The sequence below is a fragment of the Rothia sp. ZJ1223 genome, assembly GCF_016900985.1.
In the GTDB taxonomy this organism is placed as follows: domain Bacteria; phylum Actinomycetota; class Actinomycetes; order Actinomycetales; family Micrococcaceae; genus Rothia.
The window spans coordinates 115,343-524,495 of record NZ_JAFEUT010000001.1 but is presented as its reverse complement, the minus strand read 5'-3'; the positions used below and the strand labels follow the sequence as shown (position 1 = coordinate 524,495).

Annotated in this window: 351 protein-coding genes, 12 tRNA genes, 1 rRNA gene, 4 pseudogenes and 1 riboswitch; of the genes and pseudogenes, 236 read left to right on the top strand and 132 right to left on the bottom strand. The window is 54.2% G+C overall.

Features of this window, described 5'->3' with window-relative positions:
* Position 1 precedes the first annotated feature (1 nt).
* A 5S ribosomal RNA gene (rrf, locus tag JTP09_RS02355) occupies positions 2-118 on the top strand.
* Positions 119-391: 273 nt separating this feature from the next.
* A complete protein-coding gene (gene udk / locus JTP09_RS02350) occupies positions 392-1,021 on the top strand; it encodes a uridine kinase (protein WP_204876573.1) in 630 nt (209 codons plus the stop codon).
* Between the two features lie 127 nt (positions 1,022-1,148).
* Here udk and JTP09_RS02345 read toward each other — a convergent pair whose 3' ends face one another.
* Both JTP09_RS02345 and JTP09_RS02340 read right to left on the bottom strand, forming a co-directional pair.
* Positions 1,149-1,865, bottom strand: a complete 717-nt coding sequence (locus tag JTP09_RS02345; protein ID WP_204876571.1) for a PspA/IM30 family protein — start codon at positions 1,863-1,865, stop codon at positions 1,149-1,151.
* A 149-nt stretch (positions 1,866-2,014) separates the two neighbouring features.
* Positions 2,015-4,048, bottom strand: a complete 2,034-nt coding sequence (locus JTP09_RS02340) for a TPM domain-containing protein (RefSeq protein ID WP_204876570.1) — start codon at positions 4,046-4,048, stop codon at positions 2,015-2,017.
* Between the two features lie 214 nt (positions 4,049-4,262).
* Between JTP09_RS02340 and JTP09_RS02335 the strand changes: the two genes are divergently transcribed.
* The 3 genes from JTP09_RS02335 to JTP09_RS02325 all read left to right on the top strand — a co-directional run bounded on the left by JTP09_RS02335 (position 4,263) and on the right by JTP09_RS02325 (position 7,490).
* The gene (locus tag JTP09_RS02335; RefSeq protein WP_204876563.1) at positions 4,263-5,573 is read left to right on the top strand and encodes a S1C family serine protease; all 1,311 of its coding nucleotides are present in this window, start codon (positions 4,263-4,265) and stop codon (positions 5,571-5,573) included.
* 136 nt (positions 5,574-5,709) lie between these two features.
* On the top strand, positions 5,710-6,534 hold the full coding sequence (locus tag JTP09_RS02330) for an electron transfer flavoprotein subunit beta/FixA family protein (protein WP_239478554.1): 825 nt from the start codon (positions 5,710-5,712) through the stop codon (positions 6,532-6,534).
* Between the two features lie 14 nt (positions 6,535-6,548).
* Positions 6,549-7,490 (top strand): electron transfer flavoprotein subunit alpha/FixB family protein, encoded by a 942-nt coding sequence (locus tag JTP09_RS02325; RefSeq protein ID WP_204876562.1) that lies wholly within the window; start codon positions 6,549-6,551, stop codon positions 7,488-7,490.
* Positions 7,491-7,569: 79 nt separating this feature from the next.
* Here the strand turns inward: JTP09_RS02325 and JTP09_RS02320 are convergent, their stop codons facing one another.
* The gene (locus tag JTP09_RS02320) at positions 7,570-8,037 is read right to left on the bottom strand and encodes a tRNA (cytidine(34)-2'-O)-methyltransferase (protein ID WP_204876561.1); all 468 of its coding nucleotides are present in this window, start codon (positions 8,035-8,037) and stop codon (positions 7,570-7,572) included.
* Between the two features lie 173 nt (positions 8,038-8,210).
* Here JTP09_RS02320 and JTP09_RS02315 point away from each other — a divergent pair, with 173 nt between their 5' ends.
* The 10 genes from JTP09_RS02315 to secA all read left to right on the top strand — a co-directional run bounded on the left by JTP09_RS02315 (position 8,211) and on the right by secA (position 21,018).
* Entirely contained in the window at positions 8,211-9,443 is a 1,233-nt protein-coding gene (locus JTP09_RS02315; RefSeq protein WP_204876560.1) for a cysteine desulfurase family protein, read from the top strand.
* A gap of 99 nt (positions 9,444-9,542) precedes the next feature.
* Entirely contained in the window at positions 9,543-10,727 is a 1,185-nt protein-coding gene (gene mnmA, locus JTP09_RS02310; protein WP_204876559.1) for a tRNA 2-thiouridine(34) synthase MnmA, read from the top strand.
* A 47-nt stretch (positions 10,728-10,774) separates the two neighbouring features.
* The gene (locus JTP09_RS02305; RefSeq protein ID WP_204876557.1) at positions 10,775-11,146 is read left to right on the top strand and encodes a chorismate mutase; all 372 of its coding nucleotides are present in this window, start codon (positions 10,775-10,777) and stop codon (positions 11,144-11,146) included.
* Positions 11,143-12,261, top strand: a complete 1,119-nt coding sequence (locus JTP09_RS02300; protein WP_204876555.1) for a hypothetical protein — start codon at positions 11,143-11,145, stop codon at positions 12,259-12,261. The genes JTP09_RS02305 and JTP09_RS02300 overlap by 4 nt, the downstream gene beginning before the upstream one ends.
* Before the next feature lie 69 nt (positions 12,262-12,330).
* The gene (gene mtrA, locus JTP09_RS02295; protein WP_204876553.1) at positions 12,331-13,017 is read left to right on the top strand and encodes an MtrAB system response regulator MtrA; all 687 of its coding nucleotides are present in this window, start codon (positions 12,331-12,333) and stop codon (positions 13,015-13,017) included.
* Positions 13,018-13,022: 5 nt separating this feature from the next.
* Entirely contained in the window at positions 13,023-14,744 is a 1,722-nt protein-coding gene (mtrB, locus tag JTP09_RS02290; protein ID WP_204876552.1) for an MtrAB system histidine kinase MtrB, read from the top strand.
* Positions 14,726-16,405 carry an LpqB family beta-propeller domain-containing protein gene (locus JTP09_RS02285; RefSeq protein WP_204876551.1) on the top strand — a complete coding sequence of 560 codons (1,680 nt, stop codon included), beginning with the start codon at positions 14,726-14,728 and terminating at the stop codon, positions 16,403-16,405. The genes mtrB and JTP09_RS02285 overlap by 19 nt, the downstream gene beginning before the upstream one ends.
* A gap of 7 nt (positions 16,406-16,412) precedes the next feature.
* Positions 16,413-17,180, top strand: coding sequence for a phosphoribosyltransferase family protein (locus tag JTP09_RS10275; RefSeq protein WP_204876550.1), 768 nt, complete (start codon positions 16,413-16,415; stop codon positions 17,178-17,180).
* A gap of 406 nt (positions 17,181-17,586) precedes the next feature.
* Positions 17,587-18,225, top strand: coding sequence for a ribosome hibernation-promoting factor, HPF/YfiA family (gene hpf, locus JTP09_RS02275; protein WP_204876549.1), 639 nt, complete (start codon positions 17,587-17,589; stop codon positions 18,223-18,225).
* A 192-nt stretch (positions 18,226-18,417) separates the two neighbouring features.
* A complete protein-coding gene (gene secA / locus JTP09_RS02270) occupies positions 18,418-21,018 on the top strand; it encodes a preprotein translocase subunit SecA (protein WP_204876548.1) in 2,601 nt (866 codons plus the stop codon).
* 124 nt (positions 21,019-21,142) lie between these two features.
* On the opposite strand, the gene JTP09_RS02265 is transcribed toward secA, so the two are convergent.
* Both JTP09_RS02265 and JTP09_RS02260 read right to left on the bottom strand, forming a co-directional pair.
* Positions 21,143-21,646, bottom strand: coding sequence for an Rv3235 family protein (locus JTP09_RS02265; protein ID WP_204876543.1), 504 nt, complete (start codon positions 21,644-21,646; stop codon positions 21,143-21,145).
* A gap of 29 nt (positions 21,647-21,675) precedes the next feature.
* A complete protein-coding gene (locus tag JTP09_RS02260; protein WP_204876537.1) occupies positions 21,676-22,545 on the bottom strand; it encodes a LysM peptidoglycan-binding domain-containing protein in 870 nt (289 codons plus the stop codon).
* Between the two features lie 153 nt (positions 22,546-22,698).
* Here JTP09_RS02260 and JTP09_RS02255 point away from each other — a divergent pair, with 153 nt between their 5' ends.
* Positions 22,699-23,226, top strand: a complete 528-nt coding sequence (locus JTP09_RS02255; RefSeq protein WP_204876535.1) for a histidine kinase — start codon at positions 22,699-22,701, stop codon at positions 23,224-23,226.
* Between the two features lie 5 nt (positions 23,227-23,231).
* Here JTP09_RS02255 and JTP09_RS02250 read toward each other — a convergent pair whose 3' ends face one another.
* Positions 23,232-23,465 (bottom strand): helix-turn-helix domain-containing protein, encoded by a 234-nt coding sequence (locus JTP09_RS02250; RefSeq protein WP_204876533.1) that lies wholly within the window; start codon positions 23,463-23,465, stop codon positions 23,232-23,234.
* Positions 23,466-23,751: 286 nt separating this feature from the next.
* On the opposite strand from JTP09_RS02250, the gene JTP09_RS02245 reads away from it, so the two are divergent.
* The 3 genes from JTP09_RS02245 to JTP09_RS02235 all read left to right on the top strand — a co-directional run bounded on the left by JTP09_RS02245 (position 23,752) and on the right by JTP09_RS02235 (position 27,392).
* A complete protein-coding gene (locus tag JTP09_RS02245; protein WP_204876531.1) occupies positions 23,752-24,414 on the top strand; it encodes an SAF domain-containing protein in 663 nt (220 codons plus the stop codon).
* A gap of 3 nt (positions 24,415-24,417) precedes the next feature.
* Positions 24,418-25,779: a P-loop NTPase gene (locus JTP09_RS02240; protein WP_204876529.1), complete on the top strand. Its 1,362-nt coding sequence runs from the start codon at positions 24,418-24,420 to the stop codon at positions 25,777-25,779.
* A 71-nt stretch (positions 25,780-25,850) separates the two neighbouring features.
* Entirely contained in the window at positions 25,851-27,392 is a 1,542-nt protein-coding gene (locus JTP09_RS02235) for a sensor histidine kinase (RefSeq protein ID WP_239478552.1), read from the top strand.
* 117 nt (positions 27,393-27,509) lie between these two features.
* On the opposite strand, the gene JTP09_RS02230 is transcribed toward JTP09_RS02235, so the two are convergent.
* A complete protein-coding gene (locus tag JTP09_RS02230) occupies positions 27,510-27,758 on the bottom strand; it encodes a WhiB family transcriptional regulator (protein WP_204876526.1) in 249 nt (82 codons plus the stop codon).
* Between the two features lie 347 nt (positions 27,759-28,105).
* Between JTP09_RS02230 and JTP09_RS02225 the strand changes: the two genes are divergently transcribed.
* The gene (locus JTP09_RS02225) at positions 28,106-28,501 is read left to right on the top strand and encodes a hypothetical protein (RefSeq protein ID WP_204876524.1); all 396 of its coding nucleotides are present in this window, start codon (positions 28,106-28,108) and stop codon (positions 28,499-28,501) included.
* Here the strand turns inward: JTP09_RS02225 and JTP09_RS10270 are convergent.
* Positions 28,474-32,217 (bottom strand): FtsK/SpoIIIE domain-containing protein, encoded by a 3,744-nt coding sequence (locus tag JTP09_RS10270; protein ID WP_204876522.1) that lies wholly within the window; start codon positions 32,215-32,217, stop codon positions 28,474-28,476. The genes JTP09_RS02225 and JTP09_RS10270 overlap by 28 nt on opposite strands.
* Positions 32,218-32,560: 343 nt before the next feature.
* On the opposite strand from JTP09_RS10270, the gene glf reads away from it, so the two are divergent.
* The 13 genes and pseudogenes from glf (at position 32,561) to xerD (ending at position 47,229) form a co-directional block, all read left to right on the top strand.
* Complete coding sequence (gene glf, locus JTP09_RS02215) at positions 32,561-33,751, top strand: UDP-galactopyranose mutase (protein ID WP_204876520.1); 1,191 nt, start codon at positions 32,561-32,563, stop codon at positions 33,749-33,751.
* A gap of 21 nt (positions 33,752-33,772) precedes the next feature.
* The gene (locus JTP09_RS02210; RefSeq protein WP_204876515.1) at positions 33,773-35,791 is read left to right on the top strand and encodes a glycosyltransferase; all 2,019 of its coding nucleotides are present in this window, start codon (positions 33,773-33,775) and stop codon (positions 35,789-35,791) included.
* Positions 35,788-36,684, top strand: coding sequence for an ABC transporter permease (locus JTP09_RS02205; protein WP_204876506.1), 897 nt, complete (start codon positions 35,788-35,790; stop codon positions 36,682-36,684). Before JTP09_RS02210 ends, JTP09_RS02205 begins: the two co-directional genes overlap by 4 nt.
* Positions 36,685-36,687: 3 nt before the next feature.
* Positions 36,688-37,449: pseudogene (locus tag JTP09_RS02200) on the top strand (ABC transporter ATP-binding protein); the annotation flags it as partial.
* Positions 37,450-37,964: 515 nt separating this feature from the next.
* Positions 37,965-39,242, top strand: a complete 1,278-nt coding sequence (locus JTP09_RS02195; protein ID WP_239478551.1) for a hypothetical protein — start codon at positions 37,965-37,967, stop codon at positions 39,240-39,242.
* 14 nt (positions 39,243-39,256) lie between these two features.
* Positions 39,257-40,240, top strand: coding sequence for an HAD-IIA family hydrolase (locus JTP09_RS02190; RefSeq protein WP_204876502.1), 984 nt, complete (start codon positions 39,257-39,259; stop codon positions 40,238-40,240).
* Positions 40,233-40,424 carry a hypothetical protein gene (locus tag JTP09_RS02185; protein WP_204876495.1) on the top strand — a complete coding sequence of 64 codons (192 nt, stop codon included), beginning with the start codon at positions 40,233-40,235 and terminating at the stop codon, positions 40,422-40,424. The genes JTP09_RS02190 and JTP09_RS02185 overlap by 8 nt, the downstream gene beginning before the upstream one ends.
* Positions 40,425-40,427: 3 nt before the next feature.
* Positions 40,428-41,162, top strand: a complete 735-nt coding sequence (locus JTP09_RS02180; RefSeq protein WP_204876491.1) for a TlyA family RNA methyltransferase — start codon at positions 40,428-40,430, stop codon at positions 41,160-41,162.
* 89 nt (positions 41,163-41,251) lie between these two features.
* A complete protein-coding gene (locus JTP09_RS02175; RefSeq protein ID WP_204876490.1) occupies positions 41,252-42,190 on the top strand; it encodes an NAD kinase in 939 nt (312 codons plus the stop codon).
* Entirely contained in the window at positions 42,187-43,890 is a 1,704-nt protein-coding gene (gene recN / locus JTP09_RS02170; protein WP_204876484.1) for a DNA repair protein RecN, read from the top strand. The genes JTP09_RS02175 and recN overlap by 4 nt, the downstream gene beginning before the upstream one ends.
* Before the next feature lie 25 nt (positions 43,891-43,915).
* Positions 43,916-45,367, top strand: coding sequence for an amidase (locus tag JTP09_RS02165; protein ID WP_204876483.1), 1,452 nt, complete (start codon positions 43,916-43,918; stop codon positions 45,365-45,367).
* A 103-nt stretch (positions 45,368-45,470) separates the two neighbouring features.
* Positions 45,471-46,199, top strand: coding sequence for an NUDIX hydrolase (locus JTP09_RS02160; RefSeq protein ID WP_204876482.1), 729 nt, complete (start codon positions 45,471-45,473; stop codon positions 46,197-46,199).
* Positions 46,200-46,203: 4 nt separating this feature from the next.
* The gene (gene xerD, locus JTP09_RS02155) at positions 46,204-47,229 is read left to right on the top strand and encodes a site-specific tyrosine recombinase XerD (RefSeq protein ID WP_204876481.1); all 1,026 of its coding nucleotides are present in this window, start codon (positions 46,204-46,206) and stop codon (positions 47,227-47,229) included.
* A 99-nt stretch (positions 47,230-47,328) separates the two neighbouring features.
* On the opposite strand, the gene JTP09_RS02150 is transcribed toward xerD, so the two are convergent.
* From JTP09_RS02150 to JTP09_RS02135, 4 genes are all read right to left on the bottom strand, one after another.
* On the bottom strand, positions 47,329-48,471 hold the full coding sequence (locus JTP09_RS02150) for a bifunctional 2-methylcitrate synthase/citrate synthase (RefSeq protein WP_204876480.1): 1,143 nt from the start codon (positions 48,469-48,471) through the stop codon (positions 47,329-47,331).
* 153 nt (positions 48,472-48,624) lie between these two features.
* A complete protein-coding gene (prpB, locus tag JTP09_RS02145) occupies positions 48,625-49,539 on the bottom strand; it encodes a methylisocitrate lyase (protein WP_204876478.1) in 915 nt (304 codons plus the stop codon).
* Complete coding sequence (locus JTP09_RS02140) at positions 49,539-51,056, bottom strand: MmgE/PrpD family protein (protein WP_204876477.1); 1,518 nt, start codon at positions 51,054-51,056, stop codon at positions 49,539-49,541. Before JTP09_RS02140 ends, prpB begins: the two co-directional genes overlap by 1 nt.
* Positions 51,057-51,092: 36 nt before the next feature.
* Positions 51,093-51,737: a GntR family transcriptional regulator gene (locus tag JTP09_RS02135; RefSeq protein ID WP_204876475.1), complete on the bottom strand. Its 645-nt coding sequence runs from the start codon at positions 51,735-51,737 to the stop codon at positions 51,093-51,095.
* A gap of 181 nt (positions 51,738-51,918) precedes the next feature.
* On the opposite strand from JTP09_RS02135, the gene JTP09_RS02130 reads away from it, so the two are divergent.
* Together JTP09_RS02130 and JTP09_RS02125 are read left to right on the top strand one after the other, a co-directional pair.
* On the top strand, positions 51,919-53,865 hold the full coding sequence (locus JTP09_RS02130; protein WP_255521007.1) for a propionyl-CoA synthetase: 1,947 nt from the start codon (positions 51,919-51,921) through the stop codon (positions 53,863-53,865).
* A gap of 136 nt (positions 53,866-54,001) precedes the next feature.
* On the top strand, positions 54,002-54,880 hold the full coding sequence (locus JTP09_RS02125; protein WP_204876471.1) for a ParA family protein: 879 nt from the start codon (positions 54,002-54,004) through the stop codon (positions 54,878-54,880).
* A 100-nt stretch (positions 54,881-54,980) separates the two neighbouring features.
* On the opposite strand, the gene JTP09_RS02120 is transcribed toward JTP09_RS02125, so the two are convergent.
* Positions 54,981-55,316 (bottom strand): Gp19/Gp15/Gp42 family protein, encoded by a 336-nt coding sequence (locus JTP09_RS02120; protein ID WP_204876470.1) that lies wholly within the window; start codon positions 55,314-55,316, stop codon positions 54,981-54,983.
* Positions 55,317-55,894: 578 nt separating this feature from the next.
* Between JTP09_RS02120 and JTP09_RS02115 the strand changes: the two genes are divergently transcribed.
* From JTP09_RS02115 to JTP09_RS02085, 7 genes are all read left to right on the top strand, one after another.
* Entirely contained in the window at positions 55,895-56,746 is an 852-nt protein-coding gene (locus JTP09_RS02115; protein ID WP_204876469.1) for a ScpA family protein, read from the top strand.
* A complete protein-coding gene (locus JTP09_RS02110; RefSeq protein ID WP_204876468.1) occupies positions 56,743-57,597 on the top strand; it encodes an SMC-Scp complex subunit ScpB in 855 nt (284 codons plus the stop codon). The genes JTP09_RS02115 and JTP09_RS02110 overlap by 4 nt, the downstream gene beginning before the upstream one ends.
* An 85-nt stretch (positions 57,598-57,682) precedes the next feature.
* On the top strand, positions 57,683-58,858 hold the full coding sequence (locus JTP09_RS02105; RefSeq protein ID WP_204876467.1) for a pseudouridine synthase: 1,176 nt from the start codon (positions 57,683-57,685) through the stop codon (positions 58,856-58,858).
* The gene (locus JTP09_RS02100) at positions 58,858-59,970 is read left to right on the top strand and encodes a prephenate dehydrogenase (RefSeq protein WP_204876466.1); all 1,113 of its coding nucleotides are present in this window, start codon (positions 58,858-58,860) and stop codon (positions 59,968-59,970) included. Before JTP09_RS02105 ends, JTP09_RS02100 begins: the two co-directional genes overlap by 1 nt.
* 113 nt (positions 59,971-60,083) lie before the next feature.
* Positions 60,084-60,764, top strand: coding sequence for a (d)CMP kinase (gene cmk, locus JTP09_RS02095; RefSeq protein WP_204876465.1), 681 nt, complete (start codon positions 60,084-60,086; stop codon positions 60,762-60,764).
* Positions 60,765-60,850: 86 nt separating this feature from the next.
* Positions 60,851-62,416 carry a ribosome biogenesis GTPase Der gene (gene der, locus JTP09_RS02090; protein WP_204876455.1) on the top strand — a complete coding sequence of 522 codons (1,566 nt, stop codon included), beginning with the start codon at positions 60,851-60,853 and terminating at the stop codon, positions 62,414-62,416.
* Positions 62,417-62,674: 258 nt separating this feature from the next.
* Positions 62,675-62,748: transfer RNA gene (locus JTP09_RS02085), tRNA-Pro, on the top strand.
* A gap of 104 nt (positions 62,749-62,852) precedes the next feature.
* Here JTP09_RS02085 and JTP09_RS02080 read toward each other — a convergent pair.
* Together JTP09_RS02080 and JTP09_RS02070 are read right to left on the bottom strand one after the other, a co-directional pair.
* On the bottom strand, positions 62,853-63,026 hold the full coding sequence (locus tag JTP09_RS02080) for a hypothetical protein (protein ID WP_204876454.1): 174 nt from the start codon (positions 63,024-63,026) through the stop codon (positions 62,853-62,855).
* A gap of 344 nt (positions 63,027-63,370) precedes the next feature.
* Entirely contained in the window at positions 63,371-65,842 is a 2,472-nt protein-coding gene (locus JTP09_RS02070) for an ExeM/NucH family extracellular endonuclease (protein ID WP_239478550.1), read from the bottom strand.
* Between the two features lie 485 nt (positions 65,843-66,327).
* Between JTP09_RS02070 and JTP09_RS02065 the strand changes: the two genes are divergently transcribed.
* A complete protein-coding gene (locus tag JTP09_RS02065; RefSeq protein WP_204876453.1) occupies positions 66,328-66,975 on the top strand; it encodes a cyclopropane-fatty-acyl-phospholipid synthase family protein in 648 nt (215 codons plus the stop codon).
* Between the two features lie 84 nt (positions 66,976-67,059).
* Here the strand turns inward: JTP09_RS02065 and JTP09_RS02060 are convergent, their stop codons facing one another.
* The gene (locus JTP09_RS02060; protein ID WP_204876451.1) at positions 67,060-67,812 is read right to left on the bottom strand and encodes a hypothetical protein; all 753 of its coding nucleotides are present in this window, start codon (positions 67,810-67,812) and stop codon (positions 67,060-67,062) included.
* A complete protein-coding gene (locus JTP09_RS02055; RefSeq protein WP_204876449.1) occupies positions 67,793-68,059 on the bottom strand; it encodes a hypothetical protein in 267 nt (88 codons plus the stop codon). The genes JTP09_RS02060 and JTP09_RS02055 overlap by 20 nt, the downstream gene beginning before the upstream one ends.
* A 770-nt stretch (positions 68,060-68,829) precedes the next feature.
* On the opposite strand from JTP09_RS02055, the gene JTP09_RS02050 reads away from it, so the two are divergent.
* The 3 genes from JTP09_RS02050 to JTP09_RS02040 all read left to right on the top strand — a co-directional run bounded on the left by JTP09_RS02050 (position 68,830) and on the right by JTP09_RS02040 (position 70,683).
* A complete protein-coding gene (locus JTP09_RS02050) occupies positions 68,830-69,264 on the top strand; it encodes a hypothetical protein (protein ID WP_204876448.1) in 435 nt (144 codons plus the stop codon).
* A gap of 19 nt (positions 69,265-69,283) precedes the next feature.
* The gene (locus JTP09_RS02045) at positions 69,284-69,691 is read left to right on the top strand and encodes a hypothetical protein (RefSeq protein ID WP_204876447.1); all 408 of its coding nucleotides are present in this window, start codon (positions 69,284-69,286) and stop codon (positions 69,689-69,691) included.
* A 248-nt stretch (positions 69,692-69,939) separates the two neighbouring features.
* Positions 69,940-70,683 carry a hypothetical protein gene (locus tag JTP09_RS02040; RefSeq protein ID WP_204876446.1) on the top strand — a complete coding sequence of 248 codons (744 nt, stop codon included), beginning with the start codon at positions 69,940-69,942 and terminating at the stop codon, positions 70,681-70,683.
* Between the two features lie 276 nt (positions 70,684-70,959).
* Here JTP09_RS02040 and JTP09_RS10265 read toward each other — a convergent pair whose 3' ends face one another.
* The 3 genes from JTP09_RS10265 to JTP09_RS02025 are packed head-to-tail and all read right to left on the bottom strand — an operon-like array spanning position 70,960 to position 71,957.
* Entirely contained in the window at positions 70,960-71,214 is a 255-nt protein-coding gene (locus JTP09_RS10265) for a helix-turn-helix domain-containing protein (RefSeq protein WP_204876445.1), read from the bottom strand.
* On the bottom strand, positions 71,201-71,539 hold the full coding sequence (locus JTP09_RS02030) for a primase C-terminal domain-containing protein (protein ID WP_204876444.1): 339 nt from the start codon (positions 71,537-71,539) through the stop codon (positions 71,201-71,203). The genes JTP09_RS10265 and JTP09_RS02030 overlap by 14 nt, the downstream gene beginning before the upstream one ends.
* Positions 71,529-71,957, bottom strand: a complete 429-nt coding sequence (locus JTP09_RS02025; protein ID WP_204876439.1) for a replication initiation protein — start codon at positions 71,955-71,957, stop codon at positions 71,529-71,531. The genes JTP09_RS02030 and JTP09_RS02025 overlap by 11 nt, the downstream gene beginning before the upstream one ends.
* Positions 71,958-72,174: 217 nt before the next feature.
* On the opposite strand from JTP09_RS02025, the gene JTP09_RS02020 reads away from it, so the two are divergent.
* A complete protein-coding gene (locus JTP09_RS02020; protein ID WP_204876436.1) occupies positions 72,175-72,459 on the top strand; it encodes a hypothetical protein in 285 nt (94 codons plus the stop codon).
* Positions 72,460-72,468: 9 nt separating this feature from the next.
* Here JTP09_RS02020 and JTP09_RS02015 read toward each other — a convergent pair whose 3' ends face one another.
* Genes JTP09_RS02015 through JTP09_RS02005 form a run of 4 tightly spaced genes read right to left on the bottom strand, consistent with a single transcriptional unit; the run spans position 72,469 to position 74,471 of the window.
* Positions 72,469-73,113: a DNA-3-methyladenine glycosylase I gene (locus tag JTP09_RS02015; RefSeq protein ID WP_204876435.1), complete on the bottom strand. Its 645-nt coding sequence runs from the start codon at positions 73,111-73,113 to the stop codon at positions 72,469-72,471.
* Positions 73,114-73,172: 59 nt separating this feature from the next.
* Positions 73,173-73,634, bottom strand: coding sequence for an alpha-ketoglutarate-dependent dioxygenase AlkB (locus JTP09_RS02010; RefSeq protein WP_370592471.1), 462 nt, complete (start codon positions 73,632-73,634; stop codon positions 73,173-73,175).
* A gap of 8 nt (positions 73,635-73,642) precedes the next feature.
* Entirely contained in the window at positions 73,643-73,894 is a 252-nt protein-coding gene (locus JTP09_RS10260; RefSeq protein WP_370592470.1) for a hypothetical protein, read from the bottom strand.
* Between the two features lie 4 nt (positions 73,895-73,898).
* On the bottom strand, positions 73,899-74,471 hold the full coding sequence (locus JTP09_RS02005; RefSeq protein WP_204876433.1) for a methylated-DNA--[protein]-cysteine S-methyltransferase: 573 nt from the start codon (positions 74,469-74,471) through the stop codon (positions 73,899-73,901).
* Positions 74,472-74,622: 151 nt separating this feature from the next.
* Here JTP09_RS02005 and JTP09_RS02000 point away from each other — a divergent pair, with 151 nt between their 5' ends.
* Positions 74,623-74,901 carry a hypothetical protein gene (locus JTP09_RS02000; protein ID WP_204876432.1) on the top strand — a complete coding sequence of 93 codons (279 nt, stop codon included), beginning with the start codon at positions 74,623-74,625 and terminating at the stop codon, positions 74,899-74,901.
* A gap of 50 nt (positions 74,902-74,951) precedes the next feature.
* Here JTP09_RS02000 and JTP09_RS01995 read toward each other — a convergent pair whose 3' ends face one another.
* The 4 genes from JTP09_RS01995 to JTP09_RS01980 all read right to left on the bottom strand — a co-directional run bounded on the left by JTP09_RS01995 (position 74,952) and on the right by JTP09_RS01980 (position 81,156).
* On the bottom strand, positions 74,952-76,613 hold the full coding sequence (locus tag JTP09_RS01995) for an ABC-ATPase domain-containing protein (protein WP_204876430.1): 1,662 nt from the start codon (positions 76,611-76,613) through the stop codon (positions 74,952-74,954).
* Between the two features lie 175 nt (positions 76,614-76,788).
* A complete protein-coding gene (gene glpK, locus JTP09_RS01990) occupies positions 76,789-78,333 on the bottom strand; it encodes a glycerol kinase GlpK (protein ID WP_204876428.1) in 1,545 nt (514 codons plus the stop codon).
* Positions 78,334-78,408: 75 nt separating this feature from the next.
* Complete coding sequence (locus tag JTP09_RS01985) at positions 78,409-79,203, bottom strand: MIP/aquaporin family protein (RefSeq protein WP_204876424.1); 795 nt, start codon at positions 79,201-79,203, stop codon at positions 78,409-78,411.
* 210 nt (positions 79,204-79,413) lie between these two features.
* Entirely contained in the window at positions 79,414-81,156 is a 1,743-nt protein-coding gene (locus JTP09_RS01980; protein WP_370592469.1) for an FAD-dependent oxidoreductase, read from the bottom strand.
* 107 nt (positions 81,157-81,263) lie between these two features.
* On the opposite strand from JTP09_RS01980, the gene JTP09_RS01975 reads away from it, so the two are divergent.
* The 3 genes from JTP09_RS01975 (at position 81,264) to JTP09_RS01965 (ending at position 84,625) form a co-directional block, all read left to right on the top strand.
* Positions 81,264-82,211, top strand: coding sequence for a sugar-binding transcriptional regulator (locus JTP09_RS01975; protein ID WP_204876422.1), 948 nt, complete (start codon positions 81,264-81,266; stop codon positions 82,209-82,211).
* Positions 82,212-82,567: 356 nt separating this feature from the next.
* Positions 82,568-83,941: a 6-pyruvoyl tetrahydrobiopterin synthase gene (locus JTP09_RS01970; protein WP_240333899.1), complete on the top strand. Its 1,374-nt coding sequence runs from the start codon at positions 82,568-82,570 to the stop codon at positions 83,939-83,941.
* A gap of 12 nt (positions 83,942-83,953) precedes the next feature.
* Positions 83,954-84,625 carry a hypothetical protein gene (locus tag JTP09_RS01965; RefSeq protein WP_204876420.1) on the top strand — a complete coding sequence of 224 codons (672 nt, stop codon included), beginning with the start codon at positions 83,954-83,956 and terminating at the stop codon, positions 84,623-84,625.
* Positions 84,626-84,750: 125 nt separating this feature from the next.
* Here JTP09_RS01965 and JTP09_RS01960 read toward each other — a convergent pair whose 3' ends face one another.
* The gene (locus JTP09_RS01960; RefSeq protein WP_204876418.1) at positions 84,751-85,635 is read right to left on the bottom strand and encodes a LysR family transcriptional regulator; all 885 of its coding nucleotides are present in this window, start codon (positions 85,633-85,635) and stop codon (positions 84,751-84,753) included.
* Between the two features lie 137 nt (positions 85,636-85,772).
* Here JTP09_RS01960 and JTP09_RS01955 point away from each other — a divergent pair, with 137 nt between their 5' ends.
* The 5 genes from JTP09_RS01955 to JTP09_RS01935 all read left to right on the top strand — a co-directional run bounded on the left by JTP09_RS01955 (position 85,773) and on the right by JTP09_RS01935 (position 92,429).
* Positions 85,773-89,258, top strand: a complete 3,486-nt coding sequence (locus JTP09_RS01955; RefSeq protein WP_204876416.1) for a bifunctional proline dehydrogenase/L-glutamate gamma-semialdehyde dehydrogenase — start codon at positions 85,773-85,775, stop codon at positions 89,256-89,258.
* Between the two features lie 295 nt (positions 89,259-89,553).
* Positions 89,554-89,943, top strand: a complete 390-nt coding sequence (gene gcvH, locus JTP09_RS01950) for a glycine cleavage system protein GcvH (protein WP_204876413.1) — start codon at positions 89,554-89,556, stop codon at positions 89,941-89,943.
* Between the two features lie 287 nt (positions 89,944-90,230).
* Entirely contained in the window at positions 90,231-90,689 is a 459-nt protein-coding gene (locus JTP09_RS01945) for an FHA domain-containing protein (RefSeq protein WP_204876410.1), read from the top strand.
* The gene (locus JTP09_RS01940; protein WP_204876409.1) at positions 90,689-91,447 is read left to right on the top strand and encodes a MerR family transcriptional regulator; all 759 of its coding nucleotides are present in this window, start codon (positions 90,689-90,691) and stop codon (positions 91,445-91,447) included. Before JTP09_RS01945 ends, JTP09_RS01940 begins: the two co-directional genes overlap by 1 nt.
* A gap of 391 nt (positions 91,448-91,838) precedes the next feature.
* A complete protein-coding gene (locus tag JTP09_RS01935) occupies positions 91,839-92,429 on the top strand; it encodes a MerR family transcriptional regulator (RefSeq protein WP_204876633.1) in 591 nt (196 codons plus the stop codon).
* A gap of 67 nt (positions 92,430-92,496) precedes the next feature.
* Here the strand turns inward: JTP09_RS01935 and JTP09_RS01930 are convergent, their stop codons facing one another.
* On the bottom strand, positions 92,497-92,661 hold the full coding sequence (locus JTP09_RS01930) for a hypothetical protein (protein ID WP_204876408.1): 165 nt from the start codon (positions 92,659-92,661) through the stop codon (positions 92,497-92,499).
* A 496-nt stretch (positions 92,662-93,157) separates the two neighbouring features.
* On the opposite strand from JTP09_RS01930, the gene JTP09_RS01925 reads away from it, so the two are divergent.
* Positions 93,158-96,607 (top strand): pyruvate carboxylase, encoded by a 3,450-nt coding sequence (locus JTP09_RS01925; protein ID WP_204876407.1) that lies wholly within the window; start codon positions 93,158-93,160, stop codon positions 96,605-96,607.
* Positions 96,608-96,996: 389 nt separating this feature from the next.
* A complete protein-coding gene (locus JTP09_RS01920; protein ID WP_204876405.1) occupies positions 96,997-98,406 on the top strand; it encodes a mycothione reductase in 1,410 nt (469 codons plus the stop codon).
* 89 nt (positions 98,407-98,495) lie between these two features.
* Here the strand turns inward: JTP09_RS01920 and JTP09_RS01915 are convergent, their stop codons facing one another.
* The 3 genes from JTP09_RS01915 to JTP09_RS01905 all read right to left on the bottom strand — a co-directional run bounded on the left by JTP09_RS01915 (position 98,496) and on the right by JTP09_RS01905 (position 102,758).
* The gene (locus tag JTP09_RS01915; RefSeq protein ID WP_204876389.1) at positions 98,496-99,101 is read right to left on the bottom strand and encodes a hypothetical protein; all 606 of its coding nucleotides are present in this window, start codon (positions 99,099-99,101) and stop codon (positions 98,496-98,498) included.
* A gap of 398 nt (positions 99,102-99,499) precedes the next feature.
* The gene (locus JTP09_RS01910) at positions 99,500-102,007 is read right to left on the bottom strand and encodes a long-chain fatty acid--CoA ligase (RefSeq protein WP_204876388.1); all 2,508 of its coding nucleotides are present in this window, start codon (positions 102,005-102,007) and stop codon (positions 99,500-99,502) included.
* Entirely contained in the window at positions 101,994-102,758 is a 765-nt protein-coding gene (locus tag JTP09_RS01905) for a carboxylesterase (protein ID WP_204876382.1), read from the bottom strand. Before JTP09_RS01905 ends, JTP09_RS01910 begins: the two co-directional genes overlap by 14 nt.
* A 181-nt stretch (positions 102,759-102,939) precedes the next feature.
* Between JTP09_RS01905 and JTP09_RS01900 the strand changes: the two genes are divergently transcribed.
* Positions 102,940-103,674 carry a lysophospholipid acyltransferase family protein gene (locus JTP09_RS01900; protein WP_370592468.1) on the top strand — a complete coding sequence of 245 codons (735 nt, stop codon included), beginning with the start codon at positions 102,940-102,942 and terminating at the stop codon, positions 103,672-103,674.
* A 116-nt stretch (positions 103,675-103,790) separates the two neighbouring features.
* Positions 103,791-105,143, top strand: coding sequence for a class II 3-deoxy-7-phosphoheptulonate synthase (locus JTP09_RS01895; RefSeq protein WP_204876379.1), 1,353 nt, complete (start codon positions 103,791-103,793; stop codon positions 105,141-105,143).
* Between the two features lie 85 nt (positions 105,144-105,228).
* Here JTP09_RS01895 and JTP09_RS01890 read toward each other — a convergent pair whose 3' ends face one another.
* Entirely contained in the window at positions 105,229-106,626 is a 1,398-nt protein-coding gene (locus JTP09_RS01890; RefSeq protein ID WP_204876377.1) for a serine/threonine-protein kinase, read from the bottom strand.
* Between the two features lie 129 nt (positions 106,627-106,755).
* Between JTP09_RS01890 and JTP09_RS01885 the strand changes: the two genes are divergently transcribed.
* A complete protein-coding gene (locus tag JTP09_RS01885) occupies positions 106,756-107,121 on the top strand; it encodes an Rv2175c family DNA-binding protein (RefSeq protein ID WP_204876374.1) in 366 nt (121 codons plus the stop codon).
* A 98-nt stretch (positions 107,122-107,219) separates the two neighbouring features.
* Here the strand turns inward: JTP09_RS01885 and JTP09_RS01880 are convergent, their stop codons facing one another.
* Complete coding sequence (locus JTP09_RS01880; RefSeq protein ID WP_204876372.1) at positions 107,220-108,350, bottom strand: polyprenyl synthetase family protein; 1,131 nt, start codon at positions 108,348-108,350, stop codon at positions 107,220-107,222.
* A gap of 188 nt (positions 108,351-108,538) precedes the next feature.
* Between JTP09_RS01880 and dinB the strand changes: the two genes are divergently transcribed.
* From dinB to nrdR, 25 genes are all read left to right on the top strand, one after another.
* Positions 108,539-109,774, top strand: coding sequence for a DNA polymerase IV (gene dinB / locus JTP09_RS01875; protein WP_204876371.1), 1,236 nt, complete (start codon positions 108,539-108,541; stop codon positions 109,772-109,774).
* An 80-nt stretch (positions 109,775-109,854) separates the two neighbouring features.
* Positions 109,855-110,244, top strand: a complete 390-nt coding sequence (locus JTP09_RS01870) for a DUF3040 domain-containing protein (protein WP_204876365.1) — start codon at positions 109,855-109,857, stop codon at positions 110,242-110,244.
* A gap of 237 nt (positions 110,245-110,481) precedes the next feature.
* A complete protein-coding gene (mraZ, locus tag JTP09_RS01865) occupies positions 110,482-110,910 on the top strand; it encodes a division/cell wall cluster transcriptional repressor MraZ (RefSeq protein ID WP_204876363.1) in 429 nt (142 codons plus the stop codon).
* Positions 110,911-110,967: 57 nt separating this feature from the next.
* Positions 110,968-111,942 (top strand): 16S rRNA (cytosine(1402)-N(4))-methyltransferase RsmH, encoded by a 975-nt coding sequence (rsmH, locus tag JTP09_RS01860; protein WP_204876631.1) that lies wholly within the window; start codon positions 110,968-110,970, stop codon positions 111,940-111,942.
* 34 nt (positions 111,943-111,976) lie between these two features.
* Positions 111,977-112,678 carry a hypothetical protein gene (locus JTP09_RS01855; protein WP_204876362.1) on the top strand — a complete coding sequence of 234 codons (702 nt, stop codon included), beginning with the start codon at positions 111,977-111,979 and terminating at the stop codon, positions 112,676-112,678.
* 44 nt (positions 112,679-112,722) lie between these two features.
* Entirely contained in the window at positions 112,723-114,555 is a 1,833-nt protein-coding gene (locus tag JTP09_RS01850; protein WP_239478548.1) for a penicillin-binding protein 2, read from the top strand.
* Positions 114,556-114,630: 75 nt separating this feature from the next.
* On the top strand, positions 114,631-116,298 hold the full coding sequence (locus tag JTP09_RS01845) for a UDP-N-acetylmuramoyl-L-alanyl-D-glutamate--2,6-diaminopimelate ligase (RefSeq protein ID WP_204876361.1): 1,668 nt from the start codon (positions 114,631-114,633) through the stop codon (positions 116,296-116,298).
* Between the two features lie 3 nt (positions 116,299-116,301).
* Positions 116,302-117,831, top strand: a complete 1,530-nt coding sequence (gene murF / locus JTP09_RS01840; RefSeq protein WP_204876360.1) for a UDP-N-acetylmuramoyl-tripeptide--D-alanyl-D-alanine ligase — start codon at positions 116,302-116,304, stop codon at positions 117,829-117,831.
* 53 nt (positions 117,832-117,884) lie between these two features.
* The gene (mraY, locus tag JTP09_RS01835) at positions 117,885-119,006 is read left to right on the top strand and encodes a phospho-N-acetylmuramoyl-pentapeptide-transferase (protein ID WP_204876359.1); all 1,122 of its coding nucleotides are present in this window, start codon (positions 117,885-117,887) and stop codon (positions 119,004-119,006) included.
* Positions 119,003-120,547: a UDP-N-acetylmuramoyl-L-alanine--D-glutamate ligase gene (gene murD / locus JTP09_RS01830; RefSeq protein WP_204876358.1), complete on the top strand. Its 1,545-nt coding sequence runs from the start codon at positions 119,003-119,005 to the stop codon at positions 120,545-120,547. Before mraY ends, murD begins: the two co-directional genes overlap by 4 nt.
* Before the next feature lie 108 nt (positions 120,548-120,655).
* Entirely contained in the window at positions 120,656-122,443 is a 1,788-nt protein-coding gene (locus JTP09_RS01825) for an FtsW/RodA/SpoVE family cell cycle protein (RefSeq protein ID WP_204876356.1), read from the top strand.
* Between the two features lie 90 nt (positions 122,444-122,533).
* On the top strand, positions 122,534-123,631 hold the full coding sequence (gene murG, locus JTP09_RS01820) for an undecaprenyldiphospho-muramoylpentapeptide beta-N-acetylglucosaminyltransferase (RefSeq protein WP_204876351.1): 1,098 nt from the start codon (positions 122,534-122,536) through the stop codon (positions 123,629-123,631).
* Positions 123,628-125,109, top strand: a complete 1,482-nt coding sequence (gene murC / locus JTP09_RS01815) for a UDP-N-acetylmuramate--L-alanine ligase (RefSeq protein WP_239478547.1) — start codon at positions 123,628-123,630, stop codon at positions 125,107-125,109. The genes murG and murC overlap by 4 nt, the downstream gene beginning before the upstream one ends.
* Before the next feature lie 60 nt (positions 125,110-125,169).
* Positions 125,170-126,021, top strand: coding sequence for a cell division protein FtsQ/DivIB (locus JTP09_RS01810; RefSeq protein WP_204876350.1), 852 nt, complete (start codon positions 125,170-125,172; stop codon positions 126,019-126,021).
* A gap of 200 nt (positions 126,022-126,221) precedes the next feature.
* Positions 126,222-127,442 carry a cell division protein FtsZ gene (ftsZ, locus tag JTP09_RS01805; RefSeq protein ID WP_204876345.1) on the top strand — a complete coding sequence of 407 codons (1,221 nt, stop codon included), beginning with the start codon at positions 126,222-126,224 and terminating at the stop codon, positions 127,440-127,442.
* Between the two features lie 159 nt (positions 127,443-127,601).
* On the top strand, positions 127,602-128,357 hold the full coding sequence (locus tag JTP09_RS01800; RefSeq protein ID WP_240333896.1) for a polyphenol oxidase family protein: 756 nt from the start codon (positions 127,602-127,604) through the stop codon (positions 128,355-128,357).
* Entirely contained in the window at positions 128,354-129,157 is an 804-nt protein-coding gene (locus JTP09_RS01795) for a YggS family pyridoxal phosphate-dependent enzyme (protein WP_204876344.1), read from the top strand. Before JTP09_RS01800 ends, JTP09_RS01795 begins: the two co-directional genes overlap by 4 nt.
* Positions 129,158-129,226: 69 nt before the next feature.
* Positions 129,227-129,847, top strand: a complete 621-nt coding sequence (locus JTP09_RS01790; RefSeq protein ID WP_204876339.1) for a cell division protein SepF — start codon at positions 129,227-129,229, stop codon at positions 129,845-129,847.
* Positions 129,848-129,851: 4 nt separating this feature from the next.
* Positions 129,852-130,151: a YggT family protein gene (locus tag JTP09_RS01785; RefSeq protein WP_204876330.1), complete on the top strand. Its 300-nt coding sequence runs from the start codon at positions 129,852-129,854 to the stop codon at positions 130,149-130,151.
* A gap of 431 nt (positions 130,152-130,582) precedes the next feature.
* Positions 130,583-131,230: a DivIVA domain-containing protein gene (locus tag JTP09_RS01780; RefSeq protein ID WP_204876327.1), complete on the top strand. Its 648-nt coding sequence runs from the start codon at positions 130,583-130,585 to the stop codon at positions 131,228-131,230.
* Positions 131,231-131,442: 212 nt separating this feature from the next.
* Positions 131,443-131,973, top strand: a complete 531-nt coding sequence (lspA, locus tag JTP09_RS01775; protein ID WP_370592467.1) for a signal peptidase II — start codon at positions 131,443-131,445, stop codon at positions 131,971-131,973.
* Positions 131,970-132,920 (top strand): RluA family pseudouridine synthase, encoded by a 951-nt coding sequence (locus JTP09_RS01770; protein ID WP_204876322.1) that lies wholly within the window; start codon positions 131,970-131,972, stop codon positions 132,918-132,920. The genes lspA and JTP09_RS01770 overlap by 4 nt, the downstream gene beginning before the upstream one ends.
* Before the next feature lie 48 nt (positions 132,921-132,968).
* Positions 132,969-136,508 carry a DNA polymerase III subunit alpha gene (gene dnaE / locus JTP09_RS01765; RefSeq protein WP_204876319.1) on the top strand — a complete coding sequence of 1,180 codons (3,540 nt, stop codon included), beginning with the start codon at positions 132,969-132,971 and terminating at the stop codon, positions 136,506-136,508.
* A gap of 440 nt (positions 136,509-136,948) precedes the next feature.
* Positions 136,949-138,289, top strand: coding sequence for a histidinol dehydrogenase (hisD, locus tag JTP09_RS01760; protein WP_204876317.1), 1,341 nt, complete (start codon positions 136,949-136,951; stop codon positions 138,287-138,289).
* Between the two features lie 57 nt (positions 138,290-138,346).
* On the top strand, positions 138,347-138,823 hold the full coding sequence (gene nrdR / locus JTP09_RS01755) for a transcriptional regulator NrdR (protein WP_204876315.1): 477 nt from the start codon (positions 138,347-138,349) through the stop codon (positions 138,821-138,823).
* A 125-nt stretch (positions 138,824-138,948) separates the two neighbouring features.
* Here nrdR and glgX read toward each other — a convergent pair whose 3' ends face one another.
* The 7 genes from glgX to map form a co-directional block, all read right to left on the bottom strand.
* Positions 138,949-140,910, bottom strand: coding sequence for a glycogen debranching protein GlgX (gene glgX / locus JTP09_RS01750; RefSeq protein ID WP_204876313.1), 1,962 nt, complete (start codon positions 140,908-140,910; stop codon positions 138,949-138,951).
* Complete coding sequence (gene glgA, locus JTP09_RS01745) at positions 140,814-142,280, bottom strand: glycogen synthase GlgA (RefSeq protein ID WP_204876310.1); 1,467 nt, start codon at positions 142,278-142,280, stop codon at positions 140,814-140,816. Before glgA ends, glgX begins: the two co-directional genes overlap by 97 nt.
* Positions 142,281-142,285: 5 nt before the next feature.
* Complete coding sequence (gene glgC / locus JTP09_RS01740; RefSeq protein WP_204876308.1) at positions 142,286-143,581, bottom strand: glucose-1-phosphate adenylyltransferase; 1,296 nt, start codon at positions 143,579-143,581, stop codon at positions 142,286-142,288.
* Entirely contained in the window at positions 143,578-145,704 is a 2,127-nt protein-coding gene (gene glgB / locus JTP09_RS01735) for a 1,4-alpha-glucan branching protein GlgB (protein WP_204876307.1), read from the bottom strand. The genes glgC and glgB overlap by 4 nt, the downstream gene beginning before the upstream one ends.
* Before the next feature lie 36 nt (positions 145,705-145,740).
* Positions 145,741-148,146 carry a glycogen/starch/alpha-glucan phosphorylase gene (locus JTP09_RS01730; RefSeq protein WP_204876306.1) on the bottom strand — a complete coding sequence of 802 codons (2,406 nt, stop codon included), beginning with the start codon at positions 148,144-148,146 and terminating at the stop codon, positions 145,741-145,743.
* 178 nt (positions 148,147-148,324) lie between these two features.
* A complete protein-coding gene (gene ppgK / locus JTP09_RS01725; protein WP_204876305.1) occupies positions 148,325-149,170 on the bottom strand; it encodes a polyphosphate--glucose phosphotransferase in 846 nt (281 codons plus the stop codon).
* 54 nt (positions 149,171-149,224) lie between these two features.
* Positions 149,225-150,124 (bottom strand): type I methionyl aminopeptidase, encoded by a 900-nt coding sequence (gene map, locus JTP09_RS01720; RefSeq protein ID WP_204876304.1) that lies wholly within the window; start codon positions 150,122-150,124, stop codon positions 149,225-149,227.
* A gap of 234 nt (positions 150,125-150,358) precedes the next feature.
* Between map and JTP09_RS01715 the strand changes: the two genes are divergently transcribed.
* Positions 150,359-150,571 carry an SPOR domain-containing protein gene (locus JTP09_RS01715; protein WP_204876301.1) on the top strand — a complete coding sequence of 71 codons (213 nt, stop codon included), beginning with the start codon at positions 150,359-150,361 and terminating at the stop codon, positions 150,569-150,571.
* 246 nt (positions 150,572-150,817) lie between these two features.
* Here the strand turns inward: JTP09_RS01715 and panB are convergent, their stop codons facing one another.
* Positions 150,818-151,729, bottom strand: a complete 912-nt coding sequence (panB, locus tag JTP09_RS01710) for a 3-methyl-2-oxobutanoate hydroxymethyltransferase (protein ID WP_370592466.1) — start codon at positions 151,727-151,729, stop codon at positions 150,818-150,820.
* Between the two features lie 173 nt (positions 151,730-151,902).
* On the opposite strand from panB, the gene JTP09_RS01705 reads away from it, so the two are divergent.
* Positions 151,903-153,243, top strand: a complete 1,341-nt coding sequence (locus JTP09_RS01705) for a glutamine synthetase family protein (RefSeq protein ID WP_204876297.1) — start codon at positions 151,903-151,905, stop codon at positions 153,241-153,243.
* A gap of 105 nt (positions 153,244-153,348) precedes the next feature.
* Entirely contained in the window at positions 153,349-156,534 is a 3,186-nt protein-coding gene (locus JTP09_RS01700; RefSeq protein ID WP_370592465.1) for a bifunctional [glutamine synthetase] adenylyltransferase/[glutamine synthetase]-adenylyl-L-tyrosine phosphorylase, read from the top strand.
* A gap of 17 nt (positions 156,535-156,551) precedes the next feature.
* Here JTP09_RS01700 and JTP09_RS01695 read toward each other — a convergent pair whose 3' ends face one another.
* Genes JTP09_RS01695 through budA form a run of 3 tightly spaced genes read right to left on the bottom strand, consistent with a single transcriptional unit; the run spans position 156,552 to position 158,252 of the window.
* Positions 156,552-157,055: an EamA family transporter gene (locus JTP09_RS01695; protein ID WP_204876296.1), complete on the bottom strand. Its 504-nt coding sequence runs from the start codon at positions 157,053-157,055 to the stop codon at positions 156,552-156,554.
* Between the two features lie 24 nt (positions 157,056-157,079).
* The gene (locus tag JTP09_RS01690) at positions 157,080-157,463 is read right to left on the bottom strand and encodes a DMT family transporter (RefSeq protein WP_204876293.1); all 384 of its coding nucleotides are present in this window, start codon (positions 157,461-157,463) and stop codon (positions 157,080-157,082) included.
* A 36-nt stretch (positions 157,464-157,499) separates the two neighbouring features.
* A complete protein-coding gene (gene budA / locus JTP09_RS01685; protein ID WP_204876292.1) occupies positions 157,500-158,252 on the bottom strand; it encodes an acetolactate decarboxylase in 753 nt (250 codons plus the stop codon).
* A gap of 406 nt (positions 158,253-158,658) precedes the next feature.
* On the opposite strand from budA, the gene JTP09_RS01680 reads away from it, so the two are divergent.
* Positions 158,659-158,871 (top strand): hypothetical protein, encoded by a 213-nt coding sequence (locus JTP09_RS01680; protein ID WP_204876291.1) that lies wholly within the window; start codon positions 158,659-158,661, stop codon positions 158,869-158,871.
* Positions 158,872-159,153: 282 nt separating this feature from the next.
* Here JTP09_RS01680 and glnA read toward each other — a convergent pair whose 3' ends face one another.
* Complete coding sequence (glnA, locus tag JTP09_RS01675) at positions 159,154-160,578, bottom strand: type I glutamate--ammonia ligase (RefSeq protein WP_204876290.1); 1,425 nt, start codon at positions 160,576-160,578, stop codon at positions 159,154-159,156.
* Between the two features lie 240 nt (positions 160,579-160,818).
* Between glnA and JTP09_RS01670 the strand changes: the two genes are divergently transcribed.
* Positions 160,819-161,232, top strand: coding sequence for an RDD family protein (locus tag JTP09_RS01670; RefSeq protein ID WP_239478545.1), 414 nt, complete (start codon positions 160,819-160,821; stop codon positions 161,230-161,232).
* A 123-nt stretch (positions 161,233-161,355) separates the two neighbouring features.
* On the opposite strand, the gene JTP09_RS01665 is transcribed toward JTP09_RS01670, so the two are convergent.
* The 3 genes from JTP09_RS01665 to lipB all read right to left on the bottom strand — a co-directional run bounded on the left by JTP09_RS01665 (position 161,356) and on the right by lipB (position 163,978).
* Positions 161,356-162,093 (bottom strand): DUF4191 domain-containing protein, encoded by a 738-nt coding sequence (locus tag JTP09_RS01665; RefSeq protein WP_255521860.1) that lies wholly within the window; start codon positions 162,091-162,093, stop codon positions 161,356-161,358.
* A gap of 130 nt (positions 162,094-162,223) precedes the next feature.
* On the bottom strand, positions 162,224-163,240 hold the full coding sequence (gene lipA, locus JTP09_RS01660) for a lipoyl synthase (protein ID WP_204876288.1): 1,017 nt from the start codon (positions 163,238-163,240) through the stop codon (positions 162,224-162,226).
* 42 nt (positions 163,241-163,282) lie between these two features.
* Entirely contained in the window at positions 163,283-163,978 is a 696-nt protein-coding gene (gene lipB / locus JTP09_RS01655; protein ID WP_204876287.1) for a lipoyl(octanoyl) transferase LipB, read from the bottom strand.
* 193 nt (positions 163,979-164,171) lie between these two features.
* Between lipB and JTP09_RS01650 the strand changes: the two genes are divergently transcribed.
* Positions 164,172-165,785, top strand: a complete 1,614-nt coding sequence (locus tag JTP09_RS01650; protein WP_204876286.1) for a hypothetical protein — start codon at positions 164,172-164,174, stop codon at positions 165,783-165,785.
* A gap of 85 nt (positions 165,786-165,870) precedes the next feature.
* Here JTP09_RS01650 and JTP09_RS01645 read toward each other — a convergent pair whose 3' ends face one another.
* The 4 genes from JTP09_RS01645 to JTP09_RS01630 form a co-directional block, all read right to left on the bottom strand.
* Entirely contained in the window at positions 165,871-166,239 is a 369-nt protein-coding gene (locus tag JTP09_RS01645) for a hypothetical protein (RefSeq protein WP_204876284.1), read from the bottom strand.
* A 197-nt stretch (positions 166,240-166,436) separates the two neighbouring features.
* The gene (gene sucB, locus JTP09_RS01640; protein ID WP_204876283.1) at positions 166,437-168,116 is read right to left on the bottom strand and encodes a 2-oxoglutarate dehydrogenase, E2 component, dihydrolipoamide succinyltransferase; all 1,680 of its coding nucleotides are present in this window, start codon (positions 168,114-168,116) and stop codon (positions 166,437-166,439) included.
* A gap of 109 nt (positions 168,117-168,225) precedes the next feature.
* Positions 168,226-169,605: a dihydrolipoyl dehydrogenase gene (gene lpdA / locus JTP09_RS01635; RefSeq protein ID WP_204876282.1), complete on the bottom strand. Its 1,380-nt coding sequence runs from the start codon at positions 169,603-169,605 to the stop codon at positions 168,226-168,228.
* 371 nt (positions 169,606-169,976) lie between these two features.
* Entirely contained in the window at positions 169,977-171,488 is a 1,512-nt protein-coding gene (locus JTP09_RS01630) for a leucyl aminopeptidase (RefSeq protein ID WP_204876281.1), read from the bottom strand.
* 299 nt (positions 171,489-171,787) lie between these two features.
* On the opposite strand from JTP09_RS01630, the gene JTP09_RS01625 reads away from it, so the two are divergent.
* The 3 genes from JTP09_RS01625 (at position 171,788) to JTP09_RS01615 (ending at position 176,037) form a co-directional block, all read left to right on the top strand.
* Entirely contained in the window at positions 171,788-172,720 is a 933-nt protein-coding gene (locus JTP09_RS01625; RefSeq protein WP_204876280.1) for a proteasome assembly chaperone family protein, read from the top strand.
* 265 nt (positions 172,721-172,985) lie between these two features.
* Complete coding sequence (locus JTP09_RS01620) at positions 172,986-174,437, top strand: DUF4192 family protein (protein ID WP_204876279.1); 1,452 nt, start codon at positions 172,986-172,988, stop codon at positions 174,435-174,437.
* A gap of 262 nt (positions 174,438-174,699) precedes the next feature.
* The gene (locus tag JTP09_RS01615) at positions 174,700-176,037 is read left to right on the top strand and encodes an RNA polymerase sigma factor (protein WP_204876278.1); all 1,338 of its coding nucleotides are present in this window, start codon (positions 174,700-174,702) and stop codon (positions 176,035-176,037) included.
* A 180-nt stretch (positions 176,038-176,217) separates the two neighbouring features.
* On the opposite strand, the gene JTP09_RS01610 is transcribed toward JTP09_RS01615, so the two are convergent.
* Positions 176,218-176,412, bottom strand: a complete 195-nt coding sequence (locus JTP09_RS01610) for a hypothetical protein (RefSeq protein ID WP_204876276.1) — start codon at positions 176,410-176,412, stop codon at positions 176,218-176,220.
* Between the two features lie 220 nt (positions 176,413-176,632).
* On the opposite strand from JTP09_RS01610, the gene JTP09_RS01605 reads away from it, so the two are divergent.
* From JTP09_RS01605 to JTP09_RS01595, 3 genes and pseudogenes are all read left to right on the top strand, one after another.
* Positions 176,633-178,735, top strand: coding sequence for a DNA topoisomerase IV subunit B (locus JTP09_RS01605; protein ID WP_204876275.1), 2,103 nt, complete (start codon positions 176,633-176,635; stop codon positions 178,733-178,735).
* Positions 178,736-178,787: 52 nt separating this feature from the next.
* Positions 178,788-179,823, top strand: a pseudogene (locus JTP09_RS01600) (malate dehydrogenase).
* 283 nt (positions 179,824-180,106) lie between these two features.
* Positions 180,107-180,190, top strand: a pseudogene (locus JTP09_RS01595) (cytochrome ubiquinol oxidase subunit I); the annotation flags it as partial.
* 1 nt (position 180,191) lies between these two features.
* Here the strand turns inward: JTP09_RS01595 and JTP09_RS09960 are convergent.
* Together JTP09_RS09960 and JTP09_RS09955 are read right to left on the bottom strand one after the other, a co-directional pair.
* Entirely contained in the window at positions 180,192-180,470 is a 279-nt protein-coding gene (locus JTP09_RS09960) for a type I restriction endonuclease (protein WP_239478612.1), read from the bottom strand.
* Complete coding sequence (locus tag JTP09_RS09955) at positions 180,457-180,660, bottom strand: hypothetical protein (RefSeq protein ID WP_239478544.1); 204 nt, start codon at positions 180,658-180,660, stop codon at positions 180,457-180,459. Before JTP09_RS09955 ends, JTP09_RS09960 begins: the two co-directional genes overlap by 14 nt.
* A gap of 175 nt (positions 180,661-180,835) precedes the next feature.
* On the opposite strand from JTP09_RS09955, the gene JTP09_RS01585 reads away from it, so the two are divergent.
* Together JTP09_RS01585 and JTP09_RS01580 are read left to right on the top strand one after the other, a co-directional pair.
* Entirely contained in the window at positions 180,836-181,291 is a 456-nt protein-coding gene (locus JTP09_RS01585) for a hypothetical protein (RefSeq protein ID WP_204876274.1), read from the top strand.
* 33 nt (positions 181,292-181,324) lie between these two features.
* Positions 181,325-181,750 carry a GNAT family N-acetyltransferase gene (locus tag JTP09_RS01580; protein WP_240333892.1) on the top strand — a complete coding sequence of 142 codons (426 nt, stop codon included), beginning with the start codon at positions 181,325-181,327 and terminating at the stop codon, positions 181,748-181,750.
* A 70-nt stretch (positions 181,751-181,820) separates the two neighbouring features.
* On the opposite strand, the gene JTP09_RS01575 is transcribed toward JTP09_RS01580, so the two are convergent.
* The 4 genes from JTP09_RS01575 to JTP09_RS01560 all read right to left on the bottom strand — a co-directional run bounded on the left by JTP09_RS01575 (position 181,821) and on the right by JTP09_RS01560 (position 186,944).
* A complete protein-coding gene (locus tag JTP09_RS01575) occupies positions 181,821-182,609 on the bottom strand; it encodes a mechanosensitive ion channel family protein (RefSeq protein ID WP_204876273.1) in 789 nt (262 codons plus the stop codon).
* A 124-nt stretch (positions 182,610-182,733) separates the two neighbouring features.
* Positions 182,734-185,358, bottom strand: coding sequence for a DNA topoisomerase (ATP-hydrolyzing) subunit A (locus JTP09_RS01570; protein WP_204876270.1), 2,625 nt, complete (start codon positions 185,356-185,358; stop codon positions 182,734-182,736).
* A gap of 126 nt (positions 185,359-185,484) precedes the next feature.
* A complete protein-coding gene (locus JTP09_RS01565) occupies positions 185,485-186,630 on the bottom strand; it encodes a hypothetical protein (protein WP_204876268.1) in 1,146 nt (381 codons plus the stop codon).
* Positions 186,627-186,944, bottom strand: a complete 318-nt coding sequence (locus JTP09_RS01560) for a PadR family transcriptional regulator (RefSeq protein ID WP_204876266.1) — start codon at positions 186,942-186,944, stop codon at positions 186,627-186,629. The genes JTP09_RS01565 and JTP09_RS01560 overlap by 4 nt, the downstream gene beginning before the upstream one ends.
* Positions 186,945-187,092: 148 nt before the next feature.
* On the opposite strand from JTP09_RS01560, the gene JTP09_RS01555 reads away from it, so the two are divergent.
* The 3 genes from JTP09_RS01555 to JTP09_RS01545 all read left to right on the top strand — a co-directional run bounded on the left by JTP09_RS01555 (position 187,093) and on the right by JTP09_RS01545 (position 191,813).
* The gene (locus JTP09_RS01555) at positions 187,093-189,849 is read left to right on the top strand and encodes a bifunctional GNAT family N-acetyltransferase/acetate--CoA ligase family protein (protein ID WP_204876264.1); all 2,757 of its coding nucleotides are present in this window, start codon (positions 187,093-187,095) and stop codon (positions 189,847-189,849) included.
* Positions 189,850-189,997: 148 nt separating this feature from the next.
* A complete protein-coding gene (locus JTP09_RS01550; RefSeq protein ID WP_204876262.1) occupies positions 189,998-190,582 on the top strand; it encodes a DUF5998 family protein in 585 nt (194 codons plus the stop codon).
* A 1-nt stretch (position 190,583) separates the two neighbouring features.
* Positions 190,584-191,813 (top strand): alkaline phosphatase family protein, encoded by a 1,230-nt coding sequence (locus JTP09_RS01545; protein WP_204876260.1) that lies wholly within the window; start codon positions 190,584-190,586, stop codon positions 191,811-191,813.
* An 87-nt stretch (positions 191,814-191,900) separates the two neighbouring features.
* Here JTP09_RS01545 and JTP09_RS01540 read toward each other — a convergent pair whose 3' ends face one another.
* Complete coding sequence (locus JTP09_RS01540) at positions 191,901-192,911, bottom strand: hypothetical protein (RefSeq protein ID WP_204876257.1); 1,011 nt, start codon at positions 192,909-192,911, stop codon at positions 191,901-191,903.
* A gap of 51 nt (positions 192,912-192,962) precedes the next feature.
* On the bottom strand, positions 192,963-194,480 hold the full coding sequence (gene sepH / locus JTP09_RS01535) for a septation protein SepH (RefSeq protein WP_204876255.1): 1,518 nt from the start codon (positions 194,478-194,480) through the stop codon (positions 192,963-192,965).
* Between the two features lie 397 nt (positions 194,481-194,877).
* Between sepH and JTP09_RS01530 the strand changes: the two genes are divergently transcribed.
* On the top strand, positions 194,878-195,177 hold the full coding sequence (locus JTP09_RS01530) for a DUF4193 domain-containing protein (protein WP_204876253.1): 300 nt from the start codon (positions 194,878-194,880) through the stop codon (positions 195,175-195,177).
* Positions 195,178-195,271: 94 nt separating this feature from the next.
* Here the strand turns inward: JTP09_RS01530 and JTP09_RS01525 are convergent, their stop codons facing one another.
* Positions 195,272-195,832 (bottom strand): DUF3093 domain-containing protein, encoded by a 561-nt coding sequence (locus JTP09_RS01525; protein WP_204876250.1) that lies wholly within the window; start codon positions 195,830-195,832, stop codon positions 195,272-195,274.
* A 162-nt stretch (positions 195,833-195,994) separates the two neighbouring features.
* On the opposite strand from JTP09_RS01525, the gene dut reads away from it, so the two are divergent.
* The 4 genes from dut to JTP09_RS01505 are packed head-to-tail and all read left to right on the top strand — an operon-like array spanning position 195,995 to position 198,507.
* The gene (dut, locus tag JTP09_RS01520) at positions 195,995-196,441 is read left to right on the top strand and encodes a dUTP diphosphatase (RefSeq protein WP_204876247.1); all 447 of its coding nucleotides are present in this window, start codon (positions 195,995-195,997) and stop codon (positions 196,439-196,441) included.
* A gap of 50 nt (positions 196,442-196,491) precedes the next feature.
* The gene (locus JTP09_RS01515) at positions 196,492-197,250 is read left to right on the top strand and encodes a DUF3710 domain-containing protein (RefSeq protein WP_204876245.1); all 759 of its coding nucleotides are present in this window, start codon (positions 196,492-196,494) and stop codon (positions 197,248-197,250) included.
* Between the two features lie 10 nt (positions 197,251-197,260).
* Positions 197,261-197,755 (top strand): asparaginase, encoded by a 495-nt coding sequence (locus tag JTP09_RS01510; protein ID WP_204876243.1) that lies wholly within the window; start codon positions 197,261-197,263, stop codon positions 197,753-197,755.
* 44 nt (positions 197,756-197,799) lie between these two features.
* Positions 197,800-198,507: a DUF3159 domain-containing protein gene (locus JTP09_RS01505; RefSeq protein WP_204876241.1), complete on the top strand. Its 708-nt coding sequence runs from the start codon at positions 197,800-197,802 to the stop codon at positions 198,505-198,507.
* A 9-nt stretch (positions 198,508-198,516) separates the two neighbouring features.
* On the opposite strand, the gene JTP09_RS01500 is transcribed toward JTP09_RS01505, so the two are convergent.
* A complete protein-coding gene (locus tag JTP09_RS01500) occupies positions 198,517-199,173 on the bottom strand; it encodes a TrkA family potassium uptake protein (RefSeq protein ID WP_204876238.1) in 657 nt (218 codons plus the stop codon).
* A gap of 20 nt (positions 199,174-199,193) precedes the next feature.
* Complete coding sequence (locus JTP09_RS01495) at positions 199,194-199,868, bottom strand: TrkA family potassium uptake protein (protein WP_204876235.1); 675 nt, start codon at positions 199,866-199,868, stop codon at positions 199,194-199,196.
* Positions 199,869-200,011: 143 nt separating this feature from the next.
* Between JTP09_RS01495 and JTP09_RS01490 the strand changes: the two genes are divergently transcribed.
* The 3 genes from JTP09_RS01490 to acnA all read left to right on the top strand — a co-directional run bounded on the left by JTP09_RS01490 (position 200,012) and on the right by acnA (position 206,437).
* Positions 200,012-201,970, top strand: a complete 1,959-nt coding sequence (locus JTP09_RS01490) for an APC family permease (protein ID WP_204876233.1) — start codon at positions 200,012-200,014, stop codon at positions 201,968-201,970.
* 31 nt (positions 201,971-202,001) lie between these two features.
* On the top strand, positions 202,002-203,477 hold the full coding sequence (locus JTP09_RS01485; RefSeq protein ID WP_204876230.1) for a class I SAM-dependent RNA methyltransferase: 1,476 nt from the start codon (positions 202,002-202,004) through the stop codon (positions 203,475-203,477).
* A 275-nt stretch (positions 203,478-203,752) separates the two neighbouring features.
* A complete protein-coding gene (gene acnA, locus JTP09_RS01480; protein ID WP_204876228.1) occupies positions 203,753-206,437 on the top strand; it encodes an aconitate hydratase AcnA in 2,685 nt (894 codons plus the stop codon).
* Between the two features lie 119 nt (positions 206,438-206,556).
* On the opposite strand, the gene JTP09_RS01475 is transcribed toward acnA, so the two are convergent.
* Positions 206,557-207,174 (bottom strand): mismatch-specific DNA-glycosylase, encoded by a 618-nt coding sequence (locus tag JTP09_RS01475; RefSeq protein WP_204876226.1) that lies wholly within the window; start codon positions 207,172-207,174, stop codon positions 206,557-206,559.
* A 199-nt stretch (positions 207,175-207,373) separates the two neighbouring features.
* Between JTP09_RS01475 and dxs the strand changes: the two genes are divergently transcribed.
* Positions 207,374-209,374 carry a 1-deoxy-D-xylulose-5-phosphate synthase gene (dxs, locus tag JTP09_RS01470; protein ID WP_204876224.1) on the top strand — a complete coding sequence of 667 codons (2,001 nt, stop codon included), beginning with the start codon at positions 207,374-207,376 and terminating at the stop codon, positions 209,372-209,374.
* Between the two features lie 514 nt (positions 209,375-209,888).
* Here dxs and JTP09_RS01465 read toward each other — a convergent pair.
* From JTP09_RS01465 to msrB, 3 genes are all read right to left on the bottom strand, one after another.
* Complete coding sequence (locus JTP09_RS01465; RefSeq protein ID WP_204876222.1) at positions 209,889-210,320, bottom strand: Rieske (2Fe-2S) protein; 432 nt, start codon at positions 210,318-210,320, stop codon at positions 209,889-209,891.
* A 75-nt stretch (positions 210,321-210,395) separates the two neighbouring features.
* Positions 210,396-211,664, bottom strand: a complete 1,269-nt coding sequence (locus JTP09_RS01460; RefSeq protein WP_204876220.1) for an HRDC domain-containing protein — start codon at positions 211,662-211,664, stop codon at positions 210,396-210,398.
* Between the two features lie 172 nt (positions 211,665-211,836).
* Positions 211,837-212,253: a peptide-methionine (R)-S-oxide reductase MsrB gene (gene msrB, locus JTP09_RS01455; RefSeq protein WP_204876218.1), complete on the bottom strand. Its 417-nt coding sequence runs from the start codon at positions 212,251-212,253 to the stop codon at positions 211,837-211,839.
* A 199-nt stretch (positions 212,254-212,452) separates the two neighbouring features.
* Between msrB and JTP09_RS01450 the strand changes: the two genes are divergently transcribed.
* Complete coding sequence (locus JTP09_RS01450) at positions 212,453-213,715, top strand: S9 family peptidase (protein ID WP_204876215.1); 1,263 nt, start codon at positions 212,453-212,455, stop codon at positions 213,713-213,715.
* A 48-nt stretch (positions 213,716-213,763) separates the two neighbouring features.
* Here JTP09_RS01450 and ybaK read toward each other — a convergent pair whose 3' ends face one another.
* Positions 213,764-214,261, bottom strand: coding sequence for a Cys-tRNA(Pro) deacylase (ybaK, locus tag JTP09_RS01445; RefSeq protein WP_204876214.1), 498 nt, complete (start codon positions 214,259-214,261; stop codon positions 213,764-213,766).
* A gap of 245 nt (positions 214,262-214,506) precedes the next feature.
* Between ybaK and zapE the strand changes: the two genes are divergently transcribed.
* From zapE to JTP09_RS01370, 15 genes are all read left to right on the top strand, one after another.
* Positions 214,507-215,565 (top strand): cell division protein ZapE, encoded by a 1,059-nt coding sequence (gene zapE, locus JTP09_RS01440; protein WP_370592464.1) that lies wholly within the window; start codon positions 214,507-214,509, stop codon positions 215,563-215,565.
* Between the two features lie 205 nt (positions 215,566-215,770).
* Positions 215,771-215,843: transfer RNA gene (locus JTP09_RS01435), tRNA-Gly, on the top strand.
* A 27-nt stretch (positions 215,844-215,870) separates the two neighbouring features.
* A tRNA-Val gene (locus JTP09_RS01430) sits at positions 215,871-215,942 on the top strand.
* A 137-nt stretch (positions 215,943-216,079) separates the two neighbouring features.
* A tRNA-Gly gene (locus JTP09_RS01425) sits at positions 216,080-216,155 on the top strand.
* Between the two features lie 422 nt (positions 216,156-216,577).
* Positions 216,578-216,650 (top strand) — tRNA-Gly (locus JTP09_RS01420).
* A 41-nt stretch (positions 216,651-216,691) separates the two neighbouring features.
* Positions 216,692-216,765, top strand: a tRNA-Cys gene (locus JTP09_RS01415).
* A gap of 1 nt (position 216,766) precedes the next feature.
* A tRNA-Val gene (locus JTP09_RS01410) sits at positions 216,767-216,838 on the top strand.
* A 256-nt stretch (positions 216,839-217,094) separates the two neighbouring features.
* Positions 217,095-218,291 (top strand): CapA family protein, encoded by a 1,197-nt coding sequence (locus JTP09_RS01405; RefSeq protein ID WP_204876204.1) that lies wholly within the window; start codon positions 217,095-217,097, stop codon positions 218,289-218,291.
* A gap of 123 nt (positions 218,292-218,414) precedes the next feature.
* The gene (locus JTP09_RS01400) at positions 218,415-219,386 is read left to right on the top strand and encodes a PD-(D/E)XK nuclease family protein (protein ID WP_240333890.1); all 972 of its coding nucleotides are present in this window, start codon (positions 218,415-218,417) and stop codon (positions 219,384-219,386) included.
* A gap of 54 nt (positions 219,387-219,440) precedes the next feature.
* The gene (gene def, locus JTP09_RS01395) at positions 219,441-220,046 is read left to right on the top strand and encodes a peptide deformylase (protein ID WP_204876202.1); all 606 of its coding nucleotides are present in this window, start codon (positions 219,441-219,443) and stop codon (positions 220,044-220,046) included.
* Positions 220,046-220,981, top strand: a complete 936-nt coding sequence (gene fmt, locus JTP09_RS01390) for a methionyl-tRNA formyltransferase (protein ID WP_204876200.1) — start codon at positions 220,046-220,048, stop codon at positions 220,979-220,981. The genes def and fmt overlap by 1 nt, the downstream gene beginning before the upstream one ends.
* Positions 220,978-222,705 (top strand): RsmB/NOP family class I SAM-dependent RNA methyltransferase, encoded by a 1,728-nt coding sequence (locus JTP09_RS01385; protein WP_204876199.1) that lies wholly within the window; start codon positions 220,978-220,980, stop codon positions 222,703-222,705. The genes fmt and JTP09_RS01385 overlap by 4 nt, the downstream gene beginning before the upstream one ends.
* Positions 222,706-222,850: 145 nt before the next feature.
* The gene (gene rpe, locus JTP09_RS01380; protein WP_204876198.1) at positions 222,851-223,516 is read left to right on the top strand and encodes a ribulose-phosphate 3-epimerase; all 666 of its coding nucleotides are present in this window, start codon (positions 222,851-222,853) and stop codon (positions 223,514-223,516) included.
* A gap of 11 nt (positions 223,517-223,527) precedes the next feature.
* Positions 223,528-224,388 (top strand): hypothetical protein, encoded by an 861-nt coding sequence (locus JTP09_RS01375; RefSeq protein WP_204876197.1) that lies wholly within the window; start codon positions 223,528-223,530, stop codon positions 224,386-224,388.
* A 15-nt stretch (positions 224,389-224,403) separates the two neighbouring features.
* The gene (locus JTP09_RS01370; RefSeq protein WP_204876196.1) at positions 224,404-225,192 is read left to right on the top strand and encodes a hypothetical protein; all 789 of its coding nucleotides are present in this window, start codon (positions 224,404-224,406) and stop codon (positions 225,190-225,192) included.
* Between the two features lie 52 nt (positions 225,193-225,244).
* Here the strand turns inward: JTP09_RS01370 and JTP09_RS01365 are convergent, their stop codons facing one another.
* Positions 225,245-225,661, bottom strand: a complete 417-nt coding sequence (locus JTP09_RS01365; RefSeq protein ID WP_204876194.1) for a hypothetical protein — start codon at positions 225,659-225,661, stop codon at positions 225,245-225,247.
* Positions 225,662-225,915: 254 nt separating this feature from the next.
* A riboswitch (FMN riboswitch) is annotated at positions 225,916-226,068 on the top strand.
* Between the two features lie 98 nt (positions 226,069-226,166).
* On the opposite strand from JTP09_RS01365, the gene pnuC reads away from it, so the two are divergent.
* From pnuC to hisF, 8 genes are all read left to right on the top strand, one after another.
* A complete protein-coding gene (pnuC, locus tag JTP09_RS01360) occupies positions 226,167-226,871 on the top strand; it encodes a nicotinamide riboside transporter PnuC (protein WP_204876192.1) in 705 nt (234 codons plus the stop codon).
* Positions 226,872-226,880: 9 nt separating this feature from the next.
* A complete protein-coding gene (gene ribD, locus JTP09_RS01355; RefSeq protein ID WP_204876190.1) occupies positions 226,881-227,954 on the top strand; it encodes a bifunctional diaminohydroxyphosphoribosylaminopyrimidine deaminase/5-amino-6-(5-phosphoribosylamino)uracil reductase RibD in 1,074 nt (357 codons plus the stop codon).
* Between the two features lie 37 nt (positions 227,955-227,991).
* Positions 227,992-229,314 carry a 3,4-dihydroxy-2-butanone-4-phosphate synthase gene (ribB, locus tag JTP09_RS01350; RefSeq protein ID WP_204876188.1) on the top strand — a complete coding sequence of 441 codons (1,323 nt, stop codon included), beginning with the start codon at positions 227,992-227,994 and terminating at the stop codon, positions 229,312-229,314.
* Complete coding sequence (locus JTP09_RS01345; RefSeq protein WP_370592463.1) at positions 229,311-229,979, top strand: GTP cyclohydrolase II; 669 nt, start codon at positions 229,311-229,313, stop codon at positions 229,977-229,979. The genes ribB and JTP09_RS01345 overlap by 4 nt, the downstream gene beginning before the upstream one ends.
* 60 nt (positions 229,980-230,039) lie before the next feature.
* Entirely contained in the window at positions 230,040-230,513 is a 474-nt protein-coding gene (gene ribH / locus JTP09_RS01340) for a 6,7-dimethyl-8-ribityllumazine synthase (protein ID WP_204876186.1), read from the top strand.
* A gap of 156 nt (positions 230,514-230,669) precedes the next feature.
* Positions 230,670-230,933: a phosphoribosyl-ATP diphosphatase gene (locus JTP09_RS01335; RefSeq protein WP_204876184.1), complete on the top strand. Its 264-nt coding sequence runs from the start codon at positions 230,670-230,672 to the stop codon at positions 230,931-230,933.
* 18 nt (positions 230,934-230,951) lie between these two features.
* Positions 230,952-231,797, top strand: coding sequence for an ATP phosphoribosyltransferase (gene hisG, locus JTP09_RS01330; protein ID WP_204876182.1), 846 nt, complete (start codon positions 230,952-230,954; stop codon positions 231,795-231,797).
* Between the two features lie 105 nt (positions 231,798-231,902).
* Positions 231,903-232,664: an imidazole glycerol phosphate synthase subunit HisF gene (gene hisF, locus JTP09_RS01325; protein ID WP_204876180.1), complete on the top strand. Its 762-nt coding sequence runs from the start codon at positions 231,903-231,905 to the stop codon at positions 232,662-232,664.
* A gap of 78 nt (positions 232,665-232,742) precedes the next feature.
* Here the strand turns inward: hisF and JTP09_RS01320 are convergent, their stop codons facing one another.
* Positions 232,743-233,402 (bottom strand): TIGR03085 family metal-binding protein, encoded by a 660-nt coding sequence (locus JTP09_RS01320; RefSeq protein ID WP_204876178.1) that lies wholly within the window; start codon positions 233,400-233,402, stop codon positions 232,743-232,745.
* A gap of 138 nt (positions 233,403-233,540) precedes the next feature.
* Between JTP09_RS01320 and hisI the strand changes: the two genes are divergently transcribed.
* The 20 genes from hisI to JTP09_RS01225 all read left to right on the top strand — a co-directional run bounded on the left by hisI (position 233,541) and on the right by JTP09_RS01225 (position 251,462).
* Positions 233,541-233,933, top strand: coding sequence for a phosphoribosyl-AMP cyclohydrolase (gene hisI, locus JTP09_RS01315; RefSeq protein ID WP_204876177.1), 393 nt, complete (start codon positions 233,541-233,543; stop codon positions 233,931-233,933).
* A 111-nt stretch (positions 233,934-234,044) separates the two neighbouring features.
* On the top strand, positions 234,045-235,607 hold the full coding sequence (locus JTP09_RS01310) for an anthranilate synthase component I (RefSeq protein WP_204876176.1): 1,563 nt from the start codon (positions 234,045-234,047) through the stop codon (positions 235,605-235,607).
* Positions 235,608-235,610: 3 nt separating this feature from the next.
* Entirely contained in the window at positions 235,611-236,222 is a 612-nt protein-coding gene (locus JTP09_RS01305; RefSeq protein ID WP_204876175.1) for a Trp biosynthesis-associated membrane protein, read from the top strand.
* 120 nt (positions 236,223-236,342) lie between these two features.
* The gene (locus JTP09_RS01300; protein WP_204876174.1) at positions 236,343-236,609 is read left to right on the top strand and encodes an HGxxPAAW family protein; all 267 of its coding nucleotides are present in this window, start codon (positions 236,343-236,345) and stop codon (positions 236,607-236,609) included.
* 130 nt (positions 236,610-236,739) lie between these two features.
* On the top strand, positions 236,740-237,564 hold the full coding sequence (gene trpC / locus JTP09_RS09950) for an indole-3-glycerol phosphate synthase TrpC (RefSeq protein ID WP_240333888.1): 825 nt from the start codon (positions 236,740-236,742) through the stop codon (positions 237,562-237,564).
* A 51-nt stretch (positions 237,565-237,615) separates the two neighbouring features.
* A complete protein-coding gene (trpB, locus tag JTP09_RS09945; RefSeq protein WP_239478543.1) occupies positions 237,616-238,941 on the top strand; it encodes a tryptophan synthase subunit beta in 1,326 nt (441 codons plus the stop codon).
* A complete protein-coding gene (gene trpA, locus JTP09_RS01290) occupies positions 238,941-239,792 on the top strand; it encodes a tryptophan synthase subunit alpha (RefSeq protein WP_204876173.1) in 852 nt (283 codons plus the stop codon). The genes trpB and trpA overlap by 1 nt, the downstream gene beginning before the upstream one ends.
* A complete protein-coding gene (gene lgt, locus JTP09_RS01285) occupies positions 239,789-240,670 on the top strand; it encodes a prolipoprotein diacylglyceryl transferase (RefSeq protein WP_204876171.1) in 882 nt (293 codons plus the stop codon). Before trpA ends, lgt begins: the two co-directional genes overlap by 4 nt.
* A 775-nt stretch (positions 240,671-241,445) precedes the next feature.
* Positions 241,446-241,516 (top strand) — tRNA-Gly (locus JTP09_RS01280).
* Positions 241,517-241,548: 32 nt separating this feature from the next.
* Positions 241,549-241,634 (top strand) — tRNA-Leu (locus tag JTP09_RS01275).
* A 261-nt stretch (positions 241,635-241,895) separates the two neighbouring features.
* Positions 241,896-241,970: transfer RNA gene (locus JTP09_RS01270), tRNA-Pro, on the top strand.
* Positions 241,971-242,093: 123 nt separating this feature from the next.
* Positions 242,094-243,401 carry a trigger factor gene (tig, locus tag JTP09_RS01265; protein WP_204876169.1) on the top strand — a complete coding sequence of 436 codons (1,308 nt, stop codon included), beginning with the start codon at positions 242,094-242,096 and terminating at the stop codon, positions 243,399-243,401.
* Positions 243,402-243,754: 353 nt separating this feature from the next.
* Entirely contained in the window at positions 243,755-244,768 is a 1,014-nt protein-coding gene (locus JTP09_RS01260) for a siderophore ABC transporter substrate-binding protein (protein ID WP_240333886.1), read from the top strand.
* A 91-nt stretch (positions 244,769-244,859) separates the two neighbouring features.
* On the top strand, positions 244,860-245,846 hold the full coding sequence (locus JTP09_RS01255; protein ID WP_204876167.1) for an ABC transporter permease: 987 nt from the start codon (positions 244,860-244,862) through the stop codon (positions 245,844-245,846).
* Positions 245,836-246,903 (top strand): iron chelate uptake ABC transporter family permease subunit, encoded by a 1,068-nt coding sequence (locus tag JTP09_RS01250; protein WP_204876159.1) that lies wholly within the window; start codon positions 245,836-245,838, stop codon positions 246,901-246,903. The genes JTP09_RS01255 and JTP09_RS01250 overlap by 11 nt, the downstream gene beginning before the upstream one ends.
* On the top strand, positions 246,900-247,655 hold the full coding sequence (locus JTP09_RS01245; RefSeq protein ID WP_204876158.1) for an ATP-binding cassette domain-containing protein: 756 nt from the start codon (positions 246,900-246,902) through the stop codon (positions 247,653-247,655). The genes JTP09_RS01250 and JTP09_RS01245 overlap by 4 nt, the downstream gene beginning before the upstream one ends.
* Before the next feature lie 227 nt (positions 247,656-247,882).
* The gene (locus tag JTP09_RS01240; protein ID WP_204876156.1) at positions 247,883-248,506 is read left to right on the top strand and encodes an ATP-dependent Clp protease proteolytic subunit; all 624 of its coding nucleotides are present in this window, start codon (positions 247,883-247,885) and stop codon (positions 248,504-248,506) included.
* 32 nt (positions 248,507-248,538) lie between these two features.
* The gene (locus JTP09_RS01235; RefSeq protein WP_239478542.1) at positions 248,539-249,216 is read left to right on the top strand and encodes an ATP-dependent Clp protease proteolytic subunit; all 678 of its coding nucleotides are present in this window, start codon (positions 248,539-248,541) and stop codon (positions 249,214-249,216) included.
* Positions 249,217-249,429: 213 nt separating this feature from the next.
* Positions 249,430-250,716, top strand: a complete 1,287-nt coding sequence (gene clpX / locus JTP09_RS01230; protein ID WP_204876155.1) for an ATP-dependent Clp protease ATP-binding subunit ClpX — start codon at positions 249,430-249,432, stop codon at positions 250,714-250,716.
* A 128-nt stretch (positions 250,717-250,844) separates the two neighbouring features.
* A complete protein-coding gene (locus tag JTP09_RS01225) occupies positions 250,845-251,462 on the top strand; it encodes a DsbA family protein (protein WP_204876154.1) in 618 nt (205 codons plus the stop codon).
* A gap of 104 nt (positions 251,463-251,566) precedes the next feature.
* Here JTP09_RS01225 and JTP09_RS01220 read toward each other — a convergent pair whose 3' ends face one another.
* Entirely contained in the window at positions 251,567-252,307 is a 741-nt protein-coding gene (locus JTP09_RS01220; RefSeq protein WP_204876150.1) for a hypothetical protein, read from the bottom strand.
* Positions 252,308-252,844: 537 nt separating this feature from the next.
* Here JTP09_RS01220 and JTP09_RS01215 point away from each other — a divergent pair.
* Positions 252,845-253,096 (top strand): annotated as a pseudogene (locus JTP09_RS01215) (hypothetical protein); the annotation flags it as partial.
* An 11-nt stretch (positions 253,097-253,107) separates the two neighbouring features.
* On the opposite strand, the gene JTP09_RS01210 reads toward JTP09_RS01215, so the two are convergent.
* Positions 253,108-253,692 (bottom strand): flavodoxin domain-containing protein, encoded by a 585-nt coding sequence (locus JTP09_RS01210; protein ID WP_204876147.1) that lies wholly within the window; start codon positions 253,690-253,692, stop codon positions 253,108-253,110.
* 324 nt (positions 253,693-254,016) lie between these two features.
* Here JTP09_RS01210 and pyk point away from each other — a divergent pair, with 324 nt between their 5' ends.
* The 3 genes from pyk to JTP09_RS01195 all read left to right on the top strand — a co-directional run bounded on the left by pyk (position 254,017) and on the right by JTP09_RS01195 (position 257,233).
* Positions 254,017-255,486 carry a pyruvate kinase gene (gene pyk / locus JTP09_RS01205; RefSeq protein WP_204876146.1) on the top strand — a complete coding sequence of 490 codons (1,470 nt, stop codon included), beginning with the start codon at positions 254,017-254,019 and terminating at the stop codon, positions 255,484-255,486.
* A 129-nt stretch (positions 255,487-255,615) separates the two neighbouring features.
* Positions 255,616-255,697, top strand: a tRNA-Leu gene (locus JTP09_RS01200).
* A 930-nt stretch (positions 255,698-256,627) separates the two neighbouring features.
* On the top strand, positions 256,628-257,233 hold the full coding sequence (locus JTP09_RS01195) for an ANTAR domain-containing response regulator (protein WP_204876142.1): 606 nt from the start codon (positions 256,628-256,630) through the stop codon (positions 257,231-257,233).
* A gap of 138 nt (positions 257,234-257,371) precedes the next feature.
* Here JTP09_RS01195 and JTP09_RS01190 read toward each other — a convergent pair whose 3' ends face one another.
* The 3 genes from JTP09_RS01190 to JTP09_RS01180 all read right to left on the bottom strand — a co-directional run bounded on the left by JTP09_RS01190 (position 257,372) and on the right by JTP09_RS01180 (position 259,549).
* Positions 257,372-257,524: a hypothetical protein gene (locus JTP09_RS01190; protein ID WP_204876141.1), complete on the bottom strand. Its 153-nt coding sequence runs from the start codon at positions 257,522-257,524 to the stop codon at positions 257,372-257,374.
* 122 nt (positions 257,525-257,646) lie between these two features.
* Positions 257,647-258,912 (bottom strand): dicarboxylate/amino acid:cation symporter, encoded by a 1,266-nt coding sequence (locus JTP09_RS01185; RefSeq protein ID WP_204876140.1) that lies wholly within the window; start codon positions 258,910-258,912, stop codon positions 257,647-257,649.
* A 148-nt stretch (positions 258,913-259,060) separates the two neighbouring features.
* Complete coding sequence (locus JTP09_RS01180; protein ID WP_204876139.1) at positions 259,061-259,549, bottom strand: PaaI family thioesterase; 489 nt, start codon at positions 259,547-259,549, stop codon at positions 259,061-259,063.
* Positions 259,550-259,681: 132 nt separating this feature from the next.
* On the opposite strand from JTP09_RS01180, the gene polA reads away from it, so the two are divergent.
* The 3 genes from polA to rpsA all read left to right on the top strand — a co-directional run bounded on the left by polA (position 259,682) and on the right by rpsA (position 264,923).
* Complete coding sequence (gene polA / locus JTP09_RS01175; protein WP_204876138.1) at positions 259,682-262,504, top strand: DNA polymerase I; 2,823 nt, start codon at positions 259,682-259,684, stop codon at positions 262,502-262,504.
* On the top strand, positions 262,505-263,137 hold the full coding sequence (locus tag JTP09_RS01170) for a GNAT family N-acetyltransferase (RefSeq protein WP_204876136.1): 633 nt from the start codon (positions 262,505-262,507) through the stop codon (positions 263,135-263,137).
* A 310-nt stretch (positions 263,138-263,447) separates the two neighbouring features.
* Positions 263,448-264,923, top strand: coding sequence for a 30S ribosomal protein S1 (gene rpsA / locus JTP09_RS01165; protein ID WP_204876134.1), 1,476 nt, complete (start codon positions 263,448-263,450; stop codon positions 264,921-264,923).
* Between the two features lie 129 nt (positions 264,924-265,052).
* On the opposite strand, the gene JTP09_RS01160 is transcribed toward rpsA, so the two are convergent.
* The gene (locus JTP09_RS01160; RefSeq protein ID WP_204876132.1) at positions 265,053-265,736 is read right to left on the bottom strand and encodes a YigZ family protein; all 684 of its coding nucleotides are present in this window, start codon (positions 265,734-265,736) and stop codon (positions 265,053-265,055) included.
* A gap of 90 nt (positions 265,737-265,826) precedes the next feature.
* Between JTP09_RS01160 and coaE the strand changes: the two genes are divergently transcribed.
* The 6 genes from coaE (at position 265,827) to JTP09_RS01130 (ending at position 274,279) form a co-directional block, all read left to right on the top strand.
* Positions 265,827-266,441, top strand: coding sequence for a dephospho-CoA kinase (coaE, locus tag JTP09_RS01155; protein ID WP_370592460.1), 615 nt, complete (start codon positions 265,827-265,829; stop codon positions 266,439-266,441).
* 142 nt (positions 266,442-266,583) lie between these two features.
* A complete protein-coding gene (locus JTP09_RS01150) occupies positions 266,584-268,446 on the top strand; it encodes a BCCT family transporter (protein WP_204876130.1) in 1,863 nt (620 codons plus the stop codon).
* A gap of 632 nt (positions 268,447-269,078) precedes the next feature.
* The gene (gene uvrB, locus JTP09_RS01145; RefSeq protein WP_204876128.1) at positions 269,079-271,232 is read left to right on the top strand and encodes an excinuclease ABC subunit UvrB; all 2,154 of its coding nucleotides are present in this window, start codon (positions 269,079-269,081) and stop codon (positions 271,230-271,232) included.
* 158 nt (positions 271,233-271,390) lie between these two features.
* Entirely contained in the window at positions 271,391-271,513 is a 123-nt protein-coding gene (locus JTP09_RS10255) for a TM2 domain-containing protein (RefSeq protein WP_204876126.1), read from the top strand.
* A gap of 475 nt (positions 271,514-271,988) precedes the next feature.
* Complete coding sequence (locus JTP09_RS01135; RefSeq protein WP_204876124.1) at positions 271,989-272,771, top strand: hypothetical protein; 783 nt, start codon at positions 271,989-271,991, stop codon at positions 272,769-272,771.
* A gap of 305 nt (positions 272,772-273,076) precedes the next feature.
* Positions 273,077-274,279, top strand: a complete 1,203-nt coding sequence (locus JTP09_RS01130) for a TerC family protein (protein WP_204876122.1) — start codon at positions 273,077-273,079, stop codon at positions 274,277-274,279.
* 82 nt (positions 274,280-274,361) lie between these two features.
* On the opposite strand, the gene JTP09_RS01125 is transcribed toward JTP09_RS01130, so the two are convergent.
* Positions 274,362-275,723 (bottom strand): MFS transporter, encoded by a 1,362-nt coding sequence (locus tag JTP09_RS01125; RefSeq protein WP_204876120.1) that lies wholly within the window; start codon positions 275,721-275,723, stop codon positions 274,362-274,364.
* Positions 275,724-275,785: 62 nt separating this feature from the next.
* On the opposite strand from JTP09_RS01125, the gene JTP09_RS01120 reads away from it, so the two are divergent.
* The 4 genes from JTP09_RS01120 (at position 275,786) to JTP09_RS01105 (ending at position 280,606) form a co-directional block, all read left to right on the top strand.
* On the top strand, positions 275,786-276,463 hold the full coding sequence (locus JTP09_RS01120) for an ATP-binding cassette domain-containing protein (RefSeq protein WP_204876118.1): 678 nt from the start codon (positions 275,786-275,788) through the stop codon (positions 276,461-276,463).
* A complete protein-coding gene (locus JTP09_RS01115; protein WP_240333884.1) occupies positions 276,460-277,134 on the top strand; it encodes an ATP-binding cassette domain-containing protein in 675 nt (224 codons plus the stop codon). Before JTP09_RS01120 ends, JTP09_RS01115 begins: the two co-directional genes overlap by 4 nt.
* A gap of 39 nt (positions 277,135-277,173) precedes the next feature.
* Positions 277,174-278,700, top strand: coding sequence for an ABC transporter substrate-binding protein (locus tag JTP09_RS01110; RefSeq protein WP_204876115.1), 1,527 nt, complete (start codon positions 277,174-277,176; stop codon positions 278,698-278,700).
* 118 nt (positions 278,701-278,818) lie between these two features.
* Positions 278,819-280,606, top strand: a complete 1,788-nt coding sequence (locus tag JTP09_RS01105; RefSeq protein WP_239478541.1) for an ABC transporter permease subunit — start codon at positions 278,819-278,821, stop codon at positions 280,604-280,606.
* A 54-nt stretch (positions 280,607-280,660) separates the two neighbouring features.
* Here JTP09_RS01105 and JTP09_RS01100 read toward each other — a convergent pair whose 3' ends face one another.
* A complete protein-coding gene (locus JTP09_RS01100; protein WP_204876114.1) occupies positions 280,661-281,935 on the bottom strand; it encodes a hypothetical protein in 1,275 nt (424 codons plus the stop codon).
* A gap of 92 nt (positions 281,936-282,027) precedes the next feature.
* Positions 282,028-283,434: an alpha/beta fold hydrolase gene (locus tag JTP09_RS01095; protein ID WP_204876113.1), complete on the bottom strand. Its 1,407-nt coding sequence runs from the start codon at positions 283,432-283,434 to the stop codon at positions 282,028-282,030.
* Positions 283,435-283,541: 107 nt separating this feature from the next.
* Here JTP09_RS01095 and JTP09_RS01090 point away from each other — a divergent pair, with 107 nt between their 5' ends.
* A complete protein-coding gene (locus JTP09_RS01090; protein WP_204876108.1) occupies positions 283,542-284,120 on the top strand; it encodes a hypothetical protein in 579 nt (192 codons plus the stop codon).
* Between the two features lie 282 nt (positions 284,121-284,402).
* Positions 284,403-284,699, top strand: coding sequence for a hypothetical protein (locus JTP09_RS01085; RefSeq protein ID WP_204876105.1), 297 nt, complete (start codon positions 284,403-284,405; stop codon positions 284,697-284,699).
* Between the two features lie 90 nt (positions 284,700-284,789).
* On the opposite strand, the gene JTP09_RS01080 is transcribed toward JTP09_RS01085, so the two are convergent.
* A complete protein-coding gene (locus tag JTP09_RS01080) occupies positions 284,790-287,387 on the bottom strand; it encodes an RNA helicase (RefSeq protein WP_204876608.1) in 2,598 nt (865 codons plus the stop codon).
* Positions 287,388-287,511: 124 nt separating this feature from the next.
* Between JTP09_RS01080 and JTP09_RS01075 the strand changes: the two genes are divergently transcribed.
* The 4 genes from JTP09_RS01075 (at position 287,512) to JTP09_RS01060 (ending at position 293,453) form a co-directional block, all read left to right on the top strand.
* On the top strand, positions 287,512-288,048 hold the full coding sequence (locus tag JTP09_RS01075) for a hypothetical protein (RefSeq protein WP_204876103.1): 537 nt from the start codon (positions 287,512-287,514) through the stop codon (positions 288,046-288,048).
* Between the two features lie 89 nt (positions 288,049-288,137).
* A complete protein-coding gene (locus JTP09_RS01070) occupies positions 288,138-289,820 on the top strand; it encodes an ABC transporter ATP-binding protein (RefSeq protein WP_204876102.1) in 1,683 nt (560 codons plus the stop codon).
* Positions 289,821-289,832: 12 nt separating this feature from the next.
* Complete coding sequence (locus tag JTP09_RS01065) at positions 289,833-291,578, top strand: ABC transporter ATP-binding protein (protein WP_204876101.1); 1,746 nt, start codon at positions 289,833-289,835, stop codon at positions 291,576-291,578.
* Positions 291,579-291,743: 165 nt separating this feature from the next.
* Positions 291,744-293,453: a formate--tetrahydrofolate ligase gene (locus JTP09_RS01060; protein WP_240333882.1), complete on the top strand. Its 1,710-nt coding sequence runs from the start codon at positions 291,744-291,746 to the stop codon at positions 293,451-293,453.
* Positions 293,454-293,567: 114 nt separating this feature from the next.
* Here JTP09_RS01060 and JTP09_RS01055 read toward each other — a convergent pair whose 3' ends face one another.
* A complete protein-coding gene (locus JTP09_RS01055) occupies positions 293,568-294,248 on the bottom strand; it encodes an MBL fold metallo-hydrolase (RefSeq protein WP_239478540.1) in 681 nt (226 codons plus the stop codon).
* A 132-nt stretch (positions 294,249-294,380) separates the two neighbouring features.
* On the opposite strand from JTP09_RS01055, the gene uvrA reads away from it, so the two are divergent.
* The 11 genes from uvrA (at position 294,381) to secG (ending at position 308,214) form a co-directional block, all read left to right on the top strand.
* A complete protein-coding gene (uvrA, locus tag JTP09_RS01050) occupies positions 294,381-297,251 on the top strand; it encodes an excinuclease ABC subunit UvrA (RefSeq protein WP_204876095.1) in 2,871 nt (956 codons plus the stop codon).
* A gap of 3 nt (positions 297,252-297,254) precedes the next feature.
* Complete coding sequence (locus JTP09_RS01045) at positions 297,255-297,950, top strand: HAD hydrolase-like protein (protein WP_204876092.1); 696 nt, start codon at positions 297,255-297,257, stop codon at positions 297,948-297,950.
* Positions 297,951-298,104: 154 nt separating this feature from the next.
* On the top strand, positions 298,105-298,776 hold the full coding sequence (locus JTP09_RS01040; protein WP_204876603.1) for a 1-acyl-sn-glycerol-3-phosphate acyltransferase: 672 nt from the start codon (positions 298,105-298,107) through the stop codon (positions 298,774-298,776).
* Positions 298,777-298,898: 122 nt separating this feature from the next.
* The gene (uvrC, locus tag JTP09_RS01035) at positions 298,899-300,962 is read left to right on the top strand and encodes an excinuclease ABC subunit UvrC (protein ID WP_204876090.1); all 2,064 of its coding nucleotides are present in this window, start codon (positions 298,899-298,901) and stop codon (positions 300,960-300,962) included.
* Positions 300,963-301,060: 98 nt separating this feature from the next.
* Entirely contained in the window at positions 301,061-301,942 is an 882-nt protein-coding gene (rapZ, locus tag JTP09_RS01030; RefSeq protein ID WP_204876086.1) for an RNase adapter RapZ, read from the top strand.
* On the top strand, positions 301,942-302,955 hold the full coding sequence (yvcK, locus tag JTP09_RS01025) for a uridine diphosphate-N-acetylglucosamine-binding protein YvcK (protein WP_204876084.1): 1,014 nt from the start codon (positions 301,942-301,944) through the stop codon (positions 302,953-302,955). Before rapZ ends, yvcK begins: the two co-directional genes overlap by 1 nt.
* A 116-nt stretch (positions 302,956-303,071) precedes the next feature.
* The gene (gene whiA / locus JTP09_RS01020; protein ID WP_204876081.1) at positions 303,072-304,043 is read left to right on the top strand and encodes a DNA-binding protein WhiA; all 972 of its coding nucleotides are present in this window, start codon (positions 303,072-303,074) and stop codon (positions 304,041-304,043) included.
* A 488-nt stretch (positions 304,044-304,531) separates the two neighbouring features.
* Positions 304,532-305,536, top strand: a complete 1,005-nt coding sequence (gene gap, locus JTP09_RS01015; RefSeq protein WP_204876069.1) for a type I glyceraldehyde-3-phosphate dehydrogenase — start codon at positions 304,532-304,534, stop codon at positions 305,534-305,536.
* 96 nt (positions 305,537-305,632) lie between these two features.
* Positions 305,633-306,856, top strand: coding sequence for a phosphoglycerate kinase (gene pgk / locus JTP09_RS01010; protein ID WP_204876063.1), 1,224 nt, complete (start codon positions 305,633-305,635; stop codon positions 306,854-306,856).
* 152 nt (positions 306,857-307,008) lie between these two features.
* Entirely contained in the window at positions 307,009-307,788 is a 780-nt protein-coding gene (gene tpiA / locus JTP09_RS01005) for a triose-phosphate isomerase (RefSeq protein WP_204876061.1), read from the top strand.
* A 174-nt stretch (positions 307,789-307,962) separates the two neighbouring features.
* Positions 307,963-308,214, top strand: coding sequence for a preprotein translocase subunit SecG (gene secG / locus JTP09_RS01000; protein WP_204876059.1), 252 nt, complete (start codon positions 307,963-307,965; stop codon positions 308,212-308,214).
* A 157-nt stretch (positions 308,215-308,371) separates the two neighbouring features.
* On the opposite strand, the gene pgl is transcribed toward secG, so the two are convergent.
* The 5 genes from pgl to tkt all read right to left on the bottom strand — a co-directional run bounded on the left by pgl (position 308,372) and on the right by tkt (position 315,098).
* On the bottom strand, positions 308,372-309,133 hold the full coding sequence (pgl, locus tag JTP09_RS00995; protein WP_204876057.1) for a 6-phosphogluconolactonase: 762 nt from the start codon (positions 309,131-309,133) through the stop codon (positions 308,372-308,374).
* Positions 309,126-310,109 carry a glucose-6-phosphate dehydrogenase assembly protein OpcA gene (locus JTP09_RS00990; RefSeq protein WP_204876051.1) on the bottom strand — a complete coding sequence of 328 codons (984 nt, stop codon included), beginning with the start codon at positions 310,107-310,109 and terminating at the stop codon, positions 309,126-309,128. Before JTP09_RS00990 ends, pgl begins: the two co-directional genes overlap by 8 nt.
* A complete protein-coding gene (gene zwf, locus JTP09_RS00985) occupies positions 310,106-311,641 on the bottom strand; it encodes a glucose-6-phosphate dehydrogenase (protein ID WP_240333880.1) in 1,536 nt (511 codons plus the stop codon). Before zwf ends, JTP09_RS00990 begins: the two co-directional genes overlap by 4 nt.
* 113 nt (positions 311,642-311,754) lie before the next feature.
* Positions 311,755-312,855, bottom strand: coding sequence for a transaldolase (gene tal / locus JTP09_RS00980; RefSeq protein WP_204876049.1), 1,101 nt, complete (start codon positions 312,853-312,855; stop codon positions 311,755-311,757).
* Between the two features lie 131 nt (positions 312,856-312,986).
* Positions 312,987-315,098 (bottom strand): transketolase, encoded by a 2,112-nt coding sequence (gene tkt, locus JTP09_RS00975; RefSeq protein ID WP_204876037.1) that lies wholly within the window; start codon positions 315,096-315,098, stop codon positions 312,987-312,989.
* A gap of 499 nt (positions 315,099-315,597) precedes the next feature.
* On the opposite strand from tkt, the gene JTP09_RS00970 reads away from it, so the two are divergent.
* Together JTP09_RS00970 and JTP09_RS00965 are read left to right on the top strand one after the other, a co-directional pair.
* Positions 315,598-316,551, top strand: a complete 954-nt coding sequence (locus JTP09_RS00970; protein WP_204876601.1) for a heme o synthase — start codon at positions 315,598-315,600, stop codon at positions 316,549-316,551.
* 367 nt (positions 316,552-316,918) lie between these two features.
* Entirely contained in the window at positions 316,919-317,422 is a 504-nt protein-coding gene (locus tag JTP09_RS00965) for an MmpS family transport accessory protein (RefSeq protein ID WP_204876036.1), read from the top strand.
* A 105-nt stretch (positions 317,423-317,527) separates the two neighbouring features.
* On the opposite strand, the gene JTP09_RS00960 is transcribed toward JTP09_RS00965, so the two are convergent.
* From JTP09_RS00960 to JTP09_RS00950, 3 genes are all read right to left on the bottom strand, one after another.
* Positions 317,528-318,610 (bottom strand): heme A synthase, encoded by a 1,083-nt coding sequence (locus JTP09_RS00960; protein ID WP_204876035.1) that lies wholly within the window; start codon positions 318,608-318,610, stop codon positions 317,528-317,530.
* A gap of 62 nt (positions 318,611-318,672) precedes the next feature.
* Positions 318,673-319,437 (bottom strand): ABC transporter permease, encoded by a 765-nt coding sequence (locus JTP09_RS00955; RefSeq protein WP_239478539.1) that lies wholly within the window; start codon positions 319,435-319,437, stop codon positions 318,673-318,675.
* A 4-nt stretch (positions 319,438-319,441) separates the two neighbouring features.
* A complete protein-coding gene (locus JTP09_RS00950; protein WP_370592459.1) occupies positions 319,442-320,458 on the bottom strand; it encodes an ABC transporter ATP-binding protein in 1,017 nt (338 codons plus the stop codon).
* 117 nt (positions 320,459-320,575) lie between these two features.
* Here JTP09_RS00950 and JTP09_RS00945 point away from each other — a divergent pair, with 117 nt between their 5' ends.
* The 5 genes from JTP09_RS00945 (at position 320,576) to JTP09_RS00925 (ending at position 325,319) form a co-directional block, all read left to right on the top strand.
* Positions 320,576-321,319 carry a metalloregulator ArsR/SmtB family transcription factor gene (locus JTP09_RS00945; protein WP_204876032.1) on the top strand — a complete coding sequence of 248 codons (744 nt, stop codon included), beginning with the start codon at positions 320,576-320,578 and terminating at the stop codon, positions 321,317-321,319.
* Positions 321,320-321,398: 79 nt separating this feature from the next.
* Complete coding sequence (sufB, locus tag JTP09_RS00940; RefSeq protein WP_204876030.1) at positions 321,399-322,856, top strand: Fe-S cluster assembly protein SufB; 1,458 nt, start codon at positions 321,399-321,401, stop codon at positions 322,854-322,856.
* Positions 322,857-324,104, top strand: a complete 1,248-nt coding sequence (gene sufD, locus JTP09_RS00935) for a Fe-S cluster assembly protein SufD (protein WP_204876028.1) — start codon at positions 322,857-322,859, stop codon at positions 324,102-324,104. It abuts the gene before it with no gap.
* A gap of 108 nt (positions 324,105-324,212) precedes the next feature.
* Positions 324,213-324,968, top strand: coding sequence for a Fe-S cluster assembly ATPase SufC (gene sufC, locus JTP09_RS00930; protein WP_204876027.1), 756 nt, complete (start codon positions 324,213-324,215; stop codon positions 324,966-324,968).
* A 9-nt stretch (positions 324,969-324,977) separates the two neighbouring features.
* The gene (locus JTP09_RS00925) at positions 324,978-325,319 is read left to right on the top strand and encodes a metal-sulfur cluster assembly factor (RefSeq protein WP_204876024.1); all 342 of its coding nucleotides are present in this window, start codon (positions 324,978-324,980) and stop codon (positions 325,317-325,319) included.
* 97 nt (positions 325,320-325,416) lie between these two features.
* Here JTP09_RS00925 and JTP09_RS00920 read toward each other — a convergent pair whose 3' ends face one another.
* Positions 325,417-326,544: an SGNH/GDSL hydrolase family protein gene (locus JTP09_RS00920; protein WP_204876022.1), complete on the bottom strand. Its 1,128-nt coding sequence runs from the start codon at positions 326,542-326,544 to the stop codon at positions 325,417-325,419.
* A 247-nt stretch (positions 326,545-326,791) separates the two neighbouring features.
* On the opposite strand from JTP09_RS00920, the gene JTP09_RS10145 reads away from it, so the two are divergent.
* Positions 326,792-327,295 (top strand): nitroreductase family protein, encoded by a 504-nt coding sequence (locus tag JTP09_RS10145; protein WP_204876020.1) that lies wholly within the window; start codon positions 326,792-326,794, stop codon positions 327,293-327,295.
* 51 nt (positions 327,296-327,346) lie between these two features.
* Here the strand turns inward: JTP09_RS10145 and JTP09_RS00910 are convergent, their stop codons facing one another.
* Both JTP09_RS00910 and JTP09_RS00905 read right to left on the bottom strand, forming a co-directional pair.
* Positions 327,347-328,675, bottom strand: coding sequence for an NtaA/DmoA family FMN-dependent monooxygenase (locus tag JTP09_RS00910; protein WP_204876018.1), 1,329 nt, complete (start codon positions 328,673-328,675; stop codon positions 327,347-327,349).
* Positions 328,676-328,730: 55 nt separating this feature from the next.
* Positions 328,731-329,216, bottom strand: a complete 486-nt coding sequence (locus JTP09_RS00905; protein WP_204876009.1) for a flavin reductase family protein — start codon at positions 329,214-329,216, stop codon at positions 328,731-328,733.
* Positions 329,217-329,304: 88 nt separating this feature from the next.
* Between JTP09_RS00905 and JTP09_RS00900 the strand changes: the two genes are divergently transcribed.
* The gene (locus tag JTP09_RS00900; protein WP_204876007.1) at positions 329,305-329,883 is read left to right on the top strand and encodes a TetR/AcrR family transcriptional regulator; all 579 of its coding nucleotides are present in this window, start codon (positions 329,305-329,307) and stop codon (positions 329,881-329,883) included.
* A gap of 143 nt (positions 329,884-330,026) precedes the next feature.
* Here JTP09_RS00900 and JTP09_RS00895 read toward each other — a convergent pair whose 3' ends face one another.
* The 3 genes from JTP09_RS00895 to JTP09_RS00885 are packed head-to-tail and all read right to left on the bottom strand — an operon-like array spanning position 330,027 to position 332,017.
* Positions 330,027-330,641 (bottom strand): energy-coupling factor transporter transmembrane protein EcfT, encoded by a 615-nt coding sequence (locus JTP09_RS00895; RefSeq protein ID WP_204876006.1) that lies wholly within the window; start codon positions 330,639-330,641, stop codon positions 330,027-330,029.
* Positions 330,638-331,411 (bottom strand): energy-coupling factor ABC transporter ATP-binding protein, encoded by a 774-nt coding sequence (locus JTP09_RS00890; protein ID WP_204876004.1) that lies wholly within the window; start codon positions 331,409-331,411, stop codon positions 330,638-330,640. The genes JTP09_RS00895 and JTP09_RS00890 overlap by 4 nt, the downstream gene beginning before the upstream one ends.
* 15 nt (positions 331,412-331,426) lie before the next feature.
* Positions 331,427-332,017, bottom strand: a complete 591-nt coding sequence (locus JTP09_RS00885) for a biotin transporter BioY (protein ID WP_204876002.1) — start codon at positions 332,015-332,017, stop codon at positions 331,427-331,429.
* A gap of 187 nt (positions 332,018-332,204) precedes the next feature.
* Between JTP09_RS00885 and abc-f the strand changes: the two genes are divergently transcribed.
* Positions 332,205-333,803 (top strand): ribosomal protection-like ABC-F family protein, encoded by a 1,599-nt coding sequence (abc-f, locus tag JTP09_RS00880; RefSeq protein ID WP_204876000.1) that lies wholly within the window; start codon positions 332,205-332,207, stop codon positions 333,801-333,803.
* 623 nt (positions 333,804-334,426) lie between these two features.
* Here the strand turns inward: abc-f and JTP09_RS00875 are convergent.
* The 4 genes from JTP09_RS00875 to JTP09_RS00860 form a co-directional block, all read right to left on the bottom strand.
* A complete protein-coding gene (locus JTP09_RS00875) occupies positions 334,427-335,155 on the bottom strand; it encodes a metal-dependent hydrolase (RefSeq protein WP_204875996.1) in 729 nt (242 codons plus the stop codon).
* A gap of 122 nt (positions 335,156-335,277) precedes the next feature.
* Positions 335,278-336,243 carry an SURF1 family protein gene (locus JTP09_RS00870; protein ID WP_204875995.1) on the bottom strand — a complete coding sequence of 322 codons (966 nt, stop codon included), beginning with the start codon at positions 336,241-336,243 and terminating at the stop codon, positions 335,278-335,280.
* A 22-nt stretch (positions 336,244-336,265) separates the two neighbouring features.
* Positions 336,266-336,508 carry a hypothetical protein gene (locus JTP09_RS00865; protein WP_204875994.1) on the bottom strand — a complete coding sequence of 81 codons (243 nt, stop codon included), beginning with the start codon at positions 336,506-336,508 and terminating at the stop codon, positions 336,266-336,268.
* A 2-nt stretch (positions 336,509-336,510) separates the two neighbouring features.
* Entirely contained in the window at positions 336,511-336,990 is a 480-nt protein-coding gene (locus tag JTP09_RS00860) for a DUF3099 domain-containing protein (RefSeq protein ID WP_204875993.1), read from the bottom strand.
* 326 nt (positions 336,991-337,316) lie between these two features.
* Here JTP09_RS00860 and JTP09_RS00855 point away from each other — a divergent pair, with 326 nt between their 5' ends.
* Together JTP09_RS00855 and JTP09_RS00850 are read left to right on the top strand one after the other, a co-directional pair.
* Positions 337,317-338,027: a beta-ketoacyl-ACP reductase gene (locus JTP09_RS00855; RefSeq protein ID WP_204875992.1), complete on the top strand. Its 711-nt coding sequence runs from the start codon at positions 337,317-337,319 to the stop codon at positions 338,025-338,027.
* Between the two features lie 49 nt (positions 338,028-338,076).
* On the top strand, positions 338,077-338,817 hold the full coding sequence (locus JTP09_RS00850; protein WP_204875990.1) for an SDR family oxidoreductase: 741 nt from the start codon (positions 338,077-338,079) through the stop codon (positions 338,815-338,817).
* Positions 338,818-339,019: 202 nt separating this feature from the next.
* Here the strand turns inward: JTP09_RS00850 and serB are convergent, their stop codons facing one another.
* Positions 339,020-339,949: a phosphoserine phosphatase SerB gene (gene serB / locus JTP09_RS00845; RefSeq protein WP_204875988.1), complete on the bottom strand. Its 930-nt coding sequence runs from the start codon at positions 339,947-339,949 to the stop codon at positions 339,020-339,022.
* An 88-nt stretch (positions 339,950-340,037) separates the two neighbouring features.
* Between serB and JTP09_RS00840 the strand changes: the two genes are divergently transcribed.
* The 4 genes from JTP09_RS00840 to JTP09_RS00825 all read left to right on the top strand — a co-directional run bounded on the left by JTP09_RS00840 (position 340,038) and on the right by JTP09_RS00825 (position 343,596).
* Positions 340,038-340,823, top strand: coding sequence for an ABC transporter ATP-binding protein (locus tag JTP09_RS00840; protein ID WP_204875986.1), 786 nt, complete (start codon positions 340,038-340,040; stop codon positions 340,821-340,823).
* Between the two features lie 82 nt (positions 340,824-340,905).
* A complete protein-coding gene (locus tag JTP09_RS00835) occupies positions 340,906-341,775 on the top strand; it encodes an RNA methyltransferase (protein ID WP_204875984.1) in 870 nt (289 codons plus the stop codon).
* 204 nt (positions 341,776-341,979) lie between these two features.
* Complete coding sequence (locus JTP09_RS00830) at positions 341,980-342,237, top strand: type B 50S ribosomal protein L31 (protein ID WP_204875981.1); 258 nt, start codon at positions 341,980-341,982, stop codon at positions 342,235-342,237.
* 150 nt (positions 342,238-342,387) lie between these two features.
* Positions 342,388-343,596: an LCP family protein gene (locus JTP09_RS00825; protein WP_204875972.1), complete on the top strand. Its 1,209-nt coding sequence runs from the start codon at positions 342,388-342,390 to the stop codon at positions 343,594-343,596.
* A gap of 96 nt (positions 343,597-343,692) precedes the next feature.
* On the opposite strand, the gene JTP09_RS00820 is transcribed toward JTP09_RS00825, so the two are convergent.
* Entirely contained in the window at positions 343,693-344,856 is a 1,164-nt protein-coding gene (locus JTP09_RS00820) for a hypothetical protein (protein WP_204875970.1), read from the bottom strand.
* Between the two features lie 141 nt (positions 344,857-344,997).
* On the bottom strand, positions 344,998-347,652 hold the full coding sequence (gene pepN, locus JTP09_RS00815) for an aminopeptidase N (RefSeq protein WP_204875968.1): 2,655 nt from the start codon (positions 347,650-347,652) through the stop codon (positions 344,998-345,000).
* Between the two features lie 304 nt (positions 347,653-347,956).
* On the opposite strand from pepN, the gene JTP09_RS00810 reads away from it, so the two are divergent.
* Together JTP09_RS00810 and JTP09_RS00805 are read left to right on the top strand one after the other, a co-directional pair.
* Positions 347,957-348,042, top strand: a tRNA-Leu gene (locus JTP09_RS00810).
* 434 nt (positions 348,043-348,476) lie between these two features.
* The gene (locus tag JTP09_RS00805) at positions 348,477-349,442 is read left to right on the top strand and encodes an L-lactate dehydrogenase (protein ID WP_204875962.1); all 966 of its coding nucleotides are present in this window, start codon (positions 348,477-348,479) and stop codon (positions 349,440-349,442) included.
* 109 nt (positions 349,443-349,551) lie between these two features.
* Here the strand turns inward: JTP09_RS00805 and JTP09_RS00800 are convergent, their stop codons facing one another.
* Complete coding sequence (locus JTP09_RS00800) at positions 349,552-349,794, bottom strand: DUF5703 family protein (RefSeq protein WP_204875960.1); 243 nt, start codon at positions 349,792-349,794, stop codon at positions 349,552-349,554.
* A gap of 53 nt (positions 349,795-349,847) precedes the next feature.
* Here JTP09_RS00800 and JTP09_RS00795 point away from each other — a divergent pair, with 53 nt between their 5' ends.
* The 3 genes from JTP09_RS00795 to mshC all read left to right on the top strand — a co-directional run bounded on the left by JTP09_RS00795 (position 349,848) and on the right by mshC (position 352,455).
* Complete coding sequence (locus JTP09_RS00795; protein WP_204875959.1) at positions 349,848-350,156, top strand: hypothetical protein; 309 nt, start codon at positions 349,848-349,850, stop codon at positions 350,154-350,156.
* Between the two features lie 87 nt (positions 350,157-350,243).
* Positions 350,244-351,074, top strand: coding sequence for an undecaprenyl-diphosphate phosphatase (locus JTP09_RS00790; RefSeq protein ID WP_204875957.1), 831 nt, complete (start codon positions 350,244-350,246; stop codon positions 351,072-351,074).
* Positions 351,075-351,165: 91 nt separating this feature from the next.
* Entirely contained in the window at positions 351,166-352,455 is a 1,290-nt protein-coding gene (gene mshC, locus JTP09_RS00785) for a cysteine--1-D-myo-inosityl 2-amino-2-deoxy-alpha-D-glucopyranoside ligase (protein WP_204875955.1), read from the top strand.
* Between the two features lie 56 nt (positions 352,456-352,511).
* On the opposite strand, the gene JTP09_RS00780 is transcribed toward mshC, so the two are convergent.
* The gene (locus tag JTP09_RS00780) at positions 352,512-353,369 is read right to left on the bottom strand and encodes a PAC2 family protein (protein WP_204875953.1); all 858 of its coding nucleotides are present in this window, start codon (positions 353,367-353,369) and stop codon (positions 352,512-352,514) included.
* Positions 353,370-353,530: 161 nt separating this feature from the next.
* Here JTP09_RS00780 and JTP09_RS00775 point away from each other — a divergent pair, with 161 nt between their 5' ends.
* From JTP09_RS00775 to JTP09_RS00705, 15 genes are all read left to right on the top strand, one after another.
* Entirely contained in the window at positions 353,531-354,673 is a 1,143-nt protein-coding gene (locus tag JTP09_RS00775; RefSeq protein WP_204875951.1) for a hypothetical protein, read from the top strand.
* 107 nt (positions 354,674-354,780) lie between these two features.
* Positions 354,781-355,800, top strand: a complete 1,020-nt coding sequence (locus JTP09_RS00770; protein ID WP_204875948.1) for a tRNA (adenine-N1)-methyltransferase — start codon at positions 354,781-354,783, stop codon at positions 355,798-355,800.
* Between the two features lie 54 nt (positions 355,801-355,854).
* Complete coding sequence (gene arc / locus JTP09_RS00765) at positions 355,855-357,531, top strand: proteasome ATPase (RefSeq protein WP_204875947.1); 1,677 nt, start codon at positions 355,855-355,857, stop codon at positions 357,529-357,531.
* A gap of 4 nt (positions 357,532-357,535) precedes the next feature.
* On the top strand, positions 357,536-359,125 hold the full coding sequence (dop, locus tag JTP09_RS00760) for a depupylase/deamidase Dop (RefSeq protein ID WP_204875946.1): 1,590 nt from the start codon (positions 357,536-357,538) through the stop codon (positions 359,123-359,125).
* A 40-nt stretch (positions 359,126-359,165) separates the two neighbouring features.
* Positions 359,166-359,366, top strand: coding sequence for a ubiquitin-like protein Pup (locus tag JTP09_RS00755; protein WP_370592458.1), 201 nt, complete (start codon positions 359,166-359,168; stop codon positions 359,364-359,366).
* Between the two features lie 54 nt (positions 359,367-359,420).
* Positions 359,421-360,857: a Pup--protein ligase gene (gene pafA, locus JTP09_RS00750; RefSeq protein WP_204875936.1), complete on the top strand. Its 1,437-nt coding sequence runs from the start codon at positions 359,421-359,423 to the stop codon at positions 360,855-360,857.
* Between the two features lie 89 nt (positions 360,858-360,946).
* Positions 360,947-362,029 (top strand): FKBP-type peptidyl-prolyl cis-trans isomerase, encoded by a 1,083-nt coding sequence (locus JTP09_RS10250; protein WP_204875934.1) that lies wholly within the window; start codon positions 360,947-360,949, stop codon positions 362,027-362,029.
* Positions 362,030-362,066: 37 nt separating this feature from the next.
* Positions 362,067-362,465, top strand: a complete 399-nt coding sequence (locus JTP09_RS00740; RefSeq protein ID WP_204875933.1) for an FKBP-type peptidyl-prolyl cis-trans isomerase — start codon at positions 362,067-362,069, stop codon at positions 362,463-362,465.
* 52 nt (positions 362,466-362,517) lie between these two features.
* On the top strand, positions 362,518-364,374 hold the full coding sequence (locus tag JTP09_RS00735; protein ID WP_204875931.1) for a WYL domain-containing protein: 1,857 nt from the start codon (positions 362,518-362,520) through the stop codon (positions 364,372-364,374).
* 191 nt (positions 364,375-364,565) lie between these two features.
* Positions 364,566-364,823, top strand: coding sequence for a hypothetical protein (locus JTP09_RS00730; protein ID WP_204875930.1), 258 nt, complete (start codon positions 364,566-364,568; stop codon positions 364,821-364,823).
* Positions 364,823-365,092, top strand: a complete 270-nt coding sequence (tatA, locus tag JTP09_RS00725) for a Sec-independent protein translocase subunit TatA (RefSeq protein ID WP_204875928.1) — start codon at positions 364,823-364,825, stop codon at positions 365,090-365,092. The genes JTP09_RS00730 and tatA overlap by 1 nt, the downstream gene beginning before the upstream one ends.
* Positions 365,093-365,199: 107 nt before the next feature.
* Positions 365,200-366,048, top strand: a complete 849-nt coding sequence (gene tatC, locus JTP09_RS00720; RefSeq protein WP_240333876.1) for a twin-arginine translocase subunit TatC — start codon at positions 365,200-365,202, stop codon at positions 366,046-366,048.
* 116 nt (positions 366,049-366,164) lie between these two features.
* The gene (locus JTP09_RS00715; protein WP_204875922.1) at positions 366,165-369,008 is read left to right on the top strand and encodes an RNA helicase; all 2,844 of its coding nucleotides are present in this window, start codon (positions 366,165-366,167) and stop codon (positions 369,006-369,008) included.
* A gap of 18 nt (positions 369,009-369,026) precedes the next feature.
* Positions 369,027-370,097, top strand: a complete 1,071-nt coding sequence (locus tag JTP09_RS00710; protein WP_204875917.1) for an amidohydrolase family protein — start codon at positions 369,027-369,029, stop codon at positions 370,095-370,097.
* Positions 370,098-370,235: 138 nt separating this feature from the next.
* Positions 370,236-370,973 carry a polyprenol monophosphomannose synthase gene (locus tag JTP09_RS00705; RefSeq protein WP_204875915.1) on the top strand — a complete coding sequence of 246 codons (738 nt, stop codon included), beginning with the start codon at positions 370,236-370,238 and terminating at the stop codon, positions 370,971-370,973.
* Positions 370,974-371,059: 86 nt separating this feature from the next.
* Here the strand turns inward: JTP09_RS00705 and JTP09_RS00700 are convergent, their stop codons facing one another.
* Complete coding sequence (locus JTP09_RS00700) at positions 371,060-371,398, bottom strand: RNA polymerase-binding protein RbpA (protein ID WP_204875912.1); 339 nt, start codon at positions 371,396-371,398, stop codon at positions 371,060-371,062.
* A gap of 277 nt (positions 371,399-371,675) precedes the next feature.
* Between JTP09_RS00700 and JTP09_RS00695 the strand changes: the two genes are divergently transcribed.
* Positions 371,676-372,026: a DUF3054 domain-containing protein gene (locus JTP09_RS00695; RefSeq protein ID WP_204875910.1), complete on the top strand. Its 351-nt coding sequence runs from the start codon at positions 371,676-371,678 to the stop codon at positions 372,024-372,026.
* A gap of 59 nt (positions 372,027-372,085) precedes the next feature.
* On the opposite strand, the gene trpD is transcribed toward JTP09_RS00695, so the two are convergent.
* On the bottom strand, positions 372,086-373,132 hold the full coding sequence (trpD, locus tag JTP09_RS00690; protein WP_204875908.1) for an anthranilate phosphoribosyltransferase: 1,047 nt from the start codon (positions 373,130-373,132) through the stop codon (positions 372,086-372,088).
* A gap of 196 nt (positions 373,133-373,328) precedes the next feature.
* On the opposite strand from trpD, the gene JTP09_RS00685 reads away from it, so the two are divergent.
* The 4 genes from JTP09_RS00685 to JTP09_RS00670 are packed head-to-tail and all read left to right on the top strand — an operon-like array spanning position 373,329 to position 377,655.
* Complete coding sequence (locus JTP09_RS00685; protein WP_204875904.1) at positions 373,329-373,967, top strand: heme-copper oxidase subunit III; 639 nt, start codon at positions 373,329-373,331, stop codon at positions 373,965-373,967.
* Positions 373,968-374,023: 56 nt separating this feature from the next.
* Positions 374,024-374,818, top strand: coding sequence for a c-type cytochrome (locus tag JTP09_RS00680; RefSeq protein ID WP_204875903.1), 795 nt, complete (start codon positions 374,024-374,026; stop codon positions 374,816-374,818).
* Between the two features lie 51 nt (positions 374,819-374,869).
* Complete coding sequence (locus tag JTP09_RS00675) at positions 374,870-375,961, top strand: ubiquinol-cytochrome c reductase iron-sulfur subunit (protein ID WP_204875902.1); 1,092 nt, start codon at positions 374,870-374,872, stop codon at positions 375,959-375,961.
* Between the two features lie 2 nt (positions 375,962-375,963).
* Complete coding sequence (locus JTP09_RS00670; protein WP_204875899.1) at positions 375,964-377,655, top strand: cytochrome bc complex cytochrome b subunit; 1,692 nt, start codon at positions 375,964-375,966, stop codon at positions 377,653-377,655.
* A 1,080-nt stretch (positions 377,656-378,735) separates the two neighbouring features.
* On the opposite strand, the gene JTP09_RS00665 is transcribed toward JTP09_RS00670, so the two are convergent.
* The 5 genes from JTP09_RS00665 to JTP09_RS00645 all read right to left on the bottom strand — a co-directional run bounded on the left by JTP09_RS00665 (position 378,736) and on the right by JTP09_RS00645 (position 383,990).
* Positions 378,736-379,137 (bottom strand): cytochrome c oxidase subunit 4, encoded by a 402-nt coding sequence (locus tag JTP09_RS00665; protein ID WP_204875898.1) that lies wholly within the window; start codon positions 379,135-379,137, stop codon positions 378,736-378,738.
* A gap of 4 nt (positions 379,138-379,141) precedes the next feature.
* On the bottom strand, positions 379,142-380,854 hold the full coding sequence (ctaD, locus tag JTP09_RS00660) for a cytochrome c oxidase subunit I (RefSeq protein ID WP_204875896.1): 1,713 nt from the start codon (positions 380,852-380,854) through the stop codon (positions 379,142-379,144).
* Between the two features lie 11 nt (positions 380,855-380,865).
* Entirely contained in the window at positions 380,866-381,783 is a 918-nt protein-coding gene (coxB, locus tag JTP09_RS00655; RefSeq protein WP_204875894.1) for a cytochrome c oxidase subunit II, read from the bottom strand.
* 313 nt (positions 381,784-382,096) lie between these two features.
* Entirely contained in the window at positions 382,097-382,456 is a 360-nt protein-coding gene (locus JTP09_RS00650) for an iron-sulfur cluster assembly accessory protein (protein WP_204875892.1), read from the bottom strand.
* A 130-nt stretch (positions 382,457-382,586) separates the two neighbouring features.
* On the bottom strand, positions 382,587-383,990 hold the full coding sequence (locus JTP09_RS00645; protein ID WP_204875890.1) for a dipeptidase: 1,404 nt from the start codon (positions 383,988-383,990) through the stop codon (positions 382,587-382,589).
* A gap of 56 nt (positions 383,991-384,046) precedes the next feature.
* Between JTP09_RS00645 and JTP09_RS00640 the strand changes: the two genes are divergently transcribed.
* Positions 384,047-384,676, top strand: coding sequence for a DUF3043 domain-containing protein (locus JTP09_RS00640; protein WP_204875888.1), 630 nt, complete (start codon positions 384,047-384,049; stop codon positions 384,674-384,676).
* A gap of 74 nt (positions 384,677-384,750) precedes the next feature.
* On the opposite strand, the gene JTP09_RS00635 is transcribed toward JTP09_RS00640, so the two are convergent.
* The 12 genes from JTP09_RS00635 to hrcA form a co-directional block, all read right to left on the bottom strand.
* Positions 384,751-385,836, bottom strand: coding sequence for a quinone-dependent dihydroorotate dehydrogenase (locus tag JTP09_RS00635; RefSeq protein ID WP_204875886.1), 1,086 nt, complete (start codon positions 385,834-385,836; stop codon positions 384,751-384,753).
* A gap of 37 nt (positions 385,837-385,873) precedes the next feature.
* The gene (locus JTP09_RS00630) at positions 385,874-386,650 is read right to left on the bottom strand and encodes an isoprenyl transferase (RefSeq protein ID WP_204875884.1); all 777 of its coding nucleotides are present in this window, start codon (positions 386,648-386,650) and stop codon (positions 385,874-385,876) included.
* Entirely contained in the window at positions 386,640-387,416 is a 777-nt protein-coding gene (recO, locus tag JTP09_RS00625) for a DNA repair protein RecO (RefSeq protein WP_204875882.1), read from the bottom strand. Before recO ends, JTP09_RS00630 begins: the two co-directional genes overlap by 11 nt.
* Positions 387,417-387,522: 106 nt before the next feature.
* A complete protein-coding gene (leuA, locus tag JTP09_RS00620) occupies positions 387,523-389,241 on the bottom strand; it encodes a 2-isopropylmalate synthase (protein ID WP_239478574.1) in 1,719 nt (572 codons plus the stop codon).
* 303 nt (positions 389,242-389,544) lie between these two features.
* Positions 389,545-391,014 carry an LCP family protein gene (locus tag JTP09_RS00615; RefSeq protein ID WP_204875878.1) on the bottom strand — a complete coding sequence of 490 codons (1,470 nt, stop codon included), beginning with the start codon at positions 391,012-391,014 and terminating at the stop codon, positions 389,545-389,547.
* A gap of 103 nt (positions 391,015-391,117) precedes the next feature.
* Complete coding sequence (locus JTP09_RS00610) at positions 391,118-392,206, bottom strand: GTPase Era (protein WP_204875876.1); 1,089 nt, start codon at positions 392,204-392,206, stop codon at positions 391,118-391,120.
* Between the two features lie 211 nt (positions 392,207-392,417).
* Positions 392,418-393,683 (bottom strand): hemolysin family protein, encoded by a 1,266-nt coding sequence (locus JTP09_RS00605; RefSeq protein WP_204875871.1) that lies wholly within the window; start codon positions 393,681-393,683, stop codon positions 392,418-392,420.
* Positions 393,684-393,686: 3 nt separating this feature from the next.
* Positions 393,687-394,193, bottom strand: a complete 507-nt coding sequence (gene ybeY, locus JTP09_RS00600; protein WP_204875870.1) for an rRNA maturation RNase YbeY — start codon at positions 394,191-394,193, stop codon at positions 393,687-393,689.
* Between the two features lie 5 nt (positions 394,194-394,198).
* A complete protein-coding gene (locus JTP09_RS00595; protein WP_370592457.1) occupies positions 394,199-395,305 on the bottom strand; it encodes a PhoH family protein in 1,107 nt (368 codons plus the stop codon).
* Between the two features lie 132 nt (positions 395,306-395,437).
* On the bottom strand, positions 395,438-396,202 hold the full coding sequence (locus tag JTP09_RS00590; protein ID WP_204875869.1) for a 16S rRNA (uracil(1498)-N(3))-methyltransferase: 765 nt from the start codon (positions 396,200-396,202) through the stop codon (positions 395,438-395,440).
* 12 nt (positions 396,203-396,214) lie between these two features.
* Positions 396,215-397,342, bottom strand: a complete 1,128-nt coding sequence (dnaJ, locus tag JTP09_RS00585; protein ID WP_204875868.1) for a molecular chaperone DnaJ — start codon at positions 397,340-397,342, stop codon at positions 396,215-396,217.
* A 52-nt stretch (positions 397,343-397,394) separates the two neighbouring features.
* Positions 397,395-398,417, bottom strand: a complete 1,023-nt coding sequence (hrcA, locus tag JTP09_RS00580; RefSeq protein WP_204875866.1) for a heat-inducible transcriptional repressor HrcA — start codon at positions 398,415-398,417, stop codon at positions 397,395-397,397.
* A gap of 179 nt (positions 398,418-398,596) precedes the next feature.
* On the opposite strand from hrcA, the gene JTP09_RS00575 reads away from it, so the two are divergent.
* Both JTP09_RS00575 and JTP09_RS00570 read left to right on the top strand, forming a co-directional pair.
* A complete protein-coding gene (locus JTP09_RS00575) occupies positions 398,597-399,463 on the top strand; it encodes a DUF3097 family protein (RefSeq protein ID WP_204875863.1) in 867 nt (288 codons plus the stop codon).
* 159 nt (positions 399,464-399,622) lie between these two features.
* The gene (locus tag JTP09_RS00570; RefSeq protein ID WP_239478536.1) at positions 399,623-400,039 is read left to right on the top strand and encodes a DUF4870 domain-containing protein; all 417 of its coding nucleotides are present in this window, start codon (positions 399,623-399,625) and stop codon (positions 400,037-400,039) included.
* 88 nt (positions 400,040-400,127) lie between these two features.
* Here the strand turns inward: JTP09_RS00570 and hemW are convergent, their stop codons facing one another.
* Both hemW and lepA read right to left on the bottom strand, forming a co-directional pair.
* Entirely contained in the window at positions 400,128-401,372 is a 1,245-nt protein-coding gene (hemW, locus tag JTP09_RS00565; protein ID WP_370592456.1) for a radical SAM family heme chaperone HemW, read from the bottom strand.
* Positions 401,369-403,225 carry a translation elongation factor 4 gene (lepA, locus tag JTP09_RS00560; protein ID WP_204875860.1) on the bottom strand — a complete coding sequence of 619 codons (1,857 nt, stop codon included), beginning with the start codon at positions 403,223-403,225 and terminating at the stop codon, positions 401,369-401,371. The genes hemW and lepA overlap by 4 nt, the downstream gene beginning before the upstream one ends.
* Positions 403,226-403,406: 181 nt before the next feature.
* Here lepA and JTP09_RS00555 point away from each other — a divergent pair, with 181 nt between their 5' ends.
* Entirely contained in the window at positions 403,407-403,976 is a 570-nt protein-coding gene (locus JTP09_RS00555; RefSeq protein ID WP_204875859.1) for a type II toxin-antitoxin system PemK/MazF family toxin, read from the top strand.
* 221 nt (positions 403,977-404,197) lie between these two features.
* Positions 404,198-404,464 carry a 30S ribosomal protein S20 gene (rpsT, locus tag JTP09_RS00550; protein ID WP_204875857.1) on the top strand — a complete coding sequence of 89 codons (267 nt, stop codon included), beginning with the start codon at positions 404,198-404,200 and terminating at the stop codon, positions 404,462-404,464.
* Positions 404,465-404,589: 125 nt separating this feature from the next.
* On the opposite strand, the gene holA is transcribed toward rpsT, so the two are convergent.
* The 4 genes from holA to JTP09_RS00530 form a co-directional block, all read right to left on the bottom strand.
* Positions 404,590-405,564: a DNA polymerase III subunit delta gene (holA, locus tag JTP09_RS00545; protein WP_204875855.1), complete on the bottom strand. Its 975-nt coding sequence runs from the start codon at positions 405,562-405,564 to the stop codon at positions 404,590-404,592.
* A 72-nt stretch (positions 405,565-405,636) separates the two neighbouring features.
* Positions 405,637-406,566 carry a ComEC/Rec2 family competence protein gene (locus JTP09_RS00540; RefSeq protein ID WP_204875853.1) on the bottom strand — a complete coding sequence of 310 codons (930 nt, stop codon included), beginning with the start codon at positions 406,564-406,566 and terminating at the stop codon, positions 405,637-405,639.
* On the bottom strand, positions 406,563-407,990 hold the full coding sequence (locus tag JTP09_RS00535) for a ComEC/Rec2 family competence protein (protein WP_204875851.1): 1,428 nt from the start codon (positions 407,988-407,990) through the stop codon (positions 406,563-406,565). The genes JTP09_RS00540 and JTP09_RS00535 overlap by 4 nt, the downstream gene beginning before the upstream one ends.
* A 122-nt stretch (positions 407,991-408,112) precedes the next feature.
* Positions 408,113-408,985, bottom strand: coding sequence for a helix-hairpin-helix domain-containing protein (locus JTP09_RS00530; protein WP_204875849.1), 873 nt, complete (start codon positions 408,983-408,985; stop codon positions 408,113-408,115).
* Between the last annotated feature and the right edge of the window lie 168 nt (positions 408,986-409,153).

Genomic DNA, 409,153 nt, shown 5'->3' with positions numbered 1-409,153 from the left:
TTTCCGTGGTTTTGGCGAGAGTAAAATACCTGGTTCCATTCCGAACCCAGTAGTTAAGGCTTTTTGCGCTGATGGTACTGCACTTGTTAGGGTGTGGGAGAGTAGGTCACCGCGGGTTTTTTGTTTGATGGAGGAGTTTGGGCTGTGGCTCGGGCTCCTTTTTCGTTTAATGTTGGGTTGTAAGTTTCCCGGTAAACTGGATAATTATGTTTCGTTGTTTGGGTGGTGGGGCTTTTCTTGTTTAAGGGTTTTTGGGTGTGTGGGTTTCTTTTTATGGGGCTTGAATAGTTAGGGGGTTGTTTGGTGTGAGCTTCCTATAGAGGTGCAGAGGCGTCGCAGCCCGTGGCACAATAGAATCTTGCAATAATGGAATCCGCGAAGGGTAGGGGCTATGAAGCCGCTTGTCATGGGAATCGCTGGTGGAACGGGGTCAGGAAAGACCACGCTCACCCAAGCAATCGTAGAATCATTTGAAGGGCACGTAGCTGTTGTCTACCACGATAACTACTACAAACGAAATGACGGGCTTACCTACGAAGAACGAGAACTGCTCAACTACGATGCGCCCGAGGCCTTCGATAATGAGCTCATGACCGAGCAATTAGATGCTCTCATCGCAGGGGCTGCCATCGAAACACCCGTCTACGATTACACGGTACATAACCGCTCAGATGAGACGATCACCGTTGAACCGCGGCCCATCATCATCGTTGAGGGAATTCTTATTTTTGCTGAGCCTGAAATCCGGGAGCGCTGCGACATCAAGATTTTTGTTGATACTGATGCGGACGTCCGCATTTTGCGCCGTATGCGTCGTGACGTTCTTGAACGTGAACGCACTATTGAGTCAGTGCAGAGCCAGTACCTGACAACCGTCAAGCCTATGCATGAGCTTCACGTCGAACCCTCTAAACGGCTCGCAGATATTATCATTCCTGAAGGCAAAAACATGGTGGCGCTCGACATGCTGATTCATCGCATCCATCGTCAGTTGGAGTTAGGGCAACAGCCCACCGGTTAGAAAACTGGGAAGCTCTCTTACTCATAAGCTGTAAACAGCATACAAAAGGGGCGTTCACACGGTGAACGCCCCTTCTTTTATATTCGCGTATTGTAAGTGTTGCGGGTTTACCTCTGAGGTACTTGTACTAGGCTTTCTTTGCCTTGAGAGCTGCCAAACGTGCGTCCAGCTCTGACTGTTTACCGAGCTCTTCAAGGTCATTGAACTGGGCATCGAGTGAGGATGCTGCCAGCTCCTGCTGACCGCGTACACGTGCCTCTTCGCGGCGAACCTTCTCCTCGAAACGTGAAACTTCGCTGGTGGGATCCATAACATCGAACGCCTTGAGTGCGTCATTGACCTTCAGCTGTGCTGAGGCTGACTTCTGGCGAGCATTGAGCTCGTCGCGCTTTGAGGAAAGCTCGTCCAACTTGCTACGCATCTTGTTGAGACCGTCCTTGAGTTTCTCAACGACCTCAGTTTGAGAGGCAATCTGTGGCTCTACAGCCTTCGCCTCATTCTCAGCCTGCATCTGACGACCCAGCGCAATCTTAGCAAGGTTATCAAACTTGTCAGCGTTAGCGGTGTCGCCTGAAGAACGGAATTCATCTGCCTTGTTGGATGCAGCCAGTGCCTTTGAGCCCCACTCCTGAGCCTCACGCAAATCCTCAGCGTGATCATCTTCAAGCATACGAAGGTTACCAATGGTCTGAGCAACAGCCTGCTCAGCTTCAGCAATGTTGTTGGTGTAATCGCGTACCATCTGATCCAGCATCTTCTGAGGATCCTCTGCCGAGTCCAACAAAGCATTGATGTTCGCGCGGGTCAGCTGCGCGATACGACCGAAGATTGACTGCTTAACCATTTTTCTCCTTAGGGGAAAGGTGAGGAGCTGGTGCTTCTCACTGGGGTCTTACTTATTTTCTCATTATTTGTGGTCGTAGTCTCTGAATAGAAAGCCTAAAACTTAGATTTCGTGTGCGCTCTGCGCGGAATCATTAGGTGGAGTGAGTATTAGAAATTACCGCCGGCACCGCCACCAGAACCCCAGCCGCCTCCGCCGAAGGAACCGCCTCCACCGAAGCCACCACCAAAGGTGCCACCCCCAAAGGACCCTCCACCACCGAAGCCACCGCCGCCTCCGTTGCCGAAGAGCGAACCGAGAAGGATACCACCGAGCACCGCAGAATTGAAGTCTGAGTTGCGTCCACGACCGTAACCACCGCGGGAATTGAAGTCATCAACATCGTGCTGGGCAATACGCTGGGCTTCACCTGCAAGACGGATGGCATCATTAGCATGAGCGAGAGCAGCTATAGGGTCTGACTGCTGAAGAGCCTGAGCACTTTGCAAGTGGCGTTCTGCCTCGCGAAGACGGGTGCGTGCGTCCTGACGGACACCACCTCGACGTGCCCACACATACTCGCTGGCGGTAGATACCTGAGCCTGGGCAGAAACGAGAGCATGGTGCAGATTTTCTCGAGCAGCGCGCTGCTGATCATTGACCGCACGTACGGAGTTCAGTGCCTTATCAAGATCGCTGCGTACAGCCTGCAAACGCTCACTTAAAGCCAGAGGATCTGACTTACCGTTAGCGCTGGCCGCGCGGATTTCATCGAGTACGGCGTTAACGCCGGCAGCAGCTGACGCTAGTTCAGCGGAGTTACCGCCGTGACGGGAGTACTCCTGAGCCTGGGCAACATCTCGGGCAGCAATCAGCAGAGCCTGGTTCAAAGACTCCTGCGCTTGGGAAAGCTCTACCCGCAGATGACGGATAGCGCTGAGCAAACCCTGCGCCTGGTCCTCGGCTTCCTCAGCTGCTCGCAGTTTAACGATTGCCTCAGAGCGATTGGTATCAACCTGGGCGCTAGCTTCACTCAGTGAATTGCGGGCGAAGTCAAGACGGTGGCGTGCCTCGGAGATATTATCTGAGACTTTTTCACTGGCGCTGGGGGCGTAATCTGCCCGCAACTGCGCCAGTGTCTGCTCAGCCTCGGGGAAGGACGCTTCGACCTGCTCGATGGTCTTACGGGCATGCTCGATAGCGGCGGGGGCATTGTCTTCGAGCTTGCGTAGCGCCGAGAAGCTCTCGATCTGCTCATTAAGAACCTTCTGGGCGTCCTGGGAGCGCGCGATGATTTCGCCTAACCATGCGCGCTGTTCCTGCTCAGTATCAGGAATATCGTCGTCGAGTTGTTTCTGCAACTGGAAGGAACGCTGCATATGGGCTTTAGCATCAGCAATAGCAGCAATGAAGAGTGCTACCTGCTGCTCTCCGTACTGGGCACGAGCGAATTCGATTTCCTGCTTGGAGTGAGCAATTGCGTCGTCCGTCTGAATCAGGAGAGCGCCGGCTTGCTGACGTAGTTGCTCGATAGGGGGTAGCGGCGCGCCACCGGGGTGCGGTTGTTGAGCGGTAGCCCCACCGGGCTGAGACGACCCCTTCTGCGCGCGATACGAACGGCTCATCAACGCCGCACCGCCCACAACTGCAGCACCCAAACCCAGCAGGGGCAACAATAAACCATCCGACGAAGAACCCTCTGACGAAGAGCTAGCGGCACCACCGCCAGAAAGAGTCTCATCAATACCGGCGGCAGCAGCCTGAGCCGCACCCGCATAATCTGACTGCTTGAGACGCGGGAAAATATAGTCAGAGTAGATACGCTCCTGCTGGGCCTTAGACAAGACCGAAGTGCTACCGGCCGTGAAGTAGGCTTGGCGGTCTTTAGTAGCTACGACCAGCACCGCGTCGTTAGTGCCCAAGTTATTAAGCTGCCCAAACTGCTGAACCCAGCTCTGAGAATTAGACGGACTTTCAAAAGCATCAATAGTCACCACAAACAGATTGACCTTGTGCTCGGTAGCGAGCTGCTCAATATCAGCATCCAGTGAGGTGGTGTTACCGAGCGCCTGAGTAGTATCAAGGACGCGCACACCGGCGTCGAGGTTCATGGGGGCTTCAGCAAAAGCCGGGGTAGGAATCATGACTAGGCCCAAGGTGCCCAACGCAGCCCAAAGCTTACGGTTAGCTGGTGTGTATGTCATAGGTTCCTCGCTTGTGCTAGAAAGTACGCTGTTGGTTCCCCATTGTATGCGTGCTCACGTCGATGTAGAACCTTAGCAACACACAGTTCGCATTGGGCACAATGAACCGGTACGCAGTACACAGCTAATATTCAGAAAGATTTCATGGTAGCTTCAGCAGAGTGCAGGATAGTAAAAGGTGAAAATTTTTTGAAGAAGAAGGCGGAAGAACGCTATGACTGACAATCACTGGAACCAGAGTCCCACCCCTCAGAACCAGGGGAACCCCCACTACGGACAACCAGCTCACCAGCAACCTGCAAGTTTTCAGCCTGAGCCAGCGCGCCGCAAGAGCAACCTCCCTGTGGTACTTGGCACCGCTGCCCTGGCGGCTTTGATCGGGGCCGGAGTGGGCGGGGGAGTCGCAACTTTTGCCACCTCGGAAACCTCACCCGTAGCGTCCTTAACCTCAGGCAGCACCCGAATTGTCAACAACACGGACTCCGTCACGACCGTGACCGCAGCCGCTGAAAAAGCGACGCCCTCAGTGGTGACCCTGGGCGTCACCACCCCCAGCGAGTCAGGTTCAGGTTCAGGAATCATACTCGATGACCGGGGCCATATTCTCACTAACACCCACGTCGTCACCCTCGGCGGTAAAGCCGCCAAACCCACCATTGAAGTCAAGCTGTCTGATGGAACCGTCAAAAGCGCAACCATTGTGGGAACAGACCCCACCAGCGACCTTGCCGTTATTAAAATTGATCCGGCAGGGGTAAACCTCACACCGGCGTCCATCGGTAACTCTGATGAACTGAACGTTGGTGACACCTCGGTAGCTATTGGCGCTCCGCTGGGTCTGGAAAACACGGTAACGGACGGCATCATCTCGACCCTCACTCGCACTATCGAAGTAGCATCGAGCGAAGCACCGGAGGGCGATACTAGCAACTCCCTGCCCAACCAAGCTTCACCTTTCCATTTCGAACTGCCTGGACAATCCCAGTCGCAGCGCCCCACCAGCATCATCTCGCTCAACGTGCTACAAACCGATGCTGCCGTTAACCCCGGCAACTCCGGTGGCGCTCTGGTGAACTCTAACGGTGAAGTCATCGGTGTAAACGTTGCCATTGCCTCGGCCGATAAGAGCTCTACCGTTACATCGGGCAATATCGGGGTGGGCTTTGCCATACCCATCAACTACGCCAAGCGCGTAGCCCAAGAAATCATCGATAACGGCGCAGCCACCCACGGTTACCTGGGAGCTTCAGTATCAACCTCACCCGCCAACAATGACTCCAGCGAGAACTTCGGTGACGGTGCCTACATTCAGGCTGTCGTACCGGGGCAAGCCGCCGAAAAGTCGGGTTTGCGTGAAGGCGATATTATCGTCAGCTTTGACGGGCGACCCATCACCGAAGCAACCGAGCTGACAGCAAGCGTCCGTCAAGCCGCCGCGGGGCAGACCGTAACCGCCGGTATTTTGCGCGGTAATACGGTTGAAAAAGTTGAAATAACACTCGGCAATTCAGCCGATGCATCGTAAAACCCAACCTGCCTAAAGTCGATATAGCACGATAGAATGTACAGGTATGCCCGCACCGGGCATACCTGTACGCTTCTTACTAGCCGCGCACTAACACCCGCGGCCATCACCTCTTGACGATAAAAGGACACCCCCATTGAGCGCTGAGCTTTCGCTGGATCACCTCACCATCGCGGTACTGGTGAAGTACGTACCCGACACCCAATTTGATCAGACCATTGACGCTGAAGAACTGACTGTCAACCGCGAAGAATCGGTCATGAGCGAACTCGATGAGTACGCTGTAGAAGCTGCCTTGCAGATCACCGAAAAGCACCAAGGGGAGCACAAGGTTGTCGCTTTTGCTATGGGACCTGCAAGTGCATCCAAAGGCTTGCGCCGCGCACTACAGCTGGGAGCCGACGAGGGGGTGCTGCTATCAGATGAAGCTCTAGCGGGTTCGGACGCGGCAGCTACCGCGCGTGCGCTGGCAGCTGGCGTCAAACACTGGCAAAAAACTAATGCTGCCACTTTCGATATGGTACTGACCGGCATGGCATCCACTGACGGTGAGACATCGCTGGTGCCCGCGCAGCTTGCAGAGCTGTTAGAACTGCCCCTGCTAACCAACGTTGCCAGCCTTGAGCTGAGTGAGCAAGAAGTCAGCGCACGCCGCGACCTTGATGATATCTCGCAGGAGCTACACGCCCCAGTTCCCTTCATCGCTTCGGTGACTGACCAGATTAATACTCCTCGTTACCCGAATTTCAAGGCGATTATGGCGGCAAAGAAAAAGCCCATCATCACCTTCACTCTAGATGATCTCGACCTTGACCCCTCAACCATCGGTCGCGCGGGTTCATGGGTGCTCGTAGAAGACGCTAAAGAACGCGCAGAACGCACTGCAGGAGAAATTATTACTGACGATGGCGATGCCGGTGTTCAGCTTGCTGACTTCCTGGCTTCTCGCAACCTGATCTAAGGATTTTGACTCACATGACTAATGTTTTGGTGCTTAGCACTCACGAAGCAAATAATGACAGTTTGAGCTCCAGCGAACGCGAACTGTTTGCCGCGGCACGTTCTCTGGGCGACTTTGCAGTACTGGCTTTCAACCAGACTGCAGAAAATGCCGCTGACACGTACCGCCCCGAAGGCGCTGAAAAAGTTTATGTAGGCTCTGGCGATCCTTGCCGTGACGCTTCATCACGGCTTGCTCTAGCGCAGGCAGCGGTAGAGGATTTCTCCGCTGACATTGTGCTCTCCAGTAATGATATTGAAAGCACCGAAGTTCTGGCTCGGTTAGGTATTCGTCTTGAAGCCGGTGTTATTACCGACGCAATTGCAGTAGCACCCGGCCCCGTAGCTACAAAGAATGTTTTGGGCGGTGCCTACAACACCACCGTGCGCGTGAGCACCGACCGCGCGCTGGTCTCCCTTAAGCCCAACTCGGTTGAAATCACTGCTGCCCAGCCAGGAGCAGCTGAAATCGTTGAACTGGAAGCTCCTACCGTCCAGGACGTGAGCATGACCGCCACGGCTCACGGGGCACGCACCGAGCGTCCGCGCCTGGAAGAAGCAGCTATCGTTGTAGCAGCCGGTCGAGGAATCAACGGCGACATCACCCCCATCGAGGCGCTGGCTGACACACTCAATGCAGCTATCGGCTCAACCCGCGCGGTTACCGATGCCGGTTGGCTGCCCCATGAGACTCAGGTTGGGCAGACCGGTAAAACTGTAGCTCCCCAGCTCTATGTCTCAGTGGGTATCTCGGGTGCTCTGCAGCAAAAGACAGGTATGCACGCCTCAAAGACCATCGTTGCAATCAACAAGGATGCAGACGCACCTGTCTTTGAAATTGCTGACTTCGGCATCGTGGGCGACCTCTTCACCGTTATTCCGCAGGCCATCGAAGAAATCGAGAAGCGCCGCGCCTAGGCACTAAAACAGTGCATAAAAAAATCTCACCCTAGAGACTTTCTGCAAGTCACTGGGGTGAGATTATTTTTTGTCAACGTTACAGAGTTCCGCCAGCGAAACCGTGCTGACGCCACGCCTCAAAAACAGCAATCGAAGCGCAGTTCGCAAGGTTGAGAGACCGTCTGCCTTCAATCATGGGGATTTTGACACGTTCAGTGATATGCGGGTCACTCTGAACCTCAAGAGGTAGCCCCACAGATTCAGGACCGAACATGAGTACGTCCCCTTCCTGATAGGAAACATCAGCGAAGTTGGTAGTTGCCGTTGTGGTGAAGGCAAAAACGCGCCGGGGGTCTAAGACTTCCCACGCGTCCTCAAGGGTCTTATGGACGGTCATTACCGCCAAATCGTGGTAGTCAAGACCAGCCCGGCGCAGATGCGCTGACTCAAAATTGAAGCCAAGAGGCTCAACCAGATGAAGCTCCACGCCGGTAATAGCTGCCAGGCGAATTGCGTTACCCGTGTTGCCCGGAATCTCAGGAGTATAGAAAAGAATTTTGAACACGTCCCTAGTCTACCGCGCCGTAAAATCCTGGGTGAGCTTGCCCTTGCGCACTCTGCAAGACACGGGCTTTATCGCCCAGTTGCGCGGTGTTACATCTCATGTGTATCGCATCCTGCGACCGGCGTAGAATGGTCTTTTGCACCTTGCCTACCTGCCGACACAGAAATGATTTCATGGAACGCATTTACCTTGATCACGCCGCCACCACCAGCACCCTCCCCGCTGCAATGGACGCTGTCATGGAACAAATGCGGGTGGGAGGCAATCCTTCCTCCCTCCACTCTGCCGGACGCCGCGCTCGCGCGACGGTTGAAGCGGCACGCGAAGATATCGCGCGTCTTGCCCACTGCGATAGCGCAGAAGTCATTTTTACCTCCGGGGGCACAGAGGCAGATAATCTAGCAGTCAAAGGACTGTTTTGGAAGCGTCAGGCATCTAACCCTCGTGCCCGTAAGATTCTGGTTTCTTCGGTGGAGCACCACGCGGTGAGCGAAGCGGTGGAATGGCTGGAGAAGAACGAGGACGCGGTGGCCATTTGGCTATCCGTTGACGCTACCGGGCGCGTTGACCCGGACACCGTGCGAGCTGAGATTGCCCAAGACCCCGAGGCTGTTGCCCTGGTGACAGTGATGTGGGCGAACAACGAGGTCGGTACGATTCAGCCGGTCGCTGAGATTGCCGCTATTGCCAGCGAGTATGGAGTCCCGATGCATACGGATGCGGTGCAGGCTTTTGGTACTGTGCCGGTAGACTTTCGGGCATCGGATGCTACCACTATGGCAATTTCTGGGCATAAAATTGGAGCTCCGATGGGCGTCGGTGCGCTGATCGCTACTCGTGCTGCTGCTTTGGAACCCGTACTTCACGGCGGCGGTCAGGAACGGTCGGTTCGATCGGGCACTATTGACGCTGCGTCCATTGCGGGATTCGCGGCAGCGGCCCGTGCCGCGGGGGAGAACCTTCATGAAGAAGCGAACCGTCTTGCCACTCTGCGCAATCGGTTGATTGAGGGCGTTCAAGAACTGGTGCCCGATGCGACCCTTCGCGGCGCGACCCCCGAAACCGCCGATGAGATGACCGCCGGGGTATGGCGTCGTCTACCCGGTAACGCTCACTTCACCTTTGCCGGGTGTGAGGGTGACTCCCTCCTCTTCTTGCTTGATATGGCGGGTATCGAAAGCTCCACCGGCTCTGCCTGCAACGCCGGAGTACCGCGTCCCTCACACGTGCTTTTGGCTATGGGCCTTGATGAAGTGACGGCTCGTGGTGCCCAGCGGTTTACCCTGGGGCATAGCAGTACAGATGCTGATGTTGACGGTTTGCTTGCTGCGCTACCTGCCGCCTTCGCCCAAGCTCAAAAAGCTGGATTAGCAGCGCACACCCCGGACGCTTCGCTCTGGCACTAACTACTGGATGAACTACACACCGAGTACGAAATAAAGACCGCGGAATTGCGGTTGTAGCTCTGTACAATTTTTCAAACGTTGAAATATAAGGATTAAAAGATGAAGATTCTAGCTGCAATGAGTGGCGGTGTTGACTCGGCTGTGGCCGCTGCCCGCGCTGTAGAGGCCGGCCACGACGTGGTGGGTGTGCACCTTGCCCTCTCCCGCATGCCCGGCACCTTGCGTACCGGTAGCCGCGGATGCTGCACCATCGAGGATTCGATGGACGCGCGTCGTGTCTGCGACCAGCTGGGGATTCCTTTCTACGTGTGGGACTTTTCGGAGCGTTTCAAAGAAGACGTTGTTGATGATTTCATCTCTGAATACGAGCACGGTCGCACCCCCAATCCCTGCATGCGGTGCAACGAAAAGATTAAGTTCGCGGCTCTGCTTGAGAAGGCCGTTGCTCTTGGCTTTGATGCGGTAGTAACCGGTCACTACGCCAAGGTCATTACCAACGAAGAGGGCAACCGCGAGCTTCACCGTGCTGCTGACTGGGCAAAAGACCAGTCATACGTGTTGGGCGTGCTCACCCACGAGCAGCTCAAGCATGCCTGGTTTCCGCTGGCTGAAACCCCCTCTAAGGCTGAGGTGCGTGCTGAGGCGGAGCGTCGGGGTTTCTCAGTAGCGAAGAAGCCTGACTCCTACGATATTTGCTTTATTCCTGAGGGCGATACTCGCGACTGGCTCGCTGACCATATTGAGATGACCGCAGGCGATATCAAAGATACCGAGGGCACTGTTTTGGGTCAGCACGATGGTTCCCAGGCATTTACTGTGGGGCAACGTAAGGGGCTTAAGATTGGGCGTCCTGCCCCCGACGGCAAGCCCCGTTTCGTGCTCGAAATTCGCCCCAAGACCAACGAAGTTATCGTTGGTTCTAAAGAACTTCTTGCGGTGGAGGAAATCCGCGGTATTAGATGCACCTGGGCTGGCGAGCCGGTGGACGCTTTCGCCCAGTTCTTGGCGCAGCCAGCTCAGATCGGGGCCGCCAGCACGTCGATCGATATCACCGCACAGGTGCGTGCCCACGCCGATCCGGTACTTTCTGAGGCTTATCTCGAATGGGTGAACGACGACGAATCTGCACAAGAGAACGCCCTGCGCTTGGAAGTTGTTGTGCGACTGAAAGAAGGGCTGCGCGGGGTCGCTCCCGGTCAAACCCTGGTTATGTACCAGGGCACTCGGGTTCTGGGACAGGCAACTATTAACCGCGCCTACTCTCTGGACCGCGCAGATATTTAGCCCTCCCTTATACCAGACACACTCGACACTGAAAGAGAGCTCCTCTCATGAGTAATCTGCACGAACCTCACAGCAGCTTCGATGCGCGCGCCAGCGCTCTACACGGTAGCGTAGACCCCGCTGTGCTCGAAGAACTATTTGAGATTCGTCAAACCATTGATAACCTCGATGCTTCACTGGTTCACATTCTTGCCGAACGATTCAGGGTAACCAAGCGCGTTGGCTACCTCAAGGCAGAATACAACCTGCCCTCGGGGGACCCTGACCGCGAAGCGGCTCAAATCGAGCGTCTCAGGTCTTTGGCAGAGATAGCCCACCTTGACCCTGAGTTCGCCGAAAAAATTCTCAACTTCATTATTTCTGAGGTCATTCGCCACCACGAGCGCATCGCCGAAGCTACCCGAGATAGCGACGTATGAAACAGGGGAAAAAGTCTCTCGTTGGTTATCGAGAGCACACCGTTGATGAGCGCGCACGTCTACTAGACGAACGCGCCCAGAGGGCTGTCTCAGAGCCTTCGTTTGAACAGAAGTACGCGGTTCGTGCTACCGGGCTGGGCCCCTGGCCCGGAACTCAGAACGTGGACGCTATTCACCGCGTCCGCGGAGAACTGGGCGCTCCCCACTACAGCTACCTACCAGCCCTCGAAGACCGAGGATACGCCGCAAGCACCCTAGCACGCACCATTGCCACCTTTGAAGAACTCGGGGTAGATGGGGCATCCTTCGGCTGGCGTTTGCATGATGGGTACTCTGCCGAGCAAGACACCGCACGGGCTACCCTCGATTCAGATATTAATGCCCTCGCTGATGTTATCGCCGGAGCTACAAAACCTCAGGACACCTTCAAACTGCAATTCACCGGTCCGCTCAGTCTCACAGCTGCTCTGCACCTTCACAACGGTGAACGCAGCCTCGCCGACAGGGGCGCCCGCAGAGACATCCGTGACTCCTGGTTAGCGGGCATGGAACACCGGCTGCACCAGATCAAACAGGCGATACCCGCAGCCCAGCTATACGTTCAGCTCGACGAACCCTCACTCACCGACATTCTGCGCGGCAGCATCCCCACCTCAAGCGGCTACCGAACCTACCAGCCATTAGATTCCCACGAAGTCATGGAAACCTTTTCCATCGTAACCCAGCAGCTCAGCGCGTACGGAGTCAAAACTGCCCTGAACCTTGATGCTCAAACCATCGAAGAACGCTATCTGACCTTCTTCGACGCCGTAGCCAGCGTTCAACCCGCCGCGGACGCGCGCGCTTGGGAGCACCTAGCACCCAGAATTGAACACAACCAAGAGATCTGGCTAGCGGCTATCAGCACCCTGAACAAACCCTCCATCATTCCTACCCTTGAGAGCATTTACCGACCCTGGCGCAGCATTGGGCTGCCTGCCCAGCGCCTCAACCAACTCGTCCTCACCGAAAATGGCGACCTCACTGCACTTAGCCCAGGCACCGCCACAGACCTCCTGGCGCACCTGACAGAAACCGCCACCGCGCTCGCCGAATTTGCCCAAGACGCAGACTAACACCGCGCTACGCCTATAAACCGCGTAAAATAAAACATCGAATCAAAAAAGTGTATCGAAGGAGCGCGTATGAACTCTCGTATTCTGGTGGTAGATGATGATGAGGCCCTGGCAGAAATGGTAGGCATTGTGCTTGCTCAGGAAGGGTACGAAACAGAGGTGTGTGCCACGGGTGACCAGGCACTAGATGCCTATCTCACCCACCGCCCCGACCTGGTACTTCTTGATTTTATGCTGCCCGGTATGGACGGTATTGAAGTCTGCGCTCAGCTGCGTCAGCACACCGATGTACCCATCATCATGCTCACCGCTAAATCAGACACTGAAGACGTGGTGAAGGGGCTTGAAGCCGGAGCCGATGACTACATCGCCAAACCTTTCAAACCCGCAGAGCTACTGGCGCGTATTCGTGCCCGCCTGCGTCCGCGCGAAGAAAACAACAGCGAAATAATCTCCATTGGCGGGCTCACCATAGACCTCTCGGGTCACAGCGTTACTCGCGATAATGAGACCCTATCGCTCACCCCCCTCGAATACGACTTGCTGGTGACTATGGCACGCCAGCCCGGTCAGGTGTTCTCCCGCGAAGCCTTACTCGATAGCATCTGGGGCTACGGTAAAACCGTTGACTCCCGCCTGGTGAACGTTCACGTGCAGCGTCTGCGCGCCAAAATTGAACAGGATCCAGAAACCCCCGAAATCATCGTGACTGTACGCGGCGTTGGCTACAAAGCCTCAGCCCAGAAAGTTCGATAGTACCCATGTCTGCTTCTGCCAGCGACGACCGTCTCGCACCCTCCCGCAGGTTTTCTAACCCCCTCTTTGACTTCAGTCGTCGGTGGCAGCAGTCCTTGCAGTTTCGCGCTGTCTCCATAGCCATTATTTTGCTGATGATTACCTTTTTGGTGGTCGGCGCCTTTTTGGCGAATCAGATCGCCAACTCGCTTTTTCGCGGACGCCTAGACCAAGCCCTTGAGGAATCGTCAGCAGGTTTTGCCAATGTGCAGAGCGTGTTGGATTCGTCGGACGCCGTTGACCGCAATGAGATTGAGGCGGAGGTTAGACGCTTTCTGACGGTGCTAGAAACCGGTAGTAGCGATGCTCAGCGGGAGTGGGTGTTGCTACCCACCCAGAGCGATTCGACGCAGAATTTTATTCCCGCCCAAGCCCAGAATATCTGGATGGATCCGGCGAATATACCCGCTGATTTGCAGCAGATGGTGACTACCGCCGACGGTATCTACTGGCAGTCAGCGCAGATGCAGGTGATGGAAAACCAGCAGCCGGTGCCGGTTGTGGTGGTGGGAACACGCATTTCTATTCCGCAGAGTCCAGAGTACGGGCTGTATCTCATCTACGATTTCTCGAACTCCCAAGAAACAGCGACCTATATCAACATGGTCATGGGGCTGGGCTTCGGCATCATGTTGATTGTGGTGGTATCGATTGTGTGGGCAGTGACGCGCGCAGCTATCAAACCGATTAGTTCTACCGCGATTTCGGCTGAGAAGCTAGCAGCTGGTAACCTCGATCAGCGTATGCAGGTCACGGGTAAAAACGAGGCTACTCGTCTGGGCCACTCCTTCAACAAAATGGCAGACAGCCTACAAGATCAGATTTCTCGTCTGGAGACTCTCTCGACGATGCAGCAGCGGTTTGTCTCTGACGTTTCTCATGAATTGCGCACCCCCCTAACGACCGTGCGCATGGCCGCAGAAATGCTTTACAACGCCAGAGAGGGGCTTGACCCCCTGCAACGGCGTTCCTCAGAGCTGCTGTACAACCAGGTGGATCGTTTTGATAACCTACTCGCAGACTTGCTAGAAATCTCTCGCTTCGACGCCGGTTCAGCCACCCTCGATCTGGTACCCGTGGACGCGCTCACAGTAGTACGCGAAACCGTTGAGGTCGCCCAACCCCACCTTGCGAGGGTGGGGGTAGAGCTGACCGTTCACACAGATTTGACAGAACAAACGGTAGAGATGGATCACCGCCGCATCGAGCGCGTCCTGCGTAACCTCATCTTCAACGCTATCGAGTACAGCGAAGGCAAACCGATTGATATTTACATTGCCGCCTCTAGTACCGCGCTGGGCATTGCGGTGCGAGATCACGGAGTGGGACTTACCGAAGAGCAACTGTCGCAGGTATTCAACCGTTTCTGGCGCGCAGACCCTTCCCGCAAACGTACCCTTGGCGGTACAGGTCTAGGTCTGGCTATTTCTGCCGAGGACGTGCGTTTGCACGGAGGTGCGCTAGAAGTCTGGGGCAAACCGGGGGAAGGCGCCTGCTTCCGTATCACTATACCCCTCAAACAGGGCGTAGAGATGGGTAACTCACCGGTGCTCTTAAGCGGGGAATCCGAGCTGCTTGAGCTGACCGCCTTCACCGGCTCTATTCCCCAACAACCCGCAGAAATAGCTGAAAAAGAAAGTACTGAACAAGCATCGAAGGAGAACGCATCATGGCAGCGTACCGTTTAACAGGATGCCTAGCCGCCACCGGTATTCTGACGCTCACCGCATGCGGTGGAATCCCCACCAGCGGTGCGGTCAACCACTACGCTGACCCCCGATCGACCGCGTCCGCCTCCAGACAAAGCTCAGAGATTGAAGGACCAGCCACCAACGCTACCCCTGATGAAATCATTAGGGGATTCATCAGTGCGGGGGTGGGCGTTAACGATAATTACGCGGTGGCCCGCCAGTTCCTGGCCCCCGATTATGCGCAGCAGTGGTCACCGCAGGAACAAACCCTGGTCTACACCAACACCCCCAGCATCAGCGCAACTGACAAGGGTGACTACACCCTAGCTGTTGAGCTCACCGCCAAGATCGATGCGCGAGGTATCGCCACCTCATTCGATACCGCCGATGGGGAGAATCTCTCTTTTCAGCTTGAAAACATCGGCGGGCAGTGGCGTATCACCAGCGCACCCAACTCTATTATTCTGGATCAGCGTCAGTTCAATATTGCATACAACCCTTTCACCCTCTACTTCTACGACCCCACCTTTTCATACGCGGTGCCCGATGTGCGGTGGTTTGCAGATCGTGACACTGTGGCAACCTCTGTAGTGCGCGTTCTATTGGAGGGACCAGCACCCTATTTGCAGGGGGCGGTGCAGACAGCCATTCCCACAGGTACTACGCTGACGCGCAGCTCTGTTCCTGTTGAATCAAGCGTCGCCTCGGTAGACCTCTCGGGGGCAGGGGTGCAAAAGGAACTGACCCAGCTTGAATCTCAGCGCATTAAAACTCAGCTCACCCAAACCCTCTCGACCCTATCAACCGTAAGTTCCGTGGAGCTTAAAGTGGCAGGGCAAACTATTCAAGAGGATGACGCGCGGGCTGACTCTCTACCCCTGATTAACCCGCCGGTATCGGGGGGCGTTGTTGGCGTTGAAGAAAATACCCTGATTACCCGAAGCTCTTTGAGTGATGTTGCTAGCCAGAACACCGTGCTGGCACCTCAGCAGCAAACAGTTACCTCGCCCGCTATGGCAATTTCGCGAGGCGTCTACGCTTACCTGGCAAACAACGAAAAAGAGCTGTGGTTGGTACGCAACGGAGAAGCGCGGCAGCTGCTTGCCGCTTCTGACATTACTGTGCCTAGTTTTGACTACCTGCACTGGGTCTGGGCTGTGCAAAATGGCTCGCAAGTGATGGTAAGTCTTTCGACTTCTGATGGTAATCAGCCACAAGAGGTCGCGGCAGATTGGTTGGAGGGCTATACCGTCACTTCACTGAATATCTCGCGCGACGGAACCCGCGCGGTTATAGCTGCCCACGATGACACCTACTCCTATACCTGGGTGGCGGGGGTTATTCGCGATGGTGAGGGTGCTCCGCAACGCCTGCAGACCCCCGTGCGTTTGGGCACGGGTATTTCCCCGACCTTCGCTGACTTTCTCTCTGATAACGAAGTTATTATTGCTGATTACAACACTGGCGCCACTGAAATTATTTCTATTTCGGGTGTACGCCGTTCGCCCGAAATCCTCACCGGTTTAGCGAAGATTTCTGTGGGCACGGGGGAGGAAAACGTCATTGCTCAGACCCAGGATTCTACTCTCTACCGCTTGAGCTCATCGGGGTGGGTTCGTTTGGAGAACACCCTGCACGATTTGAACTTCTCGGGGTAAGCGCACGGTGAACCATCGGTTTGACCCTCTCATCGCAACTGCCCGCGAAAGTGCCTACCGGCTACGCGATGTTGTGTTGCCGACCCCGTGCGCAAGTTGCCAGAAACCGGATGCTCGCTATGAGGGGCGATGCCAGCGCTGTGATTTTTTGGTGCGGCAAAGCCTGCTTAACCTGCACTTACCGTTTCTGCGCTATGAGCTAGAGAACGCTGTGGCTGCCGGCGTTTATGAGCATGAGCTTGCTCGTTGTATTTTGGCGTTCAAAAATGAGGGGCGTTACGATCAGAGAACTTTGTTAGCAACGGGTCTTGCCCGTGCTATCCAGGCGATTGTTGATAGCTACGGTAAGCAGCAGGCAGTGCTGGTACCTGTACCTTCTTCTGTCCGTAACACGAGGCGTCGCGGTTTCTCGCCTGCCCTTGAACTGACGTCCGCGGCTCGTCGGCAGCTCGCGCTGGAGGGAATCGAGACTGTGTGCGCTGATGTTCTAGAGGTGAGTCGCACCCGTTCGGGGTCTAGCGGTCAAAAAGAGTTGGGAGTACACCAACGGTATGCGCGGTTGCACGGAGCGATGAGAAAACGTTGGAATCCGGGGGAGCTGCTAGGATTCGAAACCACTCTTGAAGGTGCCGAGTGCATCATTTGCGATGATGTGGTGACTACCGGCGCATCGATGCTTGAAACTGCTAGAGTGCTGGAGGATGAAGGCGCTCGGGTGCTGGGCTTTGCCAGCGTAGCCGCGGTTGCCCGTCAGAAGAGCGCGGAGAGCGACTGACCTTTCATCAGGTAACCAAGCACACACAGTATCAGTATGCACCTGCGTGCAGGGGCGGTCAAATTGGTTTTTTATGCGTGAACAATGTCCCGTCACACACATCTCGCTCATAATTTATTTTGAGGGGGGGGAGTAGATTTTCAGCCATAGCGAAAATAATCGGGGAGTCAGCGACTGAAAGAGGGCGATTTACGGTAAAAAATCTCAGTCTCAGCGAGCAAGAAACAAGACTGCACCACCACTGAATCAGACCAGTAGAGCCTTCCAACATCGAATGATATAACGTAACACATGAATTTCTAGAGAACTGGAACTAGGCTGGAAGCAACAAGAAATATACCTTCTTGAAGGTTTCTTGTACGAGAGAAAATAAGCGACTTCTCGCCTAAATATTTTGGAGGCAATCGTGGAGCTTAAGGTCTACGGACGCAACGTCAAAGTGACTGAACGACTGCAGGAGCATGTAGAGAGCAAAGCTAAAAAGTTTGAGCAGCTTGGCGATCACGTTACCGACATCGAAGTTAAGTTCAGCAAGGACGGGCATATTGGTCCCAACACCATTCGTGTTGAAATAACTGTGGTGGGACGCGGTCCCATCCTGCGTGCTGAGGCATCGGGCTCAGATAAGTTCGCGGTTTTTGATGACACTTATGGCAAACTCCTGGAACGTTTGCGTCGAGCCCGCGACCGCCGTAAGGCGCAGAAGCACGGCGGACGCTCACCGCTCTCGGTTTCTGAGGCAACCGGTTCATTGCCCATCGTTACCGATCAGACCGCAGTCACTGAAATCCACGCTGAAGACATTCCTGTTGAAGAAGCAGCATTCGATAACGAGTACGCACTGACTGATGATGTGCAATCACCTCTCGAAATCCGCCGTAAGAGCTTCCCCGCAGAGAAGCTGACCGCCGAAGAAGCAGTTGATCGCATGGAGCTGGTAGGGCACGATTTTTACCTCTTCGTGGATGCAGATACTAACACCCCCAGCGCGGTCTACCGCCGTAAAGGCTGGAGCTACGGTGTGATTTCACTGAGCGATCAGTAAGAGAATCCGCTAATACAACCAACAGCTGCCCCCGCACTTTGCAGGGGCAGTTTTGCGTCTTTGGCATAATTCATTGCTCGGCGGTGAACGCCACCGCAGTAAAACGTTTGATGGTGTTTTACAATGGGTTGTTAGCCTTTACAAATATCGGTTGGACATTTCATTATCATCGAAACCTCAAGGAGCACACTCGTGGCATCTTTCTTGGAAAAACTACTCCGCGCCGGAGACAAGAAAGTCCTCAAACAGCTTCGTGCCTATGCAGACGCGATTAACTCTCTTGAGGAAAGCATTGTTGCTTTAACCGATGCTGAACTTCGAGCTGAGACTGATAAGTTCCGTACACGCATCGATGAGGGGGAATCCCTCGATGTTCTGTTGCCCGAAGCGTTCGCGGTAGTGCGTGAGGCGTCTAAACGAACCTTGGGTAAGCGTCACTACGACGTGCAGCTCATGGGCGGTGCAGCTCTGCACCTGGGCAATATCGCGGAAATGAAAACCGGTGAGGGTAAGACACTGGTTGCAACAGCTCCCGCCTACCTCAATGCGCTCTCGGGTCAGGGCGTACACGTGGTCACCGTGAATGATTACCTAGCTGAATATCAGGCTAACCTCATGGGTCGTGTTTACCGCTTTTTGGGTCTGGAATCAGGCGTCATCTTGGGTAACCAGAGCCCTGACGTGCGCCGTAAACAGTACGAAGCTGACATTACCTACGGCACGAACAACGAGTTCGGTTTTGACTACTTGCGCGATAACATGGCGTGGACGCTCGATGAGAAGGTCCAGCGCGGTCACAACTTTGCAATTGTCGATGAGGTCGATTCTATTCTGATCGATGAAGCGCGAACCCCCCTGATTATTTCCGGCCCAGCCTCGGGCGAAGCCAACCGCTGGTACACAGAATTCGCGCGTATCGCTCGCGACCTCAAAGTCGATATTGACTACGAAATCGATGAAAAGAAACGCACCGTCGGCGTACTCGAAACGGGTATTGACAAGGTTGAAGACCACTTGGGTATTCGCAACCTCTACGAATCTGTCAACACCCCGCTCATTGGCTTTTTGAACAACTCCATCAAGGCAAAAGAGCTATTCAAAAACAATAAAGACTACGTGGTAGTCAATGGTGAAGTACACATCGTTGACGAGCACACCGGTCGTATTTTGCCCGGCCGCCGCTACAACGAGGGCATCCACCAGGCTATTGAAGCTAAAGAAGGCGTTGAAGTTAAGCCCGAGAACCAGACCATGGCGTCTGTGACGTTGCAGAACTACTTCCGCATGTACGACAAGCTCTCGGGAATGACTGGTACAGCAGAAACCGAAGCTGCCGAGTTCATGAACACCTACGAACTGGGCGTCGTGCCTATTCCCACTAACAAGGGCATCCACCGTAAAGACCAGGCAGATAAGGTCTACAAAAACGAAATTGCCAAGTTCCAGGCAGTCGTTGAAGACATTAAAGAACGCCACGCTAAGGGGCAGCCTGTTCTGGTGGGTACAACCAGCGTTGAAAAGAGCGAGTACCTGTCTAAGCTCCTCGTCAAAGAGGGCATTCGCCATGAGGTGCTAAACGCTAAAAACAATGAGCGTGAGGCTGCCATCGTTGCCCAGGCAGGACGCAAGGGCGCTGTCACCGTTGCAACCAACATGGCAGGTCGAGGCACCGATATCATGCTCGGTGGTAACGCCGAGTTCAACGCTGTCGAAAAAATGGAACAGCTGGGTCTTGACCCCAACCGTACCCCCGAACAATACGAGCAGCAATGGCCCGGCGTCCTCGCTGAATGCGAAGAAGCTGTGAAAGCTGAACATGAGGAAGTCATTGAACTGGGCGGTCTCTACGTACTGGGTACCGAACGTCACGAATCACGACGCATCGACAACCAGCTACGTGGACGCTCCGGCCGTCAGGGTGATCCCGGCGAATCCCGCTTCTACCTTTCACTCGCCGATGACCTCATGCGTTTGTTCAACGGTCAGGCAGCCGCCCGACTCATGGCAGGCGCACCCGATGACACCGCTCTTGAAAACAAGCTCGTTTCTCGCGTCATCGCGTCCGCCCAGGGGCAAGTTGAATCGCGTAACGCCGAACAACGTAAGAACATCCTCAAGTACGATGATGTGCTCAACCGTCAGCGCGAATCAATGTACGCAGATCGTGCTGAAATCCTCGAAGGCGCAGACATTGAGGAACAGATTCAGAAGTTCATTGATGAAGTGATCTCATCAACCATCGTGACCCATACATCGGGTCACGCTGAAGACTGGGATCTTGAAAAACTGTGGGACCTGCTCAAGCCGATCTTCCCCATCTCCGTAACTATTGAGGATCTGGAAGAGCAGGCGGGCGGACGCACCAAGATTACCCAGGAAATGCTGATTACCGAGATCCTGACGGATGCGAAATTCATCTATCAAGAGCGCGAAGAAAAGGTCGGCTCAGAAGCAATGCGTGAGATCGAACGCCGTGTGTTGCTGTCTGTGATTGGACGTCGCTGGCCCGAACACCTGTATGAGATGGACTATCTCAAAGAAGGTATTGGTCTGCGCGCAATGGCACAGCGCGATCCGCTGATTGAGTACCAGCGAGAAGGCTACGCCATGTACCAGTCCATGCTCGGCGCGATCCGTGAAGAGACCGTGGGGTTCCTCTACAACCTGGATCTTTCCAAGCAGCGTACGACTTCATCTTCTATCAAGATGAACCTGCCACCGCAGCCTAAGTTCCTCAAGTACTCGGCTCCGAGTGAGGACGGCAGCGCCGAAGTCCAGGTTAAAAAGAACTAGGTTTTTTCTACACGGCTTTTGTTTTTTCTGAGTCCTAGAATAGAGGCTCAGTCAAGAGATAAGAATGCGCGGGCACTTCACTTCAAACAGGTGAAGCGCCCGCGCATATTTTATAGTGGCGTTTTTACGCGATTTCTATTTCTACGACCTTCCAGACCCGGTGGATTCTTTGCACCTTGAAAGCTAACGCTCGTACGCGCTGGCTGTCTTCAACAATGACGCACGCTTCAACGGTTGTTTCATTGATTTGTTGGGCGTGGGCGCGGCGCACAGTGGGTAGGGGAGCGCTAAGAGCGAAAGGACTGCGCAGGTGGTCTTCGCCCTGTTTGCTGGCAAGGATGCGTCGAGTCAGATCGGCACGACGTTTGATCTTAGTGAGGCATTCAGCGGTAAACCATTTGGCAACCTGGCTGCAGGCGCGGCGTCCCGCGAAAATTTCGAGGACGGCAATGGAGAGACCGCTGCACATCGTTTCTACTGACTGGCAGAGTTCTGAGGAGGTTTTCAAGGGAATTCCCTGCTTTCGCGCTACGATGGGGCGTTCTGTTTCCTTGATGATTTCGAGCATTGCCTTGTATTCTGCCTCAGAGACAGCGAAGGTTTCTTTGCGAGCTGATTGCTGGTTCATGGTTCGTCTCTTTTCTGTGCTGAAAATCTTTACTGAAAGGGGAGGATGAGTTGTTGTCCTGCGTAAATAAGGTTGGCATCTACCGGTAGCTGGTGCGAGTTAGCTGCGTAGATAGCCGATACGTATTCCATAATTTCTGCGTCCGGGCTTCCTGATGGTAGGTAGTTCGTGGCAATACTCCACAGAGTTTCACCGCTGCGCACGGTGTGAAGCATCCCTACTGAACGTTCGCTGAGATCTTCACGCGATGATGCGGTGAAGAAAGGATTGATGCTGGGCGTTTGGTGGGCGGATGCGTGTTTGAAGGTCTGCGGGTCAACTTCAAGCCACTGCTGGGGCAGAGTATTGAGGTTCTCGAACTGCTGATCGGATTGACCCTGCCAGCGTGTTGTTGCCGGTGTGGCAGAACCGTGGTCAGCAGTTGCGTGATGACTGGTGAAAAAACTGGAGAGGGAATCTTTTTGAGAGTCTGATAGGTCATCTGCGTGACCGTAGAACTGCTCAAGAGAGGATGGGTGGGTTTCGTGTACGGTGGCGATCGAGGGCGAAGATGCGCTGGTCAAGGGAGCAGCCGTGGCGGGAGCCGCATACACGCTAATACCTAGAGTTCCGATAGCTACGTTACGCATCATCCTCGGCACCCATCGGGGCAAAGACTGTGCTGCGCTTCGGGTGGAGCGTGTCAGCAGTAGGTAAAGGGCAGCGAAAATATACCACAGACCAACACCGAAGGCGATCAGGGCACTAGCGCCCATAAGTAGCATCTCTGCTGTCTTGAGCTCACTGGCGCCGATGATCCAGAAGCAGCATCCGGCGACCACTAGGGAGATGAGCGGTATAGCTAAACAGAGCACCCTGTCTGCCGAGGAGGCAGAAGGTGCTTGGTGGTTCATCTTCATCTCTAAACCTATCATTTGATGCTATTTGATAACACTTAGAGTATCTTAGCTTGCGTGGCGTTTGTAAAGCCCTGTGTGCAAAAAAACTTAAATGTTTTCGATTTTGGTTAGCGTGCAGGGTGGTAGACATTGCCGACCGATAGGGTTGAGGACATGACGAATCTGGATCGAATTTTTAGAGACTACGAAGTGCAGCTGAGCACCGCCCGTACCAGAACCATTGAGCTGGATGCGCAAGAAGTGCGTAGGGCAGAGTTTGCCAAGGTGATGATGGGGGATCGGTTAGCAGCGCAAATAGGTTTTCAGGTGCAGGTCTTTACTGATGACGCTCAGAAATGGGATGGTGTACTTGAAAACGTGGGGTTAGGCTGGCTTCAGCTACGTACATCAGCTGAAAGCCTCGTCATGCCGACCGCCCGCATCGTGTTCTGGGAAGGCGGGACGCCGTTTTCAACAGTTGATGCTCAGGCAGTGCAGCGTAAGCTGTCGTTTGCTTTTGCCCTGAGGGCTCTGGTGAAGGCGCGTGAAACTGTTCGCCTCTACCATGCTGGACGATTGACGAGTGAGGGCGTTTTAGAACGGGTGGGGGCTGACTTTGTCGAGCTTTCCACCAGAGGAAGCTCAATTCATAAAACCAGGGTGGTGCCATTGCACTCCATTGTTGCAGTAGGTACCGCCTAACGTTGTTAGGATGCGCTGGTGAGACTTTCGGCTGTGCCTTTTGCGAGTGCCTCTTTAGTCTGAGCGTAAGCGCGGCTAATGTATTCCTCAAGTTTGGAGTTTTCGACGCGCCACTGACCCCGTCCGCCAATCTGAATCCCTTCGAGCTGCCCAGAGGTTACAAGAATCCTGGTCTGGGAGAGGCTAATGTTCAGAATTTCTGATACTTCGGTCAGGGTGTAAAAGCGTTGCTCTGCCACGGGGTCTCCTCGTCTCATAAGTTTATGTCATTTCAATTGTAAACTAATATTTTTTAATTTCATTTGATATCGTTTGATTATCTTAGGGGGGCCAGAAGCACTCCACTTATGGTGACAACTGGCAGTGGACCCAGCGATGAAGTTGAAGAGAACAAACACTTGGAACACAATATAGGATGACGAGTCACACCGCAGGCTCCGTATGTCAACCACAAGAACCGCTGTTCACAACCACTGAACGAACCACATAAGAACCAATAACCGCACAGAACCGAAAGACAACACCGTGCCCACAGCCGTACCCGAAAGCAGCGAGGGGCTTTCCCCTCGATTTCAGCGCCCCGGTCTCAAAGACCCCCGTCTTCTCATGGGACTGCTCCTCATCGCCCTCTCCATCGTGGCGGTGGTGAGCGTTGTAAGTCTCGGTAATAAAACCGAACCCTTCTACGTAGCTACCCGTGATATGGCGGTGGGCGAAGAGGTGAAAGCCAGCGACTTTGCTCTAGCTGATGTGCGCTTAGCTGAAGCTGGGCAGCACTATATTCCTCAAGAAAAAACTATCGCGGAGGGTAGCGTCGTGACTTCGCGTATCACCAGCGGTCAATTGGTGCCCGCAACAGCTCTTGCTCAAGAACTCACCGACGGTCGACGTACTGCTAGCATCACTATCGACTCTGCCTATGCCTCAACTCTGACCCCGGGTAAGCACGTTGATATCTGGATTGCCACAAAAGCTCAGGGAACAACGACCACTTACAACGATCCCGAGGTGGTGATGGAAGCCGCAGAGGTCTCCACTATTAGCAACGAAGAAAGTCTCATCGGTGGCACCGGTAAGTCAGCCGTGCAGCTTCTGGTAGCCGAAGAATCACTCAGTGCGATCCTCAAAGCTATCAACAACGAGGACAAAATCAACCTCGTGCCCTCTGACTACAAAAATCAGGGGTAGATTATGGCTAGCATTCCCATCGTCGTTTTTTCTGATCACTCCGGACGTTTCATCGCGGGTATCGAAGCTCAGCGAGGAAACGTCACTGTTGCCCGTCACGTTCACGACATATCGGAGGTCTTTGGTCTGGGTCAAACCGGCATTGTGCGCGCTGCCCTGCTTGTAGCCGACTACACTGACTACCTCACGCAGTCGATGGTAGCCCAGCTACATGAGGTAGGGGTCGCAGTGGTCGCAGTTACTGACCCCGGTATCGACCTTGAGATTCACGGGGTTGCCGTCATTGACGCGCTTGCCGATACCCCGACGGTTATTGAAAGCATCGAAACAGCGGTAGCCAACTTGCACACGCTGACCTTCGACCGGGCACCTGCGGCAGATACTGCTGCCTTATCAACTACTGTCACTGTCGAAGCTGCTGAAGCTCTTTCACTGACTTCATCTGAGAAAGGACGCGTCATCACCGTGTGGGGCTCTACCGGCGCCCCCGGACGTACCACGGTAGCCACCCATCTCGCCGCAACCTTAACCGCTCAAGGCTACTCCACTGTGCTCGTTGATGCCGACACCTACGGCCCCGCTCTCGGCATCACACTCGGGCTACTCGATGAGTACTCCGGAATCTCACAAATCTGCCACTACGCCGACCGCAATAAGCTCACCGACGAAAAATACCGAGAGTACGTGAGTTCCATTGACCTTGCGGGTAAAACCCTCGACATCATCACGGGTATCACCCGCGCCGACAGATGGCCAGAGGTCAGAGAAAAGCCTTTCACCAGCGTCCTTGACTACCTGCGCTCGCGCTATCAGGCAGTTGTTATTGATACTGCTTTTAGCCTTGAAGCCGACGAAGAAATTACCTTCGACGGCTTAGCACCCAGACGCAATGCTGCCGCAATCACCGCAGTAGAACAGGCAAGCGACATTGTAGTGGTTGGTTCAGCAGATGTGGTGGGCTTCCCCCGCCTGGTACGAGCATTCGAGGAACTCAACCAGAGTCATCTGCAGTTAGCAACTGATCACCGAAAACATGTATGGATTAATAAAATGCGCTCGGAAACTACCGGATCACGCGGTCGAGGTGAGGTGGAGCGCGCGTGGAGTAGGTTCGGCCCGGCAACTCCCATTACCGGGTTTATACCCCATGAACCGAGTATTCTCGATAAAGCCTTGCTCACTGGTAAAACCATCGTAGAGATCAAAGACGCGCAGAGTCTCACCGATACTTTCACTGAACTGGCACGCTCGCTCATGGGCGCTATTGCAGCCGGGCACTCCAATGCCACCGTTGTGACTAAGAAGTCCGTGTTAGCTAGGGTTCGTCACCGTTTGCAACCCTCTCAGGGGGCCCGCCGTGGATAACCCCTCAGTTAGGGTCTAAAATTGCCGTAGAGTAGGCCAGCAGAACATGAAAAATGATAGGTGTGGTAACCATGCACATTGACCCTTTCCTCCAGAACGCAGAGTACGGACCGGGCGATATGGAATGGCTGCACCTGCTCATTGGTGACTGGCAAATTATCGCTGACACCGCTCACGGTGATTTGGTGCTGTGGTTACCCACCGATTTCAATTCCGATATTTTGGCGGGCGGACGCTATCCCACAGAGCCCGGTCAAGAGAGCGGTTTTATTGCCTGCGCTCATATGCGTCCGTCAACCGTACACACACTTTTTTATACAGACCTTATCGATCACCGCATGAAAAAAGAGATGCGGTTAAAAGCCCTGGGCGTGTGGAAAAACCAGTGCAGTGAAAAGTACGTGGATTCAGAAACGGTAGCTGGGCTAGATATTCAAACTACCCTTGTTCCGCTCACCAGAAACGGCAGGACCTTAGGGCTACTTAGCGTCCACTCTGAGACTTACACTCCGCGTCAGCGAACCCACGTTGAACTGGTCTACAGAGAGCTATCCGAGGAACTATTGAAAATGACGAGCCGAGGAATCTGGCCTGAGTTTTCTGCTCCTGTGGGGACAACTCGCGGCGCCCCACGAGTGAGCGATGGCTTGATGGTGTTGGACGCCGAGGGCGTGATTACCTTTACCTCGCCCAACGCGACCTCTATTTATAAGAAGCTGGGATTCTCTGCTGAACTAGAGGGACAGTCTCTTGCTCATATCACCCGAGCTCTGTTACCTCAGGGAGAGCAAGTAGATGAGACCCTGCCACTTGTCTTAGCGGGGAAAATGCCCTGGCGCGCTGAAATTAAAGCGCACTTCGCCAGCATCACTTACCGTGCCATACCTCTGCGCCGTTTTACCCCCTTGGGGGAAGAACGCTTTGGCGCCATTATTCTGTGCCGTGACGTGACCGAATTGCGCCGGCGCGAGCTTGAGTTGATGACCAAAGATGCAACCATTCGGGAGATTCACCACCGAGTGAAGAATAACTTGCAGACCGTCTCTGCGCTTTTGCGCTTGCAAGCTCGTCGAATGGAAAGTGATGAAGCGCGGCAGGGATTAGAACAAGCGATGCGACGGGTGGCGACCATTGCTACCGTGCATGAGGCGCTATCACAGGGACTAGCCCAGAACGTTGATTTTGATGATTTGATTGGGCGTCAGTTTCATCTGGCTGCCGAACTCGCTTCGCCGGGGCAGGACGTCCGCACCGAACTTACGGGATCGTTTGGGTCTTTGCCGAGTAAATTTGCAACTCCTCTTGCCCTTGTTATCAACGAAATCGTTGCCAATGCGGTGGAACACGGTCTTGCCGGTGAGACGGGAACAGTCACAATGGATGCACAGCGCGCGTACGATGAAAGGGCACAGCATACTCTAACCGTGAGTATTAGCGATGACGGTCGAGGTATGAACGAGACTGCAACTGAACCCAAAACCCGAGATGGGTTGGGAACCCAAATTGTGAAAACCCTGGTGGCTAGTGAACTCAACGGATCCATTACATGGAAGAATCGGTCGCCTCGGGGAACAACTGTTGAAATCGAAGCGGTGTTAGGTGAGTCCCGATAGTCTTTCACCAACCGGTCAATCGGCATTTTTCTGACAACCCGCTGTAAAGACGCGAGCACAACAAAAGGCGGTGGACAGAATCGTAAAGATTCTGTCCACCGCCTTTTGAAAAGAGTCTTAGGACGCGCGGCGAGCGCGAGCAGCACGGCGTTTCATCGCTCGGCGTTCTTCTTCGCTCATTCCGCCCCAGACACCGGAATCTTGACCGGTCTCAATTGCCCACTGCAAGCATGTATCCATGACGGTGCAGTTGCGGCATACGGCTTTTGCCTCTTCAATTTGAAGTAGCGCCGGACCAGTGTTTCCCACAGGGAAAAATAATTCTGGGTCTTTTTCTAGGCAAGCAGCACGGCTACGCCAATCCATGGGCACGCTCTCCTTCAAATATGTACACTGAGGCTGCGCTTGATAAAAAATAAAAAACTCAGCCTAACAAAAACCCGGGCCCCTGAATAAGCCAGGAGCCAAGTCGACCTACATAACTTTCGCATGTCGGTTGAAAGTAAACAAGAGGTTTCTTGAATAAAAACTCTGCTGGGTGTGAGTTATCAATCACAGCTATTGTTGTGGTGTTAAAAGCACCACACTGGGTGGGGTACTGGTTGCTGTAGGGGCACCGGTGGTGCAGGGTGTATAGACTAAAAGCGAGAGAAGATATCGAGTGGGGCAGAGAGAAGGGGACCACAGTGAAGCCTGAAAGTGCGAGGGGTGTATTGCCTGTACGTCCGCCCGCTGTTCTTGTGATTGTGGGACTGGTCGGAATTGAAATTATTGCCGTTATGGCATTAGCGGTGTTGTCGGTGATTTACGCTCCGGGTGAGGGTATCTCATCGGCAACCGCTGTATTAGTTTTCGCTTTTGTATTAATTGCCGGTGCTTTGGCGTGGGGCGCTAAAGGTTTGTATGAGGGGCGATTGTATGCTCGTGCCCTTATCGTGGTGTGGCAGATTATGGGCGTTATTATCGGCACACAGATCGCTGTTTCTGGTCAGTTTGTACCGGGGAGCGTGACGGCTCTCGTCTGCGGGGTTGTGATGATTTTGATGTTCTCGCCTCGTGTTATCAAATACCTGCGTAATCACTATGAGCGTGAGCTACCCGGTACTTGAAAAGCGGTGACTTCGAGCCCGTCAATGAGCAACGCCCTGCCGGGTGGGCATACACCTCGGGTGAGAGTGTCAAGCGGTAAGGATTCCAGTCCAAAAAATTCACCGTCAACGGCAGTACGAGGTTGTAGAACAATACCGTAGGTGGTGCCGGCAAGCTGTGAGAGTAGCGGGGATGCATGCCATCTCTTCCACGGTGTGAAAGCGAGAATGACTAGACGGTAGTGGGAGCAACGGGCGCGTAGAGCCTCCTGGGACGCGGCATCTAGACTGTGTAAATCGTCGATGAGAAGGATGCGCTGGGCAGGGTCGCTCAGAGCATCGAGGTAAGAGGTTAGAGCAGAAACTCCGGGTACTTGCCTGCCTTCAATCAGAGTAAAAGACTCGTTGGGGTTCAGTCCCGGTAGCTGCTGAAGCAAGGTTGTTTTACCGCTGCCTTTGGTGCCGGCAATGCAAAGAATCTTGCGGTTGCCGGAGGTTAGGGTAACGGGGCGTTGGCGCCGAGAGAAACCTACAAGCAAGCCCTGTGTGGGGGCTTCTGATACCTGCTGGGGCAACTGGGCGGCATCTATCTGTTCCGGTAGCTGACGGAAGTCATCGGTAAGGGGCATGCACAGTGGCTGACTACTGCCGAGTAAGGCGGCAACGGTCGCCGTTTCTGCGCTTATGCTGTGGGTGAGTGTACCTTCGCAGCGCCACTGCCCGGTGCCAGGGGGTATTTCGGAGCGTAGAACGGTGGTGGCGAGATCATTGCGCACCGTTTCTGCGGTGACCACAGTGGAGTGCGCTGCCGTTGAAAACTTGCCCCGAATTTTTGTGGAAGCACTCACGATGACCTCGATTCCGGTACGGTGACCGTCTTGGACTAGCTGTAAAAGGGTGAGTTCAAGCTGGGGCTTGCGTAGCGTATGCTCGAGCAAGATATCAATACCGTCGACCACTAGTAAGACGGGGCGGGGTACCTGCGTGATTTCTTCGCACACCGCCTGCAGAAAGGCTATATCCTGAATGCCTAAAACGCAGTCTGCGGCGCCCCTGAAATCATCGTGCGATAGCGTCCGGTAAAGGGTAGGTTCAGCGGTAAAAACAATGCGGGGGATTCCTCGTTGAGCTGCCTGACTCAGCAACGAAAAAATGACCCGGTGGCGTTCTGCAGCGGAACCCACTAACGCAAGAGAACCCTGCGAAGCGGACGACCACAACAGCTCATCCTGCTTACCGCAGACAGCGTTTTCGTGACGTCCTAAGTAGTAGGCATCTTTGTGTGGGGTGGGTGTACCGCAAGCCAAGGCGGGAGCAATAGGAACATAAGCCGCCGGTTCTAACGCCGGGGTGTAGGCACCGACAATGGCGGCAAAGAGGGCATCCTCAGTATCAGCTGATTCCCCTCTCTGCGGGTACTGCAAGCCACTGTAAAGATCATGTACTCTCAATTTGAGAGAATAAGTGTATGGGGCTGCATCCAAACGTGGCGCTCTGAAAGGTACCAGTTGTCCGTCAGAAAGCCGCGCCCAGCCTGCTCCAGGGCAGGAAGGCGAAATATCTGCTGCGTCATCACTACCCAGCAGATTGTGAGAATCCTGCGAAGACGCCACCCTCAGGGCAAATACGGTAGATATATTAGCTTTGATATCAGCAGACACAGCACCTTGAGGACGCTGGGTAGCAAGAATAAGATGAACGCCCAAGGACCTGCCAATAGTTGCCACCTTCATCAAATCGTTCATAGCCTCTGGCATTGACTCAACCAGCATTTTGAACTCATCCACCACAATAAAAAACTCGCTAAAACCCGGCTGCTCACTAGCTTTTTCGCACACCCGCAAATAGTCCCTGTAGGAATTGACTTCTAGCTGCTGAAAGAGCCGTTCGCGCGCACTCAAATCAGCCTTCAAGAAAGCAAGCGCCCTGCGCACCGAAGCAGTATCTAAATCGCTAAGCAACCCCAAAGAATGGGGCAGCTGATGGAGCGGACCAAGCCCTGCCCCACCCTTGAAATCGATAAAAAGAAAGCTACAACGCGCCGGAGAATAAACCGCCGCCAAACTCAGCATCATTGACCGTAAAAACTGAGATTTACCAGAACCGGTGGTGCCTCCCACCAAAAAATGAGGGCCATGCTCTGTGACGGAGAGCCTTGGCAGACCCTTACCCACCATAATCATCAGATCAGGTGCATACAGGTGTTGGGACCAGCGTAGGGGCACATCTTCTACCCCGAACTCAGTAAGCTCCGAAAACCGCCCGCTGAATTGATGAACTGCATCTGCACTTTGACTCGCTACAGATGTGGGGGAGTGCATCTGCTGTAAGAGGTTACCTACCGCCTGAATGAAAGTGGAATCATCCACACCATCTGCAGCAACGGTGCAGGGGAGTGTACTGAGCCCCGGCACCTGCAGACACGACGAAGACGATACCGACGCTAAGAGCTGACCCGAGCGTCCGCAGGTTTGTAATACGACATCCGCATCAGCTTCACAGCTGCCCACAATAAAAGTTGTAACGCCCGTCAGGTCGCACCCAACTATCTCGGGTTCTGTAGCCACTACAGCCGCGTGAGAAGAAAAATACTGTTCGTCACCCTCTGACGAACCCACCACAACCACCGTTGGCAAGACCGTCAGCAACCTCCACTGCGGGTTTAACCGGAGGACGCCCTGCGTCAGCACCACGGAAACCTGCGCCACCCTCAGAAGCTGAAGCACCAGGAGATTCAGGAGCCGGGACTCGACCTCACACCGAATAATCACCCCCGGTTCCACCGGAAGCAACAGCGGCACCTCATCCACAAAAGGAACGCGATACTTCTCGATGTACCGCCCGCTAAGAGACGCTGAGCGCCCAAAAATACCCGGTGATACAAGCGCCGCCGCTGGCAGAAGACTGCCAGATTCCACGAGGTGAGCGACATGAGGGTAGACGGACGCGCTCGCCATATCGCGCTCAGCAGCCTCCCGCAGTTTTCGCCGGGTTGCTGCGCTTGAGCCTTGATGCAGAAACAGATGAGAACCCATCACCAGGCTTGATGCCATCGACATGAGCAAGAACAGCCACATGCCGGTGACCAGAGCAATGACTACTCCCAAGACTATAGGTAAAATCGTCATTAAAATGAGCTGTACGACGCTGCGGGGTGGATCAAGCTCCACAGTTTGAGAGCCAAGAGCCGCCGGTTGTGATGGCAATGGCAGCGGAGAATCAACCATCAGGCAGCGTGAGCTACCCAGTATGAAAGTTTCACCCACTGCTAAGTCAAAGACTGCGTTATCGGCGTGCAAACTGATGCCTTCTTCAGCGACTGTTAGTACACCGTGAACCGGCTCTAAGGCGGGATCGCTGATGCAGATATCAGTGTTGAACTTACCAAGGCTGTATGAGCCCCGCTGTAGCTGCCAGAAGCGTCCGCTCTCGGGACCATGAACCGTTACAAAACTAAGCATCTTTTGCTGGCTTATCGCCTGAGGAGAGCGGCGTAAGATCGCCCCCGTAACCAGAGGCTGCACACCCAGAACACACGATTCTAGACTCTGCTGACCCACCCACCATTGGCAGTCAAACCCCAAGAACCCGCGCAAATACTGGCTGAGTGTATCTGCACCGATTTGCCCACCGGTGGTCTCTACACGCACCGGACGCAGCGGGCGGTGCGTATCAATTTCAAGCAGTAGTAGAAGCTCCATGACCCTATTGTGGGCAGAAAAATTTCCTGTAGCCACCGCAGCGCCCGCCACCTGTGGATAACCTCCTCTGTGAGACTAATAACCGGTAGCTGTGTCCACAATGAGTCCGTGTGCAGTACCTCTGAGCGTCACAATCATGTCATACAAAAGAAGGTGACACCTAACACATCGAGTTGGTGAATTCCCCAAGAATAACAGCTAAAACTTACTCAGCGATGCGGTAGAGAGGTAAAATTCCGGTAGGTTATATGTACGTATAACTATGTTTTGCGCTCACCCTATACCGGGGCGCACAAAACAGCACCGCGGTGAGTAGCTATCGCGGTAAACCGGTTAAAGGGGCAAAGAGCGTCCCCTACCTAAAGTGCAGGAGTATCTTGTGAACGCAGATTTAGTCATTGTTGGTTCGGGACTGTTTGGTCTTACCATCGCTGAACGAGCAGCTAACGAACTGGGCCTTAAAGTAGCCATCATTGACCGTCGCGACCACGTCGGTGGCAACGCTTACAGCAAGTTCGAAGAGAACACCGGCATAGAGGTTCACCAGTACGGTGCGCACCTCTTCCACACCTCCAACGAGCGTGTGTGGGAGTACGTCAATCAGTTCACTGAATTCACTAACTATGTACACCGTGTCTACACCCGTCATAACGACATCGTGTACCCCATGCCCATCAACCTGGGCACTATCAACCAGTTCTTCAACGCAGCTTACTCACCGCAGGAAGCTAAAGCCCTGATCCAGGAACAGGCTGGCGAGCTGGCAGGTACCAACCCCAAGAACCTCAATGACAAGGGCATCTCGCTTATCGGCCGCCCCCTCTACGAGGCTTTCATCAAGCACTACACCGCAAAACAGTGGCAGACCGACCCCTCGGAACTGCCCGCGTCCATCATTTCGCGTCTACCTGTTCGCTACACCTACGACAACCGCTACTTCAACGACAAGTACGAAGGTCTGCCCGTTGACGGTTACGCAGCATGGCTAGAGCGCATGGCAGTACATCCCAACATTGAGGTTCACCTCAACACCGATTTCTTTGAAGACGGTCACGAATTCTCCCGCTCCAAGGTACGCGGTCAGGTGCCGATCATCTACACCGGTCCCATCGACCGCTACTTCGATTACGCCGAAGGTGACCTGTCATGGCGCACCATCGATCTCGAAGAAGAGATTCTGCCCATTGAAGACTTCCAGGGCACCTCAGTGATGAACTACGCGGATGAGAACGTACCCTACACCCGTATTCACGAGTTCCGTCACTTCCACCCCGAGCGTACTTACACCAAGGATGCAACCGTTATTCACCGTGAGTACTCACGTTTTGCCGAGCACGGCGATGAGCCCTACTACCCCATCAACACCGCCGCTGACCGCGAAAAGGTTCTCAAGTACCGCGAGCTGGCTGCTGCTGAACCCCAGGTCCTCTTCGGCGGACGTCTGGGCAACTACAAGTACTTCGATATGCACATGGCTATCGGTGCTGCACTTTCGATGTTTGATAACAAAATTAAGCCTCACTTCACCGGTGGCGAGAAAATCGTTTCCGGCGGCATTGACGAAGCCTAAGTACTAGGAGCTATACCTTTTATGTCATCTACTACCACCATCGATACGTCATCACAGCGTACCCTGCAGCGCGTCATTTTGCCCGAAGCGGTACAGACCGACGTTATTCCTCTCTACGTTGATGCTGGCATGGCATCGGGTGTGCAGCTACCCACCCGCGAAGACGGGGACGCGCATAAAACTTTTGTGCAGGCAACCTCCGATCAGGAGAAAACCGCCGATAGCTCACGCGCTGATGCTAGCGATCTGCTCGGACGCCGTTCCACCCAGATTGCTAAGGGCAAGTCCCTGTCCTTTGGTACCTACTTCAATGCTTTCCCTGCCTCTTACTGGCGTCGATGGACGAGCTTGCGCTTCGTGACCCTGAGCGTCAAGACCCAAGGTGAGGGCATGATTATTGTCTACAAGTCCAATGCGCGCGGTGTTATTCAGCGTGTGGACGCTGCTGTTGTCTCCGGTGAGAACGAAGCAGTTTTTAAGCTGTCACTGAACCCCTTTAGTGACGGTGGCTGGTACTGGTTTGACCTCGATGCCCAGCAACAGGGTTTCACCCTGGTAGAAGCTAACTGGCTGGGCGATGCGACCCCTCGCACCGGTGAAAACGGCGGTAAAGCAACCGTGCAGATTACCACCATGAACAAGGTTGAATACTGCATCAACAACATCCGCTCACTGGGTGAGAACATCGATATTTTTGATTCCATCAAGGAACTGCTGATTGTTGATCAGGGCACCGATAAGGTGCAGGACCATCCTGATTTTGAAAAGGTCGTGGCGCCGTTAGCCGGTAAGTTCCGCATCATCAACCAGTCCAACCTGGGCGGCTCAGGCGGTTTTGCCCGCGGCATGTACGAATCAGTGAACAACGGTAGCGACTACGTCCTGCTGCTTGATGATGACGTGGTGGTTGAACCCGAATCGATCCTTCGATTGGTCACCTTCGCTGACTACTGCAAGAACCCCACCATCGTGGGCGGTCACATGTTCGATATGTATGACCGCACCGTTCTGCACGCTTTTGGCGAAGTCGTGAACCCCTGGCGCACCTTCTACGACCGTCCGCATAAAGACATGACCTTGGGCCATGACTTGGGCCGTCACAACCTGCGTAACACCCACTGGCTACACCGCCGCGTGGATGTTGACTACAACGGCTGGTGGATGTGCCTCATTCCTACTGAAGTCATTAAAGAAATCGGTCTTTCACTACCGCTCTTCCTTAAATGGGATGATGCTGAGTACGGTCTGCGCGCGAAAGAAGCCGGTATCGCTACCGTTTCGTTCCCCGGCGCAGGTTTGTGGCACGTTTCGTGGGTCGATAAAGACGATTCCGTGGGGTGGCAGGCTTACTTCCACGAACGTAACCGCCTCATTACCGCATTGATTCACTCACCCTTCGAAAAGGGGGGTGCAGTGATGCGCGAATCACTCTTCCTCGATGTTAAGCATGCCTTGAGCATGCAGTACTACACCGAAGAAGGACGCTTGATGGCACTTGAAGATTTGCTTTCAGGCCCCGAGCACCTGCACGACTCGCTGAGCGAACGACTGCCGGTTATTCGCGGTAAAGCTGCCAACTACATCGACGCTCAGCTTAAGAGCGACATTGATGCATACCCGCAGCCTAAGACTAAAAAGCCTCCTTTCAAAGGCCGCCGCAACTTCGCGCCGCCCACCTACAAGAATCTGCTGCCCTGGGCAGTAAAGGCTGTGGGACGTCAGGCTTTTGTTCCCGTAGACAAGATGGCTCAGGAAAACCCCCAGATTCAGCTCTCTTACCAGGAGAACCGTTGGTGGACCGTCTCTCGCTTTGATTCGCTGCTGGTCACTAACGCTGAAGGTACGGGTGTTTTCTGGTACAAGCGCGACCCCGAGCAACTACGTTCCAAGCTCGCTAAAGCAGCGTCCTTGCACGCCAAGCTCTTCAAGAACTGGGCTTCTTTGCGTCAGCAATACCGCGATGCGGCAGCTGACGTAGCCTCTTACGAGGCATGGAAGAAGACCTTCGATAAGCATACGGAGTCAGAACTTACTCGATGAGTGATCTAGCAACTCGAGAGTTTTCAGCCCCCGGCAAAGGCCGGGGGTTGAAAGACGCTCTCCACAACAAGTATCTACTGAAGCTGCTCGTTGATAAAGAGATTCAGGTACGTTACCGAGGGTCAGTTCTCGGTATCGTCTGGTCTTACATCAAGCCGGCTATTCAGTTCCTCGTGTTCTATCTGGCACTGGGTATTTTCTTGGGTCTTGAAAAAGGCTTGCAGAACTACTCGGTGTATCTGTTCTCGGGCATTATCGTTATTAACTTCTTCTCGGAATGTTTTAGCAACGGCGCCCGCGCTTTCGTGGTGAACGGTGCTTTGATTAAAAAGATTTACCTGCCTCGCCAGCTCTTTTCGCTGTCTACCATCTGGGTGGGTGTGATTCACTTCCTTCCGCAGATTTTGGTGCTTATTGTCGCCTGTTTGTTTGTGGGGTGGACGCCTGATCTTAAGCAAATTGGTGCCATTATCGTGGGTGTTCTGCTGGTGATGGTCTTTGGGCTGGCTGCCGGTATGGTCTTTGGCGTGGCAAATGTGTTCTTCAGAGACTCAGAGAACCTGGTAGATATGTTCCTGATGATGGCAACCTGGCTATCGCCGGTCATGTACTCCTGGACCATGGTGGCGCGTGAGGTACAGGTTCCTAACATCGAGTATCTTTACATGTCGAACCCGCTGACGGTGGCGGTGGAACTCTTCCACTATGCTTTCTGGCAGCCAACTCTCAGCGGTGAGCAACAGCAGTTACTGCTGGCTGCCGGTAACTGGTACATGTTCCCGAACTTGCTGACCGTATGGGTACCTATCGCTTTCGGTATTTCCCTGGTGTTGCTCTTGCTGGGTAACTGGCTGTTCCGTACCTTCGAGGGCAACTTCGCGCAGGAGCTGTAAAAGATGAAACTCGATATTTTTGATTTGCCTCCGGTGGCTCTCGATGCGCCCGATGTGATTCGTGTGGACGGACTGGTGAAACGATTCGTACTGCGCCATACCCGCTCCATGAAAGAAGCCTTTATTTGGCTGATTAAGGGTCGCAAGGGCGATTTGAGCGAACGTTTCAGCGCTCTCAACGGAGTGTCCATGAAGATCCGCGAGGGTGAGCGTGTTGCATTGCTGGGCTATAACGGCTCCGGCAAATCAACCATGCTCAAGCTCATCTCGGGCGTCATGCAACCCGACCAGGGTAGCGTCCTCACCCGCGGTCGTATCGCCGGTTTGATTGAGGTGGGCGCAGGCTTTCACCCCGATCTGACCGGACGCGACAACGTCTACCTGAATGCCGCCATTTTGGGCATGAGCAAAGAACAAACTGATGCTCTCTTCGATGAAATTGTCGCTTTTTCTGAAATCGGTGACTTTATTGATACCGAGGTCAAGTTCTATTCTTCAGGTATGTACCTGCGTCTTGCCTTTGCAGTAGCGATTCATACCGATCCCGAGATTTTCTTGGTGGACGAGATTCTGGCGGTGGGCGATGAACCCTTCCAAAAGAAGTGTCTGCAAAAGATTAAAGAGCTGTGCGCTACCGGTAAAACCTTGGTGGTTGTTAGCCACGACCTTGATCTGGTTTCGCAGATTTGCGACCGCGGCATTGTGCTTGAAAAGGGTAACGTACGTTTTGATGGGGACGCGATGGAGGCAGTGGACGTCATGCGCGACCAGCCCCTGGGCACCACCAAGAAGCACCGCTACGAGGGCGATATTCTGGTGGCGCAGCAAAAGCTGGAGACCCTGGTACACAATAAACGCGATCTTGAGCAGGCTATTGCCTCAGGCTCTCAAGAACCTGTGCTGGTAGCTCTCATCGGTATCGCCGAGGAGACCCAGGCTGAGCTCGATGCTCTGGGCAACCACCAAAAACTTGATATCGTCAATTCTGAAATCGACCGCCTGACCAAAAAGAGGGCACGGTTGCAAGGAGAACTCGCTAAGTACATGCAGTAGCCACTAGCTGCCGCACAGAGCTAGCCCTAGTAGCCCCTGAGCCGGTGGGAGCGTCCGCGCGTTACACAGCACGGACTCATCCACCGGCTTTTATGTGCCTAAAACCGCACCCTTATTCAGGCAGTTGGGGTGTTAGCCAGCTTGGTCGACTGTATAGAATGGGTCTAACTACCTAAAAATTTTTTGTGCCCTTGAACGATAGGGGCACGCCCAATAGAGGAGCTCCTTTGTCTGAATTCTCACGCCGAGACTCAAATGACCGCCGATCAGATAACCGCCGCGATGGCTTCAAGAACCGCGGCGACCGTAACTTCTCAGGCGATCGCAGCTCCTCTGATAACCGCCGTGAGGGTGGTCGCTCCTTTGGCGGCAACCGTCGCGATGATGACCGTCGCGGTGGCGAGCGTTCTTTCGGCAATGATGGTGTCAAGGGACGCCGTTTTAATAATGAACGCACTAATCACAATGAAGATAAGCGTTTTGGCGGACGCCGTCGCGGTGGCGAAGGTAATAACGCCCGCCGTAGTAATGACGAGGGCGGTTACACCCCTCCGGCGAAGGTAGCCGGACCCGAGATCGATACTGACGTTACCGGTAAAGAGCTAGATGGTAGCACCCTGCGTCAGTTGCGCGCTCTTGAAGCTCAGAATGCTGAGACTGTAGCCCAGCACTTGGTGATGGCTGGTCGTTACCTTGAGATTGACCCCGCGTTTGCTCTTGAGCATGCTAAGTACGCTACCCGCCGTGCTGGTCGTATCGCTGTGGTGCGAGAGGCAACTGGTATTGCAGCCTACGTTGCTGAGGATTTTGAACTGTCCTTGCGCGAGTTGCGTACCCACCGCCGTATTACCGGTTCTAACGAGCACGTTGCGTTGCTTGTTGATAACGAGCGTGCGTTGGGTAAGACCGAGAAAGCACTGGAGCTAGCTGCTGAGGTCATGAATGAGGACCTCGCCCCAGTAACCCGCGTTGAGGTTGCTCTGGTGGTTTCTGGTATTAAGCACGATGCAGGTGACCTGGGGGGTGCTCTCAAGGCGCTTGAGATTCCCGAGCTGAATAAGAAGCGCGGTTTTGAGTACAGCCCCCGTCTCTTTAGTGCTTACTCTGAGTTGTTGTCTGAGGCAGGTCGCACCAAAGAGGCTAAGGGATGGATGCGCCTGGCAGTAATGACTGAGGCAGCTTTGGGGCAGGGCGCATTCGTTGAACCCGAGATCTTTGATATTTTCTCAGAGCAGGATTTGCTAGAACCTGAAGAGCCTTCCGTTGATTTGACCGCTGAGGCAACAGACGATGCTGACGAAGAATCAGAGATTACCGAAGAGAACGAAGAAAACTTGACCGAGGCGTCTGCAACAGAATCATCCGAGCAGCTTGCTCCTGAAGAAGTAGCTACCGTCGAAGAAGAGCCTGCAACCTACAATGATGAAAATGCTGCCGAGGATCACCTGAGCGTGGTTGATACTGAGCAGAATGTTGAAGACTCAGAAACTTCTGACGAGAACTAAGAAAGAGAACCCGCATGCTGCTGAACGCCCACGATGCTATTTTGTCTGACCTTGACGGTGTGGTGTACGCCGGCCCTTGCGCTATTGATGGTGCCCCCGAGGCACTGAATAAGGCGCAGAAGCTGGGCGTGCCCGTAGCTTTCGTCACCAATAACGCTTCGCGCAGTGTTGAGCAGGTCGCTGAGCACTTAGTGGAGTTGGGCGTTAACACTGATGCCGAACACGTGGTTAGTTCAGCTCAGGCTGCGGCGGAGCTTCTGGCGCAGCGTTTGGAAGCGGGCTCTCGCGTCCTCATTACCGGTGCGCAGGCATTAGCTGACTGTGTGAGCGCGGCGGAGCTAACCCCCGTGCGCTCGCAGAGTGAGCACCCCGTGGCGGTAGCGCAGGGGTTCAACCCCAAGATTGTGTGGGAGGATTTAGCTGAGGCTGCCTACACTTTAGCTGACGAGTCAGTGCTGTGGGTAGCTTCAAACACTGACTTTACGATTCCCAAGGAGCGGGGCATCGCACCGGGTAATGGGACGCTGGTAAACGCGGTTGCTACCGCTACCCGACGTACCCCGTTAGTGGCTGGTAAACCCGAATCACCTATTTTTTACACGGCGGCTAAGGCTCTGAACAGTAGTGCCCCGGTAGTGGTGGGTGACCGCTTAGATACCGATATTTTGGGTGGTAACCGTGCTCAGATGGCAACAGCACTGGTATTCACCGGCGTCGAAACTTTTGAATCGGTGCTTGCTGCTGTACCCGAGGAGCGCCCCACCTACCTGATTGAAACCCTAAATGGTTTCTTTGAGGAATACCCCAGCGTTGACGTTAGCCAAACTGCTGACGGCGTGCGTGCATCTGCAGGTTCATCTTTTGCCGAAGTCGAGGGTAACACTGTGCGCATGAGCGGATGCGACATCGACGCCCAACGCGCTGCCTGCGCTGCTTGGTGGGCGGCGCATCCGGCAACTGACGCGCCCCTTGCCCCGGAGAACATTGACTATGTCTAAGCCTGCTCACCATCAGCAATCTGACACTGAACTGGCATCGTTCGAACGTCAGCTTGAGGCTGTTTTAGCTCTTGACCCTGTGGAGCGTCTTTCTCGTCTTGAGCAAACCGCCGAAGACCTGCGCGCCTCGATGAACTCCGACACTCCGGTTGCTACCGGCGCTGAAGTAACCGAAAGAGAGTAACGCGTGCGTCTTGATAAGTACTTGGCTGATACTGGTCTTGCGCGCTCACGTACCATCGCGGTTAAACTGATCGAAGAGGGCAGTGTGCTAGTGAACGGGGTTGCAGCGAACAAGTCCTACAAGATTCAGCCCCAGGATTCTGTAACGGTGCGCGAGAGCGCCCTGACCCACTATGTCTCGCGTGCCGGGCACAAACTAGCCGGTGCCCTCGATACCTTCACTGACATCTCGGTTGCGGGCAAGCGCTGTTTGGATGCTGGTGCCTCAACCGGGGGATTTACCCAGGTTCTGTTGGAGCGCGGTGCCAAGAGTGTGATGGCGGTGGACGTTGGTCATGACCAGTTGGACGAGAGTCTGCGTCACACCGCGAGCGTCTCGGTCTTCGAGGGCATGAATGCTCGCTACATGAAGCCCGATGATATCGGTGGGCAGGTGGAACTGACCGTTTCTGATCTTTCCTTTATCTCTCTCACCCTAGTCATGGAATCTTTGGCGGCAGCAACCGCCCCCGGGGGAGATTTGGTACTCATGGTCAAACCCCAGTTTGAGGTCAAACCTCACTTGATAGGACGAGGTGGGGTAGTAACTGACCCCGCTGCACGCTTAGAGGCTGTAGAGAACGTCAAACGCTGTGCTGAAGAGTGCGGGCTGACCGTGCGTGGTATCAGCGAATCTAAATTGCCAGGTCAAGACGGCAACCTCGAATACTTTCTATGGCTATCTCAACCCGCGTCATAAATGCTTGACGCCGCCCACCGGCGTACAGTGGTGTGCGAGCATCTTTGACGCTCACCCATCGACAGTTTCAAGGGGTAACAGGAGCTACCGTGACCCGAAAAATTCTTGTTTTTGCTCATACCGGCCGTGAGGACGCGCGCGATGCAGCTCGCGCTGCCTGCCGTCAGCTCTTTGAAGCCGGTCTTACCCCTGTGATGGAACGCGAGGACCTCGATATTCTGACCCACGGCTGGCAGGAATCAGTGCCGGTTGAGGTGGTGAGCGAAACTGTGGCTCTCGTTGACATTGAGCTGGGCATGGTGCTGGGCGGCGACGGGTCAATCCTTCGCGCCGCTGAACGTATTCGACACACCACCATTCCGCTAGTGGGAGTGAACCTGGGGCACGTAGGTTTCTTGGCTGAAGCTGAAGAGTACGATCTGCACGAGACCGTTGATAACATCGTGCACAACCGCTACACCGTTGAAGAACGTATGGCTATTGATGTGCATGTGTGGGAGGGTGCTCGAAAAATCCTGACCGATTGGGCGCTGAACGAAGCCAGCGTTGAAAAAGGCAACCGTGAAAAAATGTTGGAGGTTGTGATTGAGGTCGATAAGCGTCCCCTCTCAACCTTCGGCTGTGATGGGGTAGTGTTAGCGACCCCCACCGGTTCAACCGCCTACGCATTCTCTGGCGGTGGTCCCGTCGTGTGGCCCACCGTGGACGCCATGCTCCTGGTGCCGCTGAGCGCCCACGCTCTTTTCTCGCGCCCGCTGGTTACCGCCCCCAGCTCCATGATGGCGGTAGAGATTCTGCCCCAAAACCGCGGCGGAGGAGTACTCTGGTGCGACGGGCGACGAACCCGCGATCTTAACCCCGGCACCCGCATCGAGGTTGTACGCTCGCGTAAACCGGTGCGTCTAGCTCGCATGAAACCAGCACCGTTCTCCGAGCGTCTGGTTAGAAAATTTGAACTGCCCATTGCTGGCTGGCGAGGTCCCAGCACCGCCCCGGCAACCGGAATGATTGAGGTCGTCAACAAGTGATTGAAGAAATTCACCTGCGAGATTTGGGCGTTATCAATGACGCCCGTTTACCCCTAGAACCGGGGTTTTCGGTGCTCACCGGTGAAACCGGTGCGGGTAAAACCATGGTGGTGACCGCACTAGGTATGCTCCTGGGTGCTCGCTCTGATGCCTCAAGCGTGCGTAACGGTGCCAAATCTGCTCTCGCAGAAGCCGTGGTGCGGCTGCCCAAAAACCACCGTGCCGTGCAACTTGCCGAGGACGCAGGCGGATTGGTTGAGGAGTACGACGACGGGGCAGAGCTACTACTAGCTCGTACCGTAAACTCCACCGGACGTTCGCGTGCCCACGTGGGCGGCGCGTCCGCACCTATTGGTACCCTGGCTGAGATAGGGCACACCCTCGTTGCTGTTCACGGTCAGTCTGACCAATTGCGCCTGAAATCATCAGCTGAACAGCGTCACGCACTTGACTCCTACGCAGGTAGTTCTGTTGAGCGTTTGCATAAGAAATACAAAACAGCCTACGACCGCTACCGTGAAGCTGCTGCTGAGCTTAAAGAGGTGAGGGAAAATTCGCGCGCCCGTGTTCTTGAAGCGCAAACCTTGCAGGGGGCTCTGGCTGAGATTGACGGTATCAACCCGCAAGAGGGCGAAGACGAAGCGTTGCGGGCAGAAAGCCAAAAACTTGCCAACGTTGAGGCGCTGCGCATAGCTGCAACAACAGCATCGGCGGCTCTCGCCGGTAGTGATTACGGGGACGGTACTGAAGCCAACGCGCTGGGGCTGCTCGATACCGCTCGTGCGGCTGTGCTGAACGAGGCAGATGCCGATGAAGATCTGCGTGCCATCGCCCAGCGGCTTAACGAGGCACTCATCAATATCACCGATATCGTTGATGATATTTCGGGTTACAGCGCGACCCTAGATAGTGAGGGACCAGAGCGCCTTGCTGAGGTGGAAACCCGCCGCGCCCAGCTCAAAACCCTGACCCGCAAATACGGTGCTGATATCGCTGAAGTGTTGGAGTGGGCAGACCAGTCTCGTACCCGTCTATCTCAACTCAGCGACGACCCGGCACGCAACGATGAGCTGGAGAGCGAGTTGCGCGAGTTGCGCGATACCCTCAGCACTCTTGCCCAGAGCCTTTTTGAAGCACGCACTAAGGCAGCTAAGAAACTTGCCGCTGCTGTTTCAGAGGAACTGACGGCTCTTGCTATGCCCAACGCATCCTTGGTAGTCAGCGTTGAACAGACCGAGAAATTCGGTGCTCACGGCAAAGACACCGTGACTTTTATGCTGGCACCCCATAAAAATGCTGTGCCTAGACCCCTGGGTAAAGGCGCATCAGGCGGTGAGCTTTCGCGCGTGATGCTGGCACTTGAAGTGGTACTCGCTGAGGTTGACCCCGTACCCACCTTTATTTTCGATGAAGTTGATTCAGGGGTGGGCGGTAAGGCAGCTATTGAGATTGGGCGACGCCTCGCGATGCTTGCTCAACACGTGCAGGTACTGGTGGTTACCCACCTGCCCCAGGTAGCAGCCTTTGCAGATCATCACGTTTTGGTGCTCAAAAACGATGACGCCTCCCAGTCTAAGGTTGAGGTGCTTGATACCGAGCAGCGCGTGGTAGAACTTGCCCGCATGCTCTCGGGCCATGACCAATCAGCATCCGCCCAAGAACACGCGCGCGAGCTGCTTAAAGATGCCGGTCAACTCTAAAACGTAGTCAAGAAAGGACGCCTCAGTGAACGCTCATACCGATCACCCTAGCTGGTGGGGCATAAGTCTTGCCGAACTGCGGGATCAGGTAATAAGCGGTGAACGAAGTGCAGCTCAGCTGGTACGAGAATCACTGAAGCGTTTGAACACTTACAATGCCGCTCACCGTATTGTCCTTGAACTTAACCGGCAGGCTGAACACGAAGCGCAGCAGGTTGATGAGGCTATCGCTTTTTGTCACGCTGAAGGGGACATCGCTCAGCGAGCAGAGGGCGCGCTAGCGGGAATCCCCGTAGTGGTGAAAGGCAACATCGCGGTACGGGGCTTGGCACTGAGCGCCGGTAACCCTGTCTTTGGTCAGTTCGTTGTTGAGCAGGACGCTCCGGCGGTTGCCACCTTGAGGAACGCCGGTGCGATTGTGCTAGCGACGGTGAACACCTCTGAATTCGCTTGGCACGGTACCATCACCGCTTCTAGCCTAGGTGGCACTACGACTAACGCCTATGATGAGTCCTTGAGCGCATCCGGTTCTAGCGGGGCTAGCGCTGTTGCGGTAGCGCTGGGAATCACCCCGATAGCTGTGGGCACTGATACCTGCGGGTCTGTGGTGGGTCCGGCAGCTCACGCGGGTTTGGTGGGTTGGCGTCCGACCTTTGGAACGCTACCAACCGAGGGTATCGTTCCGCTGGCACCGGCACAAGATACGCCCGGCATTATTGCCCGCAGCGTTGCTGATATACAACTGGTTGCAGGGACCTTGAACCTGACCCAGGCAGAAGTTTCTTCTGGGGAAACCGCCAGGGGAGTGGCGCGTCCTCTTCGCATTAGTTACCTTGAGTGGCCGCTTCAGGCACCGGGGGCACCGAGTCTTACCGGGAGCCAGCGTCAAAAGATTCGCTCTGCAGTAGCTGAGAAGGTGCGATCGAGTGCCTCCCTCTTGATGCAACGTGAGGGAATGCAGGAAGTTGAGTGTACGCTTTCTGCCCAAGAAGCCCACCAGCTATTACCGGGTAGCCAATACACTGAGATTGCCCTTGCTCTTGAGGAGTTCGTTGCCTCAGGCGCGTGCTCAGATGATGTAGACTCTACCCACGAACTGGTAGCGCATGCGCTAAAAACTGCCCTGATCGATTCTGCAACGGTCGAACGTTGGCTAAAGTATGCTCGCACCCACCCGGAAGCCTTGGCTGAATCGCTGATGCGCGGGGCAGAGCAACGGCGAGCATGGCTGGAATATATGCGAGCCAACAGCCTTGACGCGATCATCTACGCTACCAGTCCTGAAACTGCCTCACACGATTGGGCTGGCACAGCCGCCGCCGGGTTAAGTTCCCACGGCGGCTCACCGAGTATCACCGTGCCCATCGGGAAAGTCAACGGGTTACCCGTAGGGCTCACCGTCCTCACTCAACCGGACGCGGATGCGTTAGCAATGAACATCGCCGGTCAGCTAGAGCGCCTTATCTCCACCAGCTGAGTCTTTTCCCGTAACAAGCTGCTACCTATATTTGAAATCAAATGCCCACTAAGCGGTAGGGTTAAGCTACTAATCGACTAGCTCCACACAAGGAAAATCTCCCATGCAACAAAAGCTCCACGCCGATACAGGCACCGCCCCGCGCATCGACGCCCGTGCAGAGGTGATAAACCAAACCCAGCTCGCTGATGTTGTGAACCCGCGGTTTGTGCGCTCGCACGAAACAAAGTTTGAAGGATACATCTGGGACGTGGTGCGAGAGGATTTTTCCCTCACCGAAGACGGTGAAGCACTAGGACGCGACTTCATTACTCACCCCGGTGCGGTCTGTATCTCCGTGCTCAATGATAAAAACCAGATTCTGCTCATCAACCAGTACCGTCAGCCGGTGGGCATGAACCTGTGGGAGATTCCTGCTGGAATGCTCGATGTTGAGGGCGAAGACCCTCTCACCGCAGCCAAGCGGGAGCTCGCCGAAGAAACGGATTTACAGGCTGAACAGTGGGATCTTCTCATGGAGTATCACAACAGCCCAGGTTGCTCTGCTGAAGCAAACCGAATGTACTTAGCGCGTGGAATCAGCGAAATCTCAGCTATCGAAAAAACCCAGCGTGAAGGCGAAGAAGCTGAAATCATCATGCGCTGGTTCGACCTTGAAGAAGCCGTGGGCGCTGTACTCAACGCTCGTTTGCACAGCCCCAGCGCCAACCAGGCAATCCTCGCTACCTACGCCGCCCTACAAGGCGGGATTGTTGGTGCAAAACCTGTGGACGCGCCCTGGCCCGCTCACCCCTACCTGCGAGATGGCAACTACCGCGGCTCATTGAGCTAACCCCATGAGCCGCCCCACCGCGTCCGCCCTGACCCAAGCAGAGGAAAAACCACTGACTCCACTGGGGCGAAGTGTGCAGAAGTATCTCAGCCACCTAGTGATTGAGCGGGGTCTGGCAACCAATACCGTTGATTCCTACACCCGCGATTTGAACCGTTATGAGCACTACCTGGCTGAGCAGGGTGTCATTGATGCCCACCGTATCACCACCAAACATATTCGCGATTTTGCGGTCTCCCTGGCAACCGGGAACGTTGAGGTTAAACCCCTGAGCACCCGCAGTATCGCCCGTGTTTTGGTGGCGGTTCGCGGTGCTCACAAATTTTGGTTGATCGAGGGCATAACGACAACGGACGCGGCTGCTACCGTTGCACCCCCAACCCCCGCCCAACGTCTGCCCAAAGCGATCTCTCTTGAGCGCGTCCAAAAACTTTTAGAAGCTCCTGATTCCTCGACCGCTACTGGTCTGCGTGATCGAGCGATTTTAGAGTTTCTCTATTCCACAGGCGCACGTATTAGTGAGGTCACTAACGTCGACCTTGACGACCTTTCGCGCACTCGCGCTACCGCCAATAGCTCGCAAGATGCGGAAGCCACCGAACCTCTGGCTACCCAGGTACCCGCTGTAGTTCGTTTGTTCGGTAAAGGAAATAAAGAACGCATTGTGCCTGTTGGCTCTTACGCGCTGAAAGCAATCGATGACTATCTCGTACGTGCCCGCCCAGAACTAGCAGCTAAAGGGAAGGGAACCCCCGCCCTCTTCATGAACGCTCGTGGGAGCAGGCTCACCCGCCAGGGAGCTTGGCTGATTCTCAAAAAAGCCTGCGATAGGGCACAGCTTGCCGAGGAAATATCACCTCACACCCTGCGCCATTCCTACGCCACCCACTTATTAGAGGGCGGCGCAGATATACGCGTGGTCCAAGAATTATTAGGGCATGCTTCGGTGAACACCACCCAGATTTACACCAAAGTCACCGCCCATACCCTGCGCGAGGTCTTCGCAGCAGCCCACCCTAGAGCGCGGTAGCGCACCAAACTATTAGCAGGGCTACCCGCCTAGAGCTTTTCCCATTAACAGATAGCTCTAAACACTCAGCCCCACTGCACAGTCTCATATGGGTTTTAGCTAGCTGACATGACGTTCGTTATGACCGTTATAAGCAGAGAGCGGGCGAATGAGAGAATTACTCGCGCGCTGCTCCAAAATGTGTGCGGTCCACCCAGCGATACGGGCACACACAAAAATGGGAGTGAAAGTGGGGGTGTCAAATCCCATGAGGTGATAGGTAGGACCAGCCGGATAATCCAGATTAGGCTTAATGCCCTTGGCCTCGTCCATTGACTGTGCAAGACCCTTATACAAACCAATCATGTCGTTTCGATTGTAGTGCTCAACCATGCGGAAGAACGCGTCCTGCATAGTAGGTACTCGGGAATCACCGTTCTTGTAAACGCGATGTCCAAAGCCCATTATCTTCTTCTTTTCAGCTAGGGCTTGATCCATCCACTCCTTAGCGCGAGCTTTAGCATCTTCTTCAGACTCTCCAGAACAAATGCCAATCTCATTGAAAGTGTGCATAACAGCTTCGTTCGCACCACCGTGCAATGAGCCTTTGAGAGCGCCAATAGCGCCTGCTACCGCTGAATGAAGATCAGAAAGGGTAGAAGTAATCGCCCTCGCTGTGAAAGTTGATGCGTTGAAAGAATGCTCGGCGTAGAGCACCATGGAGGTATTGAAAGCGTCTCGTACCTCGTCTGAAGGAACCTCCCCAAACGCCATCCACAGAAAATTCTGGCTATAGTCAAGGTCATCTCGTGGCTCAATGAGCTCAAGACCGTGGCGTCTACGCTGGTCGTAACACACGATAGAAGGCAGTACCGCAAAGAGCTCCCAGGCTTTCTTCAACTCTGTTTCAGCCGAAGAATCCTCGCTTTTAGGGTCGCACGCACCGAGAAAGGAAACTGCTGTACGGCAAACATCCATGGGATGGCAATCCAACGGTAAAGCATCAATGACTGCCTTCAACTCAGCACCTAGACTGCGGTGGGCACGACCGTAAGCTATATGTTCAGCTTTGCGTTCAGCAGTAGGTAGTTCACCGTCCCACAGCAACAAAGCAACTTCTTCAAACTTACAGGTTGAAGCCAATTCTTGAACGGGGTACCCGCGGTAGAGCAGTGAGTTTGTTTCTGCATTTACTTTTGAGACTGCGGTGTAATCTGCAACTACTCCCGCCAGCCCCTTTTTGATATCGGTATCAGCGACCATGATGATTCTCCTTTGAACCGGGTCTAAGAATGATAGTGGTAGCTCCTTAAGAAGAGCGTGGTGCGCTGGAATCGCTTTACAGTGTGGGCGAACCGGCAGATGAGGTGTGTCTGCGCTGCCGTGAAGCAGAAGCAGGCACACCAGATACAGGAGCTAAGCTTTAGTGAATTTACCGGGTACTTCAAAGTTGAAAATGCCGGTATCGAAGCGGTTGTAAGCTTCGTAATCCACCAGGTCGTAGAGTCTTGCCCTGGTGAACATCTCATCAACGGCTGCCTCCTGGGTGCCATCTCGTTCGATGGTTTCAAGAACGCGCTCCATAGCCCCAAAGGATGAACGCAGCAGGGTGACAGGGTAAATAACCAGGCTGACTCCTGCATTTTCGAGTTCTTTAAGGGTATACAGCTTGCTTTTACCGAATTCGGTCATGTTCGCCAAGACCGGCACATCAACGGCGGAGCATACTGTCTCAAATTCGCTGAGGTCTTTGAGAGCCTCGGGGAAAATAGCGTCTGCCCCGGCATCGACAAGCGCCTGAATACGGTCAACGGTTGCTTCTAAGGATTCAACACCGCGTAGGTCGGTACGCGCCATAATTAAGAAGTTAGGATCGCGTCTAGCTTCAGCGGCAGCTTTGATGCGTTTGGTGGCTGTTTCAAGGTCAACCATATTCTTGTTATCGAGGTGACCGCACCGTTTGGGGTTGAATTGATCCTCAATATGGCACCCTGCCAGACCGTACTCTTCGAATTCTTGAATAGTTCTGGCAACGTTCATCGGCTCGCCAAATCCGGTATCAGCATCGACGATTGCAGGAAGGTTCGTGATGCGGGAAATCTGACCTGCGCGTTGGGCTACCTCTGAGAGAGTCGTCAGCCCAACATCAGGGAACCCTAGTTCATTGGCAAGTACCGCACCCGAGATGTAAATGCCGTCAAATCCCTTTTCTTCAATCAGCCTAGACGAAAGAGGTGTGAAGGTGCCGGGGAACCTTTGAATGGTGGAGCTTGATAGCTTTTGACGTAAATCAAGTCGCTTTTCTGCCGGAGTTTTGTGAGCATACAGCATTAGAAGATACCTCCTTGACCGGTTGAAAGTGTGCGTGCTGCGGTGATGTTGAGAACATCAAGCTCGCCTGCACCAAGGGAGGAGAGGTTCTCTGCAGCATCGATAAAGCGGTTGAGTTCATCTTCTGCCACGATGTCCTCGGCAAGGGTACGGAGCTTATCGATGTATTCGGCGCGTCCGAAGGGACGCGCACCGAGCGGGTGGGCATCGGCAACAGCGATTTCCTCGCTGATAACGGTTCCGTCAGCCAAGGTAATTTCAGCCCTGCCACCGAAAGCTTTTTCGCTGATGTCAGTGGAGTGGTAACGGCGGGTCCACTCGGGATCTTCAGCCGTTGTGACCTTGTTCCACAAAGCTACGGTGTCGGGGCGCTGGGCACGTTCGGGCGCGTAGGGTCCAACGTGATCCCATACACCGTCTTGCAGCATGACGGTGAAGATATAGGGAATGGAATGATCCAGCGTCTCGCGTGTTGCGGTGGGATCGTATTTCTGGGGGTCGTTGGCGCCTGACCCAATAACGTAGTGGGTGTGGTGGGAGGTGTGTAGAACAATCGACTGGATGTTTTCGGGGTTCGCAAGTTCAGGACGTTCGTGGTTGAGCTTGCGCGCTAGATCGATCCATGCCTGTGCCTGGTACTCCGCGGAATGTTCCTTGGTGTATGTATCAAGGATGCCCCGTTTTGCTTCACCTGCTGCGGGCAAGGGCACTTCGTAGCGGGCGCCGGGACCATCAAGGAGCCAAGCGATAACACCGTCTTCGCCTTCGTAAATGGGAACAGGTGATGTCTGACCGCGCATTGCCCTATCGACAGCTTCGACAGCCATTTTGCCGGCAAAAGCGGGTGCGTGTGCCTTCCAAGTAGAGATTTCTCCCTTACGTGATTGGCGGGTAGCGGTGGTGGTGTGCAAGGCCTGACCGACAGCTTGGAAGATGGTTTCTGTCTCTAGATTCAAAAGCGTACCGATGCCGGCAGCGGCTGAGGGACCGAGGTGAGCAACGTGGTCAATCTTGTGTTTGTGCAGGCAGATCGCTTTGACCAAATCAACCTGAATCTCGTAGCCGGTTGCTAGACCTCGAATGAGGTCGAGTCCGCTTCTGCCGGTGTGCTGAGCTACCGCGAGAATGGGTGGAATGTTGTCGCCGGGGTGCGAGTATTCAGCGGCGAGGAAAGTGTCGTGATAGTCGAGTTCTCGGACAGCTACTCCGTTTGCCCAAGCTGCCCATTCGGGGGAAACCTTGGTTGCCGCGTCCACACCAAAGAGGGTGGCACCGCGTCCGTTTGAGCTGGGGGAGTGAGTGAGTGCCTGGTCGCGAGCTGAGATGATGGGGTCGCGGTTCAAAGATGCAAGGGCAACCGATGCGTTATCGATAATACGGTTAATCACCATCTCTTCAACCTCGGGCAGAACCTCTACGGGGTCTGTTGCCACCGTGGCAATTTTGTGGGCGAGCTGTTCTTCACGGGGCAGGTTCTCTTCACTGCGGTAAACCCGTACTGAGTGGTTAACTGTCATGGGCGTGCCTCTTTCTTAGTATTTGATTGCTCTGACTCAACGGTGAGGTGCAATCGTTTGTTTAATGTTTTCGAGTGAATTTTTGAGGTGAACTGTTGTGATTGCTTGGGCAAGCTGTGAATCTTTATGGGCAATGCTTCTGGCAATCAAAGCGTGTTCGTGGGCTGCTTGTTCGAGTCTTTCTCTATTTGTTTTGGAAAGTTTGCGGACTCTGATGAGCTGAACCCGTAAGGACGCTTGTGCTTGGGTGAGATAGTCGTTGTTGGCTGCTTCGTCGATGGAGCGATCTAACTCTTCGACAAGTGTGTAGTAGGAGGTGAGGTCTGTTGAATCTGAACCCACTGTCTGCGCGGCCAGCAGGAACCTCTCGTGAAGATCCATGAAGTGGGATGAATCGCCTCGTAGGGCAGCCAGTGATGCCGCTAAGGGGTCTAAAGCTGACCGTAACTCGTAGAGCTGGTCGACTTTTTCCCAAGAGACGGGGGCAACTACGTTTCCTCTGGTTTCACCAGAAACAACGAGTCCCTCTGCTTTGAGACGTTCTAGTGCTGCGCGGAGGGGAGTGCGTGAGACGCCAAGGCGCTCGGATTGTTCAACCTCTCCAATCACAGTGCCTGGTTCGAGAGCTGTGCTGAGTATGTCTTCTTTGAGGGTTGTATACGCTTTTTCGCTGGCGTTCATAGCACCTCCTTGCCAAAACTATAGATGTGAGACTAACTGTGACTACTGTAACCACATCTATCGCTTTTGTATACAAAAAATTGAAAAATTGGTGCGGTTAGGCACTTCTAACTGTAATTTTCGGTATTTTTAGAAAAATTGTATACAAAACTCTTGCACATGGTGACCTGTAGCACTACTTTTGGTTTCACCCCCTACCTTCGTTCAAAGGAGATTGAAGATGGTCGCTACACGGTACGCTCAGGAGCATGAGCGTAGCATTGCACAACCCGAGGAATTTTGGTTGGAAGCTGCCCAGGGAATTAGCTGGGTGAAAGAACCCAAGCAGGCTCTGGATGAGAGTACTGCACCGCTGTACCGTTGGTTCCCCGACGGAGAACTCAACACGTGTTTCAATGCGGTCGATAGGCACGTGCTGAATGGTCGTGGTGAGCAGACCGCAATTATTTATGACTCCGCAATGCAGAAGCTGCGCCAGGAAATTACCTACGCAGAACTTCTGGATCAGGTTTCACGTTTTGCAGGTGTACTGCGTGCCCAAGGGGTTGAAAAAGGTGATCGGGTACTGATTTACATGCCCATGATTCCTCAGGCGTACACCGCCATGCTGGCAGTGGCGCGATTGGGCGCGGTACATTCTGTTGTTTTTGGTGGCTTTGCCCCTAATGAGCTGGCGGTGCGCATTGACGACTGCCAACCGAAGGTAGTGGTAACCACATCGGGTGGTCTTGAGCCCAAGCGCTCAATCGAGTATATTCCCGCAGTGCAAAGCGCGATTGAAAGTAGCAGCGTAAAACCCTCTACCGTGGTGGTTTACGAGCGCGCAGGTTTTGAACATACGATTGAGAACGCCCGCGCTCAAACAAACGGAACCGCGTGGCTTTCATGGGAACAGGAAATACAGAACGCATCTGCGGTAGAGCCTGTCACTGTTAAGGCCACCGATCCGCTTTACATTCTGTACACCTCAGGTACTACAGGGACACCCAAAGGCGTTGTTCGTGATAACGGTGGCCACGCCGTTGCCCTGCACTGGTCGATGAAGAACATTTACAACCTCGATGCCGGGGACGTGATGTGGACAGCCTCTGACATTGGCTGGGTAGTGGGTCACTCCTATATTGTGTACGGGCCTCTGTTAGCGGGGGTTACCTCTGTGATGTATGAAGGTAAACCCGTGGGTACTCCGGACGCAGGTGCTTTTTGGAGGGTTGCTCAGGAAGCCGGGGTCAAGGCTCTCTTCACCGCTCCCACCGCTTTGCGCGCTATTCGTAAGGCTGATCCTGAGGCTGAGCTACTTAAGAAGTACGACCTTGATACTTTAGAAACACTCTTTGTTGCAGGCGAACGTCTGGATCCCGAAACCTATCATTGGGCTCACGAAAAGCTCAACAAGCCCGTGATTGATCACTGGTGGCAGACCGAGACTGGTTGGGCAATTTGCGCTAATCTTCGCGGTCTTGAACCCATGGACGTCAAAGCGGGATCTCCCTCTGTTGCGGTGCCCGGCTATAACCTGCAGGTACTTGATCCTTTGGGTGAACCAGTGGGAAGCAATGAAGAAGGCAATCTCGCCCTGAAGCTACCTCTGCCGCCGGGTACCCTGCCCACTTTATGGAGAAACGATGAACGCTACCGTTCTTCTTACTTGGAGACATTCGACGGTTACTACGCAACGGGAGACTCAGGCTATATTGACGATGACGGTTACGTTTACGTGATGGGTAGAACCGACGACGTAATCAATGTTTCGGGGCACCGTTTATCAACCGGTCAGATGGAGCAAATCCTCGCGTCGCATCCTGCTATCGCTGAATGCGCTGTGATTGGTGTTGCCGATTCCCTCAAGGGGCAACGTCCTAGCGGGTACGTGGTACTGAAAACAGGGGCGAGCATTGATGCAGAGACCCTCACCCAGGAGCTCATTGCCAAGGTGCGCCACGAACTGGGCGCCGTCGCAGATTTCAAGGAAGTCTGCATCGTTGAGGCTCTACCCAAAACACGTTCGGGGAAGATTCTACGCAAAACCATGCGCGAAATGGCAGACGGACTCGATTACAAGATACCCTCGACCATCGAAGATTCTTCTGTACTAGAGGGACTGCTTGCGACCATGCGCTCGCGATAAGCCTTTTTGGCGCAGTGGTTGTGAGGGCTCTCAACGCAAAACGTTCTGGCGCTTTTTGTGCTGGGAGCCTTCACGTTCTCACTATTAGTCTTTGTGCATATAAACTGGTATTCAGTGATTACTGCCCGATCTGAAAATGAAGGTGAAAATTGTGACTGATAGTGTGAGCGCTGAAGAGCTAGGTCCCACCGGTCGCCCTGTGCGTGTTTACCCTGATCCCGCTCCGTTGCAGTCGCACGGTCCTGCGCGCATCATCTCTATGGTGAACCAAAAAGGTGGCGTCGGTAAGACGACCTCCACCATTAACTTGGGTGCGGCACTGGCAGAGGCAGGACGAAAGGTGCTGCTGGTAGATTTTGACCCGCAGGGCGCTCTTTCAGCTGGTTTTGGTGCCAACCCTCATGAACTTGATTTGACGGTCTACAACGTGATGATGGACCGCAAAGTTGATATTCACGAGGTCATTCAGCCTACTGAAACCCCGAATATTGACCTGTTACCTGCCAATATTGACCTCTCAGCTGCTGAAGTTCAGCTCGTGAATGAAGTGGCTCGCGAGCAGGTACTGGCATCGGCTCTACGCAAGGTAGAGAGCGAATACGATGTTATTCTCATTGACTGCCAGCCTTCTTTGGGTCTGCTGACCGTCAACGCGCTCACCGCTAGCCACGGCGTTATTATCCCCTTGATTTGTGAGTTCTTTGCTCTGCGCGCAGTGGCTCTGTTGGTTGACTCCATTGAAAAGGTACAAGACCGCCTCAACCCCAAGCTGCAGATTGATGGTGTTCTGGCGACGATGTTTGATTCACGCACCCTGCACTCTAAAGAGGTGCTGGCGCGCATTATCGATGCTTTCGGCGATAAGGTGTTTGACACAGTTATCAAGCGAACCGTGAAGTTCCCCGATGCCTCTGTTTCTGCTGAGCCTATTCTTTCTTACGCTTCAAACCATCCCGGCGCTGAGGCTTACCGCCAGTTGGCGCGTGAGCTGATTTCTCGTGGTGGAGCGCCCTAACTTCTAGGTATCAAGCAGTCCACTAAAACCAGCGGGGCAATCTTCTGTGTGAAGATTGCCCCGCTGGTTTTTGCTCTTTGAGAGCCGAAAAGTGCTTGTTTTAGATGGCGCTACGTGCCGAGAGTGAGTTCTCGAAGCTGAGAGTAAATTCAGCGGGTGAGAACTGCGAGATAGCAGGACGCACGTAGATGTTCTGACGTAACTGAGCGCGTTCGTTTTCGATCAGGGTGATCTTGCCGGTTTCAAGGGCACGCAACACCATGGACGTTTCAACATCGAGCACACGCTGAGCGAAATCGGCATCAGCATCGCATACGTTATCGAGCATGGGCACAGCGGTGCGAATCATGTTTTCAGCGTGGTTAACCAGTTGCCGCAGGTTAGCGGTGTTCGCCTGAACGCTGTGTTCTAAAGTTTCAAAAGTGGTAGTAGTCAAAATAAGTCTCCTCAAATATTTTCCCGAGGCACGCTTCGTCGATGAGGTTCTCGGGGGTATGTATAGATACGCACTACGCAGTGCGTGTATCAAGTGAAGCTCGTACTGTTCACAGTAGCGAGCGCATATGAGCACCAATGAAAACCGCGGTTAATACGAAAGGAATGTTTGGATACTCGGTTGCCAGAAAAACACGAACTTTTATCGTGTTTTGCAAGAGGCTGGTGACCTGCTGATAAACCGTGCAGGTAGCGGTAGATACAAAGTGGTAAGTGTTTACGGTTCGAATCATGGCGCCGTGCTAAGTGCATGCCTTGAACGAAGTCTCAACTGTACACGTTTGTGTAGAATATAGCAAGGCTTATTTTTTGACGCTGGCATGTGCAAGTGGTGCTGGGAATCGAAACTGCTGGGCTAGGATGCCGTGAAAACGTTCTTTTTCCACGCTGTGTGAGAGCGTACGCGGGGTACGTGGCGCAGCTAATGAACCCCATGCCTTGAAAAAGAAAACTTTGCAGGGCACAATCATATACAGCAAGTCGTGAGATTTTGAAGATAGAAGGACGCGCGTACTACGCATGAGCGCACATTTAGACGCTGCCGTGATGGCACCGCAGGCAACCGGTGAATCGGGTGTGGAATTCACCTTACACTTGGGCAATTTTGAGGGTCCTTTTGATCTTTTGTTGCACCTTATCTCACGTCGTAAACTTGATGTTACTGATGTTGCTCTATCGCAGGTGACTGATGAATTTCTGACTTTTATTCAGCCTCTCTACACCACCGTTAGTACTCAAGCTCTTGATATAGCTAGCCAGTTTACTGTTACTGCTGCTACCTTGCTTGATATCAAGGTAGCGCGTTTGTTGCCTTCTAAAGAACCTGAAACTGCCAGCGAATTTGCTGCTTTAGAAGCTCGAGATTTGCTGTTTGCTCGTCTGCTTCAGTATCGCGCGTATAAAGAAGTTGCCGATATTTTGGATCAGCGTATGGGTGCTGAAGCTGAGCGTTTTGCTCGTGATGTGGTGTTAGAAGAACGTTTTGCTCGCGCTTTGCCTGAGCTTGTTTTCGATATAACACCCCAGGAGTTTGCGTCCGTTGCCCATCGAGCGCTAGCCTCGCATGATCCTTTAGCGGAACTTGCTGAATCTCAGCCCGTAGTTGACACTGAGCATCTGCGGGAGCCTCTGACCACTATTGCTCGTGAAGAAGAAAATATCGTGCGAGCTTTAGAAAACCAACAGAGTCTGCCGTTTGAAGAACTCGCGAAAGAGTCCTCAGAATTAGAGATCGCAGTGGTGCGTTTTCTTGCTCTGCTTGAGCTCTACCGCAATCGTGTGGTTGAGCTGGATCAAGATAAACCGCTGGGTGAGATTCTGGTACGCAGGGCGCCGATGCCCCAAGACGCTGTAGAGGAGGTTCGAGGATGAGTATTTATCCCGGTCAAGAATTTAACCGTGATGATGAGTCTTTGGTGAATCTCGGGTACTGGGCACCTGATGGCGATGATGCTACGGCAGAGGTTGCCTCTCAGCAAGAGGCAGAAGCTGATGAGCATTCGCGGGTTTCAGAGACACCTGATGAACCGGTGGTAGATGAAGCCCCCGAGAATCCTTGGGCAGCTCCTGACCAGGCTGATGCTTACGCATCCGCCCGTCATCAAGAAAGCGTACATGCTGCCTCAGCAGATATGACTGCGAAGGTTGAGATGGTGCCCGGCGGTGTGAAAAGTGCAGTTGAAGCGATTTTGGCGGTTGCATCCACTCCGGTGAGCACGCGGGAATTCGCTGCGGCGCTCTTGGTTAGCGAACGAGCTGTAGAGACAGCCCTCGATGAGCTTTACATCGATTACAACGGGGGAACAGATGTCCGCGGCATCGCCTGTGAACCTCGTGGGTTTGAGCTGCGACGCATCAATGGCGGCTGGCGTTTGTTCGCTCGCGCTGACTTTTCACCCTGGGTTGCCCGGTTTGTGACCGGTTCCCAAGCGAAAAAACTTACCCGCGCCCAGCTTGAAACGTTGGCAGTGATTGCCTATCAGCAGCCGGTAACGCGCGCCTATGTGGCGCAGGTGCGAGGAACCAGCGTCGATGCTGCTTTTCGGGTTCTCAAACAGCGCGGCTTCATCGAAGAAACAGTACCCGAAGAGGGTAGCGGTGCAAGCCAGTACATCACCACTGGTGCGTTGCTTGAACGGCTAGGGTTCGAGAGCCTTGAGCAGCTGCCCCCGTTAGCTCCGCTACTGCCAGATTTGACCGATCTTGAAGTGGCAAGCTCCTAAATAATTTTTTATTCACTCTCAATTTTGAAAAATTACTGCGCTGATAATGACAGCACATTCTAGAAGATAAAGGACATTATTTCTCATGGCACAAGGACGTTCAGGTAGCGGTTCAGGTAATCACGGACGCGGTGGCGCTGGTCGTGGTTTTGGCAAGAATAACGAGTTCCGCGGCGGTAAGCCCGGTGCGGGCGGACGCGGTAAAGGCGGCGCGCGCGGTGGCGCTGGCTTCGGCTCAAGCGGCACCGGTTTCGGTGGCGGTGGCGGTAAGCCTGGCAAGCCTGGCAAACCCGGTAAATCCGGTAAGCCCGGTGCGGGCAAAGCTTTTAGCTCTAAGGGGGGTAAGCCCGGTGCTAAGGGTGGCGCCGGTAAGAGCGGGGCTTCACGCGGTTTCCGCTCGGGCCCGGCGTTCGCTTCAGAGCGCGGCGAGTACCGCCCCAATTACAATCACCAGCGCAACGATAACTACGCAGGTCCCCATCGCCCGCGTCGTCCGAAGAATGCGCCGGTTGACCACTACGAGTTTTACGATCACGATGGTGTGCGCTTGCAGAAGCTGATGGCGCAGGCAGGTGTTGCTTCACGCCGCGTGTGTGAGCAGATGATTGAAGAAGGTCGCGTCACCGTCAACGGTGAAACTGTGACTGAGCTGGGCGTCCGCGTCGATGCCGATAAGGTAGAGGTTCACGTTGATGGCATGCGTATTCAGACTAACGACAAACTGATCTACATGGTTCTGAACAAGCCCACCGGCGTTGTCTCTTCCATGGGAGATCCCGATGGCCGCCCCGATATTTCGAATTTCTTGCGCAAATCAATGTCACAGCGCGTCTTCCACGTGGGCCGTCTCGACGTTGAAACCGAAGGTCTGCTGTTGCTAACCAACGACGGCGAACTGGCTAACCGCCTCACTCACCCTTCTTATGAAGTGCCCAAGACCTATCTGGTGCAGGTTCCCGGGCCCATGGAACAGGGCATCGGCGCGGCGATGAAGAAGGGCATCCGCCTTGAGGACGGCGTTTCACGAGTAGACTCCTTCAAGCTTATTGACTCAACCCCCGGTCATATTCTTATTGAGGTGACTATTCACTCGGGCAAAAACCGCATTGTTCGCCGCCTGTTTGAAGCTGTGGGTCACCCCGTCGAGAAGCTCGTCCGTGTGCAGATGGGCCCGGTACGTTTGGGCTCACAGAAGCAGGGCACTATTCGCAACCTTTCCAAGGTTGAAATTGGTGAGCTACTCGCCTCTGTAGGAATGTAATGAACGAAGGCTTTTCAACCGTTGAAGGTCCCGTACGCATTATTGGTGCGGGGTTGCTGGGAAGCTCCATTGGCATTGCCCTGCGTGCCCTTGGGGTGGAGGTTTATGTTCAAGATACTTCGCCCACCACTGAAGCGGTTGCCCAAGATATTGGTGCAGGCACTTCAGTACGTGATGCATCCTTGAACAACCTGCCGGTGTCAGAGCCTGCTCTGGTGGTCGTGGCAACTCCGCCTGATATCACCGCTGAAATCGTCATTGACGCGCTCAATGTTTACCCCGGTGCTTTGGTGGTTGATATTGCTTCGGTGAAGGCTCCCATCTTAGAGGCTGTGCTGGCTTCCTCTGCTGATGCCAGCCGCTACGTGGGTACTCACCCGATGGCAGGACGCGAAAAGTCAGGGCCCGTTGCCGCCCGCGGTGAGCTGTTTACCTCGATGCCGTGGGTTATTTGCTCGCATGAGCAGGTGCGTCCTGACGCGGTGAAAAAAGCTGTCAATCTCGCCGTTGAGTTGGGTGCGACGGTCACCCACCTTGATGTCTACGAACACGATCAAACGGTGGCATTGATTAGTCACGTGCCGCAGGTGATGAGCTCTTTACTCGCATCGCGTTTGCAAGATACCCCCCTGTACGCCCTCGGATTGGCAGGGCAGGGGCTGCGCGATACGGTGCGTATTGCCGGCAGCGACCCGGGTTTGTGGGTACAAATTCTTGCAGCTAACGCCCAGCCAATCGTTGAGACCCTTTACGGGGTACGCAAAGATCTTGAACGTCTCATCAGCACCCTTGAAGCACCAACGGCAGTGGGCGCTCGTTTGAATCTTGCACAGCTGATGAGCGAGGGTAATAACGGTGTCAAACGCATTCCCGGTAAACATGGCGGTGCTCCAGCGGCTTTTGCTCAGATGACGGTGCTGGTGGATGATACCCCCGGTCAGATCGCTCGCCTACTTGCTGAAATCGGCGAACTTGGTGTGAACCTTGAAGATCTCAGGCTCGAACACTCACCCGGTCAGCCGGTGGGTCTAGCGGAGCTTTCGGTCAACCCTAACGAACACGAAAAGCTCGTTGAGGATCTCATCGAGCGCGGCTGGAAAGTTGTGCGCTAATAGGTAACGCGCACCGAGGGTTCGCTTGAATCTACGGCTGATAGCTTGCCTACCGCCGACACTAAAACCCTATAAACTAAGGGTAAAGAACACAACGATACGAGGAATAACACATGAGCGCTTACGGCAATCGCCTGGTCATTGCGATGGACGGCCCCTCGGGCTCTGGTAAATCATCAGTGGCTAAAGCTGTGGCACAGCACTACAATCTTGCCTACCTTGATACCGGTGCTATGTACCGCGCCCTCACCTGGTACTGCCTCGCTCAAAAGGTAGACCTTGAAGATGAGGCAGCGGTTGCCGAAGCGGCACAGAACTTTCCCCTATCGCAGGGCACTACTCCCGATGCTGAGATTATCGAGGTAGACGGTGTAGATGTTGTCGATGCCATTCGCGAGCCTGTTATTTCAGAGAATGTATCGGCGGTGGCATCCAAGCGAGCAGTACGCGATATTTTGATTCGTATGCAGCGCGATGCCATGAAGAACTCCGGCTACCGTATGGTGGCTGAGGGGCGCGACATCACTACCGTAGTGGCACCCGATGCGGATGCGCGTATTCTGCTTACCGCCTCAGAAGAGGTTCGGTTGGCTCGCCGCGGACTGCAGTTGGGCGGCACTCAGAGCACCCAGCAGCTCTCGGCGCAGGTATCAGCCCGCGACGCTAAGGATTCTAAGGTCAATAACTTCACCGAGGCAGCACCCGGAGTGACCCTTATCGACTCCTCAGATTTGAATTTTGAAGAGACCATTGCAGCGGTGATCGCAGCGGTCGAAGAGGCACGCGGCGCCTAAAGAACTGCGTCCGTACCTCACACTCACTTAGATAAAGACCTCCGCGTTTTTACAAAAGCACAGTTAGAAAGAAGGCACTTAGAAAAATGAGTACCGATAACTACGAAGATAAGTTTCTTGGTGGCGGCGATGACGATGTTACCGAGCGTCTAGCCGAAATTGATGAAGAAACTGCCAACCAGCGAGCAGAGGCCCTGCGTGCTGGTCTGGAAGATTATGAGCTTGATGAAGAAGACCGCTTGCTGCTCAAGAGCTGGGGCTTTGGCGCTGAAGAAGAGGACGATGACCTCGCTAACCCCGTAGTGGCTATTGTGGGTCGCCCCAACGTCGGTAAATCAACCATCATTAACCGTATTTTGGGTCGCCGTGAAGCTGTGGTTGAAGACAAGCCGGGTGTTACCCGCGACCGCGTCTCCTACAAGGCAGAGCACTCTGGCAAAGACTTCACCCTGGTTGATACCGGTGGCTGGGAGGCTGATGCAAAGGGCATCGACGCTCAGGTCGCAACTCAGGCTGAAATCGCTGTGGCTGGCGCTGACGTGGTACTGCTGGTTGTCGATGCCATGGTCGGTATTACCGCAACTGATGAGGCAATCGTGCGTATGCTGCGCCGCGAAGACAAGCCCATCATCCTGATCGCTAACAAGATCGACGATGGTCACCAAGAGCCCGAAATCGCGAGCCTGTGGTCACTGGGTATGGGTGAGCCTTTCCCCGTATCAGGTTTGCACGGTCGCGGTCTTGCTGACATGTTGGACGCGATGCTCAAAGTTCTGCCGGAGCACTCCCAGTTCGCTGCCCCCGAGGTGCGCGGCGGCCCCCGTCGTGTTGCTCTCATCGGTCGCCCCAACGTCGGTAAGTCATCACTACTGAACAAGATTGCCGGCGAAGAACGTGCCGTTGTTAACGATCTGGCGGGTACCACCCGTGACCCCGTGGACGAAATCGTTCACTTGGGTGATCGCCCCTGGCGTTTTGTGGATACCGCGGGTATCCGCCGCCGCGTGCATATGGCAAAGGGCGCTGACTTCTATGCGTCCTTGCGTACCCAGACCGCTATTGAGCGCGCCGAGGTAGCTGTGGTGCTGCTCGATGTTTCTGAGCCGATTTCTGAGCAGGACGTTCGCATCATTCAGATGGCAATTGATTCGGGTCGTGCGATGGTGCTTGCTTATAACAAGTGGGACACCCTCGATGAGGATCGCCGTGAACTACTGGAACGTGAAATCGACCGCGACCTGGCGCACGTAGCGTGGGCACCGCGCGTCAACATCTCTGCGAAGACCGGTTGGCACAAAGATAAGCTGGTACCGGCTCTGGAACACTCCCTGGAGTCATGGGATTCACGTATTCCCACCGGTCGTTTGAATGCCTTCTTGGGTGAGATCGTTGCTGCCCACCCGCACCCCGTCCGCGGTGGTAAGCAGCCCCGTATTCTCTTTGGTACCCAGGTGTCATCGCGTCCGCCCAAGTTTGTTCTGTTCACCACCGGGTTCTTGGATCCGGGGTACCGCCGTTTCATCACCCGCCGTTTGCGCGAGACTTTCGACTTCACCGGTACTCCGATTGAAGTCACCATGCGCGTGCGTGAACGCCGCTCACTGGGGGAGCGCCAGTCCGGTAAATCTGGTGGTAAGCGCTCATCTCGCTAGTGGCTTGCTGCGGTAGCTACCGTGTGAGGTGAAAGCCCGCGTCCGACCGGTTGGTACAGGTGCGGACGCGGGCTTTTTACTGTCTCTGCATAGGCAGAGATGCAGAGCTCTGGAGGGGCGTCAACCCTAAACCAGAGTAAATGTGATGCAGAACGCGCCTGAAAACCTCAAAAAAGCGAATTTTGATTTGCGAAGCTGTTTTAAGGTGAGTATAGTGGTATGAGTGCTCAGGGGTTAGCCCACTGGGAGAAACACAATCGGGTTGTGGCGCAGCTTGGTAGCGCACTTGACTGGGGGTCAAGGGGTCGCAGGTTCAAATCCTGTCAACCCGACAAATAAAGCCCATCCCACTAGGATAAACACCTAGTCGGGAGGGGCTTTTTTAGTACCCAAAAAAGACCTCACCCGCCATTTACCTGCCACTTTCAAAACAAACCTACAGCGCAACCACTCCCAAAACCTGACGAAAATCAACCACAGCTTCGCGCTGCACATAGTACCGGCGCGTAATTTCAGGTGACGAGTGTCCCAGCGCCTTACCTACCGCGTCCATACCCTCAGCCCTTTCAATAAACGTCGCCACCGCCTTACGGTAGTCCGAGAATTTCACGCCCTCAAACCTTCTCACAGCGGCTTGCCGCTATATGCGCCGCAGATTCGAATCTGAGATGAAACCGCCGGTGCGCGTATGAAAGACCGGGGCACCCGGCATGGACTCCACAAACCGGCGCGTGAGCACCGCCAGCACAAACGGCTGGCACAGCCAGCCCGCGTAGAGGAAGCCTCCACCTAAAGAAGGTAATCTTAACCGAAACTACTTAGTTTTGGTGGGTACAGAGAGAAAAAGACTGCTCCCCGAGCTGAACCAGATAGTTGAGGGATCGGGGAAGCAGTCTTTACTTATCTCTGCATCCTTCAGCAACTTAAACTAAGCCACTGAGAACACATCTCGTTTTAGAACTCGTTGAGTACGTTGTCACTGTAGCGGTAGATAAAAGCTGCCATCGCGGCGCGTTCAATAGGCTGGTAGGGGCGGTAAGTGCCGTCTGCCCAGCCGGTAGTAATGCCCTGCGCACGCAACCATGAAATTTCCTTGTAGAAGGGTGCGCGCTCGGGTAGGTCAACGAACGATGAGTTCACCGGCGCAACGTAGAGGGGGCTGCCCGTGCAGCGGTAGAAGAAAGCCGCCATGGAGTTACGGTTCACGGGAGCGTCCGGGCGGAAGGTACCTTCGCCCCAACCGGTAGTAATGCCCTGAGCGTAGAACCACTCAATCTCTGTGTAGAACTGGTGATCTACAGGCACATCACTGAAGCTGGGGGTTGCTGGTGCATCAAACTTCGGTGAACCCGCCAGACGGTAGAAGAACGCCGCCATCGTAGCGCGGTCTACACCCATAACAGGGCGGAAGGTGCCGTCTGCCCAGCCGGCGGTGATGCCACGCTGAGCCAGCCACATAATCTCGGTGTAGAACTGATCGCCCTCAACAACGTCGGTGAAAACTAGCGGTGCAGGGTTTTCTTTAGAGAGGTTGAAACCAGCAATCAGCGGGTCGTGATCAGAGGAACGGTAAGCATTAGGGGCGTAAAGGTTGGTGACGTTGTTGTTGAAACGTGAGTATTCCAAACCGATAGATTCTACCGAGTTGATGTTCCAGACATCGGCGTCAGTGAAGTTATCAATGAAATCACCGGATGCCAGGACGTGATCGAGTGAGCCGGTACGTCCACCGTAGAGGTAGGTATGCCCCGCATCAAAGGTAGTGTCAAGGCTAACGTAGCCTGCCTTATAAAGTACCTGCATGGGATCTTCTTGCGTATAGGCGTTGAAATCCCCAAGCAGTACCACGTTCTGGGTCTTGTGTTTGGCTTCTTGCGCCTCCGCGAACTTCACGAGATCGGTTGCCTGAGCAACGCGGGAGGCATTAGAAGCACCCTGCCCGTCACCCGAGTCAGCATTGACGCCAGAACCTGATCCCTTTGACTTGAAATGATTGACGATAGCAACGAAAATCTCGTCATTATCATCAGCAGTTGACGCCTTAAAAGCCTGAGCAAGAGGCTTGCGAGCATTGTTAAAGGCTGCGGTGTCTGTGAGAATTTCAGATTCACCCACCGGGGTCGCCTCAGTAGGCTGGTAGATAAAAGCGGTGCGGATGACGTCCTCAGATGAAGGTAGCTTCTCAGGCGAAGCAACTGCTGCCCACTTCTCGCTACCCGCAGCGGCGTTGAGAGCTGCCACCAAAGTATTCAGCGCCTCATCACGGTCCTTGCCAAAAACAGCTGAGTTTTCGATTTCTTCTAGGGAAATTACCGAAGCATCAAGGGTATTGATTGCGGCTACAATTTTTGCCTGCTGACGCTCAAAGTTCTCCTGGTTTGCAGCACCGCGGGCATCGCAACCACCCGAGACAGTAATCGGGTTCTTCTCGCGGTCAGTGTAGTACTTGCAACCGGTCAGCTCATCACCGGTGGTTGAAAAGTAGTTGAGAACGTTGAAGCTAGAAATGCTTAACTCCCCGCCCACAGCATCGGGGGCAGCTTCACGGGTATTAGTCCAGCTCACCGGCAAGTCACTGTCAGCGGTTTTCCCGCTCACCGGGGCAGTGGGCTGCAAGGTCCATGCGCCAAAGCTGAAACTCATAATGACGGGCTTGGCGAAAGTGGCGGACGCACCCACCCGCAAGGGGGTCGCGGTGCCAATGTAGGGAACAGGGGTTGAGGAACCACCTCGGGTGTAATCCGCGGTAGAACCATCATCAAGAACGTAAGCCTTAGCCTTATTTGCTGCCTCGTACTCAATAGCAGCAGCGCCGGGAGCCACCACATCGGTTGCCGTGCGCAAGGGCTTCTCACCGTTTACTAAAGAGAAAGAACCGTAGCGGTTAGCGCCGTAATTATCGGTGACAGTAATAGACCCGGTAGGCTGTACCAGCATGCCCTCAAGGGCTTCGCGGGCGCTCGCGTCCTCGGGGAGTACCCCGGTGATAGCCGGTAGGCTGTGACCACTGCTGAGAATGGTGAGCCCACCGTTTTTCACAGAAATTTGCGTTTGCCCCTTGTATTCCGAGACGGTGCCGGTGACGGTCACTAAATCGCCGTGGGTTACAGATGAGGCGGTATCGGGAGAGTAAATGAATACGCCGTCAGACGCGCCGGGAGTGAAATCCAGTGATGCTGAACCTTCAGTCTGAATGAAGTAGCCGTTGAGACCGCCCGTTGCGTAGACCGCGGTAACAATGCCGGTGGTTGTTACTTCTTTGGATGCGACGGGGCTTGTTTCGCCGGTTCCTTGAATCTCTGCGATAGTAAGAGTTTCTGCGGCAAAAGCGGTGGGTACGGTTGCCAGAGTGGAGGTACCCACAAAGGTAGCTGAAACGAGGGCTGTTACCGAGATGAAACGGCGCCAGCGGGGTGTGTAACTCATAGTCTTCTTTCGTGAAGGTAGTGAGGTGCGGTCAAAGCGGTTCCAAAATCTCAGTATAGAAGTGTGGGTGTGAGATAAGCGATAAACAGAGCTGATGTTTTGTGGAAAGTCACCGAAGTTTCACCAACTCCGCTGCTTGAACCGACGAGTGCTTGGGGAATGAATAGTGGCTATGGCGAAAATCTTCAAGGGAGGTTTTTCTCATAGGAGACTCCGGCGGCTACCGTGGCTGAGCAGGGTCTCATGATGTACTTAGTCACTCTGCTTTGTAAGCGGGTTCATAAGATAAAAATCGAATCATGCACAATCTCACGCCATGTGGTTTTATTTTGCTTTTGTGACACCAAAATAGTTCATTTTTACTGGCATCTCACCCTGATACGGGGAAACCTGCGTTGGCTTATATAGATACAATGGCAGGGCTTCACTTCTGAAACCCTGCCATTGCTTTACCCCTGTTTGAGACTTCACGAAAGGCGCACCCCATGTCAATGCACGATATAGACCCCACCATGAATCCGCAAGAGTTCTGGGAGCAACGCTACGGCACTTCTGATCGCATATGGTCGGGCAATGCTAACGCGGTTCTCGAAAAAGTTGCGGCTTCTCTACCTGCAGGACGCGCCCTTGACCTTGGCTCGGGTGAAGGCGGGGACGTGCTGTGGTTAGCTACACAGGGCTGGCACGCCACCGGGCTTGAACTCTCGGCAACAGCGGTGAGCAGAGCGCACGAAGCCGCTCAGCGCAACGGGTTGGCAGATCGAATCGAGTTTCTCATTACTGATTTGAGCATCTGGCAACCCAGTAAACACTACGATTTGGTGAGTGCGTCCTTTCTGCAATCACCGGTAGCACTTGACCGCGCAGAGATTCTTCAGCGCGCCACTCAGGCTGTAGCCGTGGGCGGTCACCTGCTGATTACCGCCCATGCCGCCCCGCCCTCTGGGGTCGAAAAAGACTTCGATCGGGCGATGTTCCCGCAACCTCAAGACGATCTTGCCGCTCTCGAACTGGCTCCTGATGAATGGCAGGTCATCACCGCCGATATCTGGACGCGGCAAGGCACCCACCACGGCAACCCTGAACCCATGACCTTCGAAGACAGCGTGGTGCTCGTCAAGAGGTTGGCGTAAAGAACGATATACAGTAAAGACCCCGATTCCCTACAATAGGGGAACGAGGTCTTTATCTGTGTGTTGCGATTCTGACAGGTAAATTTACTGGGGAATGAATTCAGTGGCGTTAGCTGAGAGCTGCTGAGAACCGTTGGTGCAGGTCACGTAGGTGGGATCAACGACGCAGGCGCTACCGAATGCTGAGATGCTCTGACCCGGTGAGAGGGTCGTACCATCATAGTAGGGGGTGGATCCGGGATTGCCACCACCGCTTCCTATGACTGGAATGCCTTGCTTACTGTGCCCAAAGAACTGTATGACGCCCTTCATCGGATCATCTAGGTTGGGGCGCTCGCAATCTACGCCAAAATCACCAATGTGGCAGCCAATACCTTGAGCCCTGAAATAGACATCGCCACGGCTAGTGTAGTAACTCTCAGCCGCCAAAGGTGTACCGCCCAGGGGGTAAACAGTCATTGCCTCTAGCCTGTTGCCCTTGCCAGTACACGAGACGGTACGACCATTGATTTTGGTGTCTTCGGGGGTGTAGGAGCGACAGGTGTAATCGCCAATAGTAACGGGGGCAATGCCGCCTTGAAACTGGGCGTTAAAGTCAGCGAAGGTCTGCTGTACTTCGTTACAGGGTGCGCTGCCTTCAGCGAGGACGAGGGTGGTGCGCCCGGTGTTGCTGGGGCCGCAGCTGGTGCCTGCGGTAACGGAGGGTGCCGGCGGGTTAACCGCTTTGACTGGAGTTTCAGCGGGGCTTTGCTCTACAACAGTGGGTGAGGGTGATTCAGCTGGAACTGAAGACGGGGTGGGCTTGGCGGAACTGCTGCTAGCTGTCGCGCTGGGCAAAGGCGGAAGCGTTGGGCGAAACTGACTGGGTAGTGGGTGCAGGTACATCAGATTCTGATGAGCACGCAGCTAAAAACAGAATGGATGCGCTGGCAATCAGTGACTGCATGGCTAGTGGGTTTGTTTCGATGTAGGCGTGTTCGAGAGCGCGTTCACGAGTCTGGCGTTTGTAGCTGCCGTTTTTGCGGTTAGCGCATAGTGGCTTTGCCGGTAGCCAGTGTTGGGGGAAGATGTCCTCGAAGCTCATGGGTTTAGTCAAGCATGGTGGGGGCTGTCCCAGGTTGATTTATCCCGGCATGTCCCAAGTACGAAATTATTTAATCAGGTAGTTACCCTAGATTCGCGGAACTTCCTGCCCCCAGCCCCACCCACCCAGTGACCCCAGCAATCTGACCTACAAAGCGATTCCCACCAGTCGTATGAAGACAAGATTCAAGAGCAGGTGCGCTGTGCTGTGCAGTCTTTGAGTCAACCCTCAAAAGTTCCCCGGTTGTGGAACAACTGGCGCTGATGCTCTCACCATGGCGCGAACGAGTAGACCAAGGCGCCGACTCGCTGATAGGTGCTTTCTTTGATGATTTAGAAATGACCTTCCAAGAACTACGGGGTAGACCTTGAAGAACTCGCATGGAAAGGGGTGCTGGTGGGAAAGTGCCCGCGTCCTACTGCGCATAAGGTTCTCAAAGCACAAGAGCAAAACCCCTAACCCCTAGTAGCTCTTGTTCGGTTGCGCTACAGGCGACGCATTCACCCGTGCAAAAACCCGGCTGTGCCCCCCTTTGTTCGTTCCTCACGGGTTCACGCCGGTTTTTTGCACAGGTGCACTGGTCTTGTGTGCGTAACCGCGAAAAGTTTTTCGGACTAGAAATCGGCAGCGCGTTTCACGTTTTTTGTTCGCAAGCTCTTGGGGTTTGGCTGCCGTTTTTCTGTCACGCCTCATGCATTGAATGACTTAGGAAGTTCTATTATGAGTTATTCATAATAAAAGAATCGTCATGACGAAATAAAATAACGCCTATGACAACACCATCTACTCCAACTGAAGAAGCCCGTACCTGCCCCTACTGCCAGACTGTTTTCTACTATGAAAAAGGTCCCTGCTGCACACCGATTTACTGCACCGATAATTGCCGAAAGTACGCAGCAGCCTACCGCAAATACGCCCAAGAAACCAACACTCCCGTCCGCCTGATACACGCGAGCCCAGTAGAAATTACCCCTGAACCTACCCTCGTCATCCGCTACATCAAACCCAGTAAAGAGCAGATGAAAGACTATCTTGGCTCTAACCCTGCCACCACGATTCCTCACCTGTTGAAGGAATTGGGGTTTTGCCTCAATGACCGCAAAATCCCCCGTGTCGAACGGGTTGAGATAGCTCAAACGTTGGGGCGGGTGCTGGTTCAGCTTGCCCAAGCCGAGTACAGACCGGTCAATTGGGGAGAGCGCTAGCGTACCGATAGAAACGGAGATGTCACCGCAGGACTATGTGCATCTAGCGCAGGTTCTGGGTTCTTTTGAGCAGATTGCTGCCTGGGTACAGGCGAACCGGGAGTACACCGAGTATGAGCAGATGGTGGCTGTGGGTCGGCAGGTGCGTAAGGCGCGTAAGGAGATCGCTGGTGAAGTCGAAGGATTGCGGAAGAAGGTTGCTGGGTTAGAGGAGCGGTATGTGCAGGCGCGGGCTAGGAGTTTGGGGGTTGCCCATGGTGCGCGTGGTTTGCCTGAGCGTGTGGCTGAGTTGGAGGCTTTGGTGGGTCAGTGGCAGGTGCGGGCTGGTGAATGGGAGCAGGTGACCAAGATGGAGCGGGCTAGGTGTGTTGAGGAGGTGGCGCGGGTGAGGGTTGAGGTGTTGGGTGGTGGTTCTGCGTTTTTTTAGGGGCGTGTAGTTGGGTGGTGCTCCGTCAGGGCTCGGCGGGGTGGTTTGGGTGTGGGTTAGGTGGTGTTGCTGCCTAGCACCCTGACGGAAAATATTACACAGGTCTGTTTGGTGGGTCTGGCTAGGTGTTTTGCTGGTTTTGTTATTGAATTGTGATGTAGTAAGTTGACTTACTTGAAGTGTGTGTGATTGGGTTTAAGTGTCGCCAATCACCAGGGTGAAGATACTCTGGGACGAAAGGACGAACAGTGACCCTCGTCAGGAAAATTTCAACTGGAGCTACTATCGCTCTACTAGCTTGCAGTTCATTGTCTACAACCGCTTTTGCTTCTGAGCCTGCGCAAGGAGCGAATGACTTAACAACATGCTCTACTCAATCAACTGAACATAAGACCTCAATGGTCTTGCTGAGTGGAGAAAAGGCAGATAAATACACCGCTATTACAAAATCAAAGATTGATAGCGGAGAGATTATTAGCAACGCTTCAGTAGTTCTTGGAGAAGCAAAGGTATATGAGGTAAACACCGATGGAAAAATCGGTCACTCTATTACTTTTAAAATTGATGGAGAATACAACTATCTAAGTAACTTTACAGTTCTCCTGGGAAACAATGATGAAGTTTTAGACTACTCAGAAACCCAAATTGGTTTGGGCGAAGATAGCAACTTCAAAATTGTGCAATACCAAAATGGAAATTTTGTAAGCAGCGAAGAAACTACTGTTCCTTACATGACAGATGAAGAGCTGAGATCAGAAAATCACCGAACCAGGGCTACTGCAGAAACGCAGGGAGCAGGCGGCACAGTAGCGTGTGTAGCTAGTGTTCTGGGTGTATCTGGAGCTGTTGGATACCTGATTGTAGGTGCGTGTTCAGGCGCCTGTGCGGCATCCGCAACGGGTGTTGGAGCTGGCATTTGTATTGCTTGTATTGGAGCTTATGCAACTGTTGGTGGAGCCTCAGATACAGCTGTAGCTTCTTATTTCAAGTAGGTCGTTATGAAAAAAGAAATTTTACTTCCTGTAATGATTTTTTCGGCAGGCATTTGGGGGGGGTGTTGCTATTTTCCTGATTCCATCAGTGTTACGTGGAGAAGGAAATCTGTGGATTTTATCAGCATCTCTGATAGCAAGTATCTCTCTGGCTGTATTCTCTAAAAAGATTAGAGCACACTAAATTGTACTATTTGACTCCCCCATATTCCTTGAGTGGGGTAGGGGGGAGTTAAGCGTGTGTATTTTCGGAGCGGATGCCGGAAGTGTATATAACTAATTTATTTTTTCATATTCTTGAACATAACGTCCTACAGTACTCTTAGAAATTTCTAATTTCTCCGCGATAGCTCGCACGCTTAAGCCTTCTGTGCGTAACTGCGCTACCTGTTCACGCTTGGTGTTTGCACGGGCTAGGTATTGTTCTCTAGGTTCAGCCATAAGGCGTTGAACTGTGCGAGTAGTTACCCCTAAACGTTCTGCGGCTTCTCTGGCGGTAAATTTCCGGCGAACAGGCTTAAAAGCGCTCACTATTCATCACCTCTAGCACCTCTAAACGTTCATTCATTTTCTTTTTACGACCCTCTGCTAGACTCTTCGCCCAGCGTTTGCGGTTTGCTTGTGTCTGCTCAGGTGTAATCGTGCCCCATACCCAGCGCGCAATGGATTTAGCAATCTGGGATACCTCAGCTTCACTCATCGGACCACGTGAGAACTCATCAGCAATCACAGAGGCGTTCTTCATCGAGGCAAAGGCGTAGACGGTTTCTGACCATTCGGTGAAGTCCGTGTACCGCAGGCGTGCTCTGTACGCCCATTGTCGTGTGAGGTTGAACAGGGCGACGTTACGTCCCACGGTGGAGTCTAGAACCGTCTGTGCTTGCCTGTGAGGCGCTGGGAGGGCTCCGACGTCTCCCTAGAGGCCCTTGCGAGGTCTTTTTGAGCCCGTAAAGAGCTTCGGTGTTGCCCCAGAGGGGCATATGAGCCGTGTTGGTGGGGTTTTTGATGATTCTCCCGCCGTAGCTGATAACCCCGCCGAGAATGTCTGTGAGCCCTTGTTTAACGCGTACTAGTAGGTTCACTGGTGCGCGGTGTCCTGCATCGGTGAGGCATACAGGGCTGTTGAGTGCGTAGACGATGTGTCCGGAGCGTGTGTGTGGGTTCATGGCTACCCAGGAGGGCTGAGGTAGTCCGGCGAGGTCTGCGATGATGTCTGCGTCTGCTCCGTCGTGGTCGGTGACGATACCTGCGGCGAAACTGCGGGAAGAGATCACGGGAGAATCCTTCAAGGTAAGTGCGGATGTGTATAAAGCAAGGTTACTGGGTGTACGGTGAGCAGCGCTATATGTGACGTGCGCATGTCCCTGGATAGCTGTCAGTAAGCTACTTAAGCCCGGTCATCGTAGTTGTCACAGAACTTGCCATAGTGAGTACTACAAGATATGTAAGTAACGTCATACCTATTATATTGGGGTTAAGAAGGTTCTGCCTATGTTTCGCAAGCTCGTTCCCTGGTTAGCTGTTCTCGATATTGCGCTGTACCTTTCCATCTTCGTTGTGCCTTACGATATTGTGCGACCCTGGCTGGGTGAAGCTGAAACCTACCCCGGTCTCATGCTGATTTTCGTGGTGCCCCTCATCTCGCTGCTGGGTATTATTACCGCAAGCATCACCCGCCGCTACGGCTACCTTTGGCTCTTTATCCCTCTAGCCTTTGCCTTCCTTTGGACCTGGTGGCTGGGATCAATTATCGAGGGCATTGGGGTAGCGGTCTAGCCCCTCACCTCACTCTGCATAAAGCCTTGAGATACCTCGCCGGTGAGAATCAACCAGGTGGGTGTCGATAACCCCGATAGCCTCCATGAGCGCATAAGCACTGGTGGGGCCAATGAACTTCATGCCCTCTTTCTTCAACGCTTTCGCCAGTGTTGCCGAATGTGCGTCCTGAGTAGGAATATCGGCAAGGACGCGCGGAATCGGCGTGACTTCGGGCTTGAAAGACCACACCAGAGCGGGCAAACCCAGCTCAATCACCAGCGGGTCGCCGCTCACTCGCGGAATCTCAAACCCCTGCACGCTCGCATCAGCGCCAGCGTGCTCGCGTAGGTCAAGGGTTACTTGCGCATTAGAAATAGCTGCCCGAATCTTACCCCGGTGCCTAATAACGCGTGCATCAGCGGCGATACGCTCAACATCGTCCTCGGTAAAGGTTGCAACTACCTCGGGAACAAAGCCGGCAAAGACCTCCCGGAAAGCCTCACGCTTGGCAAGAACCGTGCGCCAGGAAAGCCCCGCCTGAAATCCCTCCAAGCACAGGCGCTCGTAGACGCCGCGCTCATCGGTAACGGGTACACCCCACTCGGTATCGTAATAATGGCGCAGCAGCTCATCAGTGCGCGCCCAGTCAGGCCGCACAAGTTCTTCAGTCATAAGAACGTCCTTCCAGTACACTAGGTGCCACGATTATCTGCTGGCGTTAAGCTCGGGGTTCAAACCGGTTTCTCGCAACGTGAGGTTGAGAGGTTGAATCGCCCCTGCATCAAACCGTGCCCGTTCGAGGGAGTCAGGTAGTGAACCGCTAAGAATCTTGGGAACTCCATGAAACATGAACCTACTGGGACCGCCAAAAAACTAACAAATCCCCAGAAGCTAACAACAAATCTGTCTGTAAAGGGCTGGTTTCTGTTCTCGGTGTTTCCCGCCCTAAAAAATGCTGAGTTGCCAATAGAAAGAGAAACTACCGGAGTGCTAGAGCGTTCCTGCTCTTGGTGCATACCCATAGATACCTGCGGTGAGTAATAGTTCACGAGAGCAACATCGGGAGTGTACTGTTGCGCCCACTGCTTGACCTCACTACCGGGCAGCTGCGGCCAGCTGGGAGCGAAGTCTGGGGAGTAGGCGTCCGCAATTGCCTTTTGCTCCAGCTGCGTTAACCAATCAGGTAGGGGCACCGCTCCGCCTAACTCAGGGGTAGTTTTAGAGTAGCTATAATTACTCCAATGCCACCTGGTAAGGTCATCTCCACCGACTTTTTCTTCCCCATAATGCGGGGGCTGTGTGCAGGTAACCCCGTCGCGGGCATAGACTTGAAACTGGCGCACCCCAAAGACCTGCTGCTTTCGGTGAGCCAGTTGGGTAAATCTACCACGCCTGGCAGAACCTCGTGAGGTTGATGGGCGAGGTCAGAATCGCCCAAGAGGGTATCGTTCACAGCGCTAGAACAGACGCCCTTCTTCTGCGGCGTTGGGTGCTTCTAGATCAAGAAGATACTGCTTGCGTTCTACCCCTCCCGCGTAACCGGTCAGCTTGCCATCTGCTGAGAGAACCCGGTGGCAGGGAATAAAAATAGAAACCTTATTATGACCTACCGCCTGACCCACAGCTTGTGCCGGTGCGCCCGGTCCCACGATTTTAGAAATAGCTCCGTAGGTGGTGGTATAGCCAAAAGGAATATCTTTGAGTGACTCCCAGACCGCCAATTGAAAATCTGTTCCATCGGGAGCTAACGGCACCTCAAAACTCTTGCGTTCTTTCGCAAAATACTCTTCGAGCTCACGCGCTGCCTGCTCCAAAATGGGGTGGCGGCTGGGCTCAACTTTCTCACCCAAGTGGTGTTTTGCCGGAAAATGCGCCTGCCCCGTAAACCACGCCCCAATCAAAGCGTCCTCACGAGCAGCAAGATGCATCTGACCCAGCGGGGTTTCTACCAGTGTATGGTGGACGCGCTCACTCACCTGCCGGTCATTCTCGGCTGAGGTTGCTGAGGGTATTGATGAAGAATCTTGCATACATCTATTCTTTCACGACCTCAGCCAGTGGCGAGTGAAATGGGGCACTGAGGGTTGTTGTTAATTCAACGAGGAAACCCCTGTTCGGTGAGGTAACTATAACTATAGAATGAAAACATAATATTCAATTTTGTAGAAAATGGAGCATGCTATGGCATCAGAACTCATTCTAGGAATTACCCTAGAAAGTACCGGCACCTACCAAGCAGCCCTGCAAGGCGACTACGGTGTTGCCAAACCCCTCTTGGATTTGGTAGATGCCGCTGACTATACCCACGGCGTGCTCGATGAGAGCGAAGCCTCCGCCTACGTCCTTGCCGAGTTCCTCCTCGAACACCAAGAAGCAGGGCTGCTGCCTCCCATCGTAGAAATATCAGACGTTGTAGCCGCCTACGACCAAGCAATAGAGAGATTTGCAGAACTCAAATAATAATTCTGGAGAGTCCACACTGTTGCTAACGGGGGGGCGAGATACATCGTTTACTTGATTCCACGCCACCTGCTGATAGCGCCCATAAGTTCGGACGCGCGGGGAGCTGCCATATCGCCGCGGGCTGGCGCCAGGATATCCAGATCCTTCACCTCAAGGTCACCGCAGGTTTCATGGACAGCTCGCGCGAGGGACATGTCGTGCGCTAGCTTCTTCTCCACCAGGAGCAACGCCCGTGCTATTGCCTGAGTTTGAGCGGCATCTGTCAGCTGACTGAGTGCCCGCACATCAATCTCTTGTCTATCTACCTGAATAGTCTGAAGCCCCTTAGCACGGGGAGGCTTACGCACATTACCCATGCCCAAACCGCGGGGTGAACGCGGCAGCTCCCTCAGATAATCAACCCAGAAGTCGGTATCTCCACTGCTGCGGGTAATAGGGGACGACCCCGCTATTTCATGAGCCCGCGCCGTCACATCAGACGGAACATACTCCGTGAGAGCAATCACCGTATCAGCCAACCCAAAGAAAGCACCCGAGCCACCGACCACCATAACGGTTGAAACACCCACCCCCTCATACAAGCCCCGCACCCGATCAACGAAGGGCGTAATCGGCTCGTGGCTGGCATTAATAAGCGCTCGCATCGCCTCGTCGCGAATCATGAAGTTAGTAGCTGAGGTATCCTCATCAATCAGCAACAGGTTGCTACCGATCTCCAAAGCCTCAGCGATGCCAGCTGCCTGAGACGTTGACCCTGAAGCATTAGCCGTTGAGAAAACCTCAGTGGACACCCCGCCCGGCAAACCCGCAATAAAGGGGGAAATATCAACACCCGCCACGCTGCGTCCGTCCTCAGCTCGCACACTTACCGCAGCCGATGCCGTAACCACAAACTCGCGTCCATCGCCGGGAACATGGGCATAAACACCGCGTTCAATCGCCTGCAAAAGGGTAGATTTGCCGTGGTAGCCGCCACCCACAATCAGGGTGATGCCCTGTCCAATTCCCAGACCTGTCAGCCTTCTGCCTGAAGGCGTGGTGAAACTGGTAGAGAGCGAATCGGGGCTAGTGAAAGGCACATTACGCTGCGAAGGAGTATCACTAGCACCGCTAGACCGCGCCAGCGCCGAACCATTGGCAACAAAAGCAACTAAACCGCGTTCCTCAAGCTGCTGCTGAATCCACAGAAAATCGGTGTAGGTGGCAACATGCTCCCGTAGCTTTACCACCTCAAGATCAGCACCCAGCGCTGAGTACCGCACCAGATCAGCTAGCTCTTCGGTGAGAAGTTCAGCTGCAAGGCGCCCTTTGACGCGCCTACCTGCAGCGGGGAAAGCGAAAGTTAGACGAACTTCCAATACCTCATCTGTAACAACTACCGAGGAACGATTAAGAATCTCTTGCCCCGGTGCCACAAAGCCAAACTCACGAGGACCGTGGGCAACCGCGTCCGCTATATCACGGGCAATAAAATCCCGCACCGCTACCTGCTGCTGTCGAGTTTCAAGCACTTCGCTGGGCAGCTGAGTGCTGGGTAGAGGCACTATCAGCCGGACGCGCGAGGGCGGAGCGTAAGGATCAGACTGTACCTGATCGATGCGCAGGGTGAAACCATCAAAAGTGTAGCTGCCGGTGAGAGATCTAAGCGCCCCATAGGGCTTGCCGTCGAGGGCTTGCAGACGGTTTTTGAGTGAAGAAGCTGTAGCCATGATATTCAGCCTAACAGCGAGTGGGTACTGCGCGTCCATACTTGTATCACTGATTTCTACAGGAACAAACGTTTCATTCATATTTGAGGTGACCACGAGAAGTAATGCTGACCGTGAAATGTACGGTCACCATCACTTCTCGTGGTCACCTCTTGTGTTGGTTCCCTGCAAGGGGTTACTCGGAATCTACGTCCTCATCAACCCAACCCAGGGTCTTAGAGACTGCCTTCTTCCAGGTACGGTACTGGCGTTCGACGTCGCCCCGATCCATGGAAGGCTCCCAGCGCTTATCCTCTGACCAGTTGGCGGTGACGTCCTGTTCACCCTCCCAGAAACCAACAGCGATGCCGGCTGCGTAGGCAGCACCGAGGGCGGTGGTCTCAATGACCTTGGGGCGAATAACGGGCACACCCAGAATGTCAGCCTGGAACTGCATGAGGAACTCATTAGCGGTCATACCACCGTCCACGCGCAGCTCAGAAAGCTCAACACCGGAATCAGCGTTCATCGCATCGAGCACTTCGCGGGTCTGCCAAGCGGTTGCTTCCAGCGCTGCTCGCACAATGTGGGCGCGATTGACGTAGCGGGTCAGACCAACGATGACGCCGCGTGCATCCGGACGCCAGTGGGGAGCAAAAAGACCAGAGAAGGCAGGAACGATGTAGCAGCCACCCGAATCTTCAACGGAGGTTGCCAGCGCTTCTGACTCTGAGGCGTCATTAATCATCTTGAGATTGTCGCGCAACCACTGAATGAGTGAACCTGAAACCGCCACTGAACCCTCAAGGGCGTAGACGGGCTTATTCTCGCCAATCTTGTAGGCGACGGTGGTGAGCAAACCGTTCTCAGAGATGACGGGTTCTTCGCCGGTGTTCATCAGCATGAAGTTACCGGTGCCGTAGGTGTTCTTTGCCATGCCTTTTTCAAAGCACGCCTGACCGAAGGTCGCTGCCTGCTGGTCACCAAGAATACCGGCGATGGGGGTGCCATTGAGTAGACCCTTGGGGCGACCGTAGCCGTAGATTTCAGAAGAGGACTTAATCTCGGGCAGCATGCTCATGGGGATGCCCATGTCCTTGGCGATGTTTTCGTCCCATTCCAGGGTGCGGATGTTCATCAGCATGGTACGTGAAGCATTGGTAACGTCGGTGACGTGAACGCCGCCGTCCACACCGCCGGTGAGGTTCCAAACAACCCAGGTGTCGGTGTTGCCGAAGAGCAGATCGCCTGCTTCAGCTTTTTCGCGGGCGCCTTCTACGTTATCGAGAATCCACTTGATTTTGGGGCCGGAGAAATAGGTGGCAAGGTTGAGCCCCACAATGTCATGGTATTTGCTGGGGCCTTCTTCGCCACCGAGCTCCTCGCAAATTTTTTGGGTGCGGGTATCTTGCCAAACGATGGCGTTGTAGATGGGTTCGCCGGTGTTCTTATCCCACACCACAGCGGTTTCGCGCTGGTTAGTGATACCGACGGCAGCGATTTCGTGGTGGTTGACCTCAGCCTTGGTGAGTGCTTCACCGACAGATTTGCGGATGTTGGTCCAGATCTCTGCGGGGTCATGTTCTACCCAGCCCGCTTTCGGGAAAATCTGTTCGTGTTCGTGCTGACCGACCGAGACGATTTCTCCCTGCTTATTGAAGAGAATGGCACGGGAGGACGTGGTGCCCTGGTCAATTGAGAGGATGTACTTCTTGCGTTCGGGGAGGGTTTTTTCACTCATGATTTAACTCCTTTGTCGGTTTGTGAGTGGAGGGTTGAGGGGTGGACACGTCCGCCCCGGTGGGGTGAAAGAAGGTTAGATGCCCAGCATGGTGGGAATAATCAGTGCTGCGGCAGTAGCGCCTATGATAGGGCCAACTACTGGCACCCAGGCGTATGCCCAGTCTGAGGAGCCCTTACCCTTGATAGGCATGAGGGCGTGGGCGATGCGAGGTGCTAGGTCACGTGCCGGGTTGATGGCGTAACCGGTGGGGGTGCCCAATGAAAGACCGATTGCCAAAACGATCAGCGCTACGCCGAGTGGACCAAGACCTGAAGGAGTGAGACCTGATGCGACCACGAAGCCGACCAGAACGAAGGTGCCAATAGCTTCGGTGACGAGGTTCCACCCGTAGGAGCGGATTGCCGGTGCGGTTGAGAAGACACCGCGGGTGGTATTGGGTTCTGCTTCATCAAAGTGTTTCTTGAAAGCCAAGTAGGCAAGCCAGGCACCAACGAAAGCACCCAAGAACTCACCGGCAAAGTAAACAAACATGTTAGGCACGGTGGGAGCGATACCGGGGGCGAAGTCATTACCTGCTACAAAAAGGCCAACGGTAACTGCGGGGTTGAGGTGGGCACCCGAAGGAGCTGATACATAGACAGCGGCGAACACTGCCATCGCCCAACCGAAGCCGATGGTTAGCCAATCGGTATTTTTGGCTGCCGATTTGGGCAGGGTGACTGCGGCACAAACACCGGCACCCAAGAGAATGAGAACGGCGGTTCCTAGCACCTCTGAAGAGAAAACTCCCAAGGTGGTTGCTGTGCCCTCTGCTGTTTTGAGGGCGGTTGCGCCTTCGGCAACCAGCGTTGATGCTGACAAGCTCATGTGCGGTCCTTTCTGTACGACTCTGTACGTTAAAGATTCTTACCGTGAAGAATATTTATGTAGTGAGAAATATATTTTCAAAACCCTAGGCAATAAGTCTGCCTTGCGGTGCTGAATGCGTAGCGGGAAAAGTGTCAGTTTCTGGCACTGGTGTAGCCTGCTACCCGGCTGATAGTGCCGAGCCGCAGGCTGCACCAGGGGTAGTTGTTGTTAGCCAACTACAGTTTCTGCGTTGCTCAGGTGAGCGGTTGCTGCGCGGTCAGTGGTCTCGGTTTCAGCTGCGGCAATAGCCTCCACACGGGCGCGGTAGGTATCTAGCTCGTGCTGTTCGGTGGCGGCGTCCCAACCGAGTTCTTCGCTCATGAGGGCGATAATTTCTTCGGCGCTTGTTAGGCCACGGTCACGCTGCTCAAGATCAAGGCGGACGCGGCGAATCAAGATATCTTCAAGGTGCAGGGCACCTTCGTAGCGCACGCCGAAAACGACGTCAGCGCGCAGGAACTGGGGTGCGTGCTCAAGGGGCTTGCCCAGTTCGGGGTTCTCTTTAATGAGCGCCAGCAGATCGTGGATCTCAGCGCCGTAGCGTTCGAGCAGGTGGGTCATGCGCTCATCGTTCCAGCCCTGTGCCTGGGCGATGGATGAGCGCGCTGCTTCAGCGGCACGATAACCGGTTGCGCCCACCAGCTCGATAGATTCGGTGACGCAGGGGCGGTGCTTGGCGGTCTCTCCGAGAGCGAAATCAACGGCGTCCTTAGCCATGACGCGGTAGGTGGTGAGCTTGCCGCCGGCGATGGCGCTCATTCCCGGCGCAATCTCGGTAACGGTATGTTCGCGTGAAACCTTGGTAGAAGATGCCTCTGAACCTTCTTTGAGCTTGGGCTGCAGAAGCGGACGCAAACCGGCGTAGGTGCCGATAATATCGTCGGCAGTTAGTTCGTTATCCAGTAGGCGGTTGGCTTCATCAAGAACGTACTGAATGTCCTTTGACGTAGCTACCGGGTTGTTAATGTCTTCGGTGTAGGGGGTGTCGGTGGTGCCGATAATCCAGTATCGTTGCCAGGGAATAATGAACAGCACGGATTTTTCTGTCATGGTGAAGATGCCGCTGGTTGCTTTGATGCGATCGCGCGGTACCAGAATGTGAATGCCCTTAGACGCGAGCACTTCCAGCCCCGCATCCTGGTTGGCAATAGACTGGGTTTCTTCTGTCCATACACCGGTGGCGTTGATGATGTGTTTTGCCTTAATAGTGGCGGTGTCACCGGTTTCTCGGTTGAGCACTTCGGCACCAATGACGGTGCCCAGGTTATTTTTGGTGACGTTGGTGAGCTTGACGCGAGAAGCCGCCAGAGCACCGTAGCCCGCTGCGGTGCGCACCAGGTCGATGACTAGGCGGGTGTCATCAACACGGGCGTCGTAGAACTGAATGGCGCCGGTAAACACATCGTTTTTGATGTCGGGGAAGATTTTGAGGGCACCCTTTTTGCTGAAGTGCTTCTGGGTGGGTACGGTGCGACGCCCGCGGGTACCTGCATAAGCCATAGCGTCGTACATACCGATTCCAACGGCCGAGTAGGCACGTTCAATCACGGGCATTTTCAGGGGCCAGAGGAAAGGCTGAGCTTTGACCAGGTGGGGAGCTGTTTTCTCTAGCAGAAGACCACGTTCTTTGAGGGCCTCTGCTACGAGCTTGAAGTCAAGGTTATAGAGGTAGCGCAGACCGCCGTGAACTAGCTTTGATGACCAGGCGCTGGTTCCGGTTGCCCAATCGCCGGCGTCAATAATGGCGGTGCGTAACCCGCGGGTGGCTGCATCCAGGGCGATGCCAGCGCCGGTAACACCGCCGCCAATGATCAGAATATCCACGCCTTCATCATCAGTCATGGCGTCAAATGCTTGCTGGCGTGAAGCTGCGTTGAGGTGGCTTGCGTGGGCGAAACGTGTGGTGTACACGGTGTGATGCCTTTCCTTTGCTTCTAAAAGTGTCTTGCAACCATCTTGACCTGTGAGTCAGCTCAACCCTAACAATATGAACGAATGTGCGCTATAAGATAAAAACTATGCACAATCGTTCACAATATATCTACGAAGTGGCTGACCTCTACTACATGCAGGGGCTCACTATGGAAACCATCGCCGCCCGCTACCAGGTGTCACGCGCCAGCATCTCCCGGCTTTTGAAGGATGCGCGGGCTGAGGGCATCGTGCGTATTAGTCTTAATGCGGAGTTTCGACCCAAAGATAACCTGGCGCAGAAAATCATGGACCGTTACAAGGTGCGGGCGCAGGTGGTGTCGGTGAATGCGTCCGCCAGCCCCATCACCCGCATGCAGAAGGTGGCGCGAGTAGCTGCGGAAGTTTTTGATTCCTGCATTGTAGAGGGATCGGTTGCTGGCATTGCTTGGGGATCAACCGTGACTGAGGTGGCAAAGTACCTGAAAAAGCGTCTGCTTAAAGATGTCACCGTGGTACAGCTCAACGGGGCGGGTAACGCCCACCATACGGGTATTCCGTACTCGGGTACTATCTTGGGTTCTGTCGCTGAAACCTACGGGGCTCAGATGATTCATTTTCCGGTGCCTGCTTTCTTTGACTTTGCTGCAACTAAACAGGCGATGTGGTGCGAGCGCAGTATCGCCGGGGTGCTGGCTGTGCAAAAAACAGTGGACGTTGCCCTGTTCGGTATTGGTGCTTTTGGCGGGGCTATACCGTCACACGTCTATAACGGTGGGTACTTTGATGCCGATGAACTCAAGAAGATGCGCGCTCAGGGGGTGGTGGGTGATATCTGCACCCTTCTTTTGCGAGAGGACGGTACATACGCCGACCTAGACATCAATGCCCGCGCTACCGGGCCCACCCCCGCAGAGCTTGCTAAGATTCCGCGGCGGGTGTGCGCGGCCTCTGGCGATCACCGAGTCAAAGCTCTGAGGGGTGCTTTGCGTACCGGCGCTATTACCGATTTGGTGGTGGATGCGCAGCTGGCTCATCTTTTGCTAGAAGTATAAGTGCTGTGATAGGCACTGAGGAGTGTTTCTGGAGGGGGGGGATTGACATAGCTCTAAAATGCTACGGTGAAAGTTACTCTTCGCTGATATAGTGTTGGTTGATACTCAATATACGCAACATTTTCGGAAGATTCTTGGGCTCTTGGGCTGTTGAGTCTAGATCTTGGAAAACGCGCAGATGAAATGAAGAATGAAATTCAATTTTTATATACATTTTTCTGTAAACCGCGTTGAATCTTTTACTGTCTTGAACGAGCGGGGGAGGAAGCCCCAATGTTTAGAGATTCTCACATTCGTTGAGCTTTAACGGTAAATATCTTTCGGTGATGTTGTGATAAAAATAGCAAGGAAACTTCGTGACTGTTAGCGCTTATAACGCTGAAATTAATAGGGTCATTGGTGCGCCCGGTGTTGCCACCATGCATGGTGATGCCCAAGCATCAGATACCACCCCTCTGCCCGGTCCCGGCGCTGGCCCGTGGAATGTTAAGAAAATCCCTATGGGCGGTGCCTGCCCCACTATTTTGGCAGGACGCGACGGGTTTATTCAGGTGCTTTGTACCCAGGTGGCGGCAGAAGGGCAGTTCCTTGTTCCCAAAATTGCTATCGTTCACCCTAACGGTACTGAACTCGACCACCTGAACCTGCCCAAGGGTGCCTTGCTCGGTGGCGTGTATGCCTACCTCGATGAACAAGACCGTATGGTATTGGTTGATGGCACTAATACTCTCTTGCGTATTGCCCACCGTGCCGATGGGCGCGGTTTACGCGTTGATTCACGCGTGGATCTTAAGCGATACCTGAGCCAGATGGGTGGCGACCAGGTAGTAGGTTTGGTGCCCGACTGGCAGGGACGTGTATGGGTTGCTTCCAAGAACGGTGTAGTTGCTGTTGTTGATATGGAGCGCGGTGTTCTTCGTTCCTTGCGTCTGAACCGCTACTCCATGGACGAGCGCGTGGATAACTCCATTTCTGCCTGCCCTGCGGGCGTGAGCGTGGTGACCTCACACGGTATCTATATGCTCTCGGCAGCCGCTGATTCTAAGCCAGTCATTGACTGGGCACATTCGTATACTCGCGGTAGCGCTCGTAAGCCAGGCAAGCTGGCCTGGGGGTCGGGCGCGTCCCCCACCTTCTTCGGTCCCAACGGCTCAGACTACGTTATGCTGACCGATAACGGCGATGTCCAAGAAAATGTCATCGTTTACCGCACTAAAGACGGTTCTTTGGTGGGCGAAGCTGGGCTCTTTACTCCTGGCGCATCGGGTACTGAAAACTCTATGATTGGCATCGGCAACACCGTGGTGGGTGCCAACACCTTCGGTTACCCCTACCCTAAATACCCTGACGGCGCAGGTCCCTCAATACCCGCCTCAGCCCTTTTCGCACCGGGTATGGAACGCTGGGATGTCACTCCTAACGGTCTGAAGCGGATCTGGAAGCGCGATGATGTCTACTCATCGGCTGTACCGCGCTATTCCACAGCTGACAAGCTGATTTACACCTGCGAACGTCGCCGCGGCCCCGCCGGTCTAGCGGACGGCGCTTACGCGCACGCAACTATTATTGACATTGAAACCGGCCGTACCGTCTACTCCCAGCAACTGCCCGATCACGTCAGCATTCTACTCGGCGGCGGCGACACCCTGCAGATGGTAGGCACCATCGATACTTTCGGTACTTGGTGGCAGGGAACCATCAGCGGCATCTACCGCATCTCAAAGGCATAAGGAATCTAACCCATGACACAGAACTCAACCCGTCGCACCGCCCTCAAAGTGGGTGTGCTCTCAGTAGGCTTCACCGCAAGCACCGTGGCCGCCCATGCAGTGCCGCTGCCTCCCGGCGTGTACTCCCCGTCCAACCGGCGTCCTGCTACCAATCGTTATAACCGTAGAGTGCCTACCCCGATTGTTCTGGAGAACACTGCCGTTGAAGCGAACTTTCGGTCGGTTAAACTTGAGCTGATAGGCACGGGCGACCCCCAGCGTGTACAGTACGAAAACTCATCAGATACCGTCACCATCGTCAACATGCCCAATAAGTTGGTGATTCGCAACAACGGTAACCAGACAATTGCAGCCGGTACGACTATTGAGCTGAGCGCTCGCCGTTTGCGAGCCTCCGGTTTGTTGGAGAAGGACACGCGCGCATTCGTTACCCGCGCTGGTTCGTCCGGTGACCGCTTGGCGATGCGGGGCACACGCGTTGAGGGTGACACTAGCTTCCTCTCGCTGGCTTTTAATTTGCCTAGCGGCAAGGCATCAACTGTTGCCGTTGACTGGAAGGCCCACGCTTCGGTCAATAAGGCCAAGTATGCCCAGGTGCAGTTTGTGGCAAGCTGTGTTCTTGACGCTACTATCGATAACTTTGTGCAGGCGCAAAGCGCTGAGGTTGTAGCGGTTCGTCTCTAGTTTAAGGGGCAAATAACTCTCAAATGTATTAAGGCGGTAGTTGCCGGTAGCGATATGCGCTTCGGCTACTACCGTCTTTTTGTGTGCGTTTATAGCGTGAAAAGGGGTGGGAAATGGCTGAATACTTAGTGGTTGACGGCGTGCTGTAGGGCTTCTCTAACGGCGGTAATAGAGAGCTGATCGCGCGATTCGGTGCGAGTTACCACAAAAATCTTACGGCTTTGCTCTTCGTGGTCGATGAGTCGTACGCCGTCAAGGCTATCGATTGCTTGCACAATGAAGTGGGGAACCATCGCTGCTGCCAGCCCCGCTTTAACCAGGTGGACGTGGGTGATGACGTCATCTATTTCGTAGCGAATAGTCGGGTCGAAACCGAAGGAACGGCAACGATTGATCGCCCACTCTCGGCTGGTGTTGCCGGGGCGTTCCAATACCCAGGGTAGGGCATGCGTATCTGCAACGTGTTCAACTGCCGAGCTTGTAGGCACCATGAGGTGCAAAGGGTCGTGGGTGAGCAGATCGTAGCTAAGTTCGCTCATTTCTGGAATGAAATGGTGGGGGTAGGCTTCTGCGATGGTGATGTCGAATTCGCGGCTTTTGGTCATGGTGAGTCCAATTTCTGGCTCTATTTGCACTGCGTGCAGGGCGACCTGCGGGGCATGCTGAGCGAGGTATTCCAGTGCCTTCGGTAGCACAGCGAGCGCGGCGGATTGAAAGATGGCGATTCGTACGGTGCCGCTGGGTTCACCGGTGAGTCTTTCGATGCGGGTTTTCATGGTGTCGAGTTCGCTGAGGACGCTGCGGGTGCCTTCAATGAGGACGCGTCCGGCTTCGGTGAGCTGGTAGCGGCGGCGGACGTGGGTGAGTAGGGGAGTGCCGACCTCTTTTTCGAGTGCTGAGAGTTGCTGTGAGATTGCTGATGGGGTGAGATGCAGGGTTTGTGCGGCGGCGGCTAGGGTGCCACGTTCGTGGACTTCGAGCAGCATATTGAGTCGGCGTACGTCGTACATCTGACGACCTCCAATATTTAGAAAAACTAAAGTATATATCTAAAGATAATTTAATTTTACTAAAGTGGTGAGCTGGGACATAATGTAGAAGAAACAATTACTGACGTCACTGGTTCAGGTGACTACGGAGGTTTGAGATGAACGAGAAGGTATTTTCCTCAGCACACTACCAGCAGATGGCACAAGAGGCTGTTAGCCTGGTTGAAAACTGGGTGAAAGATGCCCAGAATATTCCCGCAGATGCTTCAGCGCAGAAGCTGGCGGGCGTCCTTAAGGATCCCAACGGTCTTGAGTTTACTGTCGGCTTCGTTGACGGTGTAGTTCGCCCTGAAGATAAGACTGTTGCCGGTAAGAATCTGGCACGTATTGCTCCGCTGGTTCCAGGTTTCTTGCCCTGGTACATGAAGTCAGCGGTAAATGTTGGCGGTAAGCTCGCGTCACAGGTGTCAACCCCCACTGTTGATATTGCCCGCAAGGTGCTGCGTCAGATGGTGGGTCACCTGATTGTGGACGCCCGTGATGAGAAGCTCGGTCCTGCCATTGAGCACTTGACCTCCACCGGTAACAAGCTCAATATCAACCTTCTGGGTGAAGCGGTACTGGGTGATAAAGAAGCTGCTCGTCGTCTGAGCGAAACCAAGCGACTGCTGGCGCGCGATGATATCGACTACGTTTCGATTAAAGTGTCATCGGTACTGGGCCCCCACTCTCACTGGGCATTCGACGAGGCAGTGGACCACGCCGTCAAATCTTTGACCCCGCTCTATGAGCTAGCCGCAAACTCTCCCGTCAAGAAGTTCATCAACCTTGATATGGAAGAGTACAAGGATCTCGATATGACCATTGAGGTCTTCACCAAGATTCTTGATCAGCCCCACTTGAAAGACCTTGAAGCGGGCATCGTATTGCAGGCTTACCTGCCCGATACCCTGGACGCGATGATGCGTCTGCAGAAGTGGGCAGCTGCTCGCGTTGCTGATGGTGGCTCACGCATCAAGGTGCGCCTGGTAAAGGGCGCTAACCTTTCTATGGAAGTTGTTGAGGGCGCTCTACACGGTTGGCCTCTGACCACGTGGGATTCCAAGCAGCTCTCGGATACTAACTACAAGCGCATCCTTGATTATGCGCTGCAACCTGAGCACGCTAAGAACATTCGCCTCGGCGTTGCTGGTCACAACCTCTTTGATGTTGCCTTTGCCCTGCTGCTAGCAGAAGACCGCGGTGTAGCAGATTCTGTTGAGTTCGAAATGCTCATCGGTATGGCAGCTCAGCAGGCAGAAATCATCCGCCGCCGTGTGGGTCACCTCTTGCTTTACACCCCCGTGGTGCGCCCCGAAGAATTCGACGTGGCAATCTCTTACCTGGTGCGTCGCCTTGAAGAGAACGCATCCAGTGAGAACTTCATGAGCGCTGTCTTTGACCTCAACGATTCCAAGGAGCTCTTCGAGCGCGAAAAGAACCGTTTCTTGCGTTCGCTGAACTCGGTGACCGACGAGGTTCCTGGTCCCAAGCGTACCCAGAATCGTCTGGAGGAGAACGCTGGGAACGTCTTTGTGCCTCGCGGCGAGTTCGATAACACCCCCGATACCGACCCCTCCTTGAGCGCTAACCGTATCTGGGGTCGTGAGATTCTGGAACGTTCTAAGACCACCACCTTGGGCATTGACACCCTGGCCGTCAACGAGGTCGATTCTAACGAGCGCGTTGAAGAGCTCATTGATGAAACTGTGGCTGCGTCCAAAGCCTGGGGTGCCCTCAGCGGCAAGGAGCGCGGTGATATTCTGCGCAAGGTGGGCATCGAGCTCGCCGTGCGCCGTGATGAGCTGCTTGAAGTTATGGCGTTCGAAGCCGGCAAGACTCTTGAACAGGGCGATACCGAAGTATCAGAAGCTATCGACTTCGCCTACTACTACGCCATGCTGGCTGAAAAACTTGAGGAATTTGACGGAGCTATCGCCCATCCGGTCAACCTAACCCTGGTGATTCCGCCGTGGAACTTCCCAACCGCTATTCCTACCGGCGGTGTGCTGGCAGCGCTGGCAGCTGGTTCGGGTGTTATCTTCAAGCCCGCATCCAACACCGCCCGCACCGGTGCTGTCATCGCAGATATTCTCTGGGATGCAGGCGTGCCACGCGAAGTTTTCAAGCTGGCTAAATTCACCAACAGGGACGCCGGTCAGCACCTGGTAGCTCACAAGGCAGTTGACCGTCTGATTCTCACCGGTGGTTACGAGACCGCTGAAATGTTCCGTTCATGGCGCAAGGACCTTCCCCTCTTCGGTGAGACCTCCGGCAAGAACTCCATCATCGTTACCCCTAATGCTGACCTTGATCTGGCAGTGAAAGACGTTGTCTACTCAGCCTTCGGTCACGCCGGTCAGAAATGCTCAGCAGCATCAACCGTCATTCTGGTGGGTTCAGTAGCTACTTCAAAGCGTTTCAAGAGTCAGCTTCTTGACGCGGTACGCTCCTTGCATGTTGCCTACCCGCAAGATATCGAATCGCAGATGGGCCCGATCATCTCAGAACCCGAAGGCAAGCTGCTACGCGGTTTGACCACCCTCGAAGCGGGCGAGTCATGGGCAATTGAACCCAAGAAACTCGATGACACCGGCAAGCTCTGGTCACCCGGCGTCCGCGTTGGCGTCAAGCCCGGCTCTGAGTACCACCTCACCGAATACTTCGGCCCGATTCTTGGCATCATGACCGCCAAGACCCTCGAAGAAGCAATCGAACTGCAGAACGCACCCGACTACGGTCTGACCGCAGGTCTGCACTCCTTGGACTCCAAAGAACTCGATTTGTGGCTCTCCAAGGTTCAGGCAGGCAACCTCTACGTCAACCGCGGTATCACCGGCGCTATCGTACGTCGCCAGCCCTTCGGCGGTTGGAAGAAATCAACCGTAGGTTCTGGCACCAAGGCGGGGGGCCCCTCCTACCTGGTGGCACTCAGTGACTGGGAGTCAGCAGAATCAACTGCTACCCAGACCCCGAGTGTTGCAGGTGTACGCGAGGCGCTCGCGTCCTTGCGTGAACCCACCGCTGGTACCATTGAGGATCTCGAGTACCTGACTCGCGCCACCTCATCAGATGCTGAAGCCTGGGCACTAGAATTCGGCGCCAAGCATGATCCTTCCCAATTGGGCGTGGAGCGCAATATCTTGCGCTACGTACCCCAGCAGGTTCAGGTTCGCTTGGACTCCACCGGTCAGCTCATGCACGGTATTCGTGTAGTGCTAGCGGGTATCGCAGCGGGCGCTCCCGTAGAGCTCTCCACTGCTCAGGAGATTCCCGTTGCTGCTCTGGGCGCTATCGAAAACGCAGGCGTCAAGGTAGTGGTAGAAGATGACGCAACCTACCGGGCAAACCTTGCCGAACTAGCTCACAAGAGTATACGCGAACTTGAAAGCACCGCACTGGGTGGTTCACGCATCCGTTACATTGGCACTGATGCGTACAGCGTTTACGAGGCTCTGGGTGGTCGCCCCGATATCGCGGTCTACACCCAGCCCGTTACCGAGTCAGGACGTGTGGAGATGCTGCCCTTCGTCAAGGAGCAGGCAGTTTCCATCACCGCCCACCGCTTTGGTAACCCTGACCACTTCTCAGAGGGCATCATCTAAATTAGAGCCTCGCAGAGAAGCTAAAAGCACTAGCATGTGCTAGCGAAGCCCCTAGGTACCCGCACAGTCGAAAGATAAACGCGGGTGCCTGGGGCCTTTGAGCGTTGAGAAAGATGAGGATTTCGCAATCTTTTTTACGACTCTAATGGTCCGTGCATCACAGATGGATGTAGCCTGTGACATACTGTGAGATGTTAGAAAACATAAGACTGAACCACAGTCTTAGAACTACCGCTTTCAACCCTTTTCACACACGGGTTAGCTTTCACGAGAAGTGACTGAAAGGACTCATATTATGAGCAACATTCCCGCAGGCCTTAAGTACACCGCTGAACACGAATGGGTTGCTAGCCCCACCGCAGAGGGTACTGTTCGTGTGGGGATTACCGACCACGCGCAGGACGCGCTGGGTGACGTAGTTTATGTTGATCTGCCCGAGGCAGGCGAAACTTTTGATGCTGAAGCAACCTTCGGTGAGATTGAGTCCACCAAGAGCGTTTCAGATCTTTTCTGCCCCGTCACCGGTGAAGTTATTGCTATCAATGACGCGCTTGAATCAGACCCCGCACTGGTAAACTCTGACCCCTACGGCGAGGGTTGGCTGATTGAGCTGCGTCCTGCAAACGCTGCCGACATTGATTCTCTGCTCTCAGCAAGTGATTACGAAGGTGAAATTGCTGAGTAGTCGCTAAAATTTTTAAACCTCTTCCGGGTACTCGGTGGGGTCTTGAGGACTCAGTGTAAGGAGGGCTCCACCGGTGGTGGAGCTCTTCTCGTCTCTTCAATTTTTAGGGTAGAGCGGCGCACCGAGTAAAAAAGTGCTAGAAGCTAGTCAGTTTGAAACTCACCGGCTAAGATTGAACTACTGATTCACTGTTTACCGAATCGTTACTATTTACAAGGGTCCGTTACCTGAACGTGACCAATTGTAAGGTGAACACTCTCGTTTCTCTATTTTCAAGGAATAACTTCATGGTGCAGAACCCCGATGCACACCCTGCTACATCGACTCTTTCGATGATTCGTTTTACTCCTTCCCCGGCGCAAAACACTTCCTACTCTCTCTCACCCGAAGAGCAGAACACCATTGCAACCCTGCCTGCCGGTTCAGCCCTGCTGATTGGCATTGAGGGGCACACAACCGGCACCCGTTTCTTGCTAACCGTTGAGCAGGATGCAACAGGTGCAGACAAGGCAATCGTTGCCGGACGTAAGCCCACCAGCGAAATCTTCCTCGATGATGTTACTGTTTCGCGTGAACACGCTGTATTCACTCCCAACGTAGGTACCTTCGTCCTGACCGACGCGAACTCACTTAATGGCACCTACGTCAATGGTGACCGCGTTGATAACGCATTTTTGAAGAACGGCGATGAGATTCGCATCGGCAAGTTCCACTTTGTCTTCTTCTTGGGGCTTGGGCAGCAATAATGCCGCACAACTTCGCAGAGTCAGAGGAAGTGGAGGGCTCAGTACGCGATCGCAAGAACAAAACGATTGGTCAGGTGCTGAGCCAGCTTGACGCTGATTTTCCGGGGATCAGTGCCTCAAAGATTCGCTTTCTCGAAGATAAGGGATTGGTTTTTCCGCAGCGTACGAACACGGGGTACCGCAAGTACTCACAGAATGATGTGGAGCGCCTGCGGTACATTCTTGAATTGCAGCGTGATCAGTATCTGCCGCTGAAGGTTATCAAAGACCGGCTAGAGGCAGTAGATGCTGGGCGTTTAGCTTCGCCCTTTGCTGAGGTGAACCTTGAAGCTCACAGCGATGAGGAACCTACCGGGGGAGCTGCCGCAGAACCCAAGGAAGGCGCTGCCGATCCGGCGCGTACCTATTCTTTACGAGAGCTAGCGGCAAAAACCGGGGCTGAGTTGCCCTTACTGCGGGAGTTGCTGAACCACGGTTTGATTCGTGAATCAGAAACCGGGTATGACGAATACGATGTTGTTGTGGTGCAGGTCTGCTTAGATTTGACGCGCCACGGGTTGCAGCCTCGTCACCTGCGTTCTTTTAGATCAGCTGCCGAACGCGAAGTAGGACTGATTGAGACCGCCGTAGCCCCTCTTGCCTTGCGTAAGGACGCCTCTTCAAGGGCTCAAGCTGCAGAGCGTGCCCAAGACATCGCTCAGCTTTGTCTGCGTCTGCACATGACCCTGGTCGCTGCATCCATGCCTACCTATGAGTAGACGGCTGCTGAATAAATTTCTCTAAAGACGGTGCCGATCAGTGCTCTCTTCTCTGCTTTCTCAGCACAAGGGCGGGTGCAAGAGTGTGCCGGTTGCGTTGTAGCCTCTTGCCCTGCGCTGAAGTGTGCCCAACACACACTGCCTGCGGTGGGGCAGTGCAAGTCACTGATAAACATGAATTTTTAGGCGTGTTAAAACGCAGCAAAAGCCCGGTGAGGTTTTAAGCTAACTAAGTCCCTCAATTCTACGGTTTTGGTAGTGAGCGAGTAGGATGGATTGAACGTACGCGCATGTGTGAAAGGATGTTGTCGTGGCTAAAGATTTTTCAGCCCTTGATCCCCAAGAGGGGTCAGACCGTAGCTCCGCACACCTTCGCGCGGCAGAGTTGCCGATGGACCAGCCCCTGCTGGGTTTCGACCAGGTGATGCCTCAGCAGCCCCCTCAGGGCGAACAGGGCGTTCTTTTCAACGATTCTCTTTCTTTGGTTGATGAGAACCTGGGCTACCGCGGACCGACCGCCTGCAAAGCAGCCGGTATCACCTACCGCCAATTGGACTACTGGGCACGCACCCACCTTGTAGAACCGACCGTGCGCTCAGCGTCAGGTTCTGGAACTCAGCGTCTTTATAGCTTTCGCGATGTTCTGGTACTAAAAATCGTTAAGCGTTTGCTCGATACTGGCGTTTCACTTCAGCAGATTCGTTCATCCGTTGACCACCTGCGCACCCGCGGTGTTGAAGACCTTGCTGGTATTACCCTGATGAGTGATGGCGCATCTGTTTACGAATGCACCAGCGCCTCAGAGGTCATTGACCTGGTTCAGGCAGGGCAGGGCGTCTTTGGTATTGCCATTGGTCGCGTATGGCGCGAACTAGAAATTAACCTTTCGCAGCTGCCCGGCGAATCCACTGCACAGCTGACTGAAGAGGAAGTGCATGATGAGCTTTCAGCTCGTCGAGCGCGTAAAGCTCAGGGCATGTAAAAAGTTTTAGAAAAAAGCGGCGGTGCCACCAGTGAAATAATTGGTGGCACCGCCGCTTTTGGGTTTCTCATGGCCCGATGGATGCGTCAGTTGGCATCAGGAGAGCTTTTTTGATCCAGGGTGTCGCAACCTGCCCCTGTTCTGGGTCGGTCTCATCGTTAGCCACTTCAATTTCATTGGTTAGGCGGTTGAGCGCCTGCGCGTAGATCAGCGCCTTCATGCGCGCACTCATGACCGAGCCACGAGTAACTTTTAGGTCTGCACCGGGTAAGTTACCGCTAAAGTCGCTCTAGGGAGAGGTTGCCAAAGAATCTTTGAGTGCTACATCGTAGTCTCAAGCAGTACCTGCCCAATCTCGTTACCTTCGTGACTATTTGTTGCCAAGACAGTGGACGCGTCCGTGTGCGGATCAAGATCATGGGCCAGAACGTGCAAGCCCCGAAAGAGGGCGCAAGGCGCACTTCTTCATGCTACAGAAATTTGTGAGTGGTAGAGAAGTTTATTTTGGGTGTTCTTATGGGGAAGAGAGAGACTTTATATGAAGCGCAGATCAGATTCTTAGGTGATGGCGCTCATATAAAAGACAGGTCATTACAAGACCCGTCCCAAAAGTGGACCGAAATGATGAAAATTAGGTTTCCTGTGCCTATATTGGTGCTAGTTCACACATTAGTGGAAGCAAGTCGCACCGCAGCACCGTAGCTGCGGCAAGACAGAAACGGAATAACATGTTTAACAAGGTTCTTGTTGCAAACCGTGGTGAAATCGCAATCAGGGCGTACCGCGCTGCCTACGAGTTAGGCGCCCAGACGGTCGGCGTCTTTCCTTACGAAGATCGTCACTCGATTCACCGTCAGCAAGCCGATGAGGCTTACCCCATCGGTGAGGAAGGGCATCCCGTTCGCGCCTACCTCGATGTAGATGAAATCATTCGCGTTGCCAAAGAAGCCGGCGCGGATGCTATTTACCCCGGTTACGGTTTTCTTTCAGAGAACTCTGATCTGGCACGAGCTGCGGCTGATAACGGCATTACCTTCATCGGGCCGCCCCCTGAGGTTCTTGAACTTGCCGGTAATAAGGTGGCAGCCCTCAAGGCGGCTCGCCGCGCAGGTATTCCCGTGCTCGCGTCCTCAGAGCCTTCTAAGGACGTTGACTACCTGCTGGGTGAAGCCGACAAGATTGGCTTCCCGATTTTCGTGAAAGCTGTTGCAGGTGGTGGCGGTCGCGGTATGCGCCGCGTAGAAACCCGTGAAGCGCTCAAAGACTCTTTGGAAGCTGCGATGCGCGAAGCAGACACAGCATTCGGTGATCCTACCGTCTTCCTTGAGCAGGCTGTGCTGCGTCCTCGCCACATCGAGGTGCAGATTCTTGCCGACTCCCAGGGCAACGTAGTACACCTTTTTGAGCGTGACTGCTCCCTGCAACGTCGCCACCAGAAGGTCGTTGAAATCGCTCCGGCACCCAACCTCGATGATTCTATCCGCCAGGCACTCTTCCGCGATGCGGTCGCTTTCGCTAAAGAACTGGGCTATGTCAATGCCGGCACCGTAGAGTTCTTGGTTGATACTGCCGGTGAGCGCGCCGGTCAGCACGTCTTCATCGAAATGAACCCCCGTATTCAGGTGGAGCACACCGTCACCGAAGAAATCACCGACGTTGACTTGGTGCAGTCTCAGATGCGTATTGCCTCTGGCGAGAGCCTAGAAGATTTGGATATTCGCCAGGACGAGTTGCAGGTGCGCGGTGCTGCCCTTCAATGCCGTATCACCACCGAAGACCCCGCGAATGGCTTCCGCCCTGACGTGGGTAAAGTGTCATACTACCGCTCCGCAGGTGGCTCAGGCATCCGCCTTGACGGCGGTACGGTCTACACCGGTGCTCAGATTTCCCCGCACTTCGACTCCATGCTGGTGAAGCTCACCTGCCGCGGACGCGATTTCCGCTCGGCCGTGCAGCGTGCTCAGCGTGCGCTGGCAGAGTTCCGTATTCGTGGCGTCGCTACCAACATCCCCTTCCTCAAAGCTGTGTTGGAAAACGAGATTTTCCAGTCGGGCGATGTCTCGACCCCCTTTATTGATGAGCACCCTGAGCTGACCAATACCAAGGCATCTGCTGACCGTGGCACCAAAGCGCTCCAGTACCTTGCGAATGTTACTGTCAACCAGCCCAACGGCGAGCGCATCGAGGGCCCTGATCCCCGCAAGAAACTACCGCGCTTTCCGGGGGATAAGCAAGAAGAACCATTCCGCACCCCCTTTGACGCATCAGAGCATGAGCCTCCGGCAGGTTGGCGTCAGAAGCTGCAAGAGTTAGGACCGGACGGTTTTGCCCGCTACCTGCGCAACTACAAGCCCGTAGCGGTTACCGACACCACCTTCCGCGATGCGCACCAGTCTATTCTTGCCACCCGCGTCCGCACCCGTGACCTGCTGGCAGCTGCGCCCGCAGTTGCTCACACCACCCCCAATATTTTCTCGATTGAGGCATGGGGCGGTGCAACCTACGATGTTGCTCTGCGCTTCCTCTCAGAAGATCCCTGGGAGCGCCTGGCGCACCTGCGTAAGGCAATGCCGAACGTGCCGATTCAGATGCTGCTGCGCGGTCGCAACACCGTGGGCTACACCCCGTACCCCACCGAAGTAACCGACGCTTTTGTTGCTGAAGCAGCTGCTACCGGCGTTGATATCTTCCGTATCTTCGATGCTCTTAACGACGTATCGCAGATGACTCCCGCCATCGAGGCTGTGCGTAAGACCGGCACTGCGGTTGCCGAAGTTGCGATGTGCTACACCGGTAACCTGCTGGACGACAACGAGAAGGTGTATACCCTCGACTACTACCTGGATCTTGCCCAGCAGATCGTGGACGCCGGCGCGCACATTCTGGCGATTAAAGACATGGCTGGTCTGCTGCGTCCTGAGGCAGCCCGCCGCCTGGTGACCGCCCTGCGTGATCGTTTTGATTTGCCGGTTCACTTGCATACCCATGACACCGCTGGTGGTCAGATAGCAACCCTGGTTGCTGCGGTTGAGGCTGGTGTGGACGCGGTAGACGTCGCAACCGCTTCAATGGGGGGCACCACCTCACAGCCCTCTTTCTCAGCTTTCTTAGCGTCGCTTGACGGTACTGAGCGTGCTCCCGAGGTTGATATGGACGCAGTGCTGGCGATGGAGCCCTACTGGGAGGCAGTGCGTGCGATTTACAAGCCTTTCGAGATGGGTCTGAACTCACCGACCGGTCGCGTATACAACCACGAGATTCCCGGTGGTCAGCTCTCGAACCTGCGTGCGCAGGCAACCGCTCTGGGGCTGGGTGACCGCTTTGAGGCGATTGAAGATATGTACGCGGCAGCCGATAGGATGCTGGGTCATATCGTGAAGGTAACCCCCTCATCCAAGGTTGTGGGTGACCTTGCCCTGCAGCTGGTGGGTATGGGCGTGACCCCCGAGGACTTCGAGAAGGATCCGCAGACCTTCGACATCCCCGATTCTGTGATTGGGTTCCTCAATGGTGAGCTGGGTACCCCGCCCGCTGGCTGGCCTGAGCCTTTCCGCACCCGTGCTTTGGAGGGGCGCACACTGGCTAAACCCACTATTAAGGACATTTCGGACGAGGACGCGCAAGCGCTGGCAGGAGACCCGGCAACCCGCCGTGCAACCCTCAACCGTTTGCTCTTCCCCGCACCCACTCGCGAGTTTGAGGCAGTGCGCGAAGAATTCGGTGACGTCTCTATCCTGCACACCCGTGATTTCCTTTACGGCATGATGGAAAACCGCGAGCACGTCATCTCATTGGGTAGGGGGGTGCGTCTGATTGCAACCTTGCAGGCAATCTCAGAGCCCGATGAGAAGGGTATCCGTCAGGTCATCTGTACTCTCAACGGTCAGTCACGTACCGTTGAGGTTCGTGATAACTCAGTGGAATCCAACGTGAAGACCGCTGAGAAGGCGGATCCCGCTAATCCCTCACACGTTGCTGCACCCTTTGCCGGTGGCGTTACCATCACCGCTAAGGTCGGTGACACTATTGAGGTGGGCGATCAGATCGCGACCATCGAGGCTATGAAGATGGAAGCCTCCATCACCTCACCGGTCGCCGGTACGGTAGAGCGCGTTGTTTACAACGAGGTCTCCAACGTACAGGGTGGTGACCTGCTGATTGTGGTCAAGACCGACTAGTCTAGGGCACCTCTGGTAAAAGTCAGCCCGGTGGGTGGCGTGCTTCTCCTTGTGGAGAAGGACGCGCACACCGGGCTTTTTATGTGCGCGAAACTGGCTGAACGCCATTGAGATGGGCGCGTTGAAAGATACTTTAGTTTTGTGATTACCTGTGTGGTTCTCAAAAGAAAAGTACTTCAGAAGCCAGTACAAGATGCCAAGTGCCGCAAGCGAGCGATAGGGGAGCGCATGAAGTCTTCATGCCGGCTGAGGATAGACCTCTCTCAATTGATTAGGGGTCTCTAAACCCACAATCTACCGAGCGCTCCTAGGCAATTGGAAGATACCGAGAACAAAACGGGGCTTGCCACCGTTGGTAGAGTGGAGAAAAACATAGATGAAAGGCAGCGATGACTATTCAAGAATTTGATCTCATTATTATTGGCTCGGGTTCTGGCAACTCAATTATTAACGAGGAATGGGATAACAAAAAGGTAGCTATTATTGACGGTGGCACCTTCGGCGGTACTTGCCTGAACTTTGGGTGCATTCCCACCAAACAGTATGTTTACCCGGCAACCCTGGGGCACAATATTAGAACCCATGAGCACCTGGGTATTAAGGGCGAGGTTACTGACGTTGATTGGTCTGCTATGCGTGACCGCATTTTCGCTCGTATTGACGCTATCTCAGCCGGTGGACGCGATTACCGCGCGGGGCTGGGCAACGTCACCCTCTTTGAAGAGTACGCTCATTTCATTGATACCCACACCCTTGAAACCGAATCAGGCAAGCAACTTACCTCGCCGCAGATTGTGATTGCTACAGGCTCACGTTCTGTTCTGCCCGATGTGCCCGGTATCGACGGTCCGAACGTCCATACTTCAGACACCGTCATGCGCATTGATGATTTGCCCGCCCGCGTCGTGGTTATTGGTGGCGGCTTTATTGCCGCTGAATTCGCTCACGTGTTCAACGGGTTGGGTTCGCAGGTGATTCAGGCTAACCGCTCCGACGTGCTCCTGCGTAAGGCAGATGCAGAGGTTTCCGAGAAGTTCGCTGAACAGGCGGCGAAACAGTGGGATCTGCGCCTGAACCATGCCCTGACTGAAATCCGTGAACAGGCAGACGGTTCTGCTGTAGTGGTCTTCGACCACGAGGGAGAGAGAGTTGAGGTAGAGACCGACCTGGTGCTGGTGGCTACCGGTCGTAAACCTAACAGCGACACTTTGAGCGCAGAGAAGTTCTTCGACGTGGATGATCAGAGCGGTTTGGTTGCGGTGGATGCCCAGCAGCGCGTCCTGAAAAATGATGAGGTTGTTGAGGGTGTCTTTGCCCTAGGAGATGTGAGCTCGCCCTATCAGCTTAAGCACGTAGCCAACGCTGAGGCGCGCACCGTGCAGCACAACTTGACCCATCCCGATGCCCTGCGCGCAACTGACAGCCGTTATGTACCTGCGGCGGTCTTCACTCACCCGCAGATTGCGCAGGTTGGCTTGGTAGAGAAGGACGCCTGTGAGCTTGCCGAACGCGAGGGTTTCGAACTTGCCGTGAAGGTACAACACATCGGCGATGTAGCCTACGGCTGGGCAATGGAAGATTCCGTCGGCTTCGTGAAACTGCTGGCGAATAAAGAAACCGGCGAATTACTCGGCGCGCACATCATGGGGGAGGAAGCTTCCAGCCTCATTCAGCCCCTTATTCAAGCCATGCAGTTTGGACTGCCTGCCCACCGGATGGCACGCGGCCAATACTGGATTCACCCCGCGCTCGCGGAAGTCGTAGAGAACGCACTCTTGGGTCTGGAAACTGAACACTAAAAACTAGTCAAACAGTCTATAGGCAAAAAGTCGCCGGTTACGTTGTCAACGTAAACGGCGACTTTTTATCAATGCATCAGCATGACTGATTAGAAGACGCGGGGAGTGCTCTGCCGGGTCTTGCTATTCCACCAGATCGTCGAAGGTGGTAAGGTCTGCCCCCGTGAACGGTAAACAGCAGCAGCGGTAGTTTCAACAGCAATGTACTGTTCAGCGCGTGCTGCCTGAAGACCAAGGGGTAATGAACTTCCGAAGGCGGGGTGTACTGCCATGCTTTTGGGCGAAAGGAGCAAGCCTAGGAACACCCTGGACGGTTGTCTCACGGATCTTGGTAAAGAGGTGTAGCCTGTAGTCAATCCAGTTCGCGGTGAGGCGCTAGAAGACCCCGCAACTTTTGAAAGGAGCCGTTGACGAGCTTGAATAAGTCCTGCGGCAACCACCAGTAATTCTGCCGTCTGCGGTTGCACACAAGTTGCGGTCATAAGTGCTTGACTTGCGGTTAGCGGGACCGTAGGCACCGCCGCCGTATTGCGAGCTTCGATAGTGAAGGTGATTTTAATATCTTCAATCACTGCATCAGACGGGAAGTTATTGAAACCAATACCGCCATAGAAGTTGATGCCATGTTCAGCGGTGGCTGTAGTCGCAGGGGCAGTTGTGGTAGCGCCCCATTTGTAGATGATATCCGAATACAAATTCAGCTTCGGTGCGCACTGGCTTACTGCGTATGCCGGTATGGCGGGTGCTGCCTATACAGCACCTGTCACCACGGTTAGACGTGAAACGTTTTTAGTCATTGTGGTGAAATCCCCATTGTTTCGTTTGTTTTAAGTTTCTTGAGTAGACAACAATCCCTATGTTTCTATTCGGTAATATATCCACAGCAGCAAGGATCGAAAACAGGTAAGAGGTTATGACCGGTAATATTTCGCATACTTATTAACAGCAGAGAATACTCGGAACCAAAGAAAGCTCTGCAGGGTACGCAAAAGCGGGGGTGAACGCCAGATGGCGTTCACCCCCGCTAAGCTAGTCTTACGAAAAGCTAGTTCTTAGGAGCCTTCCCGATTTTGGGCTTGCTCTGCTGTGACTCCTACCCCTTAGCTACGGGCTGCTGATCAAAATCGGTGCTCTCATCGAGAGGTTCTTTAATCAAAGAAGCAGTAGCAGGTGAGGTCTGAGTAACCAGCAAAGCATCCTCTTCAGATTCGGGAGCCTGCTGCGCTATCTCCACCTTGGGTTCCTTGGTTTCAGTTTTCTGTTCAGCTACCTGAACCTTCAGTTCTGCGCCCTCAGCCTGCTGATCGGCTGCTTCGGCTTCCTTCTCAAGAGTTTTGACAGCTTCTTCAGTTGCCTTAGCGATGGTCTTAGGCGTGATGACCTTCTTAGAGGTATCAACCTTTAGAGGAACGACACCCACGATGCCGGGTACCAGCTCAATCTTTGAGGCGGTCGGTGCGGGTTCAGCCGCCTGATCCACCGCGTCCTCGGGCTCTTCGACCAAGAGACCAGCTGCAGCAGCTTCGTCCTCATCGACCACAACCCACTCGGTGCCAGCTACCTCAATAGCTTCATCCGTGGACTCATCGGCATCTTCTGCTGAGTGCTTGCCATGGATGGGTGAGTACTTCTGTACTTTCTCGCCCAGCTCGTGCAGTTTCTCAGCTGATTCTGCTTTGAACGCCTCGAACTTCTCTGACTGCTCAGCGCGGTAGGCTTCAAACTTCTCTGATTTTTCGGCTCGGTAAGCCTGGAACTTTTCACCCTGCTCTTGTACTGACTCGAGGGTGCGGTTGTAGATATCTTCAACGTATGCGCTGAAATCCTGCATGACTTGGGGGCGACGGATTTTCATGGACGGAGTCAAATGTCCTTCTGCTTCGGTGAAATCTTTATCGGTAATACGGAATTCTCTGATAGATTCAGCCTTCGACACGAAAGCGTTTGCCTCGTCAATAAAACGCTGAATAGATTCGCGGACGCGCGGGTTCGTGGACGCCTCCTTGGGGGTCAGCGTGCGTGGCAAGCCCAGGTGCTCCAACTCATCGGGGAGCACCTCGGGGTCAAGGGTAATCAGAGCCGCAATAAAGGGCTTCTCGTCGCCAACCAACATTGCCTGGCTAACTAGCGGGGAAGTACGGATGTGTTCCTCTGCTGGGGTGGGCACCACGTTTTTACCACCGGCGGTCACAATAATTTCTTTCTTGCGACCCACAATGGTGAGACGGTTCTTCCCATCGATTTCTACCAGGTCACCGGTCTTAAACCAGCCGTCCTCGGTGAAGGAGAGAGCGTTCTCTTCCTCGTTGTCGAGGTAGCCATCGAAGAGACCAACACCTTGCATTTCGAGTTCGCCGTCTTCAGCTAGGCGCACTCGTGTGCCGGGAATGAGCGTTCCCACGTTGCCCACGGAGAAATCTCGGATGCGTCCCACTGCCAGAGGGGCGGTGGTTTCGGTAAGACCGTAACCCTCTACTACCTCGATGCCTACGGCGTGGTAGAAATGACCTAAACGCGGAGCAAGGCGCCCGCCGCCTGAGACGGCGTACTGAACCGCGCCGCCCATTGCGTTGTGCAACTTGGAATAGACCAGCTTCTGGTAGAAGCGGTACTGCATCTCAAGAAGCGGGGGAACGTTGCCCGCAATTTTCGCTTTAGACCAGCGAATAGCGACATCAATACTGCGGTTGAAGAGCTTGGCGTTGAGTTTGCCACCCTTTTCTGCCTTCTTGGTAGCGCCCTCAAAGATTTTCTCAAAGACGCGGGGAACCACCAGCAGCACAGTGGGCTTGAAGCTATCGAGGTCACTTGCCAAAGACTTGATATTGGGGCTGTGCCCAACCGTTAGGCCGGCATCAAAAGCGAGCACCTGAATGAGACGCGCCAAGACGTGAGCCAGCGGCAAGAAGATAATCAGTGAGTGGCTTTCATTAGCAATCTCAGGAATAGTTGCCTTGGAGTTAGCGCTCAGACGCACAAAATTACCGTGCGAAATTGGGCATCCCTTAGGGCGACCGGTGGTGCCTGAGGTGTAGACAATTGTTGCAACGTCATCAAGGGAGGCTGCCGAGCGGCGTTCCTCGACAGTTTCGTCGGTGATATCGCGTCCTGCTTCAATCAGAGCTTCGAGCGCATCATCATCGAGCACAAGTACAGATTCCAGAGCTGCTAAATCAGTTTCTTTGATCTCGCGTGCCTGATCAATAACGGCGGCGTTTTCAGCGTTCTCAACGATAATTACCTTGGTGCCAGAATGAGAAAGCGCCCACGCCGCCTGGGCAGGTGAGGACGTCTCATAGACAGGCACAGAGACAGCACCTGCGTACCAGATTGCGAAGTCACACAGGGTCCATTCATAACGGGTGCGGCTCATAATACCTACACGGTCGCCTGCCTCAACGCCCAAGGCAATCAGACCCTTGGCAACGTCCATCACCTGGCGGCGGAAAACCGTTGCGCGAACGTCCTGCCAATTACCCGGAGACTTCTGCACACGGTAAACCACAGGATTAGAAGAATCTTGAGCCCTGCGCTCAACCATATCGGTGATGTTATTGTTCGGGTCAACTGTAACAACTTCCGGAGAATTAATTGTTTTCATCTGATACAGCCTCGTTGTTATGATGGGTGGTGAGTTCAACTATGAACTCGTAGGACTCTGAAAAAACTTGTGGTGCATCATAGTCTAACGTTGCGACATGAAAACTATTAAATAGTCGTACCGTTTTACTATTGTGGGCGTAATTTTTGAGGTAACTCACCGAACGGCTATCGATGACGTGGTCATCTTCGGAGCGAAAGATGAGTATCGGTGCGGTGATTGAAGCAATGTTCCTGCGTACTTCTTGACCGAGTTTGTGTAGCTCGTAGATGCTTTTGACCGGGGTGCTGTCGTAGGCGTGCTCATTAACCCCGGGTTTTTTGATGTCAGAGCCGATAGAGTTGACGGACGCGCGAAAGGGAGCTACCCAGCGCGCCCAGCGCATGAGAAGCTGAGTGTCTTGCACGAAGGGATTCACCACTACGATGCCCGCTACGGCGCGACGCGAAGCAAGATGTAGCGCTAAGGTGCCTCCCATCGATAAACCAAAAACAAAAACGTGGGAGCATCTGCGCGCCAAACGCCAATAGGCACGGTCTACTTCTTCAACCCAGTTGTGATAGGTCGTTTCAGCCATGTTCTGCCACGAAGACCCGTGACCGGGCAAGAGCGGCATCTCAACGTGAAGGTTTTTACCGGCGAAGTATTCGGCTGCCGGTCTCACTGAGAAAGGGGAGCCGGTAAAGCCGTGCAGTACGAGCACGCCCACAGGGGAATCACCCGCGTGAGAAAGAGTGCTGTGAATGTGCATGGGCTAATCCCTTGAGCGTGCCAACAAAAACTATCTGCAGTAGATAATACTGCACTGTTTTGATACACGTCACTGTGTATCGCTACCCGAGAAAATACTCCGCTCTATCTACGATAAAATAACACCAAGACTACGGCATCTACCGGAACAAAGACGTAACGAGGGAAAACCGATGCTTTACATGGCACTCAAAAAAGTACTGCTGGGCCCACTCATGCGCAGGCTCTACCGTCACGAGGTTACCGGCCTCGAGAACGTGCCTCAGCATTCTGCTGCAATCCTTGCCAGCAACCACCTCACCTTTTTAGACTCAATTTTTGTGCCTCTTGCCGTTCCCCGGCAGATGTTCTATTTAGCTAAAGCCGACTATTTCACCACCGGCGGTCTTAAAGGCAAAGCGATGAAAGCTTTCTTCTCGGGCGTGGGGCAAATTCCTATCAACCGCTCCGGCGGTACACGAAGCTCAGCCGCCGTTGAACAGGGAGTCCAGGTGCTGCGCGAAGGCAAACTCCTCGGTATTTACCCCGAAGGCACCCGTAGTCCCGACGGCAGAATCTACCGCGCCAAGACGGGGGTTGCCCGTATTGCACTTGCCGCCCGCGTCCCCGTTATACCCGTGGGGCAAATGGGTAATGACGACGTTCAGCCCCTAGGTAGCAACAAAATTCAGTGGCGTAAAAACGGCAAGAAAATCACCGTCAAAACCGTCATTGGTGCCCCTATCGATCTGAGCCCCTACTACGACACCGCTGATTCTTATGAGACCCTGCGCGAAGTATCAGACCTGATCCTGCACGAAATCCAGAAAATCACCGACCAAGAATACGTACCGGTCTACGCCAGCGATGTCAAAGCCCTGATGAAAGAAAGGAACATCACCGCCGAAGAAGCGGTGGAAACCTTGCAACAGCACTAAAACACCACATTCAGTGTCATTATCTGAAACAGAAGAACGAACCTACCCTCATGCTCCCTACAATGGGCGGTAGGTAAGAGAAAACAATCCCCTCACGTGTAGAAAGCGAACCTCTCATGACCAACGCTGATACAGCCACAACGACCTCTAACCTCGATGAGTGGCGCTCGCTTAAAATTGACCAGCACCCCCAGTGGGCTGAACACCCTGATTTTGTACCCACGCTCAATGAGCTAGAGACTCTGCCTCCGCTGGTTTTTGCCGGTGAAGTAGACCGTATGCGTCGCAGTCTTGCAGATGTTGCCGAGGGTAAAGCCTTTTTGTTGCAGGGCGGTGACTGCGCCGAGACATTCGACGGTGCCACTGCCGATAAGATTTCAGCCCGCGTGAAGACCCTGCTGCAGATGGCAGTAGTACTAACCTACGGTGCTTCCATGCCAGTTGTTAAGATGGGGCGCATGGCGGGGCAGTTCTCGAAGCCGCGCTCATCAAATGATGAAACTCGCGATGGCGTTACCCTGCCGTCTTTCCGAGGCGAAATGGTCAATGGTTTTGATTTCACCGCTGAGTCACGCGTCCACGACCCCAAGCGCATGCTGCAGGGCTACCACACCAGTGCCTCAACCCTGAACCTAATTCGCGCATTCACCACTGGTGGCTTCGCTGATCTTCGTTCGGTACACAACTGGAACAAGGGCTTTACCTCTAATCCCGCCCACTCCCGTTACGAGTCGCTGGCTGCTGAGATTGACCGTGCCATCAAATTCATGGACGCATGCGGTGCTGACTTCAACGCGCTGAAAGCAACCGAGCTTTACACCGGTCACGAGGCTCTGCTACTCGATTACGAACGTGCCCTGACCCGTACTGATTCGCGCACCAATTTGCCCTACGGCACATCCAGTCACTTCTTGTGGATTGGTGAGCGTACCCGCGGTCTTGAAGACGCACACGTTAATTTCTTGTCGAAGGTGCAGAACCCCATCGGCGTCAAGTTGGGACCCACCACTACTGCTGACGACGCGATGGCGCTGATTGACAAGCTCGATCCCAACCGCGAGCCGGGCCGATTGACTTTCATCACCCGTATGGGTGCCTCCAAGATTCGCGAGAACCTGCCCGCAATCGTAGAGGGCGTGCAGAAAGAAGGAGCGAAGGTGGTGTGGGTCACCGACCCCATGCACGGCAACACCATCTCGGTGCCCTCCGGCTACAAGACCCGTCGCTTCAACGATGTGGTGGATGAAGTCAAGGGCTTCTTCGAGGTTCACGAAGCACTGGGATCATTCCCCGGCGGTATTCACGTTGAGATGACCGGTGACGATGTTGCCGAGTGTTTGGGCGGCTCTGACCCCGTAGACGAGGCCGCTTTCGCTGATCATTACGAAACCCTCTGCGACCCCCGTCTGAACCACCGTCAGTCGTTAGAGATTGCCTTCTTAGTAGCCGAATACCTTTCGCGCCGTTAAGCCGCTATTCAACGATGATGTGCCAAAGGGCTGGTGTCTGTTCTCGAAGTAAGAACGGACGCCAGCCCCTTGACCTACCGTGCGGTTACAGAAACCCTTGCCAGAGGGCTGAGGAGAGCAGAGCGGTGGCGAGCCACCAGCCTAAGAAGCTGGCGCAGAAGAGAAGAAGAAAGATAACAATACCCACGGTTGCTATTTTTATACTGCTGGGTGCAGGTAGGTAAGGCTCTGGTACTTGGTGGGGGTCGATACTCGGAGCGGACGCCTGCTGCCAGTTGCTTTCAGCACTCAGGTGTGGATCATTGGCAGTGGCTTCGTGTGCCCGGTAGGCACCGTGAAGCGGACTCTGCGCTGAAATAGGTTGGTGCTTTGCCGGGGCATCATCAGGTTCAGTATCTGGCGCATCCACCATATCCAGCGCTACGGGAGACCCCTCGGTTTCTTCTGCTAGGGTCTGCTCCCACAGCCCATCATCTTCTAAATCATCGGCAGCCGAAAAGGCGGTGATGGGTCTGCGCGCTGCTACCTCGTTAGCCCCGGAAAGCTCCGCAATGTGCTCAACAGCCTCCCACAGTGGCAGGTCATGGGGGGAACGAGATGCACAGTACTCTAATTCGCTCTCGCTCAGGCTCTGAGCGATATCGCTGAGCGTGGTGAAAAGTTCGGTAGCATTTTCCGGTCGTGCCTGCGGATCTTTGCGGGTACACCATTTGATGATGCCCACAATATCGCGGGGTAAGTCGGGGGCGTAGCGGGTGATCTCGGGTAACTCGGTGTGGACGTTGTTGTAAAGAACCTGCTGGTCATCCATACCACCAAAAGGTAGGCGTCCTGAGAGCATACGGTAGAGCATAATGCCGAGGGCAAAAATATCACTGCGCGCGCTGACCGTACCCTGACTGCTCACAATTTCAGGGGCAACGTAGGGCGGAGTGCCCATAAGCGAGCCCGTCCACGACTGGTCGGTGCGGCGGGTTAGACCAAAATCAGCGATTTTGACGCTTTCCGTTTCAGAAGACATAAGGACGTTTCCCGGCTTGATATCGCGGTGTATCAGCGAGAGCGCATGCACCTCAGAAAGCCCCTCAACAATTGGCAGCATCACCTCAAGAGCCTCAGCCACTGACAGCACAGGACGCACCCTGAGTAACTGGTGAAGAGTGCAACCATGCACGTACTCCAGTACTAAGAACATCAGTTCAGAACCAGCCCATCGATCGGTACCGGAATCAATCACGCTTACTACCGCCCCATGGCGCACCTGCCGTAAAGACCTCTCTTCACGAAAGAACTTTTGCTGCACAGAAACATCATTGGTGAACTGCGGCAAAAGCACCTTCACCGCCACGGGGTTATTCGACCATAAATCAACCCCGTGATAAACCTCAGCCATACCACCGCGGGCAATGAGCGAACCCAGCTCATAGTGACCAGAAAAAATGGCGCCGGTCAGCCACGCCTCAGAAGCCTTATCGTGTGTCATCGTACCCACCAGCCTAAATCATCAGGGCACACAAGTTCTAGCTACCTCCGCCTAAGATACAAGCAATATCACCGCACCATATAGCGTGAAAAGACTGCGTTCGCCCCAAATATCTGCGAAACTAGTGATGTGAATGAAAATACTGTTGAACTGTTTGAACTCGTGGGCGAATGGACTACCCTGCCCGATATTGCCGAAGCACTCGATATTAAAGTAACCCGCGTACACGCTCTTATTAATGAGGGGCAACTGATTGCCCTGCGTGACCCCGAAACGAAGGTCCGCAAAGTTCCCGCGCTTTTTGTAGGCGAGGATCGCGTCCTGGAGCCTCTGCCCGGCACTTTGCAGGTGCTTAAAGATTCCGGTTTTACCGAAGAAGAATCTATCAAGTGGCTCTACACCGAAGATGAATCACTGCCAGGTCGTCCTATCGACGCTCTCGTTGACGGTCGCAAGACCGAAATTCGCCGTCGCGCCCAGGCACTTGCCTGGTAAAAGACTACCTAAAGATTAAAAGCTGTTGGCTGCCTTTCACGTATGAAGGCAGCCAACAGTTTTTATAGAGCTTTGAAAGGCATAGTGCCTAAGAAGAGCTAGGAGAGCCTGTGCAAGGCTTTCGCGGCAATGGTACTGAGAGCCGTTTTGACCTGCTCGTTTACCGGTAGCTGCGCCAGCGCGTCCTGAACATGGGCGCGCTTACCCTCAATCATCTCTTCAACACGTGCTAGGGCACCTGAATCTGCAATGAGTGCCTGCATCCGGGTAATATCGGCGTCACTGAGATTCTGGTGACCTAAGGACGCATTAAGGAAAGCGCGTGCCTGGTCATCAACTGCTTGTTCGGTAAGGGCAGTGAGAACAGTGCGCTTGCCCTCACGCAAATCGTCCCCGGCAGGTTTGCCGGTTACTTCGGGTTCCCCGAAAACACCCAACACATCATCGCGCATCTGAAAGCCCTCGCCCAGCGGCAGGGCAAAAGCGCGGTAGGCAGAAATTCGTTCAGACACAGCGTTACCGCGCAAAGACTCTGCAAGAGCCCCACCGATTGCCAATGGGTGCTCACACGAATATTTTGCTGACTTATAACGAATAACGCGCTGGGCTCGTTCGAGCGCCTGCTCGTGGTTTTCAGAGGTGACAACCTCGTTCAAAACATCGAGGTACTGACCAGCCATGACTTCGGCGCGCATCACATCAAAAATCCGTCGCGCCTGGGTACCCCATGCGGCACGCTCGCCGATAGAAGAAAACGCTGTTTCAGACATTGCTAGGCACAAATCCCCGGTCAAAATGGCGCTGGCTATACCGTACTGCCTGCCATCGTGCTGCCAACTTTCACGCGCGTGCATGGATTCAAAACGCTTGTGCACCGCAGGGGCACCGCGGCGGGTATCTGAATTATCAATGATGTCATCGTGAATCAAAGCCGCTGATTGAAACAGCTCAATGGCAACGCCTGCCCGCACAATGTCGGGTGCATTGGCTGCGCCGCCGGCACCACGCCAACCCCAGTAAGCCAAAAGGGCACGTAGGCGCTTGCCACCGGTAGAAAGCTCACGAATAGAATCGAGCAAGGGCAGCGACTCCTCCGAAACCTCTGCGAGTACCGCTTTTTGTTCCTCGAAAAAAGAGATCATATCGTCTTCAAGAGCCGTCAGAAAGGTCTTCTGTTCGGCGGTGATAGCGGCGTGCGCTGACTGCCCGTCGTGCGATGAAACACCCATGATACTCCTTGGAAAAGTGTGAAGGTAAAGCCGGTGAGCTTGTCCATAGCCTATGGTACACACCGCGGTATGCCCAATATTCCATCAAAGACTAATCAGGCACCTCGCTTACTCTTTTCTTTTGCTCGCACACCCACTATTATCGAATATATATTCGATAAATGGTGGAAATGAGGTTGGAGGGGGCTATGAGTGAAAAAATCCGCGGGAATGCCCGCCCCGCGCGTGTCATTATGCACCTTGATATGGACGCCTTCTTTGTCAACGTAGAATTACTCGATAAACCCCACCTGCGCGGCGAAAAAATTATTGTTGCGCGCAACTCTACGCGCTCGGTGGTGCTCTCAGCCTCATACGAGGCACGAGCGGACGGCGTGGGTTCTGCAATGCCGCTGGCACACGCAAAAAATCTCAGCCCGCAAGCAATCATTGTTGAACCCTCCCGCATCTACCGCGACTACTCGGCGCGTATTATGGCGATTCTGCACGATATCACCGATAGTGTCGAACAGGTTAGCGTGGATGAAGCCTTCGTAGACCTCACCTCAACCATCAACAGACTGGGTGACCCCGTCACTACCGCCCAAAACGTTCGCCAGAGAATAGCTACCGAGTTGAATCTGCCAGCCTCAGCAGGCATCGCCTCCACAAAATTCGTCGCCAAAATGGCATCCACCGGTTCAAAACCCAATGGGCTGTGGGTGGTGCCGCCCGCGCGCGTCCAAGAATTTCTTGACCCGCTGCCTGTGAGTAAACTCTGGGGAGTCGGGGCTAAAACCCAGCAAGCACTCGCAGGCATCGGAGTGTACACCGTAGCTAACCTGCGAGCCCAATCTCGCAACTACTTACAAACTAAGTTTGGTACAGCGGCCGGGGCGCACCTTTATAACATCTCCCGTGGCATAGACCCGCGCCCGGTCATCGCGTATCGTGACGAAAAATCAATGGGCGCAGAACACACCTTCGCCATCGACTGCACTGATGCTCACGAACTTAAACAAGAAATCCTAGCCCTGTCGCTCAAAGTGGCGGCGCGACTGCGCGCCGCCCATCGGCAAACACGCTCGCTCACCCTAAAAATTCGTCATCAAGACTTTCATACCGTCAGCCGCAGTGTTCCCCTGCCTCAACCCACTGCCGCCGGTCACATTATTTTTGAAGCAATCGTGACTGAGCTTTACCGCCGTGACATTCTGATAGAAGACAGCCCGACGCTAGGAATGAAGGTACGTTTAGTGGGCGTGAGGGCTGAGAAAATCGATAACCGCGACCACGGGATTCAGGGGGCCCTGTTTGATTCGCCGGACGCGCCCGAGCGTGAGCCGGCGGATTGGGCTGCCGCTGAGCATACCATGGACGCCATCCACCAGAAATTTGGGGTTGCGGGGCTTAGCCCTGCGTCCTTACTTAAAAAGAACACATAAAGAACATACTTGCCAGTTATCACGCCGTGAACGGTATGATTATCTACAGTGCGACTGCGCCATACACTAAGGAGGGCTACATGCCGTTATCAGAGCACGAGCAACGGTTGCTTGACCAACTCGAGAAGCAACTGGGGGCTGACGATCCCACCTTCGCGCAGTCCATGAACAGTGGATCAGCCGCAACGGGAGTTGCGACCACCCCTTCTTACTCTCCGCGTAACTTAGCCATTGGTGCCTTGGTGGTGCTGGTGGGCTTGGGCGTTGTTATCGCAGGTGTCTCCACCAAACTGATTATCGTGGGGGTTCTCGGGTTTATCATCGCAGCCGCCGGTCTTTATGGTGCAACCACGCACACTGATGCGCCCACAACTAAAGCTACCCCCGCAAAAACTGCCGGTGCTGCCAAGCAGTCTCGTTTTATGCAGAACCTTGAAGGACGCTGGGACGAACGCCGTAGGGGGCAGTAACCTTTATCTAAAACTTCCAAAAACTTTGACAGGGCACTTCACCGCAGATGGTGGGGTGCTCTTTGCTATGTGATGAGGGGGGTGTGAAAAACCTTAAAAAACCCTCAAATGACGAACTCTGGGTGCGGTGGGGGAGCAATGTGGAGTAAAGTGGGTGAGGTTAGATGACGTGAGTAGTGCATCTTCGGTAAGTACATCTATGCTGGTGCTTCTTTTTCAACGCTAGGGGTGAGGCGTATGTTCTTAGGAACCTACCACCCCCGTTTGGATGCTAAAGGACGCCTGGTGTTGCCTGCGAAGTTTCGCGAGAAGTTTGAACAGGGGCTAGTGCTGACGCGCGGTCAAGAGCGCTGTTTGTATGTTTTTACTCTTGAAGAGTTTGAGCGGATTCACAGCCAGCTGCGCCAGTCGTCGGTAGCATCGAAAAGCAGTCGGGATTATATTCGCGTGTTCCTCTCGGGTGCCTCTGATGAGGTTCCTGATAAGCAGGGGCGCATCACTATTCCGCCTCTTTTGCGTTCTTACGCTTTGCTTACCGGTGAGCTTGCCTTTATTGGGGCGGGCAATAGAGCTGAGATTTGGGATTCTCAGGCATGGGATGACTATCTCGCTGAACAAGAAATAGCGTTTGCTGAAACTGATGCCGAGATTATTCCCGGCATGTAACCTAACAAACCGGCCCCTGTGCGGTCGAAAACATAATTTTGAAAGGGCACCGTGATGATGGAACAGATTCCCGATAGCGGACGCGCCGCCGAAGAGCGCCACGTGCCGGTCATGCTCACGCGCTGCCTAGATTTGTTGGCACCTGCTATCTCGCATCCTGGGGCTGTCGTTGTTGATGGCACGTTGGGTATGGGCGGTCATTCTGAGGCTATGCTGGAGCGCTTTCCGGAACTGACCTTGATTGGCATCGACCGCGATTTGATGGCGCACAAACTTGCTGGCGGTCGTCTTGAGCGTTTTGGTGAGCGTTTCAAATCTGTACACGCTGTATATGATCAGATTCCTGATGCTATTGCCGATTTGGGTTTCTCTGGGATTGACGGTGTGCTCCTTGATTTGGGTGTTTCTTCTATGCAGCTGGACGAGCGCGCGCGAGGTTTTGCTTACTCGTATGACGCGCCGCTTGATATGCGTATGGATTCTACTGAGGAACTCACCGCTGAAATTGTGGTAAACGAGTATGACGAGGCAGATTTGCGCCGCGTCATTCGAACCTACGGCGAAGAAAAGTTTGCTGCTCGTATTGCCCGCACCATTGTGCAAACCCGTGAAGCGCAGCCCCTGCGTACTACCGGTGAGCTGGTCAAAGCCATTCAAAAAGCTGTGCCCGTGGCGGCTCAGCGTAAAGGCGGGCACCCCGCTAAACGTACTTTTCAGGCGTTGCGTATTGAAGTCAATCATGAGTTGGACGCCCTTGAACGGGCGATTCCTCGCGCAATTGATTCGCTGAACCTGGGTGGTCGTATTGTAGCAATGAGTTACCACAGCCTTGAAGACAAAATAGTGAAACGAGCTTACACCGAAAAAGCCACGTCAAGCGCACCTAAGGGGTTCCCCGTAGAGCTTGAGGAGCACAAGCCTGTTCTCAAAATTATTACTCGGGGAGCGGAGCCTCCTACAGAAGAAGAAATTGAAGAGAACTCTCGTGCCGCCAGCGCTAAGCTGCGTGCTGCCGAGAAAATCAAACTCTAAAGGCTTGAAAGAAAAGAGAGAGACCCTAAACATCATGAGTGCGGAACCCCGTCACACCAATCAACCGAAGCCTACTTCACGGCCGCGGTTGAAAGCTGTGCCTGGGGAACGTCCTGTATCCGCCCGATCGAGGCATAGGGGTTCTTCTGCTCAGAAGGTTCCAGCAGGACGCACCGGTGCCAAGAACCGGGTTCGGCGTCCGCTCTCGACCGGCTCGGCGGCTCGCCCTGCCAGCAAGCGTCGCTACGTAATTTTCGTGCTGGTTAGTATTTTGATTGCTCTGAGCGGTATTTTGCTCCTGAACGTTCAAATTACTGAGCGCCAGTATCAACTCGTGCAACTGCGTAGCCAAGAAACCGCCCTGCTTCAAGAAAACGAGCGCTTGGCACAGGAAATCGAGTTCAACCAGGCTCCACAGAACTTGGCGGTGCGCGCAGTGCAGCTGGGAATGGTAGCTGCTACCCAGCAGGCAACCCTGAACGTACAAACCGGTGAGGTAAGTGGGGTGCCCTACGCCGTCACACCGGTAGAAACTGACAGTGACGTTCCCACCTACACCAAGAATATGATTGACCCGCCCGCGCTCTACGACACCGATGCCTACCAAAAGGCATCAGAGCGAGCTAAAGAACAGCAGCGTCGCGAAGCTGAGGCGAAGAAAGAACGCGAGAAAAAGGCGGCGGCTAAAGAGTCGGCGCGCGCTACACCCACTCCTACCGCAAGTGCAGGTGAATAACTATTAATCCGAAGAAGGAACCTCGTATAGGCAGTTCCCATCGCTTGCCTAAGATCGACCCTGTAGCCTCCCACCAGCTGGGGCGGCGGGGATTTTTGGTGAGCGCAGCAACCGTGGGCAGTATGGCTCTTTTGGGCACCAGATTGGTCTATTTGCAGGGTCTTGACCCCACCGGGCGCGCAGCATTGTCCTTAGCTGAGCGACAGCGTACGGTAACTATTCCCGCTTTGCGCGGTGAGATTTTGGATGTGAACGGGCATGTGCTGGCGCGCACTGTTCAGCGGTATAATATTACGGTTGATCAGACTGCCGTGCAGGATTTCGAACGGTCAGTGACATTAGCTGATGGATCACCGGGTAAAGAGACCGTGACCGCGGTGCAAGCCCTCTACGATTTAGCAGACATCCTTGAGATGAGCGATTCTGATGTTAAAGACGCCCTCGACGGAAACAGCCACTATTACATCGTCAAAGATAACGTAACGCCAGATGTGTACAACCGCATTAGTCGCTTGAATATTCCTTTTATCTACGGTGAGGTTATTTCTGACCGTCTATACCCGGATGGTTCGGTGGGCGGTTCTGTAGTGGGTCGTTACAGCATGATTGAAGAACCCGTCGAGGGCAGCGATGAGACCCAGATGGTTAACTATTCTGTGGGCATTGAGCGAGTCTTTGAAGAGCAGTTGCGTGGCAGTGATGGTTCGCGTACCTACGAGATTGGTGCTGATGGCATCCGTATTCCGGTGGGTGAGGAACGCGTTCAGCAATCTGTCAACGGTCAGAGTGTACGGTTGACTATCAACCAGGATATTCAGTATTTCGCGCAGCAGGTGATCAAGGCACGTGTTGAGGCTTTGGATGCCGAGTGGGGCAGTGCTGTAGTCATGAATGTGCGCGACGGTTCTCTGATTGCTCTGGCTGATTCGTCGATGATGGATCCGGGCGCTGAGATTCATGATCAGGCTGATATGATTCCGCGTGCTATCTCGCAGGCGGTGGAACCGGGTTCTACAGAGAAACTTTTGACATCGGCTGCTGTGATTGAGCAGGGGATCGCTGATCCACTGACTATCTTCAACGTGCCAGCGGAACTTGAGATCGACGGTCAGATCATTACGGACGCGTTTGTACACGGACCCGAAAAACGAACCTTTAACGGTATCATCGCTGATTCAATGAACACGGGAACGGTGCTGGCTGGTAGCCAGCTCACCCCTGAACAGCGTCATGACTGGCTGAAGAAATTTGGCATGGGGGAGTACACCGGCGTTGAGCTGACCGGTGAAAGCCAGGGCCTGGTTGCTGACTGGCAGGAATGGGACATCCGTCAGCAGTACACGGTGCTCTTCGGTCAGGGTGTAGCGCAGACTCCTTTGCAGACCTGCATGATTTTTCAGGCACTGGGTAATCAGGGCGTTCGCCTCAAGCCCCGTATTGTGGACGCGATTATTAACCCCGATGGCACTGAGACTGTCCCTGAGGTGGAGGAGGGCTTGCGGGTTGTTTCGCCCGAAACTGCCGCTGAGTGTCTGACGCTGATGGAGAATGTTGTTGAACATTCGGTAACCGGTGATGCTAAGGTCGCTGGGTATCGTGTGGGTGGCAAAACCGGTACAGCGGAGGCGCCCGCCAAAGATAAACCCGGGTATGACGGCTACACCACCTCCTTCATTGGTCTAGCACCGATTGAAGATCCGCAGTACCTGGTGGGCATCACCCTGCAAAGACCACAGGGAGCGGTGACCTCCATCGGCGCCTCTGCCCAGTTCTCACAGTTGATGGAGAAAGTATTGCATACCTACAATGTGCCGCACTCCACTACAGAACCGAACCTTCTTCCCAAGTTCGAAGAAGATCAAGAAAAAGATGCGTAGGCACTAGAATGTAGACGTTGTCTCCACCGTCAGTACAGGTGGAAACCGTAAGGTCAAAAGAAGCAGGAGCACATCGTGAACGCAACAGGTTTTGAGGGTTCAGCGCAGACGCTGCGCCCTTCAACAAGTACCGGCAGTTCGCTTGAAGGCGTTCAGCAGTGGATCCAAGAGGCGGGCTACACAGCTTCCATCTTGCGTCCGACTAACGTCCCAGTCACCGGTATCACCATGGATTCACGCGAAGTACAACCGGGAGACCTCTATGTGGCACTACCTGGTGCCCGTGCCCACGGCGCCCAGTTTCTGGACGCGGTGGTGGCAGCTGGAGCCTCCGCTATCTTGACCGATACCGCAGGTGTTGATATTGCCGGTGCAGCAACTGAGTTACCCGGTCTCGTGCAGTGTGAAGATTTACGCGCAGTTGTTGGTCCGCTAGCTGCTGAGATTTACCGTTCCCAACCCTCAGATGGCTCTGCGCCCACCCTTTTTGCGGTGACTGGCACCAACGGCAAAACTACCAGTACCTACATGATCAACGCGATCATGCAGTCTCTGGGCAACGCTACCGGTCTCATCGGTACCATCGAAATCCTCGCCGGTGGCGTTTCCATCCCGTCAAAACTCACCACCCCTGAATCACCGCATGTACACTCTTTACTCTCTTTGATGCGCGAGAACGGTATTGGGTCAGCAGCAATGGAAGTCTCATCTCACGCGCTGGACTACCGCCGTGTTGACGGGGTTCGTTACGATGTTGCAGGGTTCACCAACCTGACCCAAGACCATCTTGATTTGCACGGCACCATGGATAGCTACTTTGAGTCCAAGGCTGCTCTCTTTACCCCCGAGCGTGCCCGTCGTGCTGTTATTCTCGTGGATGATGAGTGGGGCGAAGCTATGGCTGCCCACGCTGATCAGGCAATGGGCGTATCCAACGTAGTGCGCCTTCGCAGTGGTTTCGGCGCGGGCGTTACCCCGCGACCCGACCTCAAGCCCCAAGACTGGGCTGTGACCGGCATCCAGCGCTCCGGAATTGGTCACGAATTTACCCTGGTACGCGGCGATGGATTTGAATTGCGCACCTCCACCCAGCTACCGGCAGATTTCAACGTGTCAAATGCTGCCTTAGCTGCCGTCATGGTCGCCGAAGGCACAGAGGATGCCGACGCGCTCGCTCAGGTGCTTGCCCAGCCAGAGACCCTCACCCCCGTGGTTCCCGGACGTATGCAGCTCATCGCCCACCAGCCCACAGCTCTGGTGGATTTTGCCCACAATCCTGACGCCCTCAAACGAGCTCTTGAGGCGGTTGAACCGGCAGAGAATGCCGGACGTATCATTGTCGTCTTCGGCGCTACCGGCGAGCGCGATCAGACCAAACGTCCTATCATGGGTGCCATCGCTGCTCAGTACGCCGATATTGTAATCGTGACTGATGACGACCCCCACGGGGAGGACCCCGAACCCATTCGCGTCGCCGTCGAAACCGGTGCGCGCGAAGCTGTCGAGAGTGGTGCTCGCGCAGCGGATGTTCTCAACATCGCCCCGCGTACTGCCGCTATTGAATACGCTGCGAAAATTGCCGGTGAGAACGACTCTATTGTGGTTGCCGGACGAGGCCATGAAACAGCTCAGGATGTGGCGGGCGTTGATCTTGACCTTGATGATCGGGTAGAAGTCGCCCGCGCCTTGACTGCTTACGGCTACGATGTTTTGCCCGCTTACCGCTTGGCTGAAGGAGCCTAACCCATGATTGAACTTTCATCCCGGCAGGTAGCTGAAGCCGTCAACGGAACCCTTGTGGGGTGCAGCGATGATGAAGCGCAGAAGATTACCGTCACTAGCGCCACCACTGATTCCCGTGAGGTTGTTGCCGGTACCCTTTTTCTTGCTAAACCAGGTGAGATAACGGACGGCCATCGCTTTGTTCCGCAGGCTTTTGTGGCGGGTGCCTCGTTGGCGCTGGTTGAACGCGTGGTGACCCAAGGATCGGGGGAACCTTACCCCGCTGTAGTGGTTGATGATGTTGTGCTGGCGATGGGGCGTCTTGCCTCTTACTGCATCGAGAAGATGCGTGCCGCCGGTGAACTCACGGTCATTGGTATTACGGGTTCTGCTGGTAAAACCACTACTAAAGATTTACTTGCCGGTATTTTTGCTACTGCCGGTGAAACTGTTGCACCCGTGGGCTCTTTCAACGGTGAGGTAGGTGTTCCTCTGACGGTGTTCCGTGCAGATGAAAGTACCCGCTACCTGGTTATTGAAATGGGCGCCGACGGAGTGGGGCATATTGAGTACTTGGCGTCGATAGTGAAGCCTGATTACGGAGTCATTCTAAAAGTGGGTACTGCTCACGCCGGTGAATTCGGCGGAATCGACAACATCGAAAAAACTAAGGGCGAACTTGCCGAAGGTATCTTGCAGGGTCTAGCTCTCAACGATGATGACGAGCGCGTCCGTCGTATGCTGCCGCGGGCGGTAGCACCCACCTTCTTCTTTGGTGTGGGTGAAAAGAACGCTGATGCTCCCAACGCACCGCGTGTGTACGCGACTCAGCTGGTGACCGCAGCCAGTGGCTGCCCCGAATTCATGCTGCATTTTCCCAGTGGTGAGAAGTTCGAGATTGCGTCCAAACTTATTGGTGAGCACCACGTTCATAACCTCTTGGCAGCGGCTACCGTTGCCTACCAAATTGGTATTCAACCGCAGGTGATTGTCAAGCAGCTCAACACCCAGGGCGCAGTCTCTCGCTGGCGGATGGAACGCACCGACCGCGCTGACGGTGTGAGCGTCATCAATGACGCTTACAACGCCAACCCCGAGTCAATGGCAGCTGCCCTCCGCGCCTTGGCACAGCTTGGACGGGGTGAGCAGCCCCGACGCACCTGGGCTGTACTTGGTGCCATGCTGGAGCTGGGCGAAGTCTCGGTTGAAGAACATGACCGCCTCGGCAGGCTCGTGGTGCGCATGAATATTTCTAAGCTCATTGCTATTGGCGATGAAGCTAAGCCTATCTACAATGCCGCCCACCTAGAAGGCTCGTGGGGCAATGAAGCAACCTGGGTTGCCACCGCTGACGAAGCCCGCGAAATTTTGCGCGCAGAGCTAGAACCGGGCGATATCGTCCTGTTCAAATCCTCTAACGGTGCGGGGCTGAGAATTTTGGGGGACGCTGTCGCCCAAGATACCCACGTAGCGGGTAGTAATGAGACACGTACCGCATATTGGTTGAGTGCTGGCGACTTTGTTGACGCTGTAGACTCAGACACTGACGAATAAACACACCCCACACATTCACACAGGAATTTTGCGGGAAGGCACAGAAAATTCAAATGATTCCCATCTTATTTGCAGCCGCCTTTGGTTTGCTGATTACGATTTTTGGTACCCCGGTATTCATCAAATACCTCGTGGGTAAGCAGTTCGGTCAGTTCATCCGTGAAGACGGCCCTACCTCGCACCAGACGAAGCGTGGCACACCCACCATGGGTGGTGCCGTCATCATGGCGGGTGCGACCGGAGGTTTCTTTCTGTCGCTGATAGCCACCGCCCTGATTTTTGGGGTGAGCGTTATGCCTTCTGCCTCGGTGCTACTGCTGCTCTTTTTGATGTTGGGTATGGCGGGGGTCGGCTTCATTGATGACTACCGCAAGATCGCTAAAAAGCAGTCTGAGGGTCTCAAACCGTGGGAAAAGATTGTGTTGCAGGGCGCTGTGGGTACCATTTTCGGTGCTTTGGCTCTTCAGTTTCCCAATGAAAGAGGCTGGACGCCGGCATCTACCGCTATTTCTTTCACCCGCGATACTGCCCTCGATTTGGCAGCTGCCGGTCCGGTGGTGGGTGTGGTTCTCTTTGTGCTGTTGGCTAACCTGATTTCTACGGCGACCACTAACGCTGTGAACCTTACCGATGGGTTGGACGGGCTAGCAAGCGGTATCGCCATCATGGTCTTTAGTGGTTACATGCTTATTTCCATGTGGCAGAACAACCACCTGTGTGACCTTAACGCCATGGTGGATGTTTGCTATGAGGTGCGCGACCCCTTGCAACTTGGCATGATGGCGGCATCTCTGGTGGGTTCACTGATTGGTTTCTTGTGGTGGAACACCTCACCGGCATCCATCTTCATGGGTGATACCGGTTCACTCGGTATTGGCGGTGCTCTTGCTGCTTTCGCGATGCTCTCACGCACCGAACTGCTGCTGGTTATTCTTGCCGGTCTTTTTGTCTCCATTACCGTTTCCGTGATTATTCAGGTGGGGTACTTCAAACTGAGCGGCGGTAAGCGCGTATTTTTGATGGCACCGTTGCAGCACCACTTTGAGCTCAAGGGCTGGCCTGAAGTCAAGGTTGTTGTACGTTTTTGGATTGTTGCCGGCTTGCTGGTGCTGATTGCCCTCGGCATTTTCTACGGTGACTGGCTGATGAGCAACGGAGGAGTACTCAACGCATGAAAGCTACCAACGAAAACCCCATTCTTGAGTCAGAGCGTTTAGCATCGCTGACATCGTGGGACGCCAACTGGGCAGGTCTCAAAGTTGTTGTTGCCGGCTTGGGTGTCTCGGGCTTCTCAGCTGCTGATACCCTCATTGAGCTGGGCGCGCGCGTCCTGGTGGTAGATGGCAAAGACGATGCTGGAAACCGCGACAAAGAGCAAACTCTGCGCATCATTGGCGCTGCGGACGTTCTGCTAGGCGAGGGCGCAATGGACGCCCTACCCACTGTGGACGGCGAAAAAGCTGACCTCGTGATTACCTCACCCGGGCTTCGTCCTACCCTCGGTGTTCTGGCGGATGCAGCAGCTCAGGGCGTTCAGATCTGGGGAGATGTTGAACTTGCCTGGCGTCTGCGTGAACGCGCCGGACGCACCACCGCACCCTGGCTGTGTATTACCGGCACCAACGGTAAAACCACCACCGTGGGCATGCTTGAGTCAATTCTGCAGACTGCAGGTCACAAAGCCATCGCCGTAGGTAATGTTGGCACCCCCATTCTTGATGCCCTGCGTGATCCTGTTGACTACGACTTCTTCGCGGTGGAACTCTCAAGTTTTCAGTTGCACTGGACCCACTCCATGTCACCGCTAGCATCTGTGGTACTCAACGTTGCCGAAGACCACGTGGACTGGCACGAAGGCTACGATAACTACTTAGCTGATAAAGCCCGTATTTACGAAAACACCCAGGTTGCTTGCGTCTTTAACGCAGATGCACCCGAAACCATCACCATGGTCGAAGAAGCAGACGTTATCGAGGGCGCTCGCGCTATTGGTTTTTGGGTAAACACCCCCAGCGTCTCTATGCTCGGCGTTATTGACGGTTTACTGGTGGATCGTGCTTTCCTCGATGACCGTAAAACCCAGGCACTTGAAATCGGTGCGGTAGAAGATACCGGGCAGCTGCCCACCCGCCACACCGTTGAAAATGCCCTGGCTGCATCTGCCCTCGCACGAGCAGCCGGTGTTAGCCCCGATCAGATCCGCGAAGGCCTGCGCGCTTTTGAACCCGGCGACCACCGCATCCAACTGGTAGCAAATACTCACGGTGTTCTGTGGGTTAACGACTCCAAAGCAACTAACCCGCATGCCGCGAACGCTTCTCTGGCTTCCTTCAAACCGGTGATTTGGATTGCTGGTGGTCTTTCAAAGGGGGTCGAATACGACCAGCTGGTCAAAGACCACGCACAACGTTTGAAAGCTGTTATTGCGATTGGAACAGACCACGATGGTCTGTTAGCTGCCTTGAAAACGCACGCTCCCGAGATGCCGGTTTACAACATAACCCAGTCAGCTCGTGAGACGGGAATCGACATCACCGATGGTAGCTGGGCTATGCAACAAGCCATTGCCAAAGCCCACGAGCTTTCGGAACAAGATGACACGGTACTGATGGCACCGGCAGCGGCATCTATGGATCAGTTTGTATCCTACGCTGATCGCGGCAATGCTTTTATTGACGCAGTAGCTAACCTGGTCGAAGAAATCAACGGCCAGTAACGGTATGCCGGGAGTCTTTATCTGAAGGCTCCCGGCTATCTTATTTTTGACAGTACGCCTGAAACCGAGAGATTTTAGGCGGGTAGCTGAAGGTAGAAGAGAGCACATATGAGCGCACCTGTGACAGAACGCGAGCAGCGATCCTTAGCATCGTTGCCTCGATCCGGCATGCCCAAAATATTTGAGGGCGCGTTGAACGTATATAACGGTGCCTACCGTCGCCTCTCAACTATGAGCGTTCGAGATGTGCCTCTCGTTATCACCTTGGTTGCCCTGATTCTTACCGGATTCGGGTGCATGATGGTTCTTTCTGCGTCCTTCGTAGGCAGTATTTCACGCAATGCGGATGCTTATAGTCAGGCAATTAGTCAGGCACGTTCAGCAGCGGTGGGATTGGTGGTCTTTGGTATTGCCGCTTTCATGCCTATTCGTGCTTATCGAAACCGTTTTGTGCCCCACCTACTGCTGTTGATTGCGCTTGCCATGCAGGTCGCCGTGGTTGTTTTTGGCGTTGATATCAACGGCAACCGTAACTGGATTCAAATAGGCGGTCAGAGTCTTCAGCCATCAGAAACCAGTAAGATTCTCATTATTTTGTGGCTGGCGTATATTTTGAATATGCGCGGTAACATATCCCGCAGCATTCACAAGGCTCTCGTTCCCTCTGTACTGGGGTGGGGTGCCTTGGTGGGGCTGATTCTGATGGGTCGCGATATGGGTACCGTGGTGGTGTATGCCGCCATCTATTTTGGAATGCTGTGGTTCGCAGGAGCACCGGGCAAACTCATGCTCGGCACCATTGGTGCGGGCTTGCTAGCAGCTATAGTGCTGGTCATCCAAAGCCCCAACCGCCTGGATCGTTTCTTCGCAGTCTTCGGGAACTGCACTGGTGCGGTATGCGATCAAACCAATGCCGGTCTAGCTGCTCTTGCCACCGGCGGAATCTGGGGTGTAGGGCTTGGCCAATCGCGTCAAAAATACAACTACCTCCCTGAGCCACATAACGACTATATTTTCGCCATCATCGGTGAAGAACTGGGTCTCGTAGGCACCCTCTCAACCCTGATTCTTTACCTCGTGCTCTTTTACGGTGCAATACGTATTCTGCTGCGTTCTTATGACCGTTTCATTCGCCTTGCTACCGGCGGCATTATCCTGTGGTTCGCTTCGCAGATGCTCATCAACATTGCGATGGTTACGGGTGTTGGTCCAGTGGTGGGCATCCCCCTTCCCTTCGTTTCCTTCGGTGGTACCTCTCTCATGGCGTCCTTTGCCGCTGCTGGCTGCCTGGTGGCTTTTGCCCGGCAGACCCCTCTTGCCCCGTTGGCAGGGGAGCGCCGGTTCGCGGACGCCAACAGCTTACGGGATCCTCGCGAACGCAAGGACGCGCTGCGCAGACAGAAGCTGCTACCTGTCATCGTGGCAGAGCAAGAACACATTGCAACTGCTAAACCTTTCGACTGGAACAAAACCATGTCAGCGCTAGGGCTTGCCCCTGCACCGGTTGCCAGTGGCTGCTCACGCTCTCACACGCGTCCTTCTTCAACGCAACGCCCCCGTAACAGCGAACCCCTGCCCAAAAAGCGCTCTGGTGCTCGCCCCTCAGGCAGTATTCAGCGTCAAGCTGCAGCACGTACCCAGCATGCCGAGAATGAGACTCCTAAACCCAGCGCTAAACGTCAGACAACCTCAGCTACCCGTCACCCGTCAGCAGCTGCTAATGCCTCACGTCAGCAGGTACCGGGCGCGGAACATTCAAAGACTTCACAGAAAGCTAGAAAAGTCTCAGCCGCCCCTAGGCAGAAACAGTCTCAGCGCTCATCGGCTCAGGAACAGCGCATTCCCGCAGGGCTTACTCCCATTCGACGAGCCAAGAAACTCCCACCCAAAAACTAAGCACGGTGATGAGTGAGGGGTTAGAGAAAGTCACCAAAACCCCGTAAACTTGACTCTCGACTGAGACTCAATGATTTGGAGCGTAAAAACATGAGCAAAGCACCCTCAGTAGTTCTAGCTGGCGGTGGAACAGCAGGGCACATTAGTCCCATGCTTGCCATCGCAGCGGCACTTACCGCAGAGGTACCCGAGGCTAAACTGCACATGGTGGGTACGCCTGAGAGCATGGAAGCTCGCTTGGTTCCTGAAGCGGGCTACGAGATCTCTTTCATCCCCAAAGTGCCCTTCCCTCGCCGTCCAAATCTTGACGCTCTGAAATTTCCCCTTCTTTTTCGTACTGCCATCAAAGAAGCAGCTCGCATACTGGATAACGCCGCTGCAGATGTTGTAGTGGGCGTGGGCGGCTATGTCTGCACCCCCCTATACCTGGCAGCCCAGAAAAAAGGCATTCCCGTCGTCATTCACGAGGGCAATGCTAAGCCCGGTCTTGCCAATAAGGTGGGCGCTAAAAAAGCTGCGATGGTTGGCACCGCTTTTGACAATACTCCGATCGCTGGGGCTCGCTATGTTGGCATGCCCATGCGCGAAGAAATCGCTACCCTTGACCGGGCAGCTACGCGCGCATCTGCCCGCCAGGAGCTGGGGCTTGACGCTGATTTGCCAACCCTCATTGTTACCGGAGGTTCGCTGGGGGCACTGAGCTTAAACAAGACCCTGAAGATAGTTGTGCCCAACCTTGAAGAGTGGGGTTTCCAGGTGCTACACATTACCGGACGCGGCAAGACTGTACTCGGTGAAGACGGTCAGCCCCTAACTGCCCCCCATTACCATCAGGTGGAGTTCATCAACGGTATGCAGAAGGTCTATGCAGCTGCAGATCTGTTGGTAGTGCGTGCAGGCGCAGCAACAGTGTGCGAGGTTGCCGCCGTCGGTATTCCCGCTATTTTCGTCCCCCTGCCCATCGGCAACGGTGAACAAGAACTTAACGCACGAGCCCTCGTTGATTCAGGAGCTGCCGTTCTTGTGAAAGACTCTGAATTTACTCCTGAGTGGTTCTCAGCAACCGTACCTACCCTTATCAAGAGCTCTGATGCTCTCGCCGAGATGGGTAGCAAATCGTACACTCACGGTATCCGCAACGCAGCGCAGATGATGGCGCACGAAATTTTGAAAGCAGCACAAGCATGAGCACCTCTATCATGAACCTTGACCTCGATATGCCCGAGGTTCTTAATCCGCCCTTTGCACAGCGCCCCCGCCTTCAAGAGCTTGGACGCGTCCATTTTGCCGGTATTGGTGGCGCTGGTATGTCAGCAATCGCCCGACTCATGCTTGAAGCTGGAGTCACGGTCTCAGGCTCAGATCAGCGCGAGAGCGCTGCGTTGGATGCCCTCCGCGATATGGGTGCTACCGTCAACGTGCCCCAGCAGGCACAAAACGTTGCCGACATTGACACCCTGGTGGTCTCCACCGCTATCAAGACAGATAACCCCGAACTCATTGCAGCCCGTGAAGCGGGTGTGCGCGTCTTGCACCGTTCGGAAGCCCTGGCAGCAACCATGGGGTACATGCGAGCTATTGCGGTAGCAGGCACCCACGGCAAAACCACCACCTCCTCGATGGTTTCGATCATGATGGACGCGCTGGGAGCTCGGCCCTCCTTTGCCGTAGGTTCTGAGATCGCAGGCTACAACACGAATGCTCGACTGGGAAGTGGTAACCCCGATTCCTGGTTCGTTGCTGAAGCCGATGAATCTGATGGTTCATTTGTGCGCTACCGCCCCCACGTGGCGGTTGTGACTAACGTTGAACCTGATCACCTTGACTTCTACGGTAGCGCCGAGAAGGTTTTTGAGGCTTTCAACCGTTTTCTTGCCTCGATGGCTGACGACGGCGTGTTGGTAACTTGCGTGGATGACGCTGGTGCCGCTGACTTAGCTAATCGGGCACGAGAAGCCGGAATCGATGTTGTAACTTACGGTGAATCAGAAACCGCAGATGTTCAGCTTCTTTCCACCACTAGCGAGGGCATTGTTTGCGCCTCGAACATCCGTTGGGATTTCGAGTTGGGCAAGCAGCACTATTCTGGTGCAACCACCCTTACCCTGAACATCCCGGGTGTGCACAACCAGCTGAACGCTACAGCATCCTTCATTTGCGGGCTGATTGCCGGCTACCAGCCTCAGGCTATTGTCGAAGCATTGAGCACTTTTACCGGTACTGACCGCCGCTTTACCCTCCGCGGTGTGGCTGCTGGCGTGAGTGTTTTTGACGACTACGCTCATCACCCCACTGAGGTGCAGCGTGCGCTTGAAACCGGTCGCACCGTGGCAACCGGACACAACCTTTACGTGATGTTCCAGCCCCACCTTTTCTCTCGCACCCAAAAGTTCGCGGGAGAGTTCGCGCAGGCTCTAGCTCTTGCCGATCGCGCCTACGTTCTTGACATCTATCCCGCTCGCGAGCTACCCATTGAGGGCGTGAGCTCTCATTTGATTACTGATGCAGGCTACTCAGAGGTTAAATATGTCGCCAGCGCTGACGAGGCAGTTGAGCTTATTGTCTCTCAGGCGAATCCTGGCGATATTGTGATGACTGTTGGTGCCGGTGATATTACCGCCTATGGTGCAGAGCTTGTTAAAGCTCTTACCGAGCGTGAAGGTTAATCGGTCGTCGTGACGCCATCTCGAAAACCTCAGATACGAGCCAACTCCACTAAGGTGCGAATGCTCGAACCCACCGATCAGCTGGTGGGGCTCGAAGAGAAGAACGTTGGCATCTTTACCCAGTGGCGTAGCTCCCGTAAGGGTAGTGCCTCTGAGCAGGAAAAATCAGAAAAGCAGCCTGCTGTGCAGTCGGTGCGTAAAAGCGAAAAAACTAAGAAACCTTCTTCCTCAGCTCTGCGACGTTGGCTGACTGGTTTGGGCGCACTGATTGTTGCTACTGCCGTGTTCATCGGTGTCGTCTTTTATTCACCGTGGTTAGCCGTTCGCACCGTTACCGTTGAGGGCGCCCACCTACTCTCTGAAGACTATGTGCAGAGCCAATTAGAGCAGTTGCACGGGGTTCCCTTAAGCAGAGTGGATGATCAGCGTGTCATGGAACTGCTGGGTGAGAACTCGGTGCTGAACGGTGTAGTGACCGAAAGCAGACCTCCCCATGAACTGGTGGTTCGGTTGCAGGAGAGAGTTCCTGTGGCAGTGGTAGAAGATCGCCAAAATTTCTACTTAGTGGATGCTCAGGGCGTGCAGCTAGGCACTGTTGAGTCGGTGGAGGATGCCGGGGTTCCTCTGATCGGTGGGGGACTGAAAGCTACTGAAGAGGATTCTTTCAGGGTTTTGACCAAGGTGCTTTCATCTCTTCCGCAGAGTTTGATGAGTGAGATCTCTAAGACCACGGCAGATTCAGCATCGACCATTACCCTTCATATGAAAGACGGTACTGAAGTGGTGTGGGGAACAGCTAGTGATAGTGAAGTTAAAGCTAAGGTTTTATCTTCGCTGATTGATTCGATGGGAGCGGACGGTGCCGTTCAAGTATACGATGTATCGAGCCCTTTGCACCCCACGGTTAAATAGTTAAACCTATACTTGAGGTTCTGTGCAATTTGAAGTTTTGAGTCAAAAAGTACAGGTTTATGAGAAACATGAGCGACAGGGTTGTTTGGTATTGGTAACCTTGTGGTGAGTATGTAAGTAATTCAGCTGTTTTTACCCCTTCAACCTCAAGGTTAAGGTTTGGGTTTGAGCGGCTCTTAAGAAGATTTATTGAGGCACAAATGGACGCAGCAACTCCCCAGAACTACCTGGCAGTTATCAAGGTCGTCGGTATCGGTGGCGGCGGTGTAAACGCTGTCAATCGCATGATCGAGGTCGGTCTTCGTGGCGTAGAATTCATCGCCATCAACACCGATGCGCAGGCCCTGCTGATGTCAGATGCTGACGTGAAGCTTGACGTTGGTCGCGAGCTTACTCGCGGTCTTGGTGCAGGCGCTAACCCTGAGGTTGGTCGCCAGGCAGCTGAGGATCACGAGCAGGAGATCGAAGAAGTGCTCAAGGGCGCTGACATGGTCTTCGTTACCGCTGGTGAGGGTGGTGGCACCGGCACCGGTGGTGCGCCCGTTGTCGCTCGCATCGCACGTTCGCTGGGTGCGCTGACTATCGGTGTTGTGACCCGCCCCTTCACCTTTGAGGGTCGCCGTCGTTCAAACCAGGCAGAAACCGGTATCGCGGCGTTGCGCGATGAGGTCGATACCCTGATCGTTATTCCTAACGACCGTTTGCTCTCCATCTCAGACCGCAACGTTTCGATGCTGGATGCTTTCAAGTCAGCTGACCAGGTACTTCTCTCAGGCGTTCAGGGTATTACCGACTTGATTACCACCCCCGGTTTGATCAACCTTGACTTCGCTGACGTGAAGTCAGTAATGCAGGGTGCTGGCTCAGCGCTCATGGGCATCGGCTCCGCATCGGGTGAAGACCGCGCCGTCAAGGCAGCAGAACTGGCTATTGCCTCCCCGCTGCTTGAAGCGTCCATCGACGGCGCTCACGGCGTTCTGCTTTCCATCCAGGGTGGCTCTGATTTGGGTCTGTTTGAAATTAACGAAGCAGCTCGCCTAGTTCAGGAAGTCGCTCACCCCGATGCAAACATCATCTTCGGCGCTGTCATTGATGACGCTTTGGGTGATGAAGCACGTGTGACCGTTATTGCGGCAGGCTTTGATTCAGTAAACCCCGAGACCAACTCAAATAACGCTAACGCCGCGGCAACCCAGGCGCAGCGTACCCAGCAGACTTTCGGCGGCAACTCAGCCCAGCAGCCAGGTGTAGCATCAGCACCCCAGCGCGGTGGCTTCTCAGCTCCCGCCGCTAACAGTTGGTCAAACCAACACTCTGACGTACCGGCATCCGCTAGTTTCGATGTTGATTTGCCTCCGGTAGTTGAGGACGCTCCTGCACCCCGCAAGGACTCACTGGACGTTCCCGACTTCCTTAAGTAAGTCTCACTCTGTAGCCATCGGCTAGGAACTTTCTAAGAGCAAGAGCACTGCCCCTGTCAGGGATCAGTCTCTTGCTCTTGGGCTATCTGTACCTTATAGTTTTCGCTGATTATTCGGTCAGCGTTGATACTGAGTCGGGGGAGTCCGTTGGATCTTTTCGTGTCGCACGAAGCCATTGAGACAGTGCAGGGCACCGTGCATGTTGCTTTCACGTCAAAAGTAGCCGGTAACTTAGGTTTGCATGTGGGAGATTCAATTCAAGCTCTTACTCACCGGTATGAGCTAGAGAAAGCTCTCGGTCTTGAGCAGGGTGCTATTGCCTATCTGAATCAAGTGCATGGCACCGATGTAGCCAGTGAGTTTCCCGATCCGGTAGCTGTTGATGCCTCTGTCGAGAATGCTGCCTGGGTCTTGGCATCGGCACCTGTTGCCGACGCGGCGGTCAGCAATGGCGCCAGGCGCCCCCTAGGTGTTTTGGTCGCCGACTGTATACCGTTGGTTTTCTGGGGTGTAACTGATCAAGGAAAAAATGTTACAGCTGTTGCCCATGCCGGGCGCAGGGGGCTACTCGATGGAGTTATTCAGGCAACACTTGAGCGTATGCAAGAACAAGGTGTTACGCAGGTGCGTGCCTGGATAGGACCCTCTATCTGTGGACGCTGTTATGAGGTTCCCGAGCAGCTGCAGCAAGAATCGGAGTTGCTGATGCCGGGCATCTCTAGCACAACGAGCTGGGGCACCCCTGCCTTGGATTTGCCTGCTGCGGCTATCGCTTTGCTGGGGAGCGATCCGACAGTGATTGAGGTGAACGCTGAAACTAACGTGTGTACTTTTGAGGATCATCGGGTGTCTTCGCATCGCAGGGCTGATGCGTCCAGAATTGCAGGTTTGATTTGGAAGGAAGAAAAAGAATGACGACCGATCGCCGCCAAGATCTTGAGCGTAACCTCTATCAGGTGCGGGCTCGTATAGCTGAGGCTGAGAGGGACTATTCGGGGGTGCGTCATGACTCATCGCCTGCGGTTCATTTGATGGCTGTCACCAAGTTTTTTCCGGCTAGTGATGTTGAGTTACTCTACGGTTTGGGTGTCAATCATGTCGGTGAAAATCGTGATCAGGAGGCATCTGCTAAAGCGCGTGATCTTGAGTCTCTCACCCGTAACGCTCAGAACCCTCTGCGGTGGTCTTTTATTGGTCAGCTGCAAACCAATAAGGCGAAGTCTGTGGTGCAGTATGCCACCGATATACACTCGGTTGATCGTCTGTCGTTGGTCAAAGCGTTGGGCAAGGCATATAACCAGCAGGTAGCCCGCTACGAAAACGAGGAGGCGTCAGCTCCCCTTGCCTACCATCTGGGCGGTTTGAGCTGCCTGGTGCAGGTTAGTTTGGCTCAGGGGGAAGACACTGCCGGACGCGCGTCCGAAGGGCTGCGAGGTGGGGGTCATCAAGAGCTAGTTCTTGAGATTGCTTCAGCATTGGAGGCAACTGAAGGGCTGACCTGCGCCGGGGTTATGGCGGTTCCTCCGTTGGGTGCAGATACAGATCAGGCTTTTGAGCGATTGCACGAAATTTCTCAGAACTTGCGTCAGGAGTTTCCCCACGCAGCGCACATTTCAGCCGGCATGAGCACTGATTTAGAGTCAGCGATCCGGTGGGGATCCACTATTGTCCGGGTCGGTTCTCAAATCTTGGGGCCTCGCACACTGGTACAGTAGATATACAACCAAAACACCGTTCGACGGTGAAACATACTCAATTATCAGGCAGATTCATCGAGGAGAAAAATGTCGCGCACGCTTCAACAAGCCATGGCTTACTTAGGTCTTGCTGAACCCGGTGAGCCTGCCCCAGCACAACGTTCAACGAATCGTCGTGAAGAGTATTACCGGGATGAAGATTTAGATTTCCCTCGCGAAGAATTTTTTGAGGACTACAACACCACCACTGTAGAACCCGTGAGTCCTGAAACGGAATATGAAGATACCTCCGATTTCAATGAGGTTTTTGAATCAACTCCTATTGCTGAGGTTTCTTCTGGTTCTGGAAGCAAAGCTGCTCGCAGTCAGGTGGCGTCACCGGCTGCTACTACAAACGAAAGTGAAGAGGAATTGCGACGTATTACAACTATTCACCCCCGTTCATACAATGATGCCAAAATCATTGGTGAATCATTCCGTGAAAACATCCCTGTGATTATGAACGTTACCGATATGGCTGAGGGAGAAGCGAAGCGTCTGGTTGATTTTTCTGCGGGTCTTGCCTTCGCGCTACACGGCTCAATTGAGCGTGTGACCGACAAAGTTTTCTTGCTGACCCCCGCTAACCTCGAGGTGCTGGGTGCCGAAGGCACCGAAATTCCGGTGCCTGTGGATGAGGATTCGCACGGCCTCTTTAACCAGGACTAGAGTCGTGGGTTATCTCTTAGCGGTTCTTGCTTTTGCGGTTTATGTCTTTCAGCTGGTGCTCATGCTTCGTCTGGTGCTCGACTGGGTGCAGATGTTCGCGGGCTCGTGGCGTCCGCGGGGTGTCATGTTAGTGGCTGCTTCAGCCATTTATGCTGTTACTGACCCGCCGATGAATGCCCTGCGTAGGCTGGTTCCTCCCATTCGAGTGGGAGCAATCTCGCTTGATGTGGGCTTCTTGATTCTGTTCTTTGCGGTGTCTTTTGTATCTATTTTCTTACAGAGACTGCTGGTGAGTTTTTCGTGATTTGCTGGGTCAGCAGTCAGAGTACGTTTGCTGGGGCGTGAAAAGCTAGCGGGTAACTTGTGCTTTGAAGCCTTTGAAATGGAACCTGCTGTTTATTGGCTGTGTGTCAAACATCAACTAACTTGTGGGCTGTTTTGTGGATAAGATATTAATAGTTTTTGTCTAAAATACTAGAAGTTAGAATTTGTCATCGTTGAGGGCGCATCCCGGTTCAACCCGAAAGGGTGTGAAGCTACCTGAAGCTCACAGCACTTGCCATATGTAAAGCGGTAACTTTTTATATAGAAAACAAGAGCTGGGGGCTTGCTGGCAAATTGGCGCGGTGAGTCGCTCAAAAGATTGTAAGATTCTGTTTAGTTAAAGATGTTTGGGGTAACATCTGATCACCATCTCCTATGGTGATACGGTTCGATTTATGAGGTGATTCATTCGTGGCTCTTACGCCAGAAAACGTAATCAACAAGGGGTTTAAGTTTACGAAATACACCAAGGGCTACTCCATGGAAGAAGTCGATGACTTCTTGGACGAGGTAGTTGTTGAGTTTCGTCGCTTGAACGCTGAGAACGCTTCACTGAAGCGCCAGCTTGAAGAAACTGAGGCTAAGCTGGCAGCTGCCGAAGAGGCACAGTCACAGGTCCTTGATTCTGAGATTGTGGGTGATGCTACACCTGCTGCAAGCCCCGCCACGGCTGCGCCCGTTGCTGAACCTGTACCCGTTGCAGCGCCTGCGGCTTCGCAGACTCCTGCGCCCGATAACGCTGCATCCTTGCTGGCCATGGCACAGAAGGTTCACGACGACTACGTTGCTGCCGGTAAGGCAGAGAAGGAACGTATGGTTGGTGAGGCGCGTAGCGAAGCAACGTCACTGGTTGCTGATGCTCGTACCGAACGCAACCGTGTTCTGGGTGAACTGGATCAGACCAAGAAGCAGCTTGAAATCTCGGTAGATAACCTGCGTAACTTCGAAAAGCAGTACCGTGAGGGTCTGCGTCACTTGATGGAATCTAACCTCAAGGAGCTGGAATCAACCCCTAGCATCGAACCGCAGCAGAGCACTTTCTCACGCCAGGAATTCTAATCCTTTCAAGGGAAAAATCAGCGTTAGGCTAGTTTCTCTCAATGGCTGAATACAAGAGGTGGCGGTAAAACCAGTGAGTGGTTTTGCCGCCACCTCTTTCTGCGTACTTCCGGCGTTGGGGAGGCACTTTGGGGTACTGTTGGGTAGCTCATTTTCACTGGAGTTAGCTGCGCGATAAGCTAGAGACTTCACGAGTAAAAAGGGGACTGTGAGTGAACGATAAGAAGCCGGCAAAGCTGGTCGATGACAGGTGCAAGAAGGGGCTGATGGCTCTTGTTGTTGTGCTGGTGTACGCTGCGGATCAGCTGAGCAAAGCTGTCGTTGAACGCACGATGGAGCTGGGACAGCGTATTGAAGTTATCGACGGGTTCTTTCGGTGGTTTTATATACTCAATCCAGGTGCTGCCTTCTCTTTTGGCGAGGGGCACACATGGGTTTTTACCCTTATTCAGTCGGTGGCGGTTTTGATTGTTATTGTCGCTCTGGTACGTTCGCGTGCTCTCTGGTGGATCCTGAGTTTGGCAACTCTGTTAGGGGGGATTCTGGGTAATTTGACGGATAGGTTGTTCAGGCCTCCGGGGTTCGGCACAGGTCATGTTGTAGATTTTATTTCGGTAGGTAACTTCGCTATTTTCAACATCGCTGATGCTGCGATTTGCTGCGCGATGGTCGGTGTTATCCTGCTGACCCTGGTGGGTTTGAAACTTGATGGTAGCTACGAGACGAAGGCTGAGAAAGCATGAGTAACCGTATTCAGCGAGAACTAGTAGTGCCTGAGGCGGAGGCGGGTGCGCGCCTAGATGCTGTACTTGCAGCTGCCTGCGATGTTCCGCGTGCGCTGGCTGCTGAGTGGGCGAGTACCGGGGACGTGCAGATTATTCGTGATGGTAAAGCTGTAAAGACCACGAAGTCAGCAAAAGTTACAGAGAATGACCGTCTGGTGATTGATGCCCCTGCCCCCCGTGATTTGGCGGATATCAACCCCGAGTATGTTGATGGCTTTTCGGTAGTGTATCAGGATGACGACATCGCGGTGGTCGATAAGCCCGCAGGCGTTGCTGCTCATCCCTCCCCTGGGTGGCACGGTCCCACGGTTGTAGGTGTGCTTTTGGGCGCAGGGGTATCGGTATCAACATCTGGCGCATCCGAGCGTCAGGGGATTGTGCATCGACTGGACGTCGGCACCTCAGGTCTCATGGTTGTTGCTAAGAACGAGCACTCTTATGCAGAGCTCAAACGAGCTTTCAAAGAGCGTACCGTTGAGAAGGTCTATCACACGCTAGTGCAGGGGATTCCCGACCCTCTTAAGGGCACCATCGACGCTCCTATCGGTCGCCACCCCGGTCACGAGTGGCGGTTCGCGGTGATTGAGGGTGGCCGCGATTCAGTGACCCACTACGAGGTGCTTGAGGCATACGGTCCGGCATCCCTGGTTGAGGTTCATCTTGAGACAGGACGCACTCATCAGATCCGCGTACATTTTTCTGCCTTGAAACACCCCTGCTTGGGCGATCTGACCTACGGTGCTGACCCTGCTGTCAGCGCGAATCTGGGTCTAACCCGCCAGTGGTTGCACGCCCATAAGCTGGGCTTTACCCACCCTAGCACGGGTCAGTACGTTGAATTTGAATCGAGTTACCCTGAAGATTTGAACTTTGCGGTTGAGCAGCTGCGCGACGGCAACTTCTAAACCCAGCACCCCTAATATTTTCTAAGCATCGAGAGAAACGAGCGATCTGTGAGCGGCAAAGGCTTCACCCATCTTCACGTACACACCGAGTACTCCATGCTTGATGGGGCTGCTCGACTCACCGATTTGTTCGATCATGCTAAAGAGCTGGGCATGAGCTCTTTGGCAACCACTGACCACGGTTTTCTTTTCGGCGCGTTCGACTTTTGGAATAAAGCGCGTCAAGCTGATGTGAAGCCGATTATCGGTGTGGAAGCCTACGTGACACCCGGTACTGCGCGTCAAGACCGTACTCGCGTGAAGTTTGCTGATGGTGGTCGTGATGACGTTTCCGGTGGTGGTGCTTACACCCATATGACTCTGTGGGCTGAAAATACTGCTGGCATGCACAACTTATTCCGCGCGTCCTCCCTCGCCTCCTTGGAGGGGCATTTCTACAAGCCGCGTATGGATAAAGAACTCTTGCAGACCTACGGTAAGGGCCTGATTGCAACTACCGGTTGTCCCTCGGGAGAAGTCCAAACTCGTCTGCGTCTGGGACAGTACCGGGAGGCGGTGCAGGCAGCAAGCGATTTCCGCGATATCTTCGGGAAAGAAAATTATTACTGCGAGATTATGGATCACGGTCTTGATATTGAAAAGAACGTGATGAATGATCTCCTCAAGCTGTCTAAAGAGCTCAACCTTCCTCTGGTTGCTACTAATGATTTGCACTACACCCATGCGGAGGATTCTAAAGCCCATGAGGCACTGCTGTGTGTGCAGTCAGGTTCAACCTTGCAAGACCCCAAGCGTTTCAAGTTTGATGCGGATAATTTTTACCTGAAGTCGCCGGAGGAAATGCGTCATCTCTTCCGCGACTTTCCCGAGGCTTGCGATAACACCCTGGAAATCGCTGAGCGCTGCAATGTTGAGTTCAATACCAAGGCAAACTATATGCCGCGCTTTCCCGTGCCTGAAGGGGAGAACGAGGAATCGTGGTTCGTCAAAGAAGTCGAAAACGGTCTGCGCTACCGTTTTCCCAACGGCGTTCCTGACAATGTACGCAAGCAGGCAGAGTACGAGGTGAGTATCATCTCTCAGATGGGCTTTCCCGGCTACTTCTTGGTGGTTGCTGACTTTATTAACTGGGCGAAGTCTCAGGGGATTCGTGTAGGTCCGGGTCGTGGATCGGGTGCGGGCTCAATGGTGGCGTACGCCATGCGTATTACCGATTTGAACCCTCTAGAACATGACCTGATTTTCGAGCGCTTTCTCAACCCTGACCGAGTGTCAATGCCCGACTTCGATGTGGACTTCGATGATCGTCGCCGCTCAGAAGTGATTCACTACGTCACTGAGAAGTATGGCGAAGACAAGGTAGCGATGATCGTTACCTACGGTACTATCAAGGCAAAACAGGCTCTTAAAGACTCCTCGCGCGTGCTGGGCTACCCCTTCTCTACCGGTGAGCGCCTGACTAAGGCGATGCCCGATGATGTGATGGGTAAGAACATTGCCCTGGCGAATGTCTATAACCCTGAGGACAAACGTTACAAGGACGCGGGCGATCTGCGCGAGCTGATTGAAACCGACCCTGATTCAGCGAAGGTTTTTGAAACCGCTAAGGGTATTGAGGGGCTGAAACGTCAGTGGGGCGTACACGCTGCGGGCGTCATCATGTCGAGCCATAATCTCATTGACGTGATTCCGATTATGCGCCGTGAGCAAGATGGTCAGGTCATTACCCAGTTTGATTACCCCACCTGTGAGGGTCTGGGTCTGATCAAGATGGATTTCTTGGGTCTGCGTAACCTCACTATCATCTCGGATGCGCTCGAAAACATTAAGATGAACCGCGATGAAGAGCTTGATCTTGAAACCCTCGAAATTGATGATGTTGAGTCGTACAAGCTGCTAGCTCGTGGCGATACCCTCGGTGTGTTCCAGCTCGATGGCGGGCCCATGCGTCAGTTGCTGAAACTTATGCAGCCCGATCACTTTGAACATATTTCCGCGGTGCTTGCCCTCTACCGCCCCGGTCCTATGGGCGCTAACTCGCACACCAACTACGCCTTGCGTAAGAACGGTCTGCAGGAAGTTACCCCGATTCACCCCGAGCTTGAAGAGCCGCTGGCGGAGATTCTTAACACCACCTACGGCCTGATTGTATATCAGGAACAGGTTATGGCGATTGCTCAGAAAGTCGCGGGCTACTCTCTGGGTGAGGCTGATATTCTGCGTCGAGCCATGGGCAAGAAGAAGAAAGCGGAGCTGGATAAACAGTACGCGACCTTCCATCAGGGCATGCTCGATAACGGCTTCTCAGAAGAGGCTGTTAAGGCGCTCTGGGATATTCTGTTGCCTTTCTCTGACTATGCTTTTAACAAGGCGCACACCGCAGCCTACGGTTTGGTTTCCTACTGGACGGCATACCTCAAGGCCCATTACCCGCAGGAATACATGGCTGCGCTGCTGACATCAGTGGGCGATGATAAAGACAAGCTGGCTCTGTATCTTAACGAGTGCCGTCACATGAACATCACGGTGTTACCGCCCGATGTTAACGAGTCAGCGCTGAACTTCACCCCTGTAGGTAAAGATATTCGCTTTGGTATGGGCGCTATTCGTAACGTCGGTGCCAACGTGGTGACCGCTATGGTCGAAACCCGTGAAGAGAAGGGGCGCTTTGAATCCTTCCACGACTTCCTGAAGAAAGTACCCGCTGTGGTGTGTAATAAGCGCACTGTAGACTCGCTCATTAAAGCTGGTGCTTTCGATGATTTGGGGCACCTACGTAGACCCTTGTCGGTGATTCACGAAGAGGCAATTGACGCGAACATCTCGGTCAAACGTCAAGAAGCTGCCGGTCAGTTCGATCTCTTTGGCGATTTGGGCGGTGGGGGAGACGACCCTGCTGATGAGCTTATGATTTCTATTCCCGATCTGCCAGAGTGGGAAAAGAAAGACAAGCTCAACTTTGAACGTGAGATGCTGGGGCTCTACGTGTCTGACCACCCCCTGCGCGGTCTTGAGGAGCAGCTTGATGCCCTTTCGGACGCGTCCATTCAGTCTCTGCTGGATGAAGATTCAAGCCGCGGAGACGGCTCTATCGTGACAGTAGCGGGTATGATTACCTCGGTCTCACGGCGTATCGCTAAAGCCAGTGGTAACCCTTACGCGCGCATCGAGTTAGAAGACCGTACCGGCTCCATCGAGATTATGTTCTTCGGTAAGGTCTACGGTCCTTACTCAAATGCTCTTGTTGAAGACCAAATCTGCACTATTAAGGGACGTCTGCAACGCCGTGACGATGGCTCGGTGACTATTTCTGCCCAGGAGATGCAGCAGCCAGAAATTACCGCTGACGGTAAAGCTGGTCCGGTGACCCTTTGTATTTCCGAGTACAAAGCAACCCAAGATTCCATTACCGCCCTGCGTGATGTCTTGGAAAACCACCGCGGCGAGTCTGAGGTTCGGATTGTGCTTCAAACCCGTACGAAGAAAGTTCTGATGCGCATACCACCGCAGTTGAGGGTTACTCCCAACCCCGCCCTCTACAGTGATCTTAAGGTGATATTTGGTCCAACCTGTCTGGATGCCTCGTAAGAGGATCCAGCAGTAGTCACTTTCTTCACATGCCGCCCCTGATGACGATAGGTGCTTGGTACAAGACCTTGTTCATGGGGCGGCATCGCTGTGACCGGTTGAGTGCGAGACCATCCTTGCGTTCTAAAAGATGATTTGACCCTAGCCATAAGATCGGTCTTACGAGAAACTTAACAATAAAGTAACTTGGGGAGGGCAACCCGCAGTCTGCTTCTACTTCATCCCCGCTCTGGTTCTTGTTGTCACCGGCGCGGGTCGCCTTTCACTGGACTACCTACTCTTCCGCAGCAAGTAGCTCCATTTCGGAACCTTAGGTTTGAGCCACAGCCAGCTATCGATCTTCGGTGGCTGGCTTTTCATGCCCCCCCCATATCACTTACAACCCTGTGTAAAACGGTCATAATCTTTTGAGAAGAGACGCCTGCTTGTAGACTAAAACCATGACACAAGACCAGCTCTCACCTGTTAACCTACGTACCATCGACCTCCGCGGAACAAACCATACCTACGCGCAGTTGCGTACCATCGTCCCGCGCCAATCCTCTGAATACGTGGGCAATGCAGCTAAGACCGTCGAAAGGATTATCGCCGGTGTGCGTGAGCGCGGTGCGCAGTACCTGCGAGAGCTGTCAGCCCAGTTCGATCAGGTGGAACAAGGAGCGCTGCGGGTGCCTCAGTCAGCTATTGACGAGGCAGTTGCCAGTTTGACCCCTGAAGTCCGTGCCGGTCTTGAAGTAGCGATTGAGCGCACTCGCACTTTTGCGCGTGTCCAGCGTCCTGCAGACGCGCGTGTTGAGGTTGCTCCCGGTGCTACCCTTGTGAACCGCTGGACTCCCGTGTGCCGTGCTGGCGTCTATGTTCCCGGTGGCTTGGCGGTGTACCCCTCATCGGTGGTGATGAATACGGTGCCCGCCCAGGCCGCGGGCGTTGAGTCAATTGTTCTGTGTACCCCGCCCCAAAAAGAATTTGGCGGTATGCCCCACCCCACCATTCTGGCGGCAGCCGGTTTGTTGGGTATTAGCGAGGTTTGGGCGATCGGAGGGGCGCAGGCATTAGCCGCAATGGCGTATGGCGTAGCAGATGGGGATGACTACTTAGAGTCGGTTGATACCATTACCGGTCCCGGTAATATTTTTGTAGCCCTAGCTAAGCGAGCTTTGCAGGGCGTGGTGGGTGTAGACGGTGAGGCGGGAACCACCGAAATTGCCGTTATCGCTGATGATACAGCGACCCCCGCATTTGTAGCGGCGGATCTTATCTCTCAGGCGGAACACGACCCCAACGCAGGCTCTGTGCTTATCACTCACTCTCAGCAGCTGGCTGAGTCGGTGCGCGCCGAAATCACCGCGCAAACTGCGGCGACCAAACACAGCGAGCGCGTCCGCACTGCCCTTGAGGGCGTTCAATCAGGCGTTATTCTCACCGATTCATTAGAAGCATCAGTGCTGGTTGCTGATGCTTACGCCGCTGAACACCTTGAAATTCATACTGAAAATGCTGCCGACGTGGCGTCACAGGTTCGCAATGCGGGGGCGATTTTTATTGGCTCGTACTCACCTGTTCCTCTGGGAGATTACGCAGCAGGATCCAACCACGTACTGCCCACTTCTGGCACCGCAGCTTTTGCCTCGGGGCTCAACACTACCGTCTTTATGAAAGCGGTTCAGCTTATTGAATACAGCAAGGACGCCTTGGCTGAAATCGGTGACAGCATTGTGGCTCTGGCTGAAGAAGAGGATTTGCCCGCTCACGGGCAAGCCATTACGGCAAGAACTCGCTAGACTAAAGACAGACTGAAAACTGAATTTTTCACCATCAGAAGAGAGCTGCAGCTAAAAGTGTTTTGCCCTTACTGCCGTCACAGCGAATCCCGCGTTGTTGATTCCCGTACCACAGATGACGGTGCGGCAATTCGCCGTCGCCGTCAGTGTACCCAGTGTGGACGCCGGTTCAGCACCGTAGAGACTACGGCGGTGACCGTTATCAAGCGTTCGGGTGTTACTGAGCCCTTTAACCGTGAGAAGATCGTTAGCGGTGTGCGTAAGGCCTGTCAGGGTCGCCCCGTTACAGAGGATCAGCTCGCGAAGCTGGCGCAGGAGGTCGAAGAGACTATTCGTGCGCAGGGGCTGGCAGAGATTGATGCTCATGCGGTGGGTCTGACGATTTTGGAACCACTGTCGCGTCTTGATGCGGTAGCTTACCTTAGGTTTGCAAGTGTGTATCAGGGCTTTGAGAGCCTGTCAGATTTTGAAGCAGCCATTGGTAAATTGCGTCATGCTGAAGATGCGCAGCCTGAACAGACGACTCTGCTATAGCTGATTCAAGAAACATATATTGAATAACGCCGCCGGCGCACTATCTCAAACCCGTGGGGGATGAGGGTGCGTCGGCGGCGTTTTGCAGTGTAGCTCAGGAAAAGGATCGTAGAGCCTGTTAGCTGCTAGGAGTAGAGTCTCACTGAATGCGGTAGGTAAAGATCTGTTGCGAACTCTTCCTTCCAGTCGCGTCCGTGCGGATGCGGCGGTAGAGTCAGCTCGTGCCCCTCACCGGTGTTGAAGACCAATAGGAGGTCATCCAATTGCAACTGTACGCAGCGGAAAGCTGGGTCGTTCCACTGGAACTCTTCTACCGGCTGCCCGTCAGCCCGCCACCATTGGGCGTGCTCACCGTGAATGAAACTCTTTTGGCGTAGCGGGGCAAAGCGACGACGAACCTTTGTCAGCTCTGCCACGAAAGCCGTCAAATCAGCATCCGCTGACGCCCAGTCAAGCCAAGTCTTTTCGTTGTCTTGGCAGTAGGCGTTGTTATTGCCGTGCTGGGTGTTGCCCATTTCATCGCCCACCAATAGCATAGGAACGCCTTGGGAGAACATGAGCGTTGCGAGCATCGCCCTTACCCCGCGCGAGCGTGCCGCCGTGATCTCAGGAACATCGGTGGGACCTTCCACACCAAAGTTATTGCTGTGGTTGCCGTTGTGCCCATCCTGGTTATTTTCACCGTTAGCCTCATTGTGTTTTTGAGAGTAGCTCACTAAATCATGAGCGGTGAAACCATCGTGGGCGGTGATGAAGTTGATGGAGGTTGTTGCTGGTCTGCCGTCGTGATCAAAGATGTTCGCGCTGCCCAGAAGAACTGAGGCAAGCTGACCCATCGTGCCATCATTACCCAACCAGATTCTGCGCACCGTATCGCGGTACTGATCGTTCCACTCGCGCCAAGGGTACGGGAAACTACCGACCTGGTAGCCCCCCAACCCAATGTCCCAAGGCTCAGCAATCATTTTAAGATCTCTGAGAACGGGATCTTGTGCCACTGCCTGGAAGAAAGCTGCCTGCGACGAAAAACCGGTACTCGTACGTCCTAGCGTGGTGGCAAGGTCGAAACGGAAACCATCTACCCCGTAACGCAGGGCAAAATGGCGCAACGAATCAAGCACTAGACGCATCACATCGGGAGTGCGCACCGAAAGGGTATTGCCCGTACCGGTGTCATTAGCGTAGGAACAGTCCTCGTTGCGCACGTAGTAACCCACATCGTTGAGCCCTCGCATTGAGAGAATCGGCCCGTGATTATCGCCCTCACCGCTGTGATTGAAGACCACATCAAGAAGTACCTCAATGCCGTTTTCATGCAGGGTATGAACAGCCTGGCGAAACTCAGCATCAGCCCGTTCACCCGTATGGTCAGTGGCGTAGCGAGGCTCTAGAGCAGAGAACCCGATAGGCTGATAACCCCAATAGTTCACCAGCCCCCGAGCCACCACGTGCTGATCATCAATGAAGGTTTGCACCGGCAAAAGCTCTAGAGCTGTTGCACCGATGGTCTTCAGGTGCTCAATCACAGCGGGCTGAGCAAGAGCCGCGTAGCTACCCCGAAGCTCGGGGGCGACATCCGGATGATTCTGCGTCAGACCCTTAACATGCGCCTCCACAATCACAGTGTCTTCCCACGCGTGCTGGGGACGGTTAGAAACAGGATCCAACCCATCATCGGCCGGTGCCATGATAATACCCTTGGGCACTACTTTTGCGCTGTCCTCAGCGTTATCACCTGCCATCAGCGGGTTCCAGGTGAGGGTGGACTCTATCAGTTGCGCCCACGGATCAATGAGCAGCTTCTGAGGGTTAAAGACCGATCCCTCACCCGAAGCGCGCAGTCCGTAACGACGACCGGGGATAGCCTCAGCAATATTGCCCACCCAGTACTCACCTTCACAACGATCAAGCTCGTGACGTGTTTCTTCACCGCTCTCATCAAAAAGACAAAACCATACCTGCTCTGCCTGCGGCGCCCAGACCTCTACCCTCATGAAACCAAATCGCTCAAAAGTGCGTGATACTGCTGCGCGGAACCATCCCAACTTACTGGAGCGGTCATAGCGGTTGTACGGAGCTTTTCCCACGCCGGAGTATCAGCGTAAAGATCAGCGGCACGACCCAGAGCAAAACTCAGACCACCGGCATCAATGGTGCCGCCCAAGTAAGCGTCCCCAAAGGTGAAACCGGTAGCTACTTCACGTTCAAGATTCTCAGGCGTTGCATCGCAAACGGTATCACGCAGACCACCGGTAGCGGCAACCACCGGTATCGCACCATAGCGCATACCGTACAGCTGGGTCAGACCGCTGGGTTCAAAACGAGAGGGCACCAACACCACATCACCGGCAGCATACAAACGGTGGCTTAGCGCTTCGTCGTAGCCCAGACACAGACCCACCTTACCGGGGTAACGTGCCGCTAAATCGCTGAGCGCAGCCTCATATTCAGCGTCACCTGAACCCAGAATTGCGACCGCTCCACCGCGTTCCAAGAAACCGGGTAACGCTTGAACCATCAGGTCAATACCTTTTTGATAGGTCAGACGGGTTACTACCACAGCCAAAGGTCCGGTGGGCTGCTCAAGATTAAACTCATCAAGCACCCGCTGGCGGTTAACAGCTTTACCTACAGGATCAGCTACTGAGTAGGGAACAACATGCTCATCGGCAGCTGGATCCCATACCTTGGTATCAATACCGTTGATGATGCCCCAAAGCTCACCGCGCTCGCGACGGACTGAGACAACACCCTCCAAACCAAACCCGAACTCGGGGGTTGTGAGTTCCTGGGCGTAGCTTGGACTCACCGTCGTCAAACGTGAAGCGTGAATCATACCGGCTTTGAGCGTAGAAAGATTACCGTGATACTCCAGTGCCTCTGGGGTAAAGTCCCAGCGAGGAAGACGTATACTATCTAACTCATCCGACCCAACGATACCCTGAAACGCAATGTTATGAACGGTCATAACGGTGGGTACCGAAGAGCCAGCGTACTTGAGATACGAAGGCACTAAGCCCGCCTGCCAGTCATGTACATGCACCACATCAGGCTTCCATCGATCGCTGGTACCGTGCATCGCGATCTGTGCACCAACCCAGCTCAGCGCAGCAAACCTGATGTGATTATCGTGGTGATCGTGACCGTTCGCTGAGTAAGGACCACCATCGCGGGCAAAGAGGTGGGGAGCATCCAGTAACAAAACTTTCAACCCATCGACCGTACCGCGCACAACAGCTGCAGGACCGCCAAACAAATCCTCATCGCACCACACCCGAACACCGCGCTCTACGCGATCGAGCAAGCCCGGATAAGCCGGAAGCAGCACCTTGGATGACCACCCCAAAGGCTCAAGAGCCGCAGGCAGCGCCCCCACCACATCGGCGAGACCGCCAGTTTTCATCAGAGGTACGCATTCGGAGGCAACCGAAAGAATACGTCGTGTGCGTCGAGCCATAAGAATTATCCTTCTAGAACAGAAGCGCGATGATCTAACATGCGCTGAGTAATAAGTGTTACCCCACCAGAGGTGACTCGGAACCAGCGTGCATCTTCTTCGGGATCTTGCCCTACAACAAGATTCTCGGGAATACGCACACGGCTATCAATAATACAGCGGGTCAGCTCAGCTGAACGCGCGATATTTACCTGGGGCAGAATAACGGTCTGCTCTACTTGTGCATAGGAGTGGACACGAGTACCCGTAAACAGCAAAGAGTTCTCTACCGTTGCCCCCGAGATAACACAACCACCTGAAATAAGGGAGTCAGTTGCAACACCGCGGCGTTCGCCCTTGTTGTGAACAAACTTTGCAGGAGGGGTGATCTCTCCGTAGGTCCAAATTGGCCAGGTACGATCGTAGAGATCTAGCGGGGGAATGGGACTGGTCAAATCGAGATTCGCCTGCCAGAAAGAATCAAGAGTACCGACATCGCGCCAGTAAGCTTCAACTTCGAGACCGCTGGTGATACAAGAATCCGCGAATCGGTGGGCGTATGCTCGACCGTCTGCCACAATCTTAGGAATGATGTCGTGACCGAAATCGTGGGAAGAAGAAATATCAGCTGCATCTTCTAACAGAATTTCGCGCAAGAATGCCCAATCGAAGATGTAGATGCCCATGGACGCGAGGGACTGATCAGGATTTTCGGGGGTACCGGGAGGATCAGCAGGCTTTTCGAGGAAATCAACGATGCGGCTATTGTTATCAACTGCCATCACACCGAAACCGCTTGCCTCTTCACGGGGAACAGTCAAGCAGCCGACGGTAACACCCGCGCCTTTTTCGACGTGATCCTGCAACATGATCTCGTAGTCCATTTTGTAGACGTGATCGCCTGCAAGAACAATGACGTAAGAGACATTGTAATCATCCACAATGTCAATGTTCTGGTAGATGGCATCGGCGGTGCCCAGGTACCACTGGTTTTCCGATACACGCTGGCTCGCGGGGAGGATATCGAGGAACTCACCGCGTTCTGCGCGGAAGAAGCTCCAGCCGCGCTGCAGGTGACGGATCAAAGAGTGCGCCTTGTACTGGGTTGCAACCGCCATCTTGCGAATACCTGAGTTGTAGGCATTTGACAGGGGGAAGTCGATGATACGCGCGTTGCCGCCGAACTGAACAGCAGGCTTAGCGCGCCTGTCGGTTAGTTCCTCTAGTCGGCTACCGCGTCCGCCCGCGAGGACGAAAGCCATGGCTTGGCTGGAGAGACGGTGCTTGGAGTCCCGAACACTGGTGGGCACAGAAAGGTTCATGATTGATCCTCAACAAAATAGATAACTGAAAGGGGCGGGAGCGTGAGCAGAGCGGATTGAGCTTCGTTGCTCATAGGCACGGGCTCAGTTTCGATGGCACCATCGTGACCGCGGTTGCCACCGTGGTAGTGAGAAGAATCGGTATTGAGTGCTTCAACCCAGCGACCTGCGAGGGGGAAAGGCACACGGAACCCCTCGCGCTCTACGGGGGTTAGATTCATTACCACAACAATATGAGGGTCGCCTAGGGCACCACGACGCAGCCAGGCGTATACCTGCTCGTCGATGGAATCCACCAGTAACCACTGGAAACCTTCGGGAGTCATCTCCCGCCGATGAAGAGCAGGCTGATTGCGGTACAGCGCATTGAGGTCGCGTACCAGTTCAAGAACACCTGCGTGACCGGGGTCGGTCAGGATATCCCACTGAAGTTCGCCCCGGTAATCCCACTCGCGGGGCTGACCAAATTCCTGACCCATAAACAGCAACTTCTTGCCGGGGTAAGCCCACATATAAGCCAAAAATGCTTTGAGATTGCCGAGTTTCGCGGCGTGATCTCCGGGCATGCGTCCGTACAGTGACCCCTTGCCGTGTACCACTTCATCGTGGCTAATGGGCAACATGAAGCGTTCGCTGAAAAGATAAGTGAACCCGAACGTCAGCAGGTTAGAGTGATGCTTGCGGTAAATCGGGTCAAGACCAAAGTACTTGAGTGAATCATTCATCCAGCCCATGTTCCACTTGTAGTCAAAGCCCAGACCACCGTGCTGGGTCTCTCGGGTCACGCCGGGGAATGTCGTTGATTCTTCAGCGACCATCATCGCCCCTTCAACGGTGCGTGCAATGGCGTCATTAGTGCTCTGAATAAAGTCGATAGCCTCGTAGTTCTCGTTGCCGCCGTCTTTATTGGGCACCCACTGACCGGGCTCTCGGGAATAGTCACGGTGAATAATGGACGCTACGGCATCGACGCGCAGACCATCGAGGTGATACTCCTGTAGCCAATAGAGCGCATTAGAACGCAAATGACCGGCAACTTCTGGTCTACCGTAGTTATAAATCAGGGTGTTCCAATCGGGATGGAAACCCTCCTGCGGGTTCTGGTGCTCGTAGAGAGCCGTGCCGTCGAACTCACCCAGACCGTGAGCGTCCGTGGGGAAATGACCGGGAACCCAGTCGGCAAGAACCCCGAGTCCGCGCTGATGGGCGCAATCAACAAACGCCTGGAAATCCTCAGGAGTACCCAACCGTGAGGTGGGGGCGTACATACCCACCGGCTGATAGCCCCAAGAACCACCGAAGGGATGCTCTGTAATGGGCAGAACCTCGATGTGGGTAAAGCCCAAATCAGCTACATAATCAATCAGATTCTGCCAGCCCTCTTTACGCCAGGATTCTAAATGAACCTCGTAGATACTCACCGGAGCATCCAGTGCTTGGGCTTGCGAGCGCGTCGCTAGCCATTGCTCGTCTGACCACTTGTAATGCCCTAAAGACCGCACCACTGAGGCGGTTTCAGGGGGTAGCTGGGCACCTATCGCTACGGGGTCTGCTTTGAGAGGCAGCACCTGATCATGAGCGCCCAAGATTTCATACTTGTAGATTTCGCCTTCGCCCAGACCGGGAATAAAGAGCTCCCAGATTCCGCTAGAACCGCGCGGACGCATGGGGTGGGCAATACCGTTCCAGTGGTTAAAAGCGCCCACTACAGATACCCGCCGGGCATTAGGTGCCCACACGGCAAAGTGGACTCCCTGTACCCCCTCGTGAGTCATCGGGTGAGAACCGAGTGTCGTCCACAGGCTCTCGTGCCGACCCTCACCCACCAAGTACTCATCAACAGCACCCAAAACGGGGGAGAACCGGTATGGATCTTCTCTCTCATCTACCCATCCACTGACCCACTGGATGCGTAGCTTGTAATAGGGAAGCAACTGCCCGCTAAAGACCGGTAGGTCACCCCATAACTGAGTCAGCTCGCTTTGATCAGTGCTGTTAACAGCCCATACCTTTTGAGCGCCTGGTATAAGAACTACCAGACCATCCTCGCTCGGTCCCAGAACCCGAAATGGGTCTGGGTGTTTTCCTGCTGCGAGTGCTCGTGCTTCTGACTCAGTTATCATGGGTGATCTTGCTCCTTAGTGTGCAGCGACTAAGCCTTACAGGGCTGAGTCAATGCCCCATACTTCTCTCATGTAGTCACGCACTGAGCGGTCTGAACTGAAGTACCCCATGCGGGCAATGTTCAGAACTGCCATGCGCTGCCAGCGAGTCTCGTCGCGGTATGCTTCTTCGACTTCTTGTTGAGCACGGTCATAATCATCGAAGTCTGAGGCAACCAAGAACCAGTCGCTGTTCCACATGTTGTCGACCAGCTGACCGAAGCGGTAGGGCTCTTCTTTGCTGAAGGTGCCCTCTGCGACTGCCTGAAGAATATCGCGCAGTGCCTGGCTCTTCTCAATGGCTGCCCTGGAGTGACCGGGCTGGCTGCGACGTTCAGCGACCTGCTCAGTGGTCAAACCAAAGAGGAAGAAGTTCTCCGCACCCACTTGCTCACGGATTTCAACGTTAGCGCCATCGAGAGTGCCGATGGTTAGCGCGCCGTTGAGAGCGAACTTCATGTTGCCGGTACCCGATGCCTCCATGCCTGCAGTTGAAATCTGTTCACTGAGATCGGACGCGGGAATCAGCTTCTCTGCCATCGACACGTTGTAGTTAGGCGGGAAAGCGATGCGCAGCAAGTGGTTGGTCTCGGGATCATTGTTCACAACCTCGGCAACGTCATTAATCAACTTAATGATGTCTTTAGCGGTGTGGTAACTGGGTGCTGCCTTACCAGCAAAAATCTTCACACGGGGAACCCACCCTGCGTTGGGATTACGCTTAATGCGCTGGTAATGCGCGATGGTCCACATGATGTTCAGCAGCTGACGCTTGTACTCGTGCATGCGCTTGACCTGCGAGTCAAAGAGCGCATCGGTGGGCAACACAATGCCGTGTTCATCCTTCAACCACTGCGTAAAGCGCAGCTTGGCTTCCTTCTTTGTCTGCCCAAAAGCCTCCAAGAACTGGGGATCATCAGCATAGGGCTCAAGTTCACGCAGACGATCAAGGTCAGTTTCCCAACCCTCACCGATGGTCTCGGTAATCAAGGTCGCCAAAGCGGGGTTAGCAATCTTCAGCCAGCGGCGGGGAGTAATACCGTTGGTAACGTTCACAATGCGATCGGGGTTGAGTGCGTTCTGCACCGGGAACAGCTCGGTCTTCACCAGCTCGGTGTGCAGCGCCGAAACACCGTTTACCTTGTGGCTGGTGCTAAAAGCCAAGCTGCCCATATTGACCTGGTCGCCCGAAATCAGGCGGTCAGGGTGCGCCGAGCCTGCCTGCAGCTCAACCAACTTCTGGTCCAAACGCTCGATAATCTGCAGGTGACGCGGCAGAACATTGCGCATCAAGCCAACAGTCCAACGCTCCAGCGCCTCGGGCAGCAGAGTATGGTTGGTGTAACCCAAAACGCGGGTTGAGAGATCAACAGCGCGGTCAAAATCGAAACCGTGTTCATCAACCAGAATACGAATAAGTTCAGGACCAGCAATTGCCGGGTGCGTATCGTTCATCTGAATAGCAGCGTGCTGATCAAGGTTCTCCAAAGAATCATGACCCACCAGGTGACGACGCACGATATCTTGAACGGACGCCGAGGTCAGAAAGTACTCCTGCGACAGGCGCAACTGCTTTCCACCGTCCGTCGTGTCATTGGGGTAGAGCACACGGCTGAGGCTACGCGCCATAGTTTCAGCTTCGGAGGCTGCCGCGAACTCACCGGAGTTAAATCGACCCAAATCGAAGAGATCAGCATTGGGGGTTGCTGCCCACAGACGCAGGGTGTTAGCCCACTGAGCGCCGTAACCAACAATCGGGGTATCAAATGCCTGCGCCTGGACGTGAGTGCCGGGATTCCAGCGCAAGACACCGTTCTCTTCATAGACATCACCGCCAAAGCCCACACCGTAGACCGATTCGGGGCGACTGAAATCCCAGGGAGTACCGTGAGCCAGCCAGTTCTCAGGGTTTTCCTGCTGGCGTCCGTCTTCAAAGCTCTGCTCGAACAAACCGTGCTCGTAGCGCAGGCCGTAACCGTAGGCGGGGCAACCAACAGTTGCCATAGATTCCATGTAGCAAGCTGCCAAACGCCCCAGCCCACCGTTACCGAGAGCAGCATCAGGTTCTTCGCGGACGACGGTCTCAAAATCCACACCCAAATCAGCCAGCGCCTCAGCTGCGGTATCGCGAATACCGAGGTTGGTCGCCAAATCTTCCATCAGTCGGCCAATGAGGAACTCCATGGAGAGGTAATAAACGCGCTTGCGATCCTCCTCCCAGGTACGACGGGTTGATGCAAACCAAGGCTCCACCGCCTGGTCGCGCAAAGCATGTGACAGGGCAATCAGCCAGTCAAAATTCGTGGAATGCTGCGGGTCTTTACCCGCAGTGTACTGAAGGTGCTTAAGAAGTGATTCTTTAAAAACAGGGGTTGATAGCTCAGGGTGTTCTTTATCTGACATACCCCTATCATAGCGCTATTGTATAGCGCAGATTACAATCCAAACGACATGCCGATAAATATCAAGATAATCCCTTATCGTGAGACAGGTCATGGCATTTTATGGGTAAAAAACTGCGGGTTTCTTACCCCATCATTCGGTAAGAAACCCGCAGTCTATTGTCTGTTCACAACTTTACCTACGCAGAACGCTTGACAACCTCTTTCGGCTGACCGTGAGCCCAAATAGCAGCACCCACAATGCCCGCATTATTACGTAGCTGAGCCATCACAATCGGGGTCTTAACATCCTCTTCAAAATAAGGTAAGAACTTCTCGGGGTTCTTAGAAACGCCCCCACCGACCACGAACAAATCAGGGGAGAAGAGCATCTCAACGTGGGTGAAATAGCGGCGCAGACGCTTGCCGTACTTCTTCCATGAAAGATCCTCGCGCTCGCGGGCACGGGCGGACGCCTTGCTCTCAGCATCGTGCCCATCAATCTCAAGGTGACCTAGCTCGGTATTGGGAATCAGCTGACCATTCATAATCAGAGCAGAACCAATACCGGTGCCCAAGGTAATCACAGCAATCAGACCTTCCTGATCGCGTCCCTGACCATAGACTGCCTCGGCAAGACCCGCTGCATCTGCATCGTTGAGGGCATACACGGTACGACCGCCCAAAGCCTCAGACATAATGCTCTGCAAATCAGCACCAATCCACGACTCGTCAACGTTAGCCGCTGAGAGGGTCACACCATTCTTGACGATGGCAGGAAAATCAATACCAATTGCTGAATCTTCAGCGGGTGAAAGCTCGCGGGACTGCAACTCGCTAACAATCTCGCGTACCACCTCAGCGCAATTTTCGGGGGTCGCCGGCGAGGGGGTGGGAATGCGAAAACGATCTGATACCAGTTGACCGGTGCGGGTATCAACAATGCCGCCTTTCATGCCGGTGCCGCCAATATCGATGCCAATAGCGAGATCAGCCCTAGTGGGTGCCGGAAGTTCCACGGTGATGGTTTCGGGTGCAGATGCCATCATGATTACCTTTCATTGCTCTTAATAAAATGTCAGTGAGAAGATGCGAAAGAATTAGGGCAGAGTCAGAATGTCAACGCCGTCGGCAGTAACAACCATAGTGTGCTCAAACTGGGCTGAGCGTTTGCGGTCGCGGGTGACAACCGTCCAGTCGTCCTCCCACATATCCCACTCAATATCGCCCAAGGTCAGCATCGGCTCAATCGTGAAAATCATGCCTTCTTCAATAACGGTGTCGTATGCCGGGGAAGCATCATAGTGGGGGATAATCAGACCGGAGTGGAACTCCCTACCAACGCCGTGACCGGTAAAGTCGCGCACAACCCCGTAGCCAAAGCGTGCCGCGTACTTTTCGATAACGCGCCCAATAACATTGATTTCGCGACCGGGCTTGACCGCTTTCATCGCGCGGTTGAGGGACTCTTCAGTGCGTTCTACCAGCAGGCGTGATTCTTCATCAACATCGCCTACTAACAAGGTGCGGTTGGTGTCGCCGTGCATACCGTCAAGGTAGGCGGTGACGTCCAAATTCAAAATGTCGCCGTCTTCAAGCACCGTGGTATCTGGAATGCCGTGGCAGATCACCTCGTTCAGTGAAGTACACACGCTCTTGGTGAAGCCGCGGTAGTCAACCGTAGAGGGGTAGGCGCCGTGATCGCAAATGTACTCGTGTACTAGCACATCAATCTGGTTGGTGGTGGTACCGGGGACGGCGATTTTTTCTGCTTCAACAATGGCACCTGCAGCGATTTTTCCGGCTGCACGGACGCGTTCAATTTCTTCTGCCTTGTAGAAGTTTGAGAGAACGCCTTCGGTGGGGTTCTTCTTGCCTATGTATTCAGGACGCACGATGTGGGCAGGAACTTTGCGCTGAGGGGCTACGGTGCCGGGTTTGAGGGTGCCGACGGGTGCCTTGCCGGGCTCTGCGGGCAGATTGTGAGAAGTCTTAGACATACTCTTTATGGTAGACGGTTCTCTTAGCTGACGCTGAGCCCTCTAGTCCCCTTATGCGTGCCAAGCCTAGAAATTTTTTCCCCTTTACCCGCCATTCACCTTTTAATGTACGTTTTACCTCACGCGGGGAGGTAAAACGTACATTAAAAGGTGAATGAGACATTGAACTGCTGAAACCACCACATTAGACTATAGCGTGAGTCACGCTAGTAAATTTTTAGAGAGAGGATGCTTATGAGCCAGTTGAGCGACGATTTGCCCGGTTCCACCAAGACCGAGTACTGGTACAACACATCAACCGGTGAGGTAGAGGAGGGGCAGCAGTCAGCAGTAACCAAGCTTTGGGGGCCTTACGCTACCTACGAAGAAGCCGCCAATGCGATGAAAACAGCCCAGGCTCGCAATGAGCAGTGGGAAGAAGAGAATAAGCGCTGGACTGAGGGGTAGAGCAGGTTTATCCCACACACCTGTACAATCTCCCGCGCCCTTTTAGTGAGTGTGCGGGAGATTTTTCTGAAGAAATATTTAGGGTCTGACAGCAGAAGGGGAAGCAACATAAGGTGAACTGGCTGGGCCTGGCATGAATCTCCCGCGCCAGTGCTAGCGAACACGGGAGAGAGCTAGTTCGCCCTTGCCGAGCCCGGAGCTATCTGTCGAATGAACCCCCATACCTGAGAATCTATTTAGGGGGCGTTAGACCTCAAAGCTGTGTTCGGGGGCGGGGTAAGCGCCTGAGCGAATATCGTCCTGGTAGGCGCGGGCTGCGTCCGAAAAAATCTTGTGCAGGTTCGCGTACTGTTTGACGAAACGCGCCATCTTGCCTTCGCGTAAGCCCATCATGTCTTGCCAGACCAGCACAAAACCTGTGGCATCGCTACCGGCACCGATGCTGACCATAGGTACAGGGCCGATGGCTTGGTTGACAGCGGCGGCAGTATCGTTAGTGGTCATTTCGAGCAGAACGCAGAAAGCGCCGGCTTCTACGAGGGCTTTAGCGTCTTCTACCACGTGGGCGGAGGCGTCCCCGCGTCCTTGAATTCTAAAGCCACCGAGGGCGTGTTCGGCTTGAGGGGTAAATCCGATGTGAGCCACCACGGGAATGCCGGCGTTCACTACAGCGCGCACGTGCTCGGCGTAGTAGGCAGAGGCTTCCATCTTAACGGCGTGGGCACCGCCTTCTTTCATGAAACGCACGGCTGTTTCAACTGCCTGGGCGGGGGAGATCTGGTAAGAACCGAAAGGCATATCTGCAATGACAAAGGCGCGTTTAGTCGCTGAAGATACGGCAGCTACTAGGGGAATCATCTGGTCAACGGTAATAGTGAGGGTTGATTCGTGCCCCAGTACGTTGTTACCTGCTGAATCACCGACCAACAGGGTTTCAATACCGGCCGCGTCAAAGACAGCGGCGGTGAGCGCGTCGTAACAGGTGAGCATCGCGAATTTTTCGCCGTCTGCTTTGGCTTGTGCCAGGTGGACGGTACGGATTTTTTTGACTTTATCGAGGGCGTAGTCGCTGTGACGGTCAGGTGCAGATGCAGACGCGCCGCTGCCGTAGGGGGCGGTGGTCTCAGCAGTGGGGTGGGTTGAACTCATAACCTTCATTTTACGGGTAGACGGTAACAAATCTAAGCGAACGTAGATTTTACACGCGCGTAACCTACGGATACTTCACACACCGCCACCGGTACATTGACCGGTTGGTGGTGCGTTATAGAGTTGAACCATAGAAAAGACAGTTGCGGGCTGTTGCCTGAAAACCGATGAGGAGTTGTGCTGTGGACCGTCAGCAAGAATTTGTTTTGCGCACCATTGAGGAACGCGATGTGCGTTTCGTTCGTCTGTGGTTTACCGATGTGGTGGGAACCCTCAAATCGGTTGCTCTAGCACCCGCTGAGGTCGAAGCCGCTTTTGCTGAGGGGTTAGGGTTTGACGGCTCGGCGATTGAGGGGTTAACCCGTATTTCGGAGTCTGACATGCTGCTGCAGCCTGACCCCTCCTCTTTTCAGATTCTGCCGTGGCGCGGTTCTGATGAGCCGACATCGCGCATGTTCTGCGATATTCTCACCCCCAATGGCGAGCCGAGCGCCTCAGACACCCGCGGCGTCCTCAAACGCATTCTGCAGAAGGCATCGGGTATGGGCTTCACCTGCTACACCTCACCCGAAATCGAGTTCTACCTGCTCAAATCTAAAGAGCTCAACCACGAGGGCAAGCCCGAGCCCGTAGATCACGAGAGCTATTTTGACCATACTCCCGGCGGAGTGGTGCAGGATTTCCGCCGCCGCGCGGTATCAACCCTTGAAGAAGTGGGCATTTCTGTAGAATTCTCGCACCATGAAATCGGCCCGGGACAGAACGAAATCGACCTGCGCCACGCGGACGCTTTGCAGACTGCCGATAACATTCAGACTTTCCGCACCGTTATCAAAGAAGTCGCCTACGCGCAGAACCTGTACGCGACCTTCATGCCTAAGCCTTTTACCGAGCACGCGGGTTCGGGCATGCACACCCACTTCTCTCTCTTCGAGGGCGATACCAACGCTTTCTTCGAGGCAGGATCGGAGTATCAACTATCAAAGACTGCACGTCACTTCATTGCCGGTGTCCTCAAATACGCCCCTGAATTTACCTCGGTGACTAACCAGTACATCAACTCTTATAAGCGTCTGTGGGGCGGTGGTGAAGCACCCTCTTACCAGTCATGGGGGCACAACAACCGTTCGGCACTGGTGCGCGTTCCTCTCTACAAGCCCAACAAAATGCAGTCAGCCCGCATTGAATACAGGGGTATCGACTCAGCTGCCAACCCCTACCTAGCGTATGCCGTAGTGCTGGCGGCGGGGCTCAAAGGCATCGAAGAGGAGTACCCCCTCTCGCCTGCAGAAAGCGACGATATCGCCGCTATGACCTCATCGGAGCGTCGCGCCTTAGGCTACAACGCCCTGCCCTCATCTCTTGATGAGGCACTTCGCCTAACCGAAGACTCAGAATTTATGGCTGAAACCCTGGGCGAGCAGGTCTTTGAACAGTTTCTGCGCAACAAGCGCAACGACTGGATTGACTACCGCTCCCAGGTCACCGCCTACGAGCTGAAAAATAACCTCGGGATTCTCTAACTTCCCGGTTATTACCGCCAGAACGTAACTTCTCGGGGCACAGTGCAGGTTTCACCTCTGTGCCTCGAACCGGTTACCTTGCCCACCGTCTAGAAAGTTTTTACTGTGGCTGCACCCGAAACTGATGCCAAGGCAGAAAAGAAGCTGCTTTCGACCATGTTGAGCGCTGGGTTCGCCGAGCCCCAGAAAATGCGTCGGTGGCTGGATGCACCTGAGCTAAAAACAGCTGACCAACAGGCAATCTTAGCGGGGTTGCGTACAGCGGCGTCCCCCGATACTGCCTTGCCGTCCCTCGTCCGCCTGCTTGATAAAGCCCCCGAGCTGTTGAGTGAAGCCAACAAGGGTGCAGACGCGCTAGGGCTCTACCGGCTGCTGGGAGCTTCATCCGCTATTGGTGATTTCTTAGTGCGCAGACCCCAGCACAGCGAGATTTTTACTGGTGGTCTTTCCTTCAATCAGCTTCAGGAGTTCCCCTCATCGCTACTGCCTGATACTGACGGGGAGGCGCAGATTGCTATCGCCCCGCTCGATACCCTCTATCGCACCGAAATTTTGACAGCGTTAGGCGCGGATGCCCAGGCTCACGCCCCGGTAGCAACAATCACGGGTAAAAAAGCATACGTTGAGTTGCGTTCAGTCTACCGACGCCACCTCGCCGAACTTGCTCTGATGGATGTAACGCACGAAGACCCGGTAGACTTCATGCCCACCATCGGCCGTTATTTAGCTGATCTTGCCGCCGCCGCTTTAGAGGGTGCCCTAGCAATCGCTCGTGCTGAGGTGGGTCAAAGCTGCACCCCGGAGGAAGTCGCTGCCACCCGTCTGGCAATCATTGGTATGGGCAAATGCGGCGCTCGCGAACTCAACTATATTTCTGATGTTGATGTGGTCTACGCGGTGGGGCACACTCCCTTAAGCGAACTCCCAGAAGGAGCTAGCGCGCTAACCGACAACGAGTTGAGCCAGGTAGGCACTGAGCTTGTTCAAGCCCTCTCTAAAGCCATCATGGCACCTGCTCCCGAACCCGCCCTGTGGGAAGTGGATACGAATCTGCGCCCCGAAGGCAAAGACGGTGCCCTCGTTCGCACCGTGGACTCCTACACCAGCTACTACAAGCGCTGGGCAGAAAACTGGGAGTTTCAAGCGCTGCTCAAAGCCCGCCCCATAGCAGGTGACCCTGAACTCGGGGCACGGTGGTCGCGTGCCATGCGTCCTTTCATTTGGGAATCAGTCTCACGCGAAGGTTTCGTCCAGTCCGTTCAGACGATGCGCGCCCGCGTGACCGACAATATTCCCGCCGCAGAGGTAGACCGTCAGATTAAACTGGGTCCCGGCGGTCTGCGCGATGTTGAGTTCACGGTGCAGCTGCTGCAGCTGGTACACGGTAGAACCGATGAGAGCGTGCGTACCCAAACCACCACCGACTCCCTACTTGCCCTGTCAAAGGCAAGTTTTATCGGTAGAAACGACGCACAGCAGTTTCTGCACGACTACAAGTTCTTGCGCACCATGGAACACCGTATTCAGTTGCTCCATCTGCGACGCACCCACTTGATGCCCGCCAAAGAACATGAGCAGCGCATTCTGGCGCGTTCGTTGAGCTCTCCACAAGACATCGGTGCGCTCAATGCCGAGTCCTTGCTCAAAGAGTGTCAGAAGATCAAACGTTCGGTGCGCTCTTTGCACGAACGTCTCTTCTTCAGACCGCTACTGGCTGCCGTTGCTCACCTTTCCAAAGCCGATGTTGCCCTGTCTGAGGAGTCAGCGCGCGACCGTCTGGCAGCGCTGGGCTACAAAGACCCCAAGGGAGCGATGCGCCATATTCAGGCACTCACCAAGGGCTTGCAACGTAGCGCCGAAATTCAGCGCACTCTCATGCCTGCCCTGCTGGGCTGGTTCGCGCGCGGGGTTGATCCGGATGCCGGTCTGCTGGGTTTCCGTCGTGTATCAGAGGCGCTGGGCTCTACCCCCTGGTACCTGCGGATGCTCCGCGACTCAACAGCCGCTGCTGAGCGTCTGTGTACTATTCTTGCCTCTTCGCGTTTCGTTGCCGACCTGATTGAGGTAGAACCCGAGGCCATCGCCTGGCTCGATCGCAACGCTGATTTACAGCCGAGGGAGATTGATACCCTCCGTCAAGAAATGCAGTCCCAGCTCGCACGCCACACCGATTCGGCATCAGCCATCCGCACCGTGCGTCTGCGCCGCCGCCGCGAACTGCTACGCATCGCCATGGGCGAGACCACCGGCGTCCTCGACCTCGAAGCCGTCATGCGCGGGCTCTCCAGCATCGACCGTGCCACCATCGAAGCCGCCCTCACCATCGTAACCAGGGAGATGTTTGGGCAACTCACTGCCCAAGCCACCGACGCTCCAGACCCCGAAGAGACTACCGTTCAGATCACTGACGTTGCCGTGATTGCTATGGGCAGACAGGGCGGTGCTGAAATTGGTTACGGCTCTGATGCTGATCTCATGTACGTTCACGTACCGCACGAGGGCGTTGATGAGAGCCAGGCGCAAAGCCAAGCAACCGCTGTGATTGCCCGCATGACAGCTCTGCTCAAACAGCCCTGCAAACCGGCGATCCGTGCCGAACGCGTCCTTGAAATAGATGCCGACTTGCGCCCCGAAGGTAAGTCGGGACCCATGGTACGTTCGCTAGAGTCATTCCGCGAATACTACGAGCGCTGGGCTGATACCTGGGAGTTTCAAGCGCTGCTGCGCGCTGAGCCTATCGCCGGTGATCAGCAAGTGCAGGACGCTTTTGTGAAGCTCATTAACCCCTACCGCTACCCGTCTCAATTTACCGCGCAGCAGGTCATTGAAATCCGCCGTATGAAGGCGAGGGTGGAGAACGAGCGCCTGCCCCGTGGTGCCGATAGAACCCGTCAGCTCAAGCTGGGGCGCGGGGGACTGTCTGACGTCGAATGGATTACTCAGCTCATTCAGCTGTGCTGTGCCTATGCCACCCCTTCCCTGCAAACTACCGGAACGCTCACTGCCCTTCACACTGCACATGAGGCGGGCATTATCGATGTGTCGGATGCTCAGGTTCTTGAATCGGCGTGGAAACTGGCAACCAAGATACGCTCGGGTAATGTGCTGCGCACCGGACGCGCCTCGGACACCCTCGGCGCACCAGGACCTGATGTCGAGTCGATCGCTCGCTGGTGCGGCTACCCACCCGGTAGCGCCCGCGTCCTTGAAGAAGACTATCTGCGCCTGACCCGCAGGGCACGCGCTGTCTACGAGAGGCTATTCTTTGATACAGATTTTCTCAACCGTTAAAATCTTTGGTTGCTGTCTTAGGTAGCTTGTTCGAGGCGGCGGGAATTAGCTCGCGCCTCTTGCCGTGAAGTGAAGGTGATGCCTAGGCTAGCGACCATGAGCATCACCATAGCTGCCCACCGTAAGACCCCGCTATGCTGGGCAAGTAGCATCCATCCTGCGAGGGCAGCAATCGCCGGTTCTAAGCTCAGCAAAATGGAGAATATATGGCGGGGCAGGCGTCGCAATGCCGCAAGCTCAGCGAGGCAGGGAACGACGGATGCCATGAGCCCTGTACCGATCGCGAAGAGCAATAATTTGGCATCCCCAAAGACAGAGAGGGCACCGGTACCACCGGCAGGAATAGTCATCAGCGCCCCGACCACCATCGCACCGGCTAGCCCGCCGTTACCCGGTACCACGCGTCCGACCTTCTCACTACCCGTAATGTAAAGTGCCCAGAAAAAACCGGCAATGAGTGCGTAGCCCATGCCTAAGAGTGAAAGCTCAGCGTTGTGGGCAGCCTCCCAGCCCAAGAGCACTAAACCGATGAGGGCACTCAGAATCTACAGCGCGTCAATTTTCTTGCGGGAGAGCGCCACTGCCAAAGCGAGTGGACCGGTGAACTCCAAGGCGACAGCCAATCCCAAGGGGAAGAGTTCAATGGCGTGGTAGAAAGCGATGTTCATAGCGCCCATCGCCACACCAAAAAGAATGACCGACGATACCTGCGTCTTGTTCCAGCCGGTGACGCGCGGACGCGCCATAGCGCACACGAACAGGGCAGCAACGCACGGACACAGACAGGTCACTGACCAGGCACCAATGAGCGGAAACAGCTGCACCGCGAATGCCGCACCCACCTGCAAAGAAAGGCACGACAGCAAAACCAGCAGAACGCCAGTGCCCTGAGTGCCCATGTTCATCTTGGGATAAAGAATAGAAGCCAAAAATCTTCCTCACTAACGTGGTCTACTGGCTAGCAATTAGGCATGCTTTTCAGCTCTACTAATTTGTTCTGCAAGATCTTCGGGGGAGAGATCTGCCTCTGAGAAAGCCTCCGTTAGCGGTAGATGCAAGTTCAAATTGGTGCCGATGCAGATTTCAACGTAGGCGTTATCGAGTTTGAAGTCGATGACGTGCCCGCCTTTTTCGTGCTCGTCATCAATAAAATGAGCGTGACAGCCCGGCACACCAATGCCCTGTTCATAAATGGGCGTTCTAAAACCAACAATAGTGCCGCGCACCTTATCAAACTGTACGACCTCATCGTTCTCGGTCGCTTCAACCATCTTGGGGTAGGGTTTTTCTTGTTTTTGCACAGTACGGGTACGGACCCACTCAAAATCGCCCACAATTTTTACCGCGTACATATAGTTTTTCGACACCGTGAAATCATCAAGTACCTGCGCCGCCGACTTGCGAATGATGTTATTGGGCAACCCCCGACGAATAGTAGGCACAAAGTTCATCACCACAGCAAAAGGGGTCTGTTGATCTAAACTCGCCGGCTCAATAGAGCCATCATGGCGCATCTGATAGCAATTACCGTCCAGCACAATCATCTCACCGTCAAGTCCGTTGAAGGTGCCCACCCCGAAATTGCCGTGCCCCAGCAGCTCACCCACGGTCATCTCACCGTCGTAAATACCATCGAGTAGCTGCGACATGAGACCGGTCTGAAAAACCTCGTTGCGGTAGATGGTCTCGCCGCCAAGGCGTTTGGGTTCGTATGCCATGAGAGGACTCCTTGGACTGTTCGCGTGTTTTGGCAGAGGTGGAACACCTGGGGTTGGTTTCTTCTTTTACGTTACTCTCTGGAAAGGGCGCGTGGGTATGAAGTTTCTGATGTATGTGGGTTGATGGTGGGTGAATTTTACCATACCTTGTGTACGATAAATCAATAACTTTGAAAACTCAGCCAAGTATTTTCAAAAAAGTATTGAATTATGCTTTGTATCTCATCTAAACTTTATCTCGATGTACAGAGTTCTGCATCCTTGCTGGTCGCACTGTTGAGAGTGATACCAGAGGTATATTAAACGCGCTCACTGGTGTCGATGCTCTGCAACCCTGTTTTTCGTCATAAAGATTGAGGAACTGAAAATAGCATGGGAAAACAGATCACAGCGTAAATGGAAGAACGTGCAAGGTCTGTTGCTTTCTGGTCTTTTCGTTGCTACTGGTATCTATATCTGTTTTGCTGACTTACAAAGATTTAGCATGACAGTACACCAGAACCCTATAATAGGTTCGATAGTCGCAGCCATTTCATTTATTTTCATGGCTATTTTTGCAAACAACCTCTATCAAGATAAGAAGCAATGGGAAGAACGTCAGCGCAGCTTCGAAAAATAGATTTCTTTAATCTATAGACGCTTACTTCCAACAACGTGTGCCCGTTTGGACGTTCCAAACGGACACGCATCGCTCTAACTTCTCATGCTCAAGTAAATGCATAAGTATCCCTTGTGCGCGTTAGCGAACTCGGATGAAAAAGTGGTTTACCGCTGCTGTATTCTCAAGCTGGTTTTACCCTTTCTGAACAAACCTCCTTGAACACAGACGCATCCGGTGAAGTAATTAGCGTTACCTCACCGGACGCGTCCGCTCTGATAATGCCTCATCAACGCCTACGGATTAGACACCGTAGTACATCTGGTATTCCAGGGGGTGGGGCACCAGTGAAAGAGGCTCCAGCTCGTAGGTGCGCTTGTAGTCAATCCACGCCTGAATCAGGTCTTCGGTGAAGACATCGCCTTCGAGCAAGAAGTCGTAGTCAGCTTCCAGCGCAGCCAGTGCCTCTTCGAGGCTGGCAGGAGCCTTCTTGATGTCCTTAGCTTCTTCAGCGGGTAGCTCGTAAAGATCCTTATCGATGGGGGCAGGGGGCTCAATGCGGTTGCGGATGCCGTCAAGACCCGCCATCAACTGAGCCGCAAATGCGAAGTAGGGGTTCGATGAGGGGTCAGGTGCGCGGAACTCCAGGCGCTTAGCCTTGGGGTTGGTACCGGTAATCGGAATGCGGATACCTGCTGAACGGTTACCCTGCGAGTAGACCATGTTCACGGGTGCCTCGTAACCGGGTACCAGACGCTTATAAGAGTTCACAGTGGGGTTGGTGAACGCCAAAACCGCTGAGGAGTGCTCAATCAGACCGCCGATGTACCAGCGGGCAATATCTGAGAGGTTAGCGTAGCCACGTTCATCATAGAAGAGGGGCTCGCCGTCCTGCCACAGTGACTGGTGGCAGTGCATACCCGAACCATTGTCACCGAAAACGGGCTTGGGCATGAAGGTTACGGTCTTGCCGTAGGCATCTGCGGTGTTCTTGATAACGTACTTGAATTTGAGCAGGTCATCTGCTGCCTTAGTGAGGGTATCAAACTTGTAGTTGATTTCAGCCTGACCAGCTGCGCCTACCTCGTGGTGTGAGCGCTCAACTTCGAGACCGACCTCGTCCATTGCTACGCACATGGCGTCACGCAAATCTGCCTGCTTATCAACGGGTGAGACGGGGAAGTAACCGCCCTTGAGAGGGGTCTTGTTACCCAGATTGCCGCCCTCTTCTTTACGACCGGAGTTCCAGTAAGCCTCGTCGGAGTCAATGCTGAAGAAGGTCTTCTGGGGTGAAACTTCGTAGCGTACGTCCTCAAAGACGAAGAACTCAGCTTCTGATGCGAAGAAAGCGGTATCAGCAATGCCGGTTGACTTCAAGTATTCTTCGGCGCGCTCAGCAACGCCACGGGGGTCGCGGCGGTAGGGTTCACCGGTGCGGGGATTCACGATGGAGCAAATAACAACGAGGGTCTTCTCAACACGGAAGGGATCAACGTAAGCTGAAGCGATATCGGGGATCAGCTGCATATCTGATTCAGCGATGCCCTGGAAACCGCGGATAGAAGAACCATCAAAAAGCTGGCCATTGATAAAGAAATCCTCATCGATTGCCTTCGCCGGGAGGTTAAAGTGCTGCTGGACGCCGGGCATATCGGTGAAACGGATATCGACGAAGACGATTTCTTCTTCTTTAATGAAGTCAAGGACTTCCTGTGCGCTTTCGAACATGGTGACTGTTCTCCTTAGTTGTCAGCTCTTTGACGTAAAACCCGGTGCCTGAGACAAGCCCACCGGTTGATTTATCTACAACTCTAGAAACATAATTTTGCCTCAAGGTGTCTGCTATGTTTCTGAGATGTAACAAGACCAAATGCTATCAGCGGGTTGCCCCCGACTACACTAAGAAAGGTAAAAGATCTCGTAATGGTCTTTTGATGACGCATAATCCCACTGACGATGAAGGCAACGATGGCTGAAAAGACACCCGAAGCGGCGCAGTACTATCCCGGGCAGGACGCTGGACGCCCCATTGACGGCCCTGGGGCGATTGCGAGAATCCCGCGGCGTCTCTTTGCTTTTTTGATTGACTGGTACCTATGTTACGGACTGATGATGCTGACCTCGTGGGCGAACGACCAGCTGCTCATCATTGTTTTCTTCACTCTTTACCAGATAGTGACTGTGGGGTTTAGTGGGCATACCCTGGGGCATCTGCTCTTGGGAATGCAAGTGCAGACTCTTGACGGTCAGCCCGTTGGCTACGGTCGGGCGGCAGTGCGAGCGATACTGATTGCTCTGGTGATCCCGGTTTTTGTGATGGACAAAGACCAGCGGGGCATGCATGATCAAGCCCGCGGTAGCGTCTTGGCACGCATCCGTTAGTCAGCGCAATAGGCTACTAGCTCCTGGACACGCAAGACGCGTCCTTCGGCTGTTTACACAGTCAAAGGACGCGCCTTGTACGTTGAATAATATGAGCTACTCAGTGAGATACCGAGCCAAGCCTTAGCGACCGCGCATTGCCTTACGGTCGGGGCGTGCACGCATGGGATCTACACCCTTGGGCATGGGTAGGTTCATACCACCGAGTGAGGTGAGGCGGTTATTGATGGCATGCACCTCTTGCTGGGTGAGCTTTTTCTCCAGCTTCTTCATAGCTGAGGCAACTTTCTTCACCGGGGTCTGCCCCTCAGCGTTACCGGTGTTGATGACGTGAACAGGCACGTTGGGAGCGACCTTGCGCAACTGAGCCTTTTCTTTATTCACTAGCTGAGCCACACGGTCGGTGGGACCTTCCGTTACCAAGACAACGCCGGGGCGACCAATGGCGCGAAAGACGACGTCCTGGGTGCGGGGGTTAACCGAGCTGGGCTGCTGGCTGACAATCCAACCGCGACGCAGGGTGCTCAGTGCGGCACCGGATGCACCGGGCTGACCGTCAATCTGTGAGAAAGCTGCTTTCTCAGCGCGACGCGAAAGAATGATAACTGCAACCAGAACAGCAAGAGGAAGACCGACCAATAAGAAAGTGATCCAGTTGTTCAACAAGAAACCAATAATCAAGAAGAACAGCAGCACGCCGAGCGCCGAAAGAAGCATAATCAACCCGATGTTCGGGTCAGCTTCTTTGGTCATCTTGTAGACCTGCTTCATCTGGGCGAACATGCCCGGACGCTTGTCCTTCTTTTCTTTTTTCTCAGCTCGCTTGGATGAAGCGCGCTTACTTGAGGCTGGTTGAGTCACAGTGAATCCTCACTAATACAGCGAATGGTGTTAAGGCAGTGTCAAACTGCAAAACACCATTCTAACCTAGTAACGGTGGTGGTTCTAACCTTGAACCTGGTTAGAACCACCACCGTTACGATGAAAGGTTTTAGGCACCGAGACCGGCAGCCACCAAGGAGGAGGCTTCCTGGGCAGCGAAGCCCGAGTCATCGATGTGCGAAAGGTGAGCCGGAATCTCGCGTCCGTTCTTCTTCATAGCGCGTGCCCAGAGCTTGCCTGCACGGTAAGAGGAACGAACCATGGGACCTGCCATAACACCGGCAAAACCGATTTCTTCAGCAAGTCTGGAGAACTCCACAAATTCCTGCGGCTTCACCCAGCGGTCGATGGGGTGAAAGAGCGGACCGGGGCGCAGGTACTGGGTGAGAGTAATAATGTCACAGCCAGCATCGTGCAAGTCGCACAAAGCTTCGTAGACCTCTTCGTTCGTTTCACCCATGCCCAGAATCAGGTTCGACTTGGTCACCAAACCGGCTTCTTTACCCTGGGTAATGACGTCCAAGGAACGCTCGTAGCGGAAAGCAGGGCGAATCTGACGGAAAATACGGGGCACCGTCTCAAGGTTATGAGCGAAAACCTCAGGCTGGGCATCAATGACCTGCTGAACGTCTTCTTCTTTACCGCGGAAATCGGGAATTAGAATTTCCACACCGGTATTGGGGGCAATACGGTGAATCTGACGAATAGTTTCAGCGTAAATCCAGGCACCGCCGTCCTCAAGATCATCGCGCGCCACACCAGTAACAGTGGTATAGCGCAAACCCATCTTCTTCACGTTGAGGGCAACCTTAATCGGCTCGGTTTTATCGAGGGCAACCGGCTTACCGGTGTCAATCATGCAAAAATCACAACGACGCGTACACTCAGAACCACCGATCAGATAAGTAGCCTCGCGGTCTTCCCAGCACTCGTAAATGTTGGGGCAGCCTGCTTCTTCACAGACCGTGTGCAAACCGCTACCGGTGGAAAGCTCAACCATATCGCCGTAGTTCGGGCCAACTTTAGCCTTGGTCTTAATCCAGTGAGGCTTCTTTTCAATGGGCACCTCAGCGTTACGCGCCTCAACGCGCAGTAGCTTGCGACCAGCCTCAACAGCGTTAGACATCAGCAATCTCCTTGTAATACATCAACTTTTTTCTTAGAAAACTTATCGGGTGAAACCGTGATCACCTGGTGAGTCACCGGGCTCAAAATCGAGGGCTAACTGATGGGCATACTTTTCAAATTCAGCCTCTACCAGTGGCAGCACCTCTTCGGGGGTTACCGTACGCCCCACCTGCTCGCTAATTGTTGTGACCCCAGCGTCCGTAATACCGCAAGGTATAAACATGCCAAAGGGGTTGGTTTCGTTAGAACAGTTCAGCGCAAAGCCGTGCATGGTGGTGCGTTGTGAAACACGGATGCCAATGGCTGCAATCTTCTTATCGGCTGAAATACCGTCGCCTAACACCCAGACTCCCGAACGACCCTCTACACGCTCACCCTTAATACCGAAATGCGCCACGACATTGATAATAATTTCCTCAAGAATACGAACGTACTTGACCACATCAAAAGGCAGAGGAAGACGCAGAATGGGGTAGCCGGTGAGCTGACCGGGGCCGTGCCAAGTGAGCTTTCCACCGCGGTCAGTCTTTACCACCGGAATAGAACTATCGGTGGGATACTCGTGATCTTCGGTGAGCTTACCGGCAGTGAACACCGCCTGATGCTCCAGCAAAAGCACTGTGTTCTGACGTTTGAGAGCAGCAACCTCCTGCAGAAGCTCCACCTGCCGAGCTAATGCCACCTCATAATCAACATACGAGGGCGCTAAACCCATCCGTTCAAATATCACAGCCATGTATCTACCCTAACGCCTAAAACAGCTTTCAAAAACTGGTAACGCTGTGTGATTCACCAAAGGCGCAACCGGGAATAAAGTCAAAATGTTACGCCACCAACTACCGCTTAAAAACCGCGCTATTTCGCGGTGAAAACCTCTACCTGTGGATAACTTTTAATACTCGTGCAGAAAATAGTGTACACCTGTACCCATGAACACCAACGAACCACTATCACCATCAAACACTCACGGCATTGACCACTGGATTCCGCTAGAACCTCCAGCCTACTCTCAGCACGAAAATTCGGCGGCTCAGTCACCGCTTACCCCGCAACCAGAATTGGGGGAGTACCGGTTAATATTCACCTACCCACCGCGTGCCGAAGGAACACTATTCCACGTTGATTGCACCGCCGCCCAAGCCCAAGAACTTTCCCTCGAAGCAGGCGAATACACTCTATTACGCAGTGATCTTCGTGAACAGCTCACCACCCGCAGCCTCGAAAGATTCGCCTCCCTTGAGGTACCTGAGAGCATTGCCCCGCTCGCAACCTACCGCCCCGGCAGTGCCACCACCGAACACTGGTACTCAACTACCGGCGCTTGCACTCTAAAGAGCCTGCTTGGCCAACGCACCCAACTCACCCCCGGTGACGTCACAGCCCTGGCTGAAGACCTTGCAAACGCCCTCACCTGGGCACACCAACACCAGTTCGCCTACCACGGCATGACCACCGACCACATTCTCATCACCCTCAACTCCCACGCTCAACTACTGGCACCCCTGCACGACTACCGCGGTGCACTCCCGCACCTCACCACCCAACACATCGCCGCAGACACCCGCACCCTCGCCACCCTCATCTGGCTCATGCTCACCGGCGAAAAACCCAAAGACGGGGTAATACGCAAACCGCTTTCACTCAGCGTGCCCGAGGCTCCCGCGGCGCTAGCCCGCGTCCTTGAACTGGCTCTGGACGCACCTGCTGAGACAATCCCTCAGCTCAACGAAATCACCACTGCCCTCGCAGCCTTTGCTAAACCCACCCGCATGCAACTGCACGATGTAGTGCCTCCTGAAATGAGCGGACGCCTGCCCGCGGTCTTCCAAACGCCGGTCGCTCCACCGCGCGCCAACAAAAAACGCCCCGTGATACCAGCAGCTACCCGAACCCTTCAACCCAAGAAAACCATGCTCGGCAGTGAGCTGAGGAAGAAGAAACTGCTGCTACCGCTTGCCGCCGGGGTAGCGATCCTTGGCATTAGCTCAGGAATCATGACCTTCATGGATAGCGAGCCTGACACCGTATTGCACACCGAACCCGTTGTGGATGCACCCGTTGTGGATCAAGAAGCAGATAACCATCAACCACCGGGCGACCTGACACCGGCGGGTAACGCCCCGCCAGCAGAACCCACCCGCACACCAGAAAACACCGAGAGCATAGCAATTAGTGAAGACATTGCTGCCGTAATTGATAAACGCAATCGAGTCTTGGGCAGTGGCAATGCCGACGCCGTCACTTCATACGCTGTGGCAGATTCTCCGGTGGCAAAGGCAGATACTGACCTTATCGCAGCTGACACTCAACGGGTTCTAGATCAACAGCCCCTAACCGTCAGCGCTGTTCAAGACGTGGTCGCCCAAGAGCAACAAACAGTAGCTACCGTTACCCTCCAGCGTGAAACGTCAGGAACGGATACAGGCAACCAGAGCCTGCAACAGCAGCAAGTGCGTATGACTCTTCAGCGCGAGGGCGAACAATGGAAACTTTTGACTGCCGAGCCCCTGCACGAGCCCACCCCACTGCCCACGTCCTCGTAAGAGGCACACCTATAAAACAAACGATGCCCGGTACGCGAAAGTACCGGGCATCGTTACACACGAACGAGGTGCGAACCTCAAACCTTTACATAAAGACAGCAATGCCAATATTAATCAGGGCAAGACCACCTACGGTGTGAGCGAGCGCGATGTTGCGACCAGCCTCAGGACGTGCTGCAAGATGCGCGTCCTTGTACTTCTTCTGACCAACAAAAGCTGCAACGCAGACGATCAGCGCAAGAACCATCTTGATACCGATTAGCATGTGATTGAGCTGTAGACCCTGGCTCATGTTGATGAAGTACAGGGCAAAACCGGTAATCACTGCCAAGAGGGCTGCGTGGAACTGACCGGGCACAACAACCGCGCGCTTAAAGTTAGCCACCCAGATACCGAAGACCATCGCGATGCTCACGATGTGCATAAAAAGAAGAACGTTCAAAGCAATATTCATAGTTACTACTCTAGGAGACAAGCTGGGGAATGTGGTGACAGTATGTCAGCATATGACAAACTGTGACTAAACGCCTATACGCTAAGGCAACTTGTATAAAAACGATAAGGGGCTTAACCGAAAATACTCTCGGTTAAGCCCCTTATGGGATGAGCAGAACTAGAATCTAGCCCGACTCTCAAACATCATAGTTGATGTTACAGTCCCAGCTCAGCGTCGAACGCTGCTTCTTCCAGGCGCTGCTTGAGGAAGTTCAAGAAGCGACCTGCATCTGCACCGTCTACGACGCGGTGATCGTAGGTCAGTGAGAAGTAAGCCAAGCTGCGAACAGCAATGACATCGTTACCTTCAGCGTCCTGAATAATAGCGGGGCGCTTGTTAGTTGAACCGATACCCAAGATTGCAACGTTGGGTTGGTTGATGATCGGGGTGAAGAAGACACCGCCGGTCTGACCGGTTGAAGAAATGGTGAAGGTTGAGCCTGAGAGCTCCTCAGGACCTACCTGACCGTCGCGCGCACGCTTGGCGATGTCGCCAATCTTCTTTGCCAAGCCAGCAATATTCAAATCGCCTGCGTCCTTGACAACGGGAACCAGCAGACCCTTGGGGGTGTCTACTGCCAAACCAATGTTCTCTGAACCGTGGTAGGTGATTTCCTTGAAGTCATCTGACATGGAGGAGTTGAACTGCGGGAACTGCTGCAGAGCTTCGGTGACTGCCTTGGTGAAGAAGGGTAGGAAAGTGAGCTTTGCGCCCTCGCGAGCTGCGAAGCCGTCCTTCGCCTTGTTGCGCAGAGCAACCAGACGGGTCAAATCGATTTCCTGAACGGTGGTCAGCTGAGCTGAGGTAGCCAGTGACTCAACCATACGCTTTGCAACGGTCTGGCGGATTCGGGGTGCCTTCTCGGTGGTGCCGCGCTTTGAGGACGCTGCGGGAGCGGCAGGCGCTGTCTTCTTCTCAGCAGCGGGTGCATCAGTTTCAGCCTTGGGGGCTTCATCAGCAGGTGCTGATGACTTCTTAGCCTCTACCGCAGCCTGAACATCCTGCTTACGGATGCGACCTCCAACGCCGGTGCCCTTGACGGTTGAAAGGTCAATGCCTTCCTGCTTTGCAAGCTTGCGCACTAGGGGAGTCACGTAGACATCGCCGGTTGATTCTGAGGAAGTTTCAGCAGCGGGTGCTTCTTCCTTCTTCTCCTTAGCGGGCTTCTCTTCAGCCTTGGGTGCCTCTGCCTGTTCTTCAGCAGCGGGTGCTTCTTCCTTCTTCTCTTCAGCAGGTGTTGAAGCGGCTGATGCGTCACCGATGATAGCCAGAACCTGACCAACCTCAGCGTCTTCGTCTTCCTGAATACGGATTTCGAGCAGGGTACCTGCTACAGGTGAGGGGACCTCGGTATCAACCTTGTCGGTTGAGATTTCAACGAGGGGCTCATCAACTGCAACCTCTTCGCCAACTTCTTTCAGCCAGCGAGTGATGGTGCCTTCGGTGACTGATTCGCCCAGAGCAGGAAGGGTAACTTCCTGACCCTCAGCTGACCCTGATGAAGCCTTGGGTGCTTCTTCCTTCTTCTCCTCAGCAGCAGGTGCCTCTTCCTCAGCAGGCTCTTCTGTGGCAGGAGCTTCTTCTTGAGCAGAACCTGAGCCGTCACCAATGATAACCAGAGCGGCACCAACCTCGATGTCCTCGTCTTCCTCGACAAGAATCTTCTCGATGGTACCTGCTACGGGTGAGGGGACCTCGGTATCAACCTTGTCGGTTGAGATTTCAACGATGGGATCGTCTACTGAAACGGTGTCGCCAACTTCAACCAACCAGCGGGTAACGGTACCCTCGGTGACTGATTCGCCCAGTGCGGGCAGTTCAACAGTAGTGGACATGATGTCTCTTTTCCGTCCTTTGATAGTGATGCTACAAACTTATTGGGGCAAGACGCGCGCCCTGAAAGCCCCTGTGGGGTGCAGGACGCGCGTCCTTGCGTGGAAAAATTTAGCCGTGGAGGGGTGCGCCTGCCAGTGCCATTGCTGCCTCGCCCAGTGCTTCATTCTGGGTGGGGTGTGCGTGCAGGAACTGTGCGACGTCTTCGGGGAATGCTTCCCAGACAACCCACATCTGAGCCTCGCCAATCTGCTCGCCCATGCGCTTGCCGACTGCGTGAACGCCGATGATGGGGCCGTCCTTCTCGCGAACAACCTTGACCAGACCACCGGTGCCCAAGATGGAGGACTTACCGTTGCCAGCCAGGTTGTATTCAGCAACCTGAATGTTCTCTTTACCGAACTTCTCTTCAGCCTTGGGCTGTGAGTAACCGACAGAAGCGATTTCAGGGTCGCAGTAGGTTACCTTGGGGATGTTGATGTCTTCAACAACCATTGGGTTCAGACCAGCGATTTCTTCAGCAACGAAGCGACCCTGCTGGTAGCCGCGGTGAGCCAGCTGAACGCCGGGCACGATGTCGCCAATAGCGTAGATGTTGCCGATACCGGTGTGCAGACGCTCGTTGGGGATCACGAAACCGCGATCCATGGTGATGCCCTGTTCCTCGTAGCCGAAGCCTTCGGTGTTGGGACCACGACCCACAGCAACGAGAACAATCTCAGCCTCGAATTCTTTACCGTCAGCTAGGGTTACCTTTGCACCGTTTGAATCCTGCTCAACCTTCTCGAAGAAAGTGCCCAAGTTCGACTTGATGCCACGCTTCTTGAACTCGCGCTCAACAACCTTGATAATTGCAGGGTCTTCGTTGGGTACCAATGACTTCGCACCCTCAACGATGGTGACCTCAACGCCCATGGAGTTCCACATTGAAGCAAACTCTGAACCGATAACACCGCCGCCGAGTACGATTGCGCTCTTGGGCAGGTAGTCCATTTGTAGAGCTTCAGTTGAGGTCAGTACGCGGTCACGGATTTCAATACCCATGGTGCGTGAAACTGAACCGGTTGCAAGAATGATGTGCTTGCCCTTGTACTCGGTGCCATCTACGGTGATGGTATCGGTACCGGTGAGCTTGCCTTCACCCTCAATAACGGTTACTTTCTTCATCTTCAAAAGACCTGAAAGTCCCTTGAATTTACCGGCAACGATGCCGTCCTTGTACTCACGTACCTTAGCCATGTCTACGGACTCGAAAGTAACGTTGACGCCAAACTTCTCTGAGTGCTGAGATTCCTCAGCAACCTCTGCTGCGTGCAGGTAAGCCTTGGTGGGGATGCAGCCAGTGTGCAAGCAGGTACCGCCGAGCTTTGATTTTTCAATCATGCCCACGGTGAAACCTAGCTGAACTGCGCGAAGTGCTGCGGAGTAACCTGCGCTACCGCCGCCGAGAATGAGAATGTCAAATTCCTGAGCTGCTGCCGAAACGGCCACGTTAATGCTCCCTCATGTTGAATGTTCGGGGCACATGCCCCGTTATTTATTGTTGTAGTTCGTTCACTAGCTTATCGCTTGTTGAACGCAGGCTCTACTTTGTGGTGACTCTACTCTAAGTCGTGTTGGTGAAGATTGCCACACCTCGGGGTGAATAGAGACGTCTCCTAAGCATCTCTTCACGTTTAGGGCACCTGCTTGCCTTTCGCTAGCAGGAAACCTTGGGGAGGCGCCCAAAAGTAAATGAGAGCAAGATATAGAGCCACAGATACACACAAGGTGGTGAGTGAATACCCCAACTTTCGAGTACCTGCTTCACCACCTCGTCCGCTCATGTGAGTGCAACTTTCAGCCGATAAGTGCTCGGCGTTTTAGCCTTGAGCTCGTGCCTCAACGAAAGCTAGCAGGGTTGCAACGGAATGACCGGTACCCTCCTTAGGAGTAAAACCAAAAGGTGACTCTTCATTGAAAGCGGGCGATGCAATATCAAGATGCGCCCAAGGAATGCTCTGCTCATCACGGCTGCCCACAAACTCCTTGAGGAACAAACCAGCTGAGAGCATGCCACCGAAACGGCTGCCGATGTTCTTCAAATCAGCTACCTGTGAGTTCAGTCCCGAACGCAGATGCGCAGGCATGGGCATGGGCCAGAAGTCTTCACCGGCAGCGCGAGCTGCCTCAACGACTTCCTGACGCACTGACTCATCACCCATGACAGCTGAGGTGCGGGTACCTAAAGCAATCATCTGCGCACCGGTCAATGTCGCGACATCCAAAATGACGTCGGGGTTCTGTTCTGAAGCGTAGGCAAGACCGTCCGCCATAACCAGGCGTCCCTCAGCGTCAGTATTCAGCACCTCAACGGTGGTGCCGCCGCGCATCGTCAGCACATCTTCGGGGCGAGTAGCAGTACCGGATGGCATGTTCTCAGCCAAGCACAGATAGGCGGTCACGGCAACGGGTAACTTGAGCTCAGCAACTGCTGCAACAGCATTGAGCACAGAGGCAGCACCTGCCATATCGCACTTCATCGTCATCATCGCAGCGCCGGGCTTAATAGAAAGACCACCGGAATCAAAAGTGATGCCCTTACCCACCAACGCAACGGTAGATTTCGCATCGCTAGGTGCATACTTGACCTCAACAAAACGCGGACCGCGCTCTGAACCCCTACCGACGCCCATAATGCCGCCAAAGCCCTCAGCCTCAAGCTCGGAAGGTTCGAAGACACGTACCGAAACGTTGCTCAAACCCTCAACACGATCTTGAGCTGCCTGCGCAAAAGTTTCGGGGTAGAGGTGAGACGGGGGAGTATTCACCAGGACGCGAGTGTGGTGTACGGCTTCGCCCAGAACCAGCGCACGCTCAAGAGCTGCCTCAGCATCATCGACTGAAATATCAGTCAGGATAACCGCCGAGCTTACCGGCTGCTTAACTGAATCAGCGCTAGTTACCTTCAACTGCGCGTCCGTGAAAGCGCCTAGCGCGATGCCCTCAGCAACAGCTGCGAGATCCTCGGTTGAAGAAACGGGCACATCAACAATGATGCTTTCAATACCGGCAAGCTGACGAACCGCTGAGCCGACCCCGTAGCGTAGAGCATTTGATGCCGCGAGCGCGTCCTCATGCTGAGTGCCCAAGCCGGTTAGCACTACACAGCGGGTTTCTACATCCTCAATACCGGGAAGGCGGTACACTTGGTCAGCTGAACCAGTAATACCCAAATCGTCGAGAACAGATTCAATGCTTTCGCGTGTTTCATCACTCAGCGATGAATCCGCCAAATATGCGCCCTCTTTATGGGAGTAGACACCCAGAACCAGCGCATCCGCTTCAAGGGATTCGAGGTCTTTTGATGAAACTGACAGTGTAAGTTCAGACATACCTGCTACTTTCTTTTTAGATTATGCGTTCGTTGCGACCTTGCCTAGCATGTGTACTTCCAAGAGTACTGAATCGGTGTTGTCAACCACAAGAAATATACGTAGCCAGCGCCATTTTCGTTGGAGGTAGCCTTGCCAGGTGGATTGACGGGAATAAAATAAATTGCCGAATGCTTGCACCTGAACGCAATCGCCCTCACCAATGGGTGCCTGCACCGGGCAGAACAGTATAAAATGCCTTGATACGAAAAATTATTTCGTACCTGATCTTTTCGCGCAGAACCAAGGAGGGGGATCCCATGCTGAATCCCGAAACTTTGTACCTTGCTAAAGCCGGTATCTTTGAGAACCCGGCTCTCAAAGGGCTTCCGCTGGTTATTGCCCTTTCACACCCACAGGACGCCGGTGGCACAGCCGGTCATTTGGGTAAGGTTCTGCTCAAAGAACTCGAAAACGCAGCTCTCATTGAATTCGATGTTGATCAGCTGCACGACTACAGAACCCGCAGACCCCGTGTGCGTTTTAAAGAGGATCATTTTGAGCGCGCTATTTTGCCTGAGCTGAAACTTTATCTGGTGGAAGACCGCCTCGATACTCCTTTTCTGCTGCTTTCTGGGGCAGAGCCTGATTTGCAGTGGCAGCGGTTCTCAGCTGCGGTTACCTCTATCGTCCAAAAGCTTGAGGTCTCTCTTGCTCTCTTCGTCTCGGGATTTCCTATGCCGGTGCCGCACACGCGTCCGTTGCCGGTGACCGCCCACGGCTCGCGTAAAGACCTTACCCGCGGTATCTCGGCGTGGAAACCTGTTGCCGAAATGCCCGGTTCGATGTCGTCCTTGCTCGAAATCGCTTTGGGCGAGAACAAAGTCGACACCGTTGGGTTTGGCATCAACGTTCCCCAGTACCTCTCTGAGGCAGACCTACCGCAGTCTACCCTGCTGGCGATGGAGCACCTTTCCATGGCTGCCAAGCTCTCTTTGCCCTCAGACCCTCTGCGGGACGCCTCCGCTGACGTCAAACTTCAGATTGACGAGCAGGTCAAAGCTAACCCCGAAATTGGCGCCATGATTGAGCGTTTGGAAGAGAACTACGATTTTCACGCCAAAACCGCAAACCTGCAATTACTGCCGCTCGCCGAACGCGAAGCAGGGCTCATTCCCGACCGTGATGAAATCGGCGCGCAAATCGAAGAATACCTCGCGCACCTTGAGCACAAAGAAGACACTGAGGAATAGCGTACACACCGTGCCAGGTGCCTGAGATACACACTGAAAATCCCGTTACCGGTAAGAGCCGGTAGTGGGATTTTTAGGTTGGGCAACAGTGCGCACGCCGGGGACGACCCGCAGAAAGAAGGACGAGTCGGAAGTTGTGGACACAGGGCAACTGTGGACACATCCACGCCGTCACCGTAACCAAAAACGGTTACCTCACGTAAAGTTATCCACATTTTCGAAAAGAACTTTACGCTCCCACTCTTGCTAGCTCACTGTTAGGAGCATGAATCACCTACCACACTCCACAGTTAAAACCATGAGCCCCATTCGAACCAGCGCCGACCTCACCGCTTACGTAGTGCATTCTCTAGGGTACTGGCCAGAACACTCCATTGTTTTTCTTGCCACCACTCCTGGCGGTATTGGTCCGTGCCTACGAGCTGATTGGGTTCAAGACATCACAGCTGATGAAAAACATGATTTTCTGACCGAAATTTTGCAGATGATACCCACCCAAGACCGTGACGGTGAAACATTAAACAGTATCTTCTGCCTTATCTTCGGCGAAACGGGCACTACCGATGCTCATAACATTCACTCGGGTCAGAGCTGGCAACCTGAACTTGAACTCATTCAGCAAGATGCACTGGCGACGGGCCGTGCCCAAGAATGGGTTTCATCTACCTACACAGCTATTGAAAAAAGCCCCTTTGACCTTACCTGCATGCTTTTTATTAACACCTACACCCGGTGGCACACCAACGACCCCGCTGCGGAATTTAGCTTCGACGGTTTTGTAGAAGATATTGTTCTCAGTGACCACTACTCAGAGCAAGTATTTTCAGGATCAACTCCCTCAAAAACCCTTCAAGAACACGCCGAACGCCAGTACTGGAACGTTGATGCTTCGCGAGATGCCCCTACCGCGAACAGCTGGCACGATGATGCTGTCTTTTGGGCGCAGTCTTACCGGGCGATGACAAGTAATTCTGAAAGCTACTGCCTGAATTACACTGCTCAAAAGACAGCAGAATTTACGCTCTGGGATGATGCCATCACCACCATTGAAAATATCTGCCATCCTGATAACCGCTCTGCACTTGATACGCATTGGGCTGACAAGATACGCTCGGCTTTACCTGCCGAGGTGGCGGGATATCTGGCATCAACCCTGACGACTATGGGAAGCTCCCAGCTCGTTATGGGTGTGGCTTGCGTAGGTCTTTCAACGGTCACAAGGTCACTGGCAGAACTCGATCACCTGGCAACCCCCGTCGGCGCTGTCAGCACCGCGCCAGTACCCTTGTTACTGCCTAAATCCACCATGAGGGCGGTACAACCGAATCAAGAACCTTCAACGAACTCGGTAGATTCCGGCACGCAGGTCGGTGCGACGTTAGAAAATGCACTGGATACTATCGCCAGCTACCTCATGGGAACCACGCCGCAAGCGCCACCCTGGCTAAGACTCGAAGCCCTTGAAATACTGCTACACCTCGTGCGCGGCATATGCACGCCCGATGTGATGGGGCGCGTCCTTGCTCTATTAGGTTGGATTCACTGGCTACGCGGCAGCTCAAGTCAAGCGCATACCCTGCTCATGAGCAGTAGAGACCACCAAGAGACCCCCGAATTTATTGCTTTTGAAGAGGCAATTAACCATAACTTCTTGCCTCTTTGGTGTACCTCGGGCGAACAAGCCTGGCGTGGACGCGAGTTCGATTTACCTAATTAACGTGTGCAACACAAGAGGTAGAGATATATTTTTCAAAATATTTCTGGAATAATAAAGCCTTGACCCCGTCAATCTGACGAGTAGCTGAATCCCCTCGCGGGAATAAAAGCGCTCGACCGCCTGTCACGTACTAGCGGTTAGCCCTGAAACACCGGCCCACTCACGAACCAAAAACGTTCGCAGAATTTGACAGGGTCATAGGTGTTTTGGCTGGGCTCAACGTTGCCCTAATGTTACTCAGCCTCCAATAGAAAGGTTTTGTGTGTCACCTGCTGCTAGCAAGAAGACCGCGGAAAACGGCGCTACTACCAAGCGTAAGACCGCTACCAAAAAAGTGAGCACTCGCTCCAAGGCAACCAAAGTTGAAAGCGAGAACGAAGAAGTAGAGTCTACAGAGACTACTTCACCCCAAAAGACACCCCGCAAGACCAAAGCCGGCGCAACAACTCGCAAAGCGAAGAAAAAAGCTGACGAGTTTGAGGACGAAGAAGAAGTCGACGGCGAAGACATCGAAATCGGTGGCGTAGATGCCGATGACGCTGAGGGAAATCCCGTTGATGAGGACGAAGAAGAGTCAGAAAAAGACTCCGAGAAAAAAGAGTCTGAGGCAGTAGCTGCCAAGGGCAACGGCTTCGTGCTCACCACTAACGACGACGACGACGCACCTGCCATTCGCGTGGTCACCCCCGGAGCAACCGCTGACCCCGTCAAGGACTACCTCAAGCAAATTGGTAAGGTCTCCCTGCTGAACGCTGAGCAGGAGGTCGACCTCGCCATGCGTATTGAGGCTGGTCTCTACGCAGAGCACAAGCTCAAAGAAAACCCTGACATGGATCCCGCACTCAAAAAAGAGCTGCGCTGGGTTATCCACGACGGCAAGCGCGCTAAAAACCACCTGCTTGAAGCTAATCTCCGACTGGTGGTATCGCTCGCGAAGCGCTACACCGGTCGCGGTATGCTTTTTTTGGACTTGATTCAGGAAGGCAACCTCGGTCTCATTCGCGCTGTTGAGAAGTTCGACTACTCTAAGGGCTTCAAGTTCTCAACCTACGCAACCTGGTGGATCCGTCAGGCAATCACCCGAGCGATGGCAGACCAGGCCCGTACCATCCGTATTCCCGTACACATGGTAGAAGTCATCAACAAGCTCGCCCGTGTTCAGCGTCAGATGCTTCAGGACCTCGGTCGCGAACCTAACCCGGAAGAGCTCGCTAAAGAACTCGACATGAGCCCCGAGAAGGTTATCGAAGTTCAAAAGTACGGTCGCGAACCCATCTCACTGCACACCCCGCTGGGCGAAGACGGTGACTCAGAATTCGGTGACCTCATTGAAGACTCAGAAGCAGTCGTACCTGCCGACGCTGTCTCCTTCACCCTATTGCAGGAACAGCTCCACTCCGTCCTTGACACCCTGTCAGAACGCGAAGCCGGCGTTGTCGCCATGCGCTTCGGTATGACCGACGGTCAGGCAAAAACCCTGGACGAAATCGGTAAGGTCTACGGGGTTACACGCGAGCGTATCCGTCAGATTGAGTCGAAGACCATGTCGAAACTACGCCACCCCTCACGTAGCCAGGTGCTGCGTGACTACCTCGACTAAGCAGTAGACAGGTACAAGCTGAGAAAAGAAAACCCACCCGCTCCCTTGACACCTAGGGGATCGGGTGGGTTTTCCTTTTCTGCGACCAGAAACAAAAAGCACACATCAAAAACGCGCCCTTCCACCGGTGAATGGGAGGGCGCGTCCTTGATAAAAACTAACAGAGAACCGCGTGAGCGTTTACTTGATGCGGTCGGTCTGATCGTCCCACTCAAGAGCAATGGAACGCACGGCTTCTTCATTAGCGCGGGCATGGTGACCGCAGAACAGCAGGTCACCGCTGCTGAGAGTCGCACGTACGTAAGCCTGAGCGCCGCATGCATCGCAGCGGTCGGTTACGAGCAGTTCTCGGGTTTCAGCTACTGTTGCAGTCATAGCGTGCCCCTTCTAAAGTAGCTCGGCATCTTCACATGCCGAATCATTTTTTGCGTACACTTCATACAACCACCTGCGAACGGGTACAGGTAGCGGTGTTCGCTGGTAGCTAGTGCCTGTTCACCCACCACGAACACCGGTGATTGAGCGCGGCTACTGCAAAAAGCGACTAGACTAAAGAAGTTCACTTTTATCTTGTGCAGCAGGAGTAATACACGACGTGGCAGCATCCAACTACACAGCCAGTAACCTCTCGGTACTTGAAGGGCTCGAAGCCGTCCGCAAGCGTCCGGGGATGTACATTGGTTCAACCGATTCGCGCGGTCTTATGCACTGTTTGTGGGAGATCATCGACAACTCGGTGGATGAAGCCCTTGCTGGGTACGGTCAGTCGATCAACATTATTTTGCACAAAGATGGTTCAGTTGAGGTGCAGGACGACGGCCGTGGTATTCCCACCGATATTGAGCCACGCACCGGTCTAACCGGCCTTGAAGTGGTGTTTACCAAGTTGCACGCTGGCGGTAAGTTCGGCGGCGGTTCATACAATGCCTCCGGTGGTCTGCACGGTGTAGGTGCGTCTGTAGTGAATGCGCTGTCTGCTCGCCTGGACGTTCAGGTAGATCGCGGCGGTAAAACCTACCAGATGAGTTTCCGCCACGGTATTCCCGGCGTGTTTGAAACTGCTCGTACCCCCAAACCTGACGCCGAATTTACGCCTACTGCTGATGCTAATGATTCTTTGCAGGTGGTCGGTAAGGCGAAGCGCGGGGTGACCGGCACCCGTGTACGTTACTGGGCTGACCCTCAGATTTTCACCCCGGATGCGAAGTTCAGCTACGAGAACCTTGCGGCTCGCGCCCGGCAGACTTCCTTCCTGATTCCCGGTTTACGCATTACTATTCGCGATGAGCGTCGTGTTGCCGGAACCCCGGGGGAGTTTGAAACCCACGAAGAGGTTTTTCAGCACGATGGCGGCATCTCTGAGTTCGTTGAGTACCTAGCACCTGATACCTCGGTGACCGATATTTGGCGTTTTACAGGGCGGGACACGTTCACTGAGACCGTGCCGGTGCTCGATGTTAACGGTCACTCAAAACTTACTGACGTTGAGCGCGAATGCGAAGTTGATATTGCTCTGCGCTGGGGCGTGGGGTACGAGACTAAAATCAATACCTTCGTTAATATCATCGCCACCCCCAAGGGTGGTACGCACCTTGCCGGGTTTGAGCAGGGGTTGCTGAAGACCTTCCGCAAGCACCTTGTCGGTAACGCCCGCAAGTACAAGGTGGGTAACGATAAGATCGAAAAAGACGACGCAATGGCAGGTTTGACCGCCGTGCTGACGGTTCGTCTGGCTGAGCCTCAGTTTGAGGGTCAGACCAAGGAGATCCTGGGTACCCCGGCTGTGCGTGCCATCGTGTCTAAGGTGGTTGCACGGGCACTGGCTGAAAAATTCAAGTCAACGGCTCGCGCCGAAAAGGCACAGGCTCATGCTCTGAGTGAGAAGGTTGTTGCCGAGATGAAGGCGCGTGTGTCTGCGCGCGTCCACAAAGAAACTCAGCGTCGTAAGACTGCCTTGGAATCATCGTCTATGCCCGCTAAGTTAGTTGATTGCCGCAACGGGGACGCTGAAAAGACCGAACTCTTTATCGTGGAGGGCGACTCAGCGCTGGGCACTGCCCGGTTGGCGCGTTCTTCCTCCTACCAGGCGCTGCTGCCCATTCGCGGTAAGATCCTCAACGTTCAAAAAGCCTCACTGACCGATATGCTGGCAAACACCGAGTGTGCCGCGATTATTCAGGTGATTGGTGCTGGCTCCGGGCGTACCTTTGATGTAGATGCTGCCCGCTACGGCAAGATTATTATGATGACGGACGCGGACGTGGACGGCGCCCACATCCGCACTCTGCTACTGACCCTCTTCTTCCGCTACATGAAGCCGCTGATTACCGCTGGTAAAGTGTACGCGGCTGTTCCGCCTCTGCACCGGGTTGAGATCATTAACCGCGGCAAGGCGAACGAGATGGTCTACACCTATTCCGAACGCGAGCTGAATAACCTGCTCAAGGAGCTGGAGGCTACGGGCAGAAACTACAAAGAGCCTATTCAGCGCTATAAGGGTTTGGGCGAGATGGATGCAGATCAGCTGGCTGAAACCACCATGGACCCGCGTCACCGCATGTTGCGTCGCGTGCGTGTTGAGGACGCTGAAGCTGCAGAACGTGCTTTCTCGCTGTTGATGGGCTCTGAGGTTGCCCCGCGCAAGGAGTTTATTATCAACGGTGCGCACCAGCTGGATCAGTCGCAAATCGATATGTAGCCACGCTGGCAGCTAACCCCATTTTGGTGATGTGATTCACTAAGATGGGGTTATGTTTACTTCTGACTCACAATCACAGAAAAAGCCAGTTGCTATTACCCTCACCGGCGCGGGTGGTCAGATTGGTTATGCCACCATGTTCCGCATTGCAGCCGGTGAGATGCTGGGCGCTGACACTCCGGTGCGCCTGCGCCTGCTAGAGATTCCTCCTCGGGGTGTCAAAGCTGCCGAAGGCGCGGCGATGGAACTCGAAGATTGCGCTTTTGAGCTTCTCGAATCGGTAGATATTTTTGATGACCCTCAGCAGGCTTTTGAGGGCGCCAATATTGGTATGCTGATTGGTGCGCGTCCTCGCACTACTGGTATGGAACGTGCTGACTTGCTCGAAGCTAACGGTGCTATTTTCTCGCAGCAGGGCGCTGCTATTAGCAAGTCTGCAGCTGATGACATCAAGGTGGTTGTGGTGGGTAACCCTGCGAACACTAATGCGCTGATTGCCGCTTCGCACGCTCCTGACGTTCCCTCGGAGCGTTTCACTGCGCTGACCCGTCTGGACCATCACCGGGCACTGGCTCAGCTGGCGGCAGCAACTAATACGCGCGTGAGCGATATCAAGAAGTTGGCGATTTGGGGTAACCATTCGGCAAGCCAGTACCCCGATATTTTCAACGCAAGGATTGCAGGACGCGCGGCTCGGGGTGTTCTGCGTGAACACGGCAAAGATGAGCAGTGGATTTCTGGCGTCTTTATTCCCAAAGTAGCAAAGCGTGGTGCTGAAATTATTGAGGTGCGCGGTGGCTCATCGGTGGCTTCTGCTGCTCACGGCGCAATTTCTCATATGCGCTCCTGGATACTCGGTAGTGGGGGGAGAACCCGTTTCGATGGGCGTGCTGAGCGCCGGCCAATACGGGGTTACTGAGGGAATTATTTCTTCATTCCCGGTTATCTGTGATAATGGTTGCTATGAAATAGATAACAGCTATGAAATCGATGAATTTTCACAAAAATACATCGATAAGACCGTTCAAGAACTGCTTGACGAAAAAGAAGCTGTGAAAACACTAGGGCTATTGGGTGAATCCCTCTAAAAACAATAAAGATGGGTGCTAACCTTTATTTGCCGGCAGGCGAAGAGGGGCGTTACCTGGCAGGTGTCGCCCCTTGTTATCGCCGTTCACTTGTTTTTATCTCTACAATAAATAGCGTTAGAGTGACCTTAAGGGGAACGTCAATTAATATTTTTACCCTGCGGTCAGGCCTTACCTTTATTTTTTAAATTCTTGAGTATCCTAAAAGGGTTTTAGGGCGCGTCCGCTCGAAAGACGCATGATTAGAACGGACACCTCACCACCAGCACTTAGGAATAAACCTGTGGACCCTCTCGAACTCGCGCGGTGGCAATTTGGTATCACCACCGTTTACCACTTCATGATGGTGCCCTTGACCTTTGGGTTGCCTACTCCGCCGATGTTGCCGCGGTTGAAGGGTGGAAAGACGGTGCCTTTGCCTCTGGGCGGGTGGTCATGGCGATCTCGTCTTGGGCGATGGCGAAGTGGGCGAGTGTGCCGCTGTGTTCGCGGGCGGTGAGGTATTGGTGCAGGGTGTGGTCGAGGGTTCGGGTGTATTCGCTTTTGAGTTCGATAGTGGCTACGGGTATGCCGTTGGTGAAGAGCACGAGGTCGAGGCGTAGGGTGCTGTCTTTGGGGTTGAAGTGGACTTCTTCAACGACGCGCAGAATGTTGGTCTTGGGGTGGGTAGGCCAGGAGTTTGAAGGGGCGGCGTGCGCCGGGGATTGAGAAGCCTTTGCGGAGCAGGTTGATAGTGCCGCCGCCTTGGTTTTCGGGGGTTTCGAGTTTGCTAGTGATGCGAGCCAGCAGGCGTTCTTTGGTAGCTTCTTGGGCGGACGCGGGTGCGTCGGGATTCACGAAGGAGCGGTAGCTGGGGGGGGGGAGAGAGAGAGAGGCTTCTAGTCAAGTGAGAATATCAGCGGGGTAGAGTGCCTCGTTAAATCGTAAGTGACGTCATTGGGGCATGTCATAATGGCTTTATCACCAGCTGAACTGTGGGTGCGTATTTCACTCGCCTAGTACAAGGAGCCTTATGAGCGCTTTTACCTCCACCGCCCGATTGAGCAAGCCTTTTCTCTTTCTTCTAGCTGGTATTGCTGCGATACAGATAATAATTCTTGCCTTGTTTGCGTTTATGCCCAGTGAGGGTGGGGGCTTACTGCCTATCAGCATCGGCGTTCCGGTCTTTGTGCTTCTATTGTCGGTGCCCATGCTGTTTGCTACTACTCGGCTCACTATCGATGCAGAACAAGTACACGCCAAAACCTTCGGCTTCTTCTCCACCACCATCAAGCGCAGCGACATCGTGGACGCGCAGGTGGGAGCTCCCACAGGACTGGGCGCTGGTGCGGGGCTGCGCATCATGGGTAACCGCACTACTGGCTACCTCACCGGCGGCCCCAATCTTGCGCTAGAACTCGCTGACGGCACCCGCATAGCCGTTTCGACGCCTCGCCCTGAAGAAGCTAAAAAAGCCCTGGGATACTAGCCCGCCCACCTCTACCGCAAAGACCCAGCACCTGTGAGTATTACCTACGTTCAAAACCGCGACCTTGACCATAAGGCGCTAGTGCATTTGTATGACTCGGTTGGGTGGAGTGCCTACACCCAGACGCCAGAAAACCTCGTCCCTATGGTGTGCAACAGCTGGTACGTATGTGCAGCCTTCGACGCCGATCAGTTAGTGGGCCTTGTGAGAGTGGTCAGCGACGGGCTCACTATCGCCTACATCCAAGATCTGCTAGTGCTACCCACCCACCAGAGGCAAGGAATTGCTACCCACCTGATGCGCCGCGTCCTTGATACCATCCACGCCGCGAAAATTCGCCAAACTTACCTCACCACGGACGCCACCACCGACAACCAGCACACTATCGACTTCTACACCACGCTGGGCTTCAAAAACATCGGCGACTACAAATGCGTCACCCTCGCTAGGCTTGCTTAAGACAGGTTAATTATATCTGGACGTATGCTCAACATAGGGTGTCTGATACTGTTCGAGTCCATGCGAGCTTTTACTCACCCTTATGCACAATAATCGACGGTTCTGAGATAGTGATTCCCTCACGCCTAAATGCCGAGACCACCGCCTGAATCACCTCATGACGTGCGCCGGAAGCGTCCATCTGTGTGGCAGCAGACCAAAAACGCAGGGACAAAATGACAGAACCATCGGTCACTTCAGTCAAAAACGCCTGCGGATCGCGCTCAGAACTCACCTGCGGCAAACCCACCATCGTACGCTCAGCAACCTCACGCGCCCGCGCCAAATCGGTATCCAAACTCAATTCGATTTTTACCGAAGAACGAATCCGCTTGAACCCCGTCTGCACCGTCACCACTTCATCGTGCATAGTGCTGTTCGGAATAATCAGCAGATGCCCGTCAAAAGAGCGAATCTGCGTTGACGTAAAACCAATCGAAATGATGTTGCCGCTAATATCTCCCAACAGAATCTGATCGTTCTGCCTAAACTGGTCGCGCGCCAAAATCACCAGACCAGAGAACATATTGCCCAGCACCGTCTGAAAAGCAATACCGGCAGCAATCGAAATCACCGTAACGCCACCGAGCACGTCCACCGGCTTCACCGACGGGAACACGACGGTCAGCGATGCGAGGAAGAAAACCACGCCCACTACCCAGCTCGCCAATCGTGAAAAGACGTGCGCCGAACTCGGCCCGCGCCCCACCCGCAATAAGATCTTCTTAACGGTCCAGGCGATAATCCAGGCAAGCACCAAACCCACCATGAACACCTGAAGCGCCTGAAAAGCACCGCTCCATGACAGTGAATCTGGCATCATGACTCCTTAGATAAAAACGTACCGCACAGTACACAAAAGTTCAGCTCAACTCTATAACAGAAACTAAGCCCCGCACCTTATCGCAAGAACAGGGGGGCTTACCTGCACTAACAGGGCACGGTTAGAAGAGAGCGTTCTCGCTAGGCTCATCATCAGTGACAGGTTTCTGCGGGCTGGGTTGCGTCGGTTCTTCAGGACGCGCATCCTCAAGGTTTGGCGCAAGGGCGGCGGATGCAGCCGGGGCAGTACGCGGCTGAGTTACCTCGTAAGAAGGACCAACAGCGACAATCGCTTGAACCAATGGAACACCGGAGCCATCGCGAGCGCCGAACTCCGTGGGCAGGGTGCGGGCAACACCAGCAGCCGAAACAGCCTTAGCCGGGCCTACACCAACCCACGCGAAGTCGAGTTGGGTTTCGCCGGTGAGCAGACGGTGGGCGCGCATACCTGCGGTGGCGCGTCCCTTAGCGGGGAACTCGCTCAGCTCAGTCACCTTCACGGAGGGCTCCATACTGCTGGCGGCGTTCGTAACGGTCACTACCTGCGCGTTAGTGCCGGGGGCAGTTGCACCGAAAGCAATCACGGCATCATCATCAGCGACCTTCATGCCTGCCATGCCGCCACCTGCTCGACCCTGCGGGCGCACTTTGGAGGCGTCAAAGGTCAGCAGTTTGCCCTGGCGGGTGATAAAGGTGAAGTTCTCATCGCCAGCATCGGCAACAGCAACACTGATTACCCGGTCTTTAGCTTTGAGTTTGATAGCTTCCCATTCATCGCGGTTCAGCGGGTAGTCAGGGTTGACGCGCTTAATAACGCCGCGTTCGGTCGCCACCGCAATAACGGTGTTCAGCGGAACGATGCCCACCAGCGTTTCACCCTTAGCTAGGGTGACCACTTCGCTAGCCTTCACACCGCTAGAGAGCAGGGGAGTTCCCGAAGAGTCCTCCAGTACCGCCAAATCCATGACGCCCAGACGCACCATGCGTCCGCTCGATGTTACGGCACCCACCTCACCGCGGGCGGTGGTAGCCACCCACGAGGTCAGTGCATCACTTTTCAGGCGCTTACCCGGCTCAACCAGGGGAGCATGCTTGCCCTTGGTGGGCACCGTGCGCCCAATCAACCCCGAGGTTGAGAGTAGAACCCAACAAGGATCGTCAGCGATTTCAAGGGCAAGACCGAGGCCCTTCTTCTTGGAAGTCTCAGCGCCGGTAGCCAGCGCTACTGCCTCCAAATCGTCCTTATCTGTCAGCTTGGTGCGGCGGTCGGTGCCGTAAAGATCAGCAACCTCCTGCAATTCATCAGAAACCAAGGTGCGCAGTTTGATATCAGAGGCAAGAATCGACTCAAGCTCAGCAATATCGGCGGCAAGCTCATCGCGTTCAGCTTCCAACTCAATGCGCGAATACTTGGTCAGCTGGCGCAGGCGCAGCTCCAGAATGTGGTTAGCCTGCACCTCCGTCAAATCGAAAATCTGCATCAGGCGGGTACGTGCCTGGGCCGTTTCATCAGAGTCACGAATAATCTGAATGACCTCGTCAATATCGACGATAGCCACCAGCAAACCCTCCACCAGATGTATACGGTCGCGGCGCTTACCTAGACGATGCTCGGTGCGGCGGCGCACCACGTTAATACGGTGCTGCACGTAGACCCGCAACAGATCCAACAGACCTAGGGTCTGCGGTTGACCATCGACCAGGGCAACGTTATTGATGCCGAATGAATCTTCCAGCGGGGTGTACTTGTACAGCGATGCCAGCACCGCGTGCGGGTCAAACCCGTTCTTGACCTCAATCACCAAACGTAGACCGTTCTTACGGTCGGTCAGGTCTTGAACATCAGAGATGCCCACGAGCTTCTTATTATTAACCCCGTCTTTAATCTTGTCGATAACTTTTTCAGGACCCACCATGTAGGGCAGCTCAGTCACCACAATGCCACGCTTGCGGGCAGTCACCTGCTCAATGCTGACTTTAGCGCGGGTCTTGAAAATACCGCGTCCGGTGGCGTAGCCGTCCTTAATGCCCTTGGTGCCCACGATGATACCGCCGGTGGGAAAATCAGGGCCGGGAATGAATTTCTGAATCTCATGCAGGGTCGCCTCAGGGTTCTCTAACAGGTGGTGGGCACCGGCAATGACCTCGCGCAGGTTATGCGGTGCCATATTGGTCGCCATACCCACAGCAATACCCGTAGCGCCATTAACCAAGAGGTTCGGGAAAGCCGCCGGCAAGACGGAGGGCTGCATGAACTGATTATCGTAGTTGGGCACAAAATCTACGACGTTCTCGTCCAAGTTATTGGTCAGCGCCAAAGCAGCCGGACCCATACGAGCCTCAGTATAACGAGAAGCCGCCGGGCCATCATCCAACGAACCAAAGTTACCGTGACCATCAACCAGCGGCAGACGCATCGCGAAAGGCTGCGCCAAACGCACCATCGCATCGTAAATCGCAGCATCACCGTGCGGGTGCAACTTACCCATGACCTCGCCCACCACACGGGCAGACTTCACATGACCCTTCTCAGGGCGCAACCCCATCTGCTGCATCATATACAAAATACGACGCTGAACAGGCTTGAGACCATCGCGCGCATCAGGCAGGGCACGCGAGTAAATCACCGAGTAGGAATACTCCAAAAAGCTAGATTCCATCTCGGATGAAACATCAATATCAACAATGTTCTCTTGAATACCCTCAGGGTAGTCATCAACAATATTCTTGGTTGACCGCCGTGCCATAAAGGTTCTCACCCTGCCATAGATAACGTGCTGAAAAATCTAGGCGCCGTCAAGCGCCAAACACCCCATTTTACCGCACTGAGCTCTATCTGCACGGTGTCTTGCCTGAGGGTACAGCCACCAGCCTCACGGGCGGATGCGCCCACCGGCTGACTGGTGCGAGGCAGGCGCCGCACCGCGCGCGTCCTTGGGTGCTACCGCAAGAATAATTGCCCCGCAAAAAGCTGCCATTCCGGTCAGCGAGCTCAGAGCACTGGCGGGGCTGGCGATTCCACCATCGGTGCCGAAAGTGTCAGCTACACCCCTATCAAAGTGGAACCCCAGAGGAAACTGCACGAGTACAAAGATGCCCACATGTACAAGGCAGGCGCAGCAGAGCAACCCGCGAACCGTGAGCACGGTTTTTGCCATAAGGGATGCACCAAAGACCAGTACCGCCAGGCAGAGGAAGCATGTAACGGCAATCAATATTCCCCAGCTTTCGGTGATCTGGTGTTCGCGAAGCATACTTTGGTAGATGCTCGTTATGTCGTGACCGGGCACCTTCGTTAGCGGAGAGAAAATTGTTGCATCGAGAGCGCCCGCAACAGCCACGCTCAAGGCTGAGAGAACGGTGAGAGCTATGATGAGCGTCCGCGTCTGGTGTGAAGCTGCGCGGTAGTGGGTGCGTTCTGATGACTTAGCTATCGCGAGAATCAGCAATAGAACAGTAAGAACGAACAGTACACCCATGAACACGCGGCTGACGTTTAGCCACGAGATGCCGGGCGAAAGGCTGCCGAAGGTGATGGCTTCAAACGTTGCCAATGCGCTGATCAGTGTTGTAACCACTATGAGCGCGGGAACCAACCTGTCCAAAACGGGAAAGAAGAGGGCGACAGCCCTGGCACACCAGGCGGTTGATACAACCACAGTCAGTGCGCTTGCGCCCAGAGCGAGTTGATGCCGGAGGGGTAAATCAATGGGGTAGGGCGGATACGAGCGGGGGTCACTGCCGAACACGTACCCCTTGAGCAAAAATGCTCCTAGCCAGTAGGCTAAAGCCCACCGCGCCGACCGAACCGCCAACCAGGCTCGCGGGTGTGGCGAGAGCTCAGCCGCCCGATCAGCCCGTACCGTAGCCCAGAGCGCACCTGCGATAATAGCACCGCGCGAAAGTCCCAGCTGGGGCGCGTAAACCCAGTCAGAGAACCATTCTTCTGCTTTGCGCTCGCGCAGGTGCAGGGGGAGTACCAGTGTGAGCATGGTAAAAAAGAGCCGGGCGAGTCTCATGAGGCAAACCTTGTGACAGGACGTACGCCCTTGATCTCTTGGCGTGCTTGATTGCGGGCGAGAGCCGCCGGGGCAGCCGCTGCGCCCTCAGCAGTGAGCGAGTAGAGGCGACGGCGCGGGCCCCGATCTGTCTCAGCATCCCACTGTGATACCGCCCAACCGGCGTTTTCGAGGCGCTCAAGAATGGGGTAAATGCTACCTGCCGGTCTGCCGGTTTCTTTGATGATGAGCAGACCCCAGACAGGTGCGGACGCTCCCAGCAGGTATTCAAGAACGTCGGCGGTTGCCGGGGTGATGCGAGAAAGCTGTTTCATGGGTTAAATCTATCTATATAGAGATAGAGGAGTCAAGGGGTAAACCCTGATGATAGGAGACTCTCATCCACCCCTCCACAATGCTGTAACTTGAAACACATTTCGTGTAGATTGGGTTCAAAGCCAGCCCTGCACGAAAGAGCACCCCATGAACGATTTTGTTCCCGTCGATCCCGCGCACCCCACCACCGACGAAATCCCCTTCATCTACCCCGCCCACTGGGAAGCAGACGTCGTGCTGCGCGACGGTGCAACCGCCCACCTGCGTCCGGTGCTCCCCACCGACAGAGTGGCGCTGGAAACTATGTACGCTGGGCAGTCTGAAAAAACCATCTACCTGCGCTTTTTTGGCTTCAAACCCAAGCTCAGCGATAAGGAACTCACCCGCTTCACCACGGTTAACCACAACGACCGTGTAGCTTTTGTGCTGTTTTTGGGCGAGGAAATGATCGGCATTGGTCGCTACGACCGCTCCCATATTGCCCATGAAGCCGAAGTTGCCTTCATGATTTCTGACGCTCACCAGGGGCGCGGTATCGGCTCTATTCTGCTGGAACACCTTGCCGCCGCCGCCCACGAGCGCGGTATCAACCGCTTTACTGCCGAGGTCTTGCCCGAAAACCGCAAGATGCTCAACGTTTTCAAAGACGCAGGCTACGAGGTACAACGCGAATTTGATGACGGTTTCGTTTACGTGCAGTTTGATATTGACCCGACCGAGAAATCTCGTCAGGTGATGGAAGCCCGCGAACACCGTGCTGAGGCGCTATCAATCTCTGAGCTTCTTGCCCCAGAACATGTGGTGGTCATGGGCGATTCAGCCCGCTGGGAACGTACGGGTGAAGCCCTGCTTACGAATATCACTGAAGTGGGCTTTACCGGTCGTGTTTCAGCCTATGCTACCCACCCGGTGATTTCGCAGTATGAGGTGACCGCCGATTTTTCATCGCTCACTCCCGCCCCTGATCTCGCTATCATCAACACCGCTATCGAAGAGGTACCCGCAGCCGTTGAACTATGCGGACGCGCCGGGGTGCGCGGTGCGCTCATTCAGACCAAGGGGTACGCTGATGATGGTGCGCGGGGGAGTGCCCGCCAAAAATCTATTGTGCGCCTAGCACGTAGCTACGGCATGCGCATCATCGGTCCGGCATCCTTCGGCCTGATTAACACCCACCCCGATGTTCGCCTTGACACTACCCCCACCGAGAAAGACCCGGTACACGGCAGCTTAGGGCTTTTCAGCCAGTCAGCGGGGCTGGGGCTCATGCTTTCCAACTCAGCAGTACGACGGGGCATCGGTGTTTCCTCACTGGTCTCAGCCGGTAACCGCGCCGACGTTTCGGGTAACGACCTCATGCAGTACTGGGAAGACGACCCTGCCACCCGCGCCTGCGGTCTCTTCCTGGAATCCATCGGTAACCCCCGCAAATTCAGCCGTATTGCCCGCAGGCTCGCGCGCATCAAACCCGTGATTGTCGCCAAAAATGTTGCCACCGGTAGCCACCTGCCGCCGGGGCACTCCGGACGTACCTCCATCGCCCCGGCGCAGGCACTGGATGCAATGTTCCGCCAATCCGGTGTAATCAGCGCTGAATCAAGCGAACAGCTACTCGATGTAGCCCAAATTATCGTCAGCCAGCCACTACCCGCAGGGAGGCGCGTCGCGGTTCTCTCCAACGCCTTTGCCCTAGGTCAAATTCTCGTTGATCGAGCCCAAAGCCTTGAGCTTGAGGTCAAAACCACGGAATCAACCCTCCACCTCGAAAGTGACGGACTGGATATTCTGCGCGAAGTGCTCATCTCAACACTCGAAAGCAGTGACGTCGACGCGGCCTTTACCGCTTTCCTACCGGTAGACGGTGTCGATGTGAAAGACATTGCCCGCGTACTCTACGAATGCTCACAGGTGGCTGGTAAGCCGGTCGTCGCGTCCTTCACCGGCGCTGATGCAAGCGACAAGGTGCTACGCGGCATCTGGCGTCCCGACCCTCAGCCTGCTACCGACAGCAAAGACGAAACAACCGAACACGCCGAGGACGCGGCAAACGGACTGCCCTGCTTCGAATCCCCAGCGCAAAGCGTCACCTCAATGGCGGCAATCATGGATTACGCCCGCTGGCGCTCCAGCGAATCGGGCATCGAAGAAATACCCGAGGGCATTTTAGTAAAAGATGCCCGGACCACCCTCGCCGAGCTGACCCCGCAAGGCGAAGAACTCGTTGAGCTCAGCCAAGAACAAACCCACGACATCTTGGGGTTCTACGGGGTAGAACTCATGGCAACCACTCCCTTTAGCACAGAGGCAGACGCGCTCGCGGCGGTCGAAACCGTTGGCGGGTATCCGGTAGTCCTCAAAACCACCGATAAAGTCATGGCACAACGCATTGACCTAGGAGGTGTACGCCTGGGCATCGAAAACGATGAACAACTCATTGATGCCATCGACCAAATGCATCGCGCCCTCGCTCCCTTTGGCACTTTCGAACTGGCAGTGCAAAAACAGGCACCGGGTGGGCAGACCGCAATCATCCGCGCCATCGAAGACCCCCTGCTGGGACCGGTAATTTCCTACGGCATGACAGGGGACGCAACTACCCTCTTAGATGACTGGGCGCATAGGATCCCACCGCTCACAGCCCGCGATGTACACGAGATGGTGCGCGCCCCCAAAGCTGCCCAAAAACTGCTGGGTACCCGAGGCATTCCCGCAGTAAATATCGAACTGCTGGAAGATGTCATCGTGCGCATCGCTACTCTTAAAAACAACCACCCCGAGGTCGCAGAAATTGAGCTAAGCCCCGTGATGGTCACCAGCACCCACCTCTCAGTAGTCGCGGGTTTCATTAAGGTCGGCAACCCCCAGCAGCGCACCGACTCAGCACGTCGCACCATGAGCAGCTAACCTCCACCGCGCCCCGTAACGAACTGCGATGCACGGTGCTCTCGCGTACACTTATACAGTGCCCTGACCGTTGAGTGAGGGCACTGATGCGGTGCTACGCAAGCACCCGCGAATGCACAATACACCGTGGGAAGGTAAAGGCTAGGGAATGTCTCAGACACCGCAGATTCGAGAACTCGTCAGTGATGTGATGCGGGCGGGGTTCTACCCTGAACTGGTGATGGATACCGTGGCGACGGTCTTTGAACCCGATGAAATTATCGGTCATCTGGTGCAGCTTGAAACCCACTTTGATCATGAAGAAGTGCACCGCCACATTACGGTGCTGGTTTTGACCGAGTCTCACCTTTTAGCCGCCCACCTTGATGATCAGCAGCTTGATGAAGAAGGCTCAGTGGTAGCTGCTCACATTAACTCCGAGGTCGTGCCCCTGCGTAAACTTGGCACCGTCACCACCAACCTGACCTACCTGCAACCGCAAACCTTTATTCCCGGTACCCGCGCATCAGAAATTCAGATTTCCATCGCTTGGACGGGCTCCCAACGCCTCGACATGGCACCTGCCGACTGCCCCGACCCCCAGTGTACCGCTGATCACGGCTTTACCGGCACCGGCGTCCGTGAAGACATCATGGTGCGAGTATCAGCCAGCGCAGACGGTGCTACCGCCATTATCAATGCCCAAAAATTTGCATCCGCCCTGCGCAAAGCGCAGATTAAGGCAACTCGATAAAATGAGCTTCTCTGATTTTCGCGGTACACCTGTGCCCACCCATCCCGGTTACGGGGCGCACAATATCGCAGACCTTTTTGAATCTGCCGGTACCCTTGTCGCACAGGGCTCAATTACCCCGGACGAGCACCCTGTTCTGGGCACTGGTAGACATGATCTGCTGAACCTGCGCCAGCGACTGGCGGACGCGGGCCTCAACCCCGATGCTTACCGTAGCGTGTGCGTGGTTATGGTGGACGGTCTGGGGGAGCAGCTGCTACGCCGATACGGCTCCTATGCCCCCTATCTGAAAAAAGCTATTTCGTTAGGTCCGCTGAACTCCGCTGTACCCTCCACTACAGCTGCCTCCCTCACCTCTTTCGGTACCGCGCTTGCCCCCGGCACCCACGGAATCGCGGGCTACGACGTCCGCAATCCCGAAAAAAATGAAATTATGAACCAGCTCTCTGGCTGGGATAAAAGCGTTGACCCCCACCAGTGGCAACCCTACCCCACGGTGTTTGAACGCTTTGAAAATCACTGTGAGGTGGCAACGGTGACGCTCTCAAAGTACCAGGGCACAGGGTTGAGCGAAGCAGGGTTACGCGGCGGTCGATTTATCCACGCTCAGGGGGCAGCTGCCCGCGTCACCCTGGGGCACAGTATTCTCTCAGCTCGTAAGCCAGCCTTGGTCTACCTCTACTGGGCTGAGATCGACCAGGTGGGGCACCGTTACGGCGCAGATTCACCCCAGTGGAGCGAACAGCTCGAAGAATTGAACCTGCACATGCGCCGTCTCGCTGAGCGACTGCCTGCCCACACCCTGCTCTTGCTCACCGCTGATCACGGCATGGTGGATATTCCTGAAGAGCACCGTCTTGACTACTCTGAGCGAACCAACTTGCTAGAAAATGTTGAGCTAACCGGTGGGGAGCCGCGCATGGTACAGCTCTACCTCAAGGACGCCAGCGCTACCGCTAAACGTGCGACCCTCGAAGCCTGGGACGCTGCATACGGGGATATCGCCTGGATTATTGATACCGAAACAGCGTTCGAAGCTGGCTATTTTGGTGATCACCTGAGTGATGAAGCCCGAGCACGTATTGGCGATATTCTCATTGCCTGCCGCGAGGATTATGCCCTCTATGATATGCGCCACTATAAGCCGCACGCACTCAAAATGGTGGGTCAGCATGGCTCCCTCACCGAAGCCGAAACGCAGGTACCTTTGCTGGTGCTTCCCACCCACTAAAACCCCTATAAACACACGAACCGGGCAAGAGAATATCTTGCCCGATTCGTCAGTATAAAAGTGGCGTCACGCCTGGAGAGGTTTATGCTAGGGCGCTATTGCGGTGTTGGGTGCCGCTGACCCATCACTACCCTGCCTGGAACCGGTTCCTGCACCGGGCGCTGGGGGAGCCGAAAGGGTAGGTGCTATCTCTGGAGCTGTTGGCTGTGGAACCACCGGGGCAGTAGGTGCCGGTTCTGTAGGTATCACAGGAGACTCAGCGTCGGGTGGAGTGCTTTCCTCAGAAGGCATCGGCTCTACCTCAGCAGTGGGTACATCTGTTGGTTCGATCGTAGCCGGAGTGGTTTCTGCCGGTGCGCTGGGTTGGGTCGGTTCAGGTGCCACGGGCGGTGCTACTGTCGGTTCAGGCGCAACGGGTACCTCTCTGGCATCAGAGGGAAGCTCCGTTTCAGTAATAGTGGGTGCCAGCGTCGGAAGCACAGGCACAGGGGTTTGTCCTGCCGGTGTATCGCTCACAGCCACCACGGGCGCTTCTTGAACAGGGCTGTCAGCGGGAACAGGCTGTGATTCCTCGGGCTGTTCACTGTTCGAACCCAGCATCATGCCTGTTGCTGTGGCAAGACCCAGCACCAAAAGTGCCAGTGCGCCCACACCAACCAGTTTGCCCGGTGATAACTGAACAACCTCAGAGGTCTTCGCAGAAGCGGGAGGGACGGAAGCCGCTTTAGCCCTCTTTTCAGCAGCTTCGCGAGCCTCCGCGCGCGCAATGGCAGCCTCACGTTCAATCTTCTCTGCTTTAGCTTTCTCAGCCGCCACAGCACGTGCCTCTGCGCGTTCTTGGGCGCGCTCGCGCAGTGACTTCTTCTCGACTACCTCACCGCGAGAAAGCAGAGACAAACCCAGCGACGGATCTTCATCAATCTCATCGCCCTCAGCCACTATATGATTGCCGTCTACATACTGGTATCCGGCGTCGAGGGGACTCAACGGCTGCGTTGCGTCCTCGTCTACAGTGGGCGCTGTTTCTGGGGCAAGGGGCACCGTCTTCTCATCATCAAAGGGATGATCAGAAGAAGATGGGTTCTTCGAAGATGCCATAAAGGGTTTATCTTTTGCTGTTCTTGAGGTCTGCGTGGTGGTTTTCAGCGACTAGTGGCGACGCTGGTTGCCGAAAATAATGTCGTCCCAACTGGGCACCGAAGTGCGCTTTGAGCGTCGCGCAGGCGCCGGTTCTTCATCGGCTGAATCCTGAGTGCTCGACTCTGTTGATTCTGACTTTGCATCTGAGCTTTCGCAAACGGATGCAACCGGCTGACTCTGAGACGCCTGAGGTTCACCGGCGGTATCAGTTTCTACAGGATCAGTGTCGGCGGAGACTTCTTCGGTGGAGACAGATACCTCGGGGCGTGCATTCTCAGAGGTAACAGCTGAAAGCTGGGGTGCAGTCCCCTCTTGCTCGATAGGCTCTGCTGGGGCGTTAGAGGACTGCTCAGAATCAGCAAGAGCGTCATCGTGCTGAACTGCCTGCTGGTTCTCTACATCCTGCTGATCTTCCGCCGCATGCTCCTGTGCAGGTTCTTCTACAGTGATAACTTCGGTGACTGCCGGAGCGTCCTGGTCAATGATGACCTGCTCGGCGCGATCGACATTGTTGCTGTGTGCAGAGTCGTCATTCGCAGCGGTGGGTTCTGCCTGTTCAGGCTGCTGGTCCTGCGCCGGAGTTTCTGCGTGCGCGGCGGACGGTGCGCTCTCGGCGCGGGCAGCCGATGAACGACGCGCGCGCTCCAAGAGCTCTGCGAGCTTTCGTTCTTCGGGGGTACCTCGACGGTTAGCCGCTGGCTCAGTAGAGGTATAGAAGGCAGAAGAACGCGCTGCTGACTGCTCTGCCTGCTGAGGGGTAGCAGGGGTGCCGCGACGCTGGGCCAGCTGGTCAAGGAGCTCATTGTGAGAGGGGTTATGAGGCACCCTCACCTCAGTAATTTTGGGTTCTGCAACCTGAACGGGGGCGTTCTCATGGGTATCGTGGCTGCCAATGCCCGGCAGGGGAGCATCGCTCGAATGATCGCGCCCCATCAAAAAGTAGGCAGCTTCATTGGACGCGTAGATGCTCTGGTTAGCGGGGTTGTAGTTCCAACGTGCCGGGAATACAGCTGTTCGCGGCAACCCATCACGAACCTCAGCACCAAACGCGAAATCAACGCTCACGGTCCACTGACCAGACTCCTGCTGCCAGGTAGTCCACTCAGCATCCTCAGGGGTGAAACCGTAGCGCTGGGCGGTAGCTGCAATATGCTCACGCAACGACAGGGCAGCGGCGTCGCGGCGTCCTAGGCTCTGAGAAGAAATCACCACGTTCTGAGCTGACTGAATAATGTTGGCGCGCTCAGCAACAATGGGCCACTCGTAACGACGAACGCGGTTAGCATCCCACCCAGACTCCGCGACAATCTCTTCAACGGTAGCGCCCTGACGGAACCGGGTCTGAATATCACGCGGACCAAAGGTACCGTTACCACCGAGCGATCGTACCTGCGGAATACGGCGCGCCTTAGCAATACTTGTGCGCAAGTTCTGGTCGATGGGCAGGCGATAGGTAGTGCCATCGGCAGACTCGAGAACAAGGTTCTCACCATCGTCGTGAATACCAACAAGACGCAAGTCAAGCATAAAAACTCCAGAAGTAGTAGCGGTGGTTAACGCTAGAGACAATCATCTAACAGATTACCCCGTCTCGCAGCGTAAAAACGGGTCAGAAGCGTCTGGAACGAAACATTAATCTTAAATCACGCCTTGAAGTCTCACTTTGCTTCAACTCTCTCTTGAACTTGAAGGTTCAGTGACGGTTCGCCCCTGAAGTCAAAGAGCGATAAATGACACAAATAAGAGGTCAGCTAGACAAAATCATTTTAATAGTGAAAAATGCTACGCGTTGGTTCAACAATTTCGCCCCCATATCAGGGCGCAAACAGCGTTGAGCAGCGCACAGAAATTGGCGACTTACATCTCAGGCACCACAGCCTGCGACTATAACTGAGTACATCACTCCAGAAAGCGTGAAACCTACGTGGCAACCGATTACGATGCACCCCGCAAGCAAGACGAAAACAACGAAGAATCATCGATTGAAGAGCTGAACGCTCACCGCTCCGAAATGCAGTCGGGTGCTGTTGACGAAGACGAAAACGCGGCAGCCGAAAGTTTTGAGCTCCCCGGCGCAGACCTTTCCAACGAAGAACTCAACGTCGTAGTTCTTCCCGCGCAGGACGATGAGTTCACCTGTGCCTCCTGCTTCCTCGTTCGCCACCGTTCACAGGTTGCGCGTGAAGAAGGCGATCTGAAGTACTGCGTAGAGTGTGAAGGCTAAATAGTCGCCACTCAAAAACTACTGAGGTAAACGCATCAACAAAGAGGGACTGACCTGCAAGGTCAGCCCCTCTTTTTGTCTTTGTCGGTAGAAATTACTGCTCATCTACTTGAATCTGCGCTCGCGCGTCGTGGTTGAGAAGCATACGCTCTTCGTGCACCTGGTGCATCTGCACCCGGTATTCTTCAAGCTGTTCTGCTGAAATCTCGCTGTTGAGGATCTCTACGATGCGCTCGGGGTTGCGAGTTGAGGCAAGCCAGTAGGGGGTGGGGTCTGCCGGGTCAGTAATCTGAATACGAACTTTGGGCTCAATCCACCCTCGAAAGCACATGAACGCGCGTCCATCAAGATCAGGACCCGCAGCTTGCTGTGCCAGCGCACCCCTGAACGCCTCTGCAACGCCCACGTGCTCGCGCTCAATAGCGGCACGCCCCACCCGCAGTAAGTTCGGGGTAATGGTGATAACAGGGGCTGATGAGTACAAAATGAAAGCCAGTAAAAGCGCCACCACAATACCGGCGATAACACCGGCGGTGATGCTAATAGGCGCACCCACAAAGAAGCAGGCAATACCGGCACCTACCACGCCAATCCACAAACCAACGCTCGGCGTCAGACGCTCCTGATAGAGCACCTGTGAAGAAGAAGCAGCCATTAACCTCACCAATCACCACAAAAACTTTATTTTCTTCACCCCATTCTACCGCTAGAGCACCTGCAAGAGATTCCTGCCGGTGCTGTGCGGGAGAAGTACCTGCGGCAACTTAGGCTGAAAAATTTAGATGATAGGGGCATTTGCCTAGTAAAGTTGCTAACTGTGAATGAACAGTTGACAGTTGAAATTAAAATGCTCGACCCTGATTTACCGGTGCCCGCTTACGCGCAACAGGGGGACGCGGGCGCTGATCTGAGGGCGCGCGTTGATGCTGATCTCGCTCCCGGTCAGCGGGCGTTGATTCCGTGCGGTGTTGCCATTGCCTTGCCCGCTGGTTTTGTGGGGCTGGTGCATCCGCGTTCTGGGCTGGCTGCTAAGCACGGCATCACCATCGTCAATGCTCCGGGTACCGTTGATAGCGGTTATCGAGGAGAGCTGATGGTGTGCTTGCTCAATACTGATACCGAGCATAGTTTTCATGTCAGCCGTGGGGACCGTATCGCCCAGCTGGTAATTCAGAAGTACGAGAGCGCTCGCTTTGTGCCGGTAGAAACCCTCGATGAGACAGAGCGCGGAGCCTCCGGCTTTGGCTCAACGGGCACAGCGTAGGCACACCCGCCGCTGATTGATCTAAGAATTGGTAGAAGAAGGTAGAGAAAATGTTTGGTTTCAAGCGTAAGAAAAAGCAAGAAGATGCTGAGAACACTTCGGTGACTGAAGCGGCTGAGAACGTAGAGCCTGACGAGGCTGAAGACCGGGGTTCAGATCAGGCTCCCGAGGTTTTCGAGATTGATCGTAGCCAAGGTCCCTTTGACAGTGAAGAGAAGAATACTGATGAGGGGTACCTTGACTTTGGTTCGTTGCTGATCAAATCTGATCCGACGGTTGCTCTGCGTCTAGAGGTCGATGAAAAATCAAAGAACGTCATCGCTATTACCTTGCAAAAGGATCAGGCTGTCGTGCAGTTGCAGGCGTTCGCTGCGCCCAAGAGCCGCAGTTTGTGGGATGACATTCGCTCTGAAATCTCATCTTCGGTACATGCTCAGGGCGGACGCGTGGAGTACACCGATACTGCGCTGGGGCGTGAGCTGCATTCTCGTATTCCGGCAACGGCCCCTGACGGTCGTCAAGGGTTTCGCGTAGCAACCTTCGTGGGCATAGACGGTCCTCGCTGGTTCTTGCGTGCTGTGTTTACCGGTGAGGCGAGCACTCAGCCCGAAGCTCGTGCTGAAATGGAAAAAATTCTGCGTGCGGTGGTTGTTCACCGTGGTGAGGCTCCTATGGCACCCCGTGACTTGCTGCCCTTGAAAGTTCCTGCGCAGATTCTAGAGGCTCAAGCGGCCCCGGCTGCCCGCGCGCAGCAGGAACCTTCCTTGCAGGTTCCCCAGCGCGGTCCTGAGATTACCCAGATTGGTTAGAGCCTTTCTCGTGGCTTCAACCCAAGCAACAGATGCCCTTGCCTACCCTGAACGTCTGCGCGCCCGTATTGCCGGACGTGTGGGGCAGGTGCGCTTTTCAGCTGCGGGGGAGCCTCCGCGCTATGAGGCGGAGCTGATTGTTGAGAAGTCTTGCCCCGCCACTTATAACCGTACGAGAGCTTTGATGACGGGCTTACCTGCCATTGAGAGTTCTGGGGATTTCAGCGAAGATGGTTCTGATGAAAAAGGCTCGACTCCCGATGAAGAGTTCGCTCCTAATGAGAATGACATCGACCGTAGAGCTCACCCTGCCCGGCGGTTTCCTGACGAACCGCCGGTGAAGCCGGGTACGCGCGTCCTGCTGGTGTGGCATGGGCAGCATAGCGTACCGGGCATTGTCGCCGGTGCTCAGTTGCGCTGTAACGGTATGCTCTCCGCCAGAACCCAGCCCGCCCGCATGTACAACCCGCGTTATGAGATTGTGCCCGTCCGCTCGGGTCACTAGCAGACTAGCTCCATCGGGGCTTAGAAAATAGAGAAGAGATTTTTATGCAGCCAGAGTCGCAGAATCAACCCGCAGCAGCTCCCAGCGTTGAGAAAGGCAGTGGGCTGAATTTTGCGCCGCCCAAAAACATTCGACGCACCGCTAACGGCGATGTTGATGTGCTGTATGCGGTGGGTGGAGTGCGCGGGATCATTGAGGCGATAGCACCGGGTTTTCTCTTTCTTACCGCTTTTCTCATCACGAGTAATCTGCTCTTAGCTGCCTCAATCGCGGCGGCGGTTGCCCTGGTCTTTGGCGCGGTAAGACTGGTGCAAAGGGGCTCTTTGATGCAGTCCCTCTCGGGTCTGATCGGTGTGGCACTGTGCGCCGCCGTTGCCTTGCGTTCGGGCGAGGCAGCTGATTTTTATGTGCCCGGTTTGTGGATTAACGCTGCCTATGCGGTGGGTATTGCTGGGCTGCTGTTATTCTTCAAACTACCGGTGGTCGGTTTCATCTACAGTTTCTTTCGCGGGGAACAAGAAACCTGGCGTTCAGACCCCCGGCGCGTTCGTGCGTACACCTTGGCAACCTTGGTACTCATTGGCATGTTTGTGCTGCGCCTAGCGGTTCAGGTTCCCCTCTACCTCGCCGATCAGGTGGGCGCTCTGGGGACCGCCCGGTTAGTCATGGGCACTCCACTGTATGCAGCCGTTATCTGGCTGACCTGGCTGATGACCGCCCCGCGCACTGCAGATAAGACCCCAACCAGCTAAGCCGACTTTTTACGAGAAGAGCAGACGAATATCCTCTTCGCCCTCGGTGGTGGTGATAAAGAAAAGCTCATCGTCGCCTTCGATAATGTCATCGGCAGTGGGGGCAAGGGGAGTACCATCACGCAAGATAGCGGTAAGAGTTGTCTGAGCGGGCCACTGAATACCGGCTACTGTGTGCCCAATGATGGGATGGTCTGCGGGTACTGTGTACTCCACCAGCATCGCCCCACCTGCCTGCAAAGACAGCAGACGCACCACATCGCCCACCTCTACAGCCTCTTCCACCAGAGCAGTCATCAGACGCGGGGTCGATACGGCAACATCAACGCCCCATGAATCATCGAACAACCACTCATTTTTGGGGTTATTAACGCGCGCTACCGTACGCGGCACACCAAACTCGCTGCGCGCCATAAGCGAAACGACGAGGTTGGTTTTGTCATCGCCGGTGGTGGCAACAATAACGTCGCATTCATCGGGGCTTGACTGTTTAAGGGTCGAGAACTCACAGGCGTCTCCGATAATCCAGTGGACGTTTTTGAGCGAGCCGCTGCGTCCAATAACCTCGGGCTTTTCATCGATGATGGTGATACTGTGCCCGTGGGCTATCAGTTCTTTTGCAATGGATGAGCCAACTGAACCGGCACCAATAATAATGACCTGCATGAGCAATAAACCTTTGGACGTTAGTTAGATTCTTCTGCCGGGGCAGTGGCTAGTATTCGGGAGATTTCGTTGATCTCTTCGGTGCGCAGCATAGCGTGTACAATATCGCCCTGCTGGTAGCTGGTGTCAGGCTGCGGCAAGATACCTTCACCAAAACGGGTGATGTAAGCGATGCGCACCCCGGACGCCGCTTCGATATCGGTCAGTGCGTGCCCCGTCCAGCCGGGGTCAAGTTGCAGTTCTGCCAGCATGAGCCTGCCCGATGCCTCTCGAAAGTCACCGGTCATTGCTTGTTCTGGAAGTAGGCGGCGTAGCACTTGATCGGTGCTCCAGCGCACAGCGGCAACCGTGGGAATGCCTAGCCGCTGGAAGAATTCTGCTCGGTTGGGATCATAAATACGTGCCACAATATGGGCAACCTTGAAGGTTTCGCGGGCAACACGAGCCGCCAAGATGTTGGAGTTATCGCCGGACGACACTGCGGCAAAAGCGTAAGCCTCTTCAATACCGGCACGTTTGAGGGTGTCACGGTCAAAACCAACACCGGTTACTTTCTTACCCGTAAAATCTTTGCGTAAACGGCGGAAAGCCCGGTCATCTTGGTCAATGATCGCCACGGTGTGACCGGAGTCCTCCAGCGTGTGCGCCAGCATAACGCCCACGCGTCCTGCCCCCATAATGACGAAGTGCGGCATAGCTGCACACCCTTTCTCTAACCGGTGCCGTTATCAATGCGCCTTTAAGTCTATCCCCGCTCAATGCTACTTTGGTCACCGCCGCCAGCGTTTTGGGCGCGCACACTTTCGCAAAAGCAGAAAATGGCACTAGGTTATTAGCTGTGGCAGGTACTGTGGAGCGCTTACAGCGCTTATTCTTGGGTTCACTTGTTGATCGTCGGCAAGTGCGTTCTTTGGCGCTTTCTAAACGACGAGCGCTAGGGCTTTTCGGTTCAGACGGCGTCTCATCGGTGGCTTACGCCCCTGATGAGATTGTGATGATGCTGGCACTTGCTGGCAGCGGTGCGCTCATCATTTCTCCCTGGGTGGGCGCAGCCATTGCCCTGGTACTGCTGGTTGTGATTGGCACGTACCGTTATAACCTCTCATCCATTGCAGAGGGCGGAGACTACGAGTTAGTGAACAAACGACTGGGTGCCCGCACCGGCGTGGCAGTGGGTGCCTCACTCATGGTGGATTTCATGCTAACAGTGACGGTGTCACTGGCAGTTGCCAGTAGTTACATTCTCTCGGCCTTTCCTGCCCTTCGTGATAAGTCATTGTGGGTGACAGCAGCACTGATTGTGTTGGTCATGCTGCTGTGCTTGCGCGGTCTTACCTTTCTGAAAAAAATTTCTTACCTACCCTTGCTCCTGTTCCTCATTGCCATCGGTTTTACGATAACGGTGGGTTACGGTAAATCGCTGGCAGGCACTCTCAGTCAGTCAGTATCAAGCAACTGGCAGATCGTGCCCGAGCAAGGTACTGACCCACACCTGGCAGGAGCCGGTTTATTCCTTCTGCTGGCGCGCACCTTCTCATCGGGTGCTGTTGCCCTTACCGGCGTATCAACGATGTCGAACTCAGTGCGGTTCTTCGAGCGTCCCACCGTCAAAAATGCCTCATCAACCCTGATGAGCATGGGAATCATCTCAGCGATCCTACTCACCGGAGTGCTCTACCTCGTCAAGGAAACCGGCGTGCGCACGGTCATGGATGTTTCACAGCTGCGCATCGACGGCAAACCTGTACCCGAGGGGTTCTATCAGCAACCAGTACTCATGCAAATGGCAGAGACAATCTACGATGATGCGCTCATGCCCACCGTACTGATGCTCACCACAGTCGCTATTTTGATTATGGCGGCAACCACGGCTTTTACCGGCTTTCCCCTGCTCACTGCCGCCATCGCAGAAAAGGGCTACCTACCGGTACAACTGCGCGCCCAATCGTCCCCTACCCTCTTCGCCAAAAGTGTAATACTGCTGGGCGTCTGCACCCTGATGTTCATTACCCTCATAGGGGCAGATCTCAACACCCTCATTCAGATGTACATTGTGGGCGTGTTCTTCTCGATGACCATGACGCAGGCAGCAATCATTAAAGTACGCGCTCGCGAACTAAAGTTCACCCTTAACGCCACTAAACGCGTCCGCCTGATACGTCCTTTTATCGTTACCCTCATCGGTTTCACTGCCACCGCTTTAGCGCTGGGTGTGGTGATTCTGACCAAGTTTACCCAGGGCGCGTGGGTAACTCTCATTCTTATCCTTGTGCTCTCGAAAGCGATGCTTAGCGTGCGAAACCACTACGATTCCATCAACCAGAACCTTGAACTACCGAGTGATTCAGCTGAGCTTGCCCAGCAAAAAACTCTGCCCGCTCGTGTACACGCTGTGGTCTTTGTGCAGCGCGTTCGCAAACCGCTTATGCGCGCTATTTCCTACGCCCGTGCCACCCGCCCAGCAACGATCGAAGCGGTGATGGTTAATCAAGATTCGTCTCGCGTTAAACAGGCTCAGCGCAGTTGGGAATCCTTAGAGCTACCTGTGCCGCTCACCATCTTGGACGCGCCCTACCGCGACTCCGTACCGCCTTTTATGGAGTATATTGAGCGTAAGAGCACCGAAAGCCCGCGCGACGTCATCATTGTCTACTTACCCGAATACGTGGTGCCGCACTGGTGGGAGAGAATCTTGCACCGCCGCACCGTCCACCGGCTCAAGGCGCGGCTGCGTAGACAACCCGGTATTGTGGTCGCCTCTGTTCCCTGGCAGATTTCTTCATCAACCCGCCCCTAAACTTTTTCACCAACCTCGAAGGTAGATACCTGTGACTTCACCCCAAGAAAACCCCCTGACCCCCGATACCACTGTGGAGGTTGGCTCCATCGTTGAACTCACTCCGCACGCTGTAGCGCACGGTGGTTCCTTCGTTGCTCGCTACAACGAGCGCGTGATTTTTGTACGCCACGGCGCTATCGGTGAGACAGTGCGAGCACGCATTACCGGTGCGGGTCCCAAAAACCGTTTCTTCTTTGCCGATGTTGTAGAGGTCCTTGACCCCAGCGAACACCGCCGTACCCACCCTTGGGCACCTGCGGATGCACTACGCAGTGAATCGCCCATCGGCGGCATGGAGTTTGCTCACCTTGACCCCGTCTACCAGCGCGAACTCAAAACGATGGTGGTCATCGAGCAGCTCACCCGTTTGGGCAAAGTACCCGCTTCGAACGCCCTGCTGAAACTTTTGCGCGTGGAAGAGCTGCCCGGTGGCGATACCGGCTGGCGTACCCGCATCCATTTCGATGTGGCTGCTACCGGTTCGGGTAACCGCATCGGCATGTACCCCCATTCTTCTTCTGGGGCAGTTGCTGTAGAGGATTTCCCTCTGGCGCACCCGGCGGTCAACCGTCTGCAGCTGCACCGCTTAGAACTTGAGAACATCAGCCGAGTGGACGCCACAGTTTCTTCTACCGGGGAAATCCTGCTGAGCTTTACCGTGCGCGCCGGAACCTCTCAAAAGGCAGTAGCTGATGCAGTGACCGTCCAAGCCGAAGAACTGTGGGGTAGCCTCAAAGAAGAAAAAATTACCCTCGTCTTTACCGCCGAGCGTCAGGGCGGACGCCGCCGCGGTGAGCGTCCTGCCGATGTAGTGCGCGGTGCCCAGCGTCAAAACCCGCAGGTGACTGAGAAACTTGACATCGATGACATCTCCCTCTCCTGGCGCGTGGGCAATGGTGGTTTCTGGCAGATTCACCCGGCAGCGCCCGAAGCGCTGGGGCTGACCGTATCAGAGCTGCTTGAGCTCACCGACGGCGAGAGTATCTATGATCTCTATTCCGGTGCCGGTCTTTTCGCTGCTATCGCCGCTCTCGAAGTTGGTCCCACCGGTTACGTACTGGCGGTTGAAGGTTCACCGGTGACCGCAGCGAACGCCCGCGATAACTTTGAGTCGGGTCGCGCTCGTATTGAAGAATCAGCAGACACCCGCATCGAAACCGTGAAAGCGGACGTGGGCGCCCACCTGGCGCGTTTGTTGCCTCAGGTTGCTGCGGGCAAGGCTAAAAAGCCTGATGCAGTGATTGTTGATCCTTCGCGCGAAGGTGTAGGCAAAAAGGTTGTAGAGCAGATTGATCAGCTCGACCCCCAGCGCTTGGTCTATGTGGCGTGTGACCCCGCCGCTTTGGGGCGTGACACCGGCTACCTGCGTGAGTTGGGCTGGGAGCTACTCGATCTGCGCGCCTTCGACATGTACCCCAACACCCACCATGTTGAAACGGTAGCCCTGTTCGCGAGGGCTTCCTAACCACGATTCTCTAGGCGGCTTGAAAACCGACACTCGTTACTGTCTCGCACGAGGCAAACGGGGGTTGGTTTTTAGTTTTTAAGACACAATGTGTCGGATTTTTTACCCTGAAATGTGTTTTTGGGTGACTCAGAGTACACTGGTATTGAAAGCTTGGTGTCAGACTGTCTCTAAGATGGGCATCACACCTGCGCGCAGTACTGCGCAGAGCACTTTTAGAGGCAACGATGCCAAGGCCTGACTAGTAACAGTGTCGAGAAGGAGTCCCACGTAATATGAGCACTGTGGATAGCTTCGGTTCAAAAGGCGTACTAGACGTCAAAGGTACCGAATACGAAATTTACCGACTCAAGTCAGTCGAAGGCTACGAAAAGCTGCCCTACGCTTTGAAGGTTCTGCTGGAGAACCTGCTTCGCACCGAAGATGGCGCGAACATCACCGCTGAGCACATTAAGGCTCTTGCAAACTGGGACGCTAAGGCTGAGCCCAGCACCGAAATCCAGTTCACTCCCGCCCGCGTCATCATGCAGGACTTCACCGGTGTTCCCTGTGTTGTTGACCTTGCAACCATGCGCGAAGCTGTGAAGGAACTGGGTGGCGATCCCTCAAAGATTAACCCCCTGGCACCTGCAGAGCTGGTGATTGACCACTCTGTTCAGATTGATGCTTTTGGTACCGCAGACGCGATTACCCGCAACATGGACATCGAATACCAGCGCAACGGCGAACGCTACAAGTTCCTGCGCTGGGGTCAGACCGCATTTGATGACTTCAAGGTAGTACCCCCGGGCATGGGTATCGTACACCAGGTCAACATCGAGTACCTGGCACGTACCATCATGGCTCGCGAGGTAGACGGCGTTCTGCGCGCTTACCCCGATACCGTTGTGGGCACCGACTCACACACCACCATGGTTAACGGTCTGGGTGTTCTGGGCTGGGGCGTTGGCGGTATCGAAGCTGAGGCAGCGATGCTGGGTCAGCCCGTCTCCATGCTGATTCCTAAGGTTGTAGGCTTCAAGCTCATCGGCTCAATCCCCTCAGGCGCAACCGCAACTGACGTGGTTTTGACCATCACCGAAATGCTGCGTAAACAGGGCGTTGTGGGCAAGTTCGTTGAATTCTACGGCGAAGGTGTTTCACAGGTTCCTCTGGCTAACCGCGCAACCATCGGTAACATGAGCCCCGAGTTTGGTTCAACCGCAGCGATGTTCCCCATCGACGAGGTCACCCTTGACTACCTGCGTCTGACCGGTCGCAGCGAGGAACAGGTAGCTCTCGTTGAGGCATACACCAAGGAACAGGGTCTGTGGCACGATCCTTCCATCGAAGTTGAGTACTCCGAGTACCTTGAGCTTGACCTCTCCACCGTCGTACCCTCTATTGCTGGTCCCAAGCGTCCTCAGGACCGCATTGAGCTGACCGAGGCGAAGAAGCAGTACGCATCAGATATTGAAAACTACGCCGCAAAGGGTGAGGCTGAGAAGTCAGCTCACGTTTCAATGAGCGACGGACGCGAGTTCGAGCTTAAAAACGGTGCAGTCTCTATCGCATCGATTACCTCCTGCACCAATACCTCAAACCCCTCAGTCATGCTTGCTGCGGGCGTCCTCGCACGCAACGCAGCAGCTAAGGGTCTGACCGCTAAGCCCTGGGTTAAGACCTCTATCGCACCGGGCTCAAAGGTTGTTACCGACTACTACGAGAAGGCTGGTTTGCTGCCTGAACTCGAGAAGCTCGGCTTCTACGTTGTAGGTTACGGTTGCGCGACCTGCATCGGTAACTCAGGTCCGCTGGAAACCGAAATTTCAGAGGCTATTCAGGACAACGACCTCTCCGTCACCGCGGTGCTTTCAGGTAACCGTAACTTCGAGGGGCGCATCTCACCCGACGTGAAGATGAACTACCTGGCATCCCCTCCCTTGGTTATTGCCTACTCACTGGCTGGCACCATGGACTTCGACTTCGAGAAGGACGCCCTGGGGCAGGACGCCGACGGCAAGGACATCTACCTCAAGGACATCTGGCCCGACCCGGCTGAAGTTCAGCGCATCATCGATTCTTCTGTTGATACCGAAATGTACAACAAGGAATACGGCACCATCTTTGATGGTGACGAGCGTTGGCAGTCACTGGAGACTCCCACCGGCGAAACCTTCGAGTGGGACGCTAACTCCACCTATGTGCGCAAGCCCCCGTACTTCGAGGGTATGACCATGGAGACCACCCCGGTTGAGGACATCACCGGAGCACGTGTTCTGCTGAAGCTGGGCGATTCGGTCACCACTGACCATATCTCACCCGCTGGTTCTTTCAAGTCAGATACCCCTGCTGGTAAGTACCTGATCGAAAACGGCGTAGAGCGTAAGGACTTCAACTCCTACGGTTCACGTCGCGGTAACCACGAGGTTATGATTCGCGGTACCTTCGCGAACATCCGCATCAAGAACCAGCTGCTGGACGGTGTTGAGGGCGGTTTCACCCGCGACTTCACCAACGGCGGCGAGCAGACTACTGTCTACGATGCAGCTCAGAATTACAAGGCAACTGGCACCCCGCTGGTTGTTCTTGGTGGTAAGGAATACGGCACCGGTTCATCACGTGACTGGGCAGCGAAGGGCACCACTTTGCTGGGCGTCAAGGCTGTTATCGCTGAATCCTTCGAGCGTATTCACCGTTCAAACCTGATTGGTATGGGTGTTCTGCCCCTGCAGTTCCCCAACGGTGAATCACACGAGTCATTGGGTCTGACCGGTACCGAAACCTTCGATATCGCGGGTGTTACCGAGCTGAACAAGGGCACCACCCCCAAGACCTTGAAGGTTACTGCAACCGCAGAAGACGGCAAGGTTACCGAGTTTGATGCTGTTCTGCGTATCGATACCCCAGGTGAAGCTGACTACTACCGCAACGGTGGTATCTTGCAGTACGTTCTGCGTAACCTGGTTCGCGGTTCTTGATCCGAACGTCCACCAGCACTTGAGCCGGTAGCTGGTAACAGCAGATGACAGGGGGCTCCCACCATCATCGGTGGGAGCCCCCTTCGTTGTGTTTTAAGGTTTTTGGGGTGATAGCGAGTCTACGGGCTTGTACTGAGCCAGACCTGCTGCCATTTATCAGCCAGAGAATCAATGTTTTCGTGGGCGTTGAGTCCGCTGGGCTGGGGTACTACCCACAGCGAGGTCGCGGGGTTCCAGCCCTCAATGAAGGACGCGTCCTGCTCACCGAGCGTCGCTTTCCTCCGGTTGAAAGCGGTACGGTAGGCAGTGATGCCGGCTATGGCTAGTGCCTGCGGCTGATAGATGTGGGTCAGTTCTATTAGTCGTGGGACGCTCGCTTGCAGCTCCTCTTTGGTGAGCTCATCCGCACGAGCAGTAGCGCGAGCCACCATATTGGTAATGCCAATCCCTAAGCGTTCCATCTGGGTTTCCACTTCATCGCTGAGCCCGCGTGAAGCGTCCACTCTGGGGCTGATGATTCCCGCGCGGTCAAGTGAGGGCCAAAACCTGTTACCGGGGTAGGCGAAGGGCGCATTGACTGCGGCTGTCCACAGACCGGGATTGATACCGACGATTAGCAGTCGCAGGGGAGTACCGGGCGGTGGCAGACGGTCATCAATGGTTGCGTTAGCAAAATTTTGCAGCTCTTCACGGCTGGGGCGTCTATCGCCGAGAGGGGAGGGGTAACGGATGCTCATGTCACACCACCCTACACAGCTGCTGCTAGTTTGCGGGGCAAGCATCGATAGAAGGGTGCTGTCTACCGTAAAAATCGTCAAATACTAAGGTCAACCGGTAAAGTTAGTTAGACTGCAATACGTGTTGAATCAAAAGATGTGAAAGACCCGCAAGAGCTTCGTGAATTCAGCACAAGAGTCCGTTGAAAGGGAATGTGCCGTGGGGCTTCTAGACAGCATTAAACAGCCAAGCGATCTGAACTCTCTCAGCACTGATCAGCTGAAGCAGCTTGCCCACGAAATTCGCGATTTTTTAGTCAATAATGTTGCTAAAACCGGCGGTCATCTCGGCCCGAATCTGGGTGTTGTTGAGCTGACTGTTGGCATGCACCGGGTTTTTAGCTCCCCTCACGACTCTTTTATTTTTGATACCGGTCACCAGTCCTATGTGCATAAGCTCCTGACCGGTCGTCAAGACTTTGAGACGTTGCGCCAAAAAGGTGGTCTGTCGGGGTATCCCGAGCGTGCTGAATCTGAACACGACATCGTGGAGTCCTCGCACGCGTCCTCTTCTCTTTCATGGGCTGACGGTATTTCTCGCGCCCATGCTATGAACGGTGAATCTGAGCGCTACACTGTGGTACTGGTGGGCGATGGTGCCCTCACCGGTGGTATGACCTGGGAGGCAATTAACAACATTGCCGCTGATAAGAACCGCCGTGTAGTTATCATTGTTAATGACAACGGGCGCTCCTACGCACCCACTATTGGCGGTTTCGCCAACCACCTGACTGCCCTCAAAGCTGAGGTGCAGAGCAAGGTCGACCAGGTGCGTCTTGACCGTCGCTATGACAAGGCACTGGATGCAATCCGCCGCGGTCTGCAGTCGGGTGGACGCCCCGGCCAGGCACTGTACCGCGGTTTGCACGGTATGAAAGCTGGCATCAAAGACGTGATGGTGCCCGGTGGACTCTTCGAAGATTTGGGCATGAAATATGTTGGCCCCATCGACGGTCACGATCAAGAAGCTGTGATTGATGCTTTGCAAGCTGCCAAGAACTTTGCTGGTCCCGTTATTGTGCATGCTATGACCGAAAAGGGGCACGGTTACGCCCCGGCAGTTGCTCACGCAGATGATATGTTCCATGCGGTAGGCGTTATCGACCCGGCGACTGGTAAGGGTATCAAGAGTTCCAGCGCTGCGTCCTGGACCAGCGTTTTTGCCGAAGAAATTAAGACCATTGCGGATGAGCGCGCTGACATTGTGGGCATTACCGGAGCAATGTTGATTCCGGTGGGCTTGCACAAGATGGCTGCTGCTCACCCCGAACGGGTAATTGATGTGGGCATTGCTGAGCAGCACGCTATCGCCATGAGTGCAGGTCTTGCCTACGGTGGTCAGCACCCGGTGGTTGCCCTGTACGCGACCTTCCTCAATCGTGGTTTTGACCAGCTACTGATGGACGTTGCCCTGCATAAGGCGGGAGTGACGATTGTTCTTGACCGGTCAGGTGTTACGGGGCCCGATGGTGCCTCCCATCACGGTATGTGGGATCTTTCCCTGTTGCAGTTCATTCCGGGGCTTCACTTGGCTGCCCCTCGTGATGCTGCCACCCTGCGTGAAGAATTGCGAGAGGCTGTTGCCATTGATAACGCGCCCACCGTGGTGCGTTACCCCAAAGGCTCAGTGGGCGATGAGATTCCCTCAATCAAGCGTTATTCTGATGGTGTGGATGTTCTCTACAGCGGCGGAACGGCGCACACCGAAACTGATCAGAAAGATGTTCTGCTCGTTGCAGTAGGAGCCTTCGCTCGTTTGGCGCTGGATGTCGCTTCCCGTTTGGAAGAGCACGAGGTGAGCGTAACCGTCATTGACCCCCGCTGGGTCATGCCCGTGCCCGCCAGCGTTATTGAAGAAGCCGCTAAACACCGCATTGTGGTTTCCCTCGAAGACGGTGTGCGTGCCGGTGGTGTGGGTTCACGTATCCGCCAGGAAATGCGCGCCGCAGGTGTTGATACTGCCCTCAACGAGCTGGGGTTGCCCGCTGACTTTATTAAGCACGCATCGCGTGAGGAAATCCTTGATGAGGTGGGGCTCAACCCCGAGCAGATTACCTCGGATCTTCTGGCGCAGCTCTCGGGTCAGAAAGTTCCTTTCGCCCGCGGCAAGGACGAAAAACCCAAGCACACTAACACCAGCGCTATTGATATTATCGAGTAAAAACTTAGGCGGTGGGACACCGCTACCGAGAAAATAAGCGGTGCCCGAGACTATATATTAATGTCGCTGCTGTACCCGAAACCCGTCAAAAGCACCGGGTACGAACTGAAGAATGAGCTTAAATATCTAACCCCTCAGAAGATGGGTGTCATACGCTCAACCCTGCGGCGGCTAATGATGCTGTTCACCCTTCTCAACGTGGTTTTCTTTGTGGTGAAAGTCCCAGCGTCTCTTGCAAGCACCGTTTTATAGCCCCCCTTATTTTCTGGTCAGCTGTAGTTATGCTTACACTTTTTGCGCCCCATCGCCATGTGCTATAGGTGAGCGTCAATGAGGAGAGCCTTGGTATTTTATCGAGTTTTCTTTTAGGCGGTCTTTCTTGAATGACGATCGTGCGTACGCTGTAGAGGAACTTTTCGCACTTCAACAGTGAATTTCAGCCCGTTAGTTAAGAATAAGGCTGGTTACCCTTCACGGTTGAAGAGGCAACCAGCCTTGATCTGTGGTTGGCATATTAGCCGACGATGACGCGTCCGCCCTCCACCTTAGTGGGGTAAGAAGGCAGAGTATCGAGGGCGGGGCCACCGGTGACCGAACCGTCTGCAAGGGCGAATTGGGAAGCGTGGCAGGGGCACGCCAGCAGGTTGTTCTGCACGTTCAGGACGCAGCCCTGGTGGGTGCAGTTTGACGAGTAGGCAATGAACTGACCCTCGGTGGGCTGGGCAATCATTAGCACCACCCCCTCAGCGGCAGCTTTGACAGCGCTACCTACTGGCACCTCATCAGCTGCAATCATATCGATGGGTGCGGTCACCTCAGGGTGTTTGATGGACGAGGTGCCACCGGCTGAATCATCTGAACCACCGCAGGCAGCTAGTGGCAGGGTGGTTGCGGCAGCGGTGGCGCCGAGAGCAGTTCTACGCGAGATACAGCAGTTTGAGTCCATGATGGTTGCTTTCTTCCTGTGAGGTTATAGGTCATTCGCTGCGAGATTTACGGTTGGTAAAGTCGCAGGTGGTCTTTAGCGGTGTTCTCCCAGAATTGCATTGAAGATGGGGGAGAGCACGGGGGCGACGAGTTCAACCTGCCAGGGGCGCGCGTCCAACTGTCTCAGAGCATCAGCGATACTGTGAGCATTAACGGGCGGATCCCAACAAACTCGGCGCAAAATTTCGGGGGTCAACAAGTTCTCCGTTGGAATGGAGTGTTTTTCAGAGAGCGCCGCCATTGCCTCTTTCGCCGGTGCGATCAACTGGGCAGAGAGCGGACGCTTAACCTCCCAGGCTTTCAGCGGCGGGGGTCCCTCAGCCGGGGTAGTGTAAGGTACCGGCTCTTTGTCATTACGCGCAGAAACAATAGCACGTACCCAGCGCGGTGCCTCGCGCTTGAGAGCACGGGTTTGGAACCCAGGAATACTCAGCACTGCCGGTACATTTGAGGGCATAGAATAAGCCGCTTCGATGATCGAAGCATCGGGCAGAAGTTTTTTGGGCGCAACATCTTTTTTCTGCGCTAAATGTTCGCGTTCCAGCCAGAGATTGCGCAGTGCTGTAAGCTGACGGCGGTTTTTAAGCCGCTGAATACCTTTGGTTTTGCGCCAGGGATCTTTACGTTTTTCTTTGACCGGGTGCAACCGCAAGTACTCAAATTCCTGCAGAGCGTATTCCCATTTACCCTGTTCACGCAAGACATCCTCGAAAGCATCCCGCAAATCGGTAAGAATCTCAACGTCAAGAGCCGCGTAGTTCAGCCAAGACTTGGGTAGGGGGCGACGCGACCAGTCAGCGGCGGAGTGTTCTTTAGCTAGCTTATAGCCCAGAAGTTTTTCAACAACGGTGCCCAAACCAACCCGTTCAAACCCCGCTAGGCGTCCTGCTAGCTCAGTATCGAAGAGCTGATCGGGCTGCATCCCCAACTCAGCTAACGCCACCAGGTCTTGACCTGCTGCGTGCAGTACCCATTCGGTATGCGAAAGAGCAACATTGATAATGCCTAAATCAGAAAAGCATTCGGGGTCAATTAGAATAACACCGGAGTCTCCGCGTTTGATTTGTACCAAAAAAGCCCGCTGACCGTAGCGCACACCTGAGGCACGCTCGGTGTCAACCGCTACCGGGCCGCTTGCCTGAACTAAACGTTCTGCGGCTCTAGCCAGCCCTCGCTCATTCGTAATGAGGGCAGGCACCCCATCAAAAGGTTCATCGAGCGGAACTAGCTCGGGGATCGTCACGCCAGCAGGTAGCCCAAAATCAGTGTTGCTACCTACAACAGACAAGTTTTCCGCTGGCATTAAGGCGTAACTTCCTCTCGCATACTTTCTAGTGGGCACCAAAGAATCAGTGCCGTGTGCAAAAACCCCCATTTTACGCACCTTACAGTGCACGCACGGGGGTTTGGCGATAAAAGAAACAAAATGAATGGTGTCTCACGCTAGAAAATGATGGGAAACGAGTTTTGTGTGGTTAATCCTGGGCTGGGATAAGCGTCAGACTAATAGAGTTGATGCAGTAGCGAAGATCGGTAGGGGTCTGATATCCCTCACCCTCAAAAACGTGCCCCAAATGTGAATCGCACGCTGCGCAACGCACTTCGGTGCGCACCATTCCTAAGCTGCGGTCTTGGATGTAGCGCACAGAATCTTGTGCCAGGGGAGCAAAAAAGGACGGCCAGCCGCAGTGAGAATCAAACTTCTCAGTGGAGCGAAAGAGTTCGGTGCCACAGGCGCGACAGGAATAAACACCCTCGGTTGTGGTGTTGGTATATTCACCGGTATGCGGACGCTCGGTGCCGCCTTCACGCAGTACGTGGTACTCCTGGGGGTTCAAAACGTCCTCCCACTTTTTAACGATGGATCCAACACCGGGTACATTGTGCGCCATGACAAGCTCCTTATGTTCTTTGCTGTGTTTGGTTTTGTTCATCATAACGCTGAGGCAAACTGAAGATATTCCGCAGTCTTCTGTGGGGCGTATTCTGAGGTAATAATAAATAGCCTGTGGGTGCGATTACGGTTGGTGAATTCAGCAGGTGGTATCTTTGTTACTGGTCAGTAACTTATTGATATTTCAAGGAGCGTTTATGAACAAAATCTCTGAACACCTTCACCCCCAACCCGAAACCCGCACTTGGCTCAAAGGCGCCAGCACCGGTGCTGTCATCGGCGCAGGCATAGCAACTACCGCAGCGCTAGGCTCCACAGCGCTCGCCACCTACTTCGCCCGACAAATCGTTGTACCACCCAAACGCCCCGTCGAAAACCTCAAAATCCTCGGGGTAGGCTACTCTCACGCTACCCCCAGTGAAGGCGAACAACCCAACTCTGTGCGCCTACCTGCCACCTGCCAAACCCAGATACCGGGCACCTACGGGCTGTACTTCAACGCCGGAACGTCCTTCGCTGTCATCGGCGAAATCATCGCCCATTCACCCCTTGAATCCTCGGTACTGCGCGAAGTCATGAGCGTACACAACGGAGACCTCGCACAAGCAACACGCGGACGCTGGAGCGGAGTCGTCGCACCGACCCCCGAACTTGCCGGTTACAAGAGTGAAGAAATCTTCCTGGAACTGCCCGTGGGCAGCGCCCCCGCCTGGTTGGTGCGCCCTAATGCCTCAACCGAAGCGTCTGCCCCTTCTGCTCCTGCATCGAAGACCTGGGCAATCATGGTGCACGGTATGGGTGCCAAGCGCACCGAAACCCTCAGGGCGTTACGCACCACCCAAGCGCTGGGCATGATCTCCCTACACATGAGCTACCGCAACGACCGAGAGGCGCCTCCCTCAGATGACGGACGTTACGGTCTGGGCTTCACCGAATGGGAGGACGTCGAAACCGCCATCGACTACGCTCTAGAGCACGGCGCTCATGACGTGGTGCTTTTTGGGTGGTCAATGGGCGGGGCAATTAGCTTGCAGACTGCCGACCGCGCCCGCAACAAACAGCATATTCGAGCGCTGATACTGAACGGCCCGGCAGTAGACTGGCTCTCGCTCATCGAATACCACAGCAACCTCAACAAACTGCCCCTGCGCATCGGCGAGCTGGGTGTGCGGATGATTTCCAAACCGCGTTGGAGCTCATTCACCGGTCTCAAAGCACCCATCGAACTTGAGCGACTGTCATGGACACGTCGGGCTAAAGACCTGCGCGTACCCACTCTTATCATGCACAGCGTGAAAGATGACTTCGTGCCGGTGGCACCGGCGATTGAACTTGCCCGCCGCAGTCCACACGTAGATCTGGTGACCTTCCCCGAGGGGTCGCACACCAAAGAATGGAACGTGAACCCCGAACGCTGGCACCGTGCTGTGATGCAGTGGCTAGAGCCACGCATGAAATAGCCCCGGCAAGTATAAAGCCGGGGCGTACACATTCGACTGCGGCTGGTACTAGCCAGCGAGCGCTATATCAGCGTACTGTCCGCTGGTCAGTGTCAGTAGGTCAGTAGGTGCAAGCTCCACGTCGCATCCGCGTTTACCGCCTGACACCAGCACCGTATCGAATAATTGAGCGCCCTCATCTAAAAGGGTGGGGTGGGCGACCTTTTGACCCAGTGGAGAAATGCCGCCCACCACATAGCCGGTGCGCTTTTGTGCTACTGCTGGGTTGGCGAGTTTCGCGGATTTCCAGCCCAGAGCAGCCGCAGCGTTCTTAAGATTTAGCTTGCCGTCAACGGGCACAATCGCCACTGCATAGTCTTTGTCGTGATTAATCATCAGGGTCTTGTAGACCTGCTCGGGGTCTCGCCCCAGTTTCTGTGCTGCTTCTACACCGAAGTTGGTGTTGCCGTCCTCGTGCTCGTACTCCAGCACCTGAAAATCAATGCCCTGTTTGGTGAGCAGAGAGATTGCAGCTGTTGCTGCTCCTGCCTTTTTCTTCTTCGCCATAGCCGTGTCTCCTCGTTCCTCTCTTAGACTGCCGTGGCTTCTAGGCTAGGCACAATCCCCGCAACACACAGGGTCACCGGGATGTGAACTTTGTAAAAGCCTAAAGGTGATGTGAACTCTAATGACGCTTCTGTTACTCCCCGTTTGCTAAGTTACCGGGGTGACAGAGCTAGAATCATTACTAGAGACTATGGCAGTCATCAACACGGTGGCGCCTTCTAACCCTTCCGAAAGATATGAGAACTGTGGTTGCCTACGAACACCTAACCGACCGTCGCCCCAACGTTTCAGCAGATGATCTTCTGGCAGGTTTTCGCCCTTCTGAACGTTTCGGTGAGGTTTCCTTCGATACTTACCGCCCAGATCCCAACCAGCCCTCTCAGCAGCAGGCAGTGGATGCGCTCAAAGCCTTCGGAGCAAGCATCAACAGTGCTGGCGGTTCCGGTGGCGGAGGGTTTTTCTCACGACTCTTCGGTGGCGGTTCGCAAGCGCCGGCAACCAAAAATGGCATCTACCTCGACGGTGGATTCGGCGTGGGCAAAACCCACTTGCTGGCCTCCCTCTGGCACATGGCTGAGGGCCCCAAAGCCTTCGGCACCTTCGTGGAGTACACCAACCTAGTAGGCGCCATGAGCTTCCGCAAAACTGTGGACGCACTCAGCGGCTACAAACTGGTCTGCATCGACGAGTTTGAACTTGACGATCCGGGCGACACCGTTCTGATATCACGCCTTATGCGCGAACTTTCTGATGCAGGAGTCAAAATCGCGGCAACTTCTAACACCCTGCCGGGGTCGCTGGGGGAGGGGCGCTTTGCAGCCAGCGACTTCAAACGCGAAATTCAGGTGCTTGCCGACCAATTCGATGTACTGCGAGTCGACGGCGAGGATTTCCGCCACCGTGGACTTCCCGCAGCTCCCGCACCAGTGACCGAGATAGAGTTCGACGCAACCGTGCAAGAACGCTTCGGTGGCTTAGGTGCTGTGTCAGTCGATAACTTCAGTGATCTGATCGAGCACCTCTCCCACGTCCACCCCTCGCGTTACCGGCAGTTCATTGAAGGGCTTGAAGGCATTGCTTGGCGCAACGTTGAAACCATCACCGAACAGGCAGTCGCTCTGCGCTTTGTGGTGCTTGCCGACCGCCTCTACGACAAGGACCTGCCCATCATTTCCTCCGGCGTGCCCTTTGACGAGGTATTCACCGCCGAAATGATGGAAGGCGGCTACCAAAAGAAATACTTCCGCGCAGTCTCACGCCTCACTGCCCTCGCCCGTCAGGGGCTCACAGGCGAAGATGCCTAAACACCTTCTGCCACATACCCTGTCAATGTGAGGTAGAGCAAGAAAATAATTTTTGCTCTACCTCGCGAGGCCAGGACAAAAAACCGGTAAAAACCCCGGAAACAAGCGAAAAACAACCCCTGGGTCGAAGATTTGGCACAACCCCGAAATCTGTGTATAGTATTTACCTGTTAGCCCGCAAGGACAAAACCTGCGAGCCTGACATGCGGTTGTAGCTCAGTTGGTAGAGCACCACCTTGCCAAGGTGGATGTCGCGAGTTCAAGTCTCGTCAACCGCTCGCAACACTCTTGATACAAGAGTGTATGCGCGATTGGCGCAGCGGTAGCGCACTTCCTTGACATGGAAGGGGTCACTGGTTCGATCCCAGTATCGCGCACGCATGATACGAGATGTTGTGGTTTATGGTTGTAAAACCAGTGACCGCTCCAGGAAATTTTTATTTCCTCGCTAGCTTGGAAAATTTCCTTCCGTCTAGTTCGATTCCAGTATCGCGCAGGCAAGATAATTGCATATGCGGTTGTAGCTCAGTTGGTAGAGCACCACCTTGCCAAGGTGGATGTCGCGAGTTCAAGTCTCGTCAACCGCTCCAAAAACAAACCCCCGCACATTTCGTGTGCGAGGGTTTTGTTGTATGCGGTTGTAGCTTAGTTGATGGAACGCCACCTTGCTACGGTGCATCTTAGGGCTGTTGAGCGAAAACCTGAGCGAGCGAGGAAGCAATTTTCGCCCAACAGATGGTGATGGGTGTAGACAAACACCCCAAACCTCCGTACTTACTATGCGGGGTTTTCTATAGCTGAAAGTCTTTACTCCGCCTAAAAGCGTCATTCCAGGATGCTTTTGTGCCCCCTCGTGGCACTTTCAGGCGAAGTAAACCCCGGCGAGTTGGAGCGGACGCGTCCGCCGACCCCTCGCGCATCATCAGCACCCGCGTCCGTACAGCTATACACGCCAGCTCAAACTGACCACAGTTTGCGCGCCAAACCCCCGGCGTGTATAGTAGTGCGAGTTGCGGTTGTAGCTCAGTTGGTAGAGCACCACCTTGCCAAGGTGGATGTCGCGAGTTCAAGTCTCGTCAACCGCTCTCACGAAAACACCAGTTTTCGCCACCCAGCAATGGGTAATGGTGGGGTGGTCGAGTGGTTAGGCAACGGTCTGCAAAACCGTGTACGCGGGTTCGAATCCCGTCCTCACCTCCACGCGCGATTGGCGCAGCGGTAGCGCACTTCCTTGACATGGAAGGGGTCACTGGTTCGATCCCAGTATCGCGCACGTAAGATACGGACATTGTGGTTTATGGTTGTAAAGCCAGTGACCGCTCCAGGAAATTTTTATTTCCTCGCTAGCTCGGAAAATTTCCTTCCGTCTAGTTCGATTCCAGTATCGCGCACACATAAAGGCTCAACCTTTCAAAAGGTTGGGTCTTTTGTTTACCCAAACCTCCGCCGAGATCCTGATTTAAATCAGGATCTCGGCGTATCAGGTTAGGATGGAAACACACTAGGTTTCACACAAAAGGGGTATCAGCATGTTCCATCACAACCGCTGGGTGGGTTTCGCTGCCCTTTCTCTCTTGCTTACGGGCTGCTCCGCTGGCTCCGCACCAGAAACAGATACACAGGGCGCGTCCACTGAAACGGCAGTCCAAAAGCAAGTAAACACTGTCGCCGCATCTGCCTCCCAGGACGAGTGTCTCAGCGATTCCTGCACCTCACTGGTATTTACCGGTGACTTCTTAGTACACAATTTGCTATGGTCTCAGGCAGTGGCGGACGCACGGGCTACCGGAGCATCCGACCTCGACTTTGTGCCCCTCATTAAAGCTCAGCGTCCATTCGTCGAGCGTGCCGATATGGCGGTGTGCCAGATGGAAATTGTTGTGGCTGAACCGCAAGGACCTTTTAGCGGTTACCCGTCTTTCAACGTGCCGCCACAGATTCTCGATGCTGCCGCTGATATTGGCTGGGACGTTTGTATGACTGCCAGTAACCATTCTTTTGACCAGAAGACCGAAGGGCTTGAGCGTACCTACCGGGCGGTTGAGGCTGCTGGTATGGGTGTTACGGGCACTAACCTCAGTGCAGAGGAATCAGAAACTCCCGATATCTTTACTACCGCCAACGGTGTGAAGGTCGCTGTTGTGACGGGCACTTACGGTTTGAACGAGCAAGTACCCGATTATAGGTGGCAGGTTGATATGCTCGATGCCCGCGCTATGAAGCAGAAGGGGCAAAAAGCTCGTGAGATGGGTGCCGATATTGTTGTAGCGAACATGCACGCGGGTACCGAGTATCAGACCCAACCCAACAAGCAACAGGTGCAGATTGCCCACGAGCTTGCTGATTCGGGGTATTTTGATGTGATCGTGGGTCAGCACGCACATACTGTTCAACCTATCGAAAAGCACGGTGAGACTTGGATCGTGTACGGTACGGGCAATAACGTCACAGAAATTTCTCCGGTTTTCCTGGGTAATAATGAGGGGTTGATGGTTAACGCTGTTCTGGGACGCGACGCCAACCAGCAGTGGCAGGTCGAACGTTTGCAGTGGGCTTCGAGCCTAATTGTTGATGACCCCGCTTACCGTTATTGCATCACCTCTGATGCCCCGGCAGAGTCTCGGTGTGCTTCAGAGATCGCGGCACAGGCATCCTATGATCGGGTGAAATCAGCCGTTGAGTCGATGGACGCCGCATCGCACGGCTTGCAGGAGTGGAAACTCTAGCACCAGTGAGCGACAAGAAGTAGCTGAGCTAACCCTTGCCACCCACCGCGCAGGTCTAAGGCACCGCGTATAATTGACGGGGCGTATTACCCTCTCATTTCTTCGACGTCAGGATTCTCTGAAGTGACTTCACCTATGCTTGCTTCTGCTACCGACCACGGGCGTATGTACGCGCGTCGGGTGGGCGGCGAGCTGCTGGTCCCTTCAATCACCACGGTTATTGGCCAGCAGGCGACTGACTTGGCGGGCTGGCACGGGTACATGGCTGCTAAGGCGGTATTAGAGGATTCTCGGGCGTCGCGTCCGGCTCATTCTGCGGGGATGAAGTTCGCCATTATTCGTGATGCCGCCAACGCTTCAGAACGTTTTCGTGATGAGGCGGCTGCGAGAGGCGATCGCGTTCATAATTATGCTGAAAGTGTTGCTTTGCGAGCGATGGGTAAAAACCACGAGGTTGAGGCGACCCGTGAGCTACTCATGCAACACGGCGAGCAGGGCTACGCTGACCGTTTCGATGAGTGGTGGGATGCGTGGCGTCCGCGTCCGCTGGCTGCTGAGGTAACTGTCTGGAACGAAACGGTGGGGTATGCGGGTACCCTTGATTTGGTGGCTGAGATTGCTGGCAGAGTGTGCGTGATTGACTACAAAACTAAGGGTACCGATAAGCGCGGACGTGTGAAGCCCCTTGATAATAAGGTGGTCATGCAGCTGGTGGCAGGTATTAAAGCTGAAGAGTCTTTGGTCGATGCTGATGAGGGCGTGTGGGAGCCGTGGGCTTACAGCACTGCGCCTATTCTGATGGGTGTTGCGCTGGGGCAGACGCAGGTGGTTCCGCAGCAGGCTAATCCGGTGGTGCTTAAAAGTAACTGGCACAAGTTTTGTGCGCTGAAGCGGGTGTGGGATCTCAACCGTGAGCTGGATGTTGAGTTGGGGGATCACTTAATGCCGGTGGTTCCGCCACCAGCGCATTTGCTGGGCGAGCTGAAAGGCAATGAGCCCTCGGTGGTTCACTCTCCGGTTGAAACGGCTTCTGTGCAGAACTCCCCGGTGGAGGATGTTGAGCCTGATTCGGTTGAAAAACCGCAGGCCTCATGATGCCCTTGCTAGTGTTGAAGTAGATGTAAAAGATTGTGTGGGAGAAATAAAAAGATGACGATTTTGACGATTCGCACGGTGGGTGACCCGGTGTTGCGCACTGAGTGTGAAGACATCACGGTTTTTGACGAGCAGCTACGCACTCTGGTAGCTGACATGCTGGAGACCATGTACGAGGTCAACGGTGTGGGTTTGGCGGGGCCTCAGGTGGGTATTTCTAAGCGAATTTTTACCTACGGCAATATCGCTGGGTGTGAGGGGCACGTCATCAATCCGGTGCTGACTGTGGGCGAAGAAGACCAAGAGGGCGGCGAAGGCTGCCTGTCAGTGCCCGGTTTGAGCAGTGAAACTCCGCGCAAAAACTGGGCTAAGGTTATCGGCGTTGATATGTATAACCAGCCTGTTGAGATCGAGGGTGAGGGTTTGTTCGCCCGTATGTTGCAGCACGAGACCGACCATCTCTACGGCAAGATGTTCATTGACCGCGTGGTGGGTGAAGACAAGAAGCGAATTATGCGCGCGATTCGTGCCGCTCAGTACAACGATGTTTCTGCGGCAGTTATTGGCGAGCGTGCACCGCAGGTTTCTTCGTCTTTCGGTGCTGGTGTAACGTCTAAGCCTGCCGGTTCTGCTTTCGGTTTCTTGGGAGGTGCCAAGTAATGACGTATAAGGTCTTGTATGTGGGAACCCCAGAGGTTGCGGTTGCTCCGCTAGAGGGTTTGCATGAAGCTGGTTTTGAGATCGTGGGTGTTCTGACCCGTGAGGATGCACCGGTGGGACGCAAGCGTGTGCTGACTTCTTCACCGGTGGCGGCTCGGGCTGAGAAACTGGGACTGCCTGTCATCAAAGCGAACAAGTGGTCTGGTGAGGTTGCTGAGGACGTAAAGCAGCTGGGCGCTGATATTGCTGCGGTGGTTGCTTACGGCGCGATTTTGCCGCAGTCAGCGCTGGATCTTTTGCCTCAGGGTTGGATTAACTTGCACTTTTCTTCTCTGCCAGCGTGGCGCGGTGCTGCGCCGGTGCAGCGCGCGCTGATGGCGGGGGAGACCGAAATCTTCTCTAATACCTTCCGTATTGAGGCTGGTCTCGACACCGGTCCGGTTTTCGTAGAAGAATCTACTCGCGTAGAGGGAACCGACACTGCCGGAGATATTCTGGCGCGTCTGGCGGCAACCGGTGGGGCTTTGCTTGCTCGCACTTTTGAGGCAATCGGAGCAGGAGCCACCGGCACCGAACAGACCGGGGAACCCACCCACGCCGCCAAACTAACTATCGCCGACGGCAAACTGGACTTCACGCGTCCTACCGCTGAACTTCTCGCGCAAACTCGCGGAGTGACCCCCGAACCCGGTGCCTGGTGTACCTACAAGGACGCGCGGTTCAAGCTGGGAATGGTCGTCCCCTCTGACGCTGATATCTTGGGCACAGCCCCCGGAACCGTCCAGATCATCAACAAAAAGTGTGTTGTGACCTGCGGTGATGGCGCTTTGGAACTGACTCAGGTTCAGCCTGCCGGTAAGAAAATGATGAACGCAACTGACTGGGCTCGTGGAACCGGTTCAGCACTCAACGAACAGAAAGTGGTGCTTGTATGAGCGGCTTTAACTCATCCCGCGGTGGCGGTAACTCAAACCGTGGGCAGAACGGCCAGAACCGCGGTGGGCAACGTTCGGGTATGAATCGGGCGGGGCAGGGGCGAACCGGCGCGAATCGTGGTGATGAGCGCCGTGAGGGTCGTGATGACCGCCGTCAGGGGTACCGCGCTGACGATTCTTCGCGTCGTGATGCTAAGGGGCGCGAGCGCAACCGCAAGAAGTCCCATGAGCGTGATTTTTCAACTTCGGCACCGAGAACTCGCGCGCGTGAGGCGGACGCGGCTCGTTTGGTTGCTTTTGAGGTGATGCAGGCGGTTGCTACCGAAGATTCGTATGCGAACCTGGTGATGCCCAAGTCAATGCGCAACCATCGCCTGGATCAGCGTGATGCTGGCTTTGCCACTGAGCTGACCTACGGCACCCTGCGTAACCAGGGGTACTATGATGCGGTGCTGACTCATTGCGTTGATCGCCCGTTGGAGAAGATCGATCAGAAGATTCTGACCGCTTTGCGATTGGGTGCCCACCAGTTGCTGGCGATGCGTGTGCCTTCGCATGCTGCCCTGAACCAGACAGTTGGTTTGGCGCGTGCGGTGATTGGTGCGGGGCCGGCAACCTTTATCAACGCTGTTTTGCGCAGGGTTTCTGAGAAGACCGCCGCAGAATGGCGAGAGCTTATTGAGTCTGAGGCAACTGACGATATTCAGAAGATGGCTCTGACCGCTTCACACCCGGTCTGGGTGGTACGTGCCTTTAGGCAGGCTCTGGCAGCCCACGGTCGTTCGCCGCAGGAAATTGAGGCTCTGCTTGATGCTGATAACGCCGCCCCTATCGTGAACTTGGTGGAGCTGCCCGGTATCGGCTCTTTGGATGAGGCTCGTGATGCTGGTGCGGTTGACGGTGAGCTGGTGGAAGGCTCGGCGCTGTACTCCTCTGGCGATTTGCGCCATCTAGAGTCGGTGCGTGAGGGCACTGTGCGTGCGCAGGACGTAGGCTCGCAGCTGGTTGCGCGCGCCCTAGCTTTTGCCCCTCTTGAGGGTGAAGACTCCCTGTGGCTTGATCTGTGTGCAGGCCCCGGTGGCAAAGCGGCCTTGCTGGCTGCTATCGGCGCGCAGCGTCAGGCTCAGCTGGTCGCCAACGAGTCAGCTGCTCACCGCGCCAAGCTGGTGAGCGCGTCCTTGCGTCCTTTGCGCGGTAGCGTCTACAAGGTGGTGACGGGCGATGGGCGCGACATCGCGGCAACCGTGAGCGATAAGAAGAACCTGCCGGCGGCTACTGAACCCAACCCGCAGTTTGACCGTGTGATGGTAGATGTTCCCTGTTCAGGTTTGGGTGCCCTGCGTCGCCGTCCTGAGGCGAGGTGGCGTAAGTCGCCACGCGATATTGCTGGTTTGTTGCCCTTGCAGAAGGAGCTGTTTGACGCGGCGGTGACCGTGACTCGCGCCGGTGGTCTGATTGCTTATGTTACCTGCTCACCTCACATGGCTGAGACGCAAAACATTGTGAATGACATTGTGGCTGATGGTGCGGTAGAGCTACTAGATTCAGCCAGCGCTTTACGCGCAGTTGCCCTGAGCAATGAGCAGGGGGAGTCGGTACTGGGCGGTGAGCTTGACCCCGGTTACGCACCGAATAATAAGCAGCCGCAGGCTACCACTGCGCAGTTGTGGCCGCACGTACACGGTACGGATGCGATGTTCTTCGCGCTGTTTCGCAAGAAGTAGCGCCACTCCAAACAACCGCGAGAGGTCACACGTGCGTCAAAAATAGGCAAATTTTGACGCACACGTGACCTCTCGCCGTATGCGGCAGTAGCCAGCCGGTAGAGTTGGGTGTAAGAGATTTTGTTCCAACCTTTCAGGAGCGCCCATGAGTTGCCATATTAATCCCTCGATTCTTTCGGCTGATTTCGCGTACCTTGCCTCTGAACTTGAGGCGATTTCTTCGGCAGATGCCGCGCATATTGATGTGATGGATAATCATTTTGTGCCGAATCTGACCTGGGGTTTGCCGGTGGTGAAGCGACTCAAAGAGGTATCACCTATTCCCTTTGATGTGCACCTGATGATTGAGGACGCAGACAGACACGCGCCTGCCTACGCTGAGGTTGGGTGCGAGTCGGTGACTTTCCATGCCGAGGCTGCTATTGCACCTATCAAACTGGCGCGTACCTTGCGCGAAAACGGCGCGAAGGCGGGTATGGCTCTGCGCCCGGCAACAGCGGTTGAGTCCTATCTCGATATGCTTTCTGAGCTGGATATGCTGTTGATTATGACCGTTGAGCCGGGTTTCGGTGGGCAGAAGTTCTTAGATGTTACCCTGCCGAAGATTCGCCGTGCAGCAAAGGCTATTGAGGGTTCGGGGCTGGACTTGATGCTGCAGGTCGATGGCGGCATCACTGAAGAGACCATTGCTCGTGCCGCTGAGGCTGGTGCCACCTGCTTTGTGGCAGGCTCATCGGTCTACAACATCGATGATCCCGCCGCGGCTATCGCCGGTTTGCGCGCGTCCGCCCAAAAGCACTTTCATGCCTAGAAGGAAATAGAATGAGCGCTTCATCAGATGTCAGTGTCAAAGATTTGATTCGTGCCAATCTTCTTGTTGTGGGGCAGGAACTTTCACCGAAATACTCACAAAAGGTAGCGGCTGTGCACGCCGACGGAACTCTTGCTTTTGAGGGTCATCACTATGAAACCCCAACGGCAGCCGCTAAAGTCGCCGGTAATCTTCAATCGGTGAACGGGTGGATTTTCTGGCATCTAGAAAATAGCCGTGAGACCCTCGCCGACCTTCGCGAAAAATACAGAAAGAACTTTGGTTCGCAGACCCTAGCGGTCGATTCCTCTGAAGACGGCGATACTAGTTCAGCAGAGAGCGAAGATGTCGAAAGCTCTGGTGTTATCTCTGCTTTCGGCATGTTCTGGCGACGAGCCGACGTTAACTGGGAACTAAAACAGAACGTGAAGCTTTTGGGCGTGCATCCTACCGATAAAACACAACAGCACATCGATATGGCGGGGCAAACCGGAGTCTATTTACTGCACGATGGTTCTAGAACTATTTATGTAGGCAGGGTAAGCGCGGAACGTCTAGGCTTTCGACTATACGAACATACAATTGACCGTGTGGCTGGGCGGTGGGATCGTTTCAGCTGGTTTGGGCTAAGACCTGTAACGCTTGATGGATCGTTGGGTGTTGCGCAGCAAGATTTTCCAGCGGAACTCGTGATCTCAACGATGGAAGCCGTACTGATCGAAGGATTAGAGCCTCCCCAAAACCGTAGACAGGGGGACGGACTTAAGGGGCAGGAATATCTTCAGGCGCCAGACCAAGAGGTACAAAGGAAAAGGTTTTTACAAGGGGCTATTGTTACTGGGCTGATGAGCAATACGTCTTCAACATCCTAGAAAGGACACTTTTCGATGCTCACCCCTTATTCTTCTCCCGACGACGCCCTAGAAGCTGCGCAGCAGCTGATCGCTGAGGGCAAACTTGAGGACGCCCTGCCCGCTCTTGACGCCGCGCTTGACGGGTTCACCGTGCAACATGAGAAGTTCGGTGTGGTGCTGGCACTGAAAATAGCTTCTGAAACTAACCGTGACCTCAACCGTCTCGATACCGCTGTTGAGCAGATGGAACGTGCCTACTACTTGCTCAAAGAACTCAAACCCACAGCTGAGCAGGTGGGGGATTTCGCCACCGAAACCGGTTCAATCTACGCCCAGATGGGTCTGCTCGATGAATCAGAGCAGTGGTATTCTGTGGGCGCTCGTGAGTACGCCGCCCACGCGCGTGCTGACGGCTACGCCCACAATATGATTTGCCTTGCGGGTATTTACCGCCAGCGCGGAGACGAAGTTACCGCTCGCGCACAGCTTGCCACCGGCATCACTGTGCTGAAGGGTAAAGAGCCCGTTAATACCGAGAAAGTCGCTGAGATTCATCTTGATATTGCTCACTCTTTCATGGCGGAAGGCAAACTGAGTGATGCCGAAAGCAGCCTCGCGTTAGTGCTGGAATATGCAACGAAAACTGATGCTCATCTCTTGGTAGGTGAGGCTTATCAGGGTCTAGCAATCGTCAAAGCGCAGCAGGAGGGCTTACGCCGTCAAGCGCACGCGCACGCTCAACAGGCTATTGACGCCTTCGAGCTGGCGGGCGATTCAGAGCGTGCAGATTTTGCTCGTCATATTCACGAACGTACCAGCTAACCTCAGCTACTACAGGATCACGAAAGTCCCTGCCGATTTTAGATGCCGACGGTTAGACAGAAAGGCTATCAGCCAGCTTTTCAAGGGCGCTTTTCTGGGAGTTGGTGGGTACGTCCTGAGCTTGTAGGTGTTCCTGCGCCTGGGTGAGTGCTCGCTGCGCCGGTGCTATGCTACCCATGTGCTGGTGGATGCTTGCCAGGGCTAAATAGTAGTCGGTGGCATCAGCAGGGGCAGCTTTTTCTACCAGATCTTTAGCGAGCGTTAGGACGTTCAGCGCCTGCTTCGCCTGGTCATCGGCTACTAGTTTCTGTGCGCCTTTAACGGCGCGGGCGACTGCCTGGTGAGGGCGGCGTTTGACGGCGTTTACTACGGACGCGCGTTCTTGGGTGAAAAGGGTGTCTCGCTTTTGAACGTTTTGGAGGCTGCGCGGGGCGGTGCCGGTCACCGGTAGGTTCTGCTGTTCAGTCACTGAGTTTCTTTCAAAATATGGGGTGGGCGGGGGGCAAAGAGTGTGTCTTTAGAATACCTGTAGTCGGTGGTGCTAGCCCAACTTTCCCTTGGGCGCACCCGGCGCTGCTCACTCCGGGTGCATGCCCCCCCAGCGTCCGTCCGTACCGGGTATTTGAACTGCGTTGCACGGGGGCTTTCGCCGGTAGCGGTGGTCGTAATAATAATTCTTGGTGCAGACGGCGGGTGTGCCATAATGTGAGCATATAACTAATAATCGTGCTCCGGGACGGGGTGAGATTCCCAACCGGCGGTGATAGTCCGCTAACTACTCGGTATCAACTTCATCTTTTAGGGGTTTGGTAGCAGGTGGCCTGATCGGTGAAATTCCGATACCGACAGTACAGTCTGGATGGAAGGTAGCACGAGCAAAACAGTTATTCTTTGGTGTACCTGCTTGCTTTTTATGCGGGGCGGTTGAGATGCTGCTTTGTTCTTTCCCGGAGCCACTAGCAAAGGTGAAAGACATGGACTTTTTGCGGTGGCTCTTCGACGCTCAGATTCACATTGGCGATCAGTCGCTTCTGGTGCGCGAAGTCCTCGGTAATATTTTTGGATTGCTCTCTGCTTTAGGCGGTATGCGCCGACGGGTGTGGGCGTGGCCGGTGGGCATTGCTGGCAATGTGCTGCTTTTTACTGTTTTTATGGGTACGCTCTTTGGCGGTCAGTCGCATGCGGCGAATATGCTGGGTCAGGCTGGGCGTCAGGTGATGTTTATCGCTGTTTCAATCTGGGGATGGCACCGCTGGCGTCAGACTCGCGCCGAAAGTCAGGGCGTAGCTGTTATACCGCAGTGGGCTAGTGCTAAAGAGCGACTGTTTATGGTTGCTTTCATGCTGGTTGGCACCGGGGTTTTAACTCCTGTTTTCCGTGCGTTGGGTTCGTACGAGCCGGTGTGGTCTGATGCCTGGATTTTCACCGGATCTTTGTTGGCAACCTTTGGCATGGCACGGGGGTGGGTAGAGTTCTGGCTGGTCTGGGTTGCTGTTGATATTGTGGGCGTTCCCTTGCTGTGGTCTGCCGGTTATTATGCAACAGCTTTCATGTATCTTTTCTACGGTGCCTTCACTCTTGCAGGTTTCTTCATGTGGTGGCGCACCCACAATCGGGAATCCGCGCAGAACGTGAGCGTTGAGACCGCTTTTCCCGATGTCACAGTGACGCAGAAGTAAAATAAGACTATGCACACCATGAACATTCCCTGGGAGCCTCATACTCCTGAAGAAGCTATGGATATCGCACTGACTGCAGCCCGCAAGGGCGTGCGCGGTGCAAACCCCCTGGTGGGTGCTGTGATTACCAGCCCTGACGGTTACGTTTTGCATGTGGGGTATCACCGTGGCGCGGGTACACCTCACGCTGAGGCGGACGCCATTGCCCAGGCAAATTTGGCTGATACTGATCTTTCTGACACCACGATGTACGTCACCCTTGAACCGTGTAACCATATCGGACGCACCGGTCCTTGTTCTCGTGCCATTGCCCAAGCAGGAATTTCTAAGGTTGTCTACGCCCACCCGGATATGTCGGTGGCAGCTGGTGGTGCCGATTATTTACGGTCTCAGGGTATTGAGGTTGAGCAGGGGCTGAGGCAGAGTGAATCGTATGAGCTCAATGCCCGCTGGTTCGCTGCTGCTGCCGCTCAGCGTCCTTTCGTGACCGCTAAAATCGCATCTACTTTAGATGGCTTTATTGCTGCCAGCGATGGCACGAGTAAATGGATTACGGGCCCTGGTGCGCGAGCTGCCGGGCACACTATTCGCGCTCGCGCTGATGCCGTCATGGTGGGCACTGGTACAGCTGAAGCTGATAATCCGGCGCTTACTGCCCGCGATGAGATAGGCAATCCTTTAGAGCGGCAGCCCCTGAGAGTGGTCATGGGTACCCGTGAAGTACCTGCAGATGCTCTGATGTGCCGCGGTGAGGGTTTTGTCCACCTGCGCACCCGCGATCCTCGTGTTGCTCTTGATGAGCTCTATGCGATGGGTGTGCGTCACCTGATGATTGAAGGTGGGCCTATTATCATCTCAGCATTCCTGCGGGAGGGTTTGGTCGATGAGCTGTTTTGGTATCAGGCACCGATCCTTTTGGGTGCAGGTGCCAAGGCTGTTTCTGATGTGGGCATTACAACCTTGACGGACGCGTGCCGCTGGCAGCTGGATGAGTTGGGGATGACCCCGGCGGTTAATACCCTTGGCAATGACACGCGAATGCATCTGATACCGGCACCTCACGGTGCGCCCACCCCTTTGTAAAAGATTTTTCAAAAGAACCGCAGAAAAGAAGAAGTGTATGTTTACCGGAATTATCGGTGCTGTAGGAACAGTTGAGCGCCTTGAGCCCGTTTTCAATGCAGCAGGTGATGTTGAATCTGCTGTACTGACCATTAACGCGGGCAGTATTATTGACGACCTTGAACACGGCGGTTCGCTTGCCGTCAATGGTGTGTGTTTGACCGCTACCCGAACCCAAGAATTGGGTAAGGGACGTTTCGCTGCTGATGTTATGGGTGAAACCTTGCGTTGCACTAACTTGGGCACGGTAAAAGTCTCGGATCGGGTGAACCTTGAACGGTGCATGCCTGTGGGCGGACGCTTCGACGGGCATATCGTGCAGGGGCACGTTGATGGTGTAGGCACTGTTGCCCTGGTTGAAGACCACGATTCGTGGCGCACTGTGCGCGTGAGCGTACCAGCTCATATCGCACCCCATCTGAGTGAAAAAGGCTCTATTGCCATATCTGGAACCTCCCTGACTGTCACCGCAGTGTCACCTGCCGATGCGACTGAGCACTGGTTCGAGGTGGGGTTGATCCCTGCAACCCTCGAAGCAACCACCTTGGGGCAGCTGAAAACCGGTGACACCGTGAACCTTGAGACGGATGCGCTCGCTAAGTATGTGCAGCGCATGCTGGAGGTTTCTGCGGTGCAGGGCACTCGCATCCTGTCGACGCACCAGGAAGAACAGCCGGCAGCTAGCGAGCGCACAGAACGTGCAACTGCGAGCCTTGATAGCGTGACCGGAGCCCTTGAGGCGATTAAGGCTGGGGGAGCGGTGATCGTTGTTGATAACGAAAACCGCGAAAATGAGGGCGACATTATTTTTGCCGCCGAGCATGCAACTCCCGAGCTGCTGGCGTTCACGGTTCGCTACACCACAGGCGTCATTTGTGTTCCTATGCCCGGTGAACGTGCCGATGCGCTGCTGCTTCCTCCAATGACCGCAGTGAATGAGGATCTCAAGAACACTGCCTACACCGTTTCGTGCGATGCGCGCTACGGTATTTCAACGGGTGTGAGTGCCGCTGATCGTGCGCTGACCGCTCGTCTGCTCGCCGACGCGAATGCTCAACCTGCTGATCTGACGCGACCGGGGCACATGTTTCCCTTGCGTGCTGTTGACGGGGGAGTGCGAGAGCGCGATGGTCACACTGAAGCCGCCGTTGAACTCACCCGCCTGGCGGGGCTTTCTGGCGTGGGTGTTATTGCTGAGTTGGTGCATGATTCTGGTGAGATGATGCGGTTTGATGCGTTGCGTGCTTTTGCCACAGAACACGGGCTACCCATGATTTCTATAGAGCAGCTGATTGCAGCGGTGAGTGAGGACGCGCGGTGAGTGCATCTGCATCCTCGGCGGGTGTTTCGCCCGAGCAGTTGATGCCTCGCGTAGATTCTGAGCTCGTAGAGTCAACACAGCCCGTTCTTGTTCCTACGGAGTACGGGGTATTTGCGATGCGTGCTTGGGCTTTTGCTGACGGATCTGAACACCTGAGTGCTACTGCCGTTGACGCTGAGGGGCGGTGGACTTTCGATGGGGAGCTACCGCACGCTGTGCGTGTTCATTCAGAGTGCGCTACCGGCGATATCTTTGGTTCTTTCCGTTGTGATTGCGGCTCGCAACTTGAACAGGGGCTTGAACTGTTGCACCGGTTGGGCGGCACCATGCTCTACATGCGCCAGCATGAGGGACGCGGTATTGGTTTGGTCAATAAACTCCGCGCCTACGCACTGCAAGATCAGGGTCTTGATACCGTTGATGCCAACCTTGCATTGGGGCTACCCGAGGACGCGCGTGACTACCGGCAAGCGGCGGTTATTGTATGCGCCTTGGGGCTAGAGAAAATTCGTCTTGTCACGAATAACCCGGCGAAGGCAACTGCTCTTGAAGGGCTGGGTATTGAGGTTGCTGAACTGGTGCCCGATGTGGTTGAACCGCGTCTTGAAAACCGTGCTTACCTAAAAACTAAACGCGAGCGCATGAACCATCGTCTTGCGTCCTAACCTTCCCCAGTTTTATTGCCCCACCCAGGGGGCACACGAGAGAAGAAAAGAGATATAACAATGAGTGGTGCTGGAGCTCCTCAGACGAAGCTGAAACCCGAAGAAACTAAAGACTTGCGTGTTGCTGTTATTGCTGCCAGCTGGCACACCGAGATTATGGACGGTCTGCTTGATGGCGCCCACCGTGCCGCCCGCGAAGCGGGGATTGAGCCCACTATTGTGCGCGTTCCGGGTACTTTTGAGCTGCCCGTCGCAGCTGCTACTGCCGCCCCCAAATATGATGCTGTGGTGGCGCTCGGTGTGGTTATTCGTGGTGGCACCCCGCACTTTGAGTATGTGTGTGAAGCGGCAACTATGGGGCTGACTAATGTAGCCGTTGAATCGAAAACTCCGGTTGGTTTTGGTGTGCTCACCTGCGACACCGAAGAGCAGGGACTAGACAGGGCTGGGCTGGAAGGCTCCAGCGAAGATAAGGGTTTTGAAGCGATGGCAGCGGCTCTTGAAACGGTAGTGGCACTGCGTGCTATCAACTAAGCCCACAGTAATTTTTCGGTAGGGGCGGTGTTGGTGAGAGAACCTCATCGCCCCATCACATAGAAGCACACTGCTGAGCTGGCGCAGTTTCTCCAAAAGGTGGAAACATTGCGTCACAGCTTCATTCTTTACTATCACTCACGCTAGGGTTATCTTGTGAAAACTTTCGATGCGCTCTTTGCTGAACTAGCCCACAAAGCTGAAACCCGCCCCGAAGGCTCAGGCACTGTTGCTGAGCTTGATTCTGGTGTACACGGTATCGGCAAAAAAATCGTTGAAGAAGCTGCCGAGGTATGGATGGCAGCGGAATTTCAATCGAATGAGGAATTTGCCGAAGAGGCCTCCCAACTGATTTACCATTTGCAGGTCATGATGATCGCCAAGGGGCTGACTCCCGAAGATATCTACAAATACCTGTAAATCACCCGAGGACTTTTTATGTTGCGAATTGCTGTGCCTAACAAGGGAGCGCTCTCAGAAGCTGCTACCACCATGCTCAAAGAAGCAGGTTATCTTCAGCGTCGAGACAGCCGTGAGCTGGTACTGACCGATGCTGAAAACAATGTTGAATTTTTCTATCTGCGTCCGCGCGATATCGCTGTTTATGTGGGTAAGGGTACTCTTGATGTGGGTATCACCGGTAGGGATCTTCTGCTTGATTCTGAAGCACCGGCTGGTGAAGAGCTGGGGCTAGATTTTGCCCGTTCGACCTTCCGTTTTGCCGGCCCTGCCGGGGCGTTCACCGATGTTGAGCAGTTGGAAGGCAAGCGCATCGCTACCTCTTATTCCAAGCTGGTCGAAAACTACCTGGCAGAAAAGGGTATCAATGCTACGGTGACCCGCCTTGATGGTGCTATTGAATCTTCTATTCGACTAGGCGTTGCTGACGCCATTGCTGATGTTGTTGAAACCGGTAACACCATGCGTGCCGCTGGTCTTGAGCCCTTTGGCGAAGCTGTGATGCATTCTGAGGCTCTGCTCATTAAGCGTGAAGGCGTAGAAGATACAGATGCGCTCGATAAGTTGCGTCGCCGCCTGCAAGGTGTTCTGATTGCCCGCCAGTACGTGCTGGTGGACTACGACATCTCCGAGGACCTTCTACCGGCTGCCACTGAACTAACCCCCGGTCTTGAAGCTCCTACGGTTTCACCGCTGGACCGTGAAGGCTGGGTAGCGGTGCGCTCCATGGTCAAACGCAAGCAGGTCAACCGCGTCATGGATGACCTCTACGAGGTGGGCGCTCGCGCTATCTTGGTTTCGCCCATTCAGGCTGCTCGCCTGTAAGGCACATAAAAATTTTTTCAACGTGCCCGCCCCGCTTTTTGTGTGCGGGGCGGGCTTTTCATCTATAGGGTGCTGTGCACCGGGTTTGTGAAAGAGAGGGCAACGGTGGGTGTTGCTATTCGAGTGATTCCGTGTTTGGACGTTGATGCTGGACGCGTGGTGAAGGGCGTGAACTTTGAGGGTCTGCGGGACGCTGGCGACCCGGTGGAGCTGGGCAAACGCTACAACGCTGAGGGCGCTGATGAGATAACGTTTCTGGATGTCACCGCTTCAACTGCTGACCGTGCCACTACCTTCGAGGTGGTGGGTAAAACCGCTGAGACTGTTTTTATTCCGCTGACGGTGGGCGGCGGCGTCCGTACCCCTGAGGACGTTGATCGTTTGTTGCGCACCGGCGCTGATAAGGCGTCTATCAATACAGCTGCTATTGCTCGGCCCGAGGTAATTAATGAGATTGTGGAGCGCTTTGGCTCTCAGGTTTTGGTGCTTTCCGTTGATGCGAAACGATCGGAGACCACAGCTTCAGGTTTTGAGGTGACCACCCACGGTGGTAAAAAATCAACCGGATTGGACGCGCTGGATTGGGTACGTGAAGCGTCGGAACGCGGGGTGGGGGAGATTCTGCTGAACTCTATTGACGCTGATGGCACTAAGGCAGGGTTTGATCTTGAGATGATTCGCGCGGTGCGGGCTGTGACGAATGTTCCGCTCATCGCCTCAGGCGGTGCGGGGGCACCTGAGCATTTCCCACCGGCTGTGGAGGCTGGCGCAGATGCTGTACTCGCCGCGTCCATTTTCCACTTTGGTGAAGTCAGTATCGGTGAGGTCAAGGACGCGCTACGTCAGGCGGGGCATGAGGTTCGCTAGCTAGAGATAACGCCTCGGCGTCCACATAAAAATACCGCGTACGGGCAATAACTTTCGCCTGTACGCGGTGCTTTTGCGTTAGCTGATTTCTACGACTGCCTGCTCACGTCCGAAAAGGTGCAAGGCGATTTCACCGGGTGCTCCAGTAATCGTTGTAGCAGAACCGTTCTTAGGTTTAATAACGGTTACGGGGGAGCGACCGGGAGCCTTGATGGTCAGGCCACCTGCATACTTTTTAGCGCCCATCAGACGCGCGCCCTTGGTCAGCATCTGCCACATCTTGCTCTCCACCTCAGGGGCTAGCTCTCGCGGCTGCCAGGTCTCTTCGGCGCGGCGAACGTCCTCGGTATGCACAAAATACTCCAACAGGTTCATCGCGCAGTCCGCCTTCGGGTTGCGGGTACGCACATGCAAAGGTCCGTGCAACTTCGCGAACTCAAACAAAGCCGTGTCGTAAGCACCGGCTCTGGTGAGCTTATCGGCGTATTCGTTCGTTTTTTCTTCGGTACGCTGACCCAACGGGCCGCCCATGACACCCGCAGCAACAAGAGGCTTAGATTCACGTAGTACCAGATGCGCAATCAGGTGACGAGTCTGCCACCCCTCACACAAGGTTGAGGCATGCGGACCCGCCCCACGCAAATACTCAATGAGGTTCAACCGCTCCGACGCAATAATTTCGGCGTCATTCATCGGAACATTAGGGCTTGGGGTAACTGAGGGCGTAGGAATAGTCATACTCCATTTTCCCACTCTTATCCCGCCACTGCCAGCTTCAGTGGCGCGTCCGCCCCATAAATATGTCAGCAGAATACCTCCCGCTCACGTAGCGCTTGCTTCAGCACGACTTTCTATAAGCGCGTACAATTGCCTGTGATGAGTACCGAAACCCTTTTTGCCACTGACACTTCTTTGGCGCCAGAACTAACCCAGCGTCTCAAGCGAGATGAACACGGTCTATTTGCTGCCATCATTCAGCAGTACGACACTAAAGATGTGCTGATGCTGGGCTGGATGAACGATGAGGCTCTGCGCCGCACCTTGCGTGAAGGACGCGTGACGTTCTGGTCGCGGTCGCGCCAAGAGTTTTGGCGTAAGGGCGATACCAGCGGTCATTTTCAGTACGTTAAGCAGGTCAGTATCGACTGTGATGGGGACGCGCTACTGCTCAGTGTAGATCAGGTGGGTGTCGCCTGCCACACCGGAACCACCACATGCTTTGAGGCTGGCGGGCAGCTAGAAACCGCTGTGGGTGAACGGCCTGTATAACCATGTGCAGTGGTAATTTACCGCTTTGACACCGGCGCTTTCGTAAGCCGGGTTTTGACGCAATGTCAGTTTGACCAAGTAGTTGTATTTTTAGATTCTGGTGAGGTTTCTATGCAGTTTGATGAGTTGATTTCTCCTTCACTAGAGGAGTTTCGCGCCCTAGCTAAAGACCGTCGTGTGATCCCGGTGCGTATGAAGGTTGTAGCGGACGCTCTGACCCCCATCGGTTTGTACCGGGTGCTGGCTACCGAAGGCGGCAGTGCGCTGCCTGGCACCTTCTTGCTGGAATCCGCGCATGAGGGTGGCAGATGGGATCGCTACTCTTTTGTGGGTGCGCGTTCAAAATCAACGCTGACCACTAAAGACGGAGAGATTTTCTGGCAGGGCATCACCCCCAATGGTGCGCCGGTCGATGGCGACCCTGTGCAGGCAATTGCTCAAACTCTTGAGATGCTTCACACCGAACCTCTGGAGAGTCTGCCGCCGCTGACGAGCGGTTTGGTGGGCTATATGGGGTGGGACGTGGTGCGCCACTGGGAGAAGCTGCCCAACCCGCCAGCTGATGATATGAATTTGCCAGAATTTGCCCTGAACCTGGTGTCTGACATGGCTATTCACGACAGCACGGACGGCTCGGTGCTACTGGTCGCTAACGCCATTAACTTCAACGGCACCGATGAAAATGTCGATGAAGCCTATGCTGATGCGCTGGTACGCCTTGAAGCGATGGCAGCTAAGGTAGCTACACCAGCGGCTGCATCCGGAGTCTCTGTTCTTACAGATTCTCGTGACATCGAAGCGGCTTTAGCTCAGGACGTGGTGCATACCTGGGCTGAGCAGGGCTTCTTGGATGCTATCGATAAATCCAAGAAGAACATTATTGACGGTGATGTTTTCCAGATTGTTATCTCGCGTCGTTTTGAAATTGAAAATAAGGCGAGCGCTCTTGACGTTTATCGCCGCCTGCGCCAGCTGAACCCTTCGCCGTACATGTATCTCTTCAACTTTGAAGATACCGAGGGGCAGCCTTTCCAGATTGTGGGTTCATCACCTGAAGCTCTGGTGACTTTGCGCGACGGTATGGCATCAACCCACCCGATTGCCGGGTCGCGTCCGCGCGGGGCGACCCCAGCAGAGGATGTCGCTCTGGCGCAGGAGCTGCTGGCTGATGAGAAGGAGCGTTCTGAGCACCTGATGCTCATTGACCTGGCGCGTAATGACCTTTCGCGTATTGCTGTGCCCGGTACGGTTGAGGTGACTCAGTTTATGGAGATTGAGCGGTTCAGCCACATTATGCATATCTCGTCGACGGTCAACGCTCAGCTTGATGAGAAGTTCAGTGCCTACGATGTGCTGCGTGTAGCTTTCCCCGCGGGCACTCTCTCAGGTGCGCCCAAACCGCGCGCTATGCAGCTTTTGGATGAGTATGAGCCTACCCGCCGCGGTGTATACGGCGGTGTTTGCGGCTACTTTGATTTTGCCGGCAACATGGATATGGCGATCGCCATTCGTACTGCCGTTCTCAAAAATGAGAAAGCCTATGTTCAAGCAGGTGCAGGCATCGTTATGGATTCTGTGCCAGCCTCTGAGGCGCTAGAAACCGTTAACAAATCGGCTGCGCCCCTGCGTGCGGTCATTTCTGCTTCAACCCTCACCGCCCTGGAAGGCAAATAAGCTATGCGCTCAGCCCGTTTAACCGCAGTGGGTCAGCCCCAGCCTGCCCCCTGGAAGTCAGCCGGGCGTCTCATGCTGCTTGCCCTTTTATCGGGCGCAGCAGCTTTTGCATCCACACTGCCCACCTGGGTGTACGCTGAGGTCAGTGACGTTTTGCAGAACGCTTCGGTTGCTGTACCGGGGTCGGACGCCGCGCCGGGTGTTAGCGCTCTGGCACTGGTCGTTTTGGCGGCGACCGTTGCTTTGCGCCTCGCCCCGCAGAAGGTTCGCTACTTTATCGTTGCGGTCATGGTAGCTGCCGGTGCGGGGATGATCTTCTCGGTTGCTTCAGTTCTGACTGATCCGGCAAGTGCCGCTCAGGCTACGATTGGCTCGCAAACAGGAGTCATCGGCATGGACGCCCAATACTCACTCACCGTCTGGCCCTGGGCGTCCTTGATAGCGTCAGCGTGCGTCATTGCCAGTGCCGCAGCGATGGGCGCAGCCTCTCGCTCATGGGTCAAAAATAAGAGCAAATACGATAAAACCCAGCGTTTTGAAACTCAAGAAGATTTCGATGAGATTGATACCTGGGATGCTCTCACCCACAATTTTGATCCCACTGATCGCCGCTAGCTACTGCAAAAACTTGGGTAACATACCCCTTCAAGGTTTTACGGTGTACGCTCTCACCCACTAGAATGAGGGCTAAGTACGTAAAGCGCACACACGCTTCACACATTCAAGGAGAATTCTATGTCTGAACAGCAGGTACGTCTGGTTCCCGGTGTTGTTCCCAATAACCACGGCAATACCGTTGCCTCCTGGGTTCTGGTTGCCCTCATGACCGTTGGCATGATCGTCGGCGCTGTAGGTTTTAGCCTGGCTAACCTTCCCCTGCTGGTTATCGGTGTTGCGCTGCTGGTTATCGGTGCGGTTGCTGGTTTTGCGCTCAAGAAAGCCGGTCACGGTCAGGGCGGTGCCAAGACCATCGAGCGCGCAAAAGCTAAGGGTCACCACTAAAATATCGCACCGGTTAACTCTAAATTTTTTAGAGCACTGAGGTGTTAGGGTAAGCGTCTTGTACTGGTTTTCAGTCGGGGCGCTTATCTTTTTAGGTTGTTAGACAGCTAGGGAATAAGGGCACAATATAGTGGCTACTGTACTTGAAGAAATTATTATGGGAGTTCGCGAGGACCTCGCCGCGCGTCAGCAGACGGTAACTCTTGAGCAGCTGAAAGCTCGCGTCGCCCAGATGCCACCGGCCTTGGACGCGCTCGCGGCTTTGCACGGGGCTGCAAGAGATACCGTGGAGGTCATCTCCGAAGTGAAGCGCTCGTCACCATCGAAGGGTGCTCTGGCTGATATTCCTGAGCCTGCAGAACTTGCCGCCAAATATGAAGCTGGGGGAGCAGCGGCTATCTCAGTGCTGACCGAAGAGCGCCGCTTCAAGGGGTCTCTGGCTGACCTTGATGCTGTACGCGCGGCAGTGAATATTCCTGTGCTGCGCAAAGATTTTATGGTCGATGAGTACCAGTTCTGGGAGGCACGTGCCCACGGCGCTGACCTAGTGCTGCTTATCGTCGCCGCTCTTGATGATGAAACCCTCAAAAAGTTCTTTGACCTCACCCATGAGCTGGGCATGAATGCTCTGGTCGAAACCCACACCCCCGAAGAAATTGACCGCGCCATTAAGCTCGGCGCGAAAATTGTGGGTGTGAACGTTCGCAACCTTAAAACCCTTGAGGTTGATAATGCTAACTACGCCCGCCTGGCAGCAGCCCTACCCGAAGACGCCATCACCGTTGCGGAATCGGGCGTTGCCTCAGCAGATGATGTCGCAGAGTACGCCAGCCACGGTGCCCAGGCGGTTCTCGTCGGTGAAGCACTCGTGAAATCAGGTGACCCCACCCAATCACTGCAAGAGTTCAGAGCCACAGGCAAGGTAGCACGCGCGTCCTACCTTACCGGGCGCTAAATAACTTTCAGACTTATACAAACAGCAAACACTAACGAAAAGAGGCAGGCTATGAGTGAAAACCTAGCTGACACTTTCTTAGGCGAGGGATCCTCGCTGAAAAACGCTCCCGGGCCTTACTTTGGTGAGTACGGTGGGCGCTGGATGCCCGAATCACTCATGAAAGCCATCGACGAACTCGAAGACACCTTTAATAAGGCGAAAGAGGATCCCAGGTTTCTGGACGAGTTCCGCAAACTTTCGCGCGAGTATTCTAACCGCCCCTCACTGCTGACCGAAGTGCCCCGTTTTGCAAGCCATGCGGGCGTGCGTTTCTTCCTCAAACGTGAAGACCTCAACCACACCGGTAGCCACAAAATTAACAACGTGATTGGTCAGGCACTGCTGGCAAAGCGCATGGGTAAAACCCGCCTGATTGCTGAAACCGGTGCTGGTCAGCACGGTGTTGCTACCGCCACAGCAGCCGCCCTGTTCGGCATGGAATGCGTTGTCTACATGGGCGAAGAAGACACCGAACGTCAGGCACTCAACGTTGCACGTATGCAGCTGCTGGGCGCTAAAGTGATTGCTGTTCAGAATGGCTCACGCACCCTCAAAGACGCTATTAACGAAGCCCTGCGCGATTGGGTTGCCAATGTCGATAATACCCACTACCTGCTGGGTACTGCAGCCGGCGCGCATCCTTTCCCTGCTATGGTGCGCTATTTCCACGACGCCATCGGAACAGAGGCGCGTGAGCAGATTCTCGAAGCAACCGGACGCCTGCCCGATGGCATCGCGGCATGTGTGGGTGGTGGCTCCAACGCTATTGGTATGTTCCACGCTTTCTTGGACGACCACGACGTTAAAATCTACGGCTTTGAAGCGGGCGGCGACGGTATCGACACCGACCGCCACGCAGCAACCATCAGCCTCGGACGTCCTGGTGTACTGCACGGTGCTATGACCTACCTGATGCAGGATGAAGACGGGCAGACCATCGAGTCGCACTCGATTTCAGCGGGTTTGGACTACCCCGGCGTCGGCCCGGAACACTCTTTCCTCTCTGATATCAAGCGTGTCAGCTACCAGCCTGTCACCGATACTGAGGCGATGGACGCGCTACGTCTGCTCTGCCGCACCGAAGGCATTATTCCCGCCATTGAGTCAGCACACGCGCTTGCAGGCGCCCTGCGTGTGGCACGCGAGTGGGTTGCTGAAGACCCCGAGAACGCTGCTGAAAAAGTGATGGTGGTCTGCCTTTCGGGTCGCGGCGATAAAGACATGAGCACTGCACTTGAATGGTTTGGCTTGGGTAAAGCTATTCCCTCTTCAACTCTGCAAACTGGCAACACCGAGGCAGCGGCAGATGCTGCAACCGAAAGCGAGGGCAAATAATGAGCTTTCACGATTTCACCCCTGGTCTGGCAAAGTACTCAGCGGTCGAACGTAAATTTCCCGCGGCAAACCCCGATTCTCGTCTGGCAGCTAAATTAGCTGAGTGTAAGAATGAAGGACGCGCCGCCCTGATTGGCTACCTGCCGGTAGGTTTTCCCACCGTCGATGAATCCATTGCCGCTGCCATTGCCTTGGGCAATAACGGTTGTGACATCATCGAGTTGGGCGTTCCCTACTCAGACCCTGTCATGGATGGTCCCGTGATTCAGCAGGCAACCGCTGACGCCCTGGCTGCGGGCTTCCGACTGGACGATCTCTTCCGCGCTGTTGCTGAGATTACCGCCGCTACCGACGCTGTTGTTGTGGTGATGACCTACTGGAACCCGGTACTGCGCCGTGGCGTCGATCAGTTCGCAACTGAACTAGCAGCAGCCGGTGGTGCGGGCATCATTACCCCTGACCTTGTACCCGATGAGGCAAGTACCTGGCTTGAGGTGTCAGAGAAACACGGTCTTGACCGCATTTTCCTTGCTGCTATTTCATCAAGCACAGAGCGTCTGCACACCGTGGCGCAGGCTTCTAGCGGTTTCGTATACGCTGTGTCAGTCATGGGTGTGACCGGCGCTCGTTCGTCAGTTTCGACTGCCGCCCAGCAGCTGGTTGCTGATATTCGCGAGGCAGGTGCCGATAACGTCTGCGTTGGCTTGGGCGTATCAAAGCGCGAGCATGTAGAAGAGATTGGTGCTTACGCAGACGGTGTGATTGTGGGTACCGCTTTGGTCAAAGCGTTGGCTGAACAGGGTGTAGACGGCGTTGCTACGCTTACCCGAGAATTAGCAGGGCGTGCATGAACGAGGTAATCATCGCGTCTCTACCGTCCCCCGATGTTTCGCAGATTCGCCTGGGCCCGCTCACCATTCACTTTTATGCCCTGTGTATTCTCACGGGCATCATCGTGTGCTTGCTGCTGACCTCTCGCCGCTGGAAGTCCTGGGGCTTCAACCCCGATAACGTGTGGGATATCGCCATGTGGGCTATTCCTTTCGGTATCGTGGGGGCGCGCATGTATCACGTGCTAATCACTGACCCAACGACCTATTTCGGCGAGGGAGCTAACCCCCTAGATACCTTCAAAATCTGGGAGGGCGGCATCGGTATTATGGGTGCTATTTCGGTGGGTGCTTTGGGTGCCTACCTTGCCTGCCGCAAATACGGGGTTTCTTTCGCTCGATTTGCGGACGCGGTGGCACCAGGCATCCTGATTGCTCAGGGCATCGGGCGCTGGGGTAACTGGTTCAACCAGGAGCTCTTTGGCAAACCCACCTCGCTGCCGTGGGGGCTTGAGATCGACCCGAACGGTTACACTTTCCCTGATCAGTATGAACCCGGCACCCTGTTTCACCCGACCTTCCTCTACGAGTCAATCTGGAACATCGTTGGTGCCTTGGGTATCATGTGGCTGGCTTATAAGCTGTGCTGGAAGCTGGGGCAGACCTTCTGGGCGTATGTTGCCTACTATAGTTTTGGTCGCCTGATGATTGAGATCTTCTTGCGTATCGATGCCTCCCAGGAGCTCTTTGGTCTGCGTATTCACGTACTGACCTCAGGTGTGCTTTTGCTGTTGGGCGTTATTGGCTTTATCATCGCAGGTCAGCGTGGCCGGCACCGTGCTGACTCCGATGCGCTGACCTCCGATAGGGCGGCAACTGGCTCGGTCTCTGCTCGGTAAAATCTACCGCGCACCCACCGAGCTTGATAGAAAGGTGCCCGGCTCTTAGACCAAGAGTCGGGCACCTTTTTGCCGCCGGTGAGCTGAACCAGGATGCTGATAACAGCCGTTTTATTCCCTGGGCTGTTGGGAATCAAAGGGCTTACCGAAAAGGGGTAACATCATGTCTTGAGTGCGGCATTCATGTTCAAGATCCACCGTGAAATCTCTTTCAGGGTGGGCTTTATGAACTGATATTTGCAAATCTGCCACATAAGCTGAGAGACCAGGTCTTGACCGCACCTCCCTCGTACCCGGCGACCGCGTGAATGTTGCATGGTTCTTCGAGGGTTGGTATAGCTAAATACACCATCGTCGCTGGTACTCAACGGCATCCGCGTCGTCGGCTCGCTGGTAGGTACCCGCCAAGATCTTGCCGAAGCCTTTGATTTTGGTACTCGCGGTCTCGTGATTCCCGTGGTGCAATTGCGCGGCGTTAACGAGGCACCGGAGGTCTTCAAGGAAATGACTGCCGGTACCATTAATGGATGCATGGTCTTGGACTTCACCGCCGAAAACAAGAAATCGCCGGGCATAAAAAGTAGCTGAGTGAAAGAGTCATCAGCAACACATAGGGGAGCAGGACTACCTGATTTTCGCTAGCATTATTGGGGTAATGCGATGAAGACGGTGCAGGTAGTTCCGCTTATTATGGTCGGTGGTGTAGCCCTGATTTGACATGCGGGGTTGAGCTTGGTTTACTAGATGAGTCCCAAGCGGATGAAAACTGAATAGTGGGGATGTAGCTTAATGGTAAAGCCTCAGTCTTCCAAACTGATTACGCGGGTTCGATTCCCGTCATCCCCTCTGCTGGCAAGGTAAAACTTGTTGGTCACCTTGCGCGGGTGGCGGAATAGGCAGACGCGCTAGCTTGAGGTGCTAGTCCTCGTATTAGAGGGTGGGGGTTCAAGTCCCCCCTCGCGCACAAATCAAACCCCGGTTACTGAATCAGTGACCGGGGTTCCTTGTTTTTAAATCTTCCTTCCGCCGAGATCCTGATTTGTTGCTGAAATCCTGTTTTAAAACAGGAACTCGACGATTAATCAGGATCTCGGTGTGGGGGTTTGGGCAGGCGGGGTGGACGCGTGCCACCGGCTGGGGGTGAGAACCTTGAGGGCGCGTCCGCCCCTAAGTATGAAAAAATGAAAAAACACGGTACACTGGAAAACGCCTTGTGCAAATATGGCGGGGTGTGGCGTAGCTTGGCTAGCGCGCCTGCTTTGGGAGCAGGAGATCGCAGGTTCGAATCCTGTCACCCCGACGTGAGATGCAAATGAGACCCGCACAGTAGGTGCGGGTTTCTTTGTATCAGCACATTATTTCAGTGCAGCATCCAGCACCTATTGGGTGTTGCTTCCCAACAACTATCAGGAGATCCACGGACGTGAAGACTGCCGTCGAGAAGCTCAACCCGACCCTCGCAAAGATTGAGGTCGAGGTACCGTTCTCAGAGTTCAAGACCTACCTTGATCGCACCTACAAATCACTGGCTCAGCAGATCCAGGTTCCCGGCTTCCGTAAGGGTAAGACTCCTAAGAAGCTCATTGAGCAGCGCGCGGGTTTCGATTTCATCGTAGAAAACGCTCTCAATGAAGGCTTGAACGAGTACTACTCGCAGGCACTTGCTGAGAATGACCTGACCCCCCTGGCTCAGCCCGAGCTTGACATCATTTCAAAGCCTGAAGAGAACAACCGCGAAGCAGACGTGAAGCTCTCCATCGAGGTTACTGTTCGCCCCGAGATTGAACTGCCTGATTACTCAGGTCTCAAGGTTGAGGTTGCAGCGGCTGAGGTGAGCGAAGACGATAAGCAGCAGGCACTTGATAACCTGCGTGGTCGCTTTGGCACCCTCAAGGTTGTTGACCGCCCCGCGGCTAAGGACGATTTTGTAACCATCGACCTGACCGCTTCAATCGACGGTGAAGAAGTTGACTCAGCAAACGACCTGTCATACCAGGTGGGCGCTGGCACCATGCTTGAAGGTCTTGACGAGGCTCTGACCGGTCTGTCAGCTGACGAGGACGCAACTTTCGAGACCACCTTGGCTGGTGGCGAGCACTCCGGTGACTCCGCAACCGTCAAGGTCAAGGTTACTGCTGTGAAGGAACGCGAACTGCCCGAGGCAGACGATGATTTCGCTCAGATGGCATCAGAATTCGACACTATCGACGAACTCAAGGCTGATTTGGAGAAGCAGGCTGCTGACTCAAAGGTAGCTGAACAGGGCGCTGAGGCACGCGACAAGGTTCTGGACGCTTTGGTTGAAATGGTTGAAATCCCCGTTCCCGAAAAGGTTATTGAAGAGCAGATGAACCAGCACTTCAACAACTCCCAGGCTGATGCTGACCACGACACTGATGAGCACCGCGCAGAGGTTCGTGAGAACACCGAGCGTGCTTTCAAGAACGAAATCATCCTCGATGCGATTGCTGAGAAGGAAGAAATCGGTGTTGAGCAGGCAGAGCTGATTGACTACATCATCACCATGTCATCACAGTACGGTATGGATCCCAACCAGTTCGCACAGATGCTGGACGGTTCAGGTCAGGCTGGCATGCTGGTGGGCGAAGTACGTCGCTCAAAGGCGCTGGCAACCGTGCTTGAAAAGGCGGAGGTTAAGGATTCAGAGGGCAACACCATTGATCTTTCTTCATACCTGAGCCCCTCAAACAGTGAAGAGTCAGCTGAATAATTTCAGCTAAAGACAGCCGCTAGATTAATCTAAGTTCTTAGACTCGGAGCCCCTTCGCGCATGCGAAGGGGCTCTGAGTTTTTTGGATGTTTTCTGCGCTGGAGTGGCTCCCTGTGATGCTCGGGCTGAGGCGTTAGGGGGCGCGCGTGGAACTGTGCCGATGTTTTTCTGGTGTGGACGCGTCCGTGCGCTCGGTGGCTGCTGCCAGAAAATAGGGTAAAAAAATATAACTTAATTACCGAACACGCCGGTTTTTGACTTGTTAATAACACCGGTGAGCCTGTAGGCTGACTTAGGTAAGCCTAAACTGGCTCGTAGGTACTACACTAAACCTTATTCTTCAGGAGTTATTGGTGAAATCACGTCTCACTCTTTCTGTTGTTGCAGCAAGTCTCATGCTTGCTATGGCTGGCTGCTCAGGTGCTGCGGAAAACGCATCAGATACCGCGTCATCAGCTGCAGATAGCGTCTCAAGCGCAGCATCAGAAGCTACCTCAAAAACTGTCACTATCGAAGATAACTACGGCACCCACGAGGTCAGCACTTCACCTCAGGCAGTGGTTACAACCGATAACCGCAGCTTCGAAATCCTTGAGAGCTGGGGCATTAAGCTCGTTGCAGCGCCTAAGCCGCTGATTCCCGTTACCATCGAGGGCTACAAGAACGATGAGAACATCGTTGACATTGGAAACCACCGTGAGCCCAACCTAGAGGCTTTGGCAGCAGCTAACCCTGATCTGATTATTAACGGTCAGCGTTTCACCTCTTTCTACCAAGACATCAAGACTTTGAACCCTGACGCAACCATTCTTGAGTTCGAGCCCCGCGATGGTGAAAAGCTGGATGCTGAGTTGAAGCGTCATACCTTGGCGCTGGGCGAAATCTTTGGCAAGCAGGACGAAGCTCAGAAGCTTGTGGATAATTTCGATGCAGCGCTTAAGCGCGCTCAGGATGCCTACGATTCTGAAAAGACCGTCATGGGCGTGAACGTTTCGGGCGGCGAAATTGGTTATGTAGCGCCGGGTAAGGGGCGTTTCTTTGGTCCTATCTTTGATCTGGTGCGCCTGACCCCTGCCCTTGAAATTGAGAATGCATCAGATGACCACCAGGGCGATGATATTAGCGTTGAAGCTATTGCTGAAGCTAACCCTGACTGGTTGCTGGTGCTTGATCGTGACGCTGCTGTAAGTAAGGACGCTGCACCTGCTAAGACCGTGCTTGAAGAGAATGCTGCGTTGAAGAACGTTACCGCCCTCAAAGACAGCAAGGTCGTGTATGCGCCTAGTGATACTTACACCAACGAGAACATCATTACCTATACTGAGGTTTTGAACTCGATGGCTGATGCGTTTGAGAACGCTAAGTAATTCCCCTAACCCATAGAGCTTTACGTTAAGGAGCTACCCAGCGCTTGCGGGGTGGCTCCTTAACGGCGTTTGCATGAGCCTGAGGAGACCCATGAGTAAGACTGCGGTGCGAGATGACCGCACCAGTAGGAAACTGTTTGATGTTAAGTTGCTGCTGGGAACAGCGGCGGTGGTGGCGCTGCTTGGTGTCTCGATATTTACCGGTGAGTACAGCATCTTTAGTGCCGAGGACGGTGCACAGATGTTCGCGAATACTCGTATTCCGCGTACTGTGGCTCTTATTCTTTCGGGTGCTGCGATGGCGATGTCTGGGCTGGTCATGCAGTTGCTGACGCAGAACAAGTTTGTGGAGCCCTCCACAACGGGTACTACCGAGTGGGCGGGTTTGGGTCTGCTTGTGGTGCTTTTTTTCGCGCCTAACTCTAGTATTTTGGTGAAAATGGTGGGGGCTGTTGTTTTCTCTTTTGTGGGAGCAATGATTTTCTTTGCCTTTTTGCGTAAGGTCTCTTTGCGGTCGTCACTGATTGTGCCGATTGTGGGTATCATGCTGGGCGCGGTGGTGAGTTCGGTGTCTACTTTCTTTGCTTTGCAGACCAATCTTTTGCAGAACCTAGGCGTGTGGTTTGCCGGTAGTTTCACCTCGGTTATGGTGGGTCAGTATGAAGTGCTGTGGCTGGTGCTGGGCGTTGTAGTCGCTGTTTTCTTCTACGCTGACCGGCTGACGGTTGCAGGTCTGGGCGAAGAAATTGCAACAAACGTCGGATTGAACTACCAACGTCTGTTGCTGATCGGCACTGCCCTTATAGCTATCTCTACGGGCGTTGTCACTGTGGTCGTTGGTTCATTGCCTTTTTTGGGGTTGATTGTGCCCAACATCGTCAGCATGATTCGCGGGGATGATTTGCGTAGCAACTTACCCTGGGTATGCCTGACTGGTATCGCGGTTGTAACAGTCTGCGATTTGATTGCCCGCACTATTATTTCTCCGTTTGAAATGCCTGTTTCGGTGGTTCTCGGTATTGTGGGTGCCCTCGTCTTTATTGCAATGATTGTGAGGCAGCGCAAGAATGTCCGCTAATCTTTTTACCCCCGATGCGCAGCCCCTTGCCCAAAAACCGGCGTCCGTACGTGCTAACCGCGGTGCTGGTGCTTTCTCGACCCCTAAAGCGCGGCGCAATTACATCATAATCATGGTGGCACTGTTGATGCTGAGCGCCCTCGCCACCCTCGGATTGCTAGCCTATAAAAACCCGATGCCCTTTGGTAGTGAGCGTTTTTGGTTGATTGCTGAACGACGAGCTTCGGCGGTAACCGCTATGGGTGTGGTGGCGCTGAGTCAGGCGGTAGCAACGGTAGCTTTTCAGACCGTCACGAATAACCGCATTATCACCCCCTCGATTATGGGCTTTCAGTCCCTCTATACAGCGATTCATACCGCAACCATCTACTTCTTTGGTTCGGCGGGGTTGATTGCCGCTCGTAATACCGAGATGTTCGTTTTTCAGCTGGTGCTGATGGTTCTGCTGTCGCTGCTGTTGTATTCGTGGTTACTCACGGGCAAGAACGCGAATATGCACGCTATGTTGCTGGTGGGTATTGTCATCGGTGGCGGGTTGGGGTCTGTCTCAACTTTTATGCAGCGCATGCTCACCCCCAGCGAGTTCGATATTCTTACTGCCAGGTTGTTCGGTTCGGTTAATAATGCTGACCCCGAGTACTACCCGATTGCTCTGCCCCTAGTGCTTGCTTCAACACTGCTGATTTATCTGAACTCCCGCAATCTCAATGTGCTGGGGCTGGGTAAGGACGTCGCGCAGAATCTCGGGGTGAACCATCGTCGTCACTCGCTGTTCATGCTGGTATTGGTGTCTATTCTGATGGCTGTTTCTACTGCTTTGGTTGGGCCCATGACTTTCTTGGGGTTCTTAGTGGCTATTCTTGCTTATCAGTTTGCTGATACTTTTGACCACCGCTATGTGATTCCGATGGCGGCTTTGATCGCTTACATGGTGCTGACGGTTGCCTACTTTTTGATGCAGCACGTTTTCTACGCCCAGGGCGTGGTAAGCATCGTGATTGAGCTGGTGGGCGGCATTGTCTTTTTGATTGTTATTTTGAAGAAAGGACGCCTGTGATTACTCTTGCGGGCGTGGCTAAGCGCTACGGCACTGAAGTTTCTATTGGTCCTGTTGATGTGCAGATTCCTGCCGGTGGCATCACCGCCCTGGTGGGCCCTAACGGCGCGGGTAAATCAACCCTGCTGACTATGGTGGGGCGTCTGCTCGATATTGATGAGGGTGCCATTCAGGTGGCATCGTTTGATGTGGGCAGTACTAAGTCTGAAGATCTTGCAAAGGTTATTTCGATTTTGCGCCAGGAAAATCATTTTGTCACCAAGCTGACTGTGCGTCAGCTGGTGGGCTTTGGGCGTTTTCCTTACACCAAAGGCAGATTAACTGCTAAGGACGAGGAAATCATCTCTCGCTATATTGATTTTCTGAACCTGGGGGAGTTGGAGAATCGCTACCTTGACCAGCTCTCGGGTGGTCAGCGTCAGCGTGCTTACGTGGCGATGGTACTGACTCAGGAAACTGAGTACGTGCTGCTGGATGAGCCGCTGAATAATCTTGATATTGCCCATTCGGTGCAGATGATGCAGCACCTTAAAGAGGCTGCCTCTGCTTTCGGTCGCACTATTGTGGTGGTGCTGCACGATATTAATTTTGCTGCCCGCTACGCTGATCATATTTGCGCGGTTAAGGACGGCAAAGTGGTGGTGCTCGATACCGTTGAGAACGTTATGAAGGACGATCTTCTCACCGATATCTTTAACACCCCTATCACGGTGATTGAGGGCCCGGCCGGTCCGCTTGCTTGTTACCACTAGTGACTGACACGTGATTGAGGCGTGCAACGGAGCCTTCCTACGGCGAGGGAGCCTCTGGCTGGAGTTCGGTATCTGAGCCAACAGCGAACGTACCGGTTACAACCTGACGTGCTCCCACCAGATGGGCTAAGGTTTAGGCAATGAAGAATATAGAGCGGTGTGGGTAACCGGCAGGTTTACCGGTGCGCAGACTTAGCTTATTCACTTACACGAGAGGTACGGCAGTAATGACCAATTTCTTGCCCTTTATTCAGGCATCGAGCTCCTCACCAACACCCGTGATGGAAACTCCCATGGGCGGTCAGGACGACTATATCTACAACCGTCTGCTCAAAGAACGCATTATCTGGTTGGGTTCAGAAGTCCGCGACTCCAACGCTAATCGTATTTGCTCACAGATGCTCTTGCTCTCTGCAGAAGACCCCGAAGCTGATATTTACCTCTACATCAACTCACCCGGTGGCTCGGTCACTGCTGGCATGGCTATTTACGATACCATGCAGCTGATCCCCAACGACGTTGTCACCGTGGTCACCGGTATGGCAGCGTCCATGGGTCAGTTCCTGCTGACTGCAGGCGCTAAGGGTAAGCGTTACGCTACCCCGAACGCTCGCATTCTGATGCACCAGCCCTCCGGTGGTTTGGGTGGTACCGCAACTGATATTCGCATTCAGGCCGAACTGATTCTTGATATGAAGAAGCGTCTGAGTGAGATTACCGCTGAGCGCACCGGTCAGACTCTTGAGACCATTCTCAAAGATAATGACCGCGATAACTGGTTCACTGCTGAAGAGGGTCTTGAATACGGCTTCTTTGACCACATTGCAACCACCACTCAGGTCGCTCGCTAAGAGCCTGAAGAACACTAGAGAGAGATTTTTTGATGATCTACAACCCTTACTCTCAGGCACCTGCTGGTATGCCTACCGACCGCTACGTGTTGCCCAGTTTTGAAGAGCGCACCCCCTACGGTTACAAGCGTCAAGATCCCTATGCGAAGCTCTTTGAAGACCGTATTATTTTCTTGGGCACCCAGGTGGATGACGCTTCAGCTGATGACATCATGGCGCAGCTTTTGGTACTGGAATCGCAGGATCCTGATCGCGATATCACCCTGTACATCAACTCACCCGGTGGCTCTTTCACCGCGATGACTGCTATTTACGACACCATGCAGTACATTCGCCCTGAAATTCAGACTGTCTGCCTGGGGCAGGCTGCTTCTGCTGCTGCTACCTTGCTGGCTGCGGGCACCCCTGGCAAGCGTTTGGCTCTGCCGAATGCGCGCGTTTTGATTCACCAGCCCGCTTTGGGCGGTCAGCAGGGCGGTCAGGCATCTGATATTGAGATTCATGCTAACGAAGTTATGCGTATGCGTGAGTGGACTGCTCAGACCTTGGCTCTGCACTCCGGCAAGAACGCTGAAGATGTTGACCGCGATATTGAGCGTGACAAGATTATGACCGCTCACCAGGCACTGGAATACGGTCTGGTTGATCAGGTACTTGAATCACGCAAGGCTAAAAAGCCCGCTATCAACAAGGCTGATAACTACAGCTAGAGTTTGGTAAGACCCACGCAGTGGCGCCGGTTTTCTTCACCGAGTGAAGAGAACCGGCGCCATTGATATGCCTGAGTGCGAAGTCTCGGCAGCAAAACACCGTCACAAAGGGCAAGAACTCGCAATATTTGTGGAGCTTACCGCAAGGCTTTGGTGAAGCTGAACGAAAGCGGTACTGTGTAGAGGGTACGAGGCGGTATGAAAGGTTTGTAGATGGCACGTATAGGTGACAGCGCAGATTTACTGAAGTGTAGCTTCTGCGGCAAGAACCAAAAACAGGTACGAAAGCTCATTGCAGGGCCCAATATTTACATCTGTGATGAGTGCATCGAGCTGTGCAACGAGATTCTCGTTGAGGAGTTTGGTGAGCAGAAGCATCCAGAATTTACCCTTGAGACTCCACCGACTCCGCGTGAAATTTTCGACCACCTGCAGACCTACGTCATCGGTCAAGAAGCCGCCAAGCGGGCTCTTGCTGTAGCTGTTTACAACCATTACAAGCGCGTTAAAGCCTCATCTAACCCTGTTATGGACGCTGCCTTACTGCGAGCTACCGACGGTGAAGACGTAGAACTTGCCAAATCAAACATTCTGCTCGTGGGGCCCACCGGCTCAGGGAAAACCTATCTGGCGCAAACCCTCGCGAAAAAACTTAATGTGCCCTTCGCGGTTGCCGATGCCACCTCGCTAACCGAAGCTGGATACGTGGGTGAGGATGTCGAGAACATTCTGCTCAAACTCATTCAGGCAGCGGACGGCGATGTGAAACGTGCTGAAAACGGCATTATCTATATTGACGAGATTGATAAGATTTCCCGTAAAGCTGAGAACCCCTCGATTACTCGCGACGTTTCGGGCGAGGGCGTCCAGCAGGCACTGCTCAAAATTCTTGAAGGTACCCAGGCAGCAGTACCTCCCCAGGGCGGCCGCAAACAGCCTCAAACTGAGTTCCTTCACATCGATACCTCTAAGATCCTCTTCATCGCCGCTGGCGCTTTTGCAGGAATCGAAGAAATTATTGGTGCGCGCGTCGGACGCAAAGGAATAGGCTTCGGTGCCTCCATCGAACAGGCATCAGAGCAGTCAGACATCCTTAGCCAGATGCTACCTGAAGACCTCCTTAAATTTGGTCTCATTCCTGAATTTATTGGTCGTCTGCCGGTGCTCACCTCCCTTGAGAAACTGGGGCAGGCAGATCTTGAGCGCGTCCTGACCGAACCCAAGAATGCCCTGGTGAAGCAGTACAAGCGTATGTTTGCTCTCGATGATGTGCAGCTGATTATTGAAGACAGCGCCATCAGTGAAATAGCCAAACTCGCGATGACCCGTGATACCGGCGCTCGCGGGCTGCGCGCTATTCTTGAAGACGTTTTGCAGCCCGTCATGTTCGAGGTGCCCAGCCGTGATGATGTTATTGCTGTGGTTATTGACGGCGAGGTCGTTACCGGAGCTAAAGAAGCAACGCTCATCACCGAGCGCCAAAAACTCAAAAGTGCTTAGGGTCGCCGGAATAAAAGCAGAGTGGTTACCGTTACACCCGATAGCTTTGAAATTGGCAGGTGAGACTCGATGAGAGCGTGGCGCGCCGGTTTGAACGCGAAATGTTTATAACAGGCGTAAGGAGTACAATGTCCGAGAAAAATACCGTTGATTTTTGGTTTGACCCGACTTGCCCCTGGTGCTGGATTACCTCGCGCTGGATTGTCGACGTTGAGAAAATCCGCGACATTGAGGTGAACTGGCACCCTTTCTCGCTCTCAACTTTGAACAAAGGTCGCGATCTGCCTGAAGACTACCGCGCGGCTATGGACCGCTCGTGGGCACCTGCCCGCGTTGCCGTAGCGGTAGCGCAGAAGTTCCCCGGCACGGTGGGGGAGTTTTACACTGCTCTTGGCACCGAGATTCACCACAACGAGAATAAGACTAACGACTACAAGGATGCGCTGGTAGCGGCACTTGAGACCGTTGAGTTACCTGCCGAGCTGGTAGATGCAGGCTTTAGCGATGAATACGATCAGGCTCTAGTCGATTCAAATGCCGCTGCTCTTGACCTGGTCGGTGACGATGTGGGTGTTCCCATTATCGCGCTGAACGGTAGCTCCTTCTTCGGCCCAGTCATATCACCGGCACCGCAGGGCGAAGAAGCTGGCAAGATTTTCGACGCAGCTGTGGCTCTTGCCTCATACCCCGGTTTCTTCGAACTAAAGCGCTCCCGCACCGTCGAACCGATCTTCAACAAGAACTAAAACTGATGAAGTAGCTCCCATAATTTTCAAGGCTGCTGTTGCGCTGTTATTCGGTGTAGCAACAGTTTTATTTGTCGCCTGCCAAGCAATAACCGCCGCTCATACTACGGTTCTTCCAAAAGCTCAGGTGCGGCCATCTCAAGTGCTTGGATTACCAGATCGCGGTAGGAGACCGTGTTAATTTTTCGGTTGGCAGGGGAGTAGCTATCGAGTTTTATAACAGTGTACTCACGTGCGGTTAGACGTTTGTTGCCGGTGAGAAAAAGTTGGGCATAGGCGTAGGTTTGCGCTCCGAAGCAGAGAATGGGCGGAGTGCGGTTACTCTCATTCGTAAGCGCTCCGATTTGTTGCACTAGCCACTCCCATGCCGCAAAGTTCTCGGTGATTTCAGCAGTGTTGCGCGGATCTTTCAACCAGCCTGAGAGCAATAGCGATTTGTCGCGGTGAATCAGTGGCAACAAGTCGGTCATGAATGAGCCCCAGAGCGGGGTACCACGCAGTGCCTCGGCGACTCGATCGTCGCGGGAGCGTCCGGGGGCGTGAAAAGGTAGCCAGTCGTCGACTCCAGCTACTCGCCTGAGCCCCGATTCCCCGGGAGCCAGCCCCACAAAAATAGCGCGAGTGTGCAGCTGCTGCACCAGCTCACGCGGGAATTCAGCGTCGGGTTGGTGTACGGGGAATTCAAGGGCGGACGCGCGGTCAAAGTCGGGTGGAAGGTACCAGTTGCCGCTCACGTCCTGCTCTGCCCACACTGCCCAACTGCAGTAGAGAGAAGGCACAAGACCACCAAAATCCGGGGTAGGGCGGGTGAGCTGAAGCAGATTGTGCGAGGTTATCGAAAGCATAGTTTTACTTTACTCCCGCACCGAAGATGTAGCTTGACGCAGACACCTCGGAACACCCCTCAGCTACTAGCAGCAAAGCCCCACCACAACCCAGCGCAGAGATGCAACGGGCAAAAAATATCGAAATATGAGAAAGGAAACACTGATTTTACGCGGGCGTAACTTAGGTTAGGCACTATAGAAACACCTCGAGTTATACCTAACTCACTGTGTGGGCACACGTTTTTAGCATCACACACACTAAAAACCTTGTGTCTTTGTCTCAGCCCTACAGATGAAACTACCCCCTTTACCTGTGCAAGGCGATAGCAGATTTTCACCCGCACGCTGCAATGGCGCGGCTCCACTCTAGCTGGGAAGCTAAGTACTCGTCTGCACCCTCCCGTATCTGCCCTCAGCACAAGATGCTGGGGCACGCATCGCAAGATATTCTCGCAAGAGACACTGTGCAATTGATCTGGGCACACGCCTGTTTTGTAGAGAGAAACGAGCTTTACGCCTGACTGATAACCAGATGGTAGGCGCAACAGCCCCCCACTGTTTAAAATCTTCGCGGTGATTCTTGAAGCCACCGGTTTGTATAATCCTGATTTTGAGAAGGACGCCTGCGGTCTCGCCATGATTGCTACCCTTCGCGGTACGGCAGGTCACGATATTGTGGATCACGCTCTGGTTGCCCTGCGCCGTCTGGAGCACCGTGGTGCGGTGGGCGCTGATGAAGGTACCGGTGATGGTGCCGGTATTCTGTTGCAGATTCCTGACGAGTTCTTCCGCGCTGTGGTTGATTGGTGCTCTGCGCCTTAGGAAGCAGATGCATCTTGAGCTTCAACGATTGTTTGAACCAGAGGATTAAGGCTCTCTGGATCCGAGTAGTCGGCTTTGCCCTGACTGAAACTCTCAAGCATTTGCTGGTTGCCGAGGTTCTTTTTCAGTTTGGTGCTCAGCGCTACACGTACACCCTGCAGAACTGTCTTGTGAGTGGTTGAGAGGCGGGTATGGTCTAAGCCGCCGCGCAAATGGAAGGTAGGTGCAGTCGCTACTAGAGCCGGGGTGAAGCTCTTGACAACCTTCTCATCGAGTTTTTCTCGGGTTGATCCCACAAGCCCGTTGAAGGAGACGGTGAAGAAAAAGAGTTTTTTGTTTTCTAGCTGCGGCAGGAACTTACGCAGGGTAGACGCACCGTTGAGGAACCCACCGTAGTCTGAGGTGCCAACTACTACGATGCTCGTGTCGGTGAGAGCATCTTCATCGACATCACTGATAGCGAGGGTCGTTGTATGGGCGAAACCTGCGTTTGCAAGTTTCTCTTGCAGCCAACGAGCATAGTTTTCGGTGTGACCGTAGGTTGAACCGTAGAGAATGAGAACTGGAGCTGAAAAAGACACAGGAGCTACCTTCTTTATATGGTATTAACAATACTTATTTTAGTGCTGGGAGCAGTTCATGGACGGTGCTAGGCGGGGCGTGTTGTGAATTGGTGTGGTAAATAGTGGGTTTGGTTGTCTTTTGTCGAGTTTTTGCCGAAAAATCCTTCCTCTCCTAGCTTTGTTGCCCACAAATCCCATATACTGGAAAGTAACAATGTTGGGTCATTCATGGCTGTATGCGAACTTGCTGGGTTTTATTACTCGGTAAACAATCGATGAACTCTGCTTATAGAACTCAATGACTCAGTTGTATAACACCGTTAACTTACTAAGGTTGAATACATGAGACGTGCAAAAATTGTTGTAACCATTGGTCCGGCTATCTCTGCTCCCGATAAAATTGCAGAAGCTATTGAAGCGGGCATGAACGTTTCCCGCCTCAACATGAGCCACGGTGACCACACCGTCCATGAGACTTCTTACAAGACCATCCGCGAGCAGAGCGAAAAGCTCGGCAAAGACGTAGCGATTCTCGCAGACTTGCAGGGCCCCAAGATTCGTCTTGCAACGTTCGAAAACGGCGCTGAAATCCTCGAACCCGGCGATACCTTTAAAATCACCATCGACGATGTTCCTGGCACCAAAGAAATCGTAGGCACCACCTTCAAGGGTCTGCCCGGTGACGTAAACCCCGGCGATATTCTGCTGGTCGATGACGGTAAGATTCGCCTCGAAGCTGTAGAGGTTGACGAGCGCACCGTTACCACCCGCGTCGTTGTTGGTGGTCCTGTATCTAACAATAAGGGCCTGAATCTGCCCGGTGTTGCAGTATCGATTCCCGCTCTGTCAGAAAAGGACGAGGACGACCTCCGTTTCGCTCTGCGCCTGGGCGTAGACATCATCGCACTTTCCTTCGTGCGTTCGGGTGAAGATATCATTCGTGTTCACGAAATCATGGACGAAGAAGGTCGCCGTATTCCGGTCATTGCTAAGGTTGAAAAGCCCCAAGCTGTAGATAATCTGCAGGACATCGTCGATAAGTTTGACGGCATCATGGTTGCCCGTGGCGACCTCGGTGTGGAATTCCCGCTTGAAGAGGTTCCCCTGGTGCAGAAGCGCGCGATTGAACTCGCACGCCGCTGGGCGAAGCCCGTTATTGTGGCAACTCAGGTTCTTGAAACCATGATTCAGAGCCCGACCCCCACCCGCGCTGAAGCCTCAGACTGCGCGAACGCTATTCTTGATGGTGCTGACGCTGTGATGCTCTCCGGCGAAACCTCAGTGGGTAAGTACCCCATTATCACCATTCAGACCATGGCACGTATCATCTCGTCCACCGAAAAGGGTGGCATGTTGCGTGTTCCCCAGTTGGGCACATCACCTAAGACCCGTGGCGGTGCTATTACCCGCGCGGCTGTGAACATTGCTGACCAGCTTGAGGTTAGTCAGATTGTTGCGTTCACCGAATCAGGTGATACCGCTCGTCGCTTGGCTCGTCTGCGTCCTGCACGCCCCGTTATTGCCTTCTCGCCCAACCGCGACGTGCGCGCTTTCATGAGCCTGCTCTGGGGTGTTCAGGCTTCCGACGCACCGCGCGCGAAGAACACCGACGAAATCACCTCATTCGTTGATCGTCACCTGCTCGAAACTGGTCAGGCAAAGGTAAACGACTTCGTAGTTATCACTGCCGGTTCACCTCCCGGATCAGCTGGTTCAACCAACCTCGTGAAGGTTCACCGTGTGGGTGACCTCGATGATGCTGGTGCGGTTCTTCCGCAGGGGCGCTCAACTGTTGGTCCTTTCCACGACTAAAACTCAACAGCTACTAGAGCCGTAAGAGCATAAAATGGCTGGTCACTCACCCCGTCACGGGGTTTGGTGACCAGCCAATTTTTGTTTTCGGGAAAACTTGTGTAAAGTAGTGGATGCACGTTGTGTAAAGCCCAAGTGGCGGAATTGGCAGACGCGCTGCACTCAAAATGCAGTATGGAAACATGTGTGGGTTCGAGTCCCACCTTGGGCACAATAAAACGCCTAGTCAGACGGCATATGAACCCTCTCTTGTTGACAAGAGAGGGTTTTTTGTTGACACGAGTGCATAATTTAAGAATGGCAAGCAATAGAAAACGTGTTCGAAAAGACGGAAATACCACCTGGGCAGTCACCTGGTGAGACTCAGGTACAGGCAAGCAAACACGGCGCACATTCTTAATCACTGCTACATCGTGGTAGCGGGCGTGAAGTCGATCTATGAAGAACGGTCACCGTTTGATATTAGGGTCTACTGTATCGATGGTCGGTAATTGGGTTGCTCTCACTGCGATTCTTATAAACTTTCAACTACGCGTCGGCCCGTCTCTCGTGACGCTATATTTATTCTTTTTAACCTTGATGCCAGCTCTTTTTTACTCGCCCAGTGCCGGCGCATGTCAAAGACTATATCCTGTTGGAAATATATGGTTCGTTGCCATGGTGTCTCAATTAGCCCTCGTGCTGCTGATGGCAATAGCCGCAGACCACATGTCAGCATTAGTTTTTCTCGTATCAGTTGCCGCTGTGATACAGAATAATTGTGACCTCCGCCCAGATGTCTTTAGTCGCTAAGAAAATACCAGAGGGTGAACAAGACGGGGTCGTGACTGCCCTTTCAAGTGGATCAAGTTTATCTCTTGTTCTTGTGCCAGCAACTGGAGGCTTGCTTGTAGGTTGGCTGGGGCTTCATGCCGTACTCGTCGTTTGGACAATGTGCTGTGTTACTGCAACGCTCATTGTTCCGTGGCGATACACAGCACCTGAGATTATCAAATGTGCTCTTGCAAGACGAGGGGCGCTGCGTCCTGCTGACGGTGGTACACCCCACCGCTTTCATAATAAGCAATACGCCTATATTTGGTACGTGGCATGTAAGAATAGATATAGTTTGTTTAATTCGTAATTCTTACAGGAGAGAGTGATGTCAGAGAAGACTACTCCAGAAGCCCTGGAAGCGGAACCGCGCACTGTTGTTGTGGCAGAGGATGAGGCTCTGATTCGCCTCGATATTGTTGAAATCCTTGAAAGCCAGGGGTTTCAGGTTGTCGCGCAAGCTGATAACGGTGAGACTGCTGTTGAGCTGGCGCGTGAGCACCGCCCCGATCTGGTGCTCATGGACGTCAAAATGCCTATTATGGACGGCATCTCAGCAGCTGAGGCTATCTCCAAAGAGCAGATCGCCCCTGTGGTGTTGCTGACAGCTTTCAGTCAGAAAGAACTCGTTGACCGTGCCACCGAAGCCGGTGCTATGGCTTACGTTGTCAAGCCCTTCACTCCGAATGATTTGATTCCCGCTATTGAGGTAGCCATTAGCCGCTACGAGCAGATTTTTGCCTTGCAAAAAGAGGTTAGCTCTATTAAGGAGCAGTTTGAAACCCGCAAGGTCGTTGATCGCGCTAAGTCGCTGCTTATCACCAAGATGGGGCTCACTGAACCTGAGGCTTTCCGCTGGATTCAAAAGACCTCTATGGATCGTCGTCTCTCAATGCGTGAAGTTGCTGAGACCATCGTTAACCAGGTTTCATAAGACCAGCCACGGTATATAAGTAATGCTCCCTCACATGTAGTGGGGAGCATTATTGTGTCTGCTTTGCTTTGCTTGGCAGACTCTAGTGTCTAAAGACCCTATGAGACTAGCCCCTTGCAGGGCGGACGCATCCGTCCGCTAATCGCCGGACGCGCCGGGGGAGGTGCCCCAGAGCGTTATCGCTGCGCCCAAAGCTGTGACCGGCCACCACAGCCCGCCGCGTTGCACAGCGATCACCACACACAGAATAGTGAGAACCAGGGCGATGCGTCCTAAAAGTTGTTTGTTCATGATCTAATGCCCTTCTGCGTTTTTTATCTCAACTAATTCTAGGGAATAATAAAACGCCCCGCTACGCACTGAGGGAGTGCGTGGCGGGGCGGTCTGCTGAAAAAGGGTCTTGAAGTGAAGAACTATGCCTTTACAGCCGCTGTTTCTTCGAGGTAGGCAGCTTCATCGTCATCATTGTGAGCACCGATTTTCTTGGCGATGGTTTCGGTGACCGCGGCAATCGTGGCATCACCGGTGACGTTGGTTGCGGTACCGAAAGAATCCTGAGCCAGGTAAAGGGCGATCATCAGAGCCACCATTGACTCATCGAAACCGAGCATGGACTGCAACAGACCGATTGCGGTCATCACAGCGCCACCGGGTACACCGGGAGCAGCAACCATCATGACACCGAGCACCAGAATCACGGGAACCATACTTGTGAGAGAAAGGTCGCCGTTGGTCATGTACAGCACCGCTACGGCGCAGGAGGTGATGGTGATCATCGAACCTGAGAGGTGGATGTTAGCGCACAGGGGCACTGCGAAATCAACGATACGACCCGAAACGCCAGCATTTTTAGCGCTGCGAACCGTTACAGGAATGGTTGCCGCAGATGACTGGGTGCCCAAAGCGGTGAAATAGGCAGGCATCATGTTCTTCAAGAAGGTGATGGGGTTGCGCTTAGTGATGGCACCTGAAACGGTGTACTGAATGAGCAGCATAGTCCAGTGCAGTAGAATAACCATGATGAATACCTTGCCGAAGACCTGCAGAATCATGGCAACTTCACCGGCAAGGGTCATATTCGCAAAGACACCCACGATGTGTACGGGCAGCAGGGGAATGATGACGTAGCTCAACAGCTTTTCGATGATGGTCTGGAAGTCCTGGAAGATACCCAACAGGTTCTTGTTGGGCAGGGCGGTAAGACCAAGACCGAGGATGAAGGAGAGAATCAGGGCGCTCATGACCGACATAATTGGATCAAGGGTGAAGGTGAGGTAACCGGCTGAGAGTGACTCTTCGGGGTTCTCAAAAGAGGTGAGGCGCTGCCCCTTCAAAATGGTGGGGTAGATCAGCAGAGCAACGGTGATTGCCACAAAACCTGCAAACACGCTGGAGAAATAGGCCAAACCGAGGGTGGTGCCCAGCAGCTTACCTGCGCCCTTGGCGAGCGAACCGATGCCCGGCACGATGAACCCGATAATAATCAGCGGAATAGCGAAGCTCAAGAAAGCGCTGAATACGGTGGAGAATGAAACAAAAAGCTGAACAACGAGGTCGGTGGGTAGTGCCCAGCCGGTAGCACCGTTGACGCCGCTGATGATGCCTGGGGTGAATGAACCAATGAGCACACCGGAGGCGATGGCGATGATGATCCAAACGAGCAGAGGGATTCTCTTCATAGAAGTTCCTTGGAGATGTGTGGCAAGGTGCTGAAACCTTGCGGAATTTACCGCTTAATCCTAATCGGTATCAACTCTGAGCGAGACTTCAGGCATCACCATATGAGAGAGGTGTGAATAAGCGCACCTTAGGGTTCTGAAACTTTGCTTAGGGCACGTGGGGAACACTGGCTGACTTCGGCAGGTCAATGAGGGCGTTGGTGATGCGACCGGTTGCGATGAGTTTGCCAGCATCGTTTACGATATCAACGCTGTGAACGCAGAGGGTTTTGCCCAATTTGACGGCGGTGCAGGTGGCAGTCACAGTGCCCGATAGTGCGGGGCGCAGGTGGGTGATATTCAAATCCACCCCGGCAGCGGCGCGTCCTGCTCCCGCGTGTAGATTAGCGGCGAAAGACCCAACCGATTCAACCAAAGCGGCGGATGCGCCCCCATGCAAAAGACCGTAGGGCTGGGTGTTGCCCGCAACGGGCATAGTGGCAACTGTTTTTTCTGCGGTGAATTCGCTAAAGACAATGCCCAACTTCTCAACCAGCGACCCCACACCTACTGCACGCAAATGTTCGTGCAGTTCTTGGGGGATTCCGTGGCGATTGAGCTGGTCGGTGAAATCGGGGGAGAGATGGGGCGTAGACATAACGGTGCTCGCTTTCATGGAGGGTTTTAAAGGAGATAAGAATCTAGCCTTAAGTGTACGGGGTGAACCTCATGTGCTTTGGAGAATATCGGGTGCATCGATGCTGGGTAAGCGGGTAGGATTGACCCCGTGATGACTTCAAATACTCAAGAACCCACTGGCCGCCTGCTCCTTATTGACGGTCATTCACTGGCTTTCCGTTCTTTCTACGGTGTACCCCCTGAGAGTTTTCAGACATCTTCGGGGCAATACACCAACGCTGTCTACAGTTTTTTGAACACCCTTTTAGGGCAGATTAAAGCTGAGAACCCCACTCATATTGTGGTGGCGTTTGATCTTTCTGGTCCGACCTTCCGCGCTGAACAGTACAGCGAATACAAGGGTGGACGCAATGAGACCCCCGTTGAATTTGCGGGGCAGATTGAGCTGATTCAGCGAGCTCTTGAGGCTTTGAATATTCCGTGGATTACCAAGGAATCCTATGAGGCTGATGACATCGTTGCCACCATGACAGCCCGCGGCAAAGACGCAGGTTTTGAGGTGCTCATTATTTCTGGCGACCGTGATTCCTTTCAGCTGGTCGGCGACGGTGTGACCCTGCTCTACCCGGTGACTTCTGGTGTTTCTAAGGGTATCCGCCGTATGGGTCCTGCTGAGATTCAAGAGAAGTATAAGGTTGCCCCGCATATCTACCCTGATCTTGCGGCGCTCACCGGTGAACAGGCTGATAATCTGCCCGGCGTGCCGGGCGTGGGCCCCGGCTTTGCGGCCAAGTGGCTCAACGAGTACGGCGATTTGCAGGGCGTACTGGAGAACAAAGACAAGATTAAGGGCAAGAAGGGTGAGGCTCTGCGCGAGAACGTAGACGCCGTGCTGCGTAACCGCCAGCTCAACCGCCTGGTGGATGATCTTGAGCTGGAGATCAGCCTTGAAGACATGGATGACTTCGGCCCTAACCACGAAGCGCTGAACGAACTTTTTGATGAGCTCGAATTTAACACCATTCGCAAGCGCGTTGCTGAAACCTTTGCCGGGCGTGAAGCCGAGGCGGCAGCTCAGGTTGATATGACGATGGGTGAGACACAGGCAATCACCACTGCCGCTGAATTGCGCACCTGGTTGGAGGGTGCATCTGCTTATATCGCTGCGGTTGAACGCGCTACTGAGGTGCCCGAACGTTTAGCGGATGCTATTGTTCTGCACCCCGTACTCGATACGGATGCACCTGAGGCGGGCAACGCCCACGAGAAGCAGATTCTGGGTATGGTGCTGCTTGCTGGCGCTGAACCCGCTTGGATTGATGCTGTAGAAATCTCCCCGGAGCTAGAAACCGCTCTGGCTGACTGGTTGGCTGACCCCGCCGCTGCCAAGATTGTTTTTGACGTTAAATCCCAGTACAAGAACTTTGCTGCCCGAGGGTTTGAGCTTGCAGGCGTTGTTGACGACCCTATGCTCAGTTCTTATGTGTGCGGTTTCATTCCCACCGCTAAGCAGCGCAGCTTCACCGCGATGATGCAGGAGCTCAGCGAAAAATACCTGCTCGACTCTTTCCCGCAAGAAGAAGCTGAGACTAAGCCATCGCAGGGGGATCTTTTCGCCCCTGATGTTGCTGTCAACACCGCCTACCAGGGGCTAGTTGCACGTTTTGTGCTTGAGCTTGCCTACGCTCTTCACGCCGATTTGGTCGCTCAAGAGCAGCTGGCTCTGGTAGAAACTATGGAGCTGCCCCTAGCTAAGGTTTTGGCTGAGATGGAACGCCACGGCATTGCCCTGAACACCGAGGTGCTGGGGGAGCTCAAGAGCTACTACGACACTCATATTCAGCGTGCCAAAGAGGCTGCTTTTGCGGTCATTGGTCACGAAGTGAACCTGGGATCGCCCAAGCAGCTGCAGGCGGTTCTCTTTGAAGAGCTCGATTTACCCAAGACTCGTAAGCTCAAGAGCGGCTACTCCACAGATGCTGAGTCGATGGCTGATTTGCTGTTGAATATCAGCCCCGATTCAGATGGTGCTCATTTCTTGCAGGCACTGGGCACCTACCGTGATTACACCAAACTCAAGCAGACCGTTGAGGGACTGGGTAAAGCTGTGGCAGCAGACGGACGCGTACACACCACCTTCCAGCAAAATGCCACCACCACCGGTCGTCTTGCATCCATTGAGCCCAACCTGCAGAACATCCCGATTCGCACCGAAGAGGGGCGTAAGATTCGTGACGTTTTCGTAGTCGACCCCGCAGCGGTGGACGGTATTAACTACAGCATCCTACTAACTGCCGACTACTCACAGATTGAAATGCGCATCATGGTGCACCTCTCAGGCGACGAAAAATTAGTGCAGGCCTACCGTGATGGTGAAGACCTCCACCGCTTTGTTGGCTCCCAGGTCTTCGGCGTAGAACCCGAAGAGGTAACCTCGGAAATGCGCGCGAAGGTCAAGGCAATGTCGTACGGTCTTGCCTACGGTCTGACTAAGTTTGGTCTCTCCAAGCAGCTGGGCGTCAGCGTTGAAGAAGCATCAAAGCTCACGGTCAACTACTTCCAGCGTTTTGGCAAGGTAGGGCGTTTCTTGCGTAACACCGTGAAAGACGCCAACAAGTCCGGTTACACAGAGACCATGTTTGGCCGCCGCCGCGTCCTGACTGATCTTGGCACTTCTAACCGTCAGCGTCGCGAAGCCGCCGAACGCGCAGCGCTCAACGCTCCCATTCAGGGAACAGCGGCAGATATTATGAAGGTCGCCATGCTTAACGTGCATGAGCGCCTGCGTCTTGAAAAGCTGCAAACCCGCATGCTGCTACAGGTTCACGACGAACTGATTCTCGAAGTCGCCCCCGGTGAAGAAGAACAGGCAGCTCGTCTGCTTGAAGAAGAGATGAGCGGTGCTATCGAACTGCTTGTACCCCTTGATGTACAAGCCGGCACCGGCGCATCCTGGCACCAGGCTGGTCACTAAATGGCAGATAAAACTCAGATAGAAACCCGCGCGCAAGATGTAACCATTACCTATCTGCAGATGCTTCAAGCACCTGCCGATAAGGGGGAGGCTGTTCTGCCCGAAAATGCGCGCTTGGAACGGGTCGAGCACCCCACCCCAGAACTCGCCCGCTGGCTCTACTCCGCGGTGGGCGGGCCCTGGCGCTGGTACGAACGCCTCACTTGGAGCTTTCAACAATGGGCAGACGAACTAGCTGAAGCAGGCGCCGAAATCTGGCTACTGACCGTCAACGGAACACCCTCCGGCTATTGCCAACTTGCCGCTCACGTTGAAACCTCCAACAGGCAAGCACACACCGAAACCGAGATTCTCTACTTCGGTCTGCTGGAAAACACTCACGGGCAAGGACTCGGACGCGCCCTGCTCACCGCGATGGTGAACAGAGCCTGGGACCTGCACACTCGCCACCCCCTGCCACCGGTCAAACGCGTGTGGGTACACACCTGCACCTTAGATGGCGCTCATGCGCTCGCCAACTATCAGCGCCGCGGGTTCGAAATCTACGGTAGCCACACCGAAGAAGAAATCATTCCCAAAGAACCGCTCACTGGTTGGCAGTCAATGTTCATCACCCCCGCAGATCTTAGCTAGAGGGTGGTGCGACACACCCGGACGCGCGGATTGCCGTCTATTCTCGCTCTGCCAGTGTGTTTCGCACCAAACTCACACAGCAACACGCCCCAAAACATTGATTAAAACTAACGCGCACCCCTACTATTGAAAAGTGCGTGTTATTAACGCGCGCAATTGTCCGAATAAACCTCGGTACAGAGTGAACCACTCGCCCTTTATCGCCTCGCGAACGCGTCTTGAGCTTTCAAACCCAAGATTTCCGCGTCCGCCTGTGCAATAAGCCGACTGTACTGACTAACCATATCTATCCATATTGGAGCCCTTTACATTGAGCACCAACACTCCTCAGGTTGCAATCAACGACATCGGAACTGAAGAAGACTTCCTCGCAGCAGTCGATGCAACCATCAAGTACTTCAACGACGGCGATCTCGTCTCAGGTGAAGTTGTCAAGGTAGACCACGATGAGGTTCTTCTCGACATCGGTTACAAGACCGAAGGCGTTATTCCCTCACGTGAACTTTCCATCAAGCACGACGTAGATCCCGGCGAAGTTGTTTCCGTTGGTGACGAAGTTGAAGCTCTTGTCCTCACCAAAGAAGACAAAGAAGGTCGCCTGATTCTCTCCAAGAAGCGCGCACAGTACGAACGCGCCTGGGGCGACATCGAGCAGATCAAGGAAAACGACGGTGTTGTTACCGGTACCGTCATCGAAGTTGTCAAGGGTGGTCTTATCCTCGACATCGGTCTGCGCGGCTTCCTCCCCGCTTCACTCGTTGAAATGCGTCGCGTTCGTGACTTGGCACCCTACATCGGTCAGGAAATCGAAGCGAAGATTATCGAGCTCGACAAGAACCGCAACAACGTTGTTCTGTCACGCCGTGCATGGCTCGAGCAGACCCAGTCAGAGGTTCGCTCAACCTTCCTCAACCAGCTCGAAAAGGGTCAGGTTCGCTCAGGCGTTGTTTCCTCAATCGTCAACTTCGGTGCATTCGTGGACCTTGGCGGCGTAGACGGTCTGGTACACGTATCAGAACTGTCATGGAAGCACATCGACCACCCCTCAGAGGTTGTTGAAGTAGGTCAGGAAGTAACCGTAGAGGTTCTTGAAGTTGACCTGGATCGCGAACGCGTTTCACTGTCACTCAAGGCAACCCAGGAAGATCCTTGGCAGACCTTCGCGCGCACCCACGCTCTCGGTCAGGTCGTGCCCGGTAAGGTTACCAAGCTTGTTCCCTTCGGCGCATTCGTACGCGTTGAAGACGGCATCGAAGGCCTCGTTCACATCTCAGAACTTGCTGTTCGCCACGTAGATCTGGCTGAGCAGGTTGTTTCAGTGAACGACGAACTGTTCGTCAAGGTTATCGACATCGATCTCGATCGCCGCCGCATCTCACTGTCACTCAAGCAGGCAAACGAAGGCGTTGACCCCGAGTCAACCGAATTCGATCCCGCTCTGTACGGCATGGCAGCAGAATACGACGAAGAGGGCAACTACAAGTACCCCGAGGGCTTCGACCCCGAGACCAACGAATGGCTCGAAGGTTTCGAAACCCAGCGTGCAGCATGGGAGCAGCAGTACGCTGACGCTCAGGCTCGCTGGGAAGCTCACAAGGTACAGGTTGCTAAGGCAATTGAAGCAGACGCAGAAGCAGCTGCAGCAGCGCCCGCATCCTCATCATCTTCAGCACCCGCAGAAGCAGCACCCACCTCATACTCATCAGACGACAAGGCTGCTGAGTCAGGTACCCTTGCATCAGACGAGGCACTTGCTGAACTGCGTAAGAAGCTGACCGGCAACTAATCCCTTATAGGATGAAAGCCTAGCTTCTAGCTCACAAAAGATCCCACCTAAGAAGGTGGGGTCTTTTGTTGTATCTGGGCCAGGCATCAGCCTGATCCCCGGAACATCGAGATGTTACCAGGGAGAGAACTACACCCACTCGGTGGTTGTCCAAGTGACGGTTGCTGAACCGGCAGAGAGCGCAGCTACCTGTTCGTTTGCTTTCTCTTTGTTCTGATCTTCATCAGCAACACCGATGCGAACAACGGCGTGGGCTGAAAGATAGTCGGTACCTATGACGGTAAAACCGTGGGAGCGTAAGTCGTTCTCGAAGCGCCCTGCATCAGCGTGGCTGATAATGATCTCACCCAGACGCAGTCGCTGGCGGGTCACCAGGGGAGCCTCGTCGAGAACCTGAACCACCGCGTCCGTATAGGCACGTACTAACCCGCCAGCGCCCAGTTTGATGCCCCCAAAGTAACGCACCACCACGGCACAGATATCAGAGAGATCAGTTGCCTCGGTGCCCTCTGAGTGGTGGGCGCGGCGCGACAACAGGGCTTGAAGCATGGGGATACCCGCTGTACCAGCTGGCTCGCCGTCGTCAGATGAACGTTGAATCTCCCGATCGGCTCCGATAACAAAAGCCGAGCATACGTGCCGTGCATTATGGTAAACCTTACGTAGAGATTCAATGTATTGGCGGGCCTCTGCCTCGGATTCTACGCGTTTGACGTGCCCAATGAACTCGCTTCTTTTAATCTCAAGTAGAGATTCAACTGGTTCACGGTGGGAAATAACGGTGTAGCGAGTGGCGCGAGTTTCTTCAGTCATATTGATTCTCATTCTACGCCCCAGCGCGTTAGCTACGGAGGAGCGTGGCAGAATGGGGGAATACGAGTACACGGCTCAAAGGAGAAAAGCGTGCGGCTAGGGCTTACCGGTGGAATTGGTTCGGGTAAATCAACAGTGGCGAAGATACTAGAGGAACAGGGGGCCACGGTTATCGACGCTGATGCTATCTCTCGTCAGCTGATGCAGCCGGGGCATCGCGTCCTTACCCAAACAGCAGAAACCTTCGGTAACTCCATTCTTCACCCCGATGGTAGCCTGAACAGGGCAGCCTTGGCTGAGATTATTTTCAAGGACGCGGCGGCTCGTGAAAAGCTCAACGCCATAGTACACCCGGCAGTGCGTGAGGAATCAGCCCGCATCGCAGATTACGCTCAACAAACCCCGGACTTTAGCGGCATTATCGTGGAAGACATACCACTGCTCACCGAAACCGGTCAGGCTGATCGTTTTGACGCGGTTATTGTCGTTGAGGCAGACCCCGAGGTGCGTGTGCAGCGCCTAGTGGGTATACGCGGTATGAGCGAGGCTGATGCGCGTGTACGCATGAACGCCCAGGCAAGCGATAGTCAGCGTCGGGCGATAGCTACCTGGGTGCTTGATAACAGCGGTAACATTGAGCAAACTCGCGGGCAGGTTGAACAAATCTGGCTAAAAATTCAAGAGTTGAAGACAGCTGGGTCATAAGAGTGCCCTAAGGCTTGTGAAGCGCTGGATATCAGCTAGGGAATTTGACTATGATGGCACGTCACCTTTAATAAGATGGGGTGAGCCTGCGCCACCGTGGTCATGCCGGTGCGGGTCACACACGTGCCACAGGGATAACACCGTGATTCACAAGATACACGATCGTTTGGGGCTGCGAACCAGTCCCGCTATTTTCTTTCTTTCAGCCGGATTCGTTCTAATTTTTACCCTCGCGATGGCGGCGTTCCCCACCGAGGTGGGCGATAGTTTCGGCATCATGTCGTCTTTCATCATTGAGTACCTGGGTTGGTTCTACGTTTTGGGCGTTGCCATCTTCGCTATTTTCTTGGTCTACATGGCGGTCAGCCGTTTTGGTCGTATCAAGTTGGGCGATGATGATGCAGACCCCGAATATTCAGGTCTTGCCTGGTTTGGCATGATGTTTGCTGCCGGTGTGGGTGCGGTGCTGCTCTTCTGGGGTGCCGCTGAACCTATCAGCCACTACGCTAACCCGCCCTATGAGGGCGTTGAGCCTTTGAGCAACGAGGCAATTCTTGATTCGCTTGCTATTTCAAACCTGCACATTGGTTTGGGCGTGTGGATTATTCTTGTGGTTCCCGGTCTAGCTTTTGGTTACTTTACCTACAAGCGCAAGCTACCCCCGCGCGTTTCTTCTGTATTCCAGCCCCTTCTGGGTGATGGCATTCACGGCCCAATCGGTAAAGCCATTGACTCCATTGCTATTATCTCAACCGTTTTCGGTATCGCCGTTTCGGTCGGTATGGGTGCCCTGCAGATCAACTCGGGCATGAACATCATGTACGGTGTGCCGGTGGAAGGCTGGGTTCAGGCAATCATCATTGCTGTCATCACCGCTACCGGTATTGCCTCCGTTGTTGCTGGTATGGACAAGGGCGTGAAGATGATTTCTTACGTCAATATTCTGCTGGCAATCGCCCTGATGCTCTTCATCTTGATGGCTGGCGCTTCACGCTACATCATCACCGGCACCATCGAGTCTGCGGGTTACTTCTTCCAGAAACTGCCCGTTATGCTGTTCTTCAACGATGCGCTCAATGATACCGGCTGGATCGGTTCATGGACTGTCTTTTACTGGGCATGGACTATCACCTGGGCACCCTTCGTTGGCTTGTTCATCGCTAAGATTTCACAAGGTCGCACCATTCGCCAGTTCATCGTGGCTGCAATTTCTGGTCCTTCATTATTCACCATGTTGTGGCTTGGCGTCTTCGGTTTCTCGGCATTCAACATTGAACGCAACGAGAATGGCACTTTGATTCAGCGCGTTGTTGAGGAAGGCGATATTCCTGCCGCACTCTTTGAGTTCCTCGGTCACTTCCCTGCCTACCAGATCGTAGCGGTTGTTACCCTGATTGTTATTACCCTTTTCTTCGTTACCTCCATTGACTCCGCAGCCCTGGTGATGGATTCAATGTCCAACGGTCATGAGGACGAAGCACCCCGCCGTCAGCGCGTATTCTGGGCACTTGCCATCGGCATGGTCTGTGCCATCATCTTGGTCTCCGCTGGCGATAATGGGCTCAAAGCACTGCAGAACGTTATTATCGTGATTGGTCTGCCCGTGTTGGCACTGGGCTACCTGCAGATGTGGATGATTGTGCGAGGCGTTCGTGAGGACGCCGGTGAGCTGCCTCCGATGCGCACCCGCCAGTGGAAGCGCGTCTTGCCCATTGAGGAATACCACCGCCGTGCTCAAGAAGATATCTCATCCGTTGAAGATGTCGTGATGCGTCCGGAGTACGAAGTCGGTACTGAACCAGAATTTGAATCCCTGGTACCTAATACCGGTCAGATTCGCATTGTCACCGCTGACGAAATTGCTCAGGATGCTCAGGAGAAGACGATTGCTGGAGCGCCTGCTGGCAAGTTCGCCACCCACGAGTTCATCAGCACCGATTCAATGGACGCTGTGCAAATTGATCCCAACACGGGTAAGCCCACCGGTTCACGCCGAGGAGCCTAACCCCTCCCGCAGGGAGTAGGGTACTCAAGACCTGCTCTGCTCCTGAGGAACTAAATTAAATACAGCGCAGACCCGCTCCTCGCCCCGTTTCAGGTGGGCGAAGGGCGGGTTTGCCGTTTTGCTAGTGAAAACTACTTGATACATACCTATTTTTACGAAAAAGATTTTGATAGGCCTTCTGCACCGTCTTCAAAGATTCAACTGCTTCGTGGACTACTGACCTTTACAAAGGCCCCAAGTGGTGAGGAGCCCTACTGCTGGTACCGGGGTACCTTGTCGTTACCCTCCTCATGAGCGGTGTGGGCGCTGACCTGGCTGCCAAGATGCACCCAGACTCACTCCCGGTACCCCCCGAAATACTTGCCTACCTGCAGTCGTAGCCCTGGGTCTCGGTGCTGTTTAACGTTCTTGCTATGGTTCATCTTCACCGCCTTACAGTTCCTTTCTGCACTGCCGAACATGCTGGGTATGGATTGTCAATAGCCAAACCCTAAAATATATGCCCTCTCCGGTGATGCACCGGGGAGACCTTTTGTGTATTCGGGTATAGGCACAGGTGGATGCGTGTGCGCTAATTCTTCCAGTAGCGTAGGTGCTTTCACGGGTAGGGCGCGGGGACTAATCTTAAAAGCATGAGCCTTGCCAAAGAAATCAAACGCGTTGTTGCCCCCTTTGAAGTTATCTCTGAGTACCAGCCCGCAGGTGACCAGCCGCAGGCAATCGCGGAGCTGACCGAGCGCATCCAGAACGGCGAAAAAGACGTAGTGCTCATGGGTGCTACAGGTACGGGTAAATCAGCAACCTCTGCATGGCTTATTGAAAAACTGCAGCGTCCCACCCTGGTAATGGTGCAAAATAAAACCCTAGCGGCGCAGCTTGCTAACGAGTTACGGGAGCTTCTACCCAATAACGCGGTAGAGTACTTCGTCTCCTACTACGACTACTACCAACCCGAGGCTTACGTACCGCAGACCGATACTTTCATCGAGAAGGATTCTTCGATCAACGAGGAAGTCGAACGGCTGCGCCACTCGGCAACCAACGCCCTGCTCACCCGCCGTGATGTGGTGGTCGTAGCTACCGTTTCGTGTATTTACGGCTTGGGTACTCCTGAAGAGTACGTTGAGCAGATGGTAACCCTCGAACGCGGCCAGGAAATGGACCGCGATGCCCTGCTGCGTCAGTTCGTACAGATGCAGTATGTACGCAACGACATGGACTTTCACCGCGGAACCTTCCGCGTACGTGGGGACACCGTAGAAATTATTCCCATGTACGAAGAACACGCGATCCGCATTGAGTTCTTTGGCGATGAGATTGAAGCGATTTACACCCTTCACCCGCTGACAGGCAACATCATTCGCGAAGAGAACGAGATGTACGTTTTTCCCGCCTCCCATTACGTTGCCGGTGCCGAGCGCATGAAGCGTGCCATTGCATCCATCGAACACGAAACCCAGGAACGACTTAAAGAACTAGAGTCCCAGAACAAGCTGCTTGAAGCCCAGCGTCTGCGCATGCGTACCCAGTATGACCTGGAGATGATGGAGCAGATGGGTTACTGCAACGGCATTGAGAACTATTCACAGCACATTGATGGACGCGCAGCAGGTAGCGCTCCGCACTGTTTGCTGGATTACTTTCCCGATGATTTCTTGCTCATTGTCGATGAATCCCATGTAACGATTCCGCAGATCGGTGCCATGTACGAGGGCGATATGAGCCGTAAGCGCACCCTGGTAGAACACGGCTTCCGCCTGCCTTCTGCGATGGATAACCGCCCGCTGAAGTGGGGCGAGTTCTTAGAGCGCATTGGGCAGACCGTTTATCTCTCGGCAACCCCTGGCAAGTATGAGCTTTCGCAGGCTGATGGGGTAGTGGAGCAGATTATTCGCCCCACCGGTTTGATTGACCCCGAGATCATCGTTAAACCCACTACCGGTCAGATTGATGACCTACTGGATGAGGTACGCATCCGCACCGAACGCGATGAACGTGTACTGGTCACCACCCTCACTAAGCGCATGGCTGAGGATCTGACTGACTACCTCACTGAGCACGGGATCAAAGTTCAGTACCTGCACTCGGATGTTGATACCCTGCGCCGCGTTGAACTGCTGCGCGAACTGCGTTTGGGCGTCTTCGACGTGCTGGTGGGTATCAACCTGCTACGAGAGGGGCTTGATCTTCCTGAGGTTTCGCTGGTTGCTATTTTGGACGCGGACAAACAGGGGTTCTTGCGCTCCACTACGTCATTGATTCAGACCATCGGTCGAGCTGCCCGAAACGTCTCAGGTCAGGTACACATGTACGCTGACAAAATCACCGATTCAATGCAGACCGCTATTGACGAGACCAACCGCCGTCGTGAGATTCAGCAGGCATACAACAAGAAACACGGTGTTGATCCGCAGCCACTGCGTAAGAAGATTGCCGATATTACTGACCAGCTTGCGCGCGAGGACGAAGACACCCAAGAGCTGCTGAAGATGCGCAAGGGCGCGGGTAAGAAAACCGCACCCGTTCAAACCGCCGCGAAAAAAGCCAAGGACCAGCAGGCGTCCTCACCCGAAGCAGATGCCCTCTTGGCGCGGGGCGAGAGAGTTCGCGCCGACGGGCTGGCATCTGAAGGTGCCGAAGAGTTGATGGATCTCATTGAGAACATGCATGCCCAGATGATGCAGGCAGCCGAAGAGCTCAAATTCGAACTTGCCGGGCGTTTGCGCGACGAAATTGGGGATCTTAAAAAGGAACTGCGGCAGATGCAGGCGGCAGGGCACGCTTAATATAGCGTGCATTTTCACAACCCTTGACTGAGCCCCTGTCATCAAATATGGGGACCTTTGCTAGGGCAATGCTTTGTGTGCCGGTGACTAACCTGCACATCGGTCTTACTTGATGAAAGATAAAACACACGACTGATAACGCTTCGCGGCTAGTTGCTGTGCAAAAGGCATACGATAACGAGAAAAAGAACACCACAGTTGCTTGGGTTCTGTGGTTTTTCACCGGTGGTTTGGGCGGATACCGTTATTACCTAGGTGATATCAAGTATGCAATTGCATGACTTTGTTCAACTGGATGATGCCCCCTGGTATCTACTGATTGATGCCTTCTTCATCAACGGTCGTTTGCATCAGATTAATGCCAGAAAACAGCGTGAAATCCTTACTCGTTATGGTGTAATTGATTAGCTTTTCACGCACCAGCAGCCTATGGCAGCTCATATCTCTCCGAACGCTCAGCCCGTGGCACCTGTGGCACAGCAGGAGAACCCGGTAGCGCGTCCTGAGTAGTCTCATGAGACTGCTGCTCCTCAGATTCAGCAGTACAAGCCTGTTGAGAACACTTGTGCCCCGAATCCACTAACGTTCAGAAAGATCGTCCTAACGCCTAATTATTATTGAGAAGCGACAGCGTTATCAGGATCTCGCTTCTTTTTTATTTAATGGCGTCTTGTTCGCCCCCACAAAATTCCAAATTAGACACGGGCGCGCGGTAATCTGAGATTCTCAATAGTTTTAAGTGAGGGTTTGTCAACCATGAACAAAACACAGAAAAATTCCATCAGCCTAACAGGTTTAGCCCTAGTCTTAGGTCTTGTTGCAGGGTGCAGCACACCGCAAGAACCTGTAGTTGCGCCGTCGTCCGCTGCATCCAGCAGCTCAACCCCATCAGTGGCACCAACCCCCACCCCTGAACCTACAGTTGAGCCCACTCCCGAAATGACGGAAGGGCCGGCACCTGAACCTACACCCGAGGAAACCGCACCACCTGAACCAGCGCTTCCTTCCCCCGTGATACCCGAAGGGCATAAAGTTGTAGCGTCACAGGCGAATGCCGTGTCATTTGCTGTGCCCGGTGACTGGGCTGAATTTCATGCCCAGCAGACCCCTGATCAGGTGCAAGAGATTGTTGCCCAGTTGCCACCTGAGATGAACCTCGACGCACAGAAACTGCAAACATTTTTCACTGAGCTAGATGCTATAGCGGTTGCCCCCGTAGCTGGTGACCAGGCAGTAAACGTGAATATTCAGGTGCCTGACTATACCGTGGCGGGTGGAGTGAGCGAGGAACTGGCACGACAGCACACCCAAGCATCGGGCGCGAACTTTACAGGCTTCGTGGAGAAAGACTCACCGGTGGGCAAGGTTCAGCACACTACCTACACCACATCCAAAAACGGTAAAGAACTGCACGGTGTCTTCGTCTTTGTTCCGGTAACAGGCAGTACCGCGACCTCAATCGTCACGGTCACTGCTGCAACTCCGGAACGAGCCCAGCAGGTAGCCGATGAAGTAACCGCATCCTTCCAAACTTTCTAGAGACCCCCTGTAATAGAGCCTGCAGCTGGCATTGAGAACGCGCCGCCGCGCACTTGAGAGAAGTTACGGGGCGGCGCTTTGCCATCTCACGTCATGACGCGCGTGTCTATGGAGATACTCACACCTACCTCTTGCACAGGCGAAACTTCTTTTGCTGTAAAGTAGTTGCACGAGCAAGGGAGTACCCCGCCAACACCATTTCGTCATCACGAGAGCCAAGGAAGTCACTCCGGAATGGTACCTGCTATAAGCAGGTGGGAGAGACTTGTGGTCATTGTCCTATCAATCCCACAAGAAAGGCTCCCATGGAAATTTCTGGGCTCCAGTGGATTCTTACCCTGGTATTTATTCTTGGTCTACTCGCGTACGACTTCTTCTTCCATGTGCGTAAAGCACATGAACCCACCATTAAAGAAGCAGCGGTATGGTCTGCCATCTACATCGGCATCGCCCTGCTCTTTGGTCTAGTGATTTGGTTCTTCGACGGTCCACGCTACGGTGCTGAGTACTACGGTGGTTACATCACCGAAAAGGCCCTGAGCGTTGATAACCTCTTCGTCTTCCTCATCATTATGGCGTCCTTCAAGGTGCCGCGCGCTGACCAGCAGAAAGTACTGCTCTTCGGCATTATCTTCGCGATGATTGCCCGCTCCATCTTCATCTTCTTAGGTGCTGCTGCCATTGAACGCTGGAGCTGGGTTTTCTACATCTTCGGTATCATCTTGCTACTGACCGCAGGAAACCTGCTCAAGGGTGAAGTTACCGACTCTGAAGAGGGCGAGGATGAAGCCAACAACTTCATCGTGCGCCTCGCCAAAAAGATGTTCCACACCACCGACTACTACGATGGCGATAAGCTCTTCACCGTAGAAAACGGTAAGAAGGTCATGACCCCCATGCTGCTGGTCATGGTAGCAATCGGCGGTACCGACGTCCTCTTCGCACTAGATTCAATTCCCGCAATCTTCGGTTTGACCCAGGAAAGCTACATCGTTTTCACTGCTACCGCATTCTCCCTCATGGGCCTGCGTCAGCTCTACTTCTTGATTGACGGTCTGCTTGACCGCCTGATCTACCTCTCCTGGGGTCTGGCGCTCATCCTTGCCTTCATCGGTGTCAAGCTGATTCTGCACGCACTGCACGAAAACACCCTGCCCTTCATTAACAATGGAGAACCCGTACACGTTGCAGAGGTCGGTATCGAACTGTCGCTAGCAGTTATTATCGGTGTTCTCATGATTACTGTTCTCGCATCGCTTTACTCGCCCAAGGGTAAGGCACTGGCAACCATCCAGCGCGTCCAGAAGTACTCAGAAGAGTACCTGAACCTACCCGATAACGCTCCCGAGGCGCAGCGCCACGAACTTTCCATGAAGCTCAACAATGAGTTGGAAAAGTCCAAGCGCATTCCTCAGAAGTACCGCGATGAGCTGATTGAATCAGAAAGCGAATACCACGATCTTGTGGATCGTGCTCGCGGCGCTCATGCCGCTCACCGCAACGCATAAGCGGTAAAAGATACTGCCCCGGGGCATCTCCTGAGGAGAGCCGGGGCAGTTCTTATGGCGTCCTTTTCAAGGGGTATGCAGGTTATTGAAGGTCGAAATCTCGGTGGTTGAGCGGACGCTGCAGGCTAGCTGCTAGCGTGATGACTAGTGCAGCAGCAACCCATACCAGAGGCTGAGCTGCGGGAAAAGCATCTGCAACGATATCCAGAACACTACCCACCACGAAGTTGCCCAGTAGCACGGCAATACCGCCGCAGGTGGCAATGAAACCGAGGTAGGCAGCTTTGGCGTGGGTTGGGGTGTGGATAGAAACATGGCTCAGCGCTTGCGGGGAAACCAATAAGTGCCCGGCTCCAATTAACAGAGCACCGGTGATAATCAGCGTTGGGCTGCCGATTGACTCAAGGAACACCGGAGCAGTATCAGCTGTATTCCACTGCGCCGCACCGAGGATGAGCAGGCCCAAGGCGCTGATACAGTAACCAACCCTGAGCGTGGTGGCAACACTAAACTTACTCGAAAGATAAGAAATTGGCACCTGACCTACCAGCACCACAACAGATATTGCGGCAAAAGCTGCTGCTAACACTTTGTGGGAATCTTGCACAGCTGCGGCTATCAGCGGTAGCGCAAAGTAGAGCTGGTTGTAGCAGAAAAGGTCGACCGAATGCAGGGCTGCAAAACGGGTAAAACCCCGGTTTTTGACCACGGCGAGTATGCGCGAAAAGATCATTGAGCTTTGCGCGAGAACCCCACCTGGTGTTGAACCTGCCGTGGATATGGACACGTCACCGGACGCGTCCTGTTGGGTATCGGGGAGTAAGAACCAGAAGATGCCCCACAGCAGGATAAAGACTGCTGCGCCTACCACAGCGACCAAGGTGAAGCCGTGATCAATCAGTGAGTAGCCGAGTAAGGGACCGAGCACCGCTCCTATCTCGCCGGTGACGTTAAGCCAGGCGAAAAGAGTGGTACGCCCGTTGACGGCGGTTGTTCCCTCAGCGGCGCGTTGTTGGTCTGCCTGGGCAATGTAAAGATTAAGGGCGGGAGAGAAGAGCGCCCCACCTAAGCCGGTGAATACAGTGCCCGCTACGAATATGGCGAGGGCTACCCCTGGGATTGTGCTTGTTACAGCGGTGCCGAGAGCTAGCGCGGTGAAACCGAGAACGCGCACCGTGATGCCGACCAAAAATATTCGGCGTCCACCGAAGTAATCTGCGAGGGCGCCGCCCACAAGAAACATGCCCTGTTGGGCGAAGGTTCGGATGCCGAGAACCATACCGACTGCGGTGGCACTCAGCTCAAATTTTTGTGCCAGCACCAGGGCGATAAAAGGAACCACTGCGTAAAAGCTGAGGTTAAAGGCGGTTTGGGCGCCCAGAAGTAAGGGTATGCGGGGTTTGCGGGATAAGCGGGTGCTGGCTCCGGTAATTTGCGCTCTCACAACACCCTATCTAGAATGATTATCATTAGCGGTTTATTTGAGGTGGACGAGGGAGATTCTACATGGTCGAACAGAATATTTCCTCTCACCAGTCGCTGGTTAAACTTGCTGATATTGCGGTCACGACCCTCGATAAAGAGCGCAAGACCCTGTTGCAGGTTCCCTCGCTAATTATTAATGCGGGGGAGCGAGTAGTGCTGACGGGCGATTCCGGTAGCGGTAAATCTCTCATGCTCTCACTCTTGGCAGGAACCACTAGCCCGGCACTGGGCGTCACAGGTGCTATCACTCGAACCTATAATTGCTGCGGTTTTATTCCCCAGCGCGGTATCGAGGCTCTGCACCCGCTCAATAAAATCACTCGACAGCTACAGCAGGTTACCGGTCAGCCCAAAAACCGGGTTGAAGAAACTCTGCGTGCGGTGGGGCTTGACCCGCACCATGTAGGACGCCGCCGCCCAGCTGAGATTTCGGGCGGGCAGGCGCAGCGCGTGGCGATTGCTCTCGCAGTGCTTGCTGATGCTCAACTTATTGTTGCCGATGAACCCACCAGCGCCCTTGACCATGAGACCCGCGACCAGACACTCGACCTTCTGCTGTCGGTTATTTCCTCGCAGCAGACTCTGGTGTTGACCACCCATGACCCCGAGGTGGCGCAGCGTGTGGACGGGCGGCGCATTGAAGTTCATCGCGGTGTCATGACCTCAATGACTGCAGAAACAGGGGGAATAGCAGCGTGAACACTCTTGAAGTGACCGACGTTTCGGTCACCATGATCCAGGGACGCAGCGAGTTCACCGCACTTGCCCCCACTAGTTTGGTAGTTGCTCCGGGGGAAAGCCTAGCTGTCACCGGTCGTTCGGGTGCTGGCAAATCAACCTTGGCGAACGTTATTTTAGGTCTGGTAAAACCGGATTCTGGCACGGTTTCGGTGCAGGGTTCCCTGTGGGCAGACACGTCCACTTCACCCGAGCGTAGGCGGCGGCATCTGGTGCAAAGCGTGCCTCAGGACGCCCAAGCGTCGTTTGTGCCTCGTTGGACTATCAGACGCTCACTGGAACACGCCGCTCAGCGGCTTCGACCTGATGCCGATGCACAGGCCTTGATTAGCCAGGCAGTGGAGCAGGCGAACTTCGATGCGTCTTTGCTGGAACGGCGTCCGCATCAGATTTCTGGTGGGCAAGCGCAACGTGCCGCCATTGCCCGTGCGCTGGTGCCCGAACCGGTACTGATAGTGGCGGATGAACCTACCAGCGCTCTGGATACGACAACCTCTCACACCGTCATTGATTCGATTCTGCGGCTCACCCACGATGCCCAGACCTCTCTCTTGGTCGTTACCCACGACCCCTACTTTGCCTCCCGGTGTGATCATCTTCTGACTCTCACCAGCGCTCACCAGCACGCATAGGCATCTTCATACCTCTGATAGATATAAGGACACAACCCCATGAAACAGCGAAATAATCGCGCAATCTCTTTGGCAGCGCTTGCTTTTGCAGGTGTATTCGGTCTCACCGGTTGCTTCTCATCTACCGAAACCGGCAGTAAAAGCGGCGCTAACGGCGAGCGCATTTCTGTTGCCCATATGCAGCCCCCTCGCTCTGGCCTGACCCCTTTGAGCGATGATGCTTTTAAGCTTTCTCGTTGGTCAACGGCTGAAACCTTGGTGACTCTTGATGAGAACTCGAATGCGTTGGGTGCATTGGCAACTGAATGGGAGCAGACCGATGATTTGAACTGGCACTTCACCATTCGCGAGGGCGTAAAATTCCACAACGGTGAGAAACTCAACGCTGAGGCGGTTGTGAACTCTTTGCAGCGCGCTATTGATGCGACCCCTACCCCGCGTATTCTCAATGGTATTGAGATGACTGTGACCGCTGAGGGTGAGTACATCGTTCACATTAAGACCGGTGAACCTGACCCCTTGTTGCCCAACCGTCTTTCTAGCCCCCAGCTGGCTATTCTTGCCCCCTCAGCCTATAAAGACCAGACTGTTGATCCTGTGGGCACGGGCACCGGCCCCTACGTCATTAAGTCAGTAGATGGCGTCAGCGGTGCAACTCTGGATCGCTTTGACGATTACTGGGGCGAAAAGGCTCAGGCAGCCGGTATCGATGTGAAGTTCGTGCCCGATGGAACCGCTCGTGCGGCAGCCCTACGTACTGGGGACGCTGATATTGTTGAGTCAATTCCGGTGGGTCAGGCAGCATCAATTGATGCTGAGCGTCTCACTGAGGTTCCGATGCCCCGCACCAATACTCTCTACCTTAATACTGAGTCTGGTCCTTTCGCTGATCCCGCTGTTCGTGCGGCTGCCCGTGAGGCGATTAATCGTGCCCAAATTATTGCTTCAGCCTATGAAGATCACGCGGACGAAGCTGCCGGTCTGCTCGGCCCAGCATTGCCTTACGCCGCAGGTCAGCGTGATAACAATGAATACAAGCAGATCCTTGAAGGACGCAGCGAACCGGCACGGGGTGAGGGCATCAAGATTAGCTTGGGCACCTTCACCGACCGCACCGAACTGCCCGAGGTTGCAGTGCTGATTGAACAGCAGCTTGAAGCTGCCGGCTTCGTCGTTGAGCAGGACGTCCGTGAGTACCAGTACATCGAAGCGGACGCGCTCGAAGGTAAATTCGACGCTTTCATTCTCTCTCGCGCAACCGTTCTTGACTCCGGTGACCCCGTAGCCTACTTCGCCGCTGATTTCAGCTGTGAGGGCGGCTTCTCCATCTCGCAGCTGTGCGATGAAGGTGTAGATGCAGCTATTAAGAAGGCAACCGAAACCAAGCCCGGTGAAGAGCGCCAGAAAGCAATTGCACTTGCCGAAGCTAAAATTCTCTCTACCGACGCCGCTATTCCGCTTCTGCACGAGCGCGTCTTCCAGGGTGAATCAGAACGTGTTCGCGCTGCTGCTCGTGACCCCCGTGAACGTATGCTGGTCACTGCAGATACCCGCATCGACAAGTAGTCTTACAGACCGCTTCTTGCCCACCACTCACGCCTTTGCCTGCCCTGAAAGAACCTCGGGGCAGGCTTTCGGCTAGATTTCATGATGAGTGCCTACCACCTATCGAAAAGGTAAAAGGTTGTCAGCCACACCCACCGAACCCCGTACGTCCTTAGCGGCACAGCTCGCGCCGACCGGCAAAAAGCGATGGATACCCCGTAGCGCCCTCATCGCTTTAGCTTCACGGTTAGTTTGCGGTGTAGTGCTGCTCTTGGTTGCTGGTGCGCTACCCTGGATGTCCCGCATTGACCCGGCAGCTGCTATTTTGCGCGCCCGCTATGCAGAGCTTGAGCCATCACCCGAGGCGCTGGCTGCCGTGCGTGAACAGTTGGGACTTGACCGCGGTCCACTGGCTGTTAGCTTGACCTGGTGGAAAGAGGTGTTCCAAGGTAATTTGGGGCATTCGTGGGTGAGTGGCAGTGAGGTTGGCCCCGGTGCTTTTGGTGCTCTGGGTGTTTCTTTGACCCTGACAGTTTTTGCCCTGGTCGTTGCTTTTAGCACCCTGATTGCCCTTATCACTCCTGCGTCCTTGCGTGTGCTCAAAGGCCAGCCGCAGAAGGGTTCGGGCCCGGTAGGCGTTGCCTTAACCGCGATGCCTGAGTTTCTGCTAGCGAGCGCCCTGCTGGTGATTGTGGGCGTTCAGCTACAGTGGTTGCCACCTTACGGTTGGACGGGGCTTGATACTGCCATCTTGCCTGCTTTAGCTTTGGGGTTGCCCGCTGGGGGGCTCATGGGTCGTCTGATGGCAGATGCTATTTCAGGTGTCGCCGATGAACGATGGGTACAGGTCTGGCGTCTTGCCGGTGCTCGACCGGGAACAATTCTGTGCGGTGTTTATCGCAGGGCACTGACCTCGATTATTGACCAAGTAGGCTTGGTCTTCATCGGTTTGCTGGGGGGCGCTGTTGCTGTGGAGCAGGTTTTCGCTATTCCCGGTATTGGTCGCTATCTCTTGGGCGCTGCTAAGTCCCAGGATATTCCTGCGCTGCAGGCAGGTATTTTGCTTATTGCTTTGATTGCGGTGGGTTTGGGGGCTGCAACATCGGGTGCGCGTTTGTTGCTCTCGGGCGGACGTTTGCCAGCTGGTTCTTTGCAACCGCCTCCCGAAGCTAAACACAACCCGAAGGTCTCTATCATTACCGCCTGCGTCTCGGGTGGTTTGCTGGTGTTGATGCTGCTCTTCGGCTTGTTCCGCGATGCTTACAGCAGTAGTCACGAGCGTATTGAGGCGCCCTCATTAGGTCTGCCGTTTGGTGCTGATCCCAGCGGACGCGACGTGTTGGCTCGTGTTGCTAACGGCGCCCTCGAAACACTCATTCCGGCTTTTGTTATCGTTCTGCTGGCGATTATTATCGGCACGTTGCTTTCCTTCTTGGGTGAAGCTGTACGCGGACCCATTGAAATCGCTAACGCCACCCCGCCTATTCTTGCTGGCGTTATTATTGCGGCGCTGACTGGTCCTTCCATCTACGGTGCAACCGTGGCTGTGCTGTGGGTGACCTGGCCACCCCTAGCCAGCCACGCTGCCTCTCTGATCGAAGAAGCCAAAGCATCCGCGCATATTCGGTGGCTACCCCTGGTTGGTGCTAAACCCTTTGAGATCTGGCTCTTTCACATTGTTCCGGCGATGATTGGTCCGCTGCTGCGTCACGGGATGCTGCGACTGCCCGGCGTTGCCCTCTCGCTTGCTGCCCTCGGCTTTCTGGGTCTCGGCGCGCGTCCGCCCCGACCTGAATGGGGCTTGCTACTGTCAGAAGGTATCGACTACGTGGAGCGAGCACCCTGGGTTACCGCAGCCCCCGCTTCGGCTTTGATTCTCATTTCGGTGTTGGCAGTTGCCCTAGCAGGCGTGCGTAAACAGCGATAAAAAATCCGCCCCTTTCTCTGCGAGAGAGGGGCGGATCTTTTTTGTTTTCATTTTTTATTTTTGCTTACCGCTGACAGTCAGCAGGTGCTCACGCGGCAACCCGCGCGCCACCACATTTTCACCCACGTTGTTGTAGGCATTGCCGATGAGCACGGTACTGGTATTTTTCTCGTGTACCCAGAAACCCGTACCTTGACCGGGAGAATCGGGCAGACGATCAAAAGCCATACACCCAATAAGTTGGGTACCCGGCGCGTCCTGAGAAACGTGGAAGCCGTGCGCCTCACCGGCTTTAGCACTGCCAGAGAGATTCTCAGCCCAGCCATTAGAATCAGCCACGCAGTTCGTGAAACTGTTATTGCCCCACTTAATGACGAAACCGTGCCCGCCGTTATCTTGAGCGTCGCACTGGCTAAAAGTGTTGCGGGTGCCTTTAACGAAGAAGCCTGCACCGCTGGGGGAATCACCCTCAAGCTCAACGGGGCGTTTAGAGTACCAGACCTTCACCTGCGACCAAGAAGTGTTGGACGCGTAAACCTCCACCGTCGCTCGTTGGCCCATGCCGCGGTTGGCTGAGGAGAGGTCAATCATGGAGAACATGTTGTCAGCTCCACCGGTTACGCCCTCTTCACCGACCATGAGGGCTGCGTTGAGAAAACGGCGTCCGCGCACGCGCTCTACCGTCATGCCCTGGTCATCTTTGCCCTTGAGCACTATGCCCGTGTCGAGGTCCCAGAGCGTAAGCCCTGCGATGCGGTGGGCTGCATCGGGGTCAAGCGGGCTTTCTCCGTTGTAGGTGTTGTAGTAGATGCCAATGACGTTGGCGCGCGGTTCGATGTGTTCGTTGGGGTCAGCGCCGCCCTTGATACTGAGGTCAAACAGACCTGTCCGGTAGACAGGCTCAGCGTTGGCTGAGGTGGGCGAACCAATGCGGAAGACACCCGCCGGTTCATGCCAGTCACCCACGGGTAGAAATTGGGTTGCCTCGCCCATGCCCATGATGGTGACCTGATTACCCAGTTCAATGCCGCTGGCATCAACAGCATAAATACCTGGCGGAAAAATGAGAGTGCCGCCACCGGCTGCTGTCAGCTGACCGATCAGCTCATTGACCCTGGTGTTGATGGGCGTCACCGCGTCAGCGACCACACCGTGCTCGGTTGCCATGAGTAGGCGCGAGGCAATTTCCTGAAGGGGTGAGGGGGCGGACGTGCCCTGCCCCGTCTGCTCAGAGGCATGAGGTTCAGAGCCCTCAGCACTGCAGGCGCTCAAAGCGGTTGCCAGCATAGCTAAAGCACCGCCCCCTAAAAACTGCGAACGGGTCACCATATTTTCCCCTGACATGGTAAGAACAACACCGGCTATCAACCTTCCCTCTGAAGATAGCCGGTGACTAGATGTCCCTATGTTACTCGATGAATCTAGGAAAGGTTAGCTAAGAGGTTCTCTAGCCTGCGGAGAATCATCACACCATCAGCCGATAGACCATCGTGGTGGTGGGTGGGAGAACTCCACACCTGTGTATTGCCTACAAAATCAGCGGTTTTGAGGGAATGCTGATAGTCGACGTAGACATCCGGTTCATAGGCGGCAGCTACCAGTGGCACCTGGTTTTCAGCCAGCTGGGCGTGATCGTACAACCTGCCCCAGTCGCCCTTGCCCGCTAAAAGGTGGGCAAGATCGTGCAGGGGAGTCAGCGCAGGGTCTTCATCGAAATACCAGGGGAAAATATGTTCACCGGTGAAGAGTAATTGCTGGGCGTCAGGGGCAAATTCGGGTAACTCGCTGGCAACCCGTGCCGCTGACCAGTTGGTCGGTGCTGGGGAAGGGGAATCCTGCCCATCAGCGTAGATAGCCTCGTGCAACAGGGCGTAGACCGGCTGGGCGTAGAAACTCGTGATGTCGCCGGCTGCTCGCAGAAACTGCTCGGAAAGGTGGTCATCACCTTCCGCGAAAGCTGACTGTAGCGCATAGTGCAACCCGTGTACACGGGAGTTACCGCCCAGGTAACGACCAAACATCTGAAAACGATGCGGGGTCAGTCGTTCACCGGTGGGCAGAATTTCCGTGTGCTTGCGCAGGTGATCGGCAATGTGGGTGGCAAGTTCAGCATCCTGCGGGTACCACTCAAAAAATTCTTTATTGCGCTCAGCCATGCGTGCGTATGTGTGGCGATACACGTCATCAACGTGAGCGCGGATGGGTGCAAGACCCGCGGTCATACGGCAGTCTTTGAGGGATTCCGGTGCGAAACTGAGATAGCTGAGTGTCAAAAAGCCACCGAAGGACTGCCCCATCGTAGACCATCGCTGATCGTTGCGATCTTTGAGCAGAAAGTCCCGGACGACCTCAGCATCGGCAACGATTGAATCGGCGCGGAAAAGCTCGGCATACAGTGCCTGTGCCTGAGTGTCTCCTCGACCGGTAAGGGTTTTAACGCTCAACGGGCTTGAGTTGCCGGTGCCACGCTGGTCAAGCAGCACCAGGCGGTGGGTTTTGCTCAGCTCACCTACCCAGCCGCCGTCATTGAGCGGTTGCGGGCTTCCAAAACCCGGTCCACCCTGTAGATAGACCATGTAGGGGCGTTTTTCTGGCGGTAGTGCTAGGGTTTTGTCAGTATTGACGATTTCGCGGGCGAACACCGTGATAGTTTCGTGCGCCAGCGGATGCTCGGTTGCCGCGTCCTTATCTTTACCAAAAATCAGCCCGTGGGTCAGCGGCACGGTGAACCAGTGATCGGTGACTTCGTAGCCGACAAGAGTGTAGGACGCGCCGGGCAAGTGCGCGGGGGCGGGCAGGGTAGCGCCAGCAAGGTGAGGGGCAGTCATGGGGCTCCTAACAGATGAAAGTGTTAGAAACCACTCTACCGCCTGTGTGTTGGGCGGGGTGCTGATTATTTAATCGCGAGAGGGCAGTTCTGCATCAGTTGTTTGTTATGACAGTGGACCAAAGAAACTCATCAAACAACCCCGACGCCATACCCCTATTGCTAGAGCTGGGGGAAGGAAAATCTGAGACTGGAAAGCCACTGTTGCCATTTCAGCGCACTGCGGGTGGTGAAGCTCAGGCAGTCTTCGATGATGTTCAAGCGCTCTTAGCAACCTCTCTTTTGTTGAGTCGACAGGGATTTTGGCACATCGGTATCGGCAAAGGCGCAATTGATGAACCTACGTTCAAGAACGCCCGCGAAGGCAAGGGCGAGGCTTATATTAACGTTAGGGAAGCGGTTGAGCGTGCCAAGAAATCTTCGGGGCATGTTGCTTATGAGAGTGACGGTAAATACGCGGGGCTGATTGAAGCAAGCCTGCAACTTGTTCTTGGTTTAGAAGAAGAGCGTAGCGACTCCCGGCAAGAGGTGGGCGAACTCTATGAGGAGGGTATAACCCAAACCGCTATCGCTGAGCAGCTCGGCACTTACCAGTCTGCTGTCAGTAGATTACTCAAGCAGGGTAAATGGCAAGAAAGCCGCAGAATCATTAAAGAACTTGCGGGGCTTTTAGAGGAAGATCAGTAGATGTATATAGTACTGATGGTTTCATTGGCGCTACTCTTGGTCTTTCGCTGCTGTGGAACCGTTCGAATAATATCAACGGGTTTAAGAGCTGGATAATGATTGTGCTTCTGCTAGTAACCCTGTTTTTCTCAGCTTTAGTACCGTCTTTGAATGAAGTGGAGCTAGGGGCAGCTAGAACTTTGGCTGTTATGGTGGGCGCGCTGGGCGGTTCAGTCCCGGCTGCCCACTATGTGGGGTGCTGAAGGCAACTGCTGCAGAGAGCCCCGGTGGTGAAGAACGGGTGTGGGACGTGTAGGGTTTTTACAGCTCACAGCTGATTTTATAAAACCTCAACCTCAACCTCATCGTGAAGCGGACGGCGGCGGTAGGCTGATTGGAATTTTCGAACGTTTAGCTGTTGTTATGGCTCTTGTCACCAGTCAAACAAGCCTATTAGCAGTCATCGTAGCCATTAAAGGTTTAGCTCGGTACCCTGACATAGAATCTGGACACCTAGCAGCCGAAAAATTTATTGTCGGAACTTTCGCATCGCTTATATGGGCTGGATGTTGTGCGCTGATTGCGCTCAACGTCCGCTAAAAATTTGCACCAAGCGCGAGAGTGCAGATGCGCATCAAATTTCGGCGGGGAAATGATGTACATCCGTCCTCTCGCGGGGTTTAGAAAAAGTTAGCTACCCACACTCACGACCTTCACCACCGGCGAACCAGCCTTCTCGGAGGCGTCCAGGTCGATGTCGGCGGTGATTGCCCAGTCGTGGTTGTCCTCGGGGTCTGAGATGACCTGGCGTACCTTCCAGATGCCGGGGTGCTCGCTGACCTTATCGTCGATGGTGAGTAGGCGCGGGCTGCGCGCGTCCGCGTCCAAGAATACGTCATCGTACTCGTCGAAGTAATCGTCCATAGCATCTGCCCAGCGGTCAGCATCCCAGCCTGATTCGGCGTCCATCTCGCCCAGAACCTTATCGCGCTCATCAGCGAACAGTTCCACGCGGCGGAACATGGCGTTGCGTACCATCACCTTGAAAGCGCGGGAATTATCAAGAACGGACGGTGCCTTTTCAGCAACCAGCTCCTCCAAGGTTTCTTCCTTGGGCTGGTAATTCTTGCCCGATGCCAGCGCCTCCCACTCATCAACCAGTGAGGAGTCGGTCTGGCGAATAATTTCGCCCAGCCACTCGATGATATCGGTCAGCTCATCGGTGAGAGCTGAGAGAGGCACGGTCTGACGCAGTGCCTTGTACGCATCAGAGAGATAACGCAGCAAGATACCCTCGGAGCGATCCAGTGAATAATACTGCACGTATTCACCGAAGCCCATGGCGCGTTCGTACATATCGCGTACCACCGACTTGGGGGAGAGCTCGAACTCGCGTACCCATGCTGCAGACGATGAATACGTTTCAAATGCCTGTTCTAGCAGGTCTTCAAGGGGCTTGGTGTAGGTGATGTTGTCGAGCTCGTTCATACGCTCGTTGTACTCCATGCCTTCAGCCTTCATTTCTGCAAGAGCTTCAGACTTAGCTTTCTTCTCTTGCATCATGAGCACCTGGCGTGGTTTTTCAAGGGTTGCCTCGATCACAGATACCGCATCAAGTGCATAGCTGGGTGACTCGGGATCAAGCAGCGAGAGTGATGCCATCGCAAAGGGTGAGAGTGGCTGATTGAGGGCGAAGTTCTCCTGCAAATCAACGGTGAGGCGGACGCGCGCCCCAAACTCATCGGGTTCGGCTAAGCGTTCGATAACCCCTGCTGCCAACAGCTCCCGGTAAATGCCGAGGGCTTTGCGCACGAGCTGACGCTGTTTAGCTGGCGGCTCGTGGTTGTTTTGCAAGAACAGTCGCGCAGCTTCAAAGGGGTCGCCCTGGCGCTGCAAGATATTGAGCAACATGGAGTGGGTAACGTTGAAAGATGACGTCAGTGGTTCGGGGCTGGCTTCTACCAACTGGTCGAAGGTTTTTTCGCTCCATGCCACAAAGCCCTGGGGAGGTTTCTTTTTCTTGCCGCGCAAAGACTGCGCCATTTTCTTCTCATCGCCCGCGAATTTGGTGCGTGCCTTTTCTTCGAGGCGGGCATTTTCGATATCGTGCTCGGGTGCCTGTACCACCACCGTGCCTGCGGTATCGAAACCGGCGCGTCCGGCGCGTCCTGCAATCTGGTGGAACTCGCGGGCTTTGAGGCGGCGGGTACGGTTGCCGTCAAACTTAGATAAAGCGGTAATGAGCACGGTGCGAATAGGCACGTTAATACCTACACCCAGGGTGTCGGTACCGCAGATAACCTTGAGTAGCCCAGCCTGCGCCAGCTGCTCGACCAAGCGGCGGTACTTGGGCAACATACCGGCATGGTGGACGCCAATACCATTTTTGACCAGGCGTTGTAGGGTTTTGCCGAAGCCCGGCATGAATCTGAAATCTGCCAGCAAGTCATTGATGCGCTCTTTATCTTCTTTGGACGCAATAGAGATACTGAGCAGGGCAGTGGCGGCGTCAATTGCCTGCAACTGGCTGAAATGCACAATGTAAATAGGAGTCTGCCGGGTAGAGACCAGCTCCTCGACTGTTTCTTGCACGGTGTCGGTGGAGTAGTAGTAGTGCAGGGGAATCGGGCGCGTGGTGGAGGTAACCAGGGCGGTGGGGCGTCCGGTAAGCTCGGTCATTTCACGTTCGAAACGACTGGTATCACCGAGGGTCGCGCTCATCAGCAGAAACTGTGCCTGCGGCAAATCAAGCAGTGGCGCTTGCCACGCCCAACCGCGCTGGGGGTCTGAGTAGAAGTGGAACTCGTCCATGACAACCTGGCACACATCGGCGTCTTTGCCTTCGCGCAAGACCACGTTTGCCAGAATTTCGGCGGTGCAACAGATAATCGGTGCATCGGCGTTAATGGAGGAGTCACCGGTAACCATGCCAACATTCTCCGCACCAAAAATCGCCACTAAATCAAAGAACTTCTCAGAGACCAGAGCCTTGATGGGGGCAGTGTAGTAAGAGCGCTGGCCCGTAGCTAACCCGGTGAAGTGCGCCGCAACAGCAACGGTGGATTTACCCGAACCGGTGGGGGTCGCCAGGATGACGTTATTACCTTGGGCGATTTCGAGTACAGCTTCATCCTGGGCAGGGTAGAGCTCCATGCCGCGAGTGGCAATCCACTCTAGAAAGTTTTCGTAGATTTCATCGCCACTGAGTGGGTTCGACGCGAAGTCCCCGCGAAAATAGTGGTTTTCGTTTTTTGCCAGTTTGGGTGAGAGGTACTCAAGAATATTCATGATGTTACCTACTGTACCGCCCACAATGCCTCAACCTTTGACCGTTGAGACGCTATCAGCCGCTCATTTCGCTCTAAACTAAGAAATCGACACTTTCCACGCCGTTACAAAGGGAGCTACAACCATGGAATACCCCCGTATCACCCCTTTTCAGACCCACCACCGGGTGGTTTATCAGAACCCTGCCGATGAATCGCTGACAGCCGACCAGTACGCGCAGGCGCTAGCTTACAGTCTCCAGCAGGATCAGCCGGGCACTCGCATCCTGGTGATTGACGCGCAAGCCACCGCGTCCACTGATGAAGATTTCATTGACGCCCTGCCCCTGAACGATGCCGAGAAAACAGAGTTACGGCAGCTGGTTGCCCTAGATGAACGTGAAGCAGAGGAATCTCAAACGCAGGGGATAGACGCGCGGGAACAGGAGAGCCTGGCACAGCGCCTGAACCTTGCTCGCGCCTATGCTCAAGATACCGATGTGTTGATTCTCAGCGAACCCCTTACCCATGTATCACCCGAAGACGAGGCAGCTATTTACTCTCTGCTTGAAAAACGGATCAAAAAGCACCCCCTGCTTTCTGCCAAACAGAAAATATTTATCGTTAGTTCCAACGCCGAGGTACAAGAACGCATCAGGCGCGACCGCAATGCCGCGCAATAAAGGGAACGATCGATACCTTGTATACTAAGTGCGTATTCAGCGCAATTTTTGTTCGTTTTTGCGGCATCAGGAAGGGCTAGAAGTAGCACATGGCATCATCAAGCTCATCTGAGACGGCTAAAAGCGCGGACGCGTCAGTTAAGTTTCGCGTTGCGCCGCCGGGGTGGCGGTGGCGTCCACTGTACTTGATTCCCTTCATCACCGATCTTATTTCGGTGCTATCGGTGGCTTATATGCCGGTGCTCATGGGGCGCATTATTGATCTGCATATCGCTGGGCAGGTTGATGAGGCGTGGTCACTGATGAAGTGGCTGGTACTGATTGTGCTTTACTTCTGCTTCAATGAGATCTTCACTTGGGGCACTACCTTCAAGGTGATCGCCGCTTTAGAGCGCGCCTGGCGATTGCACATTTCTGGATTAGCAGCGCAGGCTCCGGTCAAAGATACAGGAAACCTCATTGCTCTTTTGAATAAGGATTCACGCACTCTAGGGGCACTGTGGCACCCAGTCATAATGGCATCATCAGCAGTTGGCACCGCCATCATGTGTACCTATCAGCTGTGGATCATTAGCCCGCCGGTGGCAGTGATCGTGCTGGTGGGGCTGATTCTCACCGTCTTTGCGCTGACCCGTATTTCGAAGATTCTCGAAGCTCACTCTGAGGTTTTTCGCGAAAAAGTGGGCGTGAATACCTCTAAAGCCGGCGATATCGCCTCATCCATTCGCACTATCTTGGGGTTGGGCGCCCAAGAACGTATGATGAGGCGATATTCAGCGAGCGCACATGAGTTGCACGACTCTCAGCTTCGGCTAGAAAAGGTACAAACATGGTCGTATGCTGCGCGTAACTTTTTGGTCGGCACCGTGACCCTGCTTGCTATTGCTTTTGCCGTGCGCGGTAGCGCGCCAGCGGGCATCTGGATTACCGATATTCCTGCAGGTCAGCTTGTGACCGTAGCAGGCTTGATTAACATCATGACAGGCCCTATCTGGTCGGTTGAGATGCTGCTGTTTGCTTGGCGTCAGTCGCGCGTTGCCCTGCGCAGGGTCGATCAGCTCACCCACGATGTTGCGGACGCCCGTCGCGTAGTGCCAAGCACCCTGCCTGCCAGCGTTGAGGTTCCCACTGCCACCTCACCGGTTGTGTACATCAACCCCCGCGATTTTGGGATGACTGCCCAAGACTACGCTGAGGCGCTCACCCGCGCCCTGCGTACCCCATCAGAACAGAGGCAGGGGGAGCGCATCCTGCTCTCAGAACCCAACCCCATGATTTTCGCCGGAACCCTGGCTGAGCATCTGCAACTGGGAACCACCGGGTTAGAGACCCAAGGCATGATTGAGCTACTCAAACTCACCGACTCCGAAGAAATCGCCCACCGACTGGGTGGCACCAACCCGCAAGAATACTTGCAAGCGCGTATCAGCGCCGAGGGCGCTAATCTCTCAGGCGGTCAGCGTCAGCGACTTGCCCTTGCTCGCGCTCTCGCCCAGAACACGCAGATTCTGGTGCTCACCGAACCGCTCAACTCCGTGGACGAGCCCAGCCAAAAATTCATTCTCGACGAATTAGAGAAACGAACGGGCACAGCCTTTCCACTCACCCATCTGCGCACCGTGTACATTATCAGCACCACCATGGAGACCGAACGGCGCATCACCGGCTGTGCTTCTGACCACGCAACCGCCCGCGACTATAGCGACGCTATCACCAGCTCCATTCAAAAAATCGAACAGACCCCGCGCGCCTCAGTTCACGTTCGTAAGTAGGGGAGTCACACCATGTCACACTTACTGCCTGTTGCCCCCACCAAAATCACCTGGCGCATGCTCATGCGCAACGCCTTGAAAACACCCGGACAGTTTGTTGCCCTGCTGGTGCTCTTTGTGCTGAGCTCACTCACCGCCCTTGCTACTCCTGTCATCATCGGCAGGCTCATTGACGCGGCATCCCTCGGGTACCTCACCGGATTTCCCTGGGGCTTTATCGCAGCTATCGCGCTCGCTGTCGTTGCTGGTGCGCTACTTACCCGCGCCTGGAGTTTCCAAGGGCAGAAAATTGGTATTCGCCTTAACCGCGATCTCGGCATTGACATGGTGGGCTCAGCTCTGACCCTGGACGCGCAAACGGTCGAGGACGCGGGTGCTGGTGACTTGCTCTCACGCCTGACCGATGACGTTGATTCAATTCGCCAAACCCTGGCGCAAGGTTTGCCCGAGTTCATGTACATCACCGTCTACATGTTGCTCACCGCAGCCACTATCTTCGCGGTAAACCCCTACATTGGGCTGGTGACCGTGCCGATGTTCGTACTCATGGCAATTATGCTCTCGATTTTCCTTCCCAAAATCGGTAGGTTAACGCTCAACCGCACCGAAGCAATGTCGGCATTCACCGTGGTGGCAAATGAGAATATGCGCGGGGCGAGCACCATTCGTGAACTCGGGGTGGTGCAGGCACGTCAAGAGGTTCAAAGCGCCAGAACCGAGGACGTTTTCAGAATCTCCCGGCAAATGGTGGGGCTGCGCGCCACCTACTGGGCAATCGATGGTTTCAACGCCTACATGCCCCTACTGCTTTCGGTGGGGTGGGGTGCCTACTGCGTTGAACGTGGCTGGGCGAGCTGGGGCGATGCCGCCACCGCATCGATTATGCTCTTTGGTATGCGTGTGAACGCCGATATCTTCACGTACTGGCTCGATAAGCTCCGCGAAATGTCGGTCACGATGGGCAGGGTCTTTGGCGTTATCGACCTGGCGCAGCAGCAAAAGAGCCGCAGGTCTTTGGTTCATCAAGAATCAGTTGCTGATACTGTAGCCAGTGCTCGTGGGGAGAATAGTATCGTGAGCTGCCAGTCGGTGGTTTACGGCTACAATCCCGAAAAACCTGTCATCAGAGGTATTAATCTTGAGATTCAGCCCGGCGAAAGCCTCGCCCTGGTGGGGCGTTCAGGATCAGGCAAAACCACCCTGGCACGCCTTATCGCTGGTTCGTTGACCGCAGATTCAGGCACCATATCGGTTGCCGGCCACCTGGTGGGCAATGGTCTTTACCCCACAGACCACGGGGCGGACGCACGTCCGCGTCTACTCATCTGTACCCAAGAAGCCCACCTGTTTGCTGGCACCCTTGCAGATAATATGACCGTCGCAGCACCGGATGTCACCGCCGAGGAACAGATTGCCGCCTTGCACGCTGTGGGTGCCCACTGGGTTGATGAGGTGCCACAGGGGCTTGCAACTGAGGTTGGTGCTAACGGTTTTGAACTCACCCGCGACCAGGTACAGCAGCTTGCCCTGGCGCGTATTGTGGCGGCAAACCCGCACCTGGTCATTCTCGATGAATCCACCACCCAACTTGATCTGGCAGATGCGCGGGAGTCTTTGGCAGCAGTCATGCAGGGGCGGGCAGTCATCATTATTTCCCATGACGCGCGCATCGCCTCCCTCGCTGACCGTGCTGTTCTCCTTGAAAACGGTGAGCTCATTGCCGAAGGTAGCCCCGCTGAGATTTTTGCTAGGGCATAGTATCTGCTGCACTCTAGTTGCTGTGGAATCGGGCAGTTTTTAGCAGGAGGGAACTTTATCCACTCGGTGGGTCGTAGCTCACTTTCGATTAGACTATAAGTGAGCTGCGACAAAAACCTGCGTTGCAGAAAAAACTTGTAACAAGACCCAATGGAGGGTTACCCCGTGAGCACCCCTTTCCCCTCAGACCTTGAAATCGCCCAGGCTGCAACCCTGCATCCGATTACCGACATCGCTCAAGAAACAGGCATCGACTCCGAACGTCTTGAACCCTATGGTAAGTACGTTGCCAAGGTTGCACTCGATGAAACAACCACTGCCGCCAACGCGCGTGCCCGCGGTGCAAAGTACGTAGTGGTTACCGCGGTAACCCCCACCCCTCTGGGCGAAGGCAAGACAGCAACCTCCGTCTCGTTGGCACAAGGTATGGCTGCCACTGGACGTCGTGCCATGCTCACCCTGCGTCAGCCCTCGATGGGCCCCACTTTTGGTATCAAGGGCGGTGCAGCTGGCGGTGGGTACTCGCAGATTATCCCCATGGACAAACTCAATCTGCACCTGACCGGCGACTTTCACGCTGTCACGGCTGCCCATAACCTGCTGGCGGCAATGATTGATAATCACCTGCATCAGGGCAACGAGTTGGGGTTAGACCCGCGCTCTATTACCTGGCGACGGGTTATCGACATGAATGACCGTGCCCTGCGTAACGTGGTAATTGGGCTGGGCGAGCGCATGGACGGCGTGGTACGTGAGAGCGGTTTTGATATCACCTCGGCATCAGAAATCATGGTGATTCTCTCCCTTGCCACCAGCTTCGATGATTTGGTGCAGCGTCTGGCACGCGTCGTCGTTGGCTTTACCTATGAGGGGCAGCCGGTGACCGCCGCAGATTTGAAGGCAGACGGTGCCATGGCGGTGATTTTGCAGGACGCTATCAACCCCAACCTCATGCAGACACTTGAGAAGACCCCCGCCCTCATTCACGCCGGGCCCTTTGGCAATATTGCCACCGGCAACTCTTCGGTAGTAGCTGATTATGTGGGTCTGGAACATTCCGACTACGTGATTACCGAGGCGGGTTTTGGTGCAGATATGGGTGCTGAGCGTTTCTTCAACGTCAAGTGCAGGGTCTCCGGTCTTCAGCCTGATGCTGCGGTACTGGTTGTCACCGTTCGCGCTCTGAAGTCGCACTCTGGTCTGTACAAAATTGTTCCCGGTAAGCCCCTGCCCGAGGGTATGCTGACTGAAAGCCCTGAGGACGTACGCGCTGGCGCGTCCAACCTCATCAAACACATTGAGATTGTCCGTAGCTTCGGTGTTCAACCGGTGGTAGCTATCAATGCTTTCCCCACCGACTTTGCATCAGAGCACGAGGCGATTGCTGAGATTGCGCGTGAGGCGGGTGCCCGCGTTGCGGTACATCGCGGTGTGGCTGAGGGAGGTAAAGGCACTACCGAGTTGGCGGACGCAGTGGCTGAAGCATGCGATGATGCCAGCGAACTGGTCTACACTTACGCCGATGAAGATTCACTAGAGACCAAGATAGAGAAGGTCGCCATCGGCGTTTACGGCGCTGACGGTATCGAGGTAACGCCCACCGCCCGCAAACAGCTGGCGCTGTATGAAGAGCTAGGCTACGGGCAGCTTCCCGTGGTGATTGCTAAAACCCATCTCTCCATTTCGGCGGACGCTTCACTCAAGGGCGCCCCGACCGGCTGGACCCTGCCCGTGCGTGAGGTTCGCCTGGCAGCCGGCGCAGGTTACGTCTACGCTATCTGCGGCACCATGCGCACCATGCCCGGACTACCCAAGCACCCGGCGGCAGAGCGCATCGGCTTTGACGAGAACGGAACGATGGTGGGGCTCTTCTAGCAAGGCTCGGCGTCCATAAACTGGGCGTTGGCGTCCTTCCAGCCTCGTGTGTCTTTAAAGCAACGCGTGGGCGTTATGTCAACGCCCACGCGCAGAGTCTCTCCGTCAGAGGCTTTACCAGCCGCGTTCTTTCCATTCGTCCAAGTGCGGACGCTCGTTACCTACCGTGGTGGACTTGCCGTGACCGGGCAGAACAACGGCATCATCGGCGTGCTTGCCGAAAATTTCTCGCTCCACATCGCTAATGAGCGAGGTGAAGTCTTCGGGGGAATTGGTCTTGCCTACACCGCCAGGGAAGAGGGAATCGCCGGTGAAGAGGAACGCCGGGTGCTCGCCCTCAGCATCGGTCAGCGTGTACATGATGGAGCCGGGAGTGTGACCCACCAGGTTGGTTGCCTCCAGCGCGATGTCTCCGAAGTGAACAACCGTACTATCTACCGGCATGTCCACGTTGAAGCCCTCCTGCTCGGCAATTGCATCCATATCATCTTCGCCCGCGTAAGTGGTGGCATCAAAGAGACGCGCAGCAGCGGGCAGAGCGCGAATATGGTCCCAATGCCCGTGGGTAGTCAAAATAGCCACAACACCCACCGGCTCGCCCTCATCCGATACGTCCTGCGCCAGCGCGTCCGCCGCGAACTTCTCAATAGCGTCCACATCATCTGCCGCATCAATCAAAACCTGCAAACCGTCCTCTTTAGCGGTCAGCAGATAGACATTGTTCTCCATCTCAGAAACCGAAATGGAACGAATAGTGTAATGTTCACCGTTATAAATCATCTGTGAAGTGCTCATGCAACCACCGTACCGCGCATCACCACCGCCATGCCCCCTTTCACTGTGAGCGTGAAAATAAACCGCTCACCACTTGCGCTCTGCTGATAGAATATATGTTCGAAACCAATAGGCAATGAGAGGACGCGCCGCATGGCAAGCACCCACAAACCTAATGACCTCACCCGCATCGTGGTGCAGGGCGCTCGCGAGAATAATCTGAAGAACGTCAATCTTGAGATTCCGCGCGATGCGATGGTTGTTTTTACGGGCCTTTCGGGCTCGGGCAAATCCTCGCTTGCCTTTGACACTATCTTTGCTGAGGGGCAGCGCCGCTATGTGGAGTCGCTGTCTTCATACGCGCGCATGTTCTTGGGGCAGGTAGATAAGCCTGACGTTGATTTCATTGAGGGTCTGTCACCTGCCGTGTCTATCGACCAGAAATCTACCTCGAAGAACCCGCGCTCAACCGTAGGTACTATCACCGAGATTTACGACTACATGCGTCTGCTCTGGGCACGCGTGGGTCACCCCCACTGCCCCGAATGTGGCGAGCTGATTTCTAGCCAAACTCCGCAGCAAATCGTTGACCAAGTTATGGAACTGCCCGAGCGCACCCGCCTGCAGATTTTGGCACCCGTGGTGACCGCTCGAAAGGGTGAGTTTGTCGATCTCTTCAAAGAGCTGACCACCGCCGGTTACTCACGCGCCATCGTTGACGGTGAACAGATCCAACTTAACGATCCGCCCAAACTTGAAAAACAGTTCAAACACACCATTGAGGTAGTAATCGACCGTCTGGTGATTAAAGAGGGCATCACCCAGCGCCTCACCGATTCTGTAGAGACTGCTCTCAGCCTCGCCCACGGACGCGTCCTGGTCGACTTCGTAGACCGCGATGAGGACGCCGCAGACCGCCGTCAGAGCTTCAGCGAGAGCCTGGCCTGCCCCAATAATCACCCCATTCAGCTTGAAGAGATTGAGCCGCGTGCTTTCTCCTTCAACTCACCGTTCGGTGCCTGCAACCAGTGTGACGGTATCGGCTCGCGCCTAGAGGTCGACCAAGACCTACTGATTCCCAACACTGACCTGTCGCTGGCAGAGGGTGCCATCACTCCCTGGTCACAGGGCAAAGCAACCACAGAGTACTGGCTGCGCCTTCTAGCGGGTTTGGGAGAGGAGCTCGGCTTTGACTTGACCACCCCGTGGAAAGACCTGCCTAAGAAAGCTCAAAAAGCTATCCTCAACGGTAAAGACTACAAGGTCACCGTTGCTTATAAGAATCGTTTTGGTCGTGAGCGCCGCTACACCTCAGGTTTTGAGGGCGTGGTTGCCTACATCAAGCGTAAGCACGAAGAAACTGAATCTGACTGGGCTAAAGATAAGTACCAGCAGTACATGCGCGAAAGCGCCTGCCCCGCCTGTAACGGTGCGCGTCTTAACCCCGTGATTTTGGCGGTCAAGATTAACGGTAAATCTATTGCTGATGTTACCGAAATGCCCATGCGCGAAGCTCTGGAGTTTTTACGAACCGTAGAGCTGAGTGCCCGCGAGAAGAAGATCGCCGAGCAGGTACTGCGAGAGATTGATGCTCGTTTGCAGTTCTTGCTAGATGTGGGCTTAGACTATCTCAACCTAGCGCGTGCTGCCGGTACTCTTTCGGGTGGTGAAGCCCAGCGCATCCGTCTGGCAACCCAAATTGGTTCAGGCTTGGTGGGTGTGCTCTACGTCCTTGATGAGCCGTCCATCGGTCTTCATCAGCGCGATAACCGCCGCCTGATCGAAACTCTTACTAAGCTGCGCGATATGGGCAACACCCTCATCGTGGTAGAGCACGATGAAGACACCATGAAAGAAGCCGACTGGATTGTTGACGTGGGGCCCGGAGCAGGTGAGCACGGCGGCGAGGTAGTTCACTCCGGAACCTTCAAGGAGTTGCTAAAGAACGAACGCTCCATCACCGGTGACTACATGGCAGGTCGTCGTAGTATCGAGACCCCTGCTAGTCGTCGTCCCATTGATAAGAAGCGCCGCCTCACCGTGCGCGGTGCGCGCGAAAATAACCTGAAAAATGTGGACGTCACTTTCCCGCTTGGCGTGCTTACCGCAGTGACCGGTGTTTCGGGTTCGGGAAAATCGACCTTGGTTAATGACATTCTCTACACCGCTCTAGCCAATAAACTCAACGGTGCTAAGCAGGTGCCGGGTCGCCATAAGTCCATCGACGGTCTGGATCACCTGGATAAAATCATCCATGTTGATCAGTCACCTATCGGTCGCACCCCGCGTTCAAACCCGGCAACTTACACGGGCGTGTTTGATAACATCCGCAAGCTCTTTGCTGAGACCAACGATGCAAAGATGCGCGGTTACCAGCCTGGTCGTTTTTCTTTCAACGTTAAGGGCGGACGCTGCGAGGCGTGTGCCGGTGACGGTACCTTGAAGATTGAAATGAACTTCTTGCCCGATGTCTATGTGCCCTGCGAAACCTGCCACGGCAAGCGCTACAACCGCGAGACTCTGGAAGTAAAGTACAAGGGTAAGAGTATCTCTGATGTCTTGGAGATGCCCGTGGCTGAGGCTGCTGAGTTCTTTGCGGCGTTCACTCCTATCGCCCGTCATCTCAATACCTTGGTTGATGTGGGCTTGGGGTACATTCGTTTGGGTCAGCCTGCGACTACTCTGTCGGGCGGCGAGGCTCAGCGCGTCAAGCTCGCCTCTGAACTGCAGAAACGCTCCAACGGGCGTTCCATCTACGTACTTGATGAACCGACTACCGGTTTGCACTTTGAAGATATTCGCAAGCTACTGATGGTGATTCAGGGGTTGGTTGAAAAGGGTAACTCTGTTATCACGATTGAACATAACCTCGATGTCATTAAGAGTGCTGACTGGATTATCGATATGGGCCCCGAGGGTGGCTCTGGTGGCGGTACCGTCATCGCTGAGGGAACCCCCGAAGATGTTGCCTTGGTAGAGAGCTCACACACCGGTGCCTTCCTCAAAGAGATGTTAGAGGTCTAATCAATGACACGCGCTGTGTTGTGGGATCTTGACGGCACTATTCTTGACCCTGTTGGATCCATCACCGAAGGCATTGCCCATGCCCTGGTGGAGAACGGTTATAAGCGTCCTAGTGATGCTGATTTGGTACAGTTTGTGGGTCCGCCTATACACTACTCCCTGGAGCACTTTACGGAGGTTCCCCAAGAAAAGTTCGCTGACATCATTGCCACTTATCGAGGGCGTTACCTTCAAAGCGGTTTGGATTGCTCGCGTCTTTACCCAGGTATCCGCGAGGCACTTGATGCATTCAAGGACGCCGGTTACGTGCAGGCGGTAGCAACCCAGAAGCCTCTGCACGTAGCGCAAGAGGTCGTTCGTCGCTTTGATCTAGCTGAATACTTTGAAGTAATTGGGGGCAGCCGGGATGAGTTCAGCGGGCAGAACCTTCATATGCCCGCCGATAAAGCAGGTATCATCGCCTACGGATTAGAGAAGCTACGAAAAGAATATGGTGATATCACTGCTGTGATGGTGGGAGACCGGCTCTATGACGGCGAGGGCGCTTGTATCCACGGTATTGCCGCGGTGGGAGTTACGTGGGGCTATGGGGATGAGGTGGAGCTTAAAGAAAATTTTGAGCATATCGCTAGCACTTCGCATGAACTGGTAGCTACTGTTCGTGGACTGCTCCCAGGAACTTCAGAGAACAACAACTGAGATCAAGAGCTCGGCAGTGCAACGATATAGTCCCGTACCGACCAAATTTGCTCTAAAGTTAGTGCAGACAGATGCTCTTACCTGGGCACGATGCTAGGGGTACGGCAGAGCGAGCCCTGAACACCTCAAAGGAAGATTTGTGCAGTACTACAAGATGATTCAGAAAACCGTGAGCGGCCTTTCCCGCACTGTTTTTCGTGCCCGCATCACGGGTCTGGAGAACTTCCCCGCTGAGGGGCCCGTCATTGTGGCATCTAACCATTTGGCGTTTCTGGATTCTATCTTTATTTCGGCTCTCATGCCCCGACGCGTAGCTTTCTTGGCAAAGAGCGAGTATATCAATAGCCCAGGTTACAAGGGCAAAGCGATGAAAGCCATGTTCGAGGCAATTGACATCATTCCCGTCAACCGTTTGGACCGTAAAGAAGCTACCAAAGCCCTCGAAAAGGCTCTTGAGGTTTTGAATGAGGACCGCGTATTTGGCATCTACCCTGAAGGTACTCGTTCTCGTGATGGCTACTTGTATAAGGGCAAGATCGGTGTTGCTTGGCTGGCTCACATGACCGGAGCCCCGGTTGTTCCCATCGGTTTGATTGGTACCGACAAGCTGCAGAAGCCCGGTTCCAACAAAATTTACCCCCACCGTTTTACCGTTCGTGTGGGTAAACCTTTGTACTTTGAGAAGACGGGGGAGCGAATGACCGGTAAGCAGCGTAAAGAGACTACAGCAGCCATCATGGATGAGATTGCGGCGCTTTCGGGTCAAGCTCGTAAAGATGTTTATAACGTCTCACCCTCAGCTGAACGAGACGGCGGCGTAAGCTAAGTATTTGCCTTCGGGCAGTAAGAGCATCGGTGCAGGGGCGCGTCCGCCCGTACAGCCTGAGTCGTGCGTTCTGGTGCGGTTGATAGAAAACCCTGCGGGGTTAGTGGAGGAGAGAAGATTTTATGGCGAATCCCGAAGACTACCGCCCGGCAACGGGAGAGATTCCGACGCAACCGGGTGTGTATCGTTTTCGCGATGAGTTTGGGCGCATTATCTACGTGGGTAAAGCCAAAAACTTGCGCAACCGCCTGAACTCTTATTTTGCCCAGGTCAAGTCCCTCAGCCCTAAAACGTACGCTATGGTACACACTGCTGCTTCAGTGGAGTGGACGATTGTGGGCAGCGAGCTGGAATCTCTGCAGCTTGAGTACACCTGGATTAAGGAGTATAAGCCCCGCTTTAACATTGCTTTCCGCGATGATAAGTCTTACCCCTACCTAGCGATTACCCTCAAAGACCGCTACCCGCGGGCGATGGTGATGCGCGGTGAGAAGAAGAAAGGCGTGCGCTATTTCGGCCCCTACTCGCAGGCGTGGGCGATCCGTGAAACCCTAGATGCTTTGCTGAGGGTTTTCCCGGTGCGAACCTGCACCAACGGGGTCTTTAACCGGGCTGAACGTAGCGGTCGTCCTTGCCTTTTGGGGTATATCGATAAGTGTTCAGCGCCCTGCATTGAGAAGATTTCCCGTGAAGATCATCAGCAGCTGGCTCAAGACTTAGCGAAGTTTATGGCGGGTGGGGCTGAGAAGTTCATTGCTCAGCTCAAAGACGAAATGAAGAGTGCTGCCGCTGAGTTCGATTTTGAGAAAGCGGCGCGTCTTCGTGATGATATTGGAGCTCTTGAAAAGGCTTTTGAACGCAATGCGGTGGTGCTGGCTGATTCAGTGGACGCTGATGTTTTTGCCTATGACCAAGATGATTTAGAGGCCGCTGTTCAGGTTTTCTTTGTGCGCGGTGGTCGTATTCGCGGTCAGCGCGGCTGGATTGTTGAGAAGACTGAGGATTCTACGGACGCGGAGCTGATTGAGCAGCTGCTTCAACAGGTCTACGGTGAAGTAGCGGCGTCGGTCGCTGCCGGTAACACCGATGAGGAGCGTGCCCATCAGCAGCACGAGATTCCGCAGCAGATTTTGGTTCCTGCTCTGCCTGAAAACAAGGAGCAGTTGGAGCAGTGGCTGGGTGGTGTGCGCGGGGCGAAGGTCAGCATTTCTGTTCCTCAGCGCGGTGAAAAGGTTGAACTTATGCACACAGTGGCTGAGAACGCCAAGCATTCGCTAAGCCTGCACAAGACCCGCCGCGCTGGTGATTTGACTACTCGCAGCGCGTCCTTAGTCGAGTTGCAAGAAAGCCTTGAGCTGCCAGATCCACTGATGCGCATCGAGTGTTACGATATTTCGCACGTTCAGGGTACCCACGTGGTCGCGTCCATGGTGGTTTTCGAAGACGGGTTGCCGAAGAAGAGTGACTACCGCAAGTTCTCCATTACCGGTGATGCTGCGCGAGATGATACTGCCAGTATGTACGACGTCATTCATCGCCGTTTCAAGCGTTATCTTCAGGACGCGAGTGAGCGGCAGCAAGCGCCGCGGGCAAGTGGCGAGGTCAGCCTTGAATATGCCGATGCTAAAGAACCGGTAAAGTTTGCTTACCCGCCGAATCTGGTGGTGGTTGATGGTGGTCAGCCTCAGGTTTCTGCTGCTCAGGCAGCTCTGAGTGATCTGGGTATTACCGATATTTATGTGGTGGGTATCGCCAAGCGCCTTGAAGAGCTGTGGTTACTTGATGATGATTTTCCGGTGATTTTGCCTCGTACTTCACCGGCGTTGTATTTGGTGCAGCGTATTCGAGATGAAGCGCACCGTTTTGCGATTACTTTTCATCGGTCTAAGCGTGGCAAGGCGATGTTAGCTTCAAGCCTTGATGGAGTGAGCGGGTTGGGCCCTGCAAAGCGGGAGCAGCTGGTCAATCATTTTGGTTCTTACAAGCAGTTATCTCAGGCGAGTGAGGAGCAGCTGTTGGAAGTGAGCGGAATTGGTCCTTCGATGGCTGCTAAGATTTTGGCTCATTTTGCTCAGGAAACAGCGGAAGATGATTCTTCGGCAACGGCAGGCGGTAACGGGGATGCGAGTTCTCACCGTAAGGTATCGGCTCGTGACGTTAACTTAACAACGGGGGAAGTTCTCTAAACCCTGCTGCCGGTAGAGTGGTAGCCAGGTAAGATAAGAAGTGCCCAGATGTGGGTAGCGATAGTTCATGGTCGAGCTAAAAGAAACAGGTAAGTGGTATGGAAGCTGTTAAAGATCTCAAACCTCAAATTCTTGTCATCACCGGTATTTCGGGTTCCGGGCGCAGCACTGCGGCTAATACTCTCGAAGATGAGGGTTGGTACGTTGTTGATAATATGCCCCCGCAGATGCTCAAGCCGCTGGCGGAGGTGGTGGCTCACGCCCCGGAGGCTCTGCCGAAGTTGGCTTTGGGTATTGACGTACGTTCTATGCAGCTGGATGAGGATATCGCCGGTGCTATTGAGCGTCTGCGCACTGAGAATATTGACCTGACCCTGCTCTTTATGGATGCTTCAGACAAAGACATTATTGCTCGTTATGAGGCGCAGCGTCGTCCGCATCCTTTGCAGGGTGAAGGGCGCATTATGGACGGTATCACTAAAGAACGTGCGCTTTTTGAAGACTTGAAGATGAAGGCTGATACGGTCATCGACACGTCGGGTAAGAACGTGCATCAGCTAGCGCACACTATTCGTGAGATGTTCAACCATCAGGGACCTAAGTTGCTGAATCTGACCTTGACTAGTTTCGGGTTTAAATATGGTGCGCCGGTGGATGCAAACATGATGGTTGATATGCGCTTTATTCCTAACCCGCACTGGGTTCCGGAGTTGCGTGCGCAGACCGGTCAGGATGTTGCTGTGCGAGACTATGTGTTCAGTAATCCTGGTACTGAAGAGTTTGTATCGCGTTTTGTGGAGACTCTGCGCCCGGTGCTTGATGGCTACCGTCGTGAGGGTAAGCATTACGCCACTATTGCTATTGGGTGTACCGGCGGTAAGCACCGCAGTGTTGCGGTGACGGAGGAGCTCGCCAAGCGTCTGCGTACTCTGGGTACTATTAACGTGAATGTTCAGCATCGAGATATGGGTAGAGAATAATGTCCGTCTCGTCCCGGATTCCTCAGGCGCGTGAGGCTTTGGGGTCAGCGGAGAGCGGTGGCTTCATCAGTACTAAAGTTGTTGCCTTGGGTGGTGGGCACGGTTTGTTCGCGTCTTTGGCTGCGCTCAAACACGTCACCAATGATTTGACGGCTGTTGTGACTGTTGCTGATGATGGTGGTTCTTCAGGAGTTCTGCGTAACGAACTTGATGTGTTACCACCGGGGGATTTGCGTATGGCGCTCTCGGCACTGTGCGATGACTCTGAGTGGGGTCGCACATGGTCGCAGGTCATGCAGCATCGTTTTCACCATCAGAGCACTCCCGAGAATTTCAGCCTGGAGAATCATGCCCTGGGTAATCTTCTGATTGTGGCTTTGTGGGAGCTTTTGGGCGACCCCGTGGCTGGTCTTGATTGGGCAGGGGCGCTGTTGAATGCTCGTGGACGCGTGTTACCGATGTCCCGTCAACCCTTGGTGATTTCTGGGGTGGTTGCTCCCAACCATAATCCTCAGGGGCAGGTGACTGAGATTAGCGGGCAGGCACAGCTAGCGAAGTCCCGTTATGTACGCGATGTCAGATTGCACCCTGAGGGCGCTGAAGCATGTGAAGAGGCATTGGCTGCTATTGATGAGGCGGAGTGGATTATTCTGGGTCCCGGCTCGTGGATGACCTCGGTACTACCGCATCTCTTACTACCTGAGATCCGTAAAGCTATTAGTAATTCTGACGCTCGTAAGTGCCTGGTCATGAATTTAGAGCTCGATAGTGATGAGACCGGTGAGATGAGTGCTGAGGATCATCTTGCGGTGCTGAACCGTTATGCTCCTGAGATTCGCTTTGACGCAATCATCGCTGACCCTGCAGCTGTTCACGACCAGGTGGTATTTGATGAGGCAGCCGCCCGATGGGGTGCTACTGTGCAGTGGTCATCTGTTCATCAGGTCAATGCCGCCGGCGTTCACGATTCTCTCAAACTGGGTGCCGCTTACCGCGATTTATTTGCCGGGTGAAACCTAATTCACACCATAGCGGTAAAAGCAGATAAAATAGACCGGTATGCGTTGGCGCCTATATGCGCCTGCGTTACTCACGAACACCCGCACACATGAGTTGGAGGACGCCAGGTATGGCTCTTACCGCATCGGTAAAGGAAGAGTTAGCTCGTTACGACGCTACGAAATCTTCGGCACGCAGAGCTGAGGTTTCTACAATTTTGCGTTTTGTGAGCGGTCTCCACTTAGTTTCTGGGCGTATTGTCATTGAGGCTGAGGTTGATCTTGAGTCAACTGCTGTGCGTTTGCAACAGAACATTGTTGATCTTTATGGTCATGAGGCTGAGATTACGGCGGTGACCGGTGGCGGTTTGCGTCGAGGTGGTCGCTATATTGTGCGTGTGGATCACGGGGGCGAGTCGCTGGCTCGTCAGACTGGTTTGTTGGACGGACGCGGTCGCCCGGTGCGCGGTTTGCCACCTGCTGTTGTTAACGGTTCTGTTGAGGACGCTTCTGCTGTGATGCGTGGGGCATTTTTGGCGCACGGTTCTTTGACCGAGCCGGGGCGTTCGTCCGCCCTTGAATTTACCTGCCCCGGTCCTGAAGCTGCTTTGGCTCTGGTGGGCGCGGCACGCCGCTTGGAGGTTATGGCTAAGGCACGCGAGGTGCGCGGTGTTGATCGCGTCGTGGTGCGCGATGGTGAAACAATTAGTGTGCTGTTGGAACGCATGGGTGCTCATCACGCCCTTGAGAATTGGCGCGAGCGCCGCCAGCGCAAAGAGGTGCGGGCAACCGCCAACCGTTTGGCTAACTTCGATGACGCTAACCTGCGTCGTTCAGCGCAGGCGGCGGTGGCTGCCGGTGCCCGCGTGGAGCGCGCTCTTGAGATTTTGGGGGAGCAGGTGCCAGAACATCTGCGTTATGCGGGCGAGTTGCGCGCAGCCCACAAGCAGGCGTCCTTGGATGAACTGGGGCGTTTGGCTGATCCGCCTATGACGAAGGACGCGATCGCTGGGCGCATCCGCCGTCTGCTGGCGATGGCTGACAAGCGTGCGATGGAACTGGGTATTCCCGGTACTGAGGCGAGTGTAGGGCACCACCTCTAAGCAGAGAGGATTTGCTTTACCCGCTGATAGCTTTCAAAGAGGCTGACACTTTTTATCGGTGTCAGCCTCTTTGGTGTTTAAAAGCTGTAGCTCTAGGGTGAAAATGAGTAGGGGCGCCTGCCTGCTTGGCTCATGGGTCTTGTGGTTGAGGAGCACACAAGCCCACATGTCTACTTAGTTGCGAACAGGTGGGATTTCCCCGGCATTCTCCCTAAAGGAGGCGCTTTTAAGCTGAACTTTGGCTTAAAACCGTCTAAACCCACGCAAAAACGCACATGTTGTCCGGGTAAACACGGGTATAAACCTAAAAAAACCTCAAAAAACCACCCAAACTCACACTATCTAAGGTATAGTTAAAGGTGAACCGGACGGGTAAGCCTGCACTACGGGCTTGGTTCGGTAGACACCGAACCAGTTCGGCAGCGGGTTCTTCCACTTGGGAGTATCCCGTCCATATTATTCACTGATATATCGAGGAGTTAGATCCAGTGACTGTACGCGTAGCTATTAACGGTTTCGGCCGCATTGGTCGTTCATTCTTCCGCGCAGCTCAGGCTCACGCAGAAGGCTTTGAGATTGTTGCACTCAACGACCTCACCGACAACAAGACCCTTGCACACCTTTTGAAGTACGACTCAGTAATGGGCACTCTCGATTCAGAGGTTTCATTCGACGATGAGTCAATCACTGTAGATGGCAAGACCATCAAGGTTCTGGCTGAGCGCGACCCCGCTAACCTGCCTTGGAAGGAACTCGATATCGATATCGTTATCGAGTCAACCGGTTTCTTCACCGACGGTACCAAGGCTCAGGCTCACCGCGATGCAGGTGCGAAGAAGGTTATCATCTCAGCACCCGGTAAGAACATCGACGGCACCTTCGTTGTGGGTGTAAACGATGACAGCTACGATTCAGAGTCAATGCACATCGTTTCAAACGCATCATGCACCACCAACTGCTTGGCTCCCATGGCTAAGGTTCTCAACGATGCTTTCGGCATCGAAAAGGGTCTGATGACTACCATCCACGCATACACCTCAGACCAGCGTCTGCTCGATGCACCTCACTCAGACCTGCGCCGCGCACGTGCAGCAGCCCTGAACATGGTTCCCACCTCAACCGGTGCAGCAGCAGCAGTTGGCTTGGTTCTGCCCGAACTCAAGGGCAAGCTGGACGGCTTCGCTGTTCGCGTTCCCACCCCCACCGGTTCACTGACTGACCTCACCTTCGAGGCTTCACGCGAAGTAACCGTTGAAGAAGTCAACGAAGCAATGCAGAAGGCTGCTGAAGGCGACTTCAAGGGTCTGATTAAGTACTCAACCGACCCCATCGTGTCCAAGGACATCGAGGGTGAAGCTGTTTCAACCATCTTTGATGCACCTTTGACCAAGGTTATTGGCAACCAGGTTAAGGTTGTTGCATGGTACGACAACGAATTCGGTTACGTATCACGTCTGGTTCTGTTCACCAACAAGGTAGCAGCAGCCCTCTAAATTTTATTGCTTGATGCCCCCGCCCACCGGAAACTTTGGGTGGGGGCATTTTCATACCCCCTGTATTTTTCGTTTTATTTTTTGGAGTTATACACCATGGCACATTCACTTGATGAGCTTTTGGCAGAAGGCGTTGAAGGTCGCTACGTACTGGTACGCTCAGATCTCAACGTTCCCCTCGACGGCGAAACTGTCACCGACGACGGTCGCGTTAAAGCTTCACTGCCTGTTTTGACCAAGCTGGCTAAGGCTGGTGCGCGCGTCATCGTGACCGCTCACCTGGGTCGCCCCAAGGGTCAGGTTGATCCCAAGTACTCAATCGCCCCTGCTGCTGCCCGCCTGTCAGAACTGGCTGACTTCTCCGTTATCACCGCAACTGACCTTGTGGGCGAAGACGCTCAGGCTAAGGCTGAATCACTGCAGAACGGTGAAGTTCTCGTTGTAGAGAACGTTCGTTACGATGCACGCGAAACCTCAAAGGATGACGCTGAGCGCGGCGAGTTCGCTGATGAGCTGGTGGCGCTGACCGGTGAAAACGGTGCATACGTCAACGACGCTTTCGGCGCTGTTCACCGCAAGCACGCATCCGTTTACGATGTAGCGAAACGTCTGCCCTCATACCTGGGTGATTTGGTGAAGACCGAAGTTGATGTTCTGAAGAAGACCATCAATGACCCCGAGCGTCCTTTCGTTGTTGTGATGGGTGGCGCTAAGGTCTCAGACAAGCTAGCAGTTATCGACAACCTTATCGGTAAGGCTGACACCATCTTGGTCGGTGGCGGCATGGGTTACACCTTCGCCTACGCTAAGGGCTACGAGGTTGGCCAGTCACTGCTTGAAAAGGATCAGGTAGAGACCGTTAACCGTTACATGGCTGAAGCCCAGGAAAAGGGCACCGAGATCCTTATCGCCTCAGATATTGTTTGGGGCGACGACTTTTCAGCCGACGCTAACACCGAGATTCGCCCTATTGAAGATTTGACCGGTGGCGAGTTGGGCGAAAAGGCTGAAGGCCTTGACATCGGCCCTGCTACCCGCAAGACTTTCGATGCCAAGCTCAAAGAAGCAAAGACCATTTTCTGGAACGGCCCCATGGGCGTTTTCGAAATCGCTCCTTTTGCTGAAGGCACCCGCTCGGTTGCTCAGTCCATCAAGGAATCTGACGGTTTCTCCATCATCGGTGGCGGCGACTCAGCTGCGGCAGTACGTAAGCTCGGTTTTGAAGATTCAGACTTCGGTCATATCTCAACTGGTGGCGGCGCGTCCCTCGAATACATCGAAGGTAAAACCCTGCCCGGTATTGACGTACTCGGTGCCTAAGGTATGCGCTAGGGGCAGAGGACGGTTTCTTAAAAGCGAGACCTGCGCTCTTTCCCACTGTTTAGTATGCCAGCTTTTCTCCACCTGCTCCGCGGGGCGGAACGTCAAGCTGGCGTACTCCACTTATAAGATTTAGACGAAAGGTAAGTACAATGACCCGTACTCCGCTCATTGCAGGCAACTGGAAGATGAACATGGACCACGCAGAAGGCGTCTCACTTCTGCAGAAGCTGGCATGGACTCTCGATGACGCTAACTTCAACTACGACAATACTGAAATTGCAGTATTCCCTCCCTTCACCGACATTCGCTCAGTACAGACCCTCATTGAGGGCGACAAACTGAAGATTGTCTACGGTGCACAGGATCTTTCCGACCAGGATTCAGGCGCCTATACTGGCGATATCTCAGGTGCATTCCTGAACAAGCTCGGTGCTACCTACGTTCTGGTGGGTCACTCAGAGCGTCGCACCATTCACGGTGAATCAGACGCTACTTGCGCCGCAAAGGTTCAGGCAGCATACCGTCACAACCTGGTACCCGTACTCTGCGTTGGTGAAGGTCTTGAGATTCGCGAAGCCGGAACCCATGTTGACTTCACCCTGGAGCAGCTGCGCGGCTCCATTGAAGGTTTGACTGCTGAACAGGCTGAAACCCTCGTGATCGCCTACGAACCCGTCTGGGCTATCGGCACCGGCAAGGTTGCGACCAGCGGTGACGCCCAGGAACTGAGCGCAGCGATTCGCGCTGAAATCGAGCAGCTTTACTCAGCAGACGTTGCTGAGAAGGTACGTATTCTCTACGGCGGTTCAGTCAAGGCAGCTTCAGCTCCCGAGATTCTTGCTGAAAACGATGTAGACGGCGTTCTCGTGGGCGGCGCGTCCTTAGACGCTGAAGAGTTCGCTAACATCGCGCGCTTCGACTCCAAGTAAAAACTGCGCGGTAGTTTTTAGATTCCGTATACGGCAGCTGCTCATCCACGGTGGGCAGCTGCCGTTGGGTTTAAACACGCTCACAGCTGTCTGTTTGTCAGCTTGCAAGAAAAGCGTGTAACGTAGAGACGTACGCGGTAAAATACCGCATTTTAGTGTTATGAGGGGTTCTTCGTGGAGATTCTTAAGACCGTTTTGATGGTTATCATCGCGATTTCAAGTATTCTCACCATTTTGCTGGTGTTGCTTAACCGCGGTAAAGGCGGTGGTCTCTCAGATATGTTCGGTGGCGGCATGACCACCTCCTTGAACTCATCAGGTATGGCATCTAAGAACCTTGTCCGTTTGACCGTCACCGCAATTTTGGTGTGGGTCTTTGCGATTATTGCCTACGGTCTGGTGTTGCGTTTTGCGCCCGTCATGTAAAAGGCTTTTACAGGCTTCACTGCTCACTGCGGTGGAGCTTTTGTTTTTAAGAAAACACTGCGTATGAGCGCGGTGACTAGGTTGAGAAGAAAGGCGGGGCAGGTTTTTACCGGTGAGTAAAAACCTGCCCCGCCTTGGCGATTTGCGCGCCTAAACACTAGGCGGTGAGTGCGTCCTGCGTGATGAGAATCAGAGTTTCTTCAAGGGCACGGGCCCCGGCTGCGGGGGTTTCACGCAAAATCTGAGCGTCAGGGTCTGCGTCATCAGCTGCATCGATGAGACGAGCTGCCGCTTCTGCCTTGTCACTACCTGCGATGAGGAACCAAATCTTGCGGGAGTTGTTAATCAGGGGCAGAGTCAGTGAGACGCGGGTGGGCGGGGATTTGGGGGAGTTGCACACTGCAATTGCTTCAGTTTTCTCCACCAAAATTTCCTCGCGGTCAGGAAAGAGCGAAGCAATGTGACCGTCGGGACCCATACCCAGCAGAGTAAGGTCGAAGACCGGTGCGGACGCGCCGTCCTGGGCATACCGCGCCAGTTCTGCGGTGTAGGCGGTAGCAGCTTCATCAACATTCTCAAAAGCATCTGATGCACCCATGATGTGCAGGTTTTCAGCTGGAATCTCTACGGAGTCCAAGAAGGCATCTTTTGCCTGCTGTTCGTTGCGGTCTTCGTAACCAGTGGGGACGAAGCGCTCATCTGACCACCAGAAGTGAACTTTAGACCAGTCAATGGCTTGGGCACGCTTAGAGCCTTTGAGCACTGCCCAGATGGCGATACCCATCGAACCACCGGTCAGTGAAAGATGAGCCTGATCGCGAGACTTTAAAGCTTCTTCAATGACTGCAAGAATCTTTGCGCTACCCTGTTCGGTGAGCTGAGTTTTATCCTCGTGTTTGACAACCTGGGGCTTAGGCATCGTATTCCTCCGTGTACTCTGTGGTGTCTTCAATAATTTCAGCGACGTTGAGATCCACAACCATATTGACCTCCTGCAGGGCACAGGTGAGAATCTCACCGTACACCTGATCGGGGTCAAGACGTCGCAGTTCCTCTGCCAGGCACTCGGCAAGGGTGCGTACGTGCAGGGCAATTTGCTGGTCACGGGCACCCGGTGAGCTCAGAGTCGCCAGCTTAGTACCCGGACGGTAGATAGCTACCTCACCGTCTTCGTGTTCAAGGACAACCTTGTAGAGACCGCGATCTGCGCCCTTGGTGACAAGATGCACCTCGGCATCGAGTTTGTACCCCAGCCACGCCCCCAAGAGCACGACAGAAGGAGACTTTGAAGAACCCCAGACCGTCACCCGCGAGACGTTAGCGTTAGGCAGTTGATCGAAAATCGCTGCCAGCTGGATGCGCCACAGGGTTAGACGAATCCATGCCAGGTCGGTGTCGCCCTCTGCGTAGTTCTTGGCGAGCTGGGCCAGCACCATCATGGGATCCTGAGCACGTGCCGAATCTGTAATGCGACGCTGAGCGATTTTACCAATCGAATGCTCAGAAGCGTTTTCAGGAACAGAGTGGGGCCACCACGCAACAATGGGGGAGTCAGGTAGCAAAAGCGCCGAAATTAAAGATTCAGTAGCGTGTGCTGCCTTGCCCCAACCGTCCAAAATAATGACCTCAGCAGCACCAGCTTCACCGCCCACCGAAATCTTTGCGTCCAAGCGATCCTCTGCATCTTCTTCATGGGCGATGTGCACAATGATGCGTGAGGGGTGCTCATGGGATGCCTGCTGCGCTGCTGTAATTGCCTGCTTCGAGTGACCGTCATCAGCAAGAATCACCAGGGTCAACACACGAGATGAAGTGGTGTTACCGGACTGTTCGAGTACTTCACTCAGCTTTTTATTGATAGCAGATGCTGTGGTCTGCTGAAGCTCATAAATCACGGACGCCTCCAGGTGCGGTTGTCGCGCTCAAGCATGTCGTGGGCTGACGCCGGGCCCCATGAGCCGGGCTTGTAGCCTTGTGGCTTAATCTTGTTCTTTTCCCAGTATTCTTCGAAGGGGTCAAGAATCTTCCAAGAAAGCTCAACCTCTTCATGGCGGGGGAACAGGGGCGGCTCACCGAGCAGGACGTCAAGAATCAGACGTTCGTAAGCCTCGGGGGACTCTTCGGTGAAAGAATGACCGTAGCCAAAATCCATATTGACATCGCGGATTTCCATCTGGGTACCGGGCACCTTGGACGCAAAGCGCAGGGTCATACCTTCATGGGGCTGAACTCGAATCACAATGGCATTAGCACCGGCGCTATCATCTGAAGCATCAAAGAGCAGGTTCGGCATTTTCTTGAAAATCAGCGCGATCTCGGTGACGCGGCGTCCCAGACGTTTGCCCGCGCGCAGGTAGAAAGGAACACCAGCCCAACGGCGAGTTTCAATATTGACCTTGAGCGCAGCGAAAGTTTCAGTGCGGGAGTCAGAGGGAATATCATTTTCCTCAAAGAAACCTTTGACTTCTTCACCACCCTGGTAGCCTGCCTCGTACTGACCAATAGCATAAGCCTCTTCAAGGTTCTCGGGCAGGGTGATAGCTTCAAGAACCTTTTCTTTTTCGGTGCGCAGGTGATGGGCATCAAAGCTGATGGGCTCTTCCATAGCGGTCAGCGCCAACAACTGCAAGAGATGGTTCTGAATAACGTCGCGTGCAGCACCTACACCATCATAGTAGCCAGCACGGGTTCCGATACCAATATCTTCAGCCATCGTAATCTGCACATGATCCACATAGTGAGCGTTCCACAGGGGCTCAAACATCTGGTTTGCAAAACGCAGCGCCAAAATATTCTGAACCGTTTCTTTGCCGAGATAGTGATCAATGCGGAAAACCGAGTCAGCGGGGAACACCTTTTCGACAATGGAGTTCAGCTCGCGGGCGCTCTCTAAATCATGGCCAAAGGGCTTCTCAATCACTACGCGACGCCACCCCGCCGCGTCCTCAGACTCAGCCATGTCATGATCAGCTAGCTTCTGCAAAACCTGCTCAAAAGCCTTCGGCGGAATAGAGAGGTAAAAAGCGTGGTTACCGCGCGTACCGCGATTCTCATCAAGATCTGCCAGGGTCTTCTTCAGATTTTCGAAAGCCTTATCGTCATCAAAAGCACCCTGCACAAAACGGATGCCCTCTTGAAACTGGTTCCACACATCCTCACGGAAAGTCGTGCGCGCATGTGCCTCAACGGACTCTCGAACCTGCTTGCGAAAATCGTCATCACTCCACTCACGGCGGCCAAAGCCCACCAGACCGAAGCTCGGCGGCAACAAACCGCGGTTCACCAAGTCATAAACAGCCGGCAGTAGCTTTTTCTTCGCGAGGTCGCCGGTAACACCAAAGAACACGAGAGCCGAAGGCCCCGCGATCCTGGTCAAGCGACGGTCGCGGTCATCCCGCAAGGGGTTCTTCTCTGCACTGTGAGGCACAGTTTTTCCTTTACTAGCAATGGGTGAGGCACAACAGCAGGCACTATCTATCGCCTGATAAACGTGCGCTTCCATTGTGCCTCACCGGTGTAGTGATTCAGTCGTTGTACTACTTACGCGGCAAGAGCCTGACGAACAGTCTCCAGCAGTTCTTCCCACGAAGCATCAAACTTCTCAAGACCCTCGGTCTCAAGCTTTTCTACTACCTCATTGTACGAGATACCCAGGTTCTCAATCTTGTTCAGTACCTCTTCTGACTCGGCGTAAGTACCGGTGATGGTATCACCGGTAACAACACCGTGATCAGCCAGCGCGTCAAGGGTGCCCTCAGGCATAGTATTGACGGTACCGGGAGCCACCAATTCGGTGGTGTAGAGCGTATCGGGGTAGGTGGGGTCTTTGACACCGGTTGAAGCCCACAGCGGGCGCTGCTTATGGGCACCAGCTGCTGCCAGACGCTCCCAGCGCTCAGAAGAGAATTCCTCTTCGTAAACCTTGTAAGCCAAGCGAGCATTCGCCAAAGCTGCCTTGCCCTTGAGCGCCAGCGCTTCCTCGGTGCCAATCTTCTCCAGATGACCATCAATTTCAGAATCCACGCGGGAAACAAAGAAGGACGCTACCGAGTGAATCTTTGACAATTCCTTACCGTTTTCGAGAGCCTCTTCAAGACCCAGCATGTAAGCGTTAATAACCTCGCGGTAACGCTCCAGCGAGAAAATCAGGGTGACATTGACAGAGATGCCCTCAGCTAGAGTCTTCGCGATGGGCTCCAGACCCTCAACAGTTGCCGGGATCTTAATCATGACATTCTCACGATCAACAGCCGCAGCCAGCTTCTTCGCCATCTCAGCGGTTTCAGTCGCGTTATGTGCCAAACGAGGATCAACCTCAATCGACACACGACCATCTACACCCTGAGAAGACTCATAAATAGAAGTGAAAACATCGCACGCCGCACGAACATCGTCGGTGGTCGCCGCAAAAACAGCCGCCTCAACATCGGTGCTAGCCGCCGCCAGCTTCTGGAACTGACCCGCGTAAGCCTCGCCCTTCGACAGTGCAGCAGCAAAAATACTGGGGTTAGTGGTGACACCAACCATATTCTTCTCTTCAATCAGTTTCTCCAACGAACCGTTATTCAAGCGCTCGCGTGAGAGATCATCAAGCCAGATGGAAACTCCGGCATCTGAAAATTTCTGGGTGGGGGTTGCCATATAAAAACATCCTCAAAATGTGTTGTCATGGGCACTCGGCGGTGAGAGACGGGTCAGCCGTCGAGCGCATTGTGCAGTGGAATCCGCGGTGGCAGAGCATCATTGCCCTCTGCCACCGCATGGATGGGATTTTACTTGGACGCCTCGATAGACTCCTTAGCGACCTTCGCTACGTTTTCACCGGTGAAACCGTAGAGCTCGAAGAGCTCATCAGCAGATGCTGATTCGCCGTACTGTTCCAGTGAGACAGCGCGTCCGGTTGAACCGAGCAGGTCGTACCAGGGCATCGCAAGGCCAGCTTCAACAGAAACGCGTGCTTTGACCGCCGCAGGAATCACGGATTCGCGGTAATCAGCTGATTGCTCGGCAAACCACTCACGCGAGGGCATTGACACAACGCGAGCGCCGATTCCCTCTTCAGCCAGAAGTTTACGAGCCTCAACAGCGTGCTGAACCTCTGAGCCGGTAGCGATCAGAACAACATCCACGTTGCCTTCAGCTTCTGCCAGTACGTAACCACCGCGGGCAACGCCCTCAGCTGAAGCGAACTTCTCGCCCTCGGCGTCTGCGTGGATGTCTTCACGGGTGAACTCGGGCAGATTCTGGCGTGAGAGCACAATACCGGCGGGGCGGTCGGCGGTTTCAAGAATCTTGCGCCATGCCACAGATGTTTCGTTGCCATCTGCCGGGCGTACAAGGTCCAGATTGGGGATTGCGCGCAGGGCAGCGAGGTGTTCTACCGGCTGGTGGGTGGGGCCGTCTTCGCCCAGACCAATGGAGTCGTGGGTCCACACGAAAGTAGAGGGAATACCCATGAGCGCAGCCAAGCGGATTGCAGGACGCTGGTAGTCAGAGAACTGCAAGAAGGTACCCGAGAATGCGCGGGTGGGGGAGCTGAGTACAATTCCGTTGACGATTGCCGCAGCTGCGTGTTCGCGAATACCGAAGTGCAGGACGCGACCGTAGGGGTCGGCGGTGTACTGTTCGGTGGTGCGATTGGGTGAGTTGAAGGACTTTGCCGACTCAATAGTGGTGTTGTTTGAACCAGCGAGGTCAGCTGAACCGCCCCACAGTTCGGGGAAGGTGCCCGCAATAGCGTTCAGTACCTTGCCTGATGCTGCGCGAGTTGCCAAAGAGGTGCCCGCCTCGAAAGTGGGGAAAGCGTCCGCGTAGTTTTCGGGTAGCTTGCCTGAGCTCAAACGCTCGTACAGCTTTGCTGCCTCGGGGTTTGCCTGTTGCCACTGCTCGAATGATTCCTGCCATTGCTGGCGTTCGTCCTTCATGCGGTCGATGACCTTGCGGGTGTGTTCGAGGATCTCGGGTTCGATGACGAAGGATTTTGCGGGGTCAAAGCCCAGAATTTCCTTGGTTGCTGCCAGCTCGTCTGCGCCGAGTTTGGAGCCGTGAATGCCGCCGGTGTTCTGCTTATTGGGCGCGGGGTAACCAATGATGGTGCGCAGCTCAATCAGTGAGGGCTTATCGGTGTTCTTCTTTGCCGCAACAATAGCCTTGTAGAGAGCCTCTACATCTTCGGTGTATTCGCCGCTGGCGGTCCAGTCAATGCGGGTGGTGTCCCAGCCGTATGCCTCGTAGCGCGCCAGAACGTCTTCGGTGAAGGAAACATCGGTGTCGTCTTCGATGGAGATGTGGTTGCGGTCAAAAATAACAACTAGGTTGCCCAGCTGCTGGTGACCAGCCAAAGAAGAAGCCTCTGAGGTAACACCTTCCATGATGTCGCCCTCTGATGCGATGGTGTAGACAGTATGGTCAAAGGGGGAGGTGCCTTCGGCAGCTTCGGGGTCAAACATGCCGCGCATGTAACGCTGCGCGTAGGCAAAACCAACAGCGGATGCCAGACCCTGACCCAGCGGACCGGTAGTGATCTCAACGCCCTTGGTATGACCGTACTCGGGGTGGCCGGGAGTCAGTGAACCCTTAGCGCGCAGGTTCTTAATGTCCTCAAGTTCCAAACCATAACCGTTGAGGAACAGTTGCAGGTAAAGAGTCAACGATGTGTGACCGGGAGAAAGAATGAAACGGTCACGACCCGCCCAACGATCGTCGGTGGGGTCATGGCGCATAACCTTCTGGAAAAGGGTGTAGGCAACGGGAGCGAGGCTCATCGCAGTACCGGGGTGACCAGAACCGATCTTCTCAACAGCATCTGCTGCCAATACACGCGCGGTATCAACTGCACGCTGGTCTTCGGTGGTCCATTCGAACTTCGCATCAAGATCAGGCACGAAATTCTCCTTTCTAGATAAGGGGTGAACACATCAGTCCGCGCGCTCTCACCGTAGGTACTACCCACCGCGGTCACAGACACGCACAAGACTGTTAGTGACTCTCACCTTCGAGTCTAGTCTTTCACACCGATCTTTGCTGAGGCACAGACCCGTAATTTCCACATTCCGGTCATATTTCACCCAGTGTTTACGGGTAAATCAGCTACCAGCTGATTATCGTTTCGCACCGTGGTTTTACGCACGACATTAGGTTTTACCTCTTACGGGCACTAAGATTGAAAGGTAAAACAATTTCGCGTGTGCATTACCTATGCCTCACCTTCTTTTGTGGATTCACATTCCCGGGGCTCAGCACCGTTTGCTAGTGAATCTGACCGTAACACTGTGAGCGCAGAAGAATACAAGACCCGCCATCGCGGGTCTCGCCTATGATGCCACACGCACGACGACCTCCAAGGGAGCCTTCTTCGTGAAAGGTCACGGTACCTCCAGCGTCATCGCCGCTCAGAGCGCATCGCCCTCACCCGTTCAGTCGGGGCAGCGCGTCCCTTTGGCGAGGAAAATTCGCGCGTATATTCACCTGACCAAGCCTCAAGTTATTGAGTTGCTGCTGGTGACTACCGCGCCCACCATGATTTTCGCTGCCGGCGGGGTGCCCAATTTGTGGTTGATGCTCAACACCATGATTGGTGGTGCAATGGCAGCTGGTGCATCCGGCGCCTTCAATTGCTATATTGACCGCGAAGCTGACCGCAAGATGAAGCGCACCGAAAAGCGTCCGCTGGTCACAGGAGAGCTCAACGACCGGGAGGCACTCACCTTTGCCTGGTTGCTCGCGGTGCTCTCTATCGTTTATCTCTACGTACTGGTGAACCCCCTTTCAGCCTTGCTGGGGTTTATTGCAATTCTGTTGTACGTCGTGTTTTATTCTATTTTTCTCAAGCGTCGCACCGCCCAGAACATCGTCTGGGGCGGTCTAGCAGGATGCATGCCCGTACTCATTGCTTGGGCAGCGGTCACTAACTCCCTCAACTGGACACCCTTTGTGCTCTTCACTGTTATTTTTCTGTGGACGCCGCCGCACTACTGGCCCCTGTCTATGAAGTACGCCGAGGACTACAAGGCCGCTGGCATCCCAATGTTGGGTGCTATCGCCGGTGCTAAGAGCGTGTCAGTGCAGGTGGTGCTTTACGGCTGGGCGATGGTTATTTGCTCGCTTCTTTTGGTGCCGGTGGGTGGCGCTGGCTGGGTGTACACACTCACTGCTGCTATTGCTGGTGCATGGTTTCTCTACGGTTGCCACAAGCTCTACCGCCTGGCGCAGCGCGAACAGGCAACCAGCCGCACCGCGATGACTGTCTTTCACGGTTCTATCACCTACCTGACGGTGCTTTTTATAGCCTTGGCACTTGACCCCTTCGTGGGAGAAGCCGTGATGAGTTCCCTGTAAAAATCTTCCCCTCGCTGGCACGTTCACCTACCTGAAAGTTTTAGCGAGGGGATTTTTATGCCCTCACCAGTGCTAACTCGTTCCATTGAGTAGTGCCACAGCGCGAAAGCACATCTCGTTTCATTGACTAAGCCGGTACATCTGCTAGGCTCGCCAACCCTAACCCCTTATTAAGATGGGCTAGGAGTACCGCTTTTATGCCCTTATTGTAGAACATATATTCTCTATGTATAGAATATACGTTCTATTTAGGGTTCTGGGGTGTGCTGCTGTGGCATTGAGGCACTTATTGCGCATTCTTATTATCACCTGCCTTATTATTGTTTAAGGAAGGTGTCACACATACATCCCAAAAGAAAGTAGTGACATGTCTAATACTCCTCACTCAAACAACAACGAGCACGTAGCTCACGGCACCAGCGCCACTGAGCGCACCAACGGCTCATACGCACCCGAAGAAAAGAAGAAGAGCATCTGGCCTTGGTTGCTTGGTCTGCTGGCGCTTCTGCTGCTCATCGGTGGTTGCTCACTGTTGACCAGCAACAACGATAACGAAGAAGAAAATGCAGAGACCACTGAGGTTGAAAAGACTGTTGACCTTGAACTGTCAGTCACTGCTGACGGCGCAGCTGCTGTGAACCACGGCCCCAGCGACGCCAAATCAGCTGACAACGCTATCGAGAACGAGTGGAGTACTACTATTGAGAACATCCACCCCGAAAACGGTTACTCCATGACCGTTACCGGTAAGGGTGAAACTACCGCTAATCTTGCCTGCAAGATTGTTGTAGACGGTGTTGTTCAGGACGAGCAGTTCTCTGCAGACGAAAACAAGATTACCTGCACTCTGCCTTCAGAAATCAAGAAGTAAAACCTTCTCTGATTTTTCTCAAGGTGTTATAACAGCATAAAAGTGGGGCATGCTCATCAGAGCGTGCCCCACTTTTTTGTCTAGCGTTCTAAAAAACTGCGCGAATTACTTGCCGCTCACATTGAGTCTAGCCAGAGCGCGCTTGCGGTTGGAGGGGCGAGAGAGGGTAATCATGCGCTCAATCAGTGAGGCTGCCGCCCAGGTGAAGAGGGCTGAACCGATCAGGTGTAGTTCTACTACCAGAATGGGCAGACCGTTGAAGTATTGGTAGTAACCTACTGCTGCCTGAAAGAGCAGCATGATGATGTTGTAGGTGAGGGCTGAGCGAATAGCGGCGGACCAATCATACTTTTTCGCCAGTACAAAGAGCACCACGATGCCTGCGCAGTACACCCATGCGGTGATGCTGTGAATGCGGGTGACAGTAACAGGGTCAAAGGCGTGGCGGTGGGTCATGGGGTCGCCAGCGTGCGGACCGGTGCCGGTGACGACGGTGCCGATAAAAATCAGTGCCGAAGCAATGAGGGTGCCAATCCAGCCCAGGGTTTGTAGGGCAGACGTGCCGTTGGGCAGGGCGGGGCTGGTCAGTTCTTCTTTCTCAGCTGTGGTGTCGCCGAAGTAGCGGTAGACACGGTTGAGGTAGATAGCGGCGAGCGCAATCATGATGGCTGAAAGAACGTAGTGGGCGGTAATCATCCAGGGGTTGAGCTTGAGCCATACTGAGATGCCGCCAACAACTGCCTGAATGGGGATGCCCCACAGGAGCATGAGGGCGAGATTGAAGAGGTCAGCGTAGTGGTAGTCGGCGGTACGAATGCCGGTGATGAAGCCCTTGCGTTTGAAGAAGATTTCTAAGAATTCACCCACGGTGATGCGGGCAAAAACCAGGCGCAAAATCGCGAGGAAAGCGGCGATGGTGAATGCCATCAGGACGAAGGTAAGTAGGCGGTTGCCAAATTCGACGGCGCCGTGGATGCCCATTTCTGGGGTGACTGTCCAGCTGTCTGCGTTGCATTTGGGCCAGTTGTCACAGCCGAGACCTGAGCCGGTGAGGCGGACGATGCCGCCGGTTGCTACGATGCCGATGTTGGCAAGGAGCATGCCCCAGGCGGTGGCGCGTACCCAGGAGGTGTATTGTTCGGGGATGTATCGTGTGGCAAAACGTGAACCGAGCGTCCGTAGTGACATGTTGCGACCTTAGATGTTGCGTGCGGTTAGATGCGGAAGTCGTGAAAACGGGGGGTGGGGTGTTAGGAGGCTGACCATTTGAAGTATTTGCTGGCAAGTGCTGCGGCGACCAGTGCCCACAGGAGCAGAATGAGATGGGAGGTGGGTGAGAAGTTTCCTGCGATAAATTGGGCGCGGAGGGCTTCACCTAAAGCACCGGAGGGCAGAAGCTGTGTGAACCAGGAGAGTGGCCCGGGAAGGTAGCTGCCGGGGATTAAGATGCCGCCGGCTCCGGCGAGGATTACCCACGCCATATTCACGATAGCGAGGGTGGCTTCGGCGCGTACGGTGCCTGCAATGAGCAGCCCTAGAGAGGTAAAAGCAGTAGCGCCCAGTAAGAGGGTCGGCAGAGAAGCTAAGACGGCTGCAACATCAGGTTGCCAGCCTAGAATGAAGGCTACGCTGCAAATCACCACTACCTGAACCATCAGCACTAAGACCACGGCGAGCAGTTTGCCCGCAATCAGCCCTCCGCGCCCTAGGGGGGTGGTGGAGAGAAAACGCAGTACCCCGTAGCGACGATCAAAACCAGTGGCGATGCCCTGACCTGAAAAAGCGGTGGACATAACCGAGAGCGCTAGGACGCCGGGAAGGGTTGCATCAATACGGCTAATAGAGTGCGCGCTCGCCCAGGTATCGAGGATTCCCGTAAATCGCAGGGTACATAAAGCCATGACGGGGAAAGCGAGGAGCAACATGAGCTGTTCAGCGTTTTTCAGCATTGAAACGGTCTCGTAGGTGCCTTGGGCGATAATGCGGCGGCTTGCCGGGGCAGCGTGTGTTGCCATGGGGTTACAGATTCCGTCCTGAAATATCGAGGAAGACATCCTCTAAGGTTCGCGGTGCCAGCGTGAAGGATCGCGGCATGATGTTACGAGCTTCAAAGTAGGCGGTGAGCTGTGCTAGGTGCGCGGGAGTAATCTCGCCTGAAAGCGTGTAGGTATCTTCCTTGCGTCCTGCGGTGAGACCGGTAAGACGGCGAGGGGAGAGCGCTTCTTCGAAGTCAAAGGTCTGCCCGGCGCCAAGGGTGAAGCTGAGCTGGGTGCTGCCGTTTGCGGTGTTAGCCAGTAGCTGCTCAACCGTGCCTTCGGCGACATTGCGTCCGCGCTTGACGATATATACATAGTCGGCGAGTTTCTGGGCGTCATCTAGTAGATGGGTCGTAAGCACAATGGCGGTGCCCGCATCGCGCTGCTCGCGGATAATATCGAAAACCACCGCACGCGATTGAGGGTCAAGACCAGCAGAGGGTTCGTCTAAAAAGAGCACTTTGGGTTGTCCCAGCAACGCCGCAGCGAGGGCAACGCGCTGTTTTTGACCGCCTGAAAGACGGCGGACGGTAGTGCCGTTAAATTCTGGAATACCCAACCGCTCAGCCAGCTCTTTGACAGGTAGCGGGTGAGCGTACATCTTGGCAATGTGTTCTAGCAGAGGAAGAGGGTGAACCGCCTGCGGTAGCCCTCCATCTTGCAGCATGATGCCAACCTGTGCTCGCAGCTCGGCGGATGCACGCACCGGGTCTTCACCCAGAAGTGAGACGGATCCGCCGTCGGGTTTTTGTAGCCCCTGGGCACAGGAGAGAGTGGTGGTTTTACCGGCACCATTGGCACCTAAAACGACGGTAATCTCGCCGGGGTAGGCTTCAATACTGATGTCTTCAACAGCCCTGTATGTTCCGCGTGTACTCAGCGCATCAGGGTTCGCATCACGGAACTTACGTGAGGGGCGAAATTCTTTGGCGAGGTTCTGCACCGAAAGGACGCAGGGCGCACCGGTGCCGCGTAGTTTCTTCTGGGTTTGATAAGACACCCTCATATCTTATGTCACCGCCCAAACTTGTTCCATTTTGAGGATGTGATGGGGCCTCTGTCAGAGGTAGGTTCACCTAACTAGAGAGTCGGGAATAAATTAGGGCATACTTTAGTTGTGTATTCCGTGAAGCAAGCAGATAAAAAAGATTCAGCCAGCAAGCGCAATACAGAAACAGAAGAGAGGACGCGAGACCGCGTTCTCCACGGCGTTCTCGAACACGGCCCTGTTTCTGCTGCGGCGCTGGGCGAACTTTTGAACCTGACGCCGGCAGCAGTGCGTCGCCACCTTGACGCACTCGAAGAAAATAACCTGATTGAAGTTACCCTGCTTAAAAAGCACGGGGCAGGTGCCGGTCGCCCGGCTCGACGCTACGTTATTGCTCCTCAGGGGCACGCCCAGCTAGGCAACGATTACTTGCACATCGCCCACAGCGCCCTGACCCTCCTCAAAGAAAAAGTAGGGCAGGAGGCGCTGACCAGTTTCGCTCAGGAACGCGCTGACGAGATGGAAGCCCGCTACCGCCCCATCGTCGAAGCTGCCGGGCAAGACGTTGCCGCCCGCACCGAAGCTCTGGCAGAAGCTATGACGCGCGACGGCTACGTAGCATCAGCAAGCACCATGAGCCCCCCACCGGGCGGACGCGCCCTGCCAGCCCACCTGCTCGCGTCCATACAGTTATGCCAAGGTCACTGCCCCATTCGTGATCTTGCCGAAGATTTTCAGGTTTTCTGTGACCAGGAAACCGAAATAATTGCGGATCTTTTGGGAGTGGACGTTCGCCGACTATCCACCATGGCAGCCGGCGCCCACGTTTGTACCACACACGTTCCGCTCAATAGAAGTGTGAATGAAACGTAAGCAGTAACTGCTCACACAAGATTTCGTTGACAAAGATTTTTCACGCACAGTGAAGAACAACCCACCAAGAAAGGCCGTAATGACTGAGAAAGTTGAACGCGAAGCGTCCGGCACCGTCATTTCAGAAATTCTGGAGGCAAACCCCGAACTCGAAGGTATCGGCACCTACGAATACGGTTGGTATGACTCTGATGAAGCTGGACAGTCCGCTAAGCGCGGTTTGAGCGAAGACGTTGTACGCGATATCTCCGCGAAGAAGAACGAACCCGAGTGGATGCTTAACCTCCGCTTGAAGTCACTGAAGTTCTTCGACCGCAAACCCATGCCTAACTGGGGCCCGGACTTGAGCGAAATCGATTTCGATAACATCAAGTACTTCGTCCGCTCCACCGAGGGTCAGGCAAAAACCTGGGAAGATCTACCCGAAGACATCCGCAACACCTACGAAAAGCTGGGTATTCCCGAGGCTGAGCGTAGCCGCCTGGTGGCGGGCGTTGCCGCACAGTACGAGTCTGAGGTTGTCTACCACCAGATCCGCGAAGATTTAGAAGCTCAGGGCGTTATCTTCTTGGATACCGACACCGCTCTCAAAGAGCACCCCGAGTTCTTCGAAGAATACTTCGGCTCCGTCATTCCCGCAGGCGATAACAAGTTCGCTGCTCTGAACACCGCCGTGTGGTCAGGCGGCTCCTTTGTTTATGTTCCGCCGGGCGTTCACGTTGAGATCCCTTTGCAGGCCTACTTCCGCATCAACACCGAGAACATGGGGCAGTTTGAACGCACCCTGATTATCGCTGATGAGGGCTCCTACGTTCACTACATTGAGGGCTGCACCGCGCCCATCTACAAGTCTGACTCACTGCACTCAGCAGTTGTTGAGATTGTTGTGAAGAAGAACGCGCGCGTTCGCTACACCACCATTCAGAACTGGTCGAACAACGTCTACAACCTGGTCACCAAGCGTGCGCTCGCGCATGAGGGCGCAACCATGGAGTGGATCGATGGCAACATCGGTTCAAAGGTTACCCAGAAGTACCCTGCTGTCTACATGGTGGGCGAGCACGCTAAGGGCGAGACTCTCTCCATCGCGTTTGCAGGTGAAGGTCAGCACCAGGACACCGGCTCAAAGATGGTTCACATTGCGCCGAACACCTCATCTTCCATCGTCTCTAAGTCAGTGGCTCGTAACGGTGGGCGCTCGGCGTACCGCGGTCTGATTCAGGTACGCGAAGGCGCTTACAACTCCAAGTCGTCGGTTGTTTGTGATGCTTTGCTGGTTGATACCATCTCGCGTTCAGACACCTACCCTTACGTGGATGTGCGTGAAGACGACGTCACCATGGGTCACGAGGCAACCGTCTCACGTGTGTCTGAAGAGCAGCTCTTCTACCTCATGCAGCGCGGTCTGACCGAAGAAGACGCAATGGCAATGATTGTGCGTGGCTTCGTGGAGCCTATCGCCCGCGAACTGCCCATGGAATACGCCCTTGAACTTAACCGCCTCATCGAACTTCAGATGGAAGGATCAGTAGGCTAAATGTCTGATAACAAGATTATGGGTCACGATGCACCGGTTATTCCGGGTATGGACCAAGAAGGCGAAAAGCTAGCCAGCGAGTTCGTTACTGACGATACTCTGATGCCCACCGGCCACGCCGCTAAGCCCGCTGTCAGTGACAGCTCACGCGCGGGTCGCCCCACCTCTTACAAAGTGGAGGACTTCGACCGTCTGACCGGACGCGAAGAGGACTGGCGTTTCACCCCGCTCAAGCGCTTGGGCGGACTGCACACTGAGGCTCTGACTCAGGCAGGTCTGGGTATCAACATTCAAGCACCCACCGGTGTCACCGTTGAAACCGTAGACCGCGAGGACGCGCGCATCGGCTCAGCCGGTATTCCCGAAGACATCGTGGCAGCTAATGCTTGGTCGCACTTTACCGAAGCAACCGTTGTTACCGTCGCCCAGGAAACCGAGCTGGATGAGCACATCAACATCTCTATCGAAGGCAAGGGCGAAAAGCTCGCTGCCCAGCACATCGTAGTGGAGACCAAACCTTTCTCAAAGGCTGTTGTTGTACTGCGTCACACTGGTGATGCAGTGGTTTCACAAAACGTTGAGTTCATCGTGGGCGACTCTTCAGAGCTGACCGTCATCACCCTGCAGCAGTGGGAAGACACCGCAATCCACGCGTCCGCCCAGTACGCACACTTGGGTCGCGACGCTCGCTTCAAGCACGTGAACGTCTCACTCGGCGGCGACCTGGTGCGCGTGACCCCCTCCACCAAGTTCTCAGCCCCCGGCGCTGAAACCGAAATGTACGGTCTCTACTTTGTTGATGCTGGTCAGCACCTTGAGAACCGCCTTTTCGTGGACCACTCAGTACCCAACTGCAAGTCCCGCGTCACTTACAAGGGCGCCTTGCAGGGCAAAAACGCGCACTCCGTGTGGGTGGGCGATGTTCTTATTGGTAAAGAAGCAGAAGGCACCGACACCTACGAGCTTAACCGCAACCTGTTGCTCGAAGATGGTCCCCGCGCTGACTCCGTGCCCAACCTCGAAATTGAGACCGGTCTCATTGCCGGTGCAGGTCACGCCTCCACTACCGGTCAGCTCGACCCCGAGCACCTCTGGTACTTGCAGGCACGTGGCCTCACCCAGCCGGAAGCTCGCCGACTGGTTGTGCGCGGCTTCTTGAACGAAATCATCCAGCAGATCGGCATCGAAAGCCTCGAAACCGAACTCATGGACGCACTCGAAGCTGAACTGGCGCTGAGCAACAACTAAGTACTGAGCACTCACTCCCTCGCGTCGGGTACCTACCTGCCGCACCCAACTTTTTAGCTCCCCTTCAGAGCAAGGGGCAGCGCAACAGACTTTAGGAAGGCATCAGATATGTCAACTCTTGAAATCAAGGACCTTCACGTTTCAGTGATCCTCGATGATGAAAACACCAAGCCGATTCTCAAAGGTGTAAACCTCACCATCAACTCCGGCGAAATCCACGCCATCATGGGCCCCAACGGCTCAGGTAAATCAACCTTGGCATCAACCATCGCTGGCCACCCCAAGTACGTTGTAGACTCCGGCGAGATTCTGCTCGACGGTGAAGACGTCACCGAAATGAGCGTGGACGAGCGCGCTCGCGCTGGCCTGTTCCTGGCGATGCAGTACCCCGTGGAAATCCCCGGCGTTACCATGTCGAACTTCCTGCGTTCAGCAAAGACCGCTATTGACGGTGAAGCACCCGCTCTGCGTACCTGGACCAAGGACGTCAAAGCAGCGATGGCTGATTTGAAGATCGACCCCGACTTCGTCTCACGTAATGTGAACGAAGGCTTCTCAGGTGGCGAGAAGAAGCGCCACGAAATTCTGCAGCTCGAACTGCTCAAGCCCAAGTTCGGTATTCTCGATGAGACCGACTCAGGTCTTGACGTAGACGCGCTGAAGGTTGTGTCAGAGGGTGTTAACCGCGCGCACGACAACAACGACATGGGGGTACTGCTGATTACCCACTACACTCGCATTCTTCGCTACATCAAGCCCGAATTCGTTCACGTATTCGTCGACGGCAAGATGGTAGATCAGGGCGGCCCCGAGCTGGCTGACCGCCTTGAAGAAGAGGGTTACGTCTCTTACATCGGAAAGTAGAGATAGCTCATGACTGAGACTACCGAAGCACCTGCTGGCGGGCGTCCGTCGCAGGAAGAAATCGAAGAAGCGCTGATGAACGTGATTGACCCCGAACTGGGCGTCAACATCGTTGATCTGGGTCTTCTCTACGGCATGCGCTGGAATGATGACAACGCTCTGATTCTAGACATGACCCTAACCACCGCCGCCTGCCCCCTGCAGGACGTCATCGAGGAACAGGTCGCACAGAACCTGGAAACCATGATTGACGAGTGGCACGTGAACTGGGTCTGGATGCCGCCGTGGGGCCCCGAGCGCATTACCGAAGACGGCCGCGACCAGATGCGCGCGCTGGGCTTCAACATCTAGTCCATCGCTAGAGACACCGCGAGGGGTCAGCTATCGTTCATCATCTTAGGGACTATTGAACGATAACTTACCCCTCGCGTTTTTTGTGAAATTAGCTTTAGCCGGTAGATAAGGCCTGATAGATAAGCTCGTGACCGCCTGCATCGGGGTGAATGCCGTCTATCAAATACTCGGGCAATTCCTCAAGTACGGGGTAGAGGTCGATAACGTCACGGTAGGTACGTGTTCCCCATGTCAATAGCAGGTTGCGGTAATCAAGCACCGTGGAAAGGCTGACAGAAACGCCAAAGTCTTGGGCAGCCTGTTCCGTATTCAACCATAGGGGTGTGAGGACGACGGGACGGCGTCCTTCGACTTCAAGAATGGTGCAGAGATTTTCAACTTCTTGGAGCAGAGCAGCAGATGAAGTGCCTGCGATGAGGTCGTTGATTCCTGCGCCGATGATTACGGTATCAATAGAGCGCCGAGCAAGTTCAGCCGGTGCGTAGTCGGCGAGATTGCTGAGTTTCTCGCCGGGAATAGCAAAGTTCCAGAGACGGTGGCGGTCTTCGTTGCGGGCAAGGTGAGTTGAATGCAATAGCTGCGCCCAGCCTCCCCGCGCGTCGGAACGACCGTAGGCAATGCCGTCACCAATGATGCCAATGCGTTCGGCAGATGCGAGGGGTCGAGCGTTCAGGTAGGCCCAGGCTTGGTTGCCGTCAGTGGTGAGGACGCGGCGGCGGGCATAAGCACTGACCTCATAGGCGTCTGCTTGGGTTAGCTGTTCGGAGCTAAGTGCAAGAAGTCCACCGTCGATGCTACTTCCCAGGTGGCTGGCAAGTCCGCGGTGTACGGCAAGTCCGCTTGCTGCAATAACGGCAGGGTCATTGATAGGTACCTCTGTGAAGTGCATGTTGGCAAGGGAACCCCGGCTGTGAGTGAGTGTGCTACCGAAGACGTACTGCTGCACTGCCGGATCGAGCAGGGTTCCGAAAGAAAAGAGGGGGAGCTGGTAAATCATAGTTTTAGGGTACACGCGATTGGCTGGCTGATGCGTTTGGTTGGGCAAAGTTGAGTAGGGTGCCCGGCGCACCAATTTAATAAGCTCAGCGCTCACAATTTTGCCCTGTAGCAGGGTACTCACAAGGTTTTCTGCGGGACCAATAATAATGAGGTTATCATCACTACAATCCTCATCGGTCTGGCTAAAAGTGAGGGTACTGCCGGAAGAATCAGGGTAATACATGAAGTGCTTATAGTCCTTAACAGGGTAAGGCTAGGGCAGGACATGATTCATGGTGGCGAAAATTTCGTGCCAGCCCGCCGGATAACCTGCTGACTTCAAGGGGGGCGTAATGCATACAATCTACCGTAAACCGTATTCTTAGCACCGTCTATAAAAGAGGTACAGCACATGCAGTCTTATCTAGTATCGCCCGAGCAGGCAAAGACGAGGGTGGAGGGGTTGGGTCTGAGCGCGCTTGATACGCGTCGTGCCTTGGTTTTTCTCTGAACGGGGCTATGATGAGGACCTCCCCTCCGGTTATGGGTCAGAACGCTATGTCAAGCGTTCGCAAGAACTAGCAAAAATCACCTACGGGGCACGCAAGATTACCCGCGAAGATCATGAAGGTCGCACAGAAATCGTGCGAGATAACCTGTGTTTCTACGGTGCACCGCACGTAGCCTTTCTCTTCATGCCCGAAATGGAAGGCACTGAGCGAGAAGCTGCCGATTTGGGTATGTATGCGCAGAACTTTCTGCTCTCACTGGCGGCTCACAGCTACCATGGCATTCCTCAGGCTGCAGTCTCCCTCTTTGCAGGTACTACCCGCAAGGCTCTGGGTGTGGAGCCTGGCTATAAGCTCCTCTTCGGCATTGCTTTTGGTTGCGGTAATGAAGAAGATGCCCTCTTCAACGCTCGCCCCGGCCGTGTAGAGCTCGCCGAATCCATCGTGCTGCACGGATACCCCCGGCGTCCTCTAGATGTCCTGTAAGAAAAAGACCCGCACCTGTTGTGCAACAGGTGCGGGTCTTTATGCAGTGTCTTACTGCTGAACCATGCGCGCGTCCAAACCGTACTGCTCGGGTGCTCCTACGTGCTCGCGCAGAGTTTCGCCCTCGTAGTCGGCATGGAAGAGACCGCGTTCCTGCAAAATCGGTACCACGCCATCCACAAACGCATCGATGCCGTCCTCATACGCATCGGGTGAGAACCAGAAACCATCGGCGGCTCCTGCCTCAAACCACTCGGTCAGGTGATCGGCGACCTCCTCGGCGGTGCCCACCGGTGAGGGGTGAAAATCAATGACGCCGTGGTAAAGAATATCGCGCACGCTCCACCCTTTGCGGGCGATTTCTAGTGCCTTGGCAGAGCGGGGGTCACCGGGGTTCGGACGCGCGTTAGCCAGGAATTCGGGGGAGAGCGGCTGGTCAAGATCATCAAGGGTGAGGGCAGTTCCGAGCATCATTCCCAAGTAACTCACGCGCTGACCAATATTAGGTTCCACGAACCTACCGCGACGATCCAGCGCCTCACGCTTGGTAGCAGCAACGGTCGGCATAACACCGGCAATAAACTTGACCTCATCGGGGTTGCGTCCGGCGCGTTCGGCGGCTGCGCGCACAGCGTTGCGCTGACGGATGGAATCCTCAATAGTGAAAGTCGCACCAATTACCACATTGGCGTAATTACCGGTAATAGTCAGTGAATTGGGGGAGCCTCCAGCATGGAAAATCACCGGCTGCCCCTGCTTGGACGGCGGGATAGGCAGCGGACCTGCAGAAGCTAAGTACTTGCCACTGAGGTTAATAGGGCGAATCTTGGATTTATCGGCAAAGATGCCCTTTTCGGCATCGGCTACCCAGGCATCTTTATCCCAGGAACCCCAGAGCGCCTGGGTGATTTGAATGAACTCGTGGGCACGACCGTAGCGATCTTCGCTGGATTGCATTTGTTCACCGAAGTTAGCCGCAGCACGCGGGTCAGAGCCGGTTACGGCGTTCCAGCCTATACGGCCACCGCTTATGACATCCAGGGTCTTGAGTTGGCGCGCCAGGTTGTAGGGAGCATTCCACGATGTTGAGGCGGTGGTTGCAAAACCAATGTTCTTGGTCTCACGCGCCATTGACGCAATGGTAATGAGTGGATCAAGAGTCATCTGAGGCGCTTCAGCATTCGATGCCTGAGTGTCATTTTGTGAATCGGGAAAGAAAATGAACTGGAACTTGCCGCGCTCCGCCTTTTGCGCGTAACGTACGTGTGCATCGAGATTGGCGTAGTTGAGTGGGTCAACACCGGGGAACTTCCATGCGGTAACTTGGGAGCCGTATCCGTTACCCATCTGCATACCGATGAGCATTTTTTTCTCTGACATTGTTCTTACCTTTCGGGGTGTTTTTCTTCTGAGAGATCTAAGGGATGAGGGTGAGTTAGGCAGCTAGTTGGTGCAGTGTACCGTCATGGAAAACCAGCGGACGCGCGTCGTCTTGGCGTTTGTGCGAGATAACTTTCCACAGGGTCATGATGTGATCGCCCGCTTCAAATGCCTGATTGAGCTCAACGATGAGGTGGGCTGCCGCTGCCGGGAGCACGAGTGAGCCATCACTGTTTTTCTGCACCTCTAGATTCTCGAAGCGCTCAGCGGTGGGGCGACGCAAAAGCTGGGCAGTGTCATAATCATCAGCACTCAGAAAGCTGATGCCCAAACGCTGTATCTTGTGTAGCTGCGGCCAGGTGGTGGAAGTGTGGGCGAAGCTGACGGTTACCAGGGGTGGTTCCAATGAAACAGTTGCGAAAGAGTTAGTGAGCATTCCTATCGGGGTGCCGTCAAGGTGACCTGCGGTCAGGGCAATGCCGGTGGGGTAGATGCCGAAGGTCTTGCGTAAGTTGTGAGAGCTGTGTGAAGTGATAGTCATGCTTCAACCTTTCTAAGTGGAGAATATTTCCGTTTATAAAAAGGACTATACGGAAGCGCTCTCCACTTTTCAAGTGTAGAATGAGACCATGAACTTAAAAACAACAGAAAACACCAAAAAACCCCGCGCTGATGCGGTTAAAAACCGCCAAAAAATTCTTGACGTAGCCCGCATATCCTTCGAAACTGACGGCGTTAACATCTCCATGGACGCCATCGCTAAAGCCGCCGGGGTAGGAGTAGGAACCCTCTACCGCAACTTCCCCAACCGTGAAACTCTCATCGCCGCGGTCCTTGACGAAAAAACAGTCAAAGCCCCCGATATCACTCCGGAAATCACGAGCGACCCAGCAGCGTCACTTCAGGCGCTGACCGCTTGGTTGCGCGCGCTCGCTGACTGGTTTGCTACTTACGAAGGGCTGACCGAACCCATGCGCCGGGCGGTTGAAGAATACAATTCACCGCTCAATATGCAGTGTCAGGACGTGATTGCTCAGTTGGATGCGCTGCTGGAACCTGTGCAGCGGGCTGGGCTGGTGCGTCCCGAGGTAACCGGGCGTGAACTCTATCTGGCAACTTTGGGTATGGCATGGGCTGCCCAGCACAGTGAGAACCCTGAAGTGCTGTACGAACTGCTTGCCACCGGCTGGCGTTCACCCGGTATGTGAAGGCGTTATACTGCGTAAGCGCAGGGCTGGCACCGAGCTGACACCCAAGGATCTAATCCTGGCACCGCGACATACGAAAAACCCACCGATCATCGTAGAATTCTCTACCGTCTCTGGTGGGTTTTTGCTATCGCTAGATAGGTTTAGTCTTCTGGTAGCCCGCGGGCGCTGAGCGCGTCCCCGGTGTGGTGAGCGTAAGCAACAGCCGAAATCACCCAGGGAATCAGCAACCGGTGCGGGGCAGGGGAGACACCGCGAGCTGCTGCCGCCTGCTTGAGCAGCTCGTACTCGTTGAAGAGCACCGGGATCGAGCGAATCATCAGCGCCAAAGCAAGGGCGAACCTGTCCGTCTTAATGCCAACCAGCCGCAGAGGCGAAATGAGATGCAGAAAACCGTCAATGAGGGTCGGCAGGGCGGTGGTAGTGAGTAGGATGCGTGATGCGGCAACAACGGCAAGAAGAGTGAAGATGACATCTGCACCTGTTGGTAGCGTTCTGGTGAGGGTGTAAAAAATAATCAGAATCGCCAGAATCCACCCCAGGGGAGCAAATGAATGCCACCAAGATTTAATGGAAACCCCTCCCGCTGCCCCGATAGCAACAACAATGACGAGGGCAACGGTGCTAATCCACCACTGGCGAGTCAGCGCCAGCGTCAGACTCAAGGCCAGCAAGAAAAGACCTTTAGTCCACAGGGGTGCCCTGTGAACCGGGGTAGTGCCGGGGCAGTAAGTGCCAAAGAGCTGCTGACCGGTCACAGCTCACCTACCGGCTCTGCCGGGAAGCCCTGAGCGCACCACAGGCGATACTGCTCGATGACAGCATCAGTAGGCCCTTTACACCAGAGCCTGCCTTCATGAATCACCACAGCTTCATCGCACCTAGCGGCAAGTTCGAGATCGTGGGTACTCATTACCAGCTGCTGATTTAAGGAATCAAGAACTTCAAACAGGCGCAACCGATTACGAAGATCAAGCAGGGTCGTTGGCTCATCCAGCAACAAAATCTCAGGTTCCACCGCTAAAACGGCAGAAAGAGCAACCAGTTGCTGCTCGCCCCCTGAAAGGTCGTAGACGCTGGAGTGGGCGCGATCGCCCAACCCGCGTGTTTCGAGCAGCTCCAGCGCGCGCGTCCGGCGCTGGGTGGCATCGGTGATGACCGAGCGCAGGGAAAGCTCTAAATCTTCAACCGGTGTGGGCATCAGCAGCTGCGCCAGCGGATTAGAAAACAGCAAGCCCACCCGCGAGCGCACTGCGCTTTCATTGCCCGCTACCTCAACACCATCAACTGTGATAGAGCCACTGCTGGCAGTATTAATGCCGTTAATGAGTTTGAGAACGGAAGACTTGCCACTGCCATTGAGCCCCAGCAAAGCGGTGGAGGGTGCCGTGAGGGTTAGTGAGAGAGCCTCAATAATAGTGTGCTGCCCCAGAGCGTCTGCGAAGGACGCGGCGTTAAAGGCGATTCCCGCCCCCTGGCAAAAAGTGGGGGCGGGTTTCGGGGTTTTCTGAGTGCGAAAAAAACGCATAGTGCTGATTGTAGGTTACTTGCCGGCAAGCTGTGGGAATGCGCGGTGAACGGCAACAGCAACCAGCGCTGCCAACACGCCTTTGATAAGGTCACCGGGAATATAGATAATAGCGGCAGAGAATGCTGCCCCAAGGGTGAGGTGGGCATTGACCATCATGCCAACGATTCCCATTCCTGTAATGATGAGTAAAGCGATGCAGGTTGCCGCGAACTGTCCGAAGAAACCTGCAAGATGTGCGCGGTACTTGCGAATAAGCATGTAGCCCACCAAGCCTGCGACAGCCGCCGCTACGGGATAGCTCAGCAGATAACCGGCGGAGGGACCTGCCAGTACACCAACACCGGAGCCGCCACGAGCAAACACCGGCAAACCAATGAAGCCAGCTATCAGGTAGAGGGTGCAGGCTGCTGCACCTCGCCGGGGACCCAGAACGAGCATCGCGATATAGACGCCGAGGGTCTGTAAGGTGATAGGAACACCAACCGGTCCGATCGGAATCGCGGGTAGAAGGGCACAGGCGGCAATAAGGGCAGCAAAAACAGCGACAAGCGCAATAGAGGTACCCGCAGAAGTGGGGCGGGCAGAGGTATGTGTTGAACTCATGCACTCACTATAAACACTTTTTGAACAGTGTTCAAAACGGGCAGGGTGACCTGTTCCACCGCCTCAAACCCACCCGCCAACCGTTAGACTATAAAAAGCTTAAAAATGCTGAGCCGCGCCCCTGCTCCGTACAGGGAAAACGCGTAACTCACCGCCACGCACACTTTGTCTCGATAAGGATACCCTCTTGATTACAGTCACCAACCTTGAACTGCGCGCTGGCGCTCGCCTGCTGATGGATGAAGTGAACTTCCGTATCGACAAAGGCGACAAGATTGGCTTGGTGGGCAGAAACGGCGCTGGAAAAACAACCATGACCAAGGTTCTCGCCGGGCAGACCCTGCCTGCTGATGGCGATGTAACCCGCAGCGGCAAAATTGGTTACCTGCCGCAGGATCCTAAAGTCGAAGATATGGAGCAGCTTGCGAAAGACCGCATTTTCTCTGCTCGCGGTCTGGACGGTGTGGCGAGTCGGATGCGCCGCGCCCAAGAGATGATGGCAAGTGAAGACCCTGCCGAGCACGCTAAGGGAATGCGTCAGTATGACCGTCTGGAAGCTGAGTTTATTGCCGGTGGTGGGTACGCTGCTGAATCTGAAGCAGCAACTATTACCTCAAATCTTGATTTGCCGGAGCGTCTTTTGCATCAGCCCCTGCGCACTCTTTCAGGTGGTCAGCGTCGCCGTGTGGAACTAGCGCGCATCCTCTTTTCTGATGCCGATATTATGCTGCTCGATGAGCCCACTAACCACTTGGATGCTGACTCTGTCATCTGGCTGCGCGAATTTTTGAAGAATTTTCAGGGCGGGCTGCTGGTGATTAGTCACGACGTTGAGCTCATGGAGCTAGTGGTTAACAAGGTCTTCTACCTGGACGCCAACCGCGCGGTCATCGATATTTACAACATGGGTTGGAAGAATTACCTGACCCAGCGTGAGCAGGACGCTGCCCGTCGCAAGCGCGAGCGTGCCAACGCCGAGAAGAAGGCGGGAGCTTTGATGCAGCAGGCTGAGAAGATGCGAGCCAAGGCAACGAAGGCTGCTGCTGCCCAGCAGATGATTAAGCGCGCTGAAAAACTGATGCGAGGGCTTGAAGAAGAGCAGGTTGTTGATAAGGTCGCTGCGATTCGCTTTCCTGACCCTGCGCCCTGCGGTAAGACTCCGCTGACTGCTCAGGACCTTTCGAAGTCCTACGGTTCGCTGGAGATTTTCACCAACGTTGATTTGGCAATTGACCGCGGTTCACGGGTGGTGGTGCTGGGTCTTAATGGTGCCGGTAAAACTACCTTGCTGCGCATGCTGGCAAAGACTACTCAGCCTGATACCGGTGAGGTGACTTACGGGCACGGGGCGAAGGTTGGTTATTTTGCGCAGGAACACGAAATTTTGGATCACGACCGCACTGTCTTTGAGAATATGAAGTCGGCGGCACCGGATTTAGACGATACGCGCGTGCGCACCATTCTCGGTTCTTTCTTGTTCTCGGGTGATGATGTTGATAAGCCCGCCGGTGTTCTTTCCGGTGGTGAGAAGACCCGCTTGTCGCTGGCGACCCTGGTGGCTTCATCGGCAAATGTCTTGTTGCTGGATGAGCCGACCAACAACCTTGACCCGGCATCGCGCGAAGAGATTCTGAATGCGTTGGCAAGTTATAAAGGTGCTATTGTGATGGTTTCGCATGATGAGGGCGCTGTTGAGGCTCTCAATCCCGAGCGTGTGCTGATGCTGCCTGATGCTGTTGAGGATCTGTGGAACAAGGAATACCAGGATCTTATTTCTCTCGCCTAGTCGGTGAATGATGCCTCCTGTTTTTCATCGGGCGGACGCGCGCAGTTTCCTACCAAGGGGGCTGCGCGCGTTTGTGTTTATGTGGTTTCGCACAGTGTGTCTTGAAATATGAAAGACTCACTCGTTATAAGCCTCATAATAATATGGTATTACCCTTGAAAAGTATACAAAACCCACATCTTGGGCTTCTGTGGTTTCCCACAAACCCTTGAAGCTTGCGTTTTGCCCTGGATAAGATGCCGGTGTTGAGTGCAAAGACTCACGAAACACTGATGAATAGGTGCCATCACAAAGAGGTGTTGGCACAGTGAACAGTTCTTATTGTTCTTAAGTTGGTGCGGGTAACCGCGCGGGTGAGGGCGAGAGAACTGTGAGATGAAAGGATGAAATCCGTGGTTGGCTCATACGCAATGTACCCCGCACAGGTTGAGGGTGTAGAGGTTGATGTTTTCTGGTCAGAAGGCGACGATAACTAAGAGCGTCAAGATATCAGAGATGATTCTGAAAAATAAGCCGGTTACCTAGGGTGACTGCTTAAGAATTGAACCGCCGGTGCAGTTCCTCTTGCTACACCGGCGATTTCTCTTTTTGAAAAACTTCTTCTTTTGTGGGTGGTTGGTGGGTTAGGTACCTAAGAGAGCGGAGGAGAACTCTAGGGGGTAGCTGCTAAAAATGCTGAAGAAAGCACCGGCGTACCAGAGGATGTAGAGGGTAACAGCTGAGGTGATCATGTTTTCTCGTGCTGAACCGGCATCTCCTAAAACAGGTAGGGCGAAGTAGCCGCTTTTGCGCCATATTTTGGTGGGCACCGGGGGCTTGATGACTAATGGCCAGAGGATGTTGACCCCGCGGGTGGTTAGCATATCGCCAAGAATATGAACAATGCACCCGGTAAAAATTGCCCAGGGGATCAGCCACAGGCTTTGCGTGGTCCAGGCAAGATACCCCAGCCCGATAGCACCAATCCATCCACCGGGGGCACCAAAGACCCGCAGAGCAAGACCTCCGGCGAACCCGGTAAGAATCAGTGATATCCAGGGGATGCCCTGATAAGAAAGCTCTTGTGCGAAGTAGGCGATAGCCCAAAAGACGAGAACGCCAAGAATGGAGTGAGTGCCTTTGCGGTGACCGCCGCTGATCGTAGCAATCAGCGCTACAGCAATGTTGGTGAGCGGCGGGATGGAGTGGGCGATGGTTCCTTTTTTGTGGTCGGCGTCGGGGAACATGCCCGCCCCGGCGCACGCTAGGGTCGTGACAACCAAGGTGCTCGCGTCCTGGGTGGGTGTAATTCCTAGCTCGTGTAAGAGAAGCCATGCCCCGGCGGCGGTGACAGAGTGGGAATATCCCATCATGGTGGTGGCTCCTTAGGGCTTTCGGTGCGGGTGGTGAATAAGCTAGGGTATAAAAATAGCACAGTTCGAATATATATTCGAACTGTGCTGTGGTAGTACGCAACCTAAAGACAGCGCAATCTCTATATGCCCAGGGAATCGAGGTAAGCGTCCTCTTCATCTTCATCGGTACGACGTTTTTTACTGCGGGCAGGAGCCGGGCGCATGATGGATTTCAGATGTGAGGGCATATCATCAACCATCTGCATTTTGCGGATGATGATATCCTCGTCCTCTTCGCCGACGTAGTTGCCTTCTTCGTCGTAGAACTGCCCGTAGTACTTCTCAAGTTCAGCAGCCAACTGAGCGTCCAGCTCATCGTTGCGCACCTTTTGACGTGCAGACCAGGCGTAGACCACGTAAATCAAAATAGCGAAAGCGTACCACTGCATGGAGTAAGAAAGATTGGGGCCGGTATCTTGCTCCGGAGCTTCTTTGACAATGGGGGTACTGGGCACCGCAGGGTCTTCACTCACCAATAGACCGTAGGCAGCTTCACCCACCGGCACCCCTGTCATCTTGGCAAGGTCAGGCAGGTAAATGGAAGCAATCTGCCCTTCGGGTGCGCCCCTGCCGGTATCCATCTCACTGTTGTGGTACCTCGCCACAATCGTGACCTCACCGGCAGGGGGAGCGTCAACCTCCTGCTCAGGAGCCAACGCATCACCAAAACCAGCAGGCACCCAACCGCGCGAAATCAACACAGCCTCACCCTGCACCGTCACAAACGGAACCAGCACCTCAAACCCGTTCACCCCGTGATACGGACGGTTGCGTGCTAACACCTGCTCATCGCTGACATACTCACCACGCAGAGTTATAGGCTGCCACTTCAACTGCTCATCAAAAGTATCAAAAGCACCCTCATGCTCACTAAGATTCACCGGAGAAGCATTGAAATTATCGGCAATCAGCTGATTACGGTAATCGACCTCTTCTTTACGCTCCATCTGCCAATTCGCTAAAAACAAACACAGAATCGAGAACGCAACACACAGGGCAAAAGCCCCCACCCACTTACCCGAGAGCAAAAAACGATACACGGTCATCAAACCTTAGAAATAGAAACCATCAGGAGCTCAACTCGCTCTCAAAAGGCTCTGTCGCACGGTGAAACCCGCGTGACGCCAAAAAATCCTCAAGATACCTGCGATGCTCCTGGCACGCCAACCACACCTTACGACGCGACGGCTCGTGAATCTTCGGATTATTCCACACCACCTGCCACTGAGCCGATAACTGGCACCCCTTACGCGAGCACTTAGCCACAGGCACCTCGGCAGCACCTAAACGCAAACTATCAAAAATATTCACGATCAGTCCCCATCAGTTGCGGTAACAATCTCACCATCAATTACCACCGGCTCAGCATCGTCTGCGCCGCTGCTCTGCGAACTTTCACCGCGCGTCCTATCAGCTTCTGCACTTGACTGAGCGGACGCGTCCGCCCGCGGTGAGGGGCTAGCGGCAAGTGCTAGTTGCTGCTCGGGGGAGAGGTGCTGCATGAATTCCCCGCCACCACGCGCCCTGTCATTACCGTTAGCTAGCATGACTGCACCCCACGGTAGAATGGCTGCCAGCGCAATGAAACCCCACCTCAGCCAGCCATCGACAATGCAGGCAAGAACAATACAGACAATACGCAAAAACATTCGAAAGGCGTACTGGCGTGCTCTGCGATCAACATCTACGGAGTGCTTGGTGTTCGCCTCAGTAATTGAGTACACCTGCGGCTCTTGTGCAATGAAACCGAGGTCGGCAAGTTCCTTCTCGGTCCAAATTTTTTGAGTAGCCATGAGCCCCTTTACCGCTGTAAAACTAAAAAATTACGCTGGTATCTAGACTACTACCTGTACTGATAGCGACCGTAACCTTGCATCGAATCTCCAGCGAAAAAACAGCGCGATGCGTAGCCAGGGTTCAAGGCGGCTCTTCGCGGTGATGACAGGCGTTTGCGGCGACTAGGAACCGCTTTTTTGAAATTTTTCCGCAAAAATTTCTAAAAACTTACTGTTTTGGGGCTCCCCGTGTAGTAAACACAGCCCACCAAGCGCGTAAACTTGAGCGAAAGATATCGGATCTCACCCTCGCACACAGCGCGAGAGAAAACGAGTGTACCACAATGACTACAGCTCAGACTGTTCTGGTAACCGGCGGCAACCGCGGCATTGGTTACGCTATTGCCACCGAGTTTAAAAAGGCTGGCCACAACGTTGCCATCACCTACCGTTCGGGTGAGCCCCCAGCAGAGTTCTTTGCGGTAAAAGCTGATGTTACCGACGCGGCATCAATCGATGAGGCATTCAAGCAGGTTGAGGCAGAATTCGGCCCCGTTGAGGTTCTGGTAGCTAACGCCGGTATCACCAAAGACACTCTGTTAATGCGCATGAGCGAAGAAGACTTCACCTCGGTGCTTGATACCAATCTGACCGGTGCTTTCCGCGTCGTTAAGCGCGCCACCAAGGGCATGCTCAAGCTCAAGCACGGACGCATCATCTTGATTTCATCAGTGGTGGGTCTATATGGCGGCGTAGGTCAGGTCAACTACTCATCGTCCAAGGCAGCCCTGGTGGGCATGGCTCGCTCTATCACCCGCGAACTGGGCTCACGCGACATCACCGCCAACGTTGTGGCACCCGGTTTTATTCAGACTGAAATGACCGACGTGCTCTCAGACGATCTCAAGAAACAGTACATCGACTCAATTCCCGCCAAACGCTTTGCAGCTCCCGAAGAAGTCGCGCAAGTCGTTCGTTGGCTATCCTCTGATGAAGCCACCTACATCTCAGGCGCTGTTATTCCCGTTGACGGCGGCCTCGGCATGGGTCACTAAATCCCTCACCTGAACGCATCTTTCCCTGTAATACTTTCTAAGGATTTTTATGTCACTTACTGATAAGACCATCATCATCACCGGCTCATCACGCGGCGTGGGCGCAGACACCGCCCAGATTCTGGCTGAAGCCGGCGCCAATATCGTGGTGAACTACCGTTCCAAGGCACCGCGCGCTAACAAAGTCGTTGCAGCCATCGAAGAAAAAGGTGGCAAAGCTATTGCCGTCGGCGCGGACGTTACCAACACTGAAGACGTAACCACCCTCATCGACACCGCTATCGATACCTACGGCTCACTGGACTACCTGATCCTCAACGCCTCCGGCGGCATGGAAACCAACATGGGCGAAGACTACGCCATGCGCCTGAACCGCGACGCGCAGCTGAACTTCGCCCGCGCCGCGGCCGAAAAAATGAACGAAGGCGGGCGCATCGTCTTCGTTACCAGCCACCAGGCACACTTCATCCACAAGGTGGAGACCATGCCCGAGTACAAGCCCGTGGCAGAATCCAAAAAGGCAGGTGAAGAAGCACTGCTCGCTGAAATCCCCGCCCTTACCGAAAAAGGCATCTCACTGGTTGTCGTCTCAGCTGACATGATCGAAGGCACCGTCACCGCAACCCTACTTAACCGCCTGCGCCCCGGCGCACTCGATGCCCGTCGCGAAGCAGCAGGCAAACTCTACACCGTCAACGAATTCGCCCACGAAGTAGCAAAGATGGTCACCGCCGAGGTCGAAACCGGTCACATCGAACTGGTCGGCGGTGCCAAGGGCTTCATTGACTAAAACCCCATACTTGTGATGGGCTCTCGCCTGTCGGCACTCAAAGAACAAGAGCTGAGGCTCACCTTGATACACAAAGGTGAGCCCCAGCTCTTTTTATATACGTTTACTCTCATGAGCTTATATCTTCATCGAGTGTGTATGGGCTAACCTGCGAGGAACCAATAAAGAGTTTTTCACCCAGGGGGAATAGGACGAATTTCTACTACAAGCCTACAAAATGACGCACCGCGTCCAAGCGCTGGATCTCAATACGCGCATCCGCAACCTCAGCCAAAGCGCTCTTAGAATTGAACCCAATACCCAAGGCAGCCGCCTCAACCATCAAAATATCGTTAGCGCCATCACCCACAGCAATAACCTGATCCTTCGAGACGCCCTCTTCCTTAGCCCACTCCTGCAAAGCATCCTTCTTCGCCTGACCATCAATGATATCGCCCAAGAGCCCACCGGTGAGCACCCCGTTCTCAATCTCAAGAACATTCGCCCGCGCATAGGAAAGATTCAAACGCTGAGCCACCGGCTTAAGCACCTGCACAAAACCACCAGAGACCACAGCCACCGGGTAATCCCGCTCCAAGAAAGCCTCCACCAAAGCAGTCGCACCAGGAGTCAACACAATACGCGCAGCAACCTCATCCACTACATGCTCCGACAACCCCTCCAAAACACCCACACGCGTCCGCAACGAATGCTCAAAATCAATCTCACCACGCATCGCCTGCTCCGTCACCGACGCAACAGCCTCAGCACGCCCAGCATGACCCGCCAACTCATCAATAACCTCCTGACAAATCAGCGTCGAATCAACATCCATCACCAGCAACTTCTTCTCATCACTACTCAGCTCAGGATCAACCACGCTCACCTCAAAGCCCTCCAACAAAACATCCTCACGCACATTAACAGCCGCGCGAAGATCAGCCAAAGAACCCCTAAACTTACCCTCAGCCACATACACCGCATAAGCAGGCCCCGCGGCCTCACCCTCACACTCACTCGCAGGAACATCTATCATGATCCCCGCCTCGATCTCCAAACCCTCAATAGAGCTCAGACCCGCAAACAAATCACCCTCGCCCGCAACACGCACAGCACCATCAACACTTAAAGCAACAATCTTTACATTCGTCATACCCCCCATAATACGTGCCACCCACCACACACCACCACACACCCAAAAAATTCACCACCCACCCCCAAAAACCACTACACTAAAAACCATGACCTCAGTACTCACACTCTCAAACGTCACCGTCACCCGAGGCACCAAAAACCTCCTCAAAAACATCACCTGGAACGTCAACGACGACGAACGCTGGGTAATCCTCGGCCCCAACGGCGCAGGCAAATCAACCCTCCTCTCCATCGCAGCAGCCCGCCTCCACCCCACCCGAGGCGAAGTAGACATCCTCGACGAAATCCTCGGCGCCGTCGACGTCTTCGAACTACGCCCCCGCATCGGCATCTCATCCGCCGCGCTCGCCACCCAAATTCCCGGCGACGAAACCGTCCTCAACACCGTCGTCACCGCAGCCTACGGCGTGCAAGGACGCTGGAACGAAGAATACGACTCAATGGATGAAACCCAAGCCCGAGAACTCCTCTCAGCCTGGGGCATGACAGACCTCACCGACCGCCCCTTCGGCACCCTCTCAGAAGGCGAACGCAAACGCACCCTCATCGCCCGCGCCCTCATGACCGACCCCGAACTACTCCTTCTCGATGAACCAGGCGCAGGCATGGACATCGCCGGACGCGAAGACCTCGTCGCACGCCTCACCGAACTAGCACAAGACACCTACGCACCGGCAACCATCCTCGTCACCCACCACCTCGAAGAAGTCCCCGCCGGTTTCACCCACGCACTACTCCTCAAAGACGGACAAATCGTAGCAGCAGGCCCCATCGAAGAAACCATCACCGAAGCCAACCTAGCTACCACCTACGGCATGGATCTCACCCTCACCCAAACCGACAAAGGACGCTACAGCGCCTTCGCCCGCTAACCAACCCACACCACCACCCACGCATCAGGCGCGTTCACCCACAGAACGCGCCTGAACCCATATACACCCCGCAAGAGAAACCATGAAACCCAAACAACTCACCCCCACACAACTCCAAGAACGCACCCAACGCATCCACGCCCTACCCAACACCCACCCCCTCACTCAGACACCAGAAACTGACACCCGCCACTACACCTCACTCACCGACGTCAAACTACGCTCCACTCAAGAAACCCAATGGGGCATCTACATCGCAGAATCTTCCAAAGTCATCCGCCGAGCACTCGCTGCAGGACACCAACCCCACTCCTTCCTCATGAGCGAAAAATGGGCAGACGACCTGCACGACCTACTCACCCAATACCCCACCACACCCGCCTACATCGGCAGCGAAGAAGAACTCGAAACCATCACCGGCTACCACCTGCACAGAGGTGCGCTCGCCGCCATGCAACGCCCCGAACCAATGGCTCTGGGGGAGTTACTCAAAGATGCACGCCGCATCGCAATTCTTGAAGACATTGTGGATCACACCAATGTGGGTGCTATCTTTCGATCCGCAGCGGCACTTGATGTGGATGCGGTTCTTGTAACCCCGCGCTGCGCTGACCCCCTCTACCGCCGTTCTATCAAGGTCTCAATGGGCACTGTCTTTCAGGTACCGTGGGCACGCCTGGAGAGCTGGCCGGACGCACTCGACCAGCTGCACGAGCTGGGGTTCACTACTGCCGCTCTAGCACTTGAAGAGGATTCTTTGAGCCTCACCGAACTAGCAGAACGCCACGACGAAAAACTAGCGCTCATTCTGGGAACCGAAGGGCACGGGCTTTCACCCCAGACCCTGGCGAAGACTCAGCATACCGTCATGATTCCCATGAGCCACGGAGTGGACTCACTCAACGTCGCAGCCGCCAGTGCCGTCGCTTTCTGGGAGACACGTCCGCGCTAGGGCAATCGTGCTGCACCTGAGGTGATTAAGGCTATATCACTGTCAGCAAATAACTGCCGCTCAGAATAGTTTTTGATAGCCGTCTAATGCTAGAGTGGGTTCTTGGCTGTTCACGCAGCGATAAGATCTTTACCTTGAAGATCGGATCCCATTACAGATGTACCGTGTCTGGCAAAATCCAGGCAAGTAAAGAAGGTAAACAATATGAAGGCTGAAATCCACCCGGATTACCACCCCGTCATTTTCCGCGACTTGGCATCAGGCGAAGCGTTCCTGACCCGGTCAACCATGACCTCATCAAAGACTGAGAAGTGGGAAGACGGCAACGAGTACCCCCTCGTAGAAGTTGAAATTTCATCAGCTTCACACCCCTTCTACACTGGTAAGCAGCGCATCATGGACGCCGCTGGTCGTGTTGAGCGTTTCAACGCTCGTTTCAAGAACTTCGGTAGCAAGGCTTAATCTTTCTAGCCCTGTTATTTCAAACACCCCGGAACTTTTCAGTAAGTTTCGGGGTGCTTTTTATATATAAATCAGTAGAATCTAAATAAATTCCATCTTTACTTTCTGTCTAAGAAGAAAGATTTTTAGTATTTATGAACGGGGGCGTGCATGTCAGTGCAAGCAGAAACCCCACCTCAAAAGAAAAAAGGTAAGAAAATCCTTCTGATTTTGCTTGCACTTTTGCTGGTGGCAGGTATGGGTATTGGCGGTTATATCTACAGCGTGGGACGCGCGTGGGACACCAATACCGAAAAATTTGAAGATACAGAACAGGCATTTCCGAACGAAGACGGTACCGTGCCAGAAGAAGACCTTGAGGCTTTCAAAAAGGCAGTTGAAGCGGGGGAAAAGGCACCTAAGGATGCCGACGGTCCTGAGGGTTCCCTTGTAGCGGCACCTGCCGGTACTGAGTACACTCTGGAGAACTCCGAGGGTAAGACCCTTGCCTCTGACCTTGATCGAAATGGTAACGGTATTCCCGACTCGATCGAAAATGGTAACTGGAGCCGACCCGCTGATACAGCTGCAACTAACGTGCTTTTGCTGGGTTCTGACACTCGCGGTGCTAATAACAGCGAAGGTGTTTCCGGTGCTCGTGCAGATACCATTATGGTTTTGCACATTCCTGAGGACGGATCGGGTGCATACGTCATTTCAGTTATGCGCGATACCTGGGTTAATATCCCCGGTTTTGGTGCAGCCAAGATTAACGCTGCTCTCAACTACGGTGGAGTAGCCCTGCAGGTAAGTGCTATTGAGCAGTTGCTCAACGTTCGCATTGACCACGTTGCTGAAATCGAGTTCTTTGGTTTCAAGAAACTGGTAGATACCCTCGGCGGCGTCACCGTCAATAACGCTATTCCCTTTAGCGCTGGCCCTTACACCTACACTGCTGGTCCCAACGAGATGGACGGCGGCAAAGCCCTGGTGTACGTGCGTCAGCGTTACCAGTTCCTCGACGGTGACTACCAGCGTGTCCGTAACCAGCGTGCTTTCCTGCGCGGAGTCTTCAATTCTCTGAAGTCTCGCGGTATTTTGAGCAACGCTACTGAGTTCAAATCAACGATAGAATCCATTGCGCCTTACATGCGCGTCGATAACGGTTTGGATGCAGGGACCATCACCCAGATTGCATCCCCGATGTTTACCAACCCCAACTTCAGTATGCGCATGATGACTCTGCCGAATGCTGGTACCGGCTGGTCTTACGATGGGCAGTCAATCGTGGTGGTTGACCTCAACGCTAACGCAGCTCTTTCCAACGCCCTGAACACAGGCACCATGGAGAACTACGTAGCCACCTACGGCGCCGACTAAACTCTCATTGCCGAGAAAATACTAAAGAGTGCGCCCTACCTTTTATCGGTGGGGCGCACTCTTTATTTTTTAAGTCTCAGGTAACTCTCAAACCGGCTATGAGTCGGTCACAGTGCTTTCAGCAGCATCAGTGTCGGTAGTTGAGTAGCGACCGAAGTGCAGACCCATGAGCACAAGAGAAGCCCCCAACACAGTGCCCAGAATACCCAGCAGAAGGGGGCGGGTAAAGATGAGGACGATGCCGCCAGCGAGAATCAAACCGCCAAAAACGCCCAGCAGTGCAGCCAGTCGAGAAGAAAAAGCAGGTGCTGAAGCTGTAGAAGTTTCTACAGGGTTATCTGCGGCTGATACCGGAGCGGGAGATGCAGCTGAACCGCCAAAGGCACGACGTTTCTTGGGCGCAGAAACCTGCTGAGTTTCACCCTCGGAAGGAATGTAGGCTGCAGGAACCTCATAGTGATCGCTCTCGGCAATAAGCTCCGGAACATTATTGGGCAGAGTATCAAACCATTCCTGAGGAAGCTCAGAAGGGCGTGCCGCTTGAACTGTCAGAGAGATTTCAAAGGAATTGCCGCGAATAGTGCCCCATGCGCTGGTGAGTTTATTGTTCTCAAATGCGTAGCGGATAACGGGGGCTAACTGCTCAGAAATTTGTGTACTGAGACGACCCACGACCTTGCGGTCGTGGAGAACATCAACAGAATCAACGACGGTGCCGTCGTTAAGCTTAATTTGGTTAGCTTCAAGTGCCAAAATGACTCGACCTTCACCGTTGGAGGGTAGAATCGTGTGCAGATATGACGAATGGTCTTTCTCGTCAAGAACCTTCATGGACGCCCCCTGAGGTAGCAGGGTAGCCTGAGCTGGTGCCTGGTTAAGCGGGAATAGAGAACCCGGAGCGCTGAGTGAGAGAATACCTTGGCTCTCAATGAAGGGTTCGCCCCCATTCTTACGCAAAACAGCGGTTAGCTGAAGGTAAGACATCGCGTCATACCCGCTGGCAACCACACGCGCAATGGGGTTCCAATACTCGGCAGCGTCCTCGGGGGAGAGCCTGCCAACTTTAAGGTCGTCAATGTAGACAGCAATCGAACGTGAGGAGCGGGGGTTATCCGGCTCTGGGACCAGACGAGCCTGACCGCTCCAGATACGTTCACGATCCATTTGGAGTTCTTCAAAGACCTGCAGAATCTCAGCGTCATAAAAATCATGAGTGATGATATTTACTGATCCACGATCGCCCAGTGCAAATTCGGCCAACGTCCAACTCCTTGAAATGGTTGCAAAACTACTTGTATAGCTTCTCACGAAATGCCGGTTTGAGGGGTATTTATGACTCCTTAAACCGGCATTTGTAAGATTGCTTGAATCACTTTGGCAGCATCTTGATAAGCCTACTGTTTATCTCTGAGTGCTCCTTGCTGCTTGTGCTGTTAGGCTGCGGCGCGCATCGTCAACATGTTCGATGATTTTTCGGCGTAATGCGCTCGGAGCGGCTTCATGATCTGCAAGCCACTGCTCGCCTAAGGCTACTGCCGGGTGATCGTTAATAGCAGGTTCGTCTTGAAATGTCGCATCGGGGTAGAGACCATCAATAACGCGAGTAGCCATCACAATCGAACGCTCACTCCACACACGAGTTAGCAGGTCAAAGTATTGCTGCGCATCATCCTCACGCAACTCATGTGGTCCAGCCTGATAACCGTTGGCGGTGGCGGTGAGAATTTCGTTGGAAAGCTCAGCGTTAGTCATCACTGCCTCAAATGCAGCTTTCTTAACCGATGCTAGCGGACGCGCCGCAGTCGCAAACGCGAAACCCCTCTCCGCTGTGGCAGAAGGGTTAAAAGCGCGACCCTGTTCAAGAACTGAACCCTCAACGCGGTCATGGCTAGCAAGAGCAATCAGTGCTGACCATCCTAATGACTGGGTGTAGTTGATTCCCTCCAAGCCAGTGATAGCCGTGCCTTCAAGGTTCTCTAAGGCTCCACGGGCAACGTCTTGGGCGAACTCAATACCCCGATCGGTGTGAGCCGCGCAACTGAGGGTGGCGCGCAAGAGAATCAGCTGACTATCGCTTCCCGGTGCTGCTAGCTGCAGTGCCTGCGCAAAAGCGTCGTACAGAGTGCTCCAGAGAGCAGCCCGTTCATTAGCGGGGGCATAAGACTTGATGGCACTTTGAGACTGACTCGTTATAGACGCCAAGAGGGTCGCAGAGGCTTCGTGAGCCACATGAGAGGCGACCATCTGAACAAAATCAGCCGCTGGTAATAGAGCATCACGCACCTGGTTCCACAAGCTACCCCACATGAGCCCGCGGGTGAGCGCGTCCTCAAGAGTCGAAATGCGTTGCATCACCAGTGACCTGCCATCGTCCTCGTCCAAAATAACTTTGGCGTATGAAAGGTCTTCAGCGTTGAGTAGCAGTACATCCGCATCACTAACGAGTTGCTGATCAGCATCGCTCAGTTCGAGCTTGACACGTACACTTTCGCCCGCAGGAATCTCCAACGCTATGGTGCCGGAGGGTGTTAGAGCGTCACCTCTCAACGTGAAAGTGGCGCACTTGAGCTGATGTGGTCGTCCCAACTGTGCAGGCACGCCGGCTGGAAGTTCCTGATGAACATAGAGCTCAACGCCCCCATTTGGTGTGCGGACGCGCTCGGTACGCAGGGTAGATAAACCGCTGGTTCGCAACCAGGCATGTGCCCAAGTGAAAACATCACGGTTACACGCTTCATCGAGCACTGCTAAGAAATCATCAAGGGTAGTGTTCTGATATTCGTGGCGCTTGAAGTAGGTACGCGCCGCCGCGATGAAAGATTCAAAACCGACAAATGCCACGAGTTGCTTAAGAGCCGAAGCGCCCTTGGCATAGGTAATACCGTCAAAATTCTGCTTTGCAGCTTCCAAATGCGGTATATCCGCCACAATAGGGTGGGTCGTCGGCAATTGATCCTGATAATAAGCCCACGCCTTGCGGCGATTCGCGAAAGTAACCCACGCGTCCTCGAAACCGTTGGCTTCAATGGAGCCGAGCGTACCCATAAAATCAGCAAACGATTCTTTAAGCCACAGATCGTCCCACCACTTCATGGTCACGAGATCACCAAACCACATATGCGACATTTCATGACAAATAACGTTGGCTCGCGCCTCAAGATCTGCCTTGGTGGCTCCCGAAACATAAATATAACCCTCGGTGAAGGTCACGAGACCGGGGTTTTCCATAGCACCGAGGTTGTACTCGGGTACAAAAGCCTGCTCATACTTTTCAAAGGGGTAGGGGTAGTCGAACAAATCCTGGAAGAAATCAAGCCCCTGCTGGGTTACTGCGAAAATGTTCTGTGCATCAAAATGCTCGGCAAGCGACTGACGGCAGTAGGCTACCAATGGAATTTTGCCGGAATTGACGCTGGACGTGGGGGTGTAGATGCTGCGCTCTACATGATATTCCCCGGCAAGCAGGGTAGTGATATAGGTGGAAATACGCTTGGTAGGAGCAAAAATGCGCTTGGAGACCGAGCTGTCTGACGGGTCCTCAAGGGTGCGTTCTAGCTGCGCATTTGAGCTGACCACCCAGTGGCTGGGAGCCGTCACGCGAAAGTTGAAGATAGCTTTCAGATCTGGCTGCTCAAAATTGGGGAATACCCTGCGGCAGTCGGCAGGCTCGTACTGGGTGTAGAGGTATACCTTGCCGTCTTTGGGGTCAATGTAGCGGTGCAAACCCTCTCCAGAGCGGGAGAAAAAGGACCTGCCGTGTATGGTCAGGACGTTCTCTCCGGGTAGGGGAGTGAAGATGATACGAGACCCCTCAACTGCGTGACTGAGGTTGAGATGCTCCCCGTTGAGTTTTACGGAGTCGATAGACTGGTGGATGTAGTCAATGAAGGTTTCTTGTGCCTGACCCACCGTGAACTTTACGGTGGTTGCGGTGGGGTAGGAGGCAAAGGATGTATCTGCAGCGTGGGTGAGATCGACGTGGACATCGTAGGTATCTACGGTGAGCAATTCTGCACGCTGGGCTGCTTCTTCTCTCGTTAAGTTTTCGTTATTCACATCACCTATCGTATATCTGTCGTCGATGGCGGTCTAATAATTGTCAGATATTCAGGACTTTTGACATGATAACTTATCAGCTAAACTGATTATCTTCGGGTGTGGCTATTAGAAATTTTTAGTAATGGGGCAGGAATACTCTTTCGCATAAAATTTTTAACATTGACAAACCGGTTTTGTCTGCCAGATTGGTAAAGTGATGCAACTTATAGTTGAAAAGCTGTCTTTGGTTTGCGCTGTGGCGGGGGGAGCGTGTAGATTGTTACCTGTTGCTTACAAGAGTTCAGCTTTTGTTGGTCACCTTGCGCGGGTGGCGGAATAGGCAGACGCGCTAGCTTGAGGTGCTAGTCCTCGTATTAGAGGGTGGGGGTTCAAGTCCCCCCTCGCGCACAAATCAAACCCCGGTTACTGAATCAGTGACCGGGGTTCCTTGTTTTTAAATCTTCCTTCCGCCGAGATCCTGATTTGTTGCTGAAATCCTGTTTTAAAACAGGAACTCGACGATTAATCAGGATCTCGATGGGAATGCTGCGGCAAGGCTAGTGTCCCATGTCTATCATCGTCCAGTCGGCGTTCTCCCAATCCCGGGAAACCTTTGACGGGGCATATTTGTGCCTCGTTGCGCCCGGTCGGTGCAAATGTGCGTATGAGATGCATCAAGAAGTTGCCCTGTGATTATGTGTGTTTATGAGGGTTTTTGGGGTTAAAATGTTGCTTTCCTGGTTTAAATTGTAGTTAAAGTCAGTTGAACCCAACATAAACACATATTTTTGTGTCATAATAGAACTACCAGAACAGGTAAACCTCTGAAAGGCATGAAACCCATGGCTACTCATAAGGCAACCAAGCTCGGCGTTATTGGTGCAGGCGGTGTAGGTTCTGCAACAGCATACGCTGCAACTCTGCGTGGCGCTGCAGATGAAATCGTCATCTACGATATTGCAGGTGAGCGCGCCGAGGCTGAAGGGCTTGACATTGCCCACGGTACAATGTTCGCCTCCGAAGCAAAGGTTTCCGGTGGCGGCGACATTGAAATTTTGCGTAACTGCGACATGGTAGTGGTGACCGCAGGTGCTCGCCAACAGTCCGGTCAGTCACGGCTTGATCTTGTTGATGCTAACGTCCGTATCTTTGAGGCAATGCTACCCAAGGTGATCGAAGTTGCTCCCAGCGCAATTCTGATGATTGTCACCAACCCCTGTGATGTGCTTGCCGTTGTGGCTCAGAAGATTACCGGTCTGCCGACCGAGCGTTGCTTCGCATCCGGTACCGTGCTTGATTCGTCACGTCTGCGCTGGCTTATTGCTAACAAAGCAAAAGTTTCTATCAAGAGCGTTCACGCTAACGTCGTCGGCGAGCACGGCGACTCGGAATTTCCCGTGTGGTCTGCTGCCAATATCGGTATGGTTCCCCTGGACGAGTGGACCGGCGAGGACGGCAACAAGCTCTTCACCGAGGACGTCAAGAAAGAAATTGCCAACGACGCTATGCGTGCAGCCTACAAGGTTATCGAGGGTAAGGGCTCTACCAACTACGCAATCGGCATCTCGGCAATTCGCATCGTTGAAGCGGTTTTGGGTGGCGAGGACGCCGTGCTCAACCTTTCAACTCAGATTCGGGGCAAATACGGCATCGAGGGCGAGGCTGCTGTATCACTTCCCTCCATCGTCAATCGTGCCGGTGTAGTGCGCGTCCTGGATGTTCCCATGAACGAAGAAGAAATCGAGAAACTGCGCAAATCTGCAGGTGAAATCCAGAAAACTCTGGAATCAGTCGGTTACGGAGACTAAAAAGTTCGCGCGTTCCTCAAGCATGCCAATCGATTCAATAAAAAGGTGACCCCAGACAATCTGGGGTCACCTTTTAGTTGAGGAAAACAAAGAGCAGTGTGCGCGGGTTCTACAGAAACTGTGTGGTGCGTTGTACGCGCATAATGCGGCGACGCAACCAGTAACGGCGACGCCCGCCGTACAGAATAATGCTGCGTGATAGTTCCCATTTGCCGTACTCGGCGTGCTCGCCGATTCTTGCTCGCGCCTCTTTAAGGGACTCACCGGGTTCTACCGTGATGATGAGATATTCGTAACGGTCGTGATCGGTTTTGCCCCGTAAAGCCGGGCTAGCTATGGATTGTTCTCGCAAATTTCTCTCCAATGTAGTTCCAGAACACGGCTTTAAGCGATAACGTCTTATATATGAGCAACGATCCTCGCGCAGCGCTTTCCGTTTTGACCGGAGCACTCGAAGAACACCTTACCGCTATTGTCAACCGTCGCGGCGAACATGACACCGCCATCGACAATGCCTACGTGTCTATTGCTAACGCTTTCGAGCGTTACGAAGACGCCCTTTTTGAGGCTTTTGAAGAGGTCACTCCTTTGGAAGTCTTCATTGAAGATGATGAAGACGACGAGGACTTTGAAGACATCGATGAGTTCGATGACGAATTCGATGATGAAGATTTCAGTGATGACGAACTCCCCGGTGAGGGCGATAACCACTAAGAAACACATTTTCTGAACTTTGTTAGAACTAACACAGCAGTACAAAAGTACTGCTGTGTTTGTTTTTTAACCGGTACAGTTTTACAGGTGGAATGGATTCAAGCGATTATATTGGGCCTCGTTCAGGGGCTGACGGAGTTTTTGCCGGTCTCGTCATCCGGTCATTTGCGTCTTGTAGGGCAGTTTTTGCCGGATTCTGAGGATCCCGGTGCTGCTTTCACCGCAATTACCCAGTTGGGCACTGAAACCGCCGTGCTGATCTTTTTCTGGCGCGATATTGTGCGTATTCTGAAAAATTGGTTCGGTTCTTTGGTGGGCAAGGTCGATAAGAAAGACCCGGACGCCCGCATGGGCTGGTTCATCATTGTTGGTTCGCTGCCCATTGGTATTTTGGGTCTGCTCTTGGAGGACTACATCGATAGCACCTTCCGAAGCCTGTGGATTGTAGCCACCATGCTGATTGTGTTTGCTATTTTCTTGGGTATTGCTGATCGCATTGGTAAAGAGCAGCGTGAGCTGAATGACTTGACCGTTAAGCACGGCATTATCTTTGGTTTCGCTCAGGCGTTGGCTCTGATTCCCGGTGTTTCTCGTTCTGGTGGCACTATTACTGCCGGCTTGCTCATGGGTTACACCCGCGAAGCTGCTGCCCGCTATTCTTTCTTGCTGGCGATTCCTGCTGTTTTCGCGTCTGGTCTGTACAAGCTGGTCGATAGCTTCTCAGAAGGTTTTAACGGTTACTACGGTCTGGGCTCAACAGTTGTGGCAACTATTGTGGCTTTCGTCGTGGGTTACCTGATGATTGGTTGGTTCTTGAAGTACGTTTCATCTAAGAGCTACGGTCTGTTTGTTTGGTACCGCATTGCGCTGGGTGCTGTGATTTACGTTCTGCTGGGGCTCGGTGTTCTGGTGGCGTAACCAAACGCTCACAGTGTAATACCCGCTCACGCTTGGCGTGGGCGGGTATTGTTTTATGCAGATTAAAAGTTGTATGTGAAAGGTTTTCCCCTTGAAGTCTTGGCAGTCGCCGTCCGTTCCTGTTCTACCGGGTACTGCACCTTGGCCCAGTATTTTCGATACTACGCAGCAGGCTGTAGTGCAGTTGCCGAAGGAGGACGCAGCTAGTCTTTATGTTTGTGGTATTACTCCCTACGATGCAACTCATATGGGTCACGCTTCAACATATGTGGCTTTTGATTTGCTCAATCGTGCCTGGCGTGATGCCGGTGCCTCTGTTGCCTACGTGCAGAACGTGACCGATGTTGATGATCCTTTGTTAGAACGTGCAACAGCAACCGGTGTTGATTGGCGAGATCTGGCGCAGGAGCAGACGGAACTTTTTCATACTGATATGGTGGCGCTCAACGTTCTGGCACCTGATCACTACGTCGGTGCGGTTGAGTCGATTGAGTGGATTGTTCCGGTCGTTGAACGCTGGGTAGAGCAGGGAATTGCCTACCGCGTTCCCGGTTTCACTGACGAGCACGGTCTTGTTCACCCCGATGGCGATGTTTACTTTGATAACGCTGCTGCCGAGCGAGCTACTGCCGATTTTGAGGACGCGTGGTCACTCGGCGATGTTTCGGGTATGAGCAGAGAAGAAATGATGCCTATTTTCGCCGAGCGCGGTGGTGACCCGCAACGCGCGGGCAAGCGAGATGCTCTTGATCCGTTGCTGTGGCGCGTGGCACGCGAAGGTGAGCCTTCCTGGGATGGTGGCGCTTTGGGTGCAGGACGCCCTGGCTGGCATATTGAGTGCACCATGATTTCTCAGAAGTTCCTTCCGGCTCCTTTCACTGTTCAGGGCGGCGGTTCTGATTTGATTTTCCCGCACCATGAGATGGGTGCCGGTCATGCTTATGCAGTAGACCGTAAACCCATGGCACGCCATTTCGCCCACACCGGTATGGTAGGGCTGGAGGGCGAGAAAATGAGCAAGTCTTTGGGCAATTTGGTGCTGGTGTCTAAACTACGCGCGGCTGGAGTGAATCCCGGAGCTATTCGCCTGGCAATTATGAGCAATCACTATCGTTCTGATTGGTTCTGGACTGACGATGTTCTCACCCGTGCTCAGGAACGCTTTGAACTTTTTACCACTGCCAGCCAGCTTACCGGTGATGATTCAGCGGCACATGAGGCATTGGCAAGCGTCCGTGAGTATCTCGCGGATGACCTCAATGCCCCTGCAGCGCTCGATGTTCTTGAGGCTTGGGCACGGAACGCGGTGGCGAAGGAGGGTATCGGCGGCGGTGCTCTACTGCGCGATATCCTGGACGCTCGTCTTGGCGTAAAACTCTAAAAACATCATTAAAACGGCGGGCACCTCTGACAGTGAGAAGGTACCCGCCGTTTTATTTACTGTTCGCGGCGTTTGAGGAACTGCTCAAACGCCGCCGCGATGTCTTCGCCTGAGGGTGTGGTGGGGTTCTCGGCGTCGTAGATTGATTCGAGTTGGCGGACGTAGTCGGCGAGTTCGCTTTCTTCTTCTAGCAGTTCAGCGGCACCTCGCTCCCACGCGTCCATCTCATCTTCGAAGGGACGCAGAGGAATCGCTATACCCAACAGTGTTTCTAGGCTGCGTAGCAGCGCGAGGGTTGCTTTGGGGTGCGGTGGGTGACCGACGTAGTGGGGAACTGATACCCAAAGACTGGCTGCCGGCAGATTGTCAGGTGCGGCAAGGGCGGTTACTCCCGTGATGCCTGTTGGGCCTGTGTAAGTGGTGCGTTCGACGAGCGGCAACTGGCGTAGCAGGGGTGACTCGCTGGTTACTTCAACGGGGAAGGGGCGGGTGTGGGGTGTTTCTGCCATGAGAGCGCCGAGAAAGAGCACGGTATCGACGTCCAAGCGCTGAGCGAGCGCGTAGAACTCGTCAATAAATGTTTTCCAGCGTTGTGCGGGTTCTGGGCCGGTGAGTACGATGAGGCGGATGTTTTGGTCGGGCAGGGTTGTTTCGGAGACTGAGAGCTCTGGCCAGTGGATTTCTGCAGGAGCATCGGGTTGGGACATCATTAGCGGACGTTGTTGGGTATAGATGAAGTATTCGTCGTCGTTGAAGCCGGTTTGTTCTGTGAAGTCCCAGACGCGGGTGAGGTACTGGAGGGCTTCGCTGGCTGCGTCACCGGCGTCGTTCCACCCTTCAAAGGCGGCAAGGAGAACGGTGGTGTGGTTCTGAGATGATCGGGGGAGGTTGTTGAGAGTGGTGAGCGATTCCATATATGAAGTGTTGCGTCCGTTCTGTGTATAGGTCGTTTTACTCTGGTATTGATTCTACTGCTCGTGTTAGGGAGTGCGTTCACCGGGTGGTGAACCTCTTGGTGCGTTGATGGGGGTGGGCATAAGATGGTGGCTAGTTGTTAGACAGTGTGGGGGAGTGTATGGCACCTTCGGTGCAGGGCGTACAGGTGGGTAGGGTGTTTGGTGCGCCGATTTACTTACGTTCTTCTTGGTTTATTTTTATGGCGGTTGTGGTTGTGGGGTATGCCTACTATCTCAATCGTTCGCCTTTGGTGAGTTTGGGCGATGCTCTAACGGTTTCTGCGACTGTTGCTTTCACTGTGGCGTTTGCTGTTTTTTGTCATGAGTTGGCGCATGCTGCTGTGGGTGTGGTGCGGGGGCAGAGGGTTTCTTTTATTTCGCTGACGCTGTGGGGCGGGCTGACGAAGCTGACCCAGGGCAGCCCGACTACTTCTTTGTTGGTTTCTTTGGCTGGACCGGTGGTGAACCTGATCTTTGCCCTGCTGGGGTACGTTCTTGTGGAGATTTTGCCCGCTTCGCCTTTTCGGTGGGGGTTGCATTTGGCGTCGGATGCCAACCTCGCGATTTTTGTTTTTAACCTCCTACCGTCTTACCCGCTAGACGGTGGGCACGCGGTAGAAGCGTTCGTGCATAGGGTTGGTGGTCTCAAATCAAGAGCGGTGAGGGTAACTGCCTGGTGCGGTGTGGCTTTGATTCCTGCCCTCGCGGGTTTTGCGGTGGTGACAGGTTGGCTTTCTAGTCTGTTCTCCGTGGTGATTTTGATTTATGTGGCGTCTTATCTGTGGCGTAACGCTCAGGCGCACTTGAAGGTTTTGAAACAGCAGGCGGTGGGTCACGACCCTCTGCTAGCGACTAATCTCATGCGTCCTGCCGCTTTTTTTAGTGGGCAGACTCCGGTGGGAGTGGTGAGGGACGAGGCTGCTCGGGGATTAGCTGTTGTTATCGCTGATTCACCGGTAGCGGGCGGACGCATATGGTGGGTTCCGCAGGCTTTGCTGGAAGGTGCCGCTGAGTCTACGCCACTGGGGGAGTTGGCTCTAGAACTAGGCGAGCCAGCGATTGCCCACACGGCTTTGCGCTATGACCTCATGGAGTATTTCAACGGGTATATCTGGGATCAGCAGCCGGTTGAAGTGAAAAATGGTTTGGTTCCTGCGGCATGGCCTGTAGTTAATGAGGCGCAAAGGATTTTGGGTGTCATTACCTATGCCGATGCCGGTAGCATTCTGACCCGCGAATCCCGCTACCTGCGCGGTGGGTGAGACTGACTTCTCACGGATGGGGTGCTCGAAATCGCTCCTTACCGGCAAATTTGAGACAATAGTTAAAACTCAACATTTTTCAAGACTTTTAGATTGTAAGGAAGCAGATGACCTCTTCAACTCCCACCGGCGCTAACAACCGCCGTGGTCCCTTCCGCCCCGGCGAGCGCGTCCAGATTACTGATGAGCGCGGGCGTATTACCACCATTACCCTTGAGACTGATGGTCAGTACCACTCGCATCGTGGCTACTTCAATCACAATGATTTGATTGGCAATGATGAGGGCACGGTGATTACTAACTCTGAGGGGTTGATGTACCAGTGCCTGCGTCCGCTATATAAGGATTTTGTGCTGTCTATGCCTCGCGGTGCTGCGGTGGTGTACCCTAAAGATACCGGTCAGATTGTCACTATGGCTGATATTTACCCCGGTGCGCGTGTGATTGAGGCTGGCGTAGGTTCGGGTGCGCTGTCCATTGGTCTGTTGCGGGCTATTGGCGATCAGGGGCACCTGCGTTCTTTTGAGCGTCGTGAGGAGTTTGCTGATATTGCTCGCGGCAACGTGGAAACCATGTTCGGCGGTCCGCACCCCGCGTGGGAGATTACCCTGGGTGATTTGGCGGAGACTTTGGGCGATGTTGAAGAACCCGGCAGCGTTGACCGAGCGGTGCTGGATATGCTTGCCCCCTGGGAGTGTTTGGATGCGGTAGCGACCGTGCTGGCTCCCGGTGGCGTTATTATTTGCTACGTTGCAACTGTTACCCAGCTTTCGCGTACTGCTGAGGCGCTGCGCGCTGATGGTCGTTTTACCGAGCCTGAATCTCACGAGACGATGGTACGTGGCTGGCATGTGGAGGGTCTGGCAGTACGTCCTGACCACCGTATGGTTGCCCACACCGGTTTCTTGATTACCGCCCGCCGACTGGCAGATGGCGCGATTCGTCTAGCTCCTAAGCGTCGCGCGTCCAAGACCGACTTTTCTGAAGAGGATATGAACGCATGGACTCCTGCTGCCTTGGGTGAGCGTAACGTGACAGATCGTAAGCTGCGCCGCGCCGCTCGCGATGCTCAGAACTTAGCATCGCACGCTGCCGAAGCTAACGAGCACCTCAACCACGAGGGCTAGGTCTTCAGCAGTTAGCCCGCAATCACCACCATCCTTCGAACAAAGAAGCATCGTATGAGCGAGAACTCCCAGGTATCAACCGCTGATTATCAGAGGGCTTTGCGTCAGCTCAATCTCACCAACGAGAACCGGCGCAACCTTGACCGGCAGTTGCGTGTTGCCGGTGAGAAGAATCAGAAGCTGGTGCGTGCTTTAGAGATGACCAAGGCTGAGATTGAGCGTATGCGCGTGGCGATGGCTCAGCAGGTTTCACCGCCGCTTAATTCAGCTGTGGTGCTTGAGGTGGGTCGGGGCATGATGACTTATTCTCAGTTGGCGTCAGGTAAAACCCCTGCTGAGGTTGAGCCTTATCTTGATGTGTTGATGGGCGGACGCCTGGTGCGTCTTCCCTTATCACCGCTGCTGAACCCCGATGAGGTTGAACCGGGCATGACCGTTTTGCTCAATGAGCATTCTCAGGCTGTGGTGAGCTTAGGTTATGAGAACTATGGGGACGTGGTGGTGGTTCGGGAGGTTCTTGATGCTTCTCACGTAGTAGTTGAGCTTCCAAACCAGGCTAAGACTGTTGCCCGTTTGGCTGGGAGCGTCAGCGGCTCTGAACTGTCTACCGGGGACGCTGTCATCTTCGATTCCAAGGTTTCGATGGTGCGCGCGGTGGTGCCTTCGACTGATGCCCAGGAACTTATTCTTGAAGAAGTTCCCGATATTACTTACAGCCAAATTGGTGGTCTGAGTTCACAGATTGAGCAGATTCAGGACGCCGTGGAGTTGCCCTTCTTGCATCCTGAGGTTTACCGTGAGTACCACCTGACTCCGCCCAAGGGTATTTTGTTGTATGGTCCTCCGGGTAACGGTAAGACCCTCATTGCCAAGGCGGTGGCTAATTCGCTGGCTCACCGGGCTGCTGAGCTGAGCAAGGATGGCTCAACGACCGGTTACTTCCTGAACATTAAGGGCCCGGAACTGCTCGATAAGTTTGTGGGTGAAACTGAGCGTCAGATTCGCGATATCTTCCGTGCAGCCCGCGAAAAAGCAGCCGAGGGTAATCCGGTGGTGGTCTTCTTCGACGAGATGGAATCGCTCTTCCGTACCCGTGGTTCTGGGCGTTCATCCGACGTTGAAACGACCATTGTTCCGCAGCTTCTGGCTGAAATTGACGGTGTGGAAAGGCTCGATAACGTCATTGTTATTGGCGCTACCAACCGCGAGGATATGATTGACCCCGCCGTGCTGCGTCCGGGGCGTCTTGATGTGAAAATCCGCATTAACCGCCCCGATGCCGCTGGTGCGCGCGAAATCTTTGGGCTTTACCTGAACTCAGAGCTACCGGTACACGAGTCTGAGGTTGAGCGTGCAGGTTCGGCGCAGGTGGCACTGGAATCCATTATTGACCGCGCGGTCAATTCTCTCTATTCATTTGATGAGTTCAACCGCTATATCAGCGTGGAGTTCGAGAACGGCATTTCCCGTTGGCTCTACCGGGGTGACTTCCTCTCGGGCGCCGTCATTCGCAATATTGTTGATAACGCTAAGAAGCAGGCTATTAAAGACTTCTTGGCAACCGGTTCACGGGGTTTGAGAGCGGAGCATGTGCTAGAGGCAATCCGCGCTGAGTTTGAGGATCAGGTCGATGTTCCCCAGGCTGCTGAGATTGAGGACGTTCTGGCTCAGAAGAACTTGCGCCTGCGCTTTTTGAGCGCCTCACCGGTTCGTTCCGGGCGGGGGGAGTAACACTATGGGCGTTCAGCGGGTGATGGGGGCAGAGACCGAGTTCGGTGTGATTGCACCAACGACCCCCGAAGCTAACCACACGGTACTTTCTGCAACCATCGTGAATACTTATAATGCGATGGTTTTTAGAACTGCCCAGCGAGCGCAGTGGGAATACGATTCTGAGCAGCCCCTGGAGGACGCGCGCGGTTTCGCTATGCAGCGTGAGCTGGCGCATGAGTCGCAGCTGACCGATGAGGCATATGTGCTCACGAGTGAGGATATTGCTGCTGAGGCTTTGCGTGAATCGGGGATGTATGCTGAGCGGTTGGATTGGGATAAAGTCACCATGAACTCGATTCTTCCCAACGGTGCCCGTCTATATGTGGATCATGCTCACCCCGAGTACTCATCACCTGAGGTGACGAACCCGTTTGATGCTGTACTGTGGGATGCTGCCGGTGACTTTATTGCCGCTGAGACGGTGGATGCTCTGGCGCGTTCAGCGCAGAATACTGGGGTTGAGCCTATTCACCTTTATAAGAACAACACTGATGGCAAAGGTCAGTCTTATGGTTCTCATGAGAATTACCTGGTAGATCGCGGTGTTGATTTCGAGTATCTGACCTTGGTGCTAGCGCCGTTTTTCGCAACCCGCATTATTTATACGGGTGCAGGACGCGTGGGCTTGGGTGCCAGCGGTGAGCAGGCGGGTTTTCAGATATCGTCTCGGGCGGACTTCTTTGAGCGGTTAGTGGGTTTGGAAACTACCATTCGCAGACCTTTGGTGAATACCCGCGATGAGCCGCACGCGGATCGTGAGAAATACCGCCGTTTGCACGTGATTACGGGGGATGCGAACCTTTCGCACACTTCTAATCTTTTGAAGTTTGGTACCGTGGCTTTGGTGTTGGATGCGATTGAGCAGAAGGTGGCTCCGGTGTTTCGCTTGGCTGATCCGGTAGCAGCTATGCACGCGGTGAGCCGTGATCTGTCGATGAAGGCTCCGGTGAAGCTCAGCGATGGTAGCTCTACAACTGCTGTGGAGATTCAAAAAACTTTTCTTGCCGTAGCCCGTCAGGCCAATCCTCACCCCGATGAGATGACTGCCCGCGTCCTGACACTGTGGCAGGAGGTACTGGACGCTCTAGAGCAGAACCCACTGAGCCTTGCAGATACTCTGGATTGGGTAGCGAAGTATAACCTCATGCGAGCCTACGTAAATAAGGGTGTCAGCTGGGATAACCCCAAAATGCGAGCTATCGATATTCAGTACTCTGATGTGCGCCCCGATAAGGGGCTGTATTTCAAACTGATTGCCCTGGGCAAGATGAAAACGCTCTTCACAGAAGAGCAGATTCGTCAGGCAGCGCACCAACCGCCTCATGATACGCGCGCATACCTTCGAGGGAAGATTGTGGAGATCTGGCAGCACGAAGTTGTCTCGGCAAGCTGGGATACGATAGTCACTCGTAACCCTCTAGATATCGTGACCTATCGTTTAACGATGGATGAGCCTTTGAGCCTTACTCGCGCAGAGATCGAACCCTATTTGGCTGATGAAAGCTCCGAAGGGCTGATGCGAGCCTTAGGCGCTCACGCTGTTACTCACTAAAACTACCTGTCTGATATTCAAGAAAAGAGAGAAAAAACCTGTGGAACAGAAAAAAGTTCAAGCACTGTCAGCCCAGCAGAGCCCTCAGGAAACTGAAGACTTTGAGCTGGCGCAAGCCACCGCGGCTGTTGATGAAGACCTGTTGCTTGAGGTTGATGATCTTTTAGCTGAAATCGACGGCGTGCTCGAGGAAAACGCTGAAGAGTTCGTTCGCGGTTTCATTCAAAAGGGTGGTCAGTAACCGACTCGGTTACCGTCTTGACCTCATTACGCACCTAGAGAGAGCACAGCATTCGTGGAACGCAGAATTTTTGGTATCGAAACGGAGTTTGGAATCCGCTACAGCCCCCAGGGGGTCGGTCATTTGGGGCCGGAGGAGGCAGCGCGTAAACTTTTCAAACCTGTAGTCGATTCGTGGCGTTCCACCAATGTTTTTTTGCCCAATGGCTCACGGCTATACCTCGATGTGGGATCTCATCCCGAATACGCCACCGCCGAGTGCGCCAGCATGCGAGATCTGATCGCCCACGATAAGGCAGGCGAGTATCTCTTCAACGATTTGGTCAATCAGGCAGAAGACCACTTACAGGAAGAGGGACTGACCGGGCACCTTTATCTTTTCAAGAACAATGTTGATTCAGCCGATAACTCTTACGGTTCTCACGAAAACTACATGCTCTCACGCAAAGTAGAGTTCGCTAAGCTCGTGCGTTCTCTCATTCCTTTTTTGGTGACCCGCCAAATTCTAGTGGGCGCGGGCAAAACTCACCGCCAGGGCCCGCCTTCATGGGGTACTGCAGAGGCCCTGAGCCAAGACTCCAGCTACTCTTTCTCCCAGCGAGCAGACTACATCTGGGAGGGGTCATCCACTGCTACCACACGCTCGCGTCCACTCATTAATACCCGCGATGAACCTCACGCAGACGCGCAGCTCTACCGCCGATTGCACGTAATCAACGGCGATTCAAACATGTCGCAGACCACCACTCTTCTCAAAATGGGTGCCACCGACATTGTGCTGCGCATGCTAGAAGATCGTTACCCCCTCAACGATTACGAAATCAAAGACACCGCCACAGCGCTACGAACCATCTCCCATGATCTGACGGGTACGGCTTATTTCATGCTGGCTGATGGTTCTCGACGCAGCGCCCTTGAGATGCAGCGTCATTATTTAGCTAGCGCTACTGCCTACATCGAGCAACACGGCGCCCACCATGAGGACGTGCCCTATATTCTAGATTTGTGGCAACGCGCGCTTGACGCCATCGAATCCCAAGATTTTAGCGCTATTGATACCGAAATTGACTGGGCAATTAAGAAAAAACTTCTGGATACCTATATCATCGAGGGTGTAGCACGTGGTTACGGTGACCCCAAGATTGCTCAGCTTGATCTTGCCTACCACGATATTGACCAGACCCGCGGCGTTTTCAATATTTTGGCGAAGAAAGGACGCGTACGTTCAGTAGTGTCTGCTGAGGCAATTGCCCAGGCGGCACTAGAACCGCCACACACTCGCGCACGTATTCGTGGTGAGTTCATCAATGCGGCACGAGCGGCGGGGGAACAGTTCACAGTGGACTGGGTACACCTGAAACTTAATGCTTACCCCCAGTTCACGGCGGTTTGCAAAGATCCCTTTGCCACCGAGTCCACCAGCGTTGATGAGCTCATCAAGGTTCTCAACGATGTGAAACCCACCAGCTCGTGGGCACCGCCCTTTATCTAAATCACCAGAATTTCTAGAGTAAATACTAAGAAAACATCTGTAAGATGAGTGAGCGAACAGTCTTTATCCCTCTAACCGAAAGTAAATTCGTGAAGAAAAAGATGACCTGGGCAGCGACTTCTGCTGCTTTAGCTTTGGCACTAACCGCCTGCGGTGCGGGTACTAGCGACCTCTCAAAGGTTGATTACGATGTGAAGTCAGCAACTGCAGAGCCCTCCGTTAGTTTTAAGACTCCGTTTGCTGCTACCTCGACCCAGATTCACGTGGTTGAAGAGGGTAGCAGTGACGATATCAATGACGGCGATATTCTTGTACTTCAGGGCACTATTTTCTCTGGTGCTGACGGTAGCTCTCAGGGCAGCACCTATGCAGGTGCTCCTTTGCAAATTGTTGAGGTCAACGAGCAGCTGAAAAAAAATGCCCCCGAGCTTTACGATTTGCTCTCATCTAACAAGGTGGGTACTACCTTCTCGTACTCTTCAAACGAATCAGTGGGTAAAGACGGCGCCATGGTGACCGCTAGCCCCGGTACCGCAACCAATGTTGAGGTTTACACCGTTGCTCGAAAAATCCCCAGCATCGTTGAGGGTGAGCAGAAGGACTTGGGTGAGTCAAAGCCCAAATTCAGCTTGGAAGGCAATAACGCTACTATTGCCCTGCCTGAGAACAAGGGTGATGAACCCCTCGAGCTGGTATCTGACGTGCTCATCGAAGGCAACGGTCAGACCGTGAATAAGGGCGATACCCTCTTTGTTCGTTACTTGGGTGTGACCTGGAACAATGGTGAAGTCTTTGACGGCAATTACGCCGAAGGTGCTGCTCCCGCGTCCTTCCCCCTCAACGAGAATCTCATCAAGGGTTGGGTAGACGGTTTACAGGGTCAGAAGGTTGGCTCACGTGTGATGCTGACTATCCCCACCGAGATGGCGTACGGCGCTAATGCCGCTCAGAACAAGGCACCGGAAGGTCCCTTGGTATTCGTGATTGACCTCTTGGGTAGCGTTGAAGGTACAGCACCCGCTGAAACTTCTGCCCCCAGCTCTAGCGCAGCAGCTTCAGAATCACCGGCACCCGCGGAGTCAGCAAACGACATGGCTCCGGCAGGTGATGCACCTCCGAGCGAATCAGCACCCGCTGATGCTCCTGCCGCAGAGCCTAGCCCCTCTGAGTAAATTACTGACCATTTCATAAAGATAAGGAAATTCTCTGATGTCATTTGGCGAACGTAAACTTGATCGTACCAAGCCTGAAATCGACTTTCCTGAGGGCGATGTACCCACAGAACTCGTGATTACTGATCTCATTGAGGGCAAGGGCGCCGAGGTTGAACCCCGCAACTACATTCAGTGCCACTATGTAGGTGTTTCATGGTCAACCGGTGAGGAGTTCGACTCTTCATGGAACCGTGGCGAGCCCTTAGGATTCACCGCTGGCGTAGGTCAGGTCATTCAAGGCTGGGATCAGGGTCTTCTCGGCATGAAGGTGGGCGGACGCCGTCGCCTCGAGATTCCCTCACATCTCGCCTACGGCGAGCGCGGCGCCGGTGCTGCTATAGGTCCCAACGAAACCCTGATTTTCGTGGTTGATTTGGTAGATGTTCGCAAGTAGCGCATAGCTTATAGCCCCCGATTTTAAGAGGTCGGGGGCTATTCTTGTATCTATGAGTAGAAGCAGTGTTGAGCGGTTGCTGGGCGTTTTGAACGTGCTTGCCGCCAGTGAGGTTGGATTATCGCGCGCACAGATACGTGATACCATCACGTCGTACCGTAACGCACCATCAACGGCCGCCTTCGAACGGACGTTTGAGCGAGATAAGGATTCTCTGCGCAAGCTGGGGTACACCCTGGTGACGTCTAAGGTGGGGGTTGAAACGCTGTATCGCATTGAGCATGCCAAAGGGAGCGCTCACCATTTATCTGTTGTAGATCTTTCGTTGCTATCGCTGGCTGCCGCGAGCTGGCAGGAGGGCGTAGCTCACCGCTCTGTGGAGCGGGCACTTGCCAAACTAGGTGTTGAACAGACCCAGAGTGCCCATTGGCACTCTGAGGTTGTGTTTAAGCAGGCACCTTATTTGGAGCAGGTGATTGAGGCGCTAGCTGAGCAGAAGGTGTTGAGCTTCGATTACACTAACGCTCGTGGTGAGACGCGCAGTCGCAGGACATCCATCTGGGGCGTAGGCTTTACCTTCGGCACCTGGTACTGCATGGGGGTTGAAGCGACCGAGCGTCAGCCTCGGGTCTATCGCCTAGACCGCTTCACCAAAGCGGCTTTAACTGCTGGAACCTACCGGTCTGCTGATGGCTCTTTTTCTGCTTACGACTATCTACAAGGCATTGCTTCAATCCCTGTTCCTCGAGTGTGGCTACGTCGTCATGGTGAGCTTTTGAGCATTCCCGCCGTGGTAGCAGATAAAGCGGCAGCACGCATCCTACTGTCGGGGGCTACTGTTGAGCCGAATCGCCCCGCTGATATACCAGCTCAACAGGTTTTCGACGATCACATACAGTTGAGCATGAGGGAGCGTTGCCGCACGATGAAAGCCGCGGTGGCAGGCAGACACCGGGGGAGTGAACCCTGCGATACCTCATCTATGAGATGGGAAGAGCACGGGGCACCGCGTACCCGGGCGGACGCGGCGGAGCTGTTTGTGCGCATCCTTAACTACGCGGAGTTCGCGTTTGAAAACGCCCCCGTGAGCGTGAAGGATATCGCTGAACGTTTCGCAGTCACCCGTGCTGAAGTGGTGCGCGCCCTCAACCTACTGTGGATCTCCGCTGATGAACAGAGCGTAAGTTTAAATCTCACCCACGATCAGGTGCAGCGTATGGAGGCAGTACAGCATTTGCGTACTGCAGCACCATTGTCTACGGAGGAAATTATTTATCTTTTGCTGGCACTGCGTGCATTGGGTGCGGTCATGCCTGAAACGAAAATCCTGCGTCAGCTTGAAGGTAAGTTAGTGCAGCTTTCTGCACAGGGGGAGCGTCTTTCACACCAAATAGCTGTTATCGCCGATGACAGCGCTCCTGCCTGGCTGATTGCCGCTCTGGAGCGGCGTGAGACCGTCGACATCACCTATTCAACGGGTACATCAACCACTTATCGCCGTATCAAACCCCTGGAACTTCGTATGGTTGATGGCGAACTTTACGTTCGCGCCCAGTGCTTACTGCGTGATGCTGAAAGAACTTTCCGACTGAGCGGAATAAGCCTCACTTCTCAGCAAGAACAGCTACCCCCAGCCCATCACATCGAGACTGCACCGGATGCACGCGCGTCCTTCACCGCCATCGCCAAAGCCCACTTACCCGGCACCTACCACCGCCAACTATGTCAGCGCCACAGCAATCAAGTATCAGGCGACTACTTTTCTTTTGATGTGTTTAACCCCAGCTGGTTCATGGAGCTTATCCTTTCATCGTACGGGGAACTTGAAATCATCGAACCGCACTCGTTACGTGCTTACTGTGCAACAGAAAACGGCAACCCCGAGAGCCTTTTTGACCCTCAGATATAAAACGCTGATTAAGAAACGGTAAATTACCTGCTATCTCACAGCGAAACCACACACGTTATAGGGCTGGAGGTTTTATACTTGGTTTTATGCCTTGGTGGTTTTGGATGCTTCTCACAGGAGCACTTGCAGCAGTTTCGTTAGCAGTCGTAGGTTTTTTGCTGTACTCAATAGTGAAAAAAGGGCTGAACGTCATGGGATCTGTTGAACAATGGGCAACCGATTACTCCGAAAAAATGGAGCAAGCGCAGCAGGTTAGCTACCTGACTGTCGAAAAAACTTCCAAGCCTGCAATCTTCACCCCACTCAATGAAGCTGTTTCAGACTATGAGTTGGGTAAAAAAGAACGTAAAATCGATCGTGCAACCAGGCGCTACCAGCGTCGCCAGACGCTCGGTCAGCCCCAACGCGTAGACGATATACGCATTAACGCACAGAAAGGTGCACTCTAATGGCTCGTGGCCTCTTTGACAACCCGGTAATGCTTCTTATTCTCCTGCTCATCATCATTCTTCTCTTTGGTGCGCCGAAGCTCCCCGGCATGGCTCGCAGCTTGGGTCAGTCCATGCGTATTTTCAAGTCAGAAGTTGATGACATGAAGAAGGACGGCAAGAACAAGAACGCGTCGGCTACCACCCCTGTTGAGGGTGAAGTTATCAACAACCCTTCACACGGTTCGGTTTCTTCAACTGATCCCGTCGTTGATAACCACAACAAGTAACTAAAATCTTTGATAGCCCGTATTTGCGTTACCCCGCGAGGTGCGCAGATGCGGGCGTTTCTTAGTGTAAAGATTTCTGACTTTTCGGAGTACCCATGGCGAGTAAAGTGACCAGTCGAAAGAATAACCCCCAAGCGAAAATGGCGTTGGGGGAGCACTTCCGCGAGTTCAGAAACCGTTTGATTAAGGCTGCGATCGCTACTGTCTTGGGTGCTATCGGCGGTTTCTTTCTCTATAACCCCTTCATTGACGCTATCTCCGGTCCTTTACAAGAAATTAACTCGATTGAGGGTCGCGAAGCGGTATTGAACTATGCGACCCCGGCAGCCGCTTTCAACCTTATGATCGTGGTTTCGCTTTACATCGGTTTGGTACTTGCCTCACCGGTTTGGCTGTACCAGCTGTGGGCGTTTATTACTCCAGCTTTGTACAAGCGCGAAAAACTTTACGCCATTGGTTTTGTTTCCGCGGCTGTTCCCATGTTCTTCCTGGGTCTGGCAGTAGCGTGGTGGTGTATTCCAGCAGCTATCAAGGCGCTGACCATGTTCAACCCTGAGGGCACTTGGAACGTGATGACCGCTGAGGTTTACATTTCCTTCTTCGTGAAGTTTATGGTGATCTTCGGTATTGCTTTCGTTCTTCCCGTTGTTCTGGTGGGTATCAATATGGTGGGTCTGATTCGCGGTCGCACCATTCTCAAAGCATGGCGTTGGGTTGTTGTTGTAGTGGCTACCCTAGCGGCAGCGGTGGCACCGGGTACTGATCCCATGACCATGTTCTACCTCGCGGCGCCCCTGCTTTTCTTCTTCTTCCTTGCTATCGGCATTTGTATTCTCAACGATAAGCGTCGTGATCGTAAGAACGCTAAGCTCGCTGCGGGGCTGACCTCCGAAGAACTGAACCGCGCTACCAGTAAAGAAGAATTGGATCAGCTTGGTCGCGTAGAACAAAACTAAATATCGCCTCAATTTTTCTTCGATAAGCCCAGCCACCGATGACGATGTGCTGGGCTTATCCGCTGAGAGCACAAGTCGGTGGAGGGTACTGATCTCCCTGCCGTAGGATTAGATATATGTCTATCTATGCAGAACGCTACCGTCACGCTAAAGAACGAGCTGCCCATTCTAAAACGCAGCTCGGCATTTTTGAATCCCAGTTGGGTTTTGAGCTTGATACTTTTCAGAAAGAGGCCTGCCGCAGCGTTGAAGCAGGACGCGGGGTGCTGGTAGCTGCCCCCACCGGTGCGGGCAAAACCATCGTGGGTGAATTCGCTATTCACTGCGCCCTTACCCAGGGAAAAAAGGCTTTTTATACTACCCCCATCAAGGCGCTGAGCAATCAGAAATACAATGACCTGGTAGAGCAGTACGGCGAAGATGCCGTGGGTCTACTGACCGGTGACACCTCCATTAATTCTGAGGCGCCGGTGGTGGTCATGACCACCGAAGTTCTGCGTAATATGCTTTATGCAGACTCTTCAACCCTGAATAACCTCGCTTTTGTGGTTATGGATGAGGTTCATTACCTGGCTGACCGCTTTCGCGGGGCAGTGTGGGAAGAAGTAATTATTCACCTGCCAGAGCACATCTCTATCATTTCTCTCTCGGCGACAGTATCGAACGTTGAGGAGTTCGGTGCCTGGCTTGATACCGTGCGTGGTAGCACCGATGTTATTGTCTCTGAACACCGCCCAGTGCCCCTGTGGCAGCACGTGTTGGCTGGTAAGCGCCTGGTGGACCTCTTCGCTGAAGAAACCACCGTAGGAGAAGCGGCTGATGCTCTCAGCAATAAGTCTGATGATGCACCTGCGGTTAACCCCGAGCTACTTAAGATGCGTACCCATAGAGGGCGGCCCTCACGCGCTCGTCCGCGAGCGCCCCATCAGCGCGGTCGTCGCCGTGGTCCCAGAGACCGTCGGGGTGCAGCTCTCAATACGTCGGTAAGCGGTTTTTCTTCGCCGCCGTCTATGCCAGCTCGTATTTCGCGTCCGGCAATGATTGAAACACTCGACGCGAACGGTCTGCTACCGGCTATTTGCTTTATATTCTCTCGTGCTGGGTGTGATGGCGCAGTATCGCAGTGCATCGACGCTGATATTCGGCTGACTACTGAAGCCCAAGCGCAAACCATCCGCGCCTACATTGCTGAGGCGACCGCGTCCTTGGACGTCCGAGATCTCAAGGTGCTGGGATTCTACGAATGGCGTGAGGGGCTCACTCGCGGTGTAGCTGCTCACCACGCCGGTTTGCTCCCTGTTTTCAAGGAAATTGTTGAGACTCTTTTCTCTGAGGGTCTCATTAAGGTGGTTTTTGCAACGGAGACTCTGGCGCTGGGTATTAACATGCCCGCCCGTTCCGTGGTGCTTGAGAAGCTCACCAAGTTTAATGGCGAAAACCATGTGGACATTACCCCCGGTGAGTACACTCAGCTGACAGGACGCGCGGGACGCCGCGGCATTGATGTCGAGGGGCACGCGGTGGTGATGTGGCGCCCCGGTATGCAGGCTGAACAGGTTGCAGGTTTAGCTTCGCGCCGTACATACCCGCTGAACTCTTCCTTCCGTCCCACCTACAACATGAGCGCGAACCTCATCGCACAGTTTGGGGCCGAGCGTACCCGTAAAATCCTAGAATCCTCTTTCGCCCAGTTTCAAGCTGATAAGTCAGTGGTGGGCATCGCCCAGCGTGTGCGTAAAAACGAGCGTGCTCTTGAAGGGTATACTGCGTCCATGGAATGCCATCTGGGCGATTTTACCGAGTACGCGCGTCTTCGCAGGGATATTAAAGAACTTGAAAAATCAGTGGAAAAAAGCCGCAAAAAGCTCTCATTATCGCAGTCCATTGCTTCTTTGCAGCAGCTAGTGCCCGGAGATGTCATCGAAATTCCCCGCGGTAAAAACAGGGGAGAGGCAGTAGTACTAACCCGTGCCGAGTCGAATGATGACCCCCGCCCGTCCATCTTGACGATTGACGCCCACATCCGTCGCCTTGATGTGCGCGATTTGGTGGGACCGATTGTGCCTGTTTCTAAAATCAAGGTACCCAAAAAATGGCAGGGTAAAACCCCCAAGGAACGTCGCGATATGGCTTCTCGTATGCGTAAGGCGCTCTACAAGAACATTCCTCCGCGTGAGCGAGCGCAGAACACCTGGTTCGATCATAAAGAATCTCCTGATTACGCGAAACTTGAGCAGATGCGCCAGGCTCTGCGTCAGCATCCCTGTCACGGCTGCTCTGAGCGTGAGGACCACGCACGCTGGGCTGAGCGCTGGTGGAAGCTGGACCGCGAGACGGATGGTCTGCGTCGGCAGATTTCCCGCCGTACTAATACCATCTCGCAGGTCTTTAACCGCATTACGGATCTGCTGGCATCCTATGGTTATGTAGAGCAGGGTGAAGACGGGTCTGTTTCGCTCACTCCTCAAGGCAGAAGCCTGCGTCGTATCTACGGTGAAAAGGATCTCCTGACCTCACTGTGCCTCGAAAAAGGCTTTATGGACGCGCTAGACTCAGCGTCAGCGGCTGCCGTTGTTTCTGCGGTGGTCTATCAGGGCAAACGAGATGACGGTGGTTTGCTCAGTCGTTACCCGCGTCCTGACATCGAATCATCCATTACCACTCTCATTACGCAGTGGAGCAAGCTTAATGATGCTGAGCAGCGGTTCAAGCTACCGCAGACCCCTGCGCCTGATCTCGGGATGGTGTGGCCGGTATATAAGTGGGCACGCGGGGATTCCCTCTCTAAGGCTTTGGAGGGCACTGATTTGGCTGCTGGTGATTTTGTGCGCTGGATCAAACAGGTTATTGATTCGCTGGATCAGATTGCGCATGTTTCTCAGCAGGATCCCCATCTGAGAACCCTCTGCGAAGCAAGTATAGGTCTCATCAAGCGCGGCGTTGTCGCCGATCAGATGTAAAGAAGTTTGGAGTTATTCGTGAATGCAGTGTACCTTTTGCGAGATGGCAGTGTCTACAGCCCTGCTGATCCTTTTGCCAGCGCAATGCTGACTAACGGCGAGAAAGTGGAATGGGTGGGGTCAGACGCTGGTGCTACGTCAATAGCCGATGACAGCATGAAGCAGACTGGTCTTGACGGTTTATTGGTGACTCCGGGCTTTGTTGCTGGGGGAGTAAGGGTAGATTCCACAGCTCACCTACAGGAGCTTGGAGAGCAGCTGGTTGCCCAGGGGTACGTTGCTGCTACCGTTTTTGCTCCCCTGAACCTTGTGCCCGATTTTTCGGCTTCAGAGCTAGCGTTGCGGATTTTTCCCTATGCAATCATTGAGCACTCAGAAGATGTAAGCCCGGAGTCTTTGACTGCAGCTTACGGTGTGTACTGTGACCCGCTACAAGAGAACGCCGGTGAACTGGTTAACCTGGCAATTGATGCAGGGGTAAAAGTTTCTCTAGCTACCAGCAACACCCGCCAGGTGGATGCTGCACTTGAAATTATCAGGGCGGTGGACGCTCACAGCCCATTGAGACGCCTGCGCGCCGGCTTCAGGCTGGACGGGGTATCAGTAGTTACTGATGAACAGCTCGCCGTCTGCGAAAAACTCAACCTTAGCCTGGGCTTTAACTCCTCCTTGGAAGATAGCAAGAATAGTCTAGTTCGCAGTATCACCGCTGGAATCTCAACCTTTATAGGTTCTGATCCTGAGGGCACGAATAGACGCTGGGGCTGGCAGCTGGTCAGCGACGCTATCCATCGGGCGGACGCCTCCCACAATATTTCAGCCCGCGCTGCCTTCAACGCGATGACCCGCGGTAACTGGCGTGCTCTCGGCTTTGCCGAACCCACCCAGGGGCAACTAGTACCCGGTGGTAACGCTGACTTTGCAGTGTGGGAGGCACCTGCACTTATGGTGCAAACAGCTGACGATAGGGTAGCTGCGTGGAGCACTGATCCACGGGCTAGAACTCCTATGCTTCCTGAACTCGATGGCATTGTTTTTCCTCGATGCCACGTAACTGTAGTTCGCGGTCAAGAAGTTTTTGCCCTCTAGTTGATGTACCCCTTTCTCACCTACAGAATGGGTGGGGGAGCTGCACCCAAATTTATAGCAGGGAACTCGGTGCCTTATACTGGTAGTTGGTCTACACGTCTTCGCGCAATCGGCCCAGCGCACAAGGAGTAAATGCACATGCGAGTTCTCACGGTTATTCCCACCTACAACGAGAAAGACAACCTGCCGGTTGTTGTAGCTCGTTTGCGCGCAGCCGTTCCTCACAGTGACATCCTTGTGGTCGATGATAGCAGCCCCGACGGCACCGGAGATCTCGCTGACGCTATGGCAGCAGACGACTCGGCGATTAACGTCCTGCATCGTACCGTCAAAGACGGCTTGGGCGGCGCTTACCTGGCAGGTTTTGAGTGGGGCTTAGAGCACGGCTACGATGTCCTAGTTGAAATGGATGCAGACTGCTCCCACCAGCCCGAGCAGCTTCCGCTATTGCTTGAAGCCATCGAGTGCGGGGCTGAGCTGGCTATCGGTTCACGCTACGTACCGGGTGGCAAAACCAAAAACTGGCCTGTTCACCGCCAGATTCTTTCACGCGGAGCTAACCTTTACACCCGCCTGATTCTGGGCACAGGTATCAAAGACATTACCGCTGGCTACCGCGCTTACACTAAAGAAGCCCTTGCTAAGCTAAACCTTGAAGGTATTGATTCAAAGGGTTATGTTTTTCAGGTAGATCTCGCATGGCGTTCCGAGCAGGCTGGCTTACGAATTGTCGAAGTTCCGATCACCTTTGTGGAACGTGAAATCGGCGATTCCAAGATGGACGGCAGTATCATCTTCGACTCGATGGCGAAAGTAACCCAGTGGGGTCTTTCTGCACGAGTACACGGTCTCAAAAAGTTGCTCAAGCGCACATAAAGCACTGCATAAGTACTGAAAAAGGGCGATTTCCACTAAGAAATCGCCCTTTTTCAGCAGAAAAGTGCCTCAGAGGGTAGTTAGCTCTAGAGGGAATGACGCTCGCGGTAAACCTCAAGACGCTTCTGGAGGGTTTCTTCAAGCTCTTCCATAGAACGACGTTCCATGAGCATATCCCAGTGGGTACGGACGGGCTTTTCAGCGGTTTCTTCCTGAGTGGAATCACCATTGACCAGGTACGCTTCTTTACCTGATTTAGCCATCCACGTCGCGGGGATTTCGGCTTCTTGTGCAAAGGTCACAAAAACACGTTCACCATCGGGGGTACGGTACTCAACGCGCTGGCGGGGTGCCGGTTCAACACCAGCTTCGGTTTCCATGGACTGTGCACCGAGGCGCATACCGCGCAAGCTGCGATCGCTCATCGTGTTCCTTTCCTCAAGAGGCTCTCTAGACTCTAAAGATCTCAACTGTTTAGTTCACTGACTAAACACATAACGTACTACTAACATTCCATTATAACGGGGTGTGCAAATCACTGTTTAGGGACGTGAAGTCAACGGGTATAGAAAGCCGATAATCTATATTATGTAAAGTAGTTCTAAAAGTACTACCCTATCTTGCCTACCATCGTTCCTCAGTTGCCCTACCTAGTGCGTCGATCAACTGGTGAGTCAACTGTTGACAGGTTAGAGTTCCTGTATGAACCTTTCAACGCCACACAAGCTCATTGTCCTTGGGATGGATCTACTAGCAATATTGATCTTTGCAGTTATCGGGCGCGCCTCCCACGGTCTCAACCTACTGGGAATTTTTGAAACAGCATTACCTTTTATGGTGGCAGCTCTGGCGGGATTCTTCCTGTTCCACCGCTGGCTACCTGCATGGTTGGCGCAGTGGCTTATTGTCGCGAATCTTGGCATGGCTTTACGAATACTTTTAGGTGGCGGATTCGCAGCCTCTTTCTGGGCGGTCGCCCTGATCTTTACGGGTATCATCTTAGGCACCTCTCGCTTTATCACCTATAAGCTGTTGAGTATCGAGCACTCCTAAAATGAAAAACCCTCAACTCTCTATCAAAGAGTTGAGGGTTTTCTGTGTGGTACTTGTACTTACTGGTTGGTATATGCCACCCACTGATCTAGCACTCTGTGTGCAGCACCTGAGTCGATTGATTCTTCTGCCCGAGCAATCGCCTGTGCGAAGCGGTCCTTGAAATCTGTTGATGAGCCCTGAGGCTCAAAAGCGACAATGGCGGAGGCAGCGTTGAGTACAACCGCGGTGCGAATAGCACCTTGCTTTCCAGATAAAGTATCAATCACAACCTGAGCGTTATGCTTTGCATCTCCCCCGCGTAAATCATCCAGACTGCCTTCTTCAAAACCGAAATCAGTCGGACGAATAATGTGCTCAACGTATGAGCCGTCCCTGGTCTCCCAGACTTGTGACTCCCCCGTGATAGTAATTTCGTCGAGACCATCAGAGCCACGGAAAACAAGGGCGTGGTCGCCGCGGGATGCGAAGACCTGAGCGATTTTTTCTGCCATTTTTGCATCAGCAACACCGATGGCGGATGCGCGGACGCGTGCAGGATTGGTCATGGGGCCAAGGTAGTTGAAGGCGGTGGGAACGCCGAGGCTTCGGCGAACGGGAGCCACAAATTTCATAGAGGGATGGAATACCTGTGCAAAGAGGAAGGTGATGCCGGTTTTATTGACTGCCTCGGCTACCTGCTGGATGGGGAGAGCCAAATTAACGCCAAGAACCTCCAGCACATCAGCTGAACCTGAGGACGAGGTTGAAGAACGGTTACCGTGTTTAATGACGGGAATACCTGCGCCAGCGATGACAAGTGAAGCCATCGTTGAGATATTCACCGTATTTTGAAGATCGCCACCGGTTCCAACAATGTCAACGGCGTTTTGTGTGACCTCAATGGGTTCAGCCTTATCAAGCATGCCCTGAGCCAAGGCGTTGAGTTCATCAGGGGTCTCACCTTTGACGTGGAGGGCGACTAGGAAAGCACCGATGATTGCCTCAGATGTCTGACCGGTCATGATTTCATTCATTGCCCAGTCAATTTGTTGTGGTGTGAGATCTTTACGTGCAACGAGGTCAGCAAGGATCATCGTCCAGGAGTGTTCAGCGTGATAAGTCATATCCCAAATTGTATGCCTCACTCCCCCACGTCTTCACCTTCACGTAGATTGTTTCTTCGCTCCATCCTCTGATGAGTAAAGTAAATGTCACAAAAGCACCAAAAACCGCGAAAAATAAGGGTTCAGATGCAACACACCCCCCTGTCAAATCTCTAACCTGTTGGTTCTGAGAGAGTTTTACAGACATAATGTCTATGTGACAACTGCAACCCATACACCCAGTAAGTCCGCACATGCGACTCTGAACCGACCCAACGCTGTATCAGTAGGCACCGTTGTTTGGTTGGCTTCTGAGCTCATGTTCTTTGCCGGACTATTCGCAATGTACTTTACGCTCCGTGCTGCACGCCCAGACATTTGGGCAGAAAACGTGCATCACCTCGAGGTTCCGCTGGCGCTCGGTAACACTATCGTGCTCGTTTTGAGTTCGGTTACCTGCCAGTTTGGTGTCTTTAAAGCTGAGCAGCTGAAACCTCGCCGCACCGGCTCACTCTTTAACTTCAAAGAGTGGGGCATGATTGAGTGGTTCTTGTTGACCTTCCTCATGGGTGCTTTCTTTGTTTCAGTTCAGGCTTATGAATACTCAAACCTCGTGTCAGAAGGCATGACCATCGCTTCTAGCGCATACGGCTCAGCCTTCTATATCACCACTGGCTTCCACGCACTTCACGTGACCGGTGGTCTTGTGGCCTTCTTGTTCATTATTGGACGCGCTTACGTCGCTAAGCGTTTTGGGCACTACGAAGCAACTTCAGCAATTGTTGTTTCTTACTACTGGCACTTCGTTGATGTGATCTGGATTGTCCTGTTCTACATCGTTTACTTCTTGAAGTAAACCTTGAAGTGAAACTTTAAACTCAGCATATTTAGCACACACTAAAGGAAATCAACGTGAAGGCACTTTCTCAAAAGCGTCGCCATCCGCTGGCTGCTGTTGTGTTGCTTGCAATCGCTCTGCTCCTTACCGGCGGCCTCTACGCAGTGGCATCCGCAACCAACCAGGCGCAGGCTGCTGTTAGCACCGCATACAGCGAGCAGGACGTAACCGAAGGTGAAAAACTCTTCGTTTCAAACTGTGCAACCTGCCACGGTATGAACGCCGAAGGCTCTGCAGATGGCCCCTCCCTCGTAGGTGTGGGTGCAGCTGCAGTTGACTTCCAGGTAGGTACTGGTCGTATGCCCATGCAGATGCAGGGCACCCAGGCACAGCTTAAACCTGCGCAGTTCAACGATGAACAGACTCGTCAGCTTTCAGCTTACGTAGCTTCATTGGGCGCCGGTCCCACCATTCCCGAAGCAGAGTACCTTGATGTTTCAAAGGGCGATGCTGCAAATGGCGCCAAGGTATTCTTGGCTAACTGCGCAATGTGCCACAACGCTGCTGGCGTTGGTGGTGCTTTGACCCGAGGTAAGTGGGCACCCACTTTGATGGGCGTTTCAGAAAAACACATCTACGAAGCGATGGAGACCGGTCCTCAGAACATGCCTGTCTTCAACGATGCAAACATCACCCCCGAAGAGAAGCGTGACGTTATCACCTACTTGAAGTCCCAGGAAGTTAACGCTTCACCCGGTGGCTTTAAACTCGGTTCACTCGGTCCCGTTTCTGAAGGCTTGTTGATCTGGACCTTGGGTCTTGGCATCGTTATTGCTTTCACCATTTGGCTCACCTCGCGTGCAGCCTAATGAATCGCACACACATTATTTGAAATAGTTCTAGGAAGATTGAGGCATCACATGGGAAACCATCGTGACGGCGAACAGGTTAACACCTCAGCCGTAGTTACCTCTAACGAGGCAAGTAAGGAGAAGTTCCATGATCCGGGACTTCCTCCGCACTCCCCGCGTCTCACCGACGTCGATCCTAAGCAGAACAAAAAAGCAGAACGCCAGGTCTCACTTCTCTTCGTAGTTTCGATTCTTGGTGCACTCCTTTTCTGGTTTGCTTATTTTGGCATTCGCGCAGAAGGAAACTTCTACGATGTCACCAACCCCGCAGCGAACAACGCTCTGCGCCTGCAGAACCTGTTCCTGGGTCTCGGTATCGCTCTATCAATGTTCGGCATTGGTATTGGTATCGTTCACTGGGCACGCGCTCTTATGCCCGACCACGAAATGGTCGAAATGCGCCACCCCGTTTCTTCTGAAGAATCCCGTGCAGAAGCACAGGAAATCATGGAAACCATCTTGGACGAGTCAGGCATCAAACGTCGCCCCTTGTTGCGTAACACCCTGATTGGTTCAATCATTCTTGCTCCGCTGACCTTCGTCACCCTCTTCCGTGACCTCGGTCCGGCTGATCCCTCGGTGCTCAAGCACACCCTGTGGGATCAGGGCGTTCGTTTGGTTCGCGACCCCTCAGGTACCCCGATCAAGGCTGCTGATGTCACCATCGGTTCTGCTTACCACGTGCTACCTGAGAACCTTCAGTCATTGACTCACGAGACCGGTTATATCGAAGAAAAGGCTAAGGCCGTAGTTCTTCTGATGCGTATCGATCCTGACGAGCTCAATATCTCTGAGGATCGTAAAGACTGGAACGTAGACGGCATCTTGGCTTTCTCCAAGGTTTGCACCCACGTGGGCTGCCCCATCGCTCTGTACGAGCAGCGCACCCACCACCTGCTGTGCCCCTGTCACCAGTCAACCTTTGACGCCGCTAACGAGTGTGAAGTTATCTTCGGACCGGCTGCACACCCGTTGCCCCAGCTTCCCATCACTGTGGATGAAGAAGGTTACCTGGTTGCTCAGAGTGACTTCCACGAGCCTGTTGGTCCCGGTTACTGGGAGCGTGGCAAGCACGTGAAAGAAATGGCAGGTGAAGCTTAATCATGGCTCAGCATATCGTTGAAACTGAGAATAACTACCAGGCGAAAACTGCTACCGGTAAGATCGCTAACTTTGTTGATACCCGCGTGGGTCTGTCAGGCATCGTTCGTGAATTCGGTCGTAAGATCTTCCCCGATCACTGGTCATTCATGTTCGGTGAAGTTGCACTCTACAGCCTGGTTATCCTGATTATCTCGGGTACTTTCCTGACCTTCTGGTTCAACCCCTCAATGGCATCTGTAACTTATGACGGCACCTACCTGCCGCTTAAGGGTGTTCATATGTCTGCAGCTTACGCATCTGCTTTGGATATCTCTTTTGATATCCGCGGTGGTCTTCTGCTGCGTCAGATTCACCACTGGGCAGCACTGCTCTTCATGACTGCTTTGACCATCCACATGCTCCGCGTGTTCTTCACCGGTGCTTTCCGTCGCCCCCGCGAGCTTAACTGGCTCGTAGGCTGCGGTCTGTGGTTGCTCGGTATCTTTGCTGGCTTCACCGGTTACTCACTGCCTGACGATGTTCTCTCCGGTAACGGTCTGCGCATCGTTGACGGTATCATGAAGGCTATTCCTTTGGTAGGTACTTACCTGTCAATGTTCTTCTTCGGCGGTGAGTTCCCTGGAACCCTGCTGATCAGCCGTTTGTACTCACTGCACATTATGGTTATTCCTGCCCTATTGTTGCTGCTCGTAGCAATCCACCTCTTTATGGTGATTGTTCACAAGCACACCCAGTACCCCGGTCCCGGTCGCACCGAAGAGAACGTTGTTGGCTTCCCTGTAGGTCCCGTATACGCTGCTAAGGCTGGCGGCTTCTTCTTCATCGTCTTTGGTATCATCGCGCTTCTTGCTGCGACCTTTACCATCAACGCGATTTGGAACTACGGTCCCTACGACCCCTCACCCGTTCAGGCAGGTACTCAGCCTGACTGGTACGTAGGTTTCGGTGACGGCGCCCTGCGTCTATGGCCCGGTGTTTTCCCCTGGTCATGGTTGATCGACACCCCCATCGGTACCTTTGTACTGGCAGTTCTCTTGCCTTTCATGCTGGCAGGCATCCTCGTGATGTTCCTGTTCGGTTGGCCTTGGATCGAGCGTTGGGTTACCAAGGACAACCGCGTCCATAACATTCTGGATCGTCCCCGTAACGCTCCCTTCCGTACCGCTGCCGGTGCAGCCGGTGTTACCTACTACGCAGTGATGATGATTGCGGCAAGCTCCGACTTGATCGCAACCCACTTCCACGTTTCGTTGAACGATGTTGCATACGTTCTGCGTTTCCTCTGGTTCTTTGGACCTATCATCGCCTTCATCCTGGTACGCCGTATCTGTCTCTCCTTGCAGCGCAAGGACCGCGAACTGGTACTGCACGGTATTGAAACCGGTAACGTTGTTCAGCTCCCCCACGGTGAGTTCATTGAGGTTCACAAGCCCCTCGATGAATACCAGCGTTACAAGCTCGTAGCTTTCGAGTCACCCGAGTACCTTGCCGCTCAGCCTAACGCTAAGGGTAAGATTACTCTCGCTGAGAAGAGCCGAGCACGCGTTTCTAAGTTCTTCTTTGAAGATCGCGTAGCACCTGTTACCCCGGCTGAGCTTGAAGCTGCTCACGGTCATGGTCATCACGACCATGAAGCCGTTGAAGCTGGTCCCAAGCCCACCGGCACCCTCGGTGGTCACTCCAACCACTAAGGTTCACAGGCTATAAAAGATGCCCCGCACAATATGTGCGGGGCATCTTTTGTTAACCGGAAACGCTATTTTGCGGATGCTGGCTGGAGCTAAAGTGCGCTGGGGTAACTCCAAAGAAAGTCTCCTAAACAGCCAGAGACTCCCCTGCCCGAAGGAATTTTCCGGTGCCATGGGAGTTTGAGATGAGCACACAAAGGTGGGTAGCTCTTCCGCCCTTCCCCTTACCTGTATCTGGGTATGAGGACGTTCCAGTGCCGGCTAGCAGACATTTTTAAGGCTTTTTAGCGGGTTATTTTCTCCAACGTGCTTCTTATAGAGATTCACCGCAATCACTGCGAAGCCCTCCTCTTGGGTTCTGCTTCTAACGGTCTCAGGCTCAGCTCCTGTCATCGGCAGAAAAGGGATCTAAGGATGTTTTTGGCAGTTAGCTTACGATAAGGCACAGAACTAAGCCTTCTTACCGTCTTGGCTCTGCCGCAGATGCTCGCCCCTCTATATATACCTTTCTAAGGCATTGGGGGTAGTTCTTACTAAAGAAGGCTGCTCACCGACATGCTGATGGTTTAGAGGCTCCTTTGCGGTATTAGAGAGATAATTCCTGAAGTACTACCAGCATGTCGAGACAACCTCTAAAACTCGGATGATAATGAGAGCCGCGGATTTTTTGTTGCCTGCTAGATTAATGGCCTCAGCGCTAAAGACTTTTTGCATCAGCGACGCAGTGGGGACGACCAAAGCTCCGTACGTATTTCTTATGGCTCTGTGAGGTCAAATATCTCCTCTCAGCAGTACAAGGGCTAGCATCTGTTGGGTCAATAAATCCACCCACTCTGAACGGCTGTACTCGGCTACAGTCTTGTAGGTGTGGCGTAGAGCTATGAGAAACACACTTGGGGCTGGTAGAACTCATTGAGTAAGACAAAACTCATCCTCTATAAACGGCACCTCACTCGTGACAGTTTTCGTACGGGGCTGAGCCCACTCATGCAACGTGCGCTCACCGCTAGATATAGAAAAAATGGTCGGTCTCAGAAAATTCTGAGACCGACCATCTGTCAGTATGCTAGGGCGCTTTCACTTTTAGTGTGAGTGCGCTCCGCGGTTGTATTCGTAGACCCAGCCTACAAGAGCTGCGATTGCTACGGGCAGTGCCAGGAGAAGTACCCACCAGGCAACAGCCAAACCAACGACTGCAATGGTGCATACGATACCGATCACCAAGGGCCACCATGACCACGGTGAGTAGAAACCGTAAGCGCCAGCCTGGTCAGCAATTTCTCCGTCCAGATCCTCGTAAGGCATGTCCGGGTGCTTCTTATCAGTGAAGCTCAGGAACCACCAGAGGAAAAGACACATCACTGCGGTTGCCAGAATTGCAGGGAAACCTGCCCACTCAGTGAAGTCAGTCATAAAGCCGTAGACAACGCCTACAGGAATCAAGAAAACACCGATGATGCCGAAGATATTCGAAAGAAGTTTCATTCGATTAGCTCCTTACGCTGTCAGTTGCTGCGCGGCGTGCCGCTGCTGCAACATCGTGGTTAGTGGACAGCTCGGGGTGGTGCAGATCCAACGCAGGACGCTCGGAGCGGATGCGGGGAAGAGCAGTGAAGTTGTGGCGCGGAGGGGGGCATGAAGTTGCCCATTCCAGTGAGCCACCGAAGCCCCAGGGGTCATCTACTTCAACCTTCTTGCCGTGGCGGCTGGTTGAGTAGACGTTCCAGAACCAAGGAATCATGGAGACTGCCAGGATCATTGAACCCACGGTTGACATCTGGTTCATCCAGGTAAAGCCGTCTTCGCGCAGGTAGTCTGCGTAACGACGGGGCATACCGTCAACGCCCAACCAGTGCTGTACAAGGAAGGTGGTGTGGAAGCCGATGAAGAGCAACCAGAAGTGAATCTTACCGATCTTTTCGTTCAGCATCTTGCCGGTGAACTTGGGCCACCAGAAATAGAGACCCGCGAACATACCGAACACGATGGTGCCGAAGATGACGTAGTGGAAGTGTGCTACCACGAAGTATGAGTCAGACAGGTGAAAGTCCAGCGGCGGGGTTGCCAAGATAATACCGGTCAAACCACCGAAGAGGAAGGTAATCAAGAAGCCGATAACCCAGAGCAAGGGGGTTTCAAAGGTGATTGACCCCTGCCACATGGTGCCGATCCAGTTGAAGAACTTCACACCGGTGGGAACACCAATCATCATGGTCATGAAGGAGAAGAAGGGAAGCATGACCGCACCGGTGACGTACATGTGGTGTGCCCACACGGTAACCGATAGCGCTGCAATCGAAATCGTCGCGAAGATCAGACCCTTGTAACCGAAGATGGGCTTACGTGAGAATACCGGGATAATCTCTGAGACGATGCCGAAGAAGGGCAGTGCCAGAACGTAAACCTCGGGGTGACCGAAGAACCAGAAGAGGTGCTGCCAGAGAACTGCGCCACCGTTTTCGGGGTCAAAGATGTGACCGCCCAGACGACGATCCATACCCAGAGCAAACAAAGCAGATGCCAGCGGCGGGAAAATCATGATGATCAGGATTGCGGTGATCAGGGTGGTCCAGGTGAACACGGGCATACGCCACATGGTCATACCGGGGGCACGCAGGCAGAGGATGGTGGTCAAGAAGTTGACGCCACCCATGATGGTGCCGAAGCCCTGAAGCGCCAGACCGAAGACCCAGAGGTCACCGCCGACTGAGGGGCTATAGGTAGCGCTGTTCAGCGGTGCATACGCGAACCAACCGAAGGATGCTGCACCCTGAGGGGTAATGAAGCCTGCGATTGCTACGAATGAGCCGAAGAGGAAGAACCAGAAAGCCAGTGAGTTCAGACGAGGGAAAGCCACGTCAGGCGCACCAATCTGTAAAGGAACCAGGATGTTAGCGAATGCGGTAAACAAAGGAGTACCGAACATTAGCAACATCAAGGTGCCGTGCATGGTGAAGAGCTGGTTGAACATTTCCTTGGTCTCAAGGAACTGCATGCCGGGAGCAAAGAGCTCCAGGCGCATCAGCAAGGCCATCAGACCGCCAAAGCAGAAGAAGATGAACGCTGAGATGAGGTACATGTAACCGATGGTCTTGTGGTCGGTTGAGGTCAACCAGTTAACGATGATTCGACCTTTTGACTTGGGAACCACGCGAGGGGCTACTGAACCTGTACCTTCGGTTGAATATTCAAAAGTAGACATTTTTTCACCCCTTATTTCTTAATCTCGTTGAGGTTGGGATTGCGGTTGTACTCATCACCGAGTCGACCTACGTTTTCCATGTCCTCAAGCGACTGGATGTAAGCGTCGTAGTCTTCCTGAGAAACGACCTTAACGTTAAAGAGCATTTCTGAGTGGTACTCGCCGCAGAGCTCTGCACACTTACCTGCATAGGTTGCAGGCTCTTCACCGGTGGTGAAGTACATGTGGTTGGTCTGACCGGGCAAGGTGTCGCGCTTTTCCAAGAAAGCGGGAACCCAGAAGGAGTGAATAACGTCGCGGGTCTTGAGCTGCAGATCAACGGTGGAGTTAACAGGGAGGTAAAGAGTGGGAAGGGTTGCTGAAATCCCGTCTTTACCGTAAACCATGTCTTCTTCAGCCATCTGCGGACCTTGGGGGTTATCCTGTGTGCTCAGGCGAGCCTGAACACCGGAGAAGTAAACGCCCTCGTTGATGTAGTTGAAGTCCCATGCCCACTGCTTGCCGTATACCTCTACGGTAACGTCTGCGTTGTCAGCCTTGGGAGCGGTGATTGCGCGTTCTGCGCTATCGGAGAAGCTGAAGAGGCTGACGATCATGATGACCGGCGCAATGGTGTAGAAAATTTCCAGCGGTGCGTGATACGCGAGCTGGCGGGGGTAACCGACTTCATTCTTGCGACGACGGTAGGCGATGAAGCACCAGAGCATCAGACCCCAAGTAATAAGGCCTACTACCAGTGCTGCCACCCATGAACCAATCCAAAGATCCATGATGGTGTCGGCATTGTCGGTCACACCGCGTTTGGTGGGTAGCCAACCCACCTTTGCCTGATCTGAACATGCTGTCAGAAACAAAGCGGAAGCCAGGGTTAATGCTGAAACCTTCAGCCCCTTGTGCTTGCGGCTGCTGGTTCGATGCTGCGAACTCACAGTCGGCCCTTCCTTTTTGGTGTGCGTGAAATCCTTGGATACCGTGTGTGGACAGTGTTTACCCAAGAAAAAACTTTCATACACGAGCTTACCCGTTCTTGGCGTGTTGTGGTGACAACCTGTCACTTATTGCAGTGTGTTGTGCGAAGTATTTCATCTGTGTGTCGTGATGATCTGCATTCCAAGCCCTCGCACTGGTGTCTAGAACCACTGAGGACGGCCTCTGGGACACAAAAAAGCTGGCTACCGGGGTACACAGTAGCCAGCTTTTTGATGGAATGACTCGTGCAGGTGATAACTACCCGTTCAAGGCTTAGTTGAAGGAGTCACCGCAGGCACATGAACCCTGAGCATTGGGATTATCAATAGAGAACCCCTGCTTCTGGATAGTGTCCTCAAAGTCGATAGTTGAACCATCGAGGTAGGGAACGCTCATGCGGTCAACAATAACTTCAACGCCGTCATAGTCGCGGACGGCATCACCGTCGAGTACGCGCTCATCAAAGTAGAGCTGGTAAATCAGACCTGAGCAGCCACCGGGCTGAACGGCTACGCGCAGACGCAGGTCGGTGCGTCCTTCCTGTTCCAGCAATGCGCGTACCTTACCTGCGGCAACGTCGGTGAGATTAACTCCGTGAGTGGGCATCTCGGTTGCAAGCGCTTCAGTAGTCATGGGATAAACCCTTTCGTAGCTAGACCAGCCGGTGCGGTTGGTCAGAGTTCTCATAGTTTTTCTGTCACCTATAACTCTAAAAGTTATCGGTCTATTCCGCCAGAAATAAAAATTCTTCCGCGGCGCGTCTTTACTGGGCAGATGCGCTGAGTTCTGCCAGCATGAGCGCCTCAGCAAGTATTGCTTTCTCAAAATCGGGGAGGTACAGCGATTCGTTGGCACTATGTGCTCGAGTATCAGGATCTTCGATGCCCGTGATGAGAATATCTGCGCCGGGGAAAACCTCGGTGAGATCGGCAATGAATGGGATTGAGCCTCCCAAACCGGTGGTGACGGGGTCGACCTGCCATGATTCTTTGAAGGCGGCGAGTGCCAGCTGTGCCCCGGCAGAGGATGTGTCGGTGCTAAATGGCTGACCGGAATCGTCTGCGGTGTAAGTAACCTTTGCCCCCATCACGTCAAGATTCTTCAGGTGATTTTCGAGAGCGGCATGAGCTTGCGCAGGGTCTGATCCGGGTGCCAATCGCACGCTGATTTTTGCGCGCGAGGTAGCAGCAATAGTGTTAGAAGCTGTCTCGACGCTGGGTACATCCATACCAATGATTGAAATAGCTGGCTGCGCCCATAGGCGAGATGCAATGCTACCGGTTCCAGCAAGTTCAACCGAGTCTAGAATGCCAGAGTCTGCCCTGAAGTTAGCTTCAAGGTATTCAACCTCAGGTTCAGGTGCATGAATTAAACCTTCAACTGCAACTGAACCTTGAGAGTTGTGAAGTGATGCCAGGGTACGCACCATCACAGTGTGGGCATCAAGGAGGGGGCCTCCAAAGACCCCGGAATGAACATTGTGGTCTGCGACCCTGACAGAAATCGTGCCGCTAGCAACTCCTCGCAAGCTAGTGGTGAGAGCAGGTACGCCCACCTGCCAGTTTGACGAATCAGCAACGATAATGACGTCTGCTGCTAACTTATCGCGGTAAGTGTTCAAAAAATTAGTAAAGCTGGGTGATCCCGCTTCTTCTTCGCCCTCGATAAAAAGGGTTACGCCAGCCTTGAAGTCATCACCCAGTACCGTACGGGTAGCTTCAAAAGCTGCAAGGTGGGCTAAGACGCCTGCCTTGTCATCGGCAGCGCCGCGTCCGAACAAGCGATCGCCCTTACGGGTGGCGACGAAGGGGGCGGTTTGCCACTCTTTGAGATTTCCCACCGGTTGAACGTCGTGGTGGGCATAGAGCAAAATGGTGGGATGCCCCGGTGCCGCTTCTTTGCGTGCAACAACGGCAGGCATACCGGCTGTATTTTCAGGACCGTAGGTAGCGGTCAGGATTTCAACCTGCTCGAAACCCACCGCGAATGCTAGTTCTTTTACTTTTTCAGCGCTACGTTCCACCTGCGATAAATCGTAGGCTTCCCACGCAACTGACGGAATAACAACTAGCTCTGTCAAACGCTGTAGAGTGTGTTCAAAATTGCTACGGACCTCTGCTTCGAGAGTATCTTTGGCACGAAACTGAAATTCTGGTGAGATATTCATAGAACAAGCCTACTCCCGAATACGCATAGTGCTTGTATCTTCGATATTCTTATAGGGTGTTAGGACGAAATAAAAAGAACGAGAAATCCCCCGCCACTCACGGGTCGGTAGCAACCTCTACTGCAGCTACTGACAACGGTGAGCAGCAGGCAGTTACCGAGAACTCAAAGAAGACAACCCCGCCTAAGGGACGCCCCACCCCCTCGCGTAAGCAGCAACAGGCTGCCCGTAAACAGCCACTGGTTCCTGATGACCGCAAAGCAGCAAAAGAAGCGCAACGTCAGCAGGCACGTGAACACCGCCTGCGGGAGCAAGAAGCTCTACGCACGGGCGAAGAACGTTACCTGCCGCTACGTGATCGCGGTCCCCAGCGCCGTTTCATTCGCGATTATGTAGACGCGCGCTGGAACGTTGGCGACTTCGTCATTATCGCTCTGCTCATTTTCTTCTTGGCGTCACTTTTCTTGGGTCAATATCAGCTAGAAACCACCATAATTATGTGGGGTCTTATCTTGCTCTGGGCATTTGATACCTGGTTGGTATGGCGCAAGATTAAGGCACGTCTTGTGGAGAAGTTCGGTGACGTTGAACCGGGCTCAGCAATGTACACGATGAACCGTGTTCTCATGATCCGCCGCATGCGTCTACCCAAACCTCAGGTTGCCCGCGGGCAGTACCCCAAGTAATTCGCTGAGGGATTATAACCTAAAAGGGCTACGACTGATACACAGTGGTAGCCCTTTTATAGTACTCTTACCGTTTAGGAATTACGACGCAAGGCTTTGAGACCGCGGTTGATGCGGTATGCCCACAGCGGCCCCTCATACAGAAAAGCTGTGTAGCCCTGCACCAAGTCCGCGCCCGCGTCCAGGCGATCTTGTACATCTTGAGCGGTGGTTACACCGCCAACCGCGATGAGAGCTAGCTGCTCCCCCACTTCTTCCTTGAGAATGCGCAGGACCTCAAGCGCTCGCGAAGCCAGAGGCTGACCGGAAAGACCACCGGCACCAATCGCATCAATTTTCTCGCGGGAAGAAACCAACCCCATACCGTTCCGGGCGATAGTGGTGTTGGTGGCGATGATTCCATCGAGCTTTAGCTCCAGAGCCATGCGCGCCACATCGATGATGTCTTCATCGGCAAGATCCGGGGCGATCTTCACGGTGAGCGGCACCCTACGATCGGTGACAACGCGGTCAGCTTCAGCGCGCACTGCCTCCAGCAGAGGCTTAAGAGTTTCCACCGCCTGGAGATCGCGCAAGCCAGGGGTGTTGGGTGAGCTAACATTAACCACCAGGTAGTCAGCCTGCGGTGCTAGGGTGCGGGTGCTCATGAGGTAGTCTTCAATTGCGTCCTCAAGTTCAACCACCTTGGTTTTGCCGATATTGACGCCCATGATGGGGCGAACGCTCTGACCGTAGTCGTGGTCAAAATCAGCGCGTGCGGCTGCTAGTCGCGGACCAACCGATGCGGCCCCGTCATTGTTAAAGCCCATGCGGTTGATAACAGCTTTATCGTCAACTAACCGAAAGAGACGAGGCTTGGGATTTCCCGGCTGAGCTTGACCGGTCACGGTACCAATCTCAATATGACCGAAACCCAGGTTGCCCAGAGCATTGATAGCTCCGCCCTTTTTATCAAAACCGGCTGCCACGCCAAAGGGCGAGGGAAAGGTCAGACCCATAACAGTTGTCTGTAGGCTGGGGTGCGGAGCCAGAAAGCGCCGTGCTACTGAGCTCACGCCCACCTGCCGTAAGAAATTAACGCCCCAGTATCCCACCTGGTGGGCTTTTTCTGGGTTCATCGGAGTAAAAAATACTTTGAAAAATGTGGGGTAAATGCGCATGGGCTGACCTCGGTTTCTGATTTCGATGCGAATACTGCTACTTTTTAGCTATCTTGTCGACGGCGCCGCCGTATCTGCGGTCGCGTTGGGCATACTGTTCGACTGCTTCCCAGAGCGTTAGACGGTCAACGTCAGGCCATAGAACGTTCATAAAGACCATCTCTGCATAGGCACTTTGCCAGAGCAAAAAGTTTGAGAAACGCTGTTCGCCGCTGGTGCGCAGAAAAAGGTCTACATCGGGTAGGTCAGGTTCATCGAGGTAGCGCTGGAAAATCTTTTCGTTAACACTCTTAGGTTTAATTTTGCCGTCTAATACATCTTGAGCGATGGCAGCAGCAGCGTCCGCAATTTCGGCACGTCCGCCATAGTTTACGCACATGGTGAGGGTACAGACCGTATTATTTTTGGTCTCTTCTTCGCACTGCTCAAGCTGGCGAATCACTGATTTCCAGAGTTTAGGACGCCTACCTGCCCAGCGAATGCGAACACCCCAGCTTTTGAGGGTTTCAAGCTGGCGGTCTAATACGTCGGTACAAAAGCGCATGAGGAAGCTGACCTCATCCAATGAGCGCTTCCAGTTTTCTGTGGAAAAAGCGTAAGCAGACACGTGGGGAATGCCCATTTCAATAGCACCTGCCACGACGTCCAGCAAAGCCGCTTCACCAGCCTTATGTCCCTCGTTACGGGGCAAGCCGCGCTCGTTCGCCCAGCGACCGTTGCCGTCCATTACCACCGCAACGTGCTGGGGAATGAACTGGCGCGGAATGGCAGGAGCTGTAGCACCACTGGGGTGAGCATAGGGCTTAACGTGCATTGGTGTCCTTCACTAGAGCGTCCAAAGTTTTTACGGGTTTTTCAAGGTGCCAGCGTACGTAGAGCGATACAAGATACAGTGACCTCGACCGAACGGTATGCTCTGTGAGGGTATCTACGTGTTCCCAGCGTCCTTGAAAAACTGCGCGTATATACAATTTTACGGCATCGCTCAGCGGGTAGAATCGATCAGCCAACGAAGCAGCGCATCCTGCGTCAACAAACCCATATTCCGGGGAAAAATAGTTGGCACTTTCTGCGGCACCGCACACTGAACAGGCATCAAGAACAATACTCCACCCTGCTAACGCCATCGTACGCAAAGCAAAAGCATTAAGTACATCAAGGGGGTGGTGGCTGGCTTGGGCTAGCGAAGATAAAGCACCAGCTAACACATTGAAGAAAGCGACCTGCTGCTCAATATCGTAGGTAGTCAAGGCTTCGGTGAGCTCCGATAGCACGCATGCCACGGTAAAAGCATCGTAGTCCCCCATAATCGCTGCCGTATAGGCTTTGCGAGTTACTACCTGAGAAACAGTATCGAGATTTTTGCCCTTCACCAGCGAAAGGTCAACCACCATAAAGGGCTCAAGACGGGCACCAATTTTAGAGGAGCTACGACGAACTCCCCTAGCCACAGCGTGAACAACCCCGTGCTGCTGGGTCAGGGCAATAATAATACGATCCGCCTCACCCAATTGCTGGGTGCGCAACACAATGGCGATATCTCTGTACGAGCGAGAAGAAAGGGCTGAAGCATGACTCACTTCCCCATTATCTCACGCCTACATTTCTCGAGACACAAGAACAGAAGGGGCGAAAGAAAAAATCCCTCGCCCCTTATTACCTTCACTTCGCTAACAAAGCTGCAGCTTAGGCAGCAACCTCATCGCGCAAAGCACGGTTAACCGCACTAATCATAGCCTTCAAAGACGCGCGAGTTGTCGAATTATCGATGCCGATACCCCACAGCACGCGACTACCCACAGCAGCCTCAATGTAGCTTGCTGCCTGAGCATTAGAGCTGGCACCCATGGTGTGCTCTGAGTAATCCATCAGACGCACATCGACCCCCTCTGCTGAGAGGATCCGCTGCATCGCATCGATAGGACCATTACCGTGACCGGTGCGTTCAAAGCGGTGCCCATCAATGAGCAAACCGATGCGCAAGGCGGTATCGCCGTTCTCTTGCGAGTCGATGTTGATGGTGTCAATACGGTACTTGCCCCAGCGCCCTTCAGCGGTGTGCGCAGGCAGGTACTCGTCGTGGAAAATCTCCCACAGGCTTTCACTACTGAACTCCCCGCCCTGGCTATCGGTACGGCTCTGCACAATCTGTGAGAACTCGACCTGTGCGCGGCGGGGCAACTCGATACCGCGATCACGCTTAAGCAGATAAGCAACGCCACCTTTACCCGACTGGGAATTAACGCGAATAACCGCTTCATAGCTGCGTCCGACGTCCTTAGGATCAATTGGCAGGTAAGGTACTGCCCAGACCAAATCCCCAACCGAGACACCCTGCTCAGCGGCGTCGGCTTCCATGACCTCAAAGCCCTTCTTAATCGCGTCCTGGTGCGAGCCAGAGAAAGCGGTAAAGACCAAATCGCCACCGTAGGGTGAACGTTCATGGACTTTCAGCTGGTTGGCATACTCAACAGTACGGCGAATCTCATCAATATTCGAGAAATCAATCTCTGGGTCGATGCCCTGAGTGTAGAGGTTCAGCCCCAGAGTCACCAAATCTACGTTGCCAGTGCGCTCGCCATTGCCAAAGAGGCACCCCTCAATACGGTCAGCGCCCGCCAAGTAGCCTAGCTCTGCTGCCGCAACACCGGTGCCGCGGTCATTGTGGGGGTGCAAAGAAATAATGATGTGCTCACGATTGGTGAGGTGGCGACCCATCCACTCAATCGAGTCAGCATAAACATTGGGGGTAGCCATTTCAACGGTGGCGGGTAGGTTCACAATAACCTCCCGGCCCTCACCGATTTTGAGTTCATCGGTAACCGCGTTACATACACGTACAGCAAATTCGAGCTCTGTACCGGTGAACGATTCGGGTGAGTACTCGTAGCGCACCTTAGTATTGCTCTGCAACTGTTCCTCGTACTTCATGCACAGGCGGGCACCGTTCAAAGCAATGTCAAGAATACCGTCCTGATCCTGCTTAAAAACAACCTTGCGCTGGAGAATCGAAGTGGAGTTGTAGAAATGGACGATAGCCTGTGGTGCACCGTCAATAGCCTCAAAAGTACGTTGAATGAGGTGTTCCCGTGCCTGAGTCAATACCTGAATGGTGACATCTTCAGGAATGTGACCGTCTTCAATGAGGGTGCGCACAAAGTTGAAGTCTGTCTGTGAGGCTGAGGGGAAGCCAACCTCGATTTCCTTGTAGCCCATCTTCACGAGCAGAGTAAACATCGCCAGCTTGCGCTCGGTATCCATGGGGTCAATCAGTGCCTGATTGCCATCGCGCAAATCTACGGCGCACCAGCGAGGCGCCTTGGTAATGACCTTTTCAGGCCAGGTGCGATCAGGCAGCGAGATATCAATCTGATCTTGGAATGAGCGGTACTTATGAACCGGCATGGGTGAGGGCTTTTGCTGATTTACCACGGTTTTAATCTTCCAGATGTGGGGGTGAATAGTTGAACGGCTAACTCTAAAGCACACAAACACCGCAGCGAGGAAGTCAGTCCTAGTGGGTAAACTCGCTGCGGCTCAGGAGCTCTCGTCGCATGATAACCGTCATCACACTCTCAAAGTAGCAGATGGCAACTACCTATCCCCTACCCCTCTCGCCTTGTCTCAATATTTGGTCTCTGGTGGTGGTAAATAAAACCCCGGAACCGTTCGTGAAGAAGGTGCCCAGGGCGGAGCCTTGGGTGAGATTTAGTAGGAAAATGACTGCTGACAGGTCACCTGGTCAGCGGTCTGACCGGTGGCACCACCTGCGATTTCGGTGGCGCTCTGCCCCAGTACATCCCCTTCTGCAAAATCAGTGCCAATGATGATTTCGATAGCGGTGGCTACACCAGAGGGAGCGACCGCGGTGATACCCAGCTTCTCAGCGATCTGCTGTGCCTCAGCCTCAAAGCCATACGGGTAAGAGATAGAGGATGCAGCGTACTCGATGTCGCTTTCGCTACCGGAAACAGCAGAGTAGTCAAGGGATTCTACGAGCTTGACGATGTGCTCTTCGCGATTATCGGCACCAGAGGCATTGAGTACGTTGACCTCAATGAGGGTCTGGTAAACGATTTCCTCGGTTGCAGGAGTCTCAGCTGACTTCTCCTCACTGGCAGCTTCGGGTTCCGGTGCTGGCTCGATGAGGCTCTCATCATTGCGTAGCTTTTTGAAAACGGTGGAGGCTTCAGTAGAAAGCTGAAGCTTATTGGTATCCAGTTCATAAGGTTCAGTCGGAACAGTAGCGAACACAACCTTACCCAGGTCAACCTGACCAAAAACCGCGCCCATGCCCGCCAGCGTCCGCACGTTGGTCAGCCCTTCATCAACAGTCACGTTTTGAGTAATAGCTTCAGCGATGTTCAAAAGCATACCGGGGTTGGTCAGTGTACCTTCAGCCTGAACCTTACGCAGCAGCGCAGCCATGAAGCCCTGCTGTGCCTGAATGCGACCGGTATCAGAACCATCACCAAAACCGTGGCGTGAGCGCAAGAAAGACAGTGCCTGCTCACCCTCAACAGTTGAGATGCCCGCAGGCAGTTTGAGACCTGAGTATGAGTCATCAATTTCTTGGGTGACACACACCTGCACACCGCCCACAACCTGGCTTAAAGACTTCACAGCGTTAAAATCAACCAGCATAAAGTGATCAATATTGACGCCGGTAATTTTAGAAATGGTGGCTACAGTACAACCGGGACCACCGCGTGATAACGACTCATTGATCTGGGTATCTTCGGTGGCAGGGTAGACGGTGTCAGTTTCAGTATCGGTACACTGCGGAATATCAACCATCAAATCGCGAGGAAAAGACAGTGAGGTAATACGCTTGCGGTCCTTGCTGACCTGAACTAGCATCATGACATCTGAACGTGCCGCTGACTGACGGTCAGACTCATCACCGTAATCAGCGTTAGCGCCAGCACGGGTATCTGAGCCAATCACCAAAATATCAAGGGCGCCGTTTTCAAGCTCAGCGGTTTTCTCGCCAAGGTTGAGGGCAGCGGTTTGAACGTTGTTCTGCAGGCGCAAAAAAACGAAGCCGCCAAGACCCAGCACAAAGACTAAAGAAGCAACTACTGCAAGGGCGAGCCAACGGAATCGGTGGGAACGTTGGGGTTGCTGGCGCATGTGGCGACCAGCAGCTGCATACCCTTTGTCCTGGTGTGAAGCCATCTGAATTGAAAACCTGTTCTATACCTATACTGCTCGGTGCATTGAAGGGCCCCGGAGCATAACCTTTAGTCTAAATGTCAGCTTAAGCTGGGAGAACCTGAGGCTAGAAGCCCAGTCTGCCTAGTGCCTTGGGGTCTCGCTGCCAGTCTTTAGCGACCTTGACATGAATATTGAGGTAGACTTTGGTTCCCAGGAGCGCCTCGATATTTTGACGTGAGGTTGCCCCAATTTCTTTCAGACGCGAACCACGTTTACCGATAATAATAGCTTTCTGCGAATCACGCTCCACGTAAAGATTGACGTGAATATCAAGCAGAGGGTTGTGCTCGGGGCGACCTTCGCGCAGAGACATTTCCTCAACGGTGACAGCTACAGAGTGCGGCAGTTCATCGCGCACACCCTCCAAAGATGCCTCACGTACAAGCTCAGCCACCAGAGTTGCCTCAGGCTCATCGGTCAGCTCACCCTCCGGGTACAGCGGGGGCGAATCGGGCATCCGTGATGCCAGCAGCTCAGCGACCTGCTCCACCTGGTAGCCATTGACTGCCGAGACAGGAATAATATCTGCCCAGCCACCCTTGCCATCATTTGCCGGGGTGGACGCGGTTGCACCGGTTTTGCGACGCTGAGCAGCGGGCCCTGAATCCTTACGGAAAGGCAGAGCCAAATCACCCTTTTTGCGTGAAGTCTGCTTGCGTTTGCGCTCGGCACGCACCGCGCGCTCAGCGCTCATGATTTCCTCACCCATACGCGAAACCTCAAGAAGCTGCGCCGCCAGGTCTTCCTGACTCACGGTATCTGCCTTGGTTACAATCGCCACGATAGGCTTGTTACCCGCAGCAGCGAGCTGGGTAGCGATGTAACGATCACCGGGACCGATTTTCTCATTAGCCGGAATGCAAAAACCGATAACATCAACCTCAGCCAGAGTCTGCGCCACCAAATCATTCAGACGCTCACCCAGCAGAGTGCGGGGACGGTGCAAACCGGGAGTGTCTACCAAAACCAGCTGAAATGCGTCCCGGTGTACAATACCGCGAATAGTGTGACGGGTGGTCTGGGGGCGGTTAGAAGTGATTGCTACTTTCTGCCCCACCAGCGCATTCGTCAACGTAGACTTACCTGCGTTGGGGCGTCCGACGAAAACCGCAAAACCTGCCTTGTAATCATCGGGGAAAGAAGCAAAATCCATACCGTCTCCTCATAAAACATCAAAATAAATGAAACCTTTGGAGTTTACTTTACCCCGTGATGGAACCCTGTGGTACCTCACCAAGCAATCACGCACTGTGATTCTTTGCCGAGCACCTCATAATTCATCCAACCAGTAGCTGCCGCCCAACAGGTACCAACAGACACAGAAAAGGGGCTACCTATCAAGAAGATAGACAGCCCCAAAATCCTTACGGAGTCACAGCAGGTTTAGGTTCTGCCCAGACCAACAAGGTTGCAATCTGGTTGCGTCTGCCCTGAGTGCCAATAGCGCGAATATGAAGACCCTCGACCACCACTTCACTACCAATGATTGGCACACGTCCCAGGTGCTTCGACAGCAGACCGCCCACAGTTTCGACCTCTTCATCCTCAAGATCTACATCGAGGGTCTCCCCCAGTTCTTCAATACTCAAACGTGAGCTAATCTTGAAGGTACCATCTTCTTGCCTCACGACCTCGGGTTTATCGTTATCATACTCATCGGCAATTTCACCCACGAGTTCCTCGATGAGATCCTCCAAAGTCACCAGACCTGCGGTTCCACCGTACTCGTCAATCACAATCGCGACATGTGTAGATTCGCTCTGCATCTGCTGTAGCAGCTCCAAAGCTCGCTTAGACTCGGGCTCAAAGCGCGGCTCACGCATGACCTCAGCAACGGTAGGCAAAGTCTTACCATCTGCAGCGTCCACATAGTTCTGGGTAACGTCCTTGAGGTACAACAAACCCTGCACATCGTCAACAGTCTCGCCCAACACAGGCACACGGGAATAGCCCGAACGCAACATCAGATGAAGCGCGTCCTGCAAATCTTCGTCCAGTCCAACCGTCACCATATCGGTGCGGGGCACCATAAGGGAGCGAATAAAGGTTTCATCCATCTCAAAGATAGAGTGAACCATCTGTGCCTCTTCGTCCTCGATAGCGTCTGAGATGGTAGCGCGATCAACGAACTCTCGCAGCTCTTCTTCCGTGAAGTAACCGGCTTTTTCTTCAGCTTCGGTGGGATTTCTACGCTTGGTCCAAGCAATCATCAAATCGGGTAGCGGACCCAAAACGACCCCAAAGAAAGTGATAATCAGACCAAAAAATCTGAACACCATGTAAGAGTTAGCGCGCCCCAACTGACGCGGTGCAGTGCTGAAGAAAACAAAACCCACCGCGCTCATCACCAGCACGGTAATGATGGTCGCTAACCAAGAAACCCCGGCAAAATAAGCAACAAAGAGGAAGAAAAGTACCGTTGCCGCAGTCTCAAAAATAACGCGCCAGAACCTGACGGCAAACATGAACCGTCCAGTTTCTTGCAGCAACGTCAGTGTACGACGCGGAGATTCTTTGATACGCTTTGCATCTGCGCGCGAAAGGTAGACAAAAGCTGACTCCGCAGCTGTCATCACATAGCACAAAAAGACCAGAAGAACACAGCCCAGTATCAGAAGTACAGGTATCACCGCTTAGTGCCTCGTCTCTACGGGAGCTTCACGTCCCAAAAACTCTCTGAGAATATTGCGCTGAATACCGAACATCTCAGCTTCTGCCTCAGCGGTAGCGTGATCGTAACCCAGGCAGTGCAAAATTCCGTGGACTGTCAAAAGGCACAGCTCATCAAGAGTACTGTGACCGGCATCCGCGCCCTGACGAGCAGCAACCGGCGGGCACAGCACAATATCGCCAAGCACTCCCTCACTAGGTTCATCAGGAATTCCCTCGACCATCTCGTCCATGGGAAAAGACATCACATCGGTAGCGCCGGGTAGATCCATCCACTCCAGGTGAATACGCTCCATCTCGTCCTCACCCACCACATTGACAGAAAGCTCAGTATCGGGTGAAAGGTAAAGACGCTCAAAGGCGAAGCTCACCAAGCGAGTCAGCTCAGCAGTATCAACCTCAGCAAAAGATGCGCGCACCTCAACCGATGCGTTATCGCCGGGTTCTTCGATATCAAATTCAACTGCCACGTTCGCTACTCCCCACGGGGCTTTTCGTCTTTACCGTCAATGCCTGAACGCTCAAGCAACTTCTCAGCCGCCGCTTCGATAGTTGCCCGCTTGACCTTGCGGTTACGCTTGCGTTCCATTGCGGTTTTATCTTCATCCCACTGGTCGTAAGCAGTCACAATGTCCGAGACCAAATTGTGGCGCACTACATCAACAGATTCGAGAATTGAGAAGTGAATATCATCTACATTCTTCAGGATTTCACGTACCTGCTTAAGACCGGATGCCTGCCCATTGGGCAAATCAATCTGCGTCACGTCACCGGTAATAACCATCTTGGAGCCAAAGCCCAAACGGGTTAGGAACATCTTCATCTGCTCCACGGTAGTATTCTGAGCCTCATCGAGAATAATGAAGGCGTCATTGAGCGTACGACCGCGCATGTAAGCAAGCGGAGCAACCTCAATAGTGCCTGCCTCCATCAAACGCGGAATAGACTCAGGATCCATCATGTCGTGCAAAGCATCGTAGAGCGGACGCAAGTAAGGGTCAATCTTGTCGTTCAAAGTACCGGGCAAAAAGCCCAGGCGCTCGCCAGCTTCAACAGCCGGTCGCGTGAGAATAATACGATTGACTTCTTTCGCTTGCAATGCCTGAACAGCCTTTGCCATCGTTAGGTAGGTTTTACCGGTACCAGCCGGACCGATGCCGAAAACTACGGTGTTGGCGTCAATAGCATCAACGTAGGTTTTCTGATTGACCGTTTTAGGGCGGATGCTTTTACCACGCGAACTCAGAATATTCTGGCTCATCGCTGAGGCAGGGTTCGCCATTTCAGCAGCGAGCATAGTCAGCATGCGCTGAATAACGTCCGGGGAGATGATGGTGCCACTACTTGCTAGCACGCGCAGTTCAGAAAGCAAACGGACGGTAGTAGCTACGAGGGCAGCTGGGCCGGTAACCACAATATCGAGGTCTTTGGGTCTGATGGTGATACCCGGGAACTGCTGCTCAATGAGTTTCAGCGATGAATCGTGCGCACCCAAGACCGTCACCATTTCACTGCGTGATGAGAAGGTGAAAGTACGAGCCACATTGATGGGACGGTAGGTATCTGTTGTTGGTGTAGTCATATGTCAAGACGCCAGCGGTAGACAGCTGGCAGTCGAACTCCTTAGAGGGTTGAAAGTGACTGTTATTTTTCAGGTTATATCTAGGGCGGGGTGAGCACCCACCCTCCTCACGTTTTTTAAAAGAACTTTTGGTTACCAGGCTTTGCTCCACAGATTCAGTGCAGAGAGAGCAGCGGCTCCCGCGGTTGAGCTACGCAGAACCTCTGTTCCCAATAATCCGACAGAGGCCCCTGCCGCCACTAGCGCGTCCACCTCGGCATCGCTGATACCACCTTCAGGGCCGACCACCACATAAACCTCGGGTACCTGCGCGACGTCTAGAACGCGCAGGTGGTCAGTAAGACGCTGATTGCCCTGTTCGTGAAGGATGAACACAGCAGCACCCTCAGAGGTAACCTCGGCAACCATCTGGGCAAGCTGCTTGGACGAGTGCAAGTCATAGACAGTGGGAATCAGTGCCCGCCGAGACTGCTTAGCTGCCGCTTGAACAGTTTTCTGCCATTTGGCGTAGGACTTGGACGCGCGTTCACCCTTCCAGCGCACAATGGAGCGGTCAGCTGACCAGGGCACGATACCCACCGCACCTAGCTCTGTAGCCATCTCAATCGCCATTAAATCGCGATCGTTTTTGGCGAGTGCTTGCACCAGATAGATGCCAGTTGCCTTAGCCTCCTGCGTGATCGCCCTAATGCGAACAGCTAGCCCTTCTGGAATAACCTGCGCTACTTCCCCCACCAAGCGGGTACCGCACCCATCAGCTATATCAATAGCTTCACCCACGCTCAATCGCTTGACGTTTTTAGCGTGGTGCCCCTCGTCCCCGGTCAGCGTGACGGTATCGCCCACCGCTAACTCGCCCACATCGAGGTCATCGGGGTAGAAAATGGGTGCGGTCATTTTGGTGTACTCCTACTGAAAGCGTTCTTTGAAGCGCGAGAAGAAGCCGCTATTGTGCTTCTGCTCAACGGTTTCACTCACTGCCAAGTCTTCATTACGCGATGCTGCGAACTGCTGCAACAAATCGCGCTGGTGGTCGGTGAGGTCAGTGGGAATCCGAACTTCAAGGTGTACGCGGAGGTTACCGCGTCCGCCCGCACGTAAACGGTTCACGCCCAATTCCTTGAGGGTGACAACATCACCTGACTGAGTGCCGGGCTTAACCAAAATTTCCTGCGGACCATCATAGGTCTCAAGGGTGATAGTGGTACCCAAAGCTGCTGCCGCCATCGAAATAACCATAGTGGCGTGCAAATCATCGCCCTCACGGGTGAAAGTTGAATCCTGGTTGACGTGCAACTCAACGTACAGGTCACCGTTAGGACCACCTGCCACACCCGCTTCACCCTGACCAGCTAGGCGAATACGAGTACCGTCTGCTACACCCGCAGGAATTTTAATAGTGAGCGGCTTGCGCTCGCGCACGCGTCCCTCACCGTAGCACTCGTTACAGGGGGTCTTGATAACGGTGCCGTAACCGTTACAGCTGGGGCACTGCACCGGCTGAACAACGGTACCCAAGATTGACTGCACCTGACGCTGCATGTACCCCTGACCGGCACAGGTATCACAAGTTTCGGGGTGGGTACCGGGCTCAGCTCCTTCACCCGCACAGTGAGAACACACCACAGCTGTATCAACGGTGATTTCTTTATTGATGCCGAAAACAGCTTCACGTAAATTAATACGGACGTTAATCAGCGCATCCTGACCCTGGCGGGTACGGCTTGCCGGGCCCTGGGGCTGCTGGCTGAAGAAGGTGTTGAAAATATCTTCAAATCCACCGAAGCCACTGAAACCGCCACCGCCGCCAAAGCCCTGGGCGTTGCCGTTTTCGTTGCCCGTACGATCATAGATATCGCGCTTCTGCGGGTCAGAAAGAACCTCATAGGCGTGCGATACCCTCTTGAACTCTTCAGCTGCCTCTTCGCCAGGGTTGATATCGGGGTGCAGCTTGCGAGCTTTCGTGCGGTATGCCTTCTTAATCTCTTCAGCGGTGGCATCGCGTGAAACGCCGAGGGTGTCGTAATGGCTGCTCACTAAATATTCTCTTTCTGTAGATCGCTGTGTATTTTTAGAAAAAATGTGGGAGTTAGTGGTTCAAAGTTTTGGAAAGGTAAGATGCTACCGCTCGTACCAGAGTGATATTGCCGGGGTAGTCCATGCGAATGGGCCCCACGATACCTATTTTCGCGGTGTTGTTAAAGCCGTAACCTGTTGCTACCACGGCGGCGTCGGTGAGTGGGTCGAGCTGACTTTCTGCACCGATTTTAACTGAAAATCCCCGTTGATCGTGGGAAAGTTCCTCTAACAACCTTAAGACTACTACCTGTTCCTCTAGAGCATCGAGAATCGGGGCGATGCTGTGAGGAAAATCTTGGGTTGATTGGGCGAGGTAAGAAGTCCCGGCAAAAGTCATACGGTGAGGTTTCGCTTCATCTGCAAGCTGTTGTAGAGCGTCGTTGAGGGCGACGGGGTATGAAGTAGTTTCTCCTGTGCTCGCCGGGCAGACACGTCCTAGTTGTTCCAGGGGTTGCCCGAGGTAGGTGCTACGTAAGAGAGCTGCGATTGCGGCGCTATTAATGTGCTGCCGTTGGCTCTGCCCATTGTGGTCAGTTGCGTCAAACGTCAAGACCCTCTGCAGAACTTCTGCGTTGCTGAGCACCACCAAGACCATGAGCTGTCTATCAGCCACCTCAATAACGTCGATATGCCTAATGGTGAGCGATTCCTCTACTGGGTGCTGAATCACAGCTACCTGCCGGGTGAGTTGCGAGAGCAACCTGACGGTTCGATCCATCAGCTGGTCAATGTCGGTCGCCCCGTCGAGAAACTGGGCTATGGCTCGACGCTGGGGTTCGTTGAGGGGTCTAACTCCGGCTATTTTGTCGACGAAAAGACGGTAGCCATCGTTGGTAGGGATTCTGCCGGCGCTAGCGTGAGGTGCACTAATCAACCCCTGCTCTTCAAGATGAGCCATATCGTTACGAACAGTTGCACTTGAAACACCAAGACTATGACGCTCAATGAGGGCTTTGGAGCCAACCGGCTCACGCGAATGAACGTAGTCCTCAATAATTGCTTGTAAAACCTGAAAATGTCGTTCACGGTTCATGCGGGGCATCCTCCTTTCTCTACGCAGCAGTCCGATAAAAATTAGCACTCTTAGGTGCCCAGTGCTAACACTAACTCTAATACTGTAGAGGCAGTGCGCTCCAGTTCGTACGCTCAAGGCTCAAGGGTAGCGCGTAGAATACTGATGTAGATACGTGCGCTAACCACCAAGGAGACACTATGAGCCAGCCCTGGGGTGCCCGAGATTTGGGTGCTTTATCTCAACAACACCGTGGTACGGCATCCCGCGCCCTCTACCTAGCGCCTAGGCTTCTTCTAGAGGATGTTGAGAGCGGCTGGGTAGGGGTCGTTGTCTCTTTTGAGACTATCGGAGGCATGCAGGTGTTCGGTCTAGAGGACGCTGCCGGGCGGGTTAAAAAGTTCCCGTTGGGCGCCGGTTTTCTTCTAGAAGGGCAGCCTGTCACGGTGGTTGCACCCAGGAGTAAAAAACAAGCCCCAGTGCGTAAGATTTCCCGTTCGGGCTCCTTTGAGGTTGCCAATGCGCCTGCGAAGGTGGCGCGCGCGTCCCGTCTGTGGGTTGAAGGTACGCACGATGCAGAATTGATTGAGAAAGTCTGGGGTCACGACCTACGTGTGGAGGGCATTGTCGTAGAGCCCCTGCACGGTGTTGATGACCTTGCCGCTGCTATGAGGAGTTTCGCACCGGGGCCGCAGCGTAAACTCGGTATTTTGGTGGATCACCTCATCAGCGGAACCAAAGAAAGTCGCATCGTTACCGAAGCGCTCGCCGTTCCCGGTGCCCGCGGTAACGTGGAAATTGTTGGTCACCCCTTTGTTGATGTCTGGCAGGCTATCAAACCCCAGGCGCTGGGATTAAGCCGCTGGCCCACCGTGCCCCGCAGCGAAGAATGGAAAAAGGGCATGCTCAAACGGTTAGGGCTCCCCCACGATTCGCAGGAAGACATCGCTCACGCCTGGAAGTTCATGCTCTCAAAAGTTAATTCGTACGCTGATTTAGAACCCAGTATTTTGGGACCGGTAGAATCCCTCATTGATTTTCTCACCGACGATGTGAAGAAAGTGTGACATAAATCTTTCGAAGATTTACCGTAAATGTGGGGTTTGAAACTGCGCCTGTTACCGCTCAGTATCTAAAATATTCAAGAACCCCGTAGCCTGTTGTAATGACACTAACAGAGCTTCACCCTGCTTGATCTTTACCCTTTTATGAAAACGAGTACATTCTTGAAAACAACCTCACAGGTTCCCGCCGAATCGCAGTTTAATGGCACCGCAGCAGCTGCCGGCAAACTGAGCGTTGCTGAAGACAGAAATATAGCGACGCTCGCCCATTTTGGTGGTGTACTGGGTTGCATTCCCTCAGCAGTTATCTACTACCTGTACAAAGGACGCGCGCCTTTCGCCCAGCAGGAAGCCCGCGAGGCATTGAACTTCACTCTGCTGCCTACCATTATTGCGTTGGCATCATTCTTCTTATCAAGCCTTCCCGGCATTGGATGGATTTTCGGTTTGGTAGCAGCGCTAGTGTGGGTTATACTGGCGAGTATGTCGCTCTATGCAGGTATTCGTGTTAACCGCGGCAACCCCTACCAGTACCCACTGAACACCCGCCTCTTCGATGTGATTCGTGTTCGTCGCTAGGGTTATCTGTTTCACCAACAAGTTTTCATAGATAAACCGCCTCTCTTCATTTCATGAAGAGAGGCGGTTTCTTGATTAAAAGAACTGTTTATAGTTCGGGGAGCAACTCACGAGTAACAGCATCGCCCAGCAGTCTGCCATTGAGGGTGAGAACAAGGCGTCCGTTTTTCAAGGCTTCAGGCTCAACTAAGTCTTGGTTCAGCAACCACTGAAGTTTAGCGTCCAGAGCCTGCCCGTGTACCTGCTGTAGTTTGTTGATTGAATACCCCTCAATGGTTCGCACCATGAGCATGATGTCCTCAAAGTTCTTGGTCTTTTCTCCGAGAACTTCACGGGCTGCCGCCGGGGACTGCCCGAGGCAGATCTTACCGGAGTAAGCCACGGGGTGCTTAACATTCCACCATCGGGTGCCATTCAGATGTGAATGAGCACCGGGCCCAACACCCCACCAATCCTGGTTCTTCCAGTAGGCAAAGTTGTGGGTACTGCGGGTTTCCCGCGATGAAGCATAGTTCGATACCTCGTACCAGCTGTAGCCAGCAGCGGTGAGATGTTTCTCTGCCAGCAAGTACATATCTGCCATCAGATCATCGTCGGGCATCTCATACTCCCCACGACGAATCTGTGCCGCGAGCTTGGTTCCGTCTTCAACAATCAGTGAGTAGGCAGAAATATGATCGGGCGCGTAAGAAATAGCGGCTTTGACAGACTTCTCCCACTGTTCCAGACTCTCCCCCGGCGTGCCGTAAATAAGATCAACAGAGACCTGCAGACCGGCATCTTTAGCCCACTGCACCACCTTGGGAACATTCGCTGGGGTGTGGGTGCGATCAAGCACCTGCAAAACCTCCGGCACCGCCGACTGCATACCAAATGAAACTCTGGTAAACCCACCGGCAGCTAAAATCTGTAGGTCTTCAGCAGTCACAGAATCAGGGTTGGCTTCGGTCGTAACCTCAGCGCCCTCTTCAAGACCAAAAAGCTCAACAGCGCGCTGCAAGATTTTCACCAGGTCTGTAGCCGGTAATTTGGTTGGCGTACCACCACCAAAGAAAACAGTGTGCAGCTTCCGCTCAGGTAGGGCGGAGGAGCGCATCACCTGCTGCGCAAAGTCCAACTCGGCACACGCGTCCTGAGCATAGGTTTCTAACCCCACACCATTACCGAAATCGTCAGTGGCGTAGGTATTGAAATCACAGTACCCACAGCGCACCGAACAAAAAGGAACGTGAACATAGAGACTTAACGTGCGCTGCTCCGCACCGATAGCAGATTCCTGTGGAACCATTCCATCAAGCGGAGCAGGCATGCCCAAAGGCTGAGCAGGGGTCACTTCTTCGACTTGTCCTTTGACTCTTCGCCAGATGATAAAGCAGCGATGAATGCCTCCTGAGGCACCTCCACGCGTCCCACCATCTTCATGCGTTTCTTACCTTCCTTCTGCTTTTCCAGCAGCTTACGCTTACGCGAAATATCGCCGCCGTAGCACTTCGACAGAACGTCCTTGCGGATAGCGCGAATGTTCTCACGGGCAATAATACGTGAGCCAATAGCTGCCTGAATGGGCACCTCAAACTGCTGGCGAGGAATCAGCTCGCGCAGCTTGGCAGTCATCATCACGCCGTAAGAATAAGCCTTGTCCTTGTGGGTGATGGCGCTAAATGCATCCACTTTTTCGCCCTGCAAGAGAATATCGACCTTGACCAAATCTGATTCTTCTTCGCCATCGAGCTTCCAGTCCAAGGACGCATAGCCGCGGGTCTTAGACTTGAGCTGGTCGAAGAAATCAAAAACGATTTCAGCCAGAGGCAGGCGGTAGCGCAGCTCCACGCGTTCCTGCGAAAGGTAGTCCATACCACCCATTGCGCCGCGACGCTGCTGGCACAGCTCCATAATCGCACCCACGAACTCGTTGGGGGCAATAATAGTGGTAGCAACCATCGGTTCTTTGATGGTCGCGATTTTACCCTCAGGGAACTCACTGGGGTTGGTCACGCGCTGAGCGGTACCGTCTTCAGCAACCACATCGTAAATAACGTTGGGTGAGGTGGAGATCAGGTCAAGGTTGAACTCGCGCTCCAGACGCTCACGCACAATCTCAAGGTGCAAAAGACCCAAGAAACCAACACGGAAACCGAAGCCCAGAGCCGCCGAAGTCTCAGGTTCATAAACCAGAGCCGCGTCATTGAGCTTGAGCTTATCAAGGGCATCACGCAACACGGGGTAATCAGAGCCATCAATCGGGAACAAGCCTGAGAACACCATCGGCTTGGGATCCTCATAACCACCGAGAGACTCTTCAGCACCGTTTTGAGCAGAGGTGACAGTATCACCCACACGCGACTGGCGAACATCCTTCACACCGGTAATCAAGTAACCAACCTCGCCCACACCAAGACCCTTAGTCGGCACAGGCTCAGGCGAAATCACACCGATTTCCAACAAATCGTGCTCAGCACCCGTAGACATCATCTTGATGCGCTGGCGAGGCTTCAAACTGCCATCAACCACACGAACATAAGTCACTACGCCGCGGTAAGAGTCATAAACAGAGTCAAAAATCATCGCTCGGGCAGGTGCGTCCTCTTTACCTTGAGGGGCAGGCAGCAAATCAACGATGCGGTCAAGCAGCTCAGTGACGCCCTCACCAGTTTTACCCGAAACACGCAATACGTCCTCAGGCTCAACACCAATCAAATTCGCTAACTCTTCTGCATACTTATCAGGCTGCGCAGCAGGTAGGTCAATCTTGTTCAGCACCGGAATAATGGTCAAATCATTTTCCATTGCAAGATAAAGGTTCGCCAGAGTCTGCGCCTCAATGCCTTGGGCAGCATCGACCAGCAACAAGGCACCCTCACACGCAGCCAGAGAACGAGACACCTCATAGGTGAAGTCAACGTGACCGGGGGTATCAATCATATTAAGTGCGTAGTTCACGCCATCTTTTTCCCAGGGCATGCGAACAGCCTGAGACTTAATGGTGATGCCGCGCTCGCGTTCAATATCCATGCGGTCAAGGTACTGAGCCTTCATCTCGCGGGGGGTCACCACACCGGTTGCCTGCAACATGCGATCAGCAAGAGTGGACTTGCCGTGGTCAATGTGCGCAATGATGCAGAAGTTACGGATGATAGAGGGCTCTGTAGAGGCCGGAACCGGAGGGTTAGTCGCCAAAGGTGACACGTAGGTTGAGTCCTTTCCGCATGCGCGTGGGCGCGAAACCGAAAATAGTGATGAAACGAGTGCACGAAGAAAATCAAAAGTGCATATTTACACCACAGTCTAGCAAAAATTCATATCTGACCCGCTGTGCATGGTATTACAGCCTCTATCAAGTTGGCGAGCCACCGCTAAAGTGAGAGGTATGAAATTTAATATTCGCACCCTGCTTAGTCTCGGTCAGCGTGCCTACAGGGAATACCAAAAGATTCAACGTAAATCTCAGGGGTCAAGTTTCGGCACCGACTCTTCCCCTGCCAACAGCGGCGCATCACGTCCATCTCGGCAGCAGCCCTCAACCCCGATACCTCGCTCTGACTCGTCCATCTACCCCGGTGATTTCCGCGGACGTATTCGCCCCCAGTACTCTCCCGCTCCCGATGGCTCCCCTGACCCCGGTGAAGTGGTCTGGACGTGGGTGCCCTACGAAGACGATTACAATCAGGGCAAAGACCGCCCGGTACTACTTATCGGCAAAGACGGTGAATACCTGCTGGCACTGATGCTCACCAGCAAAGACAACACCAACGCCTATAATCGTGACCCTAACTACCTTGATATTGGTTCGGGCCCCTGGGACAAGAAAGGGCGACCCTCAGAAATTAAGCTCAACCGAATTATTCGGGTACGCGAGGACGCCGTGCGGCGAGAAGGTGCCATCATGCCCGAATCAACCTTTAACACGGTTATCAATGCGCTAAATAATCTTGCTTAGCCCCTTGCCCTTGCGCCCCGGTCTTTGCCCTATCAACACGGTAAAACTGTGGTACACATCGTAAAGCCCTTTACCTTTATTTCTGGTAAAGTTCATACTTGTGTGTCCGATGGTCATCGGATACAGCTGGTTGATTGCCATAGGCATCCCCACGCCGCTCAGTCGATGATCGACCAGCGTCGCCCTCACCGACCAATTAGACAAACAGAAAGTTTATAAACGTGGCTAACATCAAGTCTCAGAAGAAGCGCATTCTCACCAACGAGAAGGCTCGCCTGCGTAACAACACCATCAAGTCAGACCTCAAGACCAGCATCCGCAAGGTCAACGAGGCTGTTGAGGCAGCGAACGTAGAAGCAGCGAACGAAGCGCTTCGTAACGCAAGCCGCAAGCTCGACAAAGCAGTTTCAAAGGGTGTTCTTCACAAAAAGAACGCTGCAAACAAGAAGTCAGGTTTGGCTGCTCGCGTCAGCAAGCTTTCAGCATAAGTTTTCGCTTATGAACCCGGTACCCCGATAAAGGGTCTGTGGTAAACACATAGGGCTCCACCTTGAGGTGGGGCCCTATGTTTGCAAGTAAGATTATGCGGGACGCAGCCACTGGTATCTAAGATTCACGAACGTCCGGCGCGAGCTATTGCTAACACAGCTTTTTCTAGGGGATAGAGAGAATCCGCAGCTTCTCCTTTGAGAGCTGCATCGGCATCAGCTAGCACGCTAAAGATATGGGCAAGGTCTGCGGCGGAGAACCTTCGAGAGTCACGCTGTGCTTGCTGAGCCTGCCAGGGTGCCATGCCCTCCACGCGTCCTGAAGAACCGTGTACTTTGGCGATATTACGCATTTTTAGGGCGAGAGCCCCGACTAGCGGAATAGGTTCAGCACCTGAATCTAAAGCATTTCGCAGGAGTTTGAGAGCAAGAGCAGGTTGAGCCGAAACGGCTGCATCCGCTACCTTGAAAGCTGTCACTTCTACACGATCACCGTAGTATTTTTCAACAAGTTCAAGGGATATAGCACCGGCAGAATCATCGATGAGCTGCCTGCAGGCTGAGGCGAGTTCAGCGACATCGCTACCAGTTGCAGCTACAAGGGTGCGTACAGCTTCTGGGGCAATCTGGCGCCCGGCACTTTTTACCGTAAAAAATACAAAGTCTTGTTTATCTTTATCGCTTTTGAGGGGCTTGGTCTCGATAAAAGGAAAAGGGCTCTTTTTGAAGGTGTCGAGCAGTTTTTTACCCTTGTTACCCCCTGCGTGAGAGAAAACTACCACCGACTCAGGATCAGGTGATGCCAAGTAGTTCAACGCATCGGGCAGAAAATCATCATTCATCGAAGCTAACCCATCAACCTCAACAATCTTCGCCCCACCGAAAAGTGAGGGGCTAGTCTCTGCAATGAGCTGACCGCTAGTGTAGGTACTGGCAGAGAGAGAAATGATTTCTACGTCGTCATGGACGGCACGGAAGTCAGCTCGGATTTTCTCTTTGGCTTTCTGCGTGAAGTACTCTTCAGAGCCATAAAGCATTACTACGGGCGCCGGTGCTACTGTACGCCAAGCGTGGGTTGGTGCTGCGGTGCTACGTGCCATTGAAGACTCCTCGCCTTGAGCTGCGTGCCAGATTCTGCTCATCCAAGCATATAGGTCGCACGCAGTTTCGGGCTACTTAGAGGTGTGTAGACGCACTTGGTCAGTATCACGGTAGAGGGCAATGTGCCCATCGTGGGCAGTGTTGTACAGGGCGACACCTCCTGCTGTAAGGTGGTCGGTAATCTCTCGGTGCGGGTGCCCGTAGTCATTATGAGTTCCCGCAGAAATAAGGGCTACTGTAGGTTGAACTTTTCGGTAGAGTGCCGTTCCCGAGCCCTTAGAACCGTGGTGGGGTACTGCCACCACATCAGCCGAAAGATCGCCTGACGTTGCCAGCAGCCGTCTGACGCCTTCTTCTTCGAGATCACCCGGTGCAAGGTAGGTCAGTGGGTCACTGCCAGCGCACATCAGCTCAGTGTGGCTCACGAGTGACGCATTATTTTCGCTGGCAGAATCACCTCTGCCCTCTCTTCGTGCCCGGTAGGGCTGAGAAGACAATCGGTCAGATTGAGCGTTCGCTGCAGGCTCCTGACCTCCAAACGGCGCTAGGATGCGAGTCGTTAGCTGGCAAGCACTCCCCTGCCAGCTAAGAGTATCTCCCGCTGCCAGGTGAATAGCTGCTCTTGATGATGTGCCAAAAACTTTTGAAGTATAGAGGGGCGGCTCCCTAGGAAGAGCCGAGAGAGCCCCCACATGGTCACTGTGGTTATGGGTCAGTATCACAGCATCAATACGTTCTACCCCGGCATAGCGCAGGCAGTCGGTGAGCGCGTCCGGAGAGTCCCCCGTATCAATGAGCACCGCGCTATTGTCATCGGTGCGTAGTAGCGCTGCGCTCCCCTGCCCTACATCGCACGTTATTACCGCCCATTGAGGAGGTACCAGATGGTGTTTGCCGCCAAAATGCAAGCCAGCGATGATACCTACGACGGCTGCAATCGTCCACAGAATCACAGTGGTTTTGAGGCGGTGGTTCTTTGCACCACCGTTGGTGGATTTCATAGCTGCCCCCGATTACTGCTGAGGTAAACGCGAGCACCGGTTCGCCAATCACTGACTATCACGAGGGCACTCAGAGCAGCCACTGCTGCAAAGATAAGGGCGATGTTCAGGACGCTTGGTTCAACAGGAATGCTGCTAGAAGGTAGCGCTGAAGTAGCGGTAGCGATGTTAATCAGGAGTTGTACCAGCGCTCCCGCTGCGGTTGAGCAACCGTCAACGATAAAGCTAACAGCCGGTGATGCAGCACCGGGAGTAAGCACCACAATTACGATGCCCAGAACTGTCACGGGAGCTACCAGCGGCGTTGCCAGTACATTGGCAAGGACGGTATATGTTTGGATTTCTCCTACCATGAGAACGAGAAGGGGTAGGCACCACAGCCCTGCTGCCACAGGAATTGCTATCACTTCAGCTACCACCAGCGGTAGCACGGTTGCCATGTGCCGAGCCAGAGCCGGTGCCAGCAGAATCAGCGCGGCAGTAGCACTGACAGAAAGAGCAAAACCAAAGTTGAGGGCATAATCAGCACGGGCTACTAAGCTGATGATAACAGCGCTTGATAATAAAGGCAGTGAGTAGCGTCCTGTGCCCAAAAGCATGGCGCTAGCTCCTAAGAGACCCATCGTGAGAGCCCGCAGGGCTGAAGGCTCATGCCCCACCATCAGGGCGTAAGCGATAATCACCGTCACGCCGGCAACGATGCAGAAACTTCTGCCAGCTCTTAGCCACTGCAGCAGTCTGTACCCCAATAAGAACATGAGGGTAATATTTGCTCCAGAGACAGCGGTGAGGTGAGTGAGCCCAGCCTGTTGAAAACTGGTCTTGGTTTTCTCGCGCATGCCTGCGTCATCGCCGTACGTCATGCCCAAGACGAGAGCCGTTTGGTCATCGTTAAGAATGCTTGATACCTGATGACGGGTTGTTTCTCGCATTGTGTTACGCCAACGGTCAATGGGATGTACCTGCTTGCCCAGTGCTACACCGCTCCATGAAGCGAGGGGCACAGCCGTTGCAGAGCTTAACCTGAGGTAGGAACCTTGGATCTCTAAGACTCCGGTGAGCTTCACTTTCTGGGCTTGGGGAAGGATCTGTGGGGTGAAGACCGTCAAAGAAATTTCGCGGTGCGGGGTGTGAAGGTGCTGCCCGCGGTGTAAGGCTAGAACTTGCACGGTAGTTCGCGCAGAATGATTGACGTGTTCGCTGGCTGTTACGACACCCTCGATTCGTACCAGCTCGCCGTGTGCCGCCTGAAGGTGGCGTGCATCTGCCACGGTGCCGTTGACGCTCAGAAGGGCAAGCTGCACCAGCGTCAGCAGACCTGCAAACGTAATGGTGACCGGTACACCGTGCGCCATTCCGGCAGCTGCGCTCAGAGCAGTCACAACTACTAGAAAAACAACCAGCTGCGGGCGTGCAAGCACCATTGCAGTTACCAGCCATACGCTCAGGGCAGCGGGTACCAGCCGTACGTCAATGATTCGCGGTTTAGCACGGGCATGTTCGTTCTTGCTCCGAGCTTTAGATGGGGCAGATGTGAGGGCGAACATCAGACGGTCACCAGCGGCAGTAGGCGTTCTAGCGTCGCGGGCCCTATGCCGCTAACCTGGTCTAGTTCTTCGGGCAGCTGAAAACTGCCGTTGGCTTGCCGCCAGTCAATAATCTTTTGGGCGGTGGATGGTCCCACGCTGGGCAGGGTTTGCAGCTCTTCACTGGTAGCTGTGTTGATATTAATTTTCTGCCCAACAGCAGCTGAATTGGTGTTCCTTGTTTCGGGCACCTTGGCAGAAACGGGCTGCTCAGGACGCGCCTGCTCACCGATTACCGGAACATAAAGCTGAGTTCCATCGGTCAGCGGAGCAGCCAAATTAACCGTTGAGGTATCAGCCTCAGAGGTTACTCCCCCGGCTTTCTCCACTGCCTCGATAGCACGAGCACCAGCTGGTAGCTCAAAAACCCCCGGAGAGTTCACCGCACCTGTGACGTGTACTAGTAGGGGTTGTTCGCCAGATTGCACAAGCTGGGCAGAGTTTCCCCTCTCGGCGGTGGCAGGGTCAGGTTCCGAAGTAGATCTCATCACATCACCTGTTGAAGGTGGTTGGGTCTCTAATACCTGCTGCGTGAGGGATACCGACTGAGAATCTTCCGGGGTGCTGAGAGTAAAACCAATAATTACCGCACTGATTGCCACCACTGAACCAATGAGCACTTTTGGAAGTGCCGGCGGTCGCCAGCGCACTACGCTACGTCGCAGTGGTTGAGGTTGAATGCCCTCTTCTGAGTCGGCGAGCTGTTCATAGTGGTGGGCGCTGCGAGACCCGGTGAAGTCCGGGCGGACGCGCCCCGCAGCTTGCCGCCGTCTAGCAAGCAGCTGTGCGACCGCGTCCGTGGAGTCGTGAGGTTCTAGGGGTTCTTGGTTCATGCCCCCAGAATAAATCTAGATTCTCGGTGTGCCCAGAGAAAGCTGAAAATCTGTGGATACCCCGCCTCTAAACGGTAGTATCCACACCTGTGGGTGTCCACAATTGCTGTGTGTCCACAATTTTTTACTGTGGAAAATTCACCCCCATTTTCTCTCAAGCTGAAAGAT

Coding starts and splice junctions, on each gene's coding strand:
- JTP09_RS00855 (WP_204875992.1), top strand. CDS start 337,317: ATGACTACAGCTCAGACTGTTCTGGTAACCGGCGGCAACCGCGGCATT.
- lipB (WP_204876287.1), bottom strand. CDS start 163,978: ATGGCTGTGATATTTGAACGGATGGGTTTAGCGCCCTCGTATGTTGAT.
- JTP09_RS02135 (WP_204876475.1), bottom strand. CDS start 51,737: ATGAACGCCAGCGAAAAAGCGTATACAACCCTCAAAGAAGACATACTC.
- JTP09_RS01055 (WP_239478540.1), bottom strand. CDS start 294,248: ATGAGCACTTCACAGATGATTTATAACGGTGAACATTACACTATTCGT.
- JTP09_RS00730 (WP_204875930.1), top strand. CDS start 364,566: ATGGGATCTGTTGAACAATGGGCAACCGATTACTCCGAAAAAATGGAG.
- rpe (WP_204876198.1), top strand. CDS start 222,851: ATGAGTTGCCATATTAATCCCTCGATTCTTTCGGCTGATTTCGCGTAC.
- JTP09_RS00870 (WP_204875995.1), bottom strand. CDS start 336,243: ATGACCGTGTATCGTTTTTTGCTCTCGGGTAAGTGGGTGGGGGCTTTT.
- JTP09_RS00650 (WP_204875892.1), bottom strand. CDS start 382,456: ATGACTACTGAAGCGCTTGCAACCGAGATGCCCACTCACGGAGTTAAT.
- JTP09_RS00630 (WP_204875884.1), bottom strand. CDS start 386,650: ATGCACGTTAAGCCCTATGCTCACCCCAGTGGTGCTACAGCTCCTGCC.
- JTP09_RS02105 (WP_204876467.1), top strand. CDS start 57,683: ATGGCACAAGGACGTTCAGGTAGCGGTTCAGGTAATCACGGACGCGGT.
- JTP09_RS01100 (WP_204876114.1), bottom strand. CDS start 281,935: ATGGTGACCCGTTCGCAGTTTTTAGGGGGCGGTGCTTTAGCTATGCTG.
- JTP09_RS00775 (WP_204875951.1), top strand. CDS start 353,531: ATGGCACCTTCGGTGCAGGGCGTACAGGTGGGTAGGGTGTTTGGTGCG.
- JTP09_RS00850 (WP_204875990.1), top strand. CDS start 338,077: ATGTCACTTACTGATAAGACCATCATCATCACCGGCTCATCACGCGGC.
- rapZ (WP_204876086.1), top strand. CDS start 301,061: ATGGAAGCTGTTAAAGATCTCAAACCTCAAATTCTTGTCATCACCGGT.
- mraY (WP_204876359.1), top strand. CDS start 117,885: ATGATTCCCATCTTATTTGCAGCCGCCTTTGGTTTGCTGATTACGATT.
- sufB (WP_204876030.1), top strand. CDS start 321,399: ATGACTGAGAAAGTTGAACGCGAAGCGTCCGGCACCGTCATTTCAGAA.
- JTP09_RS00695 (WP_204875910.1), top strand. CDS start 371,676: ATGAACCTTTCAACGCCACACAAGCTCATTGTCCTTGGGATGGATCTA.
- JTP09_RS01135 (WP_204876124.1), top strand. CDS start 271,989: ATGAACAAAACACAGAAAAATTCCATCAGCCTAACAGGTTTAGCCCTA.
- msrB (WP_204876218.1), bottom strand. CDS start 212,253: ATGGCGCACAATGTACCCGGTGTTGGATCCATCGTTAAAAAGTGGGAG.
- JTP09_RS01575 (WP_204876273.1), bottom strand. CDS start 182,609: ATGCCAGATTCACTGTCATGGAGCGGTGCTTTTCAGGCGCTTCAGGTG.
- pgl (WP_204876057.1), bottom strand. CDS start 309,133: ATGCCTAAGCCCCAGGTTGTCAAACACGAGGATAAAACTCAGCTCACC.
- map (WP_204876304.1), bottom strand. CDS start 150,124: ATGTCTAAGACTTCTCACAATCTGCCCGCAGAGCCCGGCAAGGCACCC.
- JTP09_RS02065 (WP_204876453.1), top strand. CDS start 66,328: ATGTCAATGCACGATATAGACCCCACCATGAATCCGCAAGAGTTCTGG.
- JTP09_RS01505 (WP_204876241.1), top strand. CDS start 197,800: ATGCAGCCAGAGTCGCAGAATCAACCCGCAGCAGCTCCCAGCGTTGAG.
- tal (WP_204876049.1), bottom strand. CDS start 312,855: ATGGCAACCCCCACCCAGAAATTTTCAGATGCCGGAGTTTCCATCTGG.
- JTP09_RS01900 (WP_370592468.1), top strand. CDS start 102,940: ATGGCACTCAAAAAAGTACTGCTGGGCCCACTCATGCGCAGGCTCTAC.
- ppgK (WP_204876305.1), bottom strand. CDS start 149,170: ATGGCATCTGCACCCGAAACCATCACCGTGGAACTTCCGGCACCCACT.
- JTP09_RS01370 (WP_204876196.1), top strand. CDS start 224,404: ATGCTCACCCCTTATTCTTCTCCCGACGACGCCCTAGAAGCTGCGCAG.
- JTP09_RS01305 (WP_204876175.1), top strand. CDS start 235,611: ATGCGCTCAGCCCGTTTAACCGCAGTGGGTCAGCCCCAGCCTGCCCCC.
- JTP09_RS01385 (WP_204876199.1), top strand. CDS start 220,978: ATGAGCGGCTTTAACTCATCCCGCGGTGGCGGTAACTCAAACCGTGGG.
- lgt (WP_204876171.1), top strand. CDS start 239,789: ATGAACGAGGTAATCATCGCGTCTCTACCGTCCCCCGATGTTTCGCAG.
- JTP09_RS01515 (WP_204876245.1), top strand. CDS start 196,492: ATGTTTGGTTTCAAGCGTAAGAAAAAGCAAGAAGATGCTGAGAACACT.
- glpK (WP_204876428.1), bottom strand. CDS start 78,333: ATGAGTGAAAAAACCCTCCCCGAACGCAAGAAGTACATCCTCTCAATT.
- JTP09_RS02020 (WP_204876436.1), top strand. CDS start 72,175: ATGTTTCGCAAGCTCGTTCCCTGGTTAGCTGTTCTCGATATTGCGCTG.
- JTP09_RS00700 (WP_204875912.1), bottom strand. CDS start 371,398: ATGAGCGATCGCAGCTTGCGCGGTATGCGCCTCGGTGCACAGTCCATG.
- murG (WP_204876351.1), top strand. CDS start 122,534: ATGAGCAAAGCACCCTCAGTAGTTCTAGCTGGCGGTGGAACAGCAGGG.
- JTP09_RS02045 (WP_204876447.1), top strand. CDS start 69,284: ATGTCACCGCAGGACTATGTGCATCTAGCGCAGGTTCTGGGTTCTTTT.
- hrcA (WP_204875866.1), bottom strand. CDS start 398,417: ATGAACCGTGAACGACATTTTCAGGTTTTACAAGCAATTATTGAGGAC.
- JTP09_RS01645 (WP_204876284.1), bottom strand. CDS start 166,239: ATGAATATTGCTTTGAACGTTCTTCTTTTTATGCACATCGTGAGCATC.
- clpX (WP_204876155.1), top strand. CDS start 249,430: ATGGCACGTATAGGTGACAGCGCAGATTTACTGAAGTGTAGCTTCTGC.
- polA (WP_204876138.1), top strand. CDS start 259,682: ATGACTTCAAATACTCAAGAACCCACTGGCCGCCTGCTCCTTATTGAC.
- JTP09_RS02315 (WP_204876560.1), top strand. CDS start 8,211: ATGGAACGCATTTACCTTGATCACGCCGCCACCACCAGCACCCTCCCC.
- fmt (WP_204876200.1), top strand. CDS start 220,046: ATGACGTATAAGGTCTTGTATGTGGGAACCCCAGAGGTTGCGGTTGCT.
- prpB (WP_204876478.1), bottom strand. CDS start 49,539: ATGCTGTATGCTCACAAAACTCCGGCAGAAAAGCGACTTGATTTACGT.
- serB (WP_204875988.1), bottom strand. CDS start 339,949: ATGACGAATGTAAAGATTGTTGCTTTAAGTGTTGATGGTGCTGTGCGT.
- JTP09_RS01975 (WP_204876422.1), top strand. CDS start 81,264: ATGCACAATCGTTCACAATATATCTACGAAGTGGCTGACCTCTACTAC.
- JTP09_RS00555 (WP_204875859.1), top strand. CDS start 403,407: ATGAAATTTAATATTCGCACCCTGCTTAGTCTCGGTCAGCGTGCCTAC.
- murC (WP_239478547.1), top strand. CDS start 123,628: ATGAGCACCTCTATCATGAACCTTGACCTCGATATGCCCGAGGTTCTT.
- JTP09_RS02000 (WP_204876432.1), top strand. CDS start 74,623: ATGGCATCAGAACTCATTCTAGGAATTACCCTAGAAAGTACCGGCACC.
- JTP09_RS02285 (WP_204876551.1), top strand. CDS start 14,726: ATGGCAGCGTACCGTTTAACAGGATGCCTAGCCGCCACCGGTATTCTG.
- trpB (WP_239478543.1), top strand. CDS start 237,616: ATGAGTGAAAACCTAGCTGACACTTTCTTAGGCGAGGGATCCTCGCTG.
- JTP09_RS00735 (WP_204875931.1), top strand. CDS start 362,518: ATGAGTAGAAGCAGTGTTGAGCGGTTGCTGGGCGTTTTGAACGTGCTT.
- pnuC (WP_204876192.1), top strand. CDS start 226,167: ATGGACTTTTTGCGGTGGCTCTTCGACGCTCAGATTCACATTGGCGAT.
- JTP09_RS02125 (WP_204876471.1), top strand. CDS start 54,002: ATGAAGGTGAAAATTGTGACTGATAGTGTGAGCGCTGAAGAGCTAGGT.
- JTP09_RS02335 (WP_204876563.1), top strand. CDS start 4,263: ATGACTGACAATCACTGGAACCAGAGTCCCACCCCTCAGAACCAGGGG.
- JTP09_RS01985 (WP_204876424.1), bottom strand. CDS start 79,203: ATGAGCTTGTCAGCATCAACGCTGGTTGCCGAAGGCGCAACCGCCCTC.
- JTP09_RS00900 (WP_204876007.1), top strand. CDS start 329,305: ATGAACTTAAAAACAACAGAAAACACCAAAAAACCCCGCGCTGATGCG.
- ctaD (WP_204875896.1), bottom strand. CDS start 380,854: ATGTCTACTTTTGAATATTCAACCGAAGGTACAGGTTCAGTAGCCCCT.
- uvrA (WP_204876095.1), top strand. CDS start 294,381: ATGGCAAGCACCCACAAACCTAATGACCTCACCCGCATCGTGGTGCAG.
- JTP09_RS01225 (WP_204876154.1), top strand. CDS start 250,845: ATGTCCGAGAAAAATACCGTTGATTTTTGGTTTGACCCGACTTGCCCC.
- udk (WP_204876573.1), top strand. CDS start 392: ATGAAGCCGCTTGTCATGGGAATCGCTGGTGGAACGGGGTCAGGAAAG.
- JTP09_RS02205 (WP_204876506.1), top strand. CDS start 35,788: ATGAGTGATCTAGCAACTCGAGAGTTTTCAGCCCCCGGCAAAGGCCGG.
- JTP09_RS00705 (WP_204875915.1), top strand. CDS start 370,236: ATGCGAGTTCTCACGGTTATTCCCACCTACAACGAGAAAGACAACCTG.
- JTP09_RS00665 (WP_204875898.1), bottom strand. CDS start 379,137: ATGAAACTTCTTTCGAATATCTTCGGCATCATCGGTGTTTTCTTGATT.
- JTP09_RS01880 (WP_204876372.1), bottom strand. CDS start 108,350: ATGGGTGTTTCATCGCACGACGGGCAGTCAGCGCACGCCGCTATCACC.
- JTP09_RS01240 (WP_204876156.1), top strand. CDS start 247,883: ATGACCAATTTCTTGCCCTTTATTCAGGCATCGAGCTCCTCACCAACA.
- dinB (WP_204876371.1), top strand. CDS start 108,539: ATGAGTGAAAAAATCCGCGGGAATGCCCGCCCCGCGCGTGTCATTATG.
- uvrC (WP_204876090.1), top strand. CDS start 298,899: ATGGCGAATCCCGAAGACTACCGCCCGGCAACGGGAGAGATTCCGACG.
- JTP09_RS01930 (WP_204876408.1), bottom strand. CDS start 92,661: ATGAGTGCGCGCATGAAGGCGCTGATCTACGCGCAGGCGCTCAACCGC.
- JTP09_RS01940 (WP_204876409.1), top strand. CDS start 90,689: ATGCCGCACAACTTCGCAGAGTCAGAGGAAGTGGAGGGCTCAGTACGC.
- JTP09_RS01670 (WP_239478545.1), top strand. CDS start 160,819: ATGGCTGAAAAGACACCCGAAGCGGCGCAGTACTATCCCGGGCAGGAC.
- xerD (WP_204876481.1), top strand. CDS start 46,204: ATGAGCCGCCCCACCGCGTCCGCCCTGACCCAAGCAGAGGAAAAACCA.
- JTP09_RS00645 (WP_204875890.1), bottom strand. CDS start 383,990: ATGAATATCTCACCAGAATTTCAGTTTCGTGCCAAAGATACTCTCGAA.
- JTP09_RS01130 (WP_204876122.1), top strand. CDS start 273,077: ATGGAAATTTCTGGGCTCCAGTGGATTCTTACCCTGGTATTTATTCTT.
- ribH (WP_204876186.1), top strand. CDS start 230,040: ATGAGTGGTGCTGGAGCTCCTCAGACGAAGCTGAAACCCGAAGAAACT.
- JTP09_RS01040 (WP_204876603.1), top strand. CDS start 298,105: ATGATTCAGAAAACCGTGAGCGGCCTTTCCCGCACTGTTTTTCGTGCC.
- sucB (WP_204876283.1), bottom strand. CDS start 168,116: ATGTCCACTACTGTTGAACTGCCCGCACTGGGCGAATCAGTCACCGAG.
- JTP09_RS00825 (WP_204875972.1), top strand. CDS start 342,388: ATGTCAGTGCAAGCAGAAACCCCACCTCAAAAGAAAAAAGGTAAGAAA.
- JTP09_RS01185 (WP_204876140.1), bottom strand. CDS start 258,912: ATGAAGAGAATCCCTCTGCTCGTTTGGATCATCATCGCCATCGCCTCC.
- JTP09_RS00575 (WP_204875863.1), top strand. CDS start 398,597: ATGAGCCAGCCCTGGGGTGCCCGAGATTTGGGTGCTTTATCTCAACAA.
- mraZ (WP_204876363.1), top strand. CDS start 110,482: ATGTTCTTAGGAACCTACCACCCCCGTTTGGATGCTAAAGGACGCCTG.
- JTP09_RS00910 (WP_204876018.1), bottom strand. CDS start 328,675: ATGTCAGAGAAAAAAATGCTCATCGGTATGCAGATGGGTAACGGATAC.
- JTP09_RS01890 (WP_204876377.1), bottom strand. CDS start 106,626: ATGACACACGATAAGGCTTCTGAGGCGTGGCTGACCGGCGCCATTTTT.
- JTP09_RS00885 (WP_204876002.1), bottom strand. CDS start 332,017: ATGAGTTCAACACATACCTCTGCCCGCCCCACTTCTGCGGGTACCTCT.
- JTP09_RS00615 (WP_204875878.1), bottom strand. CDS start 391,014: ATGGCTTCACACCAGGACAAAGGGTATGCAGCTGCTGGTCGCCACATG.
- JTP09_RS01080 (WP_204876608.1), bottom strand. CDS start 287,387: ATGAATATTCTTGAGTACCTCTCACCCAAACTGGCAAAAAACGAAAAC.
- JTP09_RS00805 (WP_204875962.1), top strand. CDS start 348,477: ATGGCTACTCATAAGGCAACCAAGCTCGGCGTTATTGGTGCAGGCGGT.
- mnmA (WP_204876559.1), top strand. CDS start 9,543: ATGAAGATTCTAGCTGCAATGAGTGGCGGTGTTGACTCGGCTGTGGCC.
- JTP09_RS01195 (WP_204876142.1), top strand. CDS start 256,628: ATGTCAGAGAAGACTACTCCAGAAGCCCTGGAAGCGGAACCGCGCACT.
- trpD (WP_204875908.1), bottom strand. CDS start 373,132: ATGACTTATCACGCTGAACACTCCTGGACGATGATCCTTGCTGACCTC.
- budA (WP_204876292.1), bottom strand. CDS start 158,252: ATGGCATACGAACCCAAACGCCTTGGCGGCGAGACCATCTACCGCAAC.
- sufD (WP_204876028.1), top strand. CDS start 322,857: ATGTCTGATAACAAGATTATGGGTCACGATGCACCGGTTATTCCGGGT.
- murD (WP_204876358.1), top strand. CDS start 119,003: ATGAAAGCTACCAACGAAAACCCCATTCTTGAGTCAGAGCGTTTAGCA.
- acnA (WP_204876228.1), top strand. CDS start 203,753: ATGAGCACTGTGGATAGCTTCGGTTCAAAAGGCGTACTAGACGTCAAA.
- JTP09_RS01310 (WP_204876176.1), top strand. CDS start 234,045: ATGCAGTTTGATGAGTTGATTTCTCCTTCACTAGAGGAGTTTCGCGCC.
- ftsZ (WP_204876345.1), top strand. CDS start 126,222: ATGGACGCAGCAACTCCCCAGAACTACCTGGCAGTTATCAAGGTCGTC.
- JTP09_RS01250 (WP_204876159.1), top strand. CDS start 245,836: ATGTCCGCTAATCTTTTTACCCCCGATGCGCAGCCCCTTGCCCAAAAA.
- JTP09_RS01545 (WP_204876260.1), top strand. CDS start 190,584: ATGAGCTTCTCTGATTTTCGCGGTACACCTGTGCCCACCCATCCCGGT.
- JTP09_RS00955 (WP_239478539.1), bottom strand. CDS start 319,437: ATGGCAACACACGCTGCCCCGGCAAGCCGCCGCATTATCGCCCAAGGC.
- JTP09_RS00715 (WP_204875922.1), top strand. CDS start 366,165: ATGTCTATCTATGCAGAACGCTACCGTCACGCTAAAGAACGAGCTGCC.
- JTP09_RS01120 (WP_204876118.1), top strand. CDS start 275,786: ATGGTCGAACAGAATATTTCCTCTCACCAGTCGCTGGTTAAACTTGCT.
- JTP09_RS00590 (WP_204875869.1), bottom strand. CDS start 396,202: ATGACCGCACCCATTTTCTACCCCGATGACCTCGATGTGGGCGAGTTA.
- JTP09_RS02140 (WP_204876477.1), bottom strand. CDS start 51,056: ATGACAGTTAACCACTCAGTACGGGTTTACCGCAGTGAAGAGAACCTG.
- JTP09_RS01375 (WP_204876197.1), top strand. CDS start 223,528: ATGAGCGCTTCATCAGATGTCAGTGTCAAAGATTTGATTCGTGCCAAT.
- JTP09_RS00595 (WP_370592457.1), bottom strand. CDS start 395,305: ATGACTACACCAACAACAGATACCTACCGTCCCATCAATGTGGCTCGT.
- JTP09_RS01920 (WP_204876405.1), top strand. CDS start 96,997: ATGACTATTCAAGAATTTGATCTCATTATTATTGGCTCGGGTTCTGGC.
- JTP09_RS00610 (WP_204875876.1), bottom strand. CDS start 392,206: ATGGATTTTGCTTCTTTCCCCGATGATTACAAGGCAGGTTTTGCGGTT.
- JTP09_RS00840 (WP_204875986.1), top strand. CDS start 340,038: ATGACCTCAGTACTCACACTCTCAAACGTCACCGTCACCCGAGGCACC.
- JTP09_RS01935 (WP_204876633.1), top strand. CDS start 91,839: ATGGACCAGCCCCTGCTGGGTTTCGACCAGGTGATGCCTCAGCAGCCC.
- JTP09_RS02150 (WP_204876480.1), bottom strand. CDS start 48,471: ATGGTCGCTGATACCGATATCAAAAAGGGGCTGGCGGGAGTAGTTGCA.
- JTP09_RS01555 (WP_204876264.1), top strand. CDS start 187,093: ATGAACGATTTTGTTCCCGTCGATCCCGCGCACCCCACCACCGACGAA.
- mtrA (WP_204876553.1), top strand. CDS start 12,331: ATGAACTCTCGTATTCTGGTGGTAGATGATGATGAGGCCCTGGCAGAA.
- glgC (WP_204876308.1), bottom strand. CDS start 143,581: ATGAACCTTTCTGTGCCCACCAGTGTTCGGGACTCCAAGCACCGTCTC.
- JTP09_RS00740 (WP_204875933.1), top strand. CDS start 362,067: ATGTCATTTGGCGAACGTAAACTTGATCGTACCAAGCCTGAAATCGAC.
- JTP09_RS01650 (WP_204876286.1), top strand. CDS start 164,172: ATGAACACCAACGAACCACTATCACCATCAAACACTCACGGCATTGAC.
- JTP09_RS00965 (WP_204876036.1), top strand. CDS start 316,919: ATGTCTAATACTCCTCACTCAAACAACAACGAGCACGTAGCTCACGGC.
- panB (WP_370592466.1), bottom strand. CDS start 151,729: ATGAAGGTTATGAGTTCAACCCACCCCACTGCTGAGACCACCGCCCCC.
- whiA (WP_204876081.1), top strand. CDS start 303,072: ATGGCTCTTACCGCATCGGTAAAGGAAGAGTTAGCTCGTTACGACGCT.
- JTP09_RS01895 (WP_204876379.1), top strand. CDS start 103,791: ATGACCAACGCTGATACAGCCACAACGACCTCTAACCTCGATGAGTGG.
- JTP09_RS01910 (WP_204876388.1), bottom strand. CDS start 102,007: ATGAAAACAATTAATTCTCCGGAAGTTGTTACAGTTGACCCGAACAAT.
- JTP09_RS00890 (WP_204876004.1), bottom strand. CDS start 331,411: ATGCGTTTTTTTCGCACTCAGAAAACCCCGAAACCCGCCCCCACTTTT.
- lipA (WP_204876288.1), bottom strand. CDS start 163,240: ATGTCTAACGCTGTTGAGGCTGGTCGCAAGCTACTGCGCGTTGAGGCG.
- JTP09_RS02240 (WP_204876529.1), top strand. CDS start 24,418: ATGGCTAGCATTCCCATCGTCGTTTTTTCTGATCACTCCGGACGTTTC.
- JTP09_RS01870 (WP_204876365.1), top strand. CDS start 109,855: ATGCCGTTATCAGAGCACGAGCAACGGTTGCTTGACCAACTCGAGAAG.
- ribD (WP_204876190.1), top strand. CDS start 226,881: ATGCACACCATGAACATTCCCTGGGAGCCTCATACTCCTGAAGAAGCT.
- murF (WP_204876360.1), top strand. CDS start 116,302: ATGATTGAACTTTCATCCCGGCAGGTAGCTGAAGCCGTCAACGGAACC.
- JTP09_RS01825 (WP_204876356.1), top strand. CDS start 120,656: ATGAGCGCACCTGTGACAGAACGCGAGCAGCGATCCTTAGCATCGTTG.
- JTP09_RS01960 (WP_204876418.1), bottom strand. CDS start 85,635: ATGTACGACGTACGCCGACTCAATATGCTGCTCGAAGTCCACGAACGT.
- sufC (WP_204876027.1), top strand. CDS start 324,213: ATGTCAACTCTTGAAATCAAGGACCTTCACGTTTCAGTGATCCTCGAT.
- JTP09_RS01625 (WP_204876280.1), top strand. CDS start 171,788: ATGCTGAATCCCGAAACTTTGTACCTTGCTAAAGCCGGTATCTTTGAG.
- uvrB (WP_204876128.1), top strand. CDS start 269,079: ATGAGCCTTGCCAAAGAAATCAAACGCGTTGTTGCCCCCTTTGAAGTT.
- sepH (WP_204876255.1), bottom strand. CDS start 194,480: ATGCTTGACTTGCGTCTTGTTGGTATTCACGACGATGGTGAGAACCTT.
- JTP09_RS01070 (WP_204876102.1), top strand. CDS start 288,138: ATGGCATCATCAAGCTCATCTGAGACGGCTAAAAGCGCGGACGCGTCA.
- dop (WP_204875946.1), top strand. CDS start 357,536: ATGGGCGTTCAGCGGGTGATGGGGGCAGAGACCGAGTTCGGTGTGATT.
- JTP09_RS00770 (WP_204875948.1), top strand. CDS start 354,781: ATGACCTCTTCAACTCCCACCGGCGCTAACAACCGCCGTGGTCCCTTC.
- JTP09_RS01945 (WP_204876410.1), top strand. CDS start 90,231: ATGGTGCAGAACCCCGATGCACACCCTGCTACATCGACTCTTTCGATG.
- JTP09_RS01540 (WP_204876257.1), bottom strand. CDS start 192,911: ATGGCATCTTCGAAGAACCCATCTTCTTCTGATCATCCCTTTGATGAT.
- JTP09_RS00835 (WP_204875984.1), top strand. CDS start 340,906: ATGAAACCCAAACAACTCACCCCCACACAACTCCAAGAACGCACCCAA.
- JTP09_RS02110 (WP_204876468.1), top strand. CDS start 56,743: ATGAGTATTTATCCCGGTCAAGAATTTAACCGTGATGATGAGTCTTTG.
- JTP09_RS01965 (WP_204876420.1), top strand. CDS start 83,954: ATGACACAGAACTCAACCCGTCGCACCGCCCTCAAAGTGGGTGTGCTC.
- JTP09_RS01160 (WP_204876132.1), bottom strand. CDS start 265,736: ATGACTGAAGAAACTCGCGCCACTCGCTACACCGTTATTTCCCACCGT.
- JTP09_RS00530 (WP_204875849.1), bottom strand. CDS start 408,985: ATGAACCAAGAACCCCTAGAACCTCACGACTCCACGGACGCGGTCGCA.
- JTP09_RS01810 (WP_204876350.1), top strand. CDS start 125,170: ATGCTCGAACCCACCGATCAGCTGGTGGGGCTCGAAGAGAAGAACGTT.
- JTP09_RS02160 (WP_204876482.1), top strand. CDS start 45,471: ATGCAACAAAAGCTCCACGCCGATACAGGCACCGCCCCGCGCATCGAC.
- JTP09_RS00905 (WP_204876009.1), bottom strand. CDS start 329,216: ATGACTATCACTTCACACAGCTCTCACAACTTACGCAAGACCTTCGGC.
- JTP09_RS01170 (WP_204876136.1), top strand. CDS start 262,505: ATGGCAGATAAAACTCAGATAGAAACCCGCGCGCAAGATGTAACCATT.
- JTP09_RS02235 (WP_239478552.1), top strand. CDS start 25,851: ATGCACATTGACCCTTTCCTCCAGAACGCAGAGTACGGACCGGGCGAT.
- JTP09_RS00960 (WP_204876035.1), bottom strand. CDS start 318,610: ATGTCACTACGGACGCTCGGTTCACGTTTTGCCACACGATACATCCCC.
- JTP09_RS02210 (WP_204876515.1), top strand. CDS start 33,773: ATGTCATCTACTACCACCATCGATACGTCATCACAGCGTACCCTGCAG.
- JTP09_RS01565 (WP_204876268.1), bottom strand. CDS start 186,630: ATGAGACTCGCCCGGCTCTTTTTTACCATGCTCACACTGGTACTCCCC.
- JTP09_RS02255 (WP_204876535.1), top strand. CDS start 22,699: ATGACGAATCTGGATCGAATTTTTAGAGACTACGAAGTGCAGCTGAGC.
- JTP09_RS02260 (WP_204876537.1), bottom strand. CDS start 22,545: ATGAAGATGAACCACCAAGCACCTTCTGCCTCCTCGGCAGACAGGGTG.
- mtrB (WP_204876552.1), top strand. CDS start 13,023: ATGTCTGCTTCTGCCAGCGACGACCGTCTCGCACCCTCCCGCAGGTTT.
- JTP09_RS01220 (WP_204876150.1), bottom strand. CDS start 252,307: ATGCTTTCGATAACCTCGCACAATCTGCTTCAGCTCACCCGCCCTACC.
- cmk (WP_204876465.1), top strand. CDS start 60,084: ATGAGCGCTTACGGCAATCGCCTGGTCATTGCGATGGACGGCCCCTCG.
- holA (WP_204875855.1), bottom strand. CDS start 405,564: ATGGCACGTAGCACCGCAGCACCAACCCACGCTTGGCGTACAGTAGCA.
- JTP09_RS02050 (WP_204876448.1), top strand. CDS start 68,830: ATGACAACACCATCTACTCCAACTGAAGAAGCCCGTACCTGCCCCTAC.
- JTP09_RS01610 (WP_204876276.1), bottom strand. CDS start 176,412: ATGACTGCAACAGTAGCTGAAACCCGAGAACTGCTCGTAACCGACCGC.
- JTP09_RS01525 (WP_204876250.1), bottom strand. CDS start 195,832: ATGGCTGCTTCTTCTTCACAGGTGCTCTATCAGGAGCGTCTGACGCCG.
- pgk (WP_204876063.1), top strand. CDS start 305,633: ATGGCACATTCACTTGATGAGCTTTTGGCAGAAGGCGTTGAAGGTCGC.
- JTP09_RS00875 (WP_204875996.1), bottom strand. CDS start 335,155: ATGATGGGATATTCCCACTCTGTCACCGCCGCCGGGGCATGGCTTCTC.
- JTP09_RS01320 (WP_204876178.1), bottom strand. CDS start 233,402: ATGACTATTCCTACGCCCTCAGTTACCCCAAGCCCTAATGTTCCGATG.
- tpiA (WP_204876061.1), top strand. CDS start 307,009: ATGACCCGTACTCCGCTCATTGCAGGCAACTGGAAGATGAACATGGAC.
- JTP09_RS02265 (WP_204876543.1), bottom strand. CDS start 21,646: ATGAACCAGCAATCAGCTCGCAAAGAAACCTTCGCTGTCTCTGAGGCA.
- JTP09_RS02345 (WP_204876571.1), bottom strand. CDS start 1,865: ATGGTTAAGCAGTCAATCTTCGGTCGTATCGCGCAGCTGACCCGCGCG.
- JTP09_RS01110 (WP_204876115.1), top strand. CDS start 277,174: ATGAAACAGCGAAATAATCGCGCAATCTCTTTGGCAGCGCTTGCTTTT.
- hisI (WP_204876177.1), top strand. CDS start 233,541: ATGAGTACCGAAACCCTTTTTGCCACTGACACTTCTTTGGCGCCAGAA.
- JTP09_RS01235 (WP_239478542.1), top strand. CDS start 248,539: ATGATCTACAACCCTTACTCTCAGGCACCTGCTGGTATGCCTACCGAC.
- JTP09_RS01180 (WP_204876139.1), bottom strand. CDS start 259,549: ATGTCTACGCCCCATCTCTCCCCCGATTTCACCGACCAGCTCAATCGC.
- JTP09_RS01255 (WP_204876167.1), top strand. CDS start 244,860: ATGAGTAAGACTGCGGTGCGAGATGACCGCACCAGTAGGAAACTGTTT.
- JTP09_RS01090 (WP_204876108.1), top strand. CDS start 283,542: ATGACAGTGGACCAAAGAAACTCATCAAACAACCCCGACGCCATACCC.
- JTP09_RS02055 (WP_204876449.1), bottom strand. CDS start 68,059: ATGAGCTTCGAGGACATCTTCCCCCAACACTGGCTACCGGCAAAGCCA.
- JTP09_RS01460 (WP_204876220.1), bottom strand. CDS start 211,664: ATGCCAGCGGAAAACTTGTCTGTTGTAGGTAGCAACACTGATTTTGGG.
- JTP09_RS01620 (WP_204876279.1), top strand. CDS start 172,986: ATGAATCACCTACCACACTCCACAGTTAAAACCATGAGCCCCATTCGA.
- JTP09_RS01795 (WP_204876344.1), top strand. CDS start 128,354: ATGACGACCGATCGCCGCCAAGATCTTGAGCGTAACCTCTATCAGGTG.
- JTP09_RS02190 (WP_204876502.1), top strand. CDS start 39,257: ATGCTGCTGAACGCCCACGATGCTATTTTGTCTGACCTTGACGGTGTG.
- JTP09_RS02185 (WP_204876495.1), top strand. CDS start 40,233: ATGTCTAAGCCTGCTCACCATCAGCAATCTGACACTGAACTGGCATCG.
- JTP09_RS01550 (WP_204876262.1), top strand. CDS start 189,998: ATGTCTCAGACACCGCAGATTCGAGAACTCGTCAGTGATGTGATGCGG.
- JTP09_RS00925 (WP_204876024.1), top strand. CDS start 324,978: ATGACTGAGACTACCGAAGCACCTGCTGGCGGGCGTCCGTCGCAGGAA.
- JTP09_RS02230 (WP_204876526.1), bottom strand. CDS start 27,758: ATGGATTGGCGTAGCCGTGCTGCTTGCCTAGAAAAAGACCCAGAATTA.
- JTP09_RS01095 (WP_204876113.1), bottom strand. CDS start 283,434: ATGACTGCCCCTCACCTTGCTGGCGCTACCCTGCCCGCCCCCGCGCAC.
- JTP09_RS01560 (WP_204876266.1), bottom strand. CDS start 186,944: ATGAAACAGCTTTCTCGCATCACCCCGGCAACCGCCGACGTTCTTGAA.
- JTP09_RS01075 (WP_204876103.1), top strand. CDS start 287,512: ATGGAATACCCCCGTATCACCCCTTTTCAGACCCACCACCGGGTGGTT.
- JTP09_RS01190 (WP_204876141.1), bottom strand. CDS start 257,524: ATGAACAAACAACTTTTAGGACGCATCGCCCTGGTTCTCACTATTCTG.
- JTP09_RS01500 (WP_204876238.1), bottom strand. CDS start 199,173: ATGCAGGTCATTATTATTGGTGCCGGTTCAGTTGGCTCATCCATTGCA.
- JTP09_RS01905 (WP_204876382.1), bottom strand. CDS start 102,758: ATGCACATTCACAGCACTCTTTCTCACGCGGGTGATTCCCCTGTGGGC.
- JTP09_RS01630 (WP_204876281.1), bottom strand. CDS start 171,488: ATGTCTGAACTTACACTGTCAGTTTCATCAAAAGACCTCGAATCCCTT.
- JTP09_RS00535 (WP_204875851.1), bottom strand. CDS start 407,990: ATGGTGCTTGCACGCCCGCAGCTGGTTGTTTTTCTAGTAGTTGTGACT.
- JTP09_RS02305 (WP_204876557.1), top strand. CDS start 10,775: ATGAGTAATCTGCACGAACCTCACAGCAGCTTCGATGCGCGCGCCAGC.
- JTP09_RS00860 (WP_204875993.1), bottom strand. CDS start 336,990: ATGGCTACTCAAAAAATTTGGACCGAGAAGGAACTTGCCGACCTCGGT.
- hisG (WP_204876182.1), top strand. CDS start 230,952: ATGTTGCGAATTGCTGTGCCTAACAAGGGAGCGCTCTCAGAAGCTGCT.
- rsmH (WP_204876631.1), top strand. CDS start 110,968: ATGGAACAGATTCCCGATAGCGGACGCGCCGCCGAAGAGCGCCACGTG.
- JTP09_RS01585 (WP_204876274.1), top strand. CDS start 180,836: ATGAGCGCTTTTACCTCCACCGCCCGATTGAGCAAGCCTTTTCTCTTT.
- JTP09_RS00670 (WP_204875899.1), top strand. CDS start 375,964: ATGGCTCAGCATATCGTTGAAACTGAGAATAACTACCAGGCGAAAACT.
- tatA (WP_204875928.1), top strand. CDS start 364,823: ATGGCTCGTGGCCTCTTTGACAACCCGGTAATGCTTCTTATTCTCCTG.
- JTP09_RS00675 (WP_204875902.1), top strand. CDS start 374,870: ATGGGAAACCATCGTGACGGCGAACAGGTTAACACCTCAGCCGTAGTT.
- def (WP_204876202.1), top strand. CDS start 219,441: ATGACGATTTTGACGATTCGCACGGTGGGTGACCCGGTGTTGCGCACT.
- JTP09_RS00780 (WP_204875953.1), bottom strand. CDS start 353,369: ATGGAATCGCTCACCACTCTCAACAACCTCCCCCGATCATCTCAGAAC.
- JTP09_RS01715 (WP_204876301.1), top strand. CDS start 150,359: ATGAGCCAGTTGAGCGACGATTTGCCCGGTTCCACCAAGACCGAGTAC.
- pyk (WP_204876146.1), top strand. CDS start 254,017: ATGAGACGTGCAAAAATTGTTGTAACCATTGGTCCGGCTATCTCTGCT.
- JTP09_RS01730 (WP_204876306.1), bottom strand. CDS start 148,146: ATGTCAGATAAAGAACACCCTGAGCTATCAACCCCTGTTTTTAAAGAA.
- arc (WP_204875947.1), top strand. CDS start 355,855: ATGAGCGAGAACTCCCAGGTATCAACCGCTGATTATCAGAGGGCTTTG.
- ybaK (WP_204876214.1), bottom strand. CDS start 214,261: ATGGCGAAGAAGAAAAAGGCAGGAGCAGCAACAGCTGCAATCTCTCTG.
- JTP09_RS01855 (WP_204876362.1), top strand. CDS start 111,977: ATGAGTGCGGAACCCCGTCACACCAATCAACCGAAGCCTACTTCACGG.
- JTP09_RS01475 (WP_204876226.1), bottom strand. CDS start 207,174: ATGAGCATCCGTTACCCCTCCCCTCTCGGCGATAGACGCCCCAGCCGT.
- JTP09_RS02015 (WP_204876435.1), bottom strand. CDS start 73,113: ATGACTGAAGAACTTGTGCGGCCTGACTGGGCGCGCACTGATGAGCTG.
- JTP09_RS01065 (WP_204876101.1), top strand. CDS start 289,833: ATGTCACACTTACTGCCTGTTGCCCCCACCAAAATCACCTGGCGCATG.
- JTP09_RS01300 (WP_204876174.1), top strand. CDS start 236,343: ATGTCTGAACAGCAGGTACGTCTGGTTCCCGGTGTTGTTCCCAATAAC.
- leuA (WP_239478574.1), bottom strand. CDS start 389,241: ATGCCGGTTCATAAGTACCGCTCATTCCAAGATCAGATTGATATCTCG.
- JTP09_RS02100 (WP_204876466.1), top strand. CDS start 58,858: ATGAACGAAGGCTTTTCAACCGTTGAAGGTCCCGTACGCATTATTGGT.
- glgA (WP_204876310.1), bottom strand. CDS start 142,280: ATGGCTCGACGCACACGACGTATTCTTTCGGTTGCCTCCGAATGCGTA.
- gcvH (WP_204876413.1), top strand. CDS start 89,554: ATGAGCAACATTCCCGCAGGCCTTAAGTACACCGCTGAACACGAATGG.
- JTP09_RS00540 (WP_204875853.1), bottom strand. CDS start 406,566: ATGAAATCCACCAACGGTGGTGCAAAGAACCACCGCCTCAAAACCACT.
- JTP09_RS00795 (WP_204875959.1), top strand. CDS start 349,848: ATGAGCAACGATCCTCGCGCAGCGCTTTCCGTTTTGACCGGAGCACTC.
- trpA (WP_204876173.1), top strand. CDS start 238,941: ATGAGCTTTCACGATTTCACCCCTGGTCTGGCAAAGTACTCAGCGGTC.
- JTP09_RS01770 (WP_204876322.1), top strand. CDS start 131,970: ATGAGTAACCGTATTCAGCGAGAACTAGTAGTGCCTGAGGCGGAGGCG.
- JTP09_RS02300 (WP_204876555.1), top strand. CDS start 11,143: ATGAAACAGGGGAAAAAGTCTCTCGTTGGTTATCGAGAGCACACCGTT.
- JTP09_RS01465 (WP_204876222.1), bottom strand. CDS start 210,320: ATGGACTCAAACTGCTGTATCTCGCGTAGAACTGCTCTCGGCGCCACC.
- JTP09_RS01495 (WP_204876235.1), bottom strand. CDS start 199,868: ATGCCGCACTTCGTCATTATGGGGGCAGGACGCGTGGGCGTTATGCTG.
- JTP09_RS01955 (WP_204876416.1), top strand. CDS start 85,773: ATGAACGAGAAGGTATTTTCCTCAGCACACTACCAGCAGATGGCACAA.
- JTP09_RS02070 (WP_239478550.1), bottom strand. CDS start 65,842: ATGAGTTACACACCCCGCTGGCGCCGTTTCATCTCGGTAACAGCCCTC.
- ribB (WP_204876188.1), top strand. CDS start 227,992: ATGTTTACCGGAATTATCGGTGCTGTAGGAACAGTTGAGCGCCTTGAG.
- JTP09_RS01995 (WP_204876430.1), bottom strand. CDS start 76,613: ATGGCTACAGCTTCTTCACTCAAAAACCGTCTGCAAGCCCTCGACGGC.
- JTP09_RS01450 (WP_204876215.1), top strand. CDS start 212,453: ATGAACAAAATCTCTGAACACCTTCACCCCCAACCCGAAACCCGCACT.
- JTP09_RS02005 (WP_204876433.1), bottom strand. CDS start 74,471: ATGCAAGATTCTTCATCAATACCCTCAGCAACCTCAGCCGAGAATGAC.
- JTP09_RS01925 (WP_204876407.1), top strand. CDS start 93,158: ATGTTTAACAAGGTTCTTGTTGCAAACCGTGGTGAAATCGCAATCAGG.
- JTP09_RS00635 (WP_204875886.1), bottom strand. CDS start 385,836: ATGCGCATTTACCCCACATTTTTCAAAGTATTTTTTACTCCGATGAAC.
- JTP09_RS01790 (WP_204876339.1), top strand. CDS start 129,227: ATGTCGCGCACGCTTCAACAAGCCATGGCTTACTTAGGTCTTGCTGAA.
- JTP09_RS00830 (WP_204875981.1), top strand. CDS start 341,980: ATGAAGGCTGAAATCCACCCGGATTACCACCCCGTCATTTTCCGCGAC.
- JTP09_RS02340 (WP_204876570.1), bottom strand. CDS start 4,048: ATGACATACACACCAGCTAACCGTAAGCTTTGGGCTGCGTTGGGCACC.
- glnA (WP_204876290.1), bottom strand. CDS start 160,578: ATGTTCGAAAGCGCACAGGAAGTCCTTGACTTCATTAAAGAAGAAGAA.
- JTP09_RS01570 (WP_204876270.1), bottom strand. CDS start 185,358: ATGGCACGGCGGTCAACCAAGAATATTGTTGATGACTACCCTGAGGGT.
- JTP09_RS01045 (WP_204876092.1), top strand. CDS start 297,255: ATGACACGCGCTGTGTTGTGGGATCTTGACGGCACTATTCTTGACCCT.
- JTP09_RS00920 (WP_204876022.1), bottom strand. CDS start 326,544: ATGTATTACCCTGATTCTTCCGGCAGTACCCTCACTTTTAGCCAGACC.
- JTP09_RS02325 (WP_204876562.1), top strand. CDS start 6,549: ATGACTAATGTTTTGGTGCTTAGCACTCACGAAGCAAATAATGACAGT.
- hisD (WP_204876317.1), top strand. CDS start 136,949: ATGACACAAGACCAGCTCTCACCTGTTAACCTACGTACCATCGACCTC.
- yvcK (WP_204876084.1), top strand. CDS start 301,942: ATGTCCGTCTCGTCCCGGATTCCTCAGGCGCGTGAGGCTTTGGGGTCA.
- JTP09_RS01405 (WP_204876204.1), top strand. CDS start 217,095: ATGTTCCATCACAACCGCTGGGTGGGTTTCGCTGCCCTTTCTCTCTTG.
- der (WP_204876455.1), top strand. CDS start 60,851: ATGAGTACCGATAACTACGAAGATAAGTTTCTTGGTGGCGGCGATGAC.
- glgB (WP_204876307.1), bottom strand. CDS start 145,704: ATGATAACTGAGTCAGAAGCACGAGCACTCGCAGCAGGAAAACACCCA.
- JTP09_RS02115 (WP_204876469.1), top strand. CDS start 55,895: ATGAGCGCACATTTAGACGCTGCCGTGATGGCACCGCAGGCAACCGGT.